The sequence below is a fragment of the Streptomyces sp. NPDC036815 genome (assembly GCF_055609205.1).
In genome coordinates this window covers 1-368,918 of sequence record NZ_JBVJPW010000008.1, presented here as the reverse complement: position 1 = coordinate 368,918, position 368,918 = coordinate 1, and the positions used below count along the sequence as shown (strand labels likewise).

286 protein-coding genes, 1 tRNA gene, 1 rRNA gene, 3 pseudogenes and 2 riboswitches are annotated in these 368,918 nt (G+C 71.6%); of the genes and pseudogenes, 119 read left to right on the top strand and 172 right to left on the bottom strand.

Translation table 11 applies throughout. The features are described from left to right. The first annotated feature begins 105 nt into the window (after window positions 1-105). Complete coding sequence (locus ACZ69I_RS19510; protein WP_470833480.1) at window positions 106-576, top strand: pyridoxamine 5'-phosphate oxidase family protein; 471 nt, start codon at window positions 106-108, stop codon at window positions 574-576. Window positions 577-757: 181 nt separating this feature from the next. After that, a complete protein-coding gene (locus tag ACZ69I_RS19505) occupies window positions 758-4,657 on the top strand; it encodes a GH92 family glycosyl hydrolase (RefSeq protein WP_470833478.1) in 3,900 nt (1,299 codons plus the stop codon). A 96-nt stretch (window positions 4,658-4,753) separates the two neighbouring features. Here ACZ69I_RS19505 and ACZ69I_RS19500 read toward each other — a convergent pair whose 3' ends face one another. Further along, window positions 4,754-5,683: an NADP-dependent oxidoreductase gene (locus ACZ69I_RS19500; RefSeq protein ID WP_470833477.1), complete on the bottom strand. Its 930-nt coding sequence runs from the start codon at window positions 5,681-5,683 to the stop codon at window positions 4,754-4,756. Window positions 5,684-5,733: 50 nt separating this feature from the next. On the opposite strand from ACZ69I_RS19500, the gene ACZ69I_RS19495 reads away from it, so the two are divergent. Beyond that, window positions 5,734-6,432: a TetR/AcrR family transcriptional regulator gene (locus tag ACZ69I_RS19495; RefSeq protein ID WP_470833475.1), complete on the top strand. Its 699-nt coding sequence runs from the start codon at window positions 5,734-5,736 to the stop codon at window positions 6,430-6,432. Here the strand turns inward: ACZ69I_RS19495 and ACZ69I_RS19490 are convergent. The 4 genes from ACZ69I_RS19490 to ACZ69I_RS19475 form a co-directional block, all read right to left on the bottom strand. Continuing rightward, on the bottom strand, window positions 6,371-7,039 hold the full coding sequence (locus ACZ69I_RS19490; protein WP_470833474.1) for a hypothetical protein: 669 nt from the start codon (window positions 7,037-7,039) through the stop codon (window positions 6,371-6,373). The genes ACZ69I_RS19495 and ACZ69I_RS19490 overlap by 62 nt on opposite strands. A 187-nt stretch (window positions 7,040-7,226) precedes the next feature. Then, window positions 7,227-7,838 carry a recombinase family protein gene (locus tag ACZ69I_RS19485; RefSeq protein ID WP_467680157.1) on the bottom strand — a complete coding sequence of 204 codons (612 nt, stop codon included), beginning with the start codon at window positions 7,836-7,838 and terminating at the stop codon, window positions 7,227-7,229. Between the two features lie 196 nt (window positions 7,839-8,034). Beyond that, the gene (locus tag ACZ69I_RS19480; RefSeq protein ID WP_470833472.1) at window positions 8,035-10,344 is read right to left on the bottom strand and encodes an FtsX-like permease family protein; all 2,310 of its coding nucleotides are present in this window, start codon (window positions 10,342-10,344) and stop codon (window positions 8,035-8,037) included. Next, the gene (locus ACZ69I_RS19475; protein ID WP_467680153.1) at window positions 10,341-11,051 is read right to left on the bottom strand and encodes an ABC transporter ATP-binding protein; all 711 of its coding nucleotides are present in this window, start codon (window positions 11,049-11,051) and stop codon (window positions 10,341-10,343) included. Before ACZ69I_RS19475 ends, ACZ69I_RS19480 begins: the two co-directional genes overlap by 4 nt. A gap of 160 nt (window positions 11,052-11,211) precedes the next feature. On the opposite strand from ACZ69I_RS19475, the gene ACZ69I_RS19470 reads away from it, so the two are divergent. From ACZ69I_RS19470 to ACZ69I_RS19455, 4 genes are all read left to right on the top strand, one after another. Then, window positions 11,212-12,030, top strand: coding sequence for a sensor histidine kinase (locus tag ACZ69I_RS19470; RefSeq protein WP_467680458.1), 819 nt, complete (start codon window positions 11,212-11,214; stop codon window positions 12,028-12,030). Window positions 12,031-12,032: 2 nt separating this feature from the next. Beyond that, window positions 12,033-12,770, top strand: coding sequence for a response regulator (locus tag ACZ69I_RS19465; RefSeq protein ID WP_467680456.1), 738 nt, complete (start codon window positions 12,033-12,035; stop codon window positions 12,768-12,770). A gap of 77 nt (window positions 12,771-12,847) precedes the next feature. Continuing rightward, window positions 12,848-14,152, top strand: coding sequence for a tetratricopeptide repeat protein (locus ACZ69I_RS19460; protein ID WP_470833470.1), 1,305 nt, complete (start codon window positions 12,848-12,850; stop codon window positions 14,150-14,152). Continuing rightward, window positions 14,149-15,279, top strand: a complete 1,131-nt coding sequence (locus tag ACZ69I_RS19455; RefSeq protein WP_470833468.1) for a tetratricopeptide repeat protein — start codon at window positions 14,149-14,151, stop codon at window positions 15,277-15,279. Before ACZ69I_RS19460 ends, ACZ69I_RS19455 begins: the two co-directional genes overlap by 4 nt. Window positions 15,280-15,312: 33 nt before the next feature. Here the strand turns inward: ACZ69I_RS19455 and ACZ69I_RS19450 are convergent. Continuing rightward, a pseudogene (locus ACZ69I_RS19450) lies at window positions 15,313-15,702 on the bottom strand (ATP-binding protein); the annotation flags it as partial. Between the two features lie 126 nt (window positions 15,703-15,828). Here ACZ69I_RS19450 and ACZ69I_RS19445 point away from each other — a divergent pair. The 5 genes from ACZ69I_RS19445 to ACZ69I_RS19425 all read left to right on the top strand — a co-directional run bounded on the left by ACZ69I_RS19445 (window position 15,829) and on the right by ACZ69I_RS19425 (window position 18,384). After that, window positions 15,829-16,614, top strand: coding sequence for a helix-turn-helix domain-containing protein (locus tag ACZ69I_RS19445; RefSeq protein WP_470833467.1), 786 nt, complete (start codon window positions 15,829-15,831; stop codon window positions 16,612-16,614). Then, window positions 16,611-16,859, top strand: coding sequence for a DUF397 domain-containing protein (locus ACZ69I_RS19440; RefSeq protein WP_470833466.1), 249 nt, complete (start codon window positions 16,611-16,613; stop codon window positions 16,857-16,859). Before ACZ69I_RS19445 ends, ACZ69I_RS19440 begins: the two co-directional genes overlap by 4 nt. A 47-nt stretch (window positions 16,860-16,906) precedes the next feature. After that, a complete protein-coding gene (locus ACZ69I_RS19435) occupies window positions 16,907-17,290 on the top strand; it encodes a VOC family protein (protein ID WP_470833464.1) in 384 nt (127 codons plus the stop codon). Between the two features lie 186 nt (window positions 17,291-17,476). Then, window positions 17,477-18,040 (top strand): hypothetical protein, encoded by a 564-nt coding sequence (locus tag ACZ69I_RS19430; protein WP_467680141.1) that lies wholly within the window; start codon window positions 17,477-17,479, stop codon window positions 18,038-18,040. Between the two features lie 23 nt (window positions 18,041-18,063). Next, complete coding sequence (locus tag ACZ69I_RS19425) at window positions 18,064-18,384, top strand: hypothetical protein (protein ID WP_470833462.1); 321 nt, start codon at window positions 18,064-18,066, stop codon at window positions 18,382-18,384. A gap of 85 nt (window positions 18,385-18,469) precedes the next feature. On the opposite strand, the gene ACZ69I_RS19420 is transcribed toward ACZ69I_RS19425, so the two are convergent. Further along, window positions 18,470-19,624, bottom strand: coding sequence for a S1 family peptidase (locus ACZ69I_RS19420; RefSeq protein WP_470833461.1), 1,155 nt, complete (start codon window positions 19,622-19,624; stop codon window positions 18,470-18,472). Window positions 19,625-19,851: 227 nt separating this feature from the next. Here ACZ69I_RS19420 and ACZ69I_RS19415 point away from each other — a divergent pair, with 227 nt between their 5' ends. After that, window positions 19,852-20,232 (top strand): VOC family protein, encoded by a 381-nt coding sequence (locus tag ACZ69I_RS19415; protein ID WP_467680135.1) that lies wholly within the window; start codon window positions 19,852-19,854, stop codon window positions 20,230-20,232. A gap of 18 nt (window positions 20,233-20,250) precedes the next feature. Here the strand turns inward: ACZ69I_RS19415 and ACZ69I_RS19410 are convergent, their stop codons facing one another. The 8 genes from ACZ69I_RS19410 to ACZ69I_RS19375 all read right to left on the bottom strand — a co-directional run bounded on the left by ACZ69I_RS19410 (window position 20,251) and on the right by ACZ69I_RS19375 (window position 31,269). Then, a complete protein-coding gene (locus ACZ69I_RS19410; RefSeq protein WP_470833459.1) occupies window positions 20,251-20,922 on the bottom strand; it encodes a DUF5825 family protein in 672 nt (223 codons plus the stop codon). Window positions 20,923-20,955: 33 nt separating this feature from the next. Next, window positions 20,956-22,893 (bottom strand): RiPP maturation radical SAM C-methyltransferase, encoded by a 1,938-nt coding sequence (locus tag ACZ69I_RS19405; protein WP_470833457.1) that lies wholly within the window; start codon window positions 22,891-22,893, stop codon window positions 20,956-20,958. 65 nt (window positions 22,894-22,958) lie between these two features. After that, the gene (locus ACZ69I_RS19400; protein WP_263399473.1) at window positions 22,959-23,087 is read right to left on the bottom strand and encodes a hypothetical protein; all 129 of its coding nucleotides are present in this window, start codon (window positions 23,085-23,087) and stop codon (window positions 22,959-22,961) included. A 44-nt stretch (window positions 23,088-23,131) separates the two neighbouring features. Continuing rightward, complete coding sequence (locus tag ACZ69I_RS19395) at window positions 23,132-24,937, bottom strand: alpha/beta hydrolase family protein (RefSeq protein ID WP_470833455.1); 1,806 nt, start codon at window positions 24,935-24,937, stop codon at window positions 23,132-23,134. Then, the gene (locus ACZ69I_RS19390) at window positions 24,934-26,208 is read right to left on the bottom strand and encodes an MFS transporter (protein WP_470833454.1); all 1,275 of its coding nucleotides are present in this window, start codon (window positions 26,206-26,208) and stop codon (window positions 24,934-24,936) included. The genes ACZ69I_RS19395 and ACZ69I_RS19390 overlap by 4 nt, the downstream gene beginning before the upstream one ends. Before the next feature lie 511 nt (window positions 26,209-26,719). Further along, window positions 26,720-29,440, bottom strand: coding sequence for an aconitate hydratase AcnA (acnA, locus tag ACZ69I_RS19385; protein ID WP_467680126.1), 2,721 nt, complete (start codon window positions 29,438-29,440; stop codon window positions 26,720-26,722). A gap of 206 nt (window positions 29,441-29,646) precedes the next feature. Then, entirely contained in the window at window positions 29,647-30,321 is a 675-nt protein-coding gene (locus ACZ69I_RS19380) for a formylglycine-generating enzyme family protein (protein ID WP_470833452.1), read from the bottom strand. Window positions 30,322-30,435: 114 nt separating this feature from the next. Beyond that, a complete protein-coding gene (locus tag ACZ69I_RS19375; RefSeq protein ID WP_467682951.1) occupies window positions 30,436-31,269 on the bottom strand; it encodes a class I SAM-dependent methyltransferase in 834 nt (277 codons plus the stop codon). A 110-nt stretch (window positions 31,270-31,379) separates the two neighbouring features. Between ACZ69I_RS19375 and ACZ69I_RS19370 the strand changes: the two genes are divergently transcribed. Further along, the gene (locus ACZ69I_RS19370) at window positions 31,380-31,973 is read left to right on the top strand and encodes a TetR/AcrR family transcriptional regulator (protein WP_470833451.1); all 594 of its coding nucleotides are present in this window, start codon (window positions 31,380-31,382) and stop codon (window positions 31,971-31,973) included. A gap of 15 nt (window positions 31,974-31,988) precedes the next feature. Here the strand turns inward: ACZ69I_RS19370 and ACZ69I_RS19365 are convergent, their stop codons facing one another. Next, a complete protein-coding gene (locus tag ACZ69I_RS19365) occupies window positions 31,989-32,993 on the bottom strand; it encodes a LacI family DNA-binding transcriptional regulator (protein ID WP_470833449.1) in 1,005 nt (334 codons plus the stop codon). A 94-nt stretch (window positions 32,994-33,087) separates the two neighbouring features. On the opposite strand from ACZ69I_RS19365, the gene ACZ69I_RS19360 reads away from it, so the two are divergent. Then, on the top strand, window positions 33,088-34,989 hold the full coding sequence (locus tag ACZ69I_RS19360; protein WP_467682954.1) for an amidohydrolase: 1,902 nt from the start codon (window positions 33,088-33,090) through the stop codon (window positions 34,987-34,989). A gap of 104 nt (window positions 34,990-35,093) precedes the next feature. Next, window positions 35,094-36,623, top strand: coding sequence for a helix-turn-helix domain-containing protein (locus ACZ69I_RS19355; RefSeq protein ID WP_470833448.1), 1,530 nt, complete (start codon window positions 35,094-35,096; stop codon window positions 36,621-36,623). A gap of 31 nt (window positions 36,624-36,654) precedes the next feature. On the opposite strand, the gene mce is transcribed toward ACZ69I_RS19355, so the two are convergent. Continuing rightward, the gene (mce, locus tag ACZ69I_RS19350) at window positions 36,655-37,095 is read right to left on the bottom strand and encodes a methylmalonyl-CoA epimerase (RefSeq protein WP_470833446.1); all 441 of its coding nucleotides are present in this window, start codon (window positions 37,093-37,095) and stop codon (window positions 36,655-36,657) included. A 4-nt stretch (window positions 37,096-37,099) separates the two neighbouring features. Continuing rightward, window positions 37,100-37,759: a peptide deformylase gene (gene def / locus ACZ69I_RS19345; RefSeq protein ID WP_470833445.1), complete on the bottom strand. Its 660-nt coding sequence runs from the start codon at window positions 37,757-37,759 to the stop codon at window positions 37,100-37,102. A 106-nt stretch (window positions 37,760-37,865) separates the two neighbouring features. Here def and ACZ69I_RS19340 point away from each other — a divergent pair, with 106 nt between their 5' ends. Further along, on the top strand, window positions 37,866-38,480 hold the full coding sequence (locus tag ACZ69I_RS19340; protein ID WP_470833443.1) for a helix-turn-helix domain-containing protein: 615 nt from the start codon (window positions 37,866-37,868) through the stop codon (window positions 38,478-38,480). A gap of 98 nt (window positions 38,481-38,578) precedes the next feature. Here the strand turns inward: ACZ69I_RS19340 and meaB are convergent, their stop codons facing one another. The 13 genes from meaB to ACZ69I_RS19275 form a co-directional block, all read right to left on the bottom strand. Next, complete coding sequence (gene meaB / locus ACZ69I_RS19335; protein WP_467676541.1) at window positions 38,579-39,349, bottom strand: methylmalonyl Co-A mutase-associated GTPase MeaB; 771 nt, start codon at window positions 39,347-39,349, stop codon at window positions 38,579-38,581. Next, window positions 39,346-39,801 (bottom strand): cobalamin B12-binding domain-containing protein, encoded by a 456-nt coding sequence (locus tag ACZ69I_RS19330; protein ID WP_467676543.1) that lies wholly within the window; start codon window positions 39,799-39,801, stop codon window positions 39,346-39,348. Before ACZ69I_RS19330 ends, meaB begins: the two co-directional genes overlap by 4 nt. Then, the gene (gene ccrA / locus ACZ69I_RS19325) at window positions 39,798-41,120 is read right to left on the bottom strand and encodes a crotonyl-CoA carboxylase/reductase (RefSeq protein WP_467676545.1); all 1,323 of its coding nucleotides are present in this window, start codon (window positions 41,118-41,120) and stop codon (window positions 39,798-39,800) included. The genes ACZ69I_RS19330 and ccrA overlap by 4 nt, the downstream gene beginning before the upstream one ends. A 2-nt stretch (window positions 41,121-41,122) precedes the next feature. Next, complete coding sequence (locus ACZ69I_RS19320) at window positions 41,123-42,982, bottom strand: condensation domain-containing protein (protein WP_470833441.1); 1,860 nt, start codon at window positions 42,980-42,982, stop codon at window positions 41,123-41,125. Further along, window positions 42,979-44,559 carry an amino acid adenylation domain-containing protein gene (locus tag ACZ69I_RS19315; RefSeq protein WP_470833439.1) on the bottom strand — a complete coding sequence of 527 codons (1,581 nt, stop codon included), beginning with the start codon at window positions 44,557-44,559 and terminating at the stop codon, window positions 42,979-42,981. The genes ACZ69I_RS19320 and ACZ69I_RS19315 overlap by 4 nt, the downstream gene beginning before the upstream one ends. Beyond that, window positions 44,556-44,816, bottom strand: coding sequence for an acyl carrier protein (locus tag ACZ69I_RS19310; protein WP_467676551.1), 261 nt, complete (start codon window positions 44,814-44,816; stop codon window positions 44,556-44,558). Before ACZ69I_RS19310 ends, ACZ69I_RS19315 begins: the two co-directional genes overlap by 4 nt. Before the next feature lie 104 nt (window positions 44,817-44,920). Further along, window positions 44,921-46,408 (bottom strand): methylmalonyl-CoA mutase family protein, encoded by a 1,488-nt coding sequence (locus ACZ69I_RS19305; protein ID WP_470833437.1) that lies wholly within the window; start codon window positions 46,406-46,408, stop codon window positions 44,921-44,923. Next, entirely contained in the window at window positions 46,353-61,160 is a 14,808-nt protein-coding gene (locus ACZ69I_RS19300; protein WP_470833435.1) for a non-ribosomal peptide synthetase, read from the bottom strand. Before ACZ69I_RS19300 ends, ACZ69I_RS19305 begins: the two co-directional genes overlap by 56 nt. A 77-nt stretch (window positions 61,161-61,237) precedes the next feature. Continuing rightward, window positions 61,238-62,422: an FAD-dependent oxidoreductase gene (locus tag ACZ69I_RS19295; RefSeq protein WP_470833433.1), complete on the bottom strand. Its 1,185-nt coding sequence runs from the start codon at window positions 62,420-62,422 to the stop codon at window positions 61,238-61,240. 5 nt (window positions 62,423-62,427) lie between these two features. Then, the gene (ddaH, locus tag ACZ69I_RS19290; protein WP_470833431.1) at window positions 62,428-63,288 is read right to left on the bottom strand and encodes a dimethylargininase; all 861 of its coding nucleotides are present in this window, start codon (window positions 63,286-63,288) and stop codon (window positions 62,428-62,430) included. Window positions 63,289-63,357: 69 nt separating this feature from the next. Beyond that, entirely contained in the window at window positions 63,358-64,014 is a 657-nt protein-coding gene (locus ACZ69I_RS19285; protein ID WP_470833430.1) for an FMN-binding negative transcriptional regulator, read from the bottom strand. A 2-nt stretch (window positions 64,015-64,016) separates the two neighbouring features. Continuing rightward, window positions 64,017-65,306, bottom strand: coding sequence for a lysine N(6)-hydroxylase/L-ornithine N(5)-oxygenase family protein (locus tag ACZ69I_RS19280; protein ID WP_470833428.1), 1,290 nt, complete (start codon window positions 65,304-65,306; stop codon window positions 64,017-64,019). A gap of 23 nt (window positions 65,307-65,329) precedes the next feature. Continuing rightward, window positions 65,330-65,548 (bottom strand): MbtH family protein, encoded by a 219-nt coding sequence (locus ACZ69I_RS19275; RefSeq protein ID WP_467676566.1) that lies wholly within the window; start codon window positions 65,546-65,548, stop codon window positions 65,330-65,332. Window positions 65,549-66,346: 798 nt separating this feature from the next. Here ACZ69I_RS19275 and ACZ69I_RS19270 point away from each other — a divergent pair. Together ACZ69I_RS19270 and ACZ69I_RS19265 are read left to right on the top strand one after the other, a co-directional pair. Next, window positions 66,347-67,468: an FAD-dependent oxidoreductase gene (locus ACZ69I_RS19270; RefSeq protein ID WP_470833427.1), complete on the top strand. Its 1,122-nt coding sequence runs from the start codon at window positions 66,347-66,349 to the stop codon at window positions 67,466-67,468. 97 nt (window positions 67,469-67,565) lie between these two features. Further along, window positions 67,566-68,399, top strand: a complete 834-nt coding sequence (locus ACZ69I_RS19265; protein ID WP_467676571.1) for a methyltransferase domain-containing protein — start codon at window positions 67,566-67,568, stop codon at window positions 68,397-68,399. On the opposite strand, the gene ACZ69I_RS19260 is transcribed toward ACZ69I_RS19265, so the two are convergent. The 3 genes from ACZ69I_RS19260 to ACZ69I_RS19250 form a co-directional block, all read right to left on the bottom strand. After that, complete coding sequence (locus ACZ69I_RS19260; RefSeq protein ID WP_470833422.1) at window positions 68,371-69,123, bottom strand: hypothetical protein; 753 nt, start codon at window positions 69,121-69,123, stop codon at window positions 68,371-68,373. The genes ACZ69I_RS19265 and ACZ69I_RS19260 overlap by 29 nt on opposite strands. A 147-nt stretch (window positions 69,124-69,270) precedes the next feature. Continuing rightward, a complete protein-coding gene (locus tag ACZ69I_RS19255) occupies window positions 69,271-69,672 on the bottom strand; it encodes a RidA family protein (protein WP_467676575.1) in 402 nt (133 codons plus the stop codon). Then, window positions 69,669-70,940, bottom strand: a complete 1,272-nt coding sequence (locus ACZ69I_RS19250) for an acyl-CoA dehydrogenase family protein (RefSeq protein WP_470833418.1) — start codon at window positions 70,938-70,940, stop codon at window positions 69,669-69,671. Before ACZ69I_RS19250 ends, ACZ69I_RS19255 begins: the two co-directional genes overlap by 4 nt. Window positions 70,941-71,049: 109 nt before the next feature. Here ACZ69I_RS19250 and ACZ69I_RS19245 point away from each other — a divergent pair, with 109 nt between their 5' ends. From ACZ69I_RS19245 to ACZ69I_RS19235, 3 genes are read left to right on the top strand one after another with little or no spacing between them, the layout of a single operon-like run. After that, window positions 71,050-72,684 carry an AMP-binding protein gene (locus tag ACZ69I_RS19245; RefSeq protein ID WP_470833417.1) on the top strand — a complete coding sequence of 545 codons (1,635 nt, stop codon included), beginning with the start codon at window positions 71,050-71,052 and terminating at the stop codon, window positions 72,682-72,684. A 9-nt stretch (window positions 72,685-72,693) separates the two neighbouring features. Further along, complete coding sequence (locus tag ACZ69I_RS19240) at window positions 72,694-73,509, top strand: PaaX family transcriptional regulator (protein ID WP_470833415.1); 816 nt, start codon at window positions 72,694-72,696, stop codon at window positions 73,507-73,509. Continuing rightward, window positions 73,506-74,069 (top strand): HutD/Ves family protein, encoded by a 564-nt coding sequence (locus ACZ69I_RS19235; protein WP_470833413.1) that lies wholly within the window; start codon window positions 73,506-73,508, stop codon window positions 74,067-74,069. The genes ACZ69I_RS19240 and ACZ69I_RS19235 overlap by 4 nt, the downstream gene beginning before the upstream one ends. 17 nt (window positions 74,070-74,086) lie before the next feature. Here the strand turns inward: ACZ69I_RS19235 and ACZ69I_RS19230 are convergent, their stop codons facing one another. Together ACZ69I_RS19230 and ACZ69I_RS19225 are read right to left on the bottom strand one after the other, a co-directional pair. Further along, the gene (locus ACZ69I_RS19230; protein WP_470833412.1) at window positions 74,087-76,453 is read right to left on the bottom strand and encodes a bifunctional salicylyl-CoA 5-hydroxylase/oxidoreductase; all 2,367 of its coding nucleotides are present in this window, start codon (window positions 76,451-76,453) and stop codon (window positions 74,087-74,089) included. A gap of 2 nt (window positions 76,454-76,455) precedes the next feature. Next, window positions 76,456-77,283 (bottom strand): enoyl-CoA hydratase family protein, encoded by an 828-nt coding sequence (locus ACZ69I_RS19225; protein ID WP_467676585.1) that lies wholly within the window; start codon window positions 77,281-77,283, stop codon window positions 76,456-76,458. Window positions 77,284-77,490: 207 nt separating this feature from the next. Here ACZ69I_RS19225 and ACZ69I_RS19220 point away from each other — a divergent pair, with 207 nt between their 5' ends. After that, complete coding sequence (locus tag ACZ69I_RS19220) at window positions 77,491-77,937, top strand: ATP-binding protein (protein ID WP_470833500.1); 447 nt, start codon at window positions 77,491-77,493, stop codon at window positions 77,935-77,937. Window positions 77,938-78,103: 166 nt separating this feature from the next. Here the strand turns inward: ACZ69I_RS19220 and argF are convergent, their stop codons facing one another. From argF to ACZ69I_RS19200, 4 genes are all read right to left on the bottom strand, one after another. After that, complete coding sequence (gene argF, locus ACZ69I_RS19215) at window positions 78,104-79,102, bottom strand: ornithine carbamoyltransferase (protein ID WP_470833410.1); 999 nt, start codon at window positions 79,100-79,102, stop codon at window positions 78,104-78,106. Between the two features lie 140 nt (window positions 79,103-79,242). Next, window positions 79,243-80,475 (bottom strand): arginine deiminase, encoded by a 1,233-nt coding sequence (locus ACZ69I_RS19210; RefSeq protein WP_467676591.1) that lies wholly within the window; start codon window positions 80,473-80,475, stop codon window positions 79,243-79,245. A gap of 61 nt (window positions 80,476-80,536) precedes the next feature. Next, a complete protein-coding gene (locus ACZ69I_RS19205; RefSeq protein WP_470833408.1) occupies window positions 80,537-83,200 on the bottom strand; it encodes a polynucleotide kinase-phosphatase in 2,664 nt (887 codons plus the stop codon). Then, window positions 83,197-84,741: a 3' terminal RNA ribose 2'-O-methyltransferase Hen1 gene (locus ACZ69I_RS19200; protein ID WP_470833406.1), complete on the bottom strand. Its 1,545-nt coding sequence runs from the start codon at window positions 84,739-84,741 to the stop codon at window positions 83,197-83,199. Before ACZ69I_RS19200 ends, ACZ69I_RS19205 begins: the two co-directional genes overlap by 4 nt. A 429-nt stretch (window positions 84,742-85,170) precedes the next feature. On the opposite strand from ACZ69I_RS19200, the gene ACZ69I_RS19195 reads away from it, so the two are divergent. From ACZ69I_RS19195 to ACZ69I_RS19185, 3 genes are all read left to right on the top strand, one after another. Then, window positions 85,171-85,713, top strand: a complete 543-nt coding sequence (locus ACZ69I_RS19195; protein WP_470833404.1) for a hypothetical protein — start codon at window positions 85,171-85,173, stop codon at window positions 85,711-85,713. A gap of 177 nt (window positions 85,714-85,890) precedes the next feature. Next, window positions 85,891-86,823 carry a LysR family transcriptional regulator gene (locus tag ACZ69I_RS19190; protein ID WP_470833402.1) on the top strand — a complete coding sequence of 311 codons (933 nt, stop codon included), beginning with the start codon at window positions 85,891-85,893 and terminating at the stop codon, window positions 86,821-86,823. A gap of 10 nt (window positions 86,824-86,833) precedes the next feature. Then, window positions 86,834-87,172, top strand: a complete 339-nt coding sequence (locus ACZ69I_RS19185; RefSeq protein ID WP_470833401.1) for a DUF6233 domain-containing protein — start codon at window positions 86,834-86,836, stop codon at window positions 87,170-87,172. Window positions 87,173-87,208: 36 nt separating this feature from the next. Here ACZ69I_RS19185 and ACZ69I_RS19180 read toward each other — a convergent pair whose 3' ends face one another. The 3 genes from ACZ69I_RS19180 to ACZ69I_RS19170 form a co-directional block, all read right to left on the bottom strand. Further along, on the bottom strand, window positions 87,209-88,105 hold the full coding sequence (locus tag ACZ69I_RS19180) for a SigB/SigF/SigG family RNA polymerase sigma factor (protein ID WP_470833399.1): 897 nt from the start codon (window positions 88,103-88,105) through the stop codon (window positions 87,209-87,211). Between the two features lie 121 nt (window positions 88,106-88,226). Further along, window positions 88,227-89,174, bottom strand: coding sequence for a VOC family protein (locus tag ACZ69I_RS19175; RefSeq protein ID WP_470833398.1), 948 nt, complete (start codon window positions 89,172-89,174; stop codon window positions 88,227-88,229). A 146-nt stretch (window positions 89,175-89,320) separates the two neighbouring features. Then, entirely contained in the window at window positions 89,321-89,974 is a 654-nt protein-coding gene (locus ACZ69I_RS19170) for a DNA polymerase ligase N-terminal domain-containing protein (protein ID WP_470833498.1), read from the bottom strand. A 214-nt stretch (window positions 89,975-90,188) separates the two neighbouring features. On the opposite strand from ACZ69I_RS19170, the gene ACZ69I_RS19165 reads away from it, so the two are divergent. From ACZ69I_RS19165 to ACZ69I_RS19155, 3 genes are all read left to right on the top strand, one after another. Then, window positions 90,189-90,875 (top strand): response regulator transcription factor, encoded by a 687-nt coding sequence (locus ACZ69I_RS19165; RefSeq protein ID WP_470833396.1) that lies wholly within the window; start codon window positions 90,189-90,191, stop codon window positions 90,873-90,875. A 64-nt stretch (window positions 90,876-90,939) separates the two neighbouring features. Then, entirely contained in the window at window positions 90,940-91,578 is a 639-nt protein-coding gene (locus ACZ69I_RS19160; RefSeq protein WP_470833395.1) for a Pvc16 family protein, read from the top strand. Window positions 91,579-91,592: 14 nt separating this feature from the next. Then, window positions 91,593-93,611 (top strand): ATP-binding protein, encoded by a 2,019-nt coding sequence (locus ACZ69I_RS19155; protein ID WP_470833496.1) that lies wholly within the window; start codon window positions 91,593-91,595, stop codon window positions 93,609-93,611. Between the two features lie 78 nt (window positions 93,612-93,689). Here the strand turns inward: ACZ69I_RS19155 and ACZ69I_RS19150 are convergent, their stop codons facing one another. The 3 genes from ACZ69I_RS19150 to ACZ69I_RS19140 all read right to left on the bottom strand — a co-directional run bounded on the left by ACZ69I_RS19150 (window position 93,690) and on the right by ACZ69I_RS19140 (window position 100,184). Beyond that, the gene (locus ACZ69I_RS19150; protein ID WP_470833394.1) at window positions 93,690-95,063 is read right to left on the bottom strand and encodes a hypothetical protein; all 1,374 of its coding nucleotides are present in this window, start codon (window positions 95,061-95,063) and stop codon (window positions 93,690-93,692) included. A 5-nt stretch (window positions 95,064-95,068) separates the two neighbouring features. After that, entirely contained in the window at window positions 95,069-96,700 is a 1,632-nt protein-coding gene (locus ACZ69I_RS19145; protein WP_467676613.1) for a peptidoglycan-binding protein, read from the bottom strand. A gap of 124 nt (window positions 96,701-96,824) precedes the next feature. After that, window positions 96,825-100,184 (bottom strand): AfsR/SARP family transcriptional regulator, encoded by a 3,360-nt coding sequence (locus tag ACZ69I_RS19140; RefSeq protein ID WP_470833392.1) that lies wholly within the window; start codon window positions 100,182-100,184, stop codon window positions 96,825-96,827. Between the two features lie 469 nt (window positions 100,185-100,653). Between ACZ69I_RS19140 and ACZ69I_RS19135 the strand changes: the two genes are divergently transcribed. From ACZ69I_RS19135 to ACZ69I_RS19120, 4 genes are all read left to right on the top strand, one after another. Continuing rightward, window positions 100,654-102,240: a phage tail sheath family protein gene (locus tag ACZ69I_RS19135; protein ID WP_467676998.1), complete on the top strand. Its 1,587-nt coding sequence runs from the start codon at window positions 100,654-100,656 to the stop codon at window positions 102,238-102,240. 61 nt (window positions 102,241-102,301) lie between these two features. Continuing rightward, window positions 102,302-102,745, top strand: coding sequence for a phage tail protein (locus ACZ69I_RS19130; protein ID WP_205040150.1), 444 nt, complete (start codon window positions 102,302-102,304; stop codon window positions 102,743-102,745). After that, window positions 102,745-103,191, top strand: a complete 447-nt coding sequence (locus tag ACZ69I_RS19125; RefSeq protein ID WP_389713590.1) for a hypothetical protein — start codon at window positions 102,745-102,747, stop codon at window positions 103,189-103,191. The genes ACZ69I_RS19130 and ACZ69I_RS19125 overlap by 1 nt, the downstream gene beginning before the upstream one ends. Beyond that, window positions 103,188-103,346, top strand: a complete 159-nt coding sequence (locus tag ACZ69I_RS19120; RefSeq protein ID WP_362342012.1) for a DUF6760 family protein — start codon at window positions 103,188-103,190, stop codon at window positions 103,344-103,346. Before ACZ69I_RS19125 ends, ACZ69I_RS19120 begins: the two co-directional genes overlap by 4 nt. 899 nt (window positions 103,347-104,245) lie before the next feature. Here ACZ69I_RS19120 and ACZ69I_RS19115 read toward each other — a convergent pair. After that, a complete protein-coding gene (locus ACZ69I_RS19115; RefSeq protein WP_470833389.1) occupies window positions 104,246-104,443 on the bottom strand; it encodes a hypothetical protein in 198 nt (65 codons plus the stop codon). A 1,210-nt stretch (window positions 104,444-105,653) separates the two neighbouring features. Here ACZ69I_RS19115 and ACZ69I_RS19110 point away from each other — a divergent pair. The 8 genes from ACZ69I_RS19110 (at window position 105,654) to ACZ69I_RS19075 (ending at window position 114,622) form a co-directional block, all read left to right on the top strand. Beyond that, complete coding sequence (locus tag ACZ69I_RS19110) at window positions 105,654-107,084, top strand: hypothetical protein (protein WP_470833387.1); 1,431 nt, start codon at window positions 105,654-105,656, stop codon at window positions 107,082-107,084. 64 nt (window positions 107,085-107,148) lie between these two features. After that, the gene (locus ACZ69I_RS19105; protein WP_467676624.1) at window positions 107,149-107,586 is read left to right on the top strand and encodes a phage tail protein; all 438 of its coding nucleotides are present in this window, start codon (window positions 107,149-107,151) and stop codon (window positions 107,584-107,586) included. Between the two features lies 1 nt (window position 107,587). Then, window positions 107,588-108,337 (top strand): CIS tube protein, encoded by a 750-nt coding sequence (locus ACZ69I_RS19100; protein WP_389713584.1) that lies wholly within the window; start codon window positions 107,588-107,590, stop codon window positions 108,335-108,337. Then, window positions 108,334-110,253, top strand: a complete 1,920-nt coding sequence (locus tag ACZ69I_RS19095) for a VgrG-related protein (RefSeq protein ID WP_467676627.1) — start codon at window positions 108,334-108,336, stop codon at window positions 110,251-110,253. Before ACZ69I_RS19100 ends, ACZ69I_RS19095 begins: the two co-directional genes overlap by 4 nt. Window positions 110,254-110,301: 48 nt before the next feature. Beyond that, window positions 110,302-110,715 (top strand): GPW/gp25 family protein, encoded by a 414-nt coding sequence (locus ACZ69I_RS19090; protein ID WP_361733957.1) that lies wholly within the window; start codon window positions 110,302-110,304, stop codon window positions 110,713-110,715. Window positions 110,716-110,721: 6 nt separating this feature from the next. Next, window positions 110,722-112,683 (top strand): putative baseplate assembly protein, encoded by a 1,962-nt coding sequence (locus ACZ69I_RS19085; protein ID WP_467676629.1) that lies wholly within the window; start codon window positions 110,722-110,724, stop codon window positions 112,681-112,683. Then, the gene (locus ACZ69I_RS19080) at window positions 112,680-113,315 is read left to right on the top strand and encodes a phage tail protein (RefSeq protein ID WP_470833384.1); all 636 of its coding nucleotides are present in this window, start codon (window positions 112,680-112,682) and stop codon (window positions 113,313-113,315) included. The genes ACZ69I_RS19085 and ACZ69I_RS19080 overlap by 4 nt, the downstream gene beginning before the upstream one ends. A 2-nt stretch (window positions 113,316-113,317) precedes the next feature. Beyond that, a complete protein-coding gene (locus ACZ69I_RS19075; RefSeq protein WP_470833383.1) occupies window positions 113,318-114,622 on the top strand; it encodes a discoidin domain-containing protein in 1,305 nt (434 codons plus the stop codon). A gap of 155 nt (window positions 114,623-114,777) precedes the next feature. On the opposite strand, the gene ACZ69I_RS19070 is transcribed toward ACZ69I_RS19075, so the two are convergent. Further along, entirely contained in the window at window positions 114,778-115,701 is a 924-nt protein-coding gene (locus ACZ69I_RS19070) for an LLM class F420-dependent oxidoreductase (protein ID WP_470833381.1), read from the bottom strand. Window positions 115,702-115,947: 246 nt separating this feature from the next. Here ACZ69I_RS19070 and ACZ69I_RS19065 point away from each other — a divergent pair, with 246 nt between their 5' ends. After that, window positions 115,948-116,199, top strand: coding sequence for a hypothetical protein (locus ACZ69I_RS19065; RefSeq protein ID WP_470833380.1), 252 nt, complete (start codon window positions 115,948-115,950; stop codon window positions 116,197-116,199). Window positions 116,200-116,330: 131 nt separating this feature from the next. Here the strand turns inward: ACZ69I_RS19065 and ACZ69I_RS19060 are convergent, their stop codons facing one another. From ACZ69I_RS19060 to tsaD, 5 genes are all read right to left on the bottom strand, one after another. Then, on the bottom strand, window positions 116,331-116,813 hold the full coding sequence (locus ACZ69I_RS19060; protein WP_470833378.1) for a DUF6099 family protein: 483 nt from the start codon (window positions 116,811-116,813) through the stop codon (window positions 116,331-116,333). A 259-nt stretch (window positions 116,814-117,072) separates the two neighbouring features. Continuing rightward, window positions 117,073-117,399, bottom strand: a complete 327-nt coding sequence (locus ACZ69I_RS19055; protein WP_467676641.1) for a nucleotide pyrophosphohydrolase — start codon at window positions 117,397-117,399, stop codon at window positions 117,073-117,075. Further along, window positions 117,383-118,573, bottom strand: coding sequence for an AAA family ATPase (locus ACZ69I_RS19050; protein WP_470833376.1), 1,191 nt, complete (start codon window positions 118,571-118,573; stop codon window positions 117,383-117,385). The genes ACZ69I_RS19055 and ACZ69I_RS19050 overlap by 17 nt, the downstream gene beginning before the upstream one ends. 123 nt (window positions 118,574-118,696) lie before the next feature. Further along, window positions 118,697-119,089 (bottom strand): cell division protein SepF, encoded by a 393-nt coding sequence (locus tag ACZ69I_RS19045; RefSeq protein ID WP_389713571.1) that lies wholly within the window; start codon window positions 119,087-119,089, stop codon window positions 118,697-118,699. A gap of 111 nt (window positions 119,090-119,200) precedes the next feature. Further along, window positions 119,201-120,271, bottom strand: coding sequence for a tRNA (adenosine(37)-N6)-threonylcarbamoyltransferase complex transferase subunit TsaD (gene tsaD / locus ACZ69I_RS19040; RefSeq protein WP_470833374.1), 1,071 nt, complete (start codon window positions 120,269-120,271; stop codon window positions 119,201-119,203). A gap of 144 nt (window positions 120,272-120,415) precedes the next feature. Here tsaD and cbiE point away from each other — a divergent pair, with 144 nt between their 5' ends. Together cbiE and cobM are read left to right on the top strand one after the other, a co-directional pair. Then, window positions 120,416-121,666 carry a precorrin-6y C5,15-methyltransferase (decarboxylating) subunit CbiE gene (cbiE, locus tag ACZ69I_RS19035; protein WP_470833372.1) on the top strand — a complete coding sequence of 417 codons (1,251 nt, stop codon included), beginning with the start codon at window positions 120,416-120,418 and terminating at the stop codon, window positions 121,664-121,666. Beyond that, complete coding sequence (gene cobM / locus ACZ69I_RS19030; RefSeq protein ID WP_470833370.1) at window positions 121,663-122,412, top strand: precorrin-4 C(11)-methyltransferase; 750 nt, start codon at window positions 121,663-121,665, stop codon at window positions 122,410-122,412. Before cbiE ends, cobM begins: the two co-directional genes overlap by 4 nt. Window positions 122,413-122,529: 117 nt before the next feature. Here the strand turns inward: cobM and ACZ69I_RS19025 are convergent, their stop codons facing one another. Next, window positions 122,530-123,669: a cobalt-precorrin-5B (C(1))-methyltransferase gene (locus ACZ69I_RS19025; RefSeq protein ID WP_467676649.1), complete on the bottom strand. Its 1,140-nt coding sequence runs from the start codon at window positions 123,667-123,669 to the stop codon at window positions 122,530-122,532. Between the two features lie 17 nt (window positions 123,670-123,686). Here ACZ69I_RS19025 and ACZ69I_RS19020 point away from each other — a divergent pair, with 17 nt between their 5' ends. Continuing rightward, window positions 123,687-124,433: a cobalt-precorrin-6A reductase gene (locus ACZ69I_RS19020; RefSeq protein WP_470833368.1), complete on the top strand. Its 747-nt coding sequence runs from the start codon at window positions 123,687-123,689 to the stop codon at window positions 124,431-124,433. A 107-nt stretch (window positions 124,434-124,540) separates the two neighbouring features. Here the strand turns inward: ACZ69I_RS19020 and ACZ69I_RS19015 are convergent, their stop codons facing one another. Genes ACZ69I_RS19015 through ACZ69I_RS19005 form a run of 3 tightly spaced genes read right to left on the bottom strand, consistent with a single transcriptional unit; the run spans window position 124,541 to window position 127,988 of the window. After that, entirely contained in the window at window positions 124,541-126,070 is a 1,530-nt protein-coding gene (locus tag ACZ69I_RS19015; RefSeq protein WP_470833366.1) for a precorrin-2 C(20)-methyltransferase, read from the bottom strand. Next, a complete protein-coding gene (locus ACZ69I_RS19010; RefSeq protein WP_467677000.1) occupies window positions 126,067-126,693 on the bottom strand; it encodes a precorrin-8X methylmutase in 627 nt (208 codons plus the stop codon). Before ACZ69I_RS19010 ends, ACZ69I_RS19015 begins: the two co-directional genes overlap by 4 nt. A gap of 11 nt (window positions 126,694-126,704) precedes the next feature. Further along, a complete protein-coding gene (locus ACZ69I_RS19005; protein ID WP_470833494.1) occupies window positions 126,705-127,988 on the bottom strand; it encodes a cobalamin biosynthesis protein CobG in 1,284 nt (427 codons plus the stop codon). Between the two features lie 108 nt (window positions 127,989-128,096). Continuing rightward, window positions 128,097-128,225, top strand: a riboswitch (cobalamin riboswitch). Window positions 128,226-128,262: 37 nt separating this feature from the next. Between ACZ69I_RS19005 and cobN the strand changes: the two genes are divergently transcribed. Beyond that, window positions 128,263-131,868 (top strand): cobaltochelatase subunit CobN, encoded by a 3,606-nt coding sequence (gene cobN, locus ACZ69I_RS19000; RefSeq protein WP_470833365.1) that lies wholly within the window; start codon window positions 128,263-128,265, stop codon window positions 131,866-131,868. 39 nt (window positions 131,869-131,907) lie between these two features. On the opposite strand, the gene ACZ69I_RS18995 is transcribed toward cobN, so the two are convergent. Next, window positions 131,908-133,164, bottom strand: a complete 1,257-nt coding sequence (locus ACZ69I_RS18995; RefSeq protein ID WP_470833363.1) for an amidohydrolase — start codon at window positions 133,162-133,164, stop codon at window positions 131,908-131,910. A gap of 156 nt (window positions 133,165-133,320) precedes the next feature. Between ACZ69I_RS18995 and ACZ69I_RS18990 the strand changes: the two genes are divergently transcribed. From ACZ69I_RS18990 to ACZ69I_RS18980, 3 genes are all read left to right on the top strand, one after another. Then, window positions 133,321-133,950 carry a histidine phosphatase family protein gene (locus tag ACZ69I_RS18990; RefSeq protein WP_470833361.1) on the top strand — a complete coding sequence of 210 codons (630 nt, stop codon included), beginning with the start codon at window positions 133,321-133,323 and terminating at the stop codon, window positions 133,948-133,950. 179 nt (window positions 133,951-134,129) lie between these two features. Continuing rightward, window positions 134,130-134,312 (top strand): hypothetical protein, encoded by a 183-nt coding sequence (locus ACZ69I_RS18985; RefSeq protein WP_467676661.1) that lies wholly within the window; start codon window positions 134,130-134,132, stop codon window positions 134,310-134,312. Between the two features lie 243 nt (window positions 134,313-134,555). Beyond that, window positions 134,556-134,900 (top strand): hypothetical protein, encoded by a 345-nt coding sequence (locus ACZ69I_RS18980; RefSeq protein ID WP_470833492.1) that lies wholly within the window; start codon window positions 134,556-134,558, stop codon window positions 134,898-134,900. Window positions 134,901-134,923: 23 nt separating this feature from the next. On the opposite strand, the gene ACZ69I_RS18975 is transcribed toward ACZ69I_RS18980, so the two are convergent. Further along, the gene (locus tag ACZ69I_RS18975; RefSeq protein WP_470833358.1) at window positions 134,924-135,304 is read right to left on the bottom strand and encodes a helix-turn-helix domain-containing protein; all 381 of its coding nucleotides are present in this window, start codon (window positions 135,302-135,304) and stop codon (window positions 134,924-134,926) included. A 712-nt stretch (window positions 135,305-136,016) separates the two neighbouring features. Here ACZ69I_RS18975 and ACZ69I_RS18970 point away from each other — a divergent pair. The 4 genes from ACZ69I_RS18970 to ACZ69I_RS18955 all read left to right on the top strand — a co-directional run bounded on the left by ACZ69I_RS18970 (window position 136,017) and on the right by ACZ69I_RS18955 (window position 140,835). Continuing rightward, window positions 136,017-136,376 carry a hypothetical protein gene (locus ACZ69I_RS18970; RefSeq protein ID WP_467676667.1) on the top strand — a complete coding sequence of 120 codons (360 nt, stop codon included), beginning with the start codon at window positions 136,017-136,019 and terminating at the stop codon, window positions 136,374-136,376. A gap of 468 nt (window positions 136,377-136,844) precedes the next feature. After that, window positions 136,845-139,067 carry a PIG-L family deacetylase gene (locus tag ACZ69I_RS18965; protein WP_470833356.1) on the top strand — a complete coding sequence of 741 codons (2,223 nt, stop codon included), beginning with the start codon at window positions 136,845-136,847 and terminating at the stop codon, window positions 139,065-139,067. A gap of 22 nt (window positions 139,068-139,089) precedes the next feature. Further along, window positions 139,090-140,151 (top strand): acyltransferase family protein, encoded by a 1,062-nt coding sequence (locus ACZ69I_RS18960; RefSeq protein WP_470833355.1) that lies wholly within the window; start codon window positions 139,090-139,092, stop codon window positions 140,149-140,151. Between the two features lie 18 nt (window positions 140,152-140,169). Further along, window positions 140,170-140,835: a DNA alkylation repair protein gene (locus tag ACZ69I_RS18955; RefSeq protein ID WP_470833353.1), complete on the top strand. Its 666-nt coding sequence runs from the start codon at window positions 140,170-140,172 to the stop codon at window positions 140,833-140,835. 13 nt (window positions 140,836-140,848) lie between these two features. On the opposite strand, the gene ACZ69I_RS18950 is transcribed toward ACZ69I_RS18955, so the two are convergent. Both ACZ69I_RS18950 and ACZ69I_RS18945 read right to left on the bottom strand, forming a co-directional pair. Further along, the gene (locus ACZ69I_RS18950) at window positions 140,849-142,060 is read right to left on the bottom strand and encodes a spore photoproduct lyase family protein (protein WP_470833352.1); all 1,212 of its coding nucleotides are present in this window, start codon (window positions 142,058-142,060) and stop codon (window positions 140,849-140,851) included. A gap of 22 nt (window positions 142,061-142,082) precedes the next feature. Continuing rightward, window positions 142,083-142,337, bottom strand: a complete 255-nt coding sequence (locus ACZ69I_RS18945; RefSeq protein WP_470833490.1) for a hypervirulence associated TUDOR domain-containing protein — start codon at window positions 142,335-142,337, stop codon at window positions 142,083-142,085. Window positions 142,338-142,490: 153 nt separating this feature from the next. Here ACZ69I_RS18945 and ACZ69I_RS18940 point away from each other — a divergent pair. After that, a pseudogene (locus ACZ69I_RS18940) lies at window positions 142,491-142,981 on the top strand (IS701 family transposase); the annotation flags it as partial. Between the two features lie 556 nt (window positions 142,982-143,537). Here the strand turns inward: ACZ69I_RS18940 and ACZ69I_RS18935 are convergent. The 4 genes from ACZ69I_RS18935 to ACZ69I_RS18920 are packed head-to-tail and all read right to left on the bottom strand — an operon-like array spanning window position 143,538 to window position 152,550. Beyond that, a complete protein-coding gene (locus ACZ69I_RS18935) occupies window positions 143,538-146,306 on the bottom strand; it encodes a pPIWI_RE module domain-containing protein (RefSeq protein WP_470833350.1) in 2,769 nt (922 codons plus the stop codon). Between the two features lie 31 nt (window positions 146,307-146,337). Beyond that, window positions 146,338-149,853 carry a pPIWI_RE_Z domain-containing protein gene (locus tag ACZ69I_RS18930; protein ID WP_470833348.1) on the bottom strand — a complete coding sequence of 1,172 codons (3,516 nt, stop codon included), beginning with the start codon at window positions 149,851-149,853 and terminating at the stop codon, window positions 146,338-146,340. Beyond that, window positions 149,846-150,991, bottom strand: coding sequence for a pPIWI_RE_Y domain-containing protein (locus ACZ69I_RS18925; protein ID WP_470833346.1), 1,146 nt, complete (start codon window positions 150,989-150,991; stop codon window positions 149,846-149,848). Before ACZ69I_RS18925 ends, ACZ69I_RS18930 begins: the two co-directional genes overlap by 8 nt. After that, window positions 150,988-152,550, bottom strand: a complete 1,563-nt coding sequence (locus ACZ69I_RS18920) for a PD-(D/E)XK nuclease family protein (protein WP_470833344.1) — start codon at window positions 152,548-152,550, stop codon at window positions 150,988-150,990. Before ACZ69I_RS18920 ends, ACZ69I_RS18925 begins: the two co-directional genes overlap by 4 nt. Before the next feature lie 39 nt (window positions 152,551-152,589). On the opposite strand from ACZ69I_RS18920, the gene ACZ69I_RS18915 reads away from it, so the two are divergent. Next, window positions 152,590-153,492, top strand: a complete 903-nt coding sequence (locus tag ACZ69I_RS18915) for a serine/threonine protein kinase (RefSeq protein ID WP_470833342.1) — start codon at window positions 152,590-152,592, stop codon at window positions 153,490-153,492. 30 nt (window positions 153,493-153,522) lie between these two features. Here ACZ69I_RS18915 and ACZ69I_RS18910 read toward each other — a convergent pair whose 3' ends face one another. Then, window positions 153,523-156,282, bottom strand: a complete 2,760-nt coding sequence (locus ACZ69I_RS18910; RefSeq protein ID WP_470833341.1) for an AfsR/SARP family transcriptional regulator — start codon at window positions 156,280-156,282, stop codon at window positions 153,523-153,525. 245 nt (window positions 156,283-156,527) lie between these two features. Between ACZ69I_RS18910 and ACZ69I_RS18905 the strand changes: the two genes are divergently transcribed. The 3 genes from ACZ69I_RS18905 to ACZ69I_RS18895 all read left to right on the top strand — a co-directional run bounded on the left by ACZ69I_RS18905 (window position 156,528) and on the right by ACZ69I_RS18895 (window position 158,033). Further along, window positions 156,528-156,686, top strand: a complete 159-nt coding sequence (locus ACZ69I_RS18905) for a hypothetical protein (protein ID WP_157854403.1) — start codon at window positions 156,528-156,530, stop codon at window positions 156,684-156,686. A gap of 307 nt (window positions 156,687-156,993) precedes the next feature. Continuing rightward, entirely contained in the window at window positions 156,994-157,761 is a 768-nt protein-coding gene (locus tag ACZ69I_RS18900) for a hypothetical protein (protein ID WP_470833340.1), read from the top strand. A gap of 35 nt (window positions 157,762-157,796) precedes the next feature. Further along, window positions 157,797-158,033 carry a helix-turn-helix domain-containing protein gene (locus ACZ69I_RS18895; RefSeq protein WP_470833489.1) on the top strand — a complete coding sequence of 79 codons (237 nt, stop codon included), beginning with the start codon at window positions 157,797-157,799 and terminating at the stop codon, window positions 158,031-158,033. A 757-nt stretch (window positions 158,034-158,790) separates the two neighbouring features. Here ACZ69I_RS18895 and ACZ69I_RS18890 read toward each other — a convergent pair. From ACZ69I_RS18890 to ACZ69I_RS18870, 5 genes are all read right to left on the bottom strand, one after another. Further along, on the bottom strand, window positions 158,791-159,183 hold the full coding sequence (locus ACZ69I_RS18890; protein WP_030566794.1) for a type II toxin-antitoxin system death-on-curing family toxin: 393 nt from the start codon (window positions 159,181-159,183) through the stop codon (window positions 158,791-158,793). After that, on the bottom strand, window positions 159,180-159,374 hold the full coding sequence (locus tag ACZ69I_RS18885; protein ID WP_470833338.1) for a ribbon-helix-helix protein, CopG family: 195 nt from the start codon (window positions 159,372-159,374) through the stop codon (window positions 159,180-159,182). Before ACZ69I_RS18885 ends, ACZ69I_RS18890 begins: the two co-directional genes overlap by 4 nt. Before the next feature lie 209 nt (window positions 159,375-159,583). Next, a complete protein-coding gene (locus ACZ69I_RS18880) occupies window positions 159,584-160,927 on the bottom strand; it encodes a class I SAM-dependent RNA methyltransferase (RefSeq protein WP_470833337.1) in 1,344 nt (447 codons plus the stop codon). Window positions 160,928-161,120: 193 nt separating this feature from the next. Then, the gene (locus ACZ69I_RS18875) at window positions 161,121-163,244 is read right to left on the bottom strand and encodes an APC family permease (RefSeq protein WP_470833336.1); all 2,124 of its coding nucleotides are present in this window, start codon (window positions 163,242-163,244) and stop codon (window positions 161,121-161,123) included. Between the two features lie 60 nt (window positions 163,245-163,304). Then, a complete protein-coding gene (locus ACZ69I_RS18870; RefSeq protein ID WP_470833334.1) occupies window positions 163,305-165,653 on the bottom strand; it encodes an MMPL family transporter in 2,349 nt (782 codons plus the stop codon). Window positions 165,654-165,885: 232 nt separating this feature from the next. On the opposite strand from ACZ69I_RS18870, the gene ACZ69I_RS18865 reads away from it, so the two are divergent. The 4 genes from ACZ69I_RS18865 (at window position 165,886) to ACZ69I_RS18850 (ending at window position 167,984) form a co-directional block, all read left to right on the top strand. Further along, window positions 165,886-166,218 (top strand): ArsR/SmtB family transcription factor, encoded by a 333-nt coding sequence (locus ACZ69I_RS18865; protein WP_467676708.1) that lies wholly within the window; start codon window positions 165,886-165,888, stop codon window positions 166,216-166,218. Continuing rightward, window positions 166,218-166,457 (top strand): hypothetical protein, encoded by a 240-nt coding sequence (locus tag ACZ69I_RS18860; protein WP_467676710.1) that lies wholly within the window; start codon window positions 166,218-166,220, stop codon window positions 166,455-166,457. Before ACZ69I_RS18865 ends, ACZ69I_RS18860 begins: the two co-directional genes overlap by 1 nt. A gap of 193 nt (window positions 166,458-166,650) precedes the next feature. Next, entirely contained in the window at window positions 166,651-167,319 is a 669-nt protein-coding gene (locus ACZ69I_RS18855) for a potassium channel family protein (RefSeq protein WP_389713539.1), read from the top strand. Beyond that, window positions 167,319-167,984: a potassium channel family protein gene (locus ACZ69I_RS18850; protein WP_361731847.1), complete on the top strand. Its 666-nt coding sequence runs from the start codon at window positions 167,319-167,321 to the stop codon at window positions 167,982-167,984. Before ACZ69I_RS18855 ends, ACZ69I_RS18850 begins: the two co-directional genes overlap by 1 nt. Before the next feature lie 184 nt (window positions 167,985-168,168). Here ACZ69I_RS18850 and ACZ69I_RS18845 read toward each other — a convergent pair whose 3' ends face one another. From ACZ69I_RS18845 to ACZ69I_RS18805, 9 genes are all read right to left on the bottom strand, one after another. Next, window positions 168,169-168,909 (bottom strand): DUF3159 domain-containing protein, encoded by a 741-nt coding sequence (locus tag ACZ69I_RS18845; protein WP_470833331.1) that lies wholly within the window; start codon window positions 168,907-168,909, stop codon window positions 168,169-168,171. A gap of 3 nt (window positions 168,910-168,912) precedes the next feature. Next, window positions 168,913-169,311: an OB-fold nucleic acid binding domain-containing protein gene (locus ACZ69I_RS18840; protein ID WP_470833330.1), complete on the bottom strand. Its 399-nt coding sequence runs from the start codon at window positions 169,309-169,311 to the stop codon at window positions 168,913-168,915. A gap of 106 nt (window positions 169,312-169,417) precedes the next feature. After that, window positions 169,418-170,101 (bottom strand): response regulator, encoded by a 684-nt coding sequence (locus tag ACZ69I_RS18835; protein ID WP_467677008.1) that lies wholly within the window; start codon window positions 170,099-170,101, stop codon window positions 169,418-169,420. A gap of 49 nt (window positions 170,102-170,150) precedes the next feature. Further along, window positions 170,151-172,697, bottom strand: coding sequence for an ATP-binding protein (locus tag ACZ69I_RS18830; protein WP_470833329.1), 2,547 nt, complete (start codon window positions 172,695-172,697; stop codon window positions 170,151-170,153). Between the two features lie 142 nt (window positions 172,698-172,839). Then, on the bottom strand, window positions 172,840-173,508 hold the full coding sequence (locus tag ACZ69I_RS18825) for an ABC transporter ATP-binding protein (RefSeq protein WP_470833488.1): 669 nt from the start codon (window positions 173,506-173,508) through the stop codon (window positions 172,840-172,842). 128 nt (window positions 173,509-173,636) lie between these two features. Beyond that, window positions 173,637-174,869, bottom strand: coding sequence for an alginate lyase family protein (locus ACZ69I_RS18820; protein WP_470833327.1), 1,233 nt, complete (start codon window positions 174,867-174,869; stop codon window positions 173,637-173,639). Window positions 174,870-175,088: 219 nt separating this feature from the next. Beyond that, a complete protein-coding gene (locus ACZ69I_RS18815) occupies window positions 175,089-175,859 on the bottom strand; it encodes a DUF3710 domain-containing protein (RefSeq protein WP_467676721.1) in 771 nt (256 codons plus the stop codon). Between the two features lies 1 nt (window position 175,860). Then, window positions 175,861-176,403, bottom strand: a complete 543-nt coding sequence (gene dut, locus ACZ69I_RS18810) for a dUTP diphosphatase (RefSeq protein WP_467676723.1) — start codon at window positions 176,401-176,403, stop codon at window positions 175,861-175,863. Beyond that, window positions 176,400-176,984: a PaaI family thioesterase gene (locus ACZ69I_RS18805; protein ID WP_470833326.1), complete on the bottom strand. Its 585-nt coding sequence runs from the start codon at window positions 176,982-176,984 to the stop codon at window positions 176,400-176,402. Before ACZ69I_RS18805 ends, dut begins: the two co-directional genes overlap by 4 nt. A gap of 58 nt (window positions 176,985-177,042) precedes the next feature. On the opposite strand from ACZ69I_RS18805, the gene ACZ69I_RS18800 reads away from it, so the two are divergent. After that, window positions 177,043-177,495 (top strand): DUF3093 domain-containing protein, encoded by a 453-nt coding sequence (locus ACZ69I_RS18800; RefSeq protein ID WP_470833324.1) that lies wholly within the window; start codon window positions 177,043-177,045, stop codon window positions 177,493-177,495. Between the two features lie 98 nt (window positions 177,496-177,593). On the opposite strand, the gene ACZ69I_RS18795 is transcribed toward ACZ69I_RS18800, so the two are convergent. The 4 genes from ACZ69I_RS18795 to ACZ69I_RS18780 form a co-directional block, all read right to left on the bottom strand. Next, window positions 177,594-178,535 carry a hypothetical protein gene (locus ACZ69I_RS18795; RefSeq protein WP_467676729.1) on the bottom strand — a complete coding sequence of 314 codons (942 nt, stop codon included), beginning with the start codon at window positions 178,533-178,535 and terminating at the stop codon, window positions 177,594-177,596. Window positions 178,536-178,548: 13 nt separating this feature from the next. After that, complete coding sequence (locus ACZ69I_RS18790) at window positions 178,549-178,845, bottom strand: DUF4193 domain-containing protein (protein WP_055544889.1); 297 nt, start codon at window positions 178,843-178,845, stop codon at window positions 178,549-178,551. Between the two features lie 393 nt (window positions 178,846-179,238). Further along, window positions 179,239-180,486 carry a sensor histidine kinase gene (locus tag ACZ69I_RS18785; protein ID WP_467676731.1) on the bottom strand — a complete coding sequence of 416 codons (1,248 nt, stop codon included), beginning with the start codon at window positions 180,484-180,486 and terminating at the stop codon, window positions 179,239-179,241. A gap of 6 nt (window positions 180,487-180,492) precedes the next feature. Next, window positions 180,493-181,146 (bottom strand): response regulator transcription factor, encoded by a 654-nt coding sequence (locus tag ACZ69I_RS18780; protein ID WP_165258328.1) that lies wholly within the window; start codon window positions 181,144-181,146, stop codon window positions 180,493-180,495. 324 nt (window positions 181,147-181,470) lie between these two features. Between ACZ69I_RS18780 and ACZ69I_RS18775 the strand changes: the two genes are divergently transcribed. Then, window positions 181,471-181,644, top strand: a complete 174-nt coding sequence (locus ACZ69I_RS18775; protein ID WP_355804484.1) for a hypothetical protein — start codon at window positions 181,471-181,473, stop codon at window positions 181,642-181,644. 89 nt (window positions 181,645-181,733) lie between these two features. On the opposite strand, the gene ACZ69I_RS18770 is transcribed toward ACZ69I_RS18775, so the two are convergent. Both ACZ69I_RS18770 and ACZ69I_RS18765 read right to left on the bottom strand, forming a co-directional pair. Continuing rightward, window positions 181,734-182,540, bottom strand: a complete 807-nt coding sequence (locus tag ACZ69I_RS18770) for an inositol monophosphatase family protein (protein ID WP_470833321.1) — start codon at window positions 182,538-182,540, stop codon at window positions 181,734-181,736. Window positions 182,541-182,559: 19 nt separating this feature from the next. Further along, a complete protein-coding gene (locus tag ACZ69I_RS18765) occupies window positions 182,560-183,687 on the bottom strand; it encodes a ferrochelatase (RefSeq protein ID WP_467676735.1) in 1,128 nt (375 codons plus the stop codon). Between the two features lie 169 nt (window positions 183,688-183,856). Here ACZ69I_RS18765 and ACZ69I_RS18760 point away from each other — a divergent pair, with 169 nt between their 5' ends. Together ACZ69I_RS18760 and ACZ69I_RS18755 are read left to right on the top strand one after the other, a co-directional pair. Beyond that, window positions 183,857-185,101: an MFS transporter gene (locus ACZ69I_RS18760; protein WP_470833319.1), complete on the top strand. Its 1,245-nt coding sequence runs from the start codon at window positions 183,857-183,859 to the stop codon at window positions 185,099-185,101. Then, a complete protein-coding gene (locus tag ACZ69I_RS18755) occupies window positions 185,055-186,380 on the top strand; it encodes a D-arabinono-1,4-lactone oxidase (protein WP_467676739.1) in 1,326 nt (441 codons plus the stop codon). The genes ACZ69I_RS18760 and ACZ69I_RS18755 overlap by 47 nt, the downstream gene beginning before the upstream one ends. Window positions 186,381-186,403: 23 nt before the next feature. On the opposite strand, the gene ACZ69I_RS18750 is transcribed toward ACZ69I_RS18755, so the two are convergent. Continuing rightward, complete coding sequence (locus ACZ69I_RS18750; protein ID WP_470833317.1) at window positions 186,404-187,678, bottom strand: hypothetical protein; 1,275 nt, start codon at window positions 187,676-187,678, stop codon at window positions 186,404-186,406. A gap of 472 nt (window positions 187,679-188,150) precedes the next feature. Between ACZ69I_RS18750 and sepH the strand changes: the two genes are divergently transcribed. Beyond that, entirely contained in the window at window positions 188,151-189,251 is a 1,101-nt protein-coding gene (gene sepH, locus ACZ69I_RS18745; protein WP_467676743.1) for a septation protein SepH, read from the top strand. Window positions 189,252-189,355: 104 nt separating this feature from the next. Here the strand turns inward: sepH and ACZ69I_RS18740 are convergent, their stop codons facing one another. Further along, window positions 189,356-190,183: a sulfurtransferase gene (locus ACZ69I_RS18740; RefSeq protein ID WP_467676745.1), complete on the bottom strand. Its 828-nt coding sequence runs from the start codon at window positions 190,181-190,183 to the stop codon at window positions 189,356-189,358. A 447-nt stretch (window positions 190,184-190,630) separates the two neighbouring features. Between ACZ69I_RS18740 and ACZ69I_RS18735 the strand changes: the two genes are divergently transcribed. Beyond that, window positions 190,631-191,356: a VOC family protein gene (locus ACZ69I_RS18735; protein ID WP_467676747.1), complete on the top strand. Its 726-nt coding sequence runs from the start codon at window positions 190,631-190,633 to the stop codon at window positions 191,354-191,356. 1 nt (window position 191,357) lies between these two features. Here ACZ69I_RS18735 and ACZ69I_RS18730 read toward each other — a convergent pair whose 3' ends face one another. The 4 genes from ACZ69I_RS18730 to ACZ69I_RS18715 all read right to left on the bottom strand — a co-directional run bounded on the left by ACZ69I_RS18730 (window position 191,358) and on the right by ACZ69I_RS18715 (window position 196,816). Next, the gene (locus tag ACZ69I_RS18730; protein WP_470833314.1) at window positions 191,358-192,020 is read right to left on the bottom strand and encodes a thymidine kinase; all 663 of its coding nucleotides are present in this window, start codon (window positions 192,018-192,020) and stop codon (window positions 191,358-191,360) included. 53 nt (window positions 192,021-192,073) lie between these two features. Beyond that, entirely contained in the window at window positions 192,074-193,261 is a 1,188-nt protein-coding gene (locus ACZ69I_RS18725; RefSeq protein WP_470833312.1) for an alkaline phosphatase family protein, read from the bottom strand. Further along, on the bottom strand, window positions 193,261-193,848 hold the full coding sequence (locus ACZ69I_RS18720; RefSeq protein ID WP_467676753.1) for a DUF5998 family protein: 588 nt from the start codon (window positions 193,846-193,848) through the stop codon (window positions 193,261-193,263). Before ACZ69I_RS18720 ends, ACZ69I_RS18725 begins: the two co-directional genes overlap by 1 nt. A 91-nt stretch (window positions 193,849-193,939) precedes the next feature. Continuing rightward, a complete protein-coding gene (locus tag ACZ69I_RS18715; protein ID WP_470833309.1) occupies window positions 193,940-196,816 on the bottom strand; it encodes a bifunctional acetate--CoA ligase family protein/GNAT family N-acetyltransferase in 2,877 nt (958 codons plus the stop codon). Between the two features lie 153 nt (window positions 196,817-196,969). On the opposite strand from ACZ69I_RS18715, the gene ACZ69I_RS18710 reads away from it, so the two are divergent. Next, a complete protein-coding gene (locus ACZ69I_RS18710) occupies window positions 196,970-197,251 on the top strand; it encodes an HPr family phosphocarrier protein (protein WP_003993478.1) in 282 nt (93 codons plus the stop codon). Between the two features lie 162 nt (window positions 197,252-197,413). Here ACZ69I_RS18710 and ACZ69I_RS18705 read toward each other — a convergent pair whose 3' ends face one another. The 4 genes from ACZ69I_RS18705 to ACZ69I_RS18690 form a co-directional block, all read right to left on the bottom strand. After that, window positions 197,414-198,106: a GntR family transcriptional regulator gene (locus tag ACZ69I_RS18705; RefSeq protein ID WP_470833307.1), complete on the bottom strand. Its 693-nt coding sequence runs from the start codon at window positions 198,104-198,106 to the stop codon at window positions 197,414-197,416. Between the two features lie 211 nt (window positions 198,107-198,317). After that, the gene (locus ACZ69I_RS18700) at window positions 198,318-199,121 is read right to left on the bottom strand and encodes a M23 family metallopeptidase (RefSeq protein ID WP_467676759.1); all 804 of its coding nucleotides are present in this window, start codon (window positions 199,119-199,121) and stop codon (window positions 198,318-198,320) included. Between the two features lie 12 nt (window positions 199,122-199,133). Further along, window positions 199,134-199,296, bottom strand: a riboswitch (cyclic di-AMP (ydaO/yuaA leader). Between the two features lie 196 nt (window positions 199,297-199,492). Beyond that, window positions 199,493-200,878 carry a M16 family metallopeptidase gene (locus tag ACZ69I_RS18695; RefSeq protein ID WP_470833306.1) on the bottom strand — a complete coding sequence of 462 codons (1,386 nt, stop codon included), beginning with the start codon at window positions 200,876-200,878 and terminating at the stop codon, window positions 199,493-199,495. Then, the gene (locus ACZ69I_RS18690) at window positions 200,875-202,245 is read right to left on the bottom strand and encodes a M16 family metallopeptidase (RefSeq protein WP_467676763.1); all 1,371 of its coding nucleotides are present in this window, start codon (window positions 202,243-202,245) and stop codon (window positions 200,875-200,877) included. Before ACZ69I_RS18690 ends, ACZ69I_RS18695 begins: the two co-directional genes overlap by 4 nt. Window positions 202,246-202,468: 223 nt before the next feature. On the opposite strand from ACZ69I_RS18690, the gene ACZ69I_RS18685 reads away from it, so the two are divergent. After that, window positions 202,469-204,922, top strand: coding sequence for a DNA gyrase/topoisomerase IV subunit A (locus ACZ69I_RS18685; protein ID WP_467676765.1), 2,454 nt, complete (start codon window positions 202,469-202,471; stop codon window positions 204,920-204,922). A 118-nt stretch (window positions 204,923-205,040) separates the two neighbouring features. Here the strand turns inward: ACZ69I_RS18685 and ACZ69I_RS18680 are convergent, their stop codons facing one another. Then, on the bottom strand, window positions 205,041-206,162 hold the full coding sequence (locus tag ACZ69I_RS18680; protein WP_470833303.1) for a CobW family GTP-binding protein: 1,122 nt from the start codon (window positions 206,160-206,162) through the stop codon (window positions 205,041-205,043). Window positions 206,163-206,477: 315 nt separating this feature from the next. On the opposite strand from ACZ69I_RS18680, the gene ACZ69I_RS18675 reads away from it, so the two are divergent. From ACZ69I_RS18675 to ACZ69I_RS18665, 3 genes are all read left to right on the top strand, one after another. Continuing rightward, window positions 206,478-207,038 (top strand): DUF6082 family protein, encoded by a 561-nt coding sequence (locus ACZ69I_RS18675; RefSeq protein ID WP_470833302.1) that lies wholly within the window; start codon window positions 206,478-206,480, stop codon window positions 207,036-207,038. 100 nt (window positions 207,039-207,138) lie between these two features. After that, on the top strand, window positions 207,139-207,477 hold the full coding sequence (locus tag ACZ69I_RS18670) for a DUF6082 family protein (RefSeq protein ID WP_470833300.1): 339 nt from the start codon (window positions 207,139-207,141) through the stop codon (window positions 207,475-207,477). 137 nt (window positions 207,478-207,614) lie between these two features. Further along, on the top strand, window positions 207,615-207,860 hold the full coding sequence (locus tag ACZ69I_RS18665) for a hypothetical protein (protein ID WP_467676771.1): 246 nt from the start codon (window positions 207,615-207,617) through the stop codon (window positions 207,858-207,860). A 118-nt stretch (window positions 207,861-207,978) separates the two neighbouring features. Here the strand turns inward: ACZ69I_RS18665 and ACZ69I_RS18660 are convergent, their stop codons facing one another. Next, window positions 207,979-209,211 (bottom strand): citrate synthase/methylcitrate synthase, encoded by a 1,233-nt coding sequence (locus ACZ69I_RS18660; protein WP_470833298.1) that lies wholly within the window; start codon window positions 209,209-209,211, stop codon window positions 207,979-207,981. Window positions 209,212-209,331: 120 nt separating this feature from the next. On the opposite strand from ACZ69I_RS18660, the gene ACZ69I_RS18655 reads away from it, so the two are divergent. The 4 genes from ACZ69I_RS18655 to ACZ69I_RS18640 all read left to right on the top strand — a co-directional run bounded on the left by ACZ69I_RS18655 (window position 209,332) and on the right by ACZ69I_RS18640 (window position 214,052). Further along, complete coding sequence (locus ACZ69I_RS18655; RefSeq protein ID WP_470833297.1) at window positions 209,332-210,600, top strand: citrate synthase family protein; 1,269 nt, start codon at window positions 209,332-209,334, stop codon at window positions 210,598-210,600. 57 nt (window positions 210,601-210,657) lie between these two features. Continuing rightward, a complete protein-coding gene (locus tag ACZ69I_RS18650; protein ID WP_470833295.1) occupies window positions 210,658-211,599 on the top strand; it encodes a sucrase ferredoxin in 942 nt (313 codons plus the stop codon). An 87-nt stretch (window positions 211,600-211,686) separates the two neighbouring features. After that, window positions 211,687-213,378 carry a sensor histidine kinase gene (locus ACZ69I_RS18645; protein WP_470833293.1) on the top strand — a complete coding sequence of 564 codons (1,692 nt, stop codon included), beginning with the start codon at window positions 211,687-211,689 and terminating at the stop codon, window positions 213,376-213,378. Next, window positions 213,375-214,052 (top strand): response regulator, encoded by a 678-nt coding sequence (locus tag ACZ69I_RS18640; RefSeq protein ID WP_467676781.1) that lies wholly within the window; start codon window positions 213,375-213,377, stop codon window positions 214,050-214,052. The genes ACZ69I_RS18645 and ACZ69I_RS18640 overlap by 4 nt, the downstream gene beginning before the upstream one ends. A 34-nt stretch (window positions 214,053-214,086) precedes the next feature. Here ACZ69I_RS18640 and ACZ69I_RS18635 read toward each other — a convergent pair whose 3' ends face one another. The 6 genes from ACZ69I_RS18635 to ACZ69I_RS18610 all read right to left on the bottom strand — a co-directional run bounded on the left by ACZ69I_RS18635 (window position 214,087) and on the right by ACZ69I_RS18610 (window position 221,071). Continuing rightward, window positions 214,087-215,679, bottom strand: coding sequence for a solute symporter family protein (locus tag ACZ69I_RS18635; RefSeq protein WP_470833486.1), 1,593 nt, complete (start codon window positions 215,677-215,679; stop codon window positions 214,087-214,089). Then, window positions 215,676-216,242 carry a DUF485 domain-containing protein gene (locus ACZ69I_RS18630; RefSeq protein WP_467676783.1) on the bottom strand — a complete coding sequence of 189 codons (567 nt, stop codon included), beginning with the start codon at window positions 216,240-216,242 and terminating at the stop codon, window positions 215,676-215,678. The genes ACZ69I_RS18635 and ACZ69I_RS18630 overlap by 4 nt, the downstream gene beginning before the upstream one ends. Window positions 216,243-216,354: 112 nt before the next feature. Next, window positions 216,355-217,092 (bottom strand): response regulator, encoded by a 738-nt coding sequence (locus ACZ69I_RS18625; RefSeq protein WP_470833292.1) that lies wholly within the window; start codon window positions 217,090-217,092, stop codon window positions 216,355-216,357. Next, window positions 217,089-218,234: a sensor histidine kinase gene (locus ACZ69I_RS18620; protein ID WP_470833290.1), complete on the bottom strand. Its 1,146-nt coding sequence runs from the start codon at window positions 218,232-218,234 to the stop codon at window positions 217,089-217,091. The genes ACZ69I_RS18625 and ACZ69I_RS18620 overlap by 4 nt, the downstream gene beginning before the upstream one ends. Continuing rightward, on the bottom strand, window positions 218,231-218,740 hold the full coding sequence (locus ACZ69I_RS18615; RefSeq protein WP_470833288.1) for a DUF1453 domain-containing protein: 510 nt from the start codon (window positions 218,738-218,740) through the stop codon (window positions 218,231-218,233). The genes ACZ69I_RS18620 and ACZ69I_RS18615 overlap by 4 nt, the downstream gene beginning before the upstream one ends. A gap of 207 nt (window positions 218,741-218,947) precedes the next feature. Next, entirely contained in the window at window positions 218,948-221,071 is a 2,124-nt protein-coding gene (locus ACZ69I_RS18610; protein WP_467676791.1) for a DNA gyrase/topoisomerase IV subunit B, read from the bottom strand. Window positions 221,072-221,512: 441 nt separating this feature from the next. On the opposite strand from ACZ69I_RS18610, the gene ACZ69I_RS18605 reads away from it, so the two are divergent. Then, window positions 221,513-221,743, top strand: coding sequence for a DUF7455 domain-containing protein (locus tag ACZ69I_RS18605; RefSeq protein WP_399536528.1), 231 nt, complete (start codon window positions 221,513-221,515; stop codon window positions 221,741-221,743). A 168-nt stretch (window positions 221,744-221,911) separates the two neighbouring features. Here the strand turns inward: ACZ69I_RS18605 and ACZ69I_RS18600 are convergent, their stop codons facing one another. The 7 genes from ACZ69I_RS18600 to ACZ69I_RS18570 form a co-directional block, all read right to left on the bottom strand. Beyond that, the gene (locus tag ACZ69I_RS18600) at window positions 221,912-222,739 is read right to left on the bottom strand and encodes a S1 family peptidase (protein WP_470833285.1); all 828 of its coding nucleotides are present in this window, start codon (window positions 222,737-222,739) and stop codon (window positions 221,912-221,914) included. A gap of 142 nt (window positions 222,740-222,881) precedes the next feature. Next, complete coding sequence (locus ACZ69I_RS18595) at window positions 222,882-224,426, bottom strand: RNA polymerase sigma factor (RefSeq protein WP_467676795.1); 1,545 nt, start codon at window positions 224,424-224,426, stop codon at window positions 222,882-222,884. 468 nt (window positions 224,427-224,894) lie between these two features. Beyond that, window positions 224,895-225,782, bottom strand: coding sequence for a FadR/GntR family transcriptional regulator (locus ACZ69I_RS18590; protein WP_467676797.1), 888 nt, complete (start codon window positions 225,780-225,782; stop codon window positions 224,895-224,897). Window positions 225,783-225,944: 162 nt separating this feature from the next. Then, window positions 225,945-228,113, bottom strand: coding sequence for an ATP-binding cassette domain-containing protein (locus tag ACZ69I_RS18585; protein ID WP_470833283.1), 2,169 nt, complete (start codon window positions 228,111-228,113; stop codon window positions 225,945-225,947). Window positions 228,114-228,346: 233 nt separating this feature from the next. Then, window positions 228,347-229,108, bottom strand: a complete 762-nt coding sequence (locus ACZ69I_RS18580) for an NUDIX hydrolase (protein WP_467676801.1) — start codon at window positions 229,106-229,108, stop codon at window positions 228,347-228,349. Between the two features lie 324 nt (window positions 229,109-229,432). Then, window positions 229,433-231,439 (bottom strand): glycogen debranching N-terminal domain-containing protein, encoded by a 2,007-nt coding sequence (locus tag ACZ69I_RS18575; protein WP_470833484.1) that lies wholly within the window; start codon window positions 231,437-231,439, stop codon window positions 229,433-229,435. A gap of 417 nt (window positions 231,440-231,856) precedes the next feature. Next, window positions 231,857-233,419, bottom strand: coding sequence for a DUF4192 domain-containing protein (locus ACZ69I_RS18570; RefSeq protein ID WP_470833282.1), 1,563 nt, complete (start codon window positions 233,417-233,419; stop codon window positions 231,857-231,859). A gap of 472 nt (window positions 233,420-233,891) precedes the next feature. Between ACZ69I_RS18570 and ACZ69I_RS18565 the strand changes: the two genes are divergently transcribed. From ACZ69I_RS18565 to ACZ69I_RS18545, 5 genes and pseudogenes are all read left to right on the top strand, one after another. Next, window positions 233,892-234,548 (top strand): isochorismatase family protein, encoded by a 657-nt coding sequence (locus ACZ69I_RS18565; RefSeq protein WP_470833281.1) that lies wholly within the window; start codon window positions 233,892-233,894, stop codon window positions 234,546-234,548. Between the two features lie 138 nt (window positions 234,549-234,686). Further along, complete coding sequence (gene argC, locus ACZ69I_RS18560; RefSeq protein ID WP_470833279.1) at window positions 234,687-235,727, top strand: N-acetyl-gamma-glutamyl-phosphate reductase; 1,041 nt, start codon at window positions 234,687-234,689, stop codon at window positions 235,725-235,727. Continuing rightward, entirely contained in the window at window positions 235,724-236,875 is a 1,152-nt protein-coding gene (argJ, locus tag ACZ69I_RS18555) for a bifunctional glutamate N-acetyltransferase/amino-acid acetyltransferase ArgJ (RefSeq protein WP_470833277.1), read from the top strand. Before argC ends, argJ begins: the two co-directional genes overlap by 4 nt. 200 nt (window positions 236,876-237,075) lie before the next feature. Continuing rightward, window positions 237,076-237,906 (top strand): annotated as a pseudogene (gene argB / locus ACZ69I_RS18550) (acetylglutamate kinase); the annotation flags it as partial. A gap of 395 nt (window positions 237,907-238,301) precedes the next feature. Further along, window positions 238,302-239,744 carry a helix-turn-helix domain-containing protein gene (locus tag ACZ69I_RS18545; RefSeq protein WP_470833276.1) on the top strand — a complete coding sequence of 481 codons (1,443 nt, stop codon included), beginning with the start codon at window positions 238,302-238,304 and terminating at the stop codon, window positions 239,742-239,744. A gap of 164 nt (window positions 239,745-239,908) precedes the next feature. Here the strand turns inward: ACZ69I_RS18545 and ACZ69I_RS18540 are convergent, their stop codons facing one another. Next, a complete protein-coding gene (locus ACZ69I_RS18540; RefSeq protein WP_470833274.1) occupies window positions 239,909-240,454 on the bottom strand; it encodes a GNAT family N-acetyltransferase in 546 nt (181 codons plus the stop codon). 375 nt (window positions 240,455-240,829) lie between these two features. Between ACZ69I_RS18540 and helR the strand changes: the two genes are divergently transcribed. Further along, window positions 240,830-243,088, top strand: a complete 2,259-nt coding sequence (gene helR / locus ACZ69I_RS18535; RefSeq protein WP_470833273.1) for an RNA polymerase recycling motor ATPase HelR — start codon at window positions 240,830-240,832, stop codon at window positions 243,086-243,088. Between the two features lie 48 nt (window positions 243,089-243,136). Here helR and ACZ69I_RS18530 read toward each other — a convergent pair whose 3' ends face one another. Continuing rightward, the gene (locus ACZ69I_RS18530) at window positions 243,137-244,714 is read right to left on the bottom strand and encodes an amidohydrolase (RefSeq protein WP_470833272.1); all 1,578 of its coding nucleotides are present in this window, start codon (window positions 244,712-244,714) and stop codon (window positions 243,137-243,139) included. 65 nt (window positions 244,715-244,779) lie between these two features. Continuing rightward, window positions 244,780-244,992, bottom strand: a complete 213-nt coding sequence (locus ACZ69I_RS18525) for an MbtH family protein (protein WP_467676821.1) — start codon at window positions 244,990-244,992, stop codon at window positions 244,780-244,782. 170 nt (window positions 244,993-245,162) lie between these two features. Here ACZ69I_RS18525 and ACZ69I_RS18520 point away from each other — a divergent pair, with 170 nt between their 5' ends. Continuing rightward, the gene (locus ACZ69I_RS18520; protein ID WP_470833270.1) at window positions 245,163-246,269 is read left to right on the top strand and encodes an alpha/beta hydrolase-fold protein; all 1,107 of its coding nucleotides are present in this window, start codon (window positions 245,163-245,165) and stop codon (window positions 246,267-246,269) included. A 24-nt stretch (window positions 246,270-246,293) separates the two neighbouring features. Here the strand turns inward: ACZ69I_RS18520 and ACZ69I_RS18515 are convergent, their stop codons facing one another. The 8 genes from ACZ69I_RS18515 to ACZ69I_RS18480 all read right to left on the bottom strand — a co-directional run bounded on the left by ACZ69I_RS18515 (window position 246,294) and on the right by ACZ69I_RS18480 (window position 266,508). Continuing rightward, on the bottom strand, window positions 246,294-248,009 hold the full coding sequence (locus ACZ69I_RS18515) for an ABC transporter ATP-binding protein (RefSeq protein WP_470833268.1): 1,716 nt from the start codon (window positions 248,007-248,009) through the stop codon (window positions 246,294-246,296). Further along, window positions 247,996-258,981, bottom strand: coding sequence for a non-ribosomal peptide synthetase (locus ACZ69I_RS18510; protein ID WP_470833267.1), 10,986 nt, complete (start codon window positions 258,979-258,981; stop codon window positions 247,996-247,998). Before ACZ69I_RS18510 ends, ACZ69I_RS18515 begins: the two co-directional genes overlap by 14 nt. 56 nt (window positions 258,982-259,037) lie before the next feature. Next, complete coding sequence (locus tag ACZ69I_RS18505; RefSeq protein ID WP_467676829.1) at window positions 259,038-260,840, bottom strand: ABC transporter ATP-binding protein; 1,803 nt, start codon at window positions 260,838-260,840, stop codon at window positions 259,038-259,040. 46 nt (window positions 260,841-260,886) lie between these two features. Beyond that, the gene (locus ACZ69I_RS18500; protein WP_467676831.1) at window positions 260,887-261,936 is read right to left on the bottom strand and encodes an iron-siderophore ABC transporter substrate-binding protein; all 1,050 of its coding nucleotides are present in this window, start codon (window positions 261,934-261,936) and stop codon (window positions 260,887-260,889) included. A 130-nt stretch (window positions 261,937-262,066) separates the two neighbouring features. Continuing rightward, complete coding sequence (locus tag ACZ69I_RS18495; protein ID WP_467676833.1) at window positions 262,067-262,906, bottom strand: ABC transporter ATP-binding protein; 840 nt, start codon at window positions 262,904-262,906, stop codon at window positions 262,067-262,069. A gap of 58 nt (window positions 262,907-262,964) precedes the next feature. Continuing rightward, a complete protein-coding gene (locus tag ACZ69I_RS18490; RefSeq protein WP_467676835.1) occupies window positions 262,965-264,026 on the bottom strand; it encodes a FecCD family ABC transporter permease in 1,062 nt (353 codons plus the stop codon). Further along, a complete protein-coding gene (locus ACZ69I_RS18485; RefSeq protein ID WP_467676837.1) occupies window positions 264,023-265,081 on the bottom strand; it encodes a FecCD family ABC transporter permease in 1,059 nt (352 codons plus the stop codon). Before ACZ69I_RS18485 ends, ACZ69I_RS18490 begins: the two co-directional genes overlap by 4 nt. A gap of 71 nt (window positions 265,082-265,152) precedes the next feature. Then, on the bottom strand, window positions 265,153-266,508 hold the full coding sequence (locus ACZ69I_RS18480) for a lysine N(6)-hydroxylase/L-ornithine N(5)-oxygenase family protein (RefSeq protein WP_470833266.1): 1,356 nt from the start codon (window positions 266,506-266,508) through the stop codon (window positions 265,153-265,155). Window positions 266,509-266,742: 234 nt separating this feature from the next. Here ACZ69I_RS18480 and ACZ69I_RS18475 point away from each other — a divergent pair, with 234 nt between their 5' ends. Further along, complete coding sequence (locus ACZ69I_RS18475) at window positions 266,743-267,690, top strand: methionyl-tRNA formyltransferase (protein WP_467676841.1); 948 nt, start codon at window positions 266,743-266,745, stop codon at window positions 267,688-267,690. 33 nt (window positions 267,691-267,723) lie between these two features. On the opposite strand, the gene ACZ69I_RS18470 is transcribed toward ACZ69I_RS18475, so the two are convergent. Further along, the gene (locus ACZ69I_RS18470) at window positions 267,724-269,883 is read right to left on the bottom strand and encodes a RecQ family ATP-dependent DNA helicase (protein ID WP_470833265.1); all 2,160 of its coding nucleotides are present in this window, start codon (window positions 269,881-269,883) and stop codon (window positions 267,724-267,726) included. Window positions 269,884-270,179: 296 nt separating this feature from the next. Here ACZ69I_RS18470 and ACZ69I_RS18465 point away from each other — a divergent pair, with 296 nt between their 5' ends. Next, window positions 270,180-270,818 carry a hypothetical protein gene (locus tag ACZ69I_RS18465; RefSeq protein ID WP_470833263.1) on the top strand — a complete coding sequence of 213 codons (639 nt, stop codon included), beginning with the start codon at window positions 270,180-270,182 and terminating at the stop codon, window positions 270,816-270,818. Window positions 270,819-270,998: 180 nt separating this feature from the next. Here ACZ69I_RS18465 and ACZ69I_RS18460 read toward each other — a convergent pair whose 3' ends face one another. The 3 genes from ACZ69I_RS18460 to ACZ69I_RS18450 all read right to left on the bottom strand — a co-directional run bounded on the left by ACZ69I_RS18460 (window position 270,999) and on the right by ACZ69I_RS18450 (window position 273,258). Next, the gene (locus ACZ69I_RS18460; protein ID WP_467676847.1) at window positions 270,999-271,682 is read right to left on the bottom strand and encodes a hypothetical protein; all 684 of its coding nucleotides are present in this window, start codon (window positions 271,680-271,682) and stop codon (window positions 270,999-271,001) included. A 79-nt stretch (window positions 271,683-271,761) separates the two neighbouring features. Continuing rightward, window positions 271,762-272,463 carry a ribonuclease HII gene (locus tag ACZ69I_RS18455; RefSeq protein ID WP_467676849.1) on the bottom strand — a complete coding sequence of 234 codons (702 nt, stop codon included), beginning with the start codon at window positions 272,461-272,463 and terminating at the stop codon, window positions 271,762-271,764. Between the two features lie 180 nt (window positions 272,464-272,643). Continuing rightward, window positions 272,644-273,258: a TetR/AcrR family transcriptional regulator gene (locus ACZ69I_RS18450; RefSeq protein WP_470833261.1), complete on the bottom strand. Its 615-nt coding sequence runs from the start codon at window positions 273,256-273,258 to the stop codon at window positions 272,644-272,646. A gap of 134 nt (window positions 273,259-273,392) precedes the next feature. Between ACZ69I_RS18450 and ACZ69I_RS18445 the strand changes: the two genes are divergently transcribed. After that, window positions 273,393-274,952, top strand: coding sequence for an MFS transporter (locus ACZ69I_RS18445; RefSeq protein ID WP_470833260.1), 1,560 nt, complete (start codon window positions 273,393-273,395; stop codon window positions 274,950-274,952). A 328-nt stretch (window positions 274,953-275,280) separates the two neighbouring features. Here ACZ69I_RS18445 and ACZ69I_RS18440 read toward each other — a convergent pair whose 3' ends face one another. The 3 genes from ACZ69I_RS18440 to ACZ69I_RS18430 are packed head-to-tail and all read right to left on the bottom strand — an operon-like array spanning window position 275,281 to window position 278,506. Beyond that, window positions 275,281-276,189, bottom strand: a complete 909-nt coding sequence (locus ACZ69I_RS18440) for an ADP-ribosylglycohydrolase family protein (protein ID WP_470833258.1) — start codon at window positions 276,187-276,189, stop codon at window positions 275,281-275,283. A 12-nt stretch (window positions 276,190-276,201) separates the two neighbouring features. Continuing rightward, complete coding sequence (locus tag ACZ69I_RS18435) at window positions 276,202-276,861, bottom strand: histidine phosphatase family protein (protein ID WP_467676855.1); 660 nt, start codon at window positions 276,859-276,861, stop codon at window positions 276,202-276,204. A gap of 34 nt (window positions 276,862-276,895) precedes the next feature. Further along, window positions 276,896-278,506, bottom strand: coding sequence for an ABC-F family ATP-binding cassette domain-containing protein (locus ACZ69I_RS18430; RefSeq protein WP_470833257.1), 1,611 nt, complete (start codon window positions 278,504-278,506; stop codon window positions 276,896-276,898). 522 nt (window positions 278,507-279,028) lie between these two features. On the opposite strand from ACZ69I_RS18430, the gene ACZ69I_RS18425 reads away from it, so the two are divergent. After that, window positions 279,029-279,562: a TetR/AcrR family transcriptional regulator gene (locus tag ACZ69I_RS18425; protein ID WP_470833255.1), complete on the top strand. Its 534-nt coding sequence runs from the start codon at window positions 279,029-279,031 to the stop codon at window positions 279,560-279,562. 180 nt (window positions 279,563-279,742) lie between these two features. On the opposite strand, the gene ACZ69I_RS18420 is transcribed toward ACZ69I_RS18425, so the two are convergent. Together ACZ69I_RS18420 and ACZ69I_RS18415 are read right to left on the bottom strand one after the other, a co-directional pair. Next, a complete protein-coding gene (locus ACZ69I_RS18420) occupies window positions 279,743-280,348 on the bottom strand; it encodes a YdbC family protein (protein ID WP_467676860.1) in 606 nt (201 codons plus the stop codon). A gap of 33 nt (window positions 280,349-280,381) precedes the next feature. Beyond that, on the bottom strand, window positions 280,382-281,203 hold the full coding sequence (locus ACZ69I_RS18415) for an arylamine N-acetyltransferase family protein (protein WP_470833254.1): 822 nt from the start codon (window positions 281,201-281,203) through the stop codon (window positions 280,382-280,384). Between the two features lie 171 nt (window positions 281,204-281,374). On the opposite strand from ACZ69I_RS18415, the gene ACZ69I_RS18410 reads away from it, so the two are divergent. Beyond that, window positions 281,375-281,902 carry a TerD family protein gene (locus ACZ69I_RS18410; protein WP_470833253.1) on the top strand — a complete coding sequence of 176 codons (528 nt, stop codon included), beginning with the start codon at window positions 281,375-281,377 and terminating at the stop codon, window positions 281,900-281,902. Between the two features lie 156 nt (window positions 281,903-282,058). Here ACZ69I_RS18410 and ACZ69I_RS18405 read toward each other — a convergent pair whose 3' ends face one another. Next, complete coding sequence (locus tag ACZ69I_RS18405; protein ID WP_467676866.1) at window positions 282,059-284,956, bottom strand: vitamin B12-dependent ribonucleotide reductase; 2,898 nt, start codon at window positions 284,954-284,956, stop codon at window positions 282,059-282,061. 138 nt (window positions 284,957-285,094) lie between these two features. Beyond that, window positions 285,095-285,640: a transcriptional regulator NrdR gene (nrdR, locus tag ACZ69I_RS18400; protein ID WP_470833251.1), complete on the bottom strand. Its 546-nt coding sequence runs from the start codon at window positions 285,638-285,640 to the stop codon at window positions 285,095-285,097. A gap of 496 nt (window positions 285,641-286,136) precedes the next feature. Here nrdR and lexA point away from each other — a divergent pair, with 496 nt between their 5' ends. After that, the gene (gene lexA / locus ACZ69I_RS18395; RefSeq protein WP_361730695.1) at window positions 286,137-286,922 is read left to right on the top strand and encodes a transcriptional repressor LexA; all 786 of its coding nucleotides are present in this window, start codon (window positions 286,137-286,139) and stop codon (window positions 286,920-286,922) included. A gap of 153 nt (window positions 286,923-287,075) precedes the next feature. Here the strand turns inward: lexA and ACZ69I_RS18390 are convergent, their stop codons facing one another. The 5 genes from ACZ69I_RS18390 to ACZ69I_RS18370 all read right to left on the bottom strand — a co-directional run bounded on the left by ACZ69I_RS18390 (window position 287,076) and on the right by ACZ69I_RS18370 (window position 295,597). Then, window positions 287,076-289,082 carry an ATP-dependent DNA helicase gene (locus ACZ69I_RS18390; protein WP_470833249.1) on the bottom strand — a complete coding sequence of 669 codons (2,007 nt, stop codon included), beginning with the start codon at window positions 289,080-289,082 and terminating at the stop codon, window positions 287,076-287,078. A gap of 40 nt (window positions 289,083-289,122) precedes the next feature. Further along, window positions 289,123-290,991: an IucA/IucC family protein gene (locus ACZ69I_RS18385; RefSeq protein WP_470833247.1), complete on the bottom strand. Its 1,869-nt coding sequence runs from the start codon at window positions 290,989-290,991 to the stop codon at window positions 289,123-289,125. A gap of 59 nt (window positions 290,992-291,050) precedes the next feature. Then, window positions 291,051-291,767: a GNAT family N-acetyltransferase gene (locus ACZ69I_RS18380; protein ID WP_467676874.1), complete on the bottom strand. Its 717-nt coding sequence runs from the start codon at window positions 291,765-291,767 to the stop codon at window positions 291,051-291,053. A gap of 36 nt (window positions 291,768-291,803) precedes the next feature. Next, the gene (locus ACZ69I_RS18375; RefSeq protein WP_470833245.1) at window positions 291,804-293,855 is read right to left on the bottom strand and encodes an IucA/IucC family protein; all 2,052 of its coding nucleotides are present in this window, start codon (window positions 293,853-293,855) and stop codon (window positions 291,804-291,806) included. Window positions 293,856-293,953: 98 nt separating this feature from the next. Beyond that, the gene (locus ACZ69I_RS18370; protein ID WP_470833243.1) at window positions 293,954-295,597 is read right to left on the bottom strand and encodes a diaminobutyrate--2-oxoglutarate transaminase family protein; all 1,644 of its coding nucleotides are present in this window, start codon (window positions 295,595-295,597) and stop codon (window positions 293,954-293,956) included. A 379-nt stretch (window positions 295,598-295,976) separates the two neighbouring features. Here ACZ69I_RS18370 and ACZ69I_RS18365 point away from each other — a divergent pair, with 379 nt between their 5' ends. Together ACZ69I_RS18365 and ACZ69I_RS18360 are read left to right on the top strand one after the other, a co-directional pair. After that, entirely contained in the window at window positions 295,977-297,209 is a 1,233-nt protein-coding gene (locus ACZ69I_RS18365; RefSeq protein WP_470833242.1) for a trypsin-like serine peptidase, read from the top strand. A 169-nt stretch (window positions 297,210-297,378) separates the two neighbouring features. After that, entirely contained in the window at window positions 297,379-298,590 is a 1,212-nt protein-coding gene (locus ACZ69I_RS18360; protein ID WP_470833240.1) for a trypsin-like serine peptidase, read from the top strand. Between the two features lie 95 nt (window positions 298,591-298,685). On the opposite strand, the gene hflX is transcribed toward ACZ69I_RS18360, so the two are convergent. The 6 genes from hflX to miaA form a co-directional block, all read right to left on the bottom strand. Continuing rightward, a complete protein-coding gene (hflX, locus tag ACZ69I_RS18355; protein WP_467676884.1) occupies window positions 298,686-300,176 on the bottom strand; it encodes a GTPase HflX in 1,491 nt (496 codons plus the stop codon). A gap of 196 nt (window positions 300,177-300,372) precedes the next feature. Continuing rightward, the gene (locus tag ACZ69I_RS18350; RefSeq protein ID WP_470833239.1) at window positions 300,373-301,857 is read right to left on the bottom strand and encodes a M1 family metallopeptidase; all 1,485 of its coding nucleotides are present in this window, start codon (window positions 301,855-301,857) and stop codon (window positions 300,373-300,375) included. A 125-nt stretch (window positions 301,858-301,982) separates the two neighbouring features. Then, window positions 301,983-304,130, bottom strand: coding sequence for a RelA/SpoT family protein (locus ACZ69I_RS18345; protein WP_470833237.1), 2,148 nt, complete (start codon window positions 304,128-304,130; stop codon window positions 301,983-301,985). Window positions 304,131-304,272: 142 nt separating this feature from the next. Further along, a complete protein-coding gene (gene dapF / locus ACZ69I_RS18340; protein WP_470833235.1) occupies window positions 304,273-305,151 on the bottom strand; it encodes a diaminopimelate epimerase in 879 nt (292 codons plus the stop codon). A gap of 93 nt (window positions 305,152-305,244) precedes the next feature. After that, window positions 305,245-305,706, bottom strand: coding sequence for a hypothetical protein (locus ACZ69I_RS18335; protein WP_470833483.1), 462 nt, complete (start codon window positions 305,704-305,706; stop codon window positions 305,245-305,247). A 107-nt stretch (window positions 305,707-305,813) separates the two neighbouring features. Beyond that, window positions 305,814-306,752, bottom strand: coding sequence for a tRNA (adenosine(37)-N6)-dimethylallyltransferase MiaA (gene miaA / locus ACZ69I_RS18330; RefSeq protein ID WP_470833233.1), 939 nt, complete (start codon window positions 306,750-306,752; stop codon window positions 305,814-305,816). A gap of 181 nt (window positions 306,753-306,933) precedes the next feature. Here miaA and ACZ69I_RS18325 point away from each other — a divergent pair, with 181 nt between their 5' ends. After that, window positions 306,934-307,221, top strand: coding sequence for a hypothetical protein (locus ACZ69I_RS18325; RefSeq protein ID WP_470833232.1), 288 nt, complete (start codon window positions 306,934-306,936; stop codon window positions 307,219-307,221). A 24-nt stretch (window positions 307,222-307,245) separates the two neighbouring features. Further along, window positions 307,246-307,539 carry an antitoxin gene (locus tag ACZ69I_RS18320; protein ID WP_470833230.1) on the top strand — a complete coding sequence of 98 codons (294 nt, stop codon included), beginning with the start codon at window positions 307,246-307,248 and terminating at the stop codon, window positions 307,537-307,539. 117 nt (window positions 307,540-307,656) lie between these two features. On the opposite strand, the gene ACZ69I_RS18315 is transcribed toward ACZ69I_RS18320, so the two are convergent. Both ACZ69I_RS18315 and miaB read right to left on the bottom strand, forming a co-directional pair. Next, on the bottom strand, window positions 307,657-308,385 hold the full coding sequence (locus ACZ69I_RS18315) for a class III extradiol dioxygenase subunit B-like domain-containing protein (RefSeq protein WP_470833229.1): 729 nt from the start codon (window positions 308,383-308,385) through the stop codon (window positions 307,657-307,659). Between the two features lie 143 nt (window positions 308,386-308,528). Beyond that, window positions 308,529-310,019, bottom strand: coding sequence for a tRNA (N6-isopentenyl adenosine(37)-C2)-methylthiotransferase MiaB (gene miaB, locus ACZ69I_RS18310; protein WP_467676900.1), 1,491 nt, complete (start codon window positions 310,017-310,019; stop codon window positions 308,529-308,531). A 138-nt stretch (window positions 310,020-310,157) separates the two neighbouring features. On the opposite strand from miaB, the gene ACZ69I_RS18305 reads away from it, so the two are divergent. Further along, window positions 310,158-311,153, top strand: coding sequence for a TAXI family TRAP transporter solute-binding subunit (locus ACZ69I_RS18305; protein WP_470833227.1), 996 nt, complete (start codon window positions 310,158-310,160; stop codon window positions 311,151-311,153). 5 nt (window positions 311,154-311,158) lie between these two features. Here the strand turns inward: ACZ69I_RS18305 and ACZ69I_RS18300 are convergent, their stop codons facing one another. Continuing rightward, window positions 311,159-312,574, bottom strand: a complete 1,416-nt coding sequence (locus tag ACZ69I_RS18300) for a sensor histidine kinase (RefSeq protein ID WP_470833225.1) — start codon at window positions 312,572-312,574, stop codon at window positions 311,159-311,161. A gap of 15 nt (window positions 312,575-312,589) precedes the next feature. Next, window positions 312,590-313,279 (bottom strand): response regulator transcription factor, encoded by a 690-nt coding sequence (locus ACZ69I_RS18295; RefSeq protein ID WP_470833223.1) that lies wholly within the window; start codon window positions 313,277-313,279, stop codon window positions 312,590-312,592. Window positions 313,280-313,564: 285 nt separating this feature from the next. Here ACZ69I_RS18295 and ACZ69I_RS18290 point away from each other — a divergent pair, with 285 nt between their 5' ends. The 8 genes from ACZ69I_RS18290 to ACZ69I_RS18255 all read left to right on the top strand — a co-directional run bounded on the left by ACZ69I_RS18290 (window position 313,565) and on the right by ACZ69I_RS18255 (window position 320,667). Then, window positions 313,565-314,344, top strand: a complete 780-nt coding sequence (locus ACZ69I_RS18290; RefSeq protein ID WP_389721668.1) for an amino acid ABC transporter ATP-binding protein — start codon at window positions 313,565-313,567, stop codon at window positions 314,342-314,344. A 46-nt stretch (window positions 314,345-314,390) separates the two neighbouring features. After that, a complete protein-coding gene (locus tag ACZ69I_RS18285; protein ID WP_470833222.1) occupies window positions 314,391-315,311 on the top strand; it encodes a glutamate ABC transporter substrate-binding protein in 921 nt (306 codons plus the stop codon). A 122-nt stretch (window positions 315,312-315,433) separates the two neighbouring features. Beyond that, the gene (locus ACZ69I_RS18280) at window positions 315,434-316,081 is read left to right on the top strand and encodes an amino acid ABC transporter permease (RefSeq protein WP_467676910.1); all 648 of its coding nucleotides are present in this window, start codon (window positions 315,434-315,436) and stop codon (window positions 316,079-316,081) included. Next, complete coding sequence (locus tag ACZ69I_RS18275; RefSeq protein WP_467676912.1) at window positions 316,078-317,085, top strand: amino acid ABC transporter permease; 1,008 nt, start codon at window positions 316,078-316,080, stop codon at window positions 317,083-317,085. The genes ACZ69I_RS18280 and ACZ69I_RS18275 overlap by 4 nt, the downstream gene beginning before the upstream one ends. Window positions 317,086-317,438: 353 nt before the next feature. Beyond that, entirely contained in the window at window positions 317,439-319,088 is a 1,650-nt protein-coding gene (locus tag ACZ69I_RS18270; protein ID WP_470833221.1) for an FAD-dependent monooxygenase, read from the top strand. 436 nt (window positions 319,089-319,524) lie between these two features. Next, window positions 319,525-319,611, top strand: a complete 87-nt coding sequence (locus ACZ69I_RS18265; protein WP_336621184.1) for a putative leader peptide — start codon at window positions 319,525-319,527, stop codon at window positions 319,609-319,611. An 82-nt stretch (window positions 319,612-319,693) separates the two neighbouring features. Continuing rightward, a complete protein-coding gene (locus ACZ69I_RS18260; protein WP_470833220.1) occupies window positions 319,694-320,227 on the top strand; it encodes a cupin domain-containing protein in 534 nt (177 codons plus the stop codon). Further along, window positions 320,224-320,667 carry a rhodanese-like domain-containing protein gene (locus ACZ69I_RS18255; RefSeq protein ID WP_470833218.1) on the top strand — a complete coding sequence of 148 codons (444 nt, stop codon included), beginning with the start codon at window positions 320,224-320,226 and terminating at the stop codon, window positions 320,665-320,667. The genes ACZ69I_RS18260 and ACZ69I_RS18255 overlap by 4 nt, the downstream gene beginning before the upstream one ends. A 175-nt stretch (window positions 320,668-320,842) precedes the next feature. Here the strand turns inward: ACZ69I_RS18255 and recX are convergent, their stop codons facing one another. The 4 genes from recX to ACZ69I_RS18235 form a co-directional block, all read right to left on the bottom strand. Continuing rightward, a complete protein-coding gene (gene recX, locus ACZ69I_RS18250; protein WP_470833216.1) occupies window positions 320,843-321,625 on the bottom strand; it encodes a recombination regulator RecX in 783 nt (260 codons plus the stop codon). A 3-nt stretch (window positions 321,626-321,628) separates the two neighbouring features. After that, window positions 321,629-322,750, bottom strand: coding sequence for a recombinase RecA (recA, locus tag ACZ69I_RS18245; protein WP_467676922.1), 1,122 nt, complete (start codon window positions 322,748-322,750; stop codon window positions 321,629-321,631). Window positions 322,751-323,046: 296 nt separating this feature from the next. Further along, window positions 323,047-324,321, bottom strand: a complete 1,275-nt coding sequence (locus ACZ69I_RS18240; protein WP_470833214.1) for an AI-2E family transporter — start codon at window positions 324,319-324,321, stop codon at window positions 323,047-323,049. 118 nt (window positions 324,322-324,439) lie between these two features. Beyond that, on the bottom strand, window positions 324,440-324,634 hold the full coding sequence (locus tag ACZ69I_RS18235) for a DUF3046 domain-containing protein (RefSeq protein WP_470833212.1): 195 nt from the start codon (window positions 324,632-324,634) through the stop codon (window positions 324,440-324,442). 588 nt (window positions 324,635-325,222) lie between these two features. Here ACZ69I_RS18235 and ACZ69I_RS18230 point away from each other — a divergent pair. Next, window positions 325,223-325,492, top strand: coding sequence for a hypothetical protein (locus ACZ69I_RS18230; protein ID WP_470833211.1), 270 nt, complete (start codon window positions 325,223-325,225; stop codon window positions 325,490-325,492). 74 nt (window positions 325,493-325,566) lie between these two features. After that, complete coding sequence (locus ACZ69I_RS18225) at window positions 325,567-325,908, top strand: ANTAR domain-containing protein (protein WP_470833210.1); 342 nt, start codon at window positions 325,567-325,569, stop codon at window positions 325,906-325,908. 40 nt (window positions 325,909-325,948) lie between these two features. Here the strand turns inward: ACZ69I_RS18225 and ACZ69I_RS18220 are convergent, their stop codons facing one another. From ACZ69I_RS18220 to ACZ69I_RS18205, 4 genes are all read right to left on the bottom strand, one after another. Beyond that, a complete protein-coding gene (locus tag ACZ69I_RS18220; protein WP_470833208.1) occupies window positions 325,949-327,430 on the bottom strand; it encodes a PP2C family protein-serine/threonine phosphatase in 1,482 nt (493 codons plus the stop codon). 444 nt (window positions 327,431-327,874) lie between these two features. Next, window positions 327,875-328,636 carry a GAF and ANTAR domain-containing protein gene (locus tag ACZ69I_RS18215; RefSeq protein ID WP_470833207.1) on the bottom strand — a complete coding sequence of 254 codons (762 nt, stop codon included), beginning with the start codon at window positions 328,634-328,636 and terminating at the stop codon, window positions 327,875-327,877. Continuing rightward, window positions 328,633-329,214: a hypothetical protein gene (locus tag ACZ69I_RS18210; protein WP_470833205.1), complete on the bottom strand. Its 582-nt coding sequence runs from the start codon at window positions 329,212-329,214 to the stop codon at window positions 328,633-328,635. The genes ACZ69I_RS18215 and ACZ69I_RS18210 overlap by 4 nt, the downstream gene beginning before the upstream one ends. A gap of 80 nt (window positions 329,215-329,294) precedes the next feature. Beyond that, window positions 329,295-329,741, bottom strand: coding sequence for an STAS domain-containing protein (locus ACZ69I_RS18205; protein ID WP_470833203.1), 447 nt, complete (start codon window positions 329,739-329,741; stop codon window positions 329,295-329,297). Between the two features lie 521 nt (window positions 329,742-330,262). Between ACZ69I_RS18205 and ACZ69I_RS18200 the strand changes: the two genes are divergently transcribed. From ACZ69I_RS18200 to ACZ69I_RS18185, 4 genes are all read left to right on the top strand, one after another. Next, a complete protein-coding gene (locus tag ACZ69I_RS18200) occupies window positions 330,263-330,835 on the top strand; it encodes a DUF5994 family protein (RefSeq protein WP_470833201.1) in 573 nt (190 codons plus the stop codon). A 441-nt stretch (window positions 330,836-331,276) separates the two neighbouring features. After that, window positions 331,277-332,281 carry an acyl-CoA desaturase gene (locus ACZ69I_RS18195; protein ID WP_470833200.1) on the top strand — a complete coding sequence of 335 codons (1,005 nt, stop codon included), beginning with the start codon at window positions 331,277-331,279 and terminating at the stop codon, window positions 332,279-332,281. Between the two features lie 48 nt (window positions 332,282-332,329). Then, on the top strand, window positions 332,330-332,737 hold the full coding sequence (locus ACZ69I_RS18190; RefSeq protein ID WP_470833198.1) for a DUF5994 family protein: 408 nt from the start codon (window positions 332,330-332,332) through the stop codon (window positions 332,735-332,737). Window positions 332,738-333,003: 266 nt separating this feature from the next. Beyond that, window positions 333,004-333,495, top strand: coding sequence for a hypothetical protein (locus ACZ69I_RS18185; protein ID WP_470833196.1), 492 nt, complete (start codon window positions 333,004-333,006; stop codon window positions 333,493-333,495). Window positions 333,496-333,598: 103 nt separating this feature from the next. Here the strand turns inward: ACZ69I_RS18185 and ACZ69I_RS18180 are convergent, their stop codons facing one another. Next, window positions 333,599-334,000, bottom strand: coding sequence for a hypothetical protein (locus tag ACZ69I_RS18180; protein WP_470833195.1), 402 nt, complete (start codon window positions 333,998-334,000; stop codon window positions 333,599-333,601). Between the two features lie 199 nt (window positions 334,001-334,199). Beyond that, window positions 334,200-334,643: a hypothetical protein gene (locus ACZ69I_RS18175; protein ID WP_470833194.1), complete on the bottom strand. Its 444-nt coding sequence runs from the start codon at window positions 334,641-334,643 to the stop codon at window positions 334,200-334,202. Between the two features lie 395 nt (window positions 334,644-335,038). On the opposite strand from ACZ69I_RS18175, the gene ACZ69I_RS18170 reads away from it, so the two are divergent. Further along, window positions 335,039-335,311, top strand: a complete 273-nt coding sequence (locus ACZ69I_RS18170) for a DUF6355 family natural product biosynthesis protein (protein WP_470833192.1) — start codon at window positions 335,039-335,041, stop codon at window positions 335,309-335,311. A gap of 215 nt (window positions 335,312-335,526) precedes the next feature. On the opposite strand, the gene ACZ69I_RS18165 is transcribed toward ACZ69I_RS18170, so the two are convergent. Continuing rightward, window positions 335,527-336,483 carry an ArsR/SmtB family transcription factor gene (locus ACZ69I_RS18165; protein WP_470833191.1) on the bottom strand — a complete coding sequence of 319 codons (957 nt, stop codon included), beginning with the start codon at window positions 336,481-336,483 and terminating at the stop codon, window positions 335,527-335,529. A 350-nt stretch (window positions 336,484-336,833) separates the two neighbouring features. Here ACZ69I_RS18165 and ACZ69I_RS18160 point away from each other — a divergent pair, with 350 nt between their 5' ends. Further along, window positions 336,834-337,799: a hypothetical protein gene (locus ACZ69I_RS18160; RefSeq protein ID WP_470833189.1), complete on the top strand. Its 966-nt coding sequence runs from the start codon at window positions 336,834-336,836 to the stop codon at window positions 337,797-337,799. Here ACZ69I_RS18160 and ACZ69I_RS18155 read toward each other — a convergent pair. Beyond that, window positions 337,770-338,966, bottom strand: a complete 1,197-nt coding sequence (locus tag ACZ69I_RS18155) for a PucR family transcriptional regulator (RefSeq protein WP_470833188.1) — start codon at window positions 338,964-338,966, stop codon at window positions 337,770-337,772. The two genes, ACZ69I_RS18160 and ACZ69I_RS18155, sit on opposite strands and share 30 nt — an antisense overlap. Before the next feature lie 188 nt (window positions 338,967-339,154). On the opposite strand from ACZ69I_RS18155, the gene ACZ69I_RS18150 reads away from it, so the two are divergent. The 5 genes from ACZ69I_RS18150 (at window position 339,155) to ACZ69I_RS18130 (ending at window position 348,777) form a co-directional block, all read left to right on the top strand. Then, on the top strand, window positions 339,155-340,534 hold the full coding sequence (locus ACZ69I_RS18150) for an alkyl sulfatase dimerization domain-containing protein (protein ID WP_470833187.1): 1,380 nt from the start codon (window positions 339,155-339,157) through the stop codon (window positions 340,532-340,534). Beyond that, window positions 340,534-341,832, top strand: a complete 1,299-nt coding sequence (locus tag ACZ69I_RS18145; RefSeq protein ID WP_470833185.1) for an MFS transporter — start codon at window positions 340,534-340,536, stop codon at window positions 341,830-341,832. Before ACZ69I_RS18150 ends, ACZ69I_RS18145 begins: the two co-directional genes overlap by 1 nt. 287 nt (window positions 341,833-342,119) lie before the next feature. After that, complete coding sequence (locus ACZ69I_RS18140) at window positions 342,120-346,805, top strand: ATP-dependent helicase (RefSeq protein ID WP_470833183.1); 4,686 nt, start codon at window positions 342,120-342,122, stop codon at window positions 346,803-346,805. Between the two features lie 292 nt (window positions 346,806-347,097). After that, on the top strand, window positions 347,098-347,898 hold the full coding sequence (locus ACZ69I_RS18135) for an Fpg/Nei family DNA glycosylase (protein ID WP_470833181.1): 801 nt from the start codon (window positions 347,098-347,100) through the stop codon (window positions 347,896-347,898). Between the two features lie 57 nt (window positions 347,899-347,955). Next, window positions 347,956-348,777, top strand: coding sequence for an SDR family NAD(P)-dependent oxidoreductase (locus tag ACZ69I_RS18130; RefSeq protein WP_470833180.1), 822 nt, complete (start codon window positions 347,956-347,958; stop codon window positions 348,775-348,777). 549 nt (window positions 348,778-349,326) lie between these two features. Here ACZ69I_RS18130 and ACZ69I_RS18125 read toward each other — a convergent pair. From ACZ69I_RS18125 to ACZ69I_RS18085, 9 genes are all read right to left on the bottom strand, one after another. After that, window positions 349,327-349,797 carry a Dps family protein gene (locus tag ACZ69I_RS18125; protein ID WP_470833179.1) on the bottom strand — a complete coding sequence of 157 codons (471 nt, stop codon included), beginning with the start codon at window positions 349,795-349,797 and terminating at the stop codon, window positions 349,327-349,329. Window positions 349,798-349,983: 186 nt separating this feature from the next. Next, window positions 349,984-350,358: a helix-turn-helix domain-containing protein gene (locus ACZ69I_RS18120; RefSeq protein WP_055564110.1), complete on the bottom strand. Its 375-nt coding sequence runs from the start codon at window positions 350,356-350,358 to the stop codon at window positions 349,984-349,986. 109 nt (window positions 350,359-350,467) lie between these two features. Beyond that, window positions 350,468-351,049: a CinA family protein gene (locus ACZ69I_RS18115; RefSeq protein ID WP_470833178.1), complete on the bottom strand. Its 582-nt coding sequence runs from the start codon at window positions 351,047-351,049 to the stop codon at window positions 350,468-350,470. Continuing rightward, complete coding sequence (gene pgsA / locus ACZ69I_RS18110) at window positions 351,046-351,741, bottom strand: CDP-diacylglycerol--glycerol-3-phosphate 3-phosphatidyltransferase (RefSeq protein WP_470833176.1); 696 nt, start codon at window positions 351,739-351,741, stop codon at window positions 351,046-351,048. Before pgsA ends, ACZ69I_RS18115 begins: the two co-directional genes overlap by 4 nt. Next, complete coding sequence (gene rimO, locus ACZ69I_RS18105) at window positions 351,738-353,219, bottom strand: 30S ribosomal protein S12 methylthiotransferase RimO (RefSeq protein ID WP_470833175.1); 1,482 nt, start codon at window positions 353,217-353,219, stop codon at window positions 351,738-351,740. The genes pgsA and rimO overlap by 4 nt, the downstream gene beginning before the upstream one ends. Window positions 353,220-353,357: 138 nt before the next feature. Next, on the bottom strand, window positions 353,358-354,260 hold the full coding sequence (locus ACZ69I_RS18100; protein WP_467676978.1) for a helix-turn-helix domain-containing protein: 903 nt from the start codon (window positions 354,258-354,260) through the stop codon (window positions 353,358-353,360). 212 nt (window positions 354,261-354,472) lie between these two features. Further along, window positions 354,473-357,271, bottom strand: coding sequence for a DNA translocase FtsK (locus tag ACZ69I_RS18095; protein WP_470833174.1), 2,799 nt, complete (start codon window positions 357,269-357,271; stop codon window positions 354,473-354,475). A gap of 146 nt (window positions 357,272-357,417) precedes the next feature. Further along, on the bottom strand, window positions 357,418-358,101 hold the full coding sequence (locus ACZ69I_RS18090) for a response regulator (RefSeq protein ID WP_470833173.1): 684 nt from the start codon (window positions 358,099-358,101) through the stop codon (window positions 357,418-357,420). Window positions 358,102-358,345: 244 nt separating this feature from the next. Further along, window positions 358,346-363,865 (bottom strand): HAMP domain-containing protein, encoded by a 5,520-nt coding sequence (locus tag ACZ69I_RS18085; protein WP_467676982.1) that lies wholly within the window; start codon window positions 363,863-363,865, stop codon window positions 358,346-358,348. A gap of 348 nt (window positions 363,866-364,213) precedes the next feature. On the opposite strand from ACZ69I_RS18085, the gene ACZ69I_RS18080 reads away from it, so the two are divergent. Continuing rightward, a complete protein-coding gene (locus ACZ69I_RS18080) occupies window positions 364,214-366,835 on the top strand; it encodes a SpoIIE family protein phosphatase (protein ID WP_470833171.1) in 2,622 nt (873 codons plus the stop codon). Between the two features lie 92 nt (window positions 366,836-366,927). Here ACZ69I_RS18080 and ACZ69I_RS18075 read toward each other — a convergent pair. Next, window positions 366,928-367,000 (bottom strand) — tRNA-Thr (locus ACZ69I_RS18075). A 153-nt stretch (window positions 367,001-367,153) separates the two neighbouring features. Between ACZ69I_RS18075 and ACZ69I_RS18070 the strand changes: the two genes are divergently transcribed. Continuing rightward, window positions 367,154-368,032: a CE1 family esterase gene (locus ACZ69I_RS18070; protein WP_470833169.1), complete on the top strand. Its 879-nt coding sequence runs from the start codon at window positions 367,154-367,156 to the stop codon at window positions 368,030-368,032. 4 nt (window positions 368,033-368,036) lie between these two features. Here the strand turns inward: ACZ69I_RS18070 and ACZ69I_RS18065 are convergent, their stop codons facing one another. After that, window positions 368,037-368,714, bottom strand: coding sequence for a DegT/DnrJ/EryC1/StrS family aminotransferase (locus ACZ69I_RS18065; protein ID WP_470833482.1), 678 nt, complete (start codon window positions 368,712-368,714; stop codon window positions 368,037-368,039). Between the two features lie 116 nt (window positions 368,715-368,830). Continuing rightward, a 5S ribosomal RNA gene (gene rrf, locus ACZ69I_RS18060) occupies window positions 368,831-368,918 on the bottom strand; the annotation flags it as partial.

Below are 368,918 nucleotides of genomic sequence, written 5' to 3'. Positions count from 1 at the left end.
AGGTGCTGGACCGGTACCTGCACCACCTGCGGACGCCCCCTGCCCAGCCCTCGGAGCAGCCGCAGACAGCCCACAACCTAACGAAGCACTACTAGGGTCTGCCTCATGGAGATCACGGGAACCGTCCGCCGCCCGACGGCGGAGCGTACGCGCGACACGCTGGAGCGGCTCGCCGCCGAGCGGGACGTGTGGGTGTCGACGTCCCATCCGGAGCACGGGCCGCACCAGGTGCCGCTGTGGTTCCTGTGGGACGGGCGAGCGGTATGGATGTGCACCGGGGCCACGTCCGTGACGGCGCGGAACGTCCGCGGGGAGCCGCGCGTACGCCTGTCGCTGCCGGACACCTCCGACGTGGTGCTCGTCAAGGGGGAGGCGGAGTGCTTCCCCGACCAGGAGGTGCCCGAAGCCGCGGCGCGGGCGTTCGCCGACAAGTTCGGGTGGGACCCGCGCGCGGAGGAGGGCCCCTTCCTCTACCTACGCGTGGTCCCGCGGACGGTACGCGCCTGGCGCGGCGAGCCGGAACTCCGCGGCCGGGTCATCATGCGCGAGGGGGCGTGGCTGACCGGGAGTCCGTGAGGACGATCCGCACGGATGCCGCGGGCTGACGCGGCGACTCCAGGGTCACGCGGGCACCCCTCTCCCCTACACCATCCCGCCCCCCGCCAACAGCCTTGACACCGCTCGACACTTGACGCCCTACTAGACCTTGCGCAGCGATCGTGACAACGTTGTCCAACTGGCAAGGAGGGGCTTGAGGATGCCGCACACGGCTCGCAGACCTCGTTTCAGACACCACCGTCCGCCCGGCCCGGGGCCCCGTTCGGCCGTGGCGGCCGGGACACTGGCGCTCGCGCTCGTCGTGGCGGCACAGGGGGCCGCCGCCGCCGGGCCCGGGCAATCCCCGCGCTCCGAGCGGGAGTTCACCTCGTCCTTCGAGAAGGACGACGCGCAGCCCGACTGGCTGAACACCGTCGAGACCGGCCCGGACGGCGAGAAGAAGACCTCGGGCGTCAACGGCGCGTTCAGCTCGGGGCTGCCCGGCAGCGTCAACGACCACGTCACCGAGGTCCGGGCGAGCGGGGAGAACGCCGGCTCCGGCGAGGTGGCGGCGAACCTCGTCGACGGCGAGGCGACCAGCAAATGGCTGACGTTCGCGAAGGACGGCTGGGCCGAGTTCGACCTGGACGAGCCCGCCGAGGTCGTGACGTACGCGCTGACCTCCGCCAACGACCACGCCGAGCGCGACCCGAAGGACTGGACCCTGAAGGGGTCCACCGACGGCAAGGACTGGAAGGTCCTCGACGAGCGCAAGGGCGAGACGTTCGACGGCCGCCACAAGACGAAGAAGTACGACTTCGACAACGCCACGGCCTACGCGCACTACCGCCTCGACGTCACCGCCAACAACGGCGCGGCCGACGCCCTCCAGCTCGCCGACGTGCAGCTCTCGGTGGGCGGCGAGGACGCCCCGGCCCCCGAGGACATGCTGAGCCTGGTGGACCGCGGCCCCAGCGGCTCCCCCACCGCCAAGTCCCGCGCCGGGTTCACCGGAAAGCAGGCGCTGCGCTACGCGGGCAGCCACAAGGCGGACGGCCGCGGCTACTCGTACAACAAGGTCTTCGACGTCGACGTCGAGGTCCGCGAGAACACCGAGCTCGGCTACCGGATCTTTCCCTCGATGGCCGAGGGCGACCGTGACTACGCCGCCACGAACGTCGCCGTGGACCTCGCCTTCACCGACGGCACGTACCTCAGCGACCTCAAGGCCGTCGACCAGCACGGCTTCCCGCTGACCCCGCGGGGCCAGGGCGCGGCCAAGTCGCTCTACGTGAACCAGTGGAACAACGTCGACGCCCGCATCGGGCAGGTCGCGGGCGGCAAGACCGTCGACCGGATCCTGATCGCGTACGACGCGCCCAAGGGCCCGGCGAAGTTCCGCGGCTGGCTCGACGACGTGTCCCTGAAGGAGAAGGCGCCCGCGAAGCCCAAGGCGCACCCCTCCGACTACGCCGACACGACGCGCGGCACCAACTCCAGCGGCGGCTTCTCGCGCGGCAACACCTTCCCGGCCACCGCGGTCCCGCACGGCTTCAACTTCTGGACGCCGGTGACCAACGCGGGCTCGCTGAGCTGGCTGTACGACTACGCGCGCGGCAACAACGACGACAACCTGCCGACGATGCAGGCGTTCAGCGCGAGCCACGAGCCGAGCCCGTGGATGGGCGACCGGCAGACGTTCCAGATGATGCCGTCGGCCGACAAGGACACGCCGAGCGCGTCGCGCACCGAGCGGGCGCTGCCGTTCCGGCACGAGAAGGAGACGGCGCGCCCGCACTACTACGGCGTGACCTTCGAGAACGGCCTGAAGGCCGAGATGGCGCCGACCGACCACGCCGCGATGATGAAGTTCACCTATCCCGGTGACGACGGGAGCGTCATCTTCGACAACGTCTCGGAGAAGGGCGGCCTGACCCTCGACGAGGACAAGGGCGTCGTCTCCGGCTTCTCGGACGTCAAGTCGGGCCTGTCGACGGGCGCGACGCGGCTCTTCGTGTACGGGGTCTTCGACGCGCCCGTCACCGCGGGCGGCAAGCTGGAGGGCGGTGGTGGCGGCGACGTCACCGGCTACCTGCGCTTCGCGCCGGGCAAGGACCGCACCGTCAGCCTCCGCCTGGCGACGTCCCTGATCAGCCTGGACCAGGCGAAGGACAACCTGGCCCAGGAGATCCCGTCCGGCACCTCCTTCGACCGCGTGAGGAATCGCGCGCAGAAGGCGTGGGACGACATCCTCGGCAAGGTGGAGGTCGAGGGCGCGAGCGAGGGCCAGCGCACGTCCCTCTACTCCTCCCTCTACCGGCTGTACCTGTACCCCAACTCGGGCTTCGAGAAGGTGGGTTCGGGCAGTGGCGGCAGGGCGACGTACAAGTACGCGTCCCCGTTCTCGCCGCAGACAGGGCCCGACACCCCGACCCACACCGGGGCGAAGATCGTCGAGGGCAAGCCGTATGTGAACAACGGCTTCTGGGACACCTACCGCACGACGTGGCCCGCCTACTCCCTGCTCACCCCGAAGAAGGCGGGTGAACTGGTCGACGGCTTCGTGCAGCAGTACAAGGACGGCGGCTGGACCTCGCGCTGGTCCTCGCCGGGCTACGCGGATCTGATGACGGGCACGTCGTCGGACGTCGCGTTCGCCGACGCGTACGTCAAGGGCGTGAAGTTCGACGCCGAGGCCGCGTACGACGCGGCGCTGAAGAACGCGACGGTGGTGCCGCCGAGTTCGGGCGTCGGCCGCAAGGGCATGAAGACCTCGCCGTTCCTCGGCTACACGAGCAGCGACACCCACGAGGGCCTGTCGTGGGCGCTGGAGGGCTACCTCAACGACTACGGCATCGCGCGCATGGGCGCGGCCCTCCACAAGAAGACGGGCAAGAAGCGCTACAAGGAGGAGTCGGCGTACTTCCTCAACCGTGCCCGCGACTACGTGAACCTCTTCGACGACAAGGCGGCGGGCGCGGGCACCGCCCCCGGCTTCTTCCAGGGCAAGGACGCCAAGGGGGTCTGGCGGGTGCCTTCGGAGAAGTTCGACCCGCGCGTGTGGGGCTACGACTACACGGAGACCAACGCCTGGGGTTACGCCTTCACCGCCCCGCAGGACTCGCGCGGCCTGGCCAACCTCTACGGCGGCCGGTCCGGTCTGGGCAAGAAGCTGGACACGTACTTCGCGACCCCCGAGACCGGCTCCGCCGAGTTCGCGGGCTCCTACGGAGGCGTCATCCACGAGATGACCGAGGCGCGCGACGTCCGCATGGGCATGTACGGCCACTCCAACCAGGTCGCCCACCACGTCGCGTACATGTACGACGCGGCCGGGCAGCCGTGGAAGACGCAGGAGAAGGTCCGCGAGGTCCTCTCCCGCCTCTACACCGGCAGCGAGATCGGGCAGGGCTACCACGGCGACGAGGACAACGGCGAGCAGTCGGCCTGGTACCTCTTCTCCTCGCTCGGCTTCTACCCCCTGGTCATGGGCAGCGGTGAATACGCCATCGGATCACCGCAGTTCACGAAGATGACCGTGCACCTCGACAACGGCCGCGACCTGGTCGTCAAGGCGCCGAAGAACAGCGCGAAGAACGTGTACGTGCAGGGGCTCAGGGTCAACGGCAAGAAGTGGACCTCGACCGCGCTGCCGCACGAGGTGGTCGCGCGCGGCGGCGTCCTCGAATTCGACATGGGCCCGAAGCCGTCGGCCTGGGGCTCCGGCAGGAACGCCCAGCCCGCGTCGATCACGAAGGACGACGAGGTCCCCTCCCCCAGGAAGGACGCGGTCACGGGCCGGGGCGCCCTGTTCGACGACTCCTCGGCCACCGACGCCGCGGTGGACTCGGCGGTGGAGCTGCCGGTCGGCAAGAGGACCGAGGCGGTGCAGTACACGCTGACGTCGTCCGCCGACAGGGCGAAGGCGCCGCGCGGCTGGGTGCTCCAGGGGTCGAAGGACGGCACGAAGTGGCGGACCCTGGACCGCCGTTCGGGCGAGTCCTTCACCTGGGACCAGCAGACCCGGGTCTTCACGGTCGCCCGCCCGGGGACGTACGGGCACTACCGGCTGGTGCCGGACGGCTCCGCGACGCTGGCGGAGGTGGAGCTGCTCTCCTGACCCGTTCGGTGGTCGCGGCCCGATCGCGACGGATCCCGGTGCCGCGTCGTGCGTCAACGGCGCGGCACCGGGATCTTCTCGTGCTCGTTCGGCCCCCTACGGGACGAGCACGATCTTTCCCCGGGCGTGGCCGGTCTCGCTCAACCGGTGGGCCGCGGCCGCGTCCTCAAGGGGGAAGGCGGCCGCGACCGGCACGGTGAAGCGGCCTTCCCCGGCGAGCGCGGCGGCCACGGCGAGCCCTTCGACCGCCTGCGGATCCGCTCCCGGGCCCGCCGAGCGGGACTGGTGGACCCCGTACGTCGCGGCGTCCCTGTCGGCGATGGTCACCACCCGGTCCGGGCTTCCGGCGAGCTCCACCAGGTCGGGCAGCGAGCCGGATCCGGCGCAGTCCAGGACGGCGTCGACTCCGTCCGGTGCGAGGGCGGCGACCCGCTCGCCCAGCCCCGGGCCGTAGGTGGTCGGCGTCGCCCCGAGGCCCGCCACGAACGCGTGGTTGTGCGCGCCGGCCGTGCCGATGACGGTCGCGCCGCGGGCCACCGCGAGCTGGACGGCGACCGTGCCGACCCCACCGGCCGCGCCCTCGATCAGCACGGTCGTGCCGGTGCCCGCCCGCAGGCGGTCGAGGACCCGCGTGGCGGTCTCGACGTTCCCGGCCGCTCCGCCGGCGTGCTCCCAGCTCAGCGCCTCCGGCTTCGGCGCCCAGGCGGCCAGGACGGCGTACTCGGCGTTCGCGCCGCCGAGCTCCGCGACGTCGACGATGCCGAAGACCTCGTCGCCCGGCCGGACCCCGGCCACCCCCGCGCCGACCTCGTCGACCACACCCGCGGCGTCCATGCCGAGCACGTGCGGCAGCCGCAGCGGCGCCATCTCGCGGAACCCGCCCGAACGGAGGCGGCAGTCGGCGGGCGTGAGGCCCGATGCCCGCACGCCCACCCGTATGCGGCCGGGTCCGGCGTGTGGTTCCGGTACCTCGGTGACTTCCAGGACGCTCGCGGGACCGTACGCGGCGAAGGTCAGTGCTCTCATGCCGTCGGACGCTAACGGAACACCCCGTCCGTTTGGCTAAAGTGAGAGCGGTGACGAAGCCTTTGCCTCACTCCCCGCGCTCCGACGCGCGGGACAACCGGGAGCGGATCCTCGCCGCGGCCCGCACGACGTTCGCCGAGCGGGGCCTCGACGTGGCGATGCGCGAGATCGCACGGACCGCCGAGGTCGGACCCGCCACCCTCTACCGGCACTTTCCGACCAAGGAGGAGCTGGTCACCGAGGCCTTCCGCGAGCAGATGACGGCCTGCACGGCCGTCGTCGACGAGGCGCTGGCCGATCCGGACCCGTGGCGCGGCTTCTGTCTGGTGATCGAGGCGGTGTGCGCAATGCAGGCGCGGGACCGGGGCTTCACCGCGGCGTTCGCCGCGGCCTTCCCGCGCGCGATCGACTTCGCCGCGGACCGCGGGCAGGCCCTGGGCAAGGTCGCCGAACTCGCCCGCAGGGCCAAGGCGGCGGGCAAGCTGCGCCCGGACTTCGTCCCGGACGACCTGGTCATGGTGCTCATGGCCAACAGCGGCATCCGGGCCCCCGCACCGGCCGCCTCGGTGGCCGCCTCACGGCGCTTCGCCGCGCTGCTGATCCAGGGCCTGCGGGCCGAGCCCGACGTCGCGCCGCTGCCCCCGCCGGTCCGGCTGTCGCTGACGGTCGCGCTGTCCGGGACGGGCTCTAGTCGCTCGGCTGGGCGCTCGACGGTTCGCTCGGCGGTGCGGCGGTCAGATAGCGCGTGAGCATGGCCACCAGCTCGTTCTCCAGACGCTCCAGGCCGATCGGGTCGGGTGCGGCGACGAGCTGGTGGACCAGGAGTTCGGCGGTGGAGACGAAGAGCCGGGCGGCCACGTAGGTGTCCTGGACCCGGGCCTCGGGGTGGTTCTCCAGCAACTCCTGTACGTAGGCGACCCGTTCCCGCTCGTGGCGGCCGAGCTTCTCCAGCAGCTCCGGGGCCCGGGGCCCCTGTTCCGCGAAGGCCCGGAGCAGTTGCGGGACTTCGAGACGGCTGCCGATCGAGGTGCGCACGACGCCGCGGACGATCCCTTCGAGGGAGTCGGGCGGCCCTGCGTCCAGAAGGCGCCGCATGGCCTCCGGTTGGTGGTCCCCGCGGCAGTCGCCTGCGAAAATGAGGACGGCGCCCAGCTTCTGGGTCGCGCGGCGCCATCCCGGCGGCAGGGTGAGGCGCAACGGGTGTAGGAACGGGGCGCTCAGGCGGGGCGAATGCACGCTCAGCAGGCCCTTGGACAGACTGACCTGCCACCCCTCGGCCGCGGGTACGGACAGGGTGCTGTTGCGTGGTGCCAGGTGGAGACCGGCGCCGAGCGCGGCGGCGACGAACGTGGTCACGGTGTCGGACCCCGACACTGTCACCTGCTACTGCGGGTCTTGCAGCAGCAGGTGCGGGATCGCTCCCTCGGGGTGGTCGAGGAGGGCGGCCTGAGCGTTCACGGCGGTGGTGATGGGCATGGCCGCATCTTCGCGGAACCGGCGTCCTCCCAAGGTGCTGTTGGCGCCGGGCCACCCGATCGTGCGGTCAGTCGACCGCGTGGAGCTTGGGCCGGGGCGGCGCGGGTGGCGGTTGCTCGTCGAGGATGTAGGGTGCGCGGCGCTCTGCCCGCCGGCGGCCCAGGCGAGCGCGCCCAGCAGGAGGCGCCGGTTGGAGGCGTCCAGGCGCGGCAGGTCGGTTCCCCAGTCGCCGCCCTTGCCCCTGCACGATCAGCTCCCGGATGAACTCCGCGAGCGCGGCGAACACGTGGAAGACCAGGCGGCCTCCCGGGGTGGTGGTGTCGAGCCGCTCGTGCAGCGAGGTGAAGCCGATCCCTCGCGTGCGCAACTCGGCGACCATGTTCACCAGGTCCTGGAGGCTGCGGCCGTAGCGGTCCAGCGACGGGACGACGAGCGTGTCGCCCTCCTGGAGGAAGGCGTGGCACGCCTTCAGTTCGGGTCGCTGCGCGTTCTTGCCGGACTTCTTGTCGGCGAAGATGCGCCGGCACCCGGGCGCCGCGTTCAGGGCGTCGAGTAGCCGATCGAGGTTCTGCCCGCCGGTGGACACCCGCGCGTACCCGATGCGGATCTCGGTTCGGTGGAGAGGGAAGGCGACAAGGAGATCGTCGTCGGCGCCGAGCGCCTCGGTTAGGGTTGTCACGACGCCAGTGAGCCCTCAACAACTCCCTCAAAAACCCCAGCCCTTCAAGAACTCCGCAACACCCTTTGATGAGGAAATCAAGGTCCTGGGCCGATGATGAGGGCAGCCCAGGACTGCGTCACAGGTGCGGTCGGTGGTGATTCACTGGAACCCGGGGCCTCGTCGTGACTGTTTCGAGAGGCCGGCTTCGAGCGCGCTACTCGGTGTGCAGCACCGTCGCGATGGTGGTGCGGGCCGCCGTCCGAGCGGGGATCAGGGCGCCGAGTACGGCGATCGTGACGCCTGCCAGAAGCATCGCGGCCAGTTGGGGTGCGTGCCAGACGTCCTTCATGGCCTGGGGGAAGTCGATCACTCCGACGTGGTCCACGACGAGGCGGTGGGCCGCGATACCGAGGGGGATGCCGAGGAGTGCGCCGACGGCGCCGAGGCCGGCGACCGAGGTCACCGTCATCAGGATCACCTGGCGGGGTGTCATGCCGATGGACTTGAGCATGCCCAGGTCCCTTCGCCGCTCGCGGGTGTTGAGGAGGACGGTGTTGAAGACGCCGAGCGAGGCGACCAGGGTGAGCAGCACGGTGAACACGACGGAGAAGGTGATGACGGTGGTGGTGCCGGCGTTCCCGTCGTCCAGGACGGAGGCGTGCACGGCCGGGTCGAGTCTCCCGGCTGCTTCGGCGTAAGCGCGGGCGTCCGCGCCGGGGGCGAGACGGACGGTGTACTCGGTGGCGCGGGCGTCCGGTGCGAGCCGGGTCAAGGTGTCCCAAGTCGCTTCCAGGGCACGGGCGTTGCCCTCGACGACCTGGCCCACGACAGTTGCGGTGATTTTCTTGCCGTTCAGTTCCAGAGTGGTCTGGTCGCCGATCTTCAGGCCGCGTTGGATGAGGAAGGCCGGTCCTGCCACGATCTCGCCGGCCGCCTTCGGGGCGCGGCCCTTGACGATGGTGTGCTCGTAGAGGGAGTTGTCGCCGCGGTAGAAGTCGGCGAAGACGGGCTGGTTCTGGCCGGTCATGTTCGCCTGGGACAGCGCGCGGGCCCGCACCCCCTGCGCGCCTGGCAGGGCGCTCAGCCGTGCCTCGATCTCCTGGTCGTCGAGGAGGGGCGAGGTCTTGCCTCCGCCGGGCCCGCCGGTGGTGACCTGGATGCGGGCGCCTCCGTCCTCCTTGCCGAGGTCGCCGTAGGCGACCAGGGTGCTGGTCAGGCCGGTGGACAGGGTGACGGTGGTGACGCCGAGGACGATGGCGGCCAGGGTCAGCAGGGTGCGGGCGGGGCGGGCGAAGGGCTGGCCCAGGCCCAGGCTGACCGGGCGTGGTAGGCGGGTGGCGCCGAGCATCCGCTGGATACGCAGTCCACGCCCGGTGCGGGGGGCGCCGCCGGCGCTGATCGCCTGCGCGGCGGGCAGTCGGTGGGCCCGCAGGGCGGGGATCAGTGCGGTGAACAGGACGAGGGCGGGCATGCCCAGCAGGCAGGCCACGGTCGCCCAGGGGCTGACCTCACCGACCGTGGCCCGGCCGACCTCGATGCCGGTGAAGGCGACTTTCATGATCGGTCCGGCCAGTGCAGTGCCGGCCAGGGTGCCCAGCACGGAGCCCACCACAGCCGGTACGGAGAGCATCGTCAGATAGACGGCGACGACCTGGTTGGGGGTGAATCCCAGGGCCTTGAGGACCCCGATGTGCCGGAAGCCGGAGACCACCGCGCCGCTGACCACATTGCCGACGATCAGGACCGAGACGAGCAGGCCGAGGATGCCGAAGAGGGTCATGAAGGGGAGGTAGGAGTCGGCCAGTGCGGAGAACGCCCGCTTGAGGGTCAGGTAGGTCTGCGCGCCTGTGAGCGCTTCCTCGGGCAGTCCCTCGGTGGCCTGCGCCAGCGAGGTGCTCAGCTCGGCCTCGGTCGAGGAGTGGGTGAAGCGGTAGAGCATCTGGGCGGAGGTGGGATGCAGTTGGGTCATCTGCGCGGGTGAGACCCAGGCACTCGCCGACTTGCTCATGCTGGTGGCGAAGCCGACGACGGTGAGCGTCGCTCCGCCAGGTGTCTTCAGCTTCGTACCGAGGAATTCGGTGCCGGGAGAGCCCTGTGCGGACCAGTTGACGACGATCTCACCCGTGCCGGTGGCCCACCGGCCCTCCAGCAGGTCGATCCGGTCCACGGGACCCACCGGGTCGGCCCGGCCCACGACGCTGAGGGTGCCGCCCGCCATCCACAGCCAGTCCTTGGGGATGTCGACGATGGCTTGTCCGAACGGGCCCGCGGCGGCTTCCACGCCGGGCTGATTCGCGGTACGGGCCAGTTGTTCCGGGGATGCCTTCGTGGTGTCGAAGGAAGCGGCCGCGTGCGCGCCGCGCTGCTCGGCGTACGCCTTGTCGAAGGGGCTGGACACGGCAGTCAGCAGGGTGAGCGCGAGCAGGACGGTCGTGGTGGAGCAGAACACCACGAGACCGATCACGAAGGTCTGGACCCGGCGGCGCTTCACTGCGGCGCGCGAGGCTCTCCACACGGCCCTCATGCCGAAACCTCCAGCGTGCGCTCACGGGCGACCTGACCGTCGGCGACCTCCACCAGCCGGCTGGCGCAGCGGGTGGCCAGCTGCGGGTCGTGGGTGACGATCAGCAGGGTCTGGCCGATCTGGTTGAGGTCGATCAGCAGATCCATCACCTGCTCGCCCGACCGGCTGTCCAGAGCGCCGGTCGGCTCGTCCGCGAGGAGCAGGGCAGGGCGGTTCATCAACGCCCGTGCCACGGCGACGCGTTGGCGCTCGCCGCCGCTGAGCGTCGCCGGGTAGTTGTTGCGCCGCTTGGCGACACCCAGTTCGTCCAGCAGCTCCAGGGCCCGGCGGCGCGCCTGCCTGGCCGGGGTGCCGGTCAGCTGCGCGGCCAGTGCCACGTTGTCCAGGACGGGCAGGTCGTCGATGAGGTTGAAGAACTGGAAGATCATGCCGACGTGGCGGCGCCGGAACAGCGCCAGGCCCGTTTCGTTCAGCTTGCCCAAGTCGTGTCCCTGGACCTCGACCGTGCCCGAGGTCGGCCGGTCCAGACCGGCCACCATGTTGAGCAGGGTGGACTTGCCGCAGCCGGAAGGCCCCATCACCGCGACCGCGTCACCCGCCTTGATCTCCAGCGAGAGACCGTCCAGGGCTTTCGCGTCGCCGAACTCCTTGTGCACGCCGTCCAGCCGTACCACTGTCTGCCGGGCTTCATCGTGATCGTTTCTCATGCCCCGAAACCTAGGCCGGGCCGCGATCGCTGATCGTCGCCCCCCGGATGTATCCGCGGGCGCGGGTCATCCTGGGGATGTACGAGCCGTGTCCGGCAGGCCGATGTCAGCCGCGGCGCACACCTGCGAAGATGATCACGTGGGGGAACCTTTGACGACAGTGCTGATCATCGCCCTGGCCGCGGCAGTCGGTGCCGCCGGGTGGCTGGCCGTGGCCGCAGTGGGGGCGCGACGCCGGTACCGCAAGGCCATCGAGGAGCGCGGCTGGCTGCTGGAACGCGAGCGCGAGAGCGCGACACGGGCCGCAGTCGGTGCCGAACGGGCTCGGATCGCCGCGGAGTTGCACGACATCGTCAGCCACAACGTGAGCGTCATGGTGGTCCAGGCCGGAGCCGCCCGAGAGGTGCTGAGCACGCTTCCCGAGGAAGCCGCTGCCGCGATGGGCGCCGTGGAAACCGCCGGCCGCAACACCATGACCGAACTGCGGCACCTGCTCGGCCTGCTCGCCCCCGCCCAGGACGGTGAGGACGAGCCCTACGACGTGGACCTGTCGCCGCAGCCCAGCCTGAGCAGGCTCACCCCACTCATCGACAAAATTGCCTTCGCCGGGCTGCCCGTCGAAATACGGATCTCCGGCGAGCCGCGCCCGCTGCCGACCGGGATCGACGTCACCGCCTATCGGATCATCCAGGAAGCCCTGACCAACGCGCTCAAACACGGAGACGGGACGAAAGCCGAAGTAACGGTGCGCTACGCCGACAACCACCTGCGCGTCGAAGTCCTCAACAGCGGACCGAGCGTCCTGTCAGGCACGGCACCCGCCTCCACCGGACGGGTCCGAGAACAGGCGGACGGCACCGGACGCGGACTGCTCGGCTTGCACGAACGCGTCTGCGTCTACGGCGGCGACCTCGACGCCCGTCGCCGTCTCGGCGGCGGTTACCGCGTACGCGCCCGCATCCCCCTGGACCGCCCGTGACCATGCCCATCGAGCCCACTGCCGCCGCCCCGCGCGTCGTGATCGCTGACGACCAAGAACTGCTGCGCACCGGCTTCCGAATGATCCTCACCGCCCGCGGCATCGACGTCGTGGGCGAAGCGTCCGACGGCGTCCAGGCCGTAGCCGCCGTGCGGGAACTACGGCCCGACGTGGTGTTGATGGACATCCGTATGCCGCGTATGGACGGCCTGGAAGCCACCCGCCGCATCCTCGCCCAGGCCCCGGACTGCCGGGTGATCATGCTGACCACCTTCGATCTCGACAAGTACGTGTACGCCGCCCTCGCCGCCGGAGCCAGCGGCTTCCTCCTCAAGGACGTCACCCCCGCGCACCTGGCCGCCGCCGTACGCCTGGTCGACACCGGCGACGCCCTTCTCGCGCCCGCGATCACCCGCCGCCTCGTGGAGCGCTTCGCCTCTGACGTACCGACGTCGGGCGCGGGCCCGGGCCGGGCAGCCGCTGCCCCGGCCGTCCATCGGGACCTGACCACACTGACGCCACGCGAGCGGGAGGTGCTGACCCTCATGGGCCAGGGCCTGTCCAACACCGAACTCGCCCAGCAGCTCACACTCAGCGAGGCGACCGTGAAAACCCACGTCGCCCGAATCTTCTCCAAGCTGACCCTGCGCGACCGCGCCCAGGCCGTCGTCCTCGCCTACGAAACCGGACTCGTCACAGCAGGCGGCCCCGACAACGCACCACCCTCGGCCAACCCTTGATGTCCCGTCCCACAGACCCCTCCCACCTCCCGAAACGCCCCTCGAACACCGCCCGTACACCCCCGTATCCTCATCCCATGCCCGAGCACTCCCCCTTGATCCAGAGCCTGCGCGCAGCCGTCGCGGGCGCGCCCGACGACGTGCCGCTGCGGCTGCACCTCGCGGAGCTGCTCATCGCGGGCGGGCACCAGGACGAAGCGGTCGCCGAGGCCGCCGTCGCCCTGCAGCACGCGCCGGGCGACCCGCAGGCCAGGGAGTTGATGGTGCGCGCCATGGGCGCACCGCGAGCACCGCAGGCCCCTCCGGAGTCCCAGGCACCCCAGGCACCCCAGGCACCTCCGGAGTCACCGGCACCCCGGACGCCTCCCGCCGGATTCAACTGGCAGGCCGCCGAGGACCAGGTCGGCGACGTCGTCCCGCCCCGCTTCGTCGAGACCCCTCGCGGCCCCGAGGCCCCGCACGCCGCCGACGGCGACGACGGCCCCGCCCACGCCCCCGCCTGGGAAGTGAACGCCCCCAACGGGCTGCGGCTCGCCGACGTCGGCGGGATGCGGGACGTCAAGGACCGCCTGGAAGCCGCCTTCCTCGCTCCCCTCCGCAACCCCGAACTCCGCAAGCTGTACGGCAAGAGCCTGCGCGGCGGGCTCCTGCTCTACGGGCCGCCCGGCTGCGGCAAGACCTTCATCGCCCGCGCCGTCGCGGGCGAGCTCGGCGCCAACTTCCTGTCCATCTCCATCAACGACGTGCTCGACATGTGGATGGGCAACTCCGAGCGCAACATGCACGAGGTCTTCGCGACGGCCCGCCGCCAGGCCCCCTGCGTCCTCTTCCTAGACGAGCTCGACGCCCTCGGCGCCAAACGCAGCCGCACCGCGCACAGCGGCATGCGCAACACCGTCAACCAGCTCCTCACCGAGCTCGACGGCATCGACGCCGACGCCAACGAGGGCGTGTTCGTGCTGGCCGCCACCAACGTCCCCTGGGACGTGGACAACGCCCTGCGCCGCCCCGGCCGCCTCGACCGCACCCTCCTCGTCCTGCCGCCCGACGCCCCCGCCCGCGAGGCCATCCTCCGCTACCACCTGCGCGAGCGCCCCGTCGCCGGCATCGACCTGCGCAAGCTCGCCAAGGCCACCGACGGCCTGTCCGGCGCCGACCTCGCCCACCTCTGCGAGGCCGCCGCCGAGCGCGCCCTGCTCGACTCCGCGCGCACCGGCACCGTCCGCATGATCGGCATGACGGACCTGATGGACGCGGCCGCCACGATCCCGCCCTCCAGCGACCCGTGGTTCGCCTCCGCCCGCAACGTGGCGATGTTCGCCAACGACGGCGGCATGTACGACGACCTGGTCACCTACCTCAAGAAGAAGCGGAAACTGTGAGCACCGGCACTGTGCACCCCGCCGTGGAGCGGGCCGATGGGCTCATCCAGCTCAAGCGGTACGACGAGGCCGAGGCCCTGCTCGGGCAGCGCCTCGCCGAGGACCCCGACGACATCCGCGCCTGGGCCAAGCTGGCGCTCTGTCACGTACGGGCCGATCAGCACGAGAAGGCCCTCGAAGCGACGGACCGGGCCCTCGCGCTCGACCCCGAGGACGTCGGCGGCCTCATGATGCGCGCCCACGCCCTGCGCGGCCTCGGCGGCACCCGCTGGCAGGAGTCCGAGGGCGTGCTCCGCGAGGCGATCCGCCTCGCCCCCGAGTACTGGTACGCGTACGCCTTCCTCGCCGACGTCGTCTGGCGCATCCGCCTGGTCCGCATCGGCCGGGCGGGCGGCGGCACGATCACCGCGGCGCAGCTGGAAGCCCCCCTGCGCGAGGCGGGCGACCTCGCCATGGAGGCGCTGCGCCTCGGCCCCGAAGAGGTCTACGCGCACGAAGTCGCCTGGCAGATAGCCGACCTGGCCAGCAACAGCACGGTCGCCGACCAGTTGGACCACGCCATCCTGCGCCTCGACCCCAGCCATCCCTACGCGCTCGCCCGCCAGACCCGCAAGGCGGCCGCCGCGCCCGGCGTCAAGGCCACCGAGGCCGCCACCCTGTACGCCGACGCGCTGGCCGCCGCCCCGGACTCCCGGGAGATGCGGCAGGGCCTCGACGACGCCTCGTACCGCATGCTGCGCGGCATCCGCTGGCTCGCCCTGCTCTGCCTAGCCCTCACCGCAGCGGGCCTCGACGTCTTCGTCACCGAGGGCGAGACCCCGCGCGACCTCCCCGTCCCACTCGGCCAACGGCTCTGGTTCCTCGTGCCGATGGCCGCGATCTGGGCCGTGGGCGCCCTGCTCCGGTACCGCCGCCTGCGCGCGGGCATCCGGATCAACCTGCGCTCCGTGATCCACCGCCGCAAGTGGCCCCGTATCGTCCTCGCCCAGGCCGCCTGGGCCATGCTCTGCGCGCTGCTCCTCGCGGAGGTCCCGTGGTCCGAACGGACCGTGCCCCAGGCGCTGTTCTGGGCGGGCCTCGTCCCGACCCTCGCCACGATCTGGTTCGACCGCAAAAAGAAGGCGTGACGCGAGCAGGGGTGACGCGAGGGCGAACTCGCACCACACCGTCTTGCCGGGCAGCCGCTCCGCGACCCCCCACTTGTCGGACAGGGCCGCCACGAGCAGCAGCCCGCGCCCCGACTCGTCGTCCTCGCGCTCTTCGAGGTCGAGCCTCGGCCATCCGTCACCACTGTCGTGCACCGCGACCCGCAGTACGTCGGCCTCGTGGCCCAGATACAGCCGGAAACCCCGCCCCGGCGGCACGCCGTGCAGCAGTGCGTTGGTCGCCAGCTCGCTCACGCAGAGCGTGATGTCGTCCGCGCGCTCGCCCTCGATGCCCCAGTCCACCAGGGCGGCGGCGGTGAAGGCGCGGGCCGCGGGGACCGACCGGCGTTCGCGCCGGTAGAAACTTTCTCGGTTCACGTGACGAGAGTCACTCTCCGTGCCCATGATGAAGCAGTACGTGAACCCGTACGGCTGAGCTGTACGGGTTCGCTGTGTGAAGGCACGGCCTGGGGTGGGGAGTTGCACCGTATGAGCAGCCCAAAACGACGATCACGCAGGAACGCGTCCGCGATGCGGATGGTGGGCGCGCTGCTTGCGGTCCACCGGGAGGCGGCCGGGTACACGCAGCGGTCCCTGGCCCAGCAGTTCCTCATCAGCGAGGAGCTGATCGCCTCCGTCGAGCAGGGGCGGCGGCCGTTGAAGATGGACATGGCGGTACAGCTGGACGACTTCCTCGGCACGACGCGGACGCTGCAGACGGCGGTCGAGAACATGCCGGAGGTGGACCTGATTCCACGGTGGGCGGAGGAGTACCTGGACTGTGAGCGGGAGGCTATTGCGATCTCCGTGTACGACAGTTTGGCCGTACCCGGACAGTTGCAGACAGAGGAGTACGCGCGGGCAGTGTTCCGCAGTCGCGTCCCGGTCTACGACGAGGATGAGATCGAGCAACACGTTGCAAGCCGCATGGAGCGCCAGACGATCTTGCACCGCAAGGTACCGCCGACAACCAGCTTCGTGATCTGGGAAGCGCCCCTGCGGGACCGGCTCGGTGGCGCAGTGGTGTTCGTCGAACAGGTCCGTCGCCTACGCGAGTACGCCGAACTCCCCGGCCTGGCTCTCCAGATCCTCCCACTCGGACGCAGCACACACGCGGGACTTGGCGGGTCCTTTGTCCTGCTAGAGACCCCTGAGCATCAGCGGCTTGCCTACACCGAGACCCAACGCGGTAGCCAGCTGATCGCGGATCCCGACGAGGTAGCGATCCTGACCCAGAAGTATGCGATGCTGCGAACACAGGCCCTCAACGCGGAGGATTCCAGGGACCTGTTGGACCGTCTGCTAGGAGAGCAATGAGCGGCAGCACCGCGCTTGAGTGGTTCAAGTCCAGCTACAGCGGCAGCGAAGGCGGGCAGTGCCTCGAAGTCGCCTACAACTGGCGGAAGTCGAGCTACAGCGGCGACGAGGGGGGCCAGTGCCTCGAAATCGCCGCTCACCCCACCGCCATCCACATCCGCGACTCCAAGAACCCCGACGGCCCGCACTTCACCGTCGCCCCGGACGCCTGGATCGCCTTTCTCTCCCTCCCCCAGGCCCCCTGATCCGCGCCTCACCGGCAACTCCCGTACCGCGTACGTACACTGCCGCCATGGCATGCCGCATCAGTGAGCTCGTCCTCGACTGCGCCGACCCCGAGCGGCTCGCCGCGTTCTGGTGTGACGTACTCGGTTACGTGGAACTCGGCCGCGAGGACGACGGAAGCATCGAGATCGGGCCGCCCGGCGTGGGCTTCGGCGGACCGCAGCCCACGCTCGTCCTCAGTCCGAGCAGCGCCCCCCGGACCGGGAAGCTGCCGCTGCACATCGACGTCAACGCCACCGACCGCGACCAGGACGCCGAGTTGGAGCGGCTGCTCGCGCTCGGGGCCGAGCACGCGGACGTCGGCCAGACCGGCGAGGAGAACTGGCACGTTCTGGTCGATCCCGGAGGCAATGAGTTCTGCCTCCTGCGGCGCCGGCTCCAGCCCCTCTGAGCCGTCACACCCCTCACTCAGGCGTGAAAAGTAGTCAGACGGCTTGAGACCGCCCTCGGTTGCTTCCGCACAGCGTGATGATCGACATGCCGTGACACCGACTGATCGTCGCCTGATCAGGCAAGGATGACCTTGTCCCTGACCACGGGGTTCTGCATGCTGTCAGCCAAAACGAGGGTTCATCACATGGAAAAGTCTGCGCGTCGCATCTGCTACGGCGTCGGGGTGTCCGCTTCCCTTCTCGGGAGCCTCCTCTTCGCCACCTCCGCGGGGGCGGTGGAGCCGGGGCACGGCGGCGGGGAGAGCGTGCGCGGCGAGGGCCGTTCGGCGCAGACGGTGATCACGGAGATCGCCGCGCCCACGGCCGCGCGTCCGCCCATGAAGCGGGACGTGAAGCAGGCCTACTGCAAGGTCACGGCCGACACCCCGCACTGGTCGAAGGGCGCGAAGAGCGTCATCTACAAGACGCGGGTGCAGTGCTTCGGCAACATTCCCACGGTCCGGGTGAAGGTGACCGGGAAGCTGAAGTACTACTCGGGCCAGTTCGAGCAGACCGCGGCGACGTCCTCGGAGACGCGCAAGATGGGCACGCTCGGCAACACGGCCACGTTCTACACTCCGGTGACGAACGGCAAGAAGGTCAAGTACTCGGCGAACTTCTGGGGCCACTCGACCGCCCAGATCGTCTCCCCGTACAAGGGGACGAGCGCGAAGGCCGACAGCAAGCAGCGCTACGTGAAGGCGCCGTGACCGCAGCGGAAGAGGGTGCGCGCGTGGACGCGTGGGAAGTGCACGTCGAGCTGCTGCTGACCACTCCCGCCCCGGACGGGGCGGAGTTGTGCGACCAGCTCATGGACATCATGGACGGGGCCCACGAGTTCGCCGCGACGGCCACGACCCCGAGCCGCGGCCCGGCCGGTGCGGCCGCGTCGGCCGGTGGCGCCTTCCAGATCGAGTCGCGCACCCCGGGCGAGGCCGTGGACCTCGCCGTCACCAAGACGCGCAGGGCGCTGGACGAGGCGGGCTTCGGCACGCGCGGGGTGGCGGAGGTGAAGCTGCTTCCGGGCGGGGTCGACCCTCGGACGCTGCTGTAACCGGAAGGGCAGGGGTTCCCGGCCGGTCGCCGGGCGCCCCTGTCCCCCCGTATCCCGTCGGACGGAGTTGGACGGACGAGCGGAATCAGGCGGTGTGCAGGGTCAGCCCGTACCGCTGGAGGATCTCGTTCACCGGCTGGAACCACGTCTCGCCACCGCTGCCGCAGTTGCCCCAGCCGCCCGACGTCACGCCCTGGGCCTGGTCGCCGCTGATGAACGAGCCGCCCGAGTCACCGCCCTCGGCGCAGACGCTGGTCTTGGTGAGCTGGTGGACGACGGTGCCGTCCGAGTAGTTGACCGTCTCGTTCTTGGCGAGCAGGTTGCCGCAGTGCCACTTCGTGGTGGAACCGGAGCGGCAGATCGACGAGCCGACCGGCGCCTCCGCCGAGCCGCGCACCAGCCGGTCGGGGATGGTGCCCCAGCCGAGCACGACCGGCACGGTCCACCAGCCGTTGCCGACGGACACCCACGCGTAGTCGTTGTCGGGGAACGAAGAGCCCTGGAACGAACCGATGGTGGAGCCGTCCCAGCCGCGCACGCCCGCGCCCGCCCGGCCGCAGTGCCCGGCCGTGACGAAGCCGCCGTGCACCGAGAAGCCGATGGAGCAGCGGACGTTGCCCGTGTAGTACGGGTCGCCGCCGACCGTCCCCGCCGCGAAGGTGCTCGGGCCCTCGGGGACCGTGCCCACCCGCACCGGCGCGGCTTCGCGGGCGCGGCGCAGGAAGGCCGTGACATCGTTGTCGGCGCGGTGGCCTTCGACGACGTCCACGACGACGCGGTTGGCCTGTACGTCGACGCGCCAACTGGCTACACCCGAGGGCGCCTTGAGCTTGTCGACGCGCGCCTTCGCCGCGTCGAGGCCCGCGGCGCTGTGTTCCACGAACCGCACGTCGGCACCGGCCGCACGGACGTCCGCGGCCGCGCCCCGCTCGGTCACGGCGACGGTGAGCCGCCCGCGCCCGGCGTCGAACCACGACCCGCCGTAGGCCGCACCGGCCGCCTTCTTCGCCGTGCGCTCGGTCCTGACGGCCCGCTTCTCGTCGGCGAGCCGCTCGCGGGCGGCGGCGGGGCCGAGGCCCATGTCGCGCTGCATGGCCTTCAACAGACCGTCGGAGGCGGGGGCCCGGGTGGTGCCCCCACTGTCGGCGGCGGCGGTGACGGGGGTGAGGCCGGTGCCGACACAGGCGGCCGTCAGGAGTACGGCGGACAGACCGAGGCGGGTGCTGGACTTGCGTCTCACAGGGGGTCCTCTCGTCGTTCCAACGATTCCAACAGGGGTGCGGTGAGCGGGAGTTGAGCTTTTGAGAGCGCTCTCACGCCATGGTGCGGCCGAGCGTACGGAGCTCGCGCGGACAAGTCCATACCTGCCGCCGGGGGAGCGCTGCTAAGATCCACGGCGACATCGCGTGCCGGTCACCGGCTGGGTGAGGCATGGAGGTGTCGGGACATGCCTGTTGGAGGCATTCCTTGTCGGTACAGCTGAATCACACGATCGTCCACGCCCGGGACAACCGGGAGTCCGCCGAGTTCTTCGCGGACCTGCTCGGCCTCGAAGTCACCGGCGCATGGGGCCCGTTCATCGCGGTGGCCCTGAGCAACGGAGTCACCCTGGACTTCGCCACCGTCCCGGCGGAGCACATCACCCCGCAGCACTACGCCTTCCTGGTCACCGAGGCCGAGTTCGACGCCGCCTACGAGAAGATCGAGGCGCGCGGAATCCGGCACTGGGCCGATCCGCGACAGACGCGGCCGGGTGAGATCAACCGCAACGACGGGGGCAAGGGCGTGTACTTCCTGGACCCGGCGGAGCACGCGATGGAGCTCATCACCGTCCCTTACGGCGGCTGACCTTCCCGGCCCCTCCCCTCAGATCGCGATCGACTGCTGGAGCCAGCGGCTGACCCGGTACGGGAGCCACCACGCGTACGGGCCGACGTCCAGGACGAGTTGCTCGGAGCGGAAGTCGTCGAGGACGGGCTTCGGCACGGTGTCGGCGAGGGCGCCGTGGTCGAGGAGGCCGATGGCCGTCTCGTACTCGGGTTCGTCGGCGGTGAAGCGGCGCAGTTCGCCCCAGCGGCGGTCGCGGATCTGGAGGAAGCCGGGGCCTTTGCGCCACAGGCACTTGCACAGGTAGTGGCCGCGCCGCCAGGCGTTCAGCGCCTCCTCGGCGGTGGCCGGGCCCTCCGCGCCCGCCGGGCCCGACAGCGCGGCGGGTGGCTGGAGGTGGCTGAGCATGCGCCAGGTGTCCCCCGCGTCCGGGTCGAGCCGCAGCTCCCACTCCACCATGACGGCCCGCGCGGTCAGGTCCCGTACGAGACCGAGCCCGTGCAGCGCGGTGGCCGGGTCCGCGGAGGCGGTGAGGTCGACGGGGGCGGGCAGGCGCACCCGGCGCACGCCGAGCTGCCACAGGCGTTCGGCCTGGCCGCGGGGCGGGCCCGGCAGCGGCACCTCGCCCAGGAACATGCCGGGCAGCGCGCACGCGGCGGGGTCGTAGTCGCGCCAGGCCAGCAGTGTGGGCGCGGCCGAGGTGGTGGTCATCTTGCTCCTCCGGGGCGGGCTGGGTCGGGTGGGTCAGGCCGGTTCGCGGACGCCGGATCCGTCCCGCGCCGCGGACGCGGGAGCGGTCTCCGCCGCGTGGGCGTGCCGCATGAAGTCGAGGCGGAGCAGGTCCTCGTTGACCGCGGCCGGGGCGATGTGGACGTACTGGCCCGCGTCGGAGAAGACGATGCCGAGGGCGAGCCAGGAGTCGAGGAGTTCCTGGACCCGGGTCTCGTCGAGGGACAGGTCGACGACGCGTGCCGCGGCCTTCCGCAGGAGGGCCTGGACGCTGTGCGGCTGGTCGAGGAGGCGGAAGACGGCCAGCTCGAAGGGGTCGGTCAGCTCCATGGCGCGCCAGGAGAAGGTGCGCCTGCGGCTGACCAGGACGATGCGGTCGCCGTGGTCGTCGTGGGTGAGGCGGGCGTCGGTGTGGTGCTTGCGCCAGTCGGCGAGGGCCGCGTTGAGCGTCTTGACGGTGGGCTCGTCGATGCCGCGGGCCGGGGCCTCGAAGACGTACGCCATGTCGTACAGCTCTTTTTCGGGCAGGTCGTAGGTGAAGCGGTAGTGGCCTTCGGGCCGCAGGCCGGTGAAGCCGAGTTCGGGCCGCTCGAAATAGGGACTGAAGCGCTCGATGGCGATGCGGGCCGAGAGGTCGACCGGCGGATCGAGGTGTTCGAGGGCGGGAATCTGCGCGATGACGGGGTCGTAGTCCTCGGCGCTCTCGCCGGGGAATCCGTGGAGGTAGTTCCAGGCCACGGAGAGCCCGGTCTCGGCGCCGTCGCGCAGCATCCGGACGTTCTGGCAGCCGCTCACGCCCTTGTCCATCAGGTCGAGGACCCGGCTGTTGAGGCTCTCGATGCCGGGCTGGACGTAGATGAGTCCCGCTTCGGCGAGGGTCCGCAGCTGGCTGCGCTTCATGTTGGCCTTGATCTCGATGTGCAGGCGCAGGTCGTAGCCGCTGTCGATGATGCGGGGCAGGACGGTGGTCAGATAGCGCATGTCGAGGATGTTGTCGACGACGTACATGTCCAGGACGCGGTGGCGCCGGGCCAGTTCGATGATCTCGTCGTAGAAGACGTCCGGGCTCTTGGAACGGAACTCCATGAACGAGCCGTTGAGCCCGCAGAAGGTGCAGTGGTGCTTCTCGCCCCACCAGCAGCCGCGCGCGCCCTCGACGACGAGCTTGGGCTCCACCCAGTTGCGGGCCACGGAGGCGGCGAGGCGCTCGAAGTAACCGCTGTAGTCGGGCGGCAGGATCGCGGCGGGCGGCAGCGGCCGGGTGGCCATGGCGTTCGCGACGCTCCTGCCCTCGGCGTCGCGGTGGCAGAGGCCCGGGATCTCGTCGAGGGGGGTCTTCTCGGTGAGCGCGGTGAGGAGTGCGGGGAAGGCGGCCTCGCCCTCGCCCCGTACGACGTGGTCGACGAAGGGGAAGTTGCGGTGCACGGCGGCGCCCTGTTCGCCGTCGCAGTTGGCGCCGCCCATGACGGTCACCAGGTGCGGGGCGAGTTCCTTGACGCGGCGGGCGCAGGCGAGCGCCGCGGTGTTCTGCTGGAAGGTGGAGGTGAAGCCGACGACGTCGGGCTCGCTCGCCACGACCTGACGGGCGATCATCTCGACGAACTCGGGCACCACGCGGTGCAGTTCGCGCGTCATTTTCATCCGCGCGGCCTTCAGCTTGCCGGTCATCACGGCGGTGAACTCCTCGTCCCGCCAGTCCGGGTCGTCGTAGAGGGCCGAGGAGAAGACCCAGTCGCCGCAGCCCATGAAGTACGAGGAGAGCGCGTAGTACTCGTAGTCGTCACCGGTGAACTCGGTGCGCTCGGTGATCCAGTCGGTGAAGGCGAGGTTGGCGTGCAGCACCTCGGCGGTGGCGCCGGGCACGCGCTCGTCCACGCTCCGTTTGAGGATGCCCAGGGCGAGCGACGGAAGGTCGATGGGCGACCAGGGCATGTTGACCAGCAGTACGCGCACGGGCGCTCCTCCGGGGGTGTGGGCCGGCCGGCCCCCGGGACGTGCCCGGGAACCGGCCGGTGGGATCAGTCCTCGACGGTGTCTTCGCCGTCTTCGGCGTTGCGGAACGGGACGGTGACCGTGATGCCGACGCTCGGCCTGCGGTTCGTCTCGTCCTCCGCGAGCGGGTCGTTGTGAATGACGTCCTTCTGCATGGCTCTCTCCTCTCGGTGATCGAGTGATCCACCGACTCGGTGAGTCAGTGGTTCAGTGCTGGACGGTGCGGTGGTGCAGCCCCCTCTGCCGACGCGTGTTCCGCCGGAGTGGGGCGTCTGGGCGGGCGCAGCTCCCGGTCGAGGAAGAGCACCGCGCGGCGCAGTACGGCCATGTGGTCGCCGCCGTCGTAGCCGTCGTGCCCGGAGTCCAGCCAGAGGGACTCGTGCCGGGCGCCGGCCGCGTCGAGGGCGCGGAGGTAGGAACGGACCTGCTCCGCCGGGCACTTGGTGTCGTGCGTGGCGGCGACGACCAGGAGCGGGTCGCGTACGCGGGCGGCGTACCGGATCGGGGAACTGTGCGCGTACCGCGCGGGCACCTGCTCGGGCGTGCCGCCGAACAGCCGCTCGTCCAGGGCGCGCAGGGCCACGGTGCCCGCGGCGTGGGCGGCGGCGTAGTCGGCGACGGGCTTCACGGCGACACCTGCCCGCCACAGGCCCGGCCGGGTGCCGAGGGCGAGCAGGACGAGGTAGCCGCCCCACGAGGTGCCCCAGAGGCCGGTCGCGTCCGGGCGGATCAGGCCGCGCGCGGTGAGGTCGGCGTGGACGGCGGCGAGGTCGGCGACCTGGGTGTGGCCGACGCCCTCCCGGTACGCGTCTTGCCAGCGGGGCCCGTACCCCGTGGAGCCGCGGTAGTTGACCCGGGCGACGGCGAAGCCGGAGGCGACGAGCGAGTGCACGGTGCCGTCGTAGGCGTCCCTGTCGTGGTCGGCGGGGCCGCCGTGCACGAGGAACACGGCGGGGCAGGGGCCTTCTCCCCCCTCGGGGAGGCTCAGCAAGGTGTGCACGGGACCGTCGGGCCCGGGCGTGTGGACGTCCCGCACGGTGCCGGGGACACGGCCCGCGACGGTGCCGAGCGGCGGCAGCGGTGTGCCGGTGCTCGACGTCATCACCGGCGGGTGCGTGGTGTCGGTCCAGAGGGTGTGGAGGTCGCCGCCGGGGCGCGGGGCCGCGTCCAGGAGCGTGCCGGGCGGGGTGGGGACGGGGGTGAGGGTGCGGCTTTCGAGGTGGGCGCGGTGGAGCAGGGAGCGGCCGTGGCGCTCCTGGCGGATCAGGACGGAGCGGCCGTCCGGGTACCAGCGGGCGGTGATCTGGGTGTCGAGGGCGCACCAGTCGTGGGTGACGGTGCCGGTGGCGGAGGTCCAGGTCGCGAGCGCGTAGCGGTCCTCGCGCTCGCGGACGAGGAGGAGCGTGGCGGCCGGTCCGCCGGGCGCGAAGCCGAGGGCCCAGAGTCGGCCGTGCGGGCCGTGGCCGGGCAGGACGGCGGCCACGGTGCCGTCGGGCGTGAGGAGGGTGACGGCGGCGGGTGAGTCCGCGGTGCGGGTGAGGGCCAGCAGGTCGCCGCTCGGGGCGAGTCCGGCGAGGGCGGCCGGGCCGTCGACGCGCGTCACTTCGCGGCCGGGGCCGCCGCGCGCGCCGATGCGGATCGTGGTGCTGTCGTCCAGGCCGATGCCGACGGTGGCGAGGGGCCCGCCGATGACGGCGAGGCCGCGGGCGGTGCCGTCCGGGACGCCGGTGAGGCCGGGCAGGTCGGGTCCGCCGGTGAAGGCCTGGTGGCGCCATTGGCCGACGCCCCGGGCGTCCTCGTCGAACCACCAGACCCGCGCGTCCCGGTCGATGGCGCCGTGCAGGGTGCCGCCCGGCCGGTCGGTGACCCGGCGGGAGGTGCGGGTCGCGGCGTCCCAGGTGCAGACCTCGCAGCGGCCCTCGGCGTCGGCGGTGAAGACCATCCGGCGCGGGTCGACGGCGCACACCTCGGGCAGCGCGGCGCGGTAGACCTGGAAGCGGCTCACGCGGCGACCTCCGCGAGGGCGGCCCGCCGCGTGGTGTGCACGGCGAGCAGGGTCAGCAGGGCGGCGCAGCCCAGGGCGGGCGCGGCGGTGCCCACCCGGTCCGCGCAGAGCCCGGCGAGGACGGGGGCGAGGGCGGCGGCGCCGCCGGACGCCGTCGCGAGGACCGCGCCGACCCGCGCCTGCAGGGAGGGTTCCGTCACCAGGAGGGCGCGCGCCTGGAGGACGACCGCGGGCAGCGGTACGAGCAGGCAGACCGCGCCGAGCAGCAGGCCGTAGGTCCAGGGCCCGGCGGCGGTGGCGAGGGCCGCGGTGAGCGGCACGAGCAGCCAGGTGACGCCGACGAGGACCCGGGCGGCGCCGACCCGGACGGCGACCCGGGGCGCGGCGAGCGAACCGGCGAGACCGGCGGCGCCGGAGACCGCGAGGACGACGCCCAGCGGGAGCGCGCCGGAACCGGCGCGTTCCAGCGCGAACACGGCGGCGTAGTACAGCGCCACGGCGACGCCGTTGACCAGAGCGATCCACACCAGGACCAGGCGCAGCAGCGGCTGCCGCCGCACCAGGCGCAGGCCCGCGGCGGCCTCGCGGAGCAGCCCGCCCCCGGTGGGCTCCGCCGGGGCCTTCAGCTCGGCCCGCATGCCGCGCACGCAGCAGGCGGCGACGGCGTACGAGAGCGCGTCGGCCAGGAAGGGCAGGGCGCGCGAGAGGCTGTAGGCGGCGCCGCCGAGGGCGGGCCCGACGATGAGCGCGCCCTGGTCGGCGGCGGCGAGGCGGGCGACGGCCCGGGGCTGGTCGTCGGGCGGGCAGACCAGGGCGACGGTGCCGCGTGAGGCGGCGTCGTGGGTGGCGGTGGCGAAGCGCTCGACGAGGACGGCGCCGAGGAGGTGCGGGAGCGTGAGGTGTCCGAAGGCGAGCACGAGGGCGACGGAGCCCATGGCGAGCGCGGAGACGGTGGCGGACCAGAACATGATCGTCTTGCGGGCGCCCCGGTCGGCGGGGACGGCGGCGAGCGGACCGAGCAGGATTCCGGCGGCCAGCGAGAGGCCCGCGACGAGCCCGGCGGTCTGTGCGGAGTGGCCGAGCGCGAGGAGCAGCAGCGGGAGGACGACGCCGGATGCCTGGGTGCCGAGGGCGTCGGTGGCGTTGGCCCACCAGAAGAGGCGGAAGTCGCGGGTGGAGGTGGATCGGGAAGAGGGCCCTTCGGAAGAGGTGGCCCCGGGTTGGCCGGTTCCGCTGTGGTCCGGTGTGTCCGCCTGCGCAAACGACTCCACGCAATTCCCCCATGAACATGAAGTAGCCGTGAAGAGATGTGTGGAAAGTGCAACGAGAGCGGGATCGTAGCCAGGGCTCCGAGGGGGCTACAAGGTGCGGGAGTCACTGTCCGAAAAGCGCGGCGGAGGGGTTGCGCGGCGGGCTCCTGGGGCGGCGACAAGAGGAGACGGGGGTTCCGGCAGGGCTCACGGGGCCGATGGGGTGCGAGTGCCATCTGGGGCGTGAGGGGCACCGGTCAGGACGCGCACATCTCTGCGCGGTGGCGGGTGATCGCTCACGCACTCACCCAACTCGGGCTCCTGGTACGGGCGTTGGCCGGGGCGCAGAGAAAACAGGATGGCCGGTTCGCGACCATCCGCGCGGCACTGGCCAAGGGCAAGAAGCCACGGGCAAGAGCCCACAGCCGTGGCGCCACACCGGGGAGGCGCCACGGACAAAGGCCGAGGGCCGCACCCCGTACGGAACGGGGTGCGGCCCTCGGCCACCGCGTGGGTCCGACCGCTGCGGGCGTCAGCCCTGCTTGCGGATCAGGCTGCGCAGCACGTACTGCATGATGCCGCCGTTGCGGTAGTAGTCCGCCTCACCGGGGGTGTCGATGCGGACGACCGCGTCGAACTCCACACCGGTGTCGGTGGTGACCTTGACCGTGCTCGGCGTGCGGCCCTCGTTCAGCTCGGTCACGCCGGTGAAGGAGAAGGTCTCCTCGCCGGTGAGGCCGAGGGTCTCGGCGGACTGGCCCTCCGGGAACTGGAGCGGCAGGACGCCCATGCCGATGAGGTTCGAGCGGTGGATGCGCTCGTAGGACTCGGCGATGACGGCCTTCACGCCGAGGAGCGCGGTGCCCTTGGCGGCCCAGTCGCGGGACGAGCCCGAGCCGTACTCCTTGCCCGCGAGGATCGCGAGCGGGGTGCCGGCCGCCTGGTAGTTCTGCGAGGCGTCGTAGATGAAGGAGACGGGGCCGTCCTCCTTCGTGAAGTCGCGGGTGAAGCCGCCCTCGGTGCCCGGCGCGATCTGGTTGCGCAGGCGGATGTTCGCGAACGTGCCGCGGATCATGACCTCGTGGTTGCCTCGGCGCGAGCCGTAGCTGTTGAAGTCGCGGCGCTGCACGCCGTGCTCCGTCAGGTACTTGCCGGCCGGGGTGTCGGCCTTGATCGCACCGGCCGGGGAGATGTGGTCGGTGGTGACCGAGTCGCCCAGCTTGGCGAGGACGCGGGCGCCCGTGATGTCGGAGACCGGGGTGGTCTCCATCGTCATGCCCTCGAAGTACGGGGGCTTGCGGACGTACGTCGACTCGGCGTCCCACTCGAAGGTGTTGCCGGTCGGGATCGAGAGCGCCTGCCACTGGGCGTCGCCCGCGAAGACGTCCTGGTAGGACTTGTTGAACATGTCCTCGCCGATGGAGTTGGCGACGACGTCGTTCACCTCGGCCTCGGAGGGCCAGATGTCCTTGAGGTAGACGGGGTTGCCGTCCTGGTCGGCACCGAGCGCCTCGGTGGTGATGTCGACCTTCATCGAACCGGCGATGGCGTACGCGACGACCAGCGGCGGGGACGCCAGGTAGTTCATCTTGACGTCGGGGTTGATGCGGCCCTCGAAGTTGCGGTTGCCCGAGAGCACCGACGTCACGGCCAGGTCGTGGTCGTTGACGGCCTTGGAGACCTCCTCGGGCAGGGGGCCCGAGTTGCCGATGCAGGTGGTGCAGCCGTAGCCGACGAGGTTGAAGCCGACCTTGTCGAGGTAGGGCGTGAGACCCGCCTTGTCGAAGTAGTCGGTGACGACCTTCGAGCCCGGGGCGAGGGTGGTCTTGACCCACGGCTTGCGGGTCAGGCCCTTCTCGACGGCCTTCTTCGCGACGAGCGCGGCGGCGACCATCACGTACGGGTTCGAGGTGTTGGTGCAGGAGGTGATGGCCGCGACCGTGACCGCACCGTGGTCGATCTCGTAGGTCGAGCCGTCGGGGGCCGTGACCGTGGTGGGACGCGACGGGATGCCGTTGGTGGTGGCGGGGGCGTCGGAGGCCGGGAAGGACTCCTCGCCCGCCTCGTCCGCGGTGTCGACGTAGTTGCGCACGTCGAGGGCGAACTGCTGCGCGGCGTTGGCCAGGACGATGCGGTCCTGCGGGCGCTTCGGTCCCGCGATCGACGGGACGACCGTCGACAGGTCCAGCTCCAGCTTCTCGGAGAAGTCGGGCTCGGCGGCCGGGTCGAGCCAGAGGCCCTGCTCCTTGGCGTACGCCTCGACGAGCGCGACCTGCTGCTCGTCGCGGCCGGTCAGGCGCAGGTACTTCAGCGTCTCGTCGTCGATCGGGAAGATCGCGGCGGTGGAGCCGAACTCCGGCGACATGTTGCCGATGGTGGCGCGGTTGGCGAGGCTCGTGGCCGCCACGCCCTCGCCGTAGAACTCGACGAACTTGCCGACGACGCCGTGCTTGCGCAGCATCTCGGTGATCGTGAGCACGAGGTCGGTGGCGGTGGTGCCCGCGGGCAGCTCACCGGTCAGCTTGAAGCCGACGACGCGCGGGATGAGCATGGAGACCGGCTGGCCGAGCATCGCGGCCTCGGCCTCGATGCCGCCGACGCCCCAGCCGAGCACGCCCAGGCCGTTGACCATCGTGGTGTGCGAGTCCGTGCCCACCAGGGTGTCGGGGTAGGCCTGGCCACCCCGGACCATGACCGTACGGGCCAGCTTCTCGATGTTGACCTGGTGCACGATGCCGGTGCCCGGGGGGACGACCTTGAACTCGTCGAAGGCGGTCTGGCCCCAGCGCAGGAACTGGTAGCGCTCCTTGTTGCGGCCGTACTCCAGCTCGACGTTCTGGCCGAAGGCGTCCGCCGTGCCGAACTTGTCGGCGATCACGGAGTGGTCGATGACCAGCTCGGCCGGGGCCAGCGGATTGATCTTGTCCGCGTCACCGCCGAGCTCCTTGACGGCCTCACGCATCGTGGCGAGGTCGACGACGCAGGGCACGCCGGTGAAGTCCTGCATGATCACGCGGGCCGGCGTGAACTGGATCTCCTGCGACGGCTGGGCCTGGGAGTCCCAGTTGCCGAGCGCGCGGATGTGGTCGGCGGTGATGTTCGCGCCGTCCTCGGTACGGAGCAGGTTCTCCAGGAGGACCTTCAGGCTGTAGGGCAGCCGTGCGGCGCCCTCGACCTTGTCCAGCTTGAAGATCTCGTACGACTCGTCGCCCACGCGCAGCGTGCTGCGGGCGTCGAAGCTGTTCGCCGACACGACAGTCTCCTTCATATTTGTGCGCGTTCGCTCACATCCTGCCGCCACGACTCCTCGTCGATCCGCTAAGGTAAGGCTTAGTTAGGTAACCCTTACCGAGTGGCGGCTTCCGGTGCGCCTCGGCAGATATCTCGATGTCGAGATAACTCTAGTACATGACCCGCACGCTCGACGAGGCGCGCCCGCCCACGCCGTCGGCGGGCGGCTCAGCGCGGCCCCGAACGGGCCACGCGGAAGCCCACGTCGTCCACGCGGTAGGTCGGGTGGCTGCGGCGGCGGGCGGAGGCCCGGACGCTCCAGGGGGCGTCGAACCAGCCGCCGCCGCGCAGCACCCGGTACTCGCCGTAGACCTCCGCGTCGTAGACGTCCCAGCACCAGTCCCAGACGTTGCCGAGCATGTCGTACAGGCCCCAGGCGTTGGGCCGCTTGCCGCCCACCTCGTGGAGGCGCTCGCCCGAGTTGTCCCGGTACCAGGCGATCTCGTCGAGCGGGGCGTAGTGCGGGCCCGTCGTGCCCGCGCGGCAGGCGTGCTCCCACTCGGCCTCGGTCGGCAGGCGGTATCCGTCGGCCGCCGCGTCCCACTCGACGGCCTCGCCGTCGATGCGGTAGGCGGGCGTGTGGCTCTCGCGCCGGGACAGGGCGTTGCAGAAGCGGACCGCGTCCTGCCAGGAGACGCCCTCGACCGGCAGCCGGTCCCCGCGAACGGCGCCGGGCCGCTCCCCCGTGACCTCCGCGTACAACCCCTGGGTGACGGGGAACGCCGAGAGGCGGCACGGCGCGACCTCGACCTGCCAGCTGCGGCGGGTCCTGCGGTCCGACACCGTGACCAGGCCCGGCGGGACGGAGACCATCTCGGGCCCGAAGGCCGTGTTCGCGCTCATGAGCAGGGGAGCTTAGAGCCTGGCTCACCCCCGTCGTCCGCGCGGGGCGCGGGCACGGCGGCGGTCGGTGCGTGCCGGGCGTCGGGGCACGGGCGAGGGTGCCAGGACAGGCTCTCAGAGCCTGTGCCGGTCCGCCTCCACGCGCTCCGCGGCGACCGCGAGCGTCGCGTACCTCATCGTGAAGGCGCCGCCCAGCGCGTCGACGGCCGCGCCGACCGCGTCCATGATCCGGGACCGGCCGTCCGGCGGGAGGCGGGTCAGGGCGCCCTGGGTCGGCAGCTGGTCCAGCCAGGCGTCCCGGGTGTAGGCGTGCTCCCAGTCGAAGCGCCACTCCTCGGGTGCGCCGAAACCGCCCGCTCGCCGTATGCCGTCGGTGACCTTGTCGAGGATGCGGCGGTAGGCGCCGTCCGCCAGGGCCGACGTCGCCCGGACGGTGATCGGCGAATCGGGTGCCTCCTTCCGGTGGGCCCTGGCGAACGCCTCCGCCACGGCGGCCGGCGGCTCGGGCACGTTCCAGAACACCACCAGGCGGCCGCCGGGCCGCAGCACCCGCGCCGCCTTGGCCGCCCCCGCCACCGGGTCCACCCAGTGCCAGGCCTGGCCCGCGACCACCGCGTCGAACCGGCGGCCCGCGGGCTCCCAGTCCTCGACCGTCGCCACCTCGGACGCGACGCCGAGCCGGCGCGCCAGCTGCGCCATCCGCCCGTCGGGCTCGACGCCGAGCACGGAGCATCCGGCCGCCTGCAGCTGCCGGGCCACGATGCCGGTGCCGCAGCCGACGTCGAGGACGGTGGGGGCGGACCGGCCGGTGATGATCCGGTCGATCAGGGCATCCGGGTAGCGGGGGCGGGCGCGGTCGTAGCGTTCGGCGTCCACGCCGAAGGACTCCGCGATCCGGCGGTGCCGGTGGGGCTCGTCGCCGGGCCCGTTCGCAGGCATAGTGGGCATGCGCCCACTATGGTGGGCACACGCCCACTCGTCAACGGACCTGCGGGCGGCGGCAGTTAGGCGGCCCGAGCATTCGAGCCACCGCAGCATGCGAAGAAGGAGAGACCCACGTGCCGACCGGAGTCGCCATCCGCGATGTGCGCGAGCAGCTGTTCGACGCCGCCGAACGCGTCCTGCTCCGCGCCGGGCCGAACGCCCTGACCAGTCGCGCGGTCACCACGGAGGCGGGCTGCGCCAAAGGGGTCCTGCACCGGCACTTCGACGACTTCGACGCGTTCCTCGCCGAGCTGGTGCTCGACCGCATCGCGAGGATCACCGGCCGGGGTGCCGCCCTGCGCACCGCCGCGGGGACCGACACCGTCATCGGCCATGTCACCGACGCGCTGACGGAGCTCTTCGGTTCGGTCGCCCTGGGCATCCTCGGCCTCATCGCCTCGCGGGACGCCCTGCGCGCCCGGCTGCGCGGCACCACACCGGCCGGCATCCCCGTCCTGACGGAGGCCGGGGCCGTGCTCACCGCCTACCTCACCGCGGAGCGCGAGCTGGGCCGCCTCGCCCCGGACGCGGATGTCGACACGCTCGCGCTCACCCTGATCGGCAGCGGGCACCTGCTCTTCGCCGGGCGAGAGGGCGCGCCGCCGGAGCCCGGGGCGGTCCGGAAGGTCGTGACGTCCGTGGTCGGGGCTGCCGTGCGGGAGGCATGACCCGTCCGCGCGGTCCTAGGACCGCGCGGGCCCGTTGCCCGACGACGCCCTGACCCGCAGCCCCGCCGGTACGACCACCGGGCCGGGCGGCGGCGTGCCGCTGCCCTCGATCAGGTCCACGAGGACGGCGACGGCGGCGCGGGCCGCCCGCTCCGGGTCGAGGGTCACCGTGGTGACGGGCGGGTCGGTCGTCGCGTAGCCGGGGTCCTCGCTCGCGCAGGCCACGCGCAGGTCGTCGGGGACGCGCAGCCCGTGCCGCGCCGCCGCGGCGAGGAGCTGACGGCCGCCGGGGTCGTACGCGGCGTAGACGGCGTCGACGCGGTCCCGGCGGGTCAGCAGCGCGTCGAAGGCGTGCCCCCTGCCGTCGGCCGGGTCGAAGGGCACGACCAGCGGGGCCGCGCCGCGCTCCGCGCACCACTGTTCGTAGGCCCTCGTCACGGCGCGGGCGTAGTGCTCGTCGCCGTTGCCGGACTGCAGGGCGGTCCGGCGGGCTCCCGCGGCGGCGAGGTGGTCGAGGACCTCGCGGGTGGTCGCGTCGTGGTCGTTGTCGACCCAGTGGTCGCCGGGGCGCGGGTCGCCGGGGACGCCGTCGAAGACGAGCGGAACGCCGCGGGCGCGCAGGGCGCGGACCATGGGGTCGCCGCGCGGACTGTCCACGATCAGCATGCCGTCGACGGCGAGCCGGTGCCAGGAGTCGTCGGCGGCGCGGTCGGCGGGGAGCGTGATGAGGGCGTAGCCGCGGGCGTGGGCCGCCGACGTGGCCGCCGTGACGGCGCGTGAGAAGTAGGCGATCTCGGTGTAGTTCCAGGCTTCGGGGAACGTGGTCACGGCGATGCCCAGGGTGCGGCTGCGCGGGGGCCCCGGGGTGCCGTAGCCGAGCCGCGTCGCGGTCTCGCGGACCCGGCGGCGGGTGGCGTCGCCGATCCTGCCGGTGCCGTTGAGGGCGTGCGAGACCGTCGCCGTCGAAACCTCCGCGGCGCGGGCTATGTCGGCGAGAGTCGGCCCTGGCACGCGGCTCATCGTACGGAATCCGTCGTCCGCGGCGGGTTCTGGTTAACGGATTACTCGTCGAGGGTTCCCCCCACTCGTAGCCGCTACGTCTTGGAGTGTGGTCATGCCCCAGCCGCCCGTCCCCGCGCCCTCCGCCCTCTCCCGGCGCGGCCTCCTCGCCGCCGCGGGAGCCGCGGGAGCCGCCGGGCTCGCCGTCACCGCGGCGGGCCCCGCCGCGGCCTCGTCGCCCCGCCGGTCCGCCGACCTCGTCGTGCACAACGCCCGCGTCTTCACCGGCACTTCGGACCGCGGCCGCCCCGATGCGGTGGCCGTCGGGCGGGACGGCCGGATCCTCGCCGTCGGCACGGACGCCGCCGTCAGGCGCTTCGTGGGGCGCGACACCGACGTCGTGGACGCGCGGGGCGGGACCCTCATGAGCGGCATCCAGGACGGGCACGCCCACCCGATGGACGCCGCGGGCCGTTCGCTGCGCCCCTCGCTCGCGGGGGCCGAGCAGACCGTCGAGGAGCTGCGCAAGACGCTGACCGGGTTCCTGAAGGACTCCGCCGAGCAGGAGCCCGACGGCTGGCTGGTGGTGGAGGACTGGAACCCGGTCGGGCTGCTCCCCCACGGCACCGCCCCGCACCACGCGATGCTCGACGCCCTGCCGACCCGGCGCCCCATCGCCCTGCGCGGCGGCGACGGCCACAACCTGTGGGCCAACCAGCGCGCCCTGGACATCGCGAAGGTCACCGCGAGCACTCCCGACCCGGTCGGCGGCAAGATCGTCAAGGGCGCGGACGGCAAGCCGACCGGCGTGCTCAAGGACGACGCGCAGCCGCTCGTCTCCCGGCACATCCCCGAACCCGACGCGACCCGGTTGGCCGATGCCGCCGCGAAGATCCTCGCCGAGGCCGCCGCGTCCGGGATCACCACCTTCATGGAAGCCGTGGTGGGGAAGGAGGAGCTGAAGCTCTATCAGCGGCTCGCCGAGTCTGGCCGGCTGCTCCAGCGCATCGTGCCCGCCCTGCGCCTCGACACCGACCTGACGAAGGATCCGGCCGCCGCGCTCGCGTACGCGAAGGGGCTGCGGGCGCGCTTCGAGGACGTACGCGGACTGCGCTTCGGCACGGTCAAGGTCTTCCTCGACGGTGTCATCGAGTACCCGGCCCAGACCGCCGCGCTGCTCGACCCCTATCTGGACGAGGACGGCAGGCCCACGGACCACCGCGGCGACCTCTACGTGAGCGCCGCCGACTACGGGCGCCTGAGCGCCGCCTTCAACGCCGAGGGCTGGCAGATGCACGCCCACGCCATCGGCGACCGCGCCGTGCGCGCCTCCCTCGACGGATACGCGTACGCCCTGCGCAGGACCGGCCGCCGCGACGTCCGCAACACCACCGCCCACCTCCAGCTGGTCCACCCCGCCGACCTGCCGCGCTTCGCCGCGCTCGGCGTCGTGGCGTGCATGCAGCTCCAGTGGGCCACGCGCAACATCTGGACCATGGACGCCCTGCTGCCCTACATCGGCGCCGCGCGCCACCGGCGGCTGTACCCGGCGCGCAGCCTGCGCGAGCGGCGCGCGGCGCTCGCGGGTGGCTCGGACTGGCCGGTCGACCCCCTGCAGGTCTGGAACCAGATCCGCACCGCGGTCGACCGCGAGGGCATGGAGGGCGGGGGCGATCTCTACCGCGCGCGCGAAGGGCTCAGCCGGACGTCGTCCCTGCTCATGCACACCTTGGGCACCGCGCGTCAACTCCGCGCGGAGCACATGACCGGGACCGTCGAGAGGGGAAAAGCAGCCGATCTCGTGCTGCTCGACCGCGATGTGACGCGGTGTCCGGTGGCCGATATCAGCTCGTCCGAGGTGCGCCTCACGCTCGTCGGAGGCACAGTGGTGCACGACGCCGAGTCGTCGGCAGGACGCGCGGCCGCCGCCCGAGTGACGCGGGCGGCGGCGGGGCCCCGGCCCACGTCGTACGCGTCGGTGCACGGCGGTCGGCACGCCTCGTGCGGCTGCGGCTGACCTCCCGGGCGGCGCACCGGGCGGGAAGAGCCACCGGACGGCCGAACCCCATATGGCCTACCCCAGCGCGTGCTTCATCTCATATCTGAGATAACCTGCGACGCATGGCAGACGACTACCTCGTACGCATCGGCAAGCTCATCCGTGACGCCCGTCAGCATCGGGGCTGGACACAGACGCAGCTCGCCGAGGCGCTCTCCACCAGCCAGAGCGCCGTGAACCGCATCGAGCGCGGCAACCAGAACATCAGCCTTGAGATGATCGCCCGGATCGGCGAGGCGCTCGACAGCGAGATCGTGTCGCTCGGCTATGCCGGGCCGATGCACCTGCGGGTGGTCGGCGGCCGCCGGCTCTCCGGCTCCATCGACGTCAAGACGAGCAAGAACGCGTGCGTGGCGCTGCTCTGCGCGTCCCTCCTGAACAAGGGGCGCACGGTGCTGCGCCGCGTCGCCCGCATCGAGGAGGTCTACCGCCTCCTGGAGGTCCTCAACTCCATCGGTGTGCGCACCCGTTGGATCAACGAGGGCGTCGACCTGGAGATCGTGCCGCCCGCCCGCCTCGAGATGGAGGCCATCGACGCGGAGGCCGCCCGTCGCACCCGCTCCATCATCATGTTCCTCGGCCCGCTGCTGCACCGCCTGGACCACTTCAAGCTGCCGTACGCGGGCGGCTGCGACCTCGGCACCCGCACGATCGAGCCACACATGATCGCGCTGCGCCGGTTCGGCCTGGACATCGCGGCGACCGAGGGGCTGTATCACGCCGAGGTGGCACGCGACGTCAGCCCCGACCGCCCCATCGTCCTCACCGAACGCGGGGACACGGTCACCGAGAACGCGCTGCTCGCCGCGGCGCGCAGCGCGGGCACCACCGTCATCCGCAACGCCTCGTCGAACTACATGGTCCAGGACCTCTGCTTCTTCCTGGAGGCGCTGGGCGTCGAGGTCGAGGGCATCGGCACGACCACGCTGACCGTGCACGGCGTCCCCACCATCGACGTCGACGTGGACTACTCCCCCTCCGAGGACCCGGTCGAGGCGATGAGCCTGCTGGCCGCCGCCGTCGTCACGGAGTCCGAGCTGACGGTCCGCCGGGTGCCGATCGAGTTCCTGGAGATCGAGCTCGCGGTCCTGGAGGAGATGGGCCTCGACCACGACCGCACGGCGGAGTACCCCGCCGACAACGGCCGTACGCGCCTGATCGACCTCACCGTGCGCCCCTCCAAGCTGGAGGCGCCGATCGACAAGATCCACCCGATGCCGTTCCCCGGCCTGAACATCGACAACGTCCCCTTCTTCGCGGCCATCGCGGCCGCGGCGCAGGGCAAGACGCTGATCCATGACTGGGTGTACGACAACCGGGCGATCTACCTCACCGACCTGAACCGCCTCGGCGGCCGCCTCCAACTCCTGGACCCGCACCGGGTCCTTGTGGAGGGTCCGACCCGCTGGAGGGCCGCCGAGATGATGTGCCCGCCCGCGCTGCGCCCCGCCGTGGTCGTGCTGCTCGCGATGATGGCGGCCGAGGGCACGTCCGTGCTGCGCAACGTGTACGTGATCAACCGCGGTTACGAGGACCTGGCGGAGCGCCTGAACTCGGTGGGCGCGCAGATCGAGACGTTCCGGGACATCTGACCCGGGATGCCGCGCCGCCGGGCCCGGGGGTTCAGTGCCCGTTCGGGTCCGGCGGCGCGGCCGTGACGAGTTCGGTCAGCACGCCGTGGCAGTCCTTGGGGTGCAGGAAGGTGATCCGCGACCCCATGGACCCGGTCCGCGGCTCGTCGTAGAGCACCCGTACGCCCTTGGCCCGGATGGCCTCGGCGTCGCCGTCCACGTCCGCGGTGCCGAACGCGATGTGGTGGACACCCTCGCCGTTCTTGGCCAGCCACTTGCCCACCACGGAGTCATCCCGGGTCGACTCCAGCAGCTGGAGGTAGCTGGCGCCGCCGTCCGAGGTCTCGTTGATCTTCAACATCGCCTCGCGGAGGCCCTGTTCCTCGTTGGCCTCGATGTGCAGGACCTCGAAACCGTACGTCGCACGGTAGAACTCGACGGTCGCGTCGAGGTCGAAACAGGCGATCCCGATGTGGTCGATTCGCGTCAGCACGGCGTCACTTGCCCAGCTTCTTGGCCGTGGCGGCCCGCCGGGCGAACATCTTCTCCTTGGAGTCCTCCATCTCGGCCAGCGCGGACTTCCGCTCCCGCTTGCTGAGCCGGTCCAGGTAGAGGTGGCCGTGCAGGTGGTCCGTCTCGTGCTGCAGGCACCGGGCGAAGTAGCCCCGGCCCTCGATCACGAGCGGGTTGCCGTCCTTGTCCTTGCCGCGTACGACGGCACGGTCGGGGCGGGGCACCATGCGGTAGGGGCCCGGCACGGACAGGCACCCCTCCGTCTCCTCGACCAGCACGCGCTCGTCGGCCTCGATCTCGTCCAGGACCGGGTTGGCGATGTGCCCGACGTGGCGCACGCCCCAGTCGTCCACGATGTCCCACACGAACAACTGCAGGTCGACGTCGATCTGGTTGGCCGCGAGACCCGCGCCCTCCGCGACCTGGTTCGTGGCGAACATGTCGTCGATCAGCTGCGAGAGCTCGGGCGTGCCGAACTCGGTGACCTCCCGGCACCGCCTGCTGAGGATCTCCTCCCCCACGACGGTGATGCGGCGCACCGTGCCCCGTTCGACCTCCGGGGCGAACTGCGGGTAGGAGTCCACCGGTTCCCCCTGCACTCGCACCCGGCGATCCTGCGAGATGTCACCGTTCCGAACAGCCATGGAGTTTCAACGCCTTCCGCACATGCACGCGCCGGCCAGGGAGTTGTCCCCGGCCGGCGGTGGCCCAGCTTGACCGAATGCTTTCCAAAGTAGCAGCCTTTGCAAAGTGAGCGACAAGGACCGTCAAGCAGCCTCCAGGGAGCCCCCGTTGAGCCGTGCCCGAAAGACACTCCCGGACCATCCCGTGCGCATCGCCCTGCTCGACCTGCTGGCCGAGGTCGGCACCGTCACGTCCACCCAGGCCGCCGCCCGGCTCGGCCACAGCTCCGGCCTCTGCTCCTTCCACCTGCGCCAACTCGCCCGGCACGGCCTCATCGAGGAGGTACCGCGGCAGGGCGGGCGGGCGCGGCCGTGGCGGCTCAGGTGGGAGTCCTCGCACGGTCCCGGCCAGGAGGCACCGGAGCGGTTCGACGACCTGGCACGCGGGTTGGAGGACGAGAGCTACCAGCACTGGCTGAGCCACCGGGACCGGGCGCCGGCCGAGTGGCGCCACGACGAGTCCTTCAGCGCCGTGGTCCACGTCACCCCGGCGGAGATGGCCGGACTCGCCGCTTCCGTACGCCTCTTGCTGGCCGGTTACCGCGACCGCGACCACCGGGCCGTCGCGGGGACCATGCCCGTGGCCGCGGTGGCCCGGCTGTTCCCGCTGCTGGACGAGGACGGCACGCAGGCGCCGCCCGCGGGCCTTCCCCCGGAGACCGGACGCCCCGGACACGGGTGAGCGTGCGGGAGTCGGATGGTCGCCGGTCGCCGTGGGGAAGTGCCGCGTGTCGTACCGGTCGTACGGGTTGTACTGGCCCCGGGGCGGACGGGGTGGTGTCAGGGCCGGGGCGCGCGGTCCGGGTCGGCCGGGCCGTCGACGCCGAGGGCCGCGATGACGTCCGCCGCCCCCTCACGACGGCTCGCCGTGGTGGTCACGACCGGGATGTCGCGGGTGCCGAGGGCGACCATGGCGCGCAGTTCGCGGACCATCGCGTGGACTCCGTCCTGATCGGCCTTGTTCACGACGTAGAGGTCGGCGATCTCCAGCACACCGGCCTTGGCCATCTGGATGCCGTCGCCCGCGCCGGGGGCGAGGACGACGACGGTCCGGTCCGCGACCGACGCGATCTCGACCTCCGACTGCCCGGCCCCGACCGTCTCGATCAGGATGACGTCGAAACCGACCTCGGCCAGGACCGAGATCATGGGCCGGGCGGTGGCCGAGAGCCCGCCGAGGTGGCCGCGGCTCGACACCGACCGGATGAACACCCCGGGGTCGTCCGAATGCTCCTGCATGCGGATGCGGTCGCCGAGCAGCGCGCCACCGGTCACCGGCGACGACGGATCGAAACAGAGCACCGCCACACGCTTGTCCCGCCGCCGGTACTCGGCGACGAGGCAGGAGACGAACGTCGACTTGCCCACCCCCGGCGGACCGGTCAGGCCGATGACCGGGCACGCTCCCGCGGCCGGCCCCGGCGCGCCCGGAGCCCGGAGGTCGGCCTCCGTGAGGGCGTGGTTCTCCGCGCGCCCCATGAGCCGGGCCAGCGCCCGGACGTTGCCCTGCCGGGCGGACTCCAGCATGGCGTGCGGCGGCCCCCCGGTCACTCGGTCACCTCGAGCGGACGCAGGTTGGCGTGCGCCCAGTCGATGATCTCGGGGAGGGAGTCACGGGAGGTGAAGATCCGGCGTACTCCCCTCTCGATGAGCAGGCGGGCGTCCTCCGGCGGAATGATGCCGCCGCAGAAGACCGGCATGTCCGCCGCGTCGTTCTCGCTGAGCAACGCCAGGACGCGCGGCACCAGTTCCATGTGGGCGCCCGACAGCAGGGACAGGCCGACCGCGTCGGCGCCCTCCTCCAGAGCGGTACGGACTATCTGCTCGGGCGTCTGGCGCAGCCCGGTGTAGATGACCTCCATACCGGCGTCGCGCAGGGCCCGCGCCACCACCTTGGCCCCGCGGTCGTGGCCGTCGAGCCCCGGCTTGGCGACCACCACTCGCACGCGGTGCACCTGTCCCCCGGCCTTTCCGGTGTCCGTGGTCGCAGACAGCGCCGTCATGCCGTCATCAGCGGGGCGACCCGGTCCTCGCCGATCCGGGAGCGCAGCGCGGAGTCGGTGACTCCGAGCCCGCTGGACGGTGCCAGGCAGAGCACGCCGACCTTGCCGAGGTGCTCGTTCAGCTGGATCATGCGCGCGGCCTCGCCCGTCTCCGCGAACGGGTACACCTCGGACAGCATCGGCATCACCCGGCCGCGCTGGATGAGGCGGTTCGCCTGGTACTGCTCGTACAGGTTCGCCCCGTGGCTGCCGACGATCTTCTTCAGCCGCATCCACAGGTAGCGGTTGTCGAAGGTGTGCTGGTAGCCCGTGCTCGACCCGCAGGTCACGATGGTGCCGCCGCGCCGGGCGATGAACACCGAGAGGCCGAAGGTCTCGCGGCCGACGTGCTCGAAGACGATGTTCGGGTCCTCGCCGATCTCACGCCTGATGATCTTGCCGAGTCGCTTGCCCGTCGCCACGGTGACGTCCGGATCGGCGGAGATCTCACCGATCTCGCGCCGGTCGATGACCAGCTCGCAGCCGAGCTTGCGGGCGACCTCGGCCTTCTCGTCCGAACTGACGATGCCGATCGGTATGCCGCCGCCGTTGCGGACGAACTGCACCGCGTAGCCGCCGAGGCCGCCCGCCGCGCCCCAGACGAGCACCACGTCGCCCTGGCGCATGTTGGCACCGCGCTCACTGACGAGCATCCGGTAGGCCGTGCCGGCGCACAGCGGGTTGCTGGCCGCCTCCTCCCAGGTGAGGTGGGCCGCCTTGGGCAGCAGCTGGCTGGCCCGGACGACCGCGTAGTCGGCGAGACCGCCGAAGTTCGTCTCGAAGCCCCAGGCGCGCTGCTCGTCACCCATCATGCCGTCGTGCTGGGTGAGCGGTTCCTGGTCGTCGACGTGGGCCGTCGCCACGGCGACGTGGTCACCGACCTTCCAGTTGCGCACGCCGTCACCGACGCGCACGATCACTCCGGAGGCGTCCGAGCCGAGCACGTGATAGGGCTGGTCGTGTCGCGCGGCCCAGCCGCCCTGCTTGCCGTAGTGGCGCAGGAAGTTGAAGGTGGGCAGCGGCTCGAAGGTCGCGGACCAGATCGTGTTGTAGTTCATCCCCGCCGCCATGACGGCGACCAGCACCTCGTCGGGGGCCAGTTCCGGCATCGGAACCTTGCCGAGGTGGATCGATTTGCGGACGTCCTTGTCCTCGACGCCGGCGAAGATGCCGATGTCCTCGGTGCGCAGGTAGGCCGCGTTGTACTCGCCGGGGACCGGAAGCCGTTCCAGTACGTCGGGCGTGGCGCCCGCGATCACAGCTGCCGAAAGCTCGTCCATGGTCATCCTTCTTGAGTCTCAGCGTCGGTGCCGAGGTCGGGTGCGGTGCTGGTGGGGTGGTCGGAAACGGTGATCCTGATGCGCCCGGGCAGATCGCTGCCGTGCAGCCAGGTGCGCAGGTGGGCGCGGATGTCGCGCGCGCTCGGAGCGTCCCGGGCGGGCCCGGTCACGGTGAGTACCGCGGTCTCCGTCCGGGCCTTCTCCAGGCGTACCTCCGCCTCCCGGACCCAGGGGTGGGTGCGGGCGACGCGGGCGACGGCGGAGGCGTCGATCAGGCTGCGGGTGCGGATCCACCGGCCGTCCCGCGGCCCGAGGAGGCGCACCCGGCCGTCGGCGGCGACGTACCCGCAGTCGTCGGTCGGGACCTCCCGGCCGTCGGGCAACAGGGCCCGCACTGTCCCCGCGATGGAGCGCGGCAGCGGCTGCCCCGACCGGCCGTGCACCGTGAACGCGACACCGTCCACGGGCGCCAGGCCGGGCGGGTGGGGGGCGTCCTCGTCCCGTACGGTCCCCGCGCGGAGGTCTCCGCACAGGTACGGGGTTCCGCCGGTGGCGGGCTCCGGGCGGTCGGCGCGCGCCGGGCTGACCGAGGAGGCCGTGCGGTCCTCGGCGAGGTCGCTGACGGCGGTGCGGAAGTCGGCCAGGAGCTGTTCGGCCTCCGCCGTCCCCATGAGGTCCTTGCGGTAGTCGAGGCGCACCCGGCACCGCGGCCAGTCCGCCCGGATCTGCAGCGTCCTGGCCAGGGCCGCGTTGGTGTTCGGCGTGAAGAAGTCCCAGGCGGAGCGCAGGCCCGGGATGTCCAGGTCGAGCCCGGCCGGGGGGCGGGGGAAGGACAGGCCGAGCTCGGTGCTGAGCCGGGCCATCGGTTTGCCGGGCACACCGGCGACCAGGTCGACGAAGGGGACGCGGCGGTAGCGCGCCAGTTGCGCGAGGGCCCGGCGCGCGGTGTCCACCGACTGTTTGGTCGACGCGCCCCGGGCGATCCGCAGGGCCACGGGGACCACGTTGATCTGGAGCCCGGCGACGTGGCCGGTGTGCTCGTCACTGACGTCGGAGGCCAGGGCGAGGAGCGGGTCGGTGTTGTCGTAGACCGCCAGTTGGCGGGTGAGCGCCGCCAGGAGCATGGTGAAGGTGCTCACCTTGAGCGCCCGCGCCTTCGTACGAAGGGTGGCGACCGCGGACGGGTCGAGTTCGATCGTCGGCGAGGCGGTGACCGTCCGCTGACCCAGGCGTCCGCCTTCGGGCAGTGCCATCGGCGTCGCCCTGTCGACGGCGGTGCGCCAGAACTCGACGGCCTCCTCCGTCACTTCGCGGGGGGCCACCGGTGTGTCGGGCGCGGCCAGCGGCGTCGGGTCCACCGCCCTGCCCGCTCGCAGCTCCCCCAGGCAGGAGGAGAAGTCGCGGGCCACGATGAACTTGCTCCGCCCGTCGAACCCGGCGTGGTGGGCCTCGAACACGACCGAGCAGCGGTCGGCGGCGTGCGTGAGGAGCCGGAAGCGGATGGGTGCCTCGGTGGCCAGGTCCCAGTGGCGGTGCTGTTCGGGCAGTTCGCGCCAGGCCCGGACCGCCGCGCGCTCGGCGCCCTCCTCGCACGGCAGGTCGCCGTGCGCGAAGGAGAGGGCCTCCTGGGCGGGCAGGACACACTGGCGCAACTGCCCCTCGACCAGGCGCAGTACCGACCGCAGGGGTTCGTGGCGGTGCAGCACGAGCCGTGCGGCGGCTTCCAGGTGGCGCGGGTCGACCGCGCCGCGGAAGGTCACCACGAAGTAGCCGCCGCCGCTGATCGACGGGTCGATCGTGGCTTCCGCCCACAGCGCGTACTGGCCGGCGTCCGCGGGCCTGTCGTGCAGGATCGTCGTCATGCGCGGCCGCCCCGGTCGCGTCGGCGCCTGGCGCGGTCCTCGTTGATCAGCGCGACGACGGTCTCCCGGTCGATCTTCCCGCTGGGAGTCCTCGGCAGTTCGGGCAGCTCCGTCACCGAGACCGGCACCGAGACCTCCGGCAGCACCTTGCGCAGCCGCTCCAGCGCGGCGGCCTCGACCGGCCCGGTGCAGCCCTCGCGCAGGACGACCGCGGCGCGCAGGCTGGCGTGGCCGGACTTGGTGGCCACCATGGCGGTCGCGGCCGCGGCGATGTCGGGGTCCGCGAGCAGCTGTGCGTCGACTTCCAGGAGGTCCACGCGGATTCCGCGGATCTTGATCTGGCTGTCCACGCGGGAGAGGAAGCGCACGCCGTCGTCGGTGAGTTCCACCAGGTCGCCGGTGCGGAAGGCCCGGGTGTGCCCGGCCGGTGAGGGCGCGATGGTGACGTAGCGCTCGGCCGTCAGCTCCGGCCTGCCCAGATACCCCTCGGACAGCGGGTGCCCCGTCACCAGGAGCTCGCCGATGCGGGGCGTCTCCGCGGACTCCGGGTCGATGAGCAGTTCGCAACCCGGCAGGGGGACGCCGATCGGCGGCAGATGGGGCCACGCGTACGGGTCGGGCCCCAGGACGTGCGAGGTCACCATGGCGGACTCGCTCTGTCCGTAGTGGTTGACCAGTCGGCAGCCGGGCAGCGCGGCGAACATCGCCCGGATGTCCTCCGAGCAGACGACCTGCTCACCGGCGGTGTTCACCTCGACAAGACGCAGCTCGGCCAGCGTGTCGGCCCGCGCCGTCACGGCAAGCATCTGCAGGGCGACGAACGGCAGGAACAGCCGCTCGACCCGGTGCTCGGCCAGCCAGCGCAGCAGCCGCGACGGCTCGCGGCGCAGCTCCTCCGGCATGACCGCCAGCGTGCCGCCGCCGCACAGCGTGCCCAGGATCTCCTGGAACGAGACGTCGAAGTTCAGCGGGGCGAACTGTGCGGTGCGCAGGTCGGGGCGCGGGGAATGGGACGCCTGCCACTCGACCATCGCGTCGATGCAGCGGTGGCTCAGGGCCACGCCCTTGGGCCAGCCCGTCGACCCGGAGGTGTAGATGACGTACGCGGCCAGCTCGGGGTCGCAGTCGACCGGACGCAGGTCAAGGGATGCGGGCACGGCGGGTGCCCGACCGACGTCCACCCGCGGGCCGCCGTAGCGCACGCGGGTGTCCTCGGTGGTGATGACGGCGCGCGGCTCACAGTCGTCGATCATGAACTGCAGGCGTTCGACGGGGTATTCGGGATCCAGCGGGACGTACGTGGCTCCGCGCAGCATCACCGCGAACAGTGCGGCGACGGCGCCCGCGCCGCGCGGCCTGGACACCGCGACCCGGTCGCCCACGCCCACTCCGGCCGCGGCCAGGTCGGCCGAGACGGCCTGCGCCCAGGCCGCCAGTTCCGCGTACGTGTAGGAGCGGTCGGCGTCGATCACCGCCTCGCGTTCCGGGTGGTCGGTGACGTGGCGGACAAAGGTCGTCAGGAAGCACTCCGGGTTCGCCGGGCCGCCCCACAACGACGTCCATGTGTGCGTGGTCATGCGCTCGTCCCCTGGCGCGCCTTGGCGGACAGCTCCTCGTCGACCGCGTCCACGAACTCTTCGATGGTGGGGTTGTCGAATATCAGGTGCAGTTCCGCTTCCAGGCCGTACTCCCGCTCGACCAGGGCGAGGATCTTCGCGGCCACGAGGGACTCGCCGCCCAGGTCGAAGAAGTTGTCCTCGGGCGTGAGGCCCTCCTCGCCGGTGGCCCGCTCCCAGAAGGTGATGACGGTGTCGGTCAGCTGCTGCTTGTTCATGTTTCTTCGCTATCCACTCGGGTGCCGGGCGCCGGTACGTCCACGTGCGATGCGTACGTGGACGGGTGCGGGCCCGAAGGGAAAAACTCGTGCCGCCGTGCCGGTCAGGCGTGCGGCGGCGCGTCGAGGCCCGCCGCGACGGCTTGTTGCATCTGGCCGATGCTGGCCCGCGCCCGGGCCGCCGCGATCATCGACTCCATGACGTTGCGGCCGGCCGCGACGTCCTCCGTCAGGGCGCGCAGCTCGGCGTCGCAGTTCCTGCGCTCGAAGGGGCGGCGGCGCCCCGGCACGACTCCGGACCGCAGTTGCCGTTCGGTGAGCCAGTCCTCCTCCTCGGACTCCTCGGCGTCGACGACACCGACCGCGGGGCCGCCCCCGGCGTAGGCCATGTCGTCGATGCGCGACTCCAGCCAGCCGCTGCGCAGACAGCTCAGCAGTCCGCCGCGGGCCTCGATGTCGTCGAGCCAGCCCCTGGCCTCCGCCTCGATCTCGTCGGCGATGCCGGCGATCACGTCGGAACCGCCGAGCGGGTCGACGTACCGGGCCAGATCGGTCTCCTTCAGGAGGATCTGCTGGACCCGCAGCGCGACGCGCGCCGACAGCTGGCCCGGGGTCTGGGCGGCCTCGTCGAAGCCGCAGACGTGCAGCGACTGGACCCCGCCGAGGACGGCCGCCATGGCCTGGACGGTGGTGCGCGCGATGTTGTTGAGCGGTTCGGTCGCGGCCAGGGCGGAGCCGAAGGTGTTGACCTGGATGCGCATGCGGGTCGACTTCTCGTTGGCCGCGCCGAAGAGCTCCACCATGCGGGTGGCGTACATCCTGCGCAGCACCCGGAACTTCGCCGCCTCGGCGAGGACCTCCATGTGCGTGCCGAAGATGAAGCTGAGCCGCGGCGCCACTTCGTCGACAGTGAATCCGCGCTCCAGCATGCCCTGGAGATACGTCTCCGCGTCGGCGATGCCGAGCGCCACCTCCATCGACCGGCTCGCACCGGCTTCCCGGGCGTGCCCGCCCGAGATCGACACGGGGTTGACCTTGGGCAGATGGCGTACGCAGTACTCGATGACGTCGAGGGAGAAGCGGAAGCTGTCGTCCAGGTCGAACACGAACGCCTTGCGGGCGGCGTGCTCCTTGAGCATCTCGTTCTGCAGCGTGCCCCGCAGCAGCGCGGGGTCGACACCCGATTCCTCGGCGACCACGACCCACAGGGCGAGGATCATCGGCGCGGTCGCGTTGATGGTGAACGAGACCGACACCTGGTCCAGCGGAATGCCCTCGAACACCGCCGCCAGGTCGTCGACGGTGGCCACGGACACGCCGGCCCGGCCGACCTCGCCCACGGCCGTCGGGTCGTCCGGGTCGAGACCCAACTGCGTGGGGAGGTCGAAGGCGAGGGAGAGCCCCGTCTCCCCGCGGTCGAGGAGGTAGTGGAAACGCTTGTTGGTGTCCATTCCGTCGCCGAGACCGGCCAACTGCCGGATCGTCCACGGCCGGGACGTATATCCCTTGGGATGGATTCCGGCCTCATAGGGAAATTCACCGGGCTTGGTCATCATCGCCACCTTCCAGTTCTGCGTGCAGCCGGTCGCCATAGGTGTCCACCACGTCGGGACTCAATATGTCGTTGTGTTCGCATTCCACCGCGATCTCGGTGACCGGACCGCCGACGAAGCGCGTCCAGTCACGTGAGTAGCCCGGGTCGAGTTCCTTCCCCATGGCCTGGAAGACCACGGCGGCGCCGCTGAACACGTCCGGTGTGTGGTCGTGCCAGAGTTCCGAGTTGAAGCGGAGGTTGTGCACGACATGGCTGATCATCCAGGCCGGCGGAATGGCCGCGCCGAGGGAGGAATGGCTTTCGATCCATTCCACCAGCTCTTCCTGGGAGGCCAGTTCGGGCGGCGCCGGCAGGTCGACGTTCTTGGAGACGAAGTACCGCAGTACGTCGATCTCGTCGAATTCCTCGTCCGGTGAGCGGGTCGTGCCGGATTCCACCAGGGCCGCGTCGAGGAGCACCAGGCGCCGCACCCGCGCTCCCCTGCGCTCCAGCACGGTGGCCAGCTGGTGTGCGACGACACCGCCGAAGGACCAGCCGAGCAGGTCGTAGGGCCCGTCGGGCTGGGCGGCCTGCACGAGGTCGGCGTACTGCTCGGCCATCTCGCGGACCGTGCGCGGGCGTTCGCCGTCGTCGACGGTCTGCTGGATGCCGACGATCGGGCGGTGCACGGCGCTGCCCAGCGCCCGGTAGGCCCAGCTGACGCCACCGCCGGGGTGGATGCAGAAGAGCGGACGGCCGGTGCCCTGGCGCAACTTCACCACCTGGGGCATCTCGTCCGACGCGGACCAGGCGTAGAGCTGCCTGCTGAGGCCTCGCACGGTCGGCGCCTCCATCAGGGCACGCACGCCGATCTCGGTGTCGAAGGACTCCCGTACGGCCGCGACGACCCGCATCGCGGACAGCGAGCTGCCGCCCAGGTCGAAGAAGGAGTCGTCGACCCCGACCCGCGGCACTTCGAGGACCCGGGCGAAGACCTCCGCGAGGATCTCCTCCACCGGCGACGACGGTGCCCGGAAGACACCGCCGGTGAACTCCGGTTCCGGCAGCGCCCGCTTGTCCAGCTTGCCGTTGACGGTCAGGGGCAGCTCGTCGATGACCATGACCGCGGCCGGGACCATGTACTCGGGCAGCCTGACGGCGAGTTCGCCCCGCACCGCGCCGCCGTCGACGCGTGCGGCCGGGTCGGCGGGCACGACGTAGCCCACGAGCTGCTTGCCGGATTCGGTGGCCCGCACGGTCACCACCGCACGCTCCACCCCGTCCACCGCCGCCAGCGCGGCTTCCACCTCGCCCAGCTCGACCCTGAAGCCGCGGATCTTCACCTGGTCGTCCGAGCGCCCGACGAACTCCAGCTCCCCTTCGGAGTTCCAGCGCACCAGGTCACCGGTGCGGTACATCCGCGAACCCGCGGGACCGAACGGACACGCCACGAACCGCGACGCCGTCAGACCGGGACGGCCCACATAGCCGCGGCCGACGCTGCGGCCCGCCACGTACAGCTCACCGACGACACCGACCGGTATCCGCCGCAGCCCCGCGTCAAGGACGAACAGCGCGTCACCCGGTACCGGCGTACCGATCGGGGCCGCTCCCGTGCCGGGCTTCATGGGTCCGCTCATGGAGGCGTAGAACGTCTCCGTCTCCCCGTAGCCGTTGATCATGTTCCTGCCGGGGGCCCAGCGTTCGACCAGCGAGGCGGAACACGCCTCGCCGCCCACGAAGACGGTGTGCACCCGGTCGAGGCCCTCGGGCGAGAGCATGTCGAGCGCCGACGGAGTCTGGTTGACCGTGGTGACCTGTTCGTCGACGAGCAACCGGTGGAAGTCGTCGGCGGAGTGCACGGCGTGCTCGGGCACGACGACGAGGCGGCCGCCGTGCAGCAGGGCGCCCCACATCTCCCACACCGACACGTCGAACACGTACGAGTGGAACAGCGACCACACCTGGTCCGGGGTGGGCTTGAAGGACCGTGGTGAGGGTGCGTACATCTGCGTGACGTTCGCGTGGGTGATGCCGACGCCCTTGGGCACGCCGGTCGTTCCGGAGGTGTAGGTGATGTAGGCGAGCAGGCCGGCGTCCGGCAGCGGGAGCGCCTCGGTCGGCTGTACGGCCGTTCCGGGGTCCTCGACGTCCACGACCGGGACGCCGTGCGCTGCGACGCGGTGCGCGAGGCGGGCCGTGGTCAGGACCGCGGCGGGCGAGGCGTCACCGAGGACGAACCGCACGCGCTCGTCGGGGTGTTTGGCGTCGATCGGCACGTACGCGGCGCCCAGCTTCAGCAGCGCCAGGATCGCCGTCACCGTGTGGTGCGAGCGCGGCAGCAGCAGCGCGACGGCGTCGCCCGTACGCACACCGCGACCGGCCAGCAGGTGCGCCAGCCTCGTCGAGGCGTCGTCGAGCTCCCGGTACGTCCACGACCTGCCCTCGAAGACCAGGGCCACCTGGTCGGGCCGCCGACGGACCTGCTCGGCGAAGAGCCGGGGAATCGAGGGGTCGGCGGCCGGTTCGTTCAGCACCGGCCGCTGCCCCAGGACGTCGAGGTGCGCCAGCTCCCGCTCGTCCAGGAGGTCGAACGAGAGCACCGGGCGTGCCACGTCGGCGAGCAGCGACGTGAGCAGCCGCTGCCAGCGGGCCACGAGGCGTTCGACCGTCTCCGCGTCGTACACGTCGGTGCGGTACTCGACCACACCGCCGATGCCCGCCGGACGGCCGGAGCCGTCGGTCCGCTCGCGGAGGCTGAAGGTCAGGTCCATGCGGGCGGTCAGGGTGTCCGCGCGCAGCGGGGAGATGTCGAGGCCGGGCAGGGACAGGTCGGGCAGGGTGACGTTCTGCCAGGCGAACAGCGCCTGGATCAGCGGGTGGTGGGCCTGGGTGCGGACCGGGTTGAGGCGGTCCACCAGCGCGTCGAAGGGCACGTCCTGGTGGGCGAAGGCGTCCAGACTGCGCTCCCGCACCTGCCCGAGCAGGTCGGCGAAGTTCATCTCGCCGGACACCTGGGTGCGCAGCACCAGGGTGTTGACGAAGAACCCGACCATGTCGTCGAACTCGGTGCGCCCCCGGCCTGCCGTGGGCACACCGAACGCGACGTCCGCGCTGCCGCTCAGCCGCGAGAGCAGCACCGAGAGCGCCGCCGACATCACCATGAACGTCGTCGCGTTGTGCTCCCGCGCCCTGCGCGCGACGAGTTCCTGCAGTTCCGCGGGCCACTCGACGAGGACCTGGCCGCCCCGGTGGTCGGCGACCGCCGGATAGGGCCGGTCGGTCGGCAGTTCGAGGAGGCCTTCGAACCCGGCGAGCTCCTGCTCCCAGAACGCCGCCTGGCGGCCGAGCGGGGTGTCGGGATCGGCTTCGTCGCCGAGGAGCCGGTGCTGCCACAGCGTGAAGTCGGCGTACTGCACCGGCAGCGGCTGCCAGGCGGGCGCCGCCGCCGCGCCGCGGGCCCGGTACGCGGTGAGCAGGTCACGGACCAGCGGTGCCAGGGACGATCCGTCGCCCGCGATGTGGTGCACCACCAGGGCGAGGCGGTGTTCCGTGGCCGAGACCTTGAAGAGCCGTGCGCGGAAGGGGATCTCGGTGGCCAGGTCGAAGGCGTGCCGGGTGACCGTGGCGACCTCGTCGTCCAGCCGCTGCTCGGTCCAGCCCGTCGCGTCGCTGACGGCACAGGCGAAGTGCGCCAGGGACGCGTCGAGGACGCACTGCTCCGGCACGCCGTCCACGGCCGGGAACACCGTGCGCAGGCTCTCGTGCCGGGCCACGACGTCGGCGACCGCCGCGGCGAGTGCCCCGGCGTCGAGCGAACCGGTGAGCCGCAGCACCAGCGGGATGTTGTAGGTCGCCGACAGCCCCTCCAACTGGTGGATGAACCACAGCCTGCGCTGCGCGAACGACAGCGGCAGCCGCTCCGGGCGCACGACGGGCTCCCAGGCCCGGCCCTCGCCCGACGGGTCACCCACCAGACGGGCCAGACCCGCCACCGACGACGCGTCCATGAGGGCGCGCACGCCGATCTCGGTGTCGAAGGACTCCCGTACGGCCGCGACGACCCGCATCGCGGACAGCGAGTTGCCGCCCAGGTCGAAGAAGGAGTCGTCCACGCCGACCCGCGGCAGGTCGAGGACCCGCGCGAAGATGCCGCAGAGGATCTCCTCGACCGGCGAGGAGGGGGCGCGGTGCACACCGCCGGAGAACTCCGGGTCGGGCAGGGCGCGCTTGTCCAGCTTGCCGTTGACGGTGAGCGGCAGCTCGTCGATGACCACCACGACGGCCGGGACCATGTACTCCGGCAGCCGCGCGGCCACCTCGGCCCGTACCGTCGCACCGTCCACACCCACGGTGGCGTCGGCGGGCACGGCGTAACCCACCACCTGCCGACCGGCGTCGGTGTCCCGCGCCACCACGACGGCGTGCCCCACCCCGGCCACGGCGGCCAGCGCGGCCTCGACCTCGCCCAGCTCGACCCGGAAGCCGCGGATCTTCACCTGGTCGTCCGAGCGCCCGAGGTACTCCAGCTCCCCTTCGGGGTTCCAGCGCACCAGGTCACCGGTGCGGTACATCCGCGAACCCGCGGGACCGAACGGGCACGCCACGAACCGCGAAGCCGTCAGACCGGGACGGCGCACATAGCCCCGTGCCACGCCCCGACCGGCGATGTACAGCTCGCCGACGACACCCACCGGCACCCGGCGCAGCCCCGCGTCGAGGACGAACAGCGCGTCGCCCGGCACCGGGGAGCCGATCGGGGCGCCGTTGCCGGGCCGCATGGGCGCGCTCATCGCGGCGTAGACGGTGCCCTCGGTCGGACCGTAGGCGTTGACCATCTCTCGGCCGGGGGCCCAGCGGTCGACCAGTTCGGCCGGGCACGCCTCGCCCCCCACGAAGACCGTCCGTACGGTGTCGAGGCCCCGCGGCGACAACCGGCCCAGGGCGGAGGGCGTCTGGGTCAGGACCGTGACGCGCTCCTTTTCTAGCAGGTCGTGGAAGTCCGGGGCGGAGCGGACGGCGTCCTCGGAGGCGATGACCAGGCGGCCGCCGTGCAGCAGCGCGCCCCACATCTCCCACACCGACACGTCGAACACGTAGGAGTGGAACAGCGACCACACCTGTCCGGGAGCCAGCTCGGACGTCCGTGAGGACGTGGTGAACAGCTGCGTCACGTTGGCGTGGGTGACGGCCACCCCCTTGGGGACACCGGTGGTTCCGGAGGTGTAGATGAGGTAGGCGATCCGGTCGGCGTCGGGGGCCGGGAGAGCGTCGGCGGGCGGGAGAGCGTCGGCGTGCGCCGGTTCCGTGACGTCCACCACCGTGACGTCGTGCCCGCGCAGCCGCTGCGACAGCGCCGCTGTCGTCACGGCCGCCCTCGGCCCGGCGTCCCGCAGGACGAACGCCAGTCGCTCGTCAGGGGTGTTCACGTCGATGGGCAGATAGGCCGCGCCCAGCTTCAGTACCGCGAGAACGGCCGTCACGGTGTGTTCCGAGCGCGGCAGCAGCAGCGCGACGACGTCGCCCGTGCCCACGCCGCGACCGGCCAGCAGGCGGGCCAGCTCCGTCGAGGCCCCGTCCAGTTCGTGGTACGTCCACGACCGGCCCTCGAACACCACCGCGACGTCGTCCGGCCGCTGCCGCACCTGCTCGGCGAAGAGGGCGGGCACCGACACCGCGTCGGCCCGCGCCGCAAGGACCGGCCGGTTGCCCCACGCGTCCAGCTGAGCCAGCTCGTCGCCGTCGAGCACGTCGACCGTCGCCATCGGGCGGTCGGCGTCGGCGGCCATGGCGGTGACCAGCTTTTCGAGGCGGGCCAGGAGCCGTGCGGCCGTCCGCTCGTCGAAGACGTCGGTGCGGTACTCCAGGCGGAGCCTCACCTGTCGGCCGGGCCAGGCCTGCAGGGCGATCGGATAGTGCGTGAACTCACGGCTGGAGGCGATCCGGACGCCAAGACCGTCGCTGTCGAGCCGGCCGCCGGAGGCCTTCAGCGGATAGTTCTCGTACACGAAGATCGCGTCGAAGAGCTGCTGGTGACCGGCGGCGCGCTGGATGTCGGCCAGCGCCATGAACTGGTGGTCCAGGCCGTCGTGATGGGCGTCCCGCAGCATGGCGATCAGCTCGGCCGCGGTCGTCCCGACGTCCGTCCGGGCCCGTACCGGGACCGTGTTGATGAACATGCCCACGGCCGACTCGCTGCCGGGCAGATCGGCCGGGCGGCCCGAGACCGTGGTGCCGAAGACGACGTCCTGGCTGCCGGTCAGCGTGCCGAGCAGGCTCGCCCAGGCGGCCTGCAGCACGATGTTCACCGTCGTGTTCTGCGCGCGGGCCAGTCGCTCCACGGCGCGGGTGACGCCGGCCGGAAGGTCCGCTCGCAGCAGCGCCCGCGCGGCGGGGCCGGAGCGGTCGACCGGGTCGACGAGGGTCGGCGCCTCCAGGCCCGCGAGCAGGTGCTGCCAGTGCTGCCGGGCGGCGGCCCAGTCCTGCGCGGACAGCCACTCGACGTAGCCGCGGAAGGCGGGGGCGGGCGCCAGGGGCTCCTCGCGGTAGACGGCGAAGATCTCGCGGAGCAGGATCTGGATCGACCAGCCGTCCACCACGATGTGGTGGACGGAGAGCACAAGATCGTGCCGGTCCGGTCCCGTCCGGCGCAGCAGGACACGCAGCGGCGGCTCGTCCGCGAGGTTGCTGCACGAAGCCAACTCGGCGTCAAGGAGGGCTTGTTCGTCGCCGCCCTCGCAGGCGCCGTCGATGAAGGTCCACGGCACGTCGGGCCGCTTCGGAATGATCTGGACCGGCTCGGTCAGCCGGTCGGAGACGAACCGGGCCACCAGGTTGGGGTGGCGCGCGACCACGGTGCGCACCGCCTCGCGCAGACGCGGCGCATCCAGCGCGCCGGTGATCTCGATGCCCAGCTGCACGGTGTACAGCTCGGTGGGCTCGGCGCTGTCGGAGCGGCGGTGGAAGAGCAGGCCGGTCTGGAGCGGGGTCAGCGGGAGGAGGTCGGCCGGTTCCACGGTCTGCGCGAGCCGGTCGATCTGTCGCTGGGTGACGGCCGCGGGCAGCACGTCGGAGGGCGTGAGTCCGCCGCCGCCGTTCTTCACGTACGCGGCGATCCCGACGAGAACGTCCTGCCAGCGCGCCTGCAGTTCGGTGATGTAGGAGCGGTCGACGCGCGCACCGGCCCAGCTCCAGGTCGCGTGGAGTTCGGACCGCGCACCGCTGCCGAGCACGGCCGCGTTGATGTCGAGCGTGTGCGGCAGCAGCATCGGCCGGGAGCCGAAGCGCCGGGCGTCCGGTGATTCGGCCGGTCCGAGGATCCGCCAGTCGCCGTCGCGCTCGCCGTTCTGCGGCGTGCCGCGGCGGCCCAGGTAGTTGAAGCCGACCGCGGGATCGGCGCCGGGCAGGTCCGCACCGTCATGGAGGTACTTGAGCAGGCCGTACGTGATTCCGTCCGGGACGGCGCGCAGCTGTTCCTTGGCGTCCTTGACCCAGGCGCCGAGGGCCGGGCCGCCGGCCAGGACCGTGTCCCTGTCCAGCGGTGCCGCGGTCAGCGCGACCGGGTACTTCGCGGTGAACCATCCGACGGTGTTTGTCAGATCGGTCCCGGCGCCGACCTCGTCGCGGCGCCCGTGGCCCTCCACGTCGATGCGCAAGGGAGTGCCGAAGTGCTGGTGCTGCTGGGCCAGGGCCGCGCCCAGCGCGATGAGCAGCAGCTCCTGGACATTGACGTGCAGGGCCGCGGTCGCCTCGGTCACCAGTACGTCCGTCAGCGCGGCGTCGACCGAGACCGACAGCTGCTCCACGTCGGACCAGGTGTCGGCGTCCGGCTGCGGTTCGGGCAGCAGGGCGGCGGCCGCTTCGATGCGCTGCCAGTCCGGCAGCCGGTCGGTGACCTCCGGGGTGGTGGCGTACTCCGCCAGCGCCGTGGCCCAGCGCCGGAACGAGGTGCCGCCGGTGGCCGGGGCGATGTCCCGGCCCTCGCCGAGGTCACGCCAGATCGCCGCGATGTCCCGCTGGATGATGCCCCAGGAGACGGCGTCGACCGCCAAGTGGTGGACGACCAGGAGGAGTTGACAGGACGGGGCGGCCCAGATGGCCTGCACCACGGCTCCGCGGTGCGGGTCGAGCCCGCGCAGCGCGGCGGTGAAGGAGGCCTCGGTCAGCTCGTCGACGACGGTGACGCGGTCGGCGGCGTCGACCGAGCCCGCGGGCGGGACCGTGAGGGCGCACGGCTCGCCGGGCCGTCCGTCCTCCCTGCGCAGCCGGAGCATCGCGTGCCGGTCGAGCAGAGCCTGCAGCAGCGCGACGACGTCGCGGTGCTCCGCCTGCGGCGGCGCCTGGAACAGCATGGTCTGGTTGAACGCGGCGGTCGACGTCTCCAGGGAGTCGAGCCACCTGATGATCGGCGTCGCCGTGACGGGGCCGGTCTCGTCGTCCGGGCCGAGGCGCGGCCCGGCCGGGCCCGACAGTTCGAGGACGCGGGCCACGCGCGCCACGGTCTGCTCGACCAGGATGTCGCGGGGCTTGCAGTGCAGACCGGCTTCCCTGGCGCGGGAGACCACCTGCATGGAGGAGATGCTGTCGCCGCCGAGGTCGAAGAACGAGTCGTCCACGCTGACCCGTTCGACGCCGAGCACGCGCGCGTAGATGGCTGCCAGGCTCTTCTCGGCCTCGGTGGCCGGGGCCCGATAGCCCTCCGTGTCCCCGTGCTCGGGCGCCGGCAGGGCGCTCTTGTCCAGCTTTCCGTTGCCGGTCATGGGCAGCGCGTCCACCACCACGACCGCCGTCGGCACCATGTACTCGGGCAGCCACTCGCCCGTCAGGCGGCGCAGCCGGGCACCGTCCAGCTCGCCCGCTCCGTCGGCGACGACGTAGCCGACCAGCTGTTTGTGTCCCGGCCGGTCCTCGCGGACGACGACCGCGGCCTGCCCCACTCCGGGTGCGGCTCGCAGCACCGACTCGATCTCACCGGTCTCGACCCGATACCCCCGGATCTTCACCTGGTCGTCGGCGCGCCCGACGTACTCCAGCTCCCCTTCGGGGTTCCAGCGCACCAGGTCGCCGGTGCGGTACATCCGCGAGCCCGCGGGCCCGTACGGGTTGGCCACGAACCGCGATGCCGTCAGGCCCGGCCGGCGCACATAGCCCCGCGCGACACCCCGTCCCGCGACGTACAGCTCACCGGCGACGCCCACCGGCACCCGGCGCAGCCCGCCGTCCAGAACGAACAGCGCGGTGCCCGAACCGGCGGCGCCGATCGGCACCACCCCGTCGGCGGCCAGCGGCTTGCTCATCGACGCGTAGACGGTGCACTCCGTCGGGCCGTAGGCGTTGATCATGGCCCGTCCCGGGGCCCAGCGCTCGGTCAGCTCCGGCGGGCAGGCCTCGCCGCCGACCAGGAGGACCGCGATCGAGGTCAGGCCCTCCGGGGACAGACGTGCCAGCGCGGACGGCGTCTGTGTCAGGACCGTCACCTGTTCGGCGACGAGCAGATCGCGGAAGTCGAAGGGCGAGTACACGACCTCCTCGGGGACCACGACCAGGCGCCCGCCGTGCAGCAGCGCGCCGCACATCTCCCACACCGCGAAGTCGAAGGCGTAGGAGTGGAACAGCGTCCACACGTGATCGTGCGGCTCGACGGGAGCGGTTCCCGGGGCGCCGGACGCGGCCAGGCGCTGGACGTGCGTGGCGATCAGGTCGGCGATGCCCCGGTGGGTGACCGCGACGCCCTTGGGGGTGCCGGTCGTTCCCGAGGTGTAGATGACGTAGGCGGCCTGGTCCGCGGCGGGGTACGGCAGGGCGGCGGTGGACTGCCGGGCGAGGGCCGGGTCCTCGACGTCCACGACCGTCACCCGGTCCGCGTCGAGGCGGTCCGCGAGCTCGCGGAGGGTGACGACCGCCACCGGCTCGGCGTCCTCGAGGACGAACGCCACGCGCTCGTCGGGGTGGTTCACGTCGATCGGCACATAGGCGGCGCCGAGCTGCAGCACCGCGAGCACCGCGGTCACGGTGTGCTCCGAACGCGGCAGCAGCAACGCCACCGTGTCCCCGGCGCGCACCCCGCGTCCGGCCAGCAGGTGCGCCAGCCTGGACGCGTCCTCGCCCAGTTCGCGGTACGTCCAGGACCGTCCCTCGTACACCATCGCCACGGCGTCCGGTGTCCGCGCCACCTGCCGGGCGAACAGCTCGGGCACCGACACGGCGTCGAACGGCTCCGAAAGGACCGCCCGGTTGCCCCACACGTCCAGCTGCGCCCGCTCGCCGTCGTCCAGCACGTCGAGCGAGGCCAGCGGACGGTCCGGCTCCGCCGCCATGGCGGTCAGCAGGCGCTGCCAGCGCGCCGTCATGCGTTCCACGGTCCCGGCGTCGAAGAGGTCGGTCCGGAACTCGACGATTCCGCTGATCCCGCCGGGGCGGCCGCTGTCGGTGAACCGCTCACGGAGGCTGAACGCCAGGTCCATCCGGGCGGCCCCGATGTCGACGGAAGCCGTCTCCATGCCGAGCCCCGGCACCGAGATGTCGGCGACCGGGTCGCTCTGCCAGCCGAACAGCACCTGGACCAGCGGGTGATGGGCCTGCGTACGGACCGGGTTGAGCCGCTCCACGAGCGCGTCGAAGGGCACGTCCTGGTGCGCGAACGCGTCCACGCTCCGCTCCCGCACCTGCCCGAGCAGGTCGGTGAAGCTCTGCTCGCCGGAGACCCGCGTGCGCAGCACCAGGGTGTTGACGAAGAATCCGACCATGTCGTCGAGCTCGGTCCGCCCGCGGCCCGCCGTCGGCACGCCGAACGCCACGTCACCGCTGCCGCTCAGCCGGGACAGCAGGACCGACAGCGCCGCCGACATCACCATGAACGGCGTGGCATCGCGTTCCCGCGCGACCCGCTGCACCAGTGCGTGGAAGTCCGCCGGGAGTTCGACCTCGACGCGGCCCCCGTGCTGGTCGGCCTCCGCCGGATACGGCCGGTCCGTGGGCAGTTCCAGCCTGCTGGGAAGCTCCCGCAGCACCTGCTCCCAATACCGCATCTGCCGGCCGAGCACACTGTCCGCGTCGGCTTCGTCGCCCAGCAGCGCGTGCTGGCGGAGCGTGTGGTCGGCGTACTGCAGGGGCAGCGGCGACCAGGAGGGTGCCTGACCCGCGGTGCGCGCCTCGTACGCGGTCCAGAGGTCGCGCAGCAGCGGTGCCAGCGACCATCCGTCGACGGCGATGTGGTGCATGACGAGGACCAGCCGGTGTTCCGTGGGCGACACCACGAAGAGCGTCGCCCGGAAGGGGACGTCGGCGGCCAGGTCGAAGGTGTGCCGGCCCCGTTCGCCGACGGCGTCGGTGGTCCGGGGCTCCGGCCACGCGGTGGCGTCGACGACCTCCCAGCCGAAGTCCGCGTCGGCCGGGTCCAGGACGCGCTGCTCCGGCACGCCGTCCACGGCCGGGAACACCGTCCGCAGGGTCTCGTGCCGCCCCACCACGTCGGCGAGCGCCGCGCCGAGCGCCCGGACGTCCAGCTCACCGGTGAGCCGCGACACCAGGGGGATGTTGTACGTCGACGACGCTCCCTCCAACTGGTGGATGAACCAGAGACGGCGCTGCGCGAACGACAGCGGCAGCCGTTCGGGACGCGGCACCGGAACCCACGCCGCACCGCCGTCGGGCGAGCCGCCCACCAGCCGGGCGAGCCCCGCGACCGAGGGGGCCTCCCACAGCGCGCGGACACCGGTGTCGGCGTCGAAGGACTCCCGTACGGCGGCGATCACCCGCATCGCCGACAGCGAATTGCCGCCGAGGTCGAAGAACGAGTCGTCCACCCCGACCTGCGGCAGACCCAGCACCCGCGCGAAGATCCCGGCCAGGATCTCCTCCACCGGTGACGACGGCGCCCGGTACACCCCGCCGGTGAACTCCGGCTCCGGCAGCGCCCGCTTGTCCAGCTTGCCGTTGACCGTGAGGCGCAGGTCGTCGACGACCATCACCACCGCGGGGACCATGTACTCCGGCAGGTGCCCGGCCACCTCGCCCCGCACCGCCGCGCCGTCCACGCCCGCGGCGGCGTCGGCGGGCACCACGTAACCCACCAGTTGCTTCCCGGCGTCGGACGACCGCACCACCACCGCGGCACGCTCCACCCCGGCGACCGCCGCAAGCGCGGCCTCGACCTCGCCCAGCTCCACCCGGAAGCCGCGGATCTTCACCTGGTCGTCCGAGCGGCCCACGTACTCCAGCTCGCCCGCGCGGTTCCACCGCACCAGGTCACCCGTGCGGTACATCCGCGAGCCCGCGGGACCGAACGGGCACGCCACGAAGCGCGACGCCGTCAGACCGCCACGGCCCAGGTAGCCGAGGCCGGCCCCGGGACCCGCCACGTACAGCTCACCGACCACGCCCACCGGCACCCGGCACAGCCCCGCGTCCAGAACGAAGAAGGCCAGGTCGGCGAGGGGCACGCCCACCGGGCTCACGTGGCTTTCCAGGTCCGCGGCGACGATGCTCCGGAAGGACGCGTGGACGGTCGTCTCCGTCGTGCCGTACATGTTGATCAGGTGCGGCCAGGTCTCGCGCCGCTCCAGCCACGCCCGCAGCTTGGACGGCTCAAGGGCCTCGCCCGCGAAGACCACGGCCTCCAGGGCGTCGAGCCCGGCCCCGGACCGCCGGCGCAGGTCGGCCGCCTGGAGGGCGTAGAACGCGGACGGCGTCTGGCTCAGGACGGTGACGTGCTCGTCGATGAGCAGCTGATGGAAGTCGGTGGCGGACTGCACCACGTCCTCGGGGACGACCACGAGGCGCCCGCCGTGCAGCAGCGCGCCCCACATCTCCCAGACCGACACGTCGAACGCGTACGAGTGGAAGAGCGACCAGACCTGGTCCGGGGCGGGCACGAACCCCGGAGCCGTCGAGGTGAACAGTCGGGTGACGCTCGCGTGGGTGACCGCCACGCCCTTGGGCACACCGGTGGTGCCGGAGGTGTAGATGATGTAGGCGGTCCGGTCGGCGTCGGGGAGAGGCAGCGCCTCGACCGGCTGCGCCGCCAGGCCGGGGTCGTCGACGTCGACCACCGCGACGTCGAAGCCGTCGATCCGGTGCGCGAGGCCGGCGGTGGCCACGACGGCGACCGGAGCCGCGTCCCCGAGGATGAACGCCACGCGCTCGTCGGGGTGTTTGACGTCGATCGGCACGTACGTCGCGCCCAGCTTCAGCACCGCGAGGACCGCGACCACGGTCTCGGCGGAGCGCGGGAGCAGGAGGGCGACGGTGTCCCCCGCGACCACGCCACGACCGGTCAGCAGCCGCGCCAGGCGCGCCGACGCCTCGTCCAGCTCCCGGTACGTCCACGTGCGGCCCCGGAACACCACGGCCGCGGCGTCGGGTGTCCGCGCCGCCCGGTCCGCGAAGAGCGCGGGAATCGACGCGCCGCGGGCGGGCTCCGAGAGCGCCGCGCGGTTGCCCAGGCGGTCGAGGTGTGCGCGCTCGTCGTCGTCCAGTACGTCGATCGAGACCACCGGCCGGTCCATGTCGGCGACCATCGCGGAGAGGACGCGCTCCAGCCGGGCGACCATCGACTCGATCGTCGCCGCGTCGTACACGTCGGTGCGGTACTCGACCACGCCGCCGATGCCCGCCGGCTCGCCGGACTCGGTGTGCCGCTCGCGCAGGGCGAACGTCAGGTCCATGCGGGCCGCGCGGGACGTGGTGGGGACGACGTCGGCCCGTACGCCCGGCAGGGTCAGCTCGGCGGAGATGTTGTTCTGCCAGCCGAGCATCACCTGCACCAGGGGGTGGTGCGTCTGCGAGCGGGTGGGGTTGATCAGGTCGACCAGGGCGTCGAACGGGGCGTCCTGGTGCGCCGACGCGCTCAGCACCCGTTCCCGGACCTGGCCGAGGAGTTGACGGCCCGTCATGGTGCCGGATATTTCGGCACGGAGCACCAGCGTATTGGCGAAGAAGCCCACCAGGTCGGCGAGATCGGCGTCGCGCCTGCCCGTGGTCGGGACTCCGAACGCCACGTCGGGGCTGCCGCTCAGTTCGGAGAGGAGCAGCGCCAGAGCCGCCGAGACCACCATGAAGCCGGTGGACCGGTTCTCCCGCGCCACCTTCCGCACCTGTTCCTGCAGCGACGCGGGCCACTCGACGGGCAGCCGGGCGCCCCGGTGATCGGCCACCGCCGGGTAGGGCCGGTCGGTGGGGAGTTCGAGGCGCCCCTCGAAGCCGGCGAGCGTCTGCTCCCAGTAGCGCAGGTGACGGCTGAGCGCGCTGTCGGGGTCGGACTCGTCCCCGAGCCTGTCGCGCTGGCGGAGGGTGTGGTCGCTGTAGTGCAGCGGCAGCGGCGCCCAGCCGGGCGCCTCCCCGGCGACCCGCGCGCCGTACGCCACCTCGATGTCCCGCAGGAGCGGTGCGAGCGAGAGTCCGTCGGACGCGATGTGATGCATCACGAGCACCAACAGGTGCTCGTCGCCCGAGACCCTGAACAGGCGGGCCCGGAACGGGATTTCGGTGCCGAGGTCGAACTCGTACCACGCCGTCCTCGTGACGGCGTCGTCAAGTGCGTCCGCGGACCACCCCGAGGCGTCGACGACCTCCCAGCCGAACTCCGCCTCCGCCGCGTCCAGAATGCGCTGTTCGGCCACGCCGTCCACGGCCGGGAACACCGTCCGCAGACTCTCGTGCCGCCCCACGACTCCGGCGACGGCCGCACCCAGCGCCTGAGCGTCGAGCCCACCGGTCAGTCGCAGCACCAGGGGGATGTTGTACGTCGACGACAACCCTTCCAGCTGGTGAATGAACCACAACCGACGCTGCGCGAAAGACAACGGGATCAATGCTCAACCTTAACTACGGCGGGCAGCGGACGTACTGCCGGCGGGATACGGGGACGGCGGGGTCGATCGACAGGGGTTTACAACAGGTCCACGACGTCGGCCGTCATGAATTCGCGCATCCCGATGACGCCCGAGACCAGGGCGAAATAGCGGGACGTGAGTTCGGGCGATCCGGCAACGGCATGCACCATGCGCAGTTTCGCCTTCGTCGGATGGAGCTTCGCCAGTTCGAGCGTGCTCTGGTAGGGGCCCTCAAGGGTGTCCGCCATCGTCGTCGCGAAGTCCGACGTCGCCGCGTCGACGGCAACGGCATTCTCCATCTGCACACCGGACAGGGCATCGGCGATCAGATCGGCCTGGATGAACGCATTGGTTATTCCGCGCGCACTGATCGTGTCGAGATGGTGAGCCGCGTCCCCCACCAGACACCAGCCGGGACCGTGTGCCTTACGGAAGTAGTTCCGCTGGTCTCCCGTCCCTCTCCACCGGTCGGCCCGCTCGGTGGACATCATCTGTTCGTAGAGTTCCGGCGCGGTCGACTCGACCGCCGACAGATACGCCTGCCCGGGGTCGCGACGCGCCTCCGGGAATTCGTCCTGCGGGAGGTACGCGGCCACGATCGTGAGGTCGTCGTGGGTCGGAATCCGAGCGATCCAGCGCCCCACCCTTTCGTGGAATCCGAATCCGGTACGCAGGCCCCGCCAGAAGGTGTAATAGACGCAACTCGCGAGGGGGGCCGACCGCAGGACCGGCGCGTCGACCAGCTCGGCGACCTTCGAGCGCATGCCGTCGGCCCCGATGACCAGGCCCGCCGTCACGGTCGTCGTCGAATCCCCGGTCCTCAGCCGGACCCCGGCGACCCGGCCGTCGCGCCATGTCAATTCCTGCACCTGCGCGCGGTCCATGAATTCCGCGCCCGCCGCTACGGCGGCCCGGACGAGCAGGTCGTCGAGTACGTATCGCCTCGGCGCGTAGGCGGCGGATATCCCGTCCGTCGACGGCACCGAAGAGGTCAGGCTGAGTCCGTCGATGTCATGGCTGATCGTTTCCAGCGGTGGGCAGCCCGAGGACACGACGTCGTCGAGTACCCCCCAGCGCGCGAGTCTCGTGACTCCGGGCTGGTGAATGTAGAGCGTGGACATGGTGTCCGAAGGAAAGGACGCCTTGTCGACCAGCAGGACGCGCCGGCCCTGCCGGGCGAGGAGCAGAGCGGTCGACGCACCCGCACAGCGCGCACCCACCACCACGACGTCATAATCCATGCGCGTCAGTCCCGGGCCGAACGCAGTTCCAACGTGCAGCACTTGGCGCTTCCTCCCGCCTTGAGCAGTTCGGAGAGATTCACGCCGATGGGGTTGAAGCCGCGTTCCCTCAGCTCTGCCGCGAGACCCGTGGCGGCCTCCGGAAGAACCACGTTGTAGCCGTCGCTGAAGGCGTTGAGACCGAATACCGACGCATCCTGAGCGGACGCCAGAAGGGCATCGGGGAACATTTCCCTGAGCACGGCCCGGCTGCCGGGCGAGAAGGCGTCCGGGTAATACATGATCTCGTCCTCGGACAGCACCGAAAGGGCGGTGTCGAGGTGGTAATGGCGCGGGTTGACCAAGGTCAGGCCGGTCACCGGCAGCCCGAAGAACTCCTGCGCCTCGGCGTGCGAGCGCGGGTCCGTACGGAATCCGGTGCCCGCCAGGATGCGCCGGCCGACGAGCAGGTAGTCGCCCTCGCCCTCGTTGATGAACTCCGGCCACAGGCACTCGTCGAAGCCCCGCTCCTGGAACCACGAGAGGTAGGCGGGCCCCTCGGCCGTCCGCTCCGCGTGCCGGAAGCGCGCGCCGAGCACCTTGCCGTCCACCACCGTCGCGCCGTTGGCGGCGAACACCATGTCGGGCAGCCCGGGTATCGGGTCGATCACGTCGACGCTGTGGCCGAGCGACGTGTAGAGCTCGTACAGCTCCTCCCACTGGGCGAGTGCCAGGTCACGGTCGCAGGGCTTCTCCGGGTGCATCCACGGGTTGATGGAGTAGACGACGCCGTAATGGCTGGGGCGGCACATCAGGAGACGGCGCGGGGTAGCCGCGCGGCGCCGGTGGTGCTGATTCGCGGCGGGGGTCACATCGGTGGCGGGCATGGGCAGGCTCCTCCGGTGGGGCGGTTGGCTCTCGGGGTGGGGCAAGGCGCGCGTACGGCGTCCGTGGCGTCAGGCGCTCTTCGGGCCTGCAGGGTCGAACTCGTGCATGAGGGCGGCGAGTTCACGGCCGTGCCCGGTGTCGTCCGAACGGAAGCGGTCCGTGACGCGCTTCCGGATCTCCGGAGCCTGCTCCTGGCTGAGCTTGAACATTCCGTCCGCCGACTCCACGTCGAAGCGGAACGCCCCCACGGCCGGGCCGATCCCCCGGAAGTACTCCAGCGAGCTGTCCATTTCCCAGCCGTCGCCGAAGCCCTTCTCGTACGCCTGGACCGTCTGCTGGACGACCTCGAGCGTCTCCTCGAAACCGGCGATCGGCCGCAGCTTCCCCTGGAGGTGCACCGAGACGAAGTTCCAGGTCGGTGCCGCCGGTGTCGTCCCGTAGACCGCGGGGCTGACGTAGCCGTGCGGGCCGGTGAAGATGAGCTGGGCGTCCGCGCCGTCCGTCAGCGAGTCCCAGTGGGCGTTGGCGCGGTTCATGTGGCCGAGCAGGGTCACGCCCTCCGGGCCGCCGCCCTCGGTGGGGGCGTCGGGGCTGAAGATCATCGGCAGGTGGGTGGCGTACGGAACCCGCGGACCGTTGGTGACCAGCGTGGCGAGAGGGTACTGCTCAACGATGCGGCGAAGCCACGCCCGGTCTTCGGCCTGGTAGATCGATGGAACGTACATGGTTACCTCGTGAGGATGGACTGGGCGATCTCGCCGGACCGGACCGCGGTGTTGGACAGGAGGCCGGCCGACAGGCCGTGGGAGTGCTCGGTGCTCGCGCCGTGGACGTAGATCCCGCAGCGCACCGTGTCCGACGTGGTCACGCGGTAGTCGCGCTCCACGCTGAGCCGCCCCTCCTCGTCCCGCTTGCATTCGCGCAACAGGTCCTGGAGCAGCGGAGCCGGGTCGCTCGGCCGGTAGCCGGTGGCGAAGACGATCACGTCCGCCTCGATGGTCTGCACCGCACCGGACGCCGGCGACTCGACCACGACCCTTACGCCGTCGGCGTGTTCGTCGACGGAGGTGACGCGCGAGGTGTTGAGCATCCGCAGTCGCTGCTTGCCGAGGACCCTTTCCTGGTAGCTCCTGCGGTAGAGGTCCTGTGACACGTCGAGGTCGACCACCGAGTAATTGGTGTTTCCGTGGTAGTCGAGGAGGCGCTGCTTCTCGTCGGTCGGGGCGGCGAAGAACCGGTCGACCGCCTCCGGGTCGAAGATGCCGTTCACGTACGGGCTGTCGTCGGCGACGCTGTAGCCGTAGCGCGAGAGCACGGTGTGCACTTGGGCGTCGGAAAAGGTGCGGTGCATGTAGTCGGCCGCCTCGGCGGCACTCTGCCCGGAGCCCACGACGACGACATTCCGCGGAGCACCGGTGAGGGAGCCGACCCGGTGCATCAATTGGGAACTGTGCCAAATGCGCCCGGATTCCTCGATGCCCGCCGGGAGTCGTGGTGTCAGGCCCATACCGATCACGACGTTCCGCGCGCGCTGGACGGTCTCGTGACCGCCGGACGCGGCGCGGGCCACGACGTCGACGTATTCCACCGCACCGTTCTCGACCACCGGCCGTATGGCAGTGATCTCAGAACCGTACGACACGTTGGACTGGAATTGGTGCGCCGCCCATTCCAGGTAGTCGTGGAACTCGACACGCAACGGGTAGAGGGTCTTGCTGTTGATGAATTCGGCGACCCTGCCCTTTTCCTGAAGGTAGGAGACGAAGGTGTACCGGCTCATCGCATTGCGCATGGTTGCCAGGTCCTTGAGGAAGGACACCTGCATCGTCGCGTCTTCCATCAGCATGCCGCGGTGCCAGCCGAACCGGGGCTGCCGCTCGTAGAACTTCATGCTGACTTCCGGTGCCCCCGCGCCCTCCTTGGCGATGTCCTCGAGCGCGATCGCCAGTGCGAGGTTGGAGGGGCCGAAACCGATTCCGACTACGTCCGCTATGTTCGCGTCTGCTTGTTCCGTCATGGCTTGTATTGCCTTCCCATTCACTACTTGTCGCTGTTTCCGGACGCTTCGACGAGTGAACTGGGGCGCAGGTCGGTCCAGTTCGTGTCGACGTACTCCACGCACGCGGCCCGGTCGGCCGCGCCGAAGACCGTCGACCAGCCGGCCGGGATGTCGACGAAGGCCGGCCAGAGGGAGTGCTGCCCCTCCTCATTGGTCAGCACGAAGTAGCTGCCGTCTTCGTTGTCGAACGGGTTGCTCATGACTTCCTCGACTTCCCGGAAAATTGCATGACGACTTGGCCACAGCTGTGGCTACGACAGTCGACTCAGGATGTGGCGACCGGATTGCGGCCCTGCGCGGAAAATCAGTCGCCTGGTAGGCCCGTCGCAGCGGAGTGCGGGGCCGGGGGTGACTCGGAGGTGTACCGCGCAGAGGCGTCGTCCGGCGGGGCGCCCATACGCTCGGGCACCGAATGATGACGGGCAGTGCGTTGCCGCACAGGGCGGTGGCCCCGCGAGACTAAGCTGCTCATCCCAGCGCGCCGGGACCGCAGGGATCGCATACCGACGCGTCAGAAGTAATTCTTCCGTAAAGTCTCAAGTCCCCGCCCCCCCGTTAGGCGCACTAAGTGCCGCTTTGGCTGCTGTCAAGCAGCCGGATATGGCCCTCGGGCATGGCCTGCCCGCAAAGCAAGATCTTTCGTGAACCTACATGACGGTAACGAAGTAAGCCAACCTTGACTGGAAGTACCGCTTCCCATACTGGGCGGTATCGTATATGTATGCCCGATCTGCTAAGGGCCCCTGGACGGCGCCCTGTTGATAAGCCATCAGGTGCCGATGACGCGGGGTATCGGCCCTCCTCCGGACAACGCAGAACTCCCGTTTGAACACGGTGAGTTAGTCGTGCGGAACGTGAAGCGCTGTCTGTCGGACGGCTGTCGGTGGCGTCGGTGGTCTGTCGGTGCGCTGTCGACGGCTGCCGGGAGATTGGGGCTCATCGGTGGTCCGCCCCGGCGGCCCGCCCCTCCACAGCCCCCGATCAGGAGAGAAGCCCCCATGACCACGCACGTCACCATCATCGGCGCCGGGCTCGGCGGTCTCACGCTCGCCCGCGTCCTGCACGTCCACGGAATACCGTCCACGGTGTACGAGGCGGAGCCCTCCCCCGCCGCGCGCTCGCAGGGCGGGCTGCTCGACATCCATGAGAACAACGGGCAACTCGCGCTGGCGGACGCCGGTCTGACGGACGAGTTCCGCGGCATCGTCCTGGAGGGACGCCAGGCCATGCGGATCCTCGACCCCGCCGGGGCCGTCCTGCACGAGTCCGCCGACGACGGCACGGGAGGCCGCCCCGAGGTGCAGCGCGGCGAACTGCGGGAGGTCCTGCTCGACTCGCTTCCCGCCGGCACCGTGCGGTGGGGCCACAAGGTCAGCGGTGCCCGGAGCCTCGGCGACGGGCGCCATGAGGTGACCTTCGCCGACGGCGGCACCGTCGTCACCGGCCTGCTGGTCGGCGCGGACGGCGCGTGGTCCCGGGTCCGGCCGCTGCTCTCCGCCGCCACCCCCGCGTACGTTGGCAAGTCGGTCGTCGACACGTACCTGTTCGACGCGGACACCCGGCACCCGGCCGCCGCGAAAACGGTCGGCGGCGGGATGATGATCGCGACCGGGCCCGTGCCCGAGCTGGAGATCTTCGCCCACCGGGAGAGGGGCGGCACGCTGCACGCCTACGTGGGGCTGCCCAAGCCGCTGGAGTGGTTCGCCCCGATCGACTTCGGCGACCACACCGCGGCCACCGCGCGGATCGCGGCGGAGTTCGCCGGGTGGGCGCCCGAACTCCTCGCGCTCATCACCGAATGCGACGTCCCGCCGGTCCTGCGCCCCCTCTACGCGCTGCCGCCGGAGCACCGGTGGGAGCGGGTGCCCGGCGTGACCCTGCTCGGCGACGCCGCCCACCTCTCGCCGCCCAACGGCGAGGGCGCCAACCTCGCCATGTTCGACGGCGCCGAACTCGGCAAGGCCATCGCCGCGCACCCGGACGACATCGAGACCGCGCTCGCCGCGTACGAGCGGGACCTGTTCCCGCGCAGCGCCGAAGCGGCGTCCTTCGAGGGGCTCGAAGGTCTCGAGCACCTCCTGGTCCCGGACGTCCCGGCCGGCCCGTCGGGCGGCCAGTGAGCCGCAGCCCCAGCGATTGAGCGCCAACTGGGCCGTTTCCTACGGGACTTCACTTCGTTGGCCTGGTGTTCCACCGGCCTCAGAGCTAGAGATCCCCATGACGAATTCCTGGACCACGCCTGCCCACCCCGGTGAACCGCTCGCCGACCGCTACGCCCACCGCAGCGGCACGCTCCGCGGCACCGTCCGCCACCGGCTCGTCGACCGCGCCCTGGCCGAGCACCTGCCGGCCGCGCCGCCGCAGCGCGTGCTCGACGTCGGCGGCGGCACCGGCGTCCAGGCCCGGCTGCTCGCCGGGCGCGGTCACCACGTCACCGTGCTCGACCCCGACGCGACCATGCTGGCCCGGGCCCGCGCCTCCTGGCTGCCGTACGCCTCCGACGCGCCCGGCAGCGTCGCCTTCTGCCGCGGATTCGGCGAGCAGGCACCGCGGTTGGTCGGCACCGGGTGGGACGCGGTGCTGTGTCACGGCGTCCTCATGTACCTGGAGGACCCGGCCCCGCTGCTGCACGCGCTCGCGCGGTGCCCCCGCCCCGGCGGCATCCTGTCCGTCCTCGCCTATCAGGCCGATGCCCTGGCCATAAGGCGAGGACTGACGCGCGACTGGAGCGGCGCGCTGCGCGCGCTGCACGACCCCGTGGAGGACAACAGCATCGGCACGGTCAGCCGCGGCGTGGACCGCGCCATGGTCCTGCGGGTGCTCGCCGAACACCGCCTCGACCTGCTGCAGTGGTACGGAGTGCGGGTGTTCACCGACCACTTGGAGGACGAGTGCGCCGGTGACGACCTCGACGAGGTGCTCCAGGCGGAGTGGGAGGCCGGGCGCATCGACCCGTACCGGCGCGTCGCCCGGCACTTCCACCTCATCACCCGTGCCCGGCAGGCCCGGAGGGCCACCGAGGTCATTGCCCCGAGGAGGCCAGTTCCTTGAGGTCCACCGTCTCGTCCTTGGCCGGGGCCTTCGGGCTCACCGGCTCGTTGTAGTCGCTGAACGTCGCCTCGTTGGGCTTGTCGCCGCCCTTGACCGAGCTGCGCAGGATGTACGGCTTGCCCTCCGTGGCGACGTACAGGGTGTGCGTCTCGCCGCCGGAGGCCTTCTTCGTCAGCATGATGGCCTCCTTCCCGTCGACGGACGTCGTGCCGCCCTTCTTCAGCCCCTTGCGGCTGGACTTGTCCTCGTCCATCGACGCGACCAGGCCCTGCTTGTCGCACATTCCGGAGGTCGAGGCGTCGTCGGCGGGCATCTTGACCCACTTGTCGGCGACCTTCTCAAGGACCTTGTCCGAGCCTGGCCGGTTCTTCAGCGCCGTCTTCCAGTACTGCTCGTTGCCCCGCACGTACAGCGTTCCGTTCGTGTGCCGCAGCTCCGCCTCGGAGCCCGCCGTGTCGACCGTTCCCTGACAGTTCTTCTCCTGGTCGACCGCGAGGTCCAGGCTCACCGACTTCCCGTCGGGCTGCTTCATGTCGCCCTTGAGGCGCATCGAGTCGGCGCCCTTGGTGGCCGCCACCGCCTTGGCCGCGATCCGGTCGGCGCTGTCCTTCGCGAACGGCTTGTCGGAACCGCCTCCGCCGTCGTCCCCGTCACCACAACTGGTCAGCAGAGCCGCCGAAAGCACCGTGATCCCGATGACACCCGAAAGCTTGGTCGTCCGCACGTGGTCACCCTCCCGCGGAACGCTGGAACGTCCCGGTCATCCACGGCCCGGGTGGCCGCGGTCGTCACCAGGTACCCACTGATCCCCCGCCCTCACCCGGTATCCGGCATTCCGCCTGTCGCACCGCGCGCCACCGGCGGCGCGCGCTCAGTCGAGCACGGCCGTCCCGTCGATCTCCACGAGCGCCGAGTCGTCCCACAGGCGCACCGCACCCACCACGGCCATCGCGGGATAGTCGCGGCCCGCCAACCGCCGCCAGACGCGGCCCAGTTCGGCGGCGCAGGCGCGGTAGTCGGCCACGTCCGTGGCGTAGACGGTGACCCGGGCGAGGTCGGCGGGGGTGCCTCCCGCGTGACGCAGGGCGGTGAGGAGGTTGGTCAGGGCCCGCTCGAACTGCTCGGGCAGGGTCGCTCCGGTGACCTTGCCCTCGCTGTCCAGCGCGGTCTGGCCCGCGAGGAAGACGAGGCGGGAGCCGGTGGCGGTGACGGCGTGCGAGAAGCCGGTGGGCGGGGAGAGTTCGGCGGGGTTGACGCGGTGCAGGCTGCTCATGCGGACGGCTCCTTCGGGTGGGCGTACAGCTCCTTGGCGATGACCGTGCGCTGGACCTCGCTCGCGCCCTCGTAGATGCGGGGCGCGCGCACCTCACGGTAGAGGTGTTCGAGGAGGTGGCCGCGGCGCAGGGCGCGGGCGCCGTGCAGTTGGACGGCCGCGTCGACCACGTACTGCGCGGTCTCGGTGGCGATGAGCTTGGCCATGGCGGCGCGCCGGGCGATGCCGGGGCCGTCCGGTCCCTCGCGGTCGTACGCCTCGGCCGCCGCGTACACCATCAGGCGGGCCGCCTCGGTGCGCGTGGCCATCTCGGCGACCTGGTGGGCGACGGACTGGAGGTCCTTGAGCGTGCCGCCGAACGCGGTCCGCTCCGCGGTGTGGGCCAGCGTGGCGTCGAGGGCGGCCTCGGCCATGCCGACCGCGAAGGCGCCGACGCTGGGCCGGAACCGGTTCAGCGTCGTCATCGCGACCCGGAAGCCGCGGTCCACCTCGCCGAGCACGTCGTCGCGGCCGACCGGCACGCCGTCGAAGGCGAGAGCGCCGATCGGGTGCGGGGAGAGCATGTCGAGGGGGGTGCCGGTGAGGCCGGGGCGGTCGGCGGGGACGAGGAACGCGGTGACGCCGCGGGCTCCCGCGCCCGGTGTCGTCCGGGCGAAGACGGTGTAGAAGTCGGCTTCGGGGGCGTTGGAGATCCAGCACTTCTCACCGGTGAGGCGCCAGCCCCCGGGGCCGTCCGGGGCCGCCGTGAGGTCGAGGGCCGCCGCGTCCGAGCCCGCCCCCGGCTCGGAGAGCGCGAAGGCGGCGATGGCCCGGCCCGCGCGGACGAGGGGGAGCCAGCGGTCGCGCTGTGCGGGGGTGCCGTGGGTGTGTACGGGGTGGGCGCCGAGGCCTTGCAGGGCGAAGGCCGTTTCCGCCTCCGTGCAGGCGTACGCGAGGGACTCGCGGGTCAGGCAGAGGTCCATGGCGGAGGCCCCGCCGGTCTCGCTCCCGGCCTCGGGGGCTCCGGCGGGCCTGCTGTGGGGCGTCCGCGGGTCGTCCGTGGCTGGTCGCGCAGTTCCCCGCGCCCCTGACGGGCCGCCACCTGGGCCCCCTCCTCCCGTCTCGAACAGCGCCCCCAGCAAGCCCAGTTCGCCCAGAGCCGCCACCAGTGGCCGGTTCACGCGGCCCGGGTCCGCCGTGGCCGCCAGCGGGCGGAGGCGTTCGGCGGCCAGTGTGCGCAGTTCCGCACAGCGGGCGGTTTGTTCGGGATTGAGCGAGAATGCCGTCACCGCGGACCCCTCCTTTATCGCGCACCGTTGACTGTCGTCACCATCACGATACGCTCATGGAGCGAGCCCACCACAGCGCCCGACCGGCAGGCAAGGGGGCAGAGCCGCCATGGAATCCACCGGCAAGCCGGGGCTGACACCATCCGGCCACACCGACACGTTCGCCAGGGACCGTCTCCCGCCGCGCGAACAGTGGCCCGCGCTGGTGCACGACCGCCCCGAGCTGCACTACCCCGACCGCCTCAACTGCGGCGCGGAGCTCCTCGACCGGACCCTCGAACGGTTCGGCGCCGCACGTCCCGCCTTCCATGCGGCGTCCGGCGAGACCTGGACGTACGGACAGCTGCGGCAGCACGTCGACCGGATCGCACACGTCCTGACCGACGAACTCGGCGTCCCGCCCGGCGGGCGCGTGCTGCTGCGCGGGCCCACCACGCCGTGGCTCGCGGCCTGCTGGCTCGCCGTGATGAAGGCGGGCGCGGTCGCCGTGACCGTACTGGCCCAGCAGCGCGCGCAGGAGCTGGCCACCCTGTGCGAGATGGCCGAGGTGCACCACGCGCTGTGCGACATCAGGTCGGTGGACGACCTGATCAAGGCCGGGGTGCCGGGCCTGAACGTCACCACGTACGGGGGTGAGGGGCCCGACGACCTCCTCGCGCGCGCCGCCGGGCAGCCCGAGCGCTACGAGGCGGTGGACACGGCCGCCGACGACGTCGCGCTCATCGCGTTCACCTCCGGCACGACCGGCCGCCCCAAGGGCTGCATGCACTTCCACCGCGACGTGCTCGCCATCGCCGACACCTTCGCCCGGCACATCCTCAAGCCCGTCCCCGACGACGTCTTCGCGGGCAGTCCCCCGCTCGGCTTCACCTTCGGGCTCGGCGGCCTCGTCATCTTCCCGCTGCGCTTCGGCGCCTCGTCCGTCCTGCTCGAACAGGCCGCGCCCAAGCAGCTGTTGCCCGCGATCGGCCGGCACGGGATCACGGTGCTCTTCACCGCGCCGACCGCGTACCGCACGATGCTCGACCAGCTCGACGGGCACGACGTCTCCTCCCTGCGCCGCTGCGTCTCGGCGGGCGAGAACCTCCCCGCGGCCACCTGGCGGGCCTGGCACCGGCGGACCGGACACCGCGTCATCAACGGCATCGGCGCGACCGAGCTGCTGCACATCTTCATCTCCGCCGCCGACGACGCGATCAGACCCGGCACGACGGGCCGGGCCGTACCGGGGTGGCACGCGCGCGTGGTCGACGACGCGGGCACGCCGGTGCCGGACGGCGAGCCCGGACTGCTCGCCGTGCGCGGCCCGGTGGGCTGCCGCTACCTCGCCGACGACCGTCAGGCGCAGTACGTGCGGCACGGCTGGAACATCACCGGCGACACCTACGTCCGCGACGCCGACGGCTACTTCCACTACGTCGCCCGCGCGGACGACATGATCATTTCGGCCGGGTACAACATCGCGGGGCCGGAGGTGGAGGAGGCTCTGCTGCGCCATCCCGACGTCGCGGAGACGGCGGTCGTGGGGCGCCCCGACGAGCTGCGCGGCCAGGTGGCGGTGGCGTACGTGGTGCCGCGCGCGGGAACGACGCCGGACGCGGAACGGCTGCGCGACTTCGTCAAGGCGGAACTCGTCCCCTACAAGTGCCCGCGCGAGATCGTCTTCCTGGACGCGCTCCCGCGGACGGCCACGGGCAAGCTCCAGCGGTTCCGGCTGCGGGCGGCGGGTCCCGGACGGCCGTAGAGTGATCACGTGTCCGAGCAGCACACTCCACGGTCCCTGATCGTCACCTTCTACGGCGCCTACGGGCGGGCCGCGTCCGGCCCGGTCCCGGTGGCCGAACTGGTGCGCCTCCTCGCACCGGCCGGCGTGGACGCGCCGTCGGTGCGTTCCTCGGTGTCCCGTCTCAAGCGGCGCGGCCTCCTCGTGCCCGCGCGCACCGAGGCGGGCGCCGCGGGGTACGCGCTCTCGCCCGACGCCCGCCAGCTCCTGGAGGACGGCGACCGCCGCATCTACGGCACCAAGGCCGCGCGGCAGGAGGGCGGCTGGGTCCTCGCGGTGTTCTCCGTCCCCGAGGCGGAGCGCAACAAGCGGCACGTGCTGCGCTCCCGCCTCGCGGGCCTCGGTTTCGGAACGGCGGCGCCGGGCGTCTGGATCGCCCCCGCGCACCTCTACGAGGAGACGAGGCACACCCTGGAGCGGCTCCAACTCGCCCCCTACGTCGACCTGTTCCGCGGCGAGCACCTCGGCTTCGCGGCGACGGCCGAGGCGGTCGCGCGCTGGTGGGACCTGTCGTCCCTGGCCAAGCAGCACGAGGCGTTCCTGGACCGGCACGAGCCGGTGCTGCGCTCCTGGGAGTCCCGCGGGGACGCTCCCCCGCGCGCCGAGGAGGCGTACCGCGACTACCTCCTCGCCCTGGACTCCTGGCGGCAGCTCCCCTACGCCGACCCCGGGCTGCCCGCCGACCTGCTGCCGCGGGACTGGCCCGGCGCCCGCTCGGCGGCGGTGTTCGCGGCCCTGGACGAGCGGCTGCGGGAGGCCGGGGCGCGGTTCGTGAGTCCGGCATGACGGACGCGGACGTGCTGCGCTGGAGCGCGTACCGCAGCGTGCCGTGGAAGAACGGCGGCGGTACGACCAGGGAGGTCGCGCAGGGGGCCGACTGGCGGGTGAGCGTCGCGGACGTGGCCGGGGACGGCGCCTTCTCCGTCTTTCCCGGGATCGACCGCGTGATCACCCCGGTCGAGGGCGAGGGCATGGTCCTTACGGTGGACGGAACCCCGCACCCGGTCGGTCCGCTCAGCCCCTTCGCCTTCCCCGGCGACGCGGCGACGGACTGCCGGCTGACGGCGGGCGCGGTCCGCAATCTGAACGTGATGACCGGCAGGGGCCGGGCGACCGCAGAGGTGCGCGTCGTCCCCGTCACCGCCGCGCGACCGACACGGACCGCCTGCGCCACGGGCGAGATCCTGCTCATCATGGCTCTCACCGAGGGGATCGCCGTGGGCGGACCGGACGGCGGGGAAAGCGCCCTCGGCCGCCTGGACTGCGTGCGCCGGGACGGTCCGGGCGCGCTGACGGTGCGCGGCGCGGGCACGGTGGCCAGGATCAGGATCGCCGCGCCGCGCTGAGCCGCCCGCCCGGTCACTCAACCGCCCAGCTTCAGCCTCGGTTTGGGGCCGTCCGTGCGGCCCGTCTGAGGGCGTCGGCTGCCCGCGCGGTATTGCCGCGGCCACGTCGCGCCCGGCCCCGAGTAGCCCTGTTCGGCCGCGGCGTGCAGGGTCCAGTGCGGGTCGTAGAGGTGCGGGCGGGCCAGGGCGCACAGGTCCGCCCTTCCCGCGAGGAGCAGGGAGTTGACGTCGTCCCACGAGGAGACGGCGCCGACCGTGAGCACGGGGATGCCGGTCCGGTTGCGGATCCGGTCGGCGTACGGCGTCTGGTAGGAGCGGCCGTAGTCGGGGCGTTCGCCGGAGACGACCTGGCCCGTCGAGACGTCGATCGCGTCGGCGCCGTGCGCGGCGAAGGCGCGGGCGATCTCGACGGCGTCCTCGCCCGTGGTGCCGCCGTCGGCCCAGTCGGTGGCGGAGATGCGGACCGTCATGGGCTTGCCGTCCGGCCACACCTCGCGCACCGCGTCGAAGACTTCGAGGGGGAAGCGGAGGCGGGCGGAGAGCGGGCCGCCGTACGCGTCCGTGCGGTGGTTGGTGAGCGGGGAGAGGAAACCGGAGAGCAGGTAGCCGTGTGCGCAGTGCAGTTCGAGGAGGTCGAAGCCGGCCCGCTCGCCGCGCTGTGCCGCCGCCACGAACTGCTCGCGGATCTCGGTCAGTCCGGACCGGGAGAGTTCGTGCGGGGTCTGGCTGCCCGGCTTGTACGGGAGCGGGGAGGCGGCCACCAGCGGCCAGTTGCCGTCGGGCAGCGGATCGTCGATGCCCTCCCACATCAGCTTCGTCGAGCCCTTGCGGCCCGCGTGTCCGAGTTGCAGGCCGATGGCCGTGCCGGGCGCCTGGGCGTGCGCGAAGTCCGTGATGCGGCGCCAGGCCTCGGCCTGTTCGTCGGTGTAGAGACCGACGCAGCCCGGCGTGATGCGGCCGCGCTCGCTGACGCACACCATCTCGGTCATGACCAGGCCCGCGCCGCCGAGCGCCCGCGCGCCGAGGTGCACCAGGTGGAAGTCGCCGGGGACGCCGTCCACGGCGGAGTACATGTCCATCGGGGAGACGACGACGCGGTTGCGCAGGGTCAGTTCGCGCAGCCTGAAGGGCGTGAACATGGGCGGCGTCCCCTCCGGGCAGCCGAATTCGCGCTCGACGGAGCGGGTGAAGCGGTCGTCGCGCAGCCGGAGGTTGTCGTGGGTGACGCGGCGGCTGCGGGTGAGCAGGTTGAACGCGAACTGGAGCGGCGGCTGGCCGAGGTGGTCGGGCAGCCGCTCGAACCACTCCAGGCTGGCGCGGGCCGCGCGCTGCGTGGAGGCGACGACGGGGCGGCGCTCCGCCTCGTACGCCCGCAGCGCGGCCGGGACGTCGGGCTGTTCCGTCAGGCAGGCGGCGAGCGCGAGGGCGTCCTCGACGGCGAGTTTGGTGCCGGAGCCGATGGAGAAGTGCGCGGTGTGGGCCGCGTCGCCGAGCAGCACCGTGTTGCCGTGCGACCAGCGGGAGTTGACGACGGTGCGGAAGTTGATCCAGGCGGACCTGTTGCCGCGCAGGGGGCGGCCGCCGAGCGCGTCCGCGAAGATCTTCGCGCAGCGTTCGGTGGACTCCCGCTCGTCGAGCCCGGCGAAGCCCGCGGCCTCCCAGACCTCCTCGCGCATCTCGACGATGACGGTGGACGCGCCGGAACCGGCCGCGGAGAAGGGGTAGCCGTGCAGCTGCATCACGCCGTGCTCGGTCTCGGCGATCTCGAAGCGGAACGCGTCGAAGGCGAAGTCGGCGGCCAGCCAGATGTAGCGGCAGCGGTGGGTGGTGAGGCGCGGCCCGAAGACGTCGGCGTGCGCCTCGCGGGTGAGGCTGTGCACGCCGTCCGCCGCGACGACCAGGTCGTACGCCGCGGAGAGCTCGGCGGCGGGCGGCGCCTCGGTGCGAAAGCGCAGCTCGACGCCGAGGTCGCGGCAGCGCTCGTGCAGGATCTCCAGGAGCCTGCGCCGCCCGAGCGCCGCGAAGCCGTGGCCGCCCGAGGTGTACCGCCGGTCGCCGTGCACGATGTCGATGTCGTCCCAGCGCACGAACTCGGCCTGCAGGGCGGCGTAGACGGCGGGGTCGGCGTGCTCGATGCCGCCGAGGGTCTCGTCGGAGAGGACGACGCCGAAGCCGAAGGTGTCGTCGGGTGCGTTGCGCTCCCAGACGGTGATCTCGCGGGCGGGGTCGAGGCGCTTGAGCAGGGCCGCGGCGTAGAGGCCGCCGGGACCGCCGCCGATGACCGCGACGCGGTGCGCCGCGGACGGCGTCGCCGGGGTGGTCCTCCCGGGCTGCTCCGCCGTCCCGGCGCGGCCGGGTGCGGCCTGGGCGGGCGTCGTCGTCATGGTCACCGTCCCTGCCACTTCGGCGGGCGCTTCTCCGTGAAGGCCGCGTGGAACTCGGCGTAGTCCTCGCCGTTCATGAGCAGCGCCTGGGTCGCGGCGTCCAGTTCGACGGAGGCGGCGAGCGGCATGTCCAGTTCGGCGGTGAGCAAGGCCTTGGTCTGGGCGTACGCGAGGGCGGGCCCGTCGGCCAGGCGGCGGGCCAGCGCCTGCGCGGCCTCGGCCGCCCTGCCCTCCTCCGTCAACTCGCTGATCAGGCCGATCCGTTCGGCCTCGGGGGCGCGCACCGGTTCGCCCAGCATGAGCAGCCGGGTGGCGTGGCCGAGTCCGACGACGCGCGGCAGGAGGTAGGCGGCGCCCATGTCGCCGCCGGAGAGGCCCACCCGGGTGAAGAGGAAGGAGAAGCGGGCGGAGGGGTCCGCGACGCGGAAGTCGGCGGCGAGGGCGAGCACCGCGCCTGCGCCCGCCGCCACCCCGTGCACGGCGGCGACGACCGGGAAGGGGCACTCGCGGACGGCCCGCACGACCTGCCCGGTCATGCGGTTGAAGTCGAGGAGCTGGGCGGTGTCCATGGCGAGCGTGGCGCCGATGATCTCGTCGACGTCGCCGCCCGAGCAGAAGCCGCGCCCCTCGCCGCCGAGCACGAGGGCGCGTACGGACTTGTCGCGGGAGAGCTCGGCGAGCAGGTCGCGCAGGTCGGCGTAGGCACCGAAGGTGAGCGCGTTGAGCTTGTCGGGGCGGGCGAGGGTGACCGTGGCGACGCCCTCGTCGACGGTGAGGCGCAGGTGCCGCCAGTCGGGGGTGCGGGTCGCGGAGCCGGTGAAGGGACTCATCTGGTGCGGCCTCCTCGGCCTGGGGCTGGAGTGGGCTACCTCTCGAAGTTATCACTGTTCTGTGACTGTCGTCATGAGTGCGCGATAACACGCCGCGGGCCGTACGGCGTCGCAGGGCCGGACGTCCCTGCGACGCCCGACCGTCGGCCCTGTCGGCGCAACGCTTAGGATTCGTACGGTTGAAAGCAGGACCGCCCTCCTGCTGCCCTGAACGGACCCGCCTTGCACGAACCTTCCCCGCCCACCTCGTGGCGCATCGCGCTGCCGCACACCACGGCAGCCGTTCCTGTGGCGCGCGCGCTGGTCCGTACGGCGCTCACCGACATCGAGTCGTCCGCCGACACCGACACCGCCGAGCTGCTCACCGCCGAACTGGTGGCCAACGCCGTCGAGCACACCCGTGGGCAGGACCCCATAGAGCTGGTCATCGAGCTGCTGCCGACCGGCTGCCAGGTGGAGGTGCACGACTCCAATCCGCTGCCGCCCGGCGACCTCACCGACCCCGACGCGTCCTGCGAGCCGGACCCCTGGCAGGAGCACGGCCGCGGCCTGCTCCTGATCCGCACCCTCAGCTCGTCCTGCGGCCACCGCCCCACCGCGTCCGGCAAGGCGGTCTGGTTCACGCTTCCCGCGAGGCCCCCGCACCGGCGCTGACCAGCGCCTCGCCCCGGCCGAGCCGCGAGTGGCCGCGGCCGTGGAGCGCGTAGACGACGGCTCCCACCACGAGGAACACGGCGAACCGCAGCCACGTCGTCCAGCCCGTGCCCCACGGCCGCCAGCTGGTGCCTCAAGTCTGCGCCGGCCGGGCGGGTACGGCAGGTCAGGTCAGGGTCGCGACCAGGACCGCCTTGATCGTGTGCAGCCGGTTCTCGGCCTCGTCGAAGACCACGGAGTGGGCCGACTCGAAGACCTCGTCGGTGACCTCGAGGGACGACCGGCCGTACGTCTCGTGGAGCTCCCGCGCGACCTGGGTGCCGAGGTCGTGGAAGGCGGGCAGGCAGTGCAGGAACTTCACGCCGGGGTTGCCGGTGGCGCGCAGGACGTCCATCGTCACCGCGTACGGCGCGAGGGCGGTGATGCGCTCGGCCCAGACCTCCGGCGCCTCCCCCATCGACACCCAGACGTCGGTGCCGACGAAGTCGGCGCCCCGGACGCCCTCGGCGACGTCCTCGGTGAGCGTGATCCGGGCGCCGCCCGCCTCGGCGAGCGCGCGGGCCCGCGCGACGACCTCCTCGGCGGGCCAGTAGGCCCGGGGCGCGACGATGCGGACGTCCATGCCGAGCAGGGCGCCGGTGACCAGGTAGGAGTTGCCCATGTTGAAGCGGGCGTCCCCGAGGTAGGCGAAGGCGGTCTCGTGCAGGGGCTTGGTGCTGTGCTCGGTCATCGTGAGCACGTCGGCGAGCATCTGGGTGGGGTGCCAGGCATTGGTCAGGCCGTTGTAGACGGGCACGCCCGCGTGGGCGGCGAGCGTCTCGACCGTGTCCTGCGCGTCCCCGCGGAACTCGATGGCGTCGAACATCCGGCCGAGCACCCGGGCGGTGTCCTTGGCGGACTCCTTCTTGCCGATGTGCGAGCCCGACGGGTCGATGTAGGTCGTGGAGGCGCCCTGGTCGGCGGCGGCCACCTCGAAGGCGCAGCGGGTCCTCGTCGAGCTCTTCTCGAAGATCAGGGCGATGTTCCTGCCGTGCAGCCGCCGCGTCTCCGCCCCGGCCTTCTTGGCCGCCTTCAGCTCCGCGGCCAGGCCGACGAGACCGCGGAACTCGTCGGCGGTGAAGTCCAGCTCCTTGAGGAAGTGGCGGCCGGTGAGGTCTGTGGCCATGAGGCGCTCCAGGGATGCGGAATCAGGGGTCGGGACACGGTGGCCTTGAAACTATATACGACCCTTCACATTTATATACAGCGATCACGCCCTGGGAGCGCGTCACGCCCACGGGGACGCCTCACACCCTCGGGACCGCCTCACGCCCCGGGGATCGCGTCGCGCTCCACCGGGCAGCTCATGCACCGCGGCCCGCCACGGCCGCGCCCCAGCTCGCTCCCCAGGATCTCGATCACCTCGATGCCCTGCTTGCGCAGGAAGGTGTTGGTCGTGGAGTTCCGCTCGTACGCCACCACGACGCCGGGCTCCACGGCGAGGACGTTGCAGCCGTCGTCCCACTGCTCGCGCTCGGCCGCGTGCACGTCCTGCGTGGCGGTGAGCACCCGGATCGCGTCGAGGCCGAGCGCGGCGGCGATGGCCCGGTGCATGTTCTCCGGCGGATGGTCGGTGACCTTCAACTCCCGGTCGCCGACGCCCGGTTCGATGGTGTACGAGGGGAGCATGCCGAGGCCCGCGTACTGCGTGAAGGTGTCGCCGTCGACCATCGTCATGACCGTGTCGAGGTGCATGAAGGCCCGCCGCTTCGGCATGTCGAGGGCCACGATCGTCTGCGCCGAGCCCGCCGCGAACAGCTTGTGAGCGAGCATCTCGACGGCCTGCGGGGTGGTGCGCTCGCTCATCCCGATGAGCACCGCGCCCCTGCCGATCACCAGGACGTCGCCGCCCTCGATGGTCGAGGGGTAGTCCGCCTGCCCCTGCGACCAGACGTTGAAGTACTCGTCGCGGAACAGCGGATGGTGCCGGTAGATCGCCTCGAAGTGCACGGTCTCGCGCTGCCTCGCCGGCCAGCGCATCGCGTTGATGGAGACGCCGTCGTAGATCCAGGCGGAGGTGTCGCGGGTGAAGAGGTGGTTGGGCAGCGGGCCGATCAGGAAGTCGTCCAGGTCCATGCAGTGGAAGCGCACCGAGGTCGGCTCCGGGTGCGCCGCGAGGAACTCCCGCTTGGTCATGCCGCCCACCAGCGCCTCGGCGAGCTCCACCGACGGCATCGTCTCGAACGCGGCCCGCAGGTGGTCGGTGGCCAGCGGGCCGTACTCCTTCTCGTCGAAGACCCGGTCAAGGACGAGGAGGCGGGCCGCGGGCACGTCCAGGGTCTCGGTCAGCAGGTCACCGAAGAGGTGGACCGCCACGCCCCGGTCGCGCAGCACGTCCGCGAACCCGTCGTGCTCCTGGCGGGCCCGGCGCACCCACAGGACGTCGTCGAAGAGGAGCGCGTTCTTGTTGCTCGGAGTCAGCCGCTTGAGCTCCAGATCCGGGCGGTGCAGTATGACGCGGCGCAGCCGCCCGGCCTCGGAGTCGACATGGAATCCCATGGAGCCCATCTTTCCCCGGCCGGACGGCCGACGCCCGTCTTTGCGGCCAAAGCCGCCCTTCTCAGAGCCGCGGGTCCACCGGCTCCGACTCCAGGGCGAGGACCGCGAACACCGCCTCGTGCACGCGCCACAGCGGCTCGCCCTCCGCGAGCCGGTCCAGGGCCTCCAGGCCGAGCGCGTACTCGCGGACGGCGAGCGAGCGCTTGTGCCCGAGGGAGCGGTCGCGCAGCCTCTCCAGGTTCTCCGGCCTGGTGTACTCCGGGCCGTAGATGATCCGCAGGTACTCGCGGCCTCGGCACTTGATGCCGGGCTGGACGAGCCGCCCCTGCCCGTTCCTGACCAGCGCCGCCACCGGCTTGACGACCATGCCTTCGCCGCCGCGGCTGGTCATCTCCAGCCACCAGTCGGTGCCCGCCCGCACGGACGCCTCGTCGCCGGTGTCGACGTAGAGGCGGCGGGTGGTCTGCAGCAGGTCGGAGCCCTGGCTGCTGTCGTGCTCGACCATGCGGTCGATCAGGGCCAGTTGTTCGTCGTGCGGGAGCCCGGCGAGGCTGCGGCCCTGGACCGCCAGGATCTGGAACGGCGCGAGCCGTACGCCCTCCAGGCCCTCGGTCGGCCAGCAGTAGCGGCGGTAGGCGTCGGTGAACGCGGCGGCGTCCGCGGCCCGGCCGCGCTGCCTGTGCAGCAGGTCACCGGCGTCGACGCCGCGCGCCGCCGCGGCCTCCAGGGCGGCGATCGCGCCGGGGAACGCGGCCCCGGAAGCGGCGCCCACGGCCGCGTACTGCGTGCGCAGCAGCCCGGACGCCTTCAGCGACCACGGCATCAGCTCCGCGTCGAGCAGCAGCCAGTCCGTCTCGAGCTCGTCCCACAGCCCCGCCTCGGTGACGGCGCCGCGCAGCCGCCCGAGCAGCTCCTCGGTGACGGCGGGGTCGGCGAAGAAGGGGCGGCCCGTGCGGGTGCAGACGGAGCCGGTCGGGCCCCCTTCCACCCCGAAGCGGTCGCGGGCCGCGGCCGCGTCGCGGCAGACCAGGACCACCGCGCGCGAGCCCATGTGCTTCTCCTCGCACACCACGCGGGCGACACCGTCCTGGGCGTAGGCGGCGAAGGCCTCGGCCGGGTGCTCCAGGTAGCCGTCCCGCCGCGACGTCGCCGTCGGCGCCATCGTGGGCGGCAGGTACGGCAGCAGCCGCGGGTCGACGGCGAAGCGGCTCATGACCTCCAGGGCCGCGGCCGCGTTCTCCTCGCGCACGGCGACGCGGCCCGCGTGCCGGGTCTCCACCGTGCGGCGGCCGTGCACGTCGGCCAGGTCGAGCGGGCGTCCGTCGTGCCCGCCCGGCGCCTCGGTGCGCAGCGGCTTGGCCGGCTCGTACCAGACCCGCTCCGCCGGTACGTCGACGAGCTCGCGCTCCGGCCAGCGCAGCGCGGTCAGGCTGCCGCCGAAGACGGCGCCGGTGTCCAGGCAGATCGTGTTGTTCAGCCAGGTGGCGGTGGGCACCGGGGTGTGGCCGTAGACGACCGCGGCCCTGCCCCGGTAGTCCTCGGCCCACGGGTAGCGCACCGGCAGGCCGAACTCGTCGGTCTCGCCGGTCGTGTCGCCGTACAGCGCGTGCGAGCGCACCCGCCCGGAGGTGCGGCCGTGGTACTTCTCGGGCAGACCGGCGTGGCAGACGACGAGCCTGCCCCCGTCCAGGACGTAGTGCGAGACCAGGCCGTCGACGAACTCGCCGACCCGCGTGCGGAATTCCTCGCTCTCCCCGGCCAGCTGCTCGACGGTCTCGGCGAGGCCGTGCGTGTGCTGGACGCTCCGGCCCTTCAGGTACCGGCCGAGCTTGTTCTCGTGGTTGCCGGGCACGCAGAGCGCGGTGCCCGCGGCGACCATCGACATCACGCGGCGCAGCACACCCGGGGTGTCCGGGCCCCGGTCGACGAGGTCGCCGACGAAGACCGCCGTGCGGCCCTCGGGGTGGGCGCCGTCGACGTAGCCGAGCTTGCCGAGCAGGGTCTCCAGCTCGGCGGCGCAGCCGTGGATGTCGCCGATGATGTCGAAGGGCCCCGTGAGGTGGGAGAGGTCGTTGTAGCGCTTCTCGGTGACGACGGCGGCGCCCTCGACCTCGGCCACGCCCCGCAGGACGTGCACCTTCCGGAAGCCCTCGCGCTCCAGGTGCTTGACGGAGCGGCGCAGTTCGCGCTGGTGGCGCTGGATGACGCGGCGCGGCAGTCCCGCCCGGTCCTCGCGGGTGGCGTTGCGCGCGGCGCAGACCTCCTCGGGCACGTCGAGCACGATCGCGATGGGCAGCACGTCGTACTGCCTGGCGAGCTCGATCAGCTGCTTGCGGCTGTCGCTCTGCACGTTGGTCGCGTCGACGACGGTGCGACGGCCCGCGGCCAGGCGCTTGCCCGCGATGTAGTGCAGCACGTCGAAGGCGTCGCGGCTCGCGCTCTGGTCGTTCTCGTCGTCGGCGACCAGGCCGCGGCAAAAGTCGCTGGATATGACCTCGGTGGCCTTGAAGTGCCGGTGCGCGAAGGTGGACTTGCCGGAACCGGTGGCGCCGACGAGGACGACGAGGGAGAGGTCGGTGACGGGGAGGGTGCGGTGCGCGGGGGCGGTTCCGGGGGCGGTGGTGGTGTCGGTACTCGTGCCTGTGCTGTCGCTGCTCGTGCCTGTGCTGTCGATGCTCGCGCCTGTGCTGTCGCTGCCGTTCCCGGCGCCGGTGTCGTTCGTCATGCGGCCCGCACCTCCTTCCTGGTCGTCTCGGTCGTGCCGGTCCTGCCGGTCTTCCCTGTCTTCTCTGTCTTCTCCGGCTTCTCCGGCTTCTCGCTCCGGGTGAAGACCGCCATCTGCGTGGGCGGTCCCACCTCGGGGTCGTCGTCCCCCACGGGCACGAACTCCACGCCGTAGCCGTGCCGTTCGGCCACCCGGTGGGCCCATGCCCGGAACTCCTCGCGCGTCCACTCGAAGCGGTGGTCCCCGTGGCGCGTGTGTCCGGCGGGGAGCGACTCCCAGCGGACGTTGTACTCGACGTTCGGCGTCGTCACGAGGACCGTGCGAGGCCGCGCGGAGCCGAACACCGCGTACTCCAGGGCGGGCAGGCGCGCCAGATCGAGGTGTTCGACGACCTCGCTGAGCACCGCGGCGTCGTACCCCTTGAGCCGCTTGTCGGTGTACGCGAGCGAGCCCTGCAGGAGCTTGACGCGCTCGGCCCTGCGCTCGCCCATGCGGTCCAGCTTCAGCCGCCGCGAGGCGACGGTCAGCGCGCGCATGGACACGTCGACCCCGACGATCTCCGTGAAGCGCGCGTCGTCGAGCAGCGCCTGCACCAACTGGCCCTGGCCGCAGCCCAGATCGAGCACCCGGCAGGCCCCGGCGGCGGTCAGCGCGGCGAGGATCGCCTCGCGGCGCCGCACGGCGAGCGGCACGGGCCTCTCCTCGGTGTCGGACTCCTCGTCGACGGCGTTGTCGATCTCCTCGACGTCCGTGTCGTCCGCGTCGGCGAGCCGCGCCAGTTCGAGCCGCTCCGTGGCCTCACGGGTCAGAGACCTGCGCCGCGCGAGGTAGCGGCTGGTGATGACCTCCTGCTCCGGGTGGCCCGCGAGCCAGCCCTCACCGGCCCGCAGCAGCTTGTCGACCTCGTCCGGCGAGACCCAGTAGTGCTTGGCGTCGTCGAGGACGGGCAGCAGCACGTACAGGTGCCGGAGTGCCTCGCCCAACGTCAGCTTCCCGTCGGGCACTTCGAGTACGAGCTGTACGTACCGCGAGTCGCCCCACTCGGGAAAGCGCACGTCCAGCGGGACCGGCGTCGCCGTCACCGTCCAGCCGAGCGGCTCGAAGAGCGCCCGGACGAGCTCGGGGCCGCCGCGCGCAGGCACGGCGGGCACCTCGACGCGGAGCGGCAGCGGCCGCGCGGCCCGATCGGGGAGCGCCTTGCACACCCCGCGCATCGCGCTGGAGAACACCGAGCTCAGCGCCACGGCGAGGAGCGAAGAGGCCGCGTACGGACGGTCGTTGACGTACTGCGCGAGCGCCGCGTCGGGCGCGCCGCCGCGTCCCTTGCCCTTCCCCTTGCCGCGCCGCACGAGCGCGATGGGATCGACCTCGAGCAACAGCGCGGCGGTGCAGCGCTCGGTGGTCGCCTCGGGGTAGACGACATGGGCGGTCCCGTGGGACAGCTTTCCGAGATAGCCGCGGTCCGGATGCTTGTGCAGCAAGAAGCCCAGGTCAGTGGCCGGGTTCTGCGCATCGCCTGTAGTCGAGATCGTCAAGAACACACGGTCGAGTATCGCGTTCCGGGGCGGCGAAGGCCACGGAGTTTGTGGGGGGGCGCTCTCAAGGGCGGGGCTTCGGGGGCGGGGCTTCGGGGGCCGGGATTCGGTGACGGGGCGCCGCGGGTCGCCCGCTGGGCGTATCCGGACCCGGGCAAGCGCGTCCTGGTCGCCCCGCAGTCCACCCCGGTGGCGTCGCGAGACACGAGCGCACCGCAGGGCCCGCCCACCGGCACGTCCGGGCGGGCCCCCGCCCGTGCCGCGCGCCCGCGACTCGCCGTGCGGCCCTCCGCACGGAACCCGGTCGGCCGCATCCGGCGGGCACCCGCCGCGCAGCCGGTGTCGGATGGCAGCAGCGCGGCGGGTGCCCCCTCTCCTCCCCCGACAGGGGCCTCGCCGCGCGTCGACCGCCCGCACCTCCCCGGAGACCCCGACATGCGCCGCATCGCCTGCACCCTCGCCGCGTCCGCCGCCCTGGCCCTCGCCCCGGCCGCCGCGGCGTCCGCCTGGGAGGGAGCCACCGCCTCGGTGTCGCCGTCCACCGCCGCCCCCGGCGCGACGGTGGAGATCACGGTGTCCTGCCCCAGGAGCGACCAGGAGTCCATCTCCGCCGACAGCCAGGCGTTCTCCGGTGGGTCCGTGCAGCTCCGCAGGGAGGGCGGCGGGGCGGACCCGCACGGCGAGCAGACCCACTACCGCGGCTCCGCCGTGCTGGCCGGAGCCTCCGGCTTCGACGGCGAAGGACCGGACGCCGTGGGCGGACAGTCGTCGTGGGGCATCGACGGCACGTGCCCGGACGGCGAGCAGTGGAACACCAGCGTCACCGTCGCCCGGCACGCCTGGCACGGCTCGAAGGCCGGGCAGGGCGGCAGCGTCAACGCCGGAGACGCCGGACAGATCGCCCTGGGTACCGCCCTGATCGCGGGCGTCGGCTACGTGGCGTGGCGGCGCGTCAGGGACTCGACCGCCGGAAGCTAGGACCTGCCGAGCCGGGGCCTGGCGCGCCGGGGCCTGTCGAGCCAGGGCCGGTGAAGCCGGAGCCGGTGGAACCGGGGCCGGTGGAGCCAGAGCCGGGTGGAGCCAGAGCCTCCGGTCCAGGCCCAACCGCCGTTCGGCGAGCCACAACCGTCGGTTGTGCGTGCTTAAGGTGGGTCGATGGACACCGAGGCAGTGCGATCGTTCGTCCGGGCGGCCGAGCTCGGGCAATTGCAGCACGCGGCCGACGAGCTGGGCGTGACGCAGCAGGCGGTCTCGAAGCGGATCGCCGCCCTGGAGCGCGAGCTGGCGGTCCGCCTGTTCACCCGGACCGCCCGAGGGGTCGAGCTGACCCTCGACGGCCGGTCCTTCCTCCCGCACGCGCGGAACATCGTCACGGGCGTCGACCGCGCCACCGCCTCGGTCGGGCCGGGTTCGCGGGCCCTGCGGATCGACGTCCTCGGCCTGCGCAGCGCACAGGCCGTCATCCTGCACGACTACTGGCGCGCACACCCTGGCACCGACCTCGACGTGGTGACCCTCAGGGTCGACGACCCGCGGGTGGCGGCCGCCGCCGTCCGCGCGGGTGAGGTCGACGCCTCGTTCCGCACCGTCACCGATCCCGCCGCGCTCCCGTCCGACGTACGGATGATCCACGCCTTCGACTCCCCGCTGGAACTCCTGGTCGGCCCCCGGCACCCGCTCGCCGACCGCCGCACCCTGACCCCGGACCGGCTGCGCGAGCTGCGAATCCGGGTGCCGGGGATCGTGCCCCGGAGCGAATGGGCGGAGTTCTACGACCAGCTCGTCACCGCCTTCGGCCTCCACATCGACGCGGCGGGCCCCCACTTCGGCGACGAGGTGCTGCTCGACGCGCTCGCGGACTCCGCCGACGTGGCCACCCTCGTCGGCGCGCGCGACCGGTACGTCTGGCCGGCCGGACACGACCTGCGCCGCATCCCGATCGCGGGCCCGACGCTCGCCTACCCGCTCTCCCTCCTGCTCCCCCGTACCCATCCGCACCCGGGGCTGCGGGCGGTCGTCAAGCACTTCGCGGGCCTGCCGCCGCTCCCCGGGGAGGTCTGGCGCCCGGCCTGGCCGACCGGGCACTAGACTCGAACATGTGAACGAACAGCGTCCGCCGACCCGTCTCGACCTGCTGCGCTTCCTGGAACGCGTCCAGGTGGGCGACCTCAAGCGCACGCGCCGATGGATCGCGGACGAGGAGCGGCGCGAGGCCGAGCGGCGCCGCGGCGAGCGGGCCAGGCCGCCGGTCCCCGACTGGGTGATCGAGCAGGGCCTCGGCGGGCGCGCCCCGGTGTACGTGCACGTCGGGGGCTGTCACATGGCGGGCAAGCGCGTGCGCGGCGTCGCCCGTGAGGCGGCCCGCCGCGCCCTCGCGGAGAACGTCGACCCGTGCCCGCACTGCCGCCCCGACACCGGACTCGGCGTGCTGGACTGAGCCGCGGCCGTCCCACACACCGACCCCGCCACCGCCCTAGTCGCGGGTGAGCAGCCCCGCGCGCAGCCGCGCCAGGGTCCGGGCGAGGAGGCGGGACACGTGCATCTGCGAGATGCCCAGGACGTGGCCGATGTCGGCCTGGGTCATCTCCTGGCCGAAGCGCATCTCGATGATGCGGCGCTCCCGTTCGTCGAGCTGCGCCAGGAGCGGGGCCAGGGCGTGGAGGTGTTCGACGACCTCGATCGCGGGGTCCAGGTCGCCCATCACATCGGCGAGCGAACGGCCACTCCTGTTCACGTCGCCGTCGTCGCCCAGGTCGTGCGGGGCGTCCAGGGACCCGGCGGCGTAACCGTTGGCGGCCACGATGCCCTCGAGGACCTGCTCCTCGCTCACGTCCATGTCGGCCGCGAGCTCCTTGACCGTCGGTTCGCGGCCGAGCACGGACGACAGCTGCTCCTGGGACTTGGCCAGTTCGGTACGGAGCTCCTGCAGCCTGCGCGGGACGTGCACGGCCCAGCTGGTGTCCCGGAAGTACCGCTTGATCTCACCGAGGATGCAGGGGACGGCGAACGAGACGAACTCGAACCCGCGGTCCATGTCGAACCGGTCGATCGCCTTGATCAGACCGACGGTCCCCACCTGGACGATGTCCTCCAGCTGGCCGTTGCCGCGGTTGCGGAAGCGGCCCGCCACGTAGTGCACCAGGGAGAGGTTCATCTCGATGAGGGTGTCGCGCGTGTACGTGTGGTCGGACGATCCCTCCTCCAACGTCCTGAGCTGCTCGAAGAAGAGCTTCGACAGCTCACGGGCGTCCCTGGGCGCGACCTGGTCCGCGTCCTCGATCCGCGGCAGTACGGCGTCCTCGCCCCGCTGCGGGCCGATGGCCTCTCCCCGGTGCGGGCCGCGGAACCCGGCGCGCTGCGGTCCGACCACCTCACCGCACCGCGGTCCGGCGACCCCGCCCCGCACCCTGCCGATTGGCCCCGTGGCCTCGTTCACGCCGACTGCCCGACGAAACATCGTCCGATCCCCTTTTTACGCTTGACCTGCACTTTCAGCTGGCGACGACCGTGAAGGGGATGCCTTCCCGGTCCCCGAGCACCGCCTCCCGCCGGGGCCTGGGCCCCGACGGCGGTGAGATCACGCGCCCACCCCACTCCACGGCCGCGGCGGCCGCCGCGTCGACATCGGTCACCCGGAAGCTCGTGTGCCAGCGGTGCCGTCCCGCGGAGCCCGGCGCCGTCCCGCTCCTGAGCGCGGCGACCGTGCGCCGCCCGTCCCGCACCGCGATGTGCTCGTCGACGTACTCCACGTCGCAGCCGGTGTCCGGCTCACCGGCCCAGCCGAGGACGCCGCCGTAGAAGAGGGCGGCGGCGAAGATGTCCCGCGTGTGCAGATCGAGCCGGGCGACCGGGCCGCGCCCGACCGCCCAGCGCAGGTCGGGCGTCCTCTGCCGGAGGCCGAAGACCGCGTCCTCCGGCCCCGCCACCACGGCGACGCGTCCGGTGCCGGTGGTCAGCGGCCCGACCGCGACGGTGGCGCCGCGCTCCCGCAGCCGGGCCACGGCGACGTCCACGTCGTGCACGAGGAAGTACGGCATCCAGCTCGCGTAGCCGCCGAGTTCGCTCGCGGACTCGCTGACGGTCCCCACCGGCGCCCCGGCCTTGAGCGCCAGGGACCGCGGGCGGCCCGCCGAGCCGAGCAGCGGCACGTGGCACCAGCCGAGCACGCGGCCGTAGAACTCCTCGGCGGCCCGGAGATCACGCGAGACCAGGCTCAGCCAGCACGGCGCTCCGTACGCCGTGCCCGAGTCTCCCGATGGCGGGACGGCCCCGGGGGCGGCGGGCCCGCGCTCGCCGGGCGGCACCAGGCGGAGCGCCCTGGTCTTCCAGAACCGCCTGCTCCGCGCCCACGGGCGCCCGGCCTCCGGGCCCCGCTGCCCCGCGTGCGAAGGGCCGCCTTCCCGGCGGACCGTCCGTTCCTCTTCGTTGCCCACACTCATGTCCCGCGGCACAGCCCACTCCCTCACCCTCGACCGGTTCCTGGCGTCTGAGGTGTGGTTCCGCAGCCCGGACCCGACATACCGGGACCTTTCTCCCTCACCCGAGGGGCGAAGGTCCTCGGGTGGCCACGGCCGCGGGAAGCGGGTCAGGCGGTCGCGTCCGGGGACTCGGCCACCTGGCGCAGGGTGCGGCCGCTGCGCGCGGAGCGGGCCCGCCGCGGGTCGGGGGTGCCACCGTCCTTGCCGCGCGCCGATCCGGTCCGCACGAGCAGCCAGGTCGGTTTGGCGGACCCGCCGTCCTGCTCCTCGCGGCCGTGGAACCGGGTGAGCGCGTACGGTCCGCGCAGCTTCTCGCCGTGCAGCTCGAACGTGGCGTGGCCGTTCTCCAGGGACTGGGCGAAGGGTACGGGCCGCTTCCGCTTGTCGTGGCTGGTCGGCCGGTAGGTGCCGCGGTCCCAGACGATGACGGTGCCGCCGCCGTACTCGCCCTCGGGAATCACCCCCTCGAAGTCCCGGTACTCCATGGGGTGGTCCTCGGTGGGGATGGCGAGCCTCTTGTCCCGCGGGTCGGTGGACGGCCCCTTGGGGACCGACCAGGACTTGAGCACGCCGTCGACCTCCAGGCGGAAGTCGAAGTGCATCGTGCTCGCGTCGTGGATCTGCACCACGAACACGGGCTCGTCGCCCCCCGCGTCCCGCGCGGCTCCGTCCGCCCGCGCGGCACGGTCGCCACTCGGTTCGGCCGTCCTGTCGAAGTGCCGCTTCCCTCGGTAGGTCCGCAGACCGTCCTTCTCGCCCACGTCGGGCCCCTTCGGTACGGGGCGCCCCTTCGGTACGGGACGCTTTTCTGCCCCTCCTCCGGCGACGGTACGGGAGAGCGCGACGACCGGCACGGCGTCGATTTCCGACCGGCTCACGTCGGTAAACGACCGCGTTGATCCGGCGACAATCGTTTATTGATCGGAGCTGGGCACCCTGTGCCCGTCGCTATTCGGGGGAAGACAGGGAACTTCAGTGTCCGATACACGCATATCGGTGGTCGTGCACGCCACCGACCCCCTCAGCCGGGCCGGAGTGATCAGCCACCTCCGGCACGAGCCCACCGTCGAGCTCCTGGAGCGGGCCGGGGACGCCCCGCAGGCGCCCGAGCCCGGCCGGGCGGCGGCGCCGTCCCCGGCGGGCCGGGTCGCCGTCATGCTCGTGGACCGGCTCGACGACCCGGCGGGCGCCGAGTTGCGCCGCCTGACCAGAGCCACCGAACAGCGCGTCGTGCTGATCGCGAGCGAGCTGCGCGAGCCGGAGCTGCTCTCGGTCGTCGAGTACGGCGTGCGGGCCATCCTCTGGCGGCACCAGGCGACCCCGCAGAAGCTGCTGCGCGCCGTGCACAGCGCGGCGCGCGGCGAGGGAGAACTGCCGCCCGATCTCATCAACCGGCTCATGACCCAGCTGGGCCGCCTGCGGCTCTCGGCGCACGACGGCCCGCCGTCCTCCGTCGGCGCCCTGCCCACGCTCGGCATGGCGCCCCGCGAGGTGGACGTCGTACGGCTGATCGCGGAGGGCATGGACACCAAGCAGATCTCGGAGAAGCTCGCCTACTCCGAACGCACCGTCAAGAACGTCCTGCACGCGCTCATGACGCGCCTGCAGCTGCAGAACCGCGCGCATGCCGTCGCGTATGCGCTGCGGGAGGGATACATCTGATGCGACCGAACCACCTCCCCTTGCGGGCCCCCGGGTCCGGACCACGTACGCGGGGAGCCCGGCCGTGATTCACGAAGTGGACGAGGCGCTGCGCGCGCTGCTGCGCGGGGCGCTCCCGGAGGGCAGCGGCGAGGTCGTCTTCGAGGCACCGACCCGCGACTGGGCGGCGCGGCGCAACGCGCCCACGCTCAACTCCTACCTGTACGACATCCGCGAGGACGTGGCCCGGCGCGAGCGCGGCGCCTACGCCGAGCGGGGGCCGGACGGCACCGTGCTGCGCAGGCGGCAGCCGCCGCGCTGGTTCCGGCTCTCCTACCTGCTCACCGCCTGGACCAACCGCCCCGAGGACGAGCACCGGCTCCTGTCGGCCGCGCTCGGCACCCTGCTCGCGCACGAGCTGCTCCCGCCGGAGGACCTGCCCGCCGCGCTCGCCGCGCTGAAGGTCACCCTGCCGCTGTCCGTCGCGGTGCCGCCGACCGAGTCCCGGTCCATCGCGGACGTCTGGTCGGCGCTCGGCGGCGAGCTGAAGCCGTCCCTGGACGTGGTGATCACCGTGCCGTTCCCGGTGTCGCCGACGTACGACGTGGCACCGCCGGTCACCGAGGGCGCGGTCGTGACCGTCCGCGACCTCGAGGGCGAAACCGGCGAGCCGCGGCCCCGCATGCTGCGCAAGCAGCGCGAGGACGGGGCGGGGACCCGGTGAGCGCCGCCGACGTGATGCTGGCGCGCCTGGAGGCGCTGCGCCACCGCGTGGCCACGCTGGTCGAACGGCGCGGCGCGGACGACCCCACGGCGGCGGACCCGCTGCGCGGCCTGTACGTCACGCCCGAGACCGCGCACCGCCTCGCCACGGCTCCCGCGCCGGAGCCCGCCCCCGCACCGGACCCCGCGGAGACGGCGGCGCAGCCGGGCGGCGACGGGGACACGGCCGATCCGCTGGCGGAACTCGCCCGGCGGTTCGGGCTCGGCCCGCTCGACGGGCACATCCTCCTCACCGCCCTCGCCCCCGACGTCGACCGGCGCTTCGAGCCGCTCTACGGCTACCTCAACGACGACGTCGGGCGCCGCCGGGCCACCGTGGCGCTCGCGCTCGACCTGTCGGGCACCGGCCCGCACGACCCGCTCGCCCGCACCCGCTTCCACCCGCAGGCACCCCTGCGCGCCGGTGGCCTCATCGTCATCGAGGACGAGGAGCGGCCGCTGCCGGGGCGCGCCCTGCGCGTGCCGGAGCGGGTGGTGGCCCACCTGCTCGGCGACGACACGCTCGACCCGGAACTGGTCGGTCACGACGTCGAGTTGCTGACCGGATCCGCCGCGGCACCGGCCCACCCGCTCGCCGCCCGCATCGCCGACCTGGCCACCGGCCGGCCGCTCCTCGTCCACCTGCGCGAGCGCAGGGAGGGCACCGCGGCGGAGCCGGTGGTCGACGCGCTCCGGGCGGCCGGGCTGCCCGTCCTGCGCCACCGGCCCCCGGCGAGGGCGGGGGACGGCGCGGCGGCCGCGGCCCTCGCCACCGCGCTCGTGCGCGAGGCGCGGCTGCGGCGCGCCGCGCTCGTCGTGGGCCCGCTGCCGCCCGAACCCGGCGCCCTGGTGCGCTCCCTGGCGACCGGCGACATGCCCGTGGTGTTCTTCGGCAGCGAGCCGTACGACCCCGGCTGGGCGCCGGACGCCGGGCTGCTCGCGCTGGACGCCCCGCAGGACGGCATCGACACCCCCGGCGCCTGGCAGAGCGAACTCGCCCGGCACGTACCCGCGTACGAGCCGGACTTCGACCTCGGCGAGGCCGTCGCGCCGTACCGGCTCAGCGGTACGCAGATCAGCCGTGCCGCGCGGGGCGCCGCCGGACTCGCCGCCTTCGAGGGCACCGAGCCGACCGCCGCGCACCTCCAGCGCAACGCCCGGCTGCAGTCCGCGCCCCTGCTCGACAAGCACGCCCGGCGCATCCGGCCCGAGGTCGGCTTCGGCGATCTCGTCCTGCCGGACGAACCCCTCGGGCTGCTCCGCGAGCTGACCCTGCGCGCCCGGCACCGCGACAAGGTGCTCGGCGAGTGGCGGCTGCGTACCGGCGGCGGGCGCGGGCGCGGCGTCGTCGCGCTCTTCGCCGGGGACTCCGGCACCGGCAAGACGCTGTCGGCCGAGGTGGTGGCCGGTGAACTCGGCCTGGACCTGTACGTGGTGGACCTGTCGGCCGTCGTCGACAAGTACGTCGGCGAGACGGAGAAGAACCTGGAGAAGATCTTCGTCGAGGCGGACCGCACGGACGCGGTGCTGCTCTTCGACGAGGCCGACGCCGTCTTCGGCAAGCGCTCGGAGGTCAAGAGCTCGCACGACCGGTACGCCAACCTGGAGAGCGCGTACCTGCTGCAGCGCCTGGAGGCGTTCGACGGGATCGCGGTGCTGACCACGAACCTGCGGGCCAACATCGACGACGCGTTCACCCGCCGCCTCGACCTGGTCGTCGACTTCCCCTTCCCGGACGCCGAGCAGCGCGTCGCCCTGTGGCGGACCTGTCTGGCCGACACGCCCTGCGCAGCGGACATGGACGAGGAACTGGCGCGGTGCGCCAAGGAGTTCGAGCTGTCCGGCGGTGCCATCCGGTCGGCCGCCGTGACCGCCGCGTACCAGGCGGCGGGGCACGGCGGGCCGGTCAGGGGCGAGGACGTGCGGGCCGGGGCGCTGCGGGAGTACCGCAAGATGGGCCGCCTCGTGCCGGGCGGGTCGCTGCCCTGGCAGTGATCCCGAGGTGCCGCACACAAGGAGGGCGGGTGGCGTGCCGAGCACGCCACCCGCCCTCCTTGTGTCCGCTCCGGCCGTCTACTCCGGCCAGTCGGAGAGCGTCCAGCCCATGCTCTTGCTGTTGTCGTCGCACTTCCACGTGACGGCGCTCTTGTCGTTCTGCATGTCGACGAGGCACTCACCGGAACCGACGGCGACGATCCGCGTCAGGCCGTCGGGACGCTTCTCCAGCTTCCACTTCTGGTTGCCCGGCAGCCGGCCGGTCCTGATGTTCTCCGGCGGCGCGTGGAAGATCTGGGCGATGTTCGTGTTCACCTTCTGGTCCAGGACGGCACCCGGGGCGCTCGCCGACTCCAGGGCGTAGGTGTCGGACTCGGGGTAGTGGTGCAGGATCCAGTCCTGGTTCTTGCCGAACTCGTCCGAGAGGGCGGGGTTCTGGCCGACGTAGGTGCCGTCGGCCGCCTCGCCGTTCTTGACCTCCAGGTACCAGCCGCTGCCCGCCTGGATCGTGTGCGTCTCGGGGCCCTTGGGCTTGTCGTCCTTCTTCCCGCCGCCGCCACCGCCGCCGCCCTTCGGGGCGTCGTCCTTGTCCTCGGCCGGGGGCGGGGGCTCCTCCTTCTGCTCCTTGCTGGGGCTCGCCGACGGGCTCGGCGCGGGCTTCACGTCACCCTGCGGGAGCCGCTCCTGGGTGCCCGGCTTCTCCTTGGCCTGGGACGACATGGCCGGCTTGTGCTGGAACCACATCACGGCGAAGGCCAGGCCCAGCGCGAACAGGACCGAGAACACCGCCATCACCCAGCGCGGGATCACCGAGGGCTGGACGTACGTGCCGCGCAGCTCCACCGGCTCGGGCACCCCGGCCCGGAGCACGGAGACCGTGAACGGGTGCTTGCGGGTGCCGCCGACCCAGCTCACCGCGCCCGGCTTGATGCGCAGATCGGCGAAACCGGCCCGGCCGGGGTTGACCTGGACGGAGCCGGGCTCGGTCTCGACCTCCAGCTCGTCACCGTTCTCGCGGCCGGAGAAGGAGGCCGTCAGCTGCTGGTTGCCGAGGTTGTCGACGGCCACCGACGCCTTGGCGCTGAGTCGGCCGCGCACGATCAACGGCAGCAGTTCCGAACGGAGTTCGGTGAACGGGCCCACGGTGATCTGCCCCTCGGCCACGTCCGTGGCCTGCGGGGTCTCACGGGGCTGCACCCGCACGCCGAACGGCGTCGGGCCCGCCTGGGCGTCCGAGGTCCGCGGCGGCGCGAACTGCACCTCGGCGGTCGCCTCGGCCCCGGGGTACACGCGCAGCACATCGGGCTGCACGCGGGCCCAGCCCGCCGTGGCGCCGACCACCTGCAGGCGGTACTCCTCGACCGTGTCGCCGGTGTTGCGCACGCGCAGCCGCACGTTCGCGGTGGAGCCGGGTTCCACGCTGGTCGCGGTCGGTTCGAGCGAAGTCCACATGCCGCTCACCGCCCCGCCACGCCTGGCTTGTTGACACTGCCGCCGACGAGCGCCCGCAAGGTGGCGCTGTCGGCTTCGCCTGTCGCCGGAAGGCCGACGGACACCTGGTACTCCTTGATGTGGGCCGCGGTATTGCTGCTGTACCGGGCGGTCGTGGGCGGCTTGCCGCCGTGCTTGAAATAGGAGACGCCGAGCTCGGCGTAGTCCCGGTCGCGGTCCAGGTCCTTGTCGCTGATGCCGGCCTGCGACGCCCACCAGAACGCCGCCTGCAACTGCACGACCTCCCAGGTGTCGGCGCCGGAGCGGACGTCGTCGGCACGGATGCCCTGGGCCCACAGGGAGGTCAGGGTGGCCCGGCCGAGCGTGCCCTCCCGGTCCGTCTCGAAGATCTGCGCGCTGTTGTGTCCTGAGCTCCGGCCGGTGCGGACCACGGCCTTCTGGTAACAGATCAGTTTGGCCTCGGTGTTGGAGTCGATGACGCCGGGTGTCCAGGCGCCGGTGAGGGTGCACGGGTTGCGCGAGCCGAGGGCCGCGAGGCGGCGCTGGGCGTACTCGACGACGACGTCGGACCGGTAGCCGCGCCGCCAGGGCGGTCCTGAGCGGGGTCTGTCACCGCCGCCGCCCGACTTCGCCCTGTCGCCTCCGCCGCCACCGCCTCCGCCGCCACCGGACGAACCGCCCGAGGAGCCGCCCTCGCCCCCGCCGCCGCCTCCGCCGCCCGAACCGCCGGATCCGCTGCCGCCGCCGGAGCCCCCGTCAGCTCCCCCGCCGCCCGAACCGCCGCCGCCCGCCTTGCTCTTGGGGGGCGGCGGGGCGTCCGCGAGCTCGGCCTTCTCGCCGCCCTGCGGGGCCGCGGCGGGCGCGGCGCCCGCCTGGTTCTCGCGGGCCGAACCGTTGAACTTGGGCGCGTAGGAGAACCAGATCACCGCGGAGGCGACGCAGAGCGCCGCGACCACGCTGCCGAGCGCGAGCAGCGCGCGGGGCAGGACCGGACGCTGGTCGAAGCTGCCGGGCAGTACGTGGGCGTGCTCGTCGCCGGAGCGGCGCACGGAGACGGTGAGCGGGTGCGCCTGCGCGGGACCCGTCCACCGCACCCGCTGCGGGCGCACGGTGGCCTTGGCGAACGCCGCGCGGCCCGGGTCGACCTGGATCGCCGCGGGCGTCACGTCGAAGATCAGCCGGTCGGCGTCGTCGCGGAAGGTGAGCGTCGCGGTCAGCGGGGTGTTGCCGAGGTTGTCGACGGCGACCGCGGCCCGGCCGCGGAACCGCCCGACGACGGTGGGCGGCAGCAGCTCGGCCCGTATCTCCGAGAACGGCGTGACGGTGACCTGGCCCTCGACGACGTCGCGGGATTCCGGGTCCTCGCGGGGCTCCACGCGGATGCCGAACGGAGTGGGCCCGGCCTGTACGTCCGGCGAGCGGGGCGGCGCGAAGGAGACCTCGGCGGTGCCCTCGCTGCCCGGGTAGAGGCGCAGGACCTCCGGCTCGACGCGGGACCAGCCCGCGGGCGCGCCGACGACGCCCAGCCGGTACTCCTCGACGGTGTCTCCCGTATTGCGTACGCGAAGCCGTACGGTCGCTCGGCCACCGGGGTCCACGGTCACCGCGGCCGGGTCAAGGGAGTTCCACCACGTCATACGGGCACGGTAGAGCGCACCACCGGGCCTCTCCTTGTACGAAAGGGCGGCGTCAGGGGCAGGCAGGCCTGCCCTCGCGAACGGCAGGCGCGGCCCGGCGCCGCCCCGCACGGCACGCGGTGCCTCAGCCGCGCGCCGAGAGCACCGGGCCCACCACCTCCGAGGGCGGCCGCCAGTGGGCGAGCAGGTCGGCGATCTCGGCGGCCTCCGAGGCGCCGCGGCGCTCCATCACCCGGTGGGCGATCCGCAGCGCGGCCCTGCCGCGTTCGAGGTCCCCGAGGGCCAGCAGGGCCTCGCCGCGCGCGGCCATCGCGAGCGCGTGGCAGAACGCGTCGCCCAGTTCGCCCTCCACCGCGAGCGCCGCGTCCGCGCTCTTCATGGCCTCGCCGGGGCGGCCCTGTGCCAGGTCGCAGTAGGCGAGGCGGGCCCAGCACAGCGCCTCCCAGCGCGGGTTGCTCGACCGGCCGTGCAGCCGCTGGGCCTCGCGCAGCCGCTCCGCGGCCCCGGCCGCCCTGCCGTCCCGCAGCAGCGTGCAGCCCGCCTGGTAGAGGACGTGGGCGAGGGTGGACGTACTGCCCGACTGCCGCGCCTGGCGCTCCGCCGCCACCACCGCGGTGTCCGCCGCGCCGCGCCGGCCCAGGCAGACGTAGGCCCGCGCCATGTGGGAGAGGATGCGCACGCGGTCGCCGTGCCCGCCGAGCGCGCCGAACCTGGCATAAGCGAGCCGCAGTTGCTCCAGCGCCTCCTGGTGGCGGCCCACGCCCATGAGGACGATGCCGAGCTCGTGGCTGCCCTCGGCGCCGACCAGCAGGTCGCCGCAGGAGGCGGCGAGGCGCAGGCTCTCGCGCAGGGCCCGTTCGGCGCGGTCGTAGGTCTCGGTGCCGTAGTGCGGGGCGCCGAGGAGGCGCAGCGCGCGGGCCGCCGACCGGTCGTCGCCGTGGGCGCGCGCGGTGCGCAGGGCCAGTTCGGCGAGCGGCTCCAGGTCGCGGTGGCGGGCGGTGCCGACCACGAGGTGGGACCAGGCGGTGAGCAGGTCGACGGTGGGGCGCAGGCCCGGCGGCCCTTCGGGGCCCACGGCTCCGGCCGCCGCGTCCGGCACGTGCCGCAGCGCGTTCTCCGCCGCGTCGCACAGCCGCGAGTGGGCGACGACCAGCCAGTCGCGCGCGGCGGCCTCGTCCGGCAGCGTCTTGCCCGGGGAGTCGGGGACGTGCAGGAGCCGCGGCAGCACGCTGTGCGGTTTCGTACGGCGGATCGCGGTGATGACGGTGGCGAGCACGTAGTCGAGGAAGCGCAGCCGGGCCGCGGCGCGGTCCTCGGCGCTCTCCTCGCGCTCGCACTGCCGGCGCGCGAAGAGCCGTACCAGGTCGTGGAAGCGGTAGCGGTCCTCGCCGTGCAGCTCCATCAGCCCGGCGTCGACGAGGCGTTCCACCAGGCACTCCGCCTCCTCGTCGGCCACGTCGAGGAGTGCACCCGCGGCGCCCCGGCAGAACGACGGCATGTAGCAGAGGGAGACCATGCGGAAGGCGTGGGCGAGCCCCGGTTCGAGCGCCTCGTACCCGAGCCGGAAGCTCGCCTCGACGCCCAGGTCGTCCACCCGCAGCTCGTCCAGCCTGCGGTGTTCGTCGCGCAGCCGAGCCGTGAGGTCGGCGACGGAGCGGCCCGGCCGCGCGGCGAGGCGGGCCGCGGCGATGCGCACGGCGAGGGGCAGCCCGCCGCAGACGGCGACCAGTTCGCGGGCGGCGGCGGGTTCGGCGGCCACGCGCTCGGCACCGGCCATGGCGCGGAGCAGGCCGAGCCCCTGCGACTCGTCCATCGTCTCGACGTCGACGAGCCGCGCCCCGGGCAGGGTGATGGTCCGCGACCGGCTGGTCACCAGGACCGCGCAGCCCGGGGTGCCGGGCAGCAGCGGCCGCACCTGGGCGGTGTCGCGCGCGTTGTCGAGCAGGACGAGCACGCGGCGCCCGGCCAGGAGCGAGCGGTACAGGGCGGTCTGCTGGTCGAGGCTGTCCGGCACGGCGCTCTCGGGGACGCCGAGCGCGCGCAGGAAGCCGGTGAGCGCGCAGCCGCTGTCCACGCCGGGCGCCGGATCGGCGCCGCGCAGGTCCACGTACAGCTGCCCGTCGGGGAACTGGTCCCGTAAGGCGTGGGCGACGTGCACCGCGAGCGCGGTCTTGCCGACGCCGCCGAGGCCGGTGAGCGTGGCCACGGCCATCGCGTTGCCGCGGGCGGCGGCGTGCAGCGTCTCGGTCAGCAGCCGCGCCTCGGCCTCACGTCCGGCGAAGTCGGGTACGTCGGGCAGGAGTTGGGCGGGGGTGAGCGGGGCGGCGGCGGGGGTGCGCGGGGGGTGCGGGGGTTTCCCGTCGAGGGGCGGGGCCGGGCGGCCCGCGCCGTCCGTGCGGCGATCCGTGCCCAGCGGCAGGGGCAGGGGGCGAGGGAGGTGACGGGCCGTGCGCTCCGCGTCGGGAGGTGAGGACCGGGCAGGGTGGGCCACGCGGTCCGGGGCGGCCCCGGCGCTCCCCGGTCCGTCGGCCGGTTCTCCGCTCCCCGGTCCTTCGGCCTGTCGACCCCGCCCGGGTATGCGACGGCGCTGTTCGCCGACGCGCAGGGGCGCGGGCAGCGGTCCGGGCCGCGCGGCGGCGGCCTCCGGGAGCGGGGCTCCCTTGAGCAGCCCTTCGTACAGCGCGGTGAGGTCCCTGCCGGGGTCGACGCCGAGTTCGGCGGCGAGCGTGCGGCGCGTGCTCTCGTACACGGCGAGGGCGTCCGCCCGCCGGCCGCCGCGGTGCAGGGCGAGCATCAGCAGGGCCTGGGCGCGCTCGCGCAGCGGGTGTTCGGCGGCGAAGACGCTGAGCGGGGCGATCGTCTCGCCGTGGCAGCCCAGTTCGAGCGCGCAGGAGAAGAACTCCTCCTGGGCGGTGACGGACAGCTCGGTGAGCCGGTCGCGCTGGCGGCGGGCGTACGGGCCGGGCAGCCCGGCCAGCGGGGCGCCGTCCGACAGGGCGAGCGCGGCGGTCAACTCGGCGTAGGAATCGGCGTGTTCACCGGCGGCGCGCAGGGCACGCGCGGCGGCCACCCGGTCCTCGAGCTCGCTCGCGTCGAGGGAGCCGCCCGGCAGCCGCAGGGCGTAGCCGTCGCCCGCCGACACCAGGAGCCTGGCGGGTTCGCGGGCGCGCCGGTCCGGTTCGAGGAGGGCGCGCAGCCGGGAGACGTACGTGCGCAGGGTGCCGACCGCCCGCAGCGGCGGCTCCTCGCCCCACAGGGCGTCCACCAGCTCGGCGGCGGACACCGGGTGCCCGCCGCGCAGCAGCAGCGCCGCCAGCGTCGCGCGCTGCTGCGGCGGACCGAGCGTCAGGGCCTGTCCGTCGCGCCAGGCCCGCACCGGTCCGAGGACCTGGAACCACAGCGTTCCGCCCGGGTCGTCCCGGCCGGCTCGGTCCTCGCCGCTCCGGCCCGCCCTGCCGCCCGCGTCATCCGCGTCGCCCTGCATTGTCAGCCCGCACCCCTTGCCCCGTGACGCACCGCGAGGTGCCCGTTCGTACCGGCCACGGATGGCCGCACGCACCAAACGTTACGTCAGCCCCAGAGGTCACCCCTCCCCGTGGGGGCCCCGGACCCCCATGTTGACCAGGTATTGACGCGGTCGACACCGGGGGCGGGGCATATGCGCCACGGACCGGCCACATCCGGCCGGGGCCGGTGGCCGCCGCGAACCCGCCCCCGGCCGGCGTGACCGGACGGGCAACCCGGGGCGGCCCGCCACCGTCCGCCCCCGCGCCGCGCCACCGATTCCGGCCGAAAGGTTTCCCCGGGCGGCTGAACGGGCACCGTCATCTGCCCTCGTTGACGTCCGTCCGTCTCTACGCACCGGTACGCGCGTGGGACATCGTCGACACGGTACGAATCCGTGCCGGCTGTGCGCCGGTCCCGCTCACCCTCGAACCTTGGAGCACAGCAGCATGCCCAACTACCTGTCCCCCGGCGTCTACATCGAGGAAGTCGCCAGCGGTTCGCGCCCCATCGAAGGGGTCGGCACCTCGGTGGCGGCCTTCGTCGGTCTGGCGCCGCGGGGACCGCTCAACGAGCCGACGCTGGTGACCAACTGGTCCCAGTACGTGGCCGCGTTCGGCGAGTTCACGGACGGGTACTACCTGGCGCACTCCGTGTACGGCTTCTTCAACAACGGTGGCTCCGCCGCGTACATCGTGCGCGTGGGCGGCACCGACACCGACGGAGCGCAGGAGCCGGCCGCCGCGGCCCCCGCACAGGCGCCCAAGGAGCTCACCGCCGGTGAGCCCGTGGCGCTCGGCGGCTTCAGCGTGTCCGCGCTCACCGCGGGCAGCTCGGACGGCGGGGCGCTCACCGTCGAGGTGCAGGACGGCGAGGGCGAAGGCGCCGCCGACCGCTTCAAGCTGATCGTCAAGGACGGCGACAAGGTCGTCGAGAGCTTCGACGTCAGCACGAAGAAGACCGCGCGCAACTACGTCGTCACCCAGGTCAAGCAGCGCTCCAAGGTGATCGCCCTGGAAGAGGCCTCGGCGGGTCAGCTCGCCAAGCCCGACGCGCAGACCGTGACCCTCGCGCCGCCGAAGGCCGCGCCCCCGGCCGTGCCCGCCTCCAACGGCGCCGTGTCCCGCGTGGAGACCGCGCAGTTCATCGGTGACTCCGCGGACCGCACCGGCTTCGGCGGCCTGGAGGCCCTCGACGAGGTCAACATGGTGGCGGTGCCCGACCTGATGGCCGCCTACCAGCAGGGTCTGATCGACGAGGAGCAGGTCAAGGCGGTCCAGCTCGGTCTCATCTCGCACTGCGAGCTGATGGGCGACCGCATGGCCATCATCGACCCGCCGCCGTCGATGAACGCCCGCCAGATCCGCCAGTGGCGGCAGGAGGGCGCCGGGTACGACTCGCGCTACGCCGCGCTGTACTACCCGTGGATCAAGTCCTTCGACCCGGCCTCCGGCCAGTCGGTGATCGTGCCGCCGTCCGGCCACATGGCCGGCATCTGGGCCCGCAACGACGCCGAGCGCGGCGTGCACAAGGCCCCGGCCAACGAGATCGTGCGCGGCGCCGTGGACCTGGAGCTGCAGATCACCCGCGGCGAGCAGGACCTGCTCAACCCGGTCGGCGTGAACTGCATCCGCGCGTTCCCCGGCCGCGGCATCCGGGTCTGGGGCGCGCGGACGATGGCGTCCGACCCGGCGTGGCGCTACCTGAACGTCCGCCGCTACTTCAACTACCTCGAAGAGTCGATCCTCATCGGCACCCAGTGGGTCGTCTTCGAGCCGAACGACCAGGCCCTGTGGGCGCGCATCCGCCGCAACGTCTCGGCGTTCCTGGTCAACGAGTGGCGTTCGGGCGCCCTGTTCGGTTCCCGGCCCGAGGACGCGTTCTACGTGAAGTGTGACGCGGAGACCAACCCCGTCGAGTCGGTCGACCTCGGCCGGGTCGTCTGCGAGATCGGCATCGCGCCGGTCAAGCCCGCCGAGTTCGTGGTCTTCCGCCTCGCGCAGTTCTCCGGCGGAGGCGGCGAGCTGGAGGAGTAGAAGCCCGCCGCACGCACCGCCCTTCAGCCATCCGCAAGAACCGCAACAGGAGTGAACCCCCTTGTCCCTTCAGCCCGGTGACGCTCTCACTACACACAATTTCGGCCTGCAGATCGACGGCGTCATGGTCGAGTACCTGCAGGAGGTCAGCGGCCTCTCCATGGAGCAGGACGTCATCGAGTACCAGCAGGTGTCGGCCGACGGCAAGCCCGTCGTGAAGAAGATGCCCGGCGTCAAGAAGGCCGGCGAGTGCACCGTCACCCGCGGCATGACGCAGAGCCCCGTCTTCAGCGAGTGGATCAACAAGTCCATCGCGGGCGACATGGGTTCGGCGCGCAAGAACGCCACGATCATGATGATGGACTACCAGAACAGCCCGGTGAAGCGGTACAACCTGCGCAACGCCTGGTGCAGCAAGGTGGAGACCAGCGGGGTCAAGGCCGGCGACGCCGCCGCGCTGACCGAGCAGGTCACCATCGTCTTCGAAGAGCTGGTCATCGAATAATGCGGCGCGAAGGCCCGGCGGCGCCGGGGGCAGGGGCGGGAGCGGTTCCCGGTGCCGTGACGGACACCCGCGAACCGCTGCGCACGGAGTTCGAGTTCGAGCTGCCGCGCGGATTCGTGGACGAGTCCGGCACCGTGCACCGCAACGGCGCGATGCGGCTCGCGACGGCACGTGACGAACTGGTGCCGCTGCGGGACGTCCGCGTGCGCGAGAACCCCGCCTACCTGTCCGTGGTGCTGCTCGGCCGGGTCATCACCCGCCTCGGCACGCTCGGCTCCGTCCACGACGGCACGGTGGAGAACATGTTCGCCTCCGACCTGGCCTTCCTCCAGGACTTCTACCGGCAGATCAACGCGGAGGGCCACACCCGCGCGGCGGTGGCCTGTCCGCACTGCTCGGAGTCCTTCGAGGTCGAGCTGGCCGGGAGCCGCCTGGGGGAATCGTGACGTACGCGGCCGACCGCATCGAGGAGGAAGTCGCGTACCTCGCCTACCACTTCCACTGGGGCATGGACGACATCCTCGACCTCGAACACGCGGACCGGCGCGCGTACGTGGCGCGGACCGCCACGCTGGTGGAACAGGCGGAGGCGAGGCAGTGACAGGTCGGTGAGGTGCGGCAGTCGGTCGGTGAGTCGAGGTAAGTGATGGGCTTGTTCAGGTGGCGGCGGGGGTCGCGGGGCGACGCGGCGGTGCCGGATGCGGCGGTGCCGGGTACGGGTGATGCGGGTTCGCCGGAGCCGGGTGCGGTGGGGTCGGCGGTCGCCGACCCGGGTGCCGGTGCCGGTGCGGCTTCTGCTTTCACTTCTGCTCCTGCTTCTGCTTCTGCTCCTGCTCCCGCTGACGCGGGTGCCCGGGGCGCCGGTGGCGGTGCCGCGCGTGACAGCGGGTGGGCCACCGTGCCGCCGGTCCAGCGCGTGCTCGCGGCGCCGCGAACGATCTCCGAGCACGGCTTCGGCGCGATGCTCGCCACGCACCAGAACCCGTCCTTCGGGGGCGAGTTGGGCCACGCGGTACGGGCGTCGGCGCCCGGAGGTCTGCTGCGCGACGTCCTCACACCGGTGGCAGGCAACCCGGGCAGCCTCGACCTGCCTGCGCTGCAGCTGCCGGTACGGGGGCGGCCGGAGACGGCGGGGGCCGAGGAGGCGGGGGCTGCGCCTGCCTTTACTCCGTCGAGGCCCTCCTTCGGTGGTCCTTCGGGTGGGGACTCTTCCGCTGGTGGCTCTTCGGCCGGTGGCTCGTCCGCTGGTGGCTCCTCGGCCGGTGGTCCTTCCGCCGCTCGCCGTTCTGCTCCGTCGGCTTCGTCGGCTTCGTCGGCCCCTTCGGGGTCGGCGGCGCCTGCGGTTCAGCGGGCGGCCTCTGGGGCGGCGGCGCCTGTGGTTCCGGGGGCGCCCGGTGCCTCGGCTGCGCCGCCCGTTGTCCCGAGCTCGGGTACCACGTCGGCTGCGGCTGCGTCCGCGTCTGCGGGGTCGTCCAGCAACTCGGCTTCGGCGCCTGCGGTTCAGCGGTCGGCCTCCGCGGCGCCCGCGCCTGCTGCCACCCGAAGGTCACCTTCCGCCTCGGCTGCGCCGCCTGTCGCTCCGCGGACGTCTTCGGCCTCGGGCTCGTCTGCCGCGCCGGGCTCACCTGCTTCCTCGGCCGCTCCGGCCGCTCCGGGTTCGCGTTCCGCCTCATCGGGCTCGGCTTCGGCCTCAGCCATGCCCGGCGCCCCAAGCTCCCCCGCCGCCCGGCGCCCGGGTTCTGCCCCCGGCTCGCCTGCCACCTCGGCGGCGCCTTCGGCTCCGGGCTCGGCTTCGACGCCGGGCCCCTCCACCCCCGCGGGTCCAACTCCGGCTCCAGCGCCGCCCGTTGCGTCGCGTTCTTCTGCCGCCCGGCGCTCGACGTCGACCCCGGGCTCGCCTTCTCCCTCGGGTGCATCGGCTACTCCGGGCCCGGCTTCCGCCGCGGGCTCGACTGCGGCCACCGGCTCGGCTTCGGCGCCGGACCCGTCCATCCCCTCTGGCGCAACTCCCGGACCAGCCCTGCCTGTTGCACCACGATCATCTGCTGCCCGGCGCTCGACGTCCGCCCCGGGCTCGCCTTCTCCCTCGGCCGCGCCTGCTGCTCCGGGCTCGTCCGCTTCCGCAGGTTCGCCTGCGGGCCCCGCCGGGCCTGCCGCTCCGAGCTCATCCGCTGCCTCGGTTACGCCTCCTGTCCAGAGGTCGTCCTCGGCCTCTGCCGCACCTGTCGTTCCGCGGTCACCCGCTGCCTCAAGCTCGTCCTCCGTCCCGGCCACGCCTGCTGCCCCGCGCTCGAATCCGGGCTCAGCCACGCCTGGCGCCCCGCGCTCGACCTCGGCCTCACCTGCGCCTTCCGTCCCGGTCGTGCCCGCCGTTCCGCGCTCGACTTCGGCCGCGGCCACGCCTGCCGCTCCGGGTCCCTCTCCCGCCTCGGCTGCGCCTGTCGTTCCGAGCTCGTCCGCTGCCTCACGCCCGGCTTCGGCCCCGGACTCCTCCTCGTCCGCCCGGCCTGTCTCTTCTGCGTCGGCTGCTCCCGCGACCCCGAGCGCCCCCTCTCCCTCCGCCGCTCAGCCCGCCCCCGGGCGACCCGTACAGCGGACGAGCCCGTCTCCCGCCTCGGCCGGACCTGCCGTCCAGAGGTCGTCCGCCCCCTCCCCCGCTCAGCCCGCCGCCAGGCAACCCGTGCAGCGGAGCGCGACCCCCGCCCCGGAGCCCGCCCCTCAGGGCGACAAGCCCCTGAGCGGCGCGTCGACTCCGCTCATCAGCACAGAGGTTCAGCCCCCCGTCCAGCCCCAGGCCGCGTCCGGTGGACAGCAACCGCACACCCGTACCCGTACGGCCCCGACTCCCGCCCCGGCGCCGGGCAGCGCACCCGCGAGCCCCCACCCCGCCCCCGTACCCGTACCCGTCGTGCAGCGGTCCCAGCGGGCCGGGCGCTCCCCGCTCGTCACAGCGGTGCCCGCCGTCGTGCCGCAGCGGAAACTGTTCCCCGTCGGGATGACGCCCACCGCGTCGCCCACCACCGCCCCGGCCGACGAAGCCTCCCCCGGCGCGCCGGACGCCCCCACCGGCGTCCGGTCCACCGATGTCCCCGGGCCGGTGTCCCCCGCCGGTCCGGGGACGCGGGCCGCACCCGCGGCCCCCGACCCCGTCGCTGTGCGGGCGAATTCCCCCGTTCAGCCCGTACAGCGACGGCCTCACGTACGCCGGGTCCGGCGCGCGCAGGACGGCGGCGCGGCAACGGGCGCACCGCGTCCGGGCCTCGGCCAACCCGTGAGCCAGCCGCCCACCGCGCCGTCCGCGCCCGCCACACCTCCCGCGCCCGCGCCCGCCGTCCCGGCACCCCAGGGCCGCCCCCGCCGGAGCCTGATCGGCGCACCGGTCACCCCCGTCCAGAAGGCTCAGGCACAGCAGGCACAGGCCCAGCAGGCCCAGGCGCAGAAGAACCAGCCCCAGCCCCAGCAGCCCGAGCCCGAGCAGGCAGCGACCACCGGCACCCCCACCCCCGCCGCACCCCCCGCGCCCGCACCCGAGCCGCAGTCCCAGCCCCTCCCCGTCGTCCCCGTCAACCGCCGCATCGCCCCCGGCAGTTACCGGCCCACGGAGTTCGGCACCGCTCAGCCGCGGCCCCTCGCCCCCTCCCGGGGCCTTTCCGGCCTGCCCCCGGCGACGGGCGGTGCGGCCCCCGCGCCCTCCGGCCCGGCCGCACCGGTGGCGTCCACCCCTGCCCCCGCCACCGGATCCGTCCCCGGCCCCGTGCCTCTCCAGCGCTCCGCGGGCAGCGCGGGACCGCAGCACAGGAGCGGTAGCGCCGCCGCGGCCACCGCGCCGGTCGTCGTTCCGCTCGGGAAGCCGGGTGCCCCGGTCCAGCGGCGCGCGGCCACGTCCACTCCGCCCGCGGTACACCACTCGGCCGCGGCGCCGGCACCGGCCGCCCACGCCCCCGTACGCCCGTCCACCGTCCGCCGCGCCCCCGCAGCCGCGCCCACCGCCCCCGTCCAGCGCAAGGCCGCCGCCCCCGAACCACCCGCCCCCGCACCCGCACCCGCACCCGTCAAGGCCGCGCAGCCCGCCGCCGCGCCCCGGCCGCCCGTCACCGTCGCCCGTACCGGCGCCGACACGACGGCGGGCACCGCCGCCGGAGCGGGCACCGCCGCCCGGTCCGATGCCGCCGCCCCGGCCGCCGCGGCCGACTCCGGCTCCGCCCCCGCCGCCGAATCCACCCCCGCCGACCTCGACGATCTGGCCCGACGCCTCCTGGCCCCTCTCTCGCGCCTGCTCCGCGCGGAGCTCCGCAGCGACCGGGAGCGGATCGGGCGGCTCCGCGATCACGGTCGATGAGACTGCCGCAGCCCTCGCCCCACCCCGTCCGCACCACCTCCGCAGAGAACCCAGGAAGTAGCCCATGCCCTCGCAACAGGACCCAGGTTCGACCGTCTTCTTCAAGCTCACCATCGACGGCCAGGACCTCGGCCTCTTCAACGGCTGCGACGGGCTGGCCTCCGAGGTGGAGGTGGAGCAGCGGCAGGAGGGCGGCAACAACGGGTTCGTCTGGCAGCTGCCCACCCGCGTGACCTTCTCCACCATCCGCCTCACCCGGCCGCTGACCGCGGACACCTCCCGCGTGGCCTCCTGGATCTCGTCCATCGCGACCGGCATCTCGCGGCCCACCGCGCAGATCGCGGCCCTGCGCGCGGACGGCTCCGTCGTCGCGCAGTGGGGGCTCGTCGAGGTGCTGCCCGTGCGCTGGCAGGGGCCGAGCCTCAGTCCGGACAGTCCGGCCGTGGCGACGGAGACCCTGGAGATCGCGCACCACGGGTTCACCGACGCGGGAGGTGCCTGAGATGGCCGCGCCGACCGGCGGCCGGGCCGGGGCGAGCCTCGTCCGCGCCGCGCTCGCCATCCACCAGCCGCCCACCGACCTCGGCGGGTCGATGGGCGGACGGATCGGTGAGGTGGAGTTCCAGTTCAACCCGACGCAGCTGCAGATGGGCCGCTCCGCCGAGTGGCGTACGCAGCGGGCCGTCGCCTACACGCGCGGCGCCCCGCCCAAGTTCACCGGCTCCGCCCCCGCCACCCTGCAGCTGGAGGTCTTCCTCGACTCCTCCGGCACTCCGAACTCGGGCAAGGTGCAGAAGCAGGTCGAGATGCTGCTCTCCTGCTGCGAGGTGACGCCGCAGAGCCTCACCTCCAAGCGGCCCTCGCCGCCGTGGGTGCGGTTCTCGTGGGGGTCCTTCAACACCGTGCAGTTCGTGGCGTACGTGACCAACGTGAGCGCCACGTACACGCTGTTCAACCCGACCGGCGAACCGATCCGCGCCACCTGCTCGCTCTCGCTCACCGAAGTGGCGATGCCCACCAAGGGACAGAACCCGACCTCCGGTGCGCTCTCCGCCCGCCGCGTGCACCGGACCGTCGCCGGTGACTCGCTGGCTTCGCTGGCCTGGCGCGAGTACGGGGACGCCACCCGCTGGCGGCTGATCGCCGAGGCCAACGAGATAGACGACCCGATGCGGCTGCGGCCCGGCACCGAGCTGCTGCTGCCCGCCGCCGACGAGGCACACCCCGCCCCCGCGCACGTGGAGTCCGCATGACCGAGAAGACGTACACGAGCGTCCTGCACGCCGAGATCGGCGGGTCCCCCCTGCCCGACAAGCTGGCTCTGCTGCTCGTCGAGGGCTGGGTGGACTCCAGCGTCAACGTGCCGTCCGCCTTCCAGCTGACCTTCGCCGACGCGGGCGGGGACATCCTGGAGAAGTTCCCGCAGATCAAGGTGGGCGCCAAGGCGGTGCTCTCGCCCTTCACCGACGGGCGGCGCGGCAAGCCCATGCTGACCGGTGAGGTGACCGCCCTGGAGGTGGACGCCGACGCGGGCGGCAAGTCGCTCGTCGTGCGCGGCTACGACCCGGGCCACCGGCTGCTGCGCAACCGCCGCGTGCAGGGCTACCCGAACATGACGGCCTCCGACATCGTGCGCCGGATCGCCGGTCTGAACAGCCTGAAGATCGGCAAGATCGACGCCACACCGACGGTCTACGAACTGGCCACCCAGCCCAACATCACCGACTGGGACTTCCTCTCCCGCCTCGCCCAGGAGAACGACACCCACCTGTCGTTCGACGAGAACGGGAAGCTGCGCTTCGCCAAGCTCAAGCCCGCCGCGGGCGCGCCGTCCGACACCACACCGGCCGCGCAGAGCCCGTACGTGCTCGAATTCGGGCACAACGCGCAGCACAGCCGGGTCGCGGTGACCGCGGCCGGCCAGGTCTCCAAGGCCGGGGTGCGCGGCTGGAACATGCGGGCCAAGCGCCCCCTGTCCGCGCAGTCCCCGGCCGTCAGCAGCAAGGACATCGTCACCGACATCACGCCCGCACAGCTCTCGCAGCCGTTCGGCAGGGCGACGCTGACGGCCACCGAGACGCCGTACACCACCCAGGCCCAGGTCACGCACGCCGCCAAGTCGTTGGCCGACGACGTGGCGGGCTCCTTCGCGGAGGTCGAGGTCGCCGTCACCGGCAACCCCGACCTGCAGCCGGGGCAGCCGGTGGCGCTGAAGGGCGCCGGGTTCCCGTTCGAGGGGAAGTACACGGCGACCGGGGTCCGTCATCTCTTCGAGTCGGGGCGGCCGTTCACGACGTGGCTGACCGTCTCGGGACGGCAGTTCCGTTCGCTGTACGGTCTCGCCTCGGGCGGCGCGGATGCCGCGCCGCCGATGCCGGGCGTCGCCAACGCGCTGGTCAGCAACGCCAAGGACCCGCTCAAGCTGAACCGCGTCAAGCTGCGCTTCCCCTGGCTCTCGGACACGTACGAGAGCGACTGGTGCCGCATCGCGCAGCTGGGCGGGGTGCGGGGCGGCGGCCTGATGCTCCCCGAGGTCGGCGACGAGGTGCTCGTCGCCTTCGACCGGGGCTCGCTGGAGCACCCGTACGTCCTGGCCGGCCTGTACAACGGCATCGACAAGCCGACGCCCAACACCGACGGGCTGCAACCGATCGACCGGACCAGCGGCCGGGTCAACTGGCGCTCCATCTCCTCGCGCAGCGGACACATCATGGAGATGGTGGACGCCAAGACCCGGATGAAGAGCGGCATCCGGCTGCAGACCGGCAACGGCCGTCTCACCGTCCACATGGACGAGGCGAAGACCAGCGTGACCATCCGCAGCGACGGTTCCGTGTCGATCTCCGGCACCCGCAACGTCAGCATCCGGGCGGGCGGCAATCTGTCGCTGATCGCGGGCGGTTCGCTGACGATGAGCGCGGGCGGGGCCGTCGACATCAAGGCCGGCGCCAAGTTCGGGGTCAACGCGGGCGGCATGGCGGACATCAACGCGGCCGGTGTCGTCAGCCTCAAGTCGGCCGGCGCGGTGGCCGTCAACGCCGTCGGCGCGGTCTCCGTCACCGCGGTCGGCGCGGTGGCCGTCAACGCGGGCGCGGCGGCGGCCATCAGCTCGCCGGCCACGGTCGCGCTGAGCGCCCCGGCCGTACTGCGCAACGGCATTCCGTTCTAGGAGCCCTGAGGAATTTGAGGGACTTGCGCCCGAAGGGGGTCGCTGGAGATGAGTGAGCAGTTCGTCGGCGCGGGCTGGACGTTCCCGTTGCGCATCGACGCGGGCGGGGGCATCGCGCTGGCCCGGCGCGAGCGCGAGATCGAGGAGTCGATCCGCCTCGTGCTCGCCACCGCGCCGGGTGAGCGCCCGATGCGCCCCGAGTTCGGCTGTGCCGTGCACGACATGGTGTTCGCGCCGGTCAACGAGGCGACGGCGGGCCGCATCCGGTACGAGGTGCGGTCCTCGCTCGACCGCTGGGAGCCGCGCATCGAAGTCCTGGACGTCGAGGTCAGCCCGGCCCCCGACGACCCGTCCGTCCTGTTCATCGACGTGAGCTACAGCGTGCGCGGCACCAACAACCCGCGCAGTCTCGTCTTCCCCTTCTACGTGATCCCGTCCACGGAATCAGAGAGCGGAGTCTGAAGTCCGATGGCCCTGCCCGCCCCTCACCTCGACGACCGGCGCTTCCAGCAGTTCGTCGACGACGCCAAGCGCTACATCCAGCAGCGCTGCCCGGAGTGGACCGATCACAACGTCTCCGACCCGGGTGTCACCCTCGTCGAGGCGGTCGCGCACATGGCCGACCAGATCGTCTACCGCCTCAACCGCGTACCGGAGAAGAACCACCTGGCCTTCCTCGACCTGCTCGGCGTGACCCTCTTCCCGCCCTCCGCGGCCCGCGCCGACGTCACCTTCTGGCTGTCCGCGCCGCAGACCGAGCCGGTGGTCCTGCCCGCCGGGACGGAGGTGGCGACCAGCCGCACCGAGACCGAGGAGGCGGTGGCCTTCGCGACGGAGGCGGATCTGACCGTGGTGCCCTGCGAACTGGCGGCCGTGCTGCGCCAGGAGGAGGGCGGCACGCCGCAGGACTGCGGGCAGGACGTCTTCGGCGGCCGTGACGTGACGGTCTTCGCGACCTCCCCGCGGCCCGGCGACACCCTGCTCTTCGGGCTCAGCGCCGCGGTGCCGCGCTGCGCGGCCGTACTGGAGCTGGACAGCCGGGTGGACGGCGTCGGCGTCGACCCGCGCCAGCCCCCGCTGGTGTGGGAGGCGTGGACCGCGGACGGCTGGGCCGAGTGCGAGGTCGACGAGGACACCACCGGTGGCCTCAACCGGCCCGGCGAGGTCGTCCTGCACGTCCCGGCCGGCCACATCGTCTCCCGCGTGGGGCGCCAGGAGGCGGGCTGGCTGCGCTGCCGGGTGACCGAGGCCGCCAAGGGCCAGCCGTTCTACAGCGCCTCGCCGACCGTGCGGGCCGCGTCCGCCTTCACCATCGGCGGCACGACCGTCGTCGCGCACGCGGACGTCGTCAGCGACGAGATGCTCGGCGACTCCACGGGCGTGCCCGGACAGCGCGTACGCCTGTCCCAGGCGCCGGTGGTCGCCGACCGGCCGCCGCTGCTCCTCGAGGTCTCCGACGGCGAGGACGCCGGCTGGCACGCCTGGCAGGTGGTGGACAACTTCGCCTCCTCCGGCCCGTACGACCCCCACGTCACCCTCGACGCGGCGACCGGCGAGATCGCCTTCGGTCCCGCGGTGCGCGAACCCGACGGCACCTTGCGGCAGTTCGGCGCGGTGCCGGGCAAGGGCGCCGCGATCCGCGCGACCCGCTACCGCACCGGCGGCGGCCGCGCGGGCAACGTGGCCCGCAGCGCGATCCAGGTCCTGCGCAGCTCCATCCCGTACGTCGCCCGGGTGGAGAACAGGGAGGCGGCGCGCGGCGGTGTGGACGGCGAGACGGTGCAGGAGGCCAAGGTCCGCGCGCCGATCGCGCTGCGCGCGCAGGAGCGGGCGGTGACGGCCCGCGACTACGAGGAGCTCGCCCGGCGGGCCGCCCCCGAGACGGCCCGGATCCACTGCCTCGCCGCGGAGTCCGCGGAGGTCGGCGAGAACGCGGTCCGCGTCCTGGTCGTCCCCCAGGCGGTGGCCGACCTGGGCGGCAGGCTCCGCTTCGAGCAGCTGGTGCCCGGTGAGGAACTCCTCTCCCGCGTCACCGACTTCCTCGACGACCGCCGCCCGCTGGGCACCCGCCTCTCGGTCGGCCCGCCCTACTACCAGGGCGTCACCGTGGTCGCCACGCTGCACTCCTTCCGTGCCGCACAGGCCGAGCGGGTACGGGCCGAGGCGCTCGACGCGCTGTACGCCTACCTCGACCCGCTGACCGGCGGGGCGCACGGCGAGGGCTGGCCGTTCGGCCGGCCGCTGCGGGCCGGAGAGATCTTCGCCGCGCTCCAGCGGGTGCCGGGCGTGGAACTGGTCGACGAGGTCCTGCTGCACCCCGCCGACCCGCTCACCGGCCGCCGGGGCGACGCCACCGACCGCATCGAACTCGCCCCGTCCGCGCTCCTCTTCTCCTTCGACCACCGCGTCCGCGTGATCGAGGCACGATGACGGCGGGCACCGAGAGCGTGCGGCTGCGCAAGCAGACAACGCAGACAACGACGCCGGGTTCCGCACCGGGCTCGCGGCGGGGATCGCTGCCGGGGCTCGGTTCCGCCCACCCGATCGGGGAGCAGCTGCCCGCCGTCTACGCCGACGACGACTTCGTGCTGCGCTTCGTCTCCGGCCTCGACGTGGTCCTCGCGCCCGTCTTCACCGTCCTGGACTGTCTGGACGCGTACTTCATGCCCTCCCTGGCGCCCGAGGACTTCGTCGGCTGGCTGACGGACTGGGTCGGCACGGAGCTCGACGGCACGGAGCCGCTGGCGCTGCGCCGCCACGCCGTGGCGTCCGCCGTCGACCTGCACCGGGTCCGCGGCACCCGCCGCGGCCTGTCCGCCGCCGTCGAACTCGCCTTCGGCGTGCGGCCGGAGATCACCGAGAGCGGCGGCGCGACCTGGTCCGCGCGCCCGCTGGGCGCCTTCCCCGGCACCCCGCGCCCCGGCCTCCACGTCGTCCTGCGCGTACGCGACCCCGCATCGGTGGACCCGCACCGCCTGCGGTCCGTCGTCGCGGCGGCCCGCCCCGCCCACCTCCCCTTCACGGCCGAGGTGACCGACACACCTGCCCCTGAAGGGACCTAGCAATGCCCGAGCAGCCCGAGATGGACGAGATGCCGAACTCCCCCTCCAACACGCCCCCCTGCCCCGAGTGCGGCACCCCGGCCCGCCTGCACGGACAGTCCTTCTGCGACTCCTGCGGCGCCTTCCTGCGCTGGGACACTCCGGCCACGCCGGTCGGCCCGTCGAGCGCGGCCGACGCCGCGGCCGCGCCGGGCGCGGGTCCGGCCGCCCCGGACTCCGGTCCCGCCGCGCACCGCCCGAACCGGCCGAACCCGGTGGACCCGAGGAGCGCCGGTGCCCCGGCCGGCCCGCCGGCCCCGCCTGCTCCGCCCCGGCAGCAGAGCGGCCCCGCGGGCCCGCCCGGCTCCACCGACACCACCGTCCCGCTCCCGTCCAACGGCCCCGCGGAACCGGCCCCTTCCCGGCCCTCCCCCGCGCCCAGCTCCCCGCCCTCCCCCGCCCCCTCCTCCTCGTCCCCCTCCGACACGGCCATCCGGTCCCTGCTCGTGCCGGTCCCTGACGCCTCCGGCGCCGTCGCGCCGCCGGAGAGCCCGGGCGGCGTGCTGCCGGGCAGGCCGGAGGCGGCCCGGCCGCGCGTACGGCAGGCCGCCGTGCCCGCCGAGCCCGAGTCCGGCACGCCGTGCCCGAGCTGCGGGACGCCCAACGCGCCCCGCCGGCACTTCTGCCGCAGCTGCGCGAGCCCGCTCAGGGACTCGCACGGCCCGTCCGCCGAGGGCCCCTACGCCGGTCAGCGCCCCCGCCTGCACCGCGACCGCACCCGCTGGATCGCCCGCGCCGTGGGCATCGCGGTCGTCGCGGGCCTGGTGGTCGGCGGCATCTTCGGCGGGCCCCCCGCCGCCCGCGCCATCCAGGACCACTTCGCCAAGCGGGTCCCCGTCCACCCCACCGACTACAGCGCCTCGCACTCCGCCCCCAAGCAGGCGGCCAAGCTCGCCTTCGACGGCTACTCCAACACCTGGTGGGGCACCGGCTACGCGGGCGACGCGGCGGGCCAGTGGCTGCAGGCCGACTTCGGCCAGCCCACCGATCTGCTCAACCTCCTCATCACCCCGGGCACGTCGCCGCGCAGCGCGCAGGCCGCCGAGCAGGCGAGGCCGATGGAGTTCGACCTGGTGGTCAGCGACTCGGCGGGCAAGGTGCACACGATGCACCGCCGGATCAACGACGGCGGCGTGCAGAAGGTCGACGTGCGCGTCCGGGACGCGGTGAGCGCGCGGATGGTCCTGCGCTCCGCCTACGGCGCGGGCAAGAAGCACCAGGTGGCCGTCGCCGAGCTGGAGTTCTTCGGCCGCTCGACCGGGCAGTAGCCGAGGACGGAGTGACCGCCGGGCCCCGGAGGGGTGAGCCCGGCGGCCACGTACGAGGACCGGCCGACCACGGGGATCGGTCGGTCGCGTGGCCCGGTCGTCCGCGTGACCCGGCAGACCGCGTGACTCCGCAGACCGCGTGACCAGTCGGTCGGCTACGACAGCTGCGACTGCACCTGCGAGGAGATGAGCTCCAGGTGGTCCAGGTCGGACAGGTCCAGGCACTGCAGGTAGATGCGGCTCGCGCCGATCTCCTGGTACCGCCCGATCTTGTCGACGACCTCGGCGGGCGAGCCCGCCAGGCCGTTCGCCTTGAGCTCGTCCACGTCACGGCCGATGAACGCCGCACGCCGGGCGACCTCCGCGTCGTCCTTGCCCACACAGACCACCAGCGCGCTGGAGTACACCAGGTCGCCGCCCTTGCGTCCGGCCTGCTCGGCGGCCGCGCGGACCCGGCCGAACTGCCGCTCGCTGTCCTCGACCGAGGCGAAGGGGATGTTGAACTCGTCGGCGTACTGCGCGGCGAGGCGCGGGGTGCGCTTCGCCCCGTGGCCGCCGATCAGAACCGGCACCTTCGGCTGGGCGGGCTTGGGCAGGGCCGGGGAATCGGTGAGCTGATAGTGCTTGCCCTCATGGCTGAAGGTCTTGCCGACCTCCGTCGACCACAGGCCCGTGACGATCTCCAGCTGCTCCTCCAGGCGGGCGAACTTCTCCTTGGGGAAGGGGATGCCGTACGCCTTGTGCTCGTCCTCGAACCAGCCTGCCCCCAGCCCCAGTTCGACCCGGCCGCCCGACATCTGGTCGACCTGGGCCACCTGGATGGCGAGGACGCCCGGCAGCCGGAACGTGCCGGCGGTCATGAGCGTGCCGAGCCTGATCCGCTTGGTCTCACGGGCGAGCCCGGCGAGGGTGATCCACGCGTCCGTGGGCCCCGGCAGGCCGTCGGCGGAACCCATGCTGAGGTAGTGGTCGGAGCGGAAGAACGCGTCAAAGCCGAGGTCCTCGGTGGCTTTGGCCACGGTGAGCAGGGTGTCGTAGGTGGCCCCTTGCTGGGGCTCGGTGAAGATTCGAAGATCCATGGCTCCATCCTGCACGCTCGAACGCCCGTCAACCCCGCCGGTCCCGCCGATCTCCCACCACCCCGGTCGGGTGAAAAACCGTCAACGCCTCGGTGGCGCGCGCCCGCCGCAGTGACTCCGTCCGCCGGGTGATCGTTGGCTCGGGCGGAGCCGGGCCGCCCGGCACCCGCGCCGGCGGTCCCTGCCGGTGCGTCGCTGCGTCAACTGCCCTCCCCCGGCGGGAGGGCGAGGGCCGAGGAGGCCGCCATGTCCCAGGAAGCCGTGCCCGAGCAGGAGGCCGCGCACGACGCGCCCGTACCCGCGCAGCAGGGCGCACCCAAGGGCCTGTTGCAGCAGATGGAGGAGTTGATGGCAGCGCTCGACGCGGACCTGACCCAGCTCGACGCCGATCTGCAGCAGTCCACCTCCCCCGGCACGCCCTCGCCGGGCACCTCCGCCCCGAGCCTCTCCGCCCCGTCCGCCCGCCCGCGGAGCGACGACGGGCCCGGCCGCCGCTGACCGCACCGGCGCTCCGCCGGCACCTGCACGGCCCTCGCGACGCGCGCGACCTGGGCGACCTCCGCCCCCTGGGCGACCTGCTGGGCGACCTGCGCGACCCTGCCGCCCGGCGGGGTCGGCACGGAGCCGCCTCATGACGGGCCCGCCGCCGAGTCCGGCTGGGGCAGGCTCCCCTCCCGCACCGCGAGCCTGCGCAGCATCTCGATGACCCGGTCCCTGGACTCGTCGGCCGCGTCGATCGCCTCCATGCACTGCCAGTACACCCCCTCGTCCTCCGCGCTCATCGCGACGCCGACGAGCGCGATGGCCACCTCGCCGAGGAGCCTGCCGAGTCCGAGCAGGACCTCATGGGCGTCGCCGGTCCCCGTCAGCCGCGCGGCCCGTATGTCCTCCGTCCCGAGGCGCGGGGCGTCGAGCACCCCGCAGGCTCTGCCGCCGACCTCGCTCAGGCCCAGTGCCTCGCCCCGTAACTCAGGAGGACCCGCGACCGCGAGGTGGCCGCCGATCGCCTGCGCGAGGGCCTGTGACTGCCAGACCTCCACGACGATGTCCGCGGGCTCCTGACTGCTCGCCAGCGCACGGCGGTTCGCCTCGATGAGCCGCATCGCGTTCATACCCGGCCCCCTTCATTCCGCGCGCACTCGCCGCACGATTACCCGAACTCCCCTGTCCACTACCCAGAGTGATACTCATCCGGGCGAAAAGCCAGGGGAAGCCGGAAATCTGTGGACAGCCAGTCGAGTTTGGCCAAGCCATCCACTCCGGAGAGTGACGAAAGTATCGGAAGCGGAGGTTCCGGGCTGTGGACAAGGGAGTTCGACGGAGGCGGGGAGAGCGTTGAAGTCAGGTCGCCGCGGGGGCGGTTCAGGGGGCTCAGGGCGCCGGGAAACGCCGTTCGTTGCGTTCGATCTTCGCCGCGAGCGCGGCCAGTGCGTCGATCCCGAGGACCTCGCAGAACTGCAGCAGATAGGCGAGGACGTCCGCCACCTCGTCCGCCACCCGGGGCGCCGTATCGGGATCCTTCATGACCCGCGCCGACTCCTCGGGCGTCAACCACTGGAAGATCTCCACGAGTTCGGACGCCTCCACGCTGAGCGCGGCGGCCAGGTTCTTCGGGGTGTGGTACTGCTCCCAGTCGCGCGCCGCCGCGAACTCGGCCAGCCTGCGCTGCAGTACCGCCACGTCAAGTCGTTCCGTCACGGTCCAGGTCTACCACCGTGGCGCCCGCGGCGCCGGTGGCCCAGGCCGCGTCGCCCACCGCCCCCACGAGGCGGATGTGCCCGCGCGCGCAGGTGCGGGCCGCCAGCTCGCCGAGTACGCGGACCTGGCGGACGTCGAGGTGGCGGTCCAGGCCGTCGGCGAGGACCGTCAGGGTCTGGTAGGCCTGCGGCACCTCGGCGGCCGGGTCGACGGCGAGCACGCCGGGCCCGGTGAGCAGGACGAGGGACAGCGCGAGGAACCTCAACTCGCCGTCCCCGAGCCGCCCGAGCGGCGTCCGCACCCCGTCGCCCCGGTCGACGAACGCCTGCACCGCGCCGTCCGCCCCCTCCTCCGCGAGCACGTCGGCGACCGGCCCCGCACACCCCGAACGCGCCGCCCCGACGAGCAGCCCGTGACGCACCGCACACTCCGACCGGGTCCGCCAGAGCACTTCGGCGAGGTTGTCGCAGCCGCCCAGGAGGCGGCCCGCACCGAGACCGGCGCCGACCAGTCCCGCCGGAACCGGGGCGCGCATGCGGCCGGGCCGCGGGTCGCAGGCGAACGCCGAGCGCAGCGCGACCACGACCTGCTCCGCCGCCGCGAGCACGAGGCGCTGCCCGTCCGTCTTCCCCGCCACGCGCAGCGGCACGAGCGCCGTACCGAGCCGGTCGTCCGGCATCGGGGCGCGCGTCACGGGCGCCGTGCCCGCCGTGTGCCAGGCCGCCTGGACCACGCGCCGGCCGGGATCGCGCAGCGCGGTCTCCAGGAGGACGAGCCCGTCCCGGGTCAACCGCTCGCCGACGACGCGCAGTTCGGGCTCGGCCTGCACGGCGAGGTCGAGCCGGACGGCCCCCGCGGGCCCCTCGACCGTGCAGCCGATGCGGAAGCCGCGCCGCCGTTGGAGGTCGGCGCGGGCCCGTTCGGGCACGCAGGCGAGGGGGTCGGCGAAGACGTCGGCGAGTTCGGCCCCGGCGCAGAGCCGCGCCAGCGCCTCGTACGCGAAAAGGGCGCTGGACTTGCCGCTGCCGCTCGGCCCTGTGATCAAGGTCATCGGGCCGAGCGGGACCGACGTGGCCCGGTGCCCGGCGAAAGCGGACAGGCGCAGTTCGGTCACCTGCGGCCTGACCTGGCCCGCCGGGGACTCCGTGACCGACACCCGGGTATGCACCGTCATGCCCGGACGGTAAGCGGCGGCGATCCAGGCGAACCGTTACGCCGAACCGACTTTCCTACGATCGAGGGATTGCCCCGGAAGGTCCCCCGAGCCGGGCTCCGAGGAGCTACAGCCGCACGCCCTTCAGGACTGCGCGACCGCGTCCACCAGCCCCTGGACCTCCGTTCCCGGCGGGGCGAGGAGGAAGACGTTCTTGTCGACCCGGTGCATTCCGCAGCCCAGGCCGAGGACCACGCCGCTGCTGAAGTCCAGTACGCGCTTGGCGACTTCGGTCTCCGCGCCGGTCAGGTCGAGAAGGACCGGGATCTGCGCCATCACGGTCTCGGCGACCTCACGGGCGTCCGAGAAGACGTTCACCCGCATCACCACGAACCGGCGCCGCGTCTCGGTCTCCGCGTCGGGCAGCGCGCGGTGCCCGGGCCACGAAGGCCATTCGTTGCGGCTGCGCAGCGGTACGACCTGGGCGAGCCCTTCCCACTGTTCGTCGGTGACGTCGTGGCGCTGACTGCTGCTCACTTGCCCACCCCGTCCTGGCTCGTACTTGTTCTCTGCACCGGCCAATTCTTACGCCAAGTCACCCGTTCAGCCCAACACCGACACGGATGCCCCCCTCGACGCCCCCCACCGTCAGGCGGCCGCCCTCGCCCGTCCTGCCGACCCGACCGGGTTGAGGGAGGCGAACTCCAGCGGCGCCGAAGGGTCGATGGAGACGTTCAGGGGCGCGGGCTCCGCGCCCGCGCGCACCAGGAGGTCGCCGACCGCCGCGATCATCGCTCCGTTGTCGGTGCACAGGCGCAGCGGCGGGACCCGCAGGGTGACGCCCGCCGCCCGGCAGCGCTCCTCGGCGAGGGCGCGCACACGGGAGTTGGCCGCGACACCGCCGACCACGACCAGCGTGCCGACGCCGTACGCGCGGCAGGCCGCGACCGCCTTGCGGGTGAGCACGTCGGCCACGGCCTCCTGGAGCGAGGCGGCGCCGTCGGCGACCGGCAGGGGCCGCCCGGCGTGGCCCTCGGCCCAGCGCGCCGCGGCCGTCTTCAGCCCGGAGAAGGAGAAGGCGTACGGGGCGTCGCGCGGCCCGGTCAGCGGGCGCGGGAAGGGCACGGCTGCCGGGTCGCCCTCGCGTGCGGCACGGTCGATGGCGGGACCGCCCGGGTACGGGAGGCCGAAGACCCGCGCCACCTTGTCGAAGCACTCCCCCGCGGCGTCGTCGAGGGTGTCCCCGAGGTGGACGATCGGGTCGCGCGCCAGGTCGCGTACGAGCAGGAGCGAGGTGTGGCCGCCGGAGACGATCAGGACCATGCAGGGGTCGGGCAGCGGGCCGTGTTCCAGGGTGTCGGCGGCCACGTGTCCGGCGAGGTGGTGCACGCCGTGGAGCGGCACGTCCAGGGCGTACGCGAGGCTCTTCGCGCCGGCCAGGCCGACCTGGAGGGCGCCGGAGAGGCCGGGGCCCGTGGTCACGGCGACCGCGCCGATGTCGGACATCCGCAGGCCCGCCTCGTCCAGCGCCCCGCGGATCACCGGGGTGAGTGCGTGGACGTGGGCGCGGGCGGCGATCTCCGGGACGACGCCGCCGTAGCGGGCGTACTCGTCCATGCTCGACGCCACGACGTGGCCGAGCAGCCGCCCCTCGCGGACGAGGCCCGCGCCCGTCTCGTCGCAGGACGACTCGATGCCGAGCACCACCGGAGAGCCCATCGCGCTGTGGCCTTTCTGCCCAGAGGGCCGCGCGGAACGGCCGCACGGCTTATTGCAAGTAGTTCGCAATAAGGGTACGCCGCCCGGTCCCCAGTAGAGTGCGGCTGCGCAGCCCTTCCCGAACCCCGAGGTCAGGTACCAGCAGTGACCCCCGCATCCCCCGCAGGCATACCGGCCGTCACCGTCGTCGGGATCGGGGCCGACGGCTGGGAGGGGCTCCCGGCGCCGTCGCGCGCGGCCCTCTCCGACGCCGAGGTCCTGATCGGCGGCCCCCGCCAGCTCGACCTGCTGCCCGCGGACAGCTGCGCGGGCGAGCGCGTGGCCTGGCCCTCGCCGCTGCGGCCCGCCGTGCCCGGCCTGCTCGCCGCCCACGCGGGGCGCCGCGTCGCCGTCCTCGCCAGCGGCGACCCGATGTTCTACGGCATCGGCCGGGCCCTGACCGAGGAACTGGGCGCCGCCGCGCTGCGGGTGCTCCCGCACCCGTCCGCCGTCTCCCTCGCCTGCGCGCGCCTCGGCTGGCCGGTCGAGGACACCGAGGTCGTCACGCTCGTCGGCCGCCCGGCCGCCCGGCTCGCCGCCGCGCTGCACGCCGGGCGCCGCCTCCTCGTGCTGAGCGCCGGCGCGGCCTCGCCCGGCGAGGTCGCCGCCCTGCTGTGCGAGCGCGGCTTCGGCCCGAGCCGGCTGCGCGTCCTCGAACAGCTCGGCGGCGCGGGCGAGTCGTCGTACGAGGGCACCGCGGAGACCTGGTCGCACGCGCCGGGCGACGCCCTGAACGTCGTCGCGATCGAGTGCCTGCGCTCCCCCGACGCGCTGCGCCTCGGCGCCGTGCCGGGGCTGCCCGACGCCGCGTACGAGAACGACGGGCAGCTCACCAAACGCTACGTCCGCGCCGCCACGCTCGCCGCGCTCGCGCCCGCCCCCGGTGAACTCCTCTGGGACGTGGGCGGCGGCTCCGGCTCGATCGCCGTGGAGTGGCTGCGCGCGCACCCGTCGTGCCGTGCCGTCACCGTAGAGAAGAACCCCGTGCGCGCGGCGCGGATCACCCGCAACGCGGAGCGGCTCGGCGTGCCCGCGCTGCGCGTCGTGACCGGCGCCGCGCCCGCCGCGCTCGCCGGACTCCCCACGCCGGACGCCGTGTTCATCGGCGGCGGTCTCACCGCGCCCGGCCTCCTCGACGCCGCCCTGGCCGCGCTGCCGCCCGGCGGGCGCCTGGTGGCCAACACCGTCACGCTGGAGTCCGAGGCGCTGCTCACCGAGTGGTACCGGCGCCACGGCGGCGAACTGGTGCGGCTCGCGGTCGCGCAGGCCGTCCCCGTCGGCGGCTTCACCGGCTGGCGGCAGGCCATGCCGGTCACCCAGTGGTCCGTCACCAAGTCTGGAGAACAACAACGATGACCGTGTACTTCATCGGCGCGGGTCCCGGCGCCGCCGACCTGATCACGGTCCGCGGCGCGCGGCGGATCGCCGCCTGCCAGGTCTGCCTGTACGCGGGCAGCCTGGTGCCGCGCGAGCTGCTGGCCGAGTGCCCGGACGGCGCACAGCTGGTGGACACCGCGCAGCTCACCCTCGACCAGATCACCGAGAAGCTGGTGCACGCGCACGAGCAGGGGCTCGACGTGGCGCGGCTGCACTCGGGCGACCCGTCCGTGTTCAGCGCGGTCGCCGAGCAGATGCGGCGGCTCGACGCGGCCGGGGTGCCCTACGAAGTGGTGCCGGGCGTCCCCGCGTTCGCCGCCGCGGCGGCCGCGCTGAAGCGGGAGCTGACCGTGCCGACCGTCGGCCAGACCGTCATCCTCACGCGCATCGCCCAGCGGGCGACGGCCATGCCCGAGGGCGAGGACCTGGCCACGCTCGGCCGCAGCGGCGCGCTGCTCGTGCTGCACCTGGCCGCGGGTTACGTCGACCGCGTGGTCGAGGAGCTCCTGCCCCATTACGGCGCCAACTGCCCCGCGGCCGTGGTCGCCCTCGCGAGCCGTCCCGACGAGGTGATCCTGCGCGGCACGCTGGAGTCCATCGCGGGGCAGGTCAAGGAGGCGGGGATCGTGCGGACCGCCGTCATCATGGTGGGACGGACGCTCGGCGCCTCGCAGTTCCGCGACAGCCACCTGTACTCGGCGGAGCGGGACCGTCACGTGTGCTGAGCACGCCTCGACGGTTCGGCCGAGCCGGTCGGCGGGCTCCGCCGCCGGGGCGCGGATGGCCGCGCGGCCACGGTTCTCGTCGGTCCCCGGCCCAGTCGGGGCAGCCCGCCGGTACCGTCACGGGGCCCGCACCCCGCTGCGGCCCACCACCGTCCCCGCCCGGTCGATGCAGATGACGTCCACCGCGACCGGGGCGCCCCGGAGCACGGCGAGGGCCTCGTCGCGTGCCGTCACCGCCACCAGGTCGCCGAGCGGCACACCGGCCGCGGCGCACGACTGGAGCGCGGCCAGGCCCGTGTTGGCGGCGGCGACCTGCCCGGCCAGTTCGGCGGAGGCGCCGCCGCGCCGGGCGAGCTCCGCGAGGAAGCCCTTGTCGACCTGGGAGCGCGCCGAGTGCAGGTCCAGGTGGCCCGCCGCGAGCTTCGACAGCTTCGCGAAGCCGCCACAGATGGTGAGCCGGTCGACGGGGTGGCGGCGCACGTACTTCAGGACGGCGCCCGCGAAGTCCCCCATGTCGAGCAGGGCGTCCTCCGGCAGTCCGTACTCGGCGACGACGGTCTTCTCCGACGTCGACCCCGTGCACCCGGCGACATGCGTGCGCCCGGCCGCCCGCGCCACGTCCACCCCGCGCCGGATCGAGTCGATCCACGCCGAGCAGGAGTAGGGCACGACGATGCCGGTCGTCCCGAGGATGGAGAGCCCGCCGAGGATGCCGAGGCGCGGGTTCCAGGTGGAGCGGGCGATCTCCTCGCCGTGGTCGACGGAGATCGTGATCTCGACGTCCGGCGTGACCCCGGCGCGCTCGGCCACCAGCGTCACGTGGTCCCGCATCATCTGCCGCGGCACGGGGTTGACGGCGGGCTCGCCGACGTCGAGGGGCAGCCCGGGGCGGGTGACCGTGCCGACCCCCGGACCCGCCTTGAAGACGACGCCCGAGCCGGGCGGCAGCCGCCGCACCGTGGACCGCACCAGCGCGCCGTGCGTGACGTCGGGGTCGTCGCCCGCGTCCTTGACGATGCCCGCGGTGGCGTACGCGTCCGTCAGCTCCTCGGCGGCGAGCGCGAAGGCCGGTGTCTGGCCCTTGGGCAGCGTGATGGTCACCGGGTCGGGAAAGTCGCCGGTCAGCAGCGCCGTGTACGCGGCCGTCGTCGCGGCGGTCGCACAGGCGCCGGTCGTCCAGCCGGGCCGCAGACCGGTGTGCTTGAGTTGGGCGCCGCGTCCGCCCTTGGCCTCGCCCGCCCCGCTTGCCTCACTCATGAAGGGAACCGAACTCCGTGCACGTACTGATTCTGGGGGGAACGACCGAGGCCCGCCGCCTGGCGGAGCTCCTCGCGGCCGATGCGGGGCTGCGGGTGACCAGTTCCCTCGCGGGACGGGTCGCGGCGCCGCGGATGCCGCCCGGCGAGGTCCGCGTGGGCGGCTTCGGCGGGGCCGATGGGCTGGCGGCGTGGCTGGCCGGGCACCACGTGGACGCGCTCATCGACGCCACCCATCCTTTCGCCGGGACGATCTCGTTCAACGCGGCGAAGGCCGCCGCCACCGCCCATGTTCCCCTGCTCGCCCTGCGCCGCCCCGGCTGGGTCGCGGAAGACGGGGACGACTGGCATCCGGTCGACTCCCTGGAGCAGGCGGCACGGGTGCTGCCCGCCCTGGGCGAGCGGGTGTTCCTCACCACCGGGCGGATGGGCCTCGCGGCGTTCGCGGGCCCCGGGACGGCGGCCCTGTGGTTCCTCGTACGCTCCGTCGACGCGCCCGAGCCGCCGTTCCCCGCGCGCATGGAGGTACTCCTCGACCGGGGCCCGTTCACGCTCGAAGGAGAGCGGGAGATCCTGCGCGCCCACCGCGTCGACGTCGTGGTGACCAAGGACAGCGGGGGCGTGGCGACCGCACCGAAACTCGTCGCCGCACGCGAGGCGGGGCTTCCTGTCGTGGTCGTACGCCGGCCTCCCGGGCCGGAGGGGGTGGACGGCGTCGCCACGCCGGAGGAAGCGATCGCCTGGGTGCGTACGCTGCGCGGCTGACTGCGGGTTGTCCGTGGCTGGTCGCGCAGCTCCCCGCACCCGTGTTTTCAGGGGCGCGGGGACCGCGCGAGCAACCATGACGCACCCGCAGGCGACCCAAGAGGGGGCTACCCCTCGGGGTACCGCCGCGGTGTCCAGACGATCTGCTCCTCGCCCCCGCGCCGCCTGCCCCACCGGGTCTGGGAGGAGCCGACGATCAGCAGCGTCCGCATGTCGACCTCGTCGGGGTCGAGATCACCGAGGCGCACGATCCGCACGCTCTCCTCGGGGCCGCCGACGTCCCTGCCGAGGACGACCGGGGTGTCGGGGGCCCGATGCTCCAGGAGCAGCTCCCGTGCCTTGCCCAACTGCCAGGTGCGGCTGCGCGAGCCCGGGTTGTAGAGCGCGAGGACGAGATCCGCGGCGGCGGCCGCCGCGAGCCGCTCCGCGATGACCTCCCAGGGCTTGAGCCGGTCGGAGAGGGAGATCGTCGCGTAGTCGTGGCCGAGCGGGGCCCCCGCCCGGGCCGCCGCCGCGTTCGCGGCCGTCACACCGGGCAGCACCCGTACCGGAACGTCCGCGTACGCGTCCTGCGAGGCCGCCTCCAGGACCGCCGTGGCCATCGCGAAGACGCCCGGGTCGCCGCCCGACACGACGGCCACCCGCCGCCCCCGCCGCGCCAGCTCCAGGGCGAACTCGGCGCGCTCGGACTCCACGCGGTTGTCGGAGCCGTGCCGCCGCTGGCCTGCGCGGTGCGGCACGCGGTCGACGTACGTGGTGTAGCCGACCAGGTCGTCGGCGGCGGCGAGCGCGCCGCGCGTCTCGGGGGTCAGCCACAGCGGGCCCGCGGGACCGGTGCCGACCACGACGACCTCTCCGCGCCGCTCCGCGGGCGGTTCCGGCGCGGGTCCGCCCGTCAGCGGCGCCACCCGGCTCGGCAGCACCGCCACGGAGAAGTACGGCACCGACTCCGGGTCCACGTCGGCCAGCCTGCCGGTGCGCTCGCCCGCCATCGTGGCCCGCTCGACGTAGCGGGCCTCGTCGAGGCGGCCCGCGGTCTCCAGGGCGCCCCGCACCTTCCCGAACGTGCGGCCCAGCTTCATGACGACCGCCGAGTCCGTCGCCGCGAGGCGCGCGGCGAGCTCCTCCTCGGGGAGCGTGCCCGGCAGCACGGTGAGGACCTCCTCGGCCTCCACCAGCGGCTCGCCGAGGCGGGCCGCCGCCGCGCTCACGGAGGTGACGCCGGGGATCACCTCGGTCGGGTAGCGGTGCGCGAGGCGCTTGTGCATGTGCTGGTAGGAGCCGTAGAAGAGCGGGTCGCCCTCGGCGAGCACGGCGACCGTGCGGCCCGCGTCGAGGTGGACGGCGAGCCGGGCCGCGGCCTCCTCGTAGAAGTCGTCGAGGGCGCCGCGGTAGCCGCCGGGGTGGTCGGTGCCCTCCGTGGTGACGGGGTAGACCAGCGCCTCCTCGATGTGGTCGGCGCGCAGGTGCGCGGCCGCGATCGAGCGGGCGATGGACCGGCCGTGCCGCGCCGAGTGGTAGGCGACGACGTCGGCCGACGCGATCACCTCGACGGCGCGCAAGGTCATCAGCGACGGGTCGCCGGGGCCGAGGCCGACCCCGTAGAGCCGCCCCTGCGGGCGCTGTTCGGTGTTCACTCCGTCTCGCTCGCAATCGCGTTGATCGCCGCCGCGGCCATCGCGCTGCCGCCGCGACGCCCCCGTACGACCAGGTACTCCAGACCGGAAGGGTGTGCGGCGAGCGCGTCCTTGGACTCGGCGGCGCCGACGAAGCCGACCGGGATGCCGAGGACGGCGGCCGGGCGCGGCGCGCCTTCCTCGATCATCTCCAGGAGGCGGAAGAGCGCGGTGGGCGCGTTGCCGATGGCGACGACGGAGCCTTCGAGGCGGTCGCGCCACAGTTCCATGGCGGCGGCGCTGCGGGTGGTGCCCAGGCGCGCCGCGAGGTCCGGCACGGAGGGGTCGGCGAGCGTGCAGATCACGTCGTTGTCGGCGGGCAGCCGCTTGCGCGTGACGCCGCTCGCGACCATGTTCGCGTCGCAGAGGATCGGCGCGCCGTCGCGCAGCGCCTTGCGGGCGTCGGCGATCACCCGCGGGCTGAAGGCGAGATCCTTCACGAGGTCGACCATCCCGCAGGCGTGGATCATCCGGACCGCGACCTGGCTGACGTCGGCGGGCAGGCCGTGGAGGTCCGCCTCCGCGCGGATGGTGGCAAAGGACTCGCGGTAGATCGCCGCGCCGTCCTTCTCGTAGTCGAACACTGTGCTCTCGCTCATCTCGTGGCCGTAGGGGTGGTCTTGGTCGTACGTGCCCTGGTGATCTGCTCGGTCAGGGTGGCGCCGGGTACGGACAGCCGCTCGCCGCCCGCGGTGCGCACCGTCACCTCGTACCGCCCGTCGCCGGTGGCGAGGACGTCGGCCCAGTCGCCGCGCGGGTGCCCGCACCGCCGCTCGCAGCCGGACCAGTGGACGGGGAGCCCGCCGGGACCCGGCACCACGTCCGCGCGCACGTCGGCGAGGGACTTGGCGCAGCCGGGGCGGCCGGTGCAGGCGCCGACCCCGAGCCAGGGGGAGTCGGGGGTGGTGACGTATCCGGCGTCCGCGAGCGCGGCCAGCCGTTCGCGGGCCGAGGCCGCGTCGGCGAAGCCGGGGAGCACGAAGCCGCGCCACGGGGTGACCCGCAGCTCGTCGGCGGGGAGCGGGAGCAGGGCGCGCCACTGGGCGGCGCTGACCCGGCCGAGACGGGCGTTCACCGCGACCGCGTGTCCGGCGGCGCCGGGGGCGGGCGGGGCGCCGCGGACCGTGTCCGGGACCTCGGTCCGCTCGGCCGCGACGTCCGCCCGCTCCAGCGCTCCGGCCAGGTCCACGTCCTGGCCCGCGGGAAGTTCCGTGACCCGCCAGGCTCCGTTGCCCGCCGCGCGCACCGCGTCGAGGAAGGCGCCGGCGGCGGCGAGGGCGGCGCGCGGGGCGTCGGCTCCGGCGATCCGGAAGGCGCGGCCCCCGACGCGTACGACCGCCGTCCCGCCCGATTCTGCGATCAAGGTCACATCCGCGCCGATCCCGGCCAGGTCCGCGCGCCCGTCGTCCAGGGCGAACAGGAAGCGGCCGGAGAGTGCCGTCGTCCACTCCTGCGCGCACAGGAGTCGGTCCAGCTCACGGGCCCACAACTGCACGTCGGCGTGGCCGAGTCCGTCGGTTCCTGCGAGGGGGGACGCGAGGACGTTCCGCACGCGCTCGTGCCGTGCGGAGGGCAGCAGGCCCGCGTCGGCGAGCAGGCGGGAGAGTTCGCCGCCGCACGCGTCGCCGAGGCCGCGCAGCTCGATGTTGCCGCGCGAGGTGACGCTGAGGTTCCCGTCGGCGAGACGCTCCGCCGCGGTGCCGAGCACAGCGGCCTGACGGGACGTCAGAAGGCCACCGGGCAACCGGAGTCGGGCCAGCCCGCCGTCGTCGGCGAGGTGCAGGCGAAGGGCGCCGGGGCAGGCGTCGCCCCGGTCGCGTATGAGGGATTCGCCCTGGTCTGGGGAAGAGGCTCGGGTGGGCGGCATGGCGGCGAGCATACCCACGCGGATCCGGCCGGTCGCCTCCCGAGACGGGCCGTCCTGGCAGGTGGCCGCCCCGCACCCGGCGGGCAGGACTTACTATGCAGGCGGCGGGCTACCAAGTCCGTCGACGCCAGCGACGGCGTGGGTCCACCAGGACCCGAGGGAGGAAGCCCGGTGCGAATCCGGCGCGGTCCCGCCACTGTGAACCCGGACTCCGGGTGAGCCAGGAACTCCTGCCGTCCATACGACCACCCGGGGCGCGGACACCCCGAGGAAGGCCTGCGCCCGCATGCTTCTGCTGTTGTCGACCTCCGACACCGACCTGCTCAGTGCCCGCGCGGCGGGAGGCCCCGTCGACTACCGGTTCGCCAACCCCTCCCGCCTCGACCTCGACGGGCTGCCCGCCCTGCTCGACGGCGTCGACCTCGTCGTCGTACGCCTCCTCGGCGGCGTCCGCGCCTGGCAGGACGGCCTGGACCAGCTCATCGCCACCGGCCTCCCGGTCGTCGTGCTCACCGGCGAACAGGCACCCGACGCCCAGCTGATGGCGTCCTCGACCGTGCCGGTCGGCATCGCCGCCGAGGCGCACGCCTACCTCGCGCACGGCGGCCCCGCCAACCTGGAGCAGCTGGCCCGCTTCCTCTCCGACACCGTGCTGCTCACCGGCCACGGCTTCGAGCCGCCCGCGCCCGCCCCGTCCTGGGGCCCGCTGGAGCGCACCGCGCGCGCGGTCGAGGGGCCGACGGTGGCGGTGCTCTACTACCGGGCCCACCACATGAGCGGCAACACCGCCTTCGTGGACGCGCTGTGCGGCGCGATCGAGGACGCCGGGGCCCGCCCGCTGCCGCTGTACGTGGCCTCACTGCGCGCCCCCGAGCCCGAGCTGATCGACGCGCTGCGCGCCGCCGACACCATCGTGACGACGGTGCTCGCGGCCGGCGGCACCAAGCCCGCCGAGGCCTCCGCGGGCGGCGACGACGAGTCGTGGGACGCAGGCGCGCTGACCTCCCTCGACGTGCCGATCCTGCAGGCCCTGTGCCTGACCGGGTCGCGCTCGGCCTGGGAGGAGAACGACGAGGGCGTCTCGCCCCTCGACGCCGCGAGCCAGATCGCGGTGCCGGAGTTCGACGGCCGCCTCATCACGGTCCCCTTCTCCTTCAAGGAGATCGACGAGGACGGCCTGCCCGCCTACGTGGCCGACGCCGAGCGGGCGGCCCGCGTCGCCGGAATCGCCGTGCGCCACGCGCGCCTGCGGCACATCCCGGCCGCCGACAAGCGCCTCGCCCTGGTCCTCTCCGCCTACCCGACGAAGCACTCCCGCATCGGCAACGCGGTCGGCCTCGACACCCCGGCCTCCGCCGTCGCGCTGCTGCGCAGGCTGCGCGCCGAGGGCTACGCGTTCGGCCCCGAGGCGGACCTGCCCGGCCTGGTCTCCGGCGACGGCGACGAGCTGATCCGCGCGCTCATCGACGCGGGCGGCCACGACCAGGACTGGCTGACCGAGGAGCAGCTCGCCGCCAACCCGGTGCGCATCCCCGCCGCCGACTACAAGCGCTGGTACGCGACGCTCCCCGCGGAGCTGCGCGAGTCCGTCGAGGGGCACTGGGGCCCGCCGCCCGGCGAGATGTTCCTGGACCGCTCCCGCGTGGGCAACGGCGGCGACCCGGAGGGCGACATCGTCCTGGCCGCTCTGCGCCGCGAGAACCTCCTCATCCTCATCCAGCCGCCGCGCGGCTTCGGCGAGAACCCCATCGCGATCTACCACGACCCCGACCTCCCGCCGTCGCACCACTACCTGGCGGCGTACCGCTGGATCGCCGCCCCGGCCGACGACGGCGGCTTCGGCGCCGACGCGATGATCCACCTCGGCAAGCACGGCAACCTGGAGTGGCTGCCCGGCAAGAACGCGGGCCTCTCCGCGGCCTGCGGCCCCGACGCCGCGCTCGGCGACCTGCCGCTGATCTACCCCTTCCTGGTCAACGACCCGGGCGAGGGCACCCAGGCCAAGCGCCGCGTGCACGCCACGCTCATCGACCACCTGGTGCCGCCGATGGCACGCGCCGACTCCTACGGCGACATCGCGCGCCTGGAGCAACTCCTCGACGAGTACGCCCAGATCAGCTCCATGGACCCGGCGAAGCTGCCCGCGATCCGCGCACAGATCTGGACGCTCATCCAGGCCGCGAAGCTCGACCACGACCTGGGCCTGGAGGACCGCCCGGACGACGACGGCTTCGACGACTTCCTGCTGCACGTCGACGGCTGGCTCTGCGAGATCAAGGACATGCAGATCCGCGACGGCCTGCACGTGCTCGGCACCGCCCCGGCGGCCGGCGACCGCGTCAACCTGGTCCTCGCGATCCTGCGGGCCCGCCAGATCTGGGGCGGCACCACCGCCCTGCCCGGCCTGCGCGAGGCTCTCGGTCTCGACGAGTCCGCGGCGACCCGCGTCAGCGCCGACGAGGCCGAGGAGAAGGCCCGCGCGCTGGTCCAGGCGATGGACGACGCGGACTGGGACCTCGCGGCGATCCCGCGCGACCAGGGTGAACAGGTCGCCGCCGTACTGGAGTTCGCGGCGCGCGAGGTCGTCCCGCGCCTGGCGGGCACGACCGCCGAGCTCGACCACGCGGTGCACGCCCTGAACGGCGGCTTCGTCCCCGCGGGCCCGTCAGGATCGCCGCTGCGCGGCCTGGTCAACGTCCTGCCGACCGGCCGCAACTTCTACTCGGTCGACCCGAAGGCCGTCCCCTCGCGCCTCGCCTGGGAGACGGGCCAGGCCCTGGCCGACTCGCTCGTCGAGCGGTACCGGACCGACAACGGCGAGTACCCCACCTCCGTGGGCCTCTCCCTGTGGGGCACCAGCGCGATGCGCACCGCGGGCGACGACGTCGCGGAAGCGATGGCCCTGCTCGGCATCCGCCCGGTCTGGGACGACGCCTCGCGCCGCGTGACGGGCCTGGAGGCCATCCCGTACGAGGAGTTGGGGCGCCCGCGCATCGACGTGACGCTGCGCATCTCGGGCTTCTTCCGCGACGCGTTCCCGCACACCATCGGCCTGCTCGACGACGCGGTACGGCTCGCCGCCTCGCTCGACGAGCCCGCCGCCCGCAACTACGTGCGCGCCCACGCCCAGGCCGACCTCGCCGAGCACGGCGACGAGCGCCGGGCCACCACCCGCATCTTCGGCTCGCGCCCCGGCACGTACGGCGCGGGCCTGCTCCAGCTCATCGACTCCCGCGACTGGCGCACCGACGCGGACCTCGCCGAGGTCTACACGGTGTGGGGCGGTTACGCGTACGGCCGGGGCCTCGAAGGACGCCCGGCCCGTGCCGAGATGGAGACGGCGTACAAGCGCATCGCGGTGGCCGCGAAGAACACGGACACCCGCGAGCACGACATCGCGGACTCGGACGACTACTTCCAGTACCACGGCGGCATGGTGGCGACCGTGCGCGCGCTGCGGGGCACGGCTCCGGAGGCGTACATCGGGGACTCCACCCGCCCCGAGACGGTCCGCACGCGCACGCTGGTGGAGGAGACCTCGCGGGTGTTCCGCGCGCGCGTGGTCAACCCCAAGTGGATCGAGGCGATGCGCCGCCACGGCTACAAGGGCGCCTTCGAACTCGCCGCCACGGTGGACTACTTGTTCGGCTACGACGCGACGACGGGCGTCGTAGCCGACTGGATGTACGACAAGCTCACGGAGACGTACGTCCTGGATCCGACGAACCGTCAGTTCCTCCAGGAGGCCAACCCCTGGGCCCTGCACGGCATCGCGGAACGCCTCCTGGAGGCGGAGTCGCGCGGCATGTGGGCCAAGCCGGACCCGGCGGTCCTCGAAGCGCTGCGCCAGGCCTACCTGGAGACCGAGGGCAACCTGGAGGACGAGGGCTGAGCCCGCACCTCCCCCGCGATCTCCTCGTGCGGCCGCCCGTCACGCCGACGGGCGGCCGCCGAGCCAGGCCAGCGCGCCCGCCGTCAGGGCCGTCACGCCGGTGGTGAGTGTCGGCTCGACCAGCGGCGCGAAGGACGGCGAGTGGTTCGAGGGGATGTCCCGCTCGAAGGTGCCCGCCTGCTGCGCGGCGGCCACCTCCGCCGGGTCGGCGCCGCCGAACAGCCAGTAACAGAGCGGCACTTCACGCTCGGCGGCGGTGGCGAAGATGCCGACGTCCTCGCTGCCGGTCACCTGGCCGGGGTCGATGACCCGCGCCGCGCCGATGACGGCGCCGATGGCCGCCATCGTCCGCTCCACGGCGTCCGCGTCGTTCGTGACGACGGGGAAGGTGTCGATCGCCGTGATCTCCGGCTCCTTCTCCGCTCCGGCCGTGACCGCCTCGCCCCGGACGATCCGCTCGACGGCGGCGAGGACCCGCGTGCGGACCTCGGGCGTGTAGGTGCGGATGTTGAGCTGGAGCTCGGCCTCGTCGGGAATGATGTTGTGCTTCGTGCCCGCCCGCAGCGCGCCGACGGTGACCACGGCGGTCTCCCCGCCCGCGATCTCACGGGACACGACCGTCTGGAGCCGCATCACGGTGGCCGCCGCCATCACCACCGGGTCGACCGAGGTCTCCGGGCGCGAGGCGTGCCCGCCCGATCCGAACAGCCGCACCCGCCAGGCGTCCGTGGCCGCGAACGCGGGCCCCGCGTGGGCGCCGACCATCCCCGCGGGCAGCGGCGCCACGTGCTGGCCGAGCACGACGTCCGGCGTGCCGAACCGCTCGTAGAAGCGGTCGTCGACCATCTCCCGCGCGCCCTGCCCGGCCTCCTCGGCGGGCTGGAACACCGCGACGATCCGGCCGGACCAGTCGCCGCGGGCCTCCGCGAGCAGCCGCAGCGCGCCGAGCAGGCAGGTGACGTGCATGTCGTGGCCGCACGCGTGCATCACACCGTCGGTACCGGACGCGTACGGCAGGCCGGTGCGCTCGGTCACCGGGAGCGCGTCCATGTCGGCGCGCAGCAGCACGGTGGGGCCCGCCCCGTTGTCCAGGACGGCGACCACGCCGGTACGGCCGACACCGGTGGTCACCTCGTATCCGTACGAGGCGGCGCGACGGGCGGCCTCGGCGGCGGTGCGGTGCTCCTCGAAGGACAGCTCCGGGTGGGCGTGCAGATCGCGGTAGAGGTCGGCCAGATCGTCCTTGATGGCGTCGAGTCCACGCAGGGCGGAGGGCTTCGGGTCGGCGGCGCTCATGTCACGCTCCTCGTCATCGATGCTTCCGCCACCCTACGTACGGTTCCTCCCGGGCGTCCCGTCCGGCGGCTGCCGCAACCGGGCAGGTCACGGGCACGTCCCTCCAGCTGTCAGTTCAGCTATCAGTTCGGCGAGACCGTAAGGGGCTGCTCCACCATGACCACACCCGCGACCGCGACGCGCCACCTCTATGTCACCCGGCACGGCGAGGCCACCCCCGACGAGAGCGGGCTGACGGCAGCGGGCCTGCGCCAGGCGGTGCTGCTCGGCGAGCGGCTCCGCGGGACGCCCCTCACAGCGATCCACCACGGCCCGCTCCCCCGGGCCGAACAGACCGCCCGCCTCATCGGCGAACACCTGCCCGGCGTCCCCCTGCACCGCTCGGACCCGGCCGGCGACTACCTCCCGTACATCCCCCACAAGGACGAACTGCCCCCGGAGTCGGCCGACGCCACGCTGCAGCGCCTCGCCCAGTTCCCGGAGGCGGAACGCGAAGGCGGCCCCGCGCTCGCCCGGGAGGCGCTCGCCCGCTTCACCGGCCCCGTCCCCGGCCCCGAGCCGCGTCACGAACTCCTCGTCACGCACAACTTCCTGATCGGCTGGCTGGTCCGCGCCGCGCTCGACGCCCCACCGTGGCGCTGGCTGGGCCTCAACCACTGCAACGCGGCCCTGACCGTCATCCGCTACACCCCCGACCGCCCCGCCGCGGTGGTCTTCTACAACGACATGCGGCACCTGCCGAGCGAGCTGCGCTGGACGGGCTTCCCGCCCGAACTCCGCGCCTGAGCCGGTGACTTCCCGCCGCTCCGCGGTTCTTCGACTCTTCGACTCTTCGGCTCTTCGGCTCTTCGGCTCTTCGGTTCTTCGGTTCTTCTGCCTGATCGCGGCAGTGCGGGGAACACGGTTGAAAGCCGCACCGCCACGGGACTCACCCGTGGCCGGCCGTCCCCGGCAGGAGAAGACAGATGCTCGCACTCGCCGCAGCCGCGCTCTTCGTCATCGCCTTCGTCATCCACGCCACCGAGACGTCGACCGAAGCGGTGTTCAGTCCGACGAGTCTCCTGCTCGTCGGGCTCGCGCTGCTCGCCCTGCACTCGGCGGGCCTGGGCTCCGCCTGGTCCCCCCGCCGCCGCGGCAGCCGCCGCTGAGCTCCGCCTCCCTGCTCAGGCCGGGCGCCCGGCCCGAGCAGGGTCCGCCCGGTCACCTCGTTGACAGAGACTGCCGCCGCACGTTGACTGACACCACGGCAGAGGGCCACGCCCCTCCGGAACACCCCCGTGAAACCCCTGGTGGCGCCCCAGCAGGACGGACCAATTCTCGGCGGTCCGGAAGAGCCGCCCGTCGAGAACACCGAGAACGCCTACGTGTTCGGAACGGAAACGGCACCTGATATGTACGACCAGACACGCGCCCAGCAGCCCGCGGCCGAGCCCCGGGGCCGGAGCGGACGAGCTGCCTCCGGCCCGGAGCCGCTGCTCCCGTCGGACGAACGGGACAAGATCGCGCTGCGCCTCGGCCACGCCATCAACACCTTCGCCGACACTCCGCACGAGGCTCTGGAGGAGGCCGACGCCGCGCTGGACGAGACCTCGGCCCAGCTGGTGAAGGCCCTGGCGGAACTGCGGCGGACCCTGCGCGAGACGTGGCAGGAACAGGACGCCGAAACGCAGTCCACCGAACTCCGCCTGGCGCTGCGGCAGTACCGGGAGATCACGCAGCGCCTGCTCCACCTCTGACACCGGGCAGCACAGCCGCACGGTTACGACGCCGTGGCCCCCGCCGGCTGCCCCGACTGCTCGGTCTGCTCGGTCTGCTCCGACTGCTCGGTCTGCTCGGCGCGTCGATACGCGGCATTGATGCGCTGAGCCTCTTCGAGCTGATCCTCGAGGACGACGATGCGGCAGGCGGCCTCGATGGGGGTGCCCTGGTCGACGAGTTCGCGGGCGCGGGCCGCGATGCGCAACTGGTAGCGGGAGTAACGGCGGTGACCGCCCGCGGAACGCAGCGGTGTGATGAGCCGGGCTTCACCGACGGCACGGAGGAAACCCTGCGTGGTGCCGAGCATCTCGGCGGCCCGGCCCATGGTGTAGGCGGGGTAATCGTCGTCGTCGAGACGGCCGTAGGAGTCATCTGCTGTCATTTGCACCTCTCTGTGGAACACGCGTCGAGGGGCCCTGGCGCCGTACTGGCACCAGGGCCCCGAAGGAACTGCTACACCATCTGCCGACTCGTACTGCTTCGAGCCGACTTTCTGTTTCCGCGGCCTCGGCCTGAGAGCTGCCGGGTATGCGGGGATCGCGGATGCGTGACCGGAGACCACCTGCCTATCGATGTCCTGCGGTACCCGGACTCGTTGTTCCCGTCCGGGCGATCCTGATGGCGCTCAACTCCTCCGTTCTTTCCTCTGATTCGCTCGCTACTTGCACGGAACTGCGTACTGCTGGCACTGCTCGTACTGCTTGTACTACCTGTACTGCTGATACTGCGTGAACTGCTGGTACTGCGTGAACTGCTCTCGGCGGCCCCTGATGACTGCGGGCCACCCGGTCCGGTCGTCAGCCCCGTCACCGTCCTGCGACTGCTCTGGCTTCGGAGCTCCACCACCGCACCGTCCTGCACCACGGTCCTGCACTTCGACCGCGGGTACTGCTGCCCGGCAGTGCATCCCTGCCGGACCCTCTTGATCTCGGCTACGAGAGAAACCATAGCCACGCCGCGCCCCAATGTCTACTCCAGCCGACACAGATTTTCAGGCCCTCGAAGAAGAGGTAGTCCGCGTCGACCGGCACATGGATGCCGGGCGGCGGACCGTCGCTTGGGTCGCCGATTCGCCGGGAAATATAGTTGGCCCCATGTCGAAGCCTGACGAGTTGCTCGTTGACGTCGCCGCCCTGGTGGAGTCCGGGCGGAGCAACCAAATGTCCTTGACCGTGGTCGCGGGTGGCGCTGTCATCACCGGCCGACTGGCTCCCGAAGCGGTGTGGAGGCAGCGGGTGTCGGATGTACTGACGGATTCGGACCGCCTGAGCGAGTTCTCCCGCGTCTTCGACGCCCCCACGAAGAGGGACGGCCCGCCCACACACCTGCACTTCCACGTGGCCCGCATCCTCCAGGGCACGGTGGGCATCCCGGAGACGGGCGGCATGTACCGCGTCGCCATCGAGGACGTCAGCGCCTGGACGATGGGCGACTTCAGCTACTCCGACCACTGACCGCGCACTCCCCCGCAGGCAATGTGGCCCCGCTCGGTAGACGCCGTCCGGGGCCACTCACCGCTCACCCGGCCCCCGGGGCGAACGGCTGACCGGCACCAGCACCCGCGGCCGCGGGGCTCCGCGAACGCCCCTGGCAGCGCTACCGGCTCCAGGAGACCATCCGCGAGCTCGTACTCGACGACCAGCGCCTGCGGAACGACATGTGCTGGTCGGTCTTCGACTGCTGAGCCGCGCTCCCGACCCGCCGCCAGAACCCCGCTCCCGCCCCACTCCCCCGAAGAAAATTGAGCAAGAACCCCAGCTGAACTCCTTCTGACGCCGTGAGGAAGGTCACTGAGGACAACCCGCCGCAGGCGCTGGTCATCCTCCTCCGTGATCAAGGAGGCCGCAGCGGCAGCTGTTGGCCGAGTGGCCGGTACGTCAGATAAGGCAGCACCATCCATGCCTCCCGTAACGCGCGGTTCCGTGCGCGCAACACGTCGCAACATCCTCGCGGCCACCGTGCTGGGCGCCACCGCGCCCCTGGGCATCGGCATAGGCATGGCCGTCCGCTCCAAGAGCGACGGTGGCGACGCGGCCGTCACGCCGCACCAGTCACCGGACATGCGGACGGCCGCTCCCACCGGCACGTGGGCCGCCACCGGGCCGCAGCCGCAGACCGAGGAATCGGTCGTGCAGATCGTCGCCCACCCCGACGACGACCTGTTCTTCATCAACCCGGAGGTCGGGCAGTCGCTGCGCAGCGGCCGGCCCCTGACGACGATCTATCTGACGTCCGGCGAATCCAACGGTGTCAACAGTCCGCGCAAGGGCACGTTCCGGGGCATGCCCCGCCCCACACGCGACCAGCGCAAATACGCCAAGGCGCGCCAGAACGGCATCCGCGCCGCCTACGCCGAAATGGTCACCGGACGGCCGGGGCATCCGTGGCGGCGCTCCGTCATCCCGACGGCGGGCGGCGGGCAGGCGGAGCTCGACACGTTGCAGGGTCACCCCCACATCAACCTGGTGTGGACGCTGCTGCACGAGGCGGGCAGCATCACCGGTGACCGCCCGCACAGCCTGCACGGGCTGTGGGAGGGGCGGGTCGGCCTGCTCGGCTCGCAGTTGGCGCACGGCGGTGCGGTCACCCGCGACTTCTCGTACACGAAGGAACAGCTCATCCGGACGCTGACCGGCTATCTGGAGCGGTTCCGGCCGACGCAGGTCCGGATGCAGAATCCGACGCCCGGCCGGCTGGACCGCAACCTCAAGTGCTCCGACCACCAGGATCACCGCTTCGGCGCCCGGTTCGTCCAGCAGGCTCTCGCCCGGTACGCGGCCTCCGGGTCCGGCCCCCACTTCACCGTGCAGACCTACATGGGGTACTTCAACGGCGGTCTGCCGCAGGCGCTCGACCCCGAGTCCGCCGCGTCCAAGGCCCGTACGCTCGAAACGTACTCCTGGACCGACGCCCCGCGGAACACCTGCGGGGACCCGGCGGGCTGTGGCGACCTCAAGGTCGCCGCGGCCCCCAAGCCCCGCTGGTCGCACAGCATCCACCACGCCGGTGACAGCGGCGCCGACTGGCTGCTGGCAGGCAAGGACGACAGCCTGTGGGCCTTCGCCGTACTGGACGGGCGGATCGCGCACTGGCACCGGCCGGGCGGCAAGGGCGCGCAGTGGGGCGCGAGCCGGTGGACGGGGCCCGTGCTCCAGGAGGAGACGGGGATCGACACGGGCGTGCGGCCGGTGGCCCTGCCCGACGGGCGCATAGCCGTCTTCGGCACCCGCACGCTGTTCGGCGATCGTCCGGCCGCCTACCGCAAGGAAGCGGGATTCGTCGTTCAGGAGGCCCCGGGCCGGTCCTTCGGCCCCTGGCAGTCGCTGGACAGTCCGGAGCTGTCCGACGAGGTCGGTACGAACGACATCAGCTCACCCGCGGTCGTGGTGCACGACGACGGCGCGATGTCGGTGTTCGTGCGCGACAGCTCCCACCGGCTGACCGCGCGTGCCCAGCAGCCGGACGGGACGTGGACGCCCTGGCAGGACCTGGGCGGCGAGGCCGTGCACGGCGATCCGGTCGCCGCCACGGACCGCGCCGGGCGCGCCTACGTCCTCGCCGCCACCGCGCACAGCGTCCTCGCCTGGGTCCAGGAGCGGCCGGGCGCGGACGTGCGGGGCCCGCTGGCCACCGGTATTCCGGCCACCACCCTGCCGTTGACGGTCCGCCGCGACGACGACGGCGTCCGGGTCTTCCACCGCACTCCCGGCTCCGGGAACGTGCGCTCCACCCGCCTGCGCGCGGACGGCCTCACCCCCTCGGCCCAGCCGAACGGGGCGCGCCGGGCGTCCACCACCCACACCTCGGCGGCCCTCACCGATCTCGGTGGCGCGGGCGGTTACGGCCCGGTGAGCGTCACCTCGGACGACTGGGGCGGTGTGCTGCTCGCGGCCCGGACCGCCACGGGCGATGTCGCCACGGCGTGGGGCACGTCGGGCGCCGCCAGGAACCGGCCGCAGTGGAACCACACCGGCGTGCTTCCGGCGGGAGCGCCGTCGAGTGCTCCGCTGGCCTCCGGAGGCGTCGTGCTCACCATGCTCGGCCTCGACAGCCGCCTGTACTGGACGCACGCCACCCGCGCGGGAGGCCGCCTCGCCCCCTGGAGACCGGTCGAATCCCAGACGGCGAGGAGGTCCAAGGCGTGATGAGGTCAAAGACGTGATGCGGATGCCCACCACCGAGCCGCTCGACCTGCGCAAGGCGCAGGCCGCGGCGGATACGACGGACACGCGCGACCCGTTCTTCGACAACGCGAAGTTCCTCCTGATCGTGCTGGTCGCCCTCGGCCACTCCTGGGAGCAGATCTCCTACGGCACGCACGCGCTCCAGTCGGTGCACACCCTGGTCTACACGTTCCACATGCCGGCGTTCATCCTGCTGTGCGGCTACTTCTCCCAGCGCTTCACCGGCCGCCCCGACCAGGTACGCCGGCTGATCGAAGGGGTGCTGATCCCCTACCTGCTGTTCGAGACGGCGTACTCCGCCACGAACAGCCTGGTGCGGGGCGAGCCCTTCGTCATCACCCCCACGGAACCCACGTATCTCTGCTGGTTCCTCATCGCCCTGTTCCTGTGGCGGCTGAGCACGCCCGTGTGGCGAGCGATCCGCCACCCCGTCCCCGTCGCCGTCGCGCTCTCCCTCGCCGCCGGTCTCACGACGATGCACTACGACCTGGCACTTCCGCGCGTACTGATGTTCCTGCCCTGGTTCGTCCTCGGCCTGAACCTCCGCCCGGAACACTTCGCCCTCCTGCGCACGAGGGTGGCCCGTCGCTGGGCCGTGGTGGCGCTGGTCTGCGCCGGGATCGGGGCGTACCGGCTGGTCCCCGCTCCCGACGAGCACTGGCTGTCCATGGACGCGGGCTTCACGGAGCTCGACGTGAGCCGACCGCAGTGCCTGGCCGTGCGGATCGGCATCTTCGCGCTGAGCGCGGTGCTGGTCGCGGCGTTCCTCGCGTGCGTGCCCCGCCGCCGCATGCCCTTCACCGCGCTCGGCGCCGTCACGATGTACCCCTACCTGCTGCACGGTCTCCTGATCCGCGCGTGCGAGGCGGCGGGCCTGTACCCGGTCCTGAAGAACCTGGGCCTGGCGGGCCAGGTCCTCCTCACCCTCGGCGTCGTCACCGCGGTGTTCCTGCTGTCGAGCCCGCCGGTGCGGAAGGTGTTCCGTCCGCTGGTGGAGCCTCGGCTGCCGCGCGGGGCGGTGCCGGTGGGTAAGGGTTCGCGGTAGCAGGAGAGAGGTGGCCGCATGGTGGCGTTGTCCGAGGTGATGGCCGAGCTGGCCGCGCTCGACGACCCGAAGACGCGCGCGGTGAACGCGAGGCACGGCGACGATCACGGAGTGAACCTCGGCAAGCTGCGCGCGCTCGCGAAGCGGCTGAAGACGCAGCAGGATCTCGCCTGCCGCCTCTGGGAGACGCGGGACACCGCGGCGAGACTGCTGGCCCTGCTGATCTGCCGCCCGAAGGCGTTCGAGCGCGATCAGCTGGACACGATGGTGCGCGAGGCACGCACTCCCAAGGTGCACGACTGGCTCGTGAGTTACGTGGTGAAGAAGAGTCCGCACTCCGAAGAGCTGCGCCTGGCCTGGTCCGCCGACCCGGACCCCGTGGTCGCGAGCGCCGGCTGGGCGCTGACCACGGAACGCGTGGCGAAGCAGCCCGAGGGCCTCGACCTCCCCGGGCTGCTCGACGTCATCGAGGCGGAGATGAGGGACGCCCCGGAACGGCTCCAGTGGGCGATGAACCACTGCCTGGCGCGGATCGGCATCGAGCACGCCGAGCACCGCACGCGCGCGCTCGACATCGGCGAGCGCCTGGAGGTGCTCAAGGACTATCCGACCTCCCCGGGCTGCACGTCTCCCTTCGCGCCTGTGTGGATCACCGAGATGGTGCGGCGCCGGGAGGGTGCGTAACAGGCGCACCTGTTCAGAAGGCATACCTGACCCGGAGCCATGGCGCGTGCTCCGCGAGCAGGCGTCGCATCCGCGTCAGGGACTCCTGCTTGACCTCGAGGGCGTAGCGCACGTTCAGGGCGCCGTTCTGCGAGCGTTTCGTCTCCTGGAGGTCCGGCTGCCACAGCACGTCCTCCGCGCGAGGGTGCCATCCCAGGTTGACCTCGTGGAGCGCCTCGTTGTGCGTCAGCATGATGACCTCGGCGGCCGCCTGCTCCTTCACGCGGGCGGGCAGCACGTCGTCGAGGTGGTCGAGCAGCTCGGCCCAGGCCCGCTCCCATCCAGGGCGCAGTACGACGGGTGAGAGGTTGAAGTGGACCTCGTACCCGGCGTCGAGGAAGTCGGAGGCGGCGGCGATGCGCTCGCCGACCGGGCTGGTGCGGATGTCGAGGAGGCGGGCGTCGTCGGCGGGCATGAGCGAAAACCGCACCCGGGTGCGGCCCCGCGGGTCGAGCGCGAGCAGGTCGGGGTTGACGAACTTGGTCGCGAAGGAGGCCTTGGCCGTCGGCAGCCCGCGGAAAGCTGCGACGAGGTCCGCGGTGTTGTCGCAGACCAACGCGTCGACAGAGCAGTCACCGTTCTCACCGATGTCGTAGACCCACGCCGTGGGGTCGCACTGATTCGGCTCCCTCTTGGGACCCTGCGCCCGTACGTGGCGCCGGACGTGGGCGACGATCGCCTCGATGTTGGTGAAGAGCGTGATGGGGTTGGCGTAGCCCTTGCGGCGGGGGACGTAGCAGTAGGCGCAGGCCATGGCGCAGCCGTTGGAGGGGCCGGGCGCGATCCAGTCGGCCGACCGGCCGTTGGGGCGGGTGGCGAGCGTGTGCTTGACCCCGAGGACCAGCGTCTCGGTCTTGATGCGGACCCACCGCGCGATGTTGCCGTCGTTGCCGTGGAGGGAGGGGATGCGCCAGTGACTCTCGACCTCCGTCACCCGCACTCCCGGCAGCCGGGCCATGATCTGCCGCCCGCGCGGCGAGTCGAGGGCGGCGCGCTCCGCGTAGACCTCCCGCACGTCGAGCATCCGGCGCGCCTGGGGACTGTCCCGAAAGGCCGCACGCGCGGCAACCGGCGCGGGCGAGGCGTCCTCCCACCCGAAGAGCGCTTGCTGCTCGGGCTCTCCGGAGGCGGATCCGGCCGTCGGCTGATCCACGTGCTGTTCCCTTCGGCGCCCGGCAGCCCTCATGAACGACTCCAATAACCGCCCTTCACGCCCTTCCTGCAGCCCCGCCCTTCCCACCAGTCCCACCCTTCTTGCGCAGGGCTTCGGGCTTGTGGACGGCCCGGCGACCGGTCTTGTCGCTCTCGACCTCGTACTGCGGCTCGCCCGCGGAGGCGTCAACGGTCCGCCCCGCCACGTCGGCACGCTCCGTGATCTTCCTCTTCACTTCCCCCGGAACGGTCTGCCCATGACTGCGCCAGGACACCTGATCACCCTTGCTGAGCTTCTTGCCCTTGCCCACGATCCGCACGCTCCCTCGGTCTCGGCCCTCGATGGACGACGTTCCCACTGTCCTGTGACTCGAGGTTCGCCGCATTCGGACGAGGGGGGATGACTGCGGGTATGCCCACCGGAAGCGGCTGGGTGTGACGTAGCACGGTAGGTCGGCATCCCTCCCCGCTACCGCACCCCGCCGCGAGCCGTCTGCGTCCTGGCAGCGCAGGCAGGTGCGGAGCGGTTCACCGAGGTGACCTGGAGGCAGGGCAGCACAGGGGAGATGACTTCGCGGTTCGCGGTACTCACCGTGCGGCCCGCGGGCAAGCAGCCCCTGGCCGCAGCCCAGGAGGTGGGCGGCGGCCGCAACAGGTCGGACGGCGTGCTGCCCGTCCAGACACTCCTCGTCGAATGGCCGGAGGGCCAGGACGCTCCGAGGGACTACTGGATATCGAACCTACCGCCACCACACCGGCCGCTGACCTTGTGTGGTGGGCCAAGATGCGCTGGCGGATCGAGCACGACTACCGAGAGCTCATGCATGGCCTGGGACTGGACCACTTCGAGGGCCGCACCTGGCGCGGCTGGTACCACCACGTCACCCTCGTCACCCCCGCCCAGGCATTCCTCACCCTCAGGCGGCTCGCCCCAAAAGCCCGCAAACCAGCCTGATCCTCTACCAGGTCCCCGACGTCCTTCAGGACCTGCTGAGCTACTGGACCGGTACCTGCACCACCTGCGGACGCCCCCTGCCCAGCCCACGGAGGAGCCGCAGACAGCTCAGAACCTGACGAAGCACTACCAGGTCCGCGCCCATGACTGGCAGGAGTTGACCGAACCACATCGATCTTGGTCGCGCCGTACCGCCGAGTGGAGCCGACTCCACCGGTTAGCAACGCGGCGCTGACGGAGCCACACAGCCGCGTCGGAGGCGAATTGTCATGTGACAGTGCTTCAGAACAAGCGTCCTGCGAGCGTCAGCAGCCCAAGGAAGCACGGACACGGCTTGCAATATTGTCGCTACACCTGCCTGAACTCGCAGGTCAGACGGCTTTTTCAGACGCGCCGTTCACCCGTTGGACGAGCGCAAACAGGTGGAGTAGCCACGAACGCGCAAAGCCCCAGGTCAGGCGTCCTTCTTCAGCGGCCCAGGAATCGCCACGCACTGGAAGCATTGATCCTTATCAGCGTCGATCGTTTGGGACGCCCCATTCAGGCGGCACCTCGCTCAGGAAGCGGATGACGTACTCCCCGCTGACTTCGTTCCGGCCACCGGAAGCACGTACTCACCGGCGAGACGCGCCCAGTGCAGCGGGAGAGGCCGGGCGAGCGGCGGGTAATCGTCGTGGTAACGCAGCTGGTGCGCGAGCGTCGCCCACTCCGCCGGCCGGTCGTGCGGGTCACCCGCACGCCCCGAGTCCGTCAGCACCTTCTCCGACAGACAGCCGAGCACGGTGATCTCCAGTTGCCCGGGGTTCCACGCGGTCTTCCCAGGCGCTGTCCGGCCCTGTGCCGTGGGCACCAGCTTCATGAGCCCCTTCGGCAGTTTCACCACCGTGTGCGGCTTCGAGGCCGTACTCGCGAAGACACGGCTCTCCGTATCCGCCGTCCCCCACACACCCTCGGCGAAGCCGACCCCGCCCTCGGTGTCGTGGGCGTACCACTCCGCCACTTCACCCCGGGCGTTGGCGTCCCGTACGAGCAGCACCCGCAGGTCGTGGCCGTAGAGCGTGTGCCGCTGGGCGGGTTCGGCCCCGAAGCCGAGCGTGTCGCGGTCCAGTGCACCGTTGCGCAGGCCAGGCCAGCACTGGCGCAGATTGCCGGCGTCCGCCAACAGCAGCGTCGGGCGGTCGCGGAGCTGGAAGAGCAGTGCCCGGATCTGCCGCTCGGTCTCCCGCCGCCTGTCCTGCTCCACGCCCGGGCGGACAGCGGGCCGGGATCCTCCCGAGGCTGCCGATTCATCGACGAGCTCCCCCGTGCCGGTCTCCTTCCCACCGCTCGCCGCCGGTTCCCGTGCCTGGGAGAGCAGCAGCAACAGCTTCGGATACGGCACCCATTCGGCTCGTTCTGCGTCCCACCCATCGATGACGCCCGGTCCGTCCCCGGGGCGCACCCGCACCGCCACCAGCCGGTGGACGGGGCATCGCGTGGGCCCCTTCCTGGTGTGGCGTACGAGCCAGAGTGCCGCGTACTGAAGGTCGCCCGGAATGCCGGATCCCACCCGGTGGGCGGGCGGGCTGATCGCGCCCAACTGCCGGAAGGCGTCCAGCCAGGTCCACCTGGCCCGGTGTTCCAGAGCGCTGTCGGTGTCGTCGGGCGCGTTCACGAACTGGGTCAGCCGTCCCTGCCGTGCCCAGGCGATGCGCAGCGCGTGCTTGGGGTCGGAGTCCGGGACGGCGGCGAAGCGCTCCTTACCGGCAATCTCCGTGATCACGACTCCGGCCCCGCCGAGGAGCGGGTCCGCCCGGTCCGCCACGAGCCCGCAGCGCCCTTCGATGGCCTCGGCCAGCCGGACGGCCCTGAGGCGCCCGCGGGCTCGGGTGGTCGGCAAGGCGTCGGCCAAAGGTCCCGCTGGCCGGGCCCGGACGCGGATGTCGACCCCCTCGCACTGCCACTGCCAGGTCTCCCCGTCGGCCGACGGCACTTGCTGCCCGGCGGGAAGACCAATGAGCTTGGGCAGCTCGGCGAGCAGCGCCGCACGGGTTTCCGGGGACTGCCAGAAGAGGTCGATCTCCAGGGGGCGACCGTTCAGTGCGCGTGTCAGCGCCGCCCGCCGTTGCAGAGCCAGCTGGGCGTCGCGGACGCCCGGGACGCGTCCGGCGCCGGAACGCGGCAGCAGGGAGGGTGTGTTGCTCCGGGAGACGCGCGTGAGGTCGGGGACCCGGGTCAGCAGGGGGCGCAGCCCTTCCTCGACCCAGGCGTCCAGATCCGCCCGCTCCCGTGGCATCAGCCCGGGTCCCACCTCGTGCGGGCCGATCGATGGGTGGTAGACGATGCCAGCGGCCACGTCCCCGGAACCGTTGATCCAGCGTTCGGGGTCGGAGAAGAGCGCTTCGGGCCGGGGATAGTTGCGCACGATGTCCAGCTCGGGCACCAGCGGTGCGGGGCTGTGCCGGCGCCAGGCCAGTTCCTTCGACCGCCGGTCGTAGCCCAGCGTGTTCACCATCAGCCGGTGGCCCCGGTCCGGCCCTTCCGGCCACGGCAGTGGAGCGTCGAGCAGGACGCTCGTACCGCCGAGCTGGTGGGGGCGTACGTCCAGTCGGGTGGCCCACCGGCGTACCTGGGTGGACACATGGACGCGGAACCGCGGGGCGAACGGCACGGTGTGGACGGTGATGGTGAGGCAGGCCGAGTAGTACCAGGTCTGCCGTCGGCGCTCGTATCGCTGAGGCGGCCAGGAGACAAGTCGCGCGCCGTCACCCGAGCTCTCGACGCGGAAGTGGAGTGTGGTGCCGCCCGTGCGGAACGTCCGGGCGGCCAGCCGGAAGGCGATCCACTCGGGCAGCAGGCTGTAGAGCCGCGCGGCGGGTTCGGCGGTTCCGCCCGCCGAGAGCACGCTCTCGGCGAGGTCGACCGGCTCCGTCTCCCAGTGGGGCAGACGTACCGTCTCGGCCGGGTCACCGGAGCGGAGCCTGTCCTCGAGATCGGCGCCCTCCGAGTCGTCGTCCTCCCGGTGCATGCCCGCCGCCCAAGCTCCTACCACCGGGGCCAGCACGTCCGGCGGGACGGCTTCCCGCGCGTAGAGCCACGGCAGACGGCCGTCCGCCCCGGCGTTGCGGCCGGTCGCGATGACGCCTGGCGCCATCGCCTGGAGCAGGGAGTTGAGCCTGCGCACGGGGAGCCGGTGGGGGTGAACGGAGTTCTTGTCCGCCTCGGCATGCATCCCGGTGAGCTCGGCGTGCAGGTCCTCGCCGAGCCGCAGCACTTTCATCTCCTCCCGCCAGGGTCCGTGGAGCGGGTCGGGTTCGTAGGCCGCGACGCGAATGTGGTGGTACACGGAATTACCTCCTGGGACAGGGGTTCGGCGCTTACGGGTGGGCGGGTACGGCGGCGAGCAGGCGGGTGAGCATGCTGCGCAGTGGCGCGTACAGGGCGCGGACGATGAACTGCTCCTCCGCGGTCGTCGTGCCGCCGTCGAAATAGGGGTCCAGGACGGCGAGGACGCTGTGCAGCAGACTGGATTCGGGGGTGTCGGGCCGCGCCGGTACGGCGCCGCGGTTGGGGGCGAAGGCGGCGTCGACGAAGACCACCCGGGCCGGTACGCCACCGCGTACCAGGCGCCCGATCACCTGCCACAACAGGACCAGCATGTCCCAGGTGACCTGTTCCCGTACATCGACGTCGAGACGGCTCCACGCCATCGAACGGCCGAGTACCTGGTACCAGTACGAACGGGCGAGGCGGCGGAACTCCTCCGCTCCTTCCTCGACGGTGGGTTTTCCCTGTACCAGGGAGGCGAAGTCACCGCCGGTGACGGTGCGGACGACCCAGTCGTTGACGGCATTGACGGCCAGGTGGAGGTCCTCTGGGTGCGGATGGGGCCGTGCCAGGAAGTAGACCGTGCCGATGGCCGCCTCGTCGTCCTCGTTGAGGATGTTGTGGCCGCGTTCCAGCGCGAGCAGGGGCGCCACCAGGATGTCCGCCTCGAGGTCCTTCAGGTGCTCGACGTCGCCCCGGCGCAGTGATCGGGCGTGGTAGGCGGACGGCGCCTCGTCCTCCGCGGTGATCTCCTCGTCGTCCGACACCAGGCACAGCACCTTGTTGTGCCAGCGGACGTTGAGGTTGTGCAGTGTGTCGGCCACCACACGTGCCTCGGCATAGCTGCCGACCAGCAGAAGGATCTGGTCGCGCCCTGGAGGAAGAGAGAGCAACTCCTGCTGGAGCGGCCCACCTTCAGTGACCTCGTACTCGTCTCCGCCCTCACCTAGATGGCACGCGATACGGCGCAACTTCTCCGGGCGGTCGTCCGGATGGGTTCCGGACATGCGCAGTTTCTCGTCGCCGTCGTCGATGAACTCGAAGCGCATGGAGCTCTCGTTGGCGATGTGTTCGGTCACCTCGGTCGGCGGTTCGATGACCACACCGACCGGGACGCAGACGTGGTAGCGGCTGGACGCGCCCGCCCAGCTGCTGCCCGACATGAGCAGCAAGTGGGCACCGGGCCTGTCGTCGACGGAGGTGAGATCGGGGATGGTGCGCAGCAGCTCCCGTCCGACGCCGCTGCACCGGAAAAAGGTCAGTTCGCCACTGCGGACTCCGCCCTTGTCTTCACCCGGGACCCGGAACTGGAAGCCGAGCACATTGCCCATCGGGGCCTCGGGCACCATCGGGCCGTAGTCAGGCGGCCGACGGTACATCGTGTTGAAGCCCAGGCTGAGGGCGGCCTCGACGCGGGGCCACATGGCGTTGATCATGGCGAGCCGCGGTTCCAGGGCGCTGAGCAACAGTGTGAACTCGAAGCGCTCCGCGAGTTGCTTCCGCCATTCATCGGGAGTCTGGGGCGGAGGCTTGGGCTTCCTGCGGCGTCCGCGCTTCTTCTCCTGTTCCTCCTCCTCGCGCCGCCACTTGTCGTACGCCTCTTGGTACTTCCGCTGCCGGGCAGTCATGTACTGCGGGTCGATGGCGAAGACCTCGTCCATGACCTCGGTGAGGCGGCGCCGGGTGTTCTCCGGGTTGCCGGTGTGGAGCAGTTCGTTGAGGAGGGCGGTCAACCGGCTGAAGTCCTCCTCCGTCCTGCGGTGACGGTCACCGAAGGGGTTGTCACGGAACGCGTCGAGCAGTTTCCCGAGAGCCTCTCGGGGGGCGTGATGAGGGTGGTCGGGGCCGCTGTCGTCGGGGAGTTCGTAGCGTTCGTCGAGGAGCCCCATCTGGAGCGTCCAGGCGCTGAAGTAGCCCGTCCGCACCCACTTGCGCAGCTCGTACCCGGCGACCAGCATCGCGTACAGCCGGTCGGTGGCCGCGCCTGCGGTGTTGAGGGCGGCGGCGAAGGTCTCGACGTCCCGTTCGGAGAGCTGGGTGCGTCCGCCTGCCGCAAGTTCCCGAATCTTGTGCCGGCTCAACTGGTCGATGAAGCCCTTGTCCTCGTCGCTGGCGAGGACCACGGCGGGTGCGAAGGTCTGGTCGAGCTGCATCTGGACACGGTCGGCCTCGTCGATGATCACGAGGTCACTGCGGCGGCAGGCGAGTTCGAGGAAGCGGATGCGCTCGCCGTTCTGGGGTCGGGGCGGCTCGGCATCGATCAGTCCGGCCGGCGTGGCCACCCAGATCGAGGCGTCGACCAGCGTGCGGGCTCCGTGGTGACGGGGGCAGACGGACCAGTACGGGCAGCTCGTAGCCCTCTTCTGCCACTCGGAGTACCGTCCGTCGCTCCGGTCACGGCGCAAGGTTGATGGGGGCCGGAGCCGGGAGCAGGGTGCCTCGCCGTAGGCGAGTGGTTCGGTCGTCGATGTGGCGCCCTGCCGTCTGACGTTGAGCAGACAGGACGTGCCGAGGTAGGCGAAGGCGGGGTCGTCGTGGGCGAGCAGTCGGTGCTCGCCCCGGCCCGCCAGTCGGCGGTGCAGCCGCTGGGCGTGCCGCTCACGGCCGGAAGAGCCGAGCACTGGTGCAGCGGCGCCGTCGGTGTAGAGGTCGTAGAGCCGGACGAGCTTCAGCACCTCCGCGACATCGGTGACGACGATGGTGGTGCGCTTGCCCAGCTTGGCGAGATGGACGGCAATGATGTCGCGCAGTGTGCTTTTGCCTGCGCCGACGATACCGAGCAGGTGCTGAATGCCATCGACCGTGAAGGCGAAGTCCTCGTCCTTGTCCTTCCTCGCCTTGTGGAAGGTTCCGTTCTCCTTGGTGGACAGGTCGAACGACCGTAGCCGCTCCAGCCACCGTGGTGCCCGGCCCTTGCCGGAGCGAGCGTGTTGGGCGTCCATCTCCCCCGCCGTGCGCTCCAGGTCCTCCCTGGTGAAGATCAAGGGCTCGCCGCCGCCGGCCGGTTCCAGGTCCATGTCGTGGGCGACGAGGGGGATGCTGGGGACCGGCGGCAGGTCGACGACGGCCATGGTGCGACTGACGGGGAAGGCGTGCGGGCCCTGACCCGCGACCGGCAGGCGCCTGCCCGCCAGCGGCGGTGCAGCACGCAGCAGTTGCTCGTAGACGGAGAAGCGGTCGCCGGCGACGGAGAGGTCGCGGCGGGCAGCGGGTGTCTCGGCGTCCGGTACGTCGTAGGCGCGCACCCTGGGGTCGAACCTCTGGTAGGTGTCCAGCGCCTCGAGCCAGGTACGGCTCCGGCGCAGCGTCCACAGCGAGTACCTGGCGATACGCAGGGTCTTCGCCGCATCGGATGGCAGCGGTGCCCGGTGCGCCTCGGCGAACCCGTACCCGCTGAACAGCACCCAGGCGCTGCCCGCGGGGCTGCCCGGCATCATCTTCTGCTGGAGGTACAGGCCGAGTTCGACCTGGCAGAGGGCTTCCAGCGCGGGCTGGGGCACGGAGGACCCCAGAAATGCTTTGAGCGCGTTGAACACGTCGGTCAACGGCGGGGTGAGGCTACGCATCGCCCTTCTCCTCTCGCCGGGCCCGTCCCAGGTCGGGCACGAGGTCCATGGGGGTGGTGAGCACCAGCCGGTCCCGCAAGAGCGCGGGAAGGGCGTCGGTGAAGGCCTGCCGGTAACTGTCCCGTCCGGCGAGCGCGTCGGGGACCACAACGAGGGTGCGGTCCGCGAGGGGTGTGTTGTCGGTGAGATGGGCTGCGAGGAGCGCCGGCTGCAGGCGGTCGTACACCTGGATGTCCACGATGCGGGGGCCGGTGTCCCTGAGCCGGTAAGCGGGCAGAAGTCCAGGCAGGGTCTCGTACGCGACTCCGGCGTGCTCCAGTGCCTCCCGGGCGGCTTCGTCGGTGCGGTGCGGCAGTACGAGGTACCACCGCAGCGAGCGCTGCAGGATCCACGCCTGGTCCGGCTCACGGATGAGCCGCGGAGGGGCGTCACGCGGGCAGTCCTCCCCCTCGCACCACACTTCCGCGCCGGAGCCGGACGGTCCGGGTACGGGCACGGCACTGTCACGGGGCAGCACGGGGAGCCTGCACGAGGGGCAGTACAGGAAGTCTCCGTCGACGAGCAAGAACTCGGGCAACGGACTGTAGAGGCTCTTGACCCGGCTCCAGACCGCCCTGTCCCAACCCGGCGCGAAGCGGTCCTGCTGGTGGACGGCCGGGTGACGCGCCAGGAACGCCCGGCACTGCCGGTAGCGCTCCTCCGTTCCACTCCGCGCGTGCAGGTCCCCGAGGAACGCGCGGGCGTGGCCCGCCACGCCTCCGTCCGGTCCGTGCGAGGCCACCTCGAGACACGACCGGGTCGGCATCCGGCCGACCCGGTGCACCAGCGTGGTGCCCGGCGAGACCAGGGAGGAGGGGACCGCGAAGAGTGGGTCGTCGGACGGCCTGGTCCGGCACCACTCCCACAGCTCCGGAAGACTCCTCGGCGGCGCCTCCCCCGCATCGAGGCAGCGCATCACCGTGTGATCCAGCGCCCGCTGGGCGAGGCCGGGATAGGGCAGGGTGAAGGAGCGGAGCCCTTGGACCTCGGAGAGAGCCGCCACCATGCGGGCGAGTTCGCCGAAGAGGTCGCTGCCCACGCCCTCGGGCGCCTCGCCGGCGTCCGGCCGATCGGCCCGGCCGACCGACCCCGCCCTCATGCCGCGGCCTCGCTGACGGACGACGCCGTGCACCAGCGGGCCACTTCGCACCGCTCGCAGGAGCGTCCGGGCCGGGCCACGTACTGGTCGTCCCCGTGCCAGTCGGCCACCATCGCCCGCAGTACCTTCTCGGCGGTGACCCGATTGGCCGGGGCGAAGGGATCGATGGTCTCCAGGTCGGCGCCGCCGGGGCGCAGCACCTCCAGCTCGACCCGCGCGCGGAACGGATCACCGCCCAGGTCACCGCGGGCGATCAGCACGACGGCCAGAGCCAACTGCGGATAACGCTCCAGCAGGGGGCGGTCGGACCGCCGATCGGTGACGGAGGTCTTGGTCTCGCGCCACACCCATGACCCGGCATCCCGGTAGAGCAGGTCGGGCGCGGCCAGGACCACCACGTCGGCGGCTGTGTCGTGCCGCACCACCCGGGGTTCGGTCCGCACATCCGTACCGTCCACGACGTACCGCAGCGGACAGACCGCGGCGTGCCGCCGCAACAGCAGGGCACCGAGTGCGCGTTCGTGTGCGGGCAGGTCGAATCCCTCCGGGACCCACTCCTCGGGGACCTCGACCGTGCAGGGCCGAGGCGATCCGTGGGCGTGCCGTTCGGCGAGGTAGGCGTGCAGCGCCCGGCCGCGCTCGGCCGTCACCTCGCGTTCGACGGAGCCCGCCGTGGGCAGGTGCAGTCGGCGCATGTGGTCACGCGCCGGGCAAGCTCGGTAGGCCCGCCCGTTGGTGACCGACCAGGTGCGGCGGGGCCGGTCGTGCGCCTCGATGCCCAGCAGTCCGGGCGCTGTGCGCAGGGCCGGGCACACCGACAGGTAGGGGCATCCACCACAGGCGGACCCCGGGCGGTATTCCCGTCCGTCCAGTACCCCGGCCAGGGCGGCGGGGCCGTGTTCGCGGTACCGGACGCGCGCCTCTTCCCGGCTTCCCGCGAAGAGTTCACGCGTACCTCCGTCGAAGAGCGCGAACTCCGCGATCCGTACGTGCTCCGGCGGAGGTCCGGGGGTGCCCTCGGCGAGCACCAGGGCGACGGCCGCGGTGAACCCCTCGGGCGGCAGGTCCCGCAGGCGGTGCACGGGCAGACGAAGTTCGCGGTAGGCACCGTCCGGGGAGGCCAGGCAGCGGCCCCACACGGTGAGGCGGTACTCCTGGGCGTCGCGCGGGTCGGGACCGGACGGCCGGTATCGGTACGTCCACGGCTCGGGCACCTCGTGCAGGGGGCGTTCCGGGTCGAGGGGGAAGGCCGCCTCGTACATCTTCACGCCGTGCTCCGACCAGGTCCGCAGACCGTCGTGCAGAGGCCCGGTACGTGTCCGGGGCGGGCGGCCGGCAGGCCCCGAACGGATGTCGCAGGCAGCCATGAAGGGACCCAGGGTGAAGTGCTCCAGCCGCTCACGGCGGCGCGGTACGGGGTCGGCGGTGTGGTAACCGCGGGTCTTGAGAGCGTCGGCGGCGGGGCATCGGAATTCTCCCCCCTTGAACATTCCGGCGGATACCGTGATGACTTCGGAGGTGCGGGTCACCCCGTCGGGGGGCAGCCATGGCTGCGACATTTCATGCTCCATTTCCGTAGGGAGGAAAGGTGGACGGCCATGAGGGAGATCGAGGAGATCGGCGATGTGGAGAAGCGCTACGAAGTGCTGGACATGGTCGGCGACGGCGGCCAGGGCGACCTTTTCCTCGGGCGTGACCGCAGCAGCGGGCAGAAGGTGGCGTTGAAGCTGCAGAAGGCCCGGGACCTCGGACCCGAGAGCGATTTCCACTGGGCCGGCGATGAACTCCTCAAAGAGGGATCACGCATGATGATGCTGACGGGAATCCAGGCGATTCCCGAAGTCATCGTCACGGGGACACACCGGCGACGCCGGTGCCTGGTCATGGAATTTGTCGAAGGGCACCAACTGCAGAAGGTCCTGTCGGCGGCCCTGCCCGTTAAGGAACCTGGGACCGTCGCGGCCGTCATCGGCCAACTGTGCGAAATTCTGGCAGAAGTCCACGACCGGAATCTGGTGCACTGCGATCTCAAGCCCGAGAACGTCATCGTGCAGCCGGACGGCCGTCTCCGACTCATTGACATGGGCCACGCGGTCGTGGCGGATCAGGAGACGGAATACGCACGCGGCACGCGCGGCTGGGCCTCCCCCGAGCAGTCCGACGCGTGCCCGTCAGGTCTGACGCGGCAAGCGGACATCTTCGCACTCGGCTGCATCCTGCTGGAGATGACCGTGATGCGCCTGCCCTATGGCGGACAGGACGAGCGGGCGGAAGAGGGCACCCCGGTGCTGCCGGCCGACCGGCTCGCCAAACTACCCCCGGAGTTCGCCTCCCTGGCGCTGTGGATGATCCGGTGGAAGGCGGCGGAGCGCCCCGCGGATGTCCGTGAAGTGTTCGATCGGCTCCGCTGCTACCTACCCCAGCTCGGCTCGCAACGGCCATCGAAGCCCCTGCGTCCGGACCCGACCGAGTACTACCGCACGCATCCGCCCCGGCTTTGACGGTGAGCCGACGGCCGCCGACCGGGCGGGTCACCTCAGCCCTTCCAGCCGCTCTCGGGCCTCCCGCACCCCCTCACCGTCCATCAGCTCACGCAGCACGATGACTCTCTCCAGCTCCCGCACCGCCGCGTCGGTGTCGCCGGCGGACACCAGGACATCAGCGAAGAGCATCCGTACCTTGTCCTCGTTGGGCCAGTTCTCCTGTTCGCGGTAGATGTCGGAGGCCTGCCGATACAGGGTGATGGCCTCGTCCCGGTCGGAACGGGCCAGGTGCACCTTGGCCAGGGTGAACAGCACATCGGCCAGGCCGCTGCGCTCCGTCGTGCGCTCCACCACGCCCAGGGCGTCGGCGCACCGACGGAGTGCCTGCTCGTGCTCGCCCCGGTCGAGGTCGATCGCGCCGAGGACGTTCAGAACAGCCGCCTCCCCGATCCGGTCGGACACCTCCCGGCACAACGCCAGTGCGCGGCCGAGCGCTTCCTCCGCTCCCGTCCGGTCGCCCTGCTTGCGCAGGGTGAGTCCGAGCCGGTGCAGCGTACGGGCCAGACTCAGCCGGCCTTCCGTGCTGCGGTCCTCCTCGCTGAGCCGGACGGCCCTGCGCAGGTTGCCCACGGCCAAGTCGTACTCACCGAGCCGCCAGTGGGTCCCTGCCAGCGACCGGTAGACCATGGCGCAATCGACCGGGCCGGCGACGGTTTCCGCCGCCTCGGCGGCGTACCGGAGGTTCTGCCGCGCATCATCGAGCAGGCGGCGGCGCCACTGGTAGATGACCAGGGCCATCGCAAGCAGCCATACGTACTGGTTGATACGCCGATTGATCGCCAAGTGAATGCCTCGCTGGACGGTGGCGTACTCCTCGTCCAGGAACGCCATCGCCTCCGCGAGGTCCGCGGGGTCGGTGACCCTGACCGCTCCGGGCTCGCCAGTGGGCAGGGTGCGTTCACGGTCGAGCACCCGGTCGCAGGCGCGGACGTTGTGCAGCTGGTGTTCCAGCACCTGTCGTACGGTCGCCCGCTCGATCTCCGCGTTCTCTCCGTCCGGCACCGGCCGCACGTGCCGTAGGGCGAAGGCTCGCACAAGGTCGTGCAGCCCGTAGCGGTCGCCGTGATGTTCCACCAGGTTCGCCGCCACGAGGTCCACCAGGGCCCGGTCGGTACGCGTCCCTTCGTCCACTGCCCGTCCCAGATCCATCACCGCCTCCCAGGAAGCACTGGGCCCGGGGTGAACGGCGAGCTGCCACAGCAGCAGCCGGGCTTCCTCATTCAGCACGCGCACGGAGCAGTTGAGCGCGGCGCGGACCGACAGTTCGTGCTCGGGCAGGTCCAGGGTGTCCAGCTTCGCCCGCTCCAGCTCCTTCTCCATCTCCCGCACCAAGGCAGGGAGGGTGTGCAGCGGACGCGCACCGACCTCCAGGAGCCGGGCCACCACCACGAGGGCCAACGGCAGCCGACCGCAGAGATGGACCAGCTTGCTAAAGGGCACGGCGTGCTTGGCCCGGTCCTCGGCCGACACTTTCTCCTGGAGTACCTCCAAGGCGTCCGCCTCGTGCAGCGGCTCCATCTTGCGGAACAGCACCCTTCTCTCGGACCGCAGCCGCAGGAGATCGTTACGACTGGTGACGATCACGACGCAAGTACCGTCTCCGGGAAGCAGCGGCAGCACCTGCTGGGCGCTGAGCGCGTCGTCGAGGACGATGAGCACCGACCGGTGGGCCAGCGCCGACCGCAGCGCGTTGCTCTTGCTCTCCGTTCCGGTCACCGTGGTGTAGGGCGGCAGCGCGGCCAGAAAGCCGTCCAGGACCTCATCCGGTTCGGCGGGCCGCACGTCTCCGTCGGCGAATCCGTTCAGTTCGCCGCGCAGCACCCCGTCGGGAAACCGCTCCCGCAGCCGACCGGCGAGGTTCTCGGCCACCGTGGTCTTCCCGACACCCGCCATGCCGCTGATCAGGACCAGTGCCAGATTGCCGGCATCCTGTTCCTCGCACACGGCCTCGAATAGGTCGCCGATCAGCTCGTCCTGCCCGATCGGCTTGCGCCTGCCGCCGGGTAACTGGTCGGGAACGGGGGGCAGGAGCGCCCCACCCGGCCGGCGGCTCCCTCCCCGGACCTGGGCAATGGCGCTCCGTACATCGACATCCGCTTTTCCGTTGCGCTTCTCCCACTTCTCGATGAGCCGCTCACGTTGGGACTCCGGCAGGTCTGCGTGGGCAAGCAGGTAGAACCGAAAAATCTGGGGCAATTCCGGCGCGCGCTCGAACCATTTCTCCGTCTCCTCGCGCAGCCATTTGACCTCCCTGGACTTGTAGGCTGCGTCCAGCCGGGCGTACACGGCGGCCATCAACTCGGCCCGTAGCTCCTCCCGACGCAAGTGGAAGCCGGTCTCGGACAGTCCGTGCAGTGGTTCGCTCTCGCCGTCCCACTCCTCCAAGGCCGCGCCGAGCAGCTCGAACTGCGCTTTGCAGGTCAGTCCCTCAGCCTGCTTCACCTTCTCGCGAAAACGGAGCAGGTCGACGTCTCCCACCGGCACGCGGAGCGTGCAGTATCCCGACTTGCCGCTATGGGGCACGGACTCCTGACCCAGCCGCTTCCGCAGGTCGGCAACGACGCGGTTAACCAGATCGCCGACGTCCTCGACGCCCTCCCAGAGGACTTCGGCTATGTCCTTCCTCTTACATCGGCAGTCTGGCGAGGTCACCAGGAGCGCGAACAGGGCCGCCACCTTCGACCCTTCAACCACCCTCCTGCCGCCGTCCTGTTCGGCTCGCACCGGGCCCAGCACGTACCCCTCCATCGCCCTCCCCCTCACCGCGCCGCAGTCAGTGGTCCGGCCCCTCGACGGCGCCCCTTCATCTGTACGCCGCGCTGTGCCGCTTCACACGCGCTTGCTTCTTCACGCCCCCCGGGGACTCAGTTATCCCTCAGTTTTCGTTCTGCGGCCCCGCTTCACCCCCGGGCACGATGGCACCAGCCGCTCGCAGAAGCACGAAACGGCGGCTTAGTCATCCATCAACTCATCAGAGAGGAACCGCGAACCCGATGAACAGCCGTCAGCGCAACCGCCGGGCAGCCCGTCTGCGCCAGTCCCCCGACTGGCCGCCGAGCCGCCGCCGGCGGGCGGCCGTCCGGACCGAGGACACCACCCCGGCGACCCCGCCCACCGAGGCGCCGGACACCTCGTCCTCCGAGACCGCCTAAGCGCAACAGTTCGTGGGTGCCCGTTCTGTACGGGCACCCACCAGCCTCACGAACTTCGTCACCGGCGAGCTCGCGGCCTCGCTGCCGCGCTTGTCACACGCTCGTGGTCAAAGGCGGCGGCGTTACCTGGTCGAGAAGACCACTACCGCATGCTCACGCATCAAAGTGAGGCTGGTGGGACTCGCCTCCGCTTGACGCAGATATGAGGCGGTACGTCCCCACCAATGGACCCACCTCGTCCAGCATCTCGGTATCTCCAGCACCTCCGGACTCGGGTTCCCGCAGTTCGAAGAGAGGACATTTCCTGATGTATCCACCGCACAGCAGTGCGTTCGCCTCGGTGAGGCGGCACTTCGACGATCCCCGGACCAGTGACGCGGTCTTCGTGCTCGTCCCCGCGGACGCCGACGAGGCTGTTCCGGTCCGGCTGACCGCCGCCGAGACGCACGAGGCCTTGTACGGCCCCGGCTCCGACCCGCATTTCGCCACCGCGGTCTGGAAGGAGGTCATCCGCACGGCGCAGAGCGACTTGACTCCTGACAGCAGGGGGAAACTCCTGGCGATCTGGCTGGCCCTGCCCCGGTTGACCGGGACGGTCCACCGGGTCTGCACGCGCCTGCGGGCCGACCGGTCGGACGTGGAGGCCGAGATGGTCCTGGCTCTCCTGGAGAAGCTGGCGGATCGGGACGGCGCGAGCTGTCTCACGGACTCCTCCCTGCTGCACGCGGCGCGCGCCAGAGCGTGGCATCTCGCCCGGGAAGGGCTGCGGGAGCTTCCTTCCACCAAGATCGAACGCATCACCGAGGAGCACGCTCTCACTGCGGCCGGCGAGGAGGCGGACGCTCCGGCGGCGGAGAGCCTGGACGTACGGGTCGACCGTCCGGACGGCCCGGAGGGACTGTGCGCACCGCTGCGTTTCCGGGTGCGCCCGGAGCATCTGCGCCGACAGGGAATCTTCATCGACACCGACGACGGGTCGCAGGACCGCTCGGCGGGTCACAGCCCCGGGAAGAGGCGACGGCCCGGGCGCCGCGCGGACATCCGGCCGGTCCGCCCTGCAGGGAGGCGAGGGTGAAGGATCCGGCAGAGGGCCGCCTCAGTTTCACGGAGATGTTCGACCTGCCCGTCGCAGTAGACCTGCGCACGGCGGCCCGAGCACTCGGAATCGACTCGTCGACCGCGTACCGGCTGATCCGCGCGCACGAGTTCCCCTGCCCCGTCCTCCGCATCGGACGTAGGTACAGGATTCCGACCAACGAGCTGATGCGCGCCCTGGGGATCGAGGACCGCCCGCTGTACAGCGTGGACCCGGAAGAGGACACGGACGACCCGAGCGTCGGCTTCTGACGGTAACCACCGTGCGGCTCCGTGGCATCGGCCACGGAGCCGCACGGCCCTGCCTCCTACGACGGGCCGTTGGCCGCCGACGTGCGCCGCACGGTTCTCCACGGCTGCTCGGCAATCGGAGGGCGAAGGGATGCCCTCCTTCTTCGCCGAGCGGTTCGGCGTCCGACAGCCCGCGCGCGTCGGCCAGTTCGTGAACCCGCCGGCGATCACCGACCCGAGCTACGGCGAGCACGCCCGTCAACCCCGAACCTGCCGGTGAGCCGTCGACGCACGCTTCGGCGCCCGCGTCATGATCGCCGCGCCCGGCCGGGGCGCGGATCAGAACGGCCCGGCAGACGCTTCCTGCACTCGGATCCAAAGTCCGTCACAACAGCCCGTATCCATTCCTCCGGCACCTTGTCCCCCCTTCAAGCTGTGGACGTGGATGGTGGATACCGCAGACACAGCTTGTTGGAGGCGAGAGGACCGGCTCAGTGCGCACGGAGGGCGCGAGGGCACGGACAGCGCGTTCCGTGACCGCTGGGAAAGCAGGAGCGGGTGTTGGTTGGGAGGAGACCGCCGTAGCCAATGCGGACCTTGCTGCAGCCCAAACAGGAAGGCGCGTGGGACGCCATTCTCGCGCCGAGCGGACGCTGCCCCATCTCGCGAAAGCAGACGAATCCACCCGCTGAACGAACGGGTCAGTCCCCCGACGGACTGCCAGAAGCGAGCACCGCTCCCAGAACCTCATTCCGTCCCGTACCCACGACGTCGAACGTCAGGAAACGGGGAACCAGGCCGACAGGCGCTTGGCAATAGCCGGTACATCGATGTTGTCCTGCGCGACTTCCTCGACGAACGGGCCAGCCACGGAGACGGGTGGCGGGGCGGTACTGGCGCTGACGCCGTTGAACCGCAGGAAGACTCGCATGGCAAGCCAGGCGGTGCGCTTGTTGCCGTCGATCAGCGCGTGATTGCGAGCGACGGAGTGCAGCAGTGCCGCCGCCTTCTCGTGCAGCGTGGGATACAGCTCGGCCCCGAACACGTTCGTCCGGGGCCGTTCGATCGCTGACACCAAAAGTCCCATGTCACGCACGCTGTGCTCGGTATCGTTGACCGTGCGAGCGATGGCCAGGATCTCGTCGATATGGATGTAGCGCACTTGGGTCACTTCAGGTAGTCCAGGATCTCCGCATCGCTGTCCATCAGCTCAGCCAGGACGTCATCGACCTTCAGCTCAGCCCGGTCCTGGGCGTCACGGATGGCCTCGATGGCAAGCTCCTGCTTGCTGCGACCCTCCCGACGAGCTCGCTTGGTGAGCTTCGCGTCAAGGTCGTCGGGAAGTCGGAGTGTCATCGCCATACTGGAATGATACCGGACTGGTATCTGGGTGGCGAGGTGATACCAAGCCACTCAAGACCCCGGACCACGACGCCGTCCTTCGTGGCCCGGTCGGGCCACGGTCTCGGTTGAACCCGCAGCTCAGAGCGTTCTGCACAAGCGAACCTCAGTCGACGTATTCCGCGAGCGAAAACAGATCGAGCTAACCACCTGAAAGGCAAAAAAGCAGGTCAGCGGCCCTTCTCGGCGGGCTCCAGAATCGCCACGCACTCCACATGATGCGTCATCGGAAACAAATCGAACGCCCGAAGCGTCCGCACCCGATACCCGCCCTCCTTGAAGTACCCCAAATCCCGCGCCAACGCCGCCGGATCGCACGCCACGTAAGCGATCCGTCGCGCGCCCAGCCCTGCCAAGTGCTTCACCGTCTGCTTGCCCGCGCCCGCGCGCGGCGGGTCCAGGACGATCAGGTCTACCTCCGTGATGCCCGTGCGCGGGAGGACCGATTCGACCTTGCCCTGTTCGATGCGGACGCGGTCGAACGCGTCCAGGTTGTGGCGGGCGTCCTCCACCGCGCGCTTGCTGGACTCGATGCCGAGCACCGCGCCCTTCTCGCCGACGCGGTCGGCCAGCGCGCCGGCGAAGAGGCCGACGCCGCAGTAGAGGTCGAGGGCCGTGTCGCCCTTGCGGGGGGTGAGGCCCTGCATGACGGCCAGCATCAAGGTGTCCGCCGCCTTCGGGTGGACCTGCCAGAAGCCGCCGCTGCCGACGCGGTACGTGCGGCCGTCGGCCCGTTCGCGGACGAAGGGGCGGCCGTGGACACGGTGGGTGCCGCCGTCCTTCTCGCCGACCCGCATCACCGATACCGGCTTGTCCAGTTCGACGATGGGGAGCCGCGCGCCCGGCTTCGGGGAGAGGATCACCTGGCGGTCCTGGGAGCCCGACGCCGCGATCGCCTCGATCGACGCCATGCCCGACCAGTCGCGCTGCTCGATGCCCAGCTCCGAGACGCCCTCCGCCGCGATCATGCAGTGCTCGATCGGCTCGACCTCGTGCGAGCGGTGGCGGCGCAGGCCCGCGTTGCCGTCGGCGTCCACCGCGTACTGCACGCGCGTGCGCCAGGACGGGACCTCGCCCGCCGGGAGCTTGTCGCCCTCCGCCGGCATGACCGTGCCGTCCCAGCCCGCCTCCTCGGGGGTCAGGCCCGCGAGGCGCTGCAGCTGCTCGGCGATGACCTCGCCCTTGAGGCGGCGCTGTGCGCCCGGCTTCGCGTGCTGCCAGTCGCAGCCGCCGCAGCGGCCGGGGCCCGCGTAGGGGCACGGGGCCTCGACCCGGTCCTTGGAGGCGTCGAGGACCGTGACCGCGTCGGCACGGAGGAAGCGTGCGCCCTCCTCGCCCTCGGTCACGCGTGCGACGACCTTCTCGCCGGGCAGCGCGTGCCGTACGAAGAGGACCTGGCCCTCGGCCGTACGGGCGATGCAGTGGCCGCCGTGCGCGACGGGGCCGATCTCGACCTCGTACTCCTGGCCGACCAGCGAGTTCCCCGCCTGCGGATTCTTCGGTTCTGCCTGCATGGCGGGGTGACTCCACAACGTAAAAGGGGAACGGCCGGACAACAGCCCACCAGTCTACGTGGGTGTCGTCCGGCCGCTCACCACGAGCCGCAGGGGCAGGCGTCAGACATCGGACCTCAGACATCAGGCGACGGCCGTCAGACGTCAGGCATCAGGCATCAGGCATCAGGCGACAGCCGTCAGACATCAGCCGTCACGCCTTCTTGCTCGGCTCCCTCTCGCCCTGCTCCTTCTTGCCCTGCTCCTTCTTGCCCTGCTCCTTCTTGTTCTGCTCCTTGGGGCGCCGCGGCTTCTCGGCCGAACCCACCGGGCCCCGCCGCACCGCACCCGGCGCGTTCCACTCCGAACGCCTGCGGGCCCGCTTCTTCGCGGCCTCGGAGGAGTCCAGCTGGTAGGGGACGGACGTCACCATCACGCCGGGCGTGAACAGCAACCTGCCCTTCAGCCGCAGGGCGCTCTGGTTGTGGAGCAGGTGCTCGTACCAGTGGCCCACCACATACTCGGGGATGATCACGCTGACGACGTCGCGCGGGCTCTCCCTGCGCAGGTTCTTGACGTACTCGATGACCGGGCGGGTGATCTCGCGGTACGGCGAGTCGAGGACCTTCAGGGGGACCGTGATGCCGCGGCGCTCCCACTCCTCCTTGAGTGCCTTCGTCTCCGCCGGGTCGACGTTGATGCTGAGCGCCTCGAGGTCGTGCGAGCGCATCAGCTTCGCGTACGAGAGGGCGCGCAGCGTCGGGCGGTGGATCTTGGAGACCAGGACGATGGAGTGGACGCGGGAGGGGCGCACGCTCTCGTCGCCCGGGGTGTCGGGGGCGGCGATCTCCTCGGCCACGCGGTCGTAGTGGCGGCGGATCGCCGTCATCGTCGCGTAGAAGATGCACATGCCGAGCAGCGCGACCCAGGCACCGTGGGTGAACTTGGTGACCAGGACGACGACCAGGACGAGGCCCGTGAAGAACGCGCCGAACGTGTTGATCGCGCGCGAGCGGATCATGTGGCGGCGCTTCGTCTGGTCCTTCTCCCTGGCCAGGTGGCGGTTCCAGTGCCGGACCATGCCGATCTGGCTGAGCGTGAAGGAGACGAAGACGCCGACGATGTAGAGCTGGATCAGCCGCGTGGAGTCCGCGCCGTAGATCACGACGAGGAGCGCCGCCGCGCCCGCGAGCAGCACGATGCCGTTGGAGAACGCGAGGCGGTCGCCGCGGGTGTGCAGCTGGCGCGGCAGGTAACGGTCCTGCGCCAGGATCGAGCCGAGCAGCGGGAAGCCGTTGTACGCGGTGTTGGCCGCGAGGAAGAGCACCAGCGCGGTCGCCGCGGCGAGGACCATGAAGAGGAAGCTGCCGTGGCCGAAGACCGCCTCGGCGACCTGGGAGATCACCGGGTTCTGGACGTAGTCCGAGCCGACCGGGACGCCGTTGTGGAAGAGGTCCTTCCCCGGGAACTCCGCCATCCGCACCTTGGTCATCATGGCGAGCGCGATGATGCCGCAGAACATCGTGACGGCCAGGCCGCCCATGAGCGCGAGCGTGGTGGCGGCGTTCTTGGACTTCGGCTTGCGGAACGCCGGTACGCCGTTGCTGATCGCCTCGACGCCGGTGAGCGCCGCACAGCCCGAGGAGAAGGCCCGCAGCAGCAGGAAGACGAGCGCGAAACCGGCCAGGCCCTGGTGCTCGGGCTTGATCTCGTAGTCCGCGGTGGGCGCCCGCATGGTGTCGTCCAGGACGATGCCGCGGAAGGCGCCCCACGCGATCATGATGAAGACGCCCGCCACGAAGACGTACGTCGGGATGGCGAAGAGCTTTCCGGACTCCTTCACGCCGCGCAGGTTCATCAGCGTGAGGAGGACGATGACGGCCACCGCGCAGAGCACCTTGTGCTCGACCACGAACGGGACGGCGGAGCCGAGGTTCTCGATGCCCGAGGAGATCGACACGGCCACGGTCAGGACGTAGTCGACGAGCAGGGCGCTCGCGACGGTGAGTCCGGCCTTGGGGCCGAGGTTGGTGTTGGCGACCTCGTAGTCGCCGCCGCCGCTCGGGTACTCGCGCACGTTCTGTCGGTACGAAGCGACGACCGTGAACATGAGCACGACGACCGCGACGGCGATCCACGGGCTGAAGTGGTAGGCCGACACACCCGCGATGGAGAGGACCAGGAGGACCTCTCCCGGCGCGTACGCCACGGACGAGAGTGGGTCGGACGCGAAGACGGGGAGTGCGATGCGCTTCGGCAGGAGCGTTTCTCCGAGCCGGTCACTGCGCAGTGCGCGCCCGATGAGGATCCGTTTGGGCACGTCGGTCAGTTTGGACACGCAGAGGATCGTAAGCGTTCGAACGGGGGCGCGCCCACCCACCACCCCCAACTGCACCGGTTATCGGCCCCGTGCGATCCTGCGCTCCTCCTCCTGCCAGGGTGAATGCCCCGGAGAGGGGCCCGTAACGCGGGCCGAAGCGGGCCCCGGGGCGTGCGCCGCAGCGTGGGCCGGAGCCTCGTACCGCTGCGCGAGCCGGGCCTCGGCGCGGCGGATCGCGCCGGACGGCCACCAGGTGGCGCGCCCGAGGAGGAGCAGCGCCGCGGGCAGGATCATGACGCGAATCACGAAGGCGTCGAGCAGGACGGCCGCCGCGAGGACGAAGCCCATCTGCTTCATCTCCAGGATGTGCAGCATCACGAAGCTCGCGAAGACGGTGACCATGACGATCGCCGCGCTGGTGACGACCTTGGCGGAGGAGGCGATGCCGTCGAGGACCGCCTGCCGCGTGGGCACGCCGTTCAGGGCGGCCTCGCGGATCCGGCTAACCACGAAGACCTGGTAGTCCATCGAGAGCCCGAAGAGGATCACGAAGAGGAAGAGCGGGACGCGCGAGGAGATGCCGCCGAGCGAGTCGAAGGAGAGCAGCCCCTCCGCCCAGTCACCCTGGAAGACGAGGACGAGCAGTCCGAGCGCGGCTCCTACGGAGAGCAGGTTGAGGAGGGCGCCGAGCAGTCCGAGCACGACGGAGCGGAACGCGAACACCGTCATGGCGAAGGTCATCAGGAGCAGGAAGCCGAGGACGAGCGGCAGCTTCTGGTTCTGGTGCTCGACGTAGTCGACGCCGCGCGGGACCTCGCCGGTGACGGCCGTCTCCACGCCGGGCAGCTTGCCGACGGTCGCGGGCAGGTAGTCGGTCCGGAGGTGCTCCAGCGAGACTTCAGCGGCCTTCGAGTAGGTGGGGTGCGCGGAGTTCAGTTCCAGGGTGGTGGTCCTCCGGTCCTCCGAGGAGCGCAGGAGCGGAGCACCGGAGGCGTGCGAGAAGAGCGGGTCGTGCCGGGCCGTGCGGTCCAGCTCCGTCAGGGCCTCGCGCACGTCGCCGGCGCGCGAGGCGTCGGCCCGCACCACGACGAGGTGCCGCACGCGCAGCTCCGGGAAGGCGTCGAGCAGCCGGTCGTACCCCTTCATGGCGGGGATCTCACGCGAGAAGCTGTCTCGCGCCGGGTTCTTGAGGTTCATGTTCAGGGCCGGCAGCGCGAGGCCGAGCAGGACGAGGACGGAGAGGCACAGGGTGAGCGCGGGGCGCTTGCGGGCCGGGGCGAGCAGGGCGTTCCAGACGCGGCCGGACTCCTCCTCGCGCGCTCCCTGACCTCCGGTCCCCTCCTCTCCGGCCCCCTTCTCCCCGTACGTGCGGGTGGACCTGCCCTTGGACAGGTGCCGGGCCGCGCGCCGCTCGGTCCGGCGGCCGAGCTTGACCAGCAGGGCGGGCAGCGCCGTCACCGAGCTGACCACGGCGACGGCGACGACCAGGATGGTGCCGGTGGCCAGCGAGTCGAAGATGACGTCACGGGCCAGGTAGAGCGCGGTGGTGGAGACGATCACGGCGAGCCCCGAGACCACGATGGCGCGGCCCGCCGTCGCGGCGGCGGCCTCGACCAGCGCCTCGGAGGTGAGGCGACCGCCCGCCCGGGCCCGCTCCTCGCGCTCGCGCTTGAGGTAGAAGAGCGTGTAGTCGACACCGACGGCCATGCCGATGAGCAGGATCATGCTCATGCCGACGCCGGTGTCGGGCAGCAGGTGCGAGGCCAGCATCGCCAGGCCCATCGTCGCCATGATCGAGGTGACGGCGAGCAGCACGGGTACGCCGACCATGACGACCGAACCGAAGACCACGGCGAGCGTGATCAGCGTGATGGGCAGCGTGATCGCCTCGGAGAACTGCAGGTCCTTGCCGCGCTGATCGTCGACGCCCTTGCTCACGGAGGCGTCGCCGGTCTCCTCCACGACCAGGTCCGGGTGGGCCTTCGCCACCTTCTCGGTCTCCGCCCGGAGCGGGGGGACGTTCTTCTGGTCGTCCTGCTCGGAGCCGTGCAGCTCCACCTGGACCCGCAGGACGCGGCCGTCGGCGGAGGACACCGGGGGCGCGACCGAGGCGACCTCGGGCAGGGCCTTCATCCGGGCGGTGACGTCCTTGGCCGCGGCGTCGGCCGCCGCCCTGTCCGGCGGGCCCGACCGGGTCCGTATCAGTACGTGTTCCGTGGACCGCAGCGGCAGACCACCGTCGGTCGCCAGCGCCTCGGCGCGGCCCGCCTCCCCCACGCGGAAGTCCTGCGAGGTCGCGCTGTTCATCCCGGCGGCGATCCCGCCGCCGAGGCACAGCGCGACGAAGAGCAGCCAGCCGGTGATCGCCCGGCCCGGGTGCAGTGCGCTCCAGCGGGCCACGCGCACCGTGACCGATCGCTTTCTCATTCCCGTTCCCCCATCGATGTCGCGACGCCTCTTGCTTCATGTGTCAGCAGAAACTGACAGGGCATGTCAGTGGAGACTGACAGGTGTATGTGTGAGTCGTCAACTGTCATTCGAGACCGGGAGAGAGCGGTCCGGGACACCGGGAAAACCCCGGGACAACCCGGATTGACAGCAGATCCCGTCATGCGTAAGCCTTGACTGACAGGTTTCGGGACCAGCACGAAGGCGGGCCATGGACAGCGAGGAGCTACTCGCTTTTCTCGCGGCGATCGGCCACACGCAGCGCATCCGGATCATCAACGAGCTCTCCGCTGGACAGCTGTACGTCAGCGAGCTGGCCCGGCGGCTCGGAGTGTCCCGCCCGTTGCTCTACATGCATCTGGAGCGGATGGAGAAGGCCGGTCTCGTCGTCGGCCGCCTGGAGCTCTCCGCCGACGGCAAGGCGCTCAAGTACTTCGAACTGGCGCCGTTCGACGTCCGGTTGAACGTGGATACGATCGTCGCCGCCCTCCGGCAGGACCGGCCGGGCGAGGACGAACAGCACTCATCAAGGGGGACGTCCTAGTGGACGACGTGATCATCCCGGTCGCCTTTTTCCTGATACTCGCCGGCGCGGTCGTCGCCGTCGCGTACTTCCAGACGCAGCGCAACAAGGAACGCGACCGCCAGTACGCCGAGGCCATGCAGGGTTACCGCGAGGCCGTCGAGCGCGCCAGGTCCGAGCAGGAGGCGAACCGCCTGCAGCTCGTCGAGCTCGGCCACCGCCTGCAGAACGTCGAGGGTCTGCTCCGCAGCGTCGACTGACCGGCCGGGTCTCGTCCCGCGCCGGTCCTTTCGCGTCCACGCGGGTGAGTGTGTGTACCCGGTTGCGGCTTAAGCTCGTCTCTTGGCAACGCCGCACGCTGTTGCCCCGTGTTTCCAGCAGAGTGAGAGAGAAGAGTGAGCACGATGTTTTCGCAGGTCAGCGGGATGACCAGGAGTGCGGGGTAACGGACAGGTGCACATCGTCATCATGGGCTGCGGGAGAGTCGGGTCCGCTCTCGCGCAGAACCTCGAACAGCAGGGGCACACGGTCGCCGTGGTCGACCAGGACCCGACGGCCTTCCGCCGCCTGGGCGCCGGGTTCGGCGGCCGCCGCGTGACCGGCGTCGGCTTCGACCAGGACACCCTGCGCGAGGCCGGCATCGAGGAGGCGGGCGCCTTCGCCGCCGTCTCCAGCGGCGACAACTCCAACATCATCGCCGCCCGCGTGGCCCGCGAGATGTTCGGCATCGAGAACGTCGCGGCCCGCATCTACGACCCGCGCCGCGCCGAGGTCTACCAGCGCCTGGGCATCCCGACGGTCGCCACGGTCCGCTGGACCGCCGACCAGATGCTGCGCAGGCTGCTCCCGTCCGGCGCCGAGCCGCTCTGGCGCGACCCCACCGGTGGCGTGCAGCTCGCCGAGGTGCACGCGTCGGCGGCCTGGATCGGGCACAAGATCAGCCAGCTCCAGGAGGAGACCGGCGTGCGCGTGGCCTTCCTCACCCGGCTGGGCGAGGCGGTGCTGCCGACCTCGCAGACGGTCCTGCAGGAGGGTGACCTGGTGCACGTGATGATGCGCACCGACCAGGTCGACAAGGTCGAAGCGGCGTTCGCCGAAGGCCCCGAGGAGGGCGGTCACTGATGAGGGTCGCCATTGCCGGAGCCGGCGCGGTGGGACGTTCCATCGCCGGTGAGCTCCTGGAGAACGGCCACGAGGTCCTTCTCATCGACAAGGCGCCGACGGCCATCTCCGTCGAGCGCGTCCCGCAGGCCGAGTGGCTGCTCGCCGACGCCTGCGAGATCACCTCCCTCGACGAGGCGGCGCTGCAGCGCTGCAACGTCGTGATCGCCGCGACCGGCGACGACAAGGTCAACCTCGTCGTCTCGCTGCTCGCCAAGACGGAGTACGGCGTCCCGCGCGTCGTCGCCCGCGTCAACAACCCCAAGAACGAGTGGCTCTTCAACGAGTCCTGGGGCGTCGACGTCGCGGTCTCCACGCCGCGACTGATGTCCGCGCTCGTCGAGGAGGCGGTGAGCGTAGGCGACCTCGTGCGGCTGCTCCGCTTCAGCCACGGCGACGCGAACCTCGTGGAGCTGACGCTGCCGCCCGAGTCGGCCCTCGCGGGCACGCAGGTCGGTGACGTGCAGTGGCCCGAGGACACCTCGCTCGTCACGATCATCCGCGGTACGCGCGTTCTCGCGCCGACCGCGGACGACTCCCTGGAGGCGGGGGACGAGTTGCTCTTCGTGGCGGCGCAGGCGCGGGAGGAGCAGCTGGAGGACCTGTTGTCGGTGCGGCGGGACTGAGGTCGTACCGGCTGACGGTATGCCGATGAGGGGCGCCCGGGAAGTTCCCGGTCGCCCCTCATCGTTTCTTGCGTCTCACGATGTCTGCGGGTGCGTCGTCGCTCGTCGCGCGGTTCCTCACGCCCCTGAAGACAGTTCCTCGCGCCCCTGAAAGCGGTCCCCCGCGCCCCTCGGCGGGCTCCGCCTAAGCGTCTCGGCGTTCCCGCTCTCGTTCCGCCTTGCGGGTCTCCTCCGCCTTTTCCGCCGCTTCCATCTCCGCGAAGACGTCGATGGGGGGCGGGGCCTTGGCCAGGAAGACCCAGGTGAAGTAGACGGCAAGCAGGAACGGGGGGATCTTCAGGGCCACGAGGACCCAGCCGAACTGGGTCGTGTCCGCCCACCAGTACAGCGGGAAGAGGATCGCGCACTTGGCGAGCAGGATGAGGCCCCAGGCCCAACTGGCCTTCGCGTAGGCCTTCTTGCGGCCCGGGTTGCGGGTGCGCCAGGAGAGGTTCTCCTTGAAGACCGGGCCCAGGATGAGGCCGATCAGGGGCACGCCCGCGAGGGTCGTGATCATGTAGGCCAGGGAGAGGCCGAGGGTGTAGAGCATGCCGGGCAGGTAGAAGTCCTTGGCGTTGCCGGTCATCATCGCGAAGACCACACCGAAGACCACACCGAAGACGCCGCTGAAGGCGTGCTTGACGGTGTCCTTCATGACCAGGCGGACCACGACGAGCACCAGGGACACCGCGAGGGCCGCGATGGCCGACATGTGCAGGTCCTTGTTGATCGTGAAGATGGTCACGAAGAGCAGGCCGGGGACGACCGTCTCCACCATGCCCCGCACGCCGCCGAAGGCTTCGAAGAGCGCTGCCTCGGTCACGGCCCGGGAATCGGCGTCCTGATCCGCGTTCCCGTGGTCCGTCGGCTTGTCGAGGGACGTCACCGGCTACTCCCGTCCGAGGGGTCTGAGTTCGTACTTGGGGTTGAAGAGCACCCGGCGGCCCCGGCTCATCGAGATCCGGCCCGACGCGATCAGCCTGCGCCCCGGTTCTATCCCCACGATGGAGCGCCTGCCGAGCCACACCACGTCCAGCGCCGCCGACCCGTCGAACAGCTCGGCCTCCAGGGCGGGGACCCCGGCACGTGGTCGCAGAGTGACCGTGCGCAAGGTACCAGTAACGGTGACTATCTGGCGGTCTTGGCAGTCGCCGATGCGGACGCAGCCCGCTGTCTCGGCGTCCTCCCTCAGCTCCTCCGACTCCAGGTCCTCCTGTGAGGAGGAGAGCCGGTCGAGCATGCGCCGGAAGCGGCCCGCCGGCTTTTCGGAACCAGGAACAGCACTCATGCAAGAAGCGTACCGGGGTACGCCGATACAGCGGAAAGCGGTGCGCTCATCTGTGCTTATGTCCGCTCAGTACCCGCTGCGACGCCCCCTGAAGCGAATAATCCGGTCACTTCTCGAACCGGTATCCCATGCCCGGCTCCGTGATGAAGTGCCGCGGATGCGCCGGGTCCGTCTCCAGCTTGCGGCGCAGCTGCGCCATGTAGACGCGCAGGTAGTTCGTCTCCGTACCGTACGAGGGGCCCCAGACCTCCTGGAGCAGCTGCTTCTGGCTGACCAGGCGGCCGGTGTTGCGCACCAGGACCTCCAGGAGGTGCCACTCGGTGGGGGTCAGGCGGACGTCGCGGCCGTCACGGTTGACCTTCTTGGCGGCCAGGTCGACGGTGAAGTCCCCGGTGTCGACCATCACGTCGTCCTCGCCGGGCCCGGTGGGCTCCGCCCTGCGGACGGCGGCGCGCAGCCGCGCGAGGAGCTCGTCCATGCCGAAGGGCTTGGTCACGTAGTCGTCGGCGCCCGCGTCCAGCGCCTCGACCTTCTCGTCCGAGCTGTGCCGGGCGGAGAGGACCAGGATCGGGACGCGCGTCCAGCCGCGCAGGCCCCTGATGACCTCCACGCCGTCCATGTCGGGCAGACCGAGGTCGAGCACGATCACGTCGGGGTGGCGGGCGGCGGCGACCTGCAGCGCGGTGGCGCCGTCGGGGGCCGAGTCCACCTCGTACTTGCGCGCCTTCAGGTTGATCACGAGGGCGCGTACGATCTGCGGCTCGTCGTCGACCACGAGCACCCGGGTCATGGTTGCCTGCCTTTCTGGCATCTGGTTCCTTCTGGCATCTGGTTCGAGGTCACGAGGTGACCTGTGCCGAGAGCTCGGAGCGGGTCTGCGGCCGCCCGGCGGCCGCCCGCAGGGTGAGGACCATGGTGAGGCCGCCGCCGGGGGTGTCCTCGGCGGCGAGGGTGCCGCCCATGGCCTCGGCGAAGCCCCGGGCGACGGCGAGGCCGAGGCCCACTCCGGCGCCGCGCGGAGCGTCACCGTAGCGCTGGAAGGGCGCGAAGATGCGGTCCTTCGCGCTGTCCGGGACACCCGGGCCCCGGTCCACCACGCGGATCTCGACCCGCTCGCCGAGAGCGCTGGCGGAGACCTTGACGGGCTCCCCGTCGGGGGCGTACTTCACGGCGTTCTCGACGACGTTGGCGACCGCCCGCTCCAGGAGGCCCTTGTCGACGGCGACCATGGGCAGCGTTTCGGGGATGTCGAGGTCCGCGCTGCCGTCGGGCACCCCGCCCAGGGCCATGGGGACGACCTCGTCGAGGTCGATCTCGCGGATCAGCGGGGTGACGGTGCCGGTCTGCAGCCGGGACATGTCGAGGAGGTTGCCGACGAGGTGCTCCAGGCGGTCGGCGCCCGCCTCGATGCCTTCGAGGAGCTCGGCCTCGTCCTCCTCGGACCACTCCACGTCGTCGGACCGCAGCGAGGAGACGGCCGCCTTGATGCCCGCGAGGGGCGTACGCAGGTCGTGGCTGACGGCGGCGAGCAGGGCGGTGCGGATGCGGTTGCCCTCGGCGAGGGTGCGCGCCTTGTCGGCCTCGGACTGCAGGCGCTGGCGGTCCAGGACGACGGCGGCCTGCGCGGCGAACGCGGCGAGCACGCGGCGGTCCGCGGCGGGCAGGACCCGGCCCGACAGGGCGAGCGCCATGTGGTCGCCGACGGGCACGTCGACGTCGGCGACCTCGGGCCGTTCCAGCGGGCGGCCGTCGCCGGCGCTGCCCGCGCAGGTCCAGGGCTCGGTGTCGCTCTCGCGCTCCAGGAGGGCCACGGACTCCATGGCGAAGGTCTCGCGGACGCGTTCGAGGAGGGCTTCCAGGCTGGTCTCGCCGCGCAGCACGCTGCCGGCGAGGAAGGAGAGTATCTCCGCCTCGGCCCGCAGCCGGGCCGCCTGCGCGGTGCGCCTGGCCGCGAGGTCCACGACGGACGCCACCGACACCGCGACGCCCACGAAGACGGCGATGGCGAGGATGTTCTTGTTGTCGGAGACCGTCCACAGGTGCTTCGGCGGCGTGAAGTAGTAGTTGAGGAGCAGCGAGCCGAAGGCCGCCGACGCGAGCGCCGGGAGCAGCCCGCCCACCAGCGCGGCGGCGACCGTGAGCGCCAGGAACAGCAGCATGTCGTTGGCGAGGCCGAGATCGGCGTCGACGTGGGCGAGCAGGAGCGTCAGGAGCGCGGGTCCGCCGACGCCGACCAGCCAGCCCCAGATGACCCGGGAGCGGCCGAGGCGGGCCCCGCGGGCGACGGGCAGCCCGCGCCCCTTGGCGACCTCGCCGTGCGTGACGATGTGCACGTCCAGGTCGGGCCCCGAGTCGCGGGCGACGGTCGCGCCGACGCCGGGCCCGAAGACGTACTGCCAGGTCTTGCGGCGCGAGGAGCCGAGGACGATCTGGGTGGCGTTGACGCCGCGTGCGAAGTCGAGGAGCGCGGCCGGTATGTCGTCGCCTATGACGTGGTGGAAGGTGCCGCCGAGGTCCTCCACCAGGGTGCGCTGGACGGCGAGTTCCTTGGGGGACGCGCCGGTCAGGCCGTCGCTGCGGGCGATGTAGACGGCGAGGATCTCGCTGCCGGAGCCCTTGGCCGCCATCCGGGAGGCGCGTCTGATCAGCGTGCGGCCCTCGGGCCCGCCGGTCAGGCCGACGACGATGCGCTCGCGGGCCTGCCAGGTGGAGCGGATGTTGTGCTCGCCCCGGTACTGCTGAAGGTACTCGTCGACGCGGTCGGCGACCCAGAGCAGGGCGAGCTCGCGCAGCGCCGTGAGGTTGCCGGGCCGGAAGTAGTTGGAGAGGGAGGCGTCGATGCGGTCGGGCTTGTAGATGTTGCCGTGCGCCATGCGGCGGCGCAGCGCCTGGGGCGACATGTCGACCAGCTCGATCTGGTCGGCGCGGCGGACCACCTCGTCCGGCACGGTCTCGCGCTGGCGTACGCCGGTGATCGACTCGACGACGTCGCCCAGGGACTCCAGGTGCTGGATGTTCACCGTGGAGACGACGTCGATGCCGGCCGAGAGGAGCTCCTCGACGTCCTGCCAGCGCTTGGCGTTGCGGGAGCCGGGGACGTTGGTGTGGGCGAGCTCGTCGACCAGGGCGATGGCGGGAGAGCGCTCGAGGACCGCGTCGACGTCCATCTCGGTGAAGGCCGTGCCGCGGTACTCCAGGTCCTTGCGGGGGACCTGTTCCAGACCGCTCAGCATCACCTCGGTGCGCGGCCGGTCGTGGTGCTCCACGAAGGCGACCACGCAGTCGGTGCCGCGCTCGGTACGGCGGTGGGCCTCGGAGAGCATGGCGTACGTCTTGCCGACGCCCGGTGCCGCACCGAGGTAGATCCGAAGCTTGCCGCGTGCCATGGCCCCATTGTCTTCCCGAAAACGCTGTGTACGCAGCGTCGACCTTACGGCCAACAATTCCGGCATTACGGACGAGGGGGTGCGGGGGTGCCGTCCTTGACACAACCCTGATGCGAGCGGTCGCGGCGCCGGAGAGCGCAGGTCAGTGCGTGGCGACCGTGCCGTCCCGCAGTTCCAGGACCCGGTCGGCCAGGCCGAGCAGCGTCGGGTCGTGCGTGGCGACCAGCGCGGTGACGCCCTCGCTGCGGACGACCGCGCGCAGCAGCTCCATCACGGCGAGCCCGGTCTCCGCGTCGAGCTGCCCGGTGGGTTCGTCGGCTATCAGCAGGGCGGGCTTGTTGGCGAGGGCGCGGGCGATGGCCACGCGCTGCTGCTGGCCGCCGGAGAGCTCGCCGGGCCGCTGTCCGGCGTGGTCGGCGAGGCCCACGAGGGCGAGGAGGAGGGCGACCCGCTCCTCGCGCTCGCGGGGATCGGTCTTGCGCAGCCGCAGGGGGACGCCGACGTTCTCGGCGGCGGTGAGGATGGGGATGAGCCCGAAGGACTGGAAGATGAAGCCGAGCCGGTCGCGGCGCAGCTCCAGGAGGCCGCTCTCGCCGAGGCCCGCGAGCTCCACCCCGTCCACGGCGATCTTCCCGTGGTCCGGGGAGTCGAGGCCGCCGACGAGGTTGAGCAGGGTCGTCTTGCCGGACCCGGAGCGGCCCTTCAGCGCGACGAGCTCACCGCGCGGGACGGCGAAGGAGACGCCTCGCAATGCGTGGACGGCCGCCTCGCCGCTGCCGTACGTCCGGTGGAGGTCCTCGACGACGACCATGTCCTGCGCGCTCACTGCCACCGCTCGCTCCCCTTTTGTACGCCCCTGGGTCCGCGGGGGCCGGGCGCCAGTATCGTCACCGGACGCCCGGCCCGACAAGGTCCGGACCAGTGCGGGAGCGTGCGGGATCAGCGGGGGTTGCCCGCGTGCGTCAGCGTCTCCCAGGCGACGAAGAGGTTGTTGGAACCGGCCGGACGGTTGTGTTCGGTGAGCTTCTGGGTGTTGGTCATGGCATGGCCGAGGCGGCCGGCGAGGGCGTTGTAGCCGACCTCGGTGACGGGCCCCAGGCCGCGGTGGACGGTGCCCCCGCAGAGCGAGGCGGGCGGCGCCTCGCCCAGCTCGTACCTGGCCTGGAAGCCGAGGCCCTGGCGCAGCCGCTCGCCGACGTCCGTGGCGTAGAGGTCCTGGCCCTGGATGCGGCTGGTCTCGGCGACGTGGGAGATCGCGGAGAGGCCGTACCCGGTGTGGGTGAAGTCCCGGCAGGTCTCCTGGGTGAGGCCGGTGGCGAACGTCCCCTGGCCCTGCCAGTACTTGACGATCTTCTCGCGGGTGTCGAGGTGCTGGCCGGGCACGGTCTTCGGCAGCGCGCCGTCGGAGGCGAGGTAGACGTACGCGGCCGTGCGCGTCCGGAACTTCGCCATCGCCTTGTCGTACGACGCCTCGTCCTCCAGGAAGACGGAGATGCCGACGGCCGCCTCCATCATCGACAGCTCCCAATTGCCGTTGGAGTGGGAGCCGTTGATGACCTCGGGCAGGTAGACGTCGCGCAGCATCGTGGCGAAGCGCGCGGAGTTCGCCCAGGTGCCCGGGTACGTGTACTTGATGATCTCGGCGGCGCGCGGCCAGCTGGATCCCGCCCAGCCGGTCTGCAGCGGGGCGTTGCTGTTGGTGTGGTCCCGCAGAGTGGCCGACCAGGCGTCCATGAGCTCGATGGACTTCTTGGCGTAGCGCTCGTCACGCGTGACGTACCAGGCGAGGGCGGTGGTGTAGGCGGCTGTTGCGTCCTCGCGCTCGTCGGTGCAGCCGTAGTCGGGGTCGGAGTACGAGCCGCACTCCACGACCGCGCGGGGCTTGGGGGTGCGGGAGAGGGAGGCGTACTTGCTGCCCATCATCTGGTCGTAGGCGGACTTCCAGGGCTGGGCCCCCGCGGCGACCTTCTCGCGGGTGAAGTCCAACTGGCCGCGGGAGACGGTGACTCCGGGGTGGACGAAGGACGAGGGGGCGGCCTCGGCCCGCCCGGTGCCGGGCCAGGCCACGAACCCGGCGACCAGGGCCGTCACGGCAGCGACGGCGGCCGCCCCCAGGGGGAGCCGTGATCTGCGGCGGCTTCGGGAGCGGGCGGAGGTGGGGGCGTACGGCATGGGGGGACCATCCGTTCTGAGAGGTCTCGGGTTCTCGTATGTGAACGTCAAGTGCCTTTCTGAACACGCGTGTTGGCCCGTGACCATAGGTACGGACCTGTCCCCCGTCAAGACGTGGAGCCGAAGACCCCGGAGGCCGCGGGGCCGTACACACATGTGACCCGCGGCGGTCCGGACGAGCCGGAACCACCGCGGGTCACACGGGAGGTGGAGGAGCGGTCAGCGCACCTCGGTGATCTCGGGGCCGCGCTGGAGCTGCCCCATGCCGCCCGAGAAACGCGAGCCCTCCTGCTGCTCCTGCTGGACGTTCTCCGCGACCATCTGGGCGTCGTCCGGCAGCTTCAGGACGATCGGGTCGCGCGGCGCCATCGGGCCCTCGCCGCGCACGACGACCGTGTCCCGGAAGATCTGCTCCAGGAGACCGGCCGCCTGCGGCTGCACCGCGCCCTGCCCGGAGATCACACCGCGCAGGAACCAGCGCGGCCCGTCGACGCCGACGAAGCGCACGACCTGTACGCCACCCGTGCCGTCCGGCAGCTGCACCGGCACCTGGGCGCGCAGCTCCCAGCCGAGCGGGCCCTCGACCTCGTCGATGACACCGCCCTGCTGGGTGATGCCCGAGGCGATCTCCTCGCGGACCTCGCCCCAGATGCCCTCCTTCTTGGGGGCGGCGAAGCCCTGGAGCTGGATGGCGCTGTCCTGGAGCACGACGGTGGCCGCGACGATCGCGTCGCCCGCGACCTCCACCCGCAGCTCCATGCCCTCGACGCCCGGCACGAAGAGCCCACCGAGGTCCACGCGACCCTCGCCGGGCTCACGGACCTCGGAGAGGTCCCAGGGGCCGTCGGGACGGGGCTCGGGCTCGAGCCTCACGCGCGAGCGCGCGACGCCGGCGTCAGCGGAGTCATCGCTGTCCATGCCGTCGACGACCTGCTCGTCCGCGCCCGCCGCGTCCTCGGCGGCACTGTCCTTCTTGCGACGTCCGAACACGTCACTGTCCTTCCCGGTCGGATACGACCGATGCGTATCGATTCCCACCCGTTTGATCACCCGGGCTCACACCTGGGCCGACGCCCACGGCGGCATGGCCGCCGGTGGACCCGAAGCCCCCCTCGGCCCGCGCCGATGCGGGAAGCTCCGCCACCTCCTGGAAGCGGACCTTCTCGACCTGCTGGACGACCAGTTGGGCAATCCGGTCGAAGCGCTCGAACCGCACGGCCTCGCGCGGATCGAGATTCACCACGATCACCTTGATCTCCCCACGGTACCCGGCATCCACCGTCCCCGGGGCATTCACCAGAGCGACACCGCAACGGGCGGCGAGCCCGGAACGGGGGTGCACGAAGGCCGCGTACCCCTCGGGGAGCGCGATGGACACCCCGGTCGGCAGGACCGCGCGCTCGCCGGGAGCGAGTTCGCGGGACTCCGTCGTCCGCAGATCGGCACCGGCGTCACCGGGCTGCGCGTACGCGGGCAGCGGTACCTCGGGGTCGACGCGCCTGATCAGCACGTTCAGCTCGTCGGGGGGCGTCACGGGTTCACCTCGAAAGCGCGGGCACGCCGGACCTGGTCCGGGTTGTCCATGGCCGCCTGGATCTCCTCCGGGCGGCCGTTGTCGATGAAGTGGTCGACCTTCACCTCGATGAAGAGGGCGTCGGCGCGGACGGCGACGGGCCCGTCGGGGCCGCCGATCCGCCCGGTGGCGGTCGAATAGATCTTCCGTCCGGCGACGGCGGTGACCTCGGCCTCCAGGAACAGCACGGTCCCCAGCGGCACGGGCCGCACGAAGTCGGTCTCGAGCCGCCCGGTCACGGCGATCACGCGCAGCAGCCAGTTCAGCGATCCGAGCGTCTCGTCGAGCGCGGTGGCGAGGACGCCGCCGTGGGCGAGGCCGGGGGCGCCCTGGTGCGCCTCGCGCACGGTGAACTCGGCGGTGATGGCCACGCCGTCCCCGGCGCGCGCCGCGAGGTGCAGTCCGTGCGCCTGTCCCTCGCCACAGCCGAAACAGTGCTCGTAATGGGCACCGATGAGCTCACCGGGGGCGGGCGCGTCAGGGTGGCGGACGGGCGCTATCGCGTCGGCCGGGGGCGTCAGAGCTGCAGATGTACCACTCACAGGCGCAGACCTTACCTCCGCGTCAGCCCGGCAACCGCACCGTGCCAAGCTTGGTTCCATGCAGCCTTATGAAGAACGCCTGACCGCGCCTCGTTCGTGGTGGTTCGCCTCGGTCCTGGTGGGCGTCGCGATGGCCCTGATCCTGCTGCCGTTCGGCACCCTGCCGCTCCTCGGCGGCCTGGTCGGCGGCACGGCTGTGGCAGCGGTCGTCACCAGCGCGTACGGCGCGGTGCGGGTCCGGGTGGTGGCGGGCTCACTGGTCGCCGGCGACGCGAAGATCCCGGTGTCCGCCCTGGGCGACGCGCAGGTTCTGACCGGCGAGGAGACCCGCGCCTGGCGCACCTACAAGGCCGACCCGCGCGCCTACATGCTGTTGCGCGCCTACATCCCCACGGCGCTGCGGGTGAACATCACGGACCCCGACGACCCCACCCCGTACGTGTACGTCTCCACGCGGCACCCGGAGGAACTGGCAGCGGCGCTCGACTCGGTACGTCAAAGCGCCCCCTGACCAAGGGGCGCAGATCAGGGGCGCGGGGAACTGCGCGACCAGCCAGAGGCGTCCCGCAGGCAACCGCGAACCGGCCGCGGCGGCCACGCCGGAAAGGCTCAGCGCCCCAGCTCCCGGGGAATCTCCCCCATCCGCAGAGGATCGTCCGGTTTCTCCAGGGGCGGCAGCTCCGGCAGCGCGTCCCACGGGACCTGTGTCTTGCGCAGGTCCTGCCGGATCCGTCCGGCCAGCTTCTTGGTGTCCCGGCGGTTCATGACCGCTCCGACCGCGGCGCCCACCATGAAGGGCATGAGGTTCGGCAGGTTGCGGACCATCCGCTTCATGATCTGCTGGCGCAGTTCGCGCTTCATCTGGCCGCCCAGCGCGGTGTTGAAGGTCGCCGGCTTGGCGACGTCGATACCGCGCTCCTCGGACCAGGAGTTCAGATACGCCATGCTGCGCTGCTTGAGGTTGCCCTCGGGCCGTCGCCCGTAGACCTCGTGCAGCTCGGCGATCAGCTTCAGCTCTATGGCGGCCACGCCGGTGATCTCCGCCGCGAGCTCGGCGGGCATCGCGGGCGGCACCGGCAGCATCGCCGCGGCCCCCACTCCCGCGCCCACGGTGGACGTGGCGTTGGCCGCGCCCGCGATGAGCTTGTCCGCGAGCTGCTCGGGGCCGAGGCCCGGGAACTGCTTGCGGAGGGTCGCCAGATCGCGGACCGGGATCCGCGGGGCGTTCTCGATGAGCCGGTCGGCGAGATAGCCGATGCCGGCCTTGGCGCCGCGCCCGCCCCTGCGCACGCCCTGCATCACTCCGCCCGTGACGGCGGCAACGCGGCCGCCCCTGGACCCGGCCTCACCGGCTTTCCGAGTGGTCCTGGGCGCCCTGTCGACCGCCGTCCCGTCCGGCGCCGCCTCGGCGGCGGTCACCGGTTCGAGCGAGGCTGCCCCAGTATCGGAAGAGCCTCGCCCGTCGTCACACACACCGGCGTCCCGGACGCCGGCCTCGTCCGCCCCGCGCTTGCGGAAGCGGCGCTTCCAGGACGGGGTCGAGCCAGTCACGGCCGACCCCGCTTCAGTCGCAGTCGCGGCAGATCGGCTGGCCGTTCTTCTCGCGGGCCAGCTGACTGCGGTGGTGCACCAGGAAGCAGCTCATGCAGGTGAACTCGTCCTGCTGCTTCGGGAGCACGCGGACGGCGAGCTCCTCGTTGGAAAGGTCGGCGCCGGGCAGTTCGAGGCCCTCGGCGGCCTCGAACTCGTCGACGTCGACGGCCGAGGTCGACTTGTCGTTCCGCCGTGCCTTGAGTTCCTCGATGCTGTCCTCGTTGACGTCATCGTCGGTCTTACGTGGGGTGTCGTAGTCCGTTGCCATGTCGCTCTCCCCCTCTGGGTGTCTGCGGTGTCTCAAGCGCTCGTAACGCATGAGAGGCCGGACTTGTGCCCGACCTGAAGCGGAGATTTTGCCTCACATCAAGGTCTGTTACTCAATCGACACCCAACCGGACCCCGGGAGGGGTGATCGGTTTGGATGGCGATCGGGACCGTACACGGTCCGAATGTCGCACTTCACAGGCGCCACCCCGTGTACTTCCCGTGATCAAGACCCCTAAAAACCCGGATTTTCCCGGCTTTCCGACGACTTTCACGATCACGGAGAGTAGATGGCCGAATTTTCGCCCCTGTGATCGATCACACACGAAATCTCCAGGAAGAGGCCCGGAAATTCCGCGTTGAGCGAACATTGCGGCGCGTCCGCGGCAGCATCTCAGAGAGGAAGGGTGACTCGCATGACGAGCCCACCCCCCTCACGCGGCTCCGCGATGATACGGCCCCCGTGGGCCCGCGCCACCGACCGGGCGATCGACAGGCCGAGACCGACGCCCTTGTCGCTGCCCGTCCGCTCGGTCCGCAGCCGCCGGAACGGCTCGAAGAGGTTGTCGATCTCGTACGCGGGCACCACGGGGCCCGTGTTCGACACCACCAGGACCGCCTGCCCGTGCTGGGCCTCCGTGGTGACCTCGACCCAGCCCTCGTCCGGCACGTTGTACCTGACGGCGTTCTGCACGAGGTTCAGGGCGATCCGCTCCAGGAGGACGCCGTTGCCCTGCACGACGGCCGGAGCGCGCTCTCCGCGGATCTCCACGCCCTTCGCGTCGGCCTCGGCGCGCACCTGGTCCACGGCACGGTCGGCGACCTCGGCGAGGTCGACCGGTTTGCGCTCCACGATCTGGTTGTCACTGCGGGCGAGGAGCAGCAGGCCCTCCACGAGCTGCTCGCTGCGCTCGTTGGTGGCGAGCAGGGTCTTGCCGAGCTGATGGAGCTCGGGCGGCGCCCCGGGGTCGGAGAGGTGCACCTCCAGGAGCGTGCGGTTGATCGCCAGGGGCGTGCGCAGCTCGTGCGAGGCGTTGCCGACGAACCGCTGCTGGGCGGTGAAGGCGCGTTCCAGACGGTCCAGCATCTCGTCGAAGGTGTCCGAAAGCTCCTTCAACTCGTCGTCGGGGCCGTCCAGTTCGATGCGCCGGGACAGGTCCGTGCCGGCCACCCTGCGCGCGGTGCGCGTGATGCGGCCGAGCGGCGAGAGGACCCGGCCCGCCATCGCGTAGCCGAAGGCGAAGGCGATCACGGCGAGCCCCAGGAGGGCGAGCAGTGAGCGGCTGAGGAGATTGTCCAGGGCGTGCTGGCGCACCTGGTTGACGCACTCGTTCAGCGCGTCGTTGAGCTGCCCCTCGGTGGTGTGCTCGGGAAGCCCCTGGAAACTGGCACAGGTCTGGCTGCTCACCCTGCTGTTGCCGGTGACCCGGAACGGCAGCTCGCTGCCCACGTTCAGGGCCTGCGCGGCGAGCAGGTAGATGATCGAGAGCAGCAGGATGCCCGCGATCAGGAACATGCCGCCGTAGAGCAGCGTGAGGCGTATACGGATGGTGGGGCGCAGCCACGGGAAGGGCGGTTCGACCTTGCGCGGGTCCCACGTGGGCTTCGGAGGCGCGGCTGGTGGCGCCGGGGACGCGGCCACCGGGGGTCAGATCCGGTAGCCGGAGCCCGGCACCGTCACGATGACGGGGGGCTCGCCGAGCTTGCGGCGCAGGGTCATGACGGTCACCCGGACGACGTTCGTGAACGGGTCCGTGTTCTCGTCCCAGGCCTTCTCCAGGAGCTGCTCCGCGGAGACCACCGCGCCCTCGCTGCGCAGCAGCACTTCGAGGACGGCGAACTCCTTGGGGGCCAGCTGGATCTCCTTGCCGTCGCGGAAGACCTCGCGGCGGTTGGGGTCGAGCTTGATCCCGGCGCGCTCAAGGACGGGCGGCAGCGGCACGCTGGTGCGCCGTCCGAGGGCACGCACGCGTGCCGTGAGCTCGCTGAACGCGAAGGGCTTGGGGAGGTAGTCGTCGGCGCCGATCTCCAGGCCCTCGACGCGGTCGCTGACGTCGCCCGACGCGGTGAGCATCAGGACGCGGGTCGGCATGCCGAGCTCGACGATCTTGCGGCAGACGTCGTCGCCGTGCACGAGCGGGAGGTCCCGGTCGAGCACCACGACGTCGTAGTCGTTGACGCCGATGCGCTCCAGGGCGGCCGCTCCGTCGTACACGACGTCGACGGCCATGGCCTCCCGGCGCAGTCCGGTGGCCACCGCATCGGCGAGCAGCTGCTCGTCCTCGACGACGAGTACGCGCACGTCGCTGTCCTTCCTCTGTGCCCCTGCGGGCAGGTCTGTCTTGGGGTAGGACTCCATCCTGCCCCTTTCGGCCATAAACCGGCTGTAAGACGGCCTGTCATCAGAGTCGAGCTCGGGCCGGGCCGCGGGAATGCCGGATTTTCTGCGCGGGTTGAGGTTTCTGCCGAACCGAGCGAGGGGAGGACGGGTTTACACCCGCGATCACGCTTTGTATGTGGCACGCCACAAACTGCTTTCCGCAGAGCGGCTTGAGACGTGATCGCCCCTTCCTTGAGGGCACACCCCCGTGCCATCGACCCACGACCCAGCCGAGGGGGCGCAACCATGGACGCATTCACCGCAGGACTCCTGCAGCGCATAGAGGCCACGGAGTCCGACCTCACGAAGGCCCGTGAGACGGGCGACGACTTCCTTGCCGAGGTCGAGCTGGCGGAGCTGGAAGATCTCCACCGCCTGGCGGCCGAGCACGGCGTCGAGGTGGGCGCCCTGCAGGCCTGAGCGACGTCCCAGTACACACGCGGAAGGGCCCTGACACCTGTTGGTCGAGGTGTCGGGGCCCTTTCGTGTGTGCGGGGGTTCTTCGCGGGTCAGTCGTGCCAGGCGCCGAGGTCCTCCAGGAGGCCCTGGAGCGTCTCGAAGAGGGCGGGCGGCCCCGCGATGGCCAGCTCGCCCGAGAGGGCCTCTCCGGGGCGGCCACCGGTCAGCGCGCCCGCCTCCCGCGCGACGAGGTCACCCGCCGCGAAGTCCCACGGGTTGAGCCCCCGCTCGTAGTACGCGTCGAGGCGGCCCGCCGCGACGTCGCACAGGTCGATCGCCGCCGAGCCGCCGCGCCGGATGTCCCGGACCTTCGGGATCAGGTGCCGCGCCACCTCGGCCTGCTGCGCGCGGCGCTCCGCGACGTACCCGAAGCCGGTGCCGATCAGGGCCTGGTCCAGGGACGGGGCGGGACGCACCCGCGCGGGCACGTCGTTGATGTGGGCGCCCTCCCCGAGCACCGCGCGGTACGTCTCCCCGCGCATCGGCGCGTGCACCACTCCGACGAGCGTCTCGCCGTCCTTGCGGGCGGCGATGGACACGGACCAGTCGGGGCGGCCGTAGAGGTAGTTGACAGTGCCGTCGATGGGGTCGACGACCCACTGGACGCCGCTGGTGCCCTCGGAGCTGGCGCCCTCCTCGCCGAGCACGCCGTCGGCCGGCCTGCGCTCGGCGAGGAAGGCGGTGATCAGCTTCTCGGAGGCGATGTCCATCTCGGTGACGACGTCGACGGCGCTCGACTTGGTGGCGGCCACGCCGAGGTCGTCGGGGCGGCCGTCGCGCAGGAAGGCTCCGGCGCGGTGCGCGGCTTCCAGGGCGACGGCGAGGAGTTCTGCCTTGAGGGCGGTCACGTCGGTCACAGCGTTACCTCGGGGTTCTTCACGCGTACGGGCTGTCGGCGCCCGCGGCCGCAGGCTTCGGGGCGCGGGCCGGGCAGCAGCCCACCGGGCACAGGTCGTGGCTCGCGCCGAGAGAGCCCAGGGCGCAGGGGGTGACGGCCGCGCCGCTCTCCGCGGCGGCCCGCTCCAGGACCAGTTCCCTGATCGCCGCGGCGAACCGCGGGTCGGCGCCGACGGTCGCCGAACGGCGCACCGGAAGACCCAGTTCCGCGGCCTTGGCCTCGGCCTCGGTGTCGAGGTCGTACAGGACCTCCATGTGGTCCGAGACGAACCCGATGGGAACCATGACCACGGCGGGGGCGCCGGCCGCGTGCCGCTCCTCCAGGTGGTCGCAGATGTCCGGCTCCAGCCACGGGATGTGCGGGGCGCCGCTGCGCGACTGGTAGACGAGCTCCCAGGGGTGCGCGACGCCGGTCTCCTCGCGGACGGCGTCGGCGATGAGGCGGGCCACGTCGAGGTGCTCCTTGACGTACGCACCGCCGTCGCCGTGCTCCTCGACGGGGCCCGAGGTGTCCGCGGCGGCGGTCGGGATGGAGTGCGTGGTGAAGGCCAGGTGCGCCCCCTCCCGTACGTCCTCGGGGAGTTCGGAGAGGGACTTCAGGACGCCGTCGATCATGGGGCGGACGAAGCCCGGGTGGTTGAAGTAGTGCCGCAGCTTGTCGATCTTCGGCAGCTCCAGGCCCTCGGCCTCCAGGACGGCCAGGGAGTCCGCGAGGTTCTCGCGGTACTGACGGCAGCCCGAGTACGAGGCGTACGCGCTGGTGGCGAGGGTCAGGATGCGGCGGCGGCCGTCGGTGACCATCTCGCGCAGGGTGTCGGTCAGATAGGGGGCCCAGTTGCGGTTGCCCCAGTAGACCGGCAGGTCCAGGCCGTGCTCCGCGAAGTCCTTGCGCAGGGCGTCCAGGAGGGCGCGGTTCTGGTCGTTGATCGGGCTGACCCCGCCGAACAGGAAGTAGTGCTGCCCCACCTCCTTGAGCCGCTCCGTGGGGATGCCGCGCCCGCGCGTCACGTTCTCCAGGAACGGGACGACGTCGTCCGGGCCTTCTGGGCCGCCGAACGAGAGCAACAGCAGGGCGTCATAGGGAGTCGAATCCAGCGCATCGGACATGCATCCGATCCTGCCACCCGCCACCGACAGCCGGAAAACGGCCTCCGCCGAACGGAAAAACCCGGTGCGCCCGGCCGCTTCCGAGCCGTAAGCTGTATTGGCCACCTTTACGCCTTACCCGGCGCCTCCGCCCCCGCGGAGACCGTTCCGGAGCCCCAGCGGAGTCCACGTGCCCAGCCCCTACCGCGCCATCTTCGCCGCCCCCGGCACCAAGGCCTTCTCCAGCGCCGGCTTCCTCGGCCGGATGCCGCTGTCGATGATGGGCATCGGCATCGTGACCATGGTGTCGCAGCTCACCGGGCGCTACGGCCTCGCGGGCGCCCTGTCGGCGACGGTCGCGCTGTCGGCCGCCGCGATCGGGCCGCGGATCTCCCGGCTCGTGGACCGGCACGGCCAGCGCCGGGTGCTCAGGCCCGCGACGCTGGTGTCCCTGGCCGCGGTCGCCGGGCTGCTGCTCTGTGCGAAGTTCGAGGCGCCCGACTGGACGCTGTTCCTCTTCGCCGCCCTGGTCGGCTGCGTGCCGAGCGTGGGCTCGATGATCCGGGCGCGCTGGGCCGTCCTGTACCGCGACACCCCGCAGCTGCACACCGCGTACTCCTTCGAGTCGGTGGTGGACGAGGTCTGCTTCATCTTCGGGCCGATCATCTCGATCGGCCTGTCCACGGTCTGGTTCCCGGAAGCCGGTCCGCTGCTCGCCGGAGCCTTCCTCGCGGTGGGCGTCTTCTGGCTGACGGCCCAGCAGGCCACCGAGCCGGTGCCGCACCCGCGGGAACACCACACCAAGGAGTCGGCGCTGCGCTCCGGGGGCCTCCAGGTGCTGGTCGCCACCTTCGTCGCGACCGGCGCGATCTTCGGTTCGATCGACGTGGTCACCGTGGCGTACGCGGAGGACCAGGGCCACAAGTCCGCGGCCAGCCTGGTCCTCGCCGTCTACGCGCTCGGCTCCTGCGTGGCCGGCGCGGCCTTCGGCCTGCTGCGTTTCGAGGGGGCGCCGGCGCCCCGGTGGCTGCTGGGTGTCTGTGCGATGGCCGTGAGTATGATCCCGCTTCAACTGGTCGGGAACCTTCCGTTTCTGGCCGTGGCGTTGTTCGTAGCGGGCCTCTCCATCGCACCGACAATGATCACGACGATGGCCCTCGTCGAGCAGCACGTACCACGCGCGAAACTGACCGAGGGCATGACCTGGGTGAGCACCGGACTCGCGGTCGGGGTCGCGCTCGGCTCCTCCGCGGCCGGGTGGGTCATCGACGCCGCGGGACCGGACGCCGGGTACGGGGTGCCGGGGATCTCCGGAGCCGTCGCGGTCGCGGTCGGGTTCCTGGGGTATCGCCGGCTGAAGCGGCCGGTTCCGCGACGGGGAGGGACCCATGAGTACGGGCACGAGCAGCGGGAAGAGCACAGCGACGTGGCGTAACTGGGCGGGGAACGTGACCGCGCGGCCGGTCCGGGAGACCACCCCCGCCTCGGTCGACGAGCTGGTCGCGGCCGTGCGCCGGGCCAAGGAGGACGGCCTGAAGGTGAAGCCCGTCGGCACGGGCCACTCCTTCACGGCGACCGCCGCCACCGACGGCCTCCTCATACGCCCCGATCTGCTCACCGGAATCCGCGCGATCGACCGTGCGGCCGGCACGGTCACCGTGGAGGCCGGCACCCCGCTGAAGCGCCTGAACACGGCGCTGGCCCGCGAGGGTCTCTCGCTCACGAACATGGGCGACATCATGGAGCAGACCGTCTCCGGAGCCGTCAGCACCGGCACGCACGGCACGGGCCGCGACTCGGCCTCGATCTCCGCCCAGATCACGGGCCTCGAACTGGTCACCGCGGACGGCGCGGTCCTGACCTGCTCCGCCGACGAGAACCCCGAGGTGTTCGCCGCGGCCCGGACGGGGCTCGGTGCCCTCGGCGTCATCACGGCCATCACCTTCGCCGTGGAACCGGTCTTCTACCTCACCGCCCGCGAGGAACCGATGACCTTCGACCGGGTCACCGACGACTTCGACGCACTCGTCACCGAGAACGAGCACTTCGAGTTCTACTGGTTCCCGCACACCGGCAACTGCACCACCAAGCGCAACAACCGCAGCCCGGGCCCCGCGGCCCCGCCCGGCCGGATCAGCGCCTTCGTGGAGGACGAGTTGCTCTCCAACGGCCTCTTCCAGGTGGTCAACTCCCTCGGCCGCGCCGTCCCCGCGGCCATCCCCGGCATCGCCAGGATCTCCAGCAGGGCGCTCTCCGCGCGGACCTACACGGACATCCCCTACAAGGTCTTCACCAGCCCGCGCCGCGTCCGGTTCATGGAGATGGAGTACGCGGTCCCGCGCGAGGCCCTCGTGGAGACCCTGCGCGAAGTCAAGGCGATGGTGGACCGCTCGCCGCTGCGGATCAGCTTCCCCGTGGAGGTCCGCACGGCCCCCGCCGACGACATCACGCTCTCCACGGCGTCGGGCCGGGAGAGCGCGTACATCGCCGTCCACATGTACCGGGGCACGCCGTACCAGGCGTACTTCGCGGCCGCCGAGCGGATCTTCACCGCGCACGAGGGGCGGCCGCACTGGGGCAAGGTGCACACGCGCGACGCGGAGTACTTCTCCAAGGCGTACCCCCGCTTCGGCGAATTCACGGCCCTGCGCGACCGCCTCGACCCGGACCGCCTGTTCGGCAACGAGTACCTGCGGCGGGTCCTCGGCGCCTGAAAAGCCCGCCCCTGCGACGCCCGCTACGGAGTGGGCGTCGCGCCCGGCTGCTGGTCGCCGCCCGTGCCCGAGCCCTTCGAGGGCGTGGGCGTCGGGGTGGGCTTGGGCGTCGGCGTCGGGTCCGTCGTGGAACCGTCGTCCCCGGAGTCGGAGCCGTCGTCCTTGCCCTTGTCCGGGTCCGTGCCGGTGCCGTTCCCGGTGTCGCCCTTCGAACCGGAGTCGGTGCCGTTGCCGTTCCCCGTGCCGTTGCCGGAGTCGTCGCCGGTCCCGTCCGGGTCCTGCGACGCGTTGTCGCCGCCCTGCCGGGAACCGTCACCCGTGCCCGACGTGCCGCCGTCCGAAGGCTGTACGGAGGGTTCGTCGGCGGGCGGAGGCTGCTTCCTCGAAGAGGAGTTGTGCCCCGAGACGCCGTTGCTGATCGTGGTGCCCTCGCCGCCGCTCAGGTCCTTGCCGGAGACCAGCTCGTACGTGGTGATGCCCGCCATGGCGACACCGAAGACGACGGCCGCGGCGATCAACGGCCGCTTCCAGCTGCGGACCTGCGTGCGGTGCGTGGTGCCCTCGGTGAACTCCTGCGACGGGAGTGCCGGTTGGAAGGCGGCCGTCGGCGCCGGCACCTGGCCGGGGCCCGTGGCGCGCAGCACGCGCGTGGCGTCGTCGTGCGGCAGCGCCCGGGTGGCGTCGACCGCCCCGAGGAGCTGCGTCCTCTCGGCGTCGGCACCGGCGCCCGCGGTGGGCAGCAGCGTCGTGGCGTCCGCGTCGCCCGCGGGCGGCGGCACCGTCGTGGGGTCCGTGCCCGCGGCGGGCAGGACCGTGGTGGGATCCGCCGCGGGATCCGCGTCCCCCGCCGCGGGCAGCAGCGCGGTCGCGTCGGCGTCGGTGCCGGGGGCGGCCGCCTCCGGTCTCCCCCACGTCGTGGTCACCGGACCGGTCGCGCCGAGAGCTCCCGTATAGGCGGAGGTTCTGGCCGAGGTCCTGAACGTCTCGGGCACCTGCGTCGCGGCCGTCACCGGAACCTGCCGCGCCCTCGGCTTGGCCTGCACCGTGACGTCACGTATCTGCTCGCCCGTGCGCCTGAAGAAGTGCTGGAAGACGGTGCCGCCACAGGTCGCGATCGCGCTCACGACACCGGCGCCGAGGATCGTTCCGTAGACACCGAGGTTCGAGGCGAGCTTCGCCGCCACGACCGCGGCGATGGCACTTCCGGCCACCTGCGGCACACTCAGATCGAGGCGCCGCTTCCCGCCCGGCTCCTCCTGGTCCTTCGACTCCTTGCCGGAATCCGGCTTTTCACGCATCTCCGACCCTTGCCTGCCTTTCGCGCCTTTCTCGACTGACTACACGAGACAGGGACGTATGGCCGAAGTGTTTAGTTCCGTTTCGGGACATACCGTGAAGTGCGCCACCCGTACGCGGGCGCGGCAGGGCGGGAGCGGGCGCCAACTGCCGTCCTCCACGAGAAGTTCGGCGGCGCGGCGGTCCACCCGCGTGGCCCGAATGGAGTACTGTTGCGAGCCCTGGGTCCGGTCTCCCGCCAGGGTGCCCGGGGCCTCGAAGGACCGCCGGGTGGGGGGCTCGCTGCACAGGGTGACGAACCTCGTCACTTAGCGTTGCGAAATGGTAACCGTGCCATAACGGCGATCCAGGGCCCATGCCCGACACGCCGGGCAACTCGGCAAGGTTGTGGCAGGCTGCACCCGGGCAGGCCACACTCGACTAGCGGAAGCAGCGACGCACGTGACGTCGGCAGGCACCACCCGGGAGGTCCCCATGCCCGAACTGCGTGTCGTGGCCGTCAGCAACGACGGCACACGGCTGGTGCTCAAAGCTGCGGACAGCACGGAGTACACGCTTCCGATCGACGAACGGCTGCGTGCGGCCGTCCGCGGCGACAGGCCCCGACTCGGTCAGATCGAGATCGAGGTGGAGAGCCACCTCCGACCGCGCGACATCCAGGCACGGATACGTGCCGGCGCCAGCGCGGAAGAAGTGGCCCAGTTCGCCGGCATCCCCGTCGACCGCGTCCGCCGCTTCGAAGGACCTGTGCTCGCGGAGCGCGCCTTCATGGCGGAGCGCGCCAGGAAGACCCCCGTGCGCCGTCCCGGCGAGAACACCGGACCCCAGCTCGGCGAGGCCGTGCAGGAGCGGCTGATGCTACGGGGCGTCGACAAGGACACCGTCCAGTGGGACTCCTGGCGCCGCGACGACGGCACGTGGGAGGTCCTGCTCGTCTACCGCGTCGCGACCGAACCGCACTGCGCGAGCTGGACCTACGACCCGCCCCGGCGGCTCGTCCAGGCCGTGGACGACGAGGCGCGTTCGCTGATCGGCGAGACGGACGACATCTCCGCGCCCGAGCCCAGCTTCCCGTTCGTGCCGCGCATCGCCCGGCTGCCCCGGGACCGCCCCGCGGACCGGCCGCTCGACCGCGCCCTGGACCGTCAGCTGGACCGACCGAGCATCCCGCTGCCGCCGGCCGACCCGCCGGAGGAGGGCTCCGGCGCGGGCTCCGCGGTCGCCGAACAGGAGCGCGACTCGCTGACCAGCCTCCTGGAGGCGGTGCCCAGCTTCCGCGGCGACATGGTCGTACCCGAGCGCCCCTCGGCCACGACCACCACGGAACTGCCGCCGCCCGCTCAGGAGGAGCCCGAGCAGGAGCCGGATGCCGAGGAGCCCCCGGCGGCGTCGGCGGGCGCCGGCGCGGCCTACGCGGACGTGCTCATGCCGCGCTCGGTGGCGAGCCACCGCGACCGTCTCGTCGGCTCCACGGACCGTCAGGCCGAGGCCGACGGCGTCCGTCCGGGCCGCCGCGCCGCGGTGCCCAGCTGGGACGAGATCGTCTTCGGCACGCGCCGCAAGAAGCAGGAATAGCGCCTCGGCCGGAAGCCGCTCAGGCAGCTTCCACGGAGAGGGGGCCCGCACCCGGCCGGGTGCGGGCCCCCTCTCCGTGGCCAACTCCCACCGAGCTGATGGCTCTACTGCGGATCGGGGCCCGTCGCCACCGGGCGCGAGGGGTCGGCCGACCACTGCGACCACGAACCGACGTACAACGAGGCCGGAATTCCCGCCACCGCGAGCGCGAGCACCTCGTGGGCGCCCGAGACGCCGGAGCCGCAGTAGACGCCCACCTCCGAAGTGCCGGACGCCCCCAGGGCCTTGAAGCGGTCCGCGAGCTCGGCCGCGGGCCTGAAGCTGCCGTCCTCCGCGACGTTCTCCGTGGTCGGCGCCGACACCGCGCCAGGGATGTGCCCGGCCACACTGTCGATCGGCTCGACCTCGCCCCGGTAGCGCTCGGCCGCGCGTGCGTCCAGGAGCAGGCCGGAACGGGCCAGCGCCGCGGCGGAGTCCGCGTCCAGGAGGTCGGTGTCGTTGGGGGCGGGCTCGAAGGTTCCCTCGGCCTGGGCGTGGCCAGGACCCTCCTCCAGGGAACCGGTCCACAGGGCGATGCCACCGTCCAGGACGCGCACGGACGGGTGACCCGTCCAGCGCAGCATCCACCACAGCCGCGCCGCCGCCCAGTTCTGGCCACCGTCGTACACGACGACGTCCCGGTCCTCCGAGACCCCCGCCGCCCGCATCACGGCGCCGAACCGGCCGAGATCGGGCAGCGGGTGCCGACCGCCCGCACCGGCGGGACCTGCGAGGTCAGCGTCCAGATCGACGAACACGGCCGACGGAATGTGCGCTTCCTCGTACCCGGAACGCATCGAGCCCTGGTGCTGCCAGCGGACGTCGAGCAGCACCGGCGGGTTCTGGCCCGCCAGCTCGCCCGCGAGTTGGGATGCGGAGATGATGGGATTCATACGTCCCATCCTTGCGTACGGGGTGGTCGCGCCGCCAAGGTGCGGCTACCCTGCTCGGCCGGACGCGCCCGAACACGGGGTGTACGGAACCATGTACACCCTGTACGACAGACGGACATCGCCCGGCCATCGCGTGTCAACGGGTGAGGAACCGTAAATCGGGCATCTTCCGGCGGGAAGCCGGACGGCGCGGCGCGGTCGAGCCGCGCGGCGTGGCAGGCGGTGCGAGCATCTGCACGGGCGCGAGTGGGCGCGGCGATCGTGCGCGCATTCGAGAGTGATATCTGACCGGCCGTCACGACGGCCGAGGAGAGGGTGACGATGACCGAGGCGCGGGCGAATGGGGTCCCCCCTGAACAGGGCTCGTCGAGTTCCTGGGCGAAGGAGCGGCGCGACAGCGCGGGGGCCGGCCGGCGCGAGCCCGGCACGCCCTGCTGGGTGAGTCTGATGACGCACGACCTGGCCGCGACCCAGGAGTTCTACGGAGCGCTCTTCGGCTGGGAGTTCCGGCCGGGGCCGGAGCAGCTCGGGCCGTACGTACGGGCGCTGCTCGACGGCAGGGAGGTGGCGGGCATCGGCAGGCTGCCCGCCGACCGCCATCTGCCCATCGCCTGGACGACCTATCTGGCGACGGACGACGCGGACGCGACGGCCGACGCGGTGCGGCACTGCGGCGGCACGGTCGGCGTCGGCCCGATCGACGCGGGCGAGGCCGGCCGGATGGCCATCGCGTCGGACCCGGCGGGCGCGGTGTTCGGCATCTGGCAGGCGGCGGCCCATCTGGGCACCGCGGTGCTCGGCAGGCCCGGCACCCCCGTCTGGAACGAGCTGCTGACCCGGGAGACGGCGAGCGTCCTGAAGTTCTACCAGTCGGTCTTCGGCTGCACCGAAGAGGCCGTGGTCTCGGCCGACTTCGACCACGTGACGCTGCGCGTGGACGGCCGCCCGGTGGCGTCCGTGCACGGCCTGGGCCAGGCGCTGCCGCGCGACCGGGGCCCGCACTGGATGACGTATTTCGAGGTCACCGACGTGGACGAGGCGGTCGAGCGGGCCGTCGAACTCGGCGGCTACGTCATCGACCGGACCAGGGCCGGCGAGCACGGCCGGACGGCGACGGTCGCGGACCCGGAGGGCGCGGTCTTCGCCCTCGTGCACTCGCCCGACGACGCCTGATTCAGGCGCGGGCGCCGGCCGCGTCGACCGGCAGCACGTCGGGCGACAGGGCCCCAGCTCGTGCGGTCGCCGCCGTCGCCCTGCGCCGGTGATGGCGGCGGCACAGCACTTCGTAGCCCACTTCGCCGGGCGACTGGTTGACGTCTCCCACGACGACCTGGGCGCCCTCGACGACCATCTCGCCGCCTATGGTGCGGGCGTTGTGGGTGGCGCGGGCCCCGCACCAGCACAGGGCCTCGACCTGGAGCACCTCGACGCGGTCGGCGAGCTCGACCAGGCGCTGCGAGCCCGGGAAGAGCTTGGAGCGGAAGTCGGTGGTGATACCGAAGGCGAAGACGTCCAGGCCGAGGTCGTCGACGACCCGGGCGAGCTGGTCGATCTGCTCCGGCGCCAGGAACTGCGCCTCGTCCGCGATCACGTAGTCCGCGCGGCCGCCCTGGGAGAGGTGGTCGACGAGGTGGGCGTAGAAGTCGAAGTCGTCCGCGGCCTCGGTCGCGTCGGTGACGAGGCCGAGCCGGGAGGAGAGCTTGCCCTCGCCCGCGCGGTCGTCCCGCGTGAAGATCATCCCCTGGAGTCCGCGGGCGGAACGGTTGTGCTCGATCTGCAGAGCCAGCGTGCTCTTTCCGCAGTCCATCGTTCCGGAGAAGAACACCAGCTCGGACATGGGGGGTTGAGGACCTTTCGGGGCGGACGGGGAGACGGGCGGGCGGAGCCCGGTCAGGAGCGTACTTCCAGGAGCGGGACCAGCTGCTCGACGGGGGTCATGGAGCCGTGCATGCCGACCAGGGCGGACTCGTTGGGCTCGCGTTCCGTGGCGATGATCGCGGCGTCGTCGTGGGCGGCGGCGATGACGTCGCCGAGGCGCTCGTACACACGTTGATCAATGTGTGGACCGAACCAGCCCGCGGCGATCGCCTCGTCGCGGGAGGCCACCCAGAACTGCTCGCCGAGCACTTCGCGCCAGACCGTCAGGACATCGCTCTCGGCGCCCGGCACCGCGTAGACGTGGCGGGCGCGGCCCTCGCCGCCGAGGAGGGCGACGCCGGCGCGCAGCTCCCAGTCCTCGTCGAAGTCGATGCGGGACTGCTCGTCGAAGGGGATGTCGATCATGCCGTGGTCCGCGGTGACGTACAGGGCGCTGCGCGGCGGCAGTTGCTCGGCGAGGCGCTGGGCCAGCCGGTCGACGTACATGAGCTGGCCGCGCCAGGCGTCGGAGTCGACGCCGAAGCGGTGGCCCTTGCCGTCGACTTCCGCGTAGTACGTGTAGACCAGCGAGCGGTCCCCCGCGGCCAGTTGCTGGGCGGCGAGGTCCATGCGGTCCTCGCCGGAGCGCCTGCCCCGGAAGGAGCCGCCGCTCAGGGCGACCTTGGTGAGCGGGGTGTGCTCGAAGTGCGGCGCCGAGACCTGCGCGGTGTGCACACCGGCGGCGTGGGCCTGCTGGAAGACGGTGGGGTACGGCTGCCACGCGTACGGGTCGGTCCACGGGTTCCAGCGGAGCTGGTTCATCAGTTCGCCGGTGGCCGGGTCGCGGACGGTGTAGCCCGGCAGGCCGTGGGCGCCGGGCGGCAGGCCCGTGCCGACCGAGGCGAGCGAGGTCGCGGTGGTGGCGGGGAAGCCCGCGGTGAGGGGCCGGCCGGTGCCGCCCCGCGAACTCTCCAGGAGCGAGGCCAGGAAGGGGGCCTCGGCCGGATGGGCCTTGAGCTGCTCCCAGCCGAGGCCGTCGATCAGGAAGACGCAGTTCCGGTCGGCCGGGGCGAGCTCGGGGATCGTGGGCGTGAAGCCGTCGACGCCTTGCAGGGCGACGAGTGTGGGCAGCAGGTCGGCCAGGGAGCCCGTGCCGTACGCGGGCACGGGTGCGGTGTCGAGGGAGAGCGGCTGTACGTCGTCCCAGGAGGGCAGGGGCATCAGCGGGCGGTGTCCGCGGTCGCCTCGGACAGCGCCTGGGCGAAGGCGAGGGTCTGGCGCACCGCGTCGGGGCCGTCCCCCGCCTCACTGACCCGCAGGCTGAGGTCGTCGGCGGTGGAGCTGCCCGTGTACCCGTGGTCCGCCTCGCAGTTGGGGTCGCCGCAGGCCGCGGGCTCCAGGTCGATGCGCGACACGGCGCCCCAGCCGATGGTCAGGACGACCTCGCGCGGCGGCGTTCCGGGAACGTACTTCTCGGGGTTGGCGACGACGCGGCTGACCACGACCGAGGAGATGCGGCCGATCTTGACCGACTCCGTGGAGGTCGTCGCGTACGGCGCCGGGGACGTGCTGTCCGCCGCCTGCTCGTCGGTGTGGCTGACGATGAAGCGCGTACCGGTCAGGACGAGCACGGTGACGTGCCTGCGCACTTCGTTGGCGTCGAACGTCGTCTCCTGGTGGACCAGGAACGACCCGATGGCCTCGCCGCCGATCGCGGCCTCCACCGCCTCGGCCACGAGGGCCGGGTAGTAGCCGCTGCGCTCGATCGCCGCGCGCAGCCCCTGGGTCGTCGTACCGGTCTTTGCCATGCCGTCCATCCTACGGCCCGGTGCGGGGCGCACGGTGCCCCGCGGCCGCACCGGCCGGGAGCCGGCCGCTCCGGCACCCGGAAAGGGCGGCTCAGTACCCCGGAAGGGTGCGCGGGCCGAGGTCGTCGCGGGCGGGCGGGGGCGCGAGCCGGACGGAGGCGCCGAGCACGGAGAGGCCGCGCTGGGCGACGACCACGGGCTCCAGGGAGACACCGACGACTTCGGGGTGGTCGTCGACGAGCCGGGAGACCCGCTGGAGCAGCTCTTCGAGAGCCGGGGTGTCGACGGGCGCGGACCCGCGCCAGCCGAACAGGAGCGGCGCGGTCCGGATGGACCTGACCAGGGAGGACGCCTCGCGGTCGGTGACCGGGACGAGGCGGTGCGCGGTGTCGCCGAGCAGCTCGGAGGGGGCGCCCGCGAGGCCGAAGGAGAGCACTGCTCCGGCCGCCGGGTCGATGACCGCCCGTACGACCGTGTCGACGCCGCGCGGCACCATGCCCTGCACGACGGGCCGCAGCTCCGCGGGCTTGCCGAACAGCTCCGTCAGTTCCTGGTAGGCCCGGCGCAGTTGCCCCTCGTCGGTGAGGTCGAGGCGGACACCGCCGAGGTCGGCGCGGTGTCGCAGGTGCGGGGCCGTGGTCTTCAGGGCCACGGGGTAGCCGATGACGCGCGCGGCCTGTGCCGCCGCGTCGGCGTCGGGCGCGGACAGGGCCCGCCGTACGCGGATGCCGTAGTGCCTGAGCAGCTCGTGGGCGTCGTCGGGGGCGAGGGTGGCACCGCGCGGGTCGCCGTCCTTGGTGAGCAGCTCCGTGATGCGCGCGGCGGCCCCGCTCTCGTCGATGTCGTCGTACTCGGGCACCCGTCCGGGCTCGGCGGCCTCGCGCCGCCACTGTGCGTACTTGACCGCTTCGGAGAGGGCACGTACGGCGCGCTCGGCGGCGGGGTAGGCGGGGATGCGGTACTGGTCGGCGGGCTGGGACGGGGGGCTCGGGGTGGCCTCCGCGGAGGACTGGGGCTTCGGGCCGGTACCGGTACCGGAGGCGCCCCGGGTGTCAGTGGTGACGGCGCCGGGCACGGGAGGGGCCGCGTCGGGCCTGGTACTGGTGGCGGCGGCCAGCGCCTCGGCGAGCCCGCCGAGCTCCACGTGGACCACGGCGACGGGTTTCGCGGGGCATCCGGCGGCCGCCGCCCGCAGCTCCGTGGCCAGGGTCCCGGGGTCGGTGGTGGCCCCGTCCTCCCCCACCCAGGGGATGGCGTTGACGATCACCGCGTCGCAGCCGTCGTCCGACAGCGCCTCGGTGAGCGCCGCCCGGAAGTCGGCCGGGACGGCCCCGGTCGTCAGGTCGCGGGGCGGCAGCGGCCGCAGGCCGTCGGCAACGCACGCGTCGTACGTGAGGAGGCCGAGCGACTCGGAGTTCCCGAGGATGCCCACCCTGGGCCCGGACGGCAGCGGCTGGCCGGCGAGGAGCAGCCCCGCGTCGACCATCTCCGTGACGGTGTCGACGCGGACGACGCCCGCCTGGCGCAGCAGCGCCGAGACCGTGGCGTGCGGCAGCCGGGTCGCCTGCACGGCGTGGCCGGTCGGGGCGATGCCGCTGTGCCGGGCGCCCTGGACCACGACGAGCGGCTTGGCGGTCGCCGAACGCCGTGCGAGCCGGGTGAACTTGCGCGGGTTGCCGATGGTCTCCAGGTACATCAGCGTGACGTCGGTGTCCGGGTCCTCGTACCAGTACTGGAGCAGGTCGTTGCCGGACACGTCCGCGCGGTTGCCGGAGCCGACGAACGTGGAGAGGCCCGCGCCGCGCCGGTGCAGGCCGGAGAGCAGGGCGATGCCGATCGCGCCGGACTGGGTGAACAGACCGATCCGCCCGCGCGCGGGCGACTGCGGGGCGAGCGAGGCGTTGAGCCGTGTCTGCGGCGAGGTGTTGATGACGCCGAAGGCGTTCGGACCGATGATCCGCATGCCGTACGACCGGGCCTGGCGGACCAGTTCGCGCTGCCGCTCGCGCCCCTGGGGGCCGCTCTCCCCGTACCCGGCGGAGAGCACCACGAGGCCCTGCACCCCGCGCTCGCCGCACTCGGCGACGACCTGCGGCACCCGGTCGGCGGGCACCGCGATCACCGCGAGGTCCACGGGCTCCGCGATGGCCGCCACGGAACGGTGTGCGGGCACTCCGTCGATGTCGGCGGCGTCGCCCTCCTCGCCGAACGCGCTGTTCACCGCGTACAGACGCCCGGTGAAGCCGGACTCCTCGAGGTTGCTCAGGACGCTCCGGCCGACGCCGCCGGGGACCCGGCCGACGCCGATCACCGCGACCGAGCCCGGCGTCAGGAGGCGCTGCACCGAGCGGCCTTCGGCGCGCTGTTCGCGGGCGCGCTGCACGGCGAGCGAGCGGTCCGTCGGCTCCAGGTCGAACTCCAGGCGGACGACACCGTCCTCGAAGCTGCGCTTCTGCTGATAACCCGCGTCCGTGAAGACCTTGATCATCTTGGTGTTGGCGGGCAGCACCTCGGCCGCGAACCGGCGGATGCCGCGCTCCCTGGCGACGGCCGCGATGTGTTCCAGGAGGGTGGAGGCGACGCCCCGGCCCTGGTGGGCGTCCTGGACGAGGAAGGCGACCTCGGCCTCGTCGGCCGGGGCGCTGGCGGCCATGCCGCGCTCGTCGATGCGGTCGAAGCGCACGGTGGCGATGAACTCGCCGCCCACTGTGGCCGCCAGCCCCACGCGGTCGACCTGGTCGTGGTGGGTGAAACGGTGCACGTCCTTGGCGGACAGTCGCGGGTAGGGCGCGAAGAAGCGGTAGTACTTCGACTCGTCCGACACCTGTTCGTAGAAGCTGACCAGGCGGTCCGCGTCCTCGGCCGTGATCGGCCTGATCCGGGCGGTACCTCCGTCGCGCAGCACCACATCGGCTTCCCAGTGGGCGGGGTAGTCGTGCCGATCCTGCTGATCCGACGCGGTCTGCATGGGGCCAGGGTACGGGTCGCGCGGCCGCCGGGGCCGGGGCAGGCTAGGACGGGTCGAAGGCGATCGGGAGCGGACACGTGTCCGACGGAGCACCCGTAACGGCATGAGACACTGGTCTAGACAAGTGTGAGACACCTGGAAGGGCAGCAACACATGGCTGAGCGCCGCGTCAACGTCGGCTGGGCCGAGGGCCTTCACGCCCGACCCGCCTCCATCTTCGTCCGCGCGGCCACGGCCGCCGGCGTCCCCGTGACGATCGCCAAGGCCGACGGCAACCCGGTCAACGCCGCCTCGATGCTCGCGGTGCTCGGTCTGGGTGCCCAGGGCGGCGAGGAGATCGTGCTCGCCTCCGACGCCGAGGGTGCGGACGCCGCGCTCGACCGTCTGGCGAAGCTGGTCTCGGAGGGGCTCGAGGAGCTTCCGGAGACGGTCTAGGACACATTCCAGTTCCTGGAAAAGCGTCGATGGGGTCACCCGGAATTCCGGGTGACCCCATCGACGTTTGCGCGTGAACGCGCAAACAATTGAGGGAGAACCCGGCAATCATCCAAGGAATGGAAGCCGAGAAATACCTCTCCTTTGTATACGGCGCCTCCGTTAATTCTGGAGGCTCACCGTGTTTACGGCATGTTGCGAATCGCTCACCCGGCCGCGCGCCGGCCGCCGGACGTGGCGCGGCCGGTACGCGGCCGTCGCCCGCGCGGCGTGCGCGCCCGTGAGCGCCCTGGCCCGCTCCGCGTCCCCGCGGGCCACCGCGTCCACGATCGCCGCGTGCTCGGCCCAGGAGTCGGCGGGCGCCGCCGGGCTGTCGACGACGTACATCCAGGCGGCCTTGTGCCGCAGCTGGATGAGCAGGGCGCTGAGGCCGGGGCTGCCGGACGCCTGGGCGAGCGTCTCGTGGAACCAGCCGCCCAGCGGCCGCAGATCCTCCCCCCGACCGTTCCTCGCGCGCTCCTGACCCAGCCTGACGAGGCCGCGCAGGACCTTGAGGTGCGCGTCCGTACGGCGCTGCGCGGCGCGTGCCGCGGCAAGCGGTTCGAGCAGCGTCCGGACCTCCAGGAGGTCCGCGGCCTCCTGCTCCGTGGGCTCGGCCACGCACGCGCCCGCGTGCCTGCGGGTGACGACGAAGCCCTCGGCCTCCAGGGTGCGCAGGGCTTCGCGCACGGGAACCCGCGAGACGCCGTACCGGCGCGCGAGGACTTCCTCGGCCAGCCGACTGCCCCTTTCGTGCACGCCGGCGACGATGTCGTCCCGGATGGCCGTGCATACCGAATGCGCGGGAACACGCATGACCCGGACCTCCGCCTTCATCCCCGCATAATCGCGGTCGACCGACGCTCGTTCGGTGACTCTATTGCAGAGAACCGCAATTTCCGACGGCGGGCCGGAATCCATGGATATCTTTTGGCCAAGGGTGACGGGTGCGGGCGGCGGCAATGCCGAAAGCCCCGGCTCGCCGGGAGCCGGGGCTTTCGGTGGAGTATCGCGGGGGCCGCGTGCGTCAGACGTTGACGCCGTGCGAGCGGAGGTACGCGATCGGGTCGATGTCCGAGCCGTACTCCGCGCCGGTGCGGGCCTCGAAGTGGAGGTGCGGGCCGCTGGAGTTGCCGGTGGAGCCGGAGAGGCCGATCTGCTGGCCCGGGGTGACCGTCTGGCCGACGGTGACGCCGAGGGACGACATGTGGCCGTACTGGGTGTACGTGCCGTCGTTCATCTTGATGACCACGTTGTTGCCGTAGGCCCCGCCCCAGCCCGCCTCGACGACGGTGCCGGAGCCGACCGCGTGGACGGAGGTGCCGGACGCGGCGTGGAAGTCGATGCCGGTGTGGCTGCCGGAGGACCACATGGCACCGCCGGTCTGGTAGCCGGTGGAGACGTACGAGCCGTCGACCGGGGCGACGTAGGTGTTCAGGCGCTTGCGCTCGGCCTCGCGGGCGGCGCGCTCCTTGGCCTCGCGCTCCTTCTTGGCCTTCGCCTTGGCCTCGGCCTCGGCCTTGCGCTTCTCCTCCGCGGCCTTCTTCTTGGCGGCCTCTTCGGCCTTCTTCGCGGCGGCGGCGTCGTCGGCGGCCTGGCGCTGGGCGGCGGCCTGGGCGCCGATGTTCTCGGCGAGCGAGTCGCCGACGGATATCGCCTGGGTGAGGCCGGTGTGTTCGACGGCCGCTTCGTCGGCGGCGGCGAGCGCCGGGGCCGCGAGGCCTCCGATGACACCGGTGGTGGTGAGCGCCGCGACACCCGCGACGTTCGCGGTGGTCCGCGTGAGGCGGCTCGGACGACGGTGCTTCCCGGTGGCACGGGTGAACGCCATGTGGCGGGTGATCCTTTCCTTCCCTCTCGCCTACCGGGTTAGCTGACGGGTTCGGAGCAGGAAGGTCTCCTACGGGTTCCTCGCCTCGCGGCAAGGTGCCCGATTCACCCCAGGGGACGTGTGGGTCCCCGGCTCCCCTGGCTCGCGCCGTACGGGGACTCGGCGATGACTGTCCGGTGCCGCGGATGCGGCGTAGTGCGCGACGAACAGCCGGACCGACGCTAAACGGGGCGTCTTTCGTTCGACAAACAGAACTCCACTTTTGTAGCGCACGCCACAGAGCAGACAGGCAACCTCCATAGCAATTCGGACATATGAGGACCCCAGCGGCCGAAGTGGCCACTGGGGTCCCCTTGTGTCCTGACCGTCACTCAGCCGGTGACCACACTCACGTCACCGATCCCGAGCGCCCTGACGGGCTCCTCGATCTGCGCGGCGTCCCCGACGAGGACCGTCACCAGGCGGTCCTCCGGGAAGGCGTTCACGACGGCCGCGGTGGCCTCCACGGTGCCGGTGGCGGCCAGCCGCCGGTACAGCTGCGCCTGGAAGTCGTCCGGCAGGTTCTGCTCGACCTGGTCGGCGAGGGTGGCCGCCACGGAGGCGGCCATCTCGTACTTGAGCGGGGCCACGCCCACCAGGTTCTGCACGGCCACATCGCGCTCGGCGTCGGTCAGGCCCTCGGCGGCGAGGGTGCGCAGGACCTTCCAGAGGTCGTCGAGCGCCGGGCCGGTGGACTCGGTGTCCACGGAGCCGCTGATGGCGAGCATCGCGGCGCCCGTGCCGTCCGGCGCCGAGCGCAGCACCTGGCTGAACGCCCGCACTCCGTAGGTGTATCCCTTCTCCTCCCGCAGGACGCGGTCGAGGCGGGAGGTGAGGGTGCCGCCCAGGCAGTACGTGCCGAGGACCTGGGCCGGCCAGACGCGGTCGTGCCGGTCGGCGCCCACGCGGCCGATCAGCAGCTGCGTCTGGACCGCTCCGGGGCGGTCCACGATGACGACGCGGCCGCGGTCGTCGGCGGTCACCTGCGGCACCGGGCGCGGTTCGCCCGCGGAGCCGGTCCAGGCGCCGACGGTGTCCGCGAGCACGGTGTCCAGGTCGGTGCCGGTCAGGTCGCCGACGACGACGAGGGTGGCCGTCGCGGGCCGCACGTGCTTCTCGTAGAAGGCGCGCACCGCCGCCGAGTCGATGGCCGTGACCGTCGCCTCGGTGCCCTGGCGGGGCCGGGACATGCGCGAGGTGGCCGGGAAGAGCTGCCGGGAGAGCTCCTTGGCGGCGCGGCGCGCCGGGTTGGCCGCCTCGTGCGGGATCTCGTCCAGGCGGTTGCGTACGAGGCGTTCGATCTCGCTGTCCGCGAAGGCGGGGGCCCGCAGGGCGTCGGCGAGCAGGCCGAGCGCCTTGGGCAGCCGGGAGACCGGGACCTCCAGGGAGACCCGCACGCCCGGGTGGTCGGCGTGCGCGTCGAGCGTCGCGCCGCACCGGTCGAGCTCGGCGGCGAACTCCTCGGCGGAGTGCTTGTCGGTGCCCTCGTTGAACGCCCGCGCCATGATCGTGGCGACGCCGTCGAGGCCCTCGGGCTCGGCGTCCAGCGGCGCTTCGAGGTGGATCTCGACGGCGACGACCTGCTGGCCGGGGCGGTGACACCGCAGCACGGTGAGGCCGTTGGGCAGCGTGCCGCGCTCGGGCGCGGGGAAGGCCCAGGGCTTGGCCGTACCGGCCTGGGGCTGTGGATGGAACTGCATCGTCGCGGCCTCGGTCACTTCGCCGCCTCCTCTTCCTCGGCGTCCACGGCGTCCTCGACGCCTGCTTCGCCCTCGTCGGCGACGGTCACGGGTTCGTACACGAGCACCGCGCGGTTGTCCGGGCGCAGGCGGGCCCTGGCGGCCTCCTGGACCTCGGCGGCGCTGACGTCGAGGACGCGCTGCACGGCGGTGAGGGCGAGCTGCGGGTCGCCGAACAGGACGGCGTACCGGCACAGTTCGTCGGCGCGGCCCGCGACCGTGCCGAGCCGGTCGAGCCACTCGCGCTCCAACTGGGCCTGGGCGCGCTCCATCTCCTCCGGAGTGGGGCCCTCCGCGGCGAAGCGGGCGAGCTCCTCGTCGACGGCCGCCTCGATGACGGGCACCTCGACGTCGCCCGACGTCTTCACGTCCAGCCAGCCGAGCGAGGGCGCCCCGGCCAGGCGCAGCAGACCGAACCCGGCGGCGACCGCGGTGCGGTCCCGGCGCACGAGGCGGTTGTAGAGCCGCGAGGACTCGCCGCTGCCGAGAACGGTGAGGGCGATGTCGGCCGCGTCGCACGCGCGCGTGCCGTCCTCCGGGAGGCGGTAGGCGGCCATCAGGGCGCGGGCCGGTACGTCCTCCTCGACGACCTCACGGAGCTCCTTGCCGATGCGCTCGGGCAGGGAGCCGTCGCGCGGCGGCTGCTTGCCGTCGTGCCCGGGGATCGACCCGAAGTACTTCTCGACCCAGGCGAGCGTCTGTGCCGGGTCGATGTCGCCGACGATCGACAGGACGGCGTTGTTCGGCGCGTAGTACGTGCGGAAGAACGCGCGGGCGTCCTCCAGGGTGGCCGCGTCCAGGTCGGCCATGGAGCCGATCGGCGTGTGGTGGTAGGGGTGGCCCTCCGGGTACGAGAGAGCGGTCAGCTTCTCGAAGGCGGTGCCGTACGGGACGTTGTCGTAGCGCTGGCGGCGCTCGTTCTTGACGACGTCCCGCTGGTTCTCCATGGACTCTTCGTCGAGCGCGGTGAGCAGCGAGCCCATCCGGTCGGCCTCGAGCCACAGGGCCAGCTCCAGCTGGTGGGCGGGCATGGTCTCGAAATAGTTGGTGCGCTCGAAGCTCGTCGTGCCGTTGAGCGAACCGCCCGCTCCCTGGACCAGCTCGAAGTGGCCGTTGCCGTGCACCTGCTTCGAGCCCTGGAACATGAGGTGCTCGAAGAGGTGCGCGAGGCCGGTTCGCCCCTTGACCTCGTGGCGCGAGCCGACGTCGTACCAGAGGCAGACCGCGGCGACCGGGGTCAGGTGGTCCTCGGAGAGCACCACGCGCAGGCCGTTGGCCAGCCGGTGCTCGGTCGCTGTCAGGCCGCCGGAGCCGGCCTCGGCTGTGGCCGTGTGACCCATGGGCATGTACGTCCCTTCGATCGCTGGATCATCGCTGGATCAGAACAATTGCTGCCAGTCCTGCCACTGTATGCAAGCGTGTCAGCACCTGACGAAGTTCCCGCTCCGCCCTCGGCGTAGTCGCGTGTGACGCCGCCGGTGCACGGGTCGTGGTCTGCGTTGTCAGTGGGACAGTCCACAATGGTCGGCGTCAGATCCCGCACTTGTTGGTGAAGGAGCCGCAGCAGCGATGGCCCGCCGCAGCACGAAGACCCCGCCGCCCGACGACTCGTACGAGGAGAAGATCCTCGACATCGACGTCGTCGACGAGATGCAGGGCTCCTTCCTCGAGTACGCGTATTCGGTCATCTATTCACGAGCCCTGCCGGACGCCCGCGACGGCATGAAGCCGGTGCACCGCAGGATCGTGTACCAGATGAACGAGATGGGCCTGCGCCCCGACCGCGGCTACGTGAAGTGCGCCCGCGTCGTCGGCGAGGTCATGGGTAAGTTGCACCCGCACGGCGACGCGTCGATCTACGACGCGCTGGTGCGCATGGCCCAGCCCTTCTCGATGCGCCTCCCCCTGGTGGACGGCCACGGCAACTTCGGCTCGCTCGGCAACGACGACCCGCCGGCCGCCATGCGGTACACCGAGTGCCGGATGGCCGACGCCACGTCCCTGATGACGGAGTCGATCGACGAGAACACGGTCGACTTCGAGCCGAACTACGACGGCCAGGAGAGGGAGCCCACCGCCCTCCCCGCCGCCTACCCGAACCTCCTGGTCAACGGCGCGTCCGGCATCGCCGTCGGCATGGCGACGAACATGCCGCCGCACAACCTCGGCGAGGTCATCGCCGCCGCCCGGCACCTGATCAAGCACCCGGCGGCCGACCTAGAGACCCTGATGAAGTACGTGCCGGGCCCCGACCTGCCCACCGGCGGCAGGATCGTCGGCCTGACCGGCATCAAGGACGCGTACGAATCGGGCCGCGGCTCGTTCAAGATCCGCGCCACGGTCTCCGTGGAGAACGTGACGGCGCGCCGCAAGGGCCTGGTCGTCACCGAACTGCCCTTCTCCGTGGGCCCCGAAAAGGTCATCTCCAAGATCAAGGACCTGGTCGGCTCGAAGAAGCTCCAGGGCATCGCCGACGTCAAGGACCTCACCGACCGCGCGCACGGCCTGCGCCTGGTCATCGAGATCAAGAACGGTTTCGTCCCCGAGGCCGTCCTGGAGCAGCTCTACAAGCTGACGCCGATGGAGGAGTCCTTCGGCATCAACAACGTGGCCCTGGTGGACGGCCAGCCCCTCACCCTCGGCCTCAAGGAGCTCCTCGAGGTCTATCTCGACCACCGGTTCGACGTGGTGCGCCGCCGCAGCGAGTTCCGCCGCAGCAAGAAGCGCGACCGCCTGCACCTGGTCGAGGGTCTCCTGGTCGCGCTCCTGGACATCGACGAGGTCATCCGCCTCATCCGCTCCAGCGAGAACTCCGCGCAGGCCAAGGAGCGCCTGATGGAGCGCTTCTCGCTGAGCGACATCCAGACGCAGTACATCCTGGACACGCCGCTGCGCCGGCTGACCAAATTCGACCGCATCGAGCTGGAGTCCGAGCGCGACCGGCTCAACGGCGAGATCGACGAGCTGACCGGCATCCTGGAGTCGGACGCGGAGCTGCGCAAGCTGGTCTCCGCCGAACTGGCCGCCGTCGCCAAGAAGTTCGGCACCGACCGGCGCACCGTGCTCCTGGAGTCCACCGGTTCCCCGGCCGCCACGGTCTCGCTGCAGGTGGCCGACGACCCGTGCCGGGTGCTCCTGTCGTCGACAGGCCTCCTGGCCCGTACGGCGAACGGCGAGCCCTTCGCCGACAGCGACACCAAGCGCGTCAAGCACGACGTGATCCTCTCGGCGGTGCCGGCGACGGCGCGCGGCGAGGTGGGCGCGGTCACGTCCGGGGGGCGGTTGTTGCGCCTCTCCGTGGTGGACCTCCCCCAGCTGCCGGAGACGGCGGCGGCCCCCAACCTCTCCGGAGGGGCGCCCGTCTCGGAGCTGCTCTCCCTGGAGAAGGACGAGAAGCTGATCTGCCTGATGACGCTCGACGAGTCCTCGCCGGGCCTCGCGCTCGGCACCGAGCAGGGCGTCGTCAAGCGCGTGGTCCCCGACTATCCGTCCAACAAGGAGGAGTTGGAGGTCATCACCCTCAGGGACGGTGACCGGATCGTCGGCGCGGCCGAGCTGCGCACCGGCGAGGAGGACCTGGTCTTCATCACGGACGATTCCCAGCTCCTTCGCTACCAGGCCGCGCAGGTGCGTCCCCAGGGCCGCCCCGCCGGTGGCATGACGGGCATCAAGCTCGCGGACGGCGCGAAGGTCATCTCCTTCGCGGCGGTGGATCCGGCGGTGGACGCGGTCGTCTTCACGGTGGCGGGCTCGCGCGGCACCCTCGACGACTCGGTGCAGACGACGGCCAAGCTCACGCCGTTCGACCAGTATCCGCGCAAGGGCCGCGCCACGGGCGGTGTCCGAGTCCAGCGCTTCCTGAAGGGCGAGGACTGCCTGAGCTTCGCCTGGGCGGGCCCGACGCCTCCGCACGCGGCGCAGCGCAACGGCGCCCCGGCCGAGCTGCCGGAGATCGACCCGCGGCGTGACGGTTCGGGCGTCTCGCTCGCGAAGCCGGTGGCGGCGGTGGCGGGGCCGGTGTAGTCGGCGGCGGCGGTGGCGGGGCCGGTGGAGTCGGCGGCGGGCCGACCTCTGGCCCGGCCTGCCTGTCTGCCCGCCCGCCTCCGGCCTGCCTGCCTCTGGCGGACCCGCCTGCCGCTGGCTAGCTCGCCTCGGCCGGTTCCTCTACCGGCCCCTCGTCGGGCTCCTGGACGTAACGCAGTACGCCCCACATGCCGCGCTCATCGGCCTGTGGGGCGTACTCGCGACAGGCCTCCAACTCCTTCTCCAGAGCCGGGACGTCGACGCCCGACCCGATGAGCACCAGCTGCGTCAGCCGCGGCTCGTCCGGAGCCCACGGCTCCGGGTAGAAGCGCAGGAACCGGCCCACAGCGTGCACCTCGTACCGGTTCCGCGGGTCGGCGGCGCCGAAGTCGACGTACCCCTTGATGCGGTAGAGCCCTTCGGGCCTGCTGTCGAGCAGGGCCATGAGGGGGCGCGGCCCCATGGGCACCTCGGAGGTGAAGGAGAGGCTTTCGTACGCGGCGTGCAGGTGGCCGTGGAGGGCGCAGGAGCCGTCTTCGCAGCGCCCGCCGTCCTCCGGAGCGCCCGTACCGGCGTCGCCTTGCTGGTCGACGTCGCCCCGCAGGTCGTCGAAGGAGAGCTGTCCGACCCGCTCCCCCACCGGCGCACGGTCGAAGAAGAGCTCCACGTCGACGCGGCCGTAGGAGGCGGCGACGACGGCCGCGCGCCCCGCGAGCCCGCGGACGACGCCGAGGACCCGCTCGCGCTCCTCGCCGGGCACCCGGTCGGCCTTGTTGACGACGACGAGGTCGGCGATTCCCAGGTGCCGCTCCACCTCGGGGTGGCGCTCCCGGGTCGCGTCGAACTCGGCGGCGTCGACGACCTCGACGAGCCCCCCGTACACGATGTGCGGGTTCTCGCTGGCCAGCAGCATCTTCACGAGTTCCTGCGGCTCGGCGAGCCCGCTGGCCTCGATGACGATGACGTCGATGCGCGCGGCGGGCCGGGCGAGCCGCTCCAGGTACTCGTCGAGCTCGCTCGCGTCCACGGCACAGCACAGGCATCCGTTGCCGAGGGAGACGGTCGAGTCGCCGAGCTGCCCGGCGACCGACATGGCGTCGATCTCGATGGACCCGAAGTCGTTGACGATGGCGCCGATCCGGCTGCCGCCACTGCGGTGCAGCAGATGGTTGAGCAGGGTCGTCTTGCCGGAGCCCAGGAACCCGGCCAGGACGACGACCGGGATCTGCTGCTTGTTCAACGCGGGCCTCTCGTGTCGACGAAGGTACGGGCCGCGGCGGGCCCCGTACGACGAATGAAGACGGCCCCAGGATAAGTGGGCGTAGTCGGGCCGCGAAGTGAACGATTGTTAGCGGCGCTCGCGGGGCACACGTCAGGCATGGCGCCGGGATGTGCGACCCCTGCTTCCTTCCGTGCGCCTCCTCTCCGCCTCCCCGCCGGTCAGAGCCGCTCGGCACCCTGGGAGACGGCAAGCGCACCGCCCATCGCTCGCCGGTCCGCTCCCTGTCGACCCGCACCCGACGACCGGCGGACGGTCGCCGATTCGGGGGTTGACATGACCACACAGAACTTTTGGATACGGGGGGTGAGTCCGGCCACCGCGGCGGGACTGGCCTTGACCATCGGCACCGTGGGTGCCTTGATCAACCAGCAATTCCAGCTCAAGAGGTTGCGTCTGCGGCTCGAACGGTGCGAGCGGCCGGACCGCGGCGAACAGCAGCGGCACGTCGACCTGGCCAACCAGCAGCGACTCCAGTGGGAGCTACTGAGCAAGGCGATGGAGGATCCCACGCTCGCGGCCGTGCTCGACACGTACGAGGGCTCGGTCCCGCCCACCAAGCACCGCCAGTTCCTCTTCGCCAACGCCCTGTACACCAACGCCCTCCTCGCCTACCGCATCGGCAACGTCAGCCGGGTCGAGCTCTTCGGGCATCTGCGCGGCACGCTCCAGAACCCCATCTTCCGCGAGTACTGGGAGGTGACACGGGCCGCCAGGGCGAGCCTGGAAGAGGGCTCGGTGGAGGCCCAAGTCGGCCGCATGGTGGACAACTTGCTCCATGACCTCGACGAGGCCGAGACAGAGGAATGGTGGGTGGTCGGCACCCCTCCGGAGTGAACGGCGGGACGTCCGCGTCCTCGGAGAAGTCGTATCGGCGCAATTACCCATCGGTGGTCCAGGCACGTCAGCCCCGGATGCAGAACGTGGAGTCGTACCGTTGCCCACCCCTGTGACGCGGCAGCAGTGGCGCCAGCTACTGGTGAGCAATCTGATCGTCAGCATGTGGAGCAGCGATTTCAAGCTGAATCTCGTCGACGAACCCACCGTGCGGGCCACGCTGGAGGGCTACTTCCGCGGCGAGGTCGGCCGCGCCTGCTGGGCGAACAGCGGGCCCTCGCGGCAGCGGCTCATCGCATCGGGTTCCGATCGCCTGCTGCGCCGCTTCGTGCACCTCGCCGACGAAGCGCATGCCGCCGCCACGGCCGCGGGGCCGCCCGTGCGATCCGCCGAGTACTTCCTGCCGCCCTCTCCTCCGGCGCCGCCCACCGGCTCCTGACCGGATGCGTCCGCTCGGCACGTACTCCCGACGGGCCGTCAAGGCGTCACAGCAGAACACAGGTTGGCTGATTCTCGACTGTCCCGGTGGGTGAAAATGGCGCGAGGGTGCCCTCGGTGGATGGCAACGTACCGCTCGTGACCACTCCAGACATCACCCGCCGCATCGGCGCTTCCCCTCGTCAGCGCGGCAGCCTCGACGGCAACACATGCCCGGACATCTTCGAGCTGAGTGACGGCTCCTTCGCCGTCATCGGCGCCGACAGGACCGCGGCACTCGACAGCAAACTTCCGGCCGACGCAGGGCGTTCGCATGACGAACGGATCGTGGTCATCACCCGCGAAACGCTACTTCGCGCCAAGACCGACATCCCCGATGTCTGATCGATGAGCCGCCCTCCGGCCTGCCCCGCGTGCGGGCCGGTCGGAGTCTTCGTACCCGTACCCGTACCCGTACCCACCAAGGGCCTGGCCGTCACAAGCGCGGCCAGGCCCTCTTCCGTCAAGCCTCCGGAAGCTCCTGCACCGGAGGGGCGAGGCTCGCCGACAGCGGAGCCGAGGCTGCGACCGGCGGTACCGGAACCGGCGGAACCGCCCCCACATACCGCGCCGCCGGGCGGATGATCTTCGAGTCGCGGGCCTGTTCCAGGACGTTCGCGCTCCAGCCGACCACCCGCGCGGACGCGAACGTCGGCGTGAACATCTCGCGGGGCAGCCCGCACAGCTCCATGACGACGCCGGCGTAGAACTCCACGTTCGTGTGCAGTTCCCGCCCCGGCTTCAGCTCCGCCAAGATCGCCTCGACGTGCCGCTCCACCTCGACCGCGAACTCCACCAGGTCGCCGCCGAACTGCTGCGCGACGCCCCGCAGCATGCGTGAGCGCGGGTCCTCGGTGCGGTAGACCGGGTGCCCGAAACCCATGATGCGGTCGCCCGCGAGGACCCTCTCGCGGATCCAGCCGTCGATGCGGTCGGGGGCGCCGATCGCGTCAAGGGTGTCCAGGGCGCGGCTCGGCGCACCGCCGTGCAACGGGCCGGACAGCGCACCGACCGCGCCGACCAGACAGGCCGCCACATCCGCACCGGTCGAGGTGATGACCCGGGCGGTAAATGTTGACGCGTTGAACCCGTGATCAATGGTCGAGATCAAGTACTGCTCGATCGCCCGGGCACGCACCGAGTCCGGCTCCGAACCGGTGAGCATGTAGAGGTAGTTGGCGGCGTACGACAGGTCGTCGCGCGGTTCGACGGGGTCGAGCCCCTGGCCGAGCCGGTACAGGGCGGTGAGCAGGGTCGGCACCACGGCGGACGCGGCCAGGGCGTCCGCGCGGCGCCGGTCGTCGTCGATGTCGTAGACCGGACGGAAGCCCTGCGACGCACCGAAGAGCGACAGCGCGGTGCGCAGCCCGGAGAGCGGCCCGGACAGCGCGCTCGCACGAGCGACGGCGGGCAGCGCGTCGCGCACCTCGTCGGGCAGGTGCCGCAGCGACGCGGTGTGCGCGGCGAAGGCGGCGCTCCGCTCGGCGTCCGGCAGCTCGCCGTGGAACATCAGGTGCCAGACGTCCTCGAAGCTGCGGTGCTGCGCGAGCTCGACCGCCGAGTACTGGCGGTAGTGGTAGAAGCCCTCGTGTCCCCGGACGTCCCCGAGTTCGGTCTCGGTAACGACGACGCCCGCGAGTCCTCGTGGGACCTGGACGGGTTCGGCGGGGGTGGCGGTGGAGCCATTGATCGGCATGTTGTTCCTCGACTTCCTACCTGGACTTGATTCGACTGTCCATGCTTGACTGAAGCTCTGTCAATATTGATTGAATCAATACGAAAATGCAGTCGTCGCGATGCGGATACGGTGACGCCCATGACGGATCAAGGAACCACGCACGAAAGCCGGCGGCTCAGCACCAAGGAGGCCGCCGAACTGCTCGGCGTGAAGCCCGAGACCGTGTACGCGTACGTGAGCCGCGGTCAGCTCAGCAGCCGCCGCGGCCCGGGGGCACGGGGAAGCACGTTCGACGCCAAGGAGGTCGAGGCGCTGGCCCGCAGAAACAGGCGGGAGCCCGCATCCCCCGCCACCGGCAACGAACTCTCCGTACGCACCCGCATCACGTTGATCGACAAGGACCGCTACTACTTCCGCGGTGTCGACGCGACAGAGCTCGCCCTGAACCACTCCTTCGAAGAGGCGGCCGAGTGGCTCTGGACCGGTGTCCTGCGCCCCGGTGTCGAGTTCACCGCCCCCAAGGAGGCCGCCTCCGCGGCCCGTCGCGCGGTCAACGCGCTGCCCGAGCACAGCGGTCCGACCGACCGCCTGCGCGTCGCCGCCATCTCCGCCGCGGCCGCCGACCCGCTGCGCTTCGACCTCTCCGAAGAGGCGGTCATCGGCACCGGACGCACATTGATCCCCACCCTCGTGACCGCGCTCCCCCCGGTCCTGTCCGGCCACCGTGACGAAGGGCCCCTGGCCCGCCGGCTGTGGGCACGGCTGACCGGCAGCAAGCCGGACGAGGCGGTACTGCACACGCTCGACACGGCCCTCGCGCTGCTCGTCGACCACGACCTCGCCGCGTCGACGCTCGCCGTCCGGGTCGCCGCCTCGGCGCGCGCCCATCCCTACGCCGCGGTGTCGGCGGGACTCGGCGTACTGGAAGGCCCGCTGCACGGTGCGGCGAGCGGTCTCGCCCACCGCATGCTGCTCGACGTGCTCGACCGGGGCAGCGCGGCGCCCGTCGTCGCCGACGAGCTGCGTGCGGGCCGCCGCGTCCCCGGGCTCGGGCACCGCCTCTACCCGGGCGAGGACCCGCGCGCGCAGGCGTTGTTCGCCCTCCTGGAGGTGATGCCGAAGGCCGGTCCCGCCCTCGCCGCGGCCCGCGACGTGGTGGCCACCACCGCCCGCCACACCGACCTGCGGGCCAACGTGGACCTCGCGCTGGCCGTCTTCACGGCCTCCTCGGGGATGCCGGCGGAGGCGGGCGAGACGGTCTTCGCGGTGGCGCGTACGGCGGGCTGGATCGCCCATGCTCTGGAGGAGTACGGCGAACGCCCCCTGCGCATGCGCCCGAGCGGCCAGTACGTAGGCGTGCGCCCGCCCCAGCCGATGCCCTCTCCCGCGTCCTCCCCCACACCGTGACGCCCCGCTCCTGTGGGGCGTGCGGCGGCTGGGGCGGTGCGGGTTAGGCTCGCCTGCGTGAGTACGTGTGCGACCGCCTCGCGGGACCTGGACGAGCCTCTCGCGGGCACCGCGGCCACCGCCAGGACGTGGCTTCTGCTGGAGCAGCCCGGTCCTTGGGGTGCCAAGGCGCTGAGGTCCAGCCATCTCGACCCGGAGACCGGCCGCGCCCTGGAGGCCGCCGCCGAGGGGACCGGCGTACGCATCGCTCTCATCCGCCGCCCCGGACGCCACGCCGACTGTCACGCGTCGACGCGACACCAGGTGTACGTGGGGCACACCGTCCCCGGTCGCACCTGGCTGCGCGGCGCGGTGATCGACGACCCGCGCCAGCTGCTCGACCTCGACTTCGCGGCACTCGGCGCGGGCGACCACGGCGGCTTCGGCGCGGCGCACACCGGCGCCCCGCTCGTACTCGTCTGCACCAACGGCAAGCGCGACCGCTGCTGCGCCCTGCTCGGCAGGCCGCTCGCCGCCGAGCTCGCCGAATCGGGTGAGAAGGGCGCCTGGGAAATCACCCATCTGGGTGGCCATCGCTTCTCTCCCACCCTGCTCGTCCTGCCGTACGGATACGCGTACGGGCGAGTGCGGGCGCCTGCCGTCAAGGAGATCCTCGACGCGGCCCGCGCAGGCCGCGTCGTCACCGATGCCTGCCGGGGAAACTCCGCCTGGGAACGTCCCGGACAGGCCGCCGAGCTCGCGGTGCGCACGACGGTCGGCGAGTACGCGGCCGGGGCCCTGAGCGTCCTCCGTACCGACGGCCCGAGCCCCCACCGGGAAGTGACCGTCGCGCACACCGACGGCCGCCGGTGGCAGGTCACCGTCGACGAGGTTGCCTCGCTCCCGCCCCGCCCGGAGAGCTGCGGCGCGACTCCCGCGTCGCCGACGCGGATGGACGTGACGGCGGTGCGGGCGCTCCAGGACGGGGCGGACGGTCATCGCCCGCTCGGCGCCCCGTAAAACCGCTCCCGCACCCGCGGCCCTCGTACGAGATCCCTGCCACAGTGACTTCGAAGTAGCCCGTCGGCGGCCGTACCGTTCGTACCCATGAGCCCGACCTCCCCTGCGCGACGCCTCCGCCTCGGTCTGCCGCGGCGCGTGTTCTCGCAGGTCCTGCTGATGCAGCTGGCCATCGCGGCCGGGGTCGCGGTGCTCGCCACCGGTCTTTTCCTCGCGCCGCTGAGCGACCAGCTCGACGACCAGGCGATGCGCCGCGCGCTCGCCATCGCGCAGACGACGGCCGCCCAGCCACGGCTCGCCGAGGACCTGTCCGCCTCCAGACCCACGGCCGACGGTCCCGTCCAGGCGGCGGCCGAGCGGATCAGGCGGGCCAGTGGCGCCGAGTACGTGGTGATCATGAACAAGGACGGGGTCCGCTGGTCCCACACGGACCGCGGCCAGATCGGCAAGGTCGTCTCCACGGACCCCAGCGACGCCCTCGCGGGCCGTGACGTCATGGAGATCGACAACGGCACTCTGGGCCGCTCGGCCCGCGGCAAGGTGGCGCTGCGGGACGCGGGCGGGGACATCGTGGGGGCTGTCTCCGTGGGGATCGAGTACGACAGTGTGCGGGCCCGTCTGGTCCACTCGATCCCGGGACTGCTCGCCTACGCGGGTGGGGCCCTCGCGGTCGGCGCACTCGCCGCGTATCTGATCTCCCGCAGGGTGCAGCGGCAGACCCGGGACCTGGCCTTCTCCGACATCTCCGCCCTGCTCGCGGAGCGCGAGGCCATGCTGCACGGCATCCGTGAGGGGGTCGTCGCGATCGACCGGGGCGGCCGGATCCGGCTGCTCAACGACGAGGCGCAGCGGCTCCTCGGCCTGGGCACGGAGGTGATCGGGCAGCCGCTCGACGACGCGCTGGGGGTGGGACGTACGACCGATGTGCTGGCCGGCCGGGTCACCGGCACCGACCTTCTGACCGTACGCGGGCAGCGCGTCCTGGTCGCCAACCGCATGCCCACCGACGACGGCGGCGCCGTCGCGACCCTGCGCGACCGCACGGAGCTGGAGCAGCTCGGCCGCGAACTCGACTCCACCCACGGTCTCATCGATGCCCTGCGCGCCCAGGACCACGAGCACGCCAACCGCATGCACACCCTCCTCGGCCTGCTCGAACTGGAGATGTACGAGGAGGCGGCGGAGTTCGTCGGCGAGGTGGCGGGCGCCCACCGGGTGACCGCGGAGCAGATCACCGAGAAGGTCCACGACCCGCTGCTCGCGGCCCTGTTGGTCGGCAAGGCCACGGTCGCCGCGGAGCGGGGCGTCACACTCTCGGTGCCGCACCACAGCGCGCTGCCCGACCGGCTCGTGGACCCGGGCGGCCTCGTGACGATCGTCGGCAACCTCGTCGACAACGCACTCGATGCCGCCGCGGGCACCCGCCACGCGCGCGTGGAGATCGATGTGCGCGCCGACGGGCGGACCGTGGTCCTCCAGGTACGCGATTCCGGTCCGGGAGTGCCCGTCGGGCAGCGCGAGACGATCTTCACCGAGGGCTGGACCACCAAGGAGCCGCCGGCCCACGGCAAGCGCGGCATCGGCCTCGCCCTGGTCCGCAGGCTCGCCGAGCGGCAGGGCGGCAGCGCGCGGGTCGACGAAGCGCCGGACGGGGGCGCGGAGTTCACCGTCGTGCTGCCGGAGGCGCTCGCGGAGCCCGATCTCGCCCCCGCCGAGGAGCACGATGAGCGAAGCCATGAAGGAGCCACGATGACCGGGGCCCCGAAGGAGTCGCGATGATCGAGGTGCTCGTCGTGGACGACGACACCCGGGTCGCGGACGTCAACGCCGCCTACGTGGCGAAGATCCCCGGCTTCCGGGTGGCCGCGAAAGCCCACGACGCCGCCGAGGCCCTGCGCCTCGTCGAGAACGTGCCCGTCGACCTGGTGCTCCTCGATCACTATCTGCCGGACGAGACCGGCCTCTGGGTCGTACGCAGCCTGCGGGAGCGGGGCCACCAGACCGACGTGATCATGGTGACCGCCGCGCGCGACGTCGCCACGGTGCAGGCGGCGATGCGGCACGGCGCACTCCAGTACCTGGTCAAGCCGTTCTCGTACGCCGGCCTGCGCGCCAAGCTCGACGCGTACGCGACTCTGCGCCGCACGCTGGACGGCGGAGGCGAGGCCGAACAGGCCGAGGTCGACCGCATCTTCGGCGCCCTCTCGGCGACGCCGGCGCCCGAACTGCCCAAGGGGCACTCCCCCACCACGGCGGAGCTGGTGCGCCGGGCGCTGATGGCCGCGGAAGGGCCGCTCTCGGCCCAGGAGTTGGCGGACCGCACGCGGTTGAGCCGGCAGACGGCACAGCGCTATCTGAAGCTCCTGGAGCGCACCGGCCGGGTCCGGCTGAGCCTCAAGTACGGCGACACGGGCCGTCCGGAACACCGTTACGAGTGGGCGGCCAGCGGCTGAGCGGCCCGAAGCTCCGCGACGTGGCAGGGAATCGTTACACCGCCCCGGCGCCGGTGAGCGACCGCACCTCCGTCTCCGCGTGCTTGGCCTCGTCCGCCTCGTCCCGCGAGGTCACCGTGCCGAGCCAGCCCGCGAGGAAGCCGAGCGGGATGGAGACGAGGCCCGGGTTCTCCAGCGGGAAGTACTGGAAGTCCACGCCAGGAAAGAGGGAGTGCGGCCCTCCGGATACGACGGGAGAGAGGGCGACCAGCGCGAGCGCGGGCAGCAGTCCTCCGTACACCGACCACACCGCGCCCCGGGTGGTGAAGCTCCGCCAGAACAGGGAGTAGAGCAGCACCGGCAGGTTGGCGGACGCGGCGACCGCGAAGGCCAGACCCACGAGGAACGCGACGTTCAGGTCGCGTGCCAGCAGGCCCAGGCCGATCGCGACCACTCCGATCCCGGCCGCGGCGACGCGGGCCACCGCCACCTCGCTGCGCGGTTTCGCGTTCCGCCGCCGCAGGGAGGCGTACAGGTCATGGGCCACGGACGCCGAGGAGGCCAGCGTGATACCGGCGACCACGGCGAGGATCGTGGCGAAGGCGATGGCGGCGACGATCGCGAACAGAACCGTTCCGCCTGTGGAGTCCGCGCCGCCTCCGAGGTCGAGGGCGAGCAGCGGGACCGCCGTGTTCCCCGCGGCATTCGACCCGCGTACGGCGTCCGGGCCGACCAGAGCGGCCGCGCCGAAGCCGAGCACGATCGTCATCAGATAGAAGCTGCCGATGAGCCCGATGGACCAGACGACCGAACGGCGGGCGGCTCGCGCGGTCGGCACGGTGTAGAAGCGGGTCAGAATGTGCGGCAGCCCCGCAGTGCCGAGCACGAGCGCGAGCCCGAGGCTGATGAAGTCGAGCCGGGCCGTCCAGCCCCCGCCGTACTTCAGCCCGGGCGCGAGGAACCGGTCGCCGTGGCCACTGCGGTCCGCGGCGGTCCGCAGCAGTTGGTTGAAGTCCCCGTGGAAGTGCACCAGGACGAGCACAGTCAGGGCGATCGCCCCACCCATCAGCAGCACCGCCTTGACGATCTGGATCCAGGTGGTGGCCCGCATCCCTCCCATCGAGACATAGATCACCATGAGCGCACCGACGCCGATGACCGTCCAGGTCTGCGCCGCTCCGCTCGTCCCGCCGAGCAGCAGCCCCACCAGCGAGCCCGCCCCCACCATCTGCGCCACCAGATAGAGAACGGAGACGGTCACCGAAGAGGTTCCCGCCGCGATCCGCACCGGACGCTCTTTCATCCGAGCGGCGACGACATCACCGAGCGTGAACCTGCCGCAGTTGCGCACCAGTTCGGCCACGAGGAACAGCACGACCAGCCATGCCACGAGGAACCCCACCGAGTAGAGCAGCCCGTCGTACCCGAAGAGGGCGATGAGCCCGGAGATGCCGAGGAAGGAGGCGGCCGACATGTAGTCGCCGGCGATGGCGAAACCGTTCTCCATCGGGGAGAAGAGCCGCCCGCCCGCGTAGAACTCCTCGGCCGAGCCCTGGCGGTGACGGCTCGCCCAAGTGGTGATCGCCAGCGTGACGGCCACGAACACCCCGAACAGCAGAAGCGCGAGGTTCTGGTGATCCCCCATCAGTGCTGCCCCTCCTGCTCCCGTGCCGCGTCGCGCCCGTGCGAGGCGTCCCGCTCCCGCCGCTGCTCCTGCTCCCTCTTCTGCTCGAAGACGGCCCAGCGCAAGTCGAGCGCCGCCCGGTCCCGCCGCAACCGGGCGTGCCGCGCGTACGCCCAGGTCAGCAGGAACGTCGAGAGGAACTGTCCGAGCCCCGCCAGCATCGCCACATTCACGGCCCCGGTGATGGGGCGCGCCATCAGCCCCGGCGCGGTCGTCGCGGCCACCACGTACGCGAGATACCAGGTGAAGAAGAGGGCCGTAGCCGGGACGACGAACCCTCGATACCGGCTGCGCACCTGCTGAAAGGCGTCGCTGCGCTGCACTTCCAGGTAGATGTCGTCCGGTCCCGCACCCCGCTGCGGGCCCGGAGCCCGGGGCGCCACCACTGAGGCCGGTGCCCCTGTGCCGTCCAGTTCTCCCCAGCCGGAGGCGAGCGCGTCGTACCAGGGGTCCCTCAGGTCGCCGGACCGGTCCGGGCCGACATCAGCCCGGCCCGGCACCACATCGGGCCCGTCGTGGTTCTCCACCGAACTCTCCTTAGTCCGCAGCCCTGTTCGGCCACGTGCCCAAGGATGGACAGAACGGTTAGATCTCTGACTCCCCTTCCCCGCGCTCTTCACCCCATCAGGTGAAGCATCGTCAGGTGCTGGCTCTCCCTTCCGGCTTGGTCAGTCCGTTCCGAAAGGCGTACCGGACCGCCTGCGCACGATCCTTGAGCCCCGCCTTCGCGAAGAGGTTGTTGATATGGGTCTTCACCGTCGCGGTGGAGACGTGCAACGACCGGGCGATCTCGTGGTTCGACATTCCTTCGGCGATCAGGGCGAGCACTTCGGTCTCCCGCGCCGTGAGGCCGTCGGGCGGCACGGCACTCGTGATCGCATCGGGCTCCGACAGCCGTTCGAGAAGACGCCGTTGGATCTGTGGTGCCAGCCCGGCATCACCCGAGAGCACGTCTTCGACGGCCCGGACGATCTCGTCCCCGCCCGCGTCCTTGGTCAGATAGCCGCGCGCACCCGCCTTGAGCGCCGGGAACAGCGAATCGTCGTCGGCATACGTGGTGAGCACGACGACCTGCGTCCCCGGATACTCGGCACGGATGCGCCGCGTGGCCTCCGCGCCGTCGCAGCGGGGCATGCGCAGGTCCATCAGGACCACGTCCGGAGCCAGTTCGGCGACGAGGCGGACGGCCTCATCTCCGTCGGCGCCGGAGCCCACGACCTCGATGCCGGGCAGTAGTCCCAGCAACATCACGATCCCCTCGCGCACCACGGTCTGATCGTCGACCACCACCACCCGCGCGGGTGGCTTGTTTCCCCCTGCGGCAGGCCCGGCCGAGCTCTCGCCCGCGATCCCGGCGGTGCCGTCGTCCCGCGTCATCCCGGCACCCTCAGCGTCACCACGAAGCCCTCCTCACCCGGCCCTGCCTCCAGGGACCCTCCCAGCAGCTCGGCCCGCTCACGCATCCCGAGCAGACCGTACCCGGCGCCGGAGGCGGCCAGCTCCCCCGGCGGCTGTCCCCCCGAGTCCCTGACGTCCAGCTTCACTTCACCCTCCCCGTACTGGAGGCACACCTGGATCTTCGCCCCCAGCGCATGCTTGCGGACGTTCGTCAGGGCTTCCTGCGCCACCCTGCGCACCGCCTGGGACGCCTCGGCCGGCAGCGCCCGGGCGTCCCCCGTGACGGTGACCGAGGCACGGTCCGCGGTGACCAGCTCGCGCAGGAAGTCCTCGACCGGGGTCATCTCACCGCGCAACGCAGACAGCGCCTGTCTCGTCTCGGCGAGCCCTTCTCTGGCCATGGACCGCGCCGCCACCACCCGGTCCAGGACCTGATCCTTGGCCGCGTCCCCCTCGATCAGCAGCCGGGCCGCCTCCAGGTGCACGAGCTGCGCGGAGAGGCTGTGCGCGAGCACGTCGTGGATCTCGCGGGCGATGCGGGCCCGCTCGGCGAGCGCGGCCGACTCCGCCTCCGCGACTCGTGCCGCCCGCTCCTGGGCGAGCAGCCGATGAGCACTGCCGCGCGCCTCGGCATCCAGGCGCAGGGTGTACCCGGCAAGCGCCAGGCCTATGACGGTGAGCGCTGTGATGAGCCAGTTGTCGCCGTCGTACGTGACGTATCCGGTCATTGCCACGAGCACGCAGGGCACCGCCGCGACGAGTGGCAGCCGCTCCAGGGCAGTGACGGCCGTGGCGCACCACAGCACGAGCGCGAGCACGCGCCAGTCGGCGCTCCCCGCCGCGACCGCCGCTCCCATGAGCAGCGCCATCAGCGCCAGCGACGGCCACAGACGATGGCCGAACGAGACACGGAAGAGTGCCCACGCCGCCCAGGTGACGACGACGACCATGGCCACCCCACCCACCAGGCGCCAGCCACGGTCCTCGTGGAACGTGCTCCACAACAGAGCGCTGAGGATCACCACGCGCAGCACCCTGACGAACCAGAGCCGGGCCATGCTCAGCCCTGCCCAAGCCAGCGCCTCCTGTGAAGGCCATCGCGTCCAGCGGTCCCCACTCACACGGGTTCCTTCCGCATCGGCTGCCGGGCCGCGGCCGCACCGAACGTGGTGTGTCCGGATCCGGTCCGCAGCAGGAGCAGACCGCTGCGGACCAGCAGTGTGGCCGCGAGGGCCAGCATCAGACCGGCACTGCCCTGGCGCACATGCAGCAGCGAGCCGATACCGAACAGGCCCGCCCGCAGCCCCGTCCCGGCAACCCAGACCGCGGCGGTGGCCTTGGTGCCCTTGTTCCAGGCGGTGCCGTCCGGGTCGGTCCACACATGCGAGGTCCGTGCCCAGCCGGCCCCTACGGCCAGCCCGACGACCAGCTCGGCGGCGAGCAGAGCCACGGAAGCGGTGCGGTGGTGGGGGTCGATCAGGCCTGGTTCGCGCACGGCCAGGAAGACCAGTACGGCCGGTATCAGCCACCAGCGCCGGTCGGTGCCGATCTGCTGGGCCTTGAACTGGCGGACGACCACCAGCGCCACGACAGCGCAGATCACCATCGTGTTGGTGAGCCCGGACATGTCAGCCTCCGTACGACGAGCGGTACGAGCGGAACGAGACCGATCCGAGACGGATCGACGCGTTCGACGTTACGGAAATCGGCTGGTCAAGGGATCGGCGCAGGGGTTGAACACGGGTGGAGCCGTGTACTCCACCCGCGGGTGGAGTACACGGCTCCCGCGCTGATCAGCGCCCTGTGGCGCGCTGCAGCCCTCCGGCGCTTGCGGCTACGCGTCGATGCGTGAGCGGTCGAGTGTGGCCGCGGAGCTGGTGATGAATTCCTTGCGGGGGGCGACGTCGTTGCCCATCAGCAGGTCGAAGACCTGTTCGGCGGAGTCCAGGTCGGAGATGTTGATCCGGCGCAGGGTGCGGTAGCGCGGGTCCATCGTGGTCTCGGCCAGCTGGTCGGCGTCCATCTCGCCCAGGCCCTTGTAGCGCTGGATGGAGTCCTTGTAGCGGATGTTCTTGCGCTGCAGTTCCAGGAGCGTCTCGCGCAGCTCACGGTCGGAGTAGGTGTAGAGGTATTTGTCCTGGCCCTTCTTGGGCTGGCTCAGCTCGATGCGGTGCAGCGGCGGGACCGCCGCGAACACCCGCCCGGCCTCGACCATCGGCCGCATGTAGCGCTGGAACAGCGTCAGCAGCAGAATCCGGATGTGCGCGCCGTCGACATCGGCGTCCACCAGCAGAATGATCTTCCCGTAGCGGGCCGCGTCGAGGTCGAAGGTACGGCCCGACCCGGCCCCTATGACCTGGATGATCGCCCCGCACTCGGCGTTCTTGAGCATGTCCGTCACGGACGCCTTCTGCACGTTCAAGATCTTGCCGCGGATGGGCAGCAGCGCCTGGAACTCGGAGGTGCGGGCCAGCTTGGCAGTGCCCAGCGCGGAGTCCCCCTCCACGATGAACAGCTCACTGCGCTCCACGTCATCGCTGCGGCAGTCCGCCAGCTTCGCCGGCAGCGAGGAGGACTCCAGCGCGGTCTTGCGGCGCTGGGCGTCCTTGTGCTGACGGGCCGCGATCCGGGTGCGGGCGGCGGCGACGGCCTTGTCCATGACCGCCCGGGCCTGCGCCTTGGCATCCCGCTTGGTCGAGGTCAAGAACGCCTTGAGTTCCTTGGCGATGACCGTGGCGACGATCCGGTTGGCCGCCGAGGTGCCCAGCACCTCCTTGGTCTGCCCCTCGAACTGCGGCTCCGCCAGCCGCACGGTGACCACCGCCGTCAGCCCCTCCAGGGCGTCGTCCTTGACGATGTCGTCCTCGGCCACCCGCAGCACCTTCTGGGCCCGCAGCGCCTCGTTCATCGTCTTGGCCAGCGAGCGCTCGAAGCCGGTGATGTGGGTGCCGCCCTTGGGGGTGGCGATGATGTTCACGAACGACCTGATCGTCGTGTCGTATCCGGTGCCCCAGCGCATCGCCACGTCCACGCCGAGCTCACGGGTGACCTCGGTGGGCGTCATCTGGCCGTGCTCGTCCAGGACCGGCACGGTCTCCTTGAAGGTGCCCTGCCCGGAGAACCGCAGCACATCACAGACCGCCTTGTCCTGCGCCAGGTACTCGCAGAACTCACTGATCCCGCCGTCGAAACGGAAGGACTCCTCGCCCTTGGAGCCCCCCTCACCCAGGCCGACCTCGTCCCGCACCACGATCGTCAGACCCGGCACCAAAAACGCCGTCTGACGAGCCCGCTGATGCAGATTCTCCAGCGACAGCTTCGCGTCCTTGAGGAAAATCTGCCGATCCGCCCAGTACCGCACCCGCGTACCGCTGCGGGCCTTGGGGATCTTCTTGACCTTGCTCAGCCTGGCCGAGGGGTCGAAGGACGCCTCGGGGCCGGGCTTGGCGAAGGCGCCGGGGACGCCGCGCCGGAAGCTGATCGCGTGGGTGTGCCCCGCGCGGTCCACCTCGACGTCGAGGCGCGCGGAGAGCGCGTTTACCACGGACGCCCCCACACCGTGCAGACCGCCGGAGGCCGCGTACGAGCCACCACCGAACTTCCCGCCCGCGTGCAGCTTGGTCATGACGACCTCGACGCCGGAGAGGCCGGTCTTGGGCTCGACGTCGACGGGGATGCCACGGCCGTTGTCCCGGACCTCCACCGAACCGTCGTCGTGGAGGATGACCTCGATGTGGTCGCAGTAGCCGCCCAGAGCCTCGTCGACGGAGTTGTCGATGATCTCCCACAGGCAGTGCATCAGGCCACGGCTGTCCGTCGACCCGATGTACATGCCCGGGCGCTTACGGACGGCCTCCAGGCCCTCCAGGACGAGGAGGTGCCGCGCGGTGTAGTTGGAACCGTCCCGATCTGCTCCTGTCAGCAATGCTGTCGACGGCACGGACGTCTCGGCGGTCACGCGGTTCGCTCCTCGCTGAATTTCAAGGGGGGTCCTTTGGGGTAAGGACGCGGCTTCGGTTACCGCTCAGAGGGTACCGAGGCCTGGTAGAGCCGTTGTAACGCCACCCTCGTCTCAACTCAGACTAGTCCACACTCGCATGCATGTTCGATCCCTCGATGGAGTGAAGCGCACGTCACGTTCCCTTCCAGGCATGAACCATTTAGGCTCCGGGCACGTCCTCATGAACAACCGGCAAGCCAGCCGGTGAGGATCCGACCTGACAGACAGCGCGAAACCGTAAGACACGTAAGAGACGCAATACGGCACATTCGCCGCCAACCGGCAACGGACAACCTCCTCAAAAAGAAACTTCGAGGAAAAGCCACGAGCGGGAACGTTTTCGGCCTGGTTGGATGTTGACCCTGGTACGACAGCTCGTCGAGCTAGAGAAGAGGCGACGTGACTACTGTTCTGACCCCCGCGAGCCCCCTGACGGCCGCTGATCGCTGCGACCGCTGCGGCGCCCAGGCATACCTGCGCGTCGTCCTGTTGAGCGGCGGTGAACTGCTCTTCTGCGCCCACCACGGCCGCAAGTTCGAGCCGGAACTCAAGAAGATCGCCGCTGAGATACAGGACGAGACGGAGCGCCTGACCGCCGTTCCCGAAAGCTCCACCGAAGAGGAACGCTGACACCTCGCATCCACGACGAGCCAGCTCCGGCACACCAGGCCGGTGAACGGGCGGTCGCCCCGGCCGACAGCCGGGGCGACCGCCCGCTCGCGTCACAGGGCCCTCCACGGCCCTTCTCGGGCCTCCTGAGAGGCAGCCCACACGCCTGACCCTGGACGGTTGGTCACCTCAGTGGAGGCCGCGCACGACTCCGGAGACAGCGGAGATCCGCGTGTAGACCCCAGGGCTCCCGGCGCGCCCACAGCCGCTCCCCCAGGACACGAGTCCGATGAGCCGCCCCCGGGCGACCAGCGGGCCGCCACTGTCCCCCTGACAGGCGTCACGGCCGCCCTGCATCTCACCGGCGCAGAGCATGGTCCGGGCGACGTACTTCCCGTCCGCACTGCCCGGGTACGCCTTCTCGCACACCGCGTCCGCCAGCACGCCCACCCGTGCCGAGTGCAGGGTGCGGGCGTAGCTGCCCGACCCCGTGGTGTCTCCCCAGCCGTACACGGCGGCGTCCGTGCCCGTCGCGTACGCCGGGTCACCTGCTGGCGCCATGGGGATCGTGTAGCCCTGCGGCAGGGGTTCCGCCAGCGTCAGCGCCGCCACGTCGCCGGAGTTCGTGTAGCTGTCGTACTCCGGATTCACCCAGACGTCGCGGACCGGAAGCTCCATGCCCTCCGCCGAACGGAGGTCGGCACGGCCCGCGATGACCTTCAGGTCTGACATATTGCCCACGGATACGCCCAGCACCGCCTTGCTCATGCAGTGGGCCGCCGTCAGGACCGTCGAGCGCCCGACGGCCACGCCGCCGCAGAACTGCCCGGCGCGCGCACTTCCGAACCGGGCACGGCTGGAGATCGCCACCGCCCAGGGGCTGTCGGACACGTTCACCGGGTGGCCTCCGACGACCACACTGTCGGCCGCCGCTGGTACGGGAGCGACCATCGGCAGGACGGCGCCGACCGCCAGGGCCAGTGCTCCTGTCCACGCTCGGGCGAAGAGACGACGCATGCGAGATCCTCACTCTGGGTTGCCATCGGGTACCCAGAGTGATCCAATCTTGCCTGCCGCGCACCCCACGCACGCGAAAGGCCCGAAGCCGCGTCGTCGCGGACTTCGGGCCTTTCGCAGAGTGCCTGGTGACTGCCGGTGCCTAGTCGAGGTAGTCGCGCAGAACCTGCGAACGCGACGGGTGGCGCAGCTTCGACATCGTCTTCGACTCGATCTGACGGATGCGCTCACGCGTCACTCCGTAGACCTTGCCGATCTCGTCGAGGGTCTTGGGCTGGCCGTCCGTGAGGCCGAAGCGCATGGAGACCACGCCCGCCTCACGCTCGGACAGGGTGTCCAGGACGGAGTGCAGCTGCTCCTGGAGGAGCGTGAAGCTCACCGCGTCAGCCGGCACGACCGCTTCGGAGTCCTCGATGAGGTCACCGAACTCGCTGTCGCCGTCCTCACCCAGAGGGGTGTGGAGGGAGATCGGCTCACGGCCGTACTTCTGGACCTCGATGACCTTCTCCGGGGTCATGTCGAGTTCCTTGGCCAGCTCCTCCGGAGTGGGCTCACGGCCCAGGTCCTGGAGCATCTGGCGCTGGACACGGGCCAGCTTGTTGATGACCTCGACCATGTGCACCGGGATGCGGATGGTGCGGGCCTGGTCGGCCATGGCGCGCGTGATCGCCTGACGGATCCACCAGGTGGCGTACGTGGAGAACTTGTAGCCCTTGGTGTAGTCGAACTTCTCGACCGCGCGGATCAGACCGAGGTTGCCCTCCTGGATGAGGTCCAGGAAGAGCATGCCGCGGCCGGTGTAGCGCTTGGCCAGGGAGACCACCAGGCGGAGGTTGGCCTCCAGGAGGTGGTTCTTGGCGCGGCGGCCGTCCTCGGCGATGATCTCCAGCTCGCGCTTGAGCTTCGGCGCGAGCTTGTCGGCGTTGGCCAGCTTGTCCTCGGCGAACAGACCGGCCTCGATGCGCTTGGCGAGCTCGACCTCCTGCTCGGCGTTGAGCAGCGGGACCTTGCCGATCTGCTTCAGGTAGTCCTTGACGGGGTCGGCGGTGGCGCCGGCCGCGGCGACCTGCTGGGCCGGAGCGTCGTCCTCGTCCTCGTCGGACAGCACGAAGCCCTGAGCACCCTCCTCGGCCGGCTCGCCCTCGCCGGGCTTGCCAGCGGCGGGTGCCTCCTCGGTGGCCTCTTCGTCCAGGAGCTCGTCGGCATCCTTCTTGGAGGCGGTCTTCTTGGCCGCCGTCTTCTTGACGGCGGTCTTCTTCGCGACGGCCTTCTTGGCCGTCGCCTTCTTGGCTGCGACCTTCTTCGCGGGCGTGTCCTCGGCGGAGCCGTCCGCGGTCGGCGCCTCAGTGGCGGCGGTGGCGGTGGGCTTCGCCGTGGCGGCCTTGGCCGCGACCGTCCTGGTCGCGGTGCGCTTGGCCGGGCTCTTCGCTGCGACGCTCTTGCGGGGGCGCTTCGGCTCCGCGGCACTGACCATCAGCGTCACACCCTCTTCCTCGAGGATCTGGTTGAGGCTGCGCAGAACGTTCTTCCACTGAGTGGCCGGAATCTGGTCAGCTTCGAAGGCACGACGCACGTCATCGCCGGCGATCTGCCCATCAGCCTTTCCCCGCTCGATGAGCGCCATGACAGAGACGGATTCGGCGATCTCCGGCGGGAGCGTACGGGATGTGCTGGCCGACACGAACAACCTCTCGGAACGTTGGAAAACGGCTTCCGGCCCCGTCCATTGTGGACCGGAGCCGACGACCGGCGGCAGGGGATTGGGCCGACGGCGCGGGCGGGGCCTGGGAGCTGGACAGCGCCGCGAACGACGTCTGTATTCCCTCCTCGGCTATCACCTCTTAGGTCATCGCGCTGTTCCTTGGAGCGTTACGCCCAATCTACGTGGCCCGAGTCACACCCCGTAAGCGCTCAAAAACATCTATTCACTGTCATAAGCGACCTAAACGCATGCACGAATGATCCCCCGATGCCCTGCAAAGAAACCCCCCACAGTCGTGTCGCCGGACCCCGCCGGGCTCTCGAGGAGCCCGCGGGGATCCGGCGACACAGGAAGCGGTGGCGGAGCCGTCGACGGCGTACGGATCGACGTACGCGATGGCTCAGCGCCGCCGCGAGGCGCGCGCACGACCGCGGCGTCGGCGAGGCCGCGCGGTCAGTGCTCGCGCGGGGCGGGCACGACGCGCTCCACCTCGGGGTGGACGGTGAGCAGCTGCCTCATGGCGGCCTCGGCGCCCGCCCCGTCGCCCGCGGCGAGCGCGTCGACCACCCGGGAGTGGTGCACCAGGGAGGCCTCGGTGGGGCGGTCGCAGCCCGTGGTCGGCCCGCCCGAGACCTGCAGGGCGGCCGAGACGATGCCGGAGAGGTGCTCCAGCATGCGGTTGCCCGCGACCTGGATGAGCAGCGAGTGGAACTCCGCGTCGGCGCGGGAGAAGGTGATCACGTCTCCCTGGGCCAGCGCGTGCCCCATGATCTCCACCATGTCGGCGAGACGCTGCTGCACCTCCTCGCGACCGTGCCCGGCGGCGAGGCGGGCGGCGAGGGGCTCGATCATCCACCGCAGCTCGCCGAGCTCGCGCCGCTGGTGGTCGCGCTGCGGCCCGAAGGCCCGCCATTCGATGATGTCGGGGTCGAGCAGGTTCCAGTCGCTGACGGGGCGCACGCGCGTGCCGACGTTGGGCCGGGCGCTGACGAGGCCCTTGGCCTCGAGCACGCGCAGGGACTCGCGGACGACGGTGCGCGAGACCTCGAAGCGCTGGCCGATCTCTTCGGGGACGAGCGGACGGTCGGCGCCGAGGTCACCGGAGACGATCATCTGGCCAAGCTGCTGGACGAGTTGGCCGTGCAGCCCGCGGCCGCGATTTCCGGCGGCGCGCCGGCCCACCCGCCCCAGGTCCTGGTCGCCGCCGTCCCACACGGGCGGGGCGACACGCTCGGGGCCCGAGGACTCGGCGAACGGGTATCGGTCGAGGTCGCCCGGGCCGGCGAGACCGGAGTCGGCGGAGCGGGCGGTGGTCATCATGGTGTGCGCAAGGGTACTCACGGATCAGTTGTCGGCGCCGCCTCCAACTCCCTTGAGGTCTTTGGTGAAAAGCACACGAAAGGGTGATCGCTTACCCCGCCGCAATTGACGCCTTATCGGAAAGAAATGGACGTCATCCGGGGAGTTGCGCGCAGCCCGCCGCCGGGAGACGGCGTGCGGTCGTCATCGGACCCTGGCGCGCATCGCCGTGAGCAGATATGCGCAGAGCAGAGCGGCCACGGACAACATCAGTGCAGTGCCCACAGGTTGAGCGATCATGCGTACGCCCGCCGCCAGATACCGCTCGGCGCCGAACGGCCACTGCACCAGAGCAAGGTCCCGAAGCCGCCCCGGAAGCCCCGCGGCCGATCGCACGGACGGTCCCTCAACGGCCTTCTGTACGAGCGGTACGACGATGATCGGCACCGCGAGCACGGCAGCGAGTCCCGCGGTCGTGGACCGGAAGACACCCGCGGCCAGCACTCCGGCCCAGGCGCATCCCGTCACCAGAGCTACCCAACTGGCGCTCAGAGAAAGCCAGTCCGAGGGAACTTTCGTGAGCTCCTCTCCGTATACAAGGTGGAGCAGCACGGCGTCGGAAGCCACCGCGAGGGTGCCCAGGAGCAGCGCCGTGGCGGCCGCGACGAGCAGTTTGGCGCCGAGCATTCCGAGGCGGCGCGGCACGGTGCCCCTGTCCGCGGCGAGTGCGGGGTGGCGGAACTCGTCGCCGAAGGCGAGGGCACCCAGCAGCCCCGCGCCAAGGGCCGCGGGCGGCAGGGGAAGTTCGCCGGGCCAGGCGGCGAGGAGGCGCTGCTGCGACGTGTGCCCGGCACGCGCCAGAAAGACGCAGATCAAGGCGGAGGCGGCGAGAACGAAGGCAAGGGTGAGATATCCAGTGCCGACGCCCGTCAGGCGGCGCACCTCGTAGCGCAAGGGGCGCAGGGGGCTGCGGCTGGGGCGGACGGTGATGGGCGGAGGCAGGGAGGACACCGCGTCGCGGGGGGCGGGTGTGCTCGGGGGGAGAGCGGCGGGGCGCGGGGCACCGCTCTTGAGCGGAATCGTGTCGTCGACTTTGAGGGGGATGAGGGGGGCTGCGCCGGGTGCGGGGGGCGTCAGATCTTCCGCTTGGGGTTGGGGTTGGGCTTCGGGTTGAGGTTGGGGTTGGGGTTCGCCTTCGGCGTGGGCGTGCGGTTGAGCCTCGGCGGTGGGTTCCGCAGTGAGCTCGGCGGGGGCGGCGGGGCGGGAGAGTTCTCCGGGGGCAGCGGGGTCCACGGCGGCGGTCGTGGCCAGCCGTTGGGTGACCTCGGCCGGGTCGTCGGGCGTGGTTGTGGCGGGGGCGGGGGGCGGGGTGGGGGTGGGAGGAGAGACGAAGGTGGGAGTAGAGCTAGAGGCAGGAGCCTCGCGCGGGTGGGATTCCGTCCGCGTCTGAGGGCTGGCGGTGGGCCCCGGTAGCGCCACGGGTGACGACTGTTTCAGCGGTCCCGTATCTCCGACCTCGTCGGCGAGTTGGTGGACGAGGATGCCGTGCCGGTACGCGGTCTCCCCCACGTCGGCGCAGTTGCTTCCGTATACGGACAGCCTGTTGCCGCCTTCCCTGACCACCTCGATAGGGCGCTGCCTCGCGCGGGCCTCCTTGGTGAGGAGCGCGGCGAGGCGGGCGGCGTACGGGCTTTGAACGGCGACGCGGGGGCGGAGCCGGGTCCGCGCGAAGTCCGTGGCCTCCTGGTCGGCGACGAGCCTTCCCGCCTCCAGCGTGACGACGCGGTCGGCGGCGCGGGCGGCCTCCTTGGGGTCGTCCGTGGTGAACAGGACCGTGCCGCCCTGACTGGCGTGGGCGCGCAGGATTCCGTGCAGCCACGCGCCTTCCCGGGCCGAGAGGCCGTCGCCCGGCCCGTCCAGGATGAGGGTGTGCGGATCGGCGAGCAGCGCGCAGGCCAGCCCCAGGCGGCGGTCCATGCCGCGCGAGAGGGTGCCGAGGCGCTGGTCCCGGAGGCTGACGAGGCCGACTACTTCCAGGACGTCGTCGGCGCGCTGGACGGGGACTCCCGCGGCCGCGCACAGCATGCGCAGATGACCGCGGACCGAGCGTGCCGGGTGCCCCGGGACCTCGCCCAGGAGAGCACCCACCTCACGCCCCGGGTGCGCGATGCGGTGCAGGGGGCGGCCTCTGAAGTAGGTGATTCCACGGCCCTGTTGGAGTTCGAGCATCAGCCGCAACGCCGTGGTCGTCTCGGCGGTGTCGGCGCCGAGCAGCGCCGTAACACGGCCGGTGCGCGCCTCGAAGGACACGTCGTCCACGGCGGGCGGGAACTCCTGGCGGGGATTGCTGGTCAGTCCGATGGCCTGGATCATCGCTTCTCTCGCAGGATGTGCGACCGCGCGGCGGCCGGGGCCCGTCCACCGGTCGGGGACGGACGGACCCCGTGGGTACTGCAGCAAGATAACGCGACATTTACGGCTTTTCGGTCAGGGTGCGGGCGCGGCGGCCCGCACCTCTGCTGATACCCCGCGGGTAGCTCGCCCTCGGCGGAACCGCGGGGACCACGGGGACCCCAAGGACCACAGGGTGGCAGCGCGCGCGACCGTCAGACCTCGGGGCGCAGCATCGGCGGGTTGAGAAGCGTGGCGCCGCCCGCGCGGAAGAGCTGGGCAGGACGGCCGCCCTGCCGGGTGGTCGTTCCGCCGGTCGGTACGAGGAAGCCCGGGGTGCCCGTGACCTTGCGGTGAAAGTTGCGCGGATCGAGGACGACGCCCCAGACGGCCTCGTACACCCGTCGCAGCTCACCGACGGTGAACTCGGGCGGGCAGAAGGCGGTCGCGAGCGAGGAGTACTCGATCTTGGAACGGGCGCGCTCCACTCCGTCCGCGAGGATCTGAGCGTGATCGAAGGCGAGCGGCGCCGCCTGCTCGTCCTCGCGGCCGTAGCCCCCCTGCTTGAGCAGGGCTTCGACCGGTGCCCAGCGCGCGCTGTGCGCGTCACCGCCGGGTCGGGGTGCGGGGAGATCCGGGGCCAGCGCGAGGTGGGCGACGCTGACGACGCGCATGCGCGGATCGCGCTTCGGGTCGCCGTAGGTCGCGAGCTGCTCGAGGTGCGCTCCGTTGGCCTGGGCCGGAGCGTCGGGATTGTGGGCACACAGGCCCGTCTCCTCGATCAGCTCGCGCGCGGCCGCCGCCGACAGGTCCTCATCTGCCCGTACGAAGCCTCCGGGGAGCGCCCAACGCCCCTGGAACGGCTGCTCGCCACGCCGCACGGCCAGCGCGCAGAGCGCGTGACGGCGCACGGTCAGCACGACCAGGTCGACGGTGACTGCGAAGGGCGGGAAGGCCGACGGGTCGTAGGGCGACATGCCGCGATCATAGTCGTCTGCCTGACGATAAACACCTCCTTCGCCCATTGCTTCCCAGTTCGAGGAGGAGCGATTCCGGGAGCGCCCCGGGTGGCCTCAGGCCCTACGCAAGCAGCTCCGGTGATCATGAGCAGCGGAGCCGTTCAGGGGCCCGTTAGAGATGGTGGCGGGTACTTCGGTGAGCCGCGGGTGTGGTGTCGGGCCGGACAGGCGGTGCCGACGGACCCATGTGCGAAGTCACGCGAAGACATCTGCACGGAGGATTATTTGAGGACTGTCATCGAGTCAGCGAGGTCAGTGCGCCCCCCCTCCGGGGTAGCCGGATCACACTCCCAACTGCAACCCGTCGGCTGCCTCCTCGACCATGGCGAGGCCGAGTCGGCTCAGGCGTACGGAGAACGGCGCGCCCGCGACGTTCAGTGCGCTCAGCCCCAGTTCCCCCAGCGGGGCGCTGCGGAGCGGGCTCAGGGTGACCGTGCCGCTCGGCGCGTCGGGTCGGATTCCGGCGAGCGCCACGAGCACGTGCACCCCGGCGGCCGCGGCGGTGGCCGCCGGGCGGCAGGCGGCCGGGTGCGGCAGCGGGGTTCCGCCCTCGGTGCGCTGCTCCCCCGCGTACATCTCGGGCAGGCGGTGGCCGAAGAACTCCGCTGCCGACAGCATGCCGCGCAGTAGCGAACTCGCCTCCTTCTCGTAGCCTGCCGCGGCCAGTCCCGCGATGGCTACCGCCGTCTCCTGCACCCGGACCGCCCCGCCCCGGTGCCCGAAGGGGTTGTACAAGAGCTCCTTCGCGCCGAGGCTGCGGAGCCCCCAGCCGGAGTCCATGGCGGGGCCTCCGAGCAGCCGCGCGAGCTGTTCGGTCCGCACCTTGTCGAGCAGCCCGGGGGCGAGCACGCCGGAACCGAGCAGGCCGGTGTCCAGGAGATGGGCCGCTCCCCCGCTGAGGTGTGGAACGGGGCGCCCGTCGGCCTGGCGGGCGGCAGCCGGTCTGCCGCCCGCCCTGTCGTCCACCCAGAACTCCTCCCGGAACACGGTCCGCAGCCGTGCCGCCCACTGCCGGAGACCAGCGGCATCCGCCCGGCCGTGCGCCTCAAGCAGATCGGCGCCGAGCAGCGCGGCTCTGTGCGCGTGTGCCTGGATGTCGCTGCGTGCGAGGCTGCCGCCGGGGTGGGTGGCGTGGGGTGCGAAGCCGTCTTTAGGTACCGGTCTGGTCTGGTTCGTAGGTGCGGACCGATGCGCGCCGGGGTGCGCGTCGGACAGGTACACGCCGTCGCCGACCGCGGTTCGCAGCCACCGCAGGCACCGCTCCGCCGCGGGCAGCAGCTCCTCGACTTCCTGTGCGGGAAGCCCCCAGCGCCACGCTTCGGCTAGGAGCACCGGGAAGAGCAGGGTCGCCTCGGTGCCCGTACAGCCGGGTGGCAAGTGGGGGCCCGCGTCCCGCAACGGCCCCGGGATCATGCCCGACCGGTCTCCAGGGCCCGTGAGTTGGCTGCGGGCAAGGGTGCGCAGCGTCCCCGCGGCGAGCCGCGTGCCCAACGGCAGTGCCATCCGGGCGGCGGCCAGCGCCTCGGCAGGTGCCAGGCCGCAGCGCCACGGCGCCCCCGCGGCCGGATACACGTCGGCCGGATGCTCGCTGTCGCGCAGCAGCAGTGCCTGCAGGTCCTCGACTGACCGGTCGAGGAGCGGCTGGACCCTGGGGTCGTCGCCGACCGCTCGGGCACCGGCGAGGGACCGCGTCCTTCCGTGGTGGCTCGCCGCGCGGACCGGCCCGGCGCCGTCGGCGCGCACGCGCAGCTCCACGCTCCGGGAGCCGCCCGCCGGCAGGTCCATCTCCCAGCGCAGCAGTCCCGCGGAGGCCATGGCGTCGTGGGGTGGAGGGGTGGCCGTGACCACGCAGTGGCCTGTGGCGGAGGCCCACCGCATGCCGGAGTCGTACACGCTGGCGGGCAGTTCGGGGCCCGCCCTGCCCGAGGCCACCGCGCCCACCTCGGCGAGATCCGTGCCGAGCGAGATCTCGACGGGCAGCCGGAGAGGGCGCCCGGACGTGCTGTGCAGGGTGATCCGCTCCGTGCCGTCCGCGTAGCGGATCCGTTCGACGACGACCTCCGGGTCGGGGCCGCTGTCCGTCGGGAGGCGCAGCGTCGCGACGAACCGGGCGCTGTCCGCCGACAGCATGCGGGCCTGTACGGCGACGGGCTCCCTGCCCGCCACGCGCACCTGGCAGCGGGACAGGGTGCGGCGCCCCGCGCGGTAGAAGCCTTCCAGCCCATGGCCGGTCAACTGCCCCTGGTCCGTCGAGATCGCGAGGGCGGGCAGGGCGACGCAGGTCAGCATGGCGTGCGCGGGCGGGAGTTCGGCGGGGCGGCGCGGAACCGGGGCCGGTGCCCGGGCCGGTCCGCCGGGCAGGGGCGAGCGGGCCCGCACGGCCCGCTGGGGCCCCTCTCTGTCGAAGCCGGAAGACGGAGCGGGAAGAGACATGAGGCAGCTTCTTCTGCGTTGTCTGCGCTACGGAAAGTCGCAGGAGATGCGACGGCGCGACCCTGCTGCGGGTACCGCCACTCAGGTGAACGGGCCGACCCCGCTCCGAGTCACGCCCGCGCCACCGGAAGCCGCCCATGTGGCCCCAGCCCTGGCCCCGGCCTCGGCCCCGGTCTCGGCCCCGGTCTCGGCCCCGGTCTCTCGGGCGTGCCAGGGCCGACCGCAGCCGTGACGCCCGACCTCTCCGCCCCGCCCACCACGAGAGCCACGCGCTCATCGGTCGTCCCGTGCGCTGCGCCGGATGGTGCGGCGGCGGTTCCGCGGTCCGGTGCCCGGACCCTCCGAGGTTCGCGTGCTTCCGAAGGTTCGGGGGCCACCGGAAGCCTGGGGGCGGCGGCCGTCTTCGCTGAACGCGCGCGGGGGTCGACGGCGGCGTCGACGGGGAGCGACGGCTGACGACACCTCGGGAGAGCCGGAAGAGTCGCCGGTGCCTTCCGCTTCAACTGACCCTTCCGCTGCTCCTGGCTCTGCTGCCACACCCGTCTCTTCTGCCTTGCCTACGCCCCTTGCTTCAGCCGACTCTCCTTGTTCTTCGCCTCGCATCTCCTCCTCACGGGCGTCGCGTTCCCTTCGCAGGCAGCGGCGGATCGACTCCGGGTCCACGTCTTCGTTGCAGGCCTGGTTGAGGAGCAGGGCGAAGGCATATCCGGAGTCGGCGGAGAGCGCCATTTCCAGGGCTTCCTGCCCCTCCGCGACGTTGCCGAGCGACCAGGCGACCCAGCCCGCGAGGGACAACGGGGCCGCCGCGTGCTCCCCGTACGCGCCGACGCAGCGTCGGGCCAGAGCCCTCCAGAGGCGCAGCGCGGGTGGCGCCTCGGCGCCCTCCATCCACTCCGCGGCACGGTCACGGGTCGTCCGGACCTGGAGGCCCAGGATCAGTGCGGCCGCTTCGTCGTGTGCGATCAGCTCGTCGTCCCTGCGGTCCGCATCGAGTGCGTCGACGACCGGGGGCGCGGCGGCCAAGCGCGCCATGATCCGACGGGCCAGGTCGAGCGTCTCGGCTGCGACGCCCTCGTCCTCACCGTGTCGGTTCTCGACGGGCAGGTCGCCCGCGCCACGGCTCTCGTCACCCCAGTCCATGTCGTTCAGCATCCTGGGGATGAGGGTGAGGCCTGCTGCGTCGAGCGCGCGCTCCTGGTCCGCCGCCGCGGCGGTCTGCCAAGGGGCCAGTCGCCCCCTGATCTCGCTTTGCGTGGTGCCGGCTCGAACCCCCATATACGTCGCCGCGGCGGCCAGGACTGAGGTGCCCGGCCTCAGCAGGGGCATGCCCTCCGGCGGGCAGCAGCGCGTATCCGGGCAGCAGTAGGTCCAGAAGCGGCCCTCCGAGATACACACGACCTCGAACACCGGGACGTCGAGACGACCGCACGCCGTGCGCAGCGCCTGGGCCAGCGGGCGCAGGCGTTCCATCACCTGTCGTGCGGACTCCGACCCGGCAGGCTCCTGGCACAGGAAGGCCACGATGCCGTCAGGGCGCTCGCCCCTCCTCTCGCAACCGCCCACCAGGCATTGGGCCAGTTGTTCCGCGACGCACGGCCAGTCCTCCGCGCGTCCGGGAACTCCGAGGCGCACACGACCGCCGAACCGCCCGCGCGCGCCGTGCAGGGCGATCAGCACGATGCTCTCCTCGGGCTGGAACCCGAGCAAGTACGGCAAGGCGTCGGCCAGTTCGGCCGGGGTGCGCAGGGTGACCGTCGGCTCGTCGAACGAATCCCTCGGACAGGCCGAGCCGTTGGGGCCGATCGGGTCGGCTGCTTCGCTGTGGTTCTTCGTCATGCGCCGACTTTCCCGCGGATCACAGGATTCCGCTTAGCCCTGTGGATAACCCAGATCAGGAGCACGCCAAGAGTTATCCACAGCCAGAGGTGGCGGCTGGCCCTTCCGCCCCTCCCGGGCGCACAGTTGGTCTCGAGCGGACTTCACCGCCTCCGCCACCTCGTCTCACATCCGTCTCGCCTGCCGTGCATCCCCCCACTCGCCGCATCCACCTCACGCGCCGCACCCGCCGTGTTCGCCACGCCCACGGCGTTCACCACGCCCGTTCACCCACCATCGACGTTTACCCACCCACCACCCGCACCGATTCCCAACCCTGCGCCACCAGCCCCGGAGAGGCAGGCCATATCGACGCACCACCAGACCCCACACCCAACACCCACGGCCAACAGCGTTAATTAGGTTAGGCTAAGCTAAGGTCAACTTGGCAGTCGGACCCAGCCGCGCGCGTTCAGGGGAGGGGACATAACCCATGGGCTTACCCGCCATCGGCTCGTATCCGATGCCGGACCGCAGAGCCCTCCCCCGGTCGCACGTCTCCTGGAGGATCGATCCGATGCGTGCCGCGCTGCTCGTGCACGACATGCAGAACCACTTCGTCGGCGCATTCCCGACAGGACGCTCCCCCGTGGTGGAACTCGTCGACAACATCGCGACGCTCCGGGAGCTGGCAGGGACGCTGGGCATGCCCGTCGTCTTCAGTGCGGAGCCGGCCGGACAGGCTCCGGGACAGCGCAGGCTCGTCGCCGACATGTGGGGTCCGGGCATAGGGGACGAGCCGGGTGCGGCCTCGATCGTGGCACCCCTCACGCCTCGGCCGGGCGAGCACCTGTTGGCCAACGTGCGCCACAACGCCTTCTTACGCAGCCACCTAGGCAGGCTGCTGCGTTCGAAGGGACGGGACCAGCTGATCGTCTGCGGGGTGTACGCACACCTCGGAGTCCTCCTGACCGTGGCGGATGCGTTCATGAACGACATCCAGCCGTTCGTCGCCGCCGACGCGGTGGCTGACGTCTCCGCCGAGGATCACGCCCTGGCCCTGCGCTGGGCCGCCCGCAGCGGCATGGTCTGCACGACAGACGGACTGCTGCGCGGGCTGATCCTGCACAGAGAGCCGAACAACGCCTGACCGCTGCCGCCCGACCCCGACCGATCACCTGCTCGGTCGACAGAAGCCGCACAAGGCGCGCGACATGCGATTTGCGGCTGTGGCAGTGGCATACGGCGTGCCGCAGCAGAGATACGGACACCACGAGAGACGGAGATCATGACAGTACGGGCCGCGGTGGCCGGAGCGAGTGGCTATGCCGGTGGGGAGATCCTCCGCCTGTTGTCGTCACATCCGGAGATCGAGATCGGCGCGGTGACCGCGCACAGCCGTGCGGGGCGGAGGCTCGGGGAGGTGCAGCCGCACCTGGCCGCCGTCGCGGACCGGGTCCTGGTGGAGACGTCGGCGGCGTCCCTGCGAGGTCATGACGTCGTGTTCCTCGCGCTGCCGCACGGCCAGTCCGCCGAGCTGGCACGGCAGTTGGCGGACGACACCCTCGTCGTGGACTGCGGGGCGGACTTCCGGTTGCGTGAGCCGGGCGACTGGGAGCGGTTCTACGGCACCCCGCATGCCGGGAGCTGGCCTTACGGGTTGCCTGAACTGCCGGGCGCGAGGGACGAGTTGCGGGGCGCCCGCCGTATTGCCGTACCGGGCTGCTACCCGACAGCCGTGACCCTGGCGTTGTACCCGGCCTTCCTGGCGCGGCTGGTGGAGCCGGAGGCCGTCATCGTCGCCGCCAGCGGTACGTCGGGGGCGGGGCGGGTGGCCAAGCCTCATCTGGTCGGCTCCGAGGTGATGGGGTCGATGGCGCCGTACGGGGTCGGGGGCGGCCACCGGCACACGCCGGAGCTGACCCAGAACCTCTCCCAGGTCGCGGGCGAGCGCGTGACCGTGTCCTTCACGCCGACCTTGGCGCCCATGCCCCGGGGCATCCTCGCCACCTGCTCGGCACGCCTGCGCCCCGGCCCGACAGCGCAGGCCGCAGAGGACGAAGCGCGGGCTGCGTACGGGACGGCCTACGCCGACGAGCCGTTCGTGGACCTGTTGCCGCCCGGTGCCTGGCCGTCCACGGCCGCCGTTCTCGGATCCAACACCGCCCGGATACAGGTGGCCGTGGACGCCGACGCCCGTCGGCTCGTCTGTGTCAGCGCGATCGACAACCTGACCAAGGGCACCGCCGGTGGTGCGGTGCAGAGCATGAACGTCGCCCTCGGCCTGCCCGAAGGCGCGGGCCTGCCCATGAATGGAGTGGCTCCGTGAGCGTGACCGCTGCCCGGGGGTTCTTCGCGAGCGGAGTGCCCGCCGGGATCAAGGAGTCCGGTGACCCGGACCTGGCGCTGGTGGTGAACCGCGGGCCGTCGGACGCGGCGGCCGCCGTGTTCACTTCGAACCGGGTGCAGGCCGCGCCCGTGCGCTGGTCCCGGCGCGCGGTGGCCGACGGTGCGTTGTCCGCGGTGGTGCTCAACTCCGGTGGGGCCAACGCCTGTACGGGGCCCGCAGGCGAGGCCGATGCCCGGGCGATGGCCGAGCGTACGGCGCGGGCGGTCGGCGTCGAAGCCGGAGGGGTCGCGGTGTGCTCGACGGGGCTCATCGGCGTTCCGCTGCCCATGGACCGGGTGACAGCCGGGATCGACGTCGCCGCGGAACACCTGTCGGACGACGGTGGTGAGGACGCGGCCGTGGCGATCAAGACGACCGACTCGGTGCACAAGACGGCGGTGGTGGCCGGTCCCGGCTGGACCGTGGGCGGTATGGCGAAGGGCGCGGGCATGCTCGCCCCCGGCCTCGCGACCATGCTGGTGGTGCTCATCACGGATGCCGACGTGCGCGCGTCCGAGCTCGACTCCGCGCTCAGGGAAGCGGTGCGTACGACCTTCGATCGCGTCGACTCGGACGGCTGCATGTCCACCAACGACACCGTGTTGCTGCTCGCGTCGGGGGCCTCGGGGATCCGGCCGGAGCCGGTCGCGTTCGCGGAGGCCGTGCACGGTGTGTGTCTCGATCTGGCGCAGCGGCTCATCGCGGACGCGGAGGGTGCTTCGAAGGAGATCGAGGTGCGGGTGGTCGGCGCGGCTTCGGAGCGGGACGCCGTGGAGGTGGGCAGGTCGGTGGCCCGGAACAACCTCCTCAAGTGCGCCCTGCACGGCGAGGATCCGAACTGGGGGCGGGTGTTGTCGGCCATCGGCACGACCTCTGCCGTCTTCGATCCGGACCGCCTGGACGTGGCGATGAACGGCGTCCTGGTGTGCCGGGACGGGGCGGCCGGGGAGCCTCGGGACACGGTGGACCTGTCGGGACGCCAGGTGACGGTCACTGTCGACCTGCGCTCCGGTACGGCGGCGGCGACGATCTGGACGAACGATCTCACCGCCGCGTACGTCCACGAGAACAGCGCGTACAGCTCGTGAACGGGGTAGGGGCGGACATGCCAGCAGACATGCGCACGGTCGTCGGCGAGCACGAACACGGGCACGGGCACGGGCACGCAGATGCGGATACGAATACGGATACGGATGTAGATACGTATGTGGGTCCGTCCAGCAGGGCGTTTCCCCATGCGGCGGAGACTGAGTCGGAGGCGCACGAGGGAACGCGGCGGTACGAGGAGATCGAGGAGATACCGGAGGAGCTGCGGGGCAGCGTCGTCGTCGTCAAGTTCGGTGGCAATGCGATGGTGGACGCGAGCCTGCAGCGGACGTTCGCCCGGGACGTCGTGGAGCTGTGGCACGCGGGCCTGCGACCCGTCGTCGTGCACGGGGGCGGGCCGCAGATCAGCGCGATGCTCGACCGCCTCGCCCTGGAGACCCGTTTCGAGGCGGGCCTGCGGGTGACCACTCCGGAGACGATGGAAGTGGTCCGGATGGTCCTGACCGGCCGCGTCCAGCGGGAGTTGGTCGGCCACATCAACGCGCACGGGCCGTTCGCCGTGGGAATGACGGGCGAGGACGCGCACACGATGACGGCCGTACGGCGACCCGCCTGGGTGGACGGTCGGCCGGTGGACATCGGTCTCGTCGGCGACGTCGTGGACGTGAACCCGAGCATGATGCGCAGCCTCCTGGAGCAGGGGCACATACCGGTGGTCTCCCCCGTGGCCCGCGGCAAGGAAGGCGAGGTCTACAACGTCAACGCCGATCTCGCGGCCTCGGCCCTGGCCGTGGCTCTGGACGCCGAACGTCTCGTGATGCTGACCGATGTGGAGGGGTTGTACGCGGACTGGCCGCACAGCACCGAGGTGATCGAGCGTCTGACGGCCGACGCACTGGACGGAATGCTGCCGGGACTGGCGAGCGGGATGCTGCCGAAGATGGAGGGCTGTCTGCGGGCTGTTCGCGGTGGCGTGCGCAAGGCTCACGTGGTCGACGGGCGGGTTCCGCATGCGGTGTTGCGGGGGCTCCTGGACGGTAGCGGACCTGGCACGACGGTGGTTCCTTCCGACGGTGAGGCCGATGCGTGTGGGGCCGCGGCCTCCGCGAGCGGTGTGAGTCCCGCGTCCGGCGTGGGGCCTGCGTCCGGCGTGGGGCCTGCGTCCGGTGTGAGTCCCGCGATCGGCGTGGGCCCCGAGGGAGTTGAGGCGCCGGTCGGTCAGAGTGCCGTTCCGGTGGTTTCGCGTAGGCGTCCGGAACACGACGAGTGTGCCGTGTGATGTGGCTGAGTCGGGTGCGTCTGACGCATCTGATGCGTCTGATGCGTCTGATGCGTCTGAATCTGGTGCGTTTGACCTGATGTCCGGAACCGCGGTCACGCCTCGCGGCGTCTCGGGGGCGGGGCATGGCTGATCCCTCATGACATGTTCCGTAATTGGAGCACACGACTGGGGTGGGGACGGTGGGGATGGCGTCGCTCGCAGAGCTGCTCGGGGAGCTCAAGGAGCGGTCGGGTCTCAGCTATGGAGTGCTGGGCGAGCGACTTCACATGAGTACGTCCGCGTTGCACCGGTACTGCAGCGGGGATGCGGTGCCCACCCGATTCGCGTTGGCGGAACGGTTCGCACGGGCCTGTGGGGCGTCGCGGGAGGAGCTGGTGGAGGTCCACCGGCGGTGGGTCCTGGCCGATGCGGCCCGGGGGCGGAAGGGGGCGACGGAGGCGGAGGTCGGGCCCGCCGCCTCCACTGCCCTGACGCCCGGTTCCGACGCGGAGCGGGGGCCCGAGCCGGAGCCACATCCCGAGCCACATCCCGAGCAGGGAGCTGAGCCCCAGCCACTCCCCCCGCCTCCCAAGCGACGCACTCTCCTCCTCGTCCTCGCAGCCGCCCTCGCCGCCGTCGTCATCGCGGTCGGGTCCGTCGTCCTCGCCGTGAACGCCAGAGGCGACGGCGACAAGGACAAGCACAACCGGAGCGCCGGGCATGGCGCCTCGTCGGACCCGGGTGCCCCGTCGCCCGCCCAGCGGGGCCAGAGCGGCGCCAACGGCACGCCCGAGGGAAAGGGCGCGTCCCCCGACGAAGGGATGCCCCCCAGGACGGGGAAGGCGGACGGAGGCCAAGGCATGAACGGCGCCCCCTCCCTCCGGGGCTCCGGCAGCTCCGACAGCACCGACAGCTCCGACACCTCCGACAACGTCAACAACTCCACCAACTCCGGGAAGTCCGAGCAAGGGAACCCCACGCGCGGCACCTCACGAGGCGGCGGCAAGGGGCCCGCCTCCGGCGGTGGGCGGCACGAGAACCCCGGTGTGGCGCTGACGGCACGTACCAGGCCGTACGCCGACGAATTCGACGAGGACTGCGTGCGGAGTTTCCTCGTGAACCGCGACGCCGACGAGATGCCGAAGCCGCCCGCGCGGCAGGACATGCCCGCCTGGGTGGGTGAACTCGGTGCCGTGTCGGCCCGCGCCCAGTACATCCAGGTCACCCTGCAGGGCACGGGCAAAGATCCCGTCGTCCTGGAGAAGATGGACGTCCGCGTGCAGAGGCGCGGTGCGCCGACGCCCTGGAACACCTTCCACATACGGAGCTCATGCGCCGAACCGATGGACACCGAGTCCTTCACGGTCGACCTCGATGCCGCGGCGCCGCGGGTCACGCCCATTGAGGGCCAGCGCGGCTTTCCGTACAAGGTCAGCGAGAGCGACCCGCTGGTCTTCTACGTCACCGCACGGGCCGAGAAGCACGACGTCCGCTGGTATCTGGAACTGCGCTGGTCCAGCGGTCACCGGCACGGGACACTCCGCATCGACGACCAGGGCAGGCCGTTCCGCACCAGCGGCTCGGCAGGGCGTCCCGCCTATCGGTGGGAGGGTGCGGACGGGTGGCTGAAGGGCCCGTACGAGAACTGAACTCGCACACGGACCACGGCTGAACTCACGAACTCACGAACTCACGAACTCACCCGCATGCGACGGCTGAGCTCACTCCCGTACAACGGCTGAACTTGCGTACGGGCCAAGGGAAGGCTGAGGCTCCGCCCCAACCGTGGCTGGACCCCCGTATCGACCGCTCCTCACAGACCGATCGTCAGAATGCGAGCGCCGCGCCGCGGGTCGAGGGAGTTCGCCCAAGATGCGGGCGCCAGACGCGCGGACGTGGGCCTGAACCCGTAGCGGAGGAACAGGTCGCCGCCGCCGGTCGTCGCCGTGAACAGCGCGTCGAGCGACTGGGCGTGGGCGACGGCCAGTACGGCGCGCAGGAGTCCGCCCCCCACGCCGCGCCCCTGCCGGTGTCCGGCCACGCAGAAGTTGTACAGAACGCCCACCGGCCCGCGCCCCGGCTCGGCCGGGTGCACGCGCAGGCCCACGCAGCCTTCGAGTGCGCCCCCGGCGAGTACGCCCCCGGCGAGCGGGCCCCCGGGGACGTCCGCCACGAGGAAGTCGGCAGCTTGGGCGGCGTACAGCGAGGCCGGCCGTTGCCGCAGCGCGCCCGAGCGTACGAACGGCTGGGAGAGGGCGACGAGTGCTGCGGCGTCCTCCTCGCGGGCGGAGCGCACGGTGGGCGTCCGCCCGGGGAGTGCGGGCAGCAGCGGGGCAGGGCGCGGCGTAGCCGTGATCAAGGCTTACCTTCCTCGGTTCCACGGTCGAAGGACGGCTCGTCGCCGTGCCAGTTCCCCGACGACCAAGCAAAGTAAGGCTAGCCTTACCTAATCGGTGAGTCCAGTTGGTCCCGGGCGCACCGAGGGGCAGCAGGGAACGGACGGGGCGCGGGCGGGGCACGGAGAGGGCGGGTACCCACCGCAGAGCCAAAGGGATATGTCGCCCAGAAATCCGCGACTAAGAGACAACGCGACTAGGAGACAAAGAGAGAAAAAGAGAAAGGCAAGAGGGCTGTACTCACCTCTTGCCACTCTCAACTTATAGCTCACTGGGGGGCTTGCGGCAAGGCCCCGGTCGTACCGCAGAATCACTGGCCTCGGATCGGAGCTGATGACGTGAACCCCCAGGCCACCAGTGCTTTCAACCTGCCCGCCAACCTCTCGGCCAAGGCCGACACCGCGCTGATCGACACGGACGACCGGCACTTCGCGGCCATCGCGGAGTGCCTCGACCGGACCGTCGCCGAACTCTCCGGCCGTCTCGACGACTTGCGCAAGGCCCCCGGTGGCATCGGCCGCGAGGCGATGGACCGGGACGCCGAGATCCACCGGGTGAGCGGCCGCCTGCGGGCGCTGCGCCGCTTCGGGCTCGACCTGTGTCTGGGGCGCGTCGTCACCACGGACGACGCCGGGCCCCTGCACACCGAATCCCCGCACACCGGGCTCCCGCACACCGGGCTCCCGCACACCGAATCCCCGCACACCGAACCCCTGTACATCGGCCGCCTGGGCCTCACCGACAGCGAGGGCCGTCGGCTCCTGGTCGACTGGCGCTCTCCCGCCGCCGAGCCGTTCTTCGCGGCGACCCACGCCCATCCGATGGGCCTTGCGAGCCGTCGGAGGTATCGCTGGACCGGCGGCCGGATCAGTGACTACTGGGACGAGGTCTTCACCGCCGACGGCTTCGAGCAGCACGCCGCGCTCGACGACCAGTCCGCGTTCATCGCCAGTCTCGGCGGCAACCGGTCGGCCCGGATGCGCGACGTGCTCGGCACGATCCAGGCCGACCAGGACGCCATCATCCGCGCGGGCTCGCGCGGCGCCCTCGTCGTCGACGGCGGCCCGGGCACGGGCAAGACCGTGGTCGCGCTGCACCGTTCCGCCTACCTCCTCTACTCCGACCCGCGCCTCGGCCACCGCCGTGGCGGCGTGCTCTTCGTCGGGCCGCACGAGCCCTACCTGGGCTACGTCGCCGACGTCCTGCCCAGCCTCGGGGAGGAGGGCGTGCAGACCTGCACCCTGCGGGACCTCGTCACCGAGGGCGCGGCCGCGGTGCCCGAGGCCGACCCGGACGTGGCCCGCCTGAAGTCGTCCGCGGACATGGTGAAGGCGATCGAGAAGGCCGTCCAGTTCTACGAGGAGCCGCCTACCGCGGCCCTGACGGCCACCACCGCCTGGTCCGACGTCCGGGTGAGCGCCGACGACTGGGCCGAGGCGTTCCGGGCGCCGGGCCCCGGCACCGCGCACAACGAGGCGCGCGAACTGATCTGGGAGGAACTGGCCACGATCCTGATGGACAAGCTGGGCATGGACGAGGAGGAGGACGGCGTCTCGGCGGACATGTTCCTGCGGTCGCTGCGCCAGGACAGGGAGCTGGTCACGACTCTGCACCGCGCGTGGCCGCTGCTCGAAGCCGCCGATGTGGTCTCCGATCTGTGGACGGTCCCCGCCTATCTGCGGATGTGCGCGCCCTGGCTCGACCGGGACGACGTGGCGAAGCTGCGGCGCAAGGACGCCCCGCGGGCCTGGACCGTCTCCGACCTTCCGCTGCTCGACGCGGCGCGGCAGCGGCTCGGCGACCCGGAGGCGGCGCGGCTCGCACGCCGCCAGGCCGCGGCCGTCGCCGCCGAACGCGAGCGCATGGCCCTCGTCATCGACGACATCATCTCGGCGGCCGACTTCAACTCCGCCGGCGACGACAGCGAGGGCGCGGTGCGGATGCTGCGCGGCAGGGATCTGCAGGACAGCCTGATCGACGAGAGCGCGCTGCCCACCGCCGATCCGGACCGGCTGGCGGGGCCGTTCGCGCACGTCGTCGTGGACGAGGCGCAGGAACTGACCGACGCCGAATGGCAGATGCTGCTGCTGCGCTGCCCCTCCCGGAGTTTCACCATCGTCGGGGACCGCGCCCAGGCGCGGCACGGGTTCGCCGAGTCGTGGGAGGAGCGTCTGCGACGGGTCGGCATCGACCGGCTCAAGCTGGCCTCCCTGAGCGTCAACTACCGCACGCCGGAAGAGGTCATGGCGGAGGCCGAGCCGGTCATCCGGGCCGAGCTCCCCGACGCCAACGTGCCGACGTCCATCCGCAGCAGCGGCATTCCCGTCGTCCACGGGCCGGTCACGGACCTGGACGCGGTCCTCGACGCGTGGCTCGACGAGCACGCCGAAGGGGTGGCCTGTGTCATCGGCGATCCGACGTTCCGGGCGAGGCCGCGGGTGCGGTCGCTGACCCCGGAGCTGTCGAAGGGGCTGGAGTTCGACCTGGTGGTCCTGGTCGACCCGGAGACGTTCGGCGAGGGCATCGAGGGTGCGGTCGACCGCTATGTCGCGATGACCAGGGCGACCCAGCGGCTCGTCGTCCTCACCAGCCGCTGACGGCACACCGCCGGGTGGCCGCCCCGCTCCCGCCGCCACCCCGCTCACTCACGCCGCCGCCTCCCCGCCCTCGCGTCCGCCGACGTACGTCGCCACCACCTCGATGTCGCCGATACGGGACGTGTCGACGCGCCGTGGGTCGTCGCCGAGCACGACGAGGTCGGCGAGCTTGCCCGGGGTGAGGGTGCCGAGGCCGTCCTCCCAGTGGCAGGCGCGGGCGGCGGCGACCGTGTAGGCGTGCAGGGCCTCGTCGACGGTGATGCCCTCGTCCGCGCCGATGACCTGGCCGGACTCGGAGGCGCGCTCGACCATGAACTGGACGGCGCGCAGCGGGGAGCCGTCCGCGACCGGGCGGTCGGAGCTGCCGACGAGGGGGATGCCGTGGTCCAGGAACGCCCTGCCGCGGTAGAGCCACGGAGCGCGTTCCTCGCCCAGGACCGCCGCGTAGTCGTCGCCGAAGAAGCGCAGGAAACTCGGCTGAACGACGGCGCTGACGCCGAGCCGTGCGAGGCGCGGCAGCTGGTCGGGGCGGATCAGGCCCGCGTGTTCGATGCGGTGCCGGGCGCCGGGGCGGGGCCGCAGGCGCTGGGCCCGTTCCAGGGCGTCCAGGGCGAGGTCGGCCGCGCGGTCGCCGATCGCGTGGACGGCGAGCTGCCAGCCCGCGAGGTGACCGTGGATGATCGTCTCCGCGAGCGCTTCCGGGTCGTCCTGCAGCCGGCCCGCGTGACCGAGACCTTCGTACGGGCTGCTGAGCGCGGCGGTGCGGGCCATCATCCCGCCGTCGGTGTAGATCTTCAGCGCGCCGACGGAGAGCCGGTCGTCGCCGAACCCGGTGCGCAGACCGAGGTCGAGGGCGCGGGGGATGCCGTCGGCCTCGTGTGCGGCGACCGGGTTCAGCCGGTCCGCGGAGACCATGAGCTGCACGCGCAGCGGCAACAGGCCTTCCTCGCGGGCGCGTTGGTAGGCGCCCAGTTCCACGGGGCTGTGGCCGAACAGGGCGCCGCCGATGCCCGCTTCCGCGCAGGCGGTGACGCCCTCGGCCAGGCAGGTGCGGGCGGCGCGTCCGATCGCCCGGGCCAGCTCGTGCTGGGAGTACGGCAGGCGCAGCGCGCGGGCGGCAGCCATGGCGCCCTCGGCGAGGAAGCCGTTCTCGTGCGGGACGCCGTCGGGGAGCAGGTCGAGGACGGCGGAGTTCACGACGCAGCCGTGTCCGGATTCGTGCAGCACGTACAGCTTGCGGCCGTGGGCCACCGTGTCGAGTTCGGCGGCGGTCAGATGGCGGCCGAGGACACGCTGGTCGTAACCGGCGATGTCCACCCAGGCGCCGGGCGGGCCCTCGGTCGCGGCGGCCGCCGCCACGACGGCGAGCACGTCGTCGACGCGGGTGCGGCCCGCGATGCTCACGGTGTTCTGTTTGAACCCGGTCCAGGCCAGGTGCACATGGGCGTCGATGAACCCGGGCAGCACGGTGGCGCCCTGGAGGTCGACGACCTCCCGGGCGGGCAGGGAGGTCACGGCCTCGTCCAGGCCCGCGATCCGGCCCCGCCAGATGCCCAGGTCGTGGGCGACGGGGTGCGCCGGATCCATGGTGAGGAAGCGTGCGTTCGTCAGTCTGGTGCAGAGCATCGGCGGTGTCCCTCCGCGGTGTGGAACACGTCCGGGGCGGGCGGTGCCCGGTTCGCGCGGGTGGGTCAGCCGTCCATGGACGTGGCGAGGGACCGGGGGCGCAGATCGGTCCAGTTGGTCTCGATGTACTCCAGGCAGGCCTCCCGGGTGTTCTCCGCGAAGGCGGTGGTCCAGCCCCCGGGCACCTCGGCGAAGGACGGCCAGAGCGAGTGCTGTCCCTCGTCGTTCACCAGGACCAGGAAACGGCCTTCGGGGTCATCGAAGGGGTTGGTGCTCATGTGTCGGTGCCTCCTTGGCCGCGCCGGGCGCGACGGACGCTGAACGCGGGCCGCGTCAGGGCCCGTTCAGACGGTGGAACGGGATGGAACGGAAGAGCCTGATTAGGTTAGGCTCCCCTAAATTAATGCGAGCTTAGCCTCTCCCCCTCCCCTCTCACAAGGAGACGTTCATGCGCACGGAGAACGCCTCCGACGCCTTCACCGCGTACGGGCCGACCGGCGAACCCGGCACCGACGCGTTCTGGGCGACGGCCCGTACCCCCGCCTCCGTACCCGCCGACGGCGGGGGCTGGACGACCCTGTTCCTGTGGCGCGGATCGCCGGCGAGCATCGGCTTCGAGAGCTGGTCGGAGCCGGTCCCCCTGCGCCGGTGGGGCGACACGGACTGCTGGTACGCCGAGGTGCCCATGCCCGCGCGGCTGCGCGTGACGTACCAGTTCCTCGTGGACGGTGAGCCCCACGCCGATCCGCTCAACCCGGCCGGCGCGGGCGGCGACCGGTCCATCGCCGCGACGCCCGACGCCCCGGCCCAGCCGCACTGGCCCCTCGTCGGCGCCGACGACGTCCTGCCCGTCCCGCGCACCCGGATCCGCTGGGCGAGCGACCGGCTCGGCGGGCGGCGCACCGTGCGGGTCCACCCGGTGGGCGGCGGCGGGCCGTTGGTCCTGCTGCTCGACGGCGACGACTGGCTGTACCTGCACCCTGCCGTGACCGCGTTCGACGCGGCCTTCGCCAGTGGCGAGATGCCCGCCGTCACCCTCGTCTTCCTCCCGTCCAAGGACCGGGCGGCCGAGTTCGGGTGCGGGCCCGAGCTGTGGGAGGCCGTCCGGGACGAACTGCTGCCGCTGGTGGCGGAGTGCGGCGTTCCGGCCGACGCGGACCGGCTGGTGGTCGCCGGGCAGAGCCTCGGCGGGCTGAGCGCGATGTACGCGGCGCTGCGCTTCCCCGACCTGGTCTCCCGCGTCGCCTGCCAGTCCCCATCGTTCTGGTGGACGCCCGACGCCATCGGCGGCACGGACCCGCTGGGCGGACCGGTCGGCGGCACGGTCGCGGCGCTCCTGCGGGAACGCCCCGACCTGTCCGGGCTGCGGATCGCGTTCGACGTCGGGGAGCACGAGACGCGGATGCTGCCGCACTGCGAGCTGACCGAGGAACTGACGCGGCGGGCCGGAGCGACCGTACGGGTCTCGCGGTCGGCGGCGGGCCACGACCGTGCGGGCTGGCGAGCCCCTCTTCTCAGGGACGTCGCCTGGGCGCTCGGCTCCGCGCAGGAGTAGCGTCGCCGCCGCGCACGACCGGGCCTACCGCGCCACCGCCGAGCAGTAGGCCTCGTCGTGGGCCAGCAGATTGCGGTGGCTGTCCTCGGCCGTGATGACGCCGTCGTCCAGGACGAGGACGCGGTCGGCGGCGTCCAGGAGGGCCGGACTGCTGGTGAGCACGACGGTGGTGCGGCCCCGGCGCAGCTTCGCGATGTTGCGGGCGATGAGCTGTTCGGTGACCGCGTCGACGGCCGTCGTCGGGTTGTGCAGGACGAGGACGTCGGTGTCGGCGGCCAGGGCGCGGGCCAGCGAAAGGCGTTGGCGCTGGCCTCCGGAGAGGTTGGCGCCGCGGTCGCGGACGGCGTAGTCGAGGCCCTCGCGGTGCAGGGCGACGACGTCGGTCAGCAGGGACGCCTCGACGGCCTCGGGGACGGTACGGCTGGTGCCCGACGGGTCGATGTTGGTGCGCAGGGTGCCCGCGAAGATCTCTCCGTCGTACGGGTTCACCAGCATGTGCTCGCGGACCGCCTCGACCGACAGGGCGGCGACCTCCTGCCCGCTGAGCCGCACCACCCCCTCGTACGCCTCCGGCGGGACGTTCGCGGCGAGGACCGACGCGAGGTCGGCCACGGCGCGCGGCTGGTAGCCGGCGATCGCCACGAACTCGCCCGCGGCCACCGTGAACTTGAGCTCGCGCAAGGAGCCGTACCGGACGCAGTCGACCTCCAGGTCGCCGCCCGGGGCGGGGCGCTCCGGGCCCGGGTTCGTGACCGGCGGCGCCGAGAGGACCAGCGCCATGCGCTCGGCCGACGCCCGCGCGATCATCACGTACTTGGGCATCTCCGAGAACATCTTGAGCGGTTCCATGATGAACTGCGCGAGGCCGACGGCCATGACGAGCTCGCCGATGGTGATCCGGCCCTCGAAGGCGAGCCAGCCCGCGGTCAGCGTCACCGCGGCCGCGAGGACCGCGTTGAGGGCCTGGGCCGTGCCCGCGTAGACGCCGTTGACCTTGGCGACCGTGATCGACTGGTGCTTCGCCTCCGCGCTGACCGTGCGGTAGGACCGGAACGCCGCGTGGTTGCCGCCGAAGCCGTGCAGCGGGCGCAGGCCGCTGATCAGGTCGGCGACCTTCGCGCCCGCCCGGGCCACCCGGGTCTGCTGTTCGCGGGTGCTCGAACCGATGCGCTTGGACATCACGCTCAGGACCGACAGGATCGCGACCGTTCCCACGATCACGAGGAGGCCGAGCCGGAGGTCGGCGAGGCCCAGGGCGACCGCCGCGACCACCACCGCGACCAGCGAACTGATGAGCAGCGGCACCACCTCGATGATGTCCGCGGTCTGGTCGGCGTCCTCGGTGGCGATGGTCAGAACCTCGCCGGACTTCAGGTCGACGTCCCTGGCCACCGGCTGGAGCCCGCAGGCGGCGACCTTCACCCGCCAGCGGTGCGCCTCGGTCGTGTTGGCCTTCTGCAGGACGCGCATGCCGAACCGCCACGACAGCGAGACGGTCGTGATGATCACCGCGAGGGCGGCGATCGACAGACCGAGCGCGCCGAGGGTCCGGTCGTCCCGCATCGTGTGCTCGACGATCAGGCCGAGCGCGATGGGGAAGGCCGTCTCGCCCGCCTGGTAGAGGCCCATGAGCAGGGTGCCCCAGGCCATGGCGCCGACGTTGCGGCGCAGGGCGGCCCTGAGGATGTCGGACCCTTGGCGGGGCCGCTGCGGGTCGGGGGTCGTGTCAGGAGTTGTCATCGAGATGGCGGGCAATCGCTTCCGGGGTTCGCAGGGTGAACAGGTCACGGATGGTGACCACGGGGCCGTACTCGCGGCGGAGCAGCCCGATGAGGCGCACCGCCAGCATGGAGTGTCCGCCGAGGGACACGAAATCGCTCACCGCGCTCACCTCGTCGTCGTCGAGGTCCAGGGCTTCGGCGAAGAACTCGCAGACCACCGTCTCGGTCTCGGTCTCCGGGCCGCGCTCCCCCGCCGTGGTCAGCGCGCCGAGGGGCTTGGCCTCCGGCAGCGCCTTGGTGTCAGCCTTCCCGTTCACGGTCAGCGGGATGCTGTCGACCTGGGCGTAGTGCGTGGGGCGCAGGAAGTCCGGCAGGCCCGTGCCCACCTCGGCGGCGACGCCTGCCAGGTCGGCGCCGTCGAGCACCAGGTAGGCGGCGAGCCGGTACGCGCCGTCGACCTGCGGGTCGGGCTGGGCGACCGCGGCGGCGAACCGCACGGCGGGGTGCGCGGCGAACGCGGCCTCGACCTCGCCCAGTTCGACCCGGTGCCCGCGGATCTTGACCTGCTGGTCGGTGCGGCCCAGGTACGTCAGGTTCCCGTCGGGCCTGCGGACGACCAGGTCCCCGGTGCGGTACATGCGCTCGCCGGGGCCACCGAAGGGGCACGCGACGAAGCGGTGCGCGGTCTGTCCCGGCTGCCCGAGGTAACCGCGGGCGATGCCGACGCCCGCCACGTACAGCTCGCCGGGAACACCGTCCGGCAGCGGCCGCAGCCAGGGGTCGAGGACGTACACGTCGGTGTTGTCGATCGCGACGCCCACCACCGGGTCCTGGCATTCGAAGGTGCCCACGCCGAGGGTGTTGATGGTGTACTCGGTGGGCCCGTAGAGGTTGTAGCCGACGGTGCCTTCGGTCTCGGCGAGCCGCTGCCAGAGCGTCGGCGTGACGGCCTCGCCGCCGAGCAGGACCAGCGCGGGGCGCCGCTCCGGGTCGGTGAGCAGGCCCTCGGCCACCAGCTGCTGGGCGTACGTCGGCGTCACGTTGATGACGTCGATCCCGTGCTCCAGGCAGTACGCGACCAGGCCGGGCGCGTCACGGCGCAGCTCCTCGTCGCAGATGTGCACCTCATGGCCGTCGGCGAGCCACAGCAGCTCCTCCCACGACATGTCGAAGGCGAACGACACGGTGTGCGCGATGCGGAACGTCCTGTGCCCGTGCTCGGCGAGGACCGGCTCGAAGATCCGGCGCCGGTGGTTGACGAGCATGTTGGTGAGCCCGGCGTACTCGGTCACCACACCCTTGGGCTTGCCGGTCGATCCGGAGGTGTAGATCGTGTACGCGGGGTGGCGCAGGCGGTCCGGGTCGTCCGGCGCGAACGTCACGAACGGCTCGGCCGCCGGCAGCGGACGGTCCAGCTCGATCAGGTCGCCGGACGCGACCGGGCCGCCGGTGAGCCGGGGCGACACGTCGCTCACGGTGAGGATCACCTCCGGGCGGGCGTCCGCGACGATCGCCGCGATCCGCTCGTCCGGGTGGTCAAGCTCCAGCGGCACATAGGCGGCGCCGACGCGCAGCACGGCGAACAGCGCCACGATCGAGTCGAGGGAGCGCGGGATCGCGAGGCCCACGGTAGTCTCCGGGCCGATGCCGCGCGCGGCGAGCACGCCCGCCACCGCGCGGCTGCGGTCCCGGAGTCCGGCGAACGTCATGGTCGAGCCGTGGGCGACGAGGGCGGTCCGCTCCGGGTCGCGGTCGGCGGCCAGGTCGAACCGGTCGACGACGGTGTCGGTGCCGACGTCGGTGCGTTCGGCGGGCACGGGCTGCTCGCCGAGGCCGGGCAGCGCGCCGACCGGGCCCGTCGAGCGGGCCAGGTCCTCCAGGACGCGTACGTAGTCGTCGAGGAGGCGACGGGCGTCCTCGGTGTCGCCGTGGCGGTGCTCCAGCTTGACGGTGAGCCGGTCGCCGGGCGTGACGACCCAGGTGAACGGATAGTGCGTGGAGTCGTCGGCCTTCACCGAGGTGATGCCGTGCCGGGAGTTCATCTCGGCGAAGGCGTCCATGTCCAGGAAGTTCTGGAGCACGAACAGGTTGTCGAAGAGGGTGTCGTGCCCGCTGGCGCGCTGGATCTCGCCGAGGCCGAGGTGCTCGTGCTCCATCGCCTCGACCCGGGACGCCTGGACGGCCGACAGGTAGGCGCCGACGGTGTCCTCGGGCCGGGCCCGCGTCCACATGGGCACGGTGTTGAGCAGCACGCCGACGATGTCGGACAGGCCCTCTCCGTCACGGCCGGAGACGGTCACGCCGAACACCGCGTCGCTGCGGCCCGTGTGCGCGCCGAGCAGCAGGCCGAACGCGCCGGTGAGGACCGAGTTCAGCGTGACGCCGTGCTCCTTGGCGGCGACCCGCAGCAGGTCCGACTGGTCGGCGGAGAGCGTGTGCACGAGCGCGGGCGGCAGCTCCTCGGAGAGGGCCGGGGCCGGTCCGGCGAGCAGGGTCGGGCCCGGCAGCTGCGCCAGGTGCTCCGCCCAGAAGCGCTCCGACACGGCGGAGTCCTTGGCGTCGAGCGCCCGGGCGTGGTCCTCGAAGCTCGGCGAGGCGGGCGTCGCGTCGAACGGTGCGCCCGCGACGACGGCCTCGTAGGCGTCGAACAGGTCGCGCAGCACGATCTCGCGCGACCAGCCGTCCCACAGCAGCAGGTGGTAGCTGAGCAGCAGTCCGTCGTGGCCGCCGGGCAGGCGGACCACGGTCAGCCGGATCAGCGGCAGTTCGGCCGGGTCGAAGCCGGTGTCGCGGTCCCGGGTGCGGAAGTCCTCGATCTCCGCTTCGCCCGACAGCTCCACCGTGCGGACGTCGGCCCGGCGGCCCGCCTTGAGGACCTGGACCGGGTTCCCTTCGTCGTCGGTGGTGAAGCCCGCGCCGACGACCGGGTGCCGCGCGATGACGTGGGCCATCGCCTCGGCGAGCGCGTCGGCGTCCAGGCGCCGGTCGAAGGTGAACCAGCTCTGTGCGACGTAGTGCCCGGCGGTGCCCGCCAGTTGGGCCTGGAAGTACAGGCCGCGCTGCAGCGGGGTGACCGGCGCGGTGCGCTCGGCGGTCGCGGAGGCGTCGGCGATCCGCAGCAGTGCGTCGCGCCAGTGCTCGGTGATCTCGTCGGGGACGCCTTCGGCGAGGGTGAAAGTGGCGTGCAGGCTGCCGGTGGCGTCGTCGGTCCAGGCGTTGACCTCGACGGCGTAGGGGCTGCCCTGGTCGCCGCCGGTGAGGTGCAACGCCTGGGACTCGCTGCCCCTGCCGAGGTAGTTGAACAGGACCTGCGGGCGGCCGGTGAGCAGCGGAGCCGTCTGCGGGTTGAGGTACCTGAGCTGCCCGTACGCGACGTGACCGCGCTCGTCCGGCTGGCGCTCGGCGACCTCGCGCGCCGCGGCGACGGGGTCGGTGTGGGCCGTGAGGCGCACCGGCGCGATGGAGGTGAACCAGCCGACGGTACGGGTGTAGTCGTGCTGTTCGAGGACCGGGACCCGGCCGTGCCGCTCCAGCTCGACCGCGAGGTCGGTGGGTTCGGCCTGGACGTGGGTCAGCGCGGTGCGCAGCGCGCCGCAGAGCAGCTCGGTGAGGCCGGTGCCGAGCGCGGCGGGCGCGGTGCGGGTCACGCGGTCGCTCACGTCGGGCGGCAGTACGACGGTGGTCTCGCGCAGGCCTGTGGCCGCGGACCCCGGCAGCAGCGCGGGCGCCTGGAGCGTGGTGATCCAGTGGCCCAGGTCGTCGAGCGCGTCGGCGGACCGGAGCGTCAGCGCCTCGGCGTACTCGGCGTAGGACGTGGTCGGCGGCGCCAGGTCCGCGCCGCTCAGGGCGGTGGCGAGGTCGTCGATGAGGACCAGCCAGGAGACCGCGTCGACGGCGAGGTGGTGCACGGTGACGACGAGGCTGCGACGCGCCTCCAGCCACGAGAACGCGATGACGTGCCCGGCTTCGGGGTCGAGCCGTCCCGCGGCCTCGTTCGCCGCCGCCGTGGCGTCGGCGGCTTCGGTGCGGACGACGGTGACGTCGCGGGCGGGCTCGGTGCTCAGGGCCCACACGCCGTGCTCGGTGCGCAGCCGCAGCCGGAGGGCCGGGTGTGCGGCCACGACGGCGTTCGCGGCGCGCCCGATGTCGGCGAATTTGGCGCTCTCGGGTACCCGCACCGTCCTGGCCTGCGCGAACCGGGCGAGGGAGCCGCCCAGTTCACGCTGGCGCAGAACGATCGGCGTGGGCGGCAGCGGGCCGTCCGCGCGCCGGTCGGGTGCGGGCGCCGCGCTCTGCGGTGCGTGGGCCGCCAGGTGTGCGGCGAGGGCGCGCGGCGTCCGGCACAGGAACACGTCCCGGGGCGCGATCGGCAGGCCGAGCGCCCGGGCGCGGTTGATCACGGTGATGGCGACGATGCTGTCGCCCCCGGCGGCGAAGAAGTCGGTGTCGGCGTCGACGGCGGAGCCGGGCAGGGCTCCCTCGAAGACGCCCACCAGGGAGGCGAGTACGGAGTCGGTACCGGGCCCCGTCAGGGGCGCGGGGAACCGCGCGGCCGACCACGAACCATCCGCAGCCGTGAGCGCGGCCGCGTCGGTACCGGCCGTGGACTGCCTCGCCCGCTCGGCCAGAGCTCCGCGGTCCAGCTTGCCGTTGACCGTCAGCGGCAGGGCGTCGACCGGCAGCACCCGGCCCGGCACCATGTGCACGGGCAGCGTGGCGGCCAGCAGGCCCGGGAGGTCCTCGGGCACCCGGCCCACGACGTGCGCGACCAGGTGGTCGCCGCTGTCGGCGACGGTGACGGCCACGTCGGCCACCCCGTCGAGCGCGCGGACCGCGGACTCGACCTCGCCGAGTTCGATGCGGAAGCCCTTGAGCTGCACCTGGTCGTCGGCGCGTCCCACGAACTGAAGCTCGCCGTCGAGCGTGCGGCGGGCGAGGTCGCCCGTGTGGTACATCCGGGAGCCGTCGTCCACGAACGGGTTCGCCACGAATCGGCCCGCGGTCAGGCCCGCCCTGCCCAGGTAGCCGAGCGACACCTGGTCGCCCGCGACGTAGATGGCGCCGACCCGGCCCGGCGGCACCGGCCGGAGCCGGTCGTCGAGCAGGTGGGTGACCAGGCCCGGGAGCGGGCCGCCGATCGGGCTGACGTCGTCGCCCGAGCCGAAGTCCGCCTCGGTCAGGACCCGGTGCGTGACGTGGACGGTCGTCTCGGTGATGCCGTACATGTTGACCAGCTCGGGCGATCCCGTGCCGTGCCGGTCGATCCAGCCGCGCAGCCGCCCGAGGTCCAGCGCCTCGCCGCCGAAGATGATCTTCCGCAGCGCGGGGAGCGGCTCGCCGACGTGCCGGTCGGCCTCGATGAACTGGTAGAAGGCCGACGGGGTCTGGTTGAGCACGCTCACGCCGCGCTCGCGGACCAGGCGGTGGAAGTCGACCGGCGAGCGGGTCAGGCCGTACTCCGGCACGAGCAGCTCGCCGCCGTGCGCCAGCGCGCCCCACAGCTCCCAGACCGCGAAGTCGAAGGAGAAGGAGTGGAACTGGACCCACACGTCGTGCGGCCCGAAGCCCATGTCGGGCCGGGTGTTGGCGAGCAGCGTCACCACGCTGGAGTGCGGGACGACGACGCCCTTGGGGCGGCCGGTCGAGCCGGACGTGTAGATCACGTACGCGGGGTCGTGCCGGTCCGCCTCGGGGCCGGAGACCTCGGCGGCGTCCCCCGGGAGCTCCTCGCCCTGGACGAGGACGCGGGCCGGCGTGCCGGTCCGCTCCAGGAGGGCGGTGAAGCGGTCGCGCTGCTCGCGGTCGACGAGGACGACCTGCGGCGCGGCGTCGGCGAGGACGTACTCCAGGCGCTCGTCCGGGTAGGCCAGGTCCAGCGGTACGTACGCGCCGCCCGCCGTGACGATCGCGACCAGGGCGACGACCTGCTCGACGGAGCGGGGCACGGCGACGGCGACCCGCTTGCCGGGGCCGACCCCGGCGGCGCGCAGCGTGCGGGCCAACGCGTCCTTGGCCTCGGCCAGTTCGCCGTACGTGAGGGAACGGCTGGTGCCGTCGAGCGCGCACTGGGTGACCGCGACGGCCGTCGGATCGCGGCGCACGGCGGCGTCGAAGAGGCCGCCCAGGGTCGTCGGTCCGGCCGGGGCGGGGCGCCGGTCGGCCTCGGCGCCGAGGTCGTCGACCAGGGCGTCCGGGCGGGTGAGCAGGCCGTCGAGGGCCCGGGAGAAGGAGCGCAGGATGTCCTGGGCGCTCTCCTCGCGCAGCAGCCGTCCGTCGTAGATGAGGTTGAAGCGGGGGCGCCCGTCGAGCGCGCGCTCCACCACGAGCGTCAACGGGTAGTGCGGGGCACCCTCGTTGACGATGTCGGTGACGGCGAACTCGGCGCCGGGGACGCGCAGGCCGTCCACGTCGGTCGCGACGTCGAACACCACCAGGGTGTCGAACAGCGATCCCGCGCCCGCCTGACGTCCGATCCGCGCCAGCGAGACGTGCTGGTGCGGCAGTACGGCGCTCTGGTGCTCCCGCACCGAGGCGAGCAGGTCGCGCGCCGTGGTCGTGCCGGTCCAGCGGGCGCGCACGGGGATGGTGTTGATGAACAGGCCCACCATGTCCCCGATGCCGGGCACGTCGGCGTCGCGCCCGGAGACCGTGGAGCCGAAGACGACGTCGCTGCCGTGCAGGATGCCGCCCAGCGTCACCGCCCAGGCGCTGTGCACGGCGACGCTCAGCGGCACGCCGGCCGCGCGGACGGCCGCGTCGATGTCCTCGGCGGGCTCGACCGCGGTGTCGGCGAACCGGTCGGAGGGGGTGTGTCCCTCGGCGACGAGCGAGGCACCGGGCAGCTCGGCGAGCTCCTCGCGCCACACCCGGTCGCTCTCGTCGTCGTCGCGCCCGGCGAGCCAGCCCACGTAGTCGGCGAAGCCGCCGACCGGGTGGACGGTGCCCGGCGCGTGGTACTCGGCGAGCAGCGCGCGCAGCATCGGCGGCACCGACCAGCCGTCGGCGATGATGTGGTGCACGGTCTGCACGAGGACGGCACGGCCCGCTCCGGTGCGGATCAGCGTGTACCGCATCAGCGGTCCGGTGGCGAGGTCGAACCCGGCGCGGCGGTCCCGCTCGGCGATCTCGCGGATCGCGGCTTCGGTGATGCCGGGGCGGTCCAGCGTGGTGAAGGGCGCCCGGACGCCGCTCTCCAGGACGGAGACGACGCGGCCGTCGGCGAGGGCGGTGAAGCGGGCCGCCAGGCTGGGGTAGAGGGTGAGGAGCCGGGTGGCGGCGGCCGCGAGCCGGTCGGCGTCCACCTCGCCGTCCAGGGTGAGGAGTTGCTGCTCGACGTAGGCGCCCGCCGAGTCGTCGTCGAAGACCGAGTGGAAGTACAGGCCCTCCTGCAGCGGGGTCAGCGGCAGGATGTCGCGCAGGGCGGGGCCGTCGAGCGCGTCGACGTCGGCCTGGTCGAGCGCGACCAGCGGGAAGTCGCTGGGCGAGTGGCCGCCCTGGTCGAGCGCGGCGAGTCCGGCGAGTGCCGCCCGGAAGTACCCGCCGAGGGTGGCGATGTCCTCGTCGGTGAAGACGCCGTCGGGCCAGGAGACGGTGGTGACCAGTTCGTACTCGCCGCCGGCCGCGGCCGGTTCGGCGATCGCGTTGAACTCCAGGGCCCGCGGAAGACGCATGCCCGGATCGCGCTTCTCACCCAACTGCCCGGTGGCGCCCGAGAGTTGCCAGTCGCCGGAGGCTCCGGCGTCGAAGCGGCCCAGGTAGTTGAAGAGCACCTGCGGGGCGGGCGCGTCGAACTCGGCGCCGCCCAGGTAGCGCAGGGCGCCGTAGGAGAGGCCGTTGCTCGGCACCCGTGCGAGGTCTTCCTTGACCGCCTTGAGCGCGGCGGCGAGGTACGCGGGAGCCGTGAGGTCGGCCGCCGCGCCGGGGTCCACGGTCACCGGGAACAGCGTGGTGAACCAGCCCACCGTGCGCGACAGTTCCGGCTCGAAGCCCGCGCTCTGCGCCACGTACCGCCCCTCGCGGCCGTGGCCCTCCAGCTCGATGTGCGCGAACGTCTGGTCCTGACCGAGGTCGCGGCGCCACCGGGCGAGGGCGACGGCGAGGGCGGTCAGCAGGACGTCGTTGACGCCCGCGTGGAACTTGGCGGGGATGTCGCCGAGCAGCGCGGCGGTGACCTCGGGGCCGACCGTGACGGTCTGCAGCCGCTCCCGTGCGACGGTGTCGGCCGCGGTCGGCGCGCGCCTGCCCACCGGCTGGTCCGTGCCCGGCAGGGCCTGCCGGAAGTACGCGCGGTCGGCGGCGAAGTCAGCACGGCCCAGGAGCTGGGTCCAGCGCCGGAACGAGGTGCCCACCGGGGGCAGTTCGACCGGTGTGCCCGAGGACGTCTGCCGCCAGGCGGTGGCCAGGTCCTCCATCAGGACCCGCCAGGAGACGCCGTCGATCACCACGTGGTGGACGACGACGACCAGCTGGCGTGCCGCCCTGCGCCAGACGGCCCGCAGCATCACGCCGTCGTCCGGGGCGAGCCCCTCGGTGGCGAGCGCGACGCACGCCTCCAGCGGCAGGTCGCTCTCCTGCCAGACCGGCGCGGCCGGGGCCGGGGCCGGGATGTCGAAGCTCCAGCGGTCGCCGCGCACCAGGCGGGCGCGGAGCATGTCGTGGTGCGCGAGGAGCGCGGGGAAGATCTCGTCGAGGGCGTCGGCGGTCAGGTCCTCGGGGGTGTTGAGCACCACGGACTGCACGAAGCCGTCGATCGCGTCGGTGGTCTCGCCGAGCCACTGCACGATGGGTGAGCCCTCGACGGCGCCGGTCGCGACGTCGCTGTGGTCCACGGCGGAGATGTCCTCGCGGCTCGCCACCGCGGCCAGCGCCCCGATGACGCTGTGGGTGAAGATCTGGCGCACCGTGACGTAGAGGCCCGCGTCGCGCAGCGCGCTGAGCAGCGAGATGGTCAGGATGCTGTCGCCGCCGAGCTGGAAGAAGTCCTGGTCCACACCGACTTCGTCGAGCTGCAGGAGCTCGGCGACCGCCGCGCACACCACGCGCTCGTTCTCGGTGGCGGGCGCGACGACCGCGCCCGTGTCCGCGGTGGGTTCCGGCAGCGCGTTGCGGTCGAGCTTGCCGTTGGCGGTGAGCGGGAACGCGTCCATCACGACGATGTGGGCGGGCACCATGTACTCGACCATGTGGCGGGTGGCCCACGCCTTGACGTCGTCCGCCCGCAGGTCTTCAGCCCCGGCGGCCGGGATCACGTAGCCCACCAGGTAGGTGCCGCCCGCCGCGTTCTTCTTCGCGACGACGCAGGTGTGCCGGACCCCGGGGTGTTCCGCGAGGCCGACCTCGACGTCCTCGATCTCCAGGCGCATGCCGCGGATCTTGATCTGGTTGTCGGCCCGGCCGAGGAAGTCGAGGGAGCCGTCCGGGGCGAACCGGGCGAGGTCACCGGTCCGGTAGAGCCGGGAGCCGTCGGAGGCGAAGGGGTTGGCCACGAAGCGGGAGGCCGTCAGGCCGGGCGCGTTGACGTAGCCGCGGCCCAGGAGGAAGCCGCCCGCGTACAGCTCGCCGCCGACGCCGACCGGGACCGGACGCAGCTCGTCGTCGAGGACGTACAGCTGGGTGTTGGGGTTGGCCCTGCCGATCGACGTCGACAGGCGTTCGGCGGCGCCCCGGTAGATGACGTGCGAGACGCCGATCGTCGTCTCGGCCGGGCCGTAGCCGTGGTACAGGGGGATGTCGAGCCGGGTGCGGAACCGCTCGTAGAGCTCGGGGGTCAGCACCTCGCCGCCGCACCAGACGTGCCGCAGGCTGTCGAGGCGGCCGGAGTCGCCCGCTATCTCCAGGAGCACGTCCATCATGGACGACACCAAGTACGTGAAGGTGACGCGCTGTTCGGCGATCACGCTCAGCAGGTGGTGCGGGTCGCGCTCGCCGCCGGTCCGCAGGACCACGAGGCGGCCGCCGGTCACCAGCGGCAGGAAGATCTCGTTGATGGAGATGTCGAACGACAGCGGCGCCTTGAACAGCGAGGCGTCGTCGTGGCCGAAGCCCAGGATCTCGTGGGCCTGCCAGAGCAGCCGCTCGCTGATCGCGGCGTGCCGGATCATCGCGCCCTTGGGCCGCCCGGTCGAGCCGGACGTGAAGATCACGTACGCGAGGGCCTCGCCGTCGAGGGGGACTTCGGGGGCCTCGGCGGGTAGGGAGCCGAACCGCCAGTCGCCGAGGTCGACGGCGACGGCTTCCGGTTCGTCGGGGTCGTGCACGCCCGAGTCGTTCAGCTGCAGCACGACGCGGGCGTCCTCGATGACGACGGCGCGGCGCGCGGCGGGCCACTGGGGGTCGAGGGGGACGAACGCGCAGCCCGCCTGGAGGACGCCGAGCAGGCCGACGACCATGTCGGCGGAGCGGCCGAGCGAGATCCCGACGACCTGCTCGGCGGTGAGCCCGCGCTCGATGAGGTGGTGCGCCAACTGGGCCGACCGCTCGGCCGCCTGACGGTAGGTCAGCGAGCGGTGCTCGTCGACGATCGCCACGGCGTCGGGCCTGGTCCGCGCCTGTTCGCGGAACATCTCGACGATGGTGGGGCGGATCCGGTCGGCGTCGGTGTCGTTCCACTCGGCCAGGGTCCGCAGCCGCTCCGCCGCGCTGGACGGGGCGATGGTGCCGAGCGGCCGGTCCGGGAAGTCGGCGAGGTCGTCGAGGGCGAGCTGGGCCGCCGCCTGCTCGACGCCGTCGGGGACGGCGATGCTCCAGCCGTCCGCGCCGGCGTCCCGACTGCCGGGCCCGGTCCCGCCGTTGTCGACCCAGCCGAGGACGTCGGCGAAGAGCGTGCCGGGGGCGAGCTCGATGCCTTCGGGGCTTCGGCCCGTCGCCCAGTACGCCAGGCCGATGGCACACGCCTCGGCGATCGTCCGGTCGGAGTAGCCACCGGCCCGCCGACGTACGTCGGCCAGGCGCGCGGGAGAAAGCAGTACGAGGCGAGCGCTCGGTTCCATCATCGAAGACAGCGTCCCTTCCAGGTCATCGCAGTTAGGCTAACCTAAATAAGGGTTGCCTAACTACCCTCTCGCCAGGCCCGCCACAGACGCGCGTACCGACCGCCGAGGGCCACCAACTCGTCGTGGGTGCCCTGCTCCACCACGCGTCCCGCGTCCAGCACGGCGATCCGGTCCGCCGCCATCGCCTGGGTGAGGCGGTGGGCCACGAAGAGCGTGGTGCGGCCCGCGCAGGCGGCCAGTACGGCACGCTCCAGCTCGGCGGCGCCCTCACTGCCCGCCTCCGCCGTCGACTCGTCGAGCACCACCACGGGCGCCCGGCCCAGCACGAGACGGGCCAGGGCGACCTGCGCGACCTTGGTGCCGTCCAGGCGCTCACCGCCCTCGCCGACCCTGGTGTCCAGGCCGTCGGGCAGCGCCTCGACCCAGCCGTGGGCGCCCACCGTGCGCAGCGCGTCCATCAGTTCGGCATCGGTCGCGAGCGGCGCGGCGAGCCGCAGGTCCTCGGCGAGGGGGCCGGAGAACACGTGCGTCTCCTGCGTCAGGATGCTCACCAGGGCACGCGCGCCCGCCTCGTCGAGCTCGCCCAGGTCCTGCGACCCGACGCGCACCGACCCGGCCTGCGGGGTCCCGATGCCCGCGATCAGCGCGGCAAGGGTGGACTTGCCCGCCCCCGTCGCGCCCACCAGGGCGAGCGAACCGCCGGCCGGGATCGCCAGGTCGACGTCCCGCAGGACCGGATCGTCGGTACCCGGGTAGGTGAACGTCAGCCCCTCCACCGTCACCGGGTGCGGTCCCGCGCCCGCCGCCTCGACGGAGGCGTCGCCCACCAGGCGTTCCTGCGCGGACTCCCCCAGTACGCCGACGAGACGGGCCAGGCTCGCGCCCGACTTCTGCGCCTCGTCGAAGGTGAACATGATGGCGCCGAGCGGGGTGAAGAGCCGGTGGAACATCAGCGGGGCCGCCGACACCTCGCCCAGGGTGGCGGCGTCGGCCTCCAGCAGGGCGTAGCCCACCACGAGGATCAGGACGAGCCCGATGAACTCGGCGCGGTTCTCCCTGCCGACGAAGCGGCCGAAGAACCGGAACACGTCGACGCCGAGGTCGCGCACCCGCCAGGACTCCCGGGTGACCTTCTCGCGGACGCTGTCCTCCAGGCGGTACGCCCGGACCGTGTCGATCCCGTCCAGGCCGCTGATCAGCGCCTGTGCGCGGTCGGCCTGGGCCACCCGCTGCTGCCGGTAGAGCGGCGCGGACCTGGGGAGGTACCAGCGCAGGGCCAGCGCGTACGCGGGCAGCGCGCCGGCGCCCGCGAGGCCGAGCCGCCAGTCGAGGCCGAACATCCCGACCGTGGCGATGAAGACCAGCACACCCGCCGAGAACACCGTGGGGATGGCCGTGCGGATGCCCTTGGACAGCACGGCCACGTCGTCGCCGACCCGGGAGAGCACGTCTCCCCTGCCGACCTGTTCGATCCGCGCGCTCGGCATCCCGAGCACCGCCCGCACGGCGCCTTCCCGCAGCCGCGCGAGCAGATCCGCGCCCAGCCTGCCGATCAGGTACGTCGACAGCGCGGTGGCCACCGCGCCGAGCAGCGCGGCGGCCCCCATCAGCACGCCGACCGTGACGAGGACCGAGCGGGAGTCGCCCGCGCGCACCCCGTCGACCACCCGGCTGAGCAGCAGCACGGGGAGCACTTGGAGCGCGGCACCCGCCACCGTGCTGAGCACGGTGGCGGTCGTCAGCCAGGGCACTTCGCGGCAGTGCGTCGAGACCCACCGGGTGGCCTCACGTCCGGTCGCCGTGCGCAGGGTCGCCGGGGCGGCGGGGGTGTCGGTGGTGGGGGTCTCGGTGGTGCTCACACGGTGGCCAAGTCGAAGCGGGGACGGGACGGGTGGAACGGCATCTCTATTCGACCGACTTGACGAGCTCGTCGATCGCGTACGGGAGGGAGAGCGCGGTGCCCTGGGACATCGCCGCGCCGACCGCGGGGCCCTCGCTGTCCAGCAGGTAGGACACGTTGCCCTTCTTCACTGCCTTCAGGTTCTTGAACAGTTCGAACTTCTTCAACGACGCCGTGTCGGCCTTGTCGTTGATGACGACGATGCGGTCGACGTCGACGAGGTCGGTGCGCTCGGGGGAGAGTTCGGTGGAGAACTTGCCGCCCGCGATCTTGTCGATCTTGGTCTGGTACTTGTAGCCGATGCCCGTCAGGAGCCGCCCGCGCACGTCGGTGGAGGTGAAGGGGTTGATGGAGTCCTTGTACCAGGACAGCGCGACCGAGGTCTGGTCCGCGAACTTCGGGTGCGCCTTCTTGGCCGCGGCGAGCTTGTCCTCGATGCCCGCGACGAGCTTCTTGCCCTCGTTCTCCTTGCCCAGCGCCTTGGCGATGTGCACGGTGTTGTCCTGCCACGAAGCGCTGAACAACTCCTTCTCGCCCTTGGTGCGGCCCACCGTCGGGGCGATCTGGGAGAGCTTGTCGTAGCCCGCCTTGTCGATCTCGGAGTAGACCGCGATGATCAGATCCGGGCGCAGGGCGGCGATCTTCTCGTAGTTGGGGCCGGAGTCGCCGTTCTTCATGACGACGTCGGGCTTGGTGTCGCCCCACTTGTCCTTCACCCAGGGCCACTGGGTGTTGATGTCGGGGGACTTGCCCGACGGGTTCGGGTACTGGTCGACCATGCCGACCGGCTTGGTGCCGAGCGCCAGGGCGGCCTGGTCGTCGGTGTAGCCGACGGTGACGACCCGCTTGGGGGCCTTCTCGACCTTGGTGGATCCGAACGCGTGCTCCACGGTGACCGGGAACGAACCACCGGCGGCCGCCTGCGTGTCGTCGCCCGCCTTGTCCTCCGAGTCGGAACCGCAGCCGGCGAGGAGGCCGACGCCCAGGGTCGCGGCGGTCAGTACCGTCGCGAGCCGCCGCCAGGGCGTGGTGAGCGTCGTTCGATGGAGGAGCATCCGGATTCCCTTGCTTTCGCGCTGTCCGCTGCGCCCCTGATTCAGGGCAGCCAAACCTTAACCTGTGAAGGTGAGGTTAGCCTAGCCTTACTGGTGTATTGCTCCCGGGGTCGGCGGAGTTGCTCCCGGGTCAGCCGAGTTGAACGTGGGTACGGCCGATCGGCACGATCAGCGGACGGTCGCCCACCGGATCGTCGACCACCCTGGCGCGCAGCCCGAACGCCTCGTACAGCAGATCCGCCGTGATCACGTCGCGCGGGTGCCCCTGCGCCAGGATCGAACCCGCCTTCATCACGATGAGGTTGTCGCTGTAGCGCGTGGCCAGGTTGAGGTCGTGCAACACCATGACGACGGTGTTCCCCGACTCGTGCAGGTCGTCCACCAGGTCGAGCACGTCGATCGCGTGCGCCAGGTCGAGGTAGGTGGTGGGCTCGTCGAGGAGCAGCAGGTCGGTGCCCTGAGCCAGCGTCATGGAGATCCAGACCCGCTGGCGCTGCCCGCCGGAGAGCGAGTCGACGGGACGGTCGGCCAGGTCGGAGACGCCGGTCATGGCCAGCGCGCGCTCCACGACACCGGCGTCGTCCGACGACCACTGGCGCAGCCAGCTCTGATGCGGGTGGCGCCCCCTGGCGACCAGGTCGGCCACCGTGAGCCCCTCCGGCGCGACCGGCGCCTGCGGCAGCAGGCCCAGCTTCTTCGCCACGTCCCGGGTCTTGAGTCTGCCGATGTCCTCGCCGTCGAGCACGACCGAGCCCTTGACCGGCTTGAGCAGCCGCGTCAGGGTGCGCAACAGGGTCGATTTACCGCAGCCGTTGGGCCCGATGATCGTGGTGATCACCCCGGGCGGGATGGCCACGTCGAGGTCGTCGATGACCGTCCGGCCGCCGTAGCCGACGGAGACGCCCCGGGCGGCGAGCCGTACGGCGGCCTCGACCTCGGACTCGATCTCGGTGATGAACTGAGCGACCACAAGCCCCCCTAATATTAGGTTTGCCTCACCTTTGTACCAGCTATCGGTGCCGGACCCGCTATTTGAGGTTCGCCCGCACCAACAGGTAGACGAGGAAGGGCCCGCCGATCGCGGCGGTGACCACACCGACCGGCAGGCTGTCGGGCAGCGCCGCACGCGCCGTCAGGTCCGAGCCGATCAGGAGCAGCGCGCCGGTCAGACCGGAGGCCGCGAGGGGCGGAGTCGGATGCCGCGTCAGGCGCATCGCCACCTGCGGCGCCACCAGCGCGACGAACGGGACCGGGCCCGCGGCGCTCACCGCCACGGCGGCGAGCAGCACCGCGCACAACAGCAGGACAGCCCGCACCCGCGAGTACCGGACGCCGAGCCCCGCGGCGACGTCGTCGCCGAGGTGCAGCGGCTTGAACTGGAAGGAGGCGGCGGCCACGACGACCAGCAGGGCGAGCGAGCACCAGAGGGCGACCCACACCTCGTCCCACGACCGGTTGTCCAGCGAACCGACCAGCCACACCTGAGCCCTGGCCACGTCCCTGATGTCGGCCGAGACGAGGAGCCAGGTCGTGATCGCCTGCATCACGGCGCTCACCGAGATCCCGATGAGGATCAGGCGGAAGCCGTCGACACCGCGCCGCCACGCCAGGAAGTAGACGAGCAGGCCGGTGGCGAGACCGCCGCCGAGCGCCGCCACGGAGAGGCCCACGGCGTCGGCGATCGCCGCGGCGGTGCCGCCCGAGACCGTCACGAGGAAGACCGAGACGGCGCTCGCGCCCCAGGTGATCCCCAGCATGTCCGGGCTGGCCAGCGGGTTGCGCGCGATCGACTGCGTGATGGCCCCTGACACCCCGAGGGCGACCCCCACGACGAGTCCGGCCAGCGCCCGCGGCATCCGCAGGTCCATGATGACGAACTCGTCGACCTGTTCGCCCCGGCCGACGAGCGTGGCCATCACCCGGGACATGCCGATGGGGAAGTCGCCGATGCTGATGGAGAGGCAGAACACCAGGAAGGTCGCCGCGAGGAGCAGCAGCGTGACGAGGACCAGCCAGGGCCGCCATACGAAAGACATCCCACCGAGCCGCACGCCCGGCGCCACCGAGGGCTTCACGTCTGTCCCGTTCATGCGTTCTTGAACTTTCCGCGCCACACCAGGAACGCGAAGAAGGGTGCCCCGAGCAGCGCCACGACCACGCCCGCCTCCAACTCGCCGGGCCGCACGACCAGCCGCCCCACGATGTCGCAGACCAGCAGGACGACGGCGCCGAGCAGCCCCGCGTACGGCACGAGCCAGCGGTAGTCGGGGCCGGTCAGGTATCTGGCCACGTGCGCCACCATGAGTCCGAGGAACGCGATGGGGCCGCACGCCGCCGTCGCCGCGCCCGCGAGGAGGGTGATCGCGAGGATGCCGACGGTCCGGCTCAGCGCGATGTTCACCCCGAGCCCCCGCGCCACGTCCTCGCCCAGGTTGAGCAGGTTGAGGGCGGGCAGCGTGGTCAGCGCGAGGACGAGGCCGACGCCGATGAACGCGGTCACCGGCCAGATGACGTCGAAGCCGACGCCCGCCACGGAGCCCGCGTTCCAGAACCGCAGCGCGTTCAGCGACTTCTGGTCCGAGAGCGAGACGGCCGTGGTCATCGCCGCGAGGAAGACGGTGATCCCCTGCCCGGCCAGCGCGAGCGTCAGGGGGTTGCCCGCCCCGCGGCCGATGCTCGCGAGGCCGAACACGACGACACCGGCGACCGCCGCCCCGGCGAAGGCGAACCAGACGTACTGGAACGGGTTGGAGAGCCCGAACAGGGCGATGGCCGACACCACGGCGAACGACGCGCCGGCGTTCACCCCCAGCAGGCCGGTGTCCGCCACCGGGTTGCGCGTGTACCCCTGGATCAGCGCGCCGCCGACGCCCAGGGCGATGCCCGCCACCACGGCGAGCACCGTCCTGGGCAGCCGCACGGTCTGCACGATGAGCCGGATCTCGGTGAGCCGCTGGTCGGCGTCCGGCGCCGCGAACAGCCCGTGCCACACCTCGGTGGGACTCAGCGAGCGCGCGCCGACCGCCAGCGAGAGCGCCGCCGCGACCACCAGGGTCGCGGCAAGGGCGGCCAGACCCGCAACCCGCCGCCTGCGGGCCTCCGTTGTGCCCCTCGCCACGGGGCGCTCCACTGCAGTCGTGCTCATTCGACGTACGTTATCCCTTTGATCGGACCGGGACGCACGGGCGGTGGCCGGGCCGAACCGCCGGACAGGTGCTAGCGGGCGGCGCTGCCGGTCTCGTCGGCCACCGGCCGCGCCTCGCCGGAGGCGGACCCGGAGCTCCGGGCGCGCAGCGAGTCCAGGATCTCGCCGACCCGGATCGCGATGTTGGAAAGCAGCGACGACGTGATGCCGTGCGTGTGCTCCGTACCGCCCTGCAGGTATATGCCGCAGCGCAGGTCGGGGTCGGTCGCTATGCGGTAGTCGCGCTCGACGCGCACGCGGCCCTCGTCGTCGCGCAGGCAGCGGTCGGCGACGTCGCCGAGGAGGCCGACGGGGTCGGCGGGGCTGTAGCCGGTGGCGAACACCACGATGTCGGCGTCGAGATCGGCGTCCTCCCCGGTGACGAGGGACTTGACGGTGGCGCGCACGCCGTCGTCCGTCTCCTTGACGCCGGTGAGCCGGGAGACGTTGAGGAAGCGCAGCCGCTCGGTGCCGAGGACCTTCTCCCGGTACATCTCGCGGTACAGGTCGTCGATCAGGTCGATGTCCACCACGGAGTAGTTGGTGTTGCCGTGGTAGCCCATCAGCCGCTGCTTGACGTCCTCGGGCGCCTCGAAGTACTCGTCGACCGCCTCGGGGTCGAAGATCCGGTTGGCGAAGCTGCTGTCGTCGGCGGGGCTGTAGCCGTAGCGGGAGAAGACCGCGCAGATCTCGGCCTCGGGGAAGCGGCGGTGCAGGTACGCGACGTTCTCCGCGGCGCTCTGCCCGGCGCCCACGACGACGAACCGGGAGGGCGACGTGCCCTCCAACCCGTCCACCTTCGTCAGCAGTTCGGAGTTGTGCCAGACACGGTCGCCGCGCTCCACGCCCTCCGGCATGAGGGGGCGCAGACCGGTGCCGACGACGAGGTTGCGGGCGCGGTGGACGGCGAGGCCCTCCGCCGACCGGACCGTCACGTCCAGGTACTCCACGACCCCGTCGCGCACGAACGGCGTGACGCCCACGACCTCGTGACCGTAGGAGACCTGGTCGTCGACCTTGGCCGCGGCCCACTCCAGGTACTCGTGGAACTCGACCCGCAGCGGGAAGAGGTTCTTGTGGTTGATGAAGTCGGTCAGGCGCCCCTTGCTCTTCAGGTAGCAGAGGAAGCTGAACTCACTGGTGGGGTTCCGCTGGGTCACCAGGTCCTTGAGGAAGGACACCTGCATGGTCGCGTCGTCGATCAGCATGCCGCGGTGCCAGCCGAAGCGCGGCTGCTGCTCGAAGAAGTGAGCGGTGACCGTCTCCTCCCTGCCGACGCTTGCGTTGTGCTCGCTGAGCGCGATCGCCATCGCCACATTGGACGGGCCGAAGCCGATGCCAATGAGGTCGTGGACCAGTGGTGCGTCGCCAGGAAGAACCTGTGACATGTCACTCCCATCGTGCGGGGAAGCCGCCTGTCAGGCGTGGGGGAAGGTACAGATCGTGGGCACGTCGACACAGCAGCGCACCGAACTTAGGTGAGCCTAAGCTAATCCGGCGAAGCTGTCGACCCGCCGGGGCGGAGCCGCCTTCCAACTGGGGCACAAAGTCAACGCGTTGCCTAATAAGGTAAGGCTTGCTTTACTTGTCGTCGGCTATTCCCTGCTCTGAGGAGGAACCCCATGCGGGTCGTCATGTTCGGTTACCAGACCTGGGGGCACCGCACCCTGCAAGCCCTCCTGGACTCCGAACACGACGTGGTGATGGTCGTGACGCACCCCAAGAGCGAGCACGCGTACGAGAAGATCTGGAGCGACTCCGTCGCCGACCTCGCCGAGGAGCACGGCGTCCCCGTGCTGATCCGCAACCGCCCCGACGACGAGGAGCTGTTCGAGCGCCTCAAGGCCGCCGACCCGGACATCATCGTGGCCAACAACTGGCGTACGTGGATCCCCCCGCGCATCTTCGACCTGCCGCGCCGCGGCACCCTGAACGTCCACGACTCGCTGCTGCCGAAGTACGCCGGCTTCTCCCCCATCATCTGGGCGATGATCAACGGCGAGTCCGAAGTGGGCGTCACCGCGCACATGATGGACGGCGAGCTCGACGCGGGCGACATCGTCCGGCAGGAGGCGGTCGCGGTCGGTCCGACGGACACCGCCACCGACCTCTTCCACAAGACCGTCGACCTCATCGCCCCCGTCACCATCGGCGCGCTCGACCTCATCGCCGCCGGCCAGACGGAGTTCACCAAGCAGGACCGCTCCCAGGCGAGCTTCTTCCACAAGCGCTCCGCCGAGGACATCCGCATCGACTGGACCTGGCCGGCGGAGGACCTCGGCCGTCTGGTCCGCGCCCAGTCCGCGCCCTACCCCAGCGCCTTCTGCTTCCACAAGGGCAAGCGTCTCGAGGTCGTCACCGCGGTCGTGTCCGAGGGCCGCTACGGCGGCACGCCCGGCCGCATCTTCTACCGCGAGGGTGAGGGCGTCGTGATCGTCGCGGGCGCCGACGCCCGCACCGGCCGCAACCACGGCCTGGCCATCACGCGCGTACGGACCGAGGACGGCCGGGAGTTGCCCGCCACGGAGTACTTCACCTCCATGGGCGGCTACCTGACCAGCCGCCCCTGATCGCCCTCCCTCCCGCCGCTCTCTCCCGCGGCCTCAGCCCGCCGCGGCGAGGACCAGCGGCAGGACCTGATCGCTGCCCGCCCTGCGCAACAGGCGGGCGGCGACCGCGAGGGTCCACCCCGAGTCGGTGAAGTCGTCCACGAGCAGCACGGGACCCGGCGACCCGGCCAGCGCCTCGGCCAGGTCGCCGGGGACGGCGAAGGCACCCGACAACGCCCGGAGGCGCTGGGCGGAGTTGCTGCGGCGCGCCGCGTGCGCGCCGTCCGGCCCCGTGTACGCCAACGTGCCCAGGAAGGGGAGGCGACCGACGGTCGCGATCCCTTCGGCGAGGGAGCCCACCAACTGCGGGCGGGTCTGCGACGGCAGGGCGACGACGCCCACCGGACGGGCCGAGGCGTCCGCTACGCCCGGCGCCCAGCCCCCCGGCGAGCGCGCCCAGTCGGCGAGGACCGCCACCGCGGCCCGCAGCACGTCGTCGGGGACCGGCCCGTCCGGCGCGCTCTCCGCAAGGAGCGGACGGAGCCGGTTGCCCCACCCGATGTCGGAGAGACGCCCCAGGGCGCGCCCGGTGGAGCACTGCTCCTTGGCCGGGATACGGCCCTTGAGGTCCACGCCGAGGGCGGGCATTCCGGTGGGCCACATGCGGCGCGGCTCGATCTCCGCCCCGGGACGGTCCAGTTCCTTCGTCGCGCCCGTGAGCGCCTCCGTCGAGACGGTGGAGTCGGTCCAGGGGCCGGCGCAGTTGTCGCAGCGGCCGCACGGGACGGCCCCCTCGTCGTCCAGTTGCCGCCGCAGGAACTCCATCCGGCACTGGGTGGTGCTCACGTAGTCCCGCATGGCCTGCTGCTCCGCCTGCCGCTGCTTGGCCACCCAGGCGTACCGCTCGGCGTCGTACTCCCACGGCCGGCCGGTGGAGATCCAGCCGCCCTTGACCCGCTTGACCGCGCCGTCCACGTCGAGCACCTTGAGCATGGTCTCCAGCCGGGTGCGGCGGAGCTCGACCAGCGCCTCCAGGGCCGGTACGGAGAGCGGTCGGCCCGCGTCGGCGAGGGCCGTGAGCGTCTGGCGGACCAGCGCCTCGGGCGGGAAGGCGGTGTCGGCGAAGTACCGCCAGATCGCCTCGTCCTCCTTGCCCGGCAGCAGCAGCACGTCGGCGTGCTCCACACCGCGGCCCGCACGGCCCACCTGCTGGTAGTACGCGATCGGCGAGGACGGCGAACCGAGGTGGACCACGAAGCCCAGGTCCGGCTTGTCGAAGCCCATGCCGAGGGCCGACGTGGCGACCAGCGCCTTGACGCGGTTCTCCTGCAGATCGGTCTCGGCCTGGAGCCGGTCCGCGTTCTCCGTACGTCCCGTGTACGAGGCCACCGTGAAACCGCGCTGCCGCAGGAAGGCGGTGGCCTCCTCGGCCGCGGCGACGGTCAGGGCGTAGATGATGCCGGAACCCTGGAGCTCGTCCAGGTGCTCGGCGAGCCAGGCCAGCCGGTGCGCGGCGTCCGGCAGCCGGACCGCGCCGAGCCGCAGGCTCTCCCTGTCCAGCGGACCGCGCAGCACGAGGGCCTCGCCCGCGCCGGTGCCCAGCTGTTCGGCGACGTCCGCGGTGACGCGCGCGTTCGCCGTCGCGGTGGTGGCGAGGACCGGCACACCGGCCGGAAGCTCGGTCAGCATCGCCCGCAACCGGCGGTAGTCCGGCCGGAAGTCGTGTCCCCAGTCGGAGATGCAGTGCGCCTCGTCCACCACGAGCAGTCCGGTCGTGGCCGCGAGCTTGGGCAGCACCTGATCGCGGAAGTCCACCGAGTTGAGCCGCTCGGGGCTGACGAGGAGGACGTCGGTCTCGCCGCGCTCGACCTCGCCGTAGATGGCGTCCCACTCCTCCGGGTTGGCCGAGTTGATGGTGCGGGCCTGGATGCCGGCCCGGGCCGCCGACTCGACCTGGTTGCGCATCAGGGCCAGCAGCGGCGAGATGATCACCGTGGGTCCCGCGCCGCGCCGCCGCAGCAGGGCGGTGGCCACGAAGTACACCGCCGACTTGCCCCAGCCGGTGCGCTGCACCACCAGGGCGCGCCGACGCTCCTCGACCAGCGCCGCCACCGCCTGCCACTGGTCCTCGCGCAGCCGCGCCGAACCCCCCGGGCCACCGACGAGCTCGGCGAGGATGGCGTCGGCTTCGGTGCGGAGCTCCAGGTTGTCCATGCCCCCATGCAACCCGATGCCACTGACAATCGCCCAATCCGCCACGGCCGGACGCACGCCTCGAAGGTCACCGGACACACGCGTCGAAGGTCAACGCCCTGGGCAGGAATATGGGCAGTGCATCGTTTGCTCCGGGACCTCGGTGCGCATCGCCCCCGGCGCATTGCCGCGAGCGACCACGGCGGGAAGAATTGACTCCGACCCCGTGCGCTCCCCGTGAACCGGCAGGGCCCTGCCGCGGTGCGCTCCCCCAGTCCGACCACGCCCTCCAGGGGCGTACAGCCGAAGGGAGGACCGTGACCTTCGGATCCGCCACGTCCGCCGCGGCACAGGTGCCGGAGCCCCCGGCATCCGTCGAGCCGTCCGCGGACTCCGCCCACCGACTGGCCCGGACGCTGGAGCCCGCCGAGTGGTCGGCCGCGGGAATTCCCCTGCTGCGCAACCCTCGTGAGGTCGTCAGCGGTCTGCACACGCGCCACCGGCCGACCCCCGCGACGGCGGTCGTGGCGGTGCTGGATCCGGACGAACGGCTGCGGGCGAGCGCCTCGTTCAGCGGGCGGACGACCCCGACGGACGGCTGGGTCTTCCGCAACGCGCTGCTCGCGCAGTTGCGCCGGATCATCCCGCACGACCTGCGCCGCCGCACGCCGGTGCGCACCGCCGTACTGCTCTACTGCCGTGCCGGGGACGCCCGTTGGACCCAGGAGGACGGGGCCTGGATGTGGGGCCTACGGGACGCCTGCACCCTGCACGGGCTGCGCTGCGGCGCGTACATCACGCTGACGCGCGACGGCTGGCACGTGCTCGGCGAGGGCCGTGGCGGCCGCCGGCCGAGCGCCGACTCACCACCCGAGGCCTTCGCCGGGACCGATCCGCCGGCGCCCCGCACCGGAGGCGCCGCCTCCGACGTACTGCGGCGGGCGGCGGCACGCTGATCTCCGGGACGACTGCACGCCGTTCGCCGGTACGGCTGCCGCGTACGGGGCCGTACGCGTACACGCGGCACGCGCACGGCGCACGTCGGCCCCCGCACCGTGCTTCCGCGCGGCCGGGTGCCGAAGGGCACTAGCGTGCGGCCCGGGCCGCGCGGCGCCACCGCCTGCCGGACTCCGGTGTCAGACGCCCGCGCCCAGCATCGAGTTGATGCGCTGCGGGTCACCGCAGACGATCAGCAGGGTGCTCGCGCGGGTGAGCGCCGTCGGCAGGGCCGCGACCGCGGTCGCTTCGTCGCCGCCATTGACGGCGACGACGACCACGGGCCGGGCCGAGGCACGGGTGAGCGCGGCGGCGTCGGCGTAGAAGACGTCGTCGCCCGCGTCGTGCTGGGCCCAGTAGGCGGTCTCCCCGAAGGACAGCTCGTGCGTGGCCCACGGGTGGGGGTCGCCGGTGGTGATCACCAGGACCTCACCCGGGGGACGCCCGGTGTCGAGCAGGAGGTCGACGGCCTCCTCGGCCGCGTCCAGCGCGCCCTCGGCCGAAGCCGGGATGAGCTGGATCTGCGGAACCGGGGCCACCGTGGCGGTGGCTCCACCGACGGCCGCTCCGGAAGGAGCGGGGGCCGCGGCGGAGGGGCCGGGGGCAGCCGGGGCGGAGGGCCCGGGCTTGGCTGCCGCATCGTGCGGCGTTCGCTGCGCGGGCGGCATCGGCCGGGCAGGGCCCGGACGGCCGGGGCGCGGCGGAGCCGCGGGACGCGGGCCGGGTACGGGGCGGGGGGTCGGCGCGGTGCGGCCACTGGCCTGCGTGGCGCGGGGACCCTGGGCACTCTCGTGAATCTGAGGCTCCTCGGGAATGAGAGGCATGAAGTGTTGTCTATCAAACGCCGATGCGACGCGCGTCGGCGGGTGGCACATGAGTGCGATCGGAAGGGCCGGAAAAGCGTCAGAACTCAAAGCCGAGCTGACCCTCGATTTCCGGAACATTTCCGTCCGCCCAGCTGCGGGCCTTCTTGAGGTGCCGCCACTGGGGCAGCGCATCAAGATACGCCCACGTGAGCCGGTGGTACGGGGTAGGCCCCCGCTCCGCCAGCGCGGCCTTGTGCACCGGCGACGGATAACCGGCGTTGGCCGCAAAACCGAAGTCTGCATGTTCGATGCCCAGTTCGGCCATCATTTTGTCGCGCCGGACTTTCGCGATCACGGAAGCCGCGGCGACGGCCACACAGGACTGGTCCCCCTTGATCACCGTACGAACCTGCCAGGGAGCGCCGAGGTAGTTGTGCTTCCCGTCGAGGATGACCGCGTCCGGACGGACCGGCAGCCCCTCCAGAGCACGCACCGCGGCGAGCCGCAGCGCGGCCGTCATCCCGAGCTCGTCGATCTCCTCGTGCGAGGCGTGGCCCAGGGCGTGCGCCGTGACCCAGCTCTCCAGCTCCAGCGCGAGCGAGGTGCGCCGCTTGGGGCTGATCAGCTTGGAGTCGGTGAGCCCTTCGGGCGGCCGGCGCAGTCCCGTGATCGCCGCGCATACGGTGACCGGGCCCGCCCACGCGCCGCGCCCGACCTCGTCGACACCGGCGACGATCTTCGCTCCGGTGGTGGCGCGCAGGGAGCGCTCGACGGTGTGGGTGGGTGCTTCGTACGGCATGGCGCTCATCAGCCTACGCCGCCCGGGAGGGCCCGCGACACCCAGGCACCCCGTGACGGCCCACCGGCCACTTCGTGACGGCCCACCGGCCGCCCCGCGACGGGCCACTGGCGACTCCGTGATGGGCCACTGGCCACTCCGTGATGGGCCACCCGCCCTGGTACCACCCGGCGCCGACCCTTACGGACGCAGCAGCGGGACCATCACCTGGTCGATGAATGCCTCGAATTCCTCGTCCCGCCATTCGCTCCCGCACACCTTCGTGCGGTACATGAACATCGCCGGAATCACGTCGCACACAAAGGCCTCCGTCCCACCGGAACGGACCTCTCCGCGCTCGATCCCGCGGCGCAGGACCTCCTTGATCAGTTTCACGCTCGGCTCGATGACGCCTTCGAAGATCACCTCGTGGAAGCGCTCGGCCGTCGCCGCGTCGCACTCGTGAAGCACCGCACGCAGGGCGAACCCGGGCCGCGAGAACATCGTCACCCGCATCTGCTTGCACAGCTGCAACAGATCCTCCCGGACGCTGCCGAGATCCGGGACGGCGTCCAGGCTCGGCAGGCCGTCCCGCAGCGCGTGCGCGACGAGGTCCTCCTTGGACGGCCAGCGGCGGTACACGGCGGCCTTGCCGGTCTGCGCGCCCGCGGCCACCCCCTCCATCGTCAGCCCGCTCCAGCCGACCGTACTGAGCTGGTCGAGGGCGGCGTCGAGGATCGCCCGCTCCAGAACCGGCCCCCGGCGACGCGGGGAAACCGTCCGGGCGGGAACGGCCGTCCAGCGCGAAGTAGCCATCTATATCTCTCCGTTGGGCGAGCAGGCGGGTCCGGGAACAAAGGTGAGTGAACGCTTGCGTTCACTCAAGTGGAGTCACTACCGTCGTAGTGAACAGTGAACGGGACCGTTCACTAAGGAACTTGCGGGGGATCATGACGACGACCTCTCAACTGACCGAAAACCAAAAGCCCGGGGCCGCCCGCCGAGAGGGACACCCCGGCCTGGCACTCACCGTCATCGCAGCCTGCCAACTCATGGTGGTCCTCGACGCGACGATTGTGAACATCGCACTCCCGCACATCCAGGGAGCGCTCAACTTCTCGACGACCGACCTCACTTGGGTCGTCAGCGCGTACACCCTCACCTTCGGCGGACTGCTGCTCCTCGGCGGCCGCGCCGGGGACATCCTGGGACGCCGTCGCGTCTTCATGGCCGGCATCCTCCTCTTCACGCTCGCCTCGCTCCTCGGCGGATTCGCCCAGGAGCCCTGGCAGTTGCTGGCCGCTCGGGCCCTGCAGGGCGTCGGCGGCGCGATAGCCTCGCCGACCTCGCTGGCACTCATCACGACGACCTTCCCCGAAGGCCCCGAACGGAACCGTGCCTTCGGCGTTTTCGCCGCCGTCTCCGCAGGTGGCGGCGCCATCGGACTACTGGCGGGCGGCATGCTCACCGAGTGGCTCGACTGGCGCTGGGTCCTCTTCGTGAACGTGCCGATCGGCGTCCTGATCGCCGTCCTCACCCCCCTCTACATCAACGAATCCGAACGCCACCCCGGCCGCTTCGACATCATGGGCGCGCTGACGTCCACCCTCGGCATGGCCTCCCTGGTCTACGGATTCATCCGCTCCGCCGAGGAGGGCTGGCGCGACAGCATCACGCTGGGGTCCTTCGGTGCGGCGGTCGTCCTGCTCGCGGCCTTCGTCTTCGTCGAGAACCGGGCGAAGGAACCGATCACTCCGCTGCGGATGTTCGCCGACCGCAACCGCTCGGGCACGTACGTGATCATGCTCAGCCTGTCCGCCGCGATGTTCGGTATGTTCTTCTTCATCGTTCTCTTCGTACAGAACATCCTGGGCTACACACCGATCGAGGCCGGCCTGGCCTTCCTGCCGGTCACCGTCGTCATCGCGGTCGGCGCGGGGCTGTCGCAGAAGTTCCTGCCCGTGCTCGGCCCCAAGCCGTTCATGGTGACGGGCTCGATCATCGTCGCCCTCGGTCTCGGCTGGCAGACACTGCTCGGCCCGGACAGTTCGTACCTCGGTGGGGTGCTCGGCCCGATGCTCCTCTTCGGCTTCGGCATGGGTCTGAACTTCGTGACGCTGACGCTGACGGCGGTCTCCGGAGTGGCCCTCCACGAAGCGGGCGCGGCATCCGGCCTGCTCAACACCACGCAGCAGGTGGGCGGTTCGCTCGGCCTCTCCATCCTCACCACGGTCTTCGGCACGGCCAGCCGCGAGGAGGGCAAGGAGCAGATGACGGACTTCATGGCCCACGCCACACCGGAGCAGAAGGCCGAGTTCGCGAAAACTCACGAGCTGCCCGCGCCCTGGGGCCACGAGGTGCTGTCCGAGGGCATCTCGACCGCCTTCCTACCGGCCGTCGCCATGGCCGTCCTCGCCCTGGCCACCGCCGCGCTGGTGATCCGCGTACGCAAGAGCGACCTGGACGCACTGGCCGGCACAGCGAGCGCGGCGGGCCCCTCGGCCGGCTAACCACCCAAAGCCCCGCCCACGCGCCGCTTCACGCGGGGCGACCGGTGCCGTCGGCACGAGACCTGGTGCCGACGTCGGTACGAGGTCCTGTGCCGTCGTCGGTACGAGGAGTACGCGGGAGGTCTGCGTTCTCGCCCCAGTCCGTGGCCCCCACGGACTGGGGCGAGAGCGGGCGGGCGCGCAGCCACGCAGCCACGCAGCCACGCAGCCACGCAGCCACGCAGCGAGGATCCGCCGCGCCCTGCACATCAGGACTCCGAGGGACCGGAGCAGCAAGGCCCCCAGCGCCGCACAGCCCTCCGCGAGCCCCTCCGAAACGCCCCGCGCGTCAGACCACGCCGCACGGCACCCAGCCGGGCAACGCCTCCGTACGGTCGAGCCACTCCTCCGGAGGCGCGCCTCCCTCGCCGGACGCCACCACGCCGCCCACGATGGCGCAGGTCGTGTCCATGTCCCCGCCCACCTGCGCGGTGTCCCATATGGCCCGCTCGTACGCCCCGAGCCCACGAGCCGCGGACCACAACGCGAACGGCACCGTGTCATGGGCCGTCGTACGCCGACCGCACCCCAGAACCGCGGCGACCGTCCCGGGGTCGCCGTAGTCGAGCATGTCCCGCGCCCGGCGCAGACCCGCGCCCACCGCGCTGCGCGGTACCAGCTCGATGACGCCGTCGAGCAGCTTCTGTGGCGTGGGCGGCCCCGCGGGGTCGGCCACGAGCGCTGCCGCCGCGGCAACCGCCATGGCTCCCACGACTGCCTCACGGTGCTGATGCGTGGGGTACGCCGAGATCTCCGCCTGGTGCGTCGCCTGCTCCGGGTCGTCCGCGTACCAGGCGCCGAGGGGAGCGATCCGCATGGCGGCGCCGTTCCCCCATGACCCCTGCCCCTTGAAGAGCGCGGAGGCCAGCTCCCGCCAGTCGTCGCCCTCCCGAACCTGCCTGAGCAGCCGGTTCACAGCGGGCCCGTAGCCACGGTCGAAGTCATGGTGCTCGGCGAACGACCGGGCGAGTGCGTCCTGGTCGATCCTGCGGTGCTCAGTGAGGACGGCCAGCACGGAGCAGGCCATTTCCGTGTCGTCGGTCCACTGCCAGGGGGCGTCGGGCAGCTGTCGGCGCTTGAGCAGTGGGTAGTGCGCGGGCACGAAGAACTGGGAGCCCAGCGCATCCCCCACCGCCAGTCCGCGCAGGCTGGCCAGAGCGCGCTCGAGGCGCCGGTCGGGAGAGGAGTCAGCGGTCATCGCCCTGCCACTCTATCCGGTGACGCCGTACGGCTCGGGTTCCCGCCAGCGTTCGAAGGGCCGGTCCAGCGTGTACTTGCCGTCCTCACCGAGCACCAGCATCCTCATCTCTCCGTTGCCCGGATTGGACAGCGACTCGAACTCGGCCACCGACCAGTGGAACCAGCGCATACAGAACAGCCGCATGGTCAGTCCGTGGGTCACCAGCAGGACGTTCGGCGGATGGTCCGGCGCCTCGAAGCTCCGGTAGAGGCTTTCCAGGAAGGACCCCACCCGGTCGTAGACGTCGGCCCCCGACTCGCCCTGCGCGAAGCGGTAGAAGAAGTGCCCGTACGCGTCGCGGTATGCCTTCTGCAGGCGTACGTCGTCCCTGTCCTGCCAGTTTCCCCAGTCCTGCTCCCGCAGCCTCGGTTCCTCGCGCACGCGCACCAGCTCGGGGTCGAGCCGGAAGGCCTGGAGGGTCTCGTGGGTGCGGCGGTACGGCGAGACGTACACGCTGACCCGTTCACGGCCGAGCAGTTCTCTCAGGTGTTTGCCCCTGTCAGCCGCTTGAGACCACCCCGTCTCGGTGAGCGCGAGCGCGTGATCGGGTTCGCGCTCGTACACGGTGTCGTCGGCGTTGCCGGCCGACTCGCCGTGCCGGACCAGGAGGATGCGCCGCGGGCGTGCCATACCGAAACCCTAGATCGGGTCCCCGGCGGGCCGCTCAGTCGGGTAGCCGCCCGGCCTCCATCCGGCGTATTCGGCCCGTGAAACGCCGGCGCAGCAACCGGTCGTGCGAGACGACCACCAGGGCACCTGTCCACCGGTCGAGGGCCGCTTCCAGTTCCTCGACCAGACCGAGCGCCAAGTGATTGGCGGGCTCGTCGAGCAGGAGCAGGTCGGCGGGCCTGGCGAGCAACCTCGCGAGAGCCAGCCTCCGGTGCTGCCCCGCGGACAGGGACCCCACCGGCACGTGCAGGTCACGGGCCCGGAACAGCCCGTACGAAAGGAGCAGTTCCCGCTGCTCGTCCTCAGCGAGTCCCAGGCCCCTGCCGAACACTTCGAGGACGCGCTCGGCGGGACGCCGTACCGGTATTTCCTGGGCGAGATAGCCGATCCGGCCTCTGCGGACGACGGTGCCCGCGTCGGGTTCGAGCACGCCCGCCATGGTCCGCAGCAGAGTGGACTTCCCCGCGCCGTTGCCTCCATGGATCAGGAGTCGTTCGCCGGCCGAGACGGTGAGCTCATCCACGGCGAGTCGCTCCCCCACCCGCACGTCCCGCAGCGTCACCAGCGCCCCTCCGGTCGCACCCGCCACGGGGCGCGCCGCGAAGCCCAGTGGTTCAGGAGGCTTCGGCACAGGTTGTTCCCGCAGCCTGCGGAGTCGCTCCTGCGCGTTCCGCACGCGCCCCGAGACCGAGGCCTGGACGCGTCCGCCGGCGCGGTCGTAGGCCATTTTGTTGTTGTCCTTCATCCCGCGGCCACCGGCGACGGAATGAGCGGTGGTCTCCATGAACTCCTGGAGACGGCTCGTCTCCTCGCACCACTGCGTGTACTCCTGCTCCCAGCGCTGCCGGGCGGCCGCTCGTTCCGCGATAAGCCCTTGGTACCCCCCGCCGTGCCGCACCACCGACCGGCGGTCGGCATCCACTTCCAGAATGGCGGTGGTGACCCGCTCCAGGAACGTCCGGTCGTGAGAGACCGCGACCACGGTGCCGCGATGCGCCGGCAGGACGCTCTCCAGCCAGTCCAGCGCGCTCTCGTCGAGGTGATTGGTCGGCTCGTCCAGGAGCATCACCTCGGGTGCCGCAGCGATGAGGCAGGCAAGACCGAGCCGGGCCTGTTCACCACCGGACAGGCTGCCCAGGGCCCTGTCCCGTTCGATGTGGCCGAACCCCAGGCCGTGCATCGCCTTGTCCACACGCGCGTCCGCCTCGTAGCCGCCGCGCAGTTCGAACGCCGTGAGCAGGTCTCCGTAAGCGCTCAGCTCCCGCTCGGTCGCGGAACCGAGGCCCGTTTCGAGGTGGCGCAACTGCCTCTCCATCGCGCGCAGCTCGGCCAGTGCGGCGTCGATCGCGTCCGCGACGAGACGGTCCGCGGGCAGATGGGGCGTCTGTGCGAGGAGCCCGGCCCCCCGCTCGGCGACGGTCACCACCTCGCCCTCATCGGGTGGCTCGTCGCCGGACATCAAGTGCAGCAGCGTGGACTTGCCCGCACCGTTCTCCCCCACGACCCCTACGCGTTCGCCCGGACGGATCGCCAGAGACACCCCGTCGAGCAGCATCCGGTCCCCACGAGCCTTGGACACGCCATGCAGAGAAATCTGAGTAGGCACGGTCACCCGCGGTTTCACGCCCACCATCAAACGCAACTGCTGTCGCGTTACGACGAGTGTGGCACACCCTCCGAGCTAATGCAACACGAGTTGCGGTAAATTGCTGGGGCGCGGATTGCCGCGAAGTGTCGAGAAGGATCGAGAAGGGCCAAAGTGATGGCGAACAAGGGCGTTGCGGCTGGTCGGAGCGGTGCCACACCGGGCGCCGGGCAGCACGGGTCCGGCGAGGCGGGAGGACCGGACGCTCCCGACACAGGCGGTCTCAGCGGACCCGGCAACGCTGAGCCCGGAGCCCCCGGTACCCCCAGTAGCCCTGGTGCCTCCACTAGCCCCGCCCATCCCGACAGCACCAGCGCTCCGACCGATCCAGGCGATGACGCGGAACTTCATCAGCGGCACCGAGCTGGATCGGAGCAGCGCACACCCCCGCAGCCCGCCGCGACCGAACCGGCGCCCCCCGCCCCCGGCACCCGCCGCCCCGGCGGCCGCACTGCCCGCACCCGCGCCGCCGTCCGCGACGCCGTGCTGAGCGGTCTCGCCGACCACGGCTACCCCGGACTCACCGTCGAGTACGTGGCCGACCACTCGGGCGTTCACAAGACGACGTTGTACCGCCGGTGGGGCGGCCTCGAAGGGATGGTCGCCGACGCTCTGGCCATGGCGGGCGAGGACACATGGACGCCGCCGGACACCGGCAGCCTGGAGGGCGACCTGCGTGAGCTCGCTCGCGAGGTGGTCGCATCCTTCTCCGACGACGCGGCGTCCGCGGCACCGACCGCCTTCGTCGCGGCCGCGTTCCAGTCGAAGCGGGCCGCCGATGCCCTGCACACCTTCTACGCCGAGCGGTTCGCCCGTTGCGAGGCGGTCGTGACCCGTGCCGTGGCGCGCGGCGAGGCGTCCCCCGACACCGACGCCCCCGCGCTCGTCCGCGCCGTCTCCGCTCCGCTGCTGTTCCGCGTGTTCATCACGCGCGAGCCGATCGACGTGGCGCTCGCCGACCAGTCCGCGGCAGCAGCCATCGCTGCCATCCGCGAAGGTGCGTTCACCCGGCGATGACGGGGGGCGCTGAGGCGCACGCCCTACCCAGCTAGCGAGGTGAGCAGGGACTCAATACACCCGCGTCGAGAAGCCAAACGGGACAGTCAGCAGCTCACGCCATCGCGGTCACAAGGCCTCAAAACCGCAAACAGCCCGAACCGAAAAGAACCACATCGGATCACACCGAGTCACACCCGATCACACCGTCCACGAAGGCTCCAACTGCACGATGTCTCCCGCGAGCGCCGAGACATCGGCCTCCGTCTGGGCCCGGAGGGACAGGCGCTCCACCCGCTCCGCGCGGTACTTGCCGTGCTCGGCCGCCGACTGCCACATGGACAGCACCATGAACTCATGGCCGGGCGCTTCACCGAAGAGTCCCCGCACCATTCCCGGCGAGCCCGCCATCGCGGGGTTCCAGACCTTCTCCTGCATGAGCGCGAAGTGCTCGACCCGCGCCTCCCGGACCCGGCAGTGCGCGACGCGCAGCACGTCCGCGTCCGTGAAGCGTGGCTCGAACCCCGTCTTCACGTCGAACCGGTGGTCGAAGAGCTTGGCCTGGAGGTTCTTGAAGGTGCCGGACTGCGCCGCCGCGAGGCGGTCGTGCGAGCGGGCCATGAAGGAGTCGTAGAAGGCACGGCTCTCCCAGAAGGCGAAGACATGGGCGACGCCCTGCCGGCCCCGGCTCCACCCCCCGCCCTGTCCCCGGAACCCCGGCTCCCCCAAAAGCCCCGCCCACTTTCGCTGTCCCCGTTCGAACCCCCGACGGTCCACCACGGTGCAGCGAGTCCACTTGACCAGCACCGCGCCATCGTACGGCGCGGAGCGCGGCCCGGGTCACGCTCCGGCGTAGTGCACCCGGATCAGCTCGGCCGAGTCATCGGCATCGAGTTCAATACCGAACTCCCGGTCGAGAACGTCCGTCAATTCGCCCACAAGAACGCTTCGTTCGTCCGCCACCCGGCCCGGGCGGGCCACCGTCAATTGATCACCCACCAACCTGCGGCGCACATCAGAAGCCGCCTTCTGCACCACCGGGCGCCGGATGAACGACGACCTGGGGTGGGTCGAGGTGTAGTGGTTCATCACTACGTAGTCGACGGGAAGGCGCCGCTCCAGGGTGTACGCGTAGAGGTCGAACCAGCCGTCGCAGCCCTCCGTCTGCAGTACCAGAACACCCCCGTCCTCCTGCTGGATCCGGTAACGCCACTCTCCTTGTTGCATTTCCGCACCGGCACGCAGCGGGATGGGCTCGAGCAGCCCGTCGGCGCCGAAGCCCGTGTCGCAGTGGAAGGCCTCACCGTCCACCTCGACCTTGAGGAGCATGTGCGTCACCGCGCGCGTGACGGACGCCCCGGCCCTGACGCGGGCCCCAAGCCCGGTGACGGCGAAGCCGAGGCGTTCGAGGGCGGCGGCGAAGAGCAGGTTCTGTTCGTAGCAGTACCCGCCCCTCCGCTTGTGCAGCATCTTCTCCTGCAGTGCGGGCAGGTCCAGCGGGACGGGACGGCCGAGCATCATCTCGAGGTTCTCGAAGGGGATCGCAGCCACGTGCTCCCTGTGGAGCGTACGCAGCGTGTCCAGATCCGGCTTCGTCCCGCCCGTGTGCCCGAGTCGCGCCAAGTAGGCCTCGAGATCGAGTTCTTCCCCGTTCCATGTCATGAGCCCATGATCCCCTCGGCCGTGCTACGCGCCAACCAGCGACGCCCTCCGCCCTGTTGTCCCGTCTCTGAGCAGGGGTGCCACGGCGTTGTCAGGGGTACGCCGTAGCGTGGGTGTCGGACCATGCCTGGTGCGTCAGCAGCGGCCAGGCCACGAGGAGGGGGAAGTCCAGTGGGCAGTGTGAGCAAGGGAATCGAGAAGGTCGAAGTGGGGCTCAAGTGGGATCCGAGCCCGGCCGGGGAGCCGCCCAACGACCTCGACATCATCGCCGCGACGTATGCGGCGGACGCTCCGTACGGCAGCCCCGTGTACCTCGTGCACTTCGACAGCCGCTCCCCCGACGGCACGATCAACCTCAACCGGGACAGCAGGACGGGCCAGGGCTTCGGGTTCGACGAGGTCATGACCCTGGAGCTGGACCGGCTCGCGCCCACGCTGGTACGGGTGGTGGTGGGAGTGGCCGTACAGCAGCAGGCCGAGCCCAAGGTGCTGGGCGACATCGCGAACACCGCGGTCCGGATCCGCGAGGGCCACACGGACCTGGCGCAGAACGACCTGGCCGGCGTCTCCGGGTACATGGCCTCGACCGTCGCCGAGTTCACCCGGGACGAGTCCGGGGCGTGGTCGTTCCGCGAGGCCATCCGGGGCTTCGACGCCGATCCCACGACGTTCGCCACCCTCATGGGCAGCGCGGACTGAACCAGTCGGTGAACGCGGCGAAGGGGACCGGCCTGAGACCGATCCCCTTCGTGACCTGTTGGTCAGCTGTGACCTGTTGGTCAGCTGTGACCTGTTGGTGTCAGCTGTCCGTGCGAGCTACCTCGGACGGTGCGTCCGAGGCGCTGCCGCCCGGTGTCAGCTGCAACCGCTGGTCGAGCCGCAGCCCTCGCAGATGTAGCAGGACCCGGCGCGCTGCATCTTCGTGCCGCAGGAGAAGCACAGCGGTGCGTCGGCCTGGATGCCGAGCTGCATCTCCACGAGCTCGGCGCTGGTGTGCGCCTGCTGCGGGACGTCCTTGACGACCTCGGCCTCCGCCTTCGGCGTGGCGACCGCCTTCAGGGACTCGGTCTGCCGGGGGGCGGACTGGGCCAGACCCTCGACGTCGACCTCGTCCTCCGACGGCTCGTACGAACCGGTCTCCAGGTGACGCTGACGCTCCTCGGCGGAGTGGATGCCGAGCGCGGAGCGCGTCTCGAAGGGCAGGAAGTCCAGCGCCAGGCGGCGGAAGATGTAGTCGACGATCGACTGCGCCATCCGCACGTCCGGGTCGTCCGTCATGCCGGCCGGCTCGAAGCGCATGTTCGTGAACTTGGAAACGTACGTCTCCAGCGGCACGCCGTACTGCAGACCGACCGAGACGGCGATGGAGAAGGCATCCATCATGCCCGCGAGGGTCGAGCCCTGCTTGGACATCTTCAGGAAGACCTCGCCGAGACCGTCGTCCGGGTAGGAGTTGGCGGTCATGTAGCCCTCGGCGCCACCCACCGTGAAGGAGGTGGTGATGCCGGGACGGCCCTTCGGCAGACGCTTGCGGACCGGGCGGTACTCGACCACCTTCTCGACCGCGGCACGGATCGTGTCCTCGGTCTTCTCGGTGATCTCGGCCTTCTCCTCCTCCTTCTTCTTGGCGGAGAGGGGCTGGCCGACCTTGCAGTTGTCGCGGTAGATGGCGAGCGCCTTGACGCCCATCTTCCACGCCTCGTAGTAGACCTCTTCGACATCCTCGACGGTGGCCGTCTCGGGGAGGTTCACCGTCTTGGAGAGCGCTCCGGAGATCCACGGCTGGATGGCCGCCATCATCCGGACGTGGCCCATCGCGGAGATGGAACGCTCGCCCATCGCGCAGTCGAAGACCTCGTAGTGCTCCGGCTTCAGGCCGGGGGCGTCGATCACATTGCCGTGGTCGGCGATGTGGGCGACGATCGCCTCGATCTGCTCCTCCTGGTAACCCAGGCGACGCAGGGCCTGCGGCACGGTGCCGTTGACGATCTGCATCGAGCCGCCGCCGACGAGCTTCTTGAACTTGACCAGGGCGAGGTCGGGCTCCAGGCCCGTGGTGTCGCAGGACATCGCGAGACCGATGGTGCCGGTCGGGGCGATGACGGACGCCTGGGAGTTACGGAAACCGTTCTTCTCGCCGAGGCGGAGCACGTCCTGCCACGCCTCCGTGGCGGCGGCCCAGATCGGCGAGTCCAGGTCGTCCACGCGGGGCGCCGTGGCGTTGGCGTCGGCGTGCTGCTTCATGACGCGCTTGTGCGGCGTGGCGTTCTTGGCGTAGCCGTCGTAGGGGCCGACGACCGCGGCGAGCTCGGCGGAACGCTTGTACGACGTACCCGTCATCAGGGAGGTGATGGCGCCGGCCAGGGAGCGGCCGCCGTCGGAGTCGTACGCGTGGCCGGTGGCCATCAGGAGGGCGCCGAGGTTGGCGTAGCCGATGCCCAGCTGACGGAAGGCGCGGGTGTTCTCGCCGATCTTCTGCGTCGGGAAGTCCGCGAAGCAGATGGAGATGTCCATCGCGGTGATGACCAGCTCGACGACCTTCGAGAAGCGCTCGGCGTCGAAGGACTGGTTGCCCTTGCCGTCGTCCTTCAGGAACTTCATCAGGTTCAGCGAGGCGAGGTTGCAGGACGTGTTGTCCAGGTGCATGTACTCACTGCACGGGTTCGAGCCGTTGATGCGGCCGGACTCCGGGCAGGTGTGCCAGGCGTTGATGGTGTCGTCGTACTGGATGCCGGGGTCGGCGCAGGCCCAGGCGGCCTCGGCCATCTTGCGGAAGAGCGACTTGGCGTCGACCTCCTCGATGACCTCGCCCGTCATGCGGGACGTCAGGCCGAACTTGCCGCCCTCCTCGACCGCCTTCATGAACGTGTCGTTCACACGGACCGAGTTGTTGGCGTTCTGGTACTGGACGGACGTGATGTCGTCGCCGCCCAGGTCCATGTCGAAGCCCGCGTCGCGCAGGGCGCGGATCTTCTCCTCTTCCTTCACCTTGGTCTCGATGAAGCCTTCGATGTCGGGGTGGTCGACGTCGAGGATGACCATCTTGGCCGCGCGGCGCGTGGCGCCACCCGACTTGATCGTTCCTGCGGAGGCGTCGGCACCACGCATGAAGGAGACGGGACCCGAGGCGTTGCCTCCGGAGGACAGCAGTTCCTTGGAGGAACGGATGCGGGAGAGGTTCAGGCCGGCGCCGGAGCCGCCCTTGAAGATCATGCCCTCTTCCTTGTACCAGTCGAGGATCGACTCCATGGAGTCGTCGACGGCCAGGATGAAGCAGGCGGACACCTGCTGCGGCTGGGGCGTTCCGACGTTGAACCAGACCGGAGAGTTGAAGCTGAAGATCTGGTGCAGGAGGGCGTAGGCCAGCTCGTGCTCGAAGATCTCGGCGTCAGCGGGCGAGGCGAAGTAGCTGTAGTCCTCACCGGCCTTGCGGTAGGTCTTCACGATGCGGTCGATCAGCTGCTTGAGGCCGGTCTCGCGCTGCGGGGTACCGACGGCCCCGCGGAAGTACTTGCTGGTGACGATGTTGACCGCGTTCACCGACCAGAAGTCGGGGAACTCGACGCCACGCTGCTCGAAGTTGACCGAGCCGTCGCGCCAGTTGGTCATGACGACGTCTCGGCGCTCCCAGACCACCTCGTCGTACGGATGCACGCCGGGCGTCGTATGGATGCGCTCGATACGCAGACCCTTGTTGGCCTTGGACCCCTTGGCGCGGGAACCTCGTGCCGGGCCGCTCGTCGTCTCGGTCATGCCGCCTCCCTGTATCAGGCTAAAACGCCCTGAAGTGCCACGTTCTTCCCTGTGGCACGGATGTGTGTCTGATGTTGCGGGCATCACGGAGGACGCCCTCAACAGGTCTGGTTCGCCGCCGGCCGGTCGGTCAGCCGGTCAGTCGGCGGCAGTGGCGGGCACCGGGACTTCGACAGTCCCTCCGGGCCCGCAGTCATGCACGACGCGCTCTCCGCCCGCGTCGCGGGGCTCCGCGTCCAGCCGCTGTTCCCTCAGCTCCTCGATGGCCGTCTCGAAGTCCTCGAGCGAGTCGAAGGCCCGGTACACGGACGCGAAGCGCAGGTAGGCGACGAGGTCGAGCTCCTGCAGCGGACCCAGTATGGCAAGGCCCACGTCGTGAGTCGTCAGCTCGGCACTCCCGGTGGCGCGGACCGCTTCCTCGACCCGCTGGCCGAGCAGAGCGAGCGCGTCCTCGGTCACCGGCCGCCCTTGGCACGCCTTACGGACACCATTGATGACCTTGGTGCGGCTGAAGGGCTCGGTCACGCCGCTGCGCTTGACCACCATCAGTGAACACGTCTCCACCGTCGTGAAGCGACGGGAGCAGTCGGGGCACTGACGGCGCCTGCGGATCGACGTACCGTCGTCGGTGGTGCGGCTGTCGACGACACGGCTGTCGGGGTGCCTGCAGAAGGGGCAGTGCATGGAACTCCCAACCCTCCTTCACGGCACGACTCATAAGCTTCAACGGACCCTGGGGGCCCTCGAAGCAGCCCCAAGCATAGGCGATCCCTGAGCCCCTGAAAGACCAGGGACCACAACTTCTGGGCTGCTGTCGCAATCCAACCACTAGATCTGGGGTCTGGCCGCATTTTCGGCGCTGCGCGTGTCGCGTCGCCCCAGGCGCGAGCAGCGAAAACACAGCCGTCGGTCGCGCCGCTCGGGACGGGGGGCCGGTGCCGGGCCGAAGGGGCGCCGGGTGGCAATATGGGGGCTCACCGAGGAGCTCTCGGTCCCAGCGGTGAAGCGTACCGGATTGCACCGAATTGTCGTTCGGCTCCTGCGTCAGCCATACACCCAAACACATGATCACGGTAGGTAATCGCCGGTTTTTCACTCGAACGTGTGTTTGGCGCAACCTTTCGAAAGCAACTACCGTTGGCTAGCTAGGGAGAGAACATCTCGAGAGGGGCCGACCGACGTGACCACCACCGCAGACAGCGCCAGCATCACTGCCCACGACCGTTCCCAGAGCCGACTCGAGCCGGTGCATGCCATGAATGACGCAGCCACGAACCAGGAGGGGCCCACGCCCACCCGCTCCCTGCCGGGCCGACCTCCAGGCATCCGCGCCGACAGTTCGGGACTCACCGACCGGCAACGCCGAGTGATCGAGGTCATCAGGGACTCCGTGCAGCGGCGCGGCTACCCGCCGTCGATGCGGGAGATCGGTCAGGCCGTCGGCCTGTCCAGCACCTCCTCCGTCGCCCACCAGCTGATGGCGCTGGAGCGCAAGGGCTTCCTCCGCCGCGACCCGCACCGCCCGCGCGCCTACGAGGTACGGGGCTCGGACCAGCCGAGCAGCCAGCCGACCGACACCACCGGCAAGCCCGCCGCCTCGTACGTCCCGCTCGTGGGCCGCATCGCGGCCGGTGGCCCGATCCTCGCGGAGGAGTCGGTGGAGGACGTCTTCCCTCTCCCCCGGCAGCTCGTGGGCGACGGCGAGCTCTTCGTCCTGAAGGTCGTCGGCGATTCGATGATCGAGGCCGCGATCTGTGACGGCGACTGGGTGACGGTCCGCCGTCAGCCCGTCGCTGAGAACGGCGACATCGTGGCCGCCATGCTGGACGGTGAAGCGACCGTCAAGCGCTTCAAGCGCGAGGACGGCCACGTCTGGCTGCTCCCGCACAACTCCGCGTACCAGCCGATCCCCGGCGACGAGGCGACGATCCTCGGCAAGGTCGTGGCAGTGCTGCGACGCGTGTGAAGCTCAGCCCCTGACCGGGCCCCGGGACCAACTGCGCCGGTTCCGGGGCCCTGCTGTGTCCGGCCCCCTGCGCTTGCGCGGAACCCGGGCCGGAGCCAAGCACCAGGCCGGACCCGAGCAGCGGCCACCCTTCGCCAAGGCCCATGAGAGGTCTCAGCCCTCGTCGGCAGCCTTGCTCTCGTCGGCAGCCTTGCCCTCGGCGGTCTTCGCCGCGGCATCGATCGCGGCCAGCGAGCGGCGGGCCTGATTGCGGTCCGTCGTGTACCAAAAGTCGGGCAGCGAAGCCCGCAGATAACTGCCGTAGCGCGCCGTGGCCAGCCGGGGGTCCAGGACGGCCACCACACCGCGGTCACCGGACGCCCGTACGAGACGCCCCGCACCCTGCGCCATCAGCAGGGCCGCGTGAGTCGCCGCGACGGCCATGAAACCGTTGCCACCGGCCTCGTCCACCGCTTTCTGGCGGGCGCTCATCAGCGGATCGTCGGGACGCGGGAACGGGATCTTGTCCATGATCACCAGCTGGCAGCTGGGGCCCGGCACATCGACGCCCTGCCAGAGCGAGAGCGTCCCGAAGAGACACGTCCGCGAGTCCGCGGCGAAGCCCTTGATCAGCTCGCCCAGGGTCTCCTCGCCCTGCAGCAGGATCGGCACGTCCAGGCGCTCCCGCAGCTCCTCCGCCGCGCCCTGAGCGGCGCGCATGGAGGAGAACAGGCCGAGCGTGCGCCCGCCGGCTGCCTCGATCAGCTCGGCCAGTTCATCGAGCATGTCGCTGCGGGTGCCCTCGCGTCCCGGACGGGCCAGGTGCTTGGCGACGTACAGGATGCCCTGCTTGCCGTAGTCGAACGGCGAGCCGACATCGAGGCCCTTCCAGACCGGGGCGTCCTCCGACTCCGTGCCCTCCGGAGCCAGGCCGAGCGAGGCACCCACTCCGTTGAAGTCACCGCCGAGCTTGAGCGTCGCGGAGGTGAGGACCACCGAGCGGTCGGAGAAGAGCTTCTCCCTGAGGAGTCCCGACACGGACATGGGGGCCACCCGCAGGGAGGCACCGAAGCGTTCGTGCCGCTCGTACCAGACGACGTCCCACTCGGAACCGTTGGTGATGCGCTCCGCCACGTCGTGGATCGACTCCACGGAGGCGAGCGCCTGCTTACGGACCGCGTCCTCGTCCTGGACCGACTTGTCCCGGGTCGAGCCGAGCGCCGAGATGACCGTACGGGCGGCGTCGCGCAGGGCCATCAGCGCGTACCCGAGGTCCTCGGGGATCTCTTCCAGACGGCCCGGCAGGGCCAGCTCCATCAGCCGCTCGAAGCCTTCCGAGGCGGTCTGGAGCTGGTCCGCCGCCTTTTCGTTGACGAGCTTGGCCACCCGGCGCACGGCGCGGCTCACCTGCCCCGGGGTGAGCTCTCCCGTGGCCACGCCGGTGACGCGGGACACCAGCTCGTGCGCCTCGTCCACGATCAGCACCTCGTGCTGGGGCAGGACGGGCGCGCCCTCGATGGCGTCGATGGCGAGCAGCGCGTGGTTCGTGACGACGACGTCGGAGAGCTTGGCGCGCTCGCGGGCCGCCTCGGCGAAGCACTCCGCCCCATAGGCGCACTTCGTAGCGCCCAGGCACTCCCTGGAGGAGACGGATACCTGGGACCAGGCACGGTCCGACACGCCCGGGGTGAGGTCGTCGCGGTCGCCGGTCTCGGTCTCGTCCGCCCAGTCCCGCATCCGCAGCAGGTCCTGGCCCAGCTTGCTGGTGGGAGCGGCAGCCTCGAACTGGTCGAAGAGCCCCTCCTCCTCGTCCTGCGGCATGCCCTCGTGGAGGCGGTGCAGGCACAGGTAGTTCGAGCGGCCCTTGAGCATCGCGAACTGGGGTCGGCGGCGCAGCAGCGGATGCAGCGCGTCCACCGTGCGCGGCAGGTCCCGCTCCACGAGCTGGCGCTGCAGGGCGAGGGTGGCCGTCGCGATCACCACGCGCTCTCCGTGTGCCAGGGCCGGCACCAGATAGCCGAGGGATTTGCCCGTGCCGGTGCCGGCCTGGACCAGCAGGTGGGAGCCGTCGTCGATCACCTCGGCGACGGTCTCGGCCATGGACACCTGGCCAGGGCGTTCCGTGCCGCCGACAGCGGTGACGGCGGCGTGCAGGAGCTCGGGGAGGGAGGGCTTCGTCATAGCGCGACCACCCTACGGTGCCCCACTGACAATCCCGCGATCACGGCTGATGGAGGGGGTTGGGAACCGTCCCGTGGACAGCTGCGTGCGGGCGCTGGGCGCGGTCGCGGTAGCCGTCCAGATGGAGGCGGTTCCGGTTGAGGCACAGGCGCTCGATACGGGGCGTGAGCAGGTCGAACATCTCGTACCGCTCCTTCAGCTCCGGGGTGTGTGCCTGGTAGCGGAGGATCTCGGCACGCACCGCCGCCCAGAAGTCGGCCTCGGCGACGTCCAGTTGTTCCTCGCACAACGGCGCGAGATAGCGGAAGACGCCCACGAAGAGACCCGAGTGGATGAACTGCGTGAGGAAGCCGGGGGGCTCGGTGAGGAGCACCTCGCGTACGGCCCCGGGCATGGTGTCCTGCTCAGGCAGCGGCACGGAGCTCACGTTGACGTCGTCCACGAAGTCCTTCACCGCGAGCCGGACGGGCACGTCCTTGTCGTCGAAGACCACGATCGTGTTCTCCCCGTGAGGGGAGAACACCGTGCCGTAGCGGTACAGGAAGTGCAGCAGGGGCGGCATCAGGGCGGCGAAGAGCCTGCGCAGCCATACCTCGGGGGTCAGGCCGGAGCGTTCCACGAGTTCCGCGACGAAGGCGCGGCCGTCGGGGTCGGTGTGGGTGAGCGAGGCGAGGGTGCGGGCGCGTTCGCCGGGCGCGAGGTACCGGCCGAGCGGCTCGCGCCAGATCGCACCGAGCAGTTCCCTGTACTGATACGGGACTTCGGGGAGCCCGTCGTACACCGGATGCTCGACAGCCACCGACGCCACTTCCCCGAGCAGGATCACTCCGCACTCGTCACGCAGGAAGGGGTCGGCGTCGCGCAAAGCGTGCATCCATGCCGTGACCGCGGGGGCCGCGACGGTGCGGCCCGTCGGGAGGCCGCGCCACACAAGGGTGTTGAGGACCGACAGGGGGAGCTTGACGGTATGCCGGTCGGGACGGGAGACGTTGAGGAACGTACGGATGGACTGCTGAGGCAGGCGCAGGTCGCCGTCGCTGCGGAGCGGAACGATGGCATCCGCGGCGACGGACGGCGCGAAGAGCGGCAGCACGATCTCGTCCCACTGCCAGGGGTGCACGGGGAGGTAGAGGTACTCACGCGGGTCAAGGCCGCGTGCCCGGAGTAAGTCCGCGAATGATTCCCGGGTCTCGGCGGCGAGCTCGCGGGCGTAGAGCTGCTGGGCCGTGCCGAGGCCCGCGACGCCTCGGTACACGGCGAGGCTGGTGTGGACGGCGATCCACGGGAGCGAAGTGGAACGGCGGGCTTCGGGTGCCCATCGGTCTATGTCACCCGCTGAAAAGCCGATGCGTCCTTTGTTCAGAACGATCCAGGGGTGGCCGGTCTGGTGCCCTTCGAGCTCCGCGTAGCCGAGGTCGGCGAGTCGGGCGGCGCTCAGCGCCGTGTGGTCGATCCGGGTGTCGGCACTCAGCGTGACGGTGAGCTCGCGGATGAGGTGGCCGAGCGTGGCGCCGTCCAGGCCCAGGGTCTTCCGGGCCAGGACGAGAAAACGGACGGGGTCGCTGAAGGGGGCGGGCGGACCATCGCCCTCAGTGAGGGCCAGCCCGGCCGGGACCACGTACCAGCTGCCGTACGAGCCTCGGCGGGCCCGGAAGGTGAGGCAGGCGTCCTGTTGCCCGGAGGGCGTGGCGGCTCCGTCCGGCTCAGCCTGTTCGAGGCGGAGCCGGTAGGTGTCCGGCGCCTCGTCTGCTGCCGGTTCCGGCTCGATGACCTCCTCGTACGCGAACTCTCCGATCATCTTGGCCAGCAGGCGGCAGCCGGCCTCCCGCCATCTGCGCCGGGTCAGCTCGGGCGGGTCGTGGAGCTCTGCGGCAGGGAGGGGGATCTGGCCTGCGGACGGATTCGGCACGGGGACTCCTCAGTGAGGGAACCGGATCGGGTCGAGCGGAGTTACTAAGAGTGACGAGGTCAGAGCACGGCGCGCAGGGCCCGGTCACGGACCATGAGAGCCGCTCGCTTGCCGGGCAGATCCACTTCGGCGGAGAAGCGGAAGCCGGCGCTCAGGAATGCGGATACGGAGGGGGTGTTGCGCAGGTCGGGTTCTGCTACGACGCGTGCGCAGGCGGGCCGGTGGTCGAGCACCAGGTCCGCGACGGCTCTCAGCAGCGAAGTGCCGAGGCCACGGCCACGGTTGGCGACGCCGCCGATCAGGAGGTGGAGTCCGGTGTCGTGCGGGCGAGAGGGGTAGTGGCGGGCCAGGGGGTCGAGGTCCGCGCGGTAGAGCTCCCAATAGCTCATCGGCGTGCCTTCCAGCACGCCCAGGCAGGGGACGCTGCGCCCGTCTCCGTCGAGCTGGTGGCGCAGATGGGTCTCCGTGACGTCTTCGGGTCCGGCCAGTTCCCAGAAGGCCGCCACGGCCGGGTCGTTCATCCAGCGGCTGATGAGCGAGAGGTCGCGTTCCAGCCGCACGGGTACGAGTTGGAAGACACCGGCGTCGGTGGTGGTGGGCCCCCATCCTCCGACGCCGTCCAAGAGATCGTCGGCCGCCTCGGCTGCTCCCCGGTCACCGTCGGCCAGCAGGGCGACGAGCTCGTCGGGCAGGCGCAGGTCGAGGGTGTCCGCACAGTCGCCGCCGCCGGCGGCGGGGTCGGTCCCGGCGTCGGTGCTCGCATCGGTGGGAGTCACGGCGTCGCTCCTGTCAGAAGGGATGGGTCATGTTCCTCAGGAATGAAGGGGGTTGGAGATGGTGACGTAGACGGACTGGGTGTCGACCGGGCCGACGAGCTCGTCGAGACCGTGCAGCCGTGTCAGCAGGTTGGCCTTGCACCGCAGCTCGGGAGAGTCGAGCAGCAGCGCGGGAAGGGGGGTGCGCAGCCGCTCCCGCCCCGTCGCGACATCGCCGAGGAAGCGGCGGAAGGCGGCCAGCAGCAGCCGTTCGTCCGCGAGCCGTTCGGCGCCGATGGCTCCGATGAGGCCGAGGACGTTGTTGATGCCGAGGTAGTAGGCGAAGCGCTCGTCCGTCACCTCGTCGGAGACGAATGTGTCGCTGTCGCGGCCGATGCCGGGGAGGCGTCGGTCGAGTTCGGCGCGGCGGGATGCACGGAAGTAGTAGCCCTGGTTGTCGCGGTAGCGGCCGCCGACGGGCCAGCCTTCCGGGTCGAGCACGAGGAGCGTGTTCTGCTGGTGCGCTTCGAGGGCGACACCTGCCTCGCTGTCGAGCCAGAGCACGGGTCGTACCACGGTTTCGAGGTAGCGCAGGAACCACTCGGTCGCGACAGCGCCTCGCGGGCGCCCTGTTCGACCGGCGAGCCGGGTGACGATCTCGCCGAGCCGGGAGCGCATCACGTGGCGCTCCCGGCACGCGGGCAGTGCTGACGGCCGGGGCGATACGAGTCCGGCGATGCACGTGGCGTCGTCGCCGGGACCGAAGGGGTTGTGCCGGATCATGACGTCGAGCCCGGGGACGGGCGCGCCGTCGAAGCCGGTGACGGCGAGCCAGGCGGGGTCGCGGACCACGTCGAAGCAGGGGTGGACCGACTGCCACTCCTCGGCGAGGCCACTGCGCAGCAGCCGGTGGACCTCGACGCCGCGGTGGAGTTCTTTGCGGAGGTTCTCACGACGGGAGTTGGTGATGCGCAGGCCGAGCGAGAGCTTCAGCATGGCGGCCGCGTCGGAGCGGTAGAGGGTGCGTACGGAGGAGGTGGGGTGCCAGGGAGCGCCGTGGGGTCCGAGGTCCTGGAGGAGCCCGGCGTCGAGCAGGGCGGCGGCGGCGGGGCGGTGCCGGAGTTCGCGGATCTGCCATGGGTGCACGGGCAGGGCCGCGCGGCCGTCGGGCAGTGGCAGGTCCGGGCCCGCGAGGCGGGCGGTGAGCTGGTCGGCGGGGACCGTGCGTCCGCGTTCGGTCCAGGCCGAGTCGGAGGCGAGCACGGAGCGATCGACGGCCAGCCAGTGCAGCGCGAAGGCGCCGCGCATCTCCGGTGAGTAGAGGCGGGATTCGCTGTCGGACAGACCCTCGCGGCTCTTGGGGGTCGGGTGCAGGGGGTGACCGAGGAGCAGGGACTGTTCGGCGGCCAGGAAGAGGTCCGGCTCGTCGTCGGGCCGGTCGCGGCGGTCGGCGATGAATTCGGCCGTGCGCCGGACCGAGTCGGCGACCCGGCCGACCAGGTCCGCGCCGTCCACGGGGTCAGCTTCTTCAGCCACATCACTGGAGCCGGTTGAGGCTGTTGGGTCACCGGGGCTGACCGAGGCGTCTGTCTCTCCACCCATCGGTCCCCGCTGATCAGCAGGGTCGGTTGGACCGGCCGGACCGGCCGGATCCGAGGGCGACGGACCCGTGGCGCCGCGGGCGGTCTCCCGGCTGAGCAGGGCGGCGACGGTGACGGCGTCCACGGGCGGGGCGCTCGCCGGGCCGTCCTCCAGGTAGGGGAGGCTGAAGCGGTGCCAGCCGGTGGCCGACCAGTAGTGGACGGGGACGAGCAGGGCCGTTCCACTGGCCTGGAGGGGGACGCGCAGGACTCCGCGTTCCGGGGCGGGGAGGTTGTTCTCCCTGACCCAGCAGCGCAGGAGGTTCTCGACGGCGGCGGCCTGCGCGGCGGTGTGCGGGTCGGGGTGTTCCAGCAGGTCGGTGGAGGTGCCGCGCAGGCGCTCGGCCTCCTGGCCGCCACCCTTCTGCCGGGGGACCGTACCGGACTCCGCCACCAGTGAGGTGTGCGCGCCGCACGCGTCCGGGGCGTGGGGGTGGGGGCGGCCTTCGGATGCGGGGGTGGCGTTCAAGAGGACTTCCTTGTGAGGTTGTTCGGGGCTCCGTGTGTCGACAGGTACGGCGCACACCCGGGGTTCATGTCCGCCGGGTGCGCCCGGGTCCGTCTTGGCTATCCGTGGTGGGTACGCGCCGCGGTGGCCAGCGCGTCGGCCAGGCGGTCGAGGACCGCGGCGGCCTGTTCGTCGGTGATGGTGAGCGGAGGGAGGAGTCGTACGACGCTGGAGTGGCGGCCGCCGAGTTCGACGATCAGGCCACGGCGCAGGCACTCCCGCTGGACGGCCGCGGCGAGTTCGGGTGCCGGTGGGTGGGGCCGCGCGGTGACCGGGAGGTCGTCCGACGGCGTGGCAAGCTGGTCGGGTGCCATGTCGGTGAGCGTGGTGGTCTTCGGGTGCGCCGAGGCGGTCGGTGAACCCGCCGCCGGGTTCCGGTCCCTGTCCGAAGCCGGGTCCCGGTCCCTGTCCGAAGCCGGGTCCGGCTCCCGCTCCGAGGCCGGGTCCACCAGTTCCACCCCGATCATCAATCCCCTGCCACGGACTTCGCCGATGCAGGGGTGGTCGGCGGCCAGCGAGCGCAGTTGGGCGAGCATGCGGGCGCCGAGGGTGGCGGCGCGTTCGGCGAGGCCGTTCTCACGGACGTACGCGAGGGTGGCGGCGCCCGCGGCCATGGCGAGTTGGTTGCCGCGGAAGGTGCCCGCGTGCGCTCCGGGGGGCCAGACGTCGAGGTCGTCGCGGTAGACCACGACGGCCAGGGGGAGGCTGCCGCCGATCGCCTTCGAGAGCACCATCACGTCGGGGACGACACCACTGTGCTCGACGGCCCAGAAGGCGCCGGTGCGGCCGACGCCCGTCTGGACCTCGTCCGCGATGAGCGGGATGCCGCGTGCGGCGGTGATCCCGCGCATCCTGCGCAGCCAGGCGTCGGGGGCCGGAAAGACCCCGCCCTCGCCCTGCACCGGTTCGAGGATCATGCCGGCCGGTGCCGGTACGCCCGACTTGGTGTCGTCCAGGAGGCTCTCGGTCCACCGAGCGGACAGTTCTGCGCCGCGCGCGCCGCCGAGACCGAAGGGGCACCGGTAGTCCTGCGGGTAGGGCAGGCGCGCGACCCGTACGTCGCGTGCGCCGCCGGACACCGCGAGAGCTCCGGCCGTCATGCCGTGGTAGGCGCCGGTGAACGCGAGCACGCCGTCGCGGCCGGTGGCCGAGCGGACCAGTTTCAGCGCGGCCTCCACCGCGTCCGTTCCGGCGGGGCCGCAGAACTGGATCCGTGCGCGGTCCGCCAGACCGCGCGGCAGCGTGTGGAACAGCTCGGTGGTGAAGGCGTCCTTGACGGGGGTGGCCAGGTCGAGGACGTGCAGGGGCGCCCCGGAGTCGAGGACCTTCCTGATCGCTTCGAGCACCACGGGGTGGTTGTGACCGAGGGCAAGGGTCCCCGCGCCCGAGAGGCAGTCGAGGTAGCGGCTTCCGTCGGCGCCTTCGATCGTCAGGCCGCGGGCCCGGACCGGCACGATCGGCAGGGCTCGCGCGTAGGTGCGCGCCGCCGATTCACGCGCCGCCTGGCGTCGCAGGATCCCCTCGTGAACTGCGGGGTCGGCCGCGGTGCGCGAGGCCGGGGCAGCCGCCGCATCGGCTTCGGCCGGCACCGCACCCTCGGATGCGGCGGGCTGCCGCGCCGGCTCCGGTGCGGGCTGCGACGGGGGTTTCGGCACGGAACGTTGTGCGGACACTGCCGCGGGCGCAGGCTCGGTCACGGCCACGACTGCTGGTCCTCCCGCTGTGGGACGAGCGCGTCCGTCAGGTGCTGCTCCGGAGAGCCCCATGTGGGCGGTCGCGCGGGCGAGTTGGGCAGGGGGATGAACGCAGGACGCGACTCCCCCGTACGTACCAACGACGAGGGCGCCGGAGGATCACGGGTCAACGGAAGATCCTTGCCGTGACGGAACCGTTGCCCTTCCGTCGGCCGTCCCCAACGGCACCGGCATAGTGTGGGGGCCGTTCATCAGCGACAGGTGCACCGCTCCCCCGAGCAAATCGGAGCAAATCCAGCGAAGGGGTGCCGCACCGGTGGCAACGGGTGCCTCTTACCCGGATGTCCAGCACTTTGGAACGATTTCGAGGCCCAGGGGGATTCTCACCATGCGACCCATACGTCCGCTCTTCACCGTTCGCAATAGGAGGAGCGCGCGCACCAGAACGTCCCCCGTGGCGGCCGCTGTCGCGCTCGGCGCGGCACTCGCACTGACCGCCACGGCCTGCGGCCCCAGCGAGGACAACGCCGGCGGGGACTCGTCCTCGTCGCAGCCGGGCGACAGCAACGGCAACGACAAGTTCAAGATCCCGGACGATCTCAAGGACAAGCTCAAGGACCACGGGTTCGACCTGGACGACTGGAAGAACGGCGCCTGGAAGAACTGGGACAAGGACGACTGGCTGCGCGAGGCGGGCGACTTCGTCAACCCGATCATCAAGGACCTCTGGGACCCGGAGCGGATGCGGGACACGGACAAGAACCCCGACCGGAGCGTCGACGACAACGACATCTCCGGTGATCAGGGCGTCACGGACCCGACCCCCAAGCCCGTCGAGGCGGCGGCCGTGAAGGCGCCGTACCACAGCCAGGCTCCCGCCTCGGGCAAGCTGTTCTTCGACAGCCCCAAGGGTTCGATGGTCTGCTCCGCCACCGTCGTGAAGGACCCGGCTCACCCCGGCAAGTCCAACATGGTGTGGACCGCGGGCCACTGCGTGCACGCCGGTGCCGAGGGCGGCTGGTACCGCAACATGATCTTCGTCCCCTCGTACAACGACAGCGGCAAGTCGACCGAGGAGCTGCAGAACGCCCCCAAGGAAGAGGTCGCTCCGTACGGTGTCTGGTGGGGCGACTGGGCGCAGACCTCCGACCAGTGGATCGAGCAGGGCGGTCCGACGGGCGGCAAGGGCGCGCCGTACGACTTCGCGGTCATGCACGTGAAGCCCGAGAAGGGCAGCGAGGGCAAGTCGCTGGAGGAGACCGTCGGTTCGGCGCTCCCGGTGGACTTCAACGCCCCGTCCGTGCCGCAGATCAAGGACATGACGGCGACCGGCTACCCGGCCGCTCCGCCCTTCGACGGCCAGAAGCTGTTCCAGTGCGCCGACAAGCCGGGCCGCCTCTCGCTCAGCAAGCCGGACCCGACGATGTACCGCATCGGCTGCACCATGACCGGCGGTTCGTCCGGCGGCGGCTGGGTCGCCCAGGGCCAGGACGGCAAGCCCGCACTGGTCTCGAACACCTCCATCGGCCCGGTGTCCGCGGGCTGGCTGGCCGGTCCGCGCTTCGGCAAGGAGGCCAAGGGGATCTACAGCGCGGTGAGCAAGAAGTTCGCCGGGCGGTAGGGCGTTTCGGGCGGCGGGCGCCGTGAACCTTCACGACCCCGCCGCCGTTCGTCCCCCACCTCACGGGCATAGTGGGGTGTTGTGTCAACGCGGGGTTTCCACGGTTCCTCCCGCGTCGATACGTGACACGTACATGGCAAAGACACGTTCCAACGGGGGTACACGCACCATGCGTTCCACTCGCGCGCCTTTCGCGCGCAGCCGCGGGCGGCGGGTCGCACTCGCCGCCACCGGCCTCGCAGCGACCCTTGCGCTCACCGCCACGGCCTGCGGCCCGAGCGACGACAAGGCGAGCGACAAGTCGGGCAACAGCGCGTCCCAGGGTTCCGAAGGCTCCAGCTCCGGTTCCGACTCCAAGCTGCCCGGCGGCCTCGCCGACAAGCTCAAGGAGAAGGGCATCGACCTGGACGACTGGAAGGGCGGCGCCTGGAAGAACTGGGACAAGGACGACTGGGTCCGCGAGGCCAAGGACTTCGCCAACCCCGTCATCGCGGGGCTCTGGAAGCCCGAGCGGATGAAGAACGCCAAGGACCCGAACAAGACGATCGCCGCGAAGGACGCGAGCGCCGGTCAGGGCGCGACCGACCCGGAGCCGGCGCCCGTCCGGGCCAAGCCGGAGACCACGCCGTACCACGAGCACGCCGCCCCGGTCGGCAAGATCTTCTTCGACTCCCCCGAGGGTTCGATGGTCTGCTCCGGCACCGTCGTGAAGGACCCGCACAACCCCGGCAAGTCCAACCTCGTGTGGACCGCGGGCCACTGCGTGCACGCCGGTAAGAACGGCGGCTGGTACCGCAACATCGCGTTCGTCCCCTCCTACAACGACCTGGGCAAGTCCGAGGCCCAGCTGCGCAACGCGGCTCCGCAGGAGATCGCCCCCTACGGCCAGTACTGGGCGGACTGGGTCTCGACCTCCAACGAGTGGATCGACGGGGGCGGTCCGACGGGCGGCTCGGGTGCGACGTACGACTACGCCGTCATGCACGTGAAGCCGGAACAGGGGGGCAAGTCCCTGGAGGAGACCGTCGGCAACGCGCTCGACGTCGACTTCTCGGCCCCGTCCACGCAGAGCGTGAGCTCGATGGGCGCCTGGGGCTACCCTGCCGCCCCGCCGTACAACGGCCTGATGATGCACCGGTGCGTCGACAAGCCGGGCCGTCTCTCGCTGTCGCCGTCCCTGCCCACGATGTACCGCATCGGCTGCACCATGACCGGCGGTTCCTCCGGTGGCGGCTGGTTCCGCGTGGCGGGCGGCAAGACGAAGCTCGTGTCGAACACCTCGATCGGCCCGGCCGAGAACACCTGGCTGGCCGGACCGCAGCTGGGCCGGGGCGCCCAGCAGGTCTACGACATGATGAGCAAGAAGTACGGCTCGCAGTAACCCGCGCGCCCGTACGGCACGGCGAAGGCCCGCCCCCTGGGAAAGGGGGCGGGCCTTCGCCGTGTGCTGGGCGGACCGCCGGGTGGCGCCGCGGCTCAGCGCGTGGCCGGCACGTACGGCGCGAGTTCCGCCGCGAGTTCCTCGTGCACCTGCGCCTTGAGCAGGGTGCCCTCGGCCGTGTGCTCCTCGGAGAGCACCTCGCCCTCGGCGTGCGCCCGCGAGATGAGCTGCCCGTGCGTGTACGGAATGAGGGCCTCGATCTCGACCTCCGGCCGCGGCAGTTCGGTGTCGATGAGCCCGAGCAGCTCGTCGATACCGGCGCCGCTGCGCGCGGAGACCGCGATCGCGTGCTTCTCGTTGCGCAGGAGGCGCTGGAGGACCAGGGGGTCCGCCGCGTCCGCCTTGTTGATCACCACGATCTCGGGCACGTCGGTGGCGCCCACGTCGCGGATCACCTCGCGCACCGCGGCCAACTGCTCCTCCGGCACCGGGTGCGAGCCGTCGACCACGTGCAGGATCAGGTCGGAGTCACCGACCTCCTCCATGGTGGAGCGGAACGCCTCGACAAGGTGGTGCGGCAGGTGCCGCACGAACCCGACGGTGTCGGCCAGGGTGTAGACCCGGCCGCTCGGCGTCTCGGCCCGGCGCACGGTGGGGTCGAGGGTGGCGAACAGGGAGTTCTCCACCAGGACGCCCGCGCCCGTGAGGCGGTTGAGCAGGGAGGACTTGCCCGCGTTCGTGTATCCGGCGATCGCGACCGAGGGCACCTTGTTGCGTCGGCGCTCCTGCCGCTTGATGTCGCGGCCCGTCTTCATCTCCGCGATCTCCCGGCGCATCTTCGCCATCTTCTCGCGAATCCGTCGCCGGTCCGTCTCGATCTTGGTCTCACCGGGTCCACGGGTGGCCATGCCACCACCGCCGCCGCCACCCATCTGACGGGAGAGCGACTGACCCCAGCCACGGAGCCTCGGCAGCATGTACTGCATCTGCGCGAGAGCCACCTGCGCCTTGCCCTCCCGGGACTTGGCGTGCTGGGCGAAGATGTCGAGGATCAGGGCGGTCCTGTCGACCACCTTGACCTTGACGACGTCTTCGAGGTGGATCAGCTGGCCGGGGCTCAGCTCACCGTCGCAGACGACGGTGTCGGCGCCGGTCTCGAGCACGATGTCGCGCAGCTCAAGGGCCTTGCCGGAGCCGATGTACGTCGCCGGGTCGGGCTTGTCGCGGCGCTGGACGAGGCCGTCGAGCACGAGCGCGCCCGCCGTCTCGGCCAGGGCGGCCAGCTCGGCGAGGGAGTTCTCCGCATCCTGGACCGTTCCCGAAGTCCACACGCCGACGAGCACCACACGCTCCAGACGGAGCTGTCGGTACTCGACTTCGGTGACGTCCTCGAGCTCGGTGGAGAGACCCGCGACACGGCGCAGGGCCGCACGCTCGGAGCGGTCGAACTGATCGCCGTCCCGGTCTCCGTCGATCTCGTGGCTCCAGGCGACGTCCTCTTCCATCAGGGCATCGGCCCGAAGACCTTCGGGGTAGTTCTGCGCGAAGCTCTGTGCGTCCTGGGAAGGGGAAGAAGAGGAGGTCATTGGGTCCTTACGTCGATACGTCGGTGGAATGGGCGACGGATGCGGGACCCGTCACAGTCGACAACGCCCGAGGTCTTCCGGAGATTCCCGGAGCCCGCCGGATCCGGCCCTGAGATGTCCCCGAGGGGATGTCCCGGACGGACCGCGCCGTCGACCTGAAGATGGTTGCACGACACGGCCCGTCTCGTCATCCGGGTTATTTCGCGGGCTTCCAGTCCGGGTGCCCCGGCATGGGCGGCGTCTTCTTCCCGTAGAGCCAGCCGTCGAAGAATCCGCCCAGGTCGCGCCCTGCGGCCAGGGAGGCGAGCCGCACGAAGTCGGCGGTCGAGACGTTGCCGTCGCGGTGCAGACGGACCCACTCCCGCTCCACGCGGTCGAAGGCTTCCTGCCCGATCTCCTGGCGCAGGGCGTAGAGCACCAGCGCACTGCCGTCGTAGACGACGGGACGGAAGATGCTGATCTTCTCACCGGGCGCGGGCGCCTTCGGCTTGGCCGGGGGCCCGCCGGTCGCGCGCCAGCTGTCCGACTGCTGGTAGGCGGCCCGCATCCGGGCGGTCAGCGACTTCTCCGCCTTCTCCTCGGCGAAGAGGGCCTCGTACCAGGTGGCGTGGCCCTCGTTGAGCCACAGGTCCGACCAGTTCCGCGGGCTGACGCTGTCGCCGAACCACTGGTGCGCGAGCTCGTGCACCATGATCGCTTCGACGTACCACTCCGGGATCTCGGAGCGCGTGAAGAGCTCTCTCTCGAAGAGAGAGAGCGTCTGCGTCTCCAGTTCGAAGCCGGTCCGCGCGTGGGCGATCAGGACGCCGTACACCTCGAAGGGATAGCGGCCGACCTTCTTCTCCATCCAGTCGATCTGACCGGGGGTCTTCTTCAGCCAGCGCTCAAGGACCTTGCGGTCCTTGGTGGGCACCACGTCCCGTACCGGCAGGCCGTGCGGCCCCTCCCGGTGCAGCACGGTGGAGCGGCCGATCGACACCTGGGCCAGCTCGGTCGCCATCGGGTGGTGGGTGCGGTAGACCCTGGTGGTGGTCCCGCCCTGCCGGCTCGCGGTCACCGGAAGGCCGTTGGCGACGGCGGTGAGCCCTTCCGGAGCGGTGATCCGGAACGTGAACTCGGCCTTGTCCGCAGGGTGGTCGTTGCACGGAAAGACCAGGTGGGCGGCGTCGGCCTGGTTGGCCATGGCCAGTCCGTCGCCGGTGCGCAGCCAGCCGCCTTCGCCCTTCTTCGTGGGCATGGGGTCGCTGGTGTGCCGGACGGTGATCCGCAGCGGGTCGTCGGGTTCGACCGGCACGGACGGCGTGACGACCAGGTCCTCGCCGCTGCTCTCGAAGCGTGCGCGCTCACCGTTCACGTCGACGGAGCGCACCTTGCCGTGGGCGAAGTCGAGATTGATGTGTTCCAGGAGTGCGGTGGTCCGGGCGTCGATCTTGGTGACGGCTTCCAACGGCTTGCTGTTGTCGCCGCGGTAGGTGAGGTCGATGTCGTACGAGGCCACGTCGTACCCGGGGTTGCCCAGGTGGGGGAAGAGCGGGTCGCCGATGCCGAGCGGGGCGACCGGTGACGGCGCGCTCGCCGCGACGAGGGCGGCGGAGGCGGTCGCCGCGAGCAGGGCGGCCGCGATGCGGGGGGTGCGGAGGGCCTTCGGCCGGGAGGCCGCGGTCCGGGGGGTGAGCAGCATGAACTACCGCTATCAGCGTGCGTCTTCCCGCACGTGACGACGCGCGATGAGCCACCCGAACGAGTCGCCGCAGGGCTCAGCCGACGGGCCGGGAGGGATGTGTCCCGGGGTGAGAGGGGGGCCGTTCAGTGGGCGGCGGCGGCCGGATGCTGGGCGCGATTGACGTCGTACACCCCGGGGACGGCGCGCATCGCCCGCATCAGGCCCGGCAGGTGTCCCGCGTCCGGGAGTTGGAGCGTGTACGTGTGGCGCACGCGCTGTTGGGTCGGCGGCTCGACGGTGGCCGAAATGATCGCCACGCCTTCGAGGGCGATCGCCTCGGTGAGGTCGGCGAGCAGATGGGCGCGGCCGAACGATTCGGCGATCAGAGTGACCCGGCACTCGGCGGTGTCCCCCCAGCGCACGCCGACCTCCGGCCGCCCCACCTCTTTCATCCGCTCGACAGCCGGACAGCCCACCCGGTGGACGGTCACGACGCCGCCTCGTACGGCGAAGGCGGTCACGTCGTCGGGCGGCACCGGCGTGCAGCAGCCCGCGAGGCGCACGCTCGCACCCTCGCGGTCCACGACGGCGTTCGCCGCGGCGGGCCGCAGCGCTTCGGAGGTGTCCGGCTTCGGCACGGTCGCGGGCGCCTGCTGGGGCGGCCGCTGCCCGGACGGCGTCGGCGCGGGCGCCACGGGAGCCGGATGGGTGGTGAGCCAGCGCCGGATCGCGATGCGCGCTGCAGGGGTGCGGGCGTGGTCCAGCCACTCGCGTGAGGGGCCGGAGGTGTGGTCCTGGCCCATGAGCAGCTGCACCGTGTCGCCGTCCCGCAGGACCGTGCTGAGCGTCGCGAGGCGGCCGTTGACGCGCGCGCCGATGCAGGCGTGCGCGTCCTCGCCGTACTGGGTGTAGGCGGCGTCCACACAGCTGGCGCCGGCGGGCAGGCCGAGCGTGCCGCCGTCGGGCCGGAAGACGGCGATCTCGCGGTCCTGGGCGAGGTCCTCCCGCAGCGTCGACCAGAACGTGTCCGGGTCGGGGGCCGCCTCCTGCCAGTCGAGGAGCCGGGAGAGCCAGCCCGGCCTCGTCGGGTCCACCCGCTCGTCGTCGGCGCTCTCGGAGGGCTCCTCCGAAGGAGGAGCGTAGGGATTGCGCAGCGCGACCACGCCCGCCTCGGCGACCTGGTGCATCTGATGCGTACGGATGAGGACTTCGGCAACCTCGCCGTCGGCGCGGGTCACGGCCGTGTGCAGCGATTGGTAGAGGTTGAACTTCGGTACGGCGATGAAGTCCTTGAACTCCGAGACGACCGGCGTGAAGCAGGTGTGCAGCTCCCCCAGGACGCCGTAACAGTCCGCGTCCTCGTTGACGAGCACGAGGAGACGGCCGAAGTCGGAGGCCCGCAGTTCGCCGCGCTTGCGGTGCACGCGGTGGACGGAGACGGAGTGCCGCGGCCTGATGAGGACCTCGGCGGTGATGCCCGCGTCGCGCAGCACGCCGCGCACCTCGTCCGCGATGTTCCCGAGGGGATCGCCCGGGCTCTCCGCGTCGGCAGCGATCATGGCCTTGACCTGGGCGCACTCCTCCGGGTGGAGGATCGCGAAGACGAGGTCCTCCAGCTCGGTCTTGAGCGCCTGCACACCGAGGCGCTCGGCGAGCGGAATGAGGACGTCCCTGGTCACCTTGGCGATGCGTGCCTGTTTCTCGGGACGCATGACACCGAGGGTGCGCATGTTGTGCAGCCGGTCGGCGAGCTTGATCGACATCACGCGTACGTCGTTGCCGGTGGCGACGAGCATCTTGCGGAACGTCTCCGGCTCCGCGGCCGCTCCGTAGTCGACCTTCTCCAGCTTGGTGACGCCGTCGACCAGGTAGCAGACGTCGTCGCCGAACTCGGCCCGCACCTGGTCGAGGGTGACGTCCGTGTCCTCGACGGTGTCGTGCAGCAGGGAGGCGGTCAAGGTGGTGATCTCCGCGCCGAGTTGGGCGAGGATCAGGGTCACCGCGAGCGGATGCGTGATGTACGGCTCGCCGCTCTTGCGCATCTGACCGCGGTGCGAGGACTCGGCGAGGACGTACGCGCGGCGCAGCGGTTCGAGATCGGCGTCCGGATAGTGGGCCCGGTGGGCCTCCGCCACATGGCCGATCGCGTCGGGGAGACGGTCCCGGGTGCCGGAGCCGAGCAGGGCCGCACGGCCGAGCCTGCGCAGGTCGAGACGGGCGCGGCCGCGCCTGCGCTGGACCCCGGACGTCGCGGGGCCGGGCGTGGCTGGGTTCGTGGCCTCCGCACTCATGAGCACCTCCGGCTGCTTCGACCGGCGGTGAGCGGACGGCGGCATACTCCGTCCGGGCCGGTGCTTGATGCTACCGAGCCCATCACGCGGCGCTGACCGCCTCTCGCCGAGCGTGAAACGGATCACCCATTCGAGCGACAGTTCATGGGAGTACCGTTTCGAGCCATTCGGACGCGATCTCGCCTTCCGCGACGATCACCGCGCCGCCTGTCATCTCGATCTCGCCGTCGGGCCGCTCGGTGATCACCAGGCGTCCGCCGGGCAGGTCGACGGTGTAGGTGGCCGAGGCCCCGGTCACGGCCGGGTCCACGCCGTCCTTGCGGGCCGCCGCCACAGCGACGGCGCACGCGCCCGTGCCGCAGGAGCGCGTCTCGCCCGAGCCTCGCTCGTGCACCCGCATGGCGATGTGGCGCTCGCCGCGGGGGGCGACGAATTCCACGTTCACCCCGTCCGGGTAGGCGGAGGCGGGGCTGAAGGGCGGCGGGTCGTAGAGGCTGCCCGCTTCGGAGAGGTCGTCCACGAACACGACCGCGTGCGGGTTGCCCATGTTCACGTTGCGCGCGGGCCAGCGGTGGTCACCGACCGAGACGGTGACGTCCCCTTCGGGGAGCCGCGCCTTGCCCATCCCGACGGTGATGTCGCCGCCGGAGTCCGCCTTGGCGATGTGCACGGTCTTCACGCCGCCGCGGGTGGCCACCACCAGGTCCCCCTCGCCGACGTACCCCGCACGCTGCAGGTACCGGGCGAAGACGCGCACTCCATTGCCGCACATCTCGGCGACCGACCCGTCGCCGTTGCGGTAGTCCATGAACCATTCGGCCCGGTCCGCGAGGTGACGGGCCTCGGGGTGGGCGGCGGAGCGCACGACGTGCAGGAGGCCGTCGCCCCCGATGCCCGCGCGGCGGTCGCACAGGGCGGCCACGGCGGCCGGGGGCAGCTCGACGGCGTTGTCGGGGTCGGGGATGATCACGAAGTCGTTCTCGGTCCCGTGCCCCTTGAGGAAGGCGATCCGCGTGCTCATTCCTCGATCGTACGGGGTGGGTCCGACACTCGGATCAGGCGGTACGGCCCGGTAGGCGTCCGCCCGCCTCGGGGGACGGCGCCCCGGCGAGCCTCAGCGGAGCCTGGCCACGCGCCACACGGCGAGGACGACGGCGCCCAGGAAGAGCAGGGCGTACGCGGAGACGACCCGCCAGTCCGGGCGGCGTCCGGAGCCGCGCTCGGGCAGTCCGGGCCAGGTGTGCCCCACGCGGCGGGCGGCCATCATGCCCCAGCCCGCGGCGCAGCAGCTGATCAGCAGCCCGAGCATGGCGACCACCGCGCCACCGTCGCCGAATTCGAAGGCGAGCGGGAAGGCGAACATCAGGGACCCGATCGCGGCCAGGATCACGATGGGCGCGAGCTGCCAGATGCGCAGGCGGCGCTGCGGGCGCAGTTCGACCTCGACCTCGGCCTCCGGCACCATCTCGTCCGCGCCGGGACCGTCGTCCGTCACGCCGCCCGGGATGTCGTCGGGCCCGTCGGGGCTCAGTTGCTCTTCGCCGTCATGTGCGGTGTCACGAGGGCCGGCCTCCATCGCCACGCGCCCTCCCACTTCGGACTCCACCGGTCGATCGATGGTCGATGATGGCACGGTGTCAGGTGCCGGGATGACCGCCTGAGCGTCCCGATGCCATCACGTGATCAGGCTGTGACCGGTCGTTCGACCAACGCCAGTGCGCGTGCCGGGAGTTCCTCGCGGTCGGCCACGGCCCCACTGAGCCAGTTCACCCGTGGATCGCGGCGGAACCACGAGTCCTGACGGCGCGCGAAGCGTTTGGTGGCGCGTACGGTCTCGGCGCGGGCGTCGTCCTCGGTGCACTCCCCCGCGAAGGCCGCGAGGACCTGCTGGTAGCCGAGCGCACGTGACGCCGTGCGCCCCTCGCGCAGCCCCTGCGCCTCCAGCGCGCGCACCTCGTCGACCAGTCCCTGCTCCCACATGCGGTCCACGCGCGTGGCGATGCGTTCGTCGAGTTCGGGACGTGCCACGTCGACGCCGATCTGGAGGGTGTCGTACACGGAGTCGTGGCCGGGGAGGTTGGCGGTGAAGGGCTTGCCCGTGATCTCGATGACCTCCAGGGCCCGGACGATCCGGCGGCCGTTGCTGGGCAGGATCGCCTGCGCGGCCCCGGGGTCGGCGGCGGCGAGCCGGGCGTGCAGGGCTCCCGGGCCGTGCTGGGCTAGCTCTTCCTCCAGGCGGGCCCGCACGGCGGGGTCGGTGCCGGGGAACTCCAGGTGGTCCACGGCCCCGCGCACGTACAGGCCGGAGCCGCCGACCAGGATCGGCCAGCGCCCCTCGGCGAGGAGACGGTCGATCTCGGCGCGGGCCAGCTTCTGGTACTCGGCGACGGAGGCGGCCTCCGTGACGTCCCAGATGTCGAGGAGGTGGTGGGGCACGCCGCCGCGCTCCTCGGGCGTCAGCTTGGCGGTGCCGATGTCCATCCCCCGGTAGAGCTGCATGGAGTCGGCGTTGACGATCTCGCCGCCGAGGCGCTGAGCGAGGAAAACGCCCAGATCGGACTTTCCTGCAGCGGTCGGACCGACGACGGCGATGACCCGCGGTGCGGGGGTTGCACTACTCACCGCCCCAGTCTCGCAAACCCGCGCCCTCATCCCGAACGAGCTACGTGACGGTACGGCTCCGAGGTCGTTGCCTGTTGCGAGGTCCCGGCCGCCGGTTTCGAGGACCGATCACCTGTGCGCCGCAATGAGACGCACCGGGCGGGGCGGGATTTCGCCCACACGAGTAACGTATGGAGTAGATATGGGCGTTTTTTCACGGTTCCGTCGGAAGTCCAAGGCCGCCGACGAGGCGTCGACGACCGAAGCGGCCGCCGCGGCACTGACGGCCGAGCCGGAGGCCGCTGAGGCCGACACCGATGGGAAGCCCGCCGCCGAGGCCGACAAGGAGGGCGACGTCGCTGCCGAGGAGAAGGCCGCGGAGTCCACCGACGCCGCGGCCGCGGAGGGCGCGGAAGGTGTGGAGATTCCGAAGCAGCAGTCCGCCGAGGCGGCCGCCGACAACGAGGCCGGTGAGGGCGCCCGCAAATAGCTCCCCGCCAGGGAAGGTGAATCCATGGGCTTCCTGGACCAACTGAAAGCCAAGCTCGCCCCTGCCAAGGACAAGGTCTCGGACCTCGCGCAGCAGCACGGGGGAAAGATCGACCAGGGCCTGGAGAAGGCCGCGAAAGTCGTCGACGAGAAGACCAAGGGCAAGTACAGCGACAAGATCCAGGCGGGCACGGGCAAGGCGAAGGACGCCGTCGACCGTCTCGCCAAGACGGACGAGGGCAAGGGCAACGGGGGCGAGGACAAGGGCGGCGGCGATGCCACCCCTCCGTCGTCCTCGCCACCCCCTCCGGCGTCCTGAACCACAGCGGCGGACGGCCGCGGAGCACGTTGCTCCGCGGCCGCCACCGTGTGGCCCGTGTCCTGACCCGGGCAGCCCCGACCAGATACCGCCCCGTGCCGCGGCCCAGGGCCCGCACTACGACCAGGCAGCCACCACGTAGCCCACGCCGTACGGCGCGTCCTCGTAGAGGAGCTCGCCGCTCAGCGCCGCGCCCTCCGCCGCACCGGCCAGCACCTGCCACGGAGCACGGCCCGCCGCCTTCAGCTCGTACGCGAGGCCCACGTCCAGCGCCTTCAGCGCCGCCACGTCGGCCGCGCCGAGCGCCCGCCCGACCGCCGCGTCGAAGTCGGCCGCCCGCTCGTCGAGATACCCCGGAGCCTTCAGCGTGCGGCACGCGCTGGCGTCGCCCATCACCAGCAGCGCCACCCGGTCGGCCCGGGCCCCGATCTCCCCTCCGACCTGGATACACCGCTCGGCGGCAAGTGGTTCCCCCACACCGAGCCCCTCCACCGGAGCGGTCGACCACCGCGTACGCCCGAGCAGCCACCCGGCCACGGCGAGGGACGGCGGCAGTGCGCGCCCGCCCGCGGCGTCGGGGTCCTCCTGGTCCGGCGCGGGACCGAGGCGTACGTCGAGGTCCACCCCGAAGCCACGGAAGGACCCACGCGCACCCTGCGGGTGCGGGCCGCGGCCGCTCTGCTCGGCGGGGCCGACCACGACGAGCCGGTCGGGCCGGGCGGCGGCGAGCACCGCGACGGCATCCGAGCAGGCCGCGCGCGCGGCGTCCAGTTCGGGAGCGGCGCCCGCGGCGACCTCGGGCACGAGCAGCGGCGGACAGGGGCAGACGGCTGCGGCGACAAGCATGATCCGCAGCGTAACGCGCCCTGGCGGCCGGTCGCTTCGGAGTCCCGCAACGGTGCGCTTCCGGCGGTGACAGGCCTGTGGCAGGTCGATGGCCGGGGACCGGGGCGCTCACCCCGGTCCCCGTCACCGACGGACGGACGCGGTCAGTCGCAGCCGCAGCCGCTGCCCACGGCAGCCGGGAGCGGCTCCGGAGCGCCGATCTTCGGCAGCCCCAGCATCACGCCCGCGGGCTTCGCGGCCGCCTCGGCGTTGCGCTTCTCCCAGGCGTCACCCGCGCGCGTGGGACGCACGTTCAGCACGGCGCCCTCGGCCAGCAGGTGGTGCGGGGCGGCATAGGTGATCTCGACGGTCACCACGTCGCCGGGGCGCACCACGGTGTCCGGCTTGGTGAAGTGGACCAGGCGGTTGTCGGGGGCGCGGCCGGAGAGGCGGTGCGTGGCGCCGTCCTTGCGGCCCTCTCCCTCGGCGACCATCAGGTCCAGGGTGCGGCCGACCTGCTTCTTGTTCTCCTCCCAGGAGATCTCCTCCTGGAGGGCCACCAGGCGCTCGTAACGCGACTGGACGACCTCCTTGGGGATCTGCCCCTCCATGGTCGCCGCCGGGGTGCCGGGGCGCTTGGAGTACTGGAAGGTGAAGGCGCTCCCGAAGCGGGCCTCGCGGACCACGTGCATCGTCTGCTCGAAGTCCTCCTCGGTCTCGCCGGGGAAGCCCACGATGATGTCGGTGGAGATCGCCGCGTCCGGCATGGCCGCGCGGACCTTCTCGATGATCCCCAGGAAGCGGTCCTGGCGGTACGAGCGGCGCATCGCCTTGAGGATCGGGTCGGAACCGGACTGCAGCGGCATGTGGAGCTGCGGCATCACGTTCGGCGTCTCGGCCATGGCCGCGATCACGTCGTCGGTGAAGTCGCGGGGGTGCGGGGAGGTGAAGCGCACGCGCTCCAGGCCCTCGATCTTCCCGCAGGCGCGCAGGAGCTTGCTGAAGGCCTCGCGGTCGCCGATGTCCGAGCCGTACGCGTTCACGTTCTGCCCGAGGAGGGTGATCTCGCTGACGCCCTCGCCGACGAGCGCCTCGATCTCCGCCAGGATGTCGCCCGTCCTGCGGTCCTTCTCCTTGCCGCGCAGGGCGGGCACGATGCAGAAGGTGCACGTGTTGTTGCAGCCGACGGAGATGGAGACCCAGGCCGCGTAGGCGCTCTCGCGGCGGGTCGGCAGCGTCGACGGGAAGGCTTCGAGCGACTCGGCGATCTCCACCTGAGCCTCTTCCTGGACGCGGGCGCGCTCCAGGAGGACCGGCAGCTTGCCGATGTTGTGCGTGCCGAAGACGACGTCCACCCAGGGCGCCCTCTTGACGATGGTGTCGCGGTCCTTCTGGGCCAGACAGCCGCCGACGGCGATCTGCATCCCCGGACGCTTGGTCTTCATCGGCGCCAGGCGCCCGAGATTGCCGTACAGACGGTTGTCGGCGTTCTCGCGCACGGCGCACGTATTGAAGACGACGACGTCGGCATCGCCGTCCGCCCCTTCGGGCGCACGCTCGTATCCGGCGTCCTCCAGCAGGCCGGAGAGCCGCTCGGAGTCATGGACGTTCATCTGGCACCCGTAGGTGCGCACCTCGTAAGTCTTCGCGCTCATCTCGCCCCCCAGGGTACGGGGTCGCCACGCGCGCGTGCCCGCGGATTGCGACCACGGCGCCCGAGCGCGGGCCCCGGAGCGGCACGGTGTGGCCTCACCCCTGGTCAGCACGGTGAGTGGGCTGGCAGGATCGCGCGCATGCTCACGGCACTCCCCCACATCGGCAGGCGCCGCGCCCTGCAGGGTTCGGCGGCGGCGCTCGCTGTGTTCGGGCTGCTGCTGTGGTGGCTGCTGCCCGTCGGCGAGGACTCTCCGAGCGGCCGCATGACGTTCAGTACGGGCGTGGAGAAGGGTGTGTACGAGCGGTACGGCAAGCTCCTGCGGACGGCGATCTCCCAGGACATGCCGAAGGTGGATGTCGAGCTCCTCAACAGTGAGGGGTCCCAGCAGAACGTCGCGCGGGTGGCCACCGGCAAGTCCGACTTCACCATCGCGGCCGCCGACGCCGTGGAGACGTACCGCCTCGACGGCGCCCCCGGCTGGCACCGCCTGCGGGGCTGCACGCGGCTGTACGACGACTACGTGCAGCTCGTGGTGCCCCGCTCCTCGCACATCGACTCCGTCGAGGAGCTGCGGAACAAGCGCGTCGCCGTGGGGCAGGAGCGGTCGGGGGTGCGGCTGATAGCCGACAGGGTGCTCGACGCCGCGGGCCTCGACCCGGTCACCGACATCGAGCCGGTGGCCGCCGGGATCGACACCATGCCCGATCTGCTGAAGAGCGGCTCGATCGACGCCTTCTTCTGGTCGGGCGGGCTTCCGACCACTTCCGTGCACGAGCTCTCGAAGGAGATGGACATCGAGCTCGTGAAGCTCGGATACCTGGTCGCCGCGCTGCACAAGCAGGGTGGCGGGTCGCGCTACTACCGGGCCGCGACGATGCCCGCCGACGCCTACCCCGAGGCCCAGCAGGGCTCCGCCGTGCCGACGCTGGCCGTGGCGAACCTCCTGGTCACCACGGACCGGGCCGACCCCGAGCTGACCGAGCGGCTGACCCGCACCGTCATCGACAGCCGCGACCACATAGGCGATCAGGTGCACGCGGCCCAACTGGTGGATCTGCGCACCGCCCTGTTCACGGACCCGCTCCCGCTGCACGACGGCGCGCGCCGCTACTACCGCTCGGTCAAGCCCTGACCCCCTCACACCGCCGCAGCGGGCTCGCTGCGCGGGACGCTGACCGTCACCTTCAGTCCGTGCGGTTCGTGACGCCCGTACGCGATGGAGCCGCCGCCCGCCGCGAGCAGGGCCCGTGAGATGGACAGTCCGAGCCCCGAACCCTTCACGTTCTGATGGCGGTTGCTGCGCCAGAAGCGGTCGCCCACGCGCGCGAGCTCGTCCTCGTTCAGGCCGGGGCCGCCGTCGGTGACCACCACGGTCGTCGTGGCGTCGCTCGCGGAGACGGTCACCTGGACCAGGCCTCCCCCGGGGGTGAACTTCAGGGCGTTGTCGATCACCGCGTCCAGTGCGCTGGAGAGGGCGATCGGGTCGGCCCAGCCGGTGGTGGCCGGGCACTGCCCCGTCAGGCGTACGCCTCGCTCGTCGGCGAGCGGCCGCCAGGAAGCCACGCGCTCGGCGGCCAGCTCGCCGATGTCGGTGAGGCTCAGGTCGGCCGCGGTGTGCTCGGCCTGGGCCAGGTCGAGCAGGTCGTCGAGCACCTGCGCCAGACGCTTGCCCTCGGTGCGGACCGAGGCGATCTCTTCGTTGCCCTCGGGCAGTTCGAGTGCGAGGAGCTCGATGCGCAGCAGCAGCGCCGAGAGGGGGTTGCGCAGCTGGTGCGAGGCGTCGGCGACGAAGGCGCGCTGCTGCTCGAGCACGTCCTGGACGTTGTCGGCCATCTCGTTGAACGACCGGGCCAGGCGTCTGAGTTCCGGTGGTCCGCCCGCCGCCGCGACCCGGGACTTGAGGCGTCCGGTCGCTATGTCGTGCGTGGTCGCGTCCAGCACGCGCACCGGGCGCAGCACCCAGCCGGTGAGCCGCAGGGCCGCGCCGACCGCCAGGAGCATGGCCGCCGACTCGCCGGCGACGATGAGCAGCCAGCCGTGCAGGGTCTCCGAGCGCATGCGCCCGGTCGGTGAGTCCGTGACGACGACGGCGATGACGTCGCCGTCCTTGATCACCGGGGAGGCGACGGCCAGTCGCCCGCGCTGCCACGGCCACACCTGCTCGGGGTCGTGGCTGCCGCGCGAGCGGAGCGCCTCTTCGAAGGCGCCCCGTACGTCTCCGCGCTGGGGCAGGTACCAGTCGCTCGGCGCGTTGGCCATGGGGCTGTCGTCGCGGTAGAAGACGCCCGCGCGGATGCCGTAGACGTCGAAGTAGTCGTCGAGTTCCTTCTGCAGCGTCTCGCGGCGCTCGTCCTTGCTTCCCTCCACCCGCGATCCGGTGGGGCGTTTGGTGACGAACTGCGCGAGTGACGCGAAGCGCGCGGTGTCGTCGATCCGGTCGACGACCACCTTCTGCTGCTGGGCCGCCGCGACGCTGACGGCGAGCGGGAAACCGAGCGCGAGCAGGACGCCCGCCATCAGGATGATCAGCAGCGGGAGGAGGCGGGAGCGCACCTGTCCTCGCTCCGGCTACGCGGCTGGGGCGGCGAGGCGGTAGCCGACGCCGCGCACGGTCTCGATCAGGGCGGGCATGTGCAGCTTGGAACGCAGCGAGGCCACGTGCACCTCAAGGGTGCGGCCCGTCCCTTCCCAACTGGTCCGCCACACTTCGCTGATGATCTGCTCCCGGCGGAACACCACGCCCGGCCGCTGGGCGAGCAGGGCGAGCAGGTCGAACTCCTTGCGGGTCAGTTGGACGACCGAACCCGCCACGCTGACCTGCCGGGTGGGCAGTTCGATGTGCACGGAGCCGAGCCGCAGTTCGCTGTCGCCGGACGCGGCCGCGCCGCCCGGGGTGGGGCGCCGGATGACCGCGTGGATACGGGCGATGAGTTCCCCGGTGTCGTACGGCTTCACCACGTAGTCGTCGGCTCCGAGGTTGAGGCCGTGGATCCGTGAGCGCACGTCCGCGCGGGCCGTCACCATGATCACCGGTATTGAGCCGCGCTTGCGGATCTTGCCGCACACCTCGTAACCGTCCTGGTCGGGCAGACCCAGGTCGAGAAGCACCACGCCGAAGGGGGGCGTTTCCGCGGGCAGCAGGGCCTGCAGCGCCTCCTCACCGCTGCGGGCGTGCACGACGTCGAAGCCGTGCCGGGCCAGGACCGCGGACAGGGCGGCGGCCACATGGTCGTCGTCCTCGACGAGAAGCAGTCGCACAGGGGCCCCCTCCAGTTCATCCGTCGTTCCGTGTGGCCGGTCATGGTGGCCGGTACGCGCGCGTGCGCACCAAGGCATCCACGCCGATGAGTAAGGACCGCGTCAAGAGGGTTCAGGCCGCCTGCACGTTCCGTTACCCACCCGGTACGCGCTCCGTGATCCCTCTTCACACGGTGTGTCCGGTTGCGGCCGGATCGTTATGCTCAATTTCCCCTCAGATGTAATGACGCTGGTCGCACTGGGTTATTACTGTCCTCCCAACCGAGGAGGATGGAGCAACAAGCCGTGACCGAAGTATCGGTGACCAAGGACGCCATACCGTCTGGGGCCGACGACCTGGTCGTGCTGAAGAACGTCAACAAGCACTTCGGCGCTCTGCACGTCCTCCAGGACATCGACCTGACCATCGCCCGCGGCGAGGTCGTCGTCGTGATCGGCCCCTCCGGGTCCGGCAAGTCGACCCTGTGCCGTGCCGTCAACCGCCTGGAGACGATCGATTCGGGAAGCATCTCGATCGACGGCAAGCCGCTGCCCCAGGAGGGCAAGGAGCTGGCCCGTCTCCGCGCCGACGTGGGTATGGTCTTCCAGTCCTTCAACCTTTTCGCGCACAAGACCGTGCTCGAGAACGTGACGCTGGGCCAGATCAAGGTGCGCAAGATCGGCAAGGCGGAGGCGGAGACGAAGGCACGCGCGCTGCTCGACCGCGTGGGCGTCGCCTCCCAGGCCGACAAGTACCCCGCACAGCTCTCCGGCGGTCAGCAGCAACGCGTCGCCATCGCGCGCGCGTTGGCGATGGACCCCAAGGTGATGCTCTTCGACGAGCCCACGTCGGCGCTCGACCCGGAGATGATCAACGAGGTCCTCGAAGTGATGCAGCAGCTCGCCCGGGACGGGATGACGATGGTCGTCGTCACCCATGAGATGGGTTTCGCCCGCTCCGCCGCCAACCGCGTCGTCTTCATGGCGGACGGCCGGATCGTCGAAGAGGCCGTGCCGGACCAGTTCTTCAGCAACCCGCGCAGCGACCGGGCCAAGGACTTCCTGTCGAAGATCCTTAAGCACTGAGGCTTCCACGCCGTCTCAACACCAGTCGAAACAGAGGATGTTCACCATGAAGCTCCGCAAGTCCGCCGCCGCGGCCGCCGTTGTCGCCGCTCTCGCCCTGACCGCCACCGCGTGCGGCGGCGAGGAGGGTACGGCCGGCGACAAGCCGAAGGACCCGGCCGGCGGGAAGAACGCGCCCAAGCTGCCCACGTACGCGGTGAAGTCGGACGTGAAGGTCGACTCGACCGTCCTGAAGAAGGCCCAGAAGGCCGGAAAGATCGTCATCGGCGCCAAGGACGACCAGCCGTACCTGGGCTTCAAGGACAGCGCCGGCAAGCGCTCCGGCTTCGACATCGAGATCGCCAAGATGGTCGCCGCCGACCTGGGCTTCAAGCCCGACCAGATCGAGTTCAAGACGATCGACTCCGGCGTCCGTGAGACCACCATCTCCAAGGGCGACGTCGACCTCTACGTGGGCACGTACACGATCAACGACGAGCGCAAGAAGCAGGTCGGTTTCGCCGGTCCCTACTTCATGGCCGGCGCCGACCTCCTCGTCCGCCACGACGAGAAGAGCATCACCGGGCCGGACTCCGTGAAGGGCAAGAAGGTCTGCTCGATCGTCGGCTCCACTCCGCTCCAGGAGATCAAGAAGCCGAAGTACGGCGCCAAGACCGTCGAGCTCGCCAAGTACTCCGAGTGCGTGCAGCAGCTCATCAACAAGGAGGTCGACGCCGTCACCACCGACGACGCCATCCTCAAGGGCTACGCGGCGCAGCAGCCGAAGGCGCTGCGGGTGGTCGGCAAGCCGTTCACCAAGGAGCCGTACGGCATCGGCATGAGCAAGGGCGACAAGGCGCTGCGCGACGCGGTCGCGGACGCCGTCGAGGCGCACCAGAAGAACGGCGACTACAAGAAGGCGTACGACGCGACGCTCGGCCTGTCCGGCTCCCAGTTCACCGAGCCGCCGGCGCTCGAGCGCTACTGACCCGGCCGAACGCCCGTACCACTCCCCGGCAGTGAGCTGACCGGCTCCCCGTAGGCACCCAGGCGGTGTCCACGGGGGCCGGCTCCCCCTGCCCGACCACTGCCGCCCACGAGGACATCCCCGTGAATGTACTGCTCGACCATTTGGCGGAATTCCGCGAGGGATTCATAGGCACCGTCTGGCTGACCGTGGCCAGTGGCGTGCTCGCGCTGCTCCTTGGCGTCGTGCTCGCCGGCTTCCGGGTGTCGCCCGTGCCGCCGCTGCGGTTCTTCGGCACCGCTTGGGTCACCCTGTTCCGGAACACCCCGCTGACGCTGCTCTTCCTCACCATCTGGTTCGCGGTGCCGCAGGTCTTCGACTTCGGCTTCGATCCGTGGACCAAGGCGCTGATCGTGCTCAGTGTCTACACCTCGTCGTTCGTCTGCGAAGCCGTCAGGTCGGGAATCAACACCGTTCCCCTCGGCCAGGCGGAAGCCGCCCGTTCGCTGGGCATGACCTTCTTCCAGACGCTGGGGACGATCGTCCTGCCGCAGGCGGTTCGCACTGTGCTGCCGCCGCTGAGCAGCATCTTCATCGCGCTGACGAAGAACTCCGCCATCGCGGGCGCGTTCAGCGTCACGGAGCTGTTCGGCTGGCAGAAGACCCTCAGCGACCAGGGCTTCGCCATCGCCTGGCTGTTCCTCTGGGTGGCGCTCGGCTACCTCGTGATCACATTCACCATCAGTGGCCTGTTCCGGCTGCTCGAGCGGAGCCTGGAGGTCGCACGATGAGCTCCAGCGTCCTGTACGACGCCCCGGGCCCCAAGGCCCGGGTGCGCAACCGCATCTACTCCGTCGTCGGCACGGCGGCCATCATCGGCCTCGTCGTCTTCGTGATCATGCGGCTCGCCGACCGCGGGCACTTCGAGTCCGAGGTCTGGAACACCTTCAACTACTCCAATGTCCGGACGACCATCCGCGACGGCATCGTCACCACGCTGAAGGTGTTCGCGCTCGCCGCCGTGCTGTCCCTGGTGCTCGGTGCGATCCTCGCGGTCGCCCGCGCCTCGGACCGCCGCGCGGTCCGCTGGCTGGCCACCGGGTTCATCGAACTGTTCCGGGCCATCCCGCTGCTGATCACGATCTACGCCCTGTGGGTGCTCTTCCTGACCTACAAGGGCGACCTCGGCGCCATCGGGACGAATAACGGCTTCTGGGCCCTGGTCATCGGCCTGGCGATCTACAACGGCGCGGTGCAGGCAGAGGTGCTCCGGGCCGGTTTCAACGCCGTACCGCGCGGCCAGGTCGAGGCCGCCTACGCGCTGGGACTGCGCAAGTCCCAGGTCATGACGATGCTGCTGCTGCCGCAGGCGATCAGGTCCATGCTGCCCACGATCATCAGCCAGCTGGTGGTCACGCTGAAGGACACGTCACTCGGCTACATCATCACGTACGCGGAGCTGCTGTACGCAGGCCGGCAGCTTGCCAACACCACCCTCGTCAACGGCCAGTACATCTACGTTCCGGTGATCATGGTCGTCGGCACGATCTACGTGGCGATGTGCATGGCGCTCTCCGCGCTCGCCACCTGGGTCGAGAAGCGCGGGCGGCGCGCCAAGACGGGCATCGCCGTGGCGGCGGCCGCCGAACCGGCCGAGGCCCCCGGGGTGCTCGACCCGTCCGAACCGCTCGGCCCGGCCACGGACGGCCCGAAGGGGGACGGTGCGCCGGCCGGCCGTCCCGAGGGCCCCGGCACGTCCGACGGGCCCGACGGGCCGCCGGCCAAGGCGGACTAGGAACACGTCGGCCCGGGAATCGGGTCCACGGAGTCAAGCGGATCCACGGAATCAAGCGGGTCCACGGAATCAGGGGAGGCAGCGGCCGCGAGCCGTTGCCTCCCCTTCGTGCGCGTCCGCCCGCGCCGCCCCGGCGGGTCGGCGGGGCGAGCCCGCGATGGGTGGGACGATCGGACGTGGCGGTGACGAGGGTGGTCCCGTCGGCGCCGCCCTCGCTTGACGCAAGCACAAGCAATGGGTTGCATACATTCTGTGATCGTGCACCGGGCTCCAACTGCCAGTTCCTGTACGTACGTCCAGCGCTTCCGGGCAGCCCGGACCCTCGGAGCCCGTCGGGCCGGAGGGTGTGCGCCGTGGACCCGGTGATCGTTGTCGGCGCGGGGCCCGTGGGGCTCGCCCTCGCCCTCGCCCTGGCCCGCCACTCTGTGCCCACCGTCGTCCTCGACGAGGGCCCCGGCAAGGACGAGCAGCGGCCCGCGCGGACCGTCGTGCTCCGCGAGGACACCGCGGCGTTCGTGGAGCGGCTCGCGGGTCACTCGTTCGGTGACTCGGAGTCAGGTGCCCGGTGGGCCGGCTGGCGCTCCGTACGGCGCAAGCAGCTGATGCAGGAGCTCGACTTCGGCGGCGAGATCCCCGCTCCGCTGCATCTCCCGCAGCACGTGCTGACCGGGGCGCTGCGCGAGGCCATCGCCGAGGAGCGGCTCGTCAAGGTCGCGGTGGAGAGCAAGCTCGACTCCCTCGAAGAAGACCCCGCCGGGCTCACCGCGCACACCCGGGGGCCCAAGGCCACGTGGTGGCGGGGCAGTTACCTGGTGGGGTGCGACGGGGCCCGTTCCACGGTGCGCAAACTCCTCGACGTCCGCTTCCCGGGGCGTACGGCCGTCGAGCGACACGCCGTGGCCTCGCTGCGCACGGAACTTCCCTGGCCGGGCCACGCGTTGTTGCATCGGTTGCCTCCGTGGCGCGGCGGAGGCGCCGAGGTGACGGGCCGCCCGCTCGCCGACGGGGTGTGGCGACTCGACTGGCTGCTCCCGCCGCGCGGCGAGCTCGTGACGCCCGACGCGCTCGTCCTGCGCATCCGGGAGACCCTCGCGGGCTGGTGCGGCGGTGCCACCCCGCCGTACGAACTGCTCGACACGGGGGTGCACACCGTCCACCACCGGCTCGCCCGACGGTGGCGGGTCGGTCGTGCCTTCCTCGCCGGGGACGCCGCGCATCTGCTCGGCGCGCTCGGCAGCCAGGGGCTCGACGAGGGGCTGCGGGACGCCGACAACCTCGCCTGGAAGCTGGCGCTGGCCTGGCACCACGGGCCGCGCGAAGCGCTGCTCGACAGCTATCAGGTCGAGCGGCGGGCCGGTGTGGCCGCACGGCTGCGCGCCGCCGACCAGGCACTGCCCGTGCTGCGGGGCGGCAAGGGCCTGCGCTCGTACGTGCCCGGGACGGCGCGCGGCCACGACACGCTGCTCACGGACGGCCATGTGGGGCGGGGCCCGCTCGGCGCGCCCTCCTCGTACGCCGAGTCGCCGCTGGCGCCCGCGCCTTCCGAGTCCGTCACGGCGGTGGGTACGGAGCCCGGGGCTGCGGTCGCCGATGTGCTGGTCACCGCGCCCGACGGGTCCTTCGTCCAGCTGCGGGACCGGCTCGGGCTCGGGCAGCTGATCGTCGTCCTCGTCGCGCCGGGCACCGTGGTGTGGGAGCGGCGACACTGGGTGACGGCCGGGATCATGCCGCGACTCGCCGCCGCCGTCGCGGCCCTGCCGCACCCCGCCGAGCTGCTCGTCGCGGAGAGCTACCCCGGTGCCGCCGCCCACTCGCTGCTGCTCGTACGCCCCGACGGCCATCTGGTCACCGCGCTCTCGGGGGTGCGCCCGGCCGAGCTGTACGCGGCGGCCGAGACCGCGCTGGGCGGCGCCGCACCGGCGGGGCGCGGGGGCGGTACGGGGCGACCGGACCGGTCGGCCGAGGAGGAGAGCGCTGCGGGGGCCGGGCGGCCGCGGGTGTGAGGGGGCGCTCCCAGGTGGGCGGGCGGGGGGAGACTTCGGTCCCGCCGCTGGGTGTTCACAGGAGGGCGCACGGGAAGACTTCGGTCCCGCTGCTGGGGCGCTACCAGGAGGGCACACGGGGGCGCCTCGGTTCCGCTGCCGGGCGCTCCCCAGGGGGGGGTGCACAGGGGGCTTCGGTTCCGCCGCCAGGGCGCTCCCCAGGAGGACGCACAGGGGGACCTCGGTCCCGCCGCCAGGGCGCTCCCCAGGAGGGCGTACGGGGAGACTTCGTGCCGCCGCCGGGGCGCGCGCCGCTCGCGTCGGGAGCCCGGCCAGAGCGCGCTCCGGAGCCCGGCCGGACCGCGCTCCGGGGCCCGCTCTCCCACGCCTCGAACCCGGCTGACCGCATGCTGAGCCAGGGTTGACCGGCCCACACCCCCGTGGTCTACTCCGGATCGTGACCGACACCGATGTACGCCTGTGGCGGAGGGTCCACATGGACCTCGTCCGCTACGCAGGCTGCGTGTGTCACCCGTCCTGCTGAATTCGCCTTTTCTCCTCGCGCGCTGAGCCCCCGCTTCCGGGTCGACTCGCGCGCCCTTCCGCGAACCTCCAGGACGGTACCCGTGTCTGTTGCCCCTTCCTCCACCGCGCCCGGGCGTACCTCGGCGCCCACCACCGCCGAACTCCTCGCCTTCGTCCGCCGCACCGCGGCCGACGCCGAGCTCATCGCCTCCCTGCCGCTCGACCCCGAGGGCCGCACCTGGGTGCGCCTGCAAGGCCCCGGCGGCAGCGAGGCCTGGCTGATCGGCTGGCCGCCCGGCACCGGGACCGGTTGGCACGACCACGCGGAGTCGGTCGGCGCCTTCCTCACCGCGGCGGGCACCCTCAAGGAGAACTCGCTCGCCGCGCGCCTGCCCACCGACGGGTGGAAGACCCTGGAACTCTCCGACGACGTCGACCGCGAACGGGAGCTGACGACCGGCGAGGGCCGCGCCTTCGGCACGAACCACGTGCACGAGGTGCTCAACCAGTCGCCGACCGAGCACGCCGTCTCCGTGCACGCCTACTACCCTCCCCTGCCGCGCATCCGCCGGTACAGCCGGACCGGCGACGTGCTCCGTCTCGAGTCCGTGGAGCGCCCGGAGGACTGGCAGTGAGTGACGGCGAGGGCGTCGGCCGTGCGGGTGCCGCAGGACCGGACGGTGAACGTCCCGTCGGCATCGACGAGTTGCTGGAGCACGTACGCCTCGGCCTCGACCGGCTCACTCCGAAGGAGGCGTACGAGGTCGCCGGGAACGGTGGCCTCCTGGTCGACATCCGCTATGCCGCGCTGCGCGAGCGCGACGGGCTGATCCCCGGAGCGCTCGTCGTCGAACGCAACGAACTGGAGTGGCGCCTCGACCCCCAGGGCAGTCATCGCGCTCCGGAGGCCACCGGGCACGATCTGCGTGCCGTCGTGATCTGCAACGAGGGGTACGCGTCCAGCCTCGCGGCCGTCTCCCTGCGGCAGTTGGGCCTGCGTCACGCCACGGATCTCGTCGGCGGGTTCCAGGCGTGGCGGGCGGCGGGACTGCCGGTGGTGACTGCCGGGACGTGAGGACGTCCGCGTGAGCATGTCGGCGTGAGTGCGTCCGCACAGTCGTCCGTGCCCAGCTCTCCGTGCGCCGCGGTGGTCCGGCGCCTCCGCAGGGGGGTAACCCCTCCCTGCGGAGCGTCAGTTGGGGTACGTGGATCGCTCCGGTTGCCGCCCCACCCCCGTGGGAGCGGCCCGCTCAGAACGTCCCGTACCCCAAGTCCTCGGTCTCCTCGCCCTCTTCCTCCAGGGCCTGCCGGACCACTCTGAGCGCCATGCCCTCCCCGTAACCTTTACGGGCGAGCATGCCCGCGAGGCGGCGCAGGCGCTTGTCACGGTCGAGGCCTCGCGTGGACCGGAGCTTGCGGGCCACGAGCTCGCGCGCGGTCTCCTCCTCCTGCTCCGGGTCGAGCTGCCCCACCGCTTCGTCGATCAGCGTGGAGTCCACGCCCTTGGTGCGCAGCTCCCGTGCGAGCGCGCGACGCGCCAGGCCCCGGCCGTGGTGCCGGGACTCCACCCAGGCGTCCGCGAAGGCGCTGTCGTTGATCAGACCGACCTCTTCGAAGCGGGAGAGCACTTCCTCCGCCACGTCGTCGGGGATCTCCCGCTTGCGCAGCGCGTCCGCGAGCTGCTTGCGCGTACGCGGGGTGCCGGTGAGCAGACGCAGACAGATCGCCCGTGCCCGCTCCGCCGGATCCCCCTGGGGCGGCTCCCCCTTCTCGGCCCTCGACGAGGAAGGGGAACCGCTGTCCTGGTGGTCGCCGAAGCCGCCACGCCGTCGCCGACGCCCTCGGCCGCGACCGTCACCGTCCTGACGGCCGCCGTCCCCGAGCCTGCTGCCGTCACCGCCCTCGAAGCTGTCGCCGCTGCTGCCGTCCCGGCCTGTGCCGTACTGATCCGCACCGTCCCCGTGGCCCCGCCCGGCGGGGCCGGTGCGGCTTTCGGGGGCGGTGTGGTCCGCCCAGTCGGTTCGTCGTGTCACGGACTAGCTCTTGGCCGCCGCGGCCTTGGACTTGGTGACCTTCGCCGCCGGCGCGGGCACCGCCTTGGCGTCGTCGGCCGGAGCCGCGACCGCCTCGTCGGCGACCGGCTCGTCGGCCGGGGCCTCGGGCTTCACACCGACGCCCAGCTTCTCCTTGATCTTCCTCTCGATCTCGTTGGCGAGGTCGGGGTTGTCCTTCAGGAAGTTGCGGGCGTTCTCCTTGCCCTGGCCGAGCTGGTCGCCCTCGTACGTGTACCAGGCGCCCGCCTTGCGGACGAAGCCGTGCTCGACGCCCATGTCGATCAGGCCGCCCTCGCGGCTGATGCCCTGGCCGTAGAGGATGTCGAACTCGGCCTGCTTGAAGGGCGGCGCGACCTTGTTCTTGACGACCTTGACGCGGGTGCGGTTGCCCACCGCGTCCGTGCCGTCCTTGAGGGTCTCGATGCGGCGGATGTCCATGCGCACCGAGGCGTAGAACTTCAGGGCCCGGCCACCGGTCGTGGTCTCGGGCGAGCCGAACATCACGCCGATCTTCTCGCGGAGCTGGTTGATGAAGATCGCGGTGGTCTTGGACTGGTTGAGCGCACTGGTGATCTTCCGGAGCGCCTGGCTCATCAGGCGGGCCTGGAGGCCCACGTGCGAGTCACCCATCTCGCCCTCGATCTCCGCGCGCGGCACCAGGGCGGCGACGGAGTCGATGACGATGAGGTCGAGGGCGCCGGAGCGGACCAGCATGTCGACGATTTCGAGGGCCTGCTCGCCGTTGTCCGGCTGGGACAGGATGAGGTTGTCGATGTCGACGCCGAGCTTCTTCGCGTACTCGGGGTCGAGGGCGTGCTCCGCGTCCACGAAGGCCACCGCGCCGCCCGCCCGCTGGGCGTTGGCCACGGCGTGCAGCGTGAGGGTCGTCTTGCCGGAGGACTCCGGTCCGTACACCTCCACCACACGGCCGCGCGGGATGCCGCCGACGCCGAGCGCGACGTCGAGCGCGGTCGACCCGGTGGGGATGACCTCGATGGGCTCGTTCGGCCGCTCGCCCATGCGCATCACTGCGCCCTTGCCGAATTGCCGTTCAATCTGTGCGAGCGCGGCGTCCAGCGCCTTCTCGCGGTCGGTTCCTGCCATGGGTTCCACCCGATTTGCTTGAGTCGATCGCTTCACGTCAAAGACGCTAACGCCTGCCACTGACAATCCGCCCCGACGCCCGTCCAGCCTGTGGATAACTCGAGGCCGACCCTCGCCGAAATCCTCTGAAGCGTCCCGGGAATCCTCTGCCACACCCCCGGGAAACCGCCGCCGGACACCCCATGAGAATGGATGTTCGATTTTACTGTCAAGCATGGCACGCCGCGGGCCGACGGCACGGGTGCACCAGCGGCTCGCGGGCCTCTCGGGCCTCGCGGACGAGTTCGGCGCTTCCCTTACCGATGCCCGTCCGGCTTCGGGTGGGCATCGGAGGCCGGTGGCGCCTCCGGCCTGTTCGGCCCGCGCAGCGCGCGCCGCATACGCTCGAGGAGGGGCGCCCCGGTCGGGCGCCTGCGCCCGTGCACCCGGGGATCGTCCGTGACGTCGTACCTCTTCACGTACGCCCCGAGGAAGGCCTGCAGCGTCGCGACGGCGGGGATGGCGATGAGCGCCCCGACCGCGCCGAGGAGCGCCGTGCCCGCGATGACCGAACCGAACGCCACCGCGGGGTGGATGTCCACGCTCTTGGCGGTGAGCTTGGGCTGCAGCACGTAGTTCTCGAATTGCTGGTAGACGACTACGAAGACCAGCACCCAGAGCGCGTACCAGGGGTCGACCGTGAAGGCGATCAGCATCGGCAGGGCGCCCGCCAGATACGTGCCGATGGTGGGGATGAACTGCGACACGAGGCCCACCCACACGGCGAGCACGGGCGCGTAGGGGACGCCCAGCACCTGCAGCAGGATGTAGTGCGCGACGCCGGAGATCAGCGCCATCAGGCCGCGCGAGTAGAGGTAGCCGCCGGTCTTGTCGACCGCGATCTCCCAGGCCCGCAGCACCTCCGCCTGCTTGGCGGGCGGCAGCACCGAACACAGCGCGCGCCGCAGCCGCGGCCCGTCGGCCGCGAAGTAGAACGAGAACAGCAGGATCGTCAGGAGCTGGAACAGACCGCCGAGGACCTGCGCGGAGACGTCCAGGACGCCGCTGGCGCTGTTCTGCACGTACTTCTGCAGCCAGTCGGAGTGGACCAGGCTGTCCTGGACCTCGACGCGGGAGAGGTCCGTGTGGAAGGTCTGGTTGATCCAGCTGATGACCTTGTCGAGGTAGTCGGGGAAGTCCTCGACCATGTCCACGATCTGGCCCGCGAGCATGGATCCCATCAGCGTGATGAACCCCGCGCTGACGATCACGACGCTCAGGAAGACCAGGAACGTGGCAAAGCCCCTGCGCAGCCCGCGCGCCGCCATCCAGCTCACCGCCGGTTCGACCGCGAGCGCCAGGAAGAACGCGATCAGGATGTTGATCAGCAGCCCGGTCAGCTGGTGGAACGCCCAACTACCCAGCTGGAAGCAGGCGATGAGCGCGAGGGCGAGCACCATGGCGCGCGGCAGCCAGCGCGGCATGCGGGCGCCCTGCCCTGCCTCCGCCCCGGCGGGGGGCTGTGCCGGCGGCGTCGTGCCGAGTGGAGCGGTGTTCTGGGTGACCTGCGCGGTCTCGTCTGTCGGTGCCACGGGGCCAGTCTCGCCCACGCCGCGGACATTCGGCCGCCACCCTCACATCTTGGGACGGGACGTACGCGCGCGTGACACCTCGCCGGAGGCGTTCCGGTTGCCGACGAACCGGCCGTGCTCAGCGCTTTTCGGCCGGTACGTCCATCGCCGTGCACACCGCGCGCCAGACGTCCTTGGCGTCCCAGCCCGCGTCCAGCGCCTCGTGGACCGTGCGGCCGCCCAGCTCCGCCATCACGTGGTCGCGCGCGAAGGAATCGGCGTACCCCGCACCGAAGTGATCTGCCATCCGCTGCCAGAAGACCGTCAACCGCATGCCATCTGCTCCACACCCACTCTGACCTGCACGTTCCCTGCTCTCCGCACGCACACGTTCCTGTCAGGGGGCATCAGGGAGTGCGCCGCCCCGTCGAATCCAGACACCAAACAAGCATCCATGACGGTGCGCCCTCGCGTACCTGCATCAGGCATGAAGTGTGTATGCGTATACGTACGCAGAGTAGAACCTGGGTCGGCATGACCGGGCCACCGGGTGAGCGGGACGATCGGCTCTCCGGCTCGGAGTGTCGCGCGGTAACGGAAATCTCACGGCGACGTCATCGGGGGCATGCCCTCAGCATGGCCCCGCATACGCGGATGGCGCCGGTCAGCGAGGGTGGCGAGGGCTTCAGTGCCGCTCCGGCCGAGGACCGCTGCGTGCGGGCTGCGGCACCTATGGACGCAGTGGGCGTGGTGGACGGTTGCGGGGAGTGCCTGCCGGGGCAGCCCAGAGCTCAGAGCGCCCTCTGCGTCGGGTAGTCCCGAGCGGCGGCCGGGTGTATCCACAGCCTCTTGACGGGACTACGCTGCGGAGCGAGGCCCCAGTCCCCGGCAGCGAGGTCCCGCTCCGGCCGGGGAGGCCACTGTGATCGTCTTGTTCGCCCTTCTCATCGTGGCCCTCTTCGGCTTCGGCTTCCTCCACCCTCTGTGGTGGGCCGTCGCAGCCGTGCTGATCTTCGCGGCAGTGCGCTACGGCCCGGGGCGTGCGGGCAGCCGAGGCCGGAACGGTGGTTTCGAGTACCGCGACTACCGGGACCGCAGAGACCGTGAGAACCGCTGGGACCGCCGCTACCGCCGACAGCGTCAGGGGCTCTGGAGTCGCCAGGACCGTCGGGACGAGCAGCACCACCGCTGACCGCCGACGACGGCACGCATAGGCCATGGCTGCGGTCACTGCGTTGCGAGGTAGGCACCGTGCATCGAGCGACCATGCCCCATGCCGCACAGCACGTGACGGTGACCGCTGCGGCTTCGGCGGAGGATGCGGCTCTGGTGGCCGAGGTCATCAAACTGCGTGCGAAGAACGATCAGTTGGTCAGGGCGCTGTCGAGCCGTGCGGAGATCGACCAGGCGCGCGGCATGCTGATGGCCCTGGCACCGTGCTCCAGCGAGAGGGCCTGGGGCCTGCTGGTGGACGTGTCGCAGCACTGCAACGTCAAACTCCGGGGCGTGGCGGCGGCTCTGGTTGCCACGACGCGAGAGGAGGAACTCCCCGAGCAGATGCGGCGGGAGCTGCGCCGCGCGCTGAGGCGCCTGCATGACCGCTTGTGACGGCTTGGATGCACAGCGGACGGCACCGGGAGCTGTGGGCTCAACTCTCCGATGCCTTCGTCCCGGCCGATCGGCGGGCGCCCACTTCGGGTGGCCCCGCGCATGGATCCCAAACCTCCGCGGGGAAGGGCACGCTGGTGTGGGCGGTGCCCGACGCGCCGGAGGGCGCCGTGGCCGGTGTCGTCGGACTCGCGCTCAAGGCGAGGAGCGCGACATCGTCGGCGGGACCGGTGGGGAAGGTGGCGAGGAGTCCGGTGAGGTCTTCGATGATCGCGGAGGCACCGAGAGCCCGGTTGGTGGCGGCGTGGTGGGTGAGATGGGCGGCAAGTCCGGCCTCACCGAACCGGGCGCCCCTGGAGGTGCGGGCCTCGGTGATTCCGTCGCTGTAGAGGAAAAGAGCCTCGCCGGGCAGGAGTTGCAGGGCCCGGGAGGTGAAGTCGGCCTGGTGCAGGGCGCCTACGAGCATGCCGCCGGGCAGGTTCACCGGCTCGGCCCGGGCTGCGGCCCGGTCGAGACCGTTGCGGCGGGCCGGGTGCAGCGAGTAGGCCGGAAGGTGGCCGCCACCGGCCAGGGCGACGGCGAAGCCTCCCGTGGGGTCGGGGGCAAGGGTGCCGAAGACCAGTGTGCAGAAGTGGCTGCCGTCCGCACAGTCGGACAGCAGAGTGGAGTTCAGCACCCGGAGTACGGCACACAGGTCCGGCTCCAGCAGGGCGGTGGTGCGCAGCGTGTAGCGGATCAGCGAGGTCAGGGCGGCGGCGGGGGCGCCCCGGCCGCTGACGTCGCCGAGGAAGAACGCCCACCGTCCGGTGCCGAGCGGGAAGACGTCGTAGAAGTCGCCGCCCACGTCGTGGACCGATGCGGTGGTGTAGTGGCAGGCCGCTTCCAGCCCCGGCACCTCCGGCAGCGCGGGCGGCAGCAGGGTGCGCTGCAGGGTGGAGGCATAGGCGGCGATCTCGGACCGGTCCCGCTCGGACCGCTCGCGCGCCGTGTGTTCGGCCACCACGAGTTCCCGCTCCGCTCGGAGCATCCGCAGCGCCGACAGCCGCAGTTCCAGCGCGTCCATCACCAACGCGGCCAGATCGGCCAGGGCTCCGGCCTGCTCAGGCGTGATCCGGCGCGGCACGGTGTCCAGCACCTCGACGGTGCCCAGGCGGTGCCCGTCCCGGGTGACGATCGGGGCTGCTGCGTAGAAGCGTGCCCGCGTCGGCCCCGTGACCAGTTCGTGGGTGCGGGCGAGCGGATCCTGAAGCGTGTCGGGGACGACCAGGGGGCCGTCGGTGAGGATGGCCGAGGTGCACAGCCCCGGCTCCCGGCCGATCTGGGCGACCCCCGTCAGGCCGTACGTGGCCTTGAACCAGACCCGGTCGGTGTCCACGATCGCCACTGTCGCGGCCGGTGTGCCGAAGAGGCGGGCGGCAAGGGCGGCAATTCTGTCGAATGCTCCGTCGGGCGGGGTGTCCAGTACGTCGTAACGGCGTACTGCCGCGATCCGTAGTGCCTCCTGCTCCGGAGCTGGCTCCACTCGATCCTCGGTTCGGAAGGCCGGAGGACACGCAGGGCGGCAGCGTGCCCGACTGGCAGTGCGTGGCCGGGGTCCGGGGCGTCCGCTTTGCAGCATAGGCCCGGACGGGTGGTGTGTTGCCGTCCGACCTGACCGACTTCCTGCGCTTGCTGCCCCCCGCTGCGTGGGGATACTCGGGGCGAGCGCCGCAGGAGTGCTGTTCGCGGACTGGCTGGTGGGCCCCTTTGCTCCGCCCGCTCCCGCGTCCAGCTGGAAAACACCGCCACCCGCCTGCGCATCGACGGAGTGAGAACGGCAGACGACTGGCGGCAAAATTGTCTACCAACTCGACGAAGTCCTGGCCAGGAGCCGCTCATTCGCCGTCGACGTCCTTGAAAGGAGCTAGCCCTGCTGGAGGGGGAGGGGAAGCACGGCGCGGCCTCGCTGCTCGGACCGGCGAGGGCATCACATGTCCTCGCCGGTCCTGGTCGGGTCCGCGTCCGGGGAGAAGCGGAGCCGTCGGGCCACCACGTCGGCGGCCACCACGGTGAGCCGGTGCCCCTGGGCGTAGGCGTGGGCGCGCAGCCGGACGAAGGCTTCGTCGACGCCGACGCCGAGCTGGACGGTGAGCATGCCGGTGGCCTGGGAGATCTCCGCCCGGTACCCTCCCAGGTCCTCGATGTGCCCATGGGCGGCGCCGACCTCGGGTGGACCGCCCGTCGCGTCGATCCGAGCGTCGAGCAGGACCAGCGTCGCGAACTCGGCGAAGGCCAGTGCGTCAGCCAGTTCCTCCGCGTTCAGCCGGACCGGGTCCTGGGCATAGAGATCCAGGACGCCGGGACTGACCGCTCCTATCTGCAGGGGCAGCGCGAATACCGCACGTGCTCCGGTCTCCAGAGCGGCATCGGCGAACACGGGCCAGCAGTCCCGCAGTTCACCGGTCCGCAGATCGGGCGTCAGGACGGTCACGCCATGCGTGAAGGCGTCCACGCACGGCCCCTCGCCCAGTGTGAGCTGCAGCTCCTCCAGCCGTTCGCTGGTGTCATCGGTACTGCACAGCGGGTGGCTCGCCGCGGTCCGGGACATCGCCGACATCCCGGCACCGCCGACCGGCAGCGAGGTCACCGCCGCGGTGCACACATCCAGCACACCGACCCCGGCACCACGTCGGGCCGCCTGCTCCGCGACCAGAAAGCGGATCCGGGACGACCGGCTGTTGAGTGTCATCCCGACCCCCGGGTCCAGGCGTGGTGCCCCAGCCCTTTCAGCCGCTCCACGGTTCGCTCTCCGAGAGGAAGCACCAGCACGCGGAACATCGTGGGCGGTCCCGGCCGCCAGATCGCTCCGATGTCCTGCCACCCCCAGGACCGCAAGGCACTCAGAGCCGGGCGGTCGGCCGGATCCACCGAGGTGGCCCCGAGTGATGCCTGATGGTCGGTGAGCAGTCGTTCCTGCAGACGTCGTGCCAGGTCCTGATCCAGCGGATGCGGGCGGACGAGAACGTTGGTGACCGCGAAAACACCATCGGACTCGGTGAGTTGCCCGATGCTGCGCGGCAGCGCACCGTCGAAGCCGTGCCACCAGGAGCCGTCGCCGCGCACCGGGAATCCGAAGGCACAGCCCACCAGACCATCCGTCTCGGCGACCACCATGGCGAACCCCGGCCGGCGGATGTCATCGGCCAGTCGGCTCAGGAACTCCTCCCGGCCGCGACTGCGGTACTCCTCCTCCGGCCCGGTCTCGCAGAAAGCCACGTACAGCTCCGCCAGATCCTGGCGCACGTCCTCCGCCAGCCAGCGGTTCACCCTCCGAAGCCGCACCCCGGCCAAGTCGGACGACGCGCCGCCGACGGGCGCCCGCGAAGGATCCCGCCGGAGCCAGGCCATCACAGCACACCGCCCGAAACGGCGGAGGCGGCCGGAACCAGCCGGTGCGCGGCATCGAAGCCCGTAGGAAGCGGGGCCGGTGCGGTGGCGAGGAGGGCGGCAGGGCGAGAACCCGGGCCTGGCACAACCGACGGCCCCAGGAGCAGGAAACCGGCGTCGGTGAGCTCAATCATCCAGGTCAGCATGGGCGGCGGGTAGTGCAGGCACAGTGTCCCGCCGGTCGCGGCGGTGCGCAGGAACGTCTCGATGAAGGCGTTGAGGCCGCTGCAGTCGCAGAAGGTGACAGGGGTGAGGTCGACGTCGATGGTGCGCATGCCATCGCGCAGGCACCGCTCCAGGGTGGTGCGCATCGTTGGCACCGTCTCCAGGTCGATCTCCCCGGCGAGGGTGATCAGGGCCCGGTTCCCTGTGTCGTGCCGGTAGATGTTCAACGGGGGCAGGGGCATGACGCCTCGTTCCAGAGACCTGCCGGGCAGAGCCATGGGATGTGGCCGGACTACCGGCTCCTCCACGGGGCTCCCGGCAGGGGAATTCATTCGGCGGAGGCGGCGAACGGACGATCCGGCAGTCTGTCCAGGGAGACAGATGGCCCGCCCCGTTCCCTCCAGGGGATGCGCCAGGTGATCGGACGAAGAGGTCCGCCCCCCCACAGCCATCCGGGTCGAGCGACAACAGGTCCGCCGGGGTCCAGGACGTCCGTACTTCAGGGTAGTCCCCATCGCACAGCAGAAGGCGGCCGGCACCGCCCGGTCTCAAGGGCTGGACGCCGGCCGGGTTCGGCGCTCTCTGATGGGCATATCCGGCGGGTTGTCCAGTTCCACTCGCTCCGGACAGTCGTGGTCAGGGCCGCCGCAGGAGTAGGCTCGGCCGTACCGAGGGCATTCCTTGACCGGCTTCCATGTCGGTATCTCTCTCGGGGCGACAACACGGGCCCTGGCACGCCAGAGTCCGGGGACAGGTCGACACCATGACGGTGCTCACCGCACGACCCCCGCCCACCACGCCGATCGCCAGGTCTTCGGACGCCTCGCCGTTGCGGCTGTCCTTCAGGCATCCTGGCACGCCCTCCGGACTGCTTGACGGCGCCTGGTGGCCGCGCTCCCGGGACCTCGCTCGTGAACTTCCCGCTCTGACCGACCTGTTGGACCCGCTGTGGGGACGCATCACGCGCGTCACGGTCAACCCGACGTACTGGCCGACCGTACCGCGCAAGGTCCCCGTCGACGGCCATGTGGTCAAAGTCGGCTGGTTCCGCGCCGAGCAGGACCCGCACCAACTCCTGCTGCTCTCCTACCACGTCGGGCGCTGGGACCTGCTGATCATCCCGCCGGAGACCGGTGCGGAAGCCGCCGCACGGCTCATGGCCGCCGCCTGTGATCCGCTGATCGTCCGAACGGGCAGCGCGCTCATCGCCGACGAGCGTGACCGGCACCCCACGGCCTCAGCCGATACGGGCTCTCCCGCCCGCCCGCAATCAGAGGCGTGGGAGGCGGAGGGCGGCGCCATGGCCGCACCCGTCGGCGCGGTCGGCGGAAGGTGACGGGCCATGGAGACCGGCCTCACCAGCGTTGCAATCCTCGCGATGATCGCCCTGGGAGCGCTCTTGATCCAGCACGACCAGCGCGCCGAACGGATCACACCGTGCCAGTACAGCCAACGCGTCACAGGCCGTCGCGGCGCCCACAACCCCGCACGGCCGCAACCCGCCACCGCCGCTGCGCCCGCTGTCCCCGGCCGTCGCGACCACCGGGACGGGGGCCGCGGACGCCTCCGCCCACGGCGCCGGACCAACAGAGCCGCGAAGGGTCGCAGGACATGACCGGGCATACGGCGACACCGCTCGGCGCGCGGCTCGGCGACAGTCGCTCGCGGGCACGGCACACCCACATCGACGACATGGCCTGACTCTCAGGTCACCCACCACGGATTCCTGGCCCCGGACCCCGGCCTCCCCCTCCGGACCGAGGTCAAGGAGCCTTGCATGCCCCCCAGTTCCTCCTCACCCCACGTCTTGGCCCCACCGCAAGACGGCGCCGCGTCCCAGAAGTACGACGGGACGGCGCCCTTCCCCGATGCCAACCGCCCGGTGCCGACACGCAGAGGCGCCGAGCGGCTCTACGTGACGTTGACGGCGGTCATCGTCGTCCTGCCCTTCCTGGCACTCGGCCTGGCCGGCTGGCTGCTGTGGGGGCGACTCATCCATCCCGCTGACGTCCTGCTCGCCCTCGCCCTCTACGTGGTCACGGGATTCGGCGTCACCGTCGGCTTCCACCGCGGCCTGACTCATGGCGGGTACCGTGCCGCCCGCCCCGTACGGATCGTGCTCGCGGTGGCCGGGTCGATGAGCTTTCAGGGCGACGTCATCGGCTGGGTCGCCATCCACCGCCGCCACCACGCCTTCACCGACCGCCCCGGCGACCCGCACTCCCCCTACCGCTACGGCACCCACCTGCGCGGCCAGTTGCGCGGCCTCGCCCACGCCCATGTCGGCTGGCTGTTCCGCAATGACCCCACCTCCGCCGAGCGATACGCACCCGACCTGCTCGCCGACCGCGACATCCGCGCCGTGTCCCGGGCCTTTCCCGCGCTGTGCGTACTCACCCTGGCCCTGCCCTTCGCGCTCGGCTGGGCGATCGGCGGCACCTGGGTCCACGCCGTCACCGCTCTGCTGTGGGCGGGCCTCGTGCGCATCGCGCTGCTCCACCACGTGACCTGGAGCGTCAACTCCCTGTGCCACGTGATCGGACAGCGCCCCTTCCGCACCCGGCGCCACGACCGGGCCACCAACCTGTGGCCCCTGGCCCTGATCTCGTTCGGAGAGAGCTGGCACAACCTCCACCACGCCGACCCCACCAGCGCCCGCCACGGCGTGGACCGCGGCCAGATCGACCCCTCCGCCGCCCTCATCCGCCTTCTCGAACGCCTCGGCTGGGTACGCGACGTGCACTGGCCCGCTCCTGACCGCGTCGCCGCCCGACGCACCTGACCCATCGGCACCCCACCTCCTTCGCAGGAGATCGCCCAGGAGAACGACATGACCACGCTCCTCCCTCCGTCCCCCGCGCTTTCCCCGCTCCTGCCCCTCGTCCGGCTGAGCCTGACGCCGCCGCAAGGCGGACCTCATCTCATCGACGGTGCCTGGTGGCCCCGTACCAATGAACTGGTCACCGAACTGCCCGTCCTGCTCCGCGCGTTGCCACACGGCTGGTCGCGGATCATTCACGTCACTGTGAACGGTGACCTGTGGTCCGACTTCCCGGGGCGGATGCTCATCGCCAACCACGTGCTGCACCTGCACCGCGCCGCCGGCCGGCCCGCCACCGCCACGGTCTGTCTGCTCGCGCCCGGCAGGGGCAGGTGGGACTTGCTGGTCGTACCGCCCGGTACCGACGAAGCCGAAGCCATGCGGCTGATGGCCACCGCCACGACGTCTACGGACTGAGACCGAAGCAGGCTGCCGGGCACCGTCTCGATTCGGCCTGCTTCCGCACAATCGTTGTCGCAGACGGCGACCAGCTGAACACTTGGCGTGGGACGTGCACTTTCGGAGGGAGTCTTGCTGCAGGGCTCACCGTCGGAGAGGAGCTGTACATGGACGTACCGCGAGCATCGGAAGGCAGGCCGAGACGGAGTGCGGTGGACGACCCGGGCCGCCGGGCTTGGCTGGTCAGGGCAGTCGGCGCCACTGCCGGTGTGGCCTGCGCGGCGGTGACCGCAGGCCAGGCCGAAGCGCGAGCGACCACCCGGACGCCCGAGGCGATCCGCGCCAGTCAGTCGGATTGGCGTTTCTGCACCAAGTGTTACGGCCTGTTCTTCCGGGGCTACCCCTCGGATGGTGCCTGCCCGGCGGGCAGCGGTCACGATTCGGCCGGGTACAACTTCAATCTGCCGCACGACGTCCCGGAGACCCCCACCGCACAGCGCAACTGGCGCTTCTGCCCCAAGTGCTTCGGCATGTACTTCTACGGATACCCGACCAATGGCCGCTGCCCCACTGGTGACAGCCACGGGAAAGCCACGGGCGACTACGACTTCGTCCTGCCGCACGACATCCCGCCGACTGCCAACTCCCAGCGGAACTGGCGCTTCTGCAACAAGTGCTACGGGATCTTCTTCTACGGCTACCCCACCAACGGTGTCTGCCCCGCGGGTGCCGCGCACTACATGGCCGGCTACGACTTCGTCCTGCCGTTCCTGTAAAGGATCCGGGGAGCGGTCTGCCCCCGCCCCCCGGCAGGTTGCCTCGCGTGTTGTTCCGCCCGGGGCCGGTGTGGCTATGGCACTTTCCGGCCGGTCGGATGGGTCAAGGCCGTTCGTACCGTACGCACTTGCTCGAATTCGCATTCACATCGCTGATGCAGACCCTGACGTACGCGGCTCCGCCGGGCGCATTCGCAGGGATTTCGGCCTTGAACGGAAATGTCCCGTCGCACTTAGTGCCGGTGCCCCAGGAGCCGAGCTCCTCACCAGCGGCACCGTAGGCTCCGAACCACGCGCTGTGGCAGCCGACGGCCCGGAGTGTTCCGTCGGCCCCGACAGACCGGTTGTACCAGGTCAGTGTGGCGCGCAGGCGGCCGGCACCGGAGGTCACGTCGAACGGGGTGGTCGGGTAGGCGGCGGTCCGCGCGCCTGCGGCGGGAGCACCTAGCACGGCGCCCGCGGTCAGTACGGCGGAACCGAGGACGGCGGCGAGACGAGTCTTCATGCGGTCTCCAGGAGGGGGTGAGCCGGTTCGTTCCGCCCGCCCGCGTGCAGGCGCAGGCACAGGCACAGGCACAGGCCAGAGTGACAGCCCTCGTGCTTGAGGTGTCGGGTGTCCGGGCGGTGCGGGGCGGGAACCGAGAGCCCGGCGGCACCCACCGGGCGCGGGTCCCGAGCAGCTGCGACCGGGCGGCCCAGCGGCCTCAGCTCGCCGACGAAAGCGGCCTGGGTATGCGCAGGCACTCGAGGTCCTTGAGGTTCCCGTCATCGAGACAGACCCTGACGTACGCGGCACCACCGGGCTGGTCCGCGGGAACGACGAAGTCGTAGGACTGGACGGTGCCGCAGGCGATCGGGTAGCCGCCGCCCTGGCCGATCACGCCACGGTCCCCTTGGAGGGTGTAGGCCCACGTGGTCCGGCACGTGATCGCACTGTCCGGCACCGCGGACCTGTGCTGCCCCACGACTCGGACCGATCGGTTGTACCAAGTGACGGTTCCCTTGGTCCACGTGGCACCGAAGTTGATGGTGAACTCGCTGGGGGGAGGATAGGCGGGCGCGGTCCGGGCGCCGGCGGCGGGAGCGGCCAGCACGGCGCCCGCGGTCAGCACGACGGTACCGAGGGCGGCGGCGAGATGAGTCTTCATGCGGTCTCCAGGATGGGATGGGCCGGTTGCGGCTTCACATCCTGGGCCGGACGGACACCTGCGGCCCACCTCTTAAGCCACGGCTTAAGAGGTGCTGGCAGATGTGCCGTTGGCGCCACTATTGGTCCGGGTGCTCGTTGGTCCGGGTGCTCGTTGGTCCGGCCGTGGAGCAGAGGACGTCTCGTCCGTGAAGTGGTCCGAACGAGCCGTGCTCAACAATCGACCCGTTCGGCTCGGTGGAGAAACGATCCTTCGGGTGATTGGACCACCGGGATGACTGCCTGAGCCGAACCAGCGGGCAATTCTGGGTGGCATTGACGACGACCCGGCACGCACAGGGCTTGGCGGGCGTCCCCTCAGCGACCTTGGAGTCTCCTTTGCGTATCCGTCGTCTGATGACCAGCGCTCTCGGCTCGGCCGCGCTCGTGCTCACCTCTTTCGCAGCGGTGACCGCCACCGCGAGCCCTGCCGCGGCCGACCCCTGCGGTTTCTACGAGACGCACGCCGACGCCTACTACAACCACTGCACGTCCGACGGCTCGCGCGTCGTCATCCACGTCCGGGTCGCCATGGCACCCGACTACGAGCGGTGCGTGGCCCCGGGCAGGACCTGGCTGGGCTCTGCCAGCAAAATCCAGGGCGCCCACTACGTCGGACGCACCTGCTGACACACACTCACTCGGGCGGATCGCCGCCACGGCGCCCACCGGCGCCCGGCTGTCGCCAACAGATCATGGCCAGGTTGCCCCTTCGCGCCGACCTGGCCCTGATCCATGTTCGCCACCGCTGTGAGACACGGGAACAATGCCCAGGGGCACGTCTAAGCCATGGAAGTGGATCACCGCCCGGGACAAGTCGACCTGCCTGACCGCCCGTAGTGGTTTCACGGTTCCGTCGGGACACCGGTCCGCAGCAGGGCCAGCCCGAGGGGAGTGATGAGGTGCAGCACGGATCCGCCTCGGCGGCTGGTGGTGATGAGGTCCGTGTTCCGCAGTACGGTCGCGTGCTGACTGGCCGCTGCAGCAGTGACGTTGAGACGGCGGGCCAGCTCGCTCGTCGTGCAGCCTTCCGCTGTCACCTGCAGAGCGGCAGCTCGCGTGCGGCCGAGCAGGGACTCCAGGTTCCGCACGACGGAACCGTCCGCTTCTGTCCCTTCGGCACCGGTCAGCGGCCGGCGGAGGGCCGGCACGGTCAGCCGGGGTGGCTGGGCGGTGTCGAGCGGGTCCCACAGGAAGCTCACCGGGCGCTTCGCGAAGACCGTGGGCGTGATGATCAGCCCCCTGCCCTGGAGACGCACCTCGACCCGGCGCGGGTAGGGAGCCTCGAGTACCGGCGGACGCCAGCGGACCAGTGGGGCGCAGACCGAACGCAGCAGCAGATCGACGCCTCCCTCCAACACCAGGTTCGCGCAGCGGGTGGACAGCGCGACCAGTTCGGACCGCCCCCGGTCCCAGTAGGGCTCCACGGTCAGCCGATGGCAGGCGCGCACGGCCTCGGCGAGCTCCCGCCGCGCGTCGCGGTCGCCCTCGGCCACCCGCCGGGCCCACGGCAGATGGCCGGGGTGGAAGTCGAGACCCTCGAACTCTCGTCGCATCCGGGAGACCGGGGCGTGCAGCAGGTTGTCCACGGCATGGTCCAGAGAGGGCACGTCACCCATCAGGGCCAGCAGATCGAGCCCGGGGCCGCGCACCGGAACCAGGGACGTCAAGGGACCCGTGTCGGCTCCCATCCGGCCCGCGACCGCTGACCGCCACGAGCGGAAGTGCGGACGCTCCCGGTTCTCCCGCAACAGCTCGAGGCTGAAGTAGACCTCCGCTGCGACGCCGATCGTTGGGGCCACCCGTGTCCGGGCAAGGTCTTCCGCCGTGAAGTGAACGCGTAACACCGACCGGCCTCCTGCCACCGAAGTAGAGCGGTGAGCGCACTCCAGCATGCCCCAACCGGGCCTGCCTCGTACGGCGTTCGAGCGCACGCTCCGGCTTGTGGGAAGTCCGGCACCGTCCTGGGCGTCGCGGACCAGCCGACCTCGACCAGCCGGCCTCGACCGGCCTCCGCCACTGACCGTGGCCCGCGCCACGGGCCGTCAGGTCGCAGAAGACCGTCAACCGCATGCCTGCGGCATCACGCCCCTGAGAGTGCAGCCGGGCAGAGGGGGCTCACCGACAACGCTTTCCGCCCTACCGTCGGAGCATGGCCGAAACCGGAGCATCCCCCGACCCAGTGCCCTCCCCCGGCGCGGCGCCCTCCCCGGTGTCCCGCGCCGAGCACTTCGTCTGGCTCACCGCGCGCGTCCTCGAGCAGCGTCGGTTCGCGTACCACTTCCTCGACGGCGCGGGCGGCGACCCGGCGGCGGACGCCGTCGAGGCCGCCCTGACCTCGTACGCCACCGGGGACGGCGGCTACGGCTACGCGCTCGAACCCGATCTGCGCGGCCCCGTCAGCCAGCCGCTGCACGCCGGGCACGCGCTGCGCGTGCTGGACTCGATCCGCCGCTGCGGCGGGCAGCGGGTGGAGCACGTATGCCGGTATCTGACCTCCGTGTCGACACCCGAGGGGGCCCTGCCGGCGATCCATCCCAGCCAGCGCGGCTACCCCTCGGCGCCGTTCGTGCCGATCGTCGACGACCCGCCCAGCGCGTTGCTCGCCACCGGCCCCGTAGTGGGCCTGTTGCACCGCAACGAGGTGTGGCACGCCTGGCTCTTCCGGGCCACGGACTTCTGCTGGGCGGCCGTCGAATCGCTCGAGAAGTCCCATCCGTACGAGGTCCAGGCGGCCGTCGCCTTCCTGGACGGTGCTCCCGACCGCCGCCGCGCCCAGGCCGCCGCCGACCGCCTCGGGCGCCTGGTGCGCGAGCAGCGGATCGCGGCACTGGACCCCGCGGACCTGGCCGCGTATCCGGTGTCGCCCGGCTACGCGCCGGGGGAGCACCACTACCCGCACGACTTCGCGAAGACACCCGAATCGCTGGCACGCGCGTGGTTCACGGACGCCGAGATGCGGCGCTCGCTGGACTTCCTGGCGCAGGAGCAGCAGCGGGACGGCGGCTGGCCGGTCCGGTGGCGGCAGTGGGCGCCGGGCACGGCTCTGGAGGCACGCCCCATCGTCACCATCGAGGCGCTGCGCACTCTACGGGCGTACGGGCGCCCCATCGGCTGACGGAGCGTTCTCGGCGTCCCGCAGGAGCAGGGCCGCGATGGCCAGGGCCGTGCCGCGGGGCGTCGCCAGGTCGATGCCGGTCCGCTCGACGATCTTCGCAAGACGGTTGTCCACGGTGTTGGGGTGCAGTCCCAGAGCCGCGGCGGTCGCCCTGCGCTCCTGCTGCCGCGCCAGGTGCGTACGGAGCGTCTCGATGAGTTCGGGGCGGTCGGCGACCGGGTCGAGCAGTGCGGCGATGCGGTGGCTGCTCTCGTTGCGGCGCGAGAGGTGGTACTCGAGCAGGACGTCGTCCATGCGGTGCAGCCCCGGGGGGATGCCGCACGCGCGCGTGATGCGCACGATTTCGAGGGCGGTCCGCGCCGCGTCGGTCACGGCGTCGGGCGCCGCGGCGTCGACCGCCGCCACGCGCGCGGGGAGGTTCGCCGCCTTGCTCAGACGGCCGGGCAGATCCTCCGGAGGACGCCGTTGCCCCGGGACGACGACCCGGCCGCCCTCGGCTTCGAGGAGGGCGAACACGTCCCCTTCGAAGGAGTGGTCCAGCGTGGTCTGCACACGACGCAGTCGACGCCGTACCGCCACCGTGCTGTCGGCGGGCACCGCGTCGAAGCCGACCGCCAGGACCAGGCTCGGGCCCACGAGACCGAGCTGGTCCCACAGGGCGTGGCCGGGCGGCACCATCCCGTCGAGCAGCGCGCGCACCAGGGACCCGCGCCCGGAGCGCTCGGCATCCAGGGCGGAGCGTTCGTCCAGGTAGGTCTCCGTCACCGCGCCGATGACGCCCGGGTGCGACTGGAGCAGGAAGTCCACGACTTCGGCGAGGGCCGCTTCCTCGCCGGGCCTGGTCTCCTCGCGCAGCGCCTGCCAGAGGACGTAGAGGCCGAGGGCGTGGGTGCGCAGGAGCAGGTGCAGCGGCATGCCCTCTTCCGCCCGCTGTGCGGCCCGCTCGCGGAAGAACCGGTGGTCCCCGGGCTGATCCGTGACGCGCCGCAGGAACAGGCGCACACCGTGGCGTACGGTCGCCGCCACCTCCAGGTCCTTCATCTCGTCGGGCAGTTCGGCATAGCCGGGCGCCTGCTCGAACGACTCGCGGGCCATCCTGCGCGCGAGCTCGTTGACCCGAGGCTCGCAACGGGCCGCCAGCGACCTGGCTCCGGGCGACAACACCACGGCTGGTCCTCTCGGGGTCGGGCCTCGTCCGCGGCCCGCCGAGAAGGGCCGCGACTGTGACGCGTCACATTACTCATGCCTCCCAGGTGTGACGCGGGGCGGTGTTCCGGCATCGCCTCACGGCCGAAACTCGTGGCTGAGCAAGCCGTACCGCGTACCACCCCCGTCGCATTCGAGGAGCCGCCGCGATGACCGAGCACAAGGCAGTGGACTATCCGACCTACATCGACCGGGTCTGGCAGGGAGAGGAGACCCTGCTCGCCCACCTCTCCGGCGCGTACACCGGGGACGACCTCCTGCGGCTGCGCGAGCGCGTGGGCTTCTTCCCGGCCTTCGCGAACGTCGCGGTGTTCGACACGGGGGACGACGGCGTGGTCCTCGTCGACTCCGGGGACTTCCGTACGGCTCAGCAACTGCACACCGCGGTGAAACGGTTCGGCGCCGGCCCGGTGCGGTCCCTGGTGTACACCCACGGGCACGTGGACCACGTCTTCGGAGTCTTCCCCTTCGACCAGGAGGCGGCGGAGACAGACACGGACCGGCCCGAGGTGATCGCGCACGAGGCCGTCACCGCACGCTTCGACCGCTACGTCCGGACCGCCGGGTACAACTCCTGGATCAACCGCAAGCAGTTCGGCGTGCCCTCCCTGGAGTGGCCCACCACGTACCGCTACCCGGACACCGTCTACCGCGACCGCCTCACCGTGCGCCGCGGCGACCTGACCTTTGAGCTGGTCCACGCGCGCGGGGAGACCGACGACCACACCTATGTGTGGATACCGGAGCTCAAAACCCTGTGCACGGGCGACCTGTTCATCTGGAACACCCCGAACGCCGGAAACCCCCAGAAGGCACAGCGCTACCCCGAGGAGTGGGCCCGGGCCCTGCGTGCCATGCAGGAACTCGGCGCCGAGCTGCTGCTCCCCGGGCACGGCGTCCCCATCGTGGGCAAGGAACGTGTGCACGTGGCGCTCGACGACACCGCACGGCTCCTGGAGACCCTGTGCGAGCAGACCAGGGCACTGATGAACGCGGGCCACCGCCTCGACGCCGTCCTCCACGGAGTGGAGGTCCCCCAGGAGCTCCTCGCCAAGCCCTACCTGCATCCCGCCTACGACGAGCCGGAGTTCGTCGTGCGCAACCTCTGGCGCTTGTGGGGCGGCTGGTACGACCAGAACCCGGCGACCCTGAAGCCCGCTCCGGAGGCGGCGGTCGCCGCGGAGTTCGCCGGACAGGCGGGCGGCGCCATCGAGCTCGCCCGACGGGCCACGGAGCTGCTCGCCGAGGGGAAGCCGCGGCTGGCCGCGCATCTCGCGGAGACGGCGGCCCTGGCGGCGCCCATCGATACCGAGGTGGCACGCGTGCGTGCCGAGGTGTACGCACACCGCGCGCTCGAGGAGACGTCGACCATGGCGCGCGGCGTCTTCAACTGGGCATCCGCCGAATCGGCGGCGGTCGCGCGGGGGACCGATGTGGCCACGGAGCTGACGCGCACCCCCGAGGGGCGACGGCGTGCCGACGGGGCGATCAGCGTGGGCGTGGTCGACGACGAGGACGGTTGCTGCTGATGAGCGGGGCCTGGCGCACCACCTGGCTGCTGCTCGGCTTCATGGTGGTGAACTTCGCCGACAAGGCCGTTCTCGGACTCGCGGGCCCGGAGATCCGTGCCGATCTCGGCCTCACCCGCCAGGAGTTCGGCATCGCCCAGGCCGCGTTCTTCGCGCTGTTCTCCGTCGCGGCACTCGGCGTCTCCGTGCTGACCCGGAGAGTGCGTACGACCCCGCTGCTCCTCGTCCTCGCGCTGCTGTGGACGGCCGCGCAGCTGCCGATGGTGTGGGGCGCGGCCGGGTTCGGCACCCTCCTGGCGACGCGGGTGCTGCTGGGCGCGGCCGAGGGGCCGTCGGCGCCGGTGGCCATGCACCACGTACACGGCTGGTTCACGCAGCGGGAGCGAGCCCTGCCGACGGCGATCCTGCTGGTCGGGGCGGCCGCCGGGGTGGCCGTCGCGTCCCCCGTGCTGAGCTGGGTGATCACCGTCCGGGGATGGCGCTGGTCGTTCGGTGTGGTGGGTCTGGCGGGCCTGGTCTGGGCGGTGCTCTGGCGGGTCTGGGGCACGGAGGGGCCGCACGCACCGCCCCTGGGCGGCAAGGCAGCGGCCGCCGTGCCTACGGCCGACCGTCCCGCGTCCGACGGAGTGCCCTTGCGCGCCATCCTGCTCTCGGGCTCCTTCGCCACCGCCGCCTTCGGCGCCTTCGCGGCGTACTGGCTGATGAGCACCATGCTGACGTGGGCGCCCGACTACCTGGAGAGCGTCGTCGGCTGGGACCTCCACCAGGCGGGCACGCTGGTGGGCGTGGGCGCCCTGGCCAACGGCGCGGTGCTGCTCGCCCACGGCCTGCTCGCCCGGCGCACGACCCGGCGCACCGCCCCCGCGAGGCTGCCCGCGGGGGCGGGCGCGGGGCTGCTCATGGTGGTCTCGGGCTGTGCCGTCACCGTGTTCGGGACAACGGGTTCCATGTGGGTCAAAGTGCCGCTGATGATGGGCCCCATCGCCCTGGCCATGGTCTCGCTCACCGTGGCCACGACGGCCTGCGCGCGCATGGCGCCGCCCGCCCAGCGGGGCGTGGTCCTCGGCGTCCTGACCTTCGTCTACGCACTCGGCGGCATCCTCTCGCCGCTGGTTCTCGGCGGCATGGTGGACCGGGCGGCCACCGTGCCCGCGGGCTACGAGCGCGGCTGGCTGCTGACCGCGGGGCTGCTGTTGACCGCGGGCACGCTCGCGGCGCTGTTCTGCCGCCCGGAGGCGACGGCGCGACGGCTGGGGGTGGCGGAGGCACCGGTGGCGCAGGTTCCGCTCGTGCACTGAGCGGGGGTTGGCGGTGTGTCGGTGGCGGTGTGTCGATGGTGGTGCGTCGGCTGCGGGCTGCGGGCTGCGGGCTGCGGGCTGCGGGCTGCGGGCTGCGGGCTGCGGGCTGCGGGCTGCGGCACAGGATGGGGGGGCCGCCTGGCGTCCGGTGCCGCGTCCGGCTCAGCCCACGCCACATTTCCGGAACGCCACGGCCCCGGCGTACGCCACACCCCGCCCACGACCGGCGCGAAACCCCGAACGCGCAGGTCGGCGCCGTTGTCAGTGGCGGGGTGCACGATGGGGGCATGGTCAGCTCCGCGTCCAGTGCCCACGGCGCCCGCAGCGCCCTAGACGGATTCTCCCCCGCGACCCGCGGCTGGTTCACGGGGGCCTTCTCCGCGCCCACCTCCGCGCAGGCCGGCGCGTGGCATGCGATCTCCGAGGGCTCCGACGTGCTCGTCGTCGCGCCCACGGGCTCCGGAAAGACCCTGGCCGCCTTCCTCGCGGCGCTCGACCAGCTGGCCTCGACGCCACCGCCCGCCGACCCGAAGAAGCGCTGCAGGGTGCTGTACGTGTCGCCCCTGAAGGCCCTCGCGGTCGACGTCGAGCGCAATCTGCGCAGCCCCCTGACCGGCATCCGCCAGGAGTCGGTGCGCCTCGGCCGGCCCGAGCCGGAGGTGCGGGTCGGCATCCGCTCGGGCGACACCCCGCCCGCCGAGCGCCGGGCCCTGTCGACCCGGCCGCCGGACATCCTGATCACCACGCCCGAGTCGCTGTTCCTGATGCTCACCTCCGCGGCGCGCGAGGCGCTCACCGGCATCGAGACGGTGATCCTCGACGAGGTGCACGCGGTCGCGGGCACCAAGCGCGGCGCCCATCTCGCCCTCTCCCTGGAGCGGCTCGACGAGCTGCTGCCGAAGCCCGCCCGCCGCATCGGCCTGTCGGCGACGGTCCGCCCGGTGGACGAGGTGGCCCGCTATCTCTCCCCCAAGCGCAAGGTCGAGATCGTCCAGCCGTCCTCCGGCAAGGAGTTCGACCTCTCCGTGGTCGTCCCGGTGGAGGACCTCGGCGAGCTGGGCGGCTCCCCGGTCAGTGATTCCGGGGACGGGCCGGGAGCCGAGGCGGAGCGCCCGTCGATCTGGCCGCACGTCGAGGAGCGCATCACCGACCTCGTCCAGGCGCACCGCTCGACGATCGTGTTCGCCAACTCCCGCCGCCTCGCCGAGCGCCTGTGCAATCGCCTCAACGAGATCGCGTACGAGAGAGCGACCGGCGAAGCGCTCCCCGAGGACCACTCCCCCGCGGAGCTGATGGCCGAGTCGGGCGCCGCCAAGGGTGCGCCCCCCGTTCTGGCCCGCGCCCACCACGGCTCCGTCTCCAAGGAGCAGCGCGCCCAGGTCGAGGAGGACCTGAAGGCGGGCAGGCTGCCGGCCGTCGTCGCCACCTCCAGCCTGGAGCTGGGCATCGACATGGGAGCGGTCGACCTGGTCATCCAGGTCGAGTCGCCGCCGTCCGTGGCCTCCGGGCTGCAGCGCGTGGGCCGCGCGGGCCACCAGGTGGGCGCTGTCTCCACGGGAGTCGTGTTCCCCAAGTACCGGGGAGACCTGGTCCAGGCCGCCGTCGTCACGGAGCGGATGCGGACCGGCGCCATCGAGTCCTTGCGCGTCCCGGCCAACCCCCTGGACGTACTGGCCCAGCAGCTGGTGGCGATGGTCGCGCTCGACACCTGGCAGGTCGACGACCTGTTGACGGTGGTCCGGCGTGCGGCCTCCTTCGCGTCCCTCCCGGAGTCGGCGTTCACGGCCGTCCTCGACATGCTCGCGGGGCGCTACCCCTCCGACGCCTTCGCGGAGTTGCGCCCCCGCGTGGTCTGGGACCGCGTCGCGGGCACGGTCACCGGGCGCCCGGGCGCCCAGCGCCTCGCGGTCACTTCGGGAGGCACGATTCCCGACCGCGGCCTCTTCGGAGTCTTCCTCGCGGGCGCCGACCCCAAGAAGGGCGGCGGCCGCGTCGGTGAGCTCGACGAGGAGATGGTGTACGAGTCCCGGGTGGGCGACGTCTTCACGCTGGGCACGAGCTCCTGGCGCATCGAGGACATCACGCGCGACCGTGTCCTCGTCTCCCCCGCCCCCGGTGTCCCTGGGCGTCTGCCCTTCTGGAAGGGCGACCAGCTGGGCCGCCCGCTCGAACTGGGCCGTGCGCTGGGCGCGTTCCTCCGGGAGGTCGGCGCGCTCTCGCCGGAGGACGCGCGCGGGCGCCTGCTCGCCACGGGGCTCGACTCCTGGGCGGCCGACAACGTCCTGGCGTACCTCGCCGAACAGCGTGAGGCCTGCGGCCACATCCCGGACGACCGGACGATCGTCGTCGAGCGGTTCCGGGACGAGCTGGGCGACTGGCGGGTCGTCGTGCACTCCCCGTTCGGAGCCCAGGTGCACGCTCCGTGGGCCCTCGCTCTCGGCGCCCGCCTGACCGAGCGGTACGGCATGGACGCCCAGGTCATGCACGCGGACGACGGCATCGTGCTGCGGCTGCCCGACGCCGACCTGATGGGACTGGACCTGCTCGACCAGGAGCCCACCGCGCCCCCCGTGGAGTACGACGCCGAGAAGGCCCCGGTGGGCGCGGGCGACGTCACCTTCGAGAAGGCCGAGGTCAATCAGATCGTCACCGACGAGGTGGGCGGCTCAGCGCTGTTCGCCTCCCGGTTCCGCGAGTGCGCCGCCCGCGCGCTGCTGCTGCCGCGCCGCAGCCCCGGCAAGCGCACACCACTGTGGCAGCAGCGGCAGCGCGCCGCCCAACTGCTCCAGGTCGCGAGCGAGTTCGGCTCCTTCCCGATCGTCCTGGAAGCGGTCAGGGAGTGCCTCCAGGACGTCTTCGACGTGCCGGGGCTCACCGAGCTGATGGGTGACATCGAGTCCCGGCGTGTCCGCCTCGTCGAGGTCACCACCCCCGAGCCCTCCCCCTTCGCCCGCTCACTCCTGTTCGGGTACGTGGCGCAGTTCCTGTACGAGGGCGACTCCCCCCTCGCCGAGCGGCGCGCGGCGGCCCTCTCCCTGGACTCCCGGCTCCTCTCCGAGCTCCTCGGCCAGGCGGAGCTGCGCGAACTGCTCGACGCGGACGTCCTGACGGAGCTGGAGCAGGAGCTCCAGTGGCGTACGGAGGACCGCCGCGTCAAGGACGCCGAAGGCGTCGCCGACCTGCTGCGGCTCCTCGGGCCGCTCACCACGGCCGAGTTGACGGAGCGCGGCGCCGAGCCGGAGTGGGCCGAGGAGCTCGCGGCCGCCCGCCGCGCGATCCGGGTCCGCGTCGCGGGCGCGGAGCACTGGGCGGCCATCGAGGACGCGGGCCGCCTGCGCGACGCCCTCGGCACCGCCCTGCCGGTCGGGGTACCCGAGGCGTTCACGGAGCCGGTCAAGGACCCGCTCGGTGACCTGCTGGCCCGTTTCGCGCGCACGCACGGCCCGTTCACGTCCGCCACGGCAGCCGCCCGCTTCGGCCTCGGAGCGGCGGTCACCGAGGGAGCACTCCAACGCCTCGCGGCGAACGGCCGTGTGGTGCAGGGAGAGTTCCACCCGGCGGGCATCGGCCAGGAGTGGTGCGACGCCGCGGTCCTGCGCCGCCTGCGCCGCCGCTCCCTCGCGGCCCTGCGGCACGAACTGGAGCCGGTGCCTCCGGCTGCCCTCGCCCAGTTCCTGCCCCAGTGGCAGAACGTGAGCGGACACGGCCTGCGAGGCATCGACGGTCTGGTGCGCGCGATCGAACAACTGCAGGGCGCCACCGTCCCCGCCTCCGCGCTCGAGAAGCTCGTCCTGCCGTCGCGCGTCACGGGCTACAACCCGGCCATGCTCGACGAACTGACCGCGGCCGGCGAGGTGATCTGGGCCGGCGCCGGATCCCTGCCGGGCAAGGACGGCTGGGTCTCCCTCTACCTGGCCGACGCCGCGCCCCTGCTCCTGCCTCCCGCGCACCCGTTGGAGCTGACCGCCCTGCACCAGTCCCTCCTTGACACCCTCTCCGGAGGGTACGGACTGTTCTTCCGCCAGATCGCCGACCAGGTCCGCGCCACCACCCACCCGGAGGCCCTGGACCCGCAACTGGCCGACGCCATCTGGGAACTGGCCTGGTCGGGCCGGCTGACCAACGACACGCTGACCCCGATGCGCTCGCTCCTCGGCTCGGGCCGCACCGCAGGGGCCACGGCCCACCGCGCCAAGCGCAACATGCCGCGCGGGCGGTACGGCACCCTGACCGCGGCAGCCCGTACGGCGTCCCGCACCGGACCCCCGACGGTCGCGGGCCGCTGGTCGCTGCTCCCCGACCGCGAACCCGACCCGACCCTGCGCGCCCACGCCCTGGCCCGCACCCTCCTGGACCGGCACGGCGTGGTGACCCGCGGCGCGGTCGCGGCCGAAGGGGTCGAGGGCGGCTTCTCGGCGACGTACCGCGTCCTGTCCGCCTTCGAGGACAGCGGCCAGGCCCGCCGCGGCTACGTGGTCGAGGGGCTGGGCGCCGCCCAGTTCGCGATGGACGGCGCGGTGGACCGGCTGCGCGCCACCGCGAACACCCGGGAGCGCACGGAGGGTTCGCGCCCCTCCGACGCGCACGCCCCGGTCGTCCTCGCCGCCGCCGACCCCGCCAACGCGTACGGGGCCGCGCTGCCCTGGCCCGAGCCGCCGAACGACACGACGCACAAGCCGGGCCGCAAGGCGGGCTCCCTCGTCGTCCTGGTCGACGGCGAACTGACGCTCTACATGGAGCGCGGCGGCAAGACTCTCCTGGCCTGGCCCGCCTCTCCGGAGGACCCGGTCGGCGACGACCCGCGCCTGCACGCCGCCGCCGAGGCCCTGGCCGGCGCGGCCCGAGCGGGTTCCCTCGGCACGGTCACGGTGGAGCGGGTCAACAGCGCCGCCGCCCTGACCTCCCCCTTCGCCCCCCTCCTGGAAGGAGCGGGCTTCCACGCCACCCCACGCGGCCTGCGCCTTCGCGCATGACGGCACCAATCACACGGGACCGGCCACCAATCGCGGGCACCGGACACCGGTTCCGGGCACCGGGCACCGCACACCGGTTCCGGGCACCGAGCACCGACGCGACGTACGTCTGTCGCGCCACGGACACCACCGACGCCACGGACACACCAGAGCCACCAGAGACACCACGGCCCCCACGCCAGCCACGCGCCGCACCCACACCCGCGCCGCACCCACACCCCCGTACCGCCTACGGCCCCTCCCCATACCCGCCCACCCGACTCCCCGCCCCTCCCCGTGCCACCCTGGACCCATGCCCGAAGGTGACACCGTCCACCAAGCAGCCCAGCGCCTGCACGCCGCACTCGCCGGGCACACCCTCACGCGCTCCGACCTCCGCGTGCCCAAGCTCGCGACGGTCGACCTCACCGGACGCACCGTCCTGGACGTCACCCCACGCGGAAAGCACCTCCTCACCCGCATCGAAGGCGGCCTCACCCTCCACTCCCACCTGCGGATGGACGGCTCCTGGCGGATCTACGCCCCCGACGAGCGCTGGCGGGGCGGCCCCGGGTACCAGATCCGGGCCATCCTCGGGAACGCCGAGCGCACCGCCGTCGGCTACCGCCTGCCCGTCCTCGAACTGCTCCGCACCACCGACGAGGAAAAGGCCGTGGGCCACCTGGGACCCGACCTCCTCGGCCCCGACTGGGACCCGGAGCGTGCGCTGCAGAACCTCCGGGCAGCGCCCGAGCGCCCCCTCGGCGAAGCCCTCCTCGACCAGCGCAATCTCGCGGGCATCGGCAACGTCTTCAAGAGCGAGGTCTGCTTCATCCTCGGCGTCACCCCGTGGCTCCCCGTCGGCGAGCTCTCCGAGGAGACGGCGGCCCGCCTCCCCGCCCTCTCGAAGAAACTCCTGGAAGCCAACCGACACCGGCCCGACCGCACCACCACCGGCCGCGACCGCAACGGCCAGCGCCTCTTCGTGTACGGCCGCGCACCCCGTCCCTGCCTGCGCTGCGGCACCCCCGTCCGCCGCGGCGAGCAGGGCGACGGCTCGCGAAGCCGCCCCACCTACTGGTGCCCCAGCTGCCAACAGGGCCCCACGCCCTGACTCCGCCCCGCACCCGCCCAGTTGACGCCCCGTCAGTTCCGGCCGTACCGTCCCGTCATGCCCGTCAAGGCGTACGACCTCACCGGACGCACCGCATTCGTCACCGGCGCCGCCAGCGGCATCGGCCGCGCCTCGGCTCTGCTCCTCGCCGAGGCGGGCGCCACGGTTCACTGCGCCGACCGCGACGAGCAGGGACTCCATGAGACCGCCACCCTCGTCAAGGCGGTCGGCGGCACGGCCCACACGTACGCCCTGGACGTGACCGACAGAGCACAGGTGGAACGGGCCGTCACCGCAGCGGCGACCACCACAGGCGTATCGCCTGGAACACCAGCACCGACGACCTCGGCAGCAGGCCCCCGCCTCGACATCATGGCCGCCATCGCCGGCGTCATGCACAGCAGCCCGGTCCTGGAAACCCTCGACGAGGACCTCGACCGCGTCCTGAACATCAACTTCAAGGGCGTGCTGTACGCCTGCCAGGCCGCGGCCCGCACGATGATCGAAGCGGGCTCCGGCGGCAGCATCGTCACGATGGCATCGGGCGCCGTCGACACCGGCGGTCCCGGGCTCCTCTGCTACGGCGCGGCCAAGGCGGCCGTCGTGCAGCTCACCAAGACCCTGGCGACGGAGGTCGGCCCGCACGGCATACGCGTCAACGCCGTCGCACCCGGCTGGATCCGCACCCCCATGACGACCCGGCACGACGCGGAGACCCAGGCTCACACGGAGAAGATCATGGTGCGCATGTCCCCCCTCGGCCGCGTCGGCGAAGCGGAGGACATCGCTCACGCCGTGCTGCACCTGGCGTCCGACGCCGCGTCCTTCACGACGGGCCAGATCCTCCGCCCGAACGGCGGCGTCGCCATGCCGTGGTAGCCCGCGCCCTGAAATCCCGCCCCCGTGCCCGCCCCGACATCACAGCCGCGCGCCCCCACCGCACCGGCCCCGTACGCTCCCCCGCCCGCCGAGGCCCCCCGGCCCCCGCTTTCACACCCGCACCCGCACCCGCACCCGCCACACCCTGCGCCCGCGCCTTCGGCACGCAGTGCACGGGCAGCACGCTCAGTCCCCACCCTCCCGCGGCGACCGCCCCCTCGAAGGCCCCCGCGTCGGGTGCGAGGGCGAGCCGCAGCACGCCCCACCACCACAGCACCCCGAAGGCGAGGGCGGGCGCCCAGCGTATGTACCGCCACGGCACGACTGACCCGCTCACGGCTGCCACAGATGCCACCTCCCGCCCAACGCGAGGCCGACGCCGAGCGCCGGGGTTCAGAGCCTAGACGGGCTCTCGCCCCACGGGAGGGCGCACCGTAGTCACCGGAAGCAGCACGGCGCACGGACAGTGACACCGACCCGTGGGCGGCGCCCCTCGTGCGCCTCGGCCTGTCTCGGCCGGGACGCCGGGCGCCGGGACGTATCGGCCGGTCAGCAGTTCTCGGCCTGGAACATCCAGTGGTGCTTCTCGAGGTCGGCCGTGATCCCGATGAAGATGTCCTGGCTGACCGGGTCCGCCTCACCGGTCGACTCGACGCGTTCACGCATCCGGGTGATCACCGCGCCGAGCGCGTCCACGAGCGTCCCCACGGCGTCGACGTCCTTGACCCAGCCGTCGGGAACCGAACCGATCCCGGTCCGCTGCGCCACGGTCGCCGCGCGCCCGTCGGGCGAGACGCCGAGCGTGGAGGCGCGCTCCGCCACGGTGTCGGAGTGCTGCCTGGCCGTGTCGACGACCTCGTCCAGCTGAAGGTGCACGGAGCGGAAGCGCGGGCCGACCACATTCCAGTGAATCTGCTTGGCCACCAGCGACAGGTCGACCAGGTCCACGAGCGCGCCCTGCAGGGCCTCCGAGACCGTCTTCAGATCCGCATCGGACAGCGGGCTCTTCACGACGTACATCTGTCTCCTCCAACTCACGATCGAATGAGGTAAATCCCCACCAACCATGTCATACAAGCGCCAAATAGGTCGATTCGTGAATGCGCGGTCATGTGGGGGTCACCTGGGACAACATAGAAGCCCCGACCGAGTACCCGGCCGGGGCTTCCACACACTTCTGGGGGCTGCTTCTGGAACAGCGCAGCGTCACGCCGCGACGACGTCGACCGCCTCCGCAGGCGCCTTGATCGTGACCCGCTCCGGTGGCACACCGGCCACGGAGACGGAATTGAGCATCGAGCGAACCGGTGCGCGCACCGGCTCGGGGACTGCTGCAGACTCAGCCAGCTCGGCGAGCGACAGTTCGTCGCTCACTTCACGCATGAGCTCGGACATCCGTACGTCAAGCGCGTCGCAGATCGCGGAAAGCAGCTCGGAGGATGCCTCCTTCTGCCCCCGCTCCACCTCGGAGAGATAGCCGAGCGAGACTCGGGCGGACGAGGAGACTTCGCGCAGAGTACGGCCCTGGCGCTGGCGCTGCCGACGCAGCACGTCACCCAGCAGGCGACGGAGCAGAATCATCGGTGGCTCCCTCCTCGGACCGCGTAGCCGCATCCTTCACGCCCCACCGTACCGCCTCGCGCGGCGGCCGTGCGGGGAGCGATGTCGTGTTCACTCAGGGCTGCAAACATCAATTCCCCCCGTTCTGTTCCGTATCCTGTGCCCGCCCATTCTCGGCCCGTTCTCCGGAGAGCTGCTCGAGGAGCAGCGTGAGCACGCTCCGTACACTCTCCCTACGGATTTCCGAACGGCTACCGTTCAACCGCAGGGCGGCCACTTTCCCATGGGCTCCGCCATCGGCGTAACCGCGCATGCTTTCGAAATCCGGCCCCGAAACCGCCACGTACACGGTCCCCACGGGCTGTCCGTCCTGGGCGTCGGGCCCCGCGACCCCGGTGGTCGCGATACCCCAGTCCGCGCCGAGCGCCTCGCGCACACCGGCCGCCATCTGCCGCGCGACCTCGGGGTCCACGGCCCCGCGCTCGTCCAGCAGAGTGCCGTCGACCCCGAGCACGTCCCGTTTCAGCTCGGTGGCGTACGCGGTCACGGAGCCCCGGAAGACCTTCGAGGCCCCCGGTGTCGCCGTGATCTCGGCGGCCACCAGGCCCCCGGTCAGCGACTCGGCGACGGCGAGCGTCTCGCCGCGCGCGGCCAGCAGCCGCAGCACGATGCTCGCGGGTGCCTCGCCGGCCGAGAGCCCGGGGGACGTCACTTCGCCGCCTCCCGAGCGGACTCCGCCGCCGCACGCGCCTCGGCCATGCCCTGCCTGCGCAGCACGATGGCCTGCTTCACATAGTCGAGCCCGGTCACGACGGTCAGCACCACGGCGACCGCCATCACCCAGAACCGCAGCGTCGCGAGCGGCCCGGTCAGTGCCAGAACGTACATCCCGACGGCCGTGCCCTGCGCGAGCGTCTTCATCTTCCCGCCGCGACTGGCCGGAATGACGCCATAGCGGATCACCCAGAACCGCAGCAGAGTGATCCCGAGCTCACGGCCCAGAATCACCCCGGTCACCCACCAGGGCAGGTCGTCGAGCCAGGACAGACAGATCAGCGCGGCCCCCATGATCGCCTTGTCGGCGATGGGGTCGGCGATCTTGCCGAAGTCCGTGACCAGGTTGTACGTGCGGGCGAGGTGTCCGTCGAAGAGGTCGGTGATCATCGCGACGGCGAAGGCGGCCCAGGCGAACGAGCGCCAGGCCGGGTCGTACCCGCCGTTGCCGAGGAGCAGCATCACGAAGCCCGGCACGAGCAGCAGCCGGATCATGGTCAGCAGGTTCGCGACGTTCCACAGGCTGGCCTGATTCACCGCCGCGGCGCCCAGCTTCCCGCCGCGCACCGGCTTGGCGCCCGAAGCGCCCTGTGCGCCGGAGCCGCTCGCGGGTGCCGGGACTCCTGTCATCTGCCGGCCTCCTCGAGACACTCAGCCACCAAGTCCACGCCCTCCGTGCCGACCACCTTCGCCACGACCATACGGCCGACCCGCAGGCCGTCCCCACCGATGTCGCCGGTCAGGCGGATCTGGCCGTCGGTCTCGGGGGCCTGGTGCGCGGCCCGGCCGAGCGGGCCCTCCTCGTCGTCCAGGGACTCGACGAGGACCTCGACGGTCTCGCCGAGCCGCTCGTCGGCGCGCTGCGAGGTGAGCTCCTCGGCCAGCCGGGAGATGCGCGCGAGGCGCTCGTCGACGACGTCCTGGTCCAGCTTCGCGTCGTAGGTCGCCGCTTCGGTGCCCTCCTCGTCGGAGTAGCCGAAGACGCCGATGGCGTCCAGGCGGGCGCCCGTCAGGAACCGCTCGAGCTCGTCGACGTCCGACTCGCTCTCACCGGGGAAGCCCACGATGAAGTTGGACCGCACGCCGGCCTGCGGCGCCTTGGACCGGATGGTGTCAAGCAGCTCGAGGAAGCGGTCGGTGTCGCCGAAGCGCCGCATGGCGCGCAGGACGCCGGGCGCGGAGTGCTGGAAGGACAGGTCGAAGTAGGGGGCGACCTTCTCCGTCGACGTGAGCACGTCGATGAGGCCGGGCCGCATCTCGGCGGGCTGCAGGTAGCTGACGCGCACCCGCTCGATCCCGTCGACGGCCGCCAGCTCGGGGAGCAGCGTCTCCAGGAGACGGATGTCACCGAGGTCCTTGCCGTACGAGGTGTTGTTCTCGGAGACGAGCATGACCTCCTTGACGCCCTGCTCGGCGAGCCAGCGGGTCTCACCGAGGACGTCGGAGGGGCGGCGCGAGATGAAGGAGCCGCGGAAGGACGGGATGGCGCAGAACGAGCAGCGCCGGTCACAGCCGGAGGCCAGCTTCACCGAGGCGACGGGGTTGGAGCCGAGGCGGCGGCGCAGCGGCGCGCGCGGTCCGGAGGCGGGCGCGACACCCTCGGGCAGGTCCTGGGGGGCCGCGGCGGGCTCCACGGCGGCGTGGCCCGGGAGCGCGACGGCCGCCTGCGCGTCCTGCCGCTCGGCCGGGCTGATCGGCAGCAGCTTGCGCCGGTCGCGCGGGGTGTGGGCCTCGACGCTGCCACCGCTGAGGATGGTCTGCAGGCGGCCGGAGATGTCGGAGTAGTCGTCGAATCCGAGCACGCCGTCGGCCTCGGGCAGCGCCTCGGCGAGCTCCTTGCCGTAGCGCTCGGCCATGCAGCCGACCGCGACGACGGCCTGGGTCTTGCCGTGGCCCTTCAGGTCATTGGCTTCGAGGAGGGCGTCGACGGAGTCCTTCTTGGCGGCTTCGACGAAGCCGCAGGTGTTGACGACGGCGACGTCCGCGTCCTCGGCGTCCTCGACGAGCTCCCAGCCGTCCGCCTCCAAGCGGCCTGCGAGCTCCTCCGAGTCCACCTCGTTACGGGCGCAGCCAAGAGTGACAAGGGCGACGGTGCGGCGTTCGGGCATGGTCTCAAGACTACTTCGTCCCCGTCCCGGCACCGGCCGCCAGGGTTACCGCCCGGTCGGCCCACGGTCGTCGGCCCGTCACCCGGCCGACCCCGCGCCCCGCGGAGCGTCGCTGGTCAGACGCCCCTGGGGGGCCGGTCAGCCGGCCTGCGGGTCGCCCTTCGTGTACGTGAGGCGTTCCACCTGGCCGGGCTCGAATTCGTTGTCGACCTGCTTGCCGTTCACGTACAGCTCGATCGCGCCCGCGTCCCCGAGGACCAGATCGATCTTCTGCTTGTCCTGGAAGGTCTTGTCCTGACCCTGTTCGAGGACGCCGTCGAAGAGGGTGCGGCCGCTGTGGTCCTTGGCCGAGATCCAGCTGCGGCCGTCCGGGGCGACGACCTTGACCGTGACCTTGTCGCGCGGGACGCCCGCGATGGCGCTGTCCGACGGGTCGGGCTTGGGGTCGGCGGGCTTGGTGGGCTTGGGCTTCTCCGCGGGCTTGGTGGGAGCCGGCGTGGAGCCCTCGGCGACGGACTTGGAGCTGTCGCTGTCGTCGCCGCCGCTGAACGCGGTGAAACCGACGAAGCCGATCACCGCGACGATCGCGGCGACCATGGCGGCGGTCCAGTTCGGCCGGCGCGGCTCGGAGCGGATGCGTTCGGCCTCGAAGAGGGGCGCCGCCGGAGTGGGCGCGGGCGGGCGTCCGCCGTGCCCCTCGTCGTACTGCGCGAGCAGCGGGGCCGGATCGACACCGACGGCGCGCGCCAGGGTTCTGATGTGGCCGCGGGCGTACACGTCGCCGCCGCACCGGGAGAAGTCGTCTTGTTCGATCGCGTGCACGATGGGGATGCGCACCCGGGTGGAGGTGCTGATCTCGTCGACGGTCAGGCCGGCGTCGATGCGCGCCTGGCGCAGGACACGGCCGATCGGGAGCCGGTCGTCGGCCTGGCGGTCGGCGGCCTGCGTCTCGTCTGCCGGGCTCCCGTCCGCGACGCGGTCGGGGCGGTCTAGGCGGTCGTCTGAAGGACGGTCGTCTTCAGGGGATTTGCCGATGGACACGGGGGCGCCTTTCGAGCGTGTAGCCACCTGCCGGAGGTTCAGTTTAGGGGGGCCTTGAAAGGGTGGGGCAACCGGACGGACGGACTTTGTACGCCATCAGAATGGCCGGACATCCTGATGGTGGGACATCGTGCTCTTCTCTCCCTCAACTTGACGTGTGTCGAAGGGAAACGGTTGCCCACCGATCCCTTACGGGTGAGCCTGGTCCGGCCTTATGGGTGAGCCTCCCCGCGGATCACGGCGAGCACGCCGTCCAGCTCATCAGGTTTCACAAGAACGTCACGAGCCTTCGAGCCCTCGCTGGGCCCGACGATGGAGCGCGACTCCATCAGGTCCATCAGCCGGCCGGCCTTCGCGAAGCCGACGCGCAGCTTGCGCTGCAGCATGGACGTGGACCCGAACTGGGTGGAAACCACCAGCTCCGCGGCCTGGCAGAGCAGGTCGAGATCGTCGCCGATGTCCTCGTCGATCTCCTTCTTCTGCTTGGTGCCGACGGTGACGTCGTCGCGGAAGACGGGCGCCATCTGGTCCTTGCAGTGCTGGACCACCGCGTGGATCTCGTCCTCGGTGACGAAGGCGCCCTGCATACGGGTGGGTTTGTTCGCGCCCATCGGCAGGAACAGTCCGTCACCCTTTCCGATGAGCTTCTCCGCGCCGGGCTGGTCGAGGATGACGCGGCTGTCGGCGAGCGAGGAGGTCGCGAAGGCGAGCCGCGAGGGCACGTTCGCCTTGATCAGACCGGTCACGACGTCCACGGAGGGGCGCTGGGTGGCCAGCACCAGGTGGATGCCGGCCGCGCGGGCGAGCTGGGTGATGCGCACGATCGAGTCCTCGACGTCACGCGGCGCGACCATCATCAGGTCGGCGAGCTCGTCGACGATCACAAGGAGGTACGGATACGCCTGCAGCTCCCGCTCACTGCCCTCGGGCGTCTTGAGCTTGCCCTCGCGGACGGCCTGGTTGAAGTCGTCGATGTGCCGGTAGCCGAAGGCGGCGAGATCGTCGTAGCGCAGGTCCATCTCGCGGACGACCCACTGGAGCGCTTCGGCCGCCTTCTTCGGGTTGGTGATGATCGGCGTGATCAGGTGCGGGATGCCCTCGTACGCGGTGAGCTCGACGCGCTTGGGGTCGACGAGGACCATCCGGACGTCCTCGGGCGTCGCTCTTATCATGATCGAAGTGATCAGGCAGTTGATGCACGACGACTTTCCGGAGCCGGTGGCTCCGGCGACCAGGATGTGCGGCATCTTCGCCATGTTGGCCATGACGTAACCGCCCTCGACGTCCTTGCCGAGCGCGACCAGCATGGGGTGGTCGTCCTCGGCCGCGTCCGCGAGGCGCAGCACGTCACCGACGTTGACCATCTCGCGGTCGGTGTTCGGGATCTCGATGCCGACCGCGGACTTGCCGGGGATGGGCGAGATGATCCGGACGTCCGGGGACGCCACCGCGTACGCGATGTTCTTGGCCAGCGCCGTGATCTTCTCGACCTTCACGGCGGGGCCGAGCTCGATCTCGTACCGCGTGACCGTCGGGCCGCGCGTGAAGCCGGTGACGGAGGCGTCGACCTTGAACTCGGTGAACACGTTCGTCAACGAGTGCACCACCGCGTCGTTGGCGGCGCTGCGGGACTTGCCGGGGCCGCCGCGCTCCAGGAGGTCGAGCGAGGGCAGCGAGTACGTGATGTCCCCGGAGAGCTGCAGCTGCTCGGCGCGGGGCGGCAGCTCGCGCACGGGCTCGGGGGCGGGCTTGGTGAGGTCCTGCACGGCGCTCTGAGCGGGCTCCTGCGGCTTCTTCCTGAGCTTGCCGGGCACCGGGGCGTCCGTGGCGCGCGCGGGCGGTACGGGCGCCGCCTGCTCCTGCTCCTCGCGCTGTCCGCGCTCCTCCCGCTCCCCCGAGACGCCCTGCGTCAGATCGGCGACCAGGGGCGAGGGCGGCATGCCGTGCAGTACGGCGCCGTCCAGGGCGGCGGCCGCGGCGGCCGCCACGTCCACGGCGTCCATCGGCCGGTCCATGTCCGGCTGCACCGGGGTCCTGCGGGGCCTGCGGCGCTTGGAGAGCGCGTCCTCCTCGGCCTGGTCGGGGCCGTACCCGTCGGGGCCGTAGGCGTCGGGGGCGGGAGTGCGCCGGCGCACGGGACGCGCGGGCAGCGCCTCGCGCCACTGCTCGTCGTAGCGCTCGTCGTCGTACGTGTACTCCTCGGCCTCGGGCTCCGGCTGGAGCAGCCCGAGCCGGGTGCCGAGCAGCCGCAGCCGCTGCGGAATGGCGTTGACGGGCGTCGCGGTGACGACGAGCAGCCCGAAGACGGTGAGGAGCACCAGGAGCGGAACCGCGAGGATCTCGCCCATGGTGAAGATCAGCGGTGTGGAGGAACCCCAGCCGATCAGTCCGCCCGCGTCCCTTATCGCCTGCATGCCGGAGCTGCGGGCGGGCGAGCCGCACGCGATGTGGACCTGCCCGAGGACCCCGATGACCAGGGCGGACAGGCCGATCACGATGCGGCCGTTCGCCTCGGGCTTCTCCGGGTGGCGGATGAGGCGTACGGCGATGGCGCCGAGCAGCAGGGGCACCAGCAGGTCGAGACGCCCGAAGGCACCGGTGACCAGGACCTCGACGAGGTCGCCGACCGGACCGCGCAGATTCGACCAGGTACCCGCGGCGACGATCAGCGCCAGACCGAGCAGCAGCAGCGCGAGACCGTCCTTGCGGTGCGCCGGGTCGAGCCCCTTTGCGCCACGCCCTATGCCGCGGAACATCGCGCCGACGCCGTGCGCGACACCCAGCCAGATCGCGCGTACGAACCGGTACAGGCCCCCCGTGGGGCTCGGAGCCGGCTTGGGCGCGGGCTTCTTCGCCGCGACCTTTCTGGCCGGCGCCTTCTTCGCGGGCGCCTTCTTCGCCACGGCTTTCTTCGCGGGCGGCTTGGCGACGGCCTTCTTCGCCGGAGCCTTCGCCGGCGCGACCGCCTTCTTCGCGGGCGTCTTCTTGGCTGCGGACTGACGTGAGGCCATGGGTGTGAGGTTACCGTTGTCGACCTCTGCGGACACGTGTGCCCACTGCTTCACCCGTTTGTGTCGCCCCTGCGGTGGCGCGTAACTGACGGGGGCTCACCGCGCTCACGCGACACGAAACCCCGTCAGTGAGGCTCCGTGCCGCGTCAGTTCTGCGAGGGGACCGAGGGAGCTCCGGTGCCGGTGCCCGGCTCCAGGGCGTCGAGGGCCCGGCGCAGGCCGGTCAGTTTGCGTTCGAGATGGGCGGCGGTGGCCACCGCGGCCGCGTCCGCCGACTCGTCGTCCAACTGCTTGGACAGCGCCTCGGCCTGCTCCTCGACCGCCGCGAGGCGCGCCGAGAGCTCGGCGAGGAGTCCCGCCGGTTCCTTCGTGTCGCCGACCGCGGCCTTGCCGCCGCCTTCGAGCTGAAGGCGCAGCAGAGCCGCCTGCTCACGCAGTTGGCAGTTCTTCATGTACAGCTCGACGAACACCGAGACCTTCGCGCGCAGCACCCACGGGTCGAACGGCTTGGAGATGTAGTCCACCGCGCCCGCGGCATAGCCGCGGAAGGTGTGGTGCGGCCCGTGGTTGATGGCGGTGAGGAAGATGATCGGGATGTCCCGCGTCCGCTCCCGCCTCTTGATGTGCGCGGCGGTTTCGAAACCGTCCATTCCCGGCATCTGGACGTCCAGCAGAATAACCGCGAAGTCGTCCGTGAGTAGTGCTTTGAGCGCTTCCTCCCCGGACGATGCCCGCACCAGTGTCTGATCGAGCGCAGAGAGGATGGCCTCCAGCGCCAGCAGATTCTCCGGCCGGTCATCGACCAGGAGGATCTTGGCCTTCTGCACCATGGCCCGCCCTCCTCGCCCCGGCGAAACACCGGGCGCCGCCCCAGAGGACGACTCCCTAGCGTCGCCCGTCCTTGTGCCGGTCATGGTAGCCGCACCCCGCCTGTCGCCACACCCTGTCACCGCGATGTCACTGTGCACGTAGCAGAAACGCGGTGGGAGACCAGAAGGTTCCCCGAATACCGCCGTTCTACACGACCTCGGCCACACTCTGTCAGCAACTGCGTGTGACGAAGCCGGTTCTCGGTCACTGAGCGCGCATCCACTGCTCCATCACCGACAACAGGTGATCCGGGTCGACCGGCTTCGTGACGTAATCGGAAGCTCCCGAGTCGATCGCCTTCTCCCGGTCGCCCTTCATCGCCTTCGCGGTGAGCGCGATGATCGGGAGCCCGGCGAACTGCGGCATCCTGCGGATCGCCGTCGTCGTCGCGTACCCGTCCATCTCGGGCATCATGATGTCCATCAGAACGACCGTCACGTCGTCGTGCTGCTCCAGCACTTCGATGCCCTCCCGGCCGTTCTCCGCGTACAGCACCGCCAGGCCGTGCTGCTCCAGGACGCTGGTGAGCGCGAAGACGTTGCGGATGTCGTCGTCGACGATCAGGACCTTCTCGCCGCCGAACTGGAAACCGGGCCGCGCCGCAGCCGGTGTCTCCTGCCCCAGGGACGGCCACTGCTCCTGCGGCCGCTGCTCCTGGGGGCGCTGTTCCGCGGACCCGGCGGGCGACTGCCCCGGCAGGGACGTGGGCTCCTGCGCGGGCGCGGGACGGCGCCGCCTCCGGAAGAGCGCGGCAGGCCCCGTGGACGTCTCGTGGTGCGGCGGCGCCGCCTCCTGCTGCGCCGTGTCCTCGGACGCGGGCGCCTCCTCCAGGGCGGGCAGTTCGCGCGGCTGGGGCGCGGGCGCCAGCTGCGTGTAGCCCTGGGGCGGCAGTTCGCTCGGGTGCAGCGGCAAATAGAGCGTGAAGGTGGAGCCGCGGCCCGGCTCGCTCTGCGCGTGGATCTCACCGCCGAGCAGCCGCGCGATCTCCCGGCTGATCGACAGCCCGAGACCGGTGCCGCCGTACTTCCTGCTCGTCGTGCCGTCGGCCTGCTTGAACGCCTCGAAGATGACCCGCATCTTGCTGGCCGCGATGCCGATGCCGGTGTCCGTCACCGAGAAGGCGATCAGGTCGGCGTCCGCGTCCCGCAGCGAGCCCGCCTCCAGGAGCTGTTCGCGGATGGCGTTGGGCACGTCGTTGTTGGCGTGCCGGATCACCAGCTCGACCGCTCCGGAGTCGGTGAACTTCACCGCGTTCGACAGGAGGTTGCGCAGCACCTGCAGCAGGCGCTGTTCGTCCGTGTGCAGCGTGGCGGGCAGTTCCGGAGAGACCCGTACGGAGAAGTCGAGTCCCTTCTCCGCGGTCAGCGGCCGGAAAGTGGCCTCTACGTAGTCGACGAGCTGGACGAGGGCGATGCGCGTCGGGGAGACGTCCATCTTGCCCGCCTCGACCTTCGACAGGTCGAGGATGTCGTTGATCAGCTGCAACAGGTCCGAGCCCGCGCCGTGGATCGTCTCGGCGAACTCGACCTGCTTGGGGGTGAGGTTCGCGTCGGCGTTGTCGGCGAGCAACTTGGCGAGGATCAAAAGGGAGTTGAGCGGCGTGCGCAGCTCGTGCGACATGTTGGCCAGGAACTCGGACTTGTAGCGCATCGAGACCGCGAGCTGCTCGGCGCGCTCCTCCAGGACCTGCCTGGCCTCTTCGATCTCGGTGTTCTTGACCTCGATGTCACGGTTCTGCTGGGCGAGCAGCTCCGCCTTCTCCTCCAGCTCCGCGTTGGAGTCCTGGAGCGCCTTCTGCCGGTTCTCCAACTCGGCCGAGCGCTCGCGCAGTTGCTCGGTCAGCTCCTGCGACTGCTTGAGCAGCACCTCGGTCTTCGTATTGACGCTGATCGTGTTGACGCTCGTGGCGATCATCTCGGCGATCTGGCTGAGGAAGTCCTTCTGGATCTGCGTGAAGGGCTGGAAGGCGGCCAGCTCGATCACGCCGAGGACGGTCCCCTCGAAGAGCACCGGGAGCACGATGACCTGCGCGGGCGGCGCCTCACCGAGCCCGGACGCGATCCGCAGGTAGCCGGAGGGCGCGTTCTCCACGAGGATCGTGCGCCGCTCCTTGGCGGCCGTCCCGATGAGGGTCTCGCCGGGCCGGAAGGACGTCGGCATGGACCCCATGGAGTAGCCGTAACTGCCGAGCATGCGCAGTTCGTACGCGTCCTCGTGATCGCCCCCGCGGTCCTGGCCGTCGTCCGTGGGCAGCGCCAGGAAGAACGCCCCGTGCTGCGCGGAGACGACCGGTGTCAGCTCGCTCATGATCAGCGAGGCGACGTCCTCCAGGTCGCGGCGGCCCTGCATCAGGCCGGAGATCCGCGCCAGGTTGCCCTTGAGCCAGTCCTGTTCCTTGTTGGCGAGGGTCGTGTCGCGCAGGTTCGCGATCATGGTGTTGATGTTGTCCTGCAGGACCTGGATCTCGCCCGCAGCGTCGACCTCGATCTTGAGGTTGAGGTCGCCGCGGGTCACCGCGGTGGCCACCTTGGCGATGGCGCGCACCTGCCGGGTGAGGTTTCCGGCCATCTCGTTCACGGACTCGGTGAGGTCCCGCCACGTGCCGTCGACGTCACGCACGCGTGCCTGGCCGCCCAACTGGCCTTCCGTGCCCACCTCGCGGGCGACCCGGGTGACCTGCTCGGCGAACGACGACAGCTGGTCGACCATCGTGTTGATGGTGGTCTTGAGCTCCAGGATCTCGCCCCGGGCATCGATGTCGATCTTCTTGGTGAGATCACCCTTGGCGATCGCCGTGGTGACCATCGCGATGTTGCGGACCTGACCGGTCAGGTTGGACGCCATCGAGTTCACGGACTCGGTGAGGTCCTTCCACGTACCGGAGACGCCCGGCACGCGTGCCTGACCGCCGAGGATGCCGTCCGTACCCACCTCGCGGGCCACGCGCGTGACCTCGTCGGCGAACGAACTCAGCGTCGTCACCATGGTGTTGACCGTGTCGGCGAGCTGCGCGACCTCGCCGCGCGCCTCGACCGTGACCTTCTTGGTGAGGTCGCCGTTGGCGACCGCCGCCGAGACCTGGGAGATGTTGCGCACCTGGCTGGTCAGGTTGTTGGCCATCAGGTTGACGTTGTCGCTCAGGTCCTTCCAGATGCCGGTGACACCCGGCACGCGCGCCTGACCGCCCAACTGGCCCTCGGTGCCCACCTCGCGGGCCACGCGCGTGACCTGCTCGGCGAACGACGACAGCTGGTCGACCATCGTGTTGACCGTCGTGACGAGTTCGAGGATCTCGCCCTTCGCGTCGACGGTGATCTTCTTGGAGAGGTCGCCCATGGCGACGGCCGTCGTGACCTCGGCGATGTTCCGCACCTGCAGGGTGAGGTTGTTCGCCATGCCGTTCACGGACTGCGTGAGGTCCTTCCAGGTGCCCGAGACGCCCTGGACCTCGGCCTGGCCGCCCAGGATGCCGTCCGTACCCACCTCGCGGGAGACCCGCGTGACCTGCTCCGCGAAGGCGGAGAGCTGGTCGACCATCGTGTTCAGGGTGTTCTTCAGTTCGAGGATCTCGCCCCGCGCGTCCACGTCGATCTTCTGCGACAGGTCACCACGCGCCACCGCCGTCGCCACCTGAGCGATGTTGCGGACCTGCGCGGTGAGGTTCCCGGCCATGCCGTTCACGGAGTCCGTCAGATCGCGCCACACACCGGCCACGCCGGGCACCTGCGCCTGACCGCCAAGGCGCCCCTCCGTGCCCACCTCGCGGGCCACCCGGGTCACCTGGTCCGCGAAGGCGGAGAGCTGGTCGACCATCGTGTTGATGGTGTTCTTCAGTTCGAGGATCTCGCCCCGCGCGTCGACCTCGATCTTCTGCGACAGGTCACCGCGCGCCACCGCGGTGGTGACCTGCGCGATCTGGCGCACCTGTGACGTCAGGTTGCCCGCCATGAAGTTGACGGAGTCCGTGAGGTCCTTCCACGTACCGCTCACACCGTCCACCCGGGCCTGACCGCCCAGCCGGCCCTCGGTGCCCACGTCGCGCGCCATCCGCGTGACCTGGTCGGCGAACGACGACAGCTGGTCGACCATGGTGTTCACGGTGTTCTTCAGCTGGAGCATCTCGCCGGAGACGTCCACGGTGACCTTCTGCGACAGGTCACCGTTGGCCACCGCCGTCGTCACCTGCGCGATGTTGCGCACCTGTCCGGTGAGGTTGCGGAAGGCGGTGTTCACCGAATCGGTGAGGTCCTTCCACGTACCGGCCGCGCCCTGCACCTGCGCCTGGCCGCCGAGCTCGCCCTCGACGCCGATCTCCCGCGCCACGCGCGTCACTTCGGAACCGAAGGCGGAGAGCTGGTCGACCATCGTGTTCGTGGTGTTCTTCAGCTCGAGCATCTCGCCCGCGACGTCCACGGTGACCTTCTGCGACAGGTCACCGTTGGCCACCGCCGTCGTCACCTGCGCGATGTCCCGCACCTGCGTGGTGAGGTTCCGGAAGACCGTGTTGACCGAGTCCGTCAGGTCCTTCCAGGTGCCCGCCGCGCCCGGCACGTTGGCCTGGCCCCCGAGCTGGCCCTCCGCGCCGACCTCGTTGGCCACGCGCGTGACCTCGTCCGCGAACGTCCGCAGCGTCTCGGTCATCTGGTTGATCGTCTCGGCGAGCTGGGCGACCTCGCCGCGCGCACTCACCGTCACCTTCTGCGACAGGTCGCCGTTCGCGACCGCCGTCGTGACCTGGGCGATCCCGCGCACCTGGGCGGTGAGGTTGCCCGCCATCAGGTTCACCGAATCGGTGAGGTCCTTCCACACGCCGGCCACACCGGGCACCTGCGCCTGACCGCCGAGCTCACCCTCCGTACCGACCTCGCGGGCCACGCGCGTCACTTCGGAGGAGAACGACGAGAGCTGGTCCACCATCGTGTTGACGGTGTTCTTCAACTCCAGCATCTCGCCCGCGACATGGACGGTGACCTTCCGCGACAGATCGCCCTTGGCGACCGCCGTCGTCACCAGCGCGATGTCCCGCACCTGAGCGGTCAGGCGGTACGCCATGGTGTTCACGGAGTCCGTGAGGTCCTTCCACGACCCGGACATCCCGCGCACCCTGGCCTGCCCGCCGAGCTTGCCCTCGGTGCCGACCTCGCTGGCCACCCGCGTGACCTCGTCCGTGAAGGTGGAGAGCTGGTCGACGAGGTTGTTGACCGTCCGGCCGACCTTCAGGAACTCCCCGCGCAGCGGATGGCCGTTCCCGTCTATCCCCTGCGCCCGCAGCTCCATGCGCTGCTCCAGGTCGCCCTCCGCCACCGCGGAGAGGACCCGGCCGACCTCGGACACGGGGCGCACGAGATCGTCGACGAGCGCGTTCGACGCGTCGATCGCCGCCGCCCACGAGCCCTCGCTCGCTCCCGCCTCGAGGCGCTCCGTGAGTTTTCCCTCACGTCCGACCATGCGCCGCACCCGCGAAAGCTCACCGGTCAGGTGCAGATTCCGGTCGGCCACCTCATTGAAGACAGCCGCGATCTCCGACATCACGTCGTCGCCGGAGACGGTGAGCCGCTTGCGGAAGTTGCCGTCCCGCATCGCCACCAGGGCCGCGAGCAGCCTGTTCAGAGCCGCCGCATCCACGGAAGCCGTCGTCCCGTTGCGCGGTTTGCGCTGTTTGTTCAGGGACTGTCCGTCTTTCGCGCGCGTGTGAGTGCCCCGCGTCGCTGCGCCAGACTCCACTGTGTCCCTCCCGCAAGGGTCGACCGGTACTGCTCGGGTTTTACTGGGCTGCCTCCATGAAGCTTGCCCAGTGTTTCACCATGGCCGAACCAGGCCATAACAGTTCGGCAGCTTCGCACACCGTCCGCACACCCTCCGGGCGGAAACACTGACGACCGGCATCAGCATGGACGGCGAAGGTAAGTAACCTTGCATCCGGCTGTCCAACCACCCCGGTCCTGCCCGGCCAGGGCGGTGGTACACGAACAAGCGGGCATCGGAGGGGCGGCCGTCACCATGGGTTCGGGAGAACTGGGCGTCGATACAGTCGACACACTCGATACTGTCGATACTCGTACGAGGAGTGCTGTGATCACCGCGCGTGCGGCTGCGACCTTCGAACCCGTCGGGCGTTCCGTCGCGACGGCCCGCTCCTTCGTACGCGACACCCTGCAGGGCTGGGGCTTCTCGGACATCGTCGACGACGCCGTCGTCCTCACCAGCGAGCTGGTCACCAACGCCGTGGTGCACGCCGGCACGGCCGCCGACGTCGAGTGTCTGCGCAGCGACGACGCCGTACGCATCGAAGTCTCCGACCACTACCCGGAACGTGAGATCCCGCTCCAGCAGTCCTCGGTCAACATGGGCAGCCCCGACCGCGAGGGCGGCCGCGGACTCCAGCTCTGCGCGGCGCTCGCCACCCGCTGGGGTGTCGACTACACCCCCACCCACAAGCAGGTCTGGTTCCAGCTCGACCTGCCCCACCGCCCCGTCGGCACCCGCTCCGCGGGCCCCTCCCTGCCGGCCGCGCTGCTGCCCATCGCCGACGGCAGGGTCCGCGTCGCCGTCATCCAGATCGACCGCCTGGGCGCCATCTCCGCCTGGAACGAAGACGCCGAGGACCTCTTCGGCTACGGCTCCGAGCAGGTCATGGGCAAGCCGCTCAACGACCTCGCCGCCTGGCCGCACACCCCGGGCACCAGCACCGGCATCGCCGAGGCCCTGCAGCTCTCCCGCTGGGAGGGCAGCTACGGCGTCCGCGGCGCCGACGGCTGCGTGATCCCCGTCTACGCCTCGCACCTGCGTGTCCGCGACGCCGACGGCGAACCCTCCACGGTCTGCCTGCTCGTACGCGACGACGAGCGCGCCGTGCTGCAGACCCCGCTGCGCGGCGCACCTCCCGAGCCGGGCACCCGCAGCGAGCCGCACGCCACGGACCCCTTCGAGGTGTTCATCGGCTCCCCCGCCCCGGACGACCTCGACGGCCTGCTCCAGCGCACCGTCGAGCGCGCCCGCGACATGCTCGACGGCGACGCGGCCTTCCTGCTCCTGGCCACCGACGACGAGACGGAACTGGAGGTCCGCGCCTCCACCGGCCTGCCCTCGGCCCGCCAGCGCTTCGCCCGCGTCCAGGTCGAGTCGGCCCCCGGACGGTACGGCTCCGCACGCATGCCGGCCGTGCACGAGGACCTCACCGTCGTCCCCGGCGCGGTCCCCCTGCTCGCCGGCACGGGCATGCGCTCCGTCGTCACGGTGCCGCTGAAGGTGGAGGGCCGCCTCACCGGCTCCCTGGGCGTCGCCGCCGAAGCCTCCGGGCGGTACTCGAACGAGGAAGCCCTGCGCCTCCAGTTCGCCGCCGACCGCATCGCCCTCGCCGTGGAGTCCGCGCGCCTCGGCGAGCTGGAACGGCTCCGCCGCGGCTCGCTCTCCTTCCTCGTCGAGGCCTCCGACCTCCTCGCGGGCACCCTCGACCGCGACCAGACCCTGGCCCTCATGGCCCAGATGACGGTCCCGACCCTCGCCACCTGGTGCGCCGTCTACACGATCGCGGACCAGTCGGCCGAGCCCTACCTCTCGTACGTCCTGCACGAGGACGAGGAGCGCATCGACGGCCTCAAGGCCCTGCTCTCCAAGATCTCCCCGCCGGACCCCGTCCCCACTCCGGGCGCCCGCGTCTGGGCGGCCCCCTCCGAAGCCGCGCACCAGGCCGCCCTGCGCACCTCCATGCGCAGCCTGGGCCTCGGCGAGCCCATGACCCTCGGCTCCGGCATCGGCACGACGCTCTCCACCGCCTCCGCGGTCGGCGGCGAGACCGTGGTCCTCCCCCTGGTCGCCCGCAACCGCGTCATCGGCATGCTCACGCTCGGTAAGCCCGCCGACGAACACTTCCGCCAAGAGATCCTGGAATTGGCCGAAGATCTCTCCCGCCGAGCGGCCCTGGCCCTCGACAACGCCCGTCTCTACTCCGAGCGCATGGCGATCAGCCAGTCCCTGCAGCGCAGTCTGCTGCCGCCGGGGCTCCCGCAGGTCCCGGGCGTCGAGGTCGACGTCATCTACCGCGCGGCCGGCGAGGGCAACGAAGTCGGCGGTGACTTCTACGACCTCTTCCCGATCCGCGACGGCGCCTACGGCTTCGCGATCGGCGACGTCTGCGGCACCGGCCCGGAGGCCGCGGCCGTCACGGGCCTCGCGCGCCACGCGCTGCGTCTCCTGGCCCGCGAGGGCTTCGGCGGCCCCGCCGTCCTGGAGCGCCTCAACGCCGCGATCCTCGACGAGGGCGCCCGCAGCCGCTTCCTGACGCTCCTGTACGGCGAGCTGTGGCCGCAGGAGGACGGCTCGGCGGTCCTCAAGGTCGTCTGCGCGGGCCACCCGCTGCCGCTCCGCCTGCGCCAGGACGGCACGGTCGAGCCGTACGCGGAACCGCAGCCGCTGCTCGGCGTCATGGACGATCTTGAACTGTACGAGCAGACGATGACGCTGGACCCGGGCGACGTCCTGCTCTGCGTGACCGACGGCGTCACCGAGCGCCGCGAAGGCACCCGCATGCTCGGCGACGACGGCCTCGCGGACGTCCTCACCACCTGCACCGGCCTCACGGCGGGCGCGGTCGCGGCCCGCATCATGCGCGCGGTGGAGCGCTTCGCGACGGACGCGCCCTCCGACGACATGGCGATCCTCGCGATGCGCGTGCCAGGACTGCAGAAGGACTGAATGTCCCGGGGCGCCACTCGGTGCCCCGGACTCTCACCACCACCACAACGACAAAGGCCCCCGCCCAACCGGGCGGAGGCCTTCATTACTTGAGCCCCCAAGCGGAATCGAACCGCTGACCTTCTCCTTACCATGGAGACGCTCTACCGACTGAGCTATAGGGGCCTGCCGCCCTTCGGGGGTTTTCCCCGCGGCAACGGAATAGATCATACCCGAAATCGAAGGTGCCTCGAACCGCTTCGCCCTCTGGACCGCCCGCACCCGCACTGCCACGCTGCGGCCATGCCGACCCGCCCCGGTACCCCTCCGCTGTACGCCTTGCCCATAACCGCCATCGCCCTCCTTCTCCCCCTGGCCGCCTGCGGTTCCGCTGACGACAGCAAACACCGAGCACCCACCGAGAAGCCCACAGCCACAGAGGCCCCGCATCCCGGAGACCAGCGGATCACGATCCCCTGGAAAGGCGAGAAACGCGTCTACACCGTCCACGCCCCACCCGGATTCACCCCCGCCGACGAACTCCCCCTCGTCATCGCCCTGCACCCCTACCCGGGCGACGGCAAAGCCGCGGCCGCCATCAGTGGCCTCAACACGAAGGCCGACAAAGAGAACTTCCTCGTCGCCTACCCCGACGGCCTCGACAAAGGCTTCAACGCCCTGCTCTGCTGCGGCACCGAGGACGACGTGGGTTTCATCCGTACGATCACGAAGCGGCTCACCGGCGCCTGGAACGCCGACCGGAACCGCGTCTACGCCACCGGCATCTCCAACGGCGCCGACATGTCGTACAGACTCGCCGTGGAACTCCCGGACATCTTCGCGGCGATCGCACCGGTCAGCGGCGGCTATCTCGGCACCGCCGCGGACGACCCCACCTACCTACCGAAGACCCCGGTCTCGGTGATCACATTCCTGGGCGCCCTCGACGAACACCACACCGCGATGGACGAGGGCATCAAGACATGGCAACGGCGCTTGTCCTGCGAGCCGGGAAAACCCACCAGGCTCATGAACGACATCCAGAAGACCACCGCGACCTGCCGCGACGGTTCGGACGTGGTCGTCTACCGGCTGGCCCGCATGGGCCACTCCTGGCCGAACGGCGCGGGCGGCGGAATGTCCGACCCGACGGCCGGCATCAATGCCACGGATGTCATGTGGGAATTCTTCACATCCCACACCAGGAAGACGCCGTAGCGCCTCAGAACGCCGGCTGGAGGAGTCCGCCGAGCGCATTGCACGCGGAGACGACGCGCTGCAGATCACGCCGCGACATCGCCGGGCCCGCCGGCAGCGCCAGCGTCTCGTCCGCGGCCCGCTCGGTCTCGGGCAGCCGCACGTCCCGCCAGAACCGCGGCATGCGGTGCACCGGCGTCTTCACCGGCACCCGGCAGTCAACTCCCTTGGCCCGTACGGCGCGTGCGAAGGCATCCCTGTCGGGCCGCCCGTTCCCGGGCACACGCACCACGTACTGGTCGTAGCTGTGCCCCTCGTCACCGGCGGGCGTCACGACACCACTGAGACGACCGCTGAGATACGCGGCATGGGCCCGCCGCAGCGTCAGCCCGTCGCGCGGGCCACCCAGCGGGGAAGTCTCCGACTCGCCCTGCTCCAGGACGAGCAGCCCGTGACGCTGCCCCAGCTCCCGAAGCCTGCGCACATCGGCCTGGATCCCGAAGCGGTGCACGACGACGACGGCGGCCGTACGCGTACTCACCACGGCGGCAACGGCGTCCGGGTCGAGGCAGTACGAGGCCGGATCTATGTCCGCGAAAACGGGCACCGCTCCGGCGAGGACCACGTCCTCGGCCACCTCGGCGTTCCCGTAGGCCGGCACGACGACCTCGTCGCCGGCACCGACACCCGCGGCGCGCAACATTCCAACTGTCCCCATGCCTTCGGATGTTGGCTGCGCAACGTGAACGGCAAGTAACGCAAAACAAAAAAGAGCTGGTCCCTGAACCGAAGTTCAGGGACCAGCTCTTATCAAAATGAGTTCGGCGGCGTCCTACTCTCCCACAGGGTCCCCCCTGCAGTACCATCGGCGCTGTGAGGCTTAGCTTCCGGGTTCGGAATGTAACCG

Bases quoted from the DNA above. Each gene is read 5' to 3' on its own strand.
- ACZ69I_RS18360 (WP_470833240.1), top strand. From the start codon at position 297,379: ATGCGTTCCACTCGCGCGCCTTTCGCGCGCAGCCGCGGGCGGCGGGTC.
- ACZ69I_RS18455 (WP_467676849.1), bottom strand. From the start codon at position 272,463: ATGCCGTACGAAGCACCCACCCACACCGTCGAGCGCTCCCTGCGCGCC.
- ACZ69I_RS18195 (WP_470833200.1), top strand. From the start codon at position 331,277: ATGCCCCCCAGTTCCTCCTCACCCCACGTCTTGGCCCCACCGCAAGAC.
- ACZ69I_RS19135 (WP_467676998.1), top strand. From the start codon at position 100,654: ATGCCCAACTACCTGTCCCCCGGCGTCTACATCGAGGAAGTCGCCAGC.
- ACZ69I_RS19430 (WP_467680141.1), top strand. From the start codon at position 17,477: ATGGAAAAGTCTGCGCGTCGCATCTGCTACGGCGTCGGGGTGTCCGCT.
- ACZ69I_RS18320 (WP_470833230.1), top strand. From the start codon at position 307,246: ATGGGCTTCCTGGACCAACTGAAAGCCAAGCTCGCCCCTGCCAAGGAC.
- ACZ69I_RS18565 (WP_470833281.1), top strand. From the start codon at position 233,892: ATGGGCTTACCCGCCATCGGCTCGTATCCGATGCCGGACCGCAGAGCC.
- ACZ69I_RS18730 (WP_470833314.1), bottom strand. From the start codon at position 192,020: ATGTCCGAGCTGGTGTTCTTCTCCGGAACGATGGACTGCGGAAAGAGC.
- ACZ69I_RS18740 (WP_467676745.1), bottom strand. From the start codon at position 190,183: ATGAATCCCATCATCTCCGCATCCCAACTCGCGGGCGAGCTGGCGGGC.
- ACZ69I_RS19115 (WP_470833389.1), bottom strand. From the start codon at position 104,443: ATGGCTGAGGCCGAAGCCGAGCCCGATGAGGCGGAACGCGAACCCGGA.
- ACZ69I_RS19310 (WP_467676551.1), bottom strand. From the start codon at position 44,816: ATGAACAAGCAGCAGCTGACCGACACCGTCATCACCTTCTGGGAGCGG.
- ACZ69I_RS18315 (WP_470833229.1), bottom strand. From the start codon at position 308,385: ATGCTTGTCGCCGCAGCCGTCTGCCCCTGTCCGCCGCTGCTCGTGCCC.
- ACZ69I_RS18700 (WP_467676759.1), bottom strand. From the start codon at position 199,121: ATGGCGTTCACCCGTGCCACCGGGAAGCACCGTCGTCCGAGCCGCCTC.
- ACZ69I_RS18445 (WP_470833260.1), top strand. From the start codon at position 273,393: ATGACGACGACCTCTCAACTGACCGAAAACCAAAAGCCCGGGGCCGCC.
- ACZ69I_RS18180 (WP_470833195.1), bottom strand. From the start codon at position 334,000: ATGAAGACTCGTCTCGCCGCCGTCCTCGGTTCCGCCGTACTGACCGCG.
- ACZ69I_RS18525 (WP_467676821.1), bottom strand. From the start codon at position 244,992: ATGAGCACCAACCCCTTCGATGACCCCGAAGGCCGTTTCCTGGTCCTG.
- ACZ69I_RS18710 (WP_003993478.1), top strand. From the start codon at position 196,970: ATGGCTGAGCGCCGCGTCAACGTCGGCTGGGCCGAGGGCCTTCACGCC.
- ACZ69I_RS18685 (WP_467676765.1), top strand. From the start codon at position 202,469: ATGGCCCGCCGCAGCACGAAGACCCCGCCGCCCGACGACTCGTACGAG.
- ACZ69I_RS18205 (WP_470833203.1), bottom strand. From the start codon at position 329,741: ATGCCCCTGCCCCCGTTGAACATCTACCGGCACGACACAGGGAACCGG.
- ACZ69I_RS18190 (WP_470833198.1), top strand. From the start codon at position 332,330: ATGACCACGCTCCTCCCTCCGTCCCCCGCGCTTTCCCCGCTCCTGCCC.
- ACZ69I_RS18915 (WP_470833342.1), top strand. From the start codon at position 152,590: ATGAGGGAGATCGAGGAGATCGGCGATGTGGAGAAGCGCTACGAAGTG.
- ACZ69I_RS18885 (WP_470833338.1), bottom strand. From the start codon at position 159,374: ATGGCGATGACACTCCGACTTCCCGACGACCTTGACGCGAAGCTCACC.
- ACZ69I_RS18460 (WP_467676847.1), bottom strand. From the start codon at position 271,682: ATGCCTCTCATTCCCGAGGAGCCTCAGATTCACGAGAGTGCCCAGGGT.
- ACZ69I_RS18930 (WP_470833348.1), bottom strand. From the start codon at position 149,853: ATGCGTAGCCTCACCCCGCCGTTGACCGACGTGTTCAACGCGCTCAAA.
- miaB (WP_467676900.1), bottom strand. From the start codon at position 310,019: ATGAGCGCGAAGACTTACGAGGTGCGCACCTACGGGTGCCAGATGAAC.
- ACZ69I_RS18645 (WP_470833293.1), top strand. From the start codon at position 211,687: ATGAGCCCGACCTCCCCTGCGCGACGCCTCCGCCTCGGTCTGCCGCGG.
- ACZ69I_RS19060 (WP_470833378.1), bottom strand. From the start codon at position 116,813: ATGAACGCGATGCGGCTCATCGAGGCGAACCGCCGTGCGCTGGCGAGC.
- ACZ69I_RS18655 (WP_470833297.1), top strand. From the start codon at position 209,332: ATGACGGATCAAGGAACCACGCACGAAAGCCGGCGGCTCAGCACCAAG.
- ACZ69I_RS19175 (WP_470833398.1), bottom strand. From the start codon at position 89,174: ATGAGTGTGGGCAACGAAGAGGAACGGACGGTCCGCCGGGAAGGCGGC.
- ACZ69I_RS18545 (WP_470833276.1), top strand. From the start codon at position 238,302: ATGGCGTCGCTCGCAGAGCTGCTCGGGGAGCTCAAGGAGCGGTCGGGT.
- ACZ69I_RS19360 (WP_467682954.1), top strand. From the start codon at position 33,088: ATGCCCCAGCCGCCCGTCCCCGCGCCCTCCGCCCTCTCCCGGCGCGGC.
- ACZ69I_RS18235 (WP_470833212.1), bottom strand. From the start codon at position 324,634: ATGCGGTTGACGGTCTTCTGGCAGCGGATGGCAGATCACTTCGGTGCG.
- tsaD (WP_470833374.1), bottom strand. From the start codon at position 120,271: ATGGGCTCTCCGGTGGTGCTCGGCATCGAGTCGTCCTGCGACGAGACG.
- ACZ69I_RS18905 (WP_157854403.1), top strand. From the start codon at position 156,528: ATGAACAGCCGTCAGCGCAACCGCCGGGCAGCCCGTCTGCGCCAGTCC.
- ACZ69I_RS18435 (WP_467676855.1), bottom strand. From the start codon at position 276,861: ATGGCACGCCCGCGGCGCATCCTCCTGGTCCGGCACGGCGAGTCGGCC.
- ACZ69I_RS18090 (WP_470833173.1), bottom strand. From the start codon at position 358,101: ATGGTGCAGAAGGCCAAGATCCTCCTGGTCGATGACCGGCCGGAGAAT.
- ACZ69I_RS18775 (WP_355804484.1), top strand. From the start codon at position 181,471: ATGGACGCATTCACCGCAGGACTCCTGCAGCGCATAGAGGCCACGGAG.
- ACZ69I_RS19265 (WP_467676571.1), top strand. From the start codon at position 67,566: ATGACGAATTCCTGGACCACGCCTGCCCACCCCGGTGAACCGCTCGCC.
- ACZ69I_RS18900 (WP_470833340.1), top strand. From the start codon at position 156,994: ATGTATCCACCGCACAGCAGTGCGTTCGCCTCGGTGAGGCGGCACTTC.
- ACZ69I_RS18895 (WP_470833489.1), top strand. From the start codon at position 157,797: ATGTTCGACCTGCCCGTCGCAGTAGACCTGCGCACGGCGGCCCGAGCA.
- ACZ69I_RS18335 (WP_470833483.1), bottom strand. From the start codon at position 305,706: ATGGAGGCCGGCCCTCGTGACACCGCACATGACGGCGAAGAGCAACTG.
- ACZ69I_RS18580 (WP_467676801.1), bottom strand. From the start codon at position 229,108: ATGTCGCCCTACGACCCGTCGGCCTTCCCGCCCTTCGCAGTCACCGTC.
- ACZ69I_RS18690 (WP_467676763.1), bottom strand. From the start codon at position 202,245: ATGCCCATGGGTCACACGGCCACAGCCGAGGCCGGCTCCGGCGGCCTG.
- nrdR (WP_470833251.1), bottom strand. From the start codon at position 285,640: ATGCACTGCCCCTTCTGCAGGCACCCCGACAGCCGTGTCGTCGACAGC.
- ACZ69I_RS18345 (WP_470833237.1), bottom strand. From the start codon at position 304,130: ATGAGTGCGGAGGCCACGAACCCAGCCACGCCCGGCCCCGCGACGTCC.
- ACZ69I_RS18065 (WP_470833482.1), bottom strand. From the start codon at position 368,714: ATGTTGCGCGCCGCGGGTGTCGGTGCCGGCGACGAGGTCGTCGTGCCG.
- ACZ69I_RS19305 (WP_470833437.1), bottom strand. From the start codon at position 46,408: ATGGCGACCGGCTGCACGCAGAACTGGAAGGTGGCGATGATGACCAAG.
- ACZ69I_RS18470 (WP_470833265.1), bottom strand. From the start codon at position 269,883: ATGGACAACCTGGAGCTCCGCACCGAAGCCGACGCCATCCTCGCCGAG.
- ACZ69I_RS19140 (WP_470833392.1), bottom strand. From the start codon at position 100,184: ATGCAGGGCGACGCGGATGACGCGGGCGGCAGGGCGGGCCGGAGCGGC.
- ACZ69I_RS19400 (WP_263399473.1), bottom strand. From the start codon at position 23,087: ATGCAGAAGGACGTCATTCACAACGACCCGCTCGCGGAGGACGAGACG.
- ACZ69I_RS18660 (WP_470833298.1), bottom strand. From the start codon at position 209,211: ATGCCGATCAATGGCTCCACCGCCACCCCCGCCGAACCCGTCCAGGTC.
- ACZ69I_RS18170 (WP_470833192.1), top strand. From the start codon at position 335,039: ATGACCAGCGCTCTCGGCTCGGCCGCGCTCGTGCTCACCTCTTTCGCA.
- ACZ69I_RS18120 (WP_055564110.1), bottom strand. From the start codon at position 350,358: ATGATTCTGCTCCGTCGCCTGCTGGGTGACGTGCTGCGTCGGCAGCGC.
- ACZ69I_RS18530 (WP_470833272.1), bottom strand. From the start codon at position 244,714: ATGCTCTGCACCAGACTGACGAACGCACGCTTCCTCACCATGGATCCG.
- ACZ69I_RS19190 (WP_470833402.1), top strand. From the start codon at position 85,891: ATGGACACCGAGGCAGTGCGATCGTTCGTCCGGGCGGCCGAGCTCGGG.
- ACZ69I_RS19150 (WP_470833394.1), bottom strand. From the start codon at position 95,063: ATGTGGACTTCGCTCGAACCGACCGCGACCAGCGTGGAACCCGGCTCC.
- ACZ69I_RS19230 (WP_470833412.1), bottom strand. From the start codon at position 76,453: ATGACGACGACGCCCGCCCAGGCCGCACCCGGCCGCGCCGGGACGGCG.
- ACZ69I_RS18490 (WP_467676835.1), bottom strand. From the start codon at position 264,026: ATGAACGGGACAGACGTGAAGCCCTCGGTGGCGCCGGGCGTGCGGCTC.
- ACZ69I_RS18950 (WP_470833352.1), bottom strand. From the start codon at position 142,060: ATGAGGGCTGCCGGGCGCCGAAGGGAACAGCACGTGGATCAGCCGACG.
- ACZ69I_RS19280 (WP_470833428.1), bottom strand. From the start codon at position 65,306: ATGACGGAACAAGCAGACGCGAACATAGCGGACGTAGTCGGAATCGGT.
- ACZ69I_RS18150 (WP_470833187.1), top strand. From the start codon at position 339,155: ATGACCGAGCACAAGGCAGTGGACTATCCGACCTACATCGACCGGGTC.
- ACZ69I_RS18955 (WP_470833353.1), top strand. From the start codon at position 140,170: ATGGTGGCGTTGTCCGAGGTGATGGCCGAGCTGGCCGCGCTCGACGAC.
- ACZ69I_RS18415 (WP_470833254.1), bottom strand. From the start codon at position 281,203: ATGACATGGAACGGGGAAGAACTCGATCTCGAGGCCTACTTGGCGCGA.
- ACZ69I_RS18920 (WP_470833344.1), bottom strand. From the start codon at position 152,550: ATGTCGCAGCCATGGCTGCCCCCCGACGGGGTGACCCGCACCTCCGAA.
- ACZ69I_RS18625 (WP_470833292.1), bottom strand. From the start codon at position 217,092: ATGACGCGGGACGACGGCACCGCCGGGATCGCGGGCGAGAGCTCGGCC.
- ACZ69I_RS18735 (WP_467676747.1), top strand. From the start codon at position 190,631: ATGACGCACGACCTGGCCGCGACCCAGGAGTTCTACGGAGCGCTCTTC.
- ACZ69I_RS18720 (WP_467676753.1), bottom strand. From the start codon at position 193,848: ATGGCAAAGACCGGTACGACGACCCAGGGGCTGCGCGCGGCGATCGAG.
- ACZ69I_RS18225 (WP_470833210.1), top strand. From the start codon at position 325,567: ATGCCCCATGCCGCACAGCACGTGACGGTGACCGCTGCGGCTTCGGCG.
- ACZ69I_RS19255 (WP_467676575.1), bottom strand. From the start codon at position 69,672: ATGAGCAGCCTGCACCGCGTCAACCCCGCCGAACTCTCCCCGCCCACC.
- ACZ69I_RS18865 (WP_467676708.1), top strand. From the start codon at position 165,886: ATGGACAGCGAGGAGCTACTCGCTTTTCTCGCGGCGATCGGCCACACG.
- hflX (WP_467676884.1), bottom strand. From the start codon at position 300,176: ATGACCTCCTCTTCTTCCCCTTCCCAGGACGCACAGAGCTTCGCGCAG.
- ACZ69I_RS18615 (WP_470833288.1), bottom strand. From the start codon at position 218,740: ATGTCCGGGCTCACCAACACGATGGTGATCTGCGCTGTCGTGGCGCTG.
- ACZ69I_RS18570 (WP_470833282.1), bottom strand. From the start codon at position 233,419: ATGACGAAGAACCACAGCGAAGCAGCCGACCCGATCGGCCCCAACGGC.
- ACZ69I_RS19100 (WP_389713584.1), top strand. From the start codon at position 107,588: ATGGCCGCGCCGACCGGCGGCCGGGCCGGGGCGAGCCTCGTCCGCGCC.
- ACZ69I_RS18285 (WP_470833222.1), top strand. From the start codon at position 314,391: ATGAAGCTCCGCAAGTCCGCCGCCGCGGCCGCCGTTGTCGCCGCTCTC.
- ddaH (WP_470833431.1), bottom strand. From the start codon at position 63,288: ATGCCCGCCACCGATGTGACCCCCGCCGCGAATCAGCACCACCGGCGC.
- ACZ69I_RS18980 (WP_470833492.1), top strand. From the start codon at position 134,556: ATGTACGACCAGACACGCGCCCAGCAGCCCGCGGCCGAGCCCCGGGGC.
- cobM (WP_470833370.1), top strand. From the start codon at position 121,663: ATGACCGTGTACTTCATCGGCGCGGGTCCCGGCGCCGCCGACCTGATC.
- ACZ69I_RS19195 (WP_470833404.1), top strand. From the start codon at position 85,171: ATGCGCCGCATCGCCTGCACCCTCGCCGCGTCCGCCGCCCTGGCCCTC.
- ACZ69I_RS18990 (WP_470833361.1), top strand. From the start codon at position 133,321: ATGACCACACCCGCGACCGCGACGCGCCACCTCTATGTCACCCGGCAC.
- argF (WP_470833410.1), bottom strand. From the start codon at position 79,102: ATGGCCACAGACCTCACCGGCCGCCACTTCCTCAAGGAGCTGGACTTC.
- ACZ69I_RS18480 (WP_470833266.1), bottom strand. From the start codon at position 266,508: ATGTCACAGGTTCTTCCTGGCGACGCACCACTGGTCCACGACCTCATT.
- ACZ69I_RS19005 (WP_470833494.1), bottom strand. From the start codon at position 127,988: ATGCTCGCCGCCATGCCGCCCACCCGAGCCTCTTCCCCAGACCAGGGC.
- ACZ69I_RS18825 (WP_470833488.1), bottom strand. From the start codon at position 173,508: ATGGTCGTCGTCGAGGACCTCCACCGGACGTACGGCAGCGGCGAGGCG.
- ACZ69I_RS18975 (WP_470833358.1), bottom strand. From the start codon at position 135,304: ATGACAGCAGATGACTCCTACGGCCGTCTCGACGACGACGATTACCCC.
- ACZ69I_RS18715 (WP_470833309.1), bottom strand. From the start codon at position 196,816: ATGCAGACCGCGTCGGATCAGCAGGATCGGCACGACTACCCCGCCCAC.
- ACZ69I_RS18135 (WP_470833181.1), top strand. From the start codon at position 347,098: ATGCCCGAAGGTGACACCGTCCACCAAGCAGCCCAGCGCCTGCACGCC.
- ACZ69I_RS18840 (WP_470833330.1), bottom strand. From the start codon at position 169,311: ATGAGTGCTGTTCCTGGTTCCGAAAAGCCGGCGGGCCGCTTCCGGCGC.
- ACZ69I_RS19205 (WP_470833408.1), bottom strand. From the start codon at position 83,200: ATGACGAACGACACCGGCGCCGGGAACGGCAGCGACAGCACAGGCGCG.
- ACZ69I_RS19355 (WP_470833448.1), top strand. From the start codon at position 35,094: ATGGCAGACGACTACCTCGTACGCATCGGCAAGCTCATCCGTGACGCC.
- ACZ69I_RS19105 (WP_467676624.1), top strand. From the start codon at position 107,149: ATGCCCTCGCAACAGGACCCAGGTTCGACCGTCTTCTTCAAGCTCACC.
- sepH (WP_467676743.1), top strand. From the start codon at position 188,151: ATGCCCGAACTGCGTGTCGTGGCCGTCAGCAACGACGGCACACGGCTG.
- ACZ69I_RS19505 (WP_470833478.1), top strand. From the start codon at position 758: ATGCCGCACACGGCTCGCAGACCTCGTTTCAGACACCACCGTCCGCCC.
- recA (WP_467676922.1), bottom strand. From the start codon at position 322,750: ATGGCAGGAACCGACCGCGAGAAGGCGCTGGACGCCGCGCTCGCACAG.
- ACZ69I_RS18600 (WP_470833285.1), bottom strand. From the start codon at position 222,739: ATGCGTCGTCTCTTCGCCCGAGCGTGGACAGGAGCACTGGCCCTGGCG.
- ACZ69I_RS19070 (WP_470833381.1), bottom strand. From the start codon at position 115,701: ATGGATCTTCGAATCTTCACCGAGCCCCAGCAAGGGGCCACCTACGAC.
- ACZ69I_RS18755 (WP_467676739.1), top strand. From the start codon at position 185,055: ATGAGTACGGGCACGAGCAGCGGGAAGAGCACAGCGACGTGGCGTAAC.
- ACZ69I_RS19320 (WP_470833441.1), bottom strand. From the start codon at position 42,982: ATGACGACGATCCTGCACGACAGGCCCGCGGACGCCGGCCAGTACGCG.
- ACZ69I_RS19025 (WP_467676649.1), bottom strand. From the start codon at position 123,669: ATGAGTGAGGCAAGCGGGGCGGGCGAGGCCAAGGGCGGACGCGGCGCC.
- ACZ69I_RS18575 (WP_470833484.1), bottom strand. From the start codon at position 231,439: ATGCTGACCTGCGTCGCCCTGCCCGCCCTCGCGATCTCGACGGACCAG.
- ACZ69I_RS18925 (WP_470833346.1), bottom strand. From the start codon at position 150,991: ATGAGGGCGGGGTCGGTCGGCCGGGCCGATCGGCCGGACGCCGGCGAG.
- ACZ69I_RS19315 (WP_470833439.1), bottom strand. From the start codon at position 44,559: ATGACCACGCACACATGGACGTCGTTGTGGGGCGGCCCGGCGAACCCG.
- ACZ69I_RS19245 (WP_470833417.1), top strand. From the start codon at position 71,050: ATGGAATCCACCGGCAAGCCGGGGCTGACACCATCCGGCCACACCGAC.
- ACZ69I_RS18215 (WP_470833207.1), bottom strand. From the start codon at position 328,636: ATGACACTCAACAGCCGGTCGTCCCGGATCCGCTTTCTGGTCGCGGAG.
- ACZ69I_RS18200 (WP_470833201.1), top strand. From the start codon at position 330,263: ATGACGGTGCTCACCGCACGACCCCCGCCCACCACGCCGATCGCCAGG.
- ACZ69I_RS19460 (WP_470833470.1), top strand. From the start codon at position 12,848: ATGCCCGAGCACTCCCCCTTGATCCAGAGCCTGCGCGCAGCCGTCGCG.
- ACZ69I_RS18140 (WP_470833183.1), top strand. From the start codon at position 342,120: ATGGTCAGCTCCGCGTCCAGTGCCCACGGCGCCCGCAGCGCCCTAGAC.
- ACZ69I_RS18440 (WP_470833258.1), bottom strand. From the start codon at position 276,189: ATGACCGCTGACTCCTCTCCCGACCGGCGCCTCGAGCGCGCTCTGGCC.
- ACZ69I_RS18970 (WP_467676667.1), top strand. From the start codon at position 136,017: ATGTCGAAGCCTGACGAGTTGCTCGTTGACGTCGCCGCCCTGGTGGAG.
- pgsA (WP_470833176.1), bottom strand. From the start codon at position 351,741: ATGACAGGAGTCCCGGCACCCGCGAGCGGCTCCGGCGCACAGGGCGCT.
- ACZ69I_RS18325 (WP_470833232.1), top strand. From the start codon at position 306,934: ATGGGCGTTTTTTCACGGTTCCGTCGGAAGTCCAAGGCCGCCGACGAG.
- def (WP_470833445.1), bottom strand. From the start codon at position 37,759: ATGGCTGTTCGGAACGGTGACATCTCGCAGGATCGCCGGGTGCGAGTG.
- ACZ69I_RS18500 (WP_467676831.1), bottom strand. From the start codon at position 261,936: ATGCTCCTCCATCGAACGACGCTCACCACGCCCTGGCGGCGGCTCGCG.
- ACZ69I_RS18365 (WP_470833242.1), top strand. From the start codon at position 295,977: ATGCGACCCATACGTCCGCTCTTCACCGTTCGCAATAGGAGGAGCGCG.
- rimO (WP_470833175.1), bottom strand. From the start codon at position 353,219: ATGCCCGAACGCCGCACCGTCGCCCTTGTCACTCTTGGCTGCGCCCGT.
- ACZ69I_RS19075 (WP_470833383.1), top strand. From the start codon at position 113,318: ATGCCCGAGCAGCCCGAGATGGACGAGATGCCGAACTCCCCCTCCAAC.
- ACZ69I_RS19080 (WP_470833384.1), top strand. From the start codon at position 112,680: ATGACGGCGGGCACCGAGAGCGTGCGGCTGCGCAAGCAGACAACGCAG.
- ACZ69I_RS18130 (WP_470833180.1), top strand. From the start codon at position 347,956: ATGCCCGTCAAGGCGTACGACCTCACCGGACGCACCGCATTCGTCACC.
- ACZ69I_RS19295 (WP_470833433.1), bottom strand. From the start codon at position 62,422: ATGGATTATGACGTCGTGGTGGTGGGTGCGCGCTGTGCGGGTGCGTCG.
- ACZ69I_RS18835 (WP_467677008.1), bottom strand. From the start codon at position 170,101: ATGACCCGGGTGCTCGTGGTCGACGACGAGCCGCAGATCGTACGCGCC.
- ACZ69I_RS19500 (WP_470833477.1), bottom strand. From the start codon at position 5,683: ATGAGAGCACTGACCTTCGCCGCGTACGGTCCCGCGAGCGTCCTGGAA.
- ACZ69I_RS18765 (WP_467676735.1), bottom strand. From the start codon at position 183,687: ATGTCCGATGCGCTGGATTCGACTCCCTATGACGCCCTGCTGTTGCTC.
- ACZ69I_RS19410 (WP_470833459.1), bottom strand. From the start codon at position 20,922: ATGACCACCACCTCGGCCGCGCCCACACTGCTGGCCTGGCGCGACTAC.
- ACZ69I_RS19480 (WP_470833472.1), bottom strand. From the start codon at position 10,344: ATGAGGGCCGTGTGGAGAGCCTCGCGCGCCGCAGTGAAGCGCCGCCGG.
- ACZ69I_RS18960 (WP_470833355.1), top strand. From the start codon at position 139,090: ATGCCCACCACCGAGCCGCTCGACCTGCGCAAGGCGCAGGCCGCGGCG.
- ACZ69I_RS19125 (WP_389713590.1), top strand. From the start codon at position 102,745: ATGCGGCGCGAAGGCCCGGCGGCGCCGGGGGCAGGGGCGGGAGCGGTT.
- ACZ69I_RS19095 (WP_467676627.1), top strand. From the start codon at position 108,334: ATGACCGAGAAGACGTACACGAGCGTCCTGCACGCCGAGATCGGCGGG.
- ACZ69I_RS18350 (WP_470833239.1), bottom strand. From the start codon at position 301,857: ATGCTGCTCACCCCCCGGACCGCGGCCTCCCGGCCGAAGGCCCTCCGC.
- ACZ69I_RS18275 (WP_467676912.1), top strand. From the start codon at position 316,078: ATGAGCTCCAGCGTCCTGTACGACGCCCCGGGCCCCAAGGCCCGGGTG.
- ACZ69I_RS19435 (WP_470833464.1), top strand. From the start codon at position 16,907: ATGGCATGCCGCATCAGTGAGCTCGTCCTCGACTGCGCCGACCCCGAG.
- ACZ69I_RS18475 (WP_467676841.1), top strand. From the start codon at position 266,743: ATGCGGGTCGTCATGTTCGGTTACCAGACCTGGGGGCACCGCACCCTG.
- ACZ69I_RS19145 (WP_467676613.1), bottom strand. From the start codon at position 96,700: ATGACGTGGTGGAACTCCCTTGACCCGGCCGCGGTGACCGTGGACCCC.
- ACZ69I_RS19270 (WP_470833427.1), top strand. From the start codon at position 66,347: ATGACCACGCACGTCACCATCATCGGCGCCGGGCTCGGCGGTCTCACG.
- ACZ69I_RS19235 (WP_470833413.1), top strand. From the start codon at position 73,506: ATGACGGACGCGGACGTGCTGCGCTGGAGCGCGTACCGCAGCGTGCCG.
- ACZ69I_RS18305 (WP_470833227.1), top strand. From the start codon at position 310,158: ATGCTCACGGCACTCCCCCACATCGGCAGGCGCCGCGCCCTGCAGGGT.
- ACZ69I_RS19065 (WP_470833380.1), top strand. From the start codon at position 115,948: ATGTCCCAGGAAGCCGTGCCCGAGCAGGAGGCCGCGCACGACGCGCCC.
- ACZ69I_RS18800 (WP_470833324.1), top strand. From the start codon at position 177,043: ATGCAGCCTTATGAAGAACGCCTGACCGCGCCTCGTTCGTGGTGGTTC.
- ACZ69I_RS18820 (WP_470833327.1), bottom strand. From the start codon at position 174,869: ATGCCGTACGCCCCCACCTCCGCCCGCTCCCGAAGCCGCCGCAGATCA.
- ACZ69I_RS18485 (WP_467676837.1), bottom strand. From the start codon at position 265,081: ATGAGCACGACTGCAGTGGAGCGCCCCGTGGCGAGGGGCACAACGGAG.
- ACZ69I_RS18640 (WP_467676781.1), top strand. From the start codon at position 213,375: ATGATCGAGGTGCTCGTCGTGGACGACGACACCCGGGTCGCGGACGTC.
- ACZ69I_RS18515 (WP_470833268.1), bottom strand. From the start codon at position 248,009: ATGACAACTCCTGACACGACCCCCGACCCGCAGCGGCCCCGCCAAGGG.
- cobN (WP_470833365.1), top strand. From the start codon at position 128,263: ATGCTTCTGCTGTTGTCGACCTCCGACACCGACCTGCTCAGTGCCCGC.
- ACZ69I_RS18985 (WP_467676661.1), top strand. From the start codon at position 134,130: ATGCTCGCACTCGCCGCAGCCGCGCTCTTCGTCATCGCCTTCGTCATC.
- ACZ69I_RS19445 (WP_470833467.1), top strand. From the start codon at position 15,829: ATGCGGATGGTGGGCGCGCTGCTTGCGGTCCACCGGGAGGCGGCCGGG.
- ACZ69I_RS19275 (WP_467676566.1), bottom strand. From the start codon at position 65,548: ATGAGCAACCCGTTCGACAACGAAGACGGCAGCTACTTCGTGCTGACC.
- ACZ69I_RS18995 (WP_470833363.1), bottom strand. From the start codon at position 133,164: ATGAGCGCCGCCGACCCGAAGCCCTCCGCCCTGCGTGGACTCGACGCC.
- ACZ69I_RS18830 (WP_470833329.1), bottom strand. From the start codon at position 172,697: ATGGCACGCGGCAAGCTTCGGATCTACCTCGGTGCGGCACCGGGCGTC.
- ACZ69I_RS19085 (WP_467676629.1), top strand. From the start codon at position 110,722: ATGGCCCTGCCCGCCCCTCACCTCGACGACCGGCGCTTCCAGCAGTTC.
- ACZ69I_RS19365 (WP_470833449.1), bottom strand. From the start codon at position 32,993: ATGAGCCGCGTGCCAGGGCCGACTCTCGCCGACATAGCCCGCGCCGCG.
- ACZ69I_RS18095 (WP_470833174.1), bottom strand. From the start codon at position 357,271: ATGGCCTCACGTCAGTCCGCAGCCAAGAAGACGCCCGCGAAGAAGGCG.
- ACZ69I_RS18910 (WP_470833341.1), bottom strand. From the start codon at position 156,282: ATGGAGGGGTACGTGCTGGGCCCGGTGCGAGCCGAACAGGACGGCGGC.
- ACZ69I_RS18520 (WP_470833270.1), top strand. From the start codon at position 245,163: ATGCGCACGGAGAACGCCTCCGACGCCTTCACCGCGTACGGGCCGACC.
- ACZ69I_RS19225 (WP_467676585.1), bottom strand. From the start codon at position 77,283: ATGAGTCCCTTCACCGGCTCCGCGACCCGCACCCCCGACTGGCGGCAC.
- ACZ69I_RS19440 (WP_470833466.1), top strand. From the start codon at position 16,611: ATGAGCGGCAGCACCGCGCTTGAGTGGTTCAAGTCCAGCTACAGCGGC.
- ACZ69I_RS18585 (WP_470833283.1), bottom strand. From the start codon at position 228,113: ATGATCCAGGCCATCGGACTGACCAGCAATCCCCGCCAGGAGTTCCCG.
- ACZ69I_RS19210 (WP_467676591.1), bottom strand. From the start codon at position 80,475: ATGGGATTCCATGTCGACTCCGAGGCCGGGCGGCTGCGCCGCGTCATA.
- ACZ69I_RS19090 (WP_361733957.1), top strand. From the start codon at position 110,302: ATGAGTGAGCAGTTCGTCGGCGCGGGCTGGACGTTCCCGTTGCGCATC.
- ACZ69I_RS19510 (WP_470833480.1), top strand. From the start codon at position 106: ATGGAGATCACGGGAACCGTCCGCCGCCCGACGGCGGAGCGTACGCGC.
- dapF (WP_470833235.1), bottom strand. From the start codon at position 305,151: ATGAGCACGCGGATCGCCTTCCTCAAGGGGCACGGGACCGAGAACGAC.
- ACZ69I_RS18705 (WP_470833307.1), bottom strand. From the start codon at position 198,106: ATGCGTGTTCCCGCGCATTCGGTATGCACGGCCATCCGGGACGACATC.
- ccrA (WP_467676545.1), bottom strand. From the start codon at position 41,120: ATGGACGAGCTTTCGGCAGCTGTGATCGCGGGCGCCACGCCCGACGTA.
- ACZ69I_RS19050 (WP_470833376.1), bottom strand. From the start codon at position 118,573: ATGACGGTGCATACCCGGGTGTCGGTCACGGAGTCCCCGGCGGGCCAG.
- ACZ69I_RS19475 (WP_467680153.1), bottom strand. From the start codon at position 11,051: ATGAGAAACGATCACGATGAAGCCCGGCAGACAGTGGTACGGCTGGAC.
- ACZ69I_RS18175 (WP_470833194.1), bottom strand. From the start codon at position 334,643: ATGAAGACTCATCTCGCCGCCGCCCTCGGTACCGTCGTGCTGACCGCG.
- ACZ69I_RS18790 (WP_055544889.1), bottom strand. From the start codon at position 178,845: ATGGCAACGGACTACGACACCCCACGTAAGACCGACGATGACGTCAAC.
- ACZ69I_RS18850 (WP_361731847.1), top strand. From the start codon at position 167,319: ATGAGGGTCGCCATTGCCGGAGCCGGCGCGGTGGGACGTTCCATCGCC.
- ACZ69I_RS18725 (WP_470833312.1), bottom strand. From the start codon at position 193,261: ATGCCCCTGCCCTCCTGGGACGACGTACAGCCGCTCTCCCTCGACACC.
- ACZ69I_RS19380 (WP_470833452.1), bottom strand. From the start codon at position 30,321: ATGAGCGCGAACACGGCCTTCGGGCCCGAGATGGTCTCCGTCCCGCCG.
- ACZ69I_RS18870 (WP_470833334.1), bottom strand. From the start codon at position 165,653: ATGAGAAAGCGATCGGTCACGGTGCGCGTGGCCCGCTGGAGCGCACTG.
- ACZ69I_RS19330 (WP_467676543.1), bottom strand. From the start codon at position 39,801: ATGACGGCGCTGTCTGCGACCACGGACACCGGAAAGGCCGGGGGACAG.
- ACZ69I_RS19375 (WP_467682951.1), bottom strand. From the start codon at position 31,269: ATGCCCACTATGCCTGCGAACGGGCCCGGCGACGAGCCCCACCGGCAC.
- ACZ69I_RS18125 (WP_470833179.1), bottom strand. From the start codon at position 349,797: ATGTACGTCGTGAAGAGCCCGCTGTCCGATGCGGATCTGAAGACGGTC.
- ACZ69I_RS18145 (WP_470833185.1), top strand. From the start codon at position 340,534: ATGAGCGGGGCCTGGCGCACCACCTGGCTGCTGCTCGGCTTCATGGTG.
- ACZ69I_RS18450 (WP_470833261.1), bottom strand. From the start codon at position 273,258: ATGGCTACTTCGCGCTGGACGGCCGTTCCCGCCCGGACGGTTTCCCCG.
- argC (WP_470833279.1), top strand. From the start codon at position 234,687: ATGACAGTACGGGCCGCGGTGGCCGGAGCGAGTGGCTATGCCGGTGGG.
- ACZ69I_RS18510 (WP_470833267.1), bottom strand. From the start codon at position 258,981: ATGATGGAACCGAGCGCTCGCCTCGTACTGCTTTCTCCCGCGCGCCTG.
- ACZ69I_RS19465 (WP_467680456.1), top strand. From the start codon at position 12,033: ATGCCCATCGAGCCCACTGCCGCCGCCCCGCGCGTCGTGATCGCTGAC.
- ACZ69I_RS18750 (WP_470833317.1), bottom strand. From the start codon at position 187,678: ATGCGTGAAAAGCCGGATTCCGGCAAGGAGTCGAAGGACCAGGAGGAG.
- ACZ69I_RS19155 (WP_470833496.1), top strand. From the start codon at position 91,593: ATGCTGGCGCGCCTGGAGGCGCTGCGCCACCGCGTGGCCACGCTGGTC.
- ACZ69I_RS19285 (WP_470833430.1), bottom strand. From the start codon at position 64,014: ATGTACGTTCCATCGATCTACCAGGCCGAAGACCGGGCGTGGCTTCGC.
- ACZ69I_RS18405 (WP_467676866.1), bottom strand. From the start codon at position 284,956: ATGACCGAGACGACGAGCGGCCCGGCACGAGGTTCCCGCGCCAAGGGG.
- ACZ69I_RS18675 (WP_470833302.1), top strand. From the start codon at position 206,478: ATGACCACACAGAACTTTTGGATACGGGGGGTGAGTCCGGCCACCGCG.
- ACZ69I_RS18390 (WP_470833249.1), bottom strand. From the start codon at position 289,082: ATGACGAAGCCCTCCCTCCCCGAGCTCCTGCACGCCGCCGTCACCGCT.
- ACZ69I_RS18880 (WP_470833337.1), bottom strand. From the start codon at position 160,927: ATGCAGGCAGAACCGAAGAATCCGCAGGCGGGGAACTCGCTGGTCGGC.
- ACZ69I_RS18160 (WP_470833189.1), top strand. From the start codon at position 336,834: ATGGCCGAAACCGGAGCATCCCCCGACCCAGTGCCCTCCCCCGGCGCG.